Origin of the sequence: Sphingomonas sp. Leaf242, from assembly GCF_001422045.1 — a bacterium.
Lineage (GTDB): Bacteria > Pseudomonadota > Alphaproteobacteria > Sphingomonadales > Sphingomonadaceae > Sphingomonas.
The window spans coordinates 1-457,152 of the sequence record NZ_LMLW01000009.1 but is presented as its reverse complement, the minus strand read 5'-3'; the positions used below and the strand labels follow the sequence as shown (position 1 = coordinate 457,152).

417 protein-coding genes, 3 tRNA genes, 1 other RNA gene, 2 pseudogenes and 2 riboswitches (1 of these 425 only partly in view) are annotated in these 457,152 nt (G+C 65.3%); of the genes and pseudogenes, 238 read left to right on the top strand and 185 right to left on the bottom strand.

Annotation, left to right across the window (positions count from 1 at the left end; all coding sequences use genetic code 11):
- On the top strand, window positions 1–355 hold the end of the coding sequence (locus ASF09_RS13375) for a hypothetical protein (protein ID WP_156359361.1). Its footprint begins 488 nt before the window's first position; the window shows 355 of its 843 coding nt (coding positions 489–843); its start codon lies off the left edge, out of view; the stop codon is at window positions 353–355.
- A 321-nt stretch (window positions 356–676) separates the two neighbouring features.
- Here the strand turns inward: ASF09_RS13375 and ASF09_RS13370 are convergent, their stop codons facing one another.
- The 3 genes from ASF09_RS13370 to ASF09_RS13360 form a co-directional block, all read right to left on the bottom strand.
- Entirely contained in the window at window positions 677–2,221 is a 1,545-nt protein-coding gene (locus ASF09_RS13370) for a DUF6538 domain-containing protein (protein ID WP_327196580.1), read from the bottom strand.
- A 90-nt stretch (window positions 2,222–2,311) separates the two neighbouring features.
- Window positions 2,312–2,387: transfer RNA gene (locus tag ASF09_RS13365), tRNA-Ala, on the bottom strand.
- An 82-nt stretch (window positions 2,388–2,469) separates the two neighbouring features.
- Window positions 2,470–2,796 carry a TIGR02300 family protein gene (locus ASF09_RS13360; RefSeq protein WP_031395784.1) on the bottom strand — a complete coding sequence of 109 codons (327 nt, stop codon included), beginning with the start codon at window positions 2,794–2,796 and terminating at the stop codon, window positions 2,470–2,472.
- A gap of 99 nt (window positions 2,797–2,895) precedes the next feature.
- Here ASF09_RS13360 and aroA point away from each other — a divergent pair, with 99 nt between their 5' ends.
- Window positions 2,896–4,230: a 3-phosphoshikimate 1-carboxyvinyltransferase gene (aroA, locus tag ASF09_RS13355; protein WP_060526649.1), complete on the top strand. Its 1,335-nt coding sequence runs from the start codon at window positions 2,896–2,898 to the stop codon at window positions 4,228–4,230.
- 1 nt (window position 4,231) lies between these two features.
- Window positions 4,232–4,870: a (d)CMP kinase gene (cmk, locus tag ASF09_RS13350; protein WP_060526648.1), complete on the top strand. Its 639-nt coding sequence runs from the start codon at window positions 4,232–4,234 to the stop codon at window positions 4,868–4,870.
- 293 nt (window positions 4,871–5,163) lie between these two features.
- On the opposite strand, the gene ASF09_RS13345 is transcribed toward cmk, so the two are convergent.
- Complete coding sequence (locus tag ASF09_RS13345; protein ID WP_060526647.1) at window positions 5,164–5,421, bottom strand: SemiSWEET family transporter; 258 nt, start codon at window positions 5,419–5,421, stop codon at window positions 5,164–5,166.
- Window positions 5,422–5,697: 276 nt separating this feature from the next.
- On the opposite strand from ASF09_RS13345, the gene rpsA reads away from it, so the two are divergent.
- Window positions 5,698–7,416 carry a 30S ribosomal protein S1 gene (rpsA, locus tag ASF09_RS13340; protein WP_055879635.1) on the top strand — a complete coding sequence of 573 codons (1,719 nt, stop codon included), beginning with the start codon at window positions 5,698–5,700 and terminating at the stop codon, window positions 7,414–7,416.
- A 160-nt stretch (window positions 7,417–7,576) separates the two neighbouring features.
- The gene (gene ihfB / locus ASF09_RS13335; RefSeq protein WP_056051424.1) at window positions 7,577–7,855 is read left to right on the top strand and encodes an integration host factor subunit beta; all 279 of its coding nucleotides are present in this window, start codon (window positions 7,577–7,579) and stop codon (window positions 7,853–7,855) included.
- Between the two features lie 425 nt (window positions 7,856–8,280).
- Here ihfB and ASF09_RS13330 read toward each other — a convergent pair whose 3' ends face one another.
- A complete protein-coding gene (locus ASF09_RS13330) occupies window positions 8,281–8,478 on the bottom strand; it encodes a hypothetical protein (protein WP_060526646.1) in 198 nt (65 codons plus the stop codon).
- 169 nt (window positions 8,479–8,647) lie between these two features.
- On the opposite strand from ASF09_RS13330, the gene ASF09_RS13325 reads away from it, so the two are divergent.
- The gene (locus ASF09_RS13325; protein WP_060526645.1) at window positions 8,648–9,343 is read left to right on the top strand and encodes an outer membrane protein; all 696 of its coding nucleotides are present in this window, start codon (window positions 8,648–8,650) and stop codon (window positions 9,341–9,343) included.
- 43 nt (window positions 9,344–9,386) lie between these two features.
- On the top strand, window positions 9,387–10,457 hold the full coding sequence (locus ASF09_RS13320; RefSeq protein WP_060526644.1) for a PA0069 family radical SAM protein: 1,071 nt from the start codon (window positions 9,387–9,389) through the stop codon (window positions 10,455–10,457).
- Between the two features lie 272 nt (window positions 10,458–10,729).
- Here the strand turns inward: ASF09_RS13320 and ASF09_RS13315 are convergent, their stop codons facing one another.
- From ASF09_RS13315 to glmU, 9 genes are all read right to left on the bottom strand, one after another.
- On the bottom strand, window positions 10,730–11,092 hold the full coding sequence (locus ASF09_RS13315; RefSeq protein WP_060526643.1) for a VOC family protein: 363 nt from the start codon (window positions 11,090–11,092) through the stop codon (window positions 10,730–10,732).
- Between the two features lie 180 nt (window positions 11,093–11,272).
- Window positions 11,273–12,808 (bottom strand): aminoacyl--tRNA ligase-related protein, encoded by a 1,536-nt coding sequence (locus tag ASF09_RS13310; RefSeq protein WP_060526642.1) that lies wholly within the window; start codon window positions 12,806–12,808, stop codon window positions 11,273–11,275.
- Between the two features lie 156 nt (window positions 12,809–12,964).
- Window positions 12,965–13,453, bottom strand: a complete 489-nt coding sequence (locus ASF09_RS13305; RefSeq protein WP_268795632.1) for a CcdC protein domain-containing protein — start codon at window positions 13,451–13,453, stop codon at window positions 12,965–12,967.
- Between the two features lie 188 nt (window positions 13,454–13,641).
- Window positions 13,642–15,216, bottom strand: a complete 1,575-nt coding sequence (gene gcvPB, locus ASF09_RS13300; protein ID WP_060526640.1) for an aminomethyl-transferring glycine dehydrogenase subunit GcvPB — start codon at window positions 15,214–15,216, stop codon at window positions 13,642–13,644.
- The gene (gcvPA, locus tag ASF09_RS13295; protein WP_060526639.1) at window positions 15,213–16,571 is read right to left on the bottom strand and encodes an aminomethyl-transferring glycine dehydrogenase subunit GcvPA; all 1,359 of its coding nucleotides are present in this window, start codon (window positions 16,569–16,571) and stop codon (window positions 15,213–15,215) included. Before gcvPA ends, gcvPB begins: the two co-directional genes overlap by 4 nt.
- 131 nt (window positions 16,572–16,702) lie before the next feature.
- A complete protein-coding gene (gene gcvH / locus ASF09_RS13290) occupies window positions 16,703–17,074 on the bottom strand; it encodes a glycine cleavage system protein GcvH (RefSeq protein WP_060526638.1) in 372 nt (123 codons plus the stop codon).
- A 1-nt stretch (window position 17,075) separates the two neighbouring features.
- Entirely contained in the window at window positions 17,076–18,308 is a 1,233-nt protein-coding gene (gcvT, locus tag ASF09_RS13285) for a glycine cleavage system aminomethyltransferase GcvT (RefSeq protein ID WP_060526637.1), read from the bottom strand.
- Between the two features lie 47 nt (window positions 18,309–18,355).
- Window positions 18,356–18,461: riboswitch (glycine riboswitch) on the bottom strand.
- A gap of 1 nt (window position 18,462) precedes the next feature.
- Window positions 18,463–18,566, bottom strand: a riboswitch (glycine riboswitch).
- 256 nt (window positions 18,567–18,822) lie between these two features.
- Window positions 18,823–20,646 (bottom strand): glutamine--fructose-6-phosphate transaminase (isomerizing), encoded by a 1,824-nt coding sequence (glmS, locus tag ASF09_RS13280; protein ID WP_060526636.1) that lies wholly within the window; start codon window positions 20,644–20,646, stop codon window positions 18,823–18,825.
- A gap of 40 nt (window positions 20,647–20,686) precedes the next feature.
- Window positions 20,687–22,081, bottom strand: a complete 1,395-nt coding sequence (gene glmU, locus ASF09_RS13275) for a bifunctional UDP-N-acetylglucosamine diphosphorylase/glucosamine-1-phosphate N-acetyltransferase GlmU (RefSeq protein ID WP_235529823.1) — start codon at window positions 22,079–22,081, stop codon at window positions 20,687–20,689.
- Between the two features lie 62 nt (window positions 22,082–22,143).
- On the opposite strand from glmU, the gene ASF09_RS13270 reads away from it, so the two are divergent.
- Both ASF09_RS13270 and ASF09_RS13265 read left to right on the top strand, forming a co-directional pair.
- A complete protein-coding gene (locus ASF09_RS13270; RefSeq protein ID WP_060526635.1) occupies window positions 22,144–22,827 on the top strand; it encodes an HAD family hydrolase in 684 nt (227 codons plus the stop codon).
- Window positions 22,824–23,183: a hypothetical protein gene (locus ASF09_RS13265; protein ID WP_056051447.1), complete on the top strand. Its 360-nt coding sequence runs from the start codon at window positions 22,824–22,826 to the stop codon at window positions 23,181–23,183. Before ASF09_RS13270 ends, ASF09_RS13265 begins: the two co-directional genes overlap by 4 nt.
- A 10-nt stretch (window positions 23,184–23,193) precedes the next feature.
- Here ASF09_RS13265 and ASF09_RS13260 read toward each other — a convergent pair whose 3' ends face one another.
- Genes ASF09_RS13260 through ASF09_RS13245 form a run of 4 tightly spaced genes read right to left on the bottom strand, consistent with a single transcriptional unit; the run spans window position 23,194 to window position 25,700 of the window.
- On the bottom strand, window positions 23,194–24,156 hold the full coding sequence (locus ASF09_RS13260) for a nucleotidyltransferase domain-containing protein (protein ID WP_060526797.1): 963 nt from the start codon (window positions 24,154–24,156) through the stop codon (window positions 23,194–23,196).
- Window positions 24,157–24,167: 11 nt separating this feature from the next.
- Window positions 24,168–25,028, bottom strand: coding sequence for an HprK-related kinase A (locus tag ASF09_RS13255; RefSeq protein WP_060526634.1), 861 nt, complete (start codon window positions 25,026–25,028; stop codon window positions 24,168–24,170).
- A complete protein-coding gene (locus ASF09_RS13250; protein WP_060526633.1) occupies window positions 25,025–25,300 on the bottom strand; it encodes an HPr-rel-A system PqqD family peptide chaperone in 276 nt (91 codons plus the stop codon). Before ASF09_RS13250 ends, ASF09_RS13255 begins: the two co-directional genes overlap by 4 nt.
- A gap of 4 nt (window positions 25,301–25,304) precedes the next feature.
- Window positions 25,305–25,700, bottom strand: coding sequence for a hypothetical protein (locus tag ASF09_RS13245; RefSeq protein ID WP_183129021.1), 396 nt, complete (start codon window positions 25,698–25,700; stop codon window positions 25,305–25,307).
- A 152-nt stretch (window positions 25,701–25,852) separates the two neighbouring features.
- Here ASF09_RS13245 and ASF09_RS13240 point away from each other — a divergent pair, with 152 nt between their 5' ends.
- From ASF09_RS13240 to ASF09_RS13200, 9 genes are all read left to right on the top strand, one after another.
- Window positions 25,853–27,079, top strand: a complete 1,227-nt coding sequence (locus ASF09_RS13240) for an ATP-binding protein (RefSeq protein WP_060526632.1) — start codon at window positions 25,853–25,855, stop codon at window positions 27,077–27,079.
- Window positions 27,080–27,125: 46 nt separating this feature from the next.
- The gene (locus ASF09_RS13235; protein WP_060526631.1) at window positions 27,126–28,184 is read left to right on the top strand and encodes a substrate-binding domain-containing protein; all 1,059 of its coding nucleotides are present in this window, start codon (window positions 27,126–27,128) and stop codon (window positions 28,182–28,184) included.
- Between the two features lie 313 nt (window positions 28,185–28,497).
- Entirely contained in the window at window positions 28,498–29,874 is a 1,377-nt protein-coding gene (gene pstC / locus ASF09_RS13230; protein WP_060526630.1) for a phosphate ABC transporter permease subunit PstC, read from the top strand.
- Complete coding sequence (pstA, locus tag ASF09_RS13225) at window positions 29,867–31,165, top strand: phosphate ABC transporter permease PstA (RefSeq protein WP_060526629.1); 1,299 nt, start codon at window positions 29,867–29,869, stop codon at window positions 31,163–31,165. Before pstC ends, pstA begins: the two co-directional genes overlap by 8 nt.
- Window positions 31,165–31,944 (top strand): phosphate ABC transporter ATP-binding protein PstB, encoded by a 780-nt coding sequence (gene pstB / locus ASF09_RS13220; RefSeq protein ID WP_056051462.1) that lies wholly within the window; start codon window positions 31,165–31,167, stop codon window positions 31,942–31,944. The genes pstA and pstB overlap by 1 nt, the downstream gene beginning before the upstream one ends.
- A gap of 14 nt (window positions 31,945–31,958) precedes the next feature.
- Window positions 31,959–32,648, top strand: coding sequence for a phosphate signaling complex protein PhoU (gene phoU, locus ASF09_RS13215; RefSeq protein ID WP_060526628.1), 690 nt, complete (start codon window positions 31,959–31,961; stop codon window positions 32,646–32,648).
- Entirely contained in the window at window positions 32,648–33,340 is a 693-nt protein-coding gene (gene phoB, locus ASF09_RS13210) for a phosphate regulon transcriptional regulator PhoB (RefSeq protein WP_055873047.1), read from the top strand. The genes phoU and phoB overlap by 1 nt, the downstream gene beginning before the upstream one ends.
- A 127-nt stretch (window positions 33,341–33,467) precedes the next feature.
- On the top strand, window positions 33,468–33,809 hold the full coding sequence (locus ASF09_RS13205; RefSeq protein WP_056051466.1) for a hypothetical protein: 342 nt from the start codon (window positions 33,468–33,470) through the stop codon (window positions 33,807–33,809).
- 95 nt (window positions 33,810–33,904) lie between these two features.
- A complete protein-coding gene (locus ASF09_RS13200) occupies window positions 33,905–34,804 on the top strand; it encodes an SDR family NAD(P)-dependent oxidoreductase (protein ID WP_060526627.1) in 900 nt (299 codons plus the stop codon).
- Window positions 34,805–34,879: 75 nt separating this feature from the next.
- Here the strand turns inward: ASF09_RS13200 and ASF09_RS13195 are convergent, their stop codons facing one another.
- The gene (locus ASF09_RS13195) at window positions 34,880–35,191 is read right to left on the bottom strand and encodes a PilZ domain-containing protein (RefSeq protein ID WP_060526626.1); all 312 of its coding nucleotides are present in this window, start codon (window positions 35,189–35,191) and stop codon (window positions 34,880–34,882) included.
- 151 nt (window positions 35,192–35,342) lie between these two features.
- Window positions 35,343–35,753 (bottom strand): phasin family protein, encoded by a 411-nt coding sequence (locus ASF09_RS13190; RefSeq protein WP_056051472.1) that lies wholly within the window; start codon window positions 35,751–35,753, stop codon window positions 35,343–35,345.
- Between the two features lie 142 nt (window positions 35,754–35,895).
- Between ASF09_RS13190 and ASF09_RS13185 the strand changes: the two genes are divergently transcribed.
- From ASF09_RS13185 to ASF09_RS13160, 6 genes are all read left to right on the top strand, one after another.
- Window positions 35,896–36,510 (top strand): TetR/AcrR family transcriptional regulator, encoded by a 615-nt coding sequence (locus ASF09_RS13185; protein WP_060526625.1) that lies wholly within the window; start codon window positions 35,896–35,898, stop codon window positions 36,508–36,510.
- Between the two features lie 310 nt (window positions 36,511–36,820).
- Window positions 36,821–37,219 (top strand): hypothetical protein, encoded by a 399-nt coding sequence (locus ASF09_RS13180; RefSeq protein WP_060526624.1) that lies wholly within the window; start codon window positions 36,821–36,823, stop codon window positions 37,217–37,219.
- Window positions 37,216–38,493, top strand: a complete 1,278-nt coding sequence (locus tag ASF09_RS13175; RefSeq protein ID WP_060526623.1) for an efflux RND transporter periplasmic adaptor subunit — start codon at window positions 37,216–37,218, stop codon at window positions 38,491–38,493. The genes ASF09_RS13180 and ASF09_RS13175 overlap by 4 nt, the downstream gene beginning before the upstream one ends.
- Before the next feature lie 135 nt (window positions 38,494–38,628).
- Complete coding sequence (locus ASF09_RS13170) at window positions 38,629–41,808, top strand: efflux RND transporter permease subunit (RefSeq protein ID WP_060526622.1); 3,180 nt, start codon at window positions 38,629–38,631, stop codon at window positions 41,806–41,808.
- Between the two features lie 10 nt (window positions 41,809–41,818).
- On the top strand, window positions 41,819–43,231 hold the full coding sequence (locus ASF09_RS13165) for an efflux transporter outer membrane subunit (protein ID WP_156359360.1): 1,413 nt from the start codon (window positions 41,819–41,821) through the stop codon (window positions 43,229–43,231).
- 87 nt (window positions 43,232–43,318) lie between these two features.
- On the top strand, window positions 43,319–43,588 hold the full coding sequence (locus ASF09_RS13160) for a hypothetical protein (protein ID WP_060526621.1): 270 nt from the start codon (window positions 43,319–43,321) through the stop codon (window positions 43,586–43,588).
- 40 nt (window positions 43,589–43,628) lie between these two features.
- Here the strand turns inward: ASF09_RS13160 and ASF09_RS13155 are convergent, their stop codons facing one another.
- Window positions 43,629–43,967: a hypothetical protein gene (locus tag ASF09_RS13155; RefSeq protein WP_235529821.1), complete on the bottom strand. Its 339-nt coding sequence runs from the start codon at window positions 43,965–43,967 to the stop codon at window positions 43,629–43,631.
- A gap of 61 nt (window positions 43,968–44,028) precedes the next feature.
- Here ASF09_RS13155 and ASF09_RS20725 point away from each other — a divergent pair, with 61 nt between their 5' ends.
- Window positions 44,029–44,181: a hypothetical protein gene (locus ASF09_RS20725; RefSeq protein ID WP_168371620.1), complete on the top strand. Its 153-nt coding sequence runs from the start codon at window positions 44,029–44,031 to the stop codon at window positions 44,179–44,181.
- A gap of 62 nt (window positions 44,182–44,243) precedes the next feature.
- Window positions 44,244–45,317, top strand: a complete 1,074-nt coding sequence (locus ASF09_RS13150; protein ID WP_082444287.1) for a lactonase family protein — start codon at window positions 44,244–44,246, stop codon at window positions 45,315–45,317.
- 8 nt (window positions 45,318–45,325) lie between these two features.
- On the opposite strand, the gene ASF09_RS13145 is transcribed toward ASF09_RS13150, so the two are convergent.
- The 7 genes from ASF09_RS13145 to ASF09_RS13120 all read right to left on the bottom strand — a co-directional run bounded on the left by ASF09_RS13145 (window position 45,326) and on the right by ASF09_RS13120 (window position 54,859).
- Entirely contained in the window at window positions 45,326–45,595 is a 270-nt protein-coding gene (locus tag ASF09_RS13145) for a hypothetical protein (protein ID WP_156359359.1), read from the bottom strand.
- A 100-nt stretch (window positions 45,596–45,695) separates the two neighbouring features.
- Entirely contained in the window at window positions 45,696–47,240 is a 1,545-nt protein-coding gene (locus ASF09_RS13140; protein ID WP_060526619.1) for a DHA2 family efflux MFS transporter permease subunit, read from the bottom strand.
- Between the two features lie 286 nt (window positions 47,241–47,526).
- Window positions 47,527–48,690, bottom strand: a complete 1,164-nt coding sequence (locus tag ASF09_RS13135; protein ID WP_060526618.1) for an efflux RND transporter periplasmic adaptor subunit — start codon at window positions 48,688–48,690, stop codon at window positions 47,527–47,529.
- On the bottom strand, window positions 48,687–50,099 hold the full coding sequence (locus tag ASF09_RS13130) for an efflux transporter outer membrane subunit (protein WP_060526617.1): 1,413 nt from the start codon (window positions 50,097–50,099) through the stop codon (window positions 48,687–48,689). Before ASF09_RS13130 ends, ASF09_RS13135 begins: the two co-directional genes overlap by 4 nt.
- The gene (locus tag ASF09_RS13125) at window positions 50,096–50,569 is read right to left on the bottom strand and encodes a MarR family winged helix-turn-helix transcriptional regulator (protein WP_056051492.1); all 474 of its coding nucleotides are present in this window, start codon (window positions 50,567–50,569) and stop codon (window positions 50,096–50,098) included. Before ASF09_RS13125 ends, ASF09_RS13130 begins: the two co-directional genes overlap by 4 nt.
- A gap of 80 nt (window positions 50,570–50,649) precedes the next feature.
- Window positions 50,650–50,811, bottom strand: coding sequence for a hypothetical protein (locus ASF09_RS20370; RefSeq protein WP_156359358.1), 162 nt, complete (start codon window positions 50,809–50,811; stop codon window positions 50,650–50,652).
- A 511-nt stretch (window positions 50,812–51,322) separates the two neighbouring features.
- Complete coding sequence (locus ASF09_RS13120; protein ID WP_060526616.1) at window positions 51,323–54,859, bottom strand: autotransporter outer membrane beta-barrel domain-containing protein; 3,537 nt, start codon at window positions 54,857–54,859, stop codon at window positions 51,323–51,325.
- 423 nt (window positions 54,860–55,282) lie between these two features.
- Between ASF09_RS13120 and acnA the strand changes: the two genes are divergently transcribed.
- Window positions 55,283–57,967 (top strand): aconitate hydratase AcnA, encoded by a 2,685-nt coding sequence (gene acnA / locus ASF09_RS13115; protein ID WP_060526615.1) that lies wholly within the window; start codon window positions 55,283–55,285, stop codon window positions 57,965–57,967.
- A 434-nt stretch (window positions 57,968–58,401) separates the two neighbouring features.
- On the opposite strand, the gene putA is transcribed toward acnA, so the two are convergent.
- Window positions 58,402–62,004 carry a trifunctional transcriptional regulator/proline dehydrogenase/L-glutamate gamma-semialdehyde dehydrogenase gene (gene putA / locus ASF09_RS13110; RefSeq protein ID WP_060526614.1) on the bottom strand — a complete coding sequence of 1,201 codons (3,603 nt, stop codon included), beginning with the start codon at window positions 62,002–62,004 and terminating at the stop codon, window positions 58,402–58,404.
- 107 nt (window positions 62,005–62,111) lie between these two features.
- Between putA and ASF09_RS13105 the strand changes: the two genes are divergently transcribed.
- Window positions 62,112–62,573 (top strand): Lrp/AsnC family transcriptional regulator, encoded by a 462-nt coding sequence (locus tag ASF09_RS13105; RefSeq protein WP_060526613.1) that lies wholly within the window; start codon window positions 62,112–62,114, stop codon window positions 62,571–62,573.
- A 24-nt stretch (window positions 62,574–62,597) separates the two neighbouring features.
- Here the strand turns inward: ASF09_RS13105 and ASF09_RS13100 are convergent, their stop codons facing one another.
- Complete coding sequence (locus ASF09_RS13100) at window positions 62,598–63,107, bottom strand: DUF2141 domain-containing protein (protein WP_060526612.1); 510 nt, start codon at window positions 63,105–63,107, stop codon at window positions 62,598–62,600.
- On the bottom strand, window positions 63,104–64,027 hold the full coding sequence (locus tag ASF09_RS13095; protein WP_147453163.1) for a hypothetical protein: 924 nt from the start codon (window positions 64,025–64,027) through the stop codon (window positions 63,104–63,106). Before ASF09_RS13095 ends, ASF09_RS13100 begins: the two co-directional genes overlap by 4 nt.
- A 322-nt stretch (window positions 64,028–64,349) precedes the next feature.
- On the opposite strand from ASF09_RS13095, the gene ASF09_RS13090 reads away from it, so the two are divergent.
- The 10 genes from ASF09_RS13090 to ASF09_RS13045 all read left to right on the top strand — a co-directional run bounded on the left by ASF09_RS13090 (window position 64,350) and on the right by ASF09_RS13045 (window position 78,590).
- The gene (locus tag ASF09_RS13090) at window positions 64,350–65,144 is read left to right on the top strand and encodes a DUF2334 domain-containing protein (RefSeq protein ID WP_060526794.1); all 795 of its coding nucleotides are present in this window, start codon (window positions 64,350–64,352) and stop codon (window positions 65,142–65,144) included.
- A complete protein-coding gene (locus ASF09_RS13085; RefSeq protein WP_060526610.1) occupies window positions 65,141–66,331 on the top strand; it encodes a glycosyltransferase in 1,191 nt (396 codons plus the stop codon). The genes ASF09_RS13090 and ASF09_RS13085 overlap by 4 nt, the downstream gene beginning before the upstream one ends.
- Window positions 66,328–66,564, top strand: a complete 237-nt coding sequence (locus tag ASF09_RS13080; RefSeq protein WP_060526609.1) for a hypothetical protein — start codon at window positions 66,328–66,330, stop codon at window positions 66,562–66,564. The genes ASF09_RS13085 and ASF09_RS13080 overlap by 4 nt, the downstream gene beginning before the upstream one ends.
- 122 nt (window positions 66,565–66,686) lie before the next feature.
- Complete coding sequence (locus ASF09_RS13075) at window positions 66,687–67,187, top strand: RNA polymerase sigma factor (RefSeq protein WP_060526608.1); 501 nt, start codon at window positions 66,687–66,689, stop codon at window positions 67,185–67,187.
- Window positions 67,188–67,271: 84 nt separating this feature from the next.
- A complete protein-coding gene (locus ASF09_RS13070; RefSeq protein ID WP_060526607.1) occupies window positions 67,272–68,258 on the top strand; it encodes a FecR family protein in 987 nt (328 codons plus the stop codon).
- On the top strand, window positions 68,158–70,506 hold the full coding sequence (locus ASF09_RS13065; RefSeq protein ID WP_060526606.1) for a TonB-dependent receptor: 2,349 nt from the start codon (window positions 68,158–68,160) through the stop codon (window positions 70,504–70,506). The genes ASF09_RS13070 and ASF09_RS13065 overlap by 101 nt, the downstream gene beginning before the upstream one ends.
- A 126-nt stretch (window positions 70,507–70,632) precedes the next feature.
- The gene (locus tag ASF09_RS13060; protein WP_060526793.1) at window positions 70,633–73,161 is read left to right on the top strand and encodes a glycoside hydrolase family 3 protein; all 2,529 of its coding nucleotides are present in this window, start codon (window positions 70,633–70,635) and stop codon (window positions 73,159–73,161) included.
- A gap of 149 nt (window positions 73,162–73,310) precedes the next feature.
- Window positions 73,311–76,256, top strand: a complete 2,946-nt coding sequence (locus ASF09_RS13055) for a glycoside hydrolase family 2 protein (protein WP_082444286.1) — start codon at window positions 73,311–73,313, stop codon at window positions 76,254–76,256.
- Between the two features lie 109 nt (window positions 76,257–76,365).
- Window positions 76,366–77,133 (top strand): GDSL-type esterase/lipase family protein, encoded by a 768-nt coding sequence (locus tag ASF09_RS13050; RefSeq protein WP_060526605.1) that lies wholly within the window; start codon window positions 76,366–76,368, stop codon window positions 77,131–77,133.
- Window positions 77,133–78,590, top strand: coding sequence for a carboxylesterase/lipase family protein (locus ASF09_RS13045; RefSeq protein ID WP_060526604.1), 1,458 nt, complete (start codon window positions 77,133–77,135; stop codon window positions 78,588–78,590). Before ASF09_RS13050 ends, ASF09_RS13045 begins: the two co-directional genes overlap by 1 nt.
- A 13-nt stretch (window positions 78,591–78,603) precedes the next feature.
- Here ASF09_RS13045 and ASF09_RS13040 read toward each other — a convergent pair whose 3' ends face one another.
- Both ASF09_RS13040 and ASF09_RS13035 read right to left on the bottom strand, forming a co-directional pair.
- A complete protein-coding gene (locus ASF09_RS13040) occupies window positions 78,604–79,500 on the bottom strand; it encodes an ROK family protein (RefSeq protein WP_060526603.1) in 897 nt (298 codons plus the stop codon).
- Window positions 79,501–79,704: 204 nt separating this feature from the next.
- Window positions 79,705–80,973: an ROK family transcriptional regulator gene (locus ASF09_RS13035; RefSeq protein WP_235529820.1), complete on the bottom strand. Its 1,269-nt coding sequence runs from the start codon at window positions 80,971–80,973 to the stop codon at window positions 79,705–79,707.
- Between the two features lie 299 nt (window positions 80,974–81,272).
- Here ASF09_RS13035 and nadB point away from each other — a divergent pair, with 299 nt between their 5' ends.
- Both nadB and ASF09_RS13025 read left to right on the top strand, forming a co-directional pair.
- The gene (gene nadB / locus ASF09_RS13030; RefSeq protein ID WP_060526602.1) at window positions 81,273–82,850 is read left to right on the top strand and encodes an L-aspartate oxidase; all 1,578 of its coding nucleotides are present in this window, start codon (window positions 81,273–81,275) and stop codon (window positions 82,848–82,850) included.
- Window positions 82,851–82,964: 114 nt separating this feature from the next.
- Window positions 82,965–84,077, top strand: a complete 1,113-nt coding sequence (locus ASF09_RS13025) for a serine hydrolase (RefSeq protein ID WP_165899565.1) — start codon at window positions 82,965–82,967, stop codon at window positions 84,075–84,077.
- Window positions 84,078–84,212: 135 nt separating this feature from the next.
- On the opposite strand, the gene ASF09_RS13020 is transcribed toward ASF09_RS13025, so the two are convergent.
- The 5 genes from ASF09_RS13020 to hflK all read right to left on the bottom strand — a co-directional run bounded on the left by ASF09_RS13020 (window position 84,213) and on the right by hflK (window position 91,039).
- Complete coding sequence (locus tag ASF09_RS13020) at window positions 84,213–85,457, bottom strand: M20 metallopeptidase family protein (protein ID WP_060526601.1); 1,245 nt, start codon at window positions 85,455–85,457, stop codon at window positions 84,213–84,215.
- Between the two features lie 171 nt (window positions 85,458–85,628).
- Window positions 85,629–87,272: a helicase HerA-like domain-containing protein gene (locus ASF09_RS13015; RefSeq protein WP_060526600.1), complete on the bottom strand. Its 1,644-nt coding sequence runs from the start codon at window positions 87,270–87,272 to the stop codon at window positions 85,629–85,631.
- 111 nt (window positions 87,273–87,383) lie between these two features.
- Entirely contained in the window at window positions 87,384–88,940 is a 1,557-nt protein-coding gene (locus ASF09_RS13010; protein ID WP_060526599.1) for a Do family serine endopeptidase, read from the bottom strand.
- 102 nt (window positions 88,941–89,042) lie between these two features.
- Window positions 89,043–89,909, bottom strand: a complete 867-nt coding sequence (hflC, locus tag ASF09_RS13005; protein WP_235518904.1) for a protease modulator HflC — start codon at window positions 89,907–89,909, stop codon at window positions 89,043–89,045.
- The gene (gene hflK / locus ASF09_RS13000) at window positions 89,906–91,039 is read right to left on the bottom strand and encodes a protease modulator HflK (protein WP_060526598.1); all 1,134 of its coding nucleotides are present in this window, start codon (window positions 91,037–91,039) and stop codon (window positions 89,906–89,908) included. Before hflK ends, hflC begins: the two co-directional genes overlap by 4 nt.
- A 70-nt stretch (window positions 91,040–91,109) precedes the next feature.
- On the opposite strand from hflK, the gene ASF09_RS12995 reads away from it, so the two are divergent.
- From ASF09_RS12995 to ASF09_RS12975, 5 genes are all read left to right on the top strand, one after another.
- On the top strand, window positions 91,110–92,060 hold the full coding sequence (locus ASF09_RS12995; RefSeq protein WP_060526789.1) for an Mrp/NBP35 family ATP-binding protein: 951 nt from the start codon (window positions 91,110–91,112) through the stop codon (window positions 92,058–92,060).
- Between the two features lie 98 nt (window positions 92,061–92,158).
- Complete coding sequence (locus tag ASF09_RS12990; protein WP_060526788.1) at window positions 92,159–92,602, top strand: CoA-binding protein; 444 nt, start codon at window positions 92,159–92,161, stop codon at window positions 92,600–92,602.
- A 54-nt stretch (window positions 92,603–92,656) separates the two neighbouring features.
- Window positions 92,657–93,010 (top strand): hypothetical protein, encoded by a 354-nt coding sequence (locus ASF09_RS12985; protein ID WP_060526597.1) that lies wholly within the window; start codon window positions 92,657–92,659, stop codon window positions 93,008–93,010.
- 97 nt (window positions 93,011–93,107) lie between these two features.
- The gene (locus tag ASF09_RS12980; protein ID WP_156359357.1) at window positions 93,108–93,446 is read left to right on the top strand and encodes a hypothetical protein; all 339 of its coding nucleotides are present in this window, start codon (window positions 93,108–93,110) and stop codon (window positions 93,444–93,446) included.
- Between the two features lie 15 nt (window positions 93,447–93,461).
- Window positions 93,462–93,923, top strand: coding sequence for a hypothetical protein (locus ASF09_RS12975; protein WP_060526595.1), 462 nt, complete (start codon window positions 93,462–93,464; stop codon window positions 93,921–93,923).
- A 250-nt stretch (window positions 93,924–94,173) separates the two neighbouring features.
- Here the strand turns inward: ASF09_RS12975 and ASF09_RS12970 are convergent, their stop codons facing one another.
- A complete protein-coding gene (locus ASF09_RS12970) occupies window positions 94,174–95,463 on the bottom strand; it encodes a homoserine dehydrogenase (RefSeq protein ID WP_060526594.1) in 1,290 nt (429 codons plus the stop codon).
- Window positions 95,464–95,554: 91 nt separating this feature from the next.
- Between ASF09_RS12970 and ASF09_RS12965 the strand changes: the two genes are divergently transcribed.
- Window positions 95,555–98,302, top strand: a complete 2,748-nt coding sequence (locus tag ASF09_RS12965) for a [protein-PII] uridylyltransferase (protein ID WP_060526787.1) — start codon at window positions 95,555–95,557, stop codon at window positions 98,300–98,302.
- A 180-nt stretch (window positions 98,303–98,482) separates the two neighbouring features.
- Here the strand turns inward: ASF09_RS12965 and ASF09_RS12960 are convergent, their stop codons facing one another.
- The 4 genes from ASF09_RS12960 to ASF09_RS20365 all read right to left on the bottom strand — a co-directional run bounded on the left by ASF09_RS12960 (window position 98,483) and on the right by ASF09_RS20365 (window position 104,741).
- Complete coding sequence (locus tag ASF09_RS12960) at window positions 98,483–101,401, bottom strand: TonB-dependent receptor (RefSeq protein WP_060526593.1); 2,919 nt, start codon at window positions 101,399–101,401, stop codon at window positions 98,483–98,485.
- Between the two features lie 464 nt (window positions 101,402–101,865).
- Complete coding sequence (infC, locus tag ASF09_RS12955) at window positions 101,866–102,384, bottom strand: translation initiation factor IF-3 (protein WP_056051537.1); 519 nt, start codon at window positions 102,382–102,384, stop codon at window positions 101,866–101,868.
- A 121-nt stretch (window positions 102,385–102,505) separates the two neighbouring features.
- Window positions 102,506–104,494, bottom strand: coding sequence for a threonine--tRNA ligase (gene thrS / locus ASF09_RS12950; protein ID WP_060526592.1), 1,989 nt, complete (start codon window positions 104,492–104,494; stop codon window positions 102,506–102,508).
- A 76-nt stretch (window positions 104,495–104,570) separates the two neighbouring features.
- Window positions 104,571–104,741 carry a hypothetical protein gene (locus tag ASF09_RS20365; RefSeq protein ID WP_156359356.1) on the bottom strand — a complete coding sequence of 57 codons (171 nt, stop codon included), beginning with the start codon at window positions 104,739–104,741 and terminating at the stop codon, window positions 104,571–104,573.
- On the opposite strand from ASF09_RS20365, the gene ASF09_RS12945 reads away from it, so the two are divergent.
- Complete coding sequence (locus tag ASF09_RS12945; protein ID WP_156359355.1) at window positions 104,734–105,192, top strand: hypothetical protein; 459 nt, start codon at window positions 104,734–104,736, stop codon at window positions 105,190–105,192. The genes ASF09_RS20365 and ASF09_RS12945 overlap by 8 nt on opposite strands.
- Window positions 105,193–105,347: 155 nt before the next feature.
- On the opposite strand, the gene ASF09_RS12940 is transcribed toward ASF09_RS12945, so the two are convergent.
- Window positions 105,348–106,163, bottom strand: a complete 816-nt coding sequence (locus ASF09_RS12940; protein ID WP_060526590.1) for an LD-carboxypeptidase — start codon at window positions 106,161–106,163, stop codon at window positions 105,348–105,350.
- 52 nt (window positions 106,164–106,215) lie between these two features.
- Between ASF09_RS12940 and ASF09_RS12935 the strand changes: the two genes are divergently transcribed.
- The 11 genes from ASF09_RS12935 (at window position 106,216) to ASF09_RS12885 (ending at window position 113,356) form a co-directional block, all read left to right on the top strand.
- Complete coding sequence (locus tag ASF09_RS12935; protein ID WP_060526589.1) at window positions 106,216–107,613, top strand: UDP-N-acetylmuramate--L-alanine ligase; 1,398 nt, start codon at window positions 106,216–106,218, stop codon at window positions 107,611–107,613.
- 23 nt (window positions 107,614–107,636) lie between these two features.
- On the top strand, window positions 107,637–107,894 hold the full coding sequence (locus ASF09_RS12930; protein WP_443025019.1) for a DUF6356 family protein: 258 nt from the start codon (window positions 107,637–107,639) through the stop codon (window positions 107,892–107,894).
- 190 nt (window positions 107,895–108,084) lie between these two features.
- On the top strand, window positions 108,085–108,489 hold the full coding sequence (locus tag ASF09_RS12925; RefSeq protein ID WP_060526588.1) for a hypothetical protein: 405 nt from the start codon (window positions 108,085–108,087) through the stop codon (window positions 108,487–108,489).
- Complete coding sequence (locus ASF09_RS12920; protein WP_060526587.1) at window positions 108,486–108,695, top strand: helix-turn-helix transcriptional regulator; 210 nt, start codon at window positions 108,486–108,488, stop codon at window positions 108,693–108,695. Before ASF09_RS12925 ends, ASF09_RS12920 begins: the two co-directional genes overlap by 4 nt.
- Window positions 108,692–109,633: an alpha/beta fold hydrolase gene (locus ASF09_RS12915; RefSeq protein WP_060526586.1), complete on the top strand. Its 942-nt coding sequence runs from the start codon at window positions 108,692–108,694 to the stop codon at window positions 109,631–109,633. The genes ASF09_RS12920 and ASF09_RS12915 overlap by 4 nt, the downstream gene beginning before the upstream one ends.
- Before the next feature lie 20 nt (window positions 109,634–109,653).
- Window positions 109,654–110,421, top strand: coding sequence for an alpha/beta fold hydrolase (locus tag ASF09_RS12910; RefSeq protein ID WP_060526585.1), 768 nt, complete (start codon window positions 109,654–109,656; stop codon window positions 110,419–110,421).
- Window positions 110,418–111,239, top strand: coding sequence for a tetratricopeptide repeat protein (locus tag ASF09_RS12905; RefSeq protein ID WP_156359354.1), 822 nt, complete (start codon window positions 110,418–110,420; stop codon window positions 111,237–111,239). Before ASF09_RS12910 ends, ASF09_RS12905 begins: the two co-directional genes overlap by 4 nt.
- Before the next feature lie 145 nt (window positions 111,240–111,384).
- On the top strand, window positions 111,385–111,801 hold the full coding sequence (locus ASF09_RS12900; RefSeq protein WP_060526584.1) for a VOC family protein: 417 nt from the start codon (window positions 111,385–111,387) through the stop codon (window positions 111,799–111,801).
- A gap of 7 nt (window positions 111,802–111,808) precedes the next feature.
- Window positions 111,809–112,534 carry a hydroxyacylglutathione hydrolase gene (gloB, locus tag ASF09_RS12895; protein WP_060526583.1) on the top strand — a complete coding sequence of 242 codons (726 nt, stop codon included), beginning with the start codon at window positions 111,809–111,811 and terminating at the stop codon, window positions 112,532–112,534.
- A gap of 40 nt (window positions 112,535–112,574) precedes the next feature.
- The gene (locus tag ASF09_RS12890; RefSeq protein WP_156359353.1) at window positions 112,575–112,991 is read left to right on the top strand and encodes a hypothetical protein; all 417 of its coding nucleotides are present in this window, start codon (window positions 112,575–112,577) and stop codon (window positions 112,989–112,991) included.
- The gene (locus ASF09_RS12885) at window positions 112,991–113,356 is read left to right on the top strand and encodes a hypothetical protein (protein WP_235529819.1); all 366 of its coding nucleotides are present in this window, start codon (window positions 112,991–112,993) and stop codon (window positions 113,354–113,356) included. The genes ASF09_RS12890 and ASF09_RS12885 overlap by 1 nt, the downstream gene beginning before the upstream one ends.
- A gap of 340 nt (window positions 113,357–113,696) precedes the next feature.
- On the opposite strand, the gene ASF09_RS12880 is transcribed toward ASF09_RS12885, so the two are convergent.
- Window positions 113,697–114,479, bottom strand: coding sequence for a crotonase/enoyl-CoA hydratase family protein (locus tag ASF09_RS12880; protein WP_060526581.1), 783 nt, complete (start codon window positions 114,477–114,479; stop codon window positions 113,697–113,699).
- A 105-nt stretch (window positions 114,480–114,584) separates the two neighbouring features.
- Here ASF09_RS12880 and ASF09_RS12875 point away from each other — a divergent pair, with 105 nt between their 5' ends.
- The gene (locus ASF09_RS12875; RefSeq protein WP_060526580.1) at window positions 114,585–115,040 is read left to right on the top strand and encodes a PaaI family thioesterase; all 456 of its coding nucleotides are present in this window, start codon (window positions 114,585–114,587) and stop codon (window positions 115,038–115,040) included.
- Window positions 115,037–115,426: a PaaI family thioesterase gene (locus ASF09_RS12870; protein WP_060526579.1), complete on the top strand. Its 390-nt coding sequence runs from the start codon at window positions 115,037–115,039 to the stop codon at window positions 115,424–115,426. The genes ASF09_RS12875 and ASF09_RS12870 overlap by 4 nt, the downstream gene beginning before the upstream one ends.
- 125 nt (window positions 115,427–115,551) lie before the next feature.
- Here ASF09_RS12870 and ASF09_RS12865 read toward each other — a convergent pair whose 3' ends face one another.
- Window positions 115,552–116,676, bottom strand: a complete 1,125-nt coding sequence (locus ASF09_RS12865) for a PQQ-dependent sugar dehydrogenase (RefSeq protein WP_082444285.1) — start codon at window positions 116,674–116,676, stop codon at window positions 115,552–115,554.
- 178 nt (window positions 116,677–116,854) lie between these two features.
- On the opposite strand from ASF09_RS12865, the gene rimP reads away from it, so the two are divergent.
- The 3 genes from rimP to ASF09_RS12850 are packed head-to-tail and all read left to right on the top strand — an operon-like array spanning window position 116,855 to window position 119,495.
- Complete coding sequence (rimP, locus tag ASF09_RS12860; RefSeq protein ID WP_056051561.1) at window positions 116,855–117,451, top strand: ribosome maturation protein RimP; 597 nt, start codon at window positions 116,855–116,857, stop codon at window positions 117,449–117,451.
- Window positions 117,451–119,256, top strand: a complete 1,806-nt coding sequence (gene nusA, locus ASF09_RS12855; RefSeq protein ID WP_082444284.1) for a transcription termination factor NusA — start codon at window positions 117,451–117,453, stop codon at window positions 119,254–119,256. The genes rimP and nusA overlap by 1 nt, the downstream gene beginning before the upstream one ends.
- Entirely contained in the window at window positions 119,256–119,495 is a 240-nt protein-coding gene (locus tag ASF09_RS12850) for a tautomerase family protein (RefSeq protein ID WP_055881134.1), read from the top strand. Before nusA ends, ASF09_RS12850 begins: the two co-directional genes overlap by 1 nt.
- Window positions 119,496–119,622: 127 nt before the next feature.
- Here ASF09_RS12850 and ASF09_RS12845 read toward each other — a convergent pair whose 3' ends face one another.
- Window positions 119,623–119,931 carry a GIY-YIG nuclease family protein gene (locus tag ASF09_RS12845; RefSeq protein ID WP_060526578.1) on the bottom strand — a complete coding sequence of 103 codons (309 nt, stop codon included), beginning with the start codon at window positions 119,929–119,931 and terminating at the stop codon, window positions 119,623–119,625.
- Between the two features lie 113 nt (window positions 119,932–120,044).
- Between ASF09_RS12845 and ASF09_RS12840 the strand changes: the two genes are divergently transcribed.
- From ASF09_RS12840 to rbfA, 3 genes are all read left to right on the top strand, one after another.
- Window positions 120,045–120,791, top strand: a complete 747-nt coding sequence (locus ASF09_RS12840; protein ID WP_060526577.1) for a DUF448 domain-containing protein — start codon at window positions 120,045–120,047, stop codon at window positions 120,789–120,791.
- Window positions 120,788–123,637, top strand: a complete 2,850-nt coding sequence (gene infB / locus ASF09_RS12835; RefSeq protein WP_060526576.1) for a translation initiation factor IF-2 — start codon at window positions 120,788–120,790, stop codon at window positions 123,635–123,637. The genes ASF09_RS12840 and infB overlap by 4 nt, the downstream gene beginning before the upstream one ends.
- Before the next feature lie 118 nt (window positions 123,638–123,755).
- On the top strand, window positions 123,756–124,145 hold the full coding sequence (rbfA, locus tag ASF09_RS12830; RefSeq protein WP_060526575.1) for a 30S ribosome-binding factor RbfA: 390 nt from the start codon (window positions 123,756–123,758) through the stop codon (window positions 124,143–124,145).
- A gap of 303 nt (window positions 124,146–124,448) precedes the next feature.
- On the opposite strand, the gene ASF09_RS12825 is transcribed toward rbfA, so the two are convergent.
- Window positions 124,449–124,658, bottom strand: coding sequence for a hypothetical protein (locus ASF09_RS12825; protein WP_156359352.1), 210 nt, complete (start codon window positions 124,656–124,658; stop codon window positions 124,449–124,451).
- Window positions 124,659–124,686: 28 nt separating this feature from the next.
- On the opposite strand from ASF09_RS12825, the gene ASF09_RS12820 reads away from it, so the two are divergent.
- The 6 genes from ASF09_RS12820 to ASF09_RS12795 all read left to right on the top strand — a co-directional run bounded on the left by ASF09_RS12820 (window position 124,687) and on the right by ASF09_RS12795 (window position 130,732).
- Window positions 124,687–125,262, top strand: coding sequence for a thymidine kinase (locus tag ASF09_RS12820; protein WP_060526573.1), 576 nt, complete (start codon window positions 124,687–124,689; stop codon window positions 125,260–125,262).
- A gap of 144 nt (window positions 125,263–125,406) precedes the next feature.
- Window positions 125,407–126,432, top strand: a complete 1,026-nt coding sequence (gene truB / locus ASF09_RS12815) for a tRNA pseudouridine(55) synthase TruB (protein WP_060526572.1) — start codon at window positions 125,407–125,409, stop codon at window positions 126,430–126,432.
- 18 nt (window positions 126,433–126,450) lie between these two features.
- Window positions 126,451–126,720, top strand: coding sequence for a 30S ribosomal protein S15 (gene rpsO / locus ASF09_RS12810; protein WP_055881152.1), 270 nt, complete (start codon window positions 126,451–126,453; stop codon window positions 126,718–126,720).
- Window positions 126,721–126,943: 223 nt separating this feature from the next.
- The gene (gene pnp / locus ASF09_RS12805) at window positions 126,944–129,364 is read left to right on the top strand and encodes a polyribonucleotide nucleotidyltransferase (protein ID WP_060526571.1); all 2,421 of its coding nucleotides are present in this window, start codon (window positions 126,944–126,946) and stop codon (window positions 129,362–129,364) included.
- A 119-nt stretch (window positions 129,365–129,483) separates the two neighbouring features.
- On the top strand, window positions 129,484–129,882 hold the full coding sequence (locus ASF09_RS12800) for a response regulator (RefSeq protein ID WP_162237256.1): 399 nt from the start codon (window positions 129,484–129,486) through the stop codon (window positions 129,880–129,882).
- A 115-nt stretch (window positions 129,883–129,997) separates the two neighbouring features.
- Window positions 129,998–130,732 carry a hypothetical protein gene (locus tag ASF09_RS12795; RefSeq protein WP_060526569.1) on the top strand — a complete coding sequence of 245 codons (735 nt, stop codon included), beginning with the start codon at window positions 129,998–130,000 and terminating at the stop codon, window positions 130,730–130,732.
- A 71-nt stretch (window positions 130,733–130,803) separates the two neighbouring features.
- Here the strand turns inward: ASF09_RS12795 and ssrA are convergent.
- Window positions 130,804–131,159, bottom strand: a transfer-messenger RNA (tmRNA) gene (gene ssrA / locus ASF09_RS12790).
- 100 nt (window positions 131,160–131,259) lie between these two features.
- Here ssrA and ASF09_RS12785 point away from each other — a divergent pair.
- A complete protein-coding gene (locus ASF09_RS12785) occupies window positions 131,260–131,691 on the top strand; it encodes an RrF2 family transcriptional regulator (protein ID WP_060526568.1) in 432 nt (143 codons plus the stop codon).
- 151 nt (window positions 131,692–131,842) lie between these two features.
- On the opposite strand, the gene mscL is transcribed toward ASF09_RS12785, so the two are convergent.
- Window positions 131,843–132,313 carry a large conductance mechanosensitive channel protein MscL gene (gene mscL / locus ASF09_RS12780; protein WP_060526567.1) on the bottom strand — a complete coding sequence of 157 codons (471 nt, stop codon included), beginning with the start codon at window positions 132,311–132,313 and terminating at the stop codon, window positions 131,843–131,845.
- A 122-nt stretch (window positions 132,314–132,435) separates the two neighbouring features.
- Between mscL and ASF09_RS12775 the strand changes: the two genes are divergently transcribed.
- From ASF09_RS12775 to ASF09_RS12760, 4 genes are read left to right on the top strand one after another with little or no spacing between them, the layout of a single operon-like run.
- Window positions 132,436–133,032 (top strand): LemA family protein, encoded by a 597-nt coding sequence (locus tag ASF09_RS12775; RefSeq protein WP_060526566.1) that lies wholly within the window; start codon window positions 132,436–132,438, stop codon window positions 133,030–133,032.
- 10 nt (window positions 133,033–133,042) lie between these two features.
- Complete coding sequence (locus ASF09_RS12770; protein WP_060526565.1) at window positions 133,043–133,900, top strand: TPM domain-containing protein; 858 nt, start codon at window positions 133,043–133,045, stop codon at window positions 133,898–133,900.
- 1 nt (window position 133,901) lies between these two features.
- On the top strand, window positions 133,902–134,567 hold the full coding sequence (locus ASF09_RS12765) for a TPM domain-containing protein (protein ID WP_060526782.1): 666 nt from the start codon (window positions 133,902–133,904) through the stop codon (window positions 134,565–134,567).
- Entirely contained in the window at window positions 134,564–135,067 is a 504-nt protein-coding gene (locus ASF09_RS12760) for an NUDIX hydrolase (protein ID WP_060526564.1), read from the top strand. Before ASF09_RS12765 ends, ASF09_RS12760 begins: the two co-directional genes overlap by 4 nt.
- An 84-nt stretch (window positions 135,068–135,151) precedes the next feature.
- Here the strand turns inward: ASF09_RS12760 and ASF09_RS12755 are convergent, their stop codons facing one another.
- Together ASF09_RS12755 and hrpB are read right to left on the bottom strand one after the other, a co-directional pair.
- Window positions 135,152–135,433 (bottom strand): ETC complex I subunit, encoded by a 282-nt coding sequence (locus ASF09_RS12755; protein WP_060526563.1) that lies wholly within the window; start codon window positions 135,431–135,433, stop codon window positions 135,152–135,154.
- A gap of 9 nt (window positions 135,434–135,442) precedes the next feature.
- A complete protein-coding gene (gene hrpB / locus ASF09_RS12750; protein ID WP_060526562.1) occupies window positions 135,443–137,965 on the bottom strand; it encodes an ATP-dependent helicase HrpB in 2,523 nt (840 codons plus the stop codon).
- A gap of 627 nt (window positions 137,966–138,592) precedes the next feature.
- Here hrpB and ASF09_RS12745 point away from each other — a divergent pair.
- The 3 genes from ASF09_RS12745 (at window position 138,593) to ASF09_RS12735 (ending at window position 143,064) form a co-directional block, all read left to right on the top strand.
- The gene (locus ASF09_RS12745; protein ID WP_060526561.1) at window positions 138,593–141,112 is read left to right on the top strand and encodes a penicillin-binding protein 1A; all 2,520 of its coding nucleotides are present in this window, start codon (window positions 138,593–138,595) and stop codon (window positions 141,110–141,112) included.
- 105 nt (window positions 141,113–141,217) lie between these two features.
- Window positions 141,218–142,345: a peptide chain release factor 2 gene (prfB, locus tag ASF09_RS12740; RefSeq protein WP_060526781.1), complete on the top strand. Its 1,128-nt coding sequence runs from the start codon at window positions 141,218–141,220 to the stop codon at window positions 142,343–142,345.
- Window positions 142,346–142,368: 23 nt separating this feature from the next.
- Window positions 142,369–143,064, top strand: a complete 696-nt coding sequence (locus ASF09_RS12735; protein WP_060526560.1) for a class I SAM-dependent methyltransferase — start codon at window positions 142,369–142,371, stop codon at window positions 143,062–143,064.
- 178 nt (window positions 143,065–143,242) lie between these two features.
- Here ASF09_RS12735 and ASF09_RS12730 read toward each other — a convergent pair whose 3' ends face one another.
- Entirely contained in the window at window positions 143,243–143,635 is a 393-nt protein-coding gene (locus ASF09_RS12730; RefSeq protein ID WP_060526559.1) for a JAB domain-containing protein, read from the bottom strand.
- An 85-nt stretch (window positions 143,636–143,720) separates the two neighbouring features.
- Between ASF09_RS12730 and ASF09_RS12725 the strand changes: the two genes are divergently transcribed.
- The 7 genes from ASF09_RS12725 (at window position 143,721) to ASF09_RS12695 (ending at window position 150,795) form a co-directional block, all read left to right on the top strand.
- Window positions 143,721–144,515 (top strand): thymidylate synthase, encoded by a 795-nt coding sequence (locus ASF09_RS12725; protein ID WP_060526558.1) that lies wholly within the window; start codon window positions 143,721–143,723, stop codon window positions 144,513–144,515.
- 79 nt (window positions 144,516–144,594) lie between these two features.
- The gene (locus ASF09_RS12720; RefSeq protein ID WP_060526557.1) at window positions 144,595–145,113 is read left to right on the top strand and encodes a hemerythrin domain-containing protein; all 519 of its coding nucleotides are present in this window, start codon (window positions 144,595–144,597) and stop codon (window positions 145,111–145,113) included.
- Between the two features lie 190 nt (window positions 145,114–145,303).
- Window positions 145,304–145,768: a dihydrofolate reductase gene (locus ASF09_RS12715; RefSeq protein ID WP_060526556.1), complete on the top strand. Its 465-nt coding sequence runs from the start codon at window positions 145,304–145,306 to the stop codon at window positions 145,766–145,768.
- Between the two features lie 69 nt (window positions 145,769–145,837).
- Window positions 145,838–146,773 carry a bifunctional riboflavin kinase/FAD synthetase gene (locus ASF09_RS12710; RefSeq protein ID WP_060526555.1) on the top strand — a complete coding sequence of 312 codons (936 nt, stop codon included), beginning with the start codon at window positions 145,838–145,840 and terminating at the stop codon, window positions 146,771–146,773.
- A gap of 150 nt (window positions 146,774–146,923) precedes the next feature.
- The gene (gene ileS / locus ASF09_RS12705) at window positions 146,924–149,878 is read left to right on the top strand and encodes an isoleucine--tRNA ligase (RefSeq protein ID WP_060526554.1); all 2,955 of its coding nucleotides are present in this window, start codon (window positions 146,924–146,926) and stop codon (window positions 149,876–149,878) included.
- Window positions 149,871–150,374 (top strand): signal peptidase II, encoded by a 504-nt coding sequence (gene lspA / locus ASF09_RS12700; protein WP_060526553.1) that lies wholly within the window; start codon window positions 149,871–149,873, stop codon window positions 150,372–150,374. The genes ileS and lspA overlap by 8 nt, the downstream gene beginning before the upstream one ends.
- Window positions 150,367–150,795 (top strand): DUF3035 domain-containing protein, encoded by a 429-nt coding sequence (locus tag ASF09_RS12695; protein ID WP_056051615.1) that lies wholly within the window; start codon window positions 150,367–150,369, stop codon window positions 150,793–150,795. Before lspA ends, ASF09_RS12695 begins: the two co-directional genes overlap by 8 nt.
- Before the next feature lie 285 nt (window positions 150,796–151,080).
- On the opposite strand, the gene ASF09_RS12690 is transcribed toward ASF09_RS12695, so the two are convergent.
- From ASF09_RS12690 to ASF09_RS12670, 5 genes are all read right to left on the bottom strand, one after another.
- The gene (locus ASF09_RS12690) at window positions 151,081–151,932 is read right to left on the bottom strand and encodes a TorF family putative porin (RefSeq protein ID WP_060526552.1); all 852 of its coding nucleotides are present in this window, start codon (window positions 151,930–151,932) and stop codon (window positions 151,081–151,083) included.
- A 221-nt stretch (window positions 151,933–152,153) separates the two neighbouring features.
- Window positions 152,154–152,795 (bottom strand): 5,6-dimethylbenzimidazole synthase, encoded by a 642-nt coding sequence (gene bluB / locus ASF09_RS12685; RefSeq protein ID WP_156359351.1) that lies wholly within the window; start codon window positions 152,793–152,795, stop codon window positions 152,154–152,156.
- A gap of 24 nt (window positions 152,796–152,819) precedes the next feature.
- On the bottom strand, window positions 152,820–154,016 hold the full coding sequence (gene metC / locus ASF09_RS12680) for a cystathionine beta-lyase (protein ID WP_060526550.1): 1,197 nt from the start codon (window positions 154,014–154,016) through the stop codon (window positions 152,820–152,822).
- Window positions 154,013–154,843, bottom strand: coding sequence for a sulfurtransferase (locus tag ASF09_RS12675; protein WP_060526549.1), 831 nt, complete (start codon window positions 154,841–154,843; stop codon window positions 154,013–154,015). The genes metC and ASF09_RS12675 overlap by 4 nt, the downstream gene beginning before the upstream one ends.
- A 24-nt stretch (window positions 154,844–154,867) precedes the next feature.
- Window positions 154,868–156,424 carry a cryptochrome/photolyase family protein gene (locus tag ASF09_RS12670; protein ID WP_060526548.1) on the bottom strand — a complete coding sequence of 519 codons (1,557 nt, stop codon included), beginning with the start codon at window positions 156,422–156,424 and terminating at the stop codon, window positions 154,868–154,870.
- A gap of 20 nt (window positions 156,425–156,444) precedes the next feature.
- On the opposite strand from ASF09_RS12670, the gene queF reads away from it, so the two are divergent.
- The 3 genes from queF (at window position 156,445) to ASF09_RS12655 (ending at window position 160,680) form a co-directional block, all read left to right on the top strand.
- A complete protein-coding gene (gene queF / locus ASF09_RS12665; RefSeq protein ID WP_056411723.1) occupies window positions 156,445–156,903 on the top strand; it encodes a preQ(1) synthase in 459 nt (152 codons plus the stop codon).
- A gap of 158 nt (window positions 156,904–157,061) precedes the next feature.
- A complete protein-coding gene (locus ASF09_RS12660) occupies window positions 157,062–159,332 on the top strand; it encodes a glycosyltransferase family 4 protein (protein WP_060526547.1) in 2,271 nt (756 codons plus the stop codon).
- A 64-nt stretch (window positions 159,333–159,396) separates the two neighbouring features.
- The gene (locus ASF09_RS12655) at window positions 159,397–160,680 is read left to right on the top strand and encodes a glycoside hydrolase family 130 protein (protein ID WP_060526546.1); all 1,284 of its coding nucleotides are present in this window, start codon (window positions 159,397–159,399) and stop codon (window positions 160,678–160,680) included.
- Window positions 160,681–160,991: 311 nt separating this feature from the next.
- Here the strand turns inward: ASF09_RS12655 and ASF09_RS12650 are convergent, their stop codons facing one another.
- Both ASF09_RS12650 and ASF09_RS12645 read right to left on the bottom strand, forming a co-directional pair.
- Window positions 160,992–162,965, bottom strand: a complete 1,974-nt coding sequence (locus ASF09_RS12650; RefSeq protein WP_060526545.1) for an OPT family oligopeptide transporter — start codon at window positions 162,963–162,965, stop codon at window positions 160,992–160,994.
- A 160-nt stretch (window positions 162,966–163,125) separates the two neighbouring features.
- Window positions 163,126–164,367, bottom strand: coding sequence for an N-acetylmuramoyl-L-alanine amidase (locus tag ASF09_RS12645; protein ID WP_060526544.1), 1,242 nt, complete (start codon window positions 164,365–164,367; stop codon window positions 163,126–163,128).
- Window positions 164,368–164,919: 552 nt separating this feature from the next.
- Here ASF09_RS12645 and ASF09_RS12640 point away from each other — a divergent pair.
- From ASF09_RS12640 to ASF09_RS12620, 5 genes are all read left to right on the top strand, one after another.
- Entirely contained in the window at window positions 164,920–167,862 is a 2,943-nt protein-coding gene (locus ASF09_RS12640; RefSeq protein ID WP_060526543.1) for a ribonuclease E/G, read from the top strand.
- A 717-nt stretch (window positions 167,863–168,579) separates the two neighbouring features.
- Window positions 168,580–169,935: a M48 family metalloprotease gene (locus ASF09_RS12635; protein ID WP_060526542.1), complete on the top strand. Its 1,356-nt coding sequence runs from the start codon at window positions 168,580–168,582 to the stop codon at window positions 169,933–169,935.
- Window positions 169,932–170,642, top strand: a complete 711-nt coding sequence (locus ASF09_RS12630) for a DsbA family protein (protein WP_060526541.1) — start codon at window positions 169,932–169,934, stop codon at window positions 170,640–170,642. Before ASF09_RS12635 ends, ASF09_RS12630 begins: the two co-directional genes overlap by 4 nt.
- A 137-nt stretch (window positions 170,643–170,779) precedes the next feature.
- Complete coding sequence (locus ASF09_RS12625) at window positions 170,780–171,709, top strand: ABC transporter ATP-binding protein (protein ID WP_060526540.1); 930 nt, start codon at window positions 170,780–170,782, stop codon at window positions 171,707–171,709.
- Complete coding sequence (locus ASF09_RS12620) at window positions 171,706–172,482, top strand: ABC transporter permease (protein ID WP_200912565.1); 777 nt, start codon at window positions 171,706–171,708, stop codon at window positions 172,480–172,482. The genes ASF09_RS12625 and ASF09_RS12620 overlap by 4 nt, the downstream gene beginning before the upstream one ends.
- 245 nt (window positions 172,483–172,727) lie before the next feature.
- On the opposite strand, the gene glpX is transcribed toward ASF09_RS12620, so the two are convergent.
- The 3 genes from glpX to ASF09_RS12605 all read right to left on the bottom strand — a co-directional run bounded on the left by glpX (window position 172,728) and on the right by ASF09_RS12605 (window position 175,253).
- Complete coding sequence (gene glpX / locus ASF09_RS12615) at window positions 172,728–173,699, bottom strand: class II fructose-bisphosphatase (RefSeq protein ID WP_056065803.1); 972 nt, start codon at window positions 173,697–173,699, stop codon at window positions 172,728–172,730.
- 61 nt (window positions 173,700–173,760) lie between these two features.
- A complete protein-coding gene (gene dapD, locus ASF09_RS12610; RefSeq protein WP_060526539.1) occupies window positions 173,761–174,591 on the bottom strand; it encodes a 2,3,4,5-tetrahydropyridine-2,6-dicarboxylate N-succinyltransferase in 831 nt (276 codons plus the stop codon).
- Window positions 174,588–175,253 (bottom strand): pyrimidine 5'-nucleotidase, encoded by a 666-nt coding sequence (locus ASF09_RS12605; RefSeq protein ID WP_060526538.1) that lies wholly within the window; start codon window positions 175,251–175,253, stop codon window positions 174,588–174,590. The genes dapD and ASF09_RS12605 overlap by 4 nt, the downstream gene beginning before the upstream one ends.
- A 173-nt stretch (window positions 175,254–175,426) precedes the next feature.
- Between ASF09_RS12605 and ASF09_RS12600 the strand changes: the two genes are divergently transcribed.
- Together ASF09_RS12600 and ASF09_RS12595 are read left to right on the top strand one after the other, a co-directional pair.
- Entirely contained in the window at window positions 175,427–177,727 is a 2,301-nt protein-coding gene (locus ASF09_RS12600) for a S8 family peptidase (RefSeq protein ID WP_235529817.1), read from the top strand.
- Window positions 177,728–177,883: 156 nt separating this feature from the next.
- Entirely contained in the window at window positions 177,884–178,882 is a 999-nt protein-coding gene (locus tag ASF09_RS12595; protein ID WP_060526536.1) for an LLM class flavin-dependent oxidoreductase, read from the top strand.
- A gap of 143 nt (window positions 178,883–179,025) precedes the next feature.
- Here the strand turns inward: ASF09_RS12595 and nudC are convergent, their stop codons facing one another.
- The 3 genes from nudC to ASF09_RS12580 are packed head-to-tail and all read right to left on the bottom strand — an operon-like array spanning window position 179,026 to window position 182,308.
- Window positions 179,026–179,904 (bottom strand): NAD(+) diphosphatase, encoded by an 879-nt coding sequence (nudC, locus tag ASF09_RS12590; RefSeq protein ID WP_060526779.1) that lies wholly within the window; start codon window positions 179,902–179,904, stop codon window positions 179,026–179,028.
- Between the two features lie 5 nt (window positions 179,905–179,909).
- Window positions 179,910–181,262 carry a serine hydrolase domain-containing protein gene (locus ASF09_RS12585; protein ID WP_060526535.1) on the bottom strand — a complete coding sequence of 451 codons (1,353 nt, stop codon included), beginning with the start codon at window positions 181,260–181,262 and terminating at the stop codon, window positions 179,910–179,912.
- Entirely contained in the window at window positions 181,259–182,308 is a 1,050-nt protein-coding gene (locus tag ASF09_RS12580) for an A/G-specific adenine glycosylase (RefSeq protein ID WP_060526534.1), read from the bottom strand. The genes ASF09_RS12585 and ASF09_RS12580 overlap by 4 nt, the downstream gene beginning before the upstream one ends.
- Window positions 182,309–182,334: 26 nt before the next feature.
- On the opposite strand from ASF09_RS12580, the gene ASF09_RS12575 reads away from it, so the two are divergent.
- From ASF09_RS12575 to ASF09_RS12550, 7 genes are all read left to right on the top strand, one after another.
- Window positions 182,335–182,898 carry a DUF721 domain-containing protein gene (locus ASF09_RS12575; RefSeq protein WP_156359350.1) on the top strand — a complete coding sequence of 188 codons (564 nt, stop codon included), beginning with the start codon at window positions 182,335–182,337 and terminating at the stop codon, window positions 182,896–182,898.
- Window positions 182,898–183,563, top strand: a complete 666-nt coding sequence (locus tag ASF09_RS12570) for a thioredoxin domain-containing protein (RefSeq protein ID WP_060526533.1) — start codon at window positions 182,898–182,900, stop codon at window positions 183,561–183,563. The genes ASF09_RS12575 and ASF09_RS12570 overlap by 1 nt, the downstream gene beginning before the upstream one ends.
- Window positions 183,564–183,589: 26 nt before the next feature.
- Window positions 183,590–184,330, top strand: coding sequence for a thioredoxin domain-containing protein (locus tag ASF09_RS12565; RefSeq protein WP_056051660.1), 741 nt, complete (start codon window positions 183,590–183,592; stop codon window positions 184,328–184,330).
- Between the two features lie 273 nt (window positions 184,331–184,603).
- A complete protein-coding gene (gene smc / locus ASF09_RS12560) occupies window positions 184,604–187,990 on the top strand; it encodes a chromosome segregation protein SMC (protein WP_060526532.1) in 3,387 nt (1,128 codons plus the stop codon).
- 33 nt (window positions 187,991–188,023) lie between these two features.
- On the top strand, window positions 188,024–188,200 hold the full coding sequence (locus ASF09_RS20720) for a hypothetical protein (protein WP_165895133.1): 177 nt from the start codon (window positions 188,024–188,026) through the stop codon (window positions 188,198–188,200).
- Between the two features lie 218 nt (window positions 188,201–188,418).
- Window positions 188,419–189,663, top strand: coding sequence for a putative DNA modification/repair radical SAM protein (locus tag ASF09_RS12555; RefSeq protein WP_060526531.1), 1,245 nt, complete (start codon window positions 188,419–188,421; stop codon window positions 189,661–189,663).
- A gap of 142 nt (window positions 189,664–189,805) precedes the next feature.
- Window positions 189,806–191,191 (top strand): UdgX family uracil-DNA binding protein, encoded by a 1,386-nt coding sequence (locus ASF09_RS12550; protein WP_060526530.1) that lies wholly within the window; start codon window positions 189,806–189,808, stop codon window positions 191,189–191,191.
- Window positions 191,192–191,285: 94 nt separating this feature from the next.
- Here ASF09_RS12550 and ASF09_RS12545 read toward each other — a convergent pair whose 3' ends face one another.
- A complete protein-coding gene (locus ASF09_RS12545; RefSeq protein ID WP_060526529.1) occupies window positions 191,286–192,083 on the bottom strand; it encodes an aldo/keto reductase in 798 nt (265 codons plus the stop codon).
- A gap of 80 nt (window positions 192,084–192,163) precedes the next feature.
- On the opposite strand from ASF09_RS12545, the gene ASF09_RS12540 reads away from it, so the two are divergent.
- Window positions 192,164–192,796, top strand: a complete 633-nt coding sequence (locus ASF09_RS12540; RefSeq protein ID WP_060526528.1) for a DedA family protein — start codon at window positions 192,164–192,166, stop codon at window positions 192,794–192,796.
- On the opposite strand, the gene ASF09_RS12535 is transcribed toward ASF09_RS12540, so the two are convergent.
- The 24 genes from ASF09_RS12535 to ASF09_RS12420 form a co-directional block, all read right to left on the bottom strand.
- Window positions 192,793–193,494, bottom strand: a complete 702-nt coding sequence (locus tag ASF09_RS12535) for a DJ-1/PfpI family protein (protein WP_060526527.1) — start codon at window positions 193,492–193,494, stop codon at window positions 192,793–192,795. The genes ASF09_RS12540 and ASF09_RS12535 overlap by 4 nt on opposite strands.
- 282 nt (window positions 193,495–193,776) lie before the next feature.
- Entirely contained in the window at window positions 193,777–194,286 is a 510-nt protein-coding gene (locus ASF09_RS12530; protein WP_060526526.1) for a DUF2306 domain-containing protein, read from the bottom strand.
- A 247-nt stretch (window positions 194,287–194,533) separates the two neighbouring features.
- Window positions 194,534–195,049 (bottom strand): hypothetical protein, encoded by a 516-nt coding sequence (locus tag ASF09_RS12525; protein ID WP_060526525.1) that lies wholly within the window; start codon window positions 195,047–195,049, stop codon window positions 194,534–194,536.
- A 45-nt stretch (window positions 195,050–195,094) separates the two neighbouring features.
- On the bottom strand, window positions 195,095–195,631 hold the full coding sequence (locus tag ASF09_RS12520; RefSeq protein ID WP_056061210.1) for a demethoxyubiquinone hydroxylase family protein: 537 nt from the start codon (window positions 195,629–195,631) through the stop codon (window positions 195,095–195,097).
- Window positions 195,628–196,110, bottom strand: a complete 483-nt coding sequence (locus tag ASF09_RS12515) for a disulfide bond formation protein B (RefSeq protein WP_056051678.1) — start codon at window positions 196,108–196,110, stop codon at window positions 195,628–195,630. The genes ASF09_RS12520 and ASF09_RS12515 overlap by 4 nt, the downstream gene beginning before the upstream one ends.
- A gap of 20 nt (window positions 196,111–196,130) precedes the next feature.
- Entirely contained in the window at window positions 196,131–197,516 is a 1,386-nt protein-coding gene (locus tag ASF09_RS12510; RefSeq protein ID WP_060526524.1) for a S41 family peptidase, read from the bottom strand.
- A gap of 447 nt (window positions 197,517–197,963) precedes the next feature.
- Window positions 197,964–199,130 (bottom strand): murein hydrolase activator EnvC family protein, encoded by a 1,167-nt coding sequence (locus ASF09_RS12505; protein ID WP_060526523.1) that lies wholly within the window; start codon window positions 199,128–199,130, stop codon window positions 197,964–197,966.
- A gap of 3 nt (window positions 199,131–199,133) precedes the next feature.
- The gene (locus tag ASF09_RS12500; protein WP_060526522.1) at window positions 199,134–199,556 is read right to left on the bottom strand and encodes a 23S rRNA (pseudouridine(1915)-N(3))-methyltransferase RlmH; all 423 of its coding nucleotides are present in this window, start codon (window positions 199,554–199,556) and stop codon (window positions 199,134–199,136) included.
- Between the two features lie 18 nt (window positions 199,557–199,574).
- Window positions 199,575–199,982, bottom strand: a complete 408-nt coding sequence (rsfS, locus tag ASF09_RS12495; RefSeq protein WP_056061225.1) for a ribosome silencing factor — start codon at window positions 199,980–199,982, stop codon at window positions 199,575–199,577.
- A 1-nt stretch (window position 199,983) separates the two neighbouring features.
- A complete protein-coding gene (locus ASF09_RS12490; RefSeq protein WP_443025015.1) occupies window positions 199,984–200,634 on the bottom strand; it encodes a nicotinate-nucleotide adenylyltransferase in 651 nt (216 codons plus the stop codon).
- Between the two features lie 70 nt (window positions 200,635–200,704).
- Complete coding sequence (locus ASF09_RS12485; protein ID WP_235529816.1) at window positions 200,705–201,064, bottom strand: hypothetical protein; 360 nt, start codon at window positions 201,062–201,064, stop codon at window positions 200,705–200,707.
- Between the two features lie 104 nt (window positions 201,065–201,168).
- The gene (gene ftsH, locus ASF09_RS12480; protein WP_056051689.1) at window positions 201,169–203,160 is read right to left on the bottom strand and encodes an ATP-dependent zinc metalloprotease FtsH; all 1,992 of its coding nucleotides are present in this window, start codon (window positions 203,158–203,160) and stop codon (window positions 201,169–201,171) included.
- 156 nt (window positions 203,161–203,316) lie between these two features.
- Window positions 203,317–204,285: a tRNA lysidine(34) synthetase TilS gene (gene tilS, locus ASF09_RS12475; protein WP_060526520.1), complete on the bottom strand. Its 969-nt coding sequence runs from the start codon at window positions 204,283–204,285 to the stop codon at window positions 203,317–203,319.
- A gap of 193 nt (window positions 204,286–204,478) precedes the next feature.
- Window positions 204,479–205,399 carry a tetratricopeptide repeat protein gene (locus ASF09_RS12470; protein WP_060526519.1) on the bottom strand — a complete coding sequence of 307 codons (921 nt, stop codon included), beginning with the start codon at window positions 205,397–205,399 and terminating at the stop codon, window positions 204,479–204,481.
- Window positions 205,400–205,495: 96 nt separating this feature from the next.
- On the bottom strand, window positions 205,496–206,440 hold the full coding sequence (locus ASF09_RS12465; protein ID WP_060526518.1) for a helix-turn-helix domain-containing protein: 945 nt from the start codon (window positions 206,438–206,440) through the stop codon (window positions 205,496–205,498).
- 101 nt (window positions 206,441–206,541) lie between these two features.
- Window positions 206,542–208,815, bottom strand: a complete 2,274-nt coding sequence (gene ptsP, locus ASF09_RS12460; RefSeq protein ID WP_060526517.1) for a phosphoenolpyruvate--protein phosphotransferase — start codon at window positions 208,813–208,815, stop codon at window positions 206,542–206,544.
- A 227-nt stretch (window positions 208,816–209,042) separates the two neighbouring features.
- Window positions 209,043–210,065 (bottom strand): Holliday junction branch migration DNA helicase RuvB, encoded by a 1,023-nt coding sequence (ruvB, locus tag ASF09_RS12455; RefSeq protein ID WP_060526516.1) that lies wholly within the window; start codon window positions 210,063–210,065, stop codon window positions 209,043–209,045.
- On the bottom strand, window positions 210,062–210,364 hold the full coding sequence (locus tag ASF09_RS12450; RefSeq protein WP_060526515.1) for a type II toxin-antitoxin system RelE/ParE family toxin: 303 nt from the start codon (window positions 210,362–210,364) through the stop codon (window positions 210,062–210,064). Before ASF09_RS12450 ends, ruvB begins: the two co-directional genes overlap by 4 nt.
- On the bottom strand, window positions 210,357–210,608 hold the full coding sequence (locus tag ASF09_RS12445; protein ID WP_060526514.1) for a ribbon-helix-helix domain-containing protein: 252 nt from the start codon (window positions 210,606–210,608) through the stop codon (window positions 210,357–210,359). Before ASF09_RS12445 ends, ASF09_RS12450 begins: the two co-directional genes overlap by 8 nt.
- A gap of 49 nt (window positions 210,609–210,657) precedes the next feature.
- Complete coding sequence (gene ruvA, locus ASF09_RS12440; protein ID WP_060526513.1) at window positions 210,658–211,254, bottom strand: Holliday junction branch migration protein RuvA; 597 nt, start codon at window positions 211,252–211,254, stop codon at window positions 210,658–210,660.
- Between the two features lie 75 nt (window positions 211,255–211,329).
- Window positions 211,330–212,325, bottom strand: coding sequence for a hypothetical protein (locus ASF09_RS12435; protein ID WP_060526512.1), 996 nt, complete (start codon window positions 212,323–212,325; stop codon window positions 211,330–211,332).
- 246 nt (window positions 212,326–212,571) lie between these two features.
- Window positions 212,572–213,078, bottom strand: coding sequence for a crossover junction endodeoxyribonuclease RuvC (gene ruvC / locus ASF09_RS12430; RefSeq protein WP_060526511.1), 507 nt, complete (start codon window positions 213,076–213,078; stop codon window positions 212,572–212,574).
- 195 nt (window positions 213,079–213,273) lie between these two features.
- A complete protein-coding gene (locus tag ASF09_RS12425; protein WP_056477859.1) occupies window positions 213,274–214,017 on the bottom strand; it encodes a YebC/PmpR family DNA-binding transcriptional regulator in 744 nt (247 codons plus the stop codon).
- 30 nt (window positions 214,018–214,047) lie between these two features.
- Window positions 214,048–214,593: a DUF1003 domain-containing protein gene (locus ASF09_RS12420; protein ID WP_060526510.1), complete on the bottom strand. Its 546-nt coding sequence runs from the start codon at window positions 214,591–214,593 to the stop codon at window positions 214,048–214,050.
- 111 nt (window positions 214,594–214,704) lie between these two features.
- Here ASF09_RS12420 and ASF09_RS12415 point away from each other — a divergent pair, with 111 nt between their 5' ends.
- On the top strand, window positions 214,705–216,168 hold the full coding sequence (locus ASF09_RS12415; RefSeq protein ID WP_055873757.1) for an ATP-binding protein: 1,464 nt from the start codon (window positions 214,705–214,707) through the stop codon (window positions 216,166–216,168).
- Here the strand turns inward: ASF09_RS12415 and ASF09_RS12410 are convergent.
- The 4 genes from ASF09_RS12410 to ASF09_RS12395 form a co-directional block, all read right to left on the bottom strand.
- Window positions 216,165–216,602, bottom strand: coding sequence for a nuclear transport factor 2 family protein (locus ASF09_RS12410; protein ID WP_082444280.1), 438 nt, complete (start codon window positions 216,600–216,602; stop codon window positions 216,165–216,167). The genes ASF09_RS12415 and ASF09_RS12410 overlap by 4 nt on opposite strands.
- A 79-nt stretch (window positions 216,603–216,681) precedes the next feature.
- The gene (locus tag ASF09_RS12405) at window positions 216,682–216,966 is read right to left on the bottom strand and encodes a DUF1294 domain-containing protein (protein WP_060526508.1); all 285 of its coding nucleotides are present in this window, start codon (window positions 216,964–216,966) and stop codon (window positions 216,682–216,684) included.
- Window positions 216,967–217,055: 89 nt separating this feature from the next.
- The gene (locus ASF09_RS12400; protein WP_197942503.1) at window positions 217,056–217,298 is read right to left on the bottom strand and encodes a DUF2312 domain-containing protein; all 243 of its coding nucleotides are present in this window, start codon (window positions 217,296–217,298) and stop codon (window positions 217,056–217,058) included.
- A 181-nt stretch (window positions 217,299–217,479) separates the two neighbouring features.
- Window positions 217,480–217,800, bottom strand: coding sequence for a DUF1244 domain-containing protein (locus ASF09_RS12395; RefSeq protein WP_060526507.1), 321 nt, complete (start codon window positions 217,798–217,800; stop codon window positions 217,480–217,482).
- A gap of 92 nt (window positions 217,801–217,892) precedes the next feature.
- Here ASF09_RS12395 and pyk point away from each other — a divergent pair, with 92 nt between their 5' ends.
- From pyk to ASF09_RS12375, 4 genes are all read left to right on the top strand, one after another.
- Complete coding sequence (pyk, locus tag ASF09_RS12390; protein WP_060526506.1) at window positions 217,893–219,356, top strand: pyruvate kinase; 1,464 nt, start codon at window positions 217,893–217,895, stop codon at window positions 219,354–219,356.
- A 1,023-nt stretch (window positions 219,357–220,379) separates the two neighbouring features.
- The gene (locus ASF09_RS12385; RefSeq protein WP_060526505.1) at window positions 220,380–222,434 is read left to right on the top strand and encodes a carbon starvation CstA family protein; all 2,055 of its coding nucleotides are present in this window, start codon (window positions 220,380–220,382) and stop codon (window positions 222,432–222,434) included.
- Window positions 222,431–222,619, top strand: coding sequence for a YbdD/YjiX family protein (locus ASF09_RS12380; RefSeq protein ID WP_060526504.1), 189 nt, complete (start codon window positions 222,431–222,433; stop codon window positions 222,617–222,619). The genes ASF09_RS12385 and ASF09_RS12380 overlap by 4 nt, the downstream gene beginning before the upstream one ends.
- The gene (locus tag ASF09_RS12375) at window positions 222,616–223,134 is read left to right on the top strand and encodes a biliverdin-producing heme oxygenase (RefSeq protein WP_060526503.1); all 519 of its coding nucleotides are present in this window, start codon (window positions 222,616–222,618) and stop codon (window positions 223,132–223,134) included. Before ASF09_RS12380 ends, ASF09_RS12375 begins: the two co-directional genes overlap by 4 nt.
- A 29-nt stretch (window positions 223,135–223,163) precedes the next feature.
- Here the strand turns inward: ASF09_RS12375 and ASF09_RS12370 are convergent, their stop codons facing one another.
- Window positions 223,164–223,466: a polyhydroxyalkanoic acid system family protein gene (locus ASF09_RS12370; protein WP_060526502.1), complete on the bottom strand. Its 303-nt coding sequence runs from the start codon at window positions 223,464–223,466 to the stop codon at window positions 223,164–223,166.
- 27 nt (window positions 223,467–223,493) lie between these two features.
- On the bottom strand, window positions 223,494–223,913 hold the full coding sequence (locus ASF09_RS12365; protein WP_060526501.1) for a VOC family protein: 420 nt from the start codon (window positions 223,911–223,913) through the stop codon (window positions 223,494–223,496).
- Between the two features lie 376 nt (window positions 223,914–224,289).
- On the opposite strand from ASF09_RS12365, the gene lnt reads away from it, so the two are divergent.
- A complete protein-coding gene (gene lnt, locus ASF09_RS12360) occupies window positions 224,290–225,822 on the top strand; it encodes an apolipoprotein N-acyltransferase (protein ID WP_060526500.1) in 1,533 nt (510 codons plus the stop codon).
- 71 nt (window positions 225,823–225,893) lie between these two features.
- Window positions 225,894–227,111, top strand: coding sequence for a methionine adenosyltransferase (gene metK, locus ASF09_RS12355; protein WP_060526499.1), 1,218 nt, complete (start codon window positions 225,894–225,896; stop codon window positions 227,109–227,111).
- Window positions 227,112–227,515: 404 nt separating this feature from the next.
- Here the strand turns inward: metK and ASF09_RS12350 are convergent, their stop codons facing one another.
- The 4 genes from ASF09_RS12350 to ASF09_RS12335 form a co-directional block, all read right to left on the bottom strand.
- A complete protein-coding gene (locus ASF09_RS12350) occupies window positions 227,516–228,595 on the bottom strand; it encodes an AI-2E family transporter (protein ID WP_060526498.1) in 1,080 nt (359 codons plus the stop codon).
- Window positions 228,596–228,712: 117 nt separating this feature from the next.
- Window positions 228,713–228,997, bottom strand: a complete 285-nt coding sequence (locus ASF09_RS12345; RefSeq protein WP_060526497.1) for a hypothetical protein — start codon at window positions 228,995–228,997, stop codon at window positions 228,713–228,715.
- A 91-nt stretch (window positions 228,998–229,088) separates the two neighbouring features.
- Complete coding sequence (locus tag ASF09_RS12340; RefSeq protein WP_060526496.1) at window positions 229,089–229,718, bottom strand: phosphatase PAP2 family protein; 630 nt, start codon at window positions 229,716–229,718, stop codon at window positions 229,089–229,091.
- A complete protein-coding gene (locus ASF09_RS12335; protein ID WP_060526495.1) occupies window positions 229,718–230,542 on the bottom strand; it encodes a formate/nitrite transporter family protein in 825 nt (274 codons plus the stop codon). The genes ASF09_RS12340 and ASF09_RS12335 overlap by 1 nt, the downstream gene beginning before the upstream one ends.
- 65 nt (window positions 230,543–230,607) lie before the next feature.
- Between ASF09_RS12335 and trmB the strand changes: the two genes are divergently transcribed.
- Window positions 230,608–231,288: a tRNA (guanosine(46)-N7)-methyltransferase TrmB gene (trmB, locus tag ASF09_RS12330; protein ID WP_060526494.1), complete on the top strand. Its 681-nt coding sequence runs from the start codon at window positions 230,608–230,610 to the stop codon at window positions 231,286–231,288.
- Here trmB and ASF09_RS12325 read toward each other — a convergent pair.
- Window positions 231,273–232,397, bottom strand: a complete 1,125-nt coding sequence (locus tag ASF09_RS12325; protein WP_060526493.1) for a GNAT family N-acetyltransferase — start codon at window positions 232,395–232,397, stop codon at window positions 231,273–231,275. The genes trmB and ASF09_RS12325 overlap by 16 nt on opposite strands.
- A 93-nt stretch (window positions 232,398–232,490) precedes the next feature.
- Between ASF09_RS12325 and ASF09_RS12320 the strand changes: the two genes are divergently transcribed.
- Both ASF09_RS12320 and ASF09_RS12315 read left to right on the top strand, forming a co-directional pair.
- Window positions 232,491–232,949 (top strand): DUF2721 domain-containing protein, encoded by a 459-nt coding sequence (locus ASF09_RS12320; RefSeq protein ID WP_056053043.1) that lies wholly within the window; start codon window positions 232,491–232,493, stop codon window positions 232,947–232,949.
- Window positions 232,946–233,335 carry a DUF4345 domain-containing protein gene (locus ASF09_RS12315; protein ID WP_082444278.1) on the top strand — a complete coding sequence of 130 codons (390 nt, stop codon included), beginning with the start codon at window positions 232,946–232,948 and terminating at the stop codon, window positions 233,333–233,335. Before ASF09_RS12320 ends, ASF09_RS12315 begins: the two co-directional genes overlap by 4 nt.
- Before the next feature lie 172 nt (window positions 233,336–233,507).
- On the opposite strand, the gene ASF09_RS12310 is transcribed toward ASF09_RS12315, so the two are convergent.
- Window positions 233,508–235,088 (bottom strand): amidase, encoded by a 1,581-nt coding sequence (locus tag ASF09_RS12310; RefSeq protein WP_060526491.1) that lies wholly within the window; start codon window positions 235,086–235,088, stop codon window positions 233,508–233,510.
- A 119-nt stretch (window positions 235,089–235,207) separates the two neighbouring features.
- Between ASF09_RS12310 and ASF09_RS12305 the strand changes: the two genes are divergently transcribed.
- Window positions 235,208–236,371 (top strand): MBL fold metallo-hydrolase, encoded by a 1,164-nt coding sequence (locus ASF09_RS12305; RefSeq protein ID WP_082444277.1) that lies wholly within the window; start codon window positions 235,208–235,210, stop codon window positions 236,369–236,371.
- 273 nt (window positions 236,372–236,644) lie between these two features.
- On the opposite strand, the gene ASF09_RS12300 is transcribed toward ASF09_RS12305, so the two are convergent.
- Window positions 236,645–237,031, bottom strand: a complete 387-nt coding sequence (locus tag ASF09_RS12300; RefSeq protein ID WP_056489810.1) for a VOC family protein — start codon at window positions 237,029–237,031, stop codon at window positions 236,645–236,647.
- 172 nt (window positions 237,032–237,203) lie between these two features.
- Entirely contained in the window at window positions 237,204–238,034 is an 831-nt protein-coding gene (locus ASF09_RS12295) for a ferredoxin--NADP reductase (protein ID WP_060526489.1), read from the bottom strand.
- Between the two features lie 166 nt (window positions 238,035–238,200).
- Here ASF09_RS12295 and uvrB point away from each other — a divergent pair, with 166 nt between their 5' ends.
- Entirely contained in the window at window positions 238,201–240,399 is a 2,199-nt protein-coding gene (gene uvrB / locus ASF09_RS12290; protein ID WP_056065553.1) for an excinuclease ABC subunit UvrB, read from the top strand.
- A 255-nt stretch (window positions 240,400–240,654) separates the two neighbouring features.
- Window positions 240,655–242,004, top strand: coding sequence for a PQQ-dependent sugar dehydrogenase (locus tag ASF09_RS12285; protein ID WP_156359349.1), 1,350 nt, complete (start codon window positions 240,655–240,657; stop codon window positions 242,002–242,004).
- An 8-nt stretch (window positions 242,005–242,012) separates the two neighbouring features.
- On the opposite strand, the gene ASF09_RS12280 is transcribed toward ASF09_RS12285, so the two are convergent.
- Window positions 242,013–242,390 (bottom strand): PRC-barrel domain-containing protein, encoded by a 378-nt coding sequence (locus tag ASF09_RS12280; RefSeq protein ID WP_056051762.1) that lies wholly within the window; start codon window positions 242,388–242,390, stop codon window positions 242,013–242,015.
- Between the two features lie 112 nt (window positions 242,391–242,502).
- Here ASF09_RS12280 and ASF09_RS12275 point away from each other — a divergent pair, with 112 nt between their 5' ends.
- A complete protein-coding gene (locus tag ASF09_RS12275) occupies window positions 242,503–243,087 on the top strand; it encodes a hypothetical protein (RefSeq protein WP_235529815.1) in 585 nt (194 codons plus the stop codon).
- Between the two features lie 826 nt (window positions 243,088–243,913).
- Here ASF09_RS12275 and ASF09_RS12270 read toward each other — a convergent pair.
- The 3 genes from ASF09_RS12270 to ASF09_RS12260 all read right to left on the bottom strand — a co-directional run bounded on the left by ASF09_RS12270 (window position 243,914) and on the right by ASF09_RS12260 (window position 246,666).
- Complete coding sequence (locus ASF09_RS12270; protein WP_060526486.1) at window positions 243,914–244,408, bottom strand: DUF2501 domain-containing protein; 495 nt, start codon at window positions 244,406–244,408, stop codon at window positions 243,914–243,916.
- Window positions 244,409–244,477: 69 nt separating this feature from the next.
- Complete coding sequence (locus ASF09_RS12265) at window positions 244,478–245,104, bottom strand: hypothetical protein (protein WP_235529814.1); 627 nt, start codon at window positions 245,102–245,104, stop codon at window positions 244,478–244,480.
- 44 nt (window positions 245,105–245,148) lie between these two features.
- On the bottom strand, window positions 245,149–246,666 hold the full coding sequence (locus ASF09_RS12260) for a fumarate hydratase (RefSeq protein WP_060526484.1): 1,518 nt from the start codon (window positions 246,664–246,666) through the stop codon (window positions 245,149–245,151).
- Window positions 246,667–246,863: 197 nt separating this feature from the next.
- Between ASF09_RS12260 and ASF09_RS12255 the strand changes: the two genes are divergently transcribed.
- A complete protein-coding gene (locus tag ASF09_RS12255; RefSeq protein ID WP_060526483.1) occupies window positions 246,864–247,082 on the top strand; it encodes a hypothetical protein in 219 nt (72 codons plus the stop codon).
- A 487-nt stretch (window positions 247,083–247,569) separates the two neighbouring features.
- On the opposite strand, the gene ASF09_RS12250 is transcribed toward ASF09_RS12255, so the two are convergent.
- Complete coding sequence (locus tag ASF09_RS12250) at window positions 247,570–248,364, bottom strand: hypothetical protein (protein WP_060526482.1); 795 nt, start codon at window positions 248,362–248,364, stop codon at window positions 247,570–247,572.
- A 217-nt stretch (window positions 248,365–248,581) separates the two neighbouring features.
- Here ASF09_RS12250 and ASF09_RS19825 point away from each other — a divergent pair.
- The 5 genes and pseudogenes from ASF09_RS19825 to ASF09_RS20360 form a co-directional block, all read left to right on the top strand.
- Window positions 248,582–248,701: pseudogene (locus ASF09_RS19825) on the top strand (Sir2 family NAD-dependent protein deacetylase); the annotation flags it as partial.
- Window positions 248,702–248,744: 43 nt separating this feature from the next.
- A complete protein-coding gene (locus ASF09_RS12245; protein WP_060526481.1) occupies window positions 248,745–250,598 on the top strand; it encodes a recombinase family protein in 1,854 nt (617 codons plus the stop codon).
- Window positions 250,599–250,927: 329 nt separating this feature from the next.
- The gene (locus ASF09_RS12240; RefSeq protein ID WP_060526480.1) at window positions 250,928–251,254 is read left to right on the top strand and encodes a hypothetical protein; all 327 of its coding nucleotides are present in this window, start codon (window positions 250,928–250,930) and stop codon (window positions 251,252–251,254) included.
- On the top strand, window positions 251,251–251,775 hold the full coding sequence (locus ASF09_RS12235) for a hypothetical protein (protein WP_060526479.1): 525 nt from the start codon (window positions 251,251–251,253) through the stop codon (window positions 251,773–251,775). The genes ASF09_RS12240 and ASF09_RS12235 overlap by 4 nt, the downstream gene beginning before the upstream one ends.
- A 14-nt stretch (window positions 251,776–251,789) precedes the next feature.
- Window positions 251,790–252,050 (top strand): hypothetical protein, encoded by a 261-nt coding sequence (locus ASF09_RS20360; protein WP_156359348.1) that lies wholly within the window; start codon window positions 251,790–251,792, stop codon window positions 252,048–252,050.
- Window positions 252,051–252,133: 83 nt separating this feature from the next.
- Here the strand turns inward: ASF09_RS20360 and ASF09_RS12230 are convergent, their stop codons facing one another.
- The 5 genes from ASF09_RS12230 to ASF09_RS12210 form a co-directional block, all read right to left on the bottom strand.
- Window positions 252,134–252,718, bottom strand: a complete 585-nt coding sequence (locus ASF09_RS12230) for a glycoside hydrolase family 19 protein (RefSeq protein ID WP_060526478.1) — start codon at window positions 252,716–252,718, stop codon at window positions 252,134–252,136.
- A gap of 142 nt (window positions 252,719–252,860) precedes the next feature.
- Window positions 252,861–253,154, bottom strand: coding sequence for a hypothetical protein (locus ASF09_RS20355; RefSeq protein ID WP_156359347.1), 294 nt, complete (start codon window positions 253,152–253,154; stop codon window positions 252,861–252,863).
- 220 nt (window positions 253,155–253,374) lie between these two features.
- A complete protein-coding gene (locus tag ASF09_RS12215; RefSeq protein WP_060526475.1) occupies window positions 253,375–253,791 on the bottom strand; it encodes a hypothetical protein in 417 nt (138 codons plus the stop codon).
- The gene (locus ASF09_RS21080) at window positions 253,788–253,919 is read right to left on the bottom strand and encodes a hypothetical protein (RefSeq protein WP_268795630.1); all 132 of its coding nucleotides are present in this window, start codon (window positions 253,917–253,919) and stop codon (window positions 253,788–253,790) included. The genes ASF09_RS12215 and ASF09_RS21080 overlap by 4 nt, the downstream gene beginning before the upstream one ends.
- A gap of 252 nt (window positions 253,920–254,171) precedes the next feature.
- Window positions 254,172–254,450 carry a hypothetical protein gene (locus tag ASF09_RS12210; RefSeq protein ID WP_060526474.1) on the bottom strand — a complete coding sequence of 93 codons (279 nt, stop codon included), beginning with the start codon at window positions 254,448–254,450 and terminating at the stop codon, window positions 254,172–254,174.
- Between the two features lie 275 nt (window positions 254,451–254,725).
- Here ASF09_RS12210 and ASF09_RS12205 point away from each other — a divergent pair, with 275 nt between their 5' ends.
- A complete protein-coding gene (locus ASF09_RS12205) occupies window positions 254,726–256,273 on the top strand; it encodes a VapE domain-containing protein (RefSeq protein WP_060526473.1) in 1,548 nt (515 codons plus the stop codon).
- 599 nt (window positions 256,274–256,872) lie between these two features.
- Here the strand turns inward: ASF09_RS12205 and ASF09_RS12200 are convergent.
- Both ASF09_RS12200 and ASF09_RS12195 read right to left on the bottom strand, forming a co-directional pair.
- A complete protein-coding gene (locus ASF09_RS12200) occupies window positions 256,873–257,742 on the bottom strand; it encodes a hypothetical protein (RefSeq protein ID WP_162237255.1) in 870 nt (289 codons plus the stop codon).
- Between the two features lie 62 nt (window positions 257,743–257,804).
- The gene (locus ASF09_RS12195) at window positions 257,805–258,668 is read right to left on the bottom strand and encodes a hypothetical protein (protein WP_060526471.1); all 864 of its coding nucleotides are present in this window, start codon (window positions 258,666–258,668) and stop codon (window positions 257,805–257,807) included.
- A 58-nt stretch (window positions 258,669–258,726) separates the two neighbouring features.
- Here ASF09_RS12195 and ASF09_RS12190 point away from each other — a divergent pair, with 58 nt between their 5' ends.
- From ASF09_RS12190 to ASF09_RS12180, 3 genes are read left to right on the top strand one after another with little or no spacing between them, the layout of a single operon-like run.
- Window positions 258,727–259,110: an HNH endonuclease gene (locus tag ASF09_RS12190; protein WP_060526470.1), complete on the top strand. Its 384-nt coding sequence runs from the start codon at window positions 258,727–258,729 to the stop codon at window positions 259,108–259,110.
- 40 nt (window positions 259,111–259,150) lie between these two features.
- On the top strand, window positions 259,151–259,756 hold the full coding sequence (locus tag ASF09_RS12185) for a hypothetical protein (protein ID WP_060526469.1): 606 nt from the start codon (window positions 259,151–259,153) through the stop codon (window positions 259,754–259,756).
- A gap of 37 nt (window positions 259,757–259,793) precedes the next feature.
- Entirely contained in the window at window positions 259,794–260,663 is an 870-nt protein-coding gene (locus tag ASF09_RS12180; protein WP_060526468.1) for a hypothetical protein, read from the top strand.
- Between the two features lie 504 nt (window positions 260,664–261,167).
- On the opposite strand, the gene ASF09_RS12175 is transcribed toward ASF09_RS12180, so the two are convergent.
- The gene (locus tag ASF09_RS12175; protein WP_060526467.1) at window positions 261,168–261,644 is read right to left on the bottom strand and encodes a hypothetical protein; all 477 of its coding nucleotides are present in this window, start codon (window positions 261,642–261,644) and stop codon (window positions 261,168–261,170) included.
- A 70-nt stretch (window positions 261,645–261,714) separates the two neighbouring features.
- Between ASF09_RS12175 and ASF09_RS20350 the strand changes: the two genes are divergently transcribed.
- The 25 genes from ASF09_RS20350 (at window position 261,715) to ASF09_RS12065 (ending at window position 284,876) form a co-directional block, all read left to right on the top strand.
- Window positions 261,715–262,116 carry a hypothetical protein gene (locus ASF09_RS20350; RefSeq protein ID WP_156359346.1) on the top strand — a complete coding sequence of 134 codons (402 nt, stop codon included), beginning with the start codon at window positions 261,715–261,717 and terminating at the stop codon, window positions 262,114–262,116.
- 107 nt (window positions 262,117–262,223) lie between these two features.
- A complete protein-coding gene (locus ASF09_RS12170; RefSeq protein WP_235529813.1) occupies window positions 262,224–263,780 on the top strand; it encodes a terminase large subunit in 1,557 nt (518 codons plus the stop codon).
- Window positions 263,781–263,906: 126 nt separating this feature from the next.
- Complete coding sequence (locus tag ASF09_RS19820) at window positions 263,907–265,034, top strand: phage portal protein (RefSeq protein WP_162237254.1); 1,128 nt, start codon at window positions 263,907–263,909, stop codon at window positions 265,032–265,034.
- Between the two features lie 4 nt (window positions 265,035–265,038).
- On the top strand, window positions 265,039–265,680 hold the full coding sequence (locus ASF09_RS12160; protein WP_060526464.1) for an HK97 family phage prohead protease: 642 nt from the start codon (window positions 265,039–265,041) through the stop codon (window positions 265,678–265,680).
- Entirely contained in the window at window positions 265,680–266,834 is a 1,155-nt protein-coding gene (locus ASF09_RS12155; protein ID WP_060526463.1) for a phage major capsid protein, read from the top strand. The genes ASF09_RS12160 and ASF09_RS12155 overlap by 1 nt, the downstream gene beginning before the upstream one ends.
- A gap of 66 nt (window positions 266,835–266,900) precedes the next feature.
- The gene (locus ASF09_RS12150; protein ID WP_060526462.1) at window positions 266,901–267,203 is read left to right on the top strand and encodes a head-tail connector protein; all 303 of its coding nucleotides are present in this window, start codon (window positions 266,901–266,903) and stop codon (window positions 267,201–267,203) included.
- On the top strand, window positions 267,200–267,523 hold the full coding sequence (locus ASF09_RS12145; protein WP_060526461.1) for a phage head closure protein: 324 nt from the start codon (window positions 267,200–267,202) through the stop codon (window positions 267,521–267,523). Before ASF09_RS12150 ends, ASF09_RS12145 begins: the two co-directional genes overlap by 4 nt.
- A complete protein-coding gene (locus ASF09_RS12140) occupies window positions 267,520–267,969 on the top strand; it encodes an HK97-gp10 family putative phage morphogenesis protein (protein WP_060526460.1) in 450 nt (149 codons plus the stop codon). Before ASF09_RS12145 ends, ASF09_RS12140 begins: the two co-directional genes overlap by 4 nt.
- 8 nt (window positions 267,970–267,977) lie before the next feature.
- Window positions 267,978–268,337, top strand: a complete 360-nt coding sequence (gene gp17 / locus ASF09_RS12135) for a tail completion protein gp17 (RefSeq protein ID WP_082444275.1) — start codon at window positions 267,978–267,980, stop codon at window positions 268,335–268,337.
- A 49-nt stretch (window positions 268,338–268,386) separates the two neighbouring features.
- Window positions 268,387–268,806, top strand: a complete 420-nt coding sequence (locus ASF09_RS12130; protein WP_060526458.1) for a phage tail tube protein — start codon at window positions 268,387–268,389, stop codon at window positions 268,804–268,806.
- Window positions 268,806–269,267, top strand: coding sequence for a phage tail assembly chaperone (locus tag ASF09_RS12125; protein WP_156359345.1), 462 nt, complete (start codon window positions 268,806–268,808; stop codon window positions 269,265–269,267). Before ASF09_RS12130 ends, ASF09_RS12125 begins: the two co-directional genes overlap by 1 nt.
- 17 nt (window positions 269,268–269,284) lie before the next feature.
- Complete coding sequence (locus ASF09_RS20345; protein WP_156359344.1) at window positions 269,285–269,551, top strand: phage tail assembly protein T; 267 nt, start codon at window positions 269,285–269,287, stop codon at window positions 269,549–269,551.
- 8 nt (window positions 269,552–269,559) lie between these two features.
- Window positions 269,560–271,896 (top strand): hypothetical protein, encoded by a 2,337-nt coding sequence (locus ASF09_RS12120; protein WP_156359343.1) that lies wholly within the window; start codon window positions 269,560–269,562, stop codon window positions 271,894–271,896.
- Between the two features lie 49 nt (window positions 271,897–271,945).
- A complete protein-coding gene (locus tag ASF09_RS12115) occupies window positions 271,946–272,545 on the top strand; it encodes a hypothetical protein (RefSeq protein WP_060526455.1) in 600 nt (199 codons plus the stop codon).
- On the top strand, window positions 272,545–273,219 hold the full coding sequence (locus ASF09_RS12110) for a hypothetical protein (protein WP_060526454.1): 675 nt from the start codon (window positions 272,545–272,547) through the stop codon (window positions 273,217–273,219). The genes ASF09_RS12115 and ASF09_RS12110 overlap by 1 nt, the downstream gene beginning before the upstream one ends.
- Window positions 273,220–273,236: 17 nt before the next feature.
- The gene (locus ASF09_RS12105; protein WP_060526453.1) at window positions 273,237–273,674 is read left to right on the top strand and encodes a DUF6950 family protein; all 438 of its coding nucleotides are present in this window, start codon (window positions 273,237–273,239) and stop codon (window positions 273,672–273,674) included.
- Entirely contained in the window at window positions 273,671–275,320 is a 1,650-nt protein-coding gene (locus ASF09_RS12100) for a hypothetical protein (protein ID WP_060526452.1), read from the top strand. Before ASF09_RS12105 ends, ASF09_RS12100 begins: the two co-directional genes overlap by 4 nt.
- A 192-nt stretch (window positions 275,321–275,512) precedes the next feature.
- The gene (locus ASF09_RS12095) at window positions 275,513–280,486 is read left to right on the top strand and encodes a fibronectin type III domain-containing protein (RefSeq protein WP_156359342.1); all 4,974 of its coding nucleotides are present in this window, start codon (window positions 275,513–275,515) and stop codon (window positions 280,484–280,486) included.
- The gene (locus ASF09_RS12090; protein ID WP_060526450.1) at window positions 280,486–280,800 is read left to right on the top strand and encodes a hypothetical protein; all 315 of its coding nucleotides are present in this window, start codon (window positions 280,486–280,488) and stop codon (window positions 280,798–280,800) included. The genes ASF09_RS12095 and ASF09_RS12090 overlap by 1 nt, the downstream gene beginning before the upstream one ends.
- A complete protein-coding gene (locus tag ASF09_RS12085; RefSeq protein WP_156359341.1) occupies window positions 280,800–281,570 on the top strand; it encodes a hypothetical protein in 771 nt (256 codons plus the stop codon). Before ASF09_RS12090 ends, ASF09_RS12085 begins: the two co-directional genes overlap by 1 nt.
- 35 nt (window positions 281,571–281,605) lie before the next feature.
- Complete coding sequence (locus ASF09_RS12080) at window positions 281,606–281,887, top strand: hypothetical protein (RefSeq protein ID WP_156359340.1); 282 nt, start codon at window positions 281,606–281,608, stop codon at window positions 281,885–281,887.
- A 45-nt stretch (window positions 281,888–281,932) separates the two neighbouring features.
- A complete protein-coding gene (locus ASF09_RS20340) occupies window positions 281,933–282,481 on the top strand; it encodes a hypothetical protein (RefSeq protein ID WP_162237253.1) in 549 nt (182 codons plus the stop codon).
- Window positions 282,478–283,911, top strand: coding sequence for an SGNH/GDSL hydrolase family protein (locus ASF09_RS20335; protein WP_156359338.1), 1,434 nt, complete (start codon window positions 282,478–282,480; stop codon window positions 283,909–283,911). The genes ASF09_RS20340 and ASF09_RS20335 overlap by 4 nt, the downstream gene beginning before the upstream one ends.
- Before the next feature lie 46 nt (window positions 283,912–283,957).
- The gene (locus ASF09_RS12070) at window positions 283,958–284,479 is read left to right on the top strand and encodes a hypothetical protein (protein WP_060526446.1); all 522 of its coding nucleotides are present in this window, start codon (window positions 283,958–283,960) and stop codon (window positions 284,477–284,479) included.
- 4 nt (window positions 284,480–284,483) lie between these two features.
- The gene (locus tag ASF09_RS12065; RefSeq protein WP_060526445.1) at window positions 284,484–284,876 is read left to right on the top strand and encodes a hypothetical protein; all 393 of its coding nucleotides are present in this window, start codon (window positions 284,484–284,486) and stop codon (window positions 284,874–284,876) included.
- Window positions 284,877–284,880: 4 nt separating this feature from the next.
- On the opposite strand, the gene ASF09_RS20330 is transcribed toward ASF09_RS12065, so the two are convergent.
- Both ASF09_RS20330 and ASF09_RS12060 read right to left on the bottom strand, forming a co-directional pair.
- Window positions 284,881–285,051 carry a hypothetical protein gene (locus ASF09_RS20330; RefSeq protein ID WP_156359337.1) on the bottom strand — a complete coding sequence of 57 codons (171 nt, stop codon included), beginning with the start codon at window positions 285,049–285,051 and terminating at the stop codon, window positions 284,881–284,883.
- 162 nt (window positions 285,052–285,213) lie between these two features.
- Window positions 285,214–285,408 (bottom strand): hypothetical protein, encoded by a 195-nt coding sequence (locus ASF09_RS12060; protein ID WP_060526444.1) that lies wholly within the window; start codon window positions 285,406–285,408, stop codon window positions 285,214–285,216.
- Window positions 285,409–286,110: 702 nt separating this feature from the next.
- On the opposite strand from ASF09_RS12060, the gene ASF09_RS12055 reads away from it, so the two are divergent.
- Both ASF09_RS12055 and ASF09_RS12050 read left to right on the top strand, forming a co-directional pair.
- Entirely contained in the window at window positions 286,111–286,332 is a 222-nt protein-coding gene (locus ASF09_RS12055; RefSeq protein WP_060526443.1) for a hypothetical protein, read from the top strand.
- Window positions 286,332–286,523, top strand: coding sequence for a DUF6771 family protein (locus tag ASF09_RS12050; RefSeq protein ID WP_056486409.1), 192 nt, complete (start codon window positions 286,332–286,334; stop codon window positions 286,521–286,523). Before ASF09_RS12055 ends, ASF09_RS12050 begins: the two co-directional genes overlap by 1 nt.
- A gap of 847 nt (window positions 286,524–287,370) precedes the next feature.
- On the opposite strand, the gene ASF09_RS12045 is transcribed toward ASF09_RS12050, so the two are convergent.
- Window positions 287,371–287,874, bottom strand: a complete 504-nt coding sequence (locus tag ASF09_RS12045; protein WP_156359336.1) for a GNAT family N-acetyltransferase — start codon at window positions 287,872–287,874, stop codon at window positions 287,371–287,373.
- A gap of 46 nt (window positions 287,875–287,920) precedes the next feature.
- On the opposite strand from ASF09_RS12045, the gene ASF09_RS12040 reads away from it, so the two are divergent.
- Window positions 287,921–288,655, top strand: coding sequence for an NAD-dependent deacylase (locus ASF09_RS12040; protein ID WP_060526441.1), 735 nt, complete (start codon window positions 287,921–287,923; stop codon window positions 288,653–288,655).
- Here the strand turns inward: ASF09_RS12040 and lgt are convergent, their stop codons facing one another.
- From lgt to lepB, 4 genes are all read right to left on the bottom strand, one after another.
- Window positions 288,656–289,495 carry a prolipoprotein diacylglyceryl transferase gene (gene lgt, locus ASF09_RS12035; RefSeq protein WP_060526440.1) on the bottom strand — a complete coding sequence of 280 codons (840 nt, stop codon included), beginning with the start codon at window positions 289,493–289,495 and terminating at the stop codon, window positions 288,656–288,658.
- A gap of 345 nt (window positions 289,496–289,840) precedes the next feature.
- A complete protein-coding gene (gene era / locus ASF09_RS12030; protein ID WP_235529812.1) occupies window positions 289,841–290,758 on the bottom strand; it encodes a GTPase Era in 918 nt (305 codons plus the stop codon).
- A gap of 235 nt (window positions 290,759–290,993) precedes the next feature.
- Window positions 290,994–291,656, bottom strand: a complete 663-nt coding sequence (rnc, locus tag ASF09_RS12025; protein WP_056065532.1) for a ribonuclease III — start codon at window positions 291,654–291,656, stop codon at window positions 290,994–290,996.
- Window positions 291,653–292,474 (bottom strand): signal peptidase I, encoded by an 822-nt coding sequence (gene lepB / locus ASF09_RS12020; protein ID WP_060526776.1) that lies wholly within the window; start codon window positions 292,472–292,474, stop codon window positions 291,653–291,655. Before lepB ends, rnc begins: the two co-directional genes overlap by 4 nt.
- A 125-nt stretch (window positions 292,475–292,599) precedes the next feature.
- On the opposite strand from lepB, the gene pgi reads away from it, so the two are divergent.
- From pgi to ASF09_RS11985, 7 genes are all read left to right on the top strand, one after another.
- A complete protein-coding gene (pgi, locus tag ASF09_RS12015) occupies window positions 292,600–294,090 on the top strand; it encodes a glucose-6-phosphate isomerase (protein ID WP_060526439.1) in 1,491 nt (496 codons plus the stop codon).
- A 191-nt stretch (window positions 294,091–294,281) separates the two neighbouring features.
- Entirely contained in the window at window positions 294,282–294,659 is a 378-nt protein-coding gene (locus tag ASF09_RS12010) for a DUF4174 domain-containing protein (RefSeq protein ID WP_060526438.1), read from the top strand.
- A gap of 106 nt (window positions 294,660–294,765) precedes the next feature.
- Complete coding sequence (gene gorA, locus ASF09_RS12005) at window positions 294,766–296,121, top strand: glutathione-disulfide reductase (RefSeq protein WP_060526437.1); 1,356 nt, start codon at window positions 294,766–294,768, stop codon at window positions 296,119–296,121.
- A 369-nt stretch (window positions 296,122–296,490) separates the two neighbouring features.
- Window positions 296,491–299,460, top strand: a complete 2,970-nt coding sequence (locus tag ASF09_RS12000) for a TonB-dependent receptor (protein WP_060526436.1) — start codon at window positions 296,491–296,493, stop codon at window positions 299,458–299,460.
- 67 nt (window positions 299,461–299,527) lie between these two features.
- Window positions 299,528–300,997 carry a glucoamylase family protein gene (locus ASF09_RS11995; protein ID WP_060526435.1) on the top strand — a complete coding sequence of 490 codons (1,470 nt, stop codon included), beginning with the start codon at window positions 299,528–299,530 and terminating at the stop codon, window positions 300,995–300,997.
- A gap of 65 nt (window positions 300,998–301,062) precedes the next feature.
- Window positions 301,063–302,259: a thiolase family protein gene (locus ASF09_RS11990; RefSeq protein ID WP_060526434.1), complete on the top strand. Its 1,197-nt coding sequence runs from the start codon at window positions 301,063–301,065 to the stop codon at window positions 302,257–302,259.
- Between the two features lie 145 nt (window positions 302,260–302,404).
- Window positions 302,405–303,181, top strand: a complete 777-nt coding sequence (locus ASF09_RS11985) for an SDR family NAD(P)-dependent oxidoreductase (RefSeq protein WP_060526433.1) — start codon at window positions 302,405–302,407, stop codon at window positions 303,179–303,181.
- A 125-nt stretch (window positions 303,182–303,306) separates the two neighbouring features.
- Here ASF09_RS11985 and ASF09_RS11980 read toward each other — a convergent pair whose 3' ends face one another.
- The 5 genes from ASF09_RS11980 to ASF09_RS11960 form a co-directional block, all read right to left on the bottom strand.
- The gene (locus tag ASF09_RS11980) at window positions 303,307–303,522 is read right to left on the bottom strand and encodes a hypothetical protein (protein WP_156359335.1); all 216 of its coding nucleotides are present in this window, start codon (window positions 303,520–303,522) and stop codon (window positions 303,307–303,309) included.
- Window positions 303,523–303,537: 15 nt separating this feature from the next.
- Window positions 303,538–304,890, bottom strand: coding sequence for a dihydrolipoamide acetyltransferase family protein (locus tag ASF09_RS11975; RefSeq protein ID WP_060526431.1), 1,353 nt, complete (start codon window positions 304,888–304,890; stop codon window positions 303,538–303,540).
- Window positions 304,890–305,897 (bottom strand): alpha-ketoacid dehydrogenase subunit beta, encoded by a 1,008-nt coding sequence (locus ASF09_RS11970; RefSeq protein ID WP_056053047.1) that lies wholly within the window; start codon window positions 305,895–305,897, stop codon window positions 304,890–304,892. Before ASF09_RS11970 ends, ASF09_RS11975 begins: the two co-directional genes overlap by 1 nt.
- Window positions 305,898–305,953: 56 nt before the next feature.
- Entirely contained in the window at window positions 305,954–307,243 is a 1,290-nt protein-coding gene (locus ASF09_RS11965; protein ID WP_060526775.1) for a thiamine pyrophosphate-dependent enzyme, read from the bottom strand.
- A gap of 139 nt (window positions 307,244–307,382) precedes the next feature.
- On the bottom strand, window positions 307,383–308,402 hold the full coding sequence (locus ASF09_RS11960; protein WP_060526430.1) for a fumarylacetoacetate hydrolase family protein: 1,020 nt from the start codon (window positions 308,400–308,402) through the stop codon (window positions 307,383–307,385).
- 151 nt (window positions 308,403–308,553) lie between these two features.
- On the opposite strand from ASF09_RS11960, the gene ASF09_RS11955 reads away from it, so the two are divergent.
- The 4 genes from ASF09_RS11955 to ASF09_RS11940 all read left to right on the top strand — a co-directional run bounded on the left by ASF09_RS11955 (window position 308,554) and on the right by ASF09_RS11940 (window position 311,722).
- Complete coding sequence (locus tag ASF09_RS11955; protein ID WP_060526429.1) at window positions 308,554–308,799, top strand: DUF6894 family protein; 246 nt, start codon at window positions 308,554–308,556, stop codon at window positions 308,797–308,799.
- A 206-nt stretch (window positions 308,800–309,005) separates the two neighbouring features.
- Window positions 309,006–309,734, top strand: coding sequence for a Crp/Fnr family transcriptional regulator (locus ASF09_RS11950; protein WP_060526428.1), 729 nt, complete (start codon window positions 309,006–309,008; stop codon window positions 309,732–309,734).
- 224 nt (window positions 309,735–309,958) lie between these two features.
- Window positions 309,959–311,398 (top strand): DEAD/DEAH box helicase, encoded by a 1,440-nt coding sequence (locus ASF09_RS11945; RefSeq protein WP_060526427.1) that lies wholly within the window; start codon window positions 309,959–309,961, stop codon window positions 311,396–311,398.
- 57 nt (window positions 311,399–311,455) lie between these two features.
- Window positions 311,456–311,722 carry a hypothetical protein gene (locus ASF09_RS11940; RefSeq protein ID WP_056051816.1) on the top strand — a complete coding sequence of 89 codons (267 nt, stop codon included), beginning with the start codon at window positions 311,456–311,458 and terminating at the stop codon, window positions 311,720–311,722.
- Window positions 311,723–311,947: 225 nt separating this feature from the next.
- On the opposite strand, the gene ASF09_RS11935 is transcribed toward ASF09_RS11940, so the two are convergent.
- From ASF09_RS11935 to ASF09_RS11915, 5 genes and pseudogenes are all read right to left on the bottom strand, one after another.
- Window positions 311,948–312,613: a nitroreductase gene (locus ASF09_RS11935; RefSeq protein WP_060526426.1), complete on the bottom strand. Its 666-nt coding sequence runs from the start codon at window positions 312,611–312,613 to the stop codon at window positions 311,948–311,950.
- Between the two features lie 113 nt (window positions 312,614–312,726).
- Window positions 312,727–314,022: an ATP-dependent protease ATPase subunit HslU gene (gene hslU, locus ASF09_RS11930; RefSeq protein ID WP_060526425.1), complete on the bottom strand. Its 1,296-nt coding sequence runs from the start codon at window positions 314,020–314,022 to the stop codon at window positions 312,727–312,729.
- A 119-nt stretch (window positions 314,023–314,141) separates the two neighbouring features.
- Window positions 314,142–314,684, bottom strand: a complete 543-nt coding sequence (hslV, locus tag ASF09_RS11925; protein WP_056066793.1) for an ATP-dependent protease subunit HslV — start codon at window positions 314,682–314,684, stop codon at window positions 314,142–314,144.
- A 203-nt stretch (window positions 314,685–314,887) separates the two neighbouring features.
- A pseudogene (locus ASF09_RS11920) lies at window positions 314,888–315,121 on the bottom strand (3TM-type holin); the annotation flags it as partial.
- A gap of 89 nt (window positions 315,122–315,210) precedes the next feature.
- On the bottom strand, window positions 315,211–315,747 hold the full coding sequence (locus ASF09_RS11915) for a glycoside hydrolase family 108 protein (RefSeq protein ID WP_060526424.1): 537 nt from the start codon (window positions 315,745–315,747) through the stop codon (window positions 315,211–315,213).
- Window positions 315,748–316,276: 529 nt separating this feature from the next.
- On the opposite strand from ASF09_RS11915, the gene ASF09_RS11910 reads away from it, so the two are divergent.
- Complete coding sequence (locus ASF09_RS11910; protein ID WP_060526423.1) at window positions 316,277–318,559, top strand: NADP-dependent malic enzyme; 2,283 nt, start codon at window positions 316,277–316,279, stop codon at window positions 318,557–318,559.
- Window positions 318,560–318,825: 266 nt separating this feature from the next.
- Here ASF09_RS11910 and ASF09_RS11905 read toward each other — a convergent pair.
- Window positions 318,826–318,902, bottom strand: a tRNA-Pro gene (locus ASF09_RS11905).
- 255 nt (window positions 318,903–319,157) lie between these two features.
- On the opposite strand from ASF09_RS11905, the gene yajC reads away from it, so the two are divergent.
- From yajC to ASF09_RS11885, 4 genes are all read left to right on the top strand, one after another.
- Window positions 319,158–319,499 (top strand): preprotein translocase subunit YajC, encoded by a 342-nt coding sequence (yajC, locus tag ASF09_RS11900; RefSeq protein ID WP_055875282.1) that lies wholly within the window; start codon window positions 319,158–319,160, stop codon window positions 319,497–319,499.
- Window positions 319,499–321,103, top strand: coding sequence for a protein translocase subunit SecD (secD, locus tag ASF09_RS11895; protein ID WP_060526422.1), 1,605 nt, complete (start codon window positions 319,499–319,501; stop codon window positions 321,101–321,103). Before yajC ends, secD begins: the two co-directional genes overlap by 1 nt.
- A gap of 14 nt (window positions 321,104–321,117) precedes the next feature.
- A complete protein-coding gene (gene secF, locus ASF09_RS11890) occupies window positions 321,118–322,083 on the top strand; it encodes a protein translocase subunit SecF (protein ID WP_060526421.1) in 966 nt (321 codons plus the stop codon).
- 115 nt (window positions 322,084–322,198) lie between these two features.
- A complete protein-coding gene (locus ASF09_RS11885) occupies window positions 322,199–322,573 on the top strand; it encodes an Mth938-like domain-containing protein (protein WP_060526420.1) in 375 nt (124 codons plus the stop codon).
- Here the strand turns inward: ASF09_RS11885 and ASF09_RS11880 are convergent.
- Together ASF09_RS11880 and ASF09_RS11875 are read right to left on the bottom strand one after the other, a co-directional pair.
- Complete coding sequence (locus ASF09_RS11880; RefSeq protein ID WP_060526419.1) at window positions 322,555–323,739, bottom strand: glycosyltransferase; 1,185 nt, start codon at window positions 323,737–323,739, stop codon at window positions 322,555–322,557. The two genes, ASF09_RS11885 and ASF09_RS11880, sit on opposite strands and share 19 nt — an antisense overlap.
- A 409-nt stretch (window positions 323,740–324,148) precedes the next feature.
- Window positions 324,149–324,973, bottom strand: coding sequence for a class I mannose-6-phosphate isomerase (locus tag ASF09_RS11875; protein WP_060526418.1), 825 nt, complete (start codon window positions 324,971–324,973; stop codon window positions 324,149–324,151).
- A 169-nt stretch (window positions 324,974–325,142) separates the two neighbouring features.
- On the opposite strand from ASF09_RS11875, the gene ASF09_RS11870 reads away from it, so the two are divergent.
- The gene (locus tag ASF09_RS11870; RefSeq protein ID WP_060526417.1) at window positions 325,143–326,105 is read left to right on the top strand and encodes an outer membrane protein assembly factor BamD; all 963 of its coding nucleotides are present in this window, start codon (window positions 325,143–325,145) and stop codon (window positions 326,103–326,105) included.
- A 73-nt stretch (window positions 326,106–326,178) separates the two neighbouring features.
- Complete coding sequence (gene recN / locus ASF09_RS11865; RefSeq protein WP_060526416.1) at window positions 326,179–327,843, top strand: DNA repair protein RecN; 1,665 nt, start codon at window positions 326,179–326,181, stop codon at window positions 327,841–327,843.
- 309 nt (window positions 327,844–328,152) lie between these two features.
- Here recN and ASF09_RS11860 read toward each other — a convergent pair whose 3' ends face one another.
- A complete protein-coding gene (locus ASF09_RS11860) occupies window positions 328,153–328,932 on the bottom strand; it encodes a class II aldolase/adducin family protein (protein ID WP_060526774.1) in 780 nt (259 codons plus the stop codon).
- Between the two features lie 97 nt (window positions 328,933–329,029).
- Between ASF09_RS11860 and ASF09_RS11855 the strand changes: the two genes are divergently transcribed.
- Entirely contained in the window at window positions 329,030–329,698 is a 669-nt protein-coding gene (locus ASF09_RS11855) for a Crp/Fnr family transcriptional regulator (protein WP_060526415.1), read from the top strand.
- Between the two features lie 163 nt (window positions 329,699–329,861).
- On the opposite strand, the gene ASF09_RS11850 is transcribed toward ASF09_RS11855, so the two are convergent.
- Complete coding sequence (locus ASF09_RS11850) at window positions 329,862–330,833, bottom strand: SDR family oxidoreductase (RefSeq protein ID WP_060526414.1); 972 nt, start codon at window positions 330,831–330,833, stop codon at window positions 329,862–329,864.
- Window positions 330,834–330,949: 116 nt separating this feature from the next.
- Between ASF09_RS11850 and ligA the strand changes: the two genes are divergently transcribed.
- The 6 genes from ligA (at window position 330,950) to ASF09_RS11820 (ending at window position 342,369) form a co-directional block, all read left to right on the top strand.
- Window positions 330,950–333,130 carry an NAD-dependent DNA ligase LigA gene (gene ligA, locus ASF09_RS11845; RefSeq protein ID WP_060526413.1) on the top strand — a complete coding sequence of 727 codons (2,181 nt, stop codon included), beginning with the start codon at window positions 330,950–330,952 and terminating at the stop codon, window positions 333,128–333,130.
- 209 nt (window positions 333,131–333,339) lie between these two features.
- Entirely contained in the window at window positions 333,340–336,717 is a 3,378-nt protein-coding gene (locus ASF09_RS11840) for a TonB-dependent receptor (RefSeq protein ID WP_060526412.1), read from the top strand.
- 197 nt (window positions 336,718–336,914) lie between these two features.
- On the top strand, window positions 336,915–338,090 hold the full coding sequence (locus tag ASF09_RS11835) for a sensor histidine kinase (protein ID WP_082444271.1): 1,176 nt from the start codon (window positions 336,915–336,917) through the stop codon (window positions 338,088–338,090).
- Window positions 338,087–338,884: a LytR/AlgR family response regulator transcription factor gene (locus tag ASF09_RS11830; protein ID WP_031393111.1), complete on the top strand. Its 798-nt coding sequence runs from the start codon at window positions 338,087–338,089 to the stop codon at window positions 338,882–338,884. The genes ASF09_RS11835 and ASF09_RS11830 overlap by 4 nt, the downstream gene beginning before the upstream one ends.
- 171 nt (window positions 338,885–339,055) lie before the next feature.
- Window positions 339,056–340,072, top strand: a complete 1,017-nt coding sequence (locus ASF09_RS11825) for a cell wall hydrolase (protein WP_082444270.1) — start codon at window positions 339,056–339,058, stop codon at window positions 340,070–340,072.
- 428 nt (window positions 340,073–340,500) lie between these two features.
- Window positions 340,501–342,369 (top strand): ABC-F family ATP-binding cassette domain-containing protein, encoded by a 1,869-nt coding sequence (locus ASF09_RS11820; RefSeq protein WP_060526411.1) that lies wholly within the window; start codon window positions 340,501–340,503, stop codon window positions 342,367–342,369.
- Between the two features lie 132 nt (window positions 342,370–342,501).
- Here ASF09_RS11820 and ASF09_RS11815 read toward each other — a convergent pair whose 3' ends face one another.
- Together ASF09_RS11815 and ASF09_RS11810 are read right to left on the bottom strand one after the other, a co-directional pair.
- Window positions 342,502–342,819: a DUF3297 family protein gene (locus ASF09_RS11815; protein ID WP_060526410.1), complete on the bottom strand. Its 318-nt coding sequence runs from the start codon at window positions 342,817–342,819 to the stop codon at window positions 342,502–342,504.
- 108 nt (window positions 342,820–342,927) lie between these two features.
- The gene (locus ASF09_RS11810) at window positions 342,928–343,311 is read right to left on the bottom strand and encodes a hypothetical protein (protein ID WP_056051987.1); all 384 of its coding nucleotides are present in this window, start codon (window positions 343,309–343,311) and stop codon (window positions 342,928–342,930) included.
- 213 nt (window positions 343,312–343,524) lie between these two features.
- Between ASF09_RS11810 and ASF09_RS11805 the strand changes: the two genes are divergently transcribed.
- Complete coding sequence (locus ASF09_RS11805; RefSeq protein ID WP_327196579.1) at window positions 343,525–344,181, top strand: L,D-transpeptidase family protein; 657 nt, start codon at window positions 343,525–343,527, stop codon at window positions 344,179–344,181.
- A gap of 475 nt (window positions 344,182–344,656) precedes the next feature.
- Here ASF09_RS11805 and typA read toward each other — a convergent pair whose 3' ends face one another.
- From typA to ASF09_RS11790, 3 genes are all read right to left on the bottom strand, one after another.
- Window positions 344,657–346,501: a translational GTPase TypA gene (gene typA / locus ASF09_RS11800; RefSeq protein WP_060526409.1), complete on the bottom strand. Its 1,845-nt coding sequence runs from the start codon at window positions 346,499–346,501 to the stop codon at window positions 344,657–344,659.
- A gap of 90 nt (window positions 346,502–346,591) precedes the next feature.
- A complete protein-coding gene (locus tag ASF09_RS11795; RefSeq protein ID WP_060526408.1) occupies window positions 346,592–347,569 on the bottom strand; it encodes a hypothetical protein in 978 nt (325 codons plus the stop codon).
- A 357-nt stretch (window positions 347,570–347,926) separates the two neighbouring features.
- Entirely contained in the window at window positions 347,927–348,940 is a 1,014-nt protein-coding gene (locus tag ASF09_RS11790; protein WP_060526407.1) for a zinc-binding alcohol dehydrogenase family protein, read from the bottom strand.
- Between the two features lie 152 nt (window positions 348,941–349,092).
- Between ASF09_RS11790 and ASF09_RS11785 the strand changes: the two genes are divergently transcribed.
- From ASF09_RS11785 to ASF09_RS19810, 3 genes are read left to right on the top strand one after another with little or no spacing between them, the layout of a single operon-like run.
- Window positions 349,093–350,304 carry a toxic anion resistance protein gene (locus ASF09_RS11785; protein WP_060526406.1) on the top strand — a complete coding sequence of 404 codons (1,212 nt, stop codon included), beginning with the start codon at window positions 349,093–349,095 and terminating at the stop codon, window positions 350,302–350,304.
- 5 nt (window positions 350,305–350,309) lie between these two features.
- Window positions 350,310–351,017, top strand: coding sequence for a hypothetical protein (locus tag ASF09_RS11780; RefSeq protein WP_060526405.1), 708 nt, complete (start codon window positions 350,310–350,312; stop codon window positions 351,015–351,017).
- 4 nt (window positions 351,018–351,021) lie between these two features.
- Entirely contained in the window at window positions 351,022–351,201 is a 180-nt protein-coding gene (locus ASF09_RS19810) for a hypothetical protein (protein ID WP_082444268.1), read from the top strand.
- Window positions 351,202–351,319: 118 nt separating this feature from the next.
- Here the strand turns inward: ASF09_RS19810 and ASF09_RS11775 are convergent, their stop codons facing one another.
- The 4 genes from ASF09_RS11775 to ubiA form a co-directional block, all read right to left on the bottom strand.
- Complete coding sequence (locus ASF09_RS11775; RefSeq protein WP_156359334.1) at window positions 351,320–352,180, bottom strand: hypothetical protein; 861 nt, start codon at window positions 352,178–352,180, stop codon at window positions 351,320–351,322.
- Between the two features lie 166 nt (window positions 352,181–352,346).
- Entirely contained in the window at window positions 352,347–353,111 is a 765-nt protein-coding gene (locus tag ASF09_RS11770; protein ID WP_060526403.1) for a 3'(2'),5'-bisphosphate nucleotidase CysQ, read from the bottom strand.
- Window positions 353,112–353,166: 55 nt separating this feature from the next.
- The gene (locus ASF09_RS11765) at window positions 353,167–354,513 is read right to left on the bottom strand and encodes a TldD/PmbA family protein (protein ID WP_060526402.1); all 1,347 of its coding nucleotides are present in this window, start codon (window positions 354,511–354,513) and stop codon (window positions 353,167–353,169) included.
- Window positions 354,514–354,522: 9 nt separating this feature from the next.
- Window positions 354,523–355,464: a 4-hydroxybenzoate octaprenyltransferase gene (ubiA, locus tag ASF09_RS11760; RefSeq protein ID WP_060526401.1), complete on the bottom strand. Its 942-nt coding sequence runs from the start codon at window positions 355,462–355,464 to the stop codon at window positions 354,523–354,525.
- An 83-nt stretch (window positions 355,465–355,547) separates the two neighbouring features.
- Here ubiA and ASF09_RS20715 point away from each other — a divergent pair, with 83 nt between their 5' ends.
- The 3 genes from ASF09_RS20715 to ASF09_RS11750 all read left to right on the top strand — a co-directional run bounded on the left by ASF09_RS20715 (window position 355,548) and on the right by ASF09_RS11750 (window position 358,161).
- Window positions 355,548–355,709 (top strand): hypothetical protein, encoded by a 162-nt coding sequence (locus tag ASF09_RS20715; protein WP_200912564.1) that lies wholly within the window; start codon window positions 355,548–355,550, stop codon window positions 355,707–355,709.
- Window positions 355,710–355,946: 237 nt separating this feature from the next.
- Complete coding sequence (locus ASF09_RS11755) at window positions 355,947–356,687, top strand: 16S rRNA (uracil(1498)-N(3))-methyltransferase (protein WP_060526400.1); 741 nt, start codon at window positions 355,947–355,949, stop codon at window positions 356,685–356,687.
- Window positions 356,688–356,772: 85 nt separating this feature from the next.
- Entirely contained in the window at window positions 356,773–358,161 is a 1,389-nt protein-coding gene (locus ASF09_RS11750; RefSeq protein ID WP_060526399.1) for a glutamate--cysteine ligase, read from the top strand.
- A gap of 111 nt (window positions 358,162–358,272) precedes the next feature.
- Here the strand turns inward: ASF09_RS11750 and ASF09_RS11745 are convergent, their stop codons facing one another.
- Complete coding sequence (locus ASF09_RS11745) at window positions 358,273–359,547, bottom strand: methyltransferase family protein (protein WP_060526398.1); 1,275 nt, start codon at window positions 359,545–359,547, stop codon at window positions 358,273–358,275.
- Between the two features lie 155 nt (window positions 359,548–359,702).
- Between ASF09_RS11745 and ASF09_RS11740 the strand changes: the two genes are divergently transcribed.
- Window positions 359,703–359,776: transfer RNA gene (locus tag ASF09_RS11740), tRNA-Gly, on the top strand.
- A gap of 22 nt (window positions 359,777–359,798) precedes the next feature.
- On the opposite strand, the gene ASF09_RS11735 is transcribed toward ASF09_RS11740, so the two are convergent.
- The 6 genes from ASF09_RS11735 to groES all read right to left on the bottom strand — a co-directional run bounded on the left by ASF09_RS11735 (window position 359,799) and on the right by groES (window position 364,030).
- Window positions 359,799–360,200, bottom strand: coding sequence for a winged helix DNA-binding protein (locus ASF09_RS11735; protein WP_056052022.1), 402 nt, complete (start codon window positions 360,198–360,200; stop codon window positions 359,799–359,801).
- 22 nt (window positions 360,201–360,222) lie between these two features.
- Complete coding sequence (locus tag ASF09_RS11730; protein WP_056052025.1) at window positions 360,223–360,681, bottom strand: hypothetical protein; 459 nt, start codon at window positions 360,679–360,681, stop codon at window positions 360,223–360,225.
- Window positions 360,682–360,715: 34 nt separating this feature from the next.
- On the bottom strand, window positions 360,716–361,075 hold the full coding sequence (locus ASF09_RS11725; protein ID WP_056052029.1) for a hypothetical protein: 360 nt from the start codon (window positions 361,073–361,075) through the stop codon (window positions 360,716–360,718).
- Between the two features lie 2 nt (window positions 361,076–361,077).
- The gene (locus ASF09_RS11720) at window positions 361,078–361,674 is read right to left on the bottom strand and encodes a sigma factor-like helix-turn-helix DNA-binding protein (RefSeq protein WP_060526397.1); all 597 of its coding nucleotides are present in this window, start codon (window positions 361,672–361,674) and stop codon (window positions 361,078–361,080) included.
- Window positions 361,675–362,014: 340 nt separating this feature from the next.
- The gene (groL, locus tag ASF09_RS11715) at window positions 362,015–363,658 is read right to left on the bottom strand and encodes a chaperonin GroEL (RefSeq protein WP_056052034.1); all 1,644 of its coding nucleotides are present in this window, start codon (window positions 363,656–363,658) and stop codon (window positions 362,015–362,017) included.
- Between the two features lie 84 nt (window positions 363,659–363,742).
- Window positions 363,743–364,030 (bottom strand): co-chaperone GroES, encoded by a 288-nt coding sequence (groES, locus tag ASF09_RS11710; protein WP_056052039.1) that lies wholly within the window; start codon window positions 364,028–364,030, stop codon window positions 363,743–363,745.
- A gap of 492 nt (window positions 364,031–364,522) precedes the next feature.
- Between groES and sppA the strand changes: the two genes are divergently transcribed.
- Both sppA and ASF09_RS11700 read left to right on the top strand, forming a co-directional pair.
- Window positions 364,523–366,466, top strand: coding sequence for a signal peptide peptidase SppA (gene sppA / locus ASF09_RS11705; protein ID WP_082444267.1), 1,944 nt, complete (start codon window positions 364,523–364,525; stop codon window positions 366,464–366,466).
- The gene (locus ASF09_RS11700; RefSeq protein WP_060526396.1) at window positions 366,466–367,074 is read left to right on the top strand and encodes a GNAT family N-acetyltransferase; all 609 of its coding nucleotides are present in this window, start codon (window positions 366,466–366,468) and stop codon (window positions 367,072–367,074) included. Before sppA ends, ASF09_RS11700 begins: the two co-directional genes overlap by 1 nt.
- A gap of 313 nt (window positions 367,075–367,387) precedes the next feature.
- Here ASF09_RS11700 and ASF09_RS11695 read toward each other — a convergent pair whose 3' ends face one another.
- Complete coding sequence (locus ASF09_RS11695; protein ID WP_060526395.1) at window positions 367,388–368,026, bottom strand: trimeric intracellular cation channel family protein; 639 nt, start codon at window positions 368,024–368,026, stop codon at window positions 367,388–367,390.
- 160 nt (window positions 368,027–368,186) lie between these two features.
- On the opposite strand from ASF09_RS11695, the gene ASF09_RS11690 reads away from it, so the two are divergent.
- Both ASF09_RS11690 and ASF09_RS11685 read left to right on the top strand, forming a co-directional pair.
- A complete protein-coding gene (locus tag ASF09_RS11690) occupies window positions 368,187–368,492 on the top strand; it encodes a glycine zipper 2TM domain-containing protein (RefSeq protein ID WP_056052047.1) in 306 nt (101 codons plus the stop codon).
- Between the two features lie 106 nt (window positions 368,493–368,598).
- Window positions 368,599–369,027 carry an OsmC family protein gene (locus ASF09_RS11685; protein WP_056052049.1) on the top strand — a complete coding sequence of 143 codons (429 nt, stop codon included), beginning with the start codon at window positions 368,599–368,601 and terminating at the stop codon, window positions 369,025–369,027.
- 57 nt (window positions 369,028–369,084) lie between these two features.
- On the opposite strand, the gene ASF09_RS11680 is transcribed toward ASF09_RS11685, so the two are convergent.
- Window positions 369,085–369,306, bottom strand: coding sequence for a hypothetical protein (locus ASF09_RS11680; RefSeq protein ID WP_060526394.1), 222 nt, complete (start codon window positions 369,304–369,306; stop codon window positions 369,085–369,087).
- A gap of 110 nt (window positions 369,307–369,416) precedes the next feature.
- Here ASF09_RS11680 and ASF09_RS11675 point away from each other — a divergent pair, with 110 nt between their 5' ends.
- From ASF09_RS11675 to ASF09_RS11665, 3 genes are all read left to right on the top strand, one after another.
- Window positions 369,417–370,145 carry a hypothetical protein gene (locus ASF09_RS11675; RefSeq protein ID WP_156359333.1) on the top strand — a complete coding sequence of 243 codons (729 nt, stop codon included), beginning with the start codon at window positions 369,417–369,419 and terminating at the stop codon, window positions 370,143–370,145.
- Window positions 370,146–370,455: 310 nt separating this feature from the next.
- Entirely contained in the window at window positions 370,456–370,830 is a 375-nt protein-coding gene (gene crcB, locus ASF09_RS11670) for a fluoride efflux transporter CrcB (protein WP_060526392.1), read from the top strand.
- Complete coding sequence (locus tag ASF09_RS11665; protein ID WP_082444266.1) at window positions 370,827–372,122, top strand: RluA family pseudouridine synthase; 1,296 nt, start codon at window positions 370,827–370,829, stop codon at window positions 372,120–372,122. The genes crcB and ASF09_RS11665 overlap by 4 nt, the downstream gene beginning before the upstream one ends.
- 365 nt (window positions 372,123–372,487) lie before the next feature.
- Here ASF09_RS11665 and ASF09_RS11660 read toward each other — a convergent pair whose 3' ends face one another.
- Window positions 372,488–372,982, bottom strand: a complete 495-nt coding sequence (locus ASF09_RS11660; protein WP_060526391.1) for a DUF1440 domain-containing protein — start codon at window positions 372,980–372,982, stop codon at window positions 372,488–372,490.
- A gap of 114 nt (window positions 372,983–373,096) precedes the next feature.
- Between ASF09_RS11660 and ASF09_RS11655 the strand changes: the two genes are divergently transcribed.
- From ASF09_RS11655 to ASF09_RS11645, 3 genes are read left to right on the top strand one after another with little or no spacing between them, the layout of a single operon-like run.
- Window positions 373,097–373,756, top strand: coding sequence for an HAD-IA family hydrolase (locus ASF09_RS11655; protein WP_060526390.1), 660 nt, complete (start codon window positions 373,097–373,099; stop codon window positions 373,754–373,756).
- Window positions 373,753–373,971: a hypothetical protein gene (locus tag ASF09_RS11650; protein ID WP_056489735.1), complete on the top strand. Its 219-nt coding sequence runs from the start codon at window positions 373,753–373,755 to the stop codon at window positions 373,969–373,971. The genes ASF09_RS11655 and ASF09_RS11650 overlap by 4 nt, the downstream gene beginning before the upstream one ends.
- Complete coding sequence (locus tag ASF09_RS11645) at window positions 373,968–374,648, top strand: ATP12 family chaperone protein (protein WP_060526389.1); 681 nt, start codon at window positions 373,968–373,970, stop codon at window positions 374,646–374,648. The genes ASF09_RS11650 and ASF09_RS11645 overlap by 4 nt, the downstream gene beginning before the upstream one ends.
- 109 nt (window positions 374,649–374,757) lie before the next feature.
- Here the strand turns inward: ASF09_RS11645 and gmk are convergent, their stop codons facing one another.
- From gmk to ASF09_RS11620, 5 genes are all read right to left on the bottom strand, one after another.
- Window positions 374,758–375,408, bottom strand: a complete 651-nt coding sequence (gene gmk / locus ASF09_RS11640; protein WP_060526388.1) for a guanylate kinase — start codon at window positions 375,406–375,408, stop codon at window positions 374,758–374,760.
- 72 nt (window positions 375,409–375,480) lie between these two features.
- The gene (locus ASF09_RS11635; protein WP_056065647.1) at window positions 375,481–375,681 is read right to left on the bottom strand and encodes a hypothetical protein; all 201 of its coding nucleotides are present in this window, start codon (window positions 375,679–375,681) and stop codon (window positions 375,481–375,483) included.
- Complete coding sequence (locus tag ASF09_RS11630; protein ID WP_056489740.1) at window positions 375,678–375,890, bottom strand: hypothetical protein; 213 nt, start codon at window positions 375,888–375,890, stop codon at window positions 375,678–375,680. The genes ASF09_RS11635 and ASF09_RS11630 overlap by 4 nt, the downstream gene beginning before the upstream one ends.
- 90 nt (window positions 375,891–375,980) lie before the next feature.
- The gene (gene fumC / locus ASF09_RS11625; RefSeq protein WP_060526387.1) at window positions 375,981–377,372 is read right to left on the bottom strand and encodes a class II fumarate hydratase; all 1,392 of its coding nucleotides are present in this window, start codon (window positions 377,370–377,372) and stop codon (window positions 375,981–375,983) included.
- A gap of 227 nt (window positions 377,373–377,599) precedes the next feature.
- Window positions 377,600–378,085, bottom strand: coding sequence for an SspB family protein (locus ASF09_RS11620; RefSeq protein WP_056052087.1), 486 nt, complete (start codon window positions 378,083–378,085; stop codon window positions 377,600–377,602).
- Window positions 378,086–378,156: 71 nt separating this feature from the next.
- Here ASF09_RS11620 and hisB point away from each other — a divergent pair, with 71 nt between their 5' ends.
- The 9 genes from hisB to ASF09_RS11575 all read left to right on the top strand — a co-directional run bounded on the left by hisB (window position 378,157) and on the right by ASF09_RS11575 (window position 384,177).
- Window positions 378,157–378,744, top strand: a complete 588-nt coding sequence (hisB, locus tag ASF09_RS11615) for an imidazoleglycerol-phosphate dehydratase HisB (RefSeq protein ID WP_060526386.1) — start codon at window positions 378,157–378,159, stop codon at window positions 378,742–378,744.
- The gene (locus ASF09_RS11610; protein ID WP_082444265.1) at window positions 378,741–379,058 is read left to right on the top strand and encodes a YciI family protein; all 318 of its coding nucleotides are present in this window, start codon (window positions 378,741–378,743) and stop codon (window positions 379,056–379,058) included. The genes hisB and ASF09_RS11610 overlap by 4 nt, the downstream gene beginning before the upstream one ends.
- On the top strand, window positions 379,055–379,660 hold the full coding sequence (gene hisH, locus ASF09_RS11605) for an imidazole glycerol phosphate synthase subunit HisH (RefSeq protein ID WP_060526385.1): 606 nt from the start codon (window positions 379,055–379,057) through the stop codon (window positions 379,658–379,660). The genes ASF09_RS11610 and hisH overlap by 4 nt, the downstream gene beginning before the upstream one ends.
- The gene (hisA, locus tag ASF09_RS11600; protein WP_060526768.1) at window positions 379,657–380,394 is read left to right on the top strand and encodes a 1-(5-phosphoribosyl)-5-[(5-phosphoribosylamino)methylideneamino]imidazole-4-carboxamide isomerase; all 738 of its coding nucleotides are present in this window, start codon (window positions 379,657–379,659) and stop codon (window positions 380,392–380,394) included. Before hisH ends, hisA begins: the two co-directional genes overlap by 4 nt.
- 253 nt (window positions 380,395–380,647) lie before the next feature.
- A complete protein-coding gene (gene hisF, locus ASF09_RS11595; RefSeq protein ID WP_060526384.1) occupies window positions 380,648–381,424 on the top strand; it encodes an imidazole glycerol phosphate synthase subunit HisF in 777 nt (258 codons plus the stop codon).
- A 3-nt stretch (window positions 381,425–381,427) separates the two neighbouring features.
- A complete protein-coding gene (locus ASF09_RS11590; RefSeq protein WP_060526383.1) occupies window positions 381,428–381,619 on the top strand; it encodes a hypothetical protein in 192 nt (63 codons plus the stop codon).
- 31 nt (window positions 381,620–381,650) lie between these two features.
- On the top strand, window positions 381,651–381,968 hold the full coding sequence (locus ASF09_RS11585) for a phosphoribosyl-ATP diphosphatase (RefSeq protein WP_060526382.1): 318 nt from the start codon (window positions 381,651–381,653) through the stop codon (window positions 381,966–381,968).
- 115 nt (window positions 381,969–382,083) lie between these two features.
- Window positions 382,084–382,461 (top strand): histidine triad nucleotide-binding protein, encoded by a 378-nt coding sequence (locus ASF09_RS11580; RefSeq protein ID WP_060526381.1) that lies wholly within the window; start codon window positions 382,084–382,086, stop codon window positions 382,459–382,461.
- Window positions 382,462–382,572: 111 nt separating this feature from the next.
- A complete protein-coding gene (locus tag ASF09_RS11575; protein WP_056052108.1) occupies window positions 382,573–384,177 on the top strand; it encodes an amino acid permease in 1,605 nt (534 codons plus the stop codon).
- Between the two features lie 176 nt (window positions 384,178–384,353).
- Here the strand turns inward: ASF09_RS11575 and ASF09_RS11570 are convergent, their stop codons facing one another.
- Both ASF09_RS11570 and ASF09_RS11565 read right to left on the bottom strand, forming a co-directional pair.
- The gene (locus ASF09_RS11570) at window positions 384,354–385,367 is read right to left on the bottom strand and encodes an adenosine kinase (protein ID WP_060526380.1); all 1,014 of its coding nucleotides are present in this window, start codon (window positions 385,365–385,367) and stop codon (window positions 384,354–384,356) included.
- A 178-nt stretch (window positions 385,368–385,545) separates the two neighbouring features.
- Window positions 385,546–386,322 carry a cyclase family protein gene (locus ASF09_RS11565; RefSeq protein WP_060526379.1) on the bottom strand — a complete coding sequence of 259 codons (777 nt, stop codon included), beginning with the start codon at window positions 386,320–386,322 and terminating at the stop codon, window positions 385,546–385,548.
- Between the two features lie 222 nt (window positions 386,323–386,544).
- Between ASF09_RS11565 and ASF09_RS11560 the strand changes: the two genes are divergently transcribed.
- The 3 genes from ASF09_RS11560 to ASF09_RS20325 all read left to right on the top strand — a co-directional run bounded on the left by ASF09_RS11560 (window position 386,545) and on the right by ASF09_RS20325 (window position 388,588).
- Complete coding sequence (locus ASF09_RS11560; RefSeq protein ID WP_060526378.1) at window positions 386,545–387,234, top strand: EI24 domain-containing protein; 690 nt, start codon at window positions 386,545–386,547, stop codon at window positions 387,232–387,234.
- The gene (locus ASF09_RS11555) at window positions 387,231–387,602 is read left to right on the top strand and encodes a hypothetical protein (RefSeq protein ID WP_056052121.1); all 372 of its coding nucleotides are present in this window, start codon (window positions 387,231–387,233) and stop codon (window positions 387,600–387,602) included. The genes ASF09_RS11560 and ASF09_RS11555 overlap by 4 nt, the downstream gene beginning before the upstream one ends.
- Before the next feature lie 425 nt (window positions 387,603–388,027).
- Window positions 388,028–388,588, top strand: coding sequence for a hypothetical protein (locus ASF09_RS20325; RefSeq protein ID WP_156359332.1), 561 nt, complete (start codon window positions 388,028–388,030; stop codon window positions 388,586–388,588).
- 80 nt (window positions 388,589–388,668) lie between these two features.
- Here the strand turns inward: ASF09_RS20325 and queG are convergent, their stop codons facing one another.
- Window positions 388,669–389,805 (bottom strand): tRNA epoxyqueuosine(34) reductase QueG, encoded by a 1,137-nt coding sequence (gene queG, locus ASF09_RS11550; RefSeq protein WP_060526377.1) that lies wholly within the window; start codon window positions 389,803–389,805, stop codon window positions 388,669–388,671.
- A gap of 44 nt (window positions 389,806–389,849) precedes the next feature.
- Between queG and ASF09_RS11545 the strand changes: the two genes are divergently transcribed.
- The 4 genes from ASF09_RS11545 to msrB all read left to right on the top strand — a co-directional run bounded on the left by ASF09_RS11545 (window position 389,850) and on the right by msrB (window position 393,938).
- Window positions 389,850–390,776, top strand: a complete 927-nt coding sequence (locus ASF09_RS11545; protein ID WP_156359331.1) for an ABC transporter ATP-binding protein — start codon at window positions 389,850–389,852, stop codon at window positions 390,774–390,776.
- On the top strand, window positions 390,773–392,008 hold the full coding sequence (locus tag ASF09_RS11540) for an ABC transporter permease (RefSeq protein WP_060526375.1): 1,236 nt from the start codon (window positions 390,773–390,775) through the stop codon (window positions 392,006–392,008). The genes ASF09_RS11545 and ASF09_RS11540 overlap by 4 nt, the downstream gene beginning before the upstream one ends.
- A 141-nt stretch (window positions 392,009–392,149) precedes the next feature.
- Window positions 392,150–393,388 carry a cytochrome P450 gene (locus ASF09_RS11535; protein WP_060526374.1) on the top strand — a complete coding sequence of 413 codons (1,239 nt, stop codon included), beginning with the start codon at window positions 392,150–392,152 and terminating at the stop codon, window positions 393,386–393,388.
- A 61-nt stretch (window positions 393,389–393,449) separates the two neighbouring features.
- The gene (msrB, locus tag ASF09_RS11530) at window positions 393,450–393,938 is read left to right on the top strand and encodes a peptide-methionine (R)-S-oxide reductase MsrB (RefSeq protein ID WP_060526767.1); all 489 of its coding nucleotides are present in this window, start codon (window positions 393,450–393,452) and stop codon (window positions 393,936–393,938) included.
- A 332-nt stretch (window positions 393,939–394,270) separates the two neighbouring features.
- Here the strand turns inward: msrB and ASF09_RS11525 are convergent, their stop codons facing one another.
- From ASF09_RS11525 to ASF09_RS11510, 4 genes are all read right to left on the bottom strand, one after another.
- On the bottom strand, window positions 394,271–394,888 hold the full coding sequence (locus tag ASF09_RS11525; protein WP_082444264.1) for a CHAP domain-containing protein: 618 nt from the start codon (window positions 394,886–394,888) through the stop codon (window positions 394,271–394,273).
- Window positions 394,889–395,025: 137 nt separating this feature from the next.
- Window positions 395,026–396,903 carry a M1 family metallopeptidase gene (locus ASF09_RS11520; RefSeq protein ID WP_060526373.1) on the bottom strand — a complete coding sequence of 626 codons (1,878 nt, stop codon included), beginning with the start codon at window positions 396,901–396,903 and terminating at the stop codon, window positions 395,026–395,028.
- Between the two features lie 240 nt (window positions 396,904–397,143).
- Complete coding sequence (locus ASF09_RS11515) at window positions 397,144–398,577, bottom strand: MFS transporter (RefSeq protein WP_235529811.1); 1,434 nt, start codon at window positions 398,575–398,577, stop codon at window positions 397,144–397,146.
- Window positions 398,574–399,401, bottom strand: a complete 828-nt coding sequence (locus ASF09_RS11510) for an SDR family NAD(P)-dependent oxidoreductase (RefSeq protein WP_060526372.1) — start codon at window positions 399,399–399,401, stop codon at window positions 398,574–398,576. Before ASF09_RS11510 ends, ASF09_RS11515 begins: the two co-directional genes overlap by 4 nt.
- 146 nt (window positions 399,402–399,547) lie before the next feature.
- Between ASF09_RS11510 and ASF09_RS11505 the strand changes: the two genes are divergently transcribed.
- The gene (locus tag ASF09_RS11505; RefSeq protein WP_056484752.1) at window positions 399,548–400,336 is read left to right on the top strand and encodes an SDR family oxidoreductase; all 789 of its coding nucleotides are present in this window, start codon (window positions 399,548–399,550) and stop codon (window positions 400,334–400,336) included.
- Between the two features lie 161 nt (window positions 400,337–400,497).
- Here the strand turns inward: ASF09_RS11505 and ASF09_RS11500 are convergent, their stop codons facing one another.
- Window positions 400,498–402,753: an NADP-dependent malic enzyme gene (locus tag ASF09_RS11500; RefSeq protein ID WP_060526371.1), complete on the bottom strand. Its 2,256-nt coding sequence runs from the start codon at window positions 402,751–402,753 to the stop codon at window positions 400,498–400,500.
- A gap of 287 nt (window positions 402,754–403,040) precedes the next feature.
- Here ASF09_RS11500 and mutS point away from each other — a divergent pair, with 287 nt between their 5' ends.
- The 3 genes from mutS (at window position 403,041) to ASF09_RS11485 (ending at window position 407,333) form a co-directional block, all read left to right on the top strand.
- The gene (mutS, locus tag ASF09_RS11495) at window positions 403,041–405,620 is read left to right on the top strand and encodes a DNA mismatch repair protein MutS (RefSeq protein ID WP_060526370.1); all 2,580 of its coding nucleotides are present in this window, start codon (window positions 403,041–403,043) and stop codon (window positions 405,618–405,620) included.
- A gap of 199 nt (window positions 405,621–405,819) precedes the next feature.
- The gene (locus ASF09_RS11490; RefSeq protein ID WP_060526369.1) at window positions 405,820–406,779 is read left to right on the top strand and encodes a cation diffusion facilitator family transporter; all 960 of its coding nucleotides are present in this window, start codon (window positions 405,820–405,822) and stop codon (window positions 406,777–406,779) included.
- A gap of 107 nt (window positions 406,780–406,886) precedes the next feature.
- Entirely contained in the window at window positions 406,887–407,333 is a 447-nt protein-coding gene (locus ASF09_RS11485) for a glycine zipper 2TM domain-containing protein (protein WP_060526368.1), read from the top strand.
- Between the two features lie 148 nt (window positions 407,334–407,481).
- Here the strand turns inward: ASF09_RS11485 and ASF09_RS11480 are convergent, their stop codons facing one another.
- Window positions 407,482–408,510, bottom strand: a complete 1,029-nt coding sequence (locus tag ASF09_RS11480) for a polyprenyl synthetase family protein (RefSeq protein WP_060526367.1) — start codon at window positions 408,508–408,510, stop codon at window positions 407,482–407,484.
- Window positions 408,511–408,652: 142 nt separating this feature from the next.
- Between ASF09_RS11480 and ASF09_RS11475 the strand changes: the two genes are divergently transcribed.
- From ASF09_RS11475 to ASF09_RS11430, 10 genes are all read left to right on the top strand, one after another.
- Window positions 408,653–408,940 (top strand): chorismate mutase, encoded by a 288-nt coding sequence (locus ASF09_RS11475; RefSeq protein ID WP_060526366.1) that lies wholly within the window; start codon window positions 408,653–408,655, stop codon window positions 408,938–408,940.
- A 113-nt stretch (window positions 408,941–409,053) separates the two neighbouring features.
- Window positions 409,054–409,770, top strand: a complete 717-nt coding sequence (locus ASF09_RS11470) for an AcvB/VirJ family lysyl-phosphatidylglycerol hydrolase (RefSeq protein WP_060526365.1) — start codon at window positions 409,054–409,056, stop codon at window positions 409,768–409,770.
- A 105-nt stretch (window positions 409,771–409,875) separates the two neighbouring features.
- On the top strand, window positions 409,876–412,449 hold the full coding sequence (mprF, locus tag ASF09_RS11465; RefSeq protein ID WP_060526364.1) for a bifunctional lysylphosphatidylglycerol flippase/synthetase MprF: 2,574 nt from the start codon (window positions 409,876–409,878) through the stop codon (window positions 412,447–412,449).
- Between the two features lie 19 nt (window positions 412,450–412,468).
- Window positions 412,469–413,128, top strand: a complete 660-nt coding sequence (locus ASF09_RS11460) for a dTMP kinase (RefSeq protein WP_060526363.1) — start codon at window positions 412,469–412,471, stop codon at window positions 413,126–413,128.
- A gap of 183 nt (window positions 413,129–413,311) precedes the next feature.
- Window positions 413,312–413,764, top strand: a complete 453-nt coding sequence (locus tag ASF09_RS11455; RefSeq protein ID WP_082444263.1) for a MarR family winged helix-turn-helix transcriptional regulator — start codon at window positions 413,312–413,314, stop codon at window positions 413,762–413,764.
- A complete protein-coding gene (locus tag ASF09_RS11450) occupies window positions 413,761–415,803 on the top strand; it encodes an FUSC family protein (RefSeq protein WP_060526362.1) in 2,043 nt (680 codons plus the stop codon). The genes ASF09_RS11455 and ASF09_RS11450 overlap by 4 nt, the downstream gene beginning before the upstream one ends.
- Window positions 415,800–416,006 (top strand): DUF1656 domain-containing protein, encoded by a 207-nt coding sequence (locus ASF09_RS11445; RefSeq protein WP_056052175.1) that lies wholly within the window; start codon window positions 415,800–415,802, stop codon window positions 416,004–416,006. The genes ASF09_RS11450 and ASF09_RS11445 overlap by 4 nt, the downstream gene beginning before the upstream one ends.
- Window positions 416,003–416,905 carry an efflux RND transporter periplasmic adaptor subunit gene (locus ASF09_RS11440; RefSeq protein WP_060526361.1) on the top strand — a complete coding sequence of 301 codons (903 nt, stop codon included), beginning with the start codon at window positions 416,003–416,005 and terminating at the stop codon, window positions 416,903–416,905. Before ASF09_RS11445 ends, ASF09_RS11440 begins: the two co-directional genes overlap by 4 nt.
- Before the next feature lie 152 nt (window positions 416,906–417,057).
- Complete coding sequence (locus tag ASF09_RS11435; RefSeq protein WP_060526763.1) at window positions 417,058–418,449, top strand: efflux transporter outer membrane subunit; 1,392 nt, start codon at window positions 417,058–417,060, stop codon at window positions 418,447–418,449.
- Complete coding sequence (locus tag ASF09_RS11430) at window positions 418,446–419,945, top strand: DHA2 family efflux MFS transporter permease subunit (RefSeq protein ID WP_156359329.1); 1,500 nt, start codon at window positions 418,446–418,448, stop codon at window positions 419,943–419,945. Before ASF09_RS11435 ends, ASF09_RS11430 begins: the two co-directional genes overlap by 4 nt.
- Before the next feature lie 76 nt (window positions 419,946–420,021).
- On the opposite strand, the gene mdoH is transcribed toward ASF09_RS11430, so the two are convergent.
- The 11 genes from mdoH to ASF09_RS11375 form a co-directional block, all read right to left on the bottom strand.
- Entirely contained in the window at window positions 420,022–421,857 is a 1,836-nt protein-coding gene (gene mdoH / locus ASF09_RS11425) for a glucans biosynthesis glucosyltransferase MdoH (RefSeq protein WP_235529810.1), read from the bottom strand.
- Window positions 421,857–423,353, bottom strand: a complete 1,497-nt coding sequence (locus ASF09_RS11420; RefSeq protein WP_060526360.1) for a glucan biosynthesis protein — start codon at window positions 423,351–423,353, stop codon at window positions 421,857–421,859. Before ASF09_RS11420 ends, mdoH begins: the two co-directional genes overlap by 1 nt.
- A gap of 128 nt (window positions 423,354–423,481) precedes the next feature.
- Entirely contained in the window at window positions 423,482–424,876 is a 1,395-nt protein-coding gene (locus ASF09_RS11415) for an FAD/NAD(P)-binding protein (RefSeq protein ID WP_060526359.1), read from the bottom strand.
- Window positions 424,877–425,279: 403 nt separating this feature from the next.
- Complete coding sequence (locus ASF09_RS11410) at window positions 425,280–427,271, bottom strand: alpha-L-fucosidase (protein WP_060526358.1); 1,992 nt, start codon at window positions 427,269–427,271, stop codon at window positions 425,280–425,282.
- Window positions 427,268–429,577, bottom strand: a complete 2,310-nt coding sequence (locus ASF09_RS11405; RefSeq protein ID WP_060526357.1) for a GH92 family glycosyl hydrolase — start codon at window positions 429,575–429,577, stop codon at window positions 427,268–427,270. The genes ASF09_RS11410 and ASF09_RS11405 overlap by 4 nt, the downstream gene beginning before the upstream one ends.
- The gene (locus ASF09_RS11400; RefSeq protein ID WP_060526356.1) at window positions 429,574–431,007 is read right to left on the bottom strand and encodes a glycoside hydrolase family 125 protein; all 1,434 of its coding nucleotides are present in this window, start codon (window positions 431,005–431,007) and stop codon (window positions 429,574–429,576) included. The genes ASF09_RS11405 and ASF09_RS11400 overlap by 4 nt, the downstream gene beginning before the upstream one ends.
- Window positions 431,004–433,535, bottom strand: a complete 2,532-nt coding sequence (locus tag ASF09_RS11395; protein ID WP_327196574.1) for a glycoside hydrolase family 3 protein — start codon at window positions 433,533–433,535, stop codon at window positions 431,004–431,006. Before ASF09_RS11395 ends, ASF09_RS11400 begins: the two co-directional genes overlap by 4 nt.
- Before the next feature lie 191 nt (window positions 433,536–433,726).
- Window positions 433,727–436,339, bottom strand: a complete 2,613-nt coding sequence (locus ASF09_RS11390) for a beta-mannosidase (protein ID WP_060526354.1) — start codon at window positions 436,337–436,339, stop codon at window positions 433,727–433,729.
- Window positions 436,339–438,627, bottom strand: coding sequence for a beta-N-acetylhexosaminidase (locus tag ASF09_RS11385; RefSeq protein ID WP_060526353.1), 2,289 nt, complete (start codon window positions 438,625–438,627; stop codon window positions 436,339–436,341). The genes ASF09_RS11390 and ASF09_RS11385 overlap by 1 nt, the downstream gene beginning before the upstream one ends.
- Window positions 438,624–440,798: a glycoside hydrolase family 2 protein gene (locus ASF09_RS11380; RefSeq protein WP_060526352.1), complete on the bottom strand. Its 2,175-nt coding sequence runs from the start codon at window positions 440,796–440,798 to the stop codon at window positions 438,624–438,626. The genes ASF09_RS11385 and ASF09_RS11380 overlap by 4 nt, the downstream gene beginning before the upstream one ends.
- Window positions 440,799–440,863: 65 nt before the next feature.
- Entirely contained in the window at window positions 440,864–443,695 is a 2,832-nt protein-coding gene (locus ASF09_RS11375) for a TonB-dependent receptor (protein WP_060526351.1), read from the bottom strand.
- 376 nt (window positions 443,696–444,071) lie between these two features.
- Between ASF09_RS11375 and ASF09_RS11370 the strand changes: the two genes are divergently transcribed.
- The 7 genes from ASF09_RS11370 to ASF09_RS11340 all read left to right on the top strand — a co-directional run bounded on the left by ASF09_RS11370 (window position 444,072) and on the right by ASF09_RS11340 (window position 453,477).
- A complete protein-coding gene (locus ASF09_RS11370; RefSeq protein WP_060526350.1) occupies window positions 444,072–444,848 on the top strand; it encodes a copper homeostasis protein CutC in 777 nt (258 codons plus the stop codon).
- Between the two features lie 86 nt (window positions 444,849–444,934).
- Window positions 444,935–445,672, top strand: a complete 738-nt coding sequence (locus tag ASF09_RS11365) for a GntR family transcriptional regulator (RefSeq protein ID WP_056052211.1) — start codon at window positions 444,935–444,937, stop codon at window positions 445,670–445,672.
- A gap of 121 nt (window positions 445,673–445,793) precedes the next feature.
- Window positions 445,794–446,801: an SIS domain-containing protein gene (locus ASF09_RS11360; protein WP_056053102.1), complete on the top strand. Its 1,008-nt coding sequence runs from the start codon at window positions 445,794–445,796 to the stop codon at window positions 446,799–446,801.
- Window positions 446,798–447,991, top strand: coding sequence for an N-acetylglucosamine-6-phosphate deacetylase (gene nagA / locus ASF09_RS11355; RefSeq protein WP_235529809.1), 1,194 nt, complete (start codon window positions 446,798–446,800; stop codon window positions 447,989–447,991). The genes ASF09_RS11360 and nagA overlap by 4 nt, the downstream gene beginning before the upstream one ends.
- Window positions 447,992–447,995: 4 nt before the next feature.
- Window positions 447,996–450,596: a phosphoenolpyruvate--protein phosphotransferase gene (gene ptsP / locus ASF09_RS11350; protein WP_060526348.1), complete on the top strand. Its 2,601-nt coding sequence runs from the start codon at window positions 447,996–447,998 to the stop codon at window positions 450,594–450,596.
- Window positions 450,593–452,302, top strand: coding sequence for an N-acetylglucosamine-specific PTS transporter subunit IIBC (gene nagE / locus ASF09_RS11345; protein WP_060526347.1), 1,710 nt, complete (start codon window positions 450,593–450,595; stop codon window positions 452,300–452,302). Before ptsP (ASF09_RS11350) ends, nagE begins: the two co-directional genes overlap by 4 nt.
- A 71-nt stretch (window positions 452,303–452,373) precedes the next feature.
- On the top strand, window positions 452,374–453,477 hold the full coding sequence (locus tag ASF09_RS11340; RefSeq protein ID WP_060526346.1) for a DUF1176 domain-containing protein: 1,104 nt from the start codon (window positions 452,374–452,376) through the stop codon (window positions 453,475–453,477).
- Between the two features lie 68 nt (window positions 453,478–453,545).
- On the opposite strand, the gene trpC is transcribed toward ASF09_RS11340, so the two are convergent.
- Window positions 453,546–454,361 carry an indole-3-glycerol phosphate synthase TrpC gene (trpC, locus tag ASF09_RS11335; RefSeq protein ID WP_060526345.1) on the bottom strand — a complete coding sequence of 272 codons (816 nt, stop codon included), beginning with the start codon at window positions 454,359–454,361 and terminating at the stop codon, window positions 453,546–453,548.
- Window positions 454,362–454,725: 364 nt separating this feature from the next.
- Between trpC and ASF09_RS11325 the strand changes: the two genes are divergently transcribed.
- Window positions 454,726–455,358 (top strand): hypothetical protein, encoded by a 633-nt coding sequence (locus ASF09_RS11325; RefSeq protein ID WP_060526343.1) that lies wholly within the window; start codon window positions 454,726–454,728, stop codon window positions 455,356–455,358.
- Window positions 455,359–457,152 lie beyond the last annotated feature (1,794 nt).

Below are 457,152 nucleotides of genomic sequence, written 5' to 3'. Positions count from 1 at the left end.
CGGATTTAATATTCCAAAGCCGCATACGCCACAGGCCCCGCAGCAGCCCGCTCAGGCGCAACAGACCGGCCCGCAGTGGATCATGGGTCCGACCGGCTACACCCTCTTAGCGCAGGCCCCCAGCGGCCCCAACGGCCCACAGACGGGGCAGAGCATGACCGGCTATGATCCCTACAAGGGCGGACAGGACGTGACCGGCATTCGGGTAGCTCAGACCGGGGTAAAAGCCCGTCAGTCCCACGGCACTCCGGTAGGCGATGTTGCCGGTTTCCAGACCGATACGGGATACCGCGTCACCCCGACCGGGGAGCAGGCCCGCCGAGAGGCTGGCGTACCGATTGGCTATGACGCCTGATAGACCGACTAGAAGAGTCGCTGAGAGGCGATAGCTAATCCGGCCATAGAGATACCCGAACGCATCCGATTGATTCCCTGAGGGGGCTGATACGGGCGCAAATCGGGTATCTGTATGTTCGGCTTCGTTGTAGGGCTGAGTAACAGGCACGGAGGCAAAGTCAGAACGTGAGCAATACAGTCAAAGGCGCACTAATAATCGCCTTAGCAATACTGCTATCAACGGCAGGACATATCTACTTCTCGCCATTCCAGTCATGCGTTCGCGCTCAAGTTGCCATATCAATTCCCCGCATTAACGCCGGGGAGATATGCAGCCGCTCTAGCCGATAACCAGCCCCGGCACCCGATACGTTGCCATTGCTTCCGCCAAGCTGTGTAGATCGTATCCGCTACCGTAATCGTCGGCTACGTCTTTGCCAGCATGGCCCATCAACTGCCGCTGCACTCCCTCCGCGATCCTGGCCCTACGGGTATAATCCTTGAAGGTATGACGGAAGGAATGGAAAACCTTACGCTTGTCAGCAACTCCGCAAACGGTCCGCAGATAGCGTCCAAACCATTCGCCCCATTTAGCCGTATGTCGGCCATAGATATTCGGCTTTAGGTCCGGGAATACCCTGCCCTTTTGGTCGGCCAACTTCGTAACGTACGTGATGAAGCCAAGCCGCTCTAACTCAGGATGCAATGGCACAAGCCGTTCACTGGCAGCGTTCTTGATCCGGTTCGCCTGCCCCAGTTCGTCGGTCCCGGCAGCGATGCTCAGGAACCAGCCTGACAGCATTTTGCCATCTTGATCGGGGTAATCCTTACGCTGCACGTCCGACACGCGAAGCTGTCCAATTTCCTCTAGCCGCGCCCCGGTGAACAGACCGAGCAGCGGTAGCCAGTATGCAGCTTCAAGCCTACCGCCCTTGGGCCGATCCCCGTTGGCATAGACCGGGCTAGCAAAGATGGCCTGTAGCTCGGGCAGGGAGAACGGAAGCCGCTGTGTTTTACCGCTGTCGGCAACCTTGACGCTAATCCCCTCAGCTACGTTCGTTGGCGCTAGATCGTTTTGATAGGCCCAGCCAATCAGCGTCCGCAGCCGAGATAGTTTCATGTTCGTATTGGAGACGGTTTGCCCCTCAGCGAGCAGCTTGTCCTTGAAGGCCAGCACGTCCTGCCGTGTGATTTGCTCGACCGGCTTGCGCTCAGTCCGGGCATAAAACCATTCGGCTACTGACTTGTGAGTATCCTTGCCCTTGGGAACGACACCGCGTTCCGCTGCCCAGCGATCTAGAATATCCTTGTCGAGATACAGACCGGACCCGGCAACAAGCTCGCATTCAACGGCTTGATTTTGGCTTTCCGATGCGCGGGCAATCTGTCCGTTGCCGTACCGGGCATGGAGAGCAGCGACCAAGCTATCGGCCTTCTCCCTTTCATGGAGAACTAGGAGGCGACCAGCCCTAGCTATCTCAGCCGGGGAAGCGTCAGCCTCTACGCCCTCGCTGAGCGCATCCATGATCGGCCCTAGAGCTTCATGCTCCATATCAGCGGCGAAGTTCGCATCGGCGGAGTATTCGACTTGCGCTTGCTCAGCCTCCCACCGTTGCCGGTCTCGCTCGATCTGAGCAGGTGACTTAGCAGGCACTGGCTTAGGCGCAGGCTTTGCAGCCGTGTCACGATCCCGCTCCGCTTGTTTGAGCAAGGCGTGAGCAGCCTTCGTCATATCGGGTATCACGGCTTTAGCGGCGTCACGGTCCTTTAGACCTAGTGAACGCTTTATCTCCCGCTTCCCAGCCATGAAGGGCCGCAGGTCCGCAGGTATGCCCATGCGGAAATAATAGACCCCGTTAGGGGCTCTGTGGAGGTATGAACACATCGGCTTCCGTCCTCGTACCTTTGTACTAGACGCTTGTAAAAAGCCTTTGTTTCCCAATACTTTACCGTGATTTCAACGGCTTAAAGAGAATGGTGGAGCCGAGGGGGATCGAACCCCTGACCTTTCGCATGCCATGCGAACGCTCTCCCAGCTGAGCTACGGCCCCATTCCCGTTGGGAGGCGGGTCACTAACCGGACCCGCCCGGGTTGGCAAGCGGCGTAAATGCCGCCTGCCAAATTTATTCTACTTAACGCTCGTGCTCGTCCTGCGGCGTCTCGACGCCGAGGTCGTCGTCGCCGCCGAGATCGACTTCGTCGTCCGCCGAGGGCTCTTCGTCCTCGCCGGTGATCGAGGCGATGTCCTCTTCCTCGTCACCCTCGAGATCCGCGTCGGGCTTCTTGGTGTCGGGCTTGGCGACTTCGAACGGCAGCGGCTGCTTCGACTTCAGGATGGGCTCGGGCTCCCACGCATACCCGCATTCGATGCAGGTCACGGGGTCGGCTTTTTCGAGGTCGTAGAAACGCGTCGCGCATTTCGGGCACGAACGCTTCGTGCCCCATTCCGGCTTGATCATGCCGATAGAACCTTTCGGATGAATGGATTGCGGGGGGATACCCTCGCAAAGTGGGCGCGCCTTGCCATAGCGCAAGGCCACTGTCAAAAGCCCGGCCCCATGGCACACCCCCTCCCCACTTCGATGGACGTCGTCGCGCGCGGTCCCCTGACCGGTTCGATTGCGGTCCCCGGCGACAAGTCGATCAGCCACCGCGCCTTGATGTTCGCGAGCCTGGCGGTCGGCACTAGCCGGATCGAGGGGCTACTGGAGGGCGAGGACGTGCTCGCCACCGCGGCTGCGATGCGCGCGATGGGGGCGACGATCGAGCGTGGTGAGGACGGAATCTGGACCGTGGACGGTGTTGGCGTGGGCGGGTTGCTCCAGCCCGAGACTGCGCTGGAGATGGGCAATTCTGGCACGTCGACGCGGTTGCTGATGGGGCTGGTGTCGAGCCATCCGATCACCTGCACCTTTACGGGCGACGCGTCGCTGTCGGGGCGACCGATGGGGCGCGTGATCGAGCCGCTGTCGCAGATGGGGGCGGACATCACGTCGTCGCCGGGCGGGCGGCTGCCGTTGATGGTGCGCGGGATGTGTCCGGCGGTGCCGATCGAATACACGCTGCCGGTCGCGTCGGCACAGGTGAAGTCGGCGATCCTGCTCGCGGGGCTCAACACGCCGGGGATCACGCGCGTGATCGAGCCAGTCGCGACGCGCGATCATAGCGAGCGGATGCTGACCGGGTTCGGCGCGAAGCTGACCGTTGAAGAGACGAACCGGGGCCGCATCATCTCGATCACGGGCGAAGCGGACCTGAAGCCGCAGGATATCGTCGTGCCGGGCGATCCGTCGTCCTCCGCATTCTGGCTGGTGGCGGCGTCGATCGTGCCGGGGTCGGATATCGTCGTGCGTAACGTCGGGCTGAACCCGACGCGGATCGGGATTGTCACGGCTTTGCGGATGATGGGCGCGGATATTACTGAGCTCGACCCGCGCATCGTCGGTGGCGAGCCTGTCGCGGACCTGCGCGTCCGGCATGCCCCGCTGACCGCGATCGAGGTACCGGCCGATCTCGCGCCGAGCATGATCGACGAATATCCCGTGCTGTTCGTCGCCGCAGCCTTCGCGACTGGGACGACGATCGCGCGCGGCGCGCATGAGTTGCGGGTCAAGGAATCGGACCGGATCACGACGATGCGGATCGCGCTCGAAGCATGCGGGGTCGTTTGCGAGGAGTATGAGGACGGCATGGCGATCACCGGGTCGGGCGGCGCGGCGATTCGTGGTGGCGCTCGGATCGCCTCGAAACTCGACCACCGCATCGCAATGAGCATGGTCGTGGCTGGACTTGGCGCCCGCGAGCCCGTCACGATTGACGATGTATCGCCGGTGGCGACGAGCTATCCCGTGTTCTTCCGGTCGCTCGATGCGCTGACCGGCCGGGGGAATTAAGATGATCATCGCAGTCGACGGTCCGGCGGCATCGGGCAAGGGCACCATCGCGCGCGCCTTGGCTAAGCATTACGGCCTGCCGTATCTCGATACCGGGCTGTTGTACCGGGCCGTGGCGCTGAGCGTGGCGCGGATGGGGCTCGATCCGGAGACCGAGGCCGACGCGGTCGCGGCGTGCGATTTCAGCGATGCGCTGCTCAGCGATCCGGCGTTGCGCGACGACGATATCGGCGCGCTGGCGTCGGTGGTTTCGGCGCATCCGCTGGTCCGCGCGGCGTTGCTGCATCGGCAGAAGCGGTTCGCGGCGCAGGAGGATGGCGCGATTTTGGATGGGCGCGATATCGGCACGGTGATCGCGCCGGATGCGGATGCGAAGCTGTTCGTGAAGGCTACGCCGAATATTCGGGCTCAGCGGCGGCATGCGGAGTTGCAGGCTCGGGGTGGGACGGCGAGCAAGGATCGCGTGCTGGCGGATATTCGGGCGCGGGATGCTCGGGATAGTGGGCGGTCTACTGCGCCGCTGGTGATGGCGGCGGATGCTGCTTTGCTGGATACTAGCTTTTTGTCGATCGAGGCTTCGGTGCAGCGGGCGGTTGCGCTGGTTGAAGCGCAGCGGGCGAAGAAGGCCGCTTCGGTTTAGGGCTTCGACCACGCCTTACAAACCAGAAGGCTCCACCCCGGCGAAGGCCGGGGCCCAGGTGGAAAGGTTGCAGTAACAGCGGACCATCGTTCGTTAGCAACGTCCCCCAACTGGGCCCCGGCCTTCGCCGGGGTGGTTGCTCTGTTGGGGTAGCTACCGCGACCCAATATTGTTTCCCCGCGAAGGCGGGGACCCAGACTGGGCTCCCGCCTTCGCGGGAGAACAAGGAAGCGGGGGCGTCGCGCGTTATATCCCCTAGCCCCGCCCGCTCACAGCGATGTGACCCACGCGCCCTAAAGCGCAGTAACCAGCGCCACCGCTCCGAACACCACCCCCGGCGCATTCGCCACGACGATCGGCCAGTCCCGCTTGTCCTTCAGAAACCCGTACCCGACCCACAGCGCGCAATTCACCATCGTCGCGAATGGCTGGACCACGGATCCCTTCTGACCCGACAGGTTCAGCATGATCTGGTCGATGTACGACAGGTACATCACGATCGCCGTCACAGTGGCGACCCAGCCCAGCACGAGAATGCCGCGTTCGTTCAAATCTTCGCTCCTGTTGTGAGCGGCCCCTAACGAAGCAGCGGCGAACTTGCTCCGAGACCCGGTTTCGGCTATACGGAACCGTCCGGCGAGCGATGCTCGTGGAGGAAGGCGCGGAGACCTACGAGTCTCACGCGCCGTTTTCGCATTCAGCGTCTACGTCCTCTGCGCCTCGTGCCGTCCGGATGCCGCGTTCGACGTTCGGTCGTCGCGGCAACGAAGGCCAAGACCAGCGGACCCAACCGCTTGGCCGGAAACAGACTAGGATTACTGAATTCTATGGCAACCCAGGTAATGCCGACCCGCGACGATTTTGCGGCGATGCTGAACGAAACGCTCGGCGACGCCGACAGCTTCGAGGGCCGCGTGGTGCATGGCACCGTGACCGGCATCGAGAACGACATGGCCGTCATCGACGTCGGTCTGAAGTCGGAAGGCCGCGTGCCGCTTCGCGAATTCGCAGCGCCGGGCCAGAAGGCTGACCTCAAGGTCGGCGACGAAGTCGAAGTCTATGTCGACCGCGTCGAGAACGTCCACGGCGAAGCGATGCTCAGCCGCGATCGCGCCCGTCGCGAAGCCGCATGGGACAAGCTGGAAACCGAATTCTCCAAGACGACCCGCGTCGAAGGCGTCATCTTCGGCCGAGTGAAGGGTGGCTTCACCGTCGACCTGAACGGCGCCGTCGCGTTCCTGCCCGGTTCGCAGGTCGATATCCGCCCCGTGCGCGATGTCACCCCGCTGATGGACATCCCCCAGCCGTTCCAGATCCTGAAGATGGACCGCAAGCGCGGCAACATCGTCGTGTCGCGTCGTGCCGTTCTCGAAGAGACGCGCGCAGAGCAGCGTTCGGGCCTGATCCTGAGCCTGGCCGAGGGCCAGATCATCGACGGCGTCGTCAAGAACATCACCGATTATGGTGCGTTCGTTGATCTCGGCGGCATCGATGGCCTGCTGCACGTCACCGATCTCAGCTACAAGCGCGTCGGTCACCCGAGCGAAGTCCTGAATATCGGCGACACCGTCAAGGTGCAGATCATCCGCATCAACAAGGACACCCAGCGCATCAGCCTCGGCATGAAGCAGCTGGAGAGCGATCCCTGGGATGGCGCGATGGTCAAGTACCCGGTCGGCGCGAAGCTCACCGGCCGTGTCACGAACATCACCGAATATGGTGCGTTCGTCGAGCTGGAAGCGGGCATCGAAGGCCTCGTCCACGTGTCGGAAATGTCCTGGACCAAGAAGAACGTCCACCCGGGCAAGATCGTGTCGACTTCGCAGGAAGTCGACGTCATGGTCCTCGAAGTCGATTCCGAGAAGCGTCGCATCTCGCTCGGCCTCAAGCAGGCTCAGGCCAATCCTTGGGAGGCCTTCGCTGCCGCTCATCCGATCGGTTCGACCGTCGAAGGCGAAGTCAAGAACGCGACCGAGTTCGGTCTGTTCATCGGCCTCGACAACGACGTCGACGGCATGGTCCACATGTCCGACATCGCATGGGGTGTTTCGGGCGAGGACGCGCTCAACCTGCATCGCAAGGGTGAGACCGTCGAGGCCGTCGTGCTCGACATAGACGCCGAGAAGGAGCGTATCTCGCTCGGCATGAAGCAGCTCGAGCGTGGCGGGCCTTCGGCCGGCGGCATCGCAGCAGCAGGCGACAAGCTGAACAAGAACGCGATCGTTACCGTGACCGTTCTCGAAGTCCGCGACGCGGGTCTCGAAGTGCAGCAGGGCGACGATGGCGCGACCGGCTTCATCAAGCGCACGGATCTGGGTCGCGATCGCGACGAGCAGCGTCCGGAGCGTTTCCAGGTCGGCCAGAAGTTCGACGCGATGGTCACCGGCTTCGATCGTTCGAAGAAGCCGACCTTCTCGATCAAGGCTATGCAGATCTCGGAAGAGAAGCAGGCTGTCGCTCAGTATGGTTCGTCGGACTCGGGCGCGACCCTCGGCAACATCCTGGGCGAGGCTCTCAAGGCTCGTACGGAAGCAGAGAAGAAGTAAGCTCAACGGCTTAACCAAGATTTGGCCCGGCATGTCGCGAACATGCCGGGCTTTTTCTTATTTACCCCATTTTGGTTTTTGACTGCGTCCGGATTAGTGCTAACGCTTCGCAGGTTGACTTACATCAACGAGCGGAACTGCCACATGAGCGGGAAATCGAATGATTCGATCTGAACTAGTCTTGAAGATCGCCGAAGCGCATCCGGACTTGCAACCGAACGAAGTCGAGCTGATCGTCAGTACGTTCTTCGACGAGATTTCGAAACGGCTCGCCGGCGACGGTCGGGTCGAACTGCGCGGGTTCGGCGCCTTTTCGACGCGCGCACGCGATGCGCGTACCGGTCGCAACCCGCGTACCGGCGAGGTCGTCGCGGTCGACGCCAAGCGCGTGCCGTATTTCAAACCCGGCAAGGAAATGCGCGCCCGCCTCAACGTGTGAGGTCTTGGCGGCGGCGCCGAAGCGTCTTAAGACCGCCTCGGATGCGGGCGTGGCGGAATGGTAGACGCACCGGACTTAGACATGCTTGAGTGCCCACGGGGAAACCCGCGGCGTAGAACTGCTCAAATTCGGGGAAGCCTGTAAAATGGGAATCCCGAGCCAAGCCCGAGAGCGATCTCGGGAAGGTGTAGAGACTAGACGGGCAGCACCTGTATCCCGGCCTGCCGGGACATGGTGAAGGGATAGTCCAGACCACAAACGCCCTCGGGCGGCGGTGAAAACCGTAGCTGGTACGAAAATCCGTTGGGCCTAGGCCCGTGGGGGTTCGAGTCCCCCCGCCCGCACCATCCTTCCCAATGGGCCTGCCCGTCGATCGAAGCCAGCGACGCCCCGCGGCGACGCAGTTCACCCGGCAGCCGCACCCATCACTCTGCGCTCGACGATCCTTTTGCGGCGTGCATCAAGTCGACCAGCTGTTTGTTGATCGATGCGCCGTGCAGGTGAAGATGCACCGCATCATAGCCCTCGCGGCGCAAGCGCTGTCGCAGGTCGTTGACCGAGCTGCAGGCGCCGGATCGTGCCAGTTCGAATGCGCGCTCCACGGTGGTGATCTGTTCCGTCATGCTACCGCCCTAGGCGTTCTGTCGCCCCTTCGCGAGCGCTCATTCGAAGCCCGACCGATGGATCGGAAATAGACGCAACCGGGCTAGGTTAACCTTGTCGAAACCACGCGGCGGGGAGAGAGACAGCCGTGGGATCAGCCAGGGGGCTGGTTCACAGGGGACCTATCGAATGTACAAGTACCTGCTTATCGCGGCACTCGCCGCCGCACCGGCCGCGCCGGCTTTCGCCCAGTCCGACGTGGGTCCGAATGGCGCTAGCGACGCTGCGACCGCGTATGGCCAGTCCGACGGCGTCAGCGGCCTGCGCGTCGAGCCGCGGATCGGCTACGACCGCGTCATCACTGAACTGAACGTCGAAGCCGGCGAAGACTCTGCCCGCCTCAGCGAAGGCAAGAGCGGCGTCACCTATGGCGGCGAGGTCGGCTACGATATGGTCGTCAACGGCGGCACCATGCTCGGCGTCTATGGCGGTATCGAGGGTTCGAGCGCTAAGCAGTGCTTCGACGGTGGCGATGGTGTCGACACCTGCCTGAAGCCCGGTCGCAACCTTACCGCTGGCGTGCGCGGTGGCTTTCTGATCAACCCGACGACGGTAGCCTATATCAAGGGCGGCTATTCGAACGGCCAGATCCGCCTCAACTACACCGATCCGACCTTTCCTGAGGACAATTTCCGCCTTTCGGACAATCTGAGCGGCTTCCATGTCGGCGCAGGCGTACAGGCCGGGTTCGGGCGCAATTTCTACGGCAAGCTCGAATACGTCTACACCGATTACAACGGCTACGAAGTCGTCGACGGGTCGGACAAGGCGAGCCTCGATTTCAGCCGTCACCAGGTCGTCGCCGGGATCGGCTTCCACTTCTAATATCGTTCTTGCTATGTTCCGTGACGGTGTCTAGTTTCAGTCGATGAAACAGGCCCGTCCGGTTCGTGGTGCTACCCACAATGGCGAAAGCCGGCGCTTCAACCTGCCGCAGACCGAGGCGGATGGCGACTGGCTCGACATGCGCGAGGGGATCGACGGGATCGCGCCGAAGCTTCGGACGACGGTGACCGTCGAAACCCCGCGCACGATCATCAGCCGCAACGCATCGCCCGACGTGCCGTTCGATCGCTCGATCAATCCGTATCGCGGGTGCGAGCACGGCTGCATCTATTGCTTCGCGCGGCCGAGCCATGCGTTCCACGATTTGTCGCCGGGGCTCGATTTCGAGAGCAAGCTGTTCGCGAAGCCATCCGCGGCAGCGCTGTTGCGGGTGGAACTGTCGAAGCCTGGCTATGTCGTCGCACCGATGGCGCTGGGGACGAACACCGATCCGTACCAGCCGATCGAGACCGACTGGCGGATCACGCGCGGCATCATCGAGGTGCTCAGCGAGACGGATCATCCATTGACGATCACCACCAAGTCGGACCGCGTGGTGCACGATATCGATCTGCTTGCACCGATGGCGACGAAGGGGCTGGCAGCTGTGGCGATGTCGATCACCTCGCTCGATCCGAAGGTGGCGTCGACCGTCGAACCGCGCGCACCGCATCCTGAACGACGGCTGGCGGCGGTACGCAAACTCGCGGATGCGGGGGTGCCGGTGTACGTGTCGATCGCGCCCGTCATCCCGGCGATCACCGACCACGAGATCGAGCACCTGATCGCGCGGGCAGCGGAGGCCGGGGCGACGCGCGCGTTCTTTATTCCAGTACGGCTGCCGCATGAGGTCGCTCTGCTGTTCCGGGCTTGGCTCGACGAACATTTTCCGGATCGCGCGGGGAAGGTGATGGCGACGATCGCCTCGCTGCGCGGGGGCAAGGACAATGATCCCAACTTCTTCACGCGGATGCAGGGACAAGGGCCTTGGGCGGACCTGCTCGGGACCCGGTTCCGGATTGCGTGTGCGAAGCATGGGCTGAACCGCGAGCGGGTTGCTTTGCGGAGCGATCTGTTCCGGGCCCCAAGGGGGCCGCAGGGGGAGTTGTTCTAGACAGGAGCGTGGTGGTTCCGAGCTCGGCTAAAGCCCAGTAGCAACCTGCCGGTTAGAGAGGACTGGCCGACCTGCTCCCCCCTCCCTGGAAGGGAGGGGTTGGGGGTGGGTCGGCTTCCGTACACCCGACCCCCCGTGGCTCAAGCAGGCCAACCCACCCCAGGCCCCTCCCTTCCAGGGAGGGGGGGAAAGTCTCCACGTCGGCAAGGTCGAGACCAAAGGCGCCCTATTCCGATCTACCGCTGATCGTCAGATCAAACTCGGGCGCTTCCTCAACCTTCTGGGTCCTCGGGTTGCCAAAGTTCGATCGGATTGCCTTCCGGATCATGGATACGCGCGAAGCGACCGAAACCGGGCATATCCCATTCGGGATCGGTGATTACTGCGACTCCTGCCGCACGAAGGCTCGCGATCAGGCCATCGAGGTCGTCGACGCGCCGATTGAGCATCCAAGGGCGATCCGCGGGGAAATAGTCGGCGTCGACGGCGAACGGCGCGAAGACGCTGGGCCCTGCCTGCGTCTCCCACGATCCATATGGCACCGACCCGACGCCGAGATGCTCGACATACCAGACGCGGATCGCCTCCGGGTCCTTTGCCCGGAAGAAGAACCCGCCGATTCCCGTCACGCCCATGCCTGCCCCCTGAAGGTCGCACCGCCAAAGCCGATGCGACGATACCAGACGAGCGACTACCATGCAGCCAACAGACCGGACGATTTTGGTTGCTCCGTGCCTCGGGTGTTCACGCGGTCTTCGCCCCTTGTTCCAATGATGAGCCCTGAACGGGACACCGGTCGCAGGCGATAGGCGCGATTAGTAGGCGCGGCCGATCAGGATGCGCTCCACCGCAAGTTCGCCGGTGAAGATGCAGGCGCCGTCATCGCACCCGGTCTGGCCCATCGGCGCGTTGCGGATCGTCAGCTTGAGTGCCTTCAACCGCTCCACGACCTTGTCGAGTGCCGCCCCCGTCGGCTTGGACCAGCGGACGTCGACCCAGCCGGGGTTCTTCACGCCGTCGGCGAAATGCGCCTCGACCGCGGCGAAGTCGTCGGCGGGGACGATATTGCCCTTCACGCGGTTCATCGATTCGACGTGGAGCGTCGCCTGGATGTCGTGCAGCATCCCCGAGACTTCGCTCACGAACGTGTCGCGCGGCGTGGCGACGCTGTCGAGCTTGCCGTCCTCGCGGTACAGGCGGTCGCGGCGGATCACGGTGACGTTGCCGCCGGCCATGTCGCGACCGCCGACCTCGATCACGATCGGGGCGCCCTTCTTGACCCAGCCCCAGCGCTTGGTCGCGGCCTTGGCGGGCTTGAGGTCGAGCAGCGCGCGGACCGGCTCGCCGAGCGCGGACTGCTTGGCGAGTTCGGCCTGGAGCGACTTGCAATAGTCGACGATCGCCGCGTCCTCGGGCACGTCGCGCAGCATCGGCACGATCACGACCTGCCACGGCGCGATCATCGGCGGCACGCGCAGGCCATCGTCGTCGCCGTGGACCATGATGACCGCGCCGATCATCCGCGTCGACACGCCCCAGCTGGTGGTGTTGCACAGCTCGAACTCGCCGCCCGCGTTCTGGAAGCGGATGTTCTGTGCCGACGCGAAATTGGTGCCGAGGAAGTGCGAGGTGCCGGCTTGCAGCGCCTTGCCGTCCTGCATCATCGCCTCGATCGAGTAGGTCGCGACCGCGCCGGGGAAGCGCTCGTTCTCGGGCTTCTCGCCGGCGATGACGTGGACGCCGAGGCATTCCTCCGCGAAATCGCGATAGACTTCGAGCATTTTCAGCGTCTCGTCGCGCGCTTCGTCCGCGGTGGCATGCGCGGTGTGGCCTTCCTGCCAGAGGAATTCGCTGGTGCGCAGGAACATGCGCGTGCGCATTTCCCAGCGGACGACGTTTGCCCATTGGTTGATCAAGACGGGCAGGTCGCGCCACGACTGAACCCAGCGCGCGAAGGCGGCGCCGATGACCATCTCGGAGGTCGGGCGGACGACGAGCGGCTCCTCGAGCTTGGCGTCGGGATCGGGGATCAGGCGACCGTATCCGTCGGCCTTGAGGCGGTGGTGGGTGACGACGGCCATTTCCTTGGCGAAGCCGTCGACGTGCTCGGCCTCCTTCTCGAAGTACGAGAGCGGGATGAAGAGCGGGAAATAGCAGTTCTCGTGGCCGGTCGCCTTGATCCGGTCGTCGAGCAGGCGCTGGATGCGCTCCCAGATGCCATAGCCCCACGGGCGGATGACCATGCAGCCGCGGACGCCGGATTCCTCGGCAAGATCCGCCTCAGAGATGACGGCCTGGTACCAGGCGGAAAAATCCGCCTCGCGGGTGACGGGGAGTGCGCGCTTTATCATGGGGTGCGGATAGCGGGTGCGCGGAGGTTCGTCACGTGTGAGTTGCGGGTGCGCATCCCACCACCACCCTTCATCCTGATGCTGCCCGTCATCCTGACGAAAGTCAGGACCCAGAGCCACACGCGGTGTGAGTGGTATCCTGGATCCTGACTTTCGTCAGGATGACGGGATTTGGGGGACGCGTGCCGTTTCGAGCATCCGCTTTGCGCGGACGTACATTTCGATGCGTTGCGTAGTGAACAGGCCCAGCGCGAGCGCGACCAGCATGTCGGTGATGGCGAAGGCGTCGAGGTGGAGGGCGTGGCCGTCGCCGATGACGGCGCGCGCGCCGGTGCGGACTGCGACGATCGCGACCAGGAACAGGACCGTGGCGGGGGAGGATGTCGTGTTGAGTGCGTGGCTGTCGGGGTCGATCGTGATGCGCATGAGCTTGCCGCGTTGCCAGCCGAGCGCTGCGCCCATGACCAGGGCCAGCGCGCAGAACAGCCAGGCAAGGCCGTGCGGCGGGTACATCGCGAACATGTACAGCGCGACGGCGGCGTAGAGCGCGGGGAAGACCCAGAGGCGTTCGAGCTTGAGCGGCTTTACCACGCTCATACGGCGCCAGCGGACCGCGAAGACTATGCCGATGACGACCGCGGTGATCGCGTAGCTGATCCAGCCTTGTGCTTCGTGCGCCTGAATCGATCCTGGCCCCCACCCCGGTTGGGGCGGAGGCTAGATCGGTTGCGGTGTTCTGGGCAATCCGTTTTCCTGCGTATGCAGGAATCCAGGGTTACGGGCTGTTGCGTTCGTGACCCTGGGCTCCTGCGTTCGCAGGAGAACTGCGAGGTTTACTCCGCCGCCTGCGCTAGCGGAGCGGGGTCCTTCCAGACCAGGACCGGTTTCCGTGCCGCGAGCGTCTCGTCGAGGCGCGCGCGGGGGGCGAAATGGGGCGCGGTCTTGAGGCTCGGGTCGCCAGCTTTGGCGCGTTCGGCGACCGAGCGGAGCGCGGCGATGAACTGGTCGAGTGCCGCCTTCGATTCGGTCTCGGTCGGCTCGACCAGCATCGCGCCGTGGACGACGAGCGGGAAATACATCGTCATCGGGTGGAAGCCCTCATCGATCAGGCCCTTCGCGATGTCGATCGTCGAGAAGCCAGCGGCGAGGCCGGAGTCCGAGAACAACGCCTCGTGCATGCAAGGACCCGAGGGGCCGAACGGCGCGTCGAGCGTGTCGTCGAGGCTGCGCAGGATGTAGTTCGCGTTGAGCACCGCGTCCTCCGACACCTGGCGCAGTCCGTCGGCGCCATGGCTGAGGATGTAGGTGAGTGCGCGCGTGAACATGCCCATCTGGCCGTGGAACGCGACCATCCGGCCGAAGCTGCCGGCATGGTGTTCGCCTGCGGTTTCCTCCTCGACCAGGACGAACTGGCCGTCCTGGTTCTCGACGAACGGGAGCGGTGCGTAGGGAGTCAAAGCCTCCGAGAACACCACCGGACCCGAGCCCGGGCCGCCGCCGCCGTGCGGGGTCGAGAAGGTCTTGTGGAGGTTAATGTGCATCGCGTCGATGCCGAGATCGCCGGGGCGGACGCGGCCGACGATCGCGTTGAAGTTCGCGCCGTCGCAATAGACGTAGCCGCCCGCCGCGTGCACCGCATCGGAGATTTCGCGCATGTCGCGCTCGAACAGTCCACACGTGTTGGGGTTGGTGATCATCACGCCGGCGACGTCGGGGCCGAGCCGGGCCTTCAGCGCGGCGGTGTCGACGCGGCCTTCGGCGGTGGCGGGGATATCCTCGACGCTATAGCCGGCGAAGGCTGCGGTGGCGGGGTTGGTGCCGTGCGCGCTCTCGGGGACGAGGATGATCTTCCGCGCGCCTTCGCCCTTGGCTTCCAGTGCGGCGCGGATCGCCAGGATGCCGCAGAGTTCGCCGTGTGCGCCCGCCTTCGGGCTCATCGCGACCGAGGTCATGCCGGTGAGCGTGACGAGCCAGTGCGCGAGCTGGTGGATGACTTCCAATGCGCCCTGCACGGTGTCGACCGGCTGGAGCGGGTGGACGTCGGAGAAACCAGGGAGCCGCGCCATCTTCTCGTTGAGGCGCGGGTTGTGCTTCATGGTGCACGAGCCGAGCGGGAAGAAGCCGAGGTCGATGCCGTAGTTCTGGCGTGAGAGGCGGGTGTAGTGGCGGACGGTTTCCGGCTCGGAAAGACCGGGGAGGCCGATCGGTGCGGTGCGCGTCAGATCGCCGAGCATGTCGTGCGCGACGTCGCCTTCGCCGAAGTCGACGCCCGTCGTCTTCGCGTCGCCGATCTCGAAGATCAGCGCTTCTTCCAGCATCAGCGCCTTGTTGCCGGTTACCGACGCTGGGACGTTGACCGTGTTCGCCTCGGGGGAGGTCGGGCGCCAGCCGCTCTGGTTGATGCTCATGCCAGTATCTCCTCGAGTGCGGACGCAAGCGTTTCGACGTCCTCCGCCGTGGTCGTCTCGGTCACCGCAACGACCAGTCCGTTAGCGAGGTCGTCATTGCCGGGATACAACCGGCCCAGCGAGACGCCCGCTAGGATGCCGCGGTCGGCCAGCGTACGGACGACCGGGCGGGCTTCGACGGGGAGCTTCAGCGTGAATTCGTTGAAGAACAGCGTGTTGAGCAATTCGACGCCGGGCACCTTCGCCAGTCGACGTGCGGCATGAACCGCACCCGCGTGGTTCAGCCCTGCCAGGCGACGCAGGCCGGCTTCGCCGAGCAGCGTCATGTGGATCGAGAAGGCCAGCGCGCAGAGCCCGGAGTTGGTGCAGATGTTCGACGTCGCCTTCTCGCGGCGGATGTGCTGCTCGCGGGTCGACAACGTGAGGACGAAACCGCGGCGGCCGTCCGCGTCGACGGTCTCGCCGCAAAGACGACCGGGCATCTGGCGAACGTATTTGTCCTTGCACCCGAACAGGCCTACGTAAGGCCCGCCGAACTGGAGGCCGACGCCGAGCGACTGGCCTTCGCCGACGACGATGTCCGCGTCCATCTCGCCGGGCGAGGTGATCGCGCCCAACGCGACCGGCTCGGTGACGACCGCGATCAGCAGAGCCTTCTTCGCGTGGCACGCATCCGCGAGCGGGCGCAGGTCGGCGATGCGGCCGAGGATGTCGGGGTACTGGACGACGACGCACGACGTATCGTCGTCGATCTTCGCGATCAGCTGGTCGAGGTCCATGTCGGCGACCAGTTCGGGCGCGGTCGTGTCGAGTACGTCGCCGGTGAACTTAGCCATCGTGTTCGCGACCGAGACGTAATGCGGGTGAAGCCCCGACGACAGGATCGCCCTGCCCCGCTTGGTGATGCGACGCGCCATCACGATCGCCTCCCAGCACGCCGTCGAGCCGTCGTACATCGAGGCGTTGGCGACGTCGGTGCCGAGCAGACGCGCGACCTGCGTCTGGAACTCGAACAGCATCTGCAACGTGCCCTGCGCGATCTCGGGCTGGTACGGCGTGTAGGCGGTGAGGAACTCGCCGCGCTGGATCAGGTGGTCGACCGAGGCCGGAACGTGATGCTTGTAGGCGCCGCAGCCGAGGAAGAACGGCGCTTCGCCCGCCGTGAGGTTCTTCTTGGCGAGCGCCGACATGTGGCGTTCGACCGCCATTTCGGAGGCGTGCATCGGCAGGTCGCGGACCGGGCCGTCTAGGCGCGCGGCTTCGGGGACGTCGACGAAGAGATCGTCGATGGTCGAGGCGCCGATGACGGCGAGCATTTCCGCACGGTCGGGCTGGGTCAGGGGAAGGTAGCGCATCGGCATCGACTCCCCCCTCCCGCATGCGGGAGGGGTCGGGGGTGGGCGCCCGGCATCAAACGGGCGGAACGCTGGAGGAGAGCGCGTGCCCACCCCCTGCCCCCTCCCGCTAGCGGGAGGGGGTTCTAGAATTACAGCCCTTCGACGAAGGCTGCGTAGGCGGCTTCGTCCATCAGGCTGTCGAGTTCGCTCGGGTCGCTGAGCGTCAGCTTGAAGAACCAGCCGGCCGCTTCGGCGTCCGAATTCACCAGGCTGGAGTCGTCGGTCAACGCCGCGTTGCCTTCGGTGACGGTGCCCGAGACCGGGGAGTATACGTCGGAGGCGGCCTTGACCGACTCGACGACCGCCGCTTCGTCACCCTTGCTCAGCGTCTTGCCGGCTTCCGGGACGTCGACGAACACGACGTCGCCGAGCTGGCTCTGCGCGTATTCCGAGATGCCGACCGTGCCGATGTCACCATCGACGTCGACCCATTCATGATCCTGCGTGAAGTAACGGCTCATATCACTTGGCTCCTGCGCGGACGTAGCGGTGGGGAATGAAGGGCATCGCGGTGACGGTGGCGGTGTGGACCTTGCCGCGTTGCGCGATCTCGATGCGAGTGCCGGGGGCGGCGAGCGCGAGCGGCACATAGGCCATCGCGATCGGCTTCCCGAGGGTGGGTGCGAAGCCGCCGCTGGTGAGGCGACCGATCGTCGCGCCGGTGTCGTCGATCACCTCGGCGCCTTCGCGCGCGGGCTGGCGGCCCTCGACGATCAGGCCGACGCGCTTGGTGGCGGGGCCCTGCTCGCGCTGGGTGAGAATGCGCTCGGCACCGGGGAAGTCGGCGGCTTCGCGGCGGCGCTTCGACAGCGCGAAACCGAGGTCGGCCATGACCGGCGTGATCTCGGGATCGAGATCATGGCCGTAGAGCGGCAGGCCGGCTTCGAGGCGCAACGAGTCGCGCGCACCGAGGCCGATCGGCTTGATCTCGGGGAGCGCGAGCAGCGCGTCGGCGAACGCGACGGCGTGTTCGGCGGGGAGCGAAATCTCGACGCCGTCCTCGCCGGTATAGCCCGAGCGGCTGATCCAGAGCGGGACGTCGTTCCAGTGGAACGCGCCGGCGGTCATGAACACGAGGCCGTCGACGCCGGGGACGATCCGCGCGACTGCCTCGACCGCCTTGGGTCCCTGCACCGCGAGCAGCGCCTGGTCTTCGAGGATGTTGATCGTGACGTCGTCGGGCAGATGCTCGATCAGGTAGCTGACGTCGTCATACTTGGTGGCGCCGTTGACGACGACGTAGAAGCTGCCGCTTGCGGTCGGTGATGGGTGGAGCGGGTCGTATGCTTCGGGCTCGACGTCCTGCGCGGAAAACGGCGACGGCTGGTCGTCGGGGAGGCGCGTGGCCATCAGGTCGTCGAGGATGCCGCCGTCCTGCGCGAGCAGCAGAGAATAGCGCATCTTGCCCTCGCCAAGCCCGGCGATGTCGCCCGGCAGGACGGTTTCGAGCGCGTGCGCGACGCCTTCGCCCGAGAAGACGAGCTGGCCCATGTGGCTGACGTCGAACAGGCCTGCCGAGTCGCGCGTCCAGGCGTGCTCGGCCATGATGCCCTCATACTGGATCGGCATCTCGTAGCCGGCGAACTCGACCATCCGCGCGCCGTTCGCGCGGTGCCACGCGTCGAGCGGCAATGGCAGGACCTCGGGCTCGACGTAATCGTCGGCCTGATCGATGATGCTGGCGTAATCGCTCATGGTCGTCTCCGTCGAAGGGGCGCGCGGCACCAATGGGTGCAACGATCCAAACCCCCTCTGTCACGGGACCTGAGAGCTTTCGCGCCGGACTTGTCCAGCGCTTACCCCTTCGGTGGCCCTCGACTCACGTCAGGACGCTTTCCAGAGTGTCGATCAGCCCCGCGCGGTCTCTGGTGCCTGAGAGATTCCGGGGTGGTTGCTCCTTCGGCGGTTCCATCAGCCCTGAAAGGACCGGAAACGCTCTCCCGCGCGGTGCCATGCCGGTTGCCCGACATCGACGCCGCGAGTTGTGACGCGGCGCACAATCTTAGTCAATCGAGGGTTTGGCGCGGCGGCAAGAAATCGGCGGATAGCCCGCCATTAGCGCCACCCCGGCGAAGGCCGGGGCCCAATTGGAAAGGTCGATGTAACGGAGGACCGCGCCTTAGTTACCTCTGTCCCCTCAATTGGGCCCCGGCCTTCGCCGGGGTGGTGTCTATGGTTGGGGCACCAGCGGCTCCAACCATGCCACGGATTATTCGACCGTCACGCTCTTCGCCAGATTCCGCGGCTGATCGACGTCGGTGCCCTTGAGCACCGCCACATGATACGCGAGCAACTGCACCGGCACCGCGTAGACCAAAGGCGCGATCAGCGGGTGGACCTTGGGCATGGTGATCGTCGCCATGCAGCCTTCGCCGGCGGCCTGGATGCCGTCGTAATCCGAGATCAGCACGACCTTGCCGCCGCGGGCCATGACTTCCTGCATGTTGCTGACGGTCTTGTCGAACAGCGGGCCCGACGGCGCGATGACGATGACGGGAACGTGCTCGTCGATCAGCGCGATCGGACCGTGCTTCATCTCGCCGGCGGCATAGCCCTCGGCGTGGATGTAGCTGATTTCCTTCAGCTTCAACGCGCCTTCCAGTGCCAGCGGATAATCCGTCCCGCGGCCGAGATACAGCACGTCGCGCGCGCCGGCGATGTTGTGCGCCATCGCCTCGATCGCTTCGTCATACGCCAGCGCGCCGTTAAGCGCGGCGGGCGCCTCGGCGAGGTGACGGACGATCTCGCGCTCCTGGTCCCTCGTCAGCAACCCCTTCGCGCGCGCCAGATTCGCGGCGAGTGCGGCGAGCACGGCGAGCTGGCAGGTGAACGCCTTGGTCGAGGCGACGCCGATCTCGGGGCCCGCGTGCGTCGGCAGTAGCAGGTCCGCTTCGCGCGCCATCGAGCTGGTCGGCACGTTGACGACGACCGCGATCTTCTGCCCCTCGGCTTTAGCGTGGCGCAGCGCAGCGAGCGTGTCGGCGGTCTCGCCCGACTGCGAGATGAACAGCGCGAGGCCGCCTTCTTCCATCACCGGCGCGCGGTAGCGGAACTCGGAGGCGACATCGAGGTCGACGGGGACGCGCGCGAATTGCTCGAACCAGTATTTGGCGACCATGCCGGCGTAGAAGCTCGTCCCACACGCGACGATCGTCACGCGCTTGATCGTGGACAGGTCGAACTCGGGGATCGGCAGCGAAACCTCGCCTTCCATCCGCTTGAGGTACGAGCGGAGCGTCTGCGCGACGACGATCGGCTGCTCGTAGATCTCCTTGAGCATGTAATGCTTGTGGTTGCCCTTCGAGATCACCTCGCCGGTGATCCCCGAGAGCGTGATCGCGCGCTCGACGGGAGTGTTCTCGCGGTCGTAGACCTGCGCACCGTCGCGGGTCAGCACAACCCAGTCGCCCTCGTCGAGATACGCGATACGCTGCGTCAACGGCGCGAGCGCCAGCGCGTCGGAGCCGAGATACATCTCGCCCTCGCCGTGCCCGACCACGAGCGGCGAGCCGAGGCGCGCGCCGATCAGCAGGTCGGGATGCTGGCGGAACAGGATCGCGAGCGCGAACGCACCGTGCAGGCGGGGCAGCACGTCGCGGACGGCGGCGATCGGGTCCATGCCCGCCTCGATCTTCTCACTGACGAGATGCGCGACGACTTCGGTGTCGGTTTCGCTGGTGAACGTCCGGCCTCGCGCGATCAGTTCGTCGCGCAGCGGCTTGAAGTTCTCGATGATGCCGTTGTGGACGACCGCGACTTCGCCGGTCGCGTGCGGGTGCGCGTTGTTGGTGGTCGGACCGCCATGCGTCGCCCAGCGCGTGTGCGCGATGCCGGTCTTGCCGGGCAGCGGATGCGCGGCGAGTTCGTTGGCGAGGTTGACGAGCTTGCCCGAAGCACGACGCCGCTCGATCGCGCCGTCATTGTCGGTGGCGATACCCGCCGAATCATAGCCGCGATATTCGAGCCGCTTCAACCCGTCGAGCAACCGACCCGCGACGTCTTCGCCGCTCAAAATTCCAACGATGCCGCACATCAGATCATACTCCGGGGAAACAGGGTTTCGCTTGCGAACTTCATCGAGCAGCCTTGCGTGCGATCATCTTCTCGCGAAAGCGCGCTGCCCAGCCTTGCTTCGAAATCTGGGGCGGGCGGACCAGCGCCAGCGCATCGGCCTCCACGTCCTGCGTCACCACCGACCCGGCTGCAACGATCGCGCCTGCGCCGATCGTGACCGGCGCGACAAGCGCGGAGTTCGAGCCGATGAACGCGCCCTCGCCGACGACAGTCCGGTATTTGAAATAGCCGTCGTAATTGCAGGTGATCGTGCCCGCGCCGATGTTCGCGCCCGCGCCGATGTCCGCGTCGCCGATATAGGTGAGGTGGCTGACCTTCGCGCCCTCGCCGATGATGGCCTTCTTGATCTCGACGAAATTGCCGACCTTCGCGTCCGCGTGGAGTTCCGCGCCGGGGCGGAGGCGCGCGAACGGGCCGACGTTGGCGCCCTTGCCGACGGTGGCGCCTTCAACGTGGCTGAACGCATGGATCGTCGCGCCGTCCGCGATACGCGCGCCGGGGCCGAAAACGACGTTGGGTTCGATCACGACGTCGCGACCGAGTTGCGTGTCATGCGAGAACCAGACGGTGTCCGGGGCGATCAATGTTGCGCCGTCGACCATCGCCTGTGCGCGGCGCGTGGCCTGCCATGAGGCTTCGACACCGGCGAGTTCACCGCGGCTGTTAACGCCGGCGACTTCGTCCGCGCCAGTCTCGATCACCGCGGACGAGCGGCCAGCGGCGGCGGCAAGCTCGACGATATCGGTGAGGTAATATTCGCCCGCCGCATTGTCGTTGCCAAGCCGGTCGAGCAGCGCGAACAGGTCGGTAGAGCGCACCGCCATCAGCCCGGAGTTGCACAGCGTCACCGCGCGTTCCGCCTCCGACGCGTCCTTATACTCGACGATCCGGTCCATCCGGCCCGCAGCGTCGGCGATGACGCGACCATAGGCGCCGGGGTTCGCGGGGCGAAAGCCGAGCACGACGACGGCGGGGCTGTCGTCACCGTGCAACCGGTCGATCATCCGCTGCATCGTCGCTGCGGTGACGAGCGGCACATCGCCGTAGAGGATCAGGACATCGCCATCGAACCCCGCCAGCGCGTCGCGAGCCTGCGCGACCGCATGGCCGGTGCCGAGCTGCTCCGCCTGAAGCGCGGTGGAAATACCGAGCGGTGCGACCGCCGCCTCGACTTGCTCGCGCCCTGCGCCGGTCACCACGACGGTCTTTGCCGGATGCAGCGCGGCTGCGCTTGCGACCAGATGCAACAGCATCGGCCGTCCGGCGATCGGGTGGAGGACCTTGTGCAGGTCCGATTTCATCCGCGTACCCTTGCCGGCGGCAAGAATAACGACCGCAATCGGGTGTGCGGGGGAAGGCGCCGGAAACGGTTGGTCGTTGGAATGCGTCATCATGGAAGGATCGCTGCCACGAAAGCCTTGCCAATTCCATAGCGCCGCTGGCAGGCGTGGCTGCAATGACGTATTTTTCTTTCGATATCGTCGGGTTCGACCTCGACGGTACGCTTCTCGATACCAGCGGCGACCTGGCCGCCGCGGTCAACCACGCGCTGATTACGGCCGGTCGCCCGGAATTGAGCGTCGAGCAGGTCAAGCCGATGATCGGTGGCGGAGCGCGGCATATGCTCAAGCAGGGCCTGACCGCGACCGGCGGCTATGACGAGGCGATGCTCGACACGCTGCATGCCAAGCTGCTCGCCTATTACGAGGCGAACATCTGCGTGCTGACCAAGCCGTACCCCGGTGTCATCGAGGCGCTCGATGCGCTGGCGGCCAACGGCGTGACGCTCGGGATCGTCACCAACAAGATCGAACGGTTCGCGCGGACCGTCCTCGACCAGCTCGGCCTGACCGATCGGTTCGCGTGCATCCTCGGCGGCGATACGCTGGCCGAATCGAAGCCGTCGCCGATGCCCATCCTTGAAATGGTCCGGCTTTGTCGGGAAAGCGGGGGCGGCGGAGGACGCGCGGCGTTCGTCGGTGATTCGATCTTCGATATCCAGGCGGGACAGGCGGCGGGGCTGCCGACGATCGCGTGCAGCTTCGGCTTCCTGATGCAGCCGGTTGCGGAACTCGGCGCCGACGCGGTGATCGACGGCTATGCCGAATTGCTGCCGACGCTCGAAAGGCTCGGCGCATGAACCGCCCCCTGTTTCTCCGCATCGCGCTGGTCTTGGCGATCGTATTCGCGGTGACGATGGCGTTGCTGCCCAAGCCGCCGCACATGCCGATCGACCAGTTCGGCGACAAATTCGAGCACATGCTCGCGTTCGCGACAATGTCGCTGCTGGCGGCGTTCGCGTATCCGACCGCCAAGCTGTCGCGGATCGGCGAGCGATTCTCGTTTCTCGGCGCGCTGATCGAGGTGCTGCAGTCGATCCCGTCGCTGCACCGCGATTGCGACATCCACGACTGGATCGCGGATACGCTGGCGATCACGGTCGTGTTGCTGATCGTCTGGTCGGTGCGGCGCCAGCGTGGCGCGCGGTTACCGTAAGTCCGGCGCCCTAACCCTTGCGGAACTTGGTCCAGAGGTGCCGCGCGAGCAGTGCCGGCGGCATTCGCAGCCAGTGCGAGCGGATGTAGAAGGCGAGCCGCATGACCGGTCGGATCGGTCTGCCCCAGCCATCGCGTGCGGTAAGCCGGCGGACGCAGAGGCGATCGATACCGCGCACGTTGCCGGCGCCGAACAGCGCGTCGACCAGCCGTAGCGACCGCGCCACCTGTTCTTCCAGGCCGTGCCGACGCGCATCCGCGTCGAGTCCATCGGTCCCGAACTCGTCGAGCAGGCACCGGATGTCCCACAGGTTGCGCAAGCCGCCCGCCAGATCGCCGTCCGCGAACAGATGCGCCGCAGCATGGACGATCATCCCGTTCGGCGACAGCGTGCGCAGCCCGTTCTCCAGCGCCACGCTACCCGCGATCAACGCCGCCGGATCGGGCGTAACCCGCGCGGTGAGCGGCAGGATCGTGTGGTGCACGTCGATCATCCGGTCACGCTCGCGGTGGATCAGCGGCGGGAGTTCGTGCATCCAGCGCCGATAATAGACGTCGTCATACGGATCGGGCTTCACCCATTCCCAGCCCGCCGCGAGCAACGCCGCCTCGACCGTATCGAGCGACGCGCGCGGCACCAGGATGTCGAGATCGCCGATCGACCGCCCCTGCCCCGCCGACAATCCCGCCGCGACGAACGCGGTTCCCTTCAACAGCACGACCGGGCAGCCGACCGCGGCGAGCGCCCGCCGCGCCATCTCCGCTTCCCAGAGCGCGACGCGGCGGCCCTGCTCGGCGGAAGCGCGCGCATCCGCCAGGATCGTCTTCACCGCGCCAGGCATCGGCAACCCGTCGAGGCGGATCGCGAGCGTCCCGATCAACTGCTCGGCGCGCGCCATCGCCAGCAATGCGGTCCAGCCATCCGCATCGAGTCCGACGACGCTGACCGGATCGGCGAGCGCGCGCGCGAGCATGCGGGCATCGGTCACAGTGCGGCCCACAGCGCCTCGACCTGCTCGATCGCGCGCGCGCCGTCGGGATAGTCGATCGCGACCGAGGGGACGCCCGCGATCAGACCGGTCAGCGCGCGGAACCCGGCCTCGCCCAGCGCCACGTAATTGGTCGACGCCTGCGTCATCCGCACGAACGCTTCGGCCGGCGGCACCGGTCGCGTCTCCGCCTCGAACCCGTAGCGAGGGAATATCAGCAACGCCGGGCGCGCTGGAACATCCATCGCCGCGATCGCGCCTGCATCGGGTACCATGTGGCGAATGTCGCCCTTCGGCGTTGCCGGCATCAGCGGCCCCATCCGCGCGTCGGGCCATGCTGCTTCGGCGGCGGCGATCGCTTCGTTCTTCAGGCTGATCAGTCGCGGGAACGCGTGGACCAGTCCAGTCGCCGGATCGAGCAGCGCGAACTCGTCGCCCATGAACCGCCAACCCTTCGCCGCGAGCAGCGTCGCCAGCGTCGACTTCCCCGCCCCCGAAATCCCCGTCATCAACAGCGCGCGCCCGTCGCGCTCAACCGCCGATGCGTGGAGCAGCAGATACCGCCGCGCGCCGAGCGCCATCTGGAGGTTCATCGCCATCTCGGCCGCGAGCAGACCCTGCAGCAACGGCAACGGCGCCGCTTCGGGCAGCATGTAGTCGCCGCCGATCTCGACCGAGGGGCGGATGAGCCGGCGCCAGGGCCGGCGCGCGAAAAGGCGCACGGTGAAGTCCGGTACGCCGTCGTTCGGCTTGGGGTAGTCGCGGTACAGCGTCTCCATCTGCGCGATCGGGGACCGCCAGTCGGAGCCGATGCGGAACCCGACGGGGCCGATGCGCACGGCAAACGCGTGCCTCACGCCGCCTCGACCAGTCCGGCTTCGACCAGTTCGTCGAGCCGCGCCGCCAACGCCTCGCGCGTCCCGTCGGAAAGCTCGTAATCCTCCGCAAGCTTATCAAGCAAAGCGCCCAGGGTCAGTCCGCTCTCGCCCAGTATCGCAATGATCTGGGGAGCAGGTTCGGTCAGCAGATGCGTGATCCCCGACGCGCGGTGATAGACAGCGGTGAATTCGTCGAGCGGCGCGATCAGCACTCCGTCGGTCGGCGGCGCTCGATAGACCGCGTCGTCCACGGTCTCAGGCGCGCGGCATCTGCAACGACGCAAAGCAGGTGAAGCCGCCCTGGCCGCGCTGCAACCGGCGGATATAATTCACATACGCACGGCTACGCTCGGAATCGGTCCCGGGCAGGCTCCTGCCGGTCGCCATCGATCGCTTGACCTCTTCGCCCTTGAACGGCCGCGACGACGAGGGGAACGCGCCCTTGGTGCGCGCCGGAACGACCCTGCCGTTCGCATCGATATAGCTGCCGGCGCGGCCCGGATCGGGCACCGGGATTTCGCAGTTGAGCACTGAACCGGCGGTTTGCGCGAGCGCGGGCCGGATCGACACGACCGCACCCGCCGTCACCGCACCGAGCGCCAGGACGCGACGACGCGTCGGCACGCCGTCCTCGCGGTGCTCCGGGATCATGGCCGGATCCTGCTCTGGTCGCGTATCGTCGCTCATGATGCCCCTGTTATTCCCAAGCCCTTTCACAATCCTGAAGCGCTGACAATATAGCCGCACCGATCGTACCGAACTAGGACGGGTGCGCGCCCCGTCCGCGCGCCTTGGAGATCACCATGCTTTCCGGATTTGGCCTGCGTACCTTCTGGGCGATCGTCGTCGTCATCGTCGCCTCGGTCGCGGTGTTCGTGATCACACGCGACATCCAGGGCGCGATCGTCGCGGTGGTCGGGGGCGTCGCCGCCGCGCTGGTGGCCGCCGGGACCGGCGACGAGGCGCCCGCCCCGGACGACACCCTGTCCGCCGTGCCCTCGGTGATGGACGAAGTGCTCGACGCGATCGTCGCGCCGGTGATGTTGGTCCAGGACGGGCGGGTCACGCTGGCCAACAGCGCGGCGCGGACGTTGCTCGGCGCGCACATTCTCGGCGAGGATGCACGCGTCGCGATCCGCCACCCCGCCGCCGCCGAGCGACTCGGCACGCCTGGGCCGATCGACGGCGAGCGGCCAATCGAGCTGGTCGGTCTCGGGACGCGCGATCAGCGCTGGGAAATGCGGCTCGGCGAGGCGTCCGATGGCCAGCGGATCGTCCACTTGGTCGACCAGACCGGCAATTATGCCGCCGAGCGGATGCGGATCGATTTCGTCGCCAATGCCAGCCATGAACTCCGCACGCCGCTCGCGTCGATCCTCGGCTTCATCGAGACGCTGCGCGACGAGGCGGGCGAGGATGCCGAGGTCCGCGCGCGCTTCCTGAAGGTGATGGACGACGAGGCGCGGCGGATGCAGCGGCTGGTCGAGGATTTGATCTCGCTGAGCCGGATCGAGGCGGAGAAGTTCCGCCTGCCCGATCAGGCGGTCAACCTCGCGCAATTGGTCACCGACGTCTGCGCCGAGGTGGTCGATGCCGCGGGCGATCGCGGGCTCGATCTGGTCGCGACGATCGATCCCCGCCTCGCACCGGTATCCGGCGACAAGGCCCAGCTGTCGCAGATGCTCCACAATCTGATCGGAAATGCGATGAAATACGGTCGCGCGGGAACGCCGGTGTCGATCGATCTGAAGCGCGACGATCTGAACATGATCCGCCTGTCGATCCGCGACGAGGGCGACGGGATCGCGGCCGTCCATATCCCGCGGCTGACCGAGCGCTTCTATCGTGCGGACGCGGGACGCAGCCGGTCGCTGGGTGGTACGGGGCTAGGTCTGGCGATCGTCAAGCACATCGTCGAGCGCCACCGCGGACGGCTCGATATCGCCAGCCAGGTCGGCGTCGGGACGGTCGTTTCGGTCATCCTGCCCCCGAGCGGCGGCGCGGCCAAAGGCGCTGTCATAAAAGGGTAACCCAACTGTCACACAGGATCGTCTTAAGTACCGCTAAGGCCGGTGCATGACGGGAATTCTGGTGCAGCGGTTCGTTCTACTTGGGGTGTTGGGTGCTCTGGCCGCGTGCGTCGATCAGGCGAACGGCGGCGGTGCTGGCTCGCGCGATCAGATCACCGCGGTCGGATCGTCGACGGTCTACCCGTTCACGACGATGATCGCCGAGCAGCTGATCGCGAACGATCCCGATGCCAAGGCGCCGGTGATCGAATCGACCGGGACCGGCGCGGGCATGAAGCTGTTCTGTGCGGGCGTCGGCGCGGCGCATCCCGATATCGAGGACGCGTCGCGGCGGATGAAGGCGAGCGAGTACGCGACGTGCGCGAAGAACGGCGTGCGCGACGTGATCGAGATCCAGGTCGGGATCGACGGCATCGCCTTTGCCGAGGCGAAGAACGGCCCGAAGATGCAGCTGACGCCGACCGACCTCTACAAGGCGCTGGCCGCCAATCCGGGCGGCAAGGTGAACACGGCGCGGGTCTGGCGCGACGTCAATCCTGCGCTGCCCGCGGTGCCGATCCAGGTTTACGGGCCGCCGGCTACGAGTGGCACGCGCGATGCGCTGGCCGAGCTGATCCTGACCAAGGGGTGCGAGGCGAGCGATCCTTCGGCCAAGGCGCTCGCGAAGTCGGATGCCGAGGCGCACAAGGCGCTGTGCACGCGGGTGCGCGAGGACGGGGTGTATGTCGATGCGGGCGAGAACGACAATCTGATCGTCCAGAAATTGCAGTCGAACCCGAATGCGATCGGCGTGTTCGGATACAGCTATCTCGAAGAGAACAAGGACGACGTGAACGGGGTATCGATCTCGGGCGTGGCGCCGACCTATGCGACGATCGCGGACAATGCATATCCGGGATCTCGGCCGCTCTATATCTATGTGAAGAAGGCGCATCTGACAGCCATTCCGGGCTTGCGGAACTTGTTGAAGCTGTATGCGGCGAACTGGGGTGCGACGGGGCCGTTGGTGAAGCGGGGGTTGATTGCGTCTCCGGCGGCGATTCAGGCGCGGTCGGCGGCGATCATCGCGAACGAGACCGTGCTGGATCCGGCGGTGTTGTCGTGATGCGTGTTTCGTCCAATCATACGCCCGTCCCAGTTCCCCCGCGAACGCGGGGGCCCAGGAGCCAAGCGCGCCGCCGGAACTTAGCTGGGCCCCCGCGTCCGCGGGGGAACGGAGATTTGGCGGCGACAACACCACTTAACAGGGCAACCACCCCGGCGAAGGCCGGGGCCCAATTGGGCACCGTTGCATTGGTGAGTGCAGCGCCCCGTTACCCCGACCTTTCCAATTGGACCCCGGCCTTCGCCGGGGGGGAGTCCCCCCCGGTGCTCTATCGGATTCATGCCGAAATAGCAGCATTCGGCGGGCACGCCTGATGTCCCCCATCGCCCTCCTCTTCCTAGTCCTTGGCCTGGGCCTGATCGGCTGGCTCACCGCCCGCGTCCGCGCCACACGCTTCCGCGCCGGCAGCACCGTGCGGTTCAGCTCGCTGCCGTCGCATCACGGCTGGTACGTCGCGTTGTGGACCTCGATCCCGCCGCTCGTCTTCCTCGTCGTCTGGTCGATGACCGCACCCGCGCTGGTCACCGACGCCGTGCTCGCCACGCCAGCCGCGATCCAGCTCCCCCCGCCAGGCTTCGACCGCGCATCGATCCTGTCCGAAGCGCGCACTCTCGCGGAGGGTCACAGCTTCGGCGCGTTCCACGGGCTCGCGCGGACGCTCGCCCCGTCCTACACCGCGGCGCAATCGCGCTACGACTGGATCGCCACCGCCGCCGCGCTGCTGCTCGCGTTCGCCGGTGGCGCGTTCGCCTTCACCCGCGTCAAACCCGGGTTCGGTGCGCGGACGCAGGTCGAGCGGGTCGTGATGCTGATGCTGCTCGGCGCGTCGCTGATCGCGATCCTGACCACCGTCGGCATCGTCGCCTCGCTGCTGTACGAATCCGCGCGGTTCTTCTCGGTCGTGCCGATCACCGATTTCCTGTTCGGGACGCACTGGAGCCCGCAAGTCATCGATGGCCGCGATCCGGGCGCGTCGCTCGGCGCGGTGCCGTTGTTCTGGGGGACGTTCTTCATCGGCGCGGTGATCGCGATGATCGTCGCCATCCCGTTCGGGCTGATGAGCGCGATCTACCTCACGCAATATGCCGCGCCGAACACGCGCAAATGGATGAAGCCGATCCTCGAGGTGCTCGCGGGCGTGCCGACCGTCGTCTATGGCTATTTCGCCGCGCTGACCGTTGCGCCGGCGGTGCGTGACCTCGCCGTGTCGGTCGGGATCAGCTGGGCATCGTCGGAAAGCGCGCTCGCCGCGGGACTCGTGATGGGCATCATGATTATCCCGTTCGTGTCGTCGATGGCCGACGACTCCATCGCCGCGGTCCCCTCGTCGATGCGCGACGGCAGCCTCGCGATGGGCGCGACCTCGTCCGAGACGATCCGCCGCGTGCTGCTCCCCGCCGCCCTCCCCGGCGTCGTCGGCGGCGTGCTGCTGGCCGTGTCGCGCGCGATCGGCGAGACGATGATCGTCGTGATGGCCGCCTCCGGTGTCGCGACGCTGACGCTCAACCCGTTCGCGAGCACCACCACGGTCACCAAGCAGATCGTCGACCTGCTGACCGGCGAGGCCGAGTTCGACAGCCCCAAGACGCTCGCCGCGTTCGCGCTCGGCCTGACGCTGTTCGTGGTCACGCTCCTTCTCAACATCGTCGCGCTGCGCGTCGTCAAACGGTACCGCGAAGCCTATGAGTGACACGCTCGTGCCCCAACTGCCCGTGAGTGCTGCGGAACCGGTGCGCCGCGTGCCGACCGACTGGACGACGCAGGCGATGCAATCGCGGATCAAGCGTCGTTACGCATCCGAACGCCGCTTCCGCTTCGCCGGGCTCGCCGCGGTGTGGCTGTCGGCCGCATTCCTCGCCTATTTGCTCATCACGATGGTAATGCAGGGCGCCAGCGGCTTCGTCGAGACGCGCGTATCGCTGCCGGTCGATCTCGCGGCCGCCAAGCTGCCGATCGAGCCCGCGCGCTTGGTCGGTCGCGGCGCCGATCTCGCGCTTGCCGGCGCAGGGCTCGAAGGCACCGTCGACCTCGCCGCGACCAAGGCGTTCGGCAAGGACGGCACCGACCTGCTTTCCGACGGCGCCTGGGCGGTGGTGCGCGATGCGATCAAGGCCGACCCGTCGCTGCTCCAGCGCAGGACCGTGTTGGAAGTCCCCGTTTCCAGCCCGATCGACGTCGCCGCCAAGGGCAACGGCACGCGCGACGCCGAAGCGATCGTCGCGCGGCTGAAGGCGAGCGGCGCGCTGACCCGTGGGTTCAACGCCGGGTTCCTCACCTCGGCGGACTCGACCGATGCCACGCGCGTCGGGATCTGGGGGGCGTTCAAGGGGTCGTTGTTGACGATGATCGTCACGTTGCTGCTGGCGTTCCCGATCGGCGTGCTGTCCGCGCTGTACCTCGAGGAATATGCGCCGAAGAACCGCTGGACCGACCTGATCGAGGTCTCGATCAACAACCTCGCGGCAGTGCCCTCAATCATCTTCGGTTTGCTCGGCTTGGCCGTTTTCCTCGGGACGTTCGGCATGCCGCGTTCGGCGCCGATCGTCGGCGGCCTCACGCTCGCACTGATGACGATGCCCGTGATCGTGATCGCCGGGCGCAACGCGATCAAGGCGGTGCCGCCGTCGATCCGCGACGCCGCGCTCGGTATCGGCGCGTCGCCGGTGCAGGTCGTCTTCCACCACGTCCTGCCGCTCGCGTTGCCCGGCATCCTCACCGGCACGATCATCGGCATGGCGCGTGCGCTGGGCGAGACGGCGCCGCTGCTGATGATCGGCATGCGCGCCTTCATCGCCGCCCCGCCGTCCGGGCTGAGCGATCCCGCGACCGTGCTGCCCGTCCAGATCTTCCTCTGGTCCGATCAGGTCAGCCGCGGCTTCGTCGAGAAGACCTCCGCCGCGATCATCGTCCTGCTCGTGTTCCTGCTCGCGATGAACGGCGTCGCGATCTACCTCCGCAACCGATTCGAGACCCGCTGGTGATGCCAAAACCTTTCAAGCCTCCCGTCCTCAAGATGACGGCGCGCAACGTGTCTGTCGCCTATGGCAGCAAGATCGCGATCAACGATGTCTCGATCGACGTCGACCAAGACGAAGTCGTTGCGTTCATCGGCCCGTCGGGCTGCGGCAAGTCGACCTTCCTGCGCACGCTGAACCGCATGAACGACACCGTCGCGAGTGCGCGCGTGACCGGGGAGATCAAGCTCGACGGCCAGGACATCTATTCGCCCGACATGGACGTGGTGCAGCTGCGTGCCCGCGTCGGCATGGTGTTCCAGAAGCCCAACCCGTTCCCCAAATCGATCTACGAGAACGTCGCCTACGGCCCGCGCATCCACGGCCTCGCCGGCGCAAAGGCGGATCTCGACCGGATCGTCGAGAAGTCGCTGCGGCGTGCGGGCCTGTGGGACGAGGTCAAGGATCGGCTGAGCGACAGCGGCACCGCCTTGTCGGGCGGCCAGCAGCAGCGCCTGTGCATCGCGCGCGCGATCGCGGTCGATCCCGAGGTCATCCTGATGGACGAGCCGTGTTCGGCGCTCGATCCTATCGCCACCGCCAAGATCGAGGAACTGATCCACGAACTGCGCGGCCGCTACGCCATGGTGATCGTCACGCACAACATGCAGCAGGCCGCTCGCGTCAGCCAGAAGACCGCGTTCTTCCACCTCGGCACGCTGGTCGAATACGGCAACACCTCGGACATCTTCACCAATCCCCGCGAAGAGCGGACCAAGGATTACATCACTGGCCGTTACGGCTGAGTCGGGAAACGACCATGAACACGCATACGGTCAAGGCCTTCGACAACGACATCGGCGAGCTCCGCGGGTTGATCTCGCAGATGGGCGGGCTCGCCGAGGACGCGATCGACAAGGCGATGCAGGCGCTGCAACGCAACGACCTCGCGCTCGCGGAGCAGGTGCGCGTCGCCGACAAGCAGATCGACGTCATCGAGGCGGAGGTCGAGCGGCTCGCGGTGCGGATCATCGCCCTGCGCGCGCCGATGGCGGTCGACCTGCGCGAGGTGGTCGCCGCGCTGAAGATCGCGGGCGTCGTCGAGCGGATCGGCGATTACGCCAAGAACATCGCCAAGCGCGTGCCGATGATCGAGAGCGAGCACCGGATCGAGCCGATCTCGATCCTGCCCGCGATGGGCCGGATGGCGAGCGAGATGGTCCACGACGTGCTTGACGCGTTTGCCGCGCGCGACCCCGAGGAAGCCGTCCGCGTCGTCGAATGCGACAACGCGCTCGACGATTTCTACGACAGCATTTTTCGCACACTCGTGACCTACATGGTCGAGAACCCCAGGACGATCGGCCAAGTCGCGCATCTGCTGTTCGTCGCCAAGAACCTCGAGCGGATCGGCGACCACGCCACCAACGTCGCCGAGATGGTCTATTTCGCCGCGACCGGCACGCAGATGGTCGATCGCGAACGCGGCATGAAGAAGGAGCAGGCATAATGGCACGCGCAAAGATGCTGCTGGTCGAGGACGATGCCGCCCTCGCCGAATTGCTGGTCTGGCATTTCAAGCGCGAGGATTTCGAGATCGCGCATACCCCCGACGGCGAGGAAGCGTTGCTGCTCGCCAAGGAGAAAGTGCCCGACATCGTCCTGCTCGACTGGATGGTCGAGGGGTTGTCGGGGATCGAGGTGTGCCGTCGCCTGCGCCGCGCACCCGAGACGCAGAACGTGCCGATCATCATGCTCACCGCGCGTGGTGAGGAAGAGGATCGCGTGCGGGGTCTCGAAACCGGCGCCGACGATTACGTGACGAAGCCATTTTCGCCGCGCGAACTCGTCGCGCGCGTCGGCGCGGTGTTGCGCCGCGTCCGCCCTGCCCTCGCCGGTGAAGCGCTTAGCTATGCCGACATCGAGATGGACACGGTCGGCCACAAGGTCCGTCGTTCGGGCGAAGTCGTGTCGCTCGGACCGACCGAGTTCCGGCTGCTAAAGCATTTCCTCGAGCATCCGGGCTGGGTGTTCTCGCGCGAACGGCTGCTCGATGCGGTGTGGGGACATGACTCGGATATCGAGAGCCGCACGGTCGACGTGCACATCCGGCGGTTGCGCAAAGCCATCAACGTCGGCGAGCGTCCGGATATCATCCGTACGGTCCGTTCGGCGGGATATTCGCTCGATACGGGGGGCTGAAACCCTGTCCCGATCTGGGTCTAGCGGCGACCCGAATGGAATCGGTTGCGAAACGAAGGACCCAAGCTCGACTTAGTGCGTTCAACCGTCGCGCTACCAAAATGGTGCACCCATTTAGGAGATTCGTATGAAGTCCATTCTTCTCGCCGCCGCCGCTCTTCTCGCGACGCCCGTGATCGCCCAGACGGCTCCGGCCGATCCCGCAGCGCAGACGGCACCCGCCGATCCCGCCGCGCAGGCCGCACCCGCCGACCAGGCGGCGCCGGCACCTGCCGATCCGGCAGCGGCAGCACCCGCCGATGCCGCCGCACCGCCGGCCGCACCGATGGCGCCCCCCGCACCGCCAGCAGGTGCAGGCAAAATCGTCTTCGGTCAGCCGACCGTGACGCCGCCGACGCCCGCACCGGCCGACTATCCGGTCTGCTCGAAGACGGTCAAGGACGGCTGCCGCAACCGCGGCGGCAAGTAAGTCCGGCGGCAAGCGGCGCATGATCCTGCCGCTTGCCTAGCTGGCTTTACGTTCTAGGAAAGGCGCTCCAACTATAAGAGAGGGGCGCCTTTTCCATGTCTATCAGTTTCGAAAATCAGGTCGCGATCGTCACCGGCGCAGGCGGCGGTCTCGGTCGCGAATACGCGCTCGAACTCGCCCGTCGTGGTGCGAAGGTCGTCGTAAACGATCTCGGCGCCTCGCGCGACGGGACCGGCCATTCCGACGCCGCGCTCCAAGTCGTCGAGGAGATCAAAGCCGCGGGCGGCGAGGCGATGTCGAACGGCGGCAGCGTCACCGACTACGATCAGATGGTCGAGATGGTCGCGCGCGCCTCCGAGAAATGGGGCGGCGTCCACATCCTCATCAACAACGCCGGCGTGCTGCGCGACAAGAGCTTCGCCAAGATGGAGCCGGCCGATTTCAAGTTCGTCGTCGACGTCCACCTGAACGGCTCGGCCAACGCCACCAAGGCGGTGTGGGACACGATGCGCAGCCAGAACTACGGCCGCATCCTGATGACCGCGTCGTCGACCGGTCTCTTCGGCAATTTCGGCCAGGCGAACTACGGTGCCGCCAAGCTCGGCCTCGCTGGCCTGACCAAGACACTCGCGATCGAAGGCGCGAAGAACAACATCAAGGTCAACACGATCGCGCCGACCGCGGGCACGCGGATGACGCAGGACATTTTCCCCGAGGAAGCGTTCAAGGCCTTCTCTCCCGACAAGGTCGCGCCCGCCGCGGTGTTCCTCGTGTCGGAGGACGCACCCACCAACATGATCGTCGGCGCCGGCGCCGGGGTGTTCCAGGCGGCGTATGTTACGCTGACGCAAGGCAAACTGCTGACCGGCGACGATCTGTCGGTCGAAGGGGTCGCCGCGCATTGGGACGCGATCATCGACCGTGCCGGGGAAATCGTTCCCCAGTCGGGGTCGGAACAGTCGATGAGCATCCTGGCCAAACTACAGGGGCGTTAGAATCCCCGCACCCGTGCATCGCCGTCGGCCGCGGACAATACGGCATGTGCGGGGAGAGGCCTTATTCCCCTCGAGTCATTTGGCGTAAGGGTCGTTCAACGCCGCCAGCCAGCCGGCGGAGGGTGGGGCAACGACGTGCCCTGCCACCCGTCGCGCCCTGGCAAGTGCGAGATCGATTGGCTCGTGGAACCGCAATCCGGCAAGGCCCGCCCTCACCCACATCACATCGGCGACCATATGCTCGACCCTGCCGATCACCAGCACGACGACGTCGCCCACGGCCATTTTGACGGGTTGCACGATGCACATCCCCATCTCGGAGATGTTGGTCACCCGGTGAGCGGTACTGCCCGCTCGGCCGACCTGAAAAACATCCGCACTCAACATGACGCTGGTCCGCGTCGCCCGTCCAAGGAATGTCGAAGGTTGCATCGCTCACGTCTGCAGGAGTGCGGGAGATGATCCGAAGCCATTCAGCTCAAGACCGAACCAGGACACCCTGCCCAACAAGACGTCCCGGACCGACATACGACGACCGTTACGTGTCGCCGTTCCGCAGCGGCGCGACCGCATCCTTGCCGAAGCGCATGATCAGTTCGCCGATCTCGCGCGCCTGGCTCATGCTGCGCTGGCTTTGCTCGCGCAGATAGTCCCCCTGGATCTTCATGACCTGCTGAAGGTCCTTGGCACTCGCCGCCTCGCGCATCGCGGTAAATGCTTCGCGCGCGTTCTGCTCGGCCTGGTCGATCATCGTCTTGCCGATCGTCGCGCCGCCCTCGGCGATCTTCTCGCCCGATTGCTTCATCGCCTCGCCGGCACGCTTGGCGGGCTCGGCGACCTTCTCGGAAAAGCTGGCCCGCGCGGTGTCGGCGCCTTCGCGAATCCGGTCGGCGGTCGCTTTGGCATAGTCCGCACCCTGATCGATCGCGCTTTTGACTTCGTCGGCCATGATCTCGTTCCTTTCGATTCCACCGGTCACGGCTCTTTCAACCGGCACGTGCCGCAATGGTTGCACAAAGGAAACACCGATCGCCAGTATGATCTTGCGGTAACTGGACCTTTTGACGTGTCGGCCCTATATACCGACCGGTATGAATAGGCTTTGCACGCTCACCGCCCCCAAGGGCCGCCCCCGCGAGTTCGATCTCGACCAGGCGTTGGCGGGTGCGCTGCGCGTATTCTGGCGCAACGGCTATGAGGGCGCGTCGATGGCGGAACTGACCGCCGAGATGGGGATCACCAAGCCCAGCCTCTATGCCGCGTTCGGCAACAAGGAGGCGCTGTTCCACAAGGCGCTCGACCTCTACGAGCGCGAGAAGCTCGCCTACATGACGTCAGCGCTCGACGCGCCGACTGCACGTGCCGTAGCGGAAAACCTGCTACGCGGTGCGTTGCAGATGCAGATGAGCACGTGCGACCCGAAAGGCTGCCTGAGCGTCATCAGCAGCGTCGCGTGCAGCGCGGAAGCCGAGCCGATCAAGGCCGAGGTCGCCAAGCGTCGCGCGTCGTCTGAAGCCGCGCTGATGAAGCGGTTCGACGAAGCCAAGGCGGCGGGCGAGTTCCCCGAAGGCCTCGAGTCGCACGCGCTGATGCGCTACCTCTTTGCAATCATGCAGGGCCTGTCGATTCAGGCCGGCTCAGGCGCTAGCTGCACCGAGCTCCAGCAACTCGTCGAGACCAGCATGCTCATGTGGCCAACCAAATAGACACGGTTTCTACCGCGCTGCGGAAAAAATACCGGCCGGTACAAAAGTCTTGTTGACTAGATGAACGCCAGGTTTATATACCGACTGGTATCGAAGCTCTCTCCTACTTCGGATGGGGCAGCCGGGGACACCAACCCATGACCACGGTTAAAACCTAGGCTTCAGCCGAACTTTCGAAAATTCCAAGCGGGCAAGCGCGGCACGGTGATGTGCCGGCAACGACCGCGCACGCCTCGCGACCAGCTGACGTCGGTGGACCGTCCACCGACGAAGGCCAGCGCTTGCCCAAGATCAAAAGGGGGACAATCCCATGGCTTATCTCGACCTCGACAACATGTTCGCTTCGCCCGTCACCAGCCGCGCCCAGGCCGTGACGGCTCCTGCCCCGACCGGCTTTTCCGCGCTGGAATGGAGCGTCATCGCGCTCGCCAAGCGCGACACGTTGCGCAGCCTGTCGGGCCCTAGCCGCATGTCGCGCGCAATGGGCAGCCTGTTCGGCCTGAGCACCGCGTCGCGGCTCGCCGATCCCCGGCTCGAGGCGCTGCGGCGGATGGCGGTGTACGCCTGGCGCCGCGGCTTCGCGCTGCCGATGGCCGAGATCCAGGGCTTCCTCGCCGCCGGCTTTGCCGAGTCACAGATCGAAACGCTCGTCGAGAGCGTGACCGGCATGCGCGTCGGCATCCAGCAGAAGCGGAGCATCGCAGCGTGAACCAACTTACCACGATCACGGCCGCGAACGACGCCGACGTCGTCGCGTCGCCGCCCGCGGACCGTCACCGACGACCCGCATGGCAGCGCGGCGCGATGGTGCTCGTGCCGATCGCGCTGCTCGGTGCGGTCGGCGTGAAGCTGTTCGACCATCCCGACGCGGCGATGGCGGCACCCCCGCCCGCCTCCGTCACGGTCGCGTCGCCGCTGGTGCGGCAGGTCAGCGAGTGGGACGATTATGTCGGCCGGTTCGCACCGAGCCGTACGGTCGAGATCCGTCCGCGCGTGGCAGGCGAAGTCACCGGGATCCATTTCCGCGACGGCGAAATCGTCAGCAAGGGACAATTGCTCTTCACGATCGATTCCCGCCCGTTTGCTGCGGCTCTGGCTGAGGCGCATGCCAATGTCGCCAGCGCAAAGAGCGCCTTGTCGCTGGCTCGCACCGACCTTGGCCGCGCCCAACGATTGGTCGCCGATGAAGCGGTTTCGGCAGGCGAAGTTGACGCGTTGCGTGGCAAGCTGGAAGCAGCTCAGGCCGCGCTCGCCGCAGCCCAAGCCCGCGAGCGCGCCCGCGCTTTGGACGTAGGCTTCACGCAGGTTCGCGCGCCAATCGGCGGTCGTATCTCCGACCGCCGCGTCGATGCGGGCAACCAGGTCGCGGGCGGCGAAGGCACCGGCGGCACGGTGCTGACCACGATCAACGCACTCGACCCGATCTACTTCACGTTCGACGGCTCCGAGGCGCTGTACCTCAAGACGCAGCGCGCACGGCAGCCCGGCGCGACGCCAGCGGCGGTCGAGATCCAGTTGCAGGACGAGACCGAGCATCGCTGGAAGGGCAAGCTCGACTTCACCGACAACGGGCTCGACCAGCGTTCGGGCACGATCCGTGGCCGGGCGGTGCTCGCCAATCCGGGGTATTTCCTGACGCCGGGGATGTTCGGCAACATGCGCTTAGCGAGTGCGGGAACACGGCAGGCGCTGCTGGTGCCCGACGATGCGGTGCAGACCGATCAGGCGCGCAAGGTGTTGCTGACGATCGATGCGAAGAACGTCGTGAGCCAGAAGCCGGTCGAACTAGGACCGGTGGTCGATGGGCTGCGCATCGTGCGCTCGGGGATCGGGCCGAACGACCGGATTATCATCCAGGGTACGCAGATGGCGATGCCCGGCTCGACCGTCGCGCCGAAGGTCGGCCGGATCGTGGTCGCCTCGGGTGCGAGTGCGCCGGCATCGGTCCAGCCCATCTCGGGCGAGGCTACACTCGCCAAGTAACCACCACCCCGGCGAAGGCCGGGGCCCAGGTGGGATAGCGTTTCGATGTAATTATTGCGGTTCGCCCAACTGGGCCCCGGCCTCCGCCGGGGTGGTGTTGGCGCGTGCCCGCCTCCCTCTACCGAGGAAATTCCCATGCGCTTCTCGCGCTTCTTCATCACCCGGCCGATCTTCGCGGGCGTGATCGCGGTGATCATCACGATCGTCGGTGCGATCGCCTATATGACGCTGCCGGTGTCGCAATATCCCGACATCGTCCCCCCCACCGTCACTGTCAGCGCGACCTATCCCGGCGCCTCCGCCGAGACGGTCGCGGAAACCGTCGCCGCGCCGATCGAGCAGGAGATCAACGGCGTCGACAACATGCTGTACCAGTCGTCGCAATCGACCGGCGACGGCAAGGTCACGATCACCGTCACCTTCAAGATCGGCACCAACCTCGATGCCGCGCAGGTGCTCGTCCAGAACCGCGTCGCAGTCGCCGTCCCGCGTCTGCCCGAGGACGTCCAGCGCCTCGGCGTGGTGACGCGGAAGACGTCGCCCGACTTCCTGATGGTGGTGAACCTCGTCTCGCCCGACAACTCGCTTGATCGCGGCTATATCTCCAACTACGCGCTCACGCAGGTCCGCGATCGCCTCAGCCGCATCGACGGCGTCGGCGACGTGCAGCTGTTCGGCGCGCGCGATTATTCGATGCGCGTCTGGATCGACCCTGGTCGCGCCGCCGCACTCGACCTCACCGCCGGCGAGATCGTCGCGGCCTTGCGCGCGCAGAACGTCCAGGTCGCCGCCGGCACGCTCGGACAGCCGCCTTACGACAAGGGCAACAGCGCGTTCCAGCTCAACGTCGAGACGCAGGGCCGCCTGACCGATCCCAAGCAGTTCGCCGACGTCGTCATCCGCACCGACGCACAAGGCCGCCAGGTCCGCGTCTCGGACGTCGCGCGCGTCGAACTCGGCGCGCAGGATTACGGCGCCAACACCTATCTCAGCGGCAAGCCGACGGTCATCGCTGCTGTCTTCCAGCGGCCCGGCTCGAACGCGCTCGGCGCGGCACAAGCCGTCACCGCCGAGATGGAAAGCATGTCGAAGCGCTTCCCCAAGGGCCTCGAATACAAGGTCATCTACAACCCGACCGAGTTCATCGCGCAGTCGATCGACGCGGTGAAGCACACGCTCTTCGAGGCGATGGTCCTCGTCGTGCTCGTCATCCTCGTCTTCCTGCAGAAGTGGCGCGCGGCGATCATCCCGATCGTGGCGATCCCGGTCTCGCTGATCGGTACCTTCGCGGTGCTCGCCGCCGCCGGATACAGCCTCAACAACCTCTCGCTGTTCGGCCTCGTTCTCGCGATCGGCATCGTCGTCGATGACGCGATCGTCGTGGTCGAGAATGTCGAGCGCAACCTCGAACACGGGCTCTCTCCCTTGGAGGCGGCGCGTACGTCGATGGACGAAGTGTCGGGCGCGCTCGTCGCGATCGTGCTCGTGCTGTGCGCGGTGTTCATCCCGACCGTGTTCCTCACCGGCCTGTCGGGCGCGTTCTACCGTCAGTTCGCGGTGACGATCTCGACCGCGACGATCATCTCGCTGCTCATCTCGCTGACGCTGTCGCCGGCGCTCGCCGCGATGCTGCTCAAGCCAACCGCCCCCGCGGACTCGGGCAACCGCCTGACCCGCACCGTGCGGCGTGCCGGCGATGCCTTCAACCGCGGGTTCGAACGGATGAGCGAGAGCTATGCCCGCCTCACCGCCCGCCTGGTCACCGCACCGAAGCGCATGATGATCGCCTATGCCGCACTGATCGCGGTCACGGTCGGCGTGTTCACGATCACCCCGTCCGGCTTCGTTCCCGCACAGGACCAGGGCTACTTCCTGACCGTCATCCAGCTTCCGCCCGGCTCGTCTGTCGAGCGCACCGATGCCGTCATGCAGAAGGTCGCGAAACGCATCCTGCCGCTCGCCGGCGTCAAGGGCGCGGTCATGCTCGCGGGCTTCGACGGGCCCTCGCAGACGCTTGCCCCCAACTCGGCGGCCGCGTACATCCCGCTCAAGAGCTTCGAGGAACGCAAGAAGCTCGGCGTCACGCTCGCCAGCATCATGGCGGAATCGCAAAAAGCGACCGGCGACATCACCGAAGCGCGCCTACTGATCGTCCCGCCGCCGCTCATCCAGGGTATCGGCTCGGCCGGGGGCTATCGCCTGATGGTGCAGGACCAGGGCGGCCACGGTTACGCCGACCTCGGCAAGACGAGTTACGCGCTGATCGGCCAGGCGAACCAGACCAAGGGTCTCGCCCAGATCTACACGTTCTTCGACACCGCCACGCCGCGCATCTTCGCCGATGTGGACCGCGCCAAGGCCAACCTCTTGGGCGTTCCCCCCGAGCGCGTGTTCGAGGCGTTGCAGGTCTATCTCGGCTCGGCGTTCGTAAACGACTTCAACCTGCTGGGCCGGACCTACCGCGTCACCGCGCAGGCCGACGCACCGTTCCGCAACACCACCGCGGATATCGCCAACCTGAAGACGCGCTCCAACTCGGGCCAGATGGTCCCGGTCGGCTCGGTTTCGACGTTCAAGGACAAGACCGGCCCGTACCGCGTGGTCCGCTACAACCTCTTCCCCGCGGTCGAGGTCGATGGCGACACTGCCAAGGGCTATTCGTCAGGCCAGTCGCTGGTCGCGATGGAGAAGCTCGCCGATGCGTCGCTCCCTGCCGGCTACGCGCATGAATGGACCGGCATCGCCTATCAGCAGAAAGCAGCCGGCAGCACCGCCGCGCTCGTCTTCGGCATGGCGGTGGTGTTCGTCTTCCTCGTGCTCGCCGCGCAATATGAGAGCCTGACGCTACCGCTCGCGATCATCCTGATCGTGCCGATGTGCCTGCTCGCCGCAATGACCGGCGTGAACCTGCGAGGCATGGACAACAACGTCCTCACGCAGATCGGCTTGGTCGTGCTGATTGCACTCGCCGCGAAGAACGCGATCCTCGTGGTCGAGTTCGCCAAGCAGGCCGAGGAACAGGACGGCCTCACCCCGGTCGAGGCCGCGGTACGCGCGGCGAAGGACCGGTTGCGGCCGATCCTGATGACGAGCTTCGCCTTCATCCTCGGCGCGGTGCCGCTGGTGATCGCGACCGGTGCGGGTGCGGAACTCCGCCAAGCGCTCGGGACCGCGGTGTTCTTCGGGATGATCGGCGTGACCGGGTTCGGGCTTCTCTTCACCCCTACCTTCTATGTCGTCGCACGGGCGCTGGCGCTGCGGTTCGAACGCCGCAAGCCAACCGCTGCCGCCCCGACGCTCCAGCCAGCCGAATAGGACCAGCATCATGAAGTCCGCCCTCCTCGCGAACCTCTCGGCGCTGACGCTCGCCGCCTGCGCCGCCGGCCCCGACTATGTCGCGCCGATCACCCCACCCAAGGCGGCGGCATCGTTCGTCACCGCCAACGCCGCGACCGTCACGACCGCGCCCGACAACGACTGGTGGCGGATGTACCGCGACCCGGTCCTCGACGGCCTCGTCGCGGATGCGCTCGCGGCGAACACCGACCTCCGCGTCGCGGTCGCCCGCCTCGACAGCGCCCGTGCGTCGTTGCGCGGCGCGAAGACCGATCGCGAGCCACAGGTGAACGCGGGCGCGAGCGGCAACTACGCGCGCACCTCGCAACTCCAGAACCTGCCCGGTCTCGACCGCGAGCGTGCCACCTACGACGTAGGCCTGGACGTCAGCTACGAGGTCGATCTCGCCGGCCGAGTCCGCCGCAACGTCGAAGCCGCCCGCGGCGACGTCGGCGCGGCGCAGGCCGATGCGGACGCCGTCCGCGTCTCGATCGTCGCGGCAACAACCCGCGCCTATGTCGATGCAGCCTCGTCCGCCGAACGTCTCGCGGTCGCCCGGCGGATCGTCGACCTGCTCGACAAGTCGAACACGCTGACCGGCAAGCGCGTCGACGCCGGTCGTGCAGCCCGCCTCGACCAGGTCCGGATCGCGGCCTTGCGCGACCAGCGCGCCGCCAACATCCCGCAGATCGAAGCCGAGCGCCAAGCCGCGCTGTTCCGCCTCGCCACGCTCACCGGCCGCACCCCGCAGGACCTGCCCGCAACCGCCGGCGCGCGCACCACCACGCCGCGCCTCGACCAGCCGATCCCGATCGGCGACGGCGCGGCGTTGCTAGCACGCCGCCCCGACGTCCACGCCGCCGAACGTCGGCTGGCCGCGGCTACCGCGCGGATCGGCGTGCAGACCTCGCAACTCTATCCGCAGATCTCGCTCGGCGGGTCGATCGGCTCGACCGCACTCAGCGTCGGCGACATCTTCACCGGCGGCCCGATCCGCTGGCTGCTCGGCCCGCTGCTGAACTGGTCGCTCAACCAGTCGGCGGCCCGCGCGCGGATCGCCGGCGCCGAGGCGGACTCGCGCGGCGCCCTCGCCAATTTCGACGGCAGCGTCCTCACCGCACTAGAGGAAACCGAGACCGCCTTGTCGAACTACGCCCGCGAACTCGATCGCCGCACGCAATTGCAGTCGGCACACGACAACGCCGCCACCGCAGCTCGCATTACCCGCGCCCGGCAGCGCGAAGGCCAGATCGACTTCCTCGACGTCCTCGATGCGGAGCGGACTTTGGCGGATACGGACACGGACCTTGCGGCAGCCGACGCGCGGATCGCCGGCGCGCAGGTCGACCTGTTCCGCGCGCTGGGCGGCGGCTGGCAGGCACCGGCCCCGCGCCCCGTCTGATGCGCGTCGCACCGTGCCGCAATAAACCGGCGCGTTAACACTCTATAAAGCAACCGACAGCAAACCCGCGGTCGAAGCGGAGACATTATGACCGACGATCACGCGGCGATGCGCACGCAGGCATGGCAGGCGCAGGTGGCCTATCATCGCAGCCGTGCCGAGCAGGAACAGCGGCTGGCCAGCCGGTCGCGTACGGATGCCGGACGTGCGGCGCATCAGGCGCTCAGCGAGCGTCATCTGCAACTGGCGGCGTCCGCCGAGCTGGTAACGGATATGCCCGACCCGGAAATGCCGCGCAGCACGTCGCTGCACGATACCGGCAGGCTTATTCGCGAGAGTTATAGCGAGGCGGGCTAAGCGCCTCGGACGATGGCGGCGGCGATAGTGGTGGCGGCCCTCAGGCGATGTCGTCGATAGCGTCGATGTCGATCTTGCCGAGGTTGATGCCGTCGTACAGCGCGAGCAGCGCGGTGACCTCCTCGACGACGGTTTCCTGTTCGGCGCGCCAGCGTGCGGTCGCGTCGTTCTGCGGCACGCCGTCCATCCCGTCGTGCAGCGTGAACCCCTGATCGATCAGCCAGATCGCATCCGACGCACGCGATCGCTGCCGTCGCAGGTGATACACCCATTGCTCGATGATCCCCGAAGGAACCAGTCTGTCCAGATCGCCCATCGGCTCGCGGTAGGACAACGCTATCAGCAATACCAGCCTGCCACGACACGGAATATCGCGCATTTCGGGGCGTTAACCGTCTTGGGACATTGGCCGGAAACATCGCGGGTGCAGCAGGGCGGCAATGGATCTTCTCCCGCATCCCTCGATCATCGAACGCCGCATGGACGACCAGTCCGTCCTCGCCCGCCGCGCGCCGAACACGCTGATTGCAGAGATGCACCGCGATCTCGCCAGGCTGTACCGCGAGCAGCTGGTTGCTCTGCTGACGATCTGAACCGGGCGGACCGCGAGATGATCCGAAGCGACCGCGCGTCAAAATCACGATAGACGCTCGGCATGACCTTCGCTGAAGCCCGGCCCGAACCCTCTACCACCGCCGCCTCCTTGTCGGGGCAGCTATGGATCGGAACCTATGCGGGCGGCGGCGGTGCGGGCCTCTACCCGCTTTCGATCGAAGCCGATCGCCTCGTAATCGGTCCCGCGGATACCGCAGCGCGCAACGCGTCGTTCGGCGTCTATTCGTCGCGGTTCGATACGCAGTATCTCGTTGACGAGCAGGATGACGGCGCGCTCGGAGTCTATCGCCGAGGATCCGACGGATGGCACACGCTGGCTTCGTCGAGCAGCGGCGGCGCAGCACCGTGCCATGTCGCGCTCGACCGGACGCAATCCTGTATCGCGATCGCCAATTACGGCAGCGGCACCACCGCGCTGTACCGCCTGGACGCAGCAGGGCTCCCGATCCTCCCGGCCGATATCCATAAAGCTGTCGGCAACGGCCCGGATCGCGAACGCCAGACTTCGCCGCACACGCATTGGGTCGGCTTCGGTCTCGACAACCGGTGTCTGTATGTCGCCGATCTCGGTGCGGACGTCGTGCGCGCGTTCGCCGTCGACGTGAAGTTGGGGACGCTCGGAACACCGCGCATCGCCTTCGTCGCCCCGCCCGGATCAGGGCCGCGGCACATGCTGTTCACCGCTGCGCATCCGGGAACAGCGTATCTGATCTGCGAGCTGTCGAGCACGCTGATGATCCTCGACGTCGACGGAGCAGATCTGCACACTCGCACGACACTGCCGACGCTGCCCGCAGGCTGGCAGGGCGCGAATATCATAGCCCATATCGACGCGAACGCCGCGGGCGATCGCCTCTACGTGTCCAACCGCGGCCATGACAGCATCGCGGTCTTCGCGCTCAATCCGAACGGCGACGCATCACTCATCCAGCATGTCGCGAGCGGCGGCGCGTCGCCGCGGTTCTTCACGATGATCGACGAGGGCCGGCGGATGGTCGTCGCGCACGAACGCGATCACCGCGTCACGATCCTCGACGTGCGGCCGGACGGGACCCTCGCCCCGACCGACCTCGCCGTCACCGTTCCCGGCGCGGCATTCGCCTTCGTCAGCTGATGCCTATATCAGCTGACGCTGGCGATCAGCATCGTCAGTTCGTTGCGGACCGGATCGATCCCGACCGCCGGCACCGGCTTCGCGATGCGGCGCTTGCCGGGATAGGATGCCTGCACCGCGTCGCACAGGTCGCGGACCGGGACGCGGACGCAGGCGCCCTCGTCGCAGACCAGTCGCGGCTTGCTCACGGTCGTGAGGCACACGCGCTCGCCGGCCAAAGCCGGTGCGCCGGTAAACAGCAGGCACGCAACAGCGAGCCGCGAAGCGGTTGATTTCATCGTCATTTGGTCTGGCCCCCCACAGGCGTTTCAGAAGTCGTGACTGTCTTATAGGACACACTCGTTTCGATTGTGTTTCGATCATGCTTAATATCGTTCGTCAGTCCGCCGCGATCGGTCCCTCCTGCGGGGTCGGACGGCGCGTGAACCAGACGATCGCGATCAGCGCCACGCACAGCCATGCCGACACGCGGAAGATGTCGGTCGACGCCAGCAGATACGCCTGCCCGACCATCTGCCGCGTGATCGCCCCCGCCGCCTGGACATCGGTCAGCCCCATCCGCGTCAGCGCACCCCGCGCCAGCTGATAGGGCGATCCCGACCCGACCGCTTCGGACAAATGCGACTGATGCAGCGTCTCGCGGCGATCCCATGCCGTCGTGATCAGCGACGCCGCGAAGCTACCCGCGGTAATTCGCGCGAAGTTCGAGATGCCGGTCGCCGAAGGCAGCCGCTCGGCCGGAATCCGGTCGAACGAGATCGTCAGCATCGCGAGGAAGAACGTGCTCATCGCGATCCCCTGCACCAGCATCGGCAGCATCAGATCGTAGAAGCTCGCATAGGTCGTGTAGCCCGAGCGCAGATAATAGGAGTAGCCGAACGATGCGAACGCGACCGTCGCCAGGATGCGCGCGTCGATCTTGCCGCTGAGCCGCGCGACGAACGGCGTCAGGATCACCGCGACGGCGCCCGACGGCGCCGCGACCAGCCCCGCCCAGGTCGCGGTATAGCCGAGCTGCGTCTGCAACCAGAGCGGCAGTAGCAGGGTATTCGCAAAGAACACCGCATAGCCGAGGCAGAACGCGATCGTCCCGATCGCGAAATTGCGGCTCTTGAACAGCGTCAGGTTCACCGCCGGGTTGGCGTCGGTCAGTTCCCAGATCAGCCAGCCGACGAACCCGATCGCGGCGACCAGCGCGGCGATCACGATGCGCTCCGAGGCGAACCAGTCGTCGTTCTTGCCGAGATCGAGCACGATCTGCAACGCGCCGACCCACACCACCAGCATGATCAGCCCGACCTGGTCGATCGGCAGTTTGCGCGTCGGCGTGTCGCGTTTGCCAAGCTTGTTCCAGCATACGAACGCGCAGAACATCCCGAACGGCACGTTGATCAGGAAAATCCAGCTCCAGTGATAATTGTCGGAGATATAGCCGCCCAGGATCGGTCCCATGATCGGCGCGACGAGCGTCGTCATCGACCAGATGCCGAGCGCGGTGGATCGCTTGTGCGCCGGGAAGATCGCGATCAGCAGCGCCTGGCTACCGGGGATCATCGGCCCCGACACCGCGCCCTGGAGGATGCGGAAGCCGATCAGCGACGGCAGGTCCCACGCGATCCCGCACAGGAACGACGCGATCGTGAACAGGAACACCGAGACGCAGAACGTCCGCACCACGCCGAACCGGCCCATCAGCCACCCGGTCAGCGGCACCGCGACGCCGTTCGCGACAGCAAACGCGGTGACGATCCATGTGGAATTGTCGCTCGATACGCCGAGGTTGCCGGCGATCGTCGGCAGCGACACGTTCGCGATCGTCGTGTCGAGCACCTGCATGAACGTGCCGAGCGCGAGCGCGAACGCGGTCAGCGCGAGCGAGCCACCGACTAGGGGGGCGGGACCGGGGCCCGAGGGGGCGGCCATCAGGTGGCGCTCTGCTGCGATTGAGAACGGAACGCCGCACTACAACCACCCCGGCGAAGGCCGGGGCCCAGTTGGGAAACGTCGCTAATGGAAGACGGCACTTCGTTACGACCACCTCTCCAACTGGGCCGCGGCCTTCGCCGGGGTGGTGCAGTGGGTGAAGGCGCTGCCACCAAGCCCCTTGTTTCCCCGCGAAGGCGGGGACCCAGACTGGGCTCCCGCCTTCGCGGGAGAACAAGGAGGCGGGCGCTCGTACCGCACGACGGGAAGCAACCGCGCGCCAACATCACCGGTTAGCCGCAATGATCTGCCGGATCTTGGCCTCGACCGCGGGGTCGCCCCCGCCCGTCGCCAGCCCCTTGTAGGCAGCCGCCGCCGGCCGCCCGACCATCGTCCCTGACTTGTCGGCGGTCGATACGGTCGCGTTCACCGACAACCCGACCCGCAGCGGGTTGCGCCGCAGTTCGCCCTTGTCGAGCGCGATACGGACCGGCACGCGCTGCGTGATCTTGATCCAGTTGCCGCTGGCATTCTGCGGCGGCAGCAGCGCGAACGCGTTGCCGCTACCCGCACCCAGACCCACGACATGCCCGTGATAGACCAGATCGTCGCCGTACATATCCGCGGTGACGGTCGTCGGCTGGCCGATCCGCAGATCGCGCAACTGCGTCTCGCGGAAGTTCGCGTCGACCCACACGCGGTCGAGCGGCACCACCGCCATCAGCGGCATTCCCGCCGACACCTGCTGCCCGAGCTGCACGGTCCGCTGCGCGACGACGCCGTCGATCGGCGCGACGACATGCATGTGGCTGCGCGTGATCGCCGCCCGCCGGTACGCCGCGATCGACGCCATCACCGCGGGGTTGTTCGACACGGTGGTGCCCGCGACGCCGCTGCGCGATTGCACCTGCTGACTGCGCGCGAGTTGCAGCGTCGCCGCCGCCACCTTCACCTGATCGGCGGCGTGGCTCAATTCCTCGCCCGAGATCGCGCCCTCCGCGGCGGCGCCGCGACGTCGCACCAAGTCGTTCCGCGCGCGCGCCAGTTCGGCCTCGGCCTGGACCACCGCCGCGCCGGTTTCGTTGACCTTCGAGAAATCCGACCGGGTCGCACGAACCGCCCGCGCGAGCTCCGCTTCGGCAGACGCCAATCCGACATCGGCGGTCGCCGCGTCGAGGTCGATCAGCGGCTGCCCCGCCTTCACCATTTGCGTGTTGTCGGCGTGGATCGCAGTCACCTGCCCCGGATCGCGCGCGGTGATCGAGACGACATCGCCCGCGACATACGCATCGTCGGTTTCCTGCTCGGGCGCCGCGAGCAGGAAGTGGAACACCGCCCACACGATCACACCGACCAGCACGATGATGCCGAGGATCGTCAGTCCCAGCTTGCGCCCCCGCGGATTGCCGGCAGGAGCAGCCGCAGGCGCGTGCGTTTCGGTATCGGTCATCGTGTCACTTCCTGAAAATCGAAACCGCCGCCCAAGGCCAGCGCGAGTTGCACCCGCTGTTGCGCCGAATTCGCGGCGAGGTCGGCATCGGCCTGTTCCGCGGCGAGCAAGCGCACATCGTTGTCGACGAGGTCGAGCCGATTATCGAGACCGCTGGAGACGCGGATCGCGTTCAGCCGCCCGGTCTCGGCATAGCCGCGCACCACCTCGCGTTGGCGCGCACGGTCGGCCTCCAGCGCGCCGATCCGCGCGACCGCATCGGCGGCTTCCCGCACCGCCCCGATCACGCGATCGTTATAATCCGCGGTTGCGAGATCGAGCGCTGCGGTCGCCCCCGCCAGTCCCGCCTTCAGCCGACCATTGTCGAAGATCGGCAGATGGATCGCCGGACCGGCGCCCACCGTCCCGGCACCGAACGACACCAGATTGCCGAGCCCGACCGCCTGGAACCCCGCCATCGCGGCCAGGTTCAAGTTCGGATAAAAAGCCCGCCGCGCGACCTGACGCCCCGCCGCCGCCGCGTCGATCCGCGCCTGAGCGGCAGCGATGTCGGCGCGCCGTGCGAGCAGATCCGCCGGCACCGTCTTCAGCAACGGCAGGACCGCATCGAGCTTCAACGCCGTCGCCCCGATCGTCGCGGGGTAATCGACCCCGCGCCCCGCGAGCGCCGCCAGCGCGTTCTTTGCCAGCACCTGCGCCGCCTGCGCGCGCAGCAACGCCTGCTGAGCCTGCGCCAGCAACGTCGTCGCCGCCTGCGCATCCAGCTTGCTGCCGAGCTTGTTGCGGATCCGCACATTGACCAGCCGCAGCGTATTCTGCCGCGTCGCGATCGTCCGCTGCGCGATCGCCGCCTGCGCTTCGGCGCGTTCGAGGTCGATATAGGTCTGCACCACCGCCCCCGACAGCGCCAACCGCGCCGCGGCGACGTCGAGCGCAGCGGCGCGTACCGACGCACGCGCACCAGCGATCGCCGCCTTCTGACGCCCGAACAGATCGAGGTTCCAGCTGAGATTCGCCGCGACCGTGCCGACGAACTGGGTCGTTCCCGCATACGGCGGCGGAATCGTGTAGCGACCGCTCAGCCGCGCATATTGCTCCTGCGCGTCGAACGTCGCTTCGGGGCCGTTGTCCGCGCGGTTGGTCGACAGCACCGCCTGCGCCTGCGTGACCCGCGCCAGCGCGGCATCGAGCGTCGGATTGCCTGCCACCGCATCGTGCACCAGGCGATCGAGTTGCGGATCGCCGAACCCGCGCCACCAGTCCGCCGCAACGACCGGCGCCGGCTCGGCGGACAGACCGAGCGTCGAGGGTGCGATCGGCGCCACGACGGTCTCGGACGCAGGCACCGCGCATCCCGCGAGCATCCCCGTCAGCAGCGTGGTCGCAAAAATCCGGTTTCGAGCGGTCATGGTCGACGACCTTCCGTAAGAGCATCGTCCAGTGTCGTGCGGAGTTTCTGCAGGAGGCCGATCAAGGTGTCGATCTCGTCCGCTGCCCACCCCTGGGCGAGCAGGACGTTCCAATAGGCGACGATCCGGTCGCGACACCGGATCGCGATCGCTTCGCCGTCGGGAGTCAGTTCGAGATTGAGCACCCGCCGGTCGTCGTTCGCGCGCGACCGCGTCACCCATCCGCGCTGCTCCATCGTATCGACGAGCCGGGTGCTGGCGCCCTTGTCGTAGGACAGGTCTCGCGCGAGATCGGCGCAGGTCGACGAGCGTCCGGCGAGAAGCGACATGAGCGCAGACCACTGCGTTCCGGACACGCCTTCATCGACGAAGATCGGTTCGATCAAACTCTGTCCGATCTGGTGGACGCGCCGCGACAGATAGCCGAGCGAGCATTCCGGGCCGAATTCCGCGGGCGTGAAAAAGTCCATATGGTTGCCATGACAACCATTGCCTCGGCAGTCAATTGCGAACTGCGCTCGTGGACGTCGGGCCGCCGACGACCGCAGCCTTACGCCGCGAGCGTGGCGATCCGTTCCTCTGCGCACAGCAGGCAATCGTCCAGCTTCGCGCCGAGCATGAATTCCTGCTCCGAGTCGGCGATGTCGCGCGACTCGTTGATAAGGCGGCTGATAGCCGTCAGGCGTTCGATAGCTTGATCTGCGCTTCGCATCGGACTTCCCCCTATTCGCTTGCCTATGTCAGGAGTGCCGGACCGACACCCTTCGCTCGTTTAGCCGCCACTTCCGCTCGCAGGACTTGCTCAGCATCGCCGCGTGCCGCCGGCAATGCGGAGGACGGTCGATCACGACATTATAGGACGCGAGTTAATGAAGCGGACGGGCCAAACCTTATCTTTGTCATAGTAATTGATCAAGATCTCAAAACAAGCCTGATAATTCCAAGACATCGACCAAGCATAGTTGGGATTTTAGGCAGCCCAGCAACGGCTACCCCGCGAATAAACCATAATATTTGTTAGTTCTGAAAGAACTATCCAATATCAATATCATCGTTTCATCAGGCGACAATACGCGGCCGCATTGATGGTCGGACGAAAGATGCCGAACGTCTCGCCCGAGTCGGAATGCCACTTCGGGATCGGAACGCACAACGAAAAGGGCCATCCGCTACAGCGGACGGCCCTTGCCGGATCGGCGCTACCGCCAAATCGAGGTGCCCTGTCAGAAGCGGATGCTGATCGACCCCTTGTAGGTCTGGTTCGACACGTCGCTGCGCTCGATCGTGGTATCGGCACCGATCGAGACGTCGACTCGGTCACCGACCAGTGTCAGTCCACCGCTGACTTCGCCCCAATTCTTGTCCTGGCCGGCGAGCGCGAACAGTGCGTTCGGACCGATCCCGCCGACGAAGTTCGCGCCGAACACGCCCGGCGTCGAGTTGAAGTCGTGGACGTAGTTCGCCGCGACATAGGGCTTGAGCGACGCGCCACCGCTCAGGAACAGCCCAGCACGCCCCTGCACGCTGTCGAAGCTGTCGCGGTCGACGAACAGCGCAGGGCCGCTCCCGTTCTGGCCGCCAGTCTCGATCGACTTGCCGAAGCCGATATGGCTGGCGCGGATCGACACGCGCGGACCGACCTTCAGCATCGACAGGTCGAACGCCTTGCCGAGGCCGACCTCGCCGACCAGCGTCAGCGCGTTGTCGGTGCTGCGCAACCGGTAGCTGGTGCCGACGAAGCCGACGCTGCGATCGGTCTTGGCGACGAACGCACCCGCGCTGACATGCGTATCGAGGATGATCCCCGACGCGGTCTCCAGCTTGCCGTAGACCGTGCCCTGGTACAGCGCGCCCTTCGCCCGCTGTGCGATCCCGCCGGTGGTGCCGTCGGTATTGGTGTACGAGACCGACAGGCCGATCACCGCGCCCTCGCCGGCCTGCTTCTCCAGACCGCCGGCGATGAAATAGCCGTCGAACTTGTCATGCCCGCCAAACGGGATCGCGGTCGGCATCGAGCGGCTGCGGCCGTCGATATAGCCGCCGGCGATGAAGCCGCCCATGTCGTCGGGAAGCTTGCCCGGCTGGACGACCGTGCCGCCGGTGTCGCTCATCATGTCCTGCCCGCCCGGCAGGTCGCTCGCCATCAGCGACGCCACCTGGAACGGCTTGCCGATCAGCACGAGCGTTCCGCCGAGCCCGTGGCGCGTATCGATCTGCGCGATGCGATCGCGGTAAAACCGCGACATCGTGTCGACCGACGCCACGCCGAGGCTCGACTTCAGCGTTTCCGCGCGGGGGGCGAGGCCCTCCAGCGTCGACCGGATCGTCGCTGCGGTCTGCAGATCGAGCGTGCCGTACAGCCCGCTCAGCGCCGCAGCGTTCGAGCGGTTGCGATCGAGCAGCCCGGCATACGCTGTCTGGATCGGCGTCGCGGCAACGACATTGCTGTATTGCCCGGCTACGATCCGCACCTGCACCGCATTGGCGCTGTAGACATAGTTCGGCGTCAGGATCGCGCTGAGCGGCGTCGCCGCATTGAACGCTCCGCTGACCCCGCCCTGCGCCGTCACGATCGTGTAGATATCGTTCGATCGGATGGTCTGCCCCGCGACGGGCGCGAACCCGACGCTGCCGCCGAGATTGACGATCCCGTTGGTCGCTGCGCCGCTGGCGTTGAACGTAGTCGCCACGAAGGCGAGCTTGTCCGACGTGCCGTTGGCGCCGAGATCGACGAGCAGGTTGGTACCCGAGGCCAGGATGCCGTTGCCGGCAACGGTCAGCGTCCCGGTCGTCCCCATCGTGCCCGGCGCGATCATGCCCGAAACGCTGGTGAAGAACGGCGTGTTGATCCGCCCCGATCCAGTCAGCAGTCCGGCGAGCATGAAATAGTCGCCCGGCGTAGAGATCACGCCGTCGTTCTGCACCGTGCCGGTGACCTGGTTGATCGTCATCAGGCTGGTGAGCGACCCCGCCGACGTCACCGCCAGCTTGGCCGTGCTGCCCGCGACGGTGAACTTGTCGACCGTGACCGCCGATGCGAGCGTGGTGGTGCCCGCCGCCGCCAGCGTGACGTCGTAATAGCGTGCGCTACGCTGCGTGGTGCGATCGGGATCGACGTTGTTCGGCACGAAGTTGGTCGCGCCCGGCAGGCCGTTGGCGAGCGTTGGCGACAGCACCGCCAGCGCCGTCACGTCCTTACCGGCCTGCGCGGCGTTCTCCGCGCTGGCCAGCAGCGATGCGTCGGCCTTGCCGCCCTGCGCCACGGTTTCCAGCATCATGCCGGCCGCAGCGACACCGCCCGTCGCGACCTTGGTCACGACTGCGGGCGAGGCGGCGGTCGCCGTCACCGGAACGCCGTCGACCGTCTGGACGCCCGTCTTCACGTCGACGCAATCGGTCTGGAAACATACCTGGCCGAACTTGTTGCCATCGCCAGCGATACCAGCGCCGGTGCTGGTCGGCACGCCGTTGACCAGCTTGCCGTCGACGATGATCTGGTAGTTCGGATCGAGTGCGGTCACCCAGTGCGACGCGTCGGTCCACTGGCCGTCGCCCGCCTTGGTCTGCGCATAGCGATACGGATTGTTCGCGGCGATGTAATCCGAGAACAGATAGAGCGGTTGGTAGAAGCTGGCCGTACCATAGGCACCGAACGGCTGCGCGCCGTAGAACCGGTTACCGCCCGACAGGACGCCGATCACGACCTGCTTGGCGAAGGTCCGATCGAGGATCAGCGGACCACCCGAATCGCCGCCCGCGGTCGTACCCTCGTTGGGCAGCGCGTCGTCCTTGAACAGGTTGAAATCATAGGGGCTGGCGGCGGCGGTACCACGGCGGGGATCGTCGAAATCGAGCTGATACAGGTTCTGCGGCAGGCCGCTGGTCGAGCCGAACAGGAACGCATCGCGATCGTCGAACGAGCCGAGGATGCCGATCGTGTTCTCGGCGATGCGACGGCGATAATCGATGCCGTTGGTATCGCCGACCAGCGTGCCACCCTGCCCGCTGCGACCATAGCCGGTGATCGTTACGTGATAGCCGGTGCCGGTGGTCGCGCCGATCGTCGCGGGTGCCGGCAGCGCGGACAGCAGCAGCGCCCAAGTCGGCACGTTGGCGGCGGGCGTATCGAGCGTCGCGATCGCGACGTCGCCCTGGATGAAGTTCTGCGACAGGCCGAGCTTCAGCGAGTCGGCATTATAGACGACCTGATTGACGTTATACAGGAAGTTGGCGGTGTTGGTCTTGTACTGCTGAGCATTGACCGCGCCGGTCGCGGTGGTCGGCAGGAACCAGTCGATCACCGCGGGGCGGTTGTTTTGTGCGAACCCGAACGCGATCGGGATGCCGCCGCCCTTCGATCCATATTGCCACGGGTCCTGCGCACCGGTGCCGGCGCCGTTCTCGTTGACGCAATGCGCGGCAAAGATGACCGTGCGCGGGTTGATCAGCGACCCGGTGCAGATCCCGAGGCCGCCACCGCCCGCATCGATCGTCATCTGGCCGACGCCGTTGACGCCACCCGCGACGTCCTGTGCGGTGGTCGGCGTACCCGGAGCGCTGATGACGATGCTCGGCTGGGTGACCAGATCGGCGGGGTTGAGCGTGCTGCCATACGCCATCACGTCGACGCTCGTCGGGCGCTCCTGAGCCGACGCCAGCGTCGGAACGGCGGCTGCAATCAGGATCGCAGTGGACGCGAGCAGGTTCAGCCGTGACCGACGCGTAAGACAGTTCGTTGCGCCCGCAGAAACGATCGTCATCTGTATAACCCCCTGTTCGTGCCGTCCATTTTCGGAAACGTGCACCATGAAGGGAAGCTATGCAGACCATTTTGCGAACGCAATCGATGATCCGTCGACTTTCACACCTTTGTAACTATTCGTAACAAACGCGTTAAATATGCCACAGGCCGATCGACCGTCATCGTCGTCGTCTCGCGCCGGTCCGACAGAACGCGCGCACCAAACTTCCCCCCGCGACCGCAAACAACCGGTAGCGCTACCGCGCATACCGCGATCACCGAATACCTTGCAGCACGGCAACCCCACCCTTCCCCGATGCGCTCCCCCTTGCTAAGGCCCCTCCGGTAACAGCATTTTTCGCTCGGTCCCCGACGCGCCCGCGTGGCCTATATGGCTGTCCCCTCGGCGCCCGGCGGCCCGACGCCCACGGGAAGGACCCCTATGACTGCCATCGGCCAGGACACCCTCAAGACCCGCACCAGCCTCTCCACCGGCGGCAAGTCGTACGACTATTACAGCCTCGCCAAGGCGTCGGAACAGCTCGGCGACATCAGCCGCCTGCCCTTCTCGATGAAGGTGCTGCTCGAGAACCTGCTGCGCTTCGAGGACGGCGTGACCGTCACGCGCGAGGATATCCAGGCGATCGTCGACTGGCAGAAGGAGCGTCGCAGCGACCGCGAGATCCAGTATCGCCCCGCCCGCGTACTTATGCAGGATTTCACCGGTGTTCCCTGCGTGGTCGACCTCGCCGCGATGCGCGATGCGATGACCAAGCTCGGCGGCAACCCCGAGAAGATCAACCCGCAGGTCCCCGTCCACCTCGTCATCGATCACTCGGTGATGGTCGACGAGTTCGGCACCCCGCAGGCGTTCCATGACAACGTCGACCTCGAATATGAGCGCAACATCGAGCGTTACGAGTTCCTGAAGTGGGGCTCGAAGGCGCTCGACAATTTCCAGGTCGTCCCCCCCGGCACCGGCATCTGCCATCAGGTGAACCTCGAATATATCGGTCAGGCCGTCTGGTCGTCGGCGTCGTCGGGTGACCACGGCGACGGCACGATGATCGCGTATCCGGATACGCTGGTCGGCACCGACAGCCACACGACGATGATCAACGGTCTCGGCGTACTCGGCTGGGGCGTCGGCGGTATCGAGGCCGAGGCCGCGATGCTCGGCCAGCCCGTGTCGATGCTGATCCCCGAGGTCGTCGGCTTCAAGCTGCTCGGCAAGCTCAACGAAGGCATCACCGCCACCGATCTCGTGCTCACCGTCACGCAGATGCTGCGCGCCAAGGGCGTGGTCGGCCGCTTCGTCGAGTTCTTCGGCCCCGGCCTGTCGTCGATGACGCTCGCCGACCGTGCGACGATCGCCAACATGGCGCCTGAGTACGGCGCGACCTGCGGCTTCTTCCCGATCGACGACAAGACGCTCGATTACATGCGCCTCACCGCACGGTCTGACGAGAATGTCGAGCTGGTCGAAGCGTACGCCAAGGCCAACGGCTTCTGGCGCGACGAGAACGCGGAAGACCCCGTCTTCACCGACACGCTCGAACTCGACATGGGCACCGTCGTTGCATCGCTCGCAGGCCCGAAGCGCCCGCAGGACCGCGTCAGCCTCAACAAGGTCGACGAGGTGTTCAACAGCGACCTCCACAAGCTCTACCACAAGGAGCAGCCCGCCCGCGTCGCGGTCGAGGGTCGCGAGCATGACATCGGCGACGGCGACGTCGTCATCGCCGCGATCACCAGCTGCACCAACACCTCGAACCCGTCGGTGCTGGTCGCTGCAGGGCTCGTCGCACGCAAGGCGAACGCACTCGGCCTCAAGTCGAAGCCCTGGGTGAAGACCTCGCTCGCTCCTGGCTCGCAGGTCGTCACCGATTATCTCGACAAGGCTGGCCTCACCGCCGACCTGAACGCGCTCGGCTTCAACCTTGTCGGGTACGGCTGCACGACTTGCATCGGCAACTCGGGCCCGCTCGCGCCTGCGATCTCGGCCGCGATCAACGAGAACGACCTCGTCGCCGCGTCGGTGCTCTCGGGCAACCGCAACTTCGAAGGCCGCGTGTCGCCCGACGTCCGCGCCAACTTCCTCGCCTCGCCGCCGCTCGTCGTCGCCTATGCGATCAAGGGCACCGTCACGACCGACATGATCGAGACGCCGCTGGGCCAGGGGTCGGACGGCCAGGACGTGTATCTGCGCGATATCTGGCCGACCAACGAGGAAGTCCGCACGACGATGGACGCCAACATCGACGCAGGCATGTTCGGCGCGCGCTACGGCGACGTCTATGCGGGCGACGCCAAGTGGCGCGAGATCGACGTCACCGGCTCGGACACGTACGCATGGCGCGCAGGGTCGACCTATGTCGCCAACCCGCCCTACTTCGAGGGCCTCAGCATGACGCCGTCGCCGGTCCAGGACATCATCGACGCCAAGCCGCTCGCGATCCTCGGCGATTCGATCACCACCGATCACATCTCGCCGGCCGGTTCGATCAAGGCCGACAGCCCCGCTGGTCGCTTCCTGCAGGAGCATCAGGTCAGCAAGGCGGACTTCAACAGCTATGGCGCACGCCGCGGCAACCATGACGTGATGATGCGCGGCACCTTCGCCAACATCCGCATCAAGAACGAGATGGTCCCCGGCATCGAGGGCGGCATGTCGAAGTACGACGGCGAAGTCATGGCGATCTACGACGCCGCGATGCGCTTCAAGCAGGACGGCACCCCGCTGGTGATCGTCGCCGGCAAGGAATACGGCACCGGCTCGTCGCGCGACTGGGCGGCGAAGGGCACGAACTTGTTGGGCGTCCGCGCGGTCATCACCGAGAGCTTCGAGCGTATCCACCGCTCGAACCTGGTCGGCATGGGCGTGCTGCCATTGCAGTTCGCCGAAGGCACCGATCGCAAGACGCTCGGCCTCGACGGCTCGGAGACCTTCACGATCCTCGACGTCGCGAGCATCCGCCCGCGTCAGGACGTCACGGTCAAGATGACCCGCGCCGACGGCACCAGCGAGACGTTCCAGACCAAGTGCCGGATCGATACCGTCAACGAGCTGGAATATTTCCTCAACGGCGGCATCCTCCACTACGTCCTGCGCAAGCTGGCCGCGTAAAGACTGCGATACGATCCTCCCCCGCAAGGGGGAGGTGGCGCCGAAGGCGACGGAGGGGGAGGACATCGGAACAGAGGTTTCCCTTACCTCTCCCTCCGTCAGGCAAGCGCCTGCCACCTCCCCCTAGCGGGGGAGGATCGATAGAGTGCGAGAATCTCAGGTTATCGCCGCGGCGCGTCTAGCGCCGAGATCCCGCGCGTTCCCGAACACAAAAAGGCGGGGCGACCGTGAAGGTCGCCCCGTAGTTCAGGGAGAAGACCGGGACAGGGGGGACCCGGTCAAAGTCGCCGTCCACAGGGGGAGAGGGAGCGGCGACGCTCTCCCTTTCGCGCCGATATGTTGCAGGGATATGTCGGTCGCGTGTTCGAGCGACATTTTTACAATTAAAGTGCGGTTAGGCATCATCATGGTGACGCCGCATCGTCCTGTTCCCGTTATCCGATCATCATTAAGCTCGCATTGCCGCCCGCGGCGGTGGTGTTGATCGAGGTCGACACCTCCTCCAGCAGCCAGTCGAGCGTGTAGGCAAGCGGCGCGCCAAGCCTGGCCGCATGGACGAGGACGATCGGCCCCGGCATCGCCGCAACCCGTTCGACCATCTGCGTCACCGCCGCCGCATCACCCTCGACCAGCACCGCGGCGAACGGCGCGTCGTCGTCCTCTGCGAACACCGAAGCGACCGCCGCAGGAATCCCCTCGGGCAGCGCCATGCCCTCGACCTGCGCACGATTGCCCGTCGCCAGCACGACCGCCATCTGTTCCAGCAACCCCGCTGGCGTCGCAGGCTTCAGCAGCACACGCCCGCGCGGATGCAGCGCATAGACGTTGCGCTCGCCGACCGGGCCCGGCAGCAGCGTCTCGACACCCAGCGCCGACCCGTCGCGATAGAGACGCGCGGCGGTGGCGGTTGCGCGGTGGCCGCGCTGGCCCAGCCACGCGATGAACGAGTCGAGCAACGGCATCGCCGTACCGGACCCGATCTGCGCGTTCGCGGCTTCAGTCACGAGCCGCCCGAGATACAGCGGACCGCCCGCCTTGGGACCAGTCCCCGACAGCCCGCGCCCACCGAACGGCTGCACGCCCACGATCGCACCGATGACGTTGCGATTGACGTAGATATTGCCCGCCTTCACCCGCGCGGTGATATCCGAGACGGTCCCGTCGAGCCGTGTGTGCAGCCCGAAGGTCAGCCCATACCCGGTCGCATTGATCGCATCGATCAGCGCGTCGAGCTTGTCGCGCTTGAACCGGATGACGTGGAGCACCGGCCCGAACACCTCGCGTTCGACGTCGCCGATATGACCGATCTCGATGATCGTCGGCGCGACGAACGTGCCGTGTGCGCATTCGGCCGGCAGGTCCTGCTGGTCGACCCGGTGCCCCGCCGCGCGCATCCGGGCGATATGCGTATCGATTCCCGCCTTCGCCTCGGCGGTGATGACCGGACCGATATCGACCGCGAGCCGGTCGGTACGGCCGATCCGCAACTCCTGCAGCGCACCCTTCAGCATCGCCAGCGTCCGGTCGGCAACCTCGTCCTGCAGGCACAGGATGCGCAGCGCAGAGCACCGCTGTCCCGCACTATCGAACGCCGACGCCAACACGTCCGCGACGACCTGCTCCGCCAGCGCCGACGAATCGACGATCATCGCGTTCTGGCCACCGGTTTCGGCGATCAGCGGGATCGGCGCGCCGGTGGCGGACAGCCGCGTCGCCAACTGGCGCTGGATCAGCCGCGCGACGTCGGTCGACCCCGTGAACATCACCGCGGCCGTCTCGGGCGCGCCGACCAGTGCCGCGCCGATCGCACCGTCGCCGGGAATGAGATGCAACGCATCCGCCGGGATCCCCGCCTCGTGCAACAACCGCACCGCTTCGGCAGCGATCAACGGGGTTTCCTCGGCAGGCTTGGCGAGCACCGGATTGCCCGCGACCAGCGCGGCGGCGACCTGCCCCGCAAAGATCGCGAGCGGGAAATTCCACGGGCTGATGCACACCACCGGCCCCAGCGCGATCTGTGCCGGCCCCATCGTCGTCCGCGCCTGCTGCGCATAATAGCGCAGGAAATCGATCGCTTCGCGGACCTCACCGATCGCGTTGGCCGCCGACTTGCCCGCCTCGCGGATCACGAGACCGATCAGGATCGGCATCCGCGCCTGCATCGCGTCGGCCGCACGATCGAGCGCCGCAGCACGCTCCGCCACCGGCGTTGCGGACCAGGTGCTCGCGGCCGCCCGCGCTACGACAGCGCGCGCGTCCTCGACGGCGACTTCGGCAACGTGACCGACGACGTCGCGGTGGTTGGCCGGGTTGAGTACCGCACGCGTCTCGCCGCTGGCCTCGGAACCGGCATACCACGCGATCGCCGCGCTTTCCCGCAGAGCGTCACCCAACGCCGCCAGCGCAGTCTCGTCGCTGAGATCGATGCCGTCCGAGTTGCGCCGATCGGGGAACAGTCCGCCCGGCAGCGCGATCTCGTCATGGCGCGCACCGGGGTTCGGCATCGCCGACACGATATCGACCGGGTCGGCGATCATCGCGTCGATCGAGATCGCAGGATCGGCGATCCGGTTGACGAACGACGAGTTCGCGCCATTCTCGAGCAGCCGGCGAACCAGATACGCGAGCAGCGTCTCGTGCGTGCCGACCGGTGCGTAAATCCGGCACGGCCGGTCGAGCTTATCCGTGCCGACGACCTGTTGATACAGCGGCTCGCCCATCCCGTGCAGGCACTGGAACTCGTATTGACCGATCGCGAAATCGGGTCCGGCAAGCTGATAGATCGTCGCGAGCGTCTGCGCGTTGTGCGTCGCGAACTGCGGGAACACCGCGTCGGGCGCGGCCAGCAGTTTCCGGGCGCATGCGATGTACGCGATGTCGGTATGGAGCTTGCGCGTGTAGACCGGGAAGTCGGCGAGGCCATCGACCTGCGCGCGCTTGATCTCGGCATCCCAGTATGCGCCCTTGACCAGCCGGACCATGATCCGCCGCTCCGATCGCCGCGCAAGATCGACGATCCAGTCGATCACGAACGGGCACCGCTTGCCATAGCCCTGAACGACGAACCCAAGTCCGTTCCAGTCCGCCAGATCGGGATCGAGCGCCAGGCTCTCGAGCAGGTCGAGCGACAGTTCGAGCCGGTCGGCCTCCTCCGCGTCGATGTTGAAGCCAATGTCGTAGCGCTTCGCCAGCGCGGCGAGACGCGCCACCATCGGCAGCAATTCGTCCATCACGCGCGCCGCCTGCCCACGGACGTAGCGCGGGTGCAGGGCGGACAGCTTGATCGAGATGCCCGGCCCCGCATACACGCCGCGCCCCGCCGACGCCTTGCCGATCGCGTCGATCGCGGTCTCGTAATCGGCATAGTAGCGCGCAGCGTCGGCGGCGGTCGTCGCCGCCTCGCCGAGCATGTCGTAGCTGTAGCCGAAGCCCTTGGCCTCCAGCTCGCGCGCGCGCTTGAGCGCCTGCTTGATCGTCTCGCCGGTGACGAACTGTTCGCCCATCATCCGCATCGCGAGATCGACGCCGCGCCGGATGACCGGCTCGCCGACCCGCGCGACCAGCCGCGACAACGCCGCGCCGAGCCCGCGATCGTCGACGCTGCCGACCAGCTTGCCGGTGACCACCAACCCCCAGGTCGCGGCGTTGACGAACAGCGACTTGCCGCCGCCAAGATGCGCGGTCCAGTCGCCGCCGGCGATCTTGTCACGGATCAGCGCATCGCGCGTCGCATCGTCGGGGATCCGCAGCAGCGCCTCGGCGAGACACATCAGCGCGACGCCCTCCTGGCTCGACAGCGAATATTCCTGCACCAGTCCTTCGACGCCGGTGCCGCGATGTTCGGCGCGCATCCGCGTCACCAGGTCGCGCGCCGTCTCGCGCACCGCGGCGTGCGTTTCGGGGTCGAGCGTCGCGGACTTGATCAACGGTGCGAGCGCCTCGGCCTCGTCCAGCCGATACGCGGCGGTGATCGCCGATCGCAACGAGGTAGCCTCGCGGATAGCGGGGGCGAAGGCGGCGAAGGGCTGGCTGGTCATGCCACCGCCTTAGATCGCTTCCAAAAGTCGATCCGGCTTATGTATCGGCATCGGGCGGCCTATATCGCTTTTGTACGCGCCATTCGCGAACCGATCGGAGTGATTTAATGCCAGTGGCAGTCGAAATGGACGGCTTCGACCATAAGATCGTCGCTGCGCTGCTGGAGGACGGGCGCATGTCGGTCACCGACCTCGCGGCCGCTGTCGGGCTTTCGAAGACACCCTGCCAGGTTCGCCTGCGCAAACTGATCGCAAGCGGCGTGATCCGCGGTTTCTGCGCGATCGTCGATGCCGAGAAGATGGGTCTCGATCACGTCGCGTTCGCCGAGGTGAAGCTCGACGACACGCGCGAACAGGCACTGAAGGCGTTCAACGCCGCAGTCCGCCGCATCCCCGAGGTCGAGGAATGCCACATGATCGCGAGCAGCTTCGATTATCTGCTCAAGGTCCGCACCGCCGACATCCGCCGCTACCGCGCGGTGCTCGGCGAGAAGATCTCAAGCCTGCCGCACGTCGCGAGCACGTCGACCTTCGTGGCGATGGAAACCGTCAAGGACCGGACCCGCTGATCCGCGGGTCCGGATCCTCCTCGGCTATTGCTTGATCGGCGCGAACGAAAATAGTCCGCTGCGATAGTTCATCACGACATGCGTGGTGGTGATACCGTCATGAACGACGACCTTGGCCTGATCGGCCCGCGGCTTGGAATGGCCGAGCTTGGGGTTGCTGGCAAAGCCGATACCGTCGTGGAGCAGGCTGAAGCCGTGGCCGCCGTCGCGCGCATGGACGACGCTGAGCGCATAGGTCCCCGGTGCGGGCACGCGCAGGCAGAGCGACGCCACCCCGCTCGCGGGCACGGTAATCACCGATCGGCGGAAAGTCTTACCGGCGCCGATCAGGACGTTGTCGTCGGCGAGGAAGTCGCCGTCGCGCGCGGGGTAGAGTTCGGCGCGGAGTACACCGACCCGGTCCTTCAGCCCATCAACATCGACGATCAGCGCAGGCCCCGGTTCGTTGGGTCGGCAGCGCGCCTCGACGGTGCCGAGCCTGGGCGTCGAGGGGATCGGGGTAGCGGCCAGCGCCAATATCGAAAACAGGATCACTTGTTACGCTCCATGGTAGCGAGTTCGACCGCGGTCAGCGCCGCCCCGAGAAGAAGATGCGTTACCAGCCACAGCCCGGCGATCATCGTCAGCACCGCGGTCACTTCGGAGGTCCGCCCGACGGTGAAGGCGACCAGCCCGGCGAACACGATGTCCTTGTTCGGCAACAGCGGCAGGCGCGACACGAGCATCCGCAACGTCGCCAGCGCGAGCCACCAGGCGAGCGGCGCGGCGGGCATCACGGCTGCCCACAGCAACGCGGCCAGCACGGTGGTAGCGACGATCCGCAGGAAATGGATGACCGCGATCCGGGTCAGTTCCGGACGCGGCAGAGTCAGCAGGCGCTTGCGCAGCACCAGCGTGACGAGCGACGGGATCGCCATGCTCGCCGCCGACACGATCATGACCTTCGCGCTGGTGCCGAGATGCAGCGCGGCGAGCGCGTGCCAGCTCGCCGCCGCCAGCGCGAGCGTGCAGACGTTGGCGACCACCGCGGACAGGATCGCGACGTCCTTGATCGCGCCGAACGGGGTGCCGACCATCGTCGCGTGCTTGCGCGCCCAGCCGTAGAAATACAGTTCGCCCGAATAGCCGAGGATGATCTCGTTGCTGATCCGCTTGCGTAGCAGCGCGAGAATGCCGCTCGGCGGCAATCGCCAGAGCCGCCGATAGATCACCCATTCGCTGAACGGCGTGACCAGATAGCCCAGCGCGAAGATCGCCCAGAACAGCGGCGACATCGGCACCATGTGCAGGATGCCCGGCACGTCGAGGCTGCGCAGCTGCCACAACGCGCCGATCAGGATCGCGGCGGACAACAGCGGCGCGAGCCAGCGGCCGACGAAGCCCTTGCGGACGACGGTCGGGGTAAGGGCGGGGAAAACCTGCGCGCGCGTCAGCGTCAGCGGCATCTCTGTCATGCGACATTGCTCCGGTAGAAACAGGACCTGGCCAGCGGCGGGCGGCAGAGGCGTGTGGTGCCAAGCGACGCCGAAGCGAGTGATCCGGATCGGGTCATGCCCACAGGACGCCGCCAGCAACGCCGAGCCGCAGCGATGCCCGTCCCATCAGTGAAATAATTTGCCGGTAGGTATCGGCACGGACTGCGGAAGCATCGAGGCGGCGCCGTCCCGTCATCAGTGCGCGACGTATGAAGGCAAGACCATGGCGACATTCGACCAGAGCGAGAGCGGGGGCGACCACAGCGAGGGGCAGCGTCCTCCAGCGTCCGACGCCAAGCCGATGGCAGGCAAATCGGCGGCGCAACGCCGCCTGGTGGTGTCGATTCACGACGTCTCCCCCGCCTTCGTGGCGCCGATCGACCTGCTCGCCGAGCGGATCGACGCGATCCTAGGCGGACCGAAGTTCGCGATGCTGGTGGTCCCCGATCACTGGGGCGCCGCGCGGCTCGATCGTGCCCCGGCGTTCGAGCGGCGGCTGCGCGCATGGTCCGATGCCGGCGTCGAGATGTTCCTGCACGGCTGGTTCCACCGTGACGCGAGCGATCACCGCAATGCGGCCACTGCTCTGAAGGCACGCTACATGACCGCCGGCGAAGGCGAGTTCCTCGGGCTCGACGCGGCCGAAGCCGAACACCGGATGCGCGCCGGTCGCGACATGGTCGAGCAGGCGATCGGCCGGTCGGTCGCGGGCTTCATCGCCCCGGCCTGGCTATACGGACCGGGTGCGCACGCGGCGTTGAAGGCCTGCGACTTCGCGCTGGCCGAGGATCATTTCCGCGTCTGGCAGCCTGCCACCGGCGCGATCGTCTCGCGCGGCCCGGTCGTGACCTGGGCCAGCCGGACGCGCGCGCGCACCGCCAGTTCGCTCGCGGTCGCCGCGGCGGCGCGCATCATGCCCGACTGGATGCCGACGATGCGCGTCGCGGTCCACCCAGGCGACGTGACCAAGGAGTCCCTGCTGACCAGCATCGACCGCACGCTGCGCACGCTCGCCGAGCGCCGCACGGTTTCGCGCTATGCCGATCTCGTCGCCGACCAGATGTCCGATGCCCCGGTCGAGAGGATCGCAGCATGAAGATCGTCGACGTCTGCGCATTCTACACGCCGACCGGCGGCGGCGTGCGCACCTATATCGACCGCAAGCTCGTCGCGCTCGCCGCGCGCGGGCACGAAGTCGTCGTCATCGCCCCCGGCGAGGAGAACCGCGAAGAACAGCGCGGCCCCAACGCCCGCGTGCGATGGCTGAAATCGCCACGCTTCCCGCTCGACCGCTCCTATCGCTACTTCGCCGACCGCACCGCCCTGCATGCGATGCTCGACGAGGAGGACGCCGACGTGGTCGAGGTGTCGTCGCCGTGGCGCAGCGCATCGATGGTCGCGGACTGGCGGACGCAGTCGGGGTCGCGCGCGCGGCTCTCGCTGATCGCACATGCCGATCCGCTGTCGGCCTATGCCTATCGCTGGTTCGGCAACGTCGCCTCGACCCAGGCGATCGACCGCGCGTTCGACTGGTATTGGCGGCATCTGCGCCGGCTCGACGCACAGTTCGACCATATCGTCAGCGCCAGCGACAGCCTGACCCAACGGTTGCGCGAAGGCGGTCTCAACAAGGTGACGACCGATCCGATGGGCGTCGATCCGGGCCAGTTCTCGCCGCGCTTACGCAACGCGGACCTGCGCCGCGAGATGCTGGCGCTGTGCGGGCTTGGCGAGGATGCGCTGCTGCTGATCGGGGTCGGGCGCCATGCGCCCGAAAAGCGCTGGGACATGGTCGCGCAGGCCGCGACGGTCGCGGGTACGCATACCCCGGTCGGGCTGTTGATCATCGGCGGCGGTTCGCGGCAACGGCGCGTGATCGACGCGATCGGCGACAACCCGCATGTCCGCCTGCTCGAGCCGATCCGCGACCGGACCGCGATCGCCCGGCTGATGGCCAGTGCCGATGCGCTGGTCCACGGTTGCGAGGCGGAGACCTTCTGTTTCGTCGCGGCCGAGGCGATCGCGTCGGGGCTGACCCTGATCGCACCCGATCGCGGCGGCGCCGCCGATCTGGCGCAGGCCAATGACGGCGTACTCTATCGATCCGGCGATACGCAGGCGGCCGCCGATGCGATCCTGGCGTTTGCCGGAACGCGGTTGGCCTCGGCGTCGGGTCCTCTCGATCGCCCGGTGCGCACGATGGACGATCATTTCGACGCGCTTCTGGCCTTGTACGAGGACAATATGGTTGCACAGCCCGAACGCCGGCTGGACGTGGCATGATGACCGCCATGGCTCTGATCTCGATGCCGGACACCAGCGAAGACGATCTGGCGAGCGCGACCACCGTGGCGCGACCATCGATCCGCGACGACCTGACTCGATCGCCACCGGTCGCCACGACGCCGTGGCGGGCGCCGCTCTTCTACTTCGCCCCGATCGCCGCGGTCTTCCTGCTGATCGCGGTCGCAATCGTGCTGCTGTGGCGTGTCGTCACGCGATCCCGCAGTCTGTGAGACGCCCCACCGTCCTTCGGTAGCGACAGACGCCGCGATACGCGGTATCCGTCTCGGTTCCTGAAGTTCGGAGCAATGCCGTAGCCGACGCGGAAAGTTTTCAGCCTGCCGGGCTTTCGGCAGTGCTTGCGGCGCATCGCCCGCAGCTCGTCCGGTTCTTCACCGGGCGAACGGGGAGTGCTGCGGAAGCCGAAGACGTGGTGCAGGAGATATGGTTGCGCACCGCCGAACCCGCCGCCGGACCGATCGCCAACCCGCTCGCCTATCTCCACCGGATCGGCCTGAACATCGTGCTCGACCGGGTGCGCGCGACCGGACGGCGGGCGCGTCGCGACACCGGCTATGCGGAGAGCATGACGACGATCATGGGCGACGAAGCGGTCGACGATACGCCCTCCGCCTTCGACGCGGTTGCCGGGCGGCAGCGAATCGCGCAACTCGCAACCGCGCTCGCCGGCCCCCCCGAGGGGGCGATGCGTGTGTTCCGCCGCCACAAGATCGATGGCCTCTCGCATGCCGAGGTCGCCGCGGAATTCGGCATCACGCGCAGTGCGGTCGAAAAGCACATCGCCGTCGCGCTCAGGCATCTCAGAAAGGCGCTCGATGATCGAAACGACGATTGATCGTCACGCCCGACTGCGGTGCGGGATGAACGGTGGCGTCTATGGCACGAGCGGGGGGCATCCGCTTGGAACGAGGGCACCTTGATGGCTGCGACGACCCAAGACCCGATCGACGCAGCGGCGGCCTGGCACGCCCGGATCGATGCGCCCGACATGGATTGGGTGGGGTTCGGCGACTGGCTCGCTCTCGATGACACGCACCGCGCCGCCTATGACTCGATCGCGCTGCTCGATGACGAGATCGGCAAGGCCGCCCCGTCAATCGCCGCGCTGCTGCCGGCAAACGACGACGCGGTGGTCGAAGCGCAACCGCTCGCCCTGCCCGCTTGGACATCGCGCTGGCGCTGGGCGGCGACGGGCACCGGCGGCGCGCTCGCGGCCGGGCTGGCGCTGCTGTTCGTCGCGCCGCAACTCGGTGGCGACGGGGCACAGGTCTATGCGACGAACGCCAGCGATACGCGTGCGCTGACGCTGGCGGATGGCAGTGCGATGCGGATCGATCGCGGATCGCGCGTTTCGGTCGCCGGCGGCACCACCCCGCTGATCACGCTGGCGAACGGCGCGGCGAGCTTTACCGTCCGTCACGATCCGTCGCGAACGCTGATCGTCCGCGCCGGCGACTACGACATCCGCGACGTCGGCACGCGCTTTTCGGTCGTCAACGCCGGTCGAACGCTGTCGGTCGCCGTCGCCGAAGGCGAAGTCAGCGTCGCGCCGCATACCGCCGACGGGTCGCCTCCCGCTGCGGTGATTGCGGGGCAGCGGCTCGACATCGATACCACCACCGGGATCGCCGAGCGGCGGTCGGTTTCGCCCGCCTCGGTCGCCGACTGGACCGATGGCCGGCTGAACTACGACGGTGCGCCGTTACCGCTGGTTGTCGCGGACATATCGCGGTATGCGACCGCCCCGCTGGTGGTCGATCCGTCCGCCGCTGGGCTGCGCTTTTCCGGGGTTTTGACGATTGGCGATGGATCGCGGCTCCTCGATCAGCTTCGCGCGGTTCTGCCTGTACGGTTGCGTCGCGCTGACGGCGTCGTCCATATCGAGCGCGCCGGCCTACGCGGATAAACCGGCTCAGGGCGGGATCAGCATCGCCCAGGGTTCGCTGCGCATCGCACTCGATTCGCTCGCGCGGCAGACGGGCATTTCGATCGGCATGGCCGGGTCGCTGCCCGCCGTGCAGGTCAAACGCATCGACCATGTGTCGGATATCGCCAAGGCGCTCCGCAAGCTGCTCGCCGGGACGCATCTGCGCGCGGTCCGCGTCGATGCGACGACCTGGCGGATCGAACCTGCACCGCACCGCGACCCGGACGAGCGAAACCGCGAGATCGCACCGCCGGTCGACGCCGGTGGCGATATCATCGTCACCGCCAGCAAACGCGACGAACGGCTGTCCGACCTTCCCGCCTCGATCGGCATATTCGGTGCGCCGGCGCTGGATCGTCTGAGCGGCAAGCGCGGGCTGGTCGATCTCCTCGCCGCCACCGACGGCGCGTTCTCGACCAATCTCGGGCCGGGCCGGGACCGGGTGTTCCTGCGCGGCGTCGCCGACAGCGCGTTCAACGGCACCAGCCAGTCGCTCGTCAGCCTGTATCTCGACGACGCACGGATCGGCTATTCCTCGCCCGATCCCGACCTCAGGATGGTCGATATCGACCATGTCGAGATCCTCCGCGGGCCACAGGGAACGCTGTACGGCACCGGCGCGCTCGGCGGTGTGGTCAGGATCGTCACCACCCGGCCCGATCTGAACGCCGTGTCCCAGACGCTCTCGACCGAGGTCACCGGAATCAAGGACGGCGCGCTGGGCGGCGCGCTCGATGCGACCGTCAACCTGCCGATCGTGACGGGCAGCGTGGCGCTGCGCGCATCGGCCTGGGCGGAGACGATGCCAGGCTGGATCGACGACAACGGACGCGGCAAACGCAACGTCAACCGCACCGGGCGAACCGGCGCCCGCGCGGCACTGCGCTGGGCGATCGGCGACGGCTGGACCGCGACCGCGAGCGGCGTCGGCCAGTGGATCGACACCCGCGACAGCCAATATGCCACGCGAGGCCTGACGCGCGCGACTTCGATCGCCGAGCCGCAGGACAATGATTTCGTGACGGGATCGCTCGACATCCGCGGATCGATCGGCCGGCTCGACGTACAGTCGACCAGTTCGGTCGTATCGCACGATTTCACCAGCACCTACGACGCGAGCAGCAGGGCGAGCCTGCTCGATACCGCCACGCCGCTCGCTTATGACGAGAGTCGCGAGATACGCCTGCTGACGCAGGAGTTTCGCGTCAGCGATCCGTCCGCGCGCCATCCCTGGATCATCGGTGCGTCGCTGCTGAAGGGCACCACCCGGCTGAAGGGCAGCTTCGTCGCGGCAGGCGACGCGATCGAAGCCCGCGACGACAAGGAAGCGGTCTTCGAGGCCGCGCTGTTCGCCGAAGGCACAGAGCGGCTGTCCTCCGCACTCGACTTCAAGCTCGGCCTGCGCGGCTTCGTCACGACCAACGACATCGAACAGCAGGGCCCGCAGGAGCAGAGCGCGACCAAGCTCGGAATCACCCCCAGCGCGACACTCAGCTGGCACCGCGACGACATCGGCCTGGTCTGGCTGCGCTATGCCAGCGCGATCCGGCCCGCCGCGGTCTCGCGCGATCTGCCCGGTAAGGACCAGAAAATTCCAGGCGACGAACTGCAAAGCCTCGAACTCGGCTGGCGGGTCCGCGCGTTCGACGACCGGGTCAGCCTCACCGGCGCGGTCTTCGGGTCGGTCTGGAAGCACCTGCGCAGCGATGTGGTCGATTCGGATGGGCTGTTCGGAACGATCGACGTCGGCAACGCCACCAATTACGGCATCGAGTTCGGCGCGCGGATGGACGCGCGACCGCTGACGATCGATGTCGGTACCACCATCCAGCGCGCACGACTGACCTCCCCCAGCGAATACCAGCGTGGCAACGACGACGACCGCCGCCTGCCGGTGGTCCCCGACTTTTCCGCGCGGTTCGGCCTGACGCGGAAATTCTCGCTGATCGCGCTGCCCGCCAGCGCCTATCTGACTGCGCGCTATATCGGCCAGACCCGGTTGAGCTTCGACCCGACGCTCGATCGTCGGGCGGGCAATTATGCGACGGTCGCTGCCGGCGCGACGGTCGACGACGGTCCGCGCCACTGGTCGCTCGCGGTCGACAATCTCCTGAACGGACGCGGCAACAGTTTCGGCTTCGGCAACCCGTTCACGCTCGCGTCGATCAAGCAGACCGTCCCGGTCCGACCGCGCGCGATCACGCTGAGCCTGTCGATCGGCTTCTGAGCAACGCGCCCGCGCGACAACGCCCGCCACCGCACGACCAATTCATTTGCATGCTACCGCGCCGCACCGGTACGACGAGGCCATAAGGTACCGATACCAAATCGCGTGCCATCTCGGGGGACTATGATGTCGGCAGGCTTTTCCACGGTCACGATCGCGCTTCTGCTGCAATCCGCGACGACGCCCGTGCCGGCTCCGGCACCCGCGCTTTCCGCGGTCGCGCACCCGGAGATCTGGCCGACCGCGAACGCGCGTCCCTCGCGCGATCCGAAGGTCGAGGCACGGATCGACGCGATCATGAAGCGCATGTCCGTGGAGGACAAGATCGGCCAGCTGATCCAGGTCGACATCGCCAGCATCGAGCCGTCCGACCTGCGCACCTACAAGCTCGGCTCGATCCTCAACGGCGGCAACGCCGGCCCGCACGGCAACGATCTCGCGCCGCCGGTCGAGTGGCTAAAACTCGCGGACGACTTCTACGACGCGTCGATGGCGCGCAGCGACGGCCGCCCCGCGATTCCGGTGATCTGGGGCACCGACGCGGTCCACGGCAACAACAACATCCCCGGCGCCACTCTATTCCCGCACAATATCGGGCTCGGCGCCGCGCGTGATCGCGACCTGATGCGCGAGATCGGCCACGTCACCGCGATCGAGACCGCCGCCGCCGGCATCGACTGGACCTTCGCACCGACGCTCGCCGTCGTCCGCGACGATCGCTGGGGCCGGACCTATGAAAGCTATTCGGAAGAGCCGCAGGTCCAGGCGGACTATGCCGGCGCGGTGATAGAAGGCGTCCAGGGCAAGGTCGGCACCAAGGAATTCCTCGCCCCCGACCACGTCATCGCGACCACCAAGCACTTCCTCGGCGATGGCGGCACCGGCGGTCGCGACCAGGGCGACGCGCGCATCCCCGAGACGACCCTGCGCGACATCCACCTCGGCGGCTACCCCGCCGCGATCGAGGCCGGCACGCAGTCGGTGATGGCCAGCTTCTCGAGCTGGAACGGCGCCAAGATGCACGGCAACAAGAGCCTGCTGACCGGCGTCCTCAAGGACCGCCTCCATTTCGACGGCTTCGTGGTCGGCGACTGGAACGGCCACGGCCAGGTCGACGGGTGTTCGAACGAGAGTTGCGCCGCGGCGATCAACGCCGGGCTCGACATGTTCATGTATTCGGGCAGCGGGTGGAAGACGCTCTACGCCAACACGCTGAAACAGGCGCAATCCGGAGAGATCCCCGCCACGCGCCTCGACGACGCGGTCCGCCGCATCCTGCGCGTGAAGATCCGCGCAGGCACGTTCGATCGCGGTCGCCCGTCGTCGCGCGCGCTCGCCGGCAAGATGAACCTCATCGGCGCCGCCGACCACCGCGCGATCGCCCGCCGTGCCGCGCGCGAATCGATGGTGCTGCTCAAGAACGAAGGCGGACTCCTCCCGCTCAAGCCCTCCGCCAACATCCTCGTCGCAGGCGGCGGTGCGGACAACATCCCGCAACAGGCCGGTGGCTGGTCGCTCACCTGGCAGGGCGGCGGCACGACCAACGCGAACTTCCCCAACGCCGAGACGATCTGGTCGGGGATCAGCACCGCGGTCAAGGACGCCGGCGGCACCGCGACGCTGTCCGCGGACGGCAGCTTCGCCAAGAAGCCCGACGCGGCGATCGTCGTGTTCGGCGAGCAGCCCTATGCCGAGTTCAAGGGCGACCGCCCGAACCTCGAATACAGCCCCGAGGATAAATCGGATCTGGAGCTCCTGCGGAAACTGAAGGCCGCGGGCGTCCCCGTCGTCGCGGTGTTCCTGTCGGGCCGCCCGCTCTGGGTGAATGCCGAACTCAACGCTTCCGATGCATTCGTCGCGGCGTTCCTGCCAGGCAGCGAAGGCGGCGGCGTCGCCGACGTGCTGTTCCGCAAGAAGGACGGCAGCGTCGCCAACGACTTCCGCGGCAAATTGAGTTTCTCCTGGCCCAAGCGTCCCGACCAGTATGTCCTGAACCGTTCCGACCCCGGCTACGACCCGCTGTTCGTGTTCGGCTACGGGCTCAGCTATGCCAAGCCGGGCAGCGTGCCGAAGCTCGACGAAACCCGCCCCGCCGGCATGGCCGCATCGTCGAACGGCACGATCTTCGGCAAGGGCCGCGTTCCCGAGGGCTGGTCGCTCGCGCTGGTCGAGCAGGGCCAGTCGAAGGTCCGCCTGCTCGGCGTCAACGCGACGACCGCGACCAAGCGCCTCACCGCCTCCGCGGTCGACCGCCGCCGTCAGGAAGATGCGCGCGCGCTCGTCTGGACCGGCGGCCCCGCCGAAACGCGCGTCGAGGCGTCGGGTCCACTCGATCTCACGCGTGAGAGCAACGGCGAACTCAGCCTCGTCGTCGACGTCCGCGTCGATCGCGCGGGCAGCGCACCGATCGGTCTCGGCATGGTCAGCAACGACGGCAAGGCGGTCACCGTCCCGATCACCAGGACGCTCGCGGCCGGCAAGCCGGGCGACTGGCAGCAGGTGATCGTTCCGCTGCAATGCTTCGCCAAGCGCGGCATCGACATGGCGCACGTCACCGCACCGTTCGTGATCGCCACCGACGGCAAGCTCGGCCTGTCGATCTCCGACGTCAAGATCGACTCCGCGCCCGTGCCGATGACGAAGTGCGGCGATTGATGGAAGCCGAGCGGGCCTTCGCACCGTCCGCGCGGTTCCTGTCAAAGGTCTGATTTGCCAAATGAATTGGCTTTCTCGGTCGGTCATGCTCTGATGGATCGATAGCGCAGCCCGGCCACAGATCCGGCTGCCGATATGGGGGATGACTGATGACCGACCGTTCTGCCACCGGGCTTGGCGTTTCCCTGTTCGCGCTGATGCTCGCATCGACCGCGTCGGCGCAGACGCCGGCGGGAAATGCGGCGCTGCCCGCGGGCTATGCCGATCGCGGCACGGTGAAGTCCGAATGGCCGGTTCAGGTGCGCCAGATGGCCGGACAGGTCACCCCCCAGGATTCCGCAACCATCCCGCGCACGCGCGCGCCGTTGCCCAAGCCGGTCGCCAAGCCCATCCCGCGCGGTCCGGCACTCGCCAGGCGCGCCCCCGGCCTGTGGACCGTCGCCGGCTGGCGTCTCGCCGAGGCCCCCAAGGTTCAAGCGGATGGCGCCGCCCTGTCGCGCGCGGGCTACGACGCCAAATCCTGGTACGTCGCGACTGTTCCCGGCACCGTCCTGACGACGCTGGTCGATCGCGGCGTCTATGCCGATCCCGCGTTCGGGCTCAACAACCTGACGATCCCCGAAAGCCTCGCGCGGCAGGATTACTGGTATCGCACCGAGATCGACATTCCCGCCGAGACCGTCGGCAAGCATCTCGAACTGAACTTCAAGGGCGTCAACTACGCCGCCGAGATCTGGCTGAACGGCGCGCGTCTCGGCACGATGAAGGGCGCGTTCATCCGCGGCCGGTTCGACGTCACCGGCAAGCTCGCCGCGGGCCGCAACGTCATCGCGGTCAAGGTGTCGCCGCCACCGCATCCCGGCGTTGCGCACGAGGAGTCGATGACCGCGGGCGTCGGCGAGAATGGCGGGATGCAGATGCTCGACGGCCCGACCTTCGTCGCGAGCGAGGGCTGGGACTGGATCCCGTCGATCCGCGACCGCAACACCGGGCTGTGGCAGGGCGTCGACCTGATCGCGACGGGCGATACCGCGCTGGGCGATGCGCACGTGGTGACGACCTTGCCGAACGCCGACAACAGCGTCGCGAACGTCGAGATCACCGTCCCCGTCCGCAACCTGACCGACCAGCCGACCACCGCCACGGTCACCGCGAAGTTCGACGCCGTCACGGTCAGCAAGTCGGTGCCGCTCGCGCCCCATGCCAGCGCCGACGTGACGATGGCGCCCGCCGAGTTTCCCGCGCTCGCGGTCCGCAACCCGAAGCTCTGGTGGCCGAACGGCTACGGCACGCCCGCGCTGCACGACCTGACGCTGACGACTGCCGCCAACAACGCCGTCTCCGACACCAAGATCCTGCGGTTCGGCATGCGGCAGGTGACGTACGAGATCTCGCTGATGGACAAGACCGATACGCTGCGCCGCGTCGGCATCGACCTGTCCAAGGCGCGTTCGCTCGGTACCCAGATCGTCGACGGCACGCACCAGGGTATCCGCCAGACCGACAATGGCTGGGCCGCCTCGCTGGTCCCCGGCGCCGAAAGCTCGCCCGCGGTGACGCCGATCGCGGGCGACGCCGGGCTCGCGCCGTATCTGCTGATCAAGGTCAACGGCGTGCGGATCGCCGCGCGCGGCGGCAATATCGGCATGGACGACTTCATGAAGCGGACCGAGCGCGATCGCTTGCTCCCGTTCTTCCGGCTGCATCAGGACGCGAACCTCAACATCATCCGCAACTGGGTCGGCCAGAATACCGAGGAGACCTTCTACGATCTCGCCGACGAACACGGGTTGATGATCCTCAACGACTTCTGGGAATCGACTCAGGACTACAACATCGAGGCGCAGGACGTGCCGCTGTTCGCCGCCAACGCCGAGGACGTCGTGAAGCGGTTCCGCAACCACCCCTCGATCGTCGTCTGGTTCGGCCGCAACGAGGGCGTGCCGCAGCCGATCCTCAACGAGGCGCTGCAGGAGATCATCAACCGCGACGACGGCACGCGCCTCTACATGGGCTCGTCGAACCGCGTGAACCTACAGAACAGCGGGCCGTACAACTGGCGCCCGGAATCGACCTATTTCACCGAACACGCGAAGGGCTTTTCGGTCGAACTCGGCACGCCCAGCTTCCCGACGCTGGAGGCGTGGACGCGCGCGCTGCCCAAGGCCGATCTCTGGCCGATCGGCGATGCCTGGGCGTATCACGACTGGCACCAGACCGGGAACGGCGCGGTCAAGACGTACATGGATGCGCTCGCGACACGCTATGGTGCGGGCACCAGCCTGCCCGACTTCGAGCGCAAGGCGCAGATGATGGAGTACGACTCCTATCGTGCGATCTTCGAGGGGTTCAACGCCGGGCTCTGGACCACGAACTCCGCACGGATGCTGTGGATGACGCAGCCCGCCTGGCCGTCCTCGGCCTGGCAGATCTTCTCGTCCGACTATGACACGCATGCCGCGTTCTATGGCACGAAGAAGGCGTCCGAGCCGGTCCACGTCCAGATGAACCTCCCCGATCACAAGATCGTGCTGGTCAACAACGGCCCAGCGCTGGCTGGCGCGGTCGTACATGCCAAGGTGACGTCGCTCGACAACCGCGTGCTCGCCGACCAGCGCGCGACGGTCAGCGCAGGCGCCGGGCTGGTCGCCGATGCCTTCACGCTCGATCTCGCGCCGTTGCTGGCACAGGGCATGGTACTGGTGTCGCTCGACGTGACCGACGCCGCGGGGAAAATCGTCTCGCAGAATGTCTATTGGCAGGGCGCCGACGACACCGCCTATCGCGGCATGACCCAGATGGCGAAGGTCCACCTGACCTCTACCGCGGCCAGCCGCCGCGATGGCGACGAGATCGCGACCACGCTCGACCTGGCGAACCCGGGCAGCGTCGCCGCGCTGGCGACCAAGCTCACAGTGATGAACAGCGACGGCACGCAGGTCCTGCCCGCCTATTTCACCGACAATTACGTCTCGCTGCTGCCCGGTGCCAAGCGTCGGATCGAGATCCGCTACCCCGCCTCCGCGACCAAGGGCCGGACGACGGTCGCGCTGCGCGGCTGGAACGTAACGCCGACAGCCGTCAAGGTCCGCTGAACCGATGAAGATCCTCGCCGCCCTCGCCTTGCTTGTAGCCCCGGCAGCGGCGGCGGCGCAGGACCGCCCGATGCCGCTCCGGTAACCGCCGACCCGATAGGATGACCTGATGAAACCGACCCACCTGTTGCTCGCCGCGCTCGCCGTCGCCGTGGCGTTCCCCGTCTTCGCCGCCGACCCGACGCCCGAGCAGAAATCGGCGAAGGACGCCGAGGACCGGCTCCACACCGACTGGGCCTGGGTCGGCCGTTACCGCGACGCGAACGCCGCGCTTCCGGCCCCGGTTGCCGGGCAACCTCGCATCGTCCTGATCGGCGATTCGATCACGCAGGGCTGGTTCGATCACGTTCCGACGTTCTTCAAGCCCGGCCGGATCGGCCGCGGGATCGGCGGCCAGACCACGCCGCAGATGCTGGTCCGCTTCCCCGCCGACGTCATCGCGCTCAAGCCCGCCGTCGTTCAGATCATGGCCGGGACCAACGACATCGCGTTCAATACCGGACCGATGACGCCCGACGAGAGCAAGGCCAATATCCGCGCGATGACCGAACTCGCGCAGGCCAACGGCATCCGCGTGATCCTCGCCTCGATCCCGCCCGCCGACCGCTATCCGTGGCGACCGGGCCTCGATACCGGCAGCAAGATCGTCGCGATGAACGCGTGGCTCAAATCCTATGCGGCGGCGACCGGCTCGACCTATGCCGATTACTGGTCCGCGCTGGTCGCGCCCGGCACGCTGGGGATGCGCGAGGGGCTCTCGTCGGATCACGTCCACCCGACGGTGGCCGGGTATGCGATGATGGCGCCGGTCGCCGAGCGCGCGTTCAAGGCGGCGCTGTCGCACCCCGCCCCGACCCGCGCGGTGATCGCCCGCTGATGCTGCTCGCCGCGCTAGCCCTGTCGACCGCAATCGTCTCCACCGACCGCGGCGCGGTGCGCGGCGAGGTGACTGCGGATGGTCGCCAGCTCTACCGCGGCATCCCCTACGCCGCGCCGCCGACGGGCCCGCTCCGCTGGAAGCCACCGCAGCCGGTCCGCGCCTGGAAAACCACCCGCGACGCCACCGTATCGGCGCCGTCCTGCCCGCAGGTCGATCGCGGCTGGAACACCAAGGCGGCCAGTTTCGCGAGCGAGGACTGCCTCTATCTCGAAGTCGCGACCCCCGATTCCAAACCCGCCAAGCCGCTACCGGTGATGGTCTGGATCCACGGCGGCTCGAACTACGCGGGCGGCGGCGCGGGCACGATCCAGTCGGGCATGGTCCGCAAGGGCGTCGTGCTCGTCAGCATCCAGTACCGGCTCGGCGCGCTCGGCTTTATGTCGCACCCTGCGCTCACCCGCGAGAGCGGCGGCGCCTCGGGCAATTACGGGCTGATGGACCAGCAGGCAGCACTCCGCTGGGTGCGCGCCAACATCGCGGCGTTCGGCGGCGATCCCGCCAACGTCACGCTGTTCGGCGAGAGCGCCGGCGCGATGGACGTCGGCCTGCACCTCCTCAGCCCCGGATCGCGCGGACTGTTCGCCAAGGCGATCGAGGAAAGCGGCACGCCCGGCTTCGGCACGCCCCCGCGCAGCCTCGCCGAGAACGAACGCCTCGGCACCATGATCGCGGCAAAGGCCGGCATCGCGCAGACCGCCGCCGCGCTCCGCGCGCTCCCCGTCGCGCGCCTGATCGCCGCGACCGAGGCGGTCGACGTTCCCGGTCTGGCCGACAAGAGCTTCATCTGGCTCCAGGCGATCGTCGACGGCCGCGTGTTGACCGAGCCCCCCGCCGAAACCCTGGCGAAAGGCGGCAACCCCGCCCCGCTGATCGTCGGCAACAATGCGCGCGAACTGACGCTCCACGGCGGCGTTTCGCGCGCGGGCGAGGCGATCGCGGACGCATTCGGGCGCAACGCCGGCCTCGCGCGGCGAGCATATGGCGTGGACACGATCCCCGTCGCCGATCCGCGGATGGGCGATCTCGACCTGATCCTGTCGAACGACATCACCTTCCGCTGCCCGACGACAACCGTCGCCGCCGCGCGAACCCGCGCAGGCCAGCCCGTCTGGCAGTACCAGTTCGACTATACCGCCCCCGACGCGAAGCCGGTGACGCACGGCAGCGAGATCCGCTACGTGATGGCGGGCAGCGACGAACTCGAACCGGGCGCGCCGCCGATGCAGGCCTATTGGCTCGCCTTCGCGCGCACCGGCACCCCGAACGCACCGGGCCTGCCGACCTGGAAACGCTACGATCTGGCGAGCAAGACGTATCTCGGCTTTGTCAACGGCGGTCCGCAGCCCGGCAACAATCTGCGCGGCGACGTCTGCGGACTGCGCGCCGCGCCCTGATCGTCGACCGGCGTCAGGCTGGCCAGAGCCGCGCGGCGCCGCGGACCCCGCTGCTGTCGCCCCACACCGCCTGGACGATCTTGGCGTCCCAGCCATCCGAGAACGTGTGGCTGCGCACCACCGCAGGAAGCCGGTCGTAGATTTCCACGACGTTCGACATGCCGCCCCCGAGCACGAAGCAATCCGGATCGACCAGGTTCGCGATCAGCGCGAGCGCGCGACCCAGGCGGTCGATGTAGCGATCGAGCGTCGCGGTCGCGTCCGCGTCGCCGGCGCGCGCGGCAGCCATGATCGCGGCGCCGTCGAGCGCCTGCCCCGTGACACTCTCGTGATCGCGACGGAATCCCGTCCCCGACACCCAGCTTTCCAGGCAGCCATGCTGGCCGCACCAACACGCCGGCCCCGGCACCTCGACGCCCGTCGGCCACGGCAGCGGGACATGGCCCCATTCGCCGGCAATCCCGTTCGCGCCCTCGACGATCCGCCCGTCGATCACCAGTCCGCCGCCGCATCCGGTCCCGACGATGATCGCGAACGCCGATCGCGCCCCCGCTGCGGCACCGTCGACCGCCTCCGACAGCGCGAGGCAATTGGCGTCGTTCGCCATCCGCAGCGGCCGCTCCATGGCGGTCTCCAGGTCTTCGCGGAACGTGCGGCCGTTGAGATAGAGCGAATTGGCGTTGCGCATCAGGCCGGTCCGCGGCGAAATCGATCCGGGCGTGCCGATCCCGATCGTGCCTAACGCGCCCGCTTCCGCCTCGACCGCGAGAACGAGGTCGCGGACATCGCGCACCGCGCGATCGTAATCGCCCGGGTTGGGCACGCGAAGACGGCTGAGGAACTGGCCGCCCTCGTCGAGCGCCGCGGCCTCGATCTTCGTCCCGCCAAAATCAATACCAATCTGAACCATCGATCGCCTCTCCCGTCGAACGCCGTCGGCGACGTCGAAACCGGATGGGGGAGTGCAGCGTCTCTCGGTAAAGAGGCACAGGGGCTGTACTGCGATCAGAACCGCCGACGCCAATCGCTCCCGCCGTCGCCCAGTCACAGCGGCACGCGTGAGACCAATCTAGCCAAGCCCCATCGAATTAAAAAGTTAAATTGCGTTAATCGTTCAGCCGGAGCGACCCGCCTGCATCAAGATGGCGTCCGACGGAAGGATATGGTGGAGGAACGGCAGGATCGCCGCGCCGATCGCGGGCGCGTCGTCCGACATCGCCGCGCGCATCACCCGCGCGGCCGACGGTAGCGCCAAGTCTGCCAGCATCGCGTTGAGCCGCTCGACCAGCGCGTCTACCAGAGGCCCGGGCAACCGTCCCCCGATCAGGACCGCACCGGGATCGACCAGGCAACTCACCGCGATCAGCGGCGCGATCAGCGATTGCGCCGCATCCTCGACCCAGTCGGCGACGATCGCCGACACCGCCGGATCGACGCCGGTGAGCGCGCCGACCCCGGCAACATCGCAGCCCCCCGCCTCCAGCCGATCGTAGAGCGCGGACAGCGACACCGTTTCCTGCACCGTCCGGCCGTGGGCGCGCGGGGTCATGTCGGGCATGAAACCGATCTCGCCGCTGCGCGCGCCCGCGCCGCGGAAATAATTCCCGTCGATCACCAGTCCGCCGCCCAGCCCCGCGCTGACCAGGACGTAGAAGAAGCTCGGCAGGACCATCCCCGACCCGAACTGCGCCTCGCCGATCGCTGCCGCTGCGGCATCGTTGTCAACATAGACCGGCCACGGCACGATCGCCCCGACGAGCGCGACGACGTCTATGTCGTCCCAGCCTTCATACGCGGCAGGACGATGCGGAAACGGCACCCGCCCGAGATCGTCGGGCATCGCGACACCGACTCCCAGCAGGCGCGCCTCGTCGATCAGATCGGACGATCGGATCGCGGCGATCTCGTCGCGCAGCCAAGCCGAGACCGCGTCAGGCATCGCGAACGCGATTTCCCGCGTCGCGCGCGTCAGAACCGTCCCCGCGAGGTCGAGCGACACGATCGTGATATGGTCGCGGTCGATATTGATCCCGACCGAAAAGCCGCCCGCCGGATTGATCACAAGCTGCGCCGCCGGCTGCCCGCGCGCGCCCTGCCGCCGCCCCGCGTCGCTGATCAGCCCCTCCTCGAGCAGCCGCCGCGTGATGTTGGCGATCGTCGGCGCGGTCAGCCCGGTGATCGTCGCGAGATCGGTCCGGCTCGCCTCGCCGCTCACACGGATCGCCTGCAGCACGGTCCGCTGGTTGTAGTCGCCCGCGCGTTCGAGGTTGGTCCCCGAAAGACTGATACCGAGCCTCCCACCGCGATCGCCAAGCCGCGCGCTGCGATCGATCCCCACCGACTTTCCCGGCGCGCCCGAGCCCCGTTCCTTGTTCTTCGTCACATGCTTCGCCCGTTCCGGTCGGTTGCGCGGAGAATCGATCCCCGGACCATACCGATCGCAGCCTGACGCCCAAATCGCAGCGGGTCAAAGCCGGCTATCGTCGGTTTCGCCGCCGATCGTGACTGGCGTTTCGCTGCGGTCGACTCAATCGGTTGAGGCGTCACAGTTTTATCGCACGACCCGTCCTATCTGCTGTCCTGCACCCGGTATTTTGTGCCACATCGGGCGAATGCAGGATCGTTTTTCCGCGCCGTGCCGCAGCGCGTGCCTATCACCACTTACGTCGAGGCTCTCCCACCATGAATAGCGACGTCCTGATCGTCGGCTCGGGCGCCGCCGGGCTTACCGCGGCGCTCAACCTGGCGGAGCGCTTCAAGGTCACCGTGCTGGCCAAGGGCGCGCTCAACGAAGGCTCGACCGCGTGGGCGCAAGGGGGGATCGCCGCGGTGCTCGAACCCGGCGACACGTTCGAGAACCATGTCGAGGACACGATGGTCGCCGGCGCCGGGCTCAACGACCGCGCGATCGTCGAGATGGTCGTCGAAGGCGCCCCCGCCGCGATCGAGCGCCTGACGCATCTCGGCGTGCCGTTCGAGACCGAGGGCAACGCGCTGCACCTGACGCGCGAAGGCGGACACTCGCACCGTCGCATCGTCCACGTCGCCGACGCGACCGGCTGGGCGGTGCAGGAAGCGCTCCAGAAGGCTGCCGAAGCACATCCGAACATCACGCTCGTGCCGGATCAAATCGCGATCGACCTCGCCACTGGCCGTCACGAGGAGCGCTATTCGGGCTCGGGCAACGTCTGGGGCGTCTACGCGGTCGATCGCAAGACCGAACGCGTGGCCCTCTACACCGCGCGGGCGACGATCCTCGCGACCGGCGGTGCGGGCCGGACCTATTTGTTCTCGACCGCCCCCCGCGGCGCGACCGGCGACGGCATCGCGATGGCATGGCGCGCGGGCGCCCGCGTCTCCAATATGGAGATGATGCAGTTCCACCCGACCTGCCTCTACAATCTGGAGGTCAAGAATTTCCTGATCACCGAAGCGGTGCGCGGCGAAGGCGGGCGGTTGATCAATCCATCGACCGGTAAGCGCTTCATGACCTATTACGACCCCGCGCGGATGGAGCTCGCCCCCCGCGATATCGTCGCGCGCGCGATCGATGCCGAGATCAAGCGCTACGGCCTCGACTACGTCCATCTCGACATCAGCCACATGCCGCCTGCGTTCATCCGCCATCACTTCCCCAACATACACGAGAAGCTGCTGACGGTCGGCATCGACATGACCACGCAGCCGATCCCGGTCGTCCCCGCGCAGCATTACACGTGCGGCGGCATCGTCATCGACGAGCACGGCAAGACCGACCTCCCCGGCCTGTATGCAGCGGGCGAGTGCACCGAATCCGGCCTGCACGGCGCCAACCGGCTTGCGTCCAATTCGCTGCTCGAATGCTTCGTGTTCGGCGAGGCAGCGGCGGACAGCATCGCAGCTGCGTGGGACTCGCTGCCCCCGCCCCCGCCGATCCGCCCCTGGGACGAAAGCCGCGTCACCGATTCCGACGAAGAGGTCGTGATCAAGCAGACCTGGACCGAGATCCGCCGCTTCATGTGGAATTACGTTGGCATCGTCCGCACCACCAAGCGGCTCGAACGCGCCAAGCACCGGATCAAGCTACTGAACGACGAGGTCGCGGAATATTATCAACATTTCCGCGTCACGCCCGACCTGATCGAGCTGCGCAACCTGCTCCAGACCGCCGAACTGATCGTCCGATCCGCGCTGCACCGGCACGAGAGCCGCGGGCTGCATTTCACGCTCGATTACCCAGAGACGCTGCCTGAGGCGGTCGATACGGTTCTCGTTCCCTGATCCCTGCGCGACTGGGCGTGCCGTCGGCGCGCTTCGTCGCAGCGACGCCTGCGTCCTGTTTCGCGCGGCGGATCAACGGATAAGGGTCGGTGCTTCAGTGCAGGGCGTTCCATCATGACATCGGCGAGTGCGTTCAAGCGTCTTCTGGTAACCTCGCTGTTCGGCGCGGCGCTCGCCGGTTGCGGATCGGCCTCGCGGCCAAGCCCTCCTGCGGTCGGACCGATGCACCAGTCCGAGGGGTTCGTCTCGATCCCGGTGCCGCCGCCACTGCCCCGCGCTCTGCGCCCCGCTCCGCTCAGCCTCGTCAACGCGATCTCCGAGCTGCACAGCGGTTTCCAGGGCAAGGCAGGCATCGCCATCCGCGCGGTCGACGATGGCTGGACGGTCGAAGCCGGCGGGCGCCAGCTCCTGCCGCAGCAATCGGTCAGCAAGCTCTGGGTGGCGCTGACCGTGATGGACCTGCGCGATCAGGGCAAGCTGCGCCTCGACGAACCGATCGTCGTCCGCCCCCAGGACCTGACTCTATTTCACCAGCCGATCGCGATGCTCGTCAAGGGCGACGGCTATCGCACCACTGTTGGCGACCTTCTCACCCGCGCGCTGACGCATAGCGACAATACGGCGAACGACCGGCTGCTCACGCGGGTCGGCGGGCCGTCCGCGGTACGGTCGATGATCGCACGGAAACAGCTTGGTGCAATCCGCTTCGGTCCGGGCGAACGGCTGCTTCAGAGTGGTACGGCGGGGCTGATCTGGCAGCCGTCCTACGCGGTCAATGGCGGCTTCCTGACTGCGCGCAATCGGCTGTCGCCCGCCGCGCGCGAGGCGGCGCTGAATGCGTATGTCCGCAATCCACCCGATGGCGCCGCACCGATCGCGATTGCCGACGCGATCGCGCGGCTGGCGAAGGGGGATATCCTGTCCGAGACCTCGACCAAGATCCTCCTCGATACGATGGGGCGTTCGGTCACCGGTCGCGCTCGTCTGCGCGCGGCGCTCCCCGGCGGCTGGGAGATCGCGCACAAGACCGGCACCGGCCAGGACCTCGGCCGGCGCAACGCCGGCTTCAACGACGTCGGCCTGCTGACCGCGCCGGACGGGCGCCGCTATGCGATCGCGGTGATGATCGGGGATACGATCCGGCCAATGCCCGAACGCCAGCGGCTGATCCAACAGGCCGCAGCCGCTGTCGCCCACTACGCCGGAACCACCCGCCCGCTGCACTGAAACTCCCGTCCCGTAACCCCCGTCATCCTGACGAAAGTCAGGATCCAGACTCACGGGCGATACCGTAGTTGGCTCTGGGTCCTGACTTTCGTCAGGATGACGTAAGAAGAGCGACCTCCCTCTTCGGGCAAGCCCTCAGTCGAACCCGTTCGCCAAAAACCGCTCCGCCACCGCGCAGTGCATCGCGATCCCATGCGCCATCACGCGTTCGTCGATCGTCATTTTCGTGTTGTGGAGCGGCGGGTTGGTACGCGGATCGCTACCCTCGGGCGCAGCACCGATGAACGCCATAGCACCGGGCAGTTTCTGGAGGACGTACGAAAAGTCCTCCGCGCCCATCATCGGCGGCATCACCTGATACGCGCCCTCGCCACCGATCGCTGTCGCGCACGCTTTCATCAGGTCGGTCGCGCGCTCATCGTTGACGGTGACCGGATAGCCTTCCTCGATCGTCGGCGCACCGACCGCGCCGTGTGCGGCGGCGATACCCTCGACCATGCGGATGAAGGCGGCACGGACCTGTTCGCGCGTGCGCTCCGAGAGGGTGCGCATCGTGCCGAGCATCTCGACCGTCGACGGGATGACGTTGTGCGCGCTGCCCGCGTTGAGCTTGGTGATCGACAGCACTGCGGGGTCGGTAACTGCGACCTGACGCGCGACATAAGTCTGCAGGGCCGTAACGATCTCGCAGGCGATCGGCAGCGGATCGAGGCAGTCGTGCGGCATCGCGGCGTGCCCGCCACGGCCGGTGATCGTCGCGCGCAGCGTATCGGTCGAAGCCATCAGCGTGCCCGCGCGGCTGACGACGTGGCCCATCGGCATGTTGGGCGAGATGTGGAGCGCGAAGCCAGCCTCGGGCAGCGGCGAGTCGAGCAAGCCGTCGGCGATCATGTGGCGGGCGCCATGATGGCCTTCCTCGCCGGGCTGGAACATAAACACGACCGTACCAGGCAGGTCTTCGCGGCGTGCACACAGCGCCTTGGCCGCGCCGACCAGCATCGCAGTGTGCGAATCATGGCCGCAAGCGTGCATCGCGCCGTCGATCTTGGAGGCGAACGGCAGGCCCGTTTCCTCCTGCATCGGTAGCGCATCCATGTCGCCGCGGAGGAGTACCGTGCGCCCGTTGCCACCAGCATTGCCGGCGCGCCCGCCACGCAGGATCGCGACGAAGCCGGTGGTTGAGGTGCCCTCTCGGATTTCGAGCGGGAGCCCAGCGAGCGCGGCCTTCACCTTGTCCGAGGTGCGCGGGCAATGGAGGCCGACTTCGGGGTCCGCGTGGATCGCACGGCGAAGGGTGATGGCTTCGTCGAGGCTGTCCGCGCCGATGGTGGTCCAGTCGGTCGGGGCCCAGTCGGTAGTGGATGCGAAATCGAGGGACATGTCTGACTCCTTGAAAATTGGCTTCCACCCCGGCGGAGGCCGGGGCCCAATTGGAAAGGTCGATGTAACGGAGCGCCGTTCGACGTTACCTCCGTTCCCCAATTGGGCCCCGGCCTCCGCCGGGGTGGTGTTTGTTTGGGGGGCGGCTCGGCCCCTGATCATGAGGGCAGTCTACCCTCGGAAGAGCCCGCCTAAAACCCCGCGCAGCACCGTGCCGACCAAGCCACCGCTCGACGACGACCGCCGCGACTTCGTTCCGAAGACCTGCTTGCCGATCTCGTTCGCCACCTGCCGTCCGATCGACGAGCTGGCGGCGCGTGTCGCCGACGATGCCATCTTGGTCCAGGGCGAGTTCGCCGCCTCGCGGTCGGCCTCGCGCTGCTGCCGATCAGCCTCGCGCTGGTCCGCAACGCGAGCCCGCTCCGCTTCTTTTGCCGCCTTTGCATCAAGCTTCGCCTGCGCCGCCGCAGCCTTCTCCGCCTCGGTCGTCGCCTTGGCCTCGGTCGCCGCAGCGCTAGCCTCCTGCGTCTTCGCCGCCAGCAACTCCTCCGCCGATTCGCGATCGACCAGCGTGTCGTATTTCGCACCGACCACATCGGTCTCGATCATCACCTTCCGCTCGGCCGGCGTGATCGGGCCGACGCGCGAGGCGGGCGGCTTGATCAGCGTGCGTTCGACCGGGGTCGGTGCGCCGTCCGCCTGGAGCAGCGACACCAGCGCCTCGCCGACCTTCAGCTCGGTGATGATCGTCGCGACGTCGACGCCGGGGTTCGCCCGGAACGTCTCCGCCGCCGAGCGCACCGCGGCCTGATCACGCGGTGTGAACGCACGCAACGCATGCTGGACGCGGTTGCCCAGCTGCCCTGCCACCGTGTCGGGAACGTCGATCGGGTTCTGCGTGATGAAGTACACACCCACCCCCTTCGAACGGATCAGGCGTACGACCTGTTCGATCTTCTCCAGCAGCGCCTTGGGCGCCTCGTCGAACAGCAGATGCGCCTCGTCGAAGAAGAAACACAGCACCGGCTTGTCGGGATCGCCGATCTCGGGGAGATGCTCGAACAGTTCGCTCATCAGCCACAGCAGGAACGTCGCATACAGCTTGGGCGAGGCCATCAGCTTGTCCGCCGCGAGGATGTTGACGATCCCCCGCCCCTTGTCGTCGACGCCGATGAAGTCGTTCATCTCCAGCGCAGGCTCACCGAAGAAATTCTCCGCACCCTGCGTGCGCAACTGGAGCAACGAGCGCTGGATCGCGCCGATCGACTGCTTCGACACGTTGCCGTACGTCACCGTCAGCTCGTCCGCGCGGCCGGCGCATTCGGTCAGCATCGCTTGGAGATCGTCGAGGTCGATCAGCAGCAGTCCCTCCTTGTCCGCAACGTGAAAGGCGATCGTCAGCACCCCCTCCTGCACCTCGTTGAGGTCCATCAGCCGCGACAGCAGCAGCGGCCCCATTTCGCTGATCGTGGTGCGGATCGGATGGCCCTGCTCGCCGAACAGGTCCCAGAACTGCACCGGATTATCGGCATAGGCCCAACCATCGTCGCCGATCGCCTTCGCGCGTTCGGCAAAGCTCGCGTGCGTCTTCGCGGTCGGCGAGCCCGCCATCGCGAGGCCGGACAGGTCGCCCTTCACGTCGGCGACGAAGCACGGCACGCCGTTCTCGGAGAAGCCCTCGATGATCCCCTGGAGCGTCACCGTCTTGCCGGTGCCGGTCGCGCCCGCGATCAGGCCGTGCCGGTTGGCGCGCTTCAGTTCGAGCGTCTGCGGCTTCCCGTCCACGCTCGCGCCGATGAAGATGCCGTCGGTCATGGGTCTCGTCCTCTGTATCCGGCGCCGACCCTAACCCCGCGCGCCGCAAAGAAAAAGGACCGCCGCTCGGGGGAGCGACGGTCCTTTCGTGTCGATCGTGTCGGTCGTGGATTACTTGATCTTGACCGGCAGGAACGTTGCAGGGCTACGGCCGCGCTTGACCTGCAACAGGACCTGCGGGCGGCCGGCGGACTTGGCCGTATTGACCGCGCTCTGGACATCGGCCGCCGTGCGCACGGGGGTGCCATTGACCGAGATGATCACATCACCGCGCTTGAGCTTGCCATACGCGTCGCTGGTCTGCGCAACCACGGCGATGACGACGCCCTGCGTGCTGGCTTCGACGCCGACTGCCTGCGCGATCGCCGGGGTCAGCGGCTGCACGCCGATGCCGAGGGCTGCGCCGGCCACCGGTGCGGCGGGCGTTGCCGAATCATCGCCGTCGTCACCGTCGTCGGAGCCGAAGCCTTGCGCATCGCCGCCTACCACAGCCGCCAGCTTGTCGGCGCTTGGACGCGGCACCACGACGACGTTGGCCGTGGTCGGCTTGCCGTTACGCAGGATGTCGAGACGCGCGGTCTGACCGGGCTTCACGTTCGAGACGAGGTAGGACAGCGACTGGTCGACCGTCACCGGCTGGCCGTTGACCTTGGTCACGACGTCGCCTGCGCGCACGCCGGCCTTTGCCGCCGGGCCGCCTGCGGTCACGTCGTTGATCAGCTCACCCTGGTTCTTGGGGATGCCCAACGCCGCGGCGGTATCCTCGTTGATCGTGCCGCCCGGCTGCAGCTGGACACCGATATAGCCGCGCTCGATCGTGCCGCCCTTCATGAAGGTTGCGATAATCGGCTTGGCGACGGCCGCGGGGATCGCGAAGCCGATGCCGATATTGCCACCCGACTGGCTGAAGATCTGCGAGTTCACGCCGATCACGTTGCCGTTGAGATCGAACATCGGGCCGCCGGAATTGCCCTGGTTGATCGAGGCGTCGGTCTGGATGAAGCGGTCATACGCACCGCCCTGGCCAGTAACGCGGTTGATCGCCGAAACGATGCCGGCGGTGACGGTACCGCCAAGGCCGAACGGCTCGCCGATCGCGACGACCCAGTCGCCGACGCGCGCGCCGTTGGAATCGCCGAACTTCACGAACGGCAGGTTCTTTGCATCGATCTTCAGCAGCGCGAGATCGGATTCCTGATCCTTGCCGATGACCTTGGCGACATATTCCTTCTTGTCGCTGAGCGTCACGGTGATCGAATCGACCGTCGCACCCTGTGCACCCGGCGAAATCACGTGGTTGTTCGTGACGACATAGCCATCGGGCGAAATCAGGAAGCCCGAGCCGAGCGAGGCGCCTTCGCGCTTCACCGGCGCGCCACCCTGACCACCGCCGCCCATGCCGCCGAACAGGTCGCCGAACGGCGTGCCCGCGAACGGATTGGCCTGCTGCTTCTGGACGATCGTCTGCTTGGTCGAGATGTTGACGACCGCAGGCTGGAGACGCGCGACCATGTCGGCGAAGCTCATCGGCGCGCCGGGTTTCGGCGAGACCGCCTGGATCGCACCGGGTTCGTTCTGCGCGACCTGCGCGCCGCTTGGCTGGAGCGCGAGCGTCGCGGTCGCGCCGCCGAGGAGAAGAGCACTGGTAATGGCGTAGGCGTAACGCACTAGATGTTGTCCTCTCGTTTCATCAATCGAAACAGGTATCCCGTAGGGACACCGTCCTGAATGATGCTTGAATATGAACGGGCGTTCAAAGGTTCCGCAGGCTCAACGCCCGCGGCCCTCGAATTCCCGCAAATAGCTGTTGTTCGGCGAAAGAATGATCGAGGTCGATCCTTCGGGTGCCGGACCGCCATCCGCGCCGAACGTGTGGCGATACGATTGCATCGCGCGGTAGAAGTCGTAGAAATCGGCGTCCTTGCCGAAGCTCTCGGCATAGATCTTCGCCGAATCCGCGTCGGCCTGCGCACGCACGATCTGCGCCTGCTTCTGACCTTCGGCACGGATCGTGATCGCCTCCTGCTGGCGCGCACTCGACATGCGCTTGAGCGCGCTTTCGAGCGGCAGACCGACGGGGAGGTTCGCCTGCTTGATGCGGACGTCGACGATCTCGACGCCGTACTGGCTGGCGACGCGCTGAAGACCCTTCTGGATGTTGTCCATGAGTTCCGACCGCTCGGGGCTCAGCAGTTCGACGAAGCGCCGCTTGCCGAGCTCGTTACGCAGCGCCGAGCCTAGGATCGGACGAAGCTGATCGGGGATCCGGTCCTCGCTACCGACCGCATTACGCATCTTGCGCGGATCGACGATCCGGTAGCGCGCATACGCGTCGACCTCGAGCCGGAGCTGGTCGGTCGACAGCACCAGCGTGTTGTCGAGTTCCAGATCCTGCACGCGCTTGTCGATCCAGACGATCCGATCGACGAACGGAATGCGCGCGATCAGACCGGCGCCGGTCTGGCCGAACGGCGTGTTCGGCTGCCACGCGTTGACGGTGCGGATCGGCTGGCCGAAGCGCAGGATCACCGCCTGCTTGGTCTCGGGGACGATCGCGAAGGTCGATGCGGCAAGGATCACCAGCAATAGCGCGATGATCCCGGCGACGATCGGGTTGCGGAAACTCACGGCGTTCACTGGGCAGCTCCAGGCTGAGCTTGGGGTGCCGCGGCGGCAGCGGCGGGCGCTGGCGTGACTACCTCGGGATTCGGCAGGCGCTTGGCGTTCGACAGCGGCAGATACGGCACCACCCCGCCCGGTGTCTCGACGATCGTCTTGTCGCTCTTGGCGAGCACCGCCTCCATCGTCTCATAATACATACGACGGCGTGTCACTTCTGGCGCGAGCTTGTACTGCTCGTAGACCTTGTCGAACGACGCGGCCTCGCCCTGCGCGCGCGCGACAACCTGTTGCGCATAGGAGCGCGACTGGTTGAGGTTGGCGATCGCCTCCTGCTGCGCGGCAGTGACCGCGTTGAAGTCCTCGACGATCCGCGCCGGCGCGGCAGCCTGCTTGATCGCGACGCCCTGGATACGGACGCCCGACTTGTAGTCGTTGAGGATCTGCTGGGTCAGGTCGGCGACGCGCTGCTCGATCACGGTACGACCGGTGCCGATCGCCTGGTCTAGTGTCGTCGTCGCCACCACCGCGCGCATCGCGCTCTCGGCAGCAGCGCGGACGGTCTCGTTCGGCTCGGCAAGCTGGAACACGTAATCGCGCGGATCGGAAATATCCCAGCGCACCGAGTATGCGAGGTCGATGATGTTCTGGTCGCCGGTAAGCGTCAAATTCTCGCCGTCCCCAGTCGGGAAATTGTCGGTGCGGATCTTCTGCACGTCAACCACCGTCACGTCGGCGATCGGCGCAGGCATCGTCAGGCGAACGCCCGGATCGAGCGTGCCGGCGTATTTGCCGAAATAGGTGACGACGCCGCGCTGCTGCGGGCCGATCTGGTGGACCGAAGTGAACAGGATCCAGACGACTGCGATGATCGCGACGCCGATCGCCCAAAGCGCGCGAGCATTGGCGCCCGACGGCAGGCCGCCAAAACCGCCATTACCGCCGCCGCCGCCACCCGAGCCGCGCGCTTTACGCAGGAACTCGTCGAGCGCGGTCGGCTTGGCGGCAGGCTTGCGGCCACCTGGAGGTTGCGCCCAGGGATTGCGCGGGCCGCTGTTACCGTCGTCGCCCGAGCCGCCCCAAGGGCCTTTCGGTGTTTCGGTGGCGAGGATATCGGGGCGCCGGAACCAGCGCGAGAAGATCGTCATACCAACCTTTATAGGTGTGCGCTGGCGGAAAAACAGTGCCAAGCGGCCTTCGCGGCCCTATCTGGCGCGGATGATCGACATCGAAGGCGTAAAGGCGGCGGTTGCCGTAGTGGCGGGCAAGCGGGCGACCGTCCGGCTAGAAGGGACGCGGGCGGGCATCATCATCGATGCGACCGGGCTCGACCCGCAGGCGCGCGATGCGCTGGAGGCGACCGTCCGGATGGCCGCGACGCAGCCCGGCGTGACCGAAGTGCGGATCGCCGTCACTGCCGAACGCTCGACCCGCCGGCTGATCGCGGTCGCCAGCGGCAAGGGCGGCGTCGGCAAATCGACGCTCGCCGCCAATCTCGCCATCGCGATGTCACGCGCGGGTCGCCGCGTCGGGCTGGTCGACGCCGATATTTACGGACCGTCGCAGCCGCGCCTGATGAACGTCGAAGGCACTCGACCGACTGCGAAGGACAAGGTGCTCGACCCCGTCCCCACCCCGTATGGCGTCCCATTGCTGTCGATGGGCCAGCTCGTCGAGCCGGGCAAGGCTGTCGCGTGGCGCGGACCGATGGCGGCGGGCGCGCTCGGCCAGCTGGTCGAGGCCGACTGGGGCGTGACCGATACGCTCGTGCTCGATCTCCCCCCCGGTACCGGCGACGTCCAGCTGACGATGGTCCAGAAATACCGGCCGGCGGGGGCGGTGATCGTCTCGACCCCGCAGGATCTCGCGCTGATCGACGCGCGTCGCGCGATCGACCTGTTCGAGAAGGCCGGCATCCCGATCATTGGACTGGTCGAGAACATGGCCGGCTATATCTGCCCGCATTGCGGCGAGGCATCGGACCCGTTCGGCAATGGCGGCGCGGAAGCGGCGGCGCGTGAACTCGGCATCCCGTTTCTCGGCCGCGTCCCGCTGACGATCTCAATCCGCACCGCATCCGACGCGGGCACCCCGCCCGCCTCGAACCCCGACGATACGGTATTCATGCCGATTGCGGCTCAGATCGTCGCATGGCTCGGAAAACTATGAAACCCGCGAGCCTGATCCACGTTGTCTGATTACCGGTCGTACCCGACGTGTTGAGTTGCGGTACGAGCGGACCAGGTTTCTTCTTGCAGGAGGCATCGATGCCGTTGACCGCCGATGCCGACATCAAGACGCTACTCGAAAGCGCCCGCACGATCGCGATGATCGGCGCCTCCGACCGTCCCGACCGCCCCTCCTACGGCGTGATGGCCAAGCTTCAGGCGCACGGCTACCGTGTGATCCCGGTAAACCCGCAGATCACCGGCGAGCACGTCCACGGCGAGTTCGTCTTTCGCGACCTGTCGCAACTCGGCGATCCGATCGACATCGTCGACATCTTCCGCAACTCGGCGGCTGCCGGTGAGGTCGTCGACCAGGCCATCGCGGCGGGGGCAAAAGCGGTGTGGATGCAGCTTGGCGTCGTTAACGAAGACGCTGCCGCCCGTGCCGAAGCCGCGGGACTGAAGGTGGTGATGGATCGGTGTCCGGCAATCGACATTCCCCGGCTTGGTGTCGCCAAGATTGACGCAACCACCAGCGAATGACGCTTGCTACCCCGGCCGATCGCAGCCAGGCTGTGGATCTGGCTGGAGGCCCTCATGCTCGCGATGCTGCTGTCGTTACTGATCGAGGACCCGCTGATCGCCACCGCAAAGGCGCGCATGGCCGCCGAGAAACCGTGTATCCAGAGCGCTGACGAGACCGATATCACGGTCTGCGGGATGCGACATGCCGACCGGTTCCGTGTGCCGCTTGCGACGCGTATCGTCGAACGTCGGGATATGGTGACGGAACAGCGGTCGGCGTTGGTCCATGCGCGTACGCCGATGGAAGACATGGGGCCATTTCTGGTAGGCGGGGGTAGCGCTGGCGTGCGGGCAACCGTTGGCTTCGGTCCCGGCGAGGGCTCCGGGGACGTTAAAGCCGGCGGCTTGCGTCCGACAGCACCGTGACGGCCCGATGATCATAGCGGTCCTGCTCTTGATGCTTGCGCAAGCCGCACCAACGGCTGCGTCTACGCAAACACCCCTGCCAGAGCGCTTTTCGATTTTGGTCGATCCATGTGCGGCGGCGTCGAAGGATGGCAGTGAGATAATCGTCTGCGGCGGCCCCGCGGCGAACAGCCCGCGCCTGCCGCTACCGGACGAACGCGGCCCGCCCGACCGTGCGGTCGCGTCCAATCCCGAGCTCAGCGCCGTCCGTGCGTTGCAACTGGAGGGCACGCCCTGCGCGGCGAGCCAGCGCGGATGCCAGGTCGGCTTTGGCCCACCGATCGCCCCGATCGCAAAGGCGGCAGTCGGACTGATCAAGAGCGCATTGGCGAAGAAACCGGACAAGCGTGGTCGCGTGCCGATCGACCTCGACGGCCCCGTCGGCACCGTCAACTAAGGCTTTGGAGGCGCTGTGATCCTGCTGCCGATCCTGCTGCAAACCGCCGTGCCTGCCATCCCGGTCGTCGCTCCCCCGCCGCAGCGCTGGTCGATCCTGAACCCGCCCGCCTGCCCCGGTTCGAGCCCGACCGAGATCATCGTCTGCGGCGGCAAGGGGATGGCCGAGCAACGCCTTCCGCTACCTGAAGAACGCCCGCCGCAGGATCGACCGCGCCAGCCGACCGGCGATCCGCGGGCTGCGCTCGACAATGCGGGGCCGGTGTGCCCGCTGGGGGGTTGTACGGGCGTGGATTTGCTGACGGTGCCGGTGGTGCTGATCCGCGGCATCGGCGCACTGATCGATCCCTATAGCTGCTGCGAGAATGGCGAGGGCAAGGACGCGATGGCGCTGGTGCGCGACGTCGCGCGAAAGTTTCGGAAAAAGCCTGACACGTCGAACCGCGTGCCGATCGTGCTCGATGAGCCGGTGAAGTAGAGGCGCCTCCGCCGACAAAAGCAGAATGTTGCCCCGCGAAGGCGGGGACCCAGTCTGGACTCCCGCCGTCGCGGGAGAACAAGGAGGAGGTTGCGTAGTTGTCCTCCACCCCGGCGAAGGCCGGGGCTCAATTGGGGGGCGTCAGTAACGAGGCGCATGGCCGCTACCGCGACCTTTCCGATTGGGTTCCGGCCTCCGCCGGGGTGGTAGCCTTTAGGCGGGCGTGGCGGTCATTACCGGCCCCCTCCCCTCAATCCAGAATATGCATCCACATCGGCTGGCCCACGAGACTCTGCGACCCGCGCAGTTTCTCCAGTGCTTGCGCGATCGAGCGTTCCGGGCTTTCGTGCGTGACGATCGCCACCAGCACGCTGCCATCCGCGATCGCCCCACGCTGGATCAGGCTCTCGATCGAGACACCCGCGTCGCGCATCGCCGCTGCGATCTCCGCCAGCACGCCGACCCGGTCCGCGACAGTGAAACGGAGATACGCGCGGCCACGTCGCTCGCCACTGTCCGCCTTGGGTGCCGCCGTGAGCGAGACCACCGGCATCGCGAACGGAGGCCCGAACTCGCCGCGGGCGATGTCGATCAGGTCGGCGACCACGGCGCTCGCGGTCGGGCCATCGCCGGCGCCTGCACCTTGGAACAGCAACCGGCCGACGAAATTGCCCTCCGCCACGACCGCGTTCAGCGACCCGGTGACGTGCGCCAGCGGATGATCGATCGGCACCAGATGCGGATGGACGCGCTGGAACAGTCCGTCCGCGCCCGCTTCCGCCAGCCCCAGCAGTCGCACGCGATATCCTAGCGCCGCCGCCTCGGCGATATCCGCGCCGAGCAGATGCCGGATGCCACTGATCGCGACGTCATCGAACGCGGGCTGCGTGCCAAACGCGACCGCGGCCAGGATCGACAGCTTGTGCGCCGCGTCGACGCCGTCGATGTCGAAGCTTGGATCGGATTCGGCGAACCCGAGGGCCTGGGCCTCGGCCAGCACCTCGGCGAAGTCGCGGCCTTCCGATTCCATCTTCGACAGGATGAAATTGCAGGTGCCGTTGAGGATGCCGTACACGCGAGCGATCTCGTTGGCCGCAGCGCCTTCCCGCAGCCCCTTGATGACCGGAATGCCGCCCGCGACCGCTGCCTCGAACTTCAACGCGACCCCGGCGCCCTCTGCCGCTTGCGCAAGTTCGAGCCCGTGATGCGCGATCATCGCCTTGTTCGCGGTGACGAAGTTACGCCCGGCCGCCAGCGTGCTGCGCGCCAAGGTCAACGCGGGGCCGTCCGATCCGCCGATCAGCTCGACCACGACATCCGCACCCGGCTGTTTCGCCAGTGCGGTCGTATCGTCGACCCACGCGAACCGCGACAGGTCGACGCCGCGATCCTTGCCGCGATCTCGCGCGGAAACCGCGACGATCTCAATCTGCCGGCCGGCCCGCTTGGCAATCAACTCGCGGTTCGCATCCAGCAATCGGATCACACCGCCGCCGACGGTTCCCAGCCCCGCAAGGGCTACGCGCAATGGTTCGCTCATTTTCGTCCTCCACTCGCGCGTCCGGTTACGTTTCGGCGGGCGTTTGCGCAATCCTGATGACGCACGCGCGCGGCGCCCCTATCTGGGCGTCATGTCCGGCCGCTTCGATCACCTCCCCAACCGTCGCACGATCATCGATCGCCGCGCCGTCGCCGAAACGATTGCCGCCTTGGAAGGCGTCGATCCCACCGCGCTTCGCCGCGATGCAACTGCCCTGCTGAAAGCCGCGCTGGAAAAGGGTCGGGTTGAGGTCGAACGCCGTCTCGTCGAACACCCCTCGCGCGGATTGGAAGCATCGAGTGCGCAGGCGTACCTGATCGACGCTCTACTCCGCATCCTGTTCGATTTCACCACGCAGCGGCTGTACCCGCTGTCCAATCCAACGATCGGCGAGCGCCTCACGCTGATCGCGGTCGGTGGCTATGGCCGTGCGGAAATGGCGCCGCATTCGGACGTCGACATCGGCTTTCTCACCCCCGGCAAGCAGACGCCCTGGGCCGAGCGCGTGATCGAATCGATGCTGTACGCGCTGTGGGATCTCGGGCTGAAGCTTGGCCAGTCCAGCCGCTCGCTCGACGAGATGGTCCGTCAGGCCAAGAGCGACGTCACCGTCCGCACCGCGCTGCTCGAAGCGCGCTACGTCTGCGGCGATACCGAGCTTTACGAACAGGCGTCGCACCGCTTCAAGACCGAGGTCCAAGCGGACACCGCGCGCACCTTCATCGCCGACAAGCTCGCCGAGCGCGACGCGCGACACCGCAAGATGGGCGACACGCGCTATGTCGTCGAGCCCAACGTCAAAGAGGGCAAGGGCGGCTTGCGCGATCTCCACGCGTTGTTCTGGATCGGCAAATACATCTACGACGTCCAGCGCGCCGCCGAACTGGTTGGGGTCGGGCTGTTCACCAAGGCCGAATATCGCCTGTTCCACCGCGCCGACAATTTCTTCCAGGCGGTACGCTGCCACCTGCACAGCATTACCGGCCGCGCCGAGGACCGGCTGACGTTCGACCTGCAACGCGAGATCGCCGACCGGATGCGATTCTCGGATCGGCCCGGCAAGTCGAAGGTCGAGCGGTTCATGCAGTTTTACTTCCTGCAGGCGAAGACCGTCGGCACGCTTAGCGGCGTCTTCCTCGCGCATCTCGACGAGAAGTTCGCGGCACGCGGCCGGCGCTTCGGATTGCCGACGATCCGCCGTTCGCCGCGGAAGCTCAATGGCTTCGTGCTCGATCGCGGACGGTTGGCGCTGCCTAGCGACGATTTTTTCCAGGCCGATCCCGAACGGCTGATCGAGATCTTCCAGCTCGCCGACAAGCACGGCGTCGAGATCCACCCGCTGGCGATGCGCGCAGCCGCGCGTGACGCTAAACTGGTTGACGACGTTCGCACCAGCCCGACCGCAAACGCGCTGTTCCTCGACGTGCTGACCTCGCCGCGCGATCCCGAACTCGTGCTCAGGTGGATGAACGAGGCGGGCGTGTTCGGCCGGTTCGTGCCCGATTTCGCGCGTGTCGTCGCGCAGATGCAGTTCGACATGTACCATCACTACACGGTCGACGAGCACACCATTCGCGCGATCGGCCTGCTCGCGCGGATCGAGAGCGGCGTGCTCAAGGAGGATCATCCGCTTGCCAGCGCGATCTTCGAACAGATCGTGTCGAGGCGTGCGCTGTATGTTGCGGTGCTGCTCCACGACATCGCCAAGGGACGTGGCGGCGATCACTCGATCCTCGGTGCGGAGGTGGCGCAGCGACTATGCCCGCGCTTCGGACTGACCCCGGCGGAGACCGAAACGGTCGCGTGGCTGGTGCGATGGCATTTGCTGATGTCGGCGACCGCGTTCAAGCGCGATCTCAGCGACTTCAAGACGATCCTCGATTTCTGCGACGTGGTGCAGAGCCCGGAACGCCTCCGCCTGCTGCTGACGCTAACGATCGTCGATATCCGCGCGGTCGGGCCTGGGGTGTGGAACGGCTGGAAGCGCCAGTTGCTCGGCGATCTGTACGAAGCCGCGGAGGAAGTCCTGCGCCTCGGTCACAAGCAAAAGGGGCGGGCCGAGCGGATCGCCGCCAAGCAGGAGCATCTGCGTGATGCGCTCGGTTGGGACGCGGACAGTTTCGCGACGCTCGTCCACCGCCTGCCCGAAGCGTATTGGATCGCCGAGCCCGAGGACGTGCTCGCGCACAACGCGCGCTTCCTCGCCGCCACCGGCGAGGCTCAGCTGGCGATCGACGCGCATGTCTATCCGGGGCGGGGCGCGACCTTGGTAACGATCTACGCGGCGGATCATCCCGGGCTGTTTTACCGTATCGCCGGCGCGATCCACGTCGCGGGCGGCAACATCATCGATGCGCGCATCCACACGACACGTGACGGCATGGCGATCGATAATTTCCTCGTCCAGGACCCGTTCGGGCGGCCGTTCGACGAGTCCGGTCAGCTTTCGCGACTGAAAACCGCGATCGAGGACGCGCTCGCCAACCGTGGCAAGCTAGCCGACCGACTGGTGGCCAAGCCCCTGCCGCGCACGCGCGCGGAGGCGTTCGACATCGTCCCGAATGCGCTGGTCGACAACAAGGCGTCGAACCGGTTCACGGTGGTCGAGGTCAATGCGCGAGACCGGCCGGCCCTACTCAACCAGCTCGCCAACGCGCTGTTCCAGTCGAAGGTGACAATCCACTCCGCGCATGTCGCGACGTACGGCGAGCGCGCGGTCGATACGTTCTACATCACCGACCTGACGGGCGACCGGATCACGCAGCCCGCGCGGTTGAGGACGCTGGAGCGACGGTTGCTGGCGGCCGCGGCGGGCGAAGAAATCGATCTGGCGGCCTAGCCGCTACGCATGCTTGGTCATCCCCGCGCAGGCGGGGACCCATATTCTCAAACGTTCGCGATGCTACCGCAGGGTTTGCCAGTCTGGGTTCCCGCCTCCGCGGGAATGACGAAGAGGAACACGAAGAAGTCGGCCTGCACCGAAGTGCAGACCGGCTTTTCGTTACGCGTTTTTTCCCGATCAGAAGCGCGAGCGCAGCGTCAGGCCGTAGGTACGGGGCTCAGCGAGGAATGCCGAGTAGAGCGCGTTGCCGGTGCCGCCATAGGCTGCAACGTTGGCCGACGATCCCGCACCCTGGAACGGCGTGTTGAACGCCACCTGGATGTAGTTCTTGTTGAACACGTTCTGCGCCCAGAATTCGAGCGCCCAGACCTGGTCCTTGCCGCGCAAGCCTACGCGCGCGTTGACCACCGCGAAGCCGTCCTGCTTCTTCTCCGGGGCCAAGTCCGATCCCGTATTATAGTCGGATGACAGGCGGCTATCGACGTAGAACAGGCCCGACATGCCGTTAGCACCGATATCCGGAGTCCAGGCAAACGACGTGGTGACGACGTTCTTGGGTGCGTTCGACAGCTGGCTGCCCGGGAGCAGGAAGAGTGCGCGATCGAGCGCTTCGCCGGTCGTCGAGCTGCCGATCAGGTTCTTGCGGAAATGCGTGTCGGCATAGGTGTAGCCCGCGGTGAACGTGACCTGCTTGATCGGCGACATCGTCGCTTCCAGCTCGACGCCCTGCGAGATCACGCCAGGCTTCTTCGATCGGTTGGTCGGGCATGTCCCGGTCTGCGCGCCAGTAACCGGGTTGAAGCCGTTGTCCCTGTCGAGCCCGTTGAGATTGTCCTTACACGCCTCGATGTTCTGAACGACGAAGATCGAGCCGTTGAAGGTGTTGAGCTGGAAGTCGGTGAACTCTTCACGGAACGCGGCGACATTGAAGGTGAAACCACGCGTGTTGAACTTCGCGCCGATCTCGTAATTGTTCACCTTCTCGGCATTGAAGCGCAGGCCAGACGCATCGGCGTTGCTACGCGGCGAGAGCACGCCGTTGACGCCACCCAGATCCGAGCGATCGAGGTTGTAGCCACCCGCCTTGTAGCCCTTCGCGTACGATGCGTAGGTGAGCAACTTGGTGAACGGCTTCCACGACAGGACCGCGGTGCCGGTGAATTCGCCGTCGCCGAAGCTGTCGTTCAGGTTCAAGGCGTTCAGCGCGGGGCTGGAGTTACCCGTGCAGGTCAGCGTGACGATGCCCTGCGCGAACCCCGTAGCGCCGCTCTGCGTCAGCGTCAGCGGCGCGAGTGCCGCCTGCTGGATCGGGCAGACGGTGTTGTTGTTGTTGAACTTGGCGTTGAACTTCTTCGTTTCGTGCGTGTAGCGCAGACCACCGGTCAGCGACAACGTATCGGTCAGATGCAGGATGTTGTGCGTGAAGAACGCATAGTTCTCGCTCTTCTGGCGATAGATCGAGCCCGAGTCGCCAACGTTGTTCACGCCGCCGCCAAGTCCTGGACCGCCGGTCAGACGATCGAGTGCCGACGTGATCAGGCCACCTGCCGGGCCAAAGGCGCCGCCAATCGTTGCGCGTCCAGCGGCGCTCATGCAGCCCGGATTGTTCTGGTTCTGGAGCGCGGCAACCGGGCTGACCGTCGCGACGAGGCGGCAGGCAGCGAATTGCCCGTATTGCGCGCCGAAGACGACGTTATCGACCAGCTTCAGCTTCTCGTTCGAGTAGAAGCCGCCGACCAGCCAGTCGAGCTTATCGTTGAACAGCGAGCCCTGCAGGCGCGCTTCCTGCGTGAAGGTCTTGAACTGGCGGTACGCGTTGCCGTCGCCCGCGCGGTGCGTGAGGTCGACGTTAGTGTAATCGACATCGCCGGCATTGCCCGACTTGTACTGGCGATACGACGTGATCGACGTCAGCGTGGCGCCGCCGAGATCCCAATCGGCCTGCAACGAGCCGCCATAATCCTTGGTCGTATTCCGGAACGTCTGACCCGGCGTGATCGCGACATCGCGGTTGAACGGATCGGGCCTATTGCCGGCCAGCGGGAACGCCGCGCCCTGCCGACGCAGGATATCGACGATGCGGTTGGTGGCGTTGTTGACCACCGCGCCATCCGCGTTGACCGTTCCGAAGAACGGCGCGACGCCCGCCGCGTTCGGCGTAGGGTCGGTCGTTTCGACCTGGTTGTAATAGACCGCACCGCAGCAGCTTTCCTTGCGGTGCGAATAGTCGCCGATCAGGCGGAAGCTCAAGGTCTCGGTCGGCTTGAACAGCAGCTGCCCGCGGACGAAATAGCGATCACGGTCGTTGACGCGGCTTTCGCTGCCGTTCGCCGCCGTGACGTTCTTGTAGAAACCGTCGCGCTTCACAAAGACGCCGTCGACGCGGAAGGCGAGCTTGTCGGCGATCAGCGGACCGGTGATGCCGCCAGCGAGGCGCTTCTGATCGTAATTGCCATAGGTCGCCTCGGCGTTGCCGTGCCAGTCGAACTCGGGCGAGCGGGTTATGATGTTGATGAGACCCGCCGAGGCGTTGCGACCGAACAGCGTGCCTTGCGGGCCGCGCAGAACCTCGACGCGGTCGATCTCGCCCAGTTCGTTGAGGCCGACGCCGGTGCGGCTGCGGTAGACGCCATCGATGAAGACCGCGACCGAGCTTTCGAGGCCGGGATTGTCGCCGACCGTACCGATTCCGCGAATACGCGCGGACGCGTTCGATTCGTTACCGGTCGACGAGATGAGCAGCGAGGGCGCGAGCTGGTTGAGCGAGCGGATGTCGCTGCCGCCGGAATTCTGCAACGCTTCCTGACCGACTGCCGAGACCGCGATCGGTACGTTCGACAGACGCTCGGAGCGGCGGGTCGCGGTAATCACGATGTCGTTCGCATTGACCCCGGCGTCGGCATCGGTTGCCGCGCTGGCCGCACGCGTCGTGTCAGCATCCGTCGCCGCATTGGTCTGGCCTGCGACCGATGCGTTCGCCGTTCCCTGCGATGGCGTGGCCTGCGCCTCGACTGTCGAGGTCGACTGCTGCGCGAGTGCCGGTGTTACAATGGCCGCGGTCGCAGCAGCGGACAACAGATATGCGATCATACGCATCGGCACTCTCTCCTGATGTGTTCGAATGTTTTCGAACTTATGGTTTGGAGCATTGGTAGAGAGATTACGCCCTGCGCGTCTAGTAATTTCCGCAGACGGAAATAGATTTTCGAAGATCGTGTCTCCAAACCGCCACACCGCGGCAGCGGCCAAACCCTAGTTTCAAATTGCAACGTTTTGTCCGGCGGCGTTACATGCCGTTACCAGCGAGCTCGGAGCAGACTGACGCCCCGCCTCGAGGCCGCCGCAGGTGACAGGCAGCACACGATATGTTTGGCAGCGAAACATGGGTGCGGCCTTGACCCCGGCCCTGCGAATCGCCGCGATGGCGACCAGCTGGACGCTCCCGTCGCCCGACCGATACGTGCCCGGAGGAATTGCAGACAACAAAAAGGCCGGCCAGTCCGTTGGGACCAACCAGCCTTTCATACTTCACATCGTCGCGGCAAGAAGCCGCCGCGCAGTTACTTCGGTGCGAGCACCATCAGCATCTGGCGGCCTTCCATGCGCGGATACGCCTCGATCTTGGCGATCTCCGCGACGTCGTCCTGGACACGCTTCAACAAATTCATGCCGAGCTGCCCATGGCTGAGTTCACGACCGCGGAATCGCAACGTGATCTTGACCTTGTCGCCCTCGCCGATGAAGTCGTTCACCTTCTTCATCTTCGTGTCGTAGTCATGGTCGTCGATGTTCGGACGCATCTTGATCTCCTTGATCTCCTGCGTCTTCTGCGACTTGCGTGCGAGGTTCGCCTTCTTCTGCGCCTCGTACTTGAACTTGCCGACATCGAGGAACTTGGCGACGGGTGGATCGGCGTTAGGCGACACTTCGACCAGGTCGAGGCCATGCTCGGCTGCCTGCTCGATCGCTTCGCGCGTGTACATCACGCCCAGATTCTCGCCCTCGTGATCGATCACGCGGACCTTCTGGCTCTGGATGAATTCGTTGAATCGCGGGCCGTTCATTGCGGGCGTCTGCATCGGCCGGCGTATCGTGGGAGGACGTATGGGGGTTGCTCCTGAAGTTTCAGACAATATTTGGGCCAGTCTATAGCGCAGAAACGCCCGCCCGAACAGATGGCGAATAGCCGGCCCCGTTGGATCACATATCGGGTGCGCGTGCCTCGACCGCAAGACGCGCGATCGCCTCGTCGAGCGTCAGGATGGTTTGTGCCTGGCTGCCGAGCATGCGCAGCGCGACCTTGCCCTCCTCGGCCTCACGCTTGCCGACAACCAGCAGGTTCGGCACCTTCGCGAGGCTGTGCTCGCGCACCTTGTAGTTGATCTTCTCGTTGCGGAGGTCGGTTTCGACGCGGATCCCGGCCGCCTTCAGCTTCGCCGCAACCTGCTCGGCATACTCGTCGGCATCCGAGACGATCGTCGCGACGACCGCCTGTACCGGCGCGAGCCAGAGCGGGAAGCGACCGGCATGATGCTCGATCAGGATGCCGAGGAAGCGCTCGAACGTGCCGAGGATCGCGCGGTGAAGCATGACCGGGCGATGCCGCTCGCCATCCGCGCCCACGTACGACGCGTCGAGTCGCTCGGGCAGCACGTAATCGAGCTGCAACGTGCCGCACTGCCACGTCCGGCCGATCGCGTCGGTCAGGTGGAATTCGAGCTTCGGACCGTAGAACGCCCCCTCGCCCGGCAGCTCCTCGAACTGAAAGCGATCCTCCATCAGCCCGGCAAGCGTCAACGCCTCGCGCAAATCGCCCTCGGCGCGATCCCACAGCGCGTCGTCGCCGGCGCGATTGTCGGGGCGCAACGCAAGCTTCACCATGTAATCGGCAAAACCCAGGTCGCGGTACACCGCGTCTAGCAACTCACAGAATGCGCGCGTCTCGGCGACGATCTGCTCGGGCGTGCAGAAGATGTGCGCGTCGTCCTGCGTAAACTGGCGGACGCGCATGATGCCGTGCAGCGCGCCGTGCGGCTCGTTGCGGTGGCAGCAGCCGAACTCGGCGAGCCGCAGCGGCAGGTCGCGGTACGACTTGATCCCCTGGCGGAAGACCTGGACGTGGGCGGGGCAGTTCATCGGCTTGAGCGCCATCAAGTCGCCCTTGCCGGTCAGCACGGGGGCGTTCGGATCGATGCCCGGCACCTCGTCGGGGACCACGAACATGTTCTCGCGGAACTTGCCCCAATGGCCCGACGCCTCCCACATCTTGGCGTCCATCAACTGCGGCGTCTTGATCTCGGCATAGCCAGCGGCGTCGAGCTTGCGGCGCATATACGCCTCGAGCTGCCGCCACATCACCCAGCCCTTGGGATGCCAGAACACCGAGCCCTGCGCTTCGGACTGGAGATGGAACAGGTCCATTTCCTGCGCGATACGGCGATGGTCGCGCTTGGCCGCTTCCTCGATCCGCAACAGATGCGCGTCGAGTTGCTTCTTGTTGAGCCAGCCGGTGCCGTAGATGCGGGAGAGCATCGCGTTCTTCTGGTCGCCACGCCAATAGGCGCCGCTGACGCGCGTCAGCTTGAACGCGGCGGGGTCGAGCTTCCCGGTCGACGCCATGTGGGGCCCGCGGCACATGTCGAGCCACTCGCCCTGGCGGTAGATCGTCAGTTCCTCGCCCTCGGGGAGTTCGGCGGCCCATTCGGCCTTGAAGCTCTCGCCCTGCTGCGTCCAGCGATCGATCAGCTGCTGGCGCGACCAGACCTCGCGCAGGAACGGCTCGTTCCGGGCGATGATCGCACGCATCTCGGCTTCGATCGCGGGCAGGTCCTCGTCGGTGAACGGGCGATCCTTCGGCGCGAAGTCGTAGTAGAAGCCGTCGTCGGTGGCAGGACCGAAGGTGATCTGCGTGCCGGGAAAGAGGTGCTGCACCGCTTCGGCCATCACGTGCGCGAGATCGTGGCGGACGAGTTCGAGCGCATCCGCCTCGTCGCGTGCGGTCACCAGCGCGAGTGCGGTATCGCCCTCGAACGGCCGGTTGATGTCTCGCACCTGCCCGTCGATACGCGCGGCGAGCGCGGCCTTGGCGAGGCCCGGGCCGATCGCCGCGGCGACATCCGCGGGGGTAGTCCCGGGCGCAACCTCGCGGACGGAACCGTCGGGCAGCGTGATTCGGAACATTGCAGACATGGGAGACTTTCTCTCGGGATGACGTGCGCGGACCGATCCGCGCACGGCGTGTATATAAGGTGATACGCGCACAGGGCTACTCCAGACGGACATGCGCCGGATTGGAGAGTGCCTGGGCGTATTGGGAGAGTGCGATGCTGGGTCTGCTGATGATGTTGTCTGCCGCTGCCGCGCCTGCTGCGGGCCCTGCTGCGATATGCGCGCCGACGAAGTTGGCAGCCTGCCGCGATACGAACCAGTTGATCACGGCGCCCGCGTTCACCGCCGCAGTCCGGCGGTTCATCGGCAAGCGCAAGGCGTCGTATCTTTATGCGAACGGCGATGTCGCGGATCAGCAGATCGAGGTCCTGCATGGGCCGCCCGACGAACCGACCCGGATCGGGGCGCTGTACCGCTTCACCGCGTGCCGGGCGCATAGTTGTCCGGAGAAGGGCGCAGCGGTGCTCGATCCGGCCGGAAAGATCGTGGCGCTGGCGATCCTGTATTCGCCGTGCGCGACCGCGGACACGCGCGACTGCAATCGGCGCGAGGATCTGGTGGTGTTCATGGGCGAGCGGGATCGCTTGCAGCGGGTCGAGGTGGTGGCGAATCTGCGCGCCTGGGCGGTGGAGCAGGTGGCGGGGAGCTATACGCTGCCGGGCCAGCCGAAAATGCGGTTCGGGGGAATGCAGGTGATCGATCCGGCGGCAGTTAGGTAAACCGTACTTTCGGGAAAGAGCACCACCCCGGCGGAGGCCGGGGCCCAGGTGGGGAACGTCGCTAACGGAGGGCGCGCTCGGTTACCTCCACCTTTCCAACTGGGCCCCGGCCTCCGCCGGGGTGACGCTAGCAATTTTGAAATGTGAGGCCCCGCTCAAACCACCCCGAACGGCACCACATGGTTCGCCTGCGTATGCCCGATCTCCGCCCGCCCCAGATACGGCACCCCCATATCCCGCGACCAGCGGATCATCATGTAGTCTAGCGTCTCGCCCCAGGGCGGATCATTCTCCTGCACCGCCGTCACCGCACCCAGCCGCAGCCCCGCAATCCCCTTCAACTGCGTGGCGTTGGCGACTTTGAACAGCATGCGGTCGATCGCGTACAGCGGCTCCGACACCTCCTCGACGATCAGCACGTGATCGGTAAGATCAGGCAGCCACGGCGTGCCGATCAGCGAGGTCAGGATGCTGAGGTTGAATGCGGCTGACGGCCGCCCATCGAGCCCCGGTTCCAGTCCAGCCCGATCGCCGTGCACCATCCAGCCTAGCGACCGCGCTACCGTCGCCTCGCCGTCATGCCGGTTGATGTCGCTGACCATCGGCCCGTGCACCGGCCGCCCGATCCGCCGTGCGTAGAGCGCGCCGAGCAGGAAGCCGACGTCGGAATAGCCGAGATACGTCTTGTGCCGCGCCGCACGGCCGAGCTCGGGCATGACCATCGCGAGGATGCGGTTCGCACCGTAGCCGCCGCGCAGGAACCAGAGGGCATCGAACGCCGGATCGTTGGCATATTCGAGGAACGCCCCCGCCCGCCGAAAATCGGAACCGGCGAAATGGCCGTCGGTCTCCAGGCATTGCGGGTGGAAGACCAGCTCGACCTCGGGGAACGCGCTAGCAGCATACGCCGTGATCTTGGCGATCGCCGCGGGATTGGTCCGGCTCGACGCGGCGAGGACACCGATGCGCATTGTTCGTGTTCCCGACCTTGCCCCGTTACCAAACCGCCCATATCGCGGGCCGATGGATATCAGCAAACCCTGTTTCTTCGTCGGTATCGGCGGCAGCGGCATGATGCCGCTCGCGATGATCCTCGCGGGCCGCGGCGCGACCGTCGCGGGTTCGGACCGCAACCTCGACCAGGGCCGCGTGCCTGCCAAGTTCGACGACCTCGCCGCAAAAGGCGTCGCGCTGTTCCCGCAGGATGGCAGCGGGATCGTCTCGGCCGATCAGCTCGTCATTGCCTCGGCGGCGATCGAGGCGAGCGTGCCCGACATGATCGCAGCGGATGCGCTGGGCTGCACGCGCTCTACCCGTGCGACAATGCTGGCGTCGCTATTCAACGACAGCCGGCTGCCGATCGGGGTGGCGGGGACGAGCGGCAAGTCGACCGTCACGGGCATGATCGGCTGGATCCTGCATGCGGTCGGGCGCGATCCGACGGTGATGAACGGGGCGGTGATGAAGAACTTCGCCACGCCCGACGCGCCGTTCGCGAGTGCGCTGGTCGGAGAAGGCGACGCGTTCGTCAGCGAAGTGGACGAGAGCGACGGATCGATCGCTGGCTATGCACCGAAGATCGCGGTGCTCAACAACGTCAGCCTCGACCACAAGTCGCTGGAGGAACTGCGCGTGCTGTTCGGGGACTTCATCGCCAAGGCCGAGACCGCGGTGGTGAACGCGAACGATCCCGACGCCGCCGCGCTCGCCTCGCGCCTGCCACGTGGTCATGTCACGACATTCGCGATCGATGCGTCGGCCGATCTGCGTGCCGAGAACCTCAAGCCCGAACCGTTCGCGATCCGCTTCGACATCGTCTCGCGCGGCGTGCGGACGCCGGTGAAGCTCGCCGTCCCCGGCCGCCACAACGTGTCGAACGCGCTCGCCGCGATCGGTGCGGCGATGGCGGCGGACGTATCGCTGGCCGATGCGGTCAAGGCGATTGCGGGGTTCACGGGCCTGCGCCGCCGGTTCGATCTGGTCGGCGAGGCGAGCGGCGTCTCGGTGATCGACGATTTCGGGCATAACCCGGACAAGATTGCCGCCACGCTCGACACGCTTCACGCGTTCCCCGGGCGCTTGCTGCTATTCTTCCAGCCGCACGGCTATGGCCCGCTGAAGGTGATGGGCCGCGAACTCGTCGCCACCTTCGTCGAGCGGATGGCGGCGGACGATGTCCTCGTCCTCCCCGACCCGGCCTATTACGGCGGGACGGTCGCGCGGGAGGTCACCAGCGCGGATATCGTCGCGCAGATCGTCGAGGGTGGTCGGGACGCGCGGCACATCGCCGACCGGGCCGAAGCCGCCGCGGCGCTGGTCGCGGAAGCGCGTCCGGGCGACCGCATCGTCGTGATGGGCGCGCGCGACGACACGCTGAGCGTGCTCGCCAGCGGCATGGTCGACGCCTTGGCCGCGCGGTGATACGCTCACCGCTTAGGAGACCAATGATGTTCCGCCGCCTGTTCCTCGACCACCCCGACACCGTCGGCGAGAGTTACACCGAGCATTTCGGCGTCGCCGGGCGGTTCGGCATGACGATGATCAAGGGCGGCCTCGGTGCGCTGGTCCATGCGTTCGTGCCCGCGTGGTGCAAGACGCGCGGGAGCGACACGGTCGCCGAACTGCACCGGCAGATGGTCGAGAAGCGCGGCGCGGTGGCGGCCGATCAGACGCAGATGAAGACGGTCGAGTTCATCATCTGACGCGGTGAGACAGGTGCCGCGCGGACAGGCGCACGGCCTAAGGTTACGATAAAGTCACACCTAGAACGCGTTTGCGTGGGCTGGATAGCCGCGCCTAGTGACAAGCTACCTTCGCTTAACGGAAAGCGTGGTTGACATGCTCGGGGGTGAGTGACAAGCTTCCTTTACCGATTCGATAAGGACGCGTGCCATGCTCATGAACCCGGCAATCCGCCGTTATTACCGCCGCATCCTGCCGCTCGGCCTTGTCTACGCGGTGTTGCTGGTCGCGATCGTCGCCCTGTTCTGGCGCGGGGCGCTGCATGGTCCGATCGCCTATGTCGCAGCGTTGCTGCCCGCGGTGCCGCTGATCGGCACTTTCGTTGCGCTTGGCCAATATATGGTTGAGGAAACCGACGAGTATCTGCGCATGTTGATGATCCGTCAGTCGCTGATCGCCAGTGGGTTCATGGTCAGCGTCATGACCGCATGGGGCTTTCTCGAAGGCTTCGGGTTGGTCCCGCACATCGTGTCCTATTACGCGGCGGTGCTATGGTTCGCCGGGCTGTGGATCGGCTGGGGGTATAATATCGTGGCAATTCGGCGCCCGGCGTGAAAAACCGCCTCAAGGTGCTGCGCGCCGAACGGGACTGGAGCCAGGGCGATCTCGCCGAGCGCCTCGAAGTGTCAAGGCAGAGCGTCAACGCGATCGAGACGGGACGCTACGATCCGTCTTTGCCGCTCGCGTTCAAGATTGCCGAACTGTTCGGGCTGGCGATCGAGGATATCTTCACCAGCCCGTCGGAGGAGCCCGTGACATGATTGCGCACCTCAAAGCCCGCCTTGCCGCCACCGTGGTCACGCTGATGATTGCCCTGCATCCCGTCGGAAGCGATGCGCAGTCTGCCCCCGCGGCCGCGCCAAAGGTCGAGGCGGGCGCGACGCAGATGCCGCATATCTCGGTGCAGACGATCGGCAAGGGCACGCCGGTGATCCTTATTCCGGGGCTGTCGTCGCCGCGCGCGGTATGGGCGGGCGTCGTTCCCACGCTCGCCAAGTCACACCGAGTGTATGTGGTGCAGGTCAACGGCTTCGGCGGCGACGATCCGCGCGCGAACCTGTCGTCGGGCATTCTCGACGGGATCGTCGCCGACCTCCACACGCTGACTGCCACGTCGATCACTGGGTCGAAGCTCGGCAAGCCCGCGATCGTCGGGCATTCGATGGGCGGCCTGGTCGCGTTGATGCTGGCCAAGGCGCATCCGGAAGACGTCGGCAAGCTGATGATCGTCGATTCGCTACCGTATATCGGCGAGATCTTCGCACCCGGTGCGACCGTGGCGGCGCTCGAACCGCAGGCCAAGGCGATGCGCGCGGGCATGGCCGCGGCGTACGGCAAGCCGGCCAACTTGGCGGCGAACGCGGCGCTTGCCGAGCGCATGGCACTGAAGCCCGCCTCTCGCGCGGCGGTCGCCGGCTGGGCGGCGAAGGCGGATGCGCGCGTCGCGGCGCAGGCGATGTACGAGGACCTGATCACCGACCTGCGTCCCGCTATGGCGTCGATCGCAGCCCCGATCACGCTGGTCTATCCGTGGAACGCGGTCGGACCGACCAAGCCGGTTGCCGACGCGCTCTATCGGAAGGCCTATGCCACTGCACCGCAGGTAACCTTCGTCGATATCGGCGATGCGGCGCACTTCGTGATGCTGGATCAGCCTGCCGCGTTCCAGGCTGCACTCGACGCCTTTCTCCGCGACTGAGGGGCGGCTAAGGTGTCGGCATGACCGACATCGCCACGCCGCCTGCACCGACGCCCCCCGTCAAAGCCCCCGTCAAGGAGCGCCCTCGCCTCGCCTATCATCACACGCCTGGGACAGGTCCGACTCTGGTGTTCCTGTCGGGCTATGCCTCCGACATGAACGGCACCAAGGCGGTGACGCTGGAGGCTTGGGCGAAGTCCGAGGGGCGTGCGTTCCTGCGGTTCGATTATGGCGGGTGCGGGCAGAGCGAGGGGGCGTTCGAGGACCAGACGCTGGTCGACTGGCGCGACGACGTACTGGCGATGATCGACGCACTCGCCGAAGGCTCCGCGATCCTGGTAGGATCGTCGCTGGGCGGGTGGCTAATGCTGATGGTGGCCAAGCTGCGCCCCGACCTGGTCAAGGGGTTGGTCGGGATCGCTCCAGCGCCCGACTTCACCGACTGGGGCTTCACCACCGACGAGAAGATGACGCTGCTCAGCAACGGGAGGCTCGAGCGCAAGAACCCCTACGGCCCCGAACCGACGGTCTATACCCGCGCATTCTGGTCGTCGGGTGAGGCGAACCGGCTGATGTTCGGCGAGATCGCGTTCGACGGGCCGGTCCGGCTGGTCCAGGGACAGCGCGATCCGGACGTGCCGTGGCACCGCACCGCGCGCCTCGCCGAGCTGTTGCGTTCAGCCGATGTGCAGACGTGGCTGGTCAAGGACGGTGACCACCGCCTGTCGCGCGACAGCGACATTTCCCTCATCATCCGGGCGGTCGAGGATGTGATCGCCGCCCTATGATCTTCATTTTGCTCGCTTTCGCTGCCGCTCAGACCGCTGGCCAAGCCACTGGCCAGACCTCCGGCTTGGCACCGGCGCAGGCCGGGCCGCTCGACATCCGGGTCGACCGGTTGCGGCGCTGTATCGCGCTCGTCCAGACCGATCCCGCAGCCGCGCGGGCCGAGGCGGCGCGGTGGCGGATCGCAGGCGGGCGCTTCGCCGCGCGCGAATGTGCCGGGCTCGCCTATGCGGCGGAGAAGGCGTGGCCGGCGGCGGCGGGCGAGTTCGAGGAGGCCGCGCGGGCGGCGCAACTCGCCAAGAATGCCGGCGCGGCGACCTATTGGGCGCAGGCGGGAAATGCGTGGCTCGCAGCGGCGGATCCGGCCAAGGCGCGGGCAGCGCTCGATTCCGCGCTGACCGCGGGAACGTTGACCGGTTTGCCGCTGGGTGAGGCTCAGCTCGATCATGCGCGGGCTCTGGTGGCGACGGGCGATCTGGAGTCGGCGCGGACCGATATCGACCTGGCGCTGACCAATGCCGCGGACGATCCGCTGGCGTGGCTGTTGTCGGCGACGCTGGCGCGGCGCGAGGGGAATCCGGCGCGGGCGAAGAAGGATATCGGCGAAGCGTTGAAGCGATCGGCGGACGATGCTTCGGTACAGCTGGAGGCCGGGAATATCGCTGCGCTGACGGGCGACGAGGCCGGGGCGCGTTCGGCGTGGGGTCAGGCGGCGCGGTTGGCGCCGGATACGCCGGTGGGGCGGAGTGCGGTGGCGGCGTTGCGGCAGTTCGACGGGCAGGCTAGCGATCCTCGTCCCCGCGCGCCGATCGGGCGCTAGCGCCCGCTTCCTTGTTCTCCCGCGAAGGCGGGAGCCCAGACTGGGTCCCCGCCTTCGCGGGGAAACAAGCTTCCCTAGAAGCCCTACCCTTTCACGCCACGCAAGCCATCCCTATCTGCGCTTCCGAACAACCCTCGGAGCGAGCATGAAATATCTCCACACGATGATCCGCGTGACCGATCCGGCGAAGACGATCGCGTTCTTCGAGCTGCTCGGGCTGAAGGAAGTCCGGCGGATGGAGAACGAGAAGGGTCGCTTCACGCTGATCTTCCTGTCGGTCCCCGGCGACGACGGCGCCGAGGTCGAGCTGACGCACAATTGGGATCCCGAGGAGTATGACGAGGGTCGTAATTTCGGCCACCTCGCCTACCGCGTCGACAATATCTACGAGACTTGCCAGCGGCTGATGGACTCGGGCGTGACGATCAACCGGCCGCCGCGCGACGGCCACATGGCGTTCGTGCGGACGCCCGACAACATCTCGATCGAGCTGTTGCAGGCGGACGGTGCGCTCGATCCCGCCGAGCCGTGGGTGTCGATGCCGAACACCGGCAAGTGGTAAGCCTCTGATGCTCGATATCGTCCGCGTGCCGGTGCTTTCCGACAATTACGCCTGGCTGATCCACGACACCGTCTCGGGCGAGACGGTGGTGGTCGATCCGGGTGAAGCGGGGTCGGTGATCGCCGCCGCGAAGAAGCGCGACTGGCGGATCGACCGGGTGTGGACGACGCACTGGCATCCCGATCATACCGGCGGGAATGCCGAGATGAAGGCGTACGGCGCGACGGTCGTCGGCCCGGCGGCCGAGGCGGACAAGATCCCGACGCTCGACGAGCAGGTCGGTGAAGGCGATGTCGTTCGTCTTGGTACGCACGAGGCGACCGTGATGACGGTGCCGGGGCATACGCAGGGGCATATCGCGTTCCACTTTGCCGACGATGCGGCGATCTTCACCGGCGACACGCTGTTCGCGATGGGGTGTGGCCGGCTATTCGAGGGGACGCCGGAGGATATGTTCGCGAACATGCAGCGATACGCGACGCTGTCGGACGAGACCGAGGTGTTCTGCGGGCATGAATATACGCAGAGCAACGGGCGGTATGCGCTGGTTGCCGAGCCGGACAATGCGGACATCGTCGCGCGGATGGTCGAGGTCGATGCGGCGCGCGCGAAGGGCGAGCCTACCGTGCCGACGACGATCGGGCGCGAGCGGGCGACCAATCCGTTCCTGCGCGCGACGTCGGTCGAGCAGCTAGCCCGCTATCGTGCGGCGAAGGATGCGTTTCGCGGATAAAGGGCGCATGAGGGTGGCGGGGATTTTGAGGAGCGTTGCGATGCGTATGCGGACCTTGCCACTCTTGATGCTGCCGGCTGTAGTGCTTGGCGCGTGTACGCAGACCCAGGCGGAGGTCGAGCGTGCACAGGTGCGCGACTCGGAGGTGCAGGCAAAGCTGGCGAAGGAACTCGCTGGACTGGTGCCGGGCAAGCCCGAGACGTGCATCAGCCAGTTCCCGCAGAAGCAGAGCTCGGGTTACGGCGCGACGATCCTGTACCGGGTCAACAGCGGGCTGGTGTACCGCAGCGATACCGTGGGCGGATGCGAGGGCATCGCGCGCGGCGATATCCTCGTGACGCGGACGCCGACCGGGCAACTGTGCCGCGGCGACATCGCGCAGACGTTCGACCAGGCGTCGCGCTTTCCGACCGGGAGTTGCAGCTTCGGCGCGTTCATCCCGTATCGGAAGCCGTGATGCGTGGGGTGATTCTGGCGGCGGCGGCGCTGCTGACGGTGGGGATGCTCGGCGCGGGCAAGTCGGACCCGTTGGCGGGACGGACTGCGGGTGCGCCGGTGCGGTGCATCGATCTTCAGCAGCTCAACGGGCCTGAGATCGTCGACGCGCATACGATCCTGTATCGGCAATCGGGCAAGCGGATCTGGAAGACGGGGCCGGTCGGCGAGTGCCCTTCGCTGCGGCCCTTCGATACGCTGATCGTCGATGTTTATGGCGGGCAATTGTGCCGGAACGATCGGTTCCGGACGGTGTCGGTGGGTATGTCGATCCCGTCGGGATATTGCCGGTTTCGCGATTTCACGCCGTATGACAAGGTGAAGTAGGGGGTGTCGGGGTAGGAAGTTCATCGCCCCAATATTTCCGTAGCGTACCTAACTGCACAACCCCGGCGGAGGCCGGGGCCCAGCTGGAAAGGTCGTTGTAACGAAGTACCGTCCTCCACTATTATCGGCCCCCAACTGGGCCCCGGCCTTCGCCGGGGTGGTGGGTAGCGAGGTGACCTCTCTCGATTATCATCCCCCTTCCCCGTCATCCTGACGAAAGTCAGGACCCAGAGTGCCACGCGCTTCCCCTAGTAACTCTGGGTCCTGACTTTCGTCAGGATGACGGATACGCGTTATTTCCGTGCGGGCTGCGCGTTACTCTCGTGCAGACAACGGGGGCTTAGTCCGCGAACACCGCGGCGCGCTTTTCCATGTTGGCGCGGACCTGTTCGATCTGGTTCGGGGTGCGGATGACCTTCAGTTGCTCTTCGGTTTCGGCGTGCAGGATCGTGGTCGCGTCCGCATCCGCAGCGAGGTTGTAGAGGCGCTTCGAGCCTTGGATCGCGTGGGGGTTCCTCGCGGCGATCTCGCGGGCGAGCATGATCGCCTCGCCGAGCGGGTCTTCGGACAGACGCGTGACGAAGCCGTGCCGCAGCGCTTCCGCGCCATCGAACTCGCGGGCGGTGTAGGTGAGCTCGCGGAGCACGTCGTCGCGGGCGAGCGTGCGCCATAAGGCGATCCCGGCCATGTCGGGGACCAGGCCCCAATGGGTCTCGCGGATCGCGAAGCGGGCTTGCGGGTGAGCGATGCGGATGTCGGCGCCGGACATGATCTGAAATCCGCCGCCGAACGCGACGCCGTGGATGGCGGCGATCACCGGCATGGGCAAGGTCCGCCAGCCCCAGGCGACTTGCTGGGGAAGGTTCGCACCCTCCGCCGTCCTTTCGCCGAGCCCCAGCCCCGATCCGCCATTCGCCATCGATGCCATGTCCAGCCCAGCGCAGAACGCCTTACCCTCGCCCGAGAGGACGACGCAGCGCACTTCGGTCATTCCCTTGAGCCGGTCGATCGCGGCGGCGATGCCCTCGAACATCGCCGGGTCGATCGCGTTCATCTTGTCGGCGCGCGCGAGGCGGACGTCGGCGATGCCTTCGGTGACGGTGAGGGTGACCCGGTCGTTCATTCTGGCGATCCTCTTGATCTTTGCGCGAACGCTAACCGCGCCTGGGCCCACCTGCAACGGCGCCCGCAATGTTGCGCGCGGCCACCCGCCGTGTAGAGGCGGGCAATGGCTGGTTTTAATCCACAATGGTTTGCGACGCGCGGGTTCGGCGGGCACGGCGCCGCGCTGGGGATGCGCTATCACGCGCATGGCGACGACTGGGCGGAGCTTGCGCTGCCCTATGACGAACGGCTGATCGGCGATCCGGCGAGCGGCGTGATCGCGTCGGGGCCGATCATCACGATGATGGACATGGCGACGAGTCTCGCGATCTGGATCAAGCGGCAAGCATTCGTGCCGCACGCGACGCTCGACCTGCGGGTCGATTATCTGCGCCCGGCGACACCGGGTAAGACCGTGATCGGGCGCGGCGAGTGCTACCGGATCACGCGCTCCATCGCGTTTGTGCGCGGGCAGGCGCATGACGGCGATCCGGACGATCCGCTGGCGCATGTCGCGGGGACCTTCATGGTGGTGGGCGATGTCGCCGGGATGGGTCTCGACAGAAGGATCGAGGCATGACGATCGGCTTGCCTCCCTATGCCGAGATTCTCCGCGTGTCGGTCGAAGCCGAGGACGGCGCGCCACCCGTGCTGCTGATGCCGTTTGCGGATGACGTGCTGGGGCGGCCGGGGTTTCTGCATGGCGGTGCGATTTCGGGGTTGCTGGAGATGGCGGCGATTGCGGCTTTGCAGCATGCGTTGGAGGCCGAAGGTGGCGGGCGGATCAAGCCGGTCAACGTCACGGTCGATTTCATGCGAGGTGGTCGGGACAAGCCTACGCGGGCGGCGGGCGTGGTGACTCGGTTGGGGACGCGGGTGGCGAATGTCGAGGCGACCGCCTGGCAGGACGAGCGGGAGAAGCCGATTGCGGCTGCGCGGATGAACTACCTGATCGTGCGGGACTAGCGCGCTTCTGCTCCCCTTCCGCTTAGCGGGAGGGGTCGGGGGAGGGGTGTGCCTCACAGACCGGACGCCAGTACGTACGTCGCGCCCTCCCCTGACCCCTCCCGCAAGCGGGAGGGGAATTTGGCTTACTTCGCGGTCAGTTTGATCAGGCGGCCTTGTGAGTCGCCGCCGTCTTCCAGCACCCAGATCGCGCCATCCGGGCCTTGTTCGACTTCGCGGATTCTTGCCCCCATGTCCCATTGGTCGCCTTTTGCCGCGTTGGTGCCGGTGAGGTGGACGCGGACCAGCGACTTCGAGGACAACCCGCCAATGAACGCGTCGCCCTTCCACTGCGGGAACATGCTGCCCGAATAGATCATCAGGCCGCCGGGGGAGATGACCGGGTTCCAGAACACCTTAGGAGGCTCATAGCCGTCACCGGGCTTGTGATCGGGGATATCCGAGCCGTCGTAGTTGCTACCGTTCGAGGCGTTGGGCCAGCCATAGTTGAGGCCGGGCTTGATCAAATTGACCTCGTCGCCGCCCTTCGGCCCCATCTCTTGCTCCCAGAGATTGCCCTGCTTGTCGAACGCAATGCCGAGCAGGTTGCGGTGGCCGTAGCTCCAAATCTCGGGTGCGAAACCCTTGGCCGCAAGCGGGTTTCCGGGGGCGGGCTTGCCGTCGAGCGTGAGGCGCAACACCTTGCCGAGCGTCATCTTCGGGTCCTGCGCCGGGGTGAATTTCTGGCGCTCGCCGTTGGTGAAGAACAGGTATTTGCCGTCGGGCGAGAACGCGATTCGGCCGGAGTAATGGCCGTTGCCTTCGACGAAGGGCCGCGCGCTGAACAGCGCCTCGATCTCGCCGAGACGCGTGCCGCCACCACCATCCGGACGCAGGCGACCGCGTGCGAGGACGACGCCCTTGCCGCCCTCGCCTGCGGTCGAATAGCTGAAATAGACGCGCTGGCTGGTCGCGAAGTCGGGTGCGAGGACGACGTCCATCAGCCCGCCCTGCCCGGCCGAATCGACCGTGAGCGTCGCGACCGTCTGGCGCGACTTGCCGTCGGTGGAGACGAGCAGCATCTCCCCCTTCTTCTCGGTGACCAGCATGCGCTTGTCCGGCAGGACCGTCATCGCCCAGGGCGAATCGAAGTCGGCGACCACCGTCTCCTTGAACGGCTTGCCCGCTGCGGCCGGTTGCGCGGAACAGGCGGTCGAGGCGAGCAGCGTGGTTGTCAGCAACCCAGTGGCGAACAGCGTTTTGCGAATCATGATCTTCTCCCGGAAATCCCTGCGCTAACGCAGCGTACTAAACGAAGGTTGCTCCCGCTTGCGGACCAGCGCCACCCCGCGTATAGAGGCACCACTTCTCTACATCGCCAGATGAAGAGGCTGCGGGGCTTGCTCCGCGGCGGCAATCACCTGTGCTTTGGCCCTGTTTGGAATTTCGATGGCGAATATCGCCCTGCTGACCGACCTGATCGAACCCGAGGCGACCGCGCTCGGCCTCAGCCTCGTGCGCGTGCGCATGCAGGGCGGCAAGTCCGATCCGACGTTGCAGGTGATGGCCGAGCGTCCCGACACGCGCCAGCTGGTGATCGAGGATTGCGCCGAGCTGTCGCGCCGCATCTCGGACAAGTTCGATGCGCTCGAGGCCGAGGGTAAGGACCCGGTCGGCGAGGACGCGTATCGTCTGGAAGTGTCGAGCCCCGGTATCGATCGTCCGCTGACCCGGCTCCAGGACTTCGCAGACTGGGAAGGCCAGGAGGCGCGCATCCGCCTCGTCGAGCCTTTCGAGGATCGCAAGCAGATCTCGGGCAATTTGATGGGCGTCGAGGGGACGAAGATCACCGTCGACGTCAACAAGCACAAGCTCATGACGATCGACTTTTCGCAAGTCGCAGACGCCAAGCTCGTCATGACCGACCGTCTCATCGCCGCGACCGCGCCGCTTTCGATCGAAGGCGCGGACGAGGTTTTCTATCAAGATACGCCTACCGATGAGCCCGATGCTCACGAGGCCGACACCGAAGAAGGACAGCATTGATGGCCACGGCAGTCACCGCAAACCGCGCGGAACTGATCGCGATCGCGAATTCGGTCGCGTCGGAGAAGATGATCGACAAGGCGATCGTGATCGAGGCGATGGAGGACGCGATCCAGCGCGCCGCCCGCTCGCGCTACGGCGCCGAGAACGACATCCGCGCGAAGCTCGATCCGAACACCGGCGATCTGCGCTTGTGGCGCGTCGTCGAAGTGGTCGAGGCGGTCGACGATTATTTCAAGCAGGTCGACGTCAAGGGCGCGCAGAAGCTCCAGAAGGACGCAGCGCTGGGCGACTTCATCGTCGATCCGCTGCCTCCGATCGAGTTCGGCCGCATCGCCGCCCAGGCTGCCAAGCAGGTCATCTTCCAGAAGGTCCGCGACGCCGAGCGCGAGCGCCAGTTCGAAGAGTATAAGGACCGCGCGGGCGAGATCATCACCGGCGTCGTCAAGCGCGTCGAGTTCGGCCATGTCGTCGTCGACCTGGGCCGCGCCGAGGGCGTGATCCGCCGCGACGCGCAGATCCCGCGTGAAGTAGTGCGCGTCAACGACCGCATCCGCTCGCTGATCCTCAACGTCCGCCGCGAGAACCGTGGGCCGCAGATCTTCCTCAGCCGTGCGCACCCGGACTTCATGAAGAAGCTGTTCGCGCAGGAAGTGCCCGAGATCTACGACGGTATCATCGAGATCAAGGCAGCGGCTCGCGATCCCGGTTCGCGCGCGAAGATCGGCGTCATCTCGCATGATTCGAGCATCGATCCGGTCGGCGCTTGCGTCGGCATGAAGGGTAGCCGCGTTCAGGCCGTCGTTCAGGAAATGCAGGGCGAGAAGATCGACATCATCCCCTGGTCGCCCGACATCGCGACCTTCGTCGTCAACGCGTTGCAGCCGGCATCCGTGTCGCGCGTCGTGATCGACGAGGAAGAAGAGCGCATCGAGGTGGTCGTTCCCGATGACCAGCTGTCGCTGGCGATCGGTCGTCGAGGCCAGAACGTGCGGCTCGCGTCGCAGCTGACCGGCAAGGCGATCGACATCCTCACCGAGGCGGATGCGTCGGAGAAGCGCCAGAAGGACTTCGTCGAGCGCTCGGCGATGTTCGAAAAGGAGCTCGACGTCGACGAGACGCTCGCACAGCTGCTGGTCGCCGAAGGGTTCACGAACCTCGAAGAGGTCGCCTATGTCGAGGTCGAAGAGATCGCCGGCATCGAGGGCTTCGACGAGGATCTGGCGGGCGAGTTGCAGAACCGTGCGACCGAGGCGCTCGAGCGTCGCGACGCTGCGAGCCGCGAAGAGCGTACCGCGCTCGGCGTCGAGGACGCGCTGGCCGGCATGCCGTATCTCAACGAAGCGATGCTGGTCACGCTCGGCAAGGCGGGTATCAAGACGCTCGACGACCTCGCCGATCTGGCGACCGACGAACTGGTCGAGAAGAAGCGCGTCGAGCCACGTCGTCGCAACGAAGATGCGCCGAAGCGTCCTGAGCCCAAGGGCGGGATTCTCGCGGAATATGGCCTGAGCGACGAGCAGGGCAACGAGATCATCATGGCCGCTCGCGCGCACTGGTTCGAGGACGAGGCGCCCGAGGCTTCGGCCGACGACGTCGAGGCGGACGAGACTCCGGTGGAAGAGGCTTCGGCTGACGGCGCTGTTGTTGAGGAGGCTGTTGTCGAGGACGCTGCGACTGAAGAGACGACGGCCGACGAAGCCGTGGTTGAGGACGCTTCGGCGGACGACGCTTCGGTCGAGGACGCTTCGGTTGAAGACGCGGCGGACAAGACCGACACGAAGAGCGAGGGCGACAAGGCCTGATGCCCTTCGTCAGCATCCGCATCTCGGGGTCCGCCACCAAGGACCAGAAGTCCGGCATCGTCGCCGACGTCACCCAGTCGCTCGTGCAGCGGCTGGGAAAGAACCCGGCTGCGGTGCAGATCGTGATCGAAGAGGTCTCGACCGAGAATTACGGCGCGGGCGGCCAGCTGCTGGTCGACCGCGACGCTCCAAAGACGACTCCAGCGCAGGAGGACGCACATGCGGAACCCTCCCGATGAGGCGCTAGGACGTACCACCTCTTCTCCGTCACCCCGGACTTGTTCCGGGGTCCACCGGTCGGCATTCTCTACGGCCGGCGGGTTAGCGGAACCGTGGATGCCGGAACGAGTCCGGCATGCCGGGGGGTTAGGGCAGCGGTTCGAGACCGAGGCTAGTGGCGAGGTCGTCCCAATGGGGATTGTCTCTCTCGATCAGGTTCATCTTCCAGTCGCGGTGCCACTTCTTGATTCGCTTCTCGGACGCGATGGCGGCTTCCATCGTGTCGGCCATTTCGTACCAGACCAGGCGGATGATGCCGTGGCGTTTGGTAAAGCCTTCGAAGGTGCCTTCGCGGTGCTGGAGGATGCGGCCGATAAGGTTGGACGTGACGCCGACGTACAGCGTGCCATTGTAGGCGTTACAGAGGATATAGACGCAGGGCTGTCTGTTCCTCATGGCTTGGAGAGTGCAGCACCGTGGACCCCGGAACAAGTCCGGGGTGACGAGGTATTACGTCATGCCGGGCTTGTTCCGGCATACACCTATCCGCGTACCGAAGGGATCGCCGCATGACCGACGAACCCATCCGCAAGTGCATCCTCTCGGGTGAGCGCGACGTGCGGCCGCACCTCGTGCGACTCGCGTTGTCGCCCGATGGCCAGATCCTTCCCGACGTGCGCGCCAAGGCTCCGGGCCGCGGCGCATGGATCGGCGTCACGCGAGTCGAACTCGAAGCCGCGATCAAGAAGGGCAAGCTCAAGGGCGCTCTCTCCCGCGCGTTCAAGACCGGCGAGTTCACCATCGATCCCGAGCTTCCCGCCAAGATCGAATCCGCGCTGGAGCGTAACGCGCTCGACCGGCTCGGGCTCGAATCGCGCTCCGGCACGGTGCTGATCGGCTCCGACCGGATCGAGCAGAACGCGCGCCAGGGCAAGCTGAAGGCGCTGTATCACGCGTCCGACGCGGCCGAGGACGGCAACCGCAAGCTCGATCAGGCGTGGCGCATCGGCAACGATGTCGAGGGCTCGGGTTTGCGGGGGTTGGCACTCCCGGTATCGCGCACCATATTGGCGTTGGCGCTGGGGCGGGAAAATGTGGTACACATTGGCCTGACCGACCGCGCTGCAGCAAAGCGGGTGAGCGAAGCGCTCGACCGTTGGCTGCATTTTATCGGCCCCGAACCTTCTTCCGTGTCTTGCGAAACGGCCTCGCAGGGCGCATCGGCGTCACCACAAAATGGGGCGCCACCGATACAACAGGCGTCCGGATCGACCGGAACACGCCCGGCCGTGGACATGACTGAGGAATTTGAGTGAGCGACACGGACAACGAGAAGCCGAAACTTGGCATGCGCGCACCTTTGGGTGTGAAGCGCACGGTCGAGACCGGCCAGGTGAAGCAGAGCTTCAGCCACGGCCGATCGAATACGGTGATCGTGGAAACCAAGCGCGCGCGCGTCCTGCGCCGTCCGGGCGAGCCCGACGTGCAGGTCGCGGATGCCGCACCGGTTGCCGCGCCCGCCCCGGCGGCTGCCCCCGCAGCCCCGGCACCGCAGGCGCGTGCACCGCAGCCTGCGCCCGCCCCCGTGCGTCAGCAGCAGAGCAATCTGTCGCCGCAGGAGCGCCAGGCCAAGCTGCTCCGCGAGGCCGAAGAGCAGCGCATGAACACGCTGGAGGAAGGGCGTCGTCGCCAGGAAGCCGAACGGGCCAAGGCGATCGAAGACGAGCGTAATCGCGTCGCCGATCGTGCGCGTGCCGAGGCTGAAGCCAAGGCGCCGAAGCCGGTCGAGGCTCCTGCGCCCGCACCGGCCCCTGTGGTCGAAGCGGCTCCCGCTCCGGTCGCGGCTCCGACGCCAGCGCCTGCGCCGGTCGAAGCCTCCGTTGCTGCGGCGCCTGCCCCGGCACCGGTTGCCGCGGCTCCTGCGCCTGCACCGAAGCCTGCTCCGGTAGTGGCTGCTCCTGCGCCGGCTCCAAAGCCTGCACCCGCGCCTGTCGCTCCGCCGGCACCGCCGCCCGTCATTGAACTGACCCGCGATCCGGCGTTCCCGGCACCGCGCCGGTTCTCGCCGGTGGCGCGTCCCGAGCGTCCTCCGCCGCCGCCAAAGCCTGTCGCGGCACCCGCTGCCGCAGCGCCGACCACGGCTGCGAATGCCGGCACGACCGCGGCGCGTCCCGGCGCGACCGGTGTCAATGCTCCGGCCGGTGGCGTCCGTCGCGACGCTGTCCCCGCGCGTCCGCAGCAGCGTGACCGCAAGGGTGACGATCGTCGCACCTCGGGCAAGCTCACCGTCAACCGCGCACTCGGCGATGGTGATGGTGCACGCGCTCGCTCGCTCGCCGCGCTGAAGCGTGCGCGCGAGAAGGAGCGTCGTGGCACCGGTGGTCCGCGCGAGGCGCAGGCCAAGCAGATCCGCGATGTCGTCGTCCCAGAGGCGATCACGGTGCAGGAACTCGCCAACCGCATGGCCGAAAAGGGTGCTGACCTCGTCAAGGCGCTGTTCAAGATGGGCATGCCCGTCACGATGACGCAGACGATCGACCAGGATACCGCCGAGTTGCTCGTCACCGAGTTCGGCCACAACCTGACGCGCGTCAGCGATGTCGACCAGGATCTGGCCAACGACACGATTGACGATGCCGAGGAGACGCTGAAGCCGCGTGCCCCGGTCGTCACGATCATGGGTCACGTCGATCACGGCAAGACGTCGCTGCTCGATGCCCTGCGCGGCACCGACGTGGTGCGCGGCGAAGCGGGTGGCATCACCCAGCATATCGGCGCGTACCAGGTCACGCTGAAGGACAAGTCGAAGATCACCTTCCTCGACACCCCGGGCCATGAGGCGTTCACGCAGATGCGTGCGCGTGGCGCGGACGTCACCGACATCGTCATCCTGGTGGTGGCGGCGGACGACGGCCTGATGCCGCAGACGGTGGAGGCGATCGCCCACACCAAGGCGGCGGGCGTGCCGATGATCGTCGCGATCAACAAGATCGACAAGGAAGGCGCCAATGCCCAGAAGGTGCGCGAGCGCCTGCTGAGCGAGGAGATCGTGGTCGAGGACATGGGCGGCGACGTCCAGGACGTCGAAGTCTCCGCGACGAAGAAGATCGGTCTCGATGCGTTGATCGAGAAGATCCAGCTCCAGGCCGAACTGCTCGAACTGCGCGCCAATCCGGATCGCGCGGCCGAGGGTACGGTGATCGAGGCCAAGCTCGACAAGGGTCGTGGCCCGGTCGCGACGATCCTCGTCAACCGCGGTACGCTGCGGGTCGGCGACATCTTCGTGGTCGGCGGCGAGAGCGGCAAGGTCCGCGCGCTGGTCGACGACAAGGGCAAGCAGATCAAGGAAGCGGGTCCGGCGATGCCGGTCGAGGTCCTCGGTCTGTCGGGTGTTCCGCAGGCGGGCGATCCGTTCCAGGTGGTCGAGAACGAGGCACGCGCCCGCGAAGTCGCGGAATATCGTCGCAGCGTGAAGACCGACAAGCGGACCGCCTCGGTTCCTGCCAGCCTCGAGAGCATGTTCTCGGCGCTGAAGGAAAAGCAGGCGATCGAATATCCGCTGGTCGTGAAGGCGGATACGCAAGGCACGGTCGAGGCGATCGTCGGGGCGATCAACAAGATCTCCACCGACCTGATCAAGGCACGCGTGCTGAGCTCGGGCGTCGGCGGCATCACCGAGTCGGACGTCACGTTGGCGGCCGCTTCGGGTGCTCCGATCATCGGCTTCAACGTTCGTCCGAACGCCAAGGCCCGCGAGATCGCCGAGCGCCAGAAGGTCGCGTTCAAGTATTACGACGTGATCTACGACCTGATCGACGAGATCCGGGCGGGGATGGCTGGCGAGCTTGGGCCGGAAGCGTTCGAGACGGTCGTCGGTCGTGCCGACATCCGCGAGGTCTTCTCGGCGGGCAAGCACGGCAAGGCGGCAGGTCTGCTCGTCACCGAGGGCAACATCCGCAAGGCGCTCAAGGCACGCATCACGCGCAACGACGTCATCATCTACCAGGGCGAAATCGCATCGCTGCGTCGCTTCAAGGATGATGTCGCCGAGGTCCGTGCGGGGCTCGAGTGCGGCGTGACGTTCACGTCGAACTTCGTCGACATCAAGGCCGGCGACGTCCTCGAGACGTTCGAAGTCGAGATGCGCGAACGCACGCTTTGAGGCCTAGAGCCCTCTCCCCCGCGGGGAGAGGGTTGGGTGAGGGGCGGTACCGCGCGACAGCGTTCGTGGCAGCCCCTCACCCCCACCCTCTCCCCGGAGGGGCGAGGGAGTTAAAAGAATGAAGACCGATACCCCAGAAGCAAAAGCCGTCCGCTCGTTGCGAGTCGGCGAGCAAGCGCGTCATGCGCTGTCCGACATCCTCGCGCGCGGCGATGTCCACGATCCGGTGCTCGAAAAGCACCTCGTGACGATCACCGAAGTCCGCATGTCCCCCGACCTCCGACACGCCACCGTTTTCGTGAAGCCGTTGCTCGGCAAGGACGAAGAAAAGGTGCTGAAGGCGCTGCGCACCAACACCGCCTACCTTCAGCGCGAAGTCGCGAACCGTGTGCAGATGCGGTATGCCGCCAAGCTTAAGTTCCTCGCGGACGAGAGCTTCGACGAGGGTACGCACATCGAGGCGCTGCTGCGTGACCCGCATATCGCGCGGGATCTGGCGGAAGATTGATTCTGTCGGACTGCTACCCCCGCGCTTGTAGTCAGTCGGGAGCTACGGCTGGTCGGGCAACTGCCTTTCCCGTTCCTCCGCTCCTCGCGCCCTCGTCTCCCTCTTCCGTTCGTGCTGAGTAGAGACCGAGTAGGCTCGAAGAGCCGTATCGAGGGCTCGTATCGAAGCACAGATTCCCCGCGCCAACCCATCCTTCGATACGCCGCTTCGACAAGCTCAGCAGCTACTCAGGACGAACGGGAATATCAGGGTTGGATCGGCTGAGCAGCGCATCTAACGCGGCATTGGGCGTAGCAGCGGCAGCTATCCAGTCAGGTGCGCCCATCCAAACATGGCCGCATCGACGTCGCCAGCATTTGGCCCGAACTCCAGTGCCCAAGATGCGCGCGGCAAGCCGAACTCCACAGTGTCCGCTACGGCGATCGCGAGCCATTTCCCGCCGCTATAAACACCCTGATAGCGATCCTGAACAACGATAACGGGATACAAGGCGTTTGGAATTTCGCTGGACATAGTCGGTCCTTCCGGCTTCCAGACTAGCATGGCCAAGCTGTATTTCTACTACGCCTCGATGAACGCGGGGAAGTCGACGAACCTGTTGCAGGCGGACTTCAACTACCGCGAGCGGGGGATGCGGACGATGTTGTTCACGGCGGCGATCGACGATCGGTTCGCGGCGGGGACGATCACGTCGCGGATCGGGCTGGAGGCGCCGGCGATCGCGTTCGATGCGGGGACGGATATCGGGGCCTGCGTGGTTCGGCAGCACGGCGAGGACGCGATCTCGTGCGTACTGGTGGATGAGGCGCAGTTCCTGACGTCCGCGCAGGTCGATCAACTCGCGCATATCTGCGACATGGTTGGTATACCGGTGCTGGCGTACGGGTTGCGGACCGATTTCCAGGGGGCGCTGTTTCCGGGGTCGGCGCGGTTGCTGGCGCTCGCGGACTCGCTGGTGGAGATCAAGTCGGTCTGCGGGTGTGGGCGGAAAGCTACGATGAACCTGCGGGTCGATGAGAACGGGCGGGCGATTGCCGAGGGACAGCAGACCGAGATTGGCGGGAACGATCGCTATGTTGCGCTGTGTCGGCGGCATTTTACCGAGGCGTTGGCGTAACGCCCCCACTCCCGTCATCCTGACGAAAGTCAGGACCCAGGGTACCGGACACCGTCTTTTGTGGCTCTGGGTCCTGACTTTCGTCAGGATGACGGAGTGAGTGGGGACCGCTCCCGCTTCAACTAAGCTCTAGGACTTATACGCATGCATGGCTGGATCATTCTCGACAAGCCGCTGGGGCTTGGCTCGACGCAGGGCGTTTCGGCGGTGAAGCGGGCTTTGCGGAGCGGCGGGTATGGGAAGTTCAAGGTGGGGCATGGGGGCACGCTCGACCCGCTCGCTACCGGGGTTCTGCCGATCGCCGTCGGGGAGGCGACGAAGCTGGCCGGGCGGATGCTCGATAGCGACAAGATCTATGACTTTACGGTGATGTTCGGGGTTCAGACGGATACGCTCGATGCCGAGGGGGTGAGCATCGCTACCTCCGACGTGCGACCGACTCTGGTGGCGGTGGAGGCGGTTCTCGCGCAGTTCACCGGGCCGATTTCCCAGGTCCCGCCCGCCTATTCAGCGCTGAAGGTGGATGGAGAGCGGGCTTATGACCTAGCGCGGGCGGGACACGAGGTAGTGCTGGCTAGCCGCGCCGTGACGATTCACTCGCTATCCTCCCCGGTACGGGGAGGGGGACCAGCGCAGCTGGTGGAGGGGGGCTTCCGCGGGCGTTCCGCTGGTGGCGAGCCCCCCTCCACCGCCGTCCAAGCGGACGGCGGTCCCCCTCCCCGTGCCGGGGAGGAATTGCAGGAGGCCCCCCTGCCCCACACTCCCCTGGAGGAGTTCACGCTTACCGCGCATGTGTCGAAGGGCACCTACATCCGTTCCCTCGCGCGCGACATCGCGATCGCCCTAGGCACCGTCGGCCACGTCACGATGCTCCGCCGCACCAAAGCCGGCCCGTTCGACCTCACCGCCGCGATATCGCTGGACAAACTGGACGAACTCGCTAGAGGCAACGCGCTTGAAGATGTACTTCTGCCCTTGAGGGTGGCGCTGGACGACATCCCGGCTCTCTCCCTCACCCCCGACCAGGCAGGGGCGCTCCGACAGGGGCGTATCTTGGCCGGGATCGCCGCAGACGATGGCCAATACTTCGCCGAACTGGACGCTGTCCCGGTCGCGCTGGTCGAGGTCGAGGACGGAGACGTCCGGGTCGTTCGCGGTTTCAATCTGTGATGTCGAGGACATGAATTCATGACGATTACCGCTGAACGCAAGACCGAGCTCGTCAAGGAGCATTCGCGCGCCGAGGGTGACACCGGTTCGCCGGAAGTCCAGGTCGCGATCCTGACCGAGCGCATCAAGAACCTGACCGAGCATTTCAAGGGCCACAAGAAGGACAACCACTCGCGTCGTGGTCTTCTCATGATGGTCAACAAGCGCCGGACGCTGCTGGATTATCTCCGTCACAAGGACGGCCAGCGCTATCTGGATCTGATCGCGAAGCTCGGTCTCCGCAAGTAACACGAACGGCTCCCCTCGGGGGGCCGTTTTCGTATATAGGGTTGTTCTCCCGCGAAGGCGGGAGTCCAGACTGGGCCCCCGCCTTAGCGGGGGAACAAGGAACTGGAGCGGCGGCAATTCGGCCACCCCTCCTGGGATGACAATTCATCCCACACCGCCGCGGGCCGGCTAAGCCCGCACATAGGCCCCGTTCGCATCTGGCGACCGGAGTGAAGGAAAAAGAATGTTCGATACCAAGACCGTAAGCGCCCAGTGGGGCGGAAAGACGCTGACGCTCGAGACCGGCCGCGTCGCGCGCCAGGCAAACGGCGCAGTCCTCGCCACCCTCGGCGAGACCGTCGTTCTGTGCGCCGTGACGGCTGCACGGACCGTCAAGGAAGGGCAGGATTTCTTCCCGCTCACCGTCCATTACCAGGAGAAGTTCTCCGCGAGCGGCCGCATCCCCGGCGGCTTCTTCAAGCGTGAGCGCGGCGCGACCGAGAAGGAGACGCTGACCAGCCGTCTCATCGATCGCCCGATCCGCCCCCTCTTCCCAGAGGGTTTCTACAACGAGATCAACGTGATCTGCCAGGTTCTGTCGTATGACGGCGAGAACGAGCCGGACGTCCTCGCGATGGTCGCCGCATCGGCCGCGCTGACGATCTCGGGCGTGCCGTTCATGGGCCCGATCGGCGCAGCGCGCGTCGGCTATGTCGATGGCGCGTACATCCTCAACCCGACGCTGGAAGAAGCCAAGGCTGGCGATCTCGACCTCGTCGTCGCCGCCACCGGCCAGGCCGTGATGATGGTCGAATCGGAAGCCAAGGAGCTTTCGGAAGAGATCATGCTCGGCGCCGTGCAGTTCGCCCACAAGGCCTGCCGCGAAGCCGCCAACCTGATCATCGATCTGGCCGAGAAGGCTGCCAAGGATCCTTGGGAAATGGCCGAACAGGCTGATCTCTCGACCGCCAAGGACAAGCTGAAGAAGCTGATAGGCAAGGACATCGCGGCCGCCTACAAGGTGACCGACAAGTCCAAGCGTTCGGACCTGCTGAATGCCGCTCGTGCGAAGGGCAAGACCGCATTTGCGGACGCGTCGCCGCAGGACCAGATGGCAGCCGGCAAGCTGATGAAGAAGCTGGAGGCGGAGATCGTCCGCGGCGCCATCCTCAAGGACGGCACCCGCATCGACGGCCGCACCACCACGCAGATCCGTCCGATCGAGGCGATGGTCCACTTCCTCCCGCGTACGCACGGCTCGGCCCTGTTCACGCGCGGCGAGACGCAGTCGATCTGCACCACCACGCTCGGTACGCGCGATGCGGAGCAGATGATCGATGGTCTCAACGGCCTGTCGTACGAAAACTTCATGCTGCACTACAACTTCCCTCCCTATTCGGTCGGTGAAGTCGGTCGCTTCGGTGCGCCGGGTCGTCGCGAAGTCGGTCACGGCAAGCTCGCATGGCGCGCGCTGCACCCGGTGCTGCCGACCAAGGAAGAGTTCCCGTACACGATCCGCGTTCTGTCGGACATCACCGAGAGCAACGGATCGTCGTCGATGGCGACGGTCTGCGGCGGTTCGCTGTCGATGATGGATGCCGGCGTTCCGCTGAAGCGTCCGGTGTCGGGCATCGCGATGGGCCTGATCCTCGAGGGCAAGAACTTCGCGGTTCTCAGCGACATCCTCGGCGACGAGGATCACCTCGGCGACATGGACTTCAAGGTGGCTGGCACGTCCGAGGGCATCACCACGATGCAGATGGACATCAAGATCGCCGGCATCACCGAGGAGATCATGGGCAAGGCGCTGGCGCAGGCCAAGGAAGGCCGCGCGCACATCCTGGGCGAGATGGCCAAGGCGCTCGACCACACCCGTGAGGAACTGTCGGCACACGCACCGCGCATCGAGAGCTTCCAGATCGACAAGTCGAAGATCCGTGAAGTCATCGGCACCGGCGGCAAGGTGATCCGCGAGATCGTCGCGCAGACCGGTGCCAAGGTCGACATCGACGACGAGGGCGTGATCAAGGTGTCGTCGTCCGACCCCGCGCAGATCGAAGCCGCGATCAAGTGGATCAAGGGCCTCGTCGAGGAAGCCGAAGTCGGCAAGGTCTATGACGGCAAGGTCGTCAACCTGGTCGATTTCGGGGCGTTCGTGAACTTCATGGGTGGCAAGGACGGTCTCGTCCACGTGTCCGAAATCAAGAACGAGCGCGTCGAGAAGGTTTCCGACGCGCTGACCGAAGGCCAGGAGGTCAAGGTCAAGGTTCTCGAGATCGACCCGCGCGGCAAGGTTCGCCTGTCGATGCGCGTCGTCGACCAGACGACCGGCGAAGAGCTGGAGGACACGCGTCCTGCACGCGAGCCCCGCGAGGGTGGCGATCGTGGTCCGCGCGGTCCGCGTCGTGACGGCGATGGCGGCCGTGACGCCGGCAACGGTGGCGGCGGTGGTCGTGGTCCGCGCGGCGAAGGCGGAGGCGGTGACCGCGGCTCGCGCGGCCCGCGTCGCGACGGCGATGGCGGCCGTGACGCAGGCGGCAACGGCGGTGGCCGCGGCCCGCGTCGTGACGGCGGCGGAAACGGCGGCGGCGAGCGTGCTGCACGCACCGACGGCGACAAGGCTCCCGAGTTCGCTCCGGCGTTCCTGACCGGCGATCGCGACTAAGCCTTTGCCGCCTAACGGCAATTGATGGAGGGGCTCGGGAGACCGGGCCCCTTTCTCATGTCAGGCTCGCTTTGCCGCGTTATGGTCCGATAAGACGATTAATGTCGGAACGGAGCGGCATGCCGGAAGTTCGAACCGGTATGAACGCCATTCGCAAATCTGTCATACTGATCGTCGACGACGACGCGCTCGTCCGTGTCCATTCCAACCTCGCGCTGGAGGATGCCGGCTACGAAGTCGTCGAAGCGACCAATGCGGCCGACGCACTCGTCAAGCTCAAGGAACGGCCCGATATCGCCGCCCTGTTCACCGATGTCCGCATGCCGGGAGCTCTAAACGGGATCGACCTCGCGCATGCGGTCCACGCGCAACGTCCCGACATCGCGATCCTGGTCACCTCGGGCGCCGACAACGGTGCGTCGTCCGCCCTCCCCGCGGCTGCGCGGTTTCTGCAAAAGCCCTATACGAAGGCGCAGCTCAGCCAGATGCTCCAGCACGGACAGACAGTGCCCGCATAGACCTGATAGCGATGTCGCGGTTACTGGCCTCGATCCGCGCCGCCGACGATAGTCGTTGCCGCCCACGATAATTGGGATCACCCTCCGCCCCTGAACATCGACTCGTGGGGGCGGCATGATGGCGGCAGCGAACACTTTGGCGGGCACACCGCGAAACGCCTTCGCCAGCGAGCGGCGCTTCTTCCTCGGCATGGCGATAGCGATCGCGGCGACGGTGATCCTAGGCTTCACGGTTAACGCCGCGCGAATGCATTGGACGTTCTTTGCGTTACCCATCCAAGTTCATGTGCACGCCGCCGCTTTTCTATCATGGATCATACTTTACGTCGTTCAGAACTGGCTGATCGTGCGCGGTTCGATCACGCGCCATCGCCAGCTGGGGGTGCTGGGCGCGGGTATCGCGTTGACGATGGTCGTGCTTGGCATCGTCACCACCGTCATGGCGATCCAGCAGCACCGCGTACCGCCGTTCTTCCCGCCGGGCATTTTCCTCGTGCTCGATGTGCTGGGAGTGATCGGCTTTGGCATCCTCACTGCTTGGGCAATCGCGCTGCGCAAACAGGCGGCATGGCACAAGCGGCTGATGCTGTGCGGGACGATCCTGGTCATGTCGCCGGCGCTTGGGCGGCTCCTGCCGATGCCGCAGCTGGGCAAGTTCGCGCCGCTTGCGGTGTTCGCGTCGATGGCGGTGTTCGTGATCGCGGGGATGATCTTCGACCTGCGCGTACGCGGGAAGATACATCCGGCCTATTACTGGGGTGGTGGCGTGCTGGTCGTGACCAATGTTCTGGTCGGTCCGCTCGGCTTCAGCCTGCCCGTGCTGCGGGTGGTCGAGCGCCTTGCTGCGTGATTGGGTCACGTGATCGGAGCAAATGCTGGAATAGTGGGGAGCTTCTGTTGCTCGGTGCCCCCCGTACCGCCGGTGTCCACTTCTGTTGCCCGGTGTGGCCCGAACCGCGCTTTCGTCCGTATAACCTAGGTCGTTAGACCGTCAGTTATGCGGCAATTGCGAGTGCTTCGTTATCGTTGGCACTTGTGTATGGGCCGTTGCGGTGGTCCCATTCCGAGCGAAACATAGCGTCGTTGAACACACGTCGATCCTAGTTCGACCCCGTCATCGTCCCCCTCTTGCGAAGAGGGCGGTGGTGGAGTCGCCGGGTACTGCCCCCGGGTCCGCTGTGTCTATGACACGCCACGGTTTATCGCCATAGCCGCCAAGAGAAGATTCCCCCGACGGCATAACCGATATAGGCGCGACACAGCGCGATGAAAAGCCCGAGTCCGACGGCTTTTTTATTACCTAACGTGACAGTCTAGCATGCAGCGTGCCAAACCGCCTTTCGCTCGCCACAAAGCGCGTGCATAGCAACCTGCATTATGTTGACGCAGCGCTCCCGCTACGCGCTCCGCGCGATGATCTTCCTTGGCGGCGCCCCCGCCGGTGGCCCTCCCATCCCGATGACGCGGATCGCCGCCGAGGCGAACGTGCCACGCAAATTCCTCGAGCTGATCCTCGCCGACCTGCGCGAGTCCGGCCTGTTGCACAGCCATCGCGGCAAGATGGGCGGCTATCGCCTGTCGCGGCCGAGCCATCTGATTTCGCTTGGCGAGATCATCCGGATCATCGAGGGGCCGCTAGCGCTGGTACCGTGCGTAAGCCGGACCGCATACCGCCCGTGCCTCGACTGCAAGAGCGAAGCCGACTGCGCGATCCGCTATGCGATGATGCGCGTTCGGGACGAGACCGCGCGGATCCTGGATGGGACGAGCCTCGCGGATGCCAACGCCGAGGATCTCGTAGCGGCGTAACTCTATCCTTCTCCCCCCGGGGAGAAGGTGGCGCGGCAGCGCCGGATGAGGGGGCGTTGGGATGTAACGTCCCGAGCCTCAAGCCCTCACCCTTCCGTCGCCTACGGCTCCTCCCTCCCTCTCCCCGCAGGGGAAGAGGGACAGGCTGTCGTTACCCTCGCGCCTTCAACTCGTCGCGGATCTCGCGGAGCAGCGCGATCTCGACGGGCTCCGGCGCCGGTGCGACGACAACCGCCTCTTCCTCACGCTTCAACCTTGCCGTCTCGCGCTCGATCAGCGCCGCGGTCCGGTTCACCACGCGCAGGATCATGAAGATGATCCCCGCGACGATCACGAAATTGACCAGCTGCGTCGCGAACGCGCCATATCCGAGCAACGGCACCCCCGCCTTCTTCAACGCCGCATAATCGCTAAACGAGCCGACGTAGTTCGCCGGCACCGGCCCCATCCGCCAGAAATAACTCGAGAAATCGAGCCCGCCGAAAATCTTGCCGATCACCGGCATCAGCACGTCGTCGGTGAGCGAGGTGACGATCTTGCCGAACGCCGCGCCGATGATCACCGCGATGGCGAGATCGAGCACGTTGCCGCGCATGATGAACGCCTTAAATTCTTTAAACACCGGCGAATTCCTTGAGCATCTACGCCCCCTCTGTTGCACCACCGACGCTAACCACCGATTTCGGTTTCGCCAACCCTCGCGACTGTCCTATGAGGGTGATACAGGTATTCAGGAGAGCCCCGATGTCACGTGCCCCAATCGCCCGCGGTACCGCCGCCATCCTCCTCGCATCGGCGCTGGCCGGATGCGGGATCAACAGCATTCCGACCGCGGAAGAGACCGCAAAGGCGCGCTGGGCCGACGTCCAGAACAATTATCAACGCCGCGCCGACCTGATCCCCAACCTCGTCGCGACCGTGAAGGCCGCGGGCGCGCAGGAGAAGGACATTCTCGTCCAAGTGACGCAGGCGCGCTCCGCCGCGAACTCCGTGCAGGTTTCGGCCGCCGATCTGTCCGATCCGGCGAAGATGGAGCAGTATCAGCGCGTCCAGGGTGCGGTCGGCGTGTCGCTCCAGCGCTTGCAGGAGGCGTATCCCGAGCTGAAGAGCCAGGCCAACTACACCACGCTGATGAGCCAGCTGGAGGGCACCGAGAACCGCATCACGATCGCGCGGCGCGATTACAACGGCGCGGTGCAGGCGTACAACACCAAGATCCGCACCTTCCCCGACGCGGTCGGCGCGAAGATCTTCTACGGTGCCAAGCCGATGGTGCCGTTCTCGGCCACCACGCCGGGTGCCGAGACCGCACCGACGGTGAACTTCGGCAACGCGAGCTGATCGGGGCATCATGCTCCGCCATCTCCTGACGCTGGCGTGCGCGGTGCTGCTGGGAAGCGGCGCCGCAACCGCGCAGACCTTCCCGAAGTTCACCGGCTTCGTCGTCGACACCGCGAACGTCATCCCGCCCGATCAGGAAGCGGCGCTGACCAAGCGGCTCGACGACCTGCAAAAGACGACCGGCAACCAGTTGGTGGTCGCGACGGTGCCCGATCTCGAAGGCTATCCGATCGAGGATTACGGCAATCGCCTGCTGCGGAGCTGGGGCGTCGGGCTGAAGGACGCGAACAACGGCGCGATCCTGCTCGTCGCGCCGAACGACCGGAAGGTGCGGATCGAGGTCGGCTACGGCCTCGAGCCGGTGCTGACCGATGCGTTCTCCAGCGTCGTCATCAACCAGCAGATCCTGCCGCGCTTCAAGGCGGGCGACATCCCCGGCGGCATCGTCGCGGGGACGAACGCGGTCGCGGACCAGCTTGCGCTGCCTGATGCCGAGGCACGCGCGAAAGTCACGGCGGCAGCGGCGGAGTATGACAAGACGCATCGTCGCTCCAATTCGGGCGGCGGCGGCGTGCCGATCGGGCTGATCTTCTTCGGGATCGTGCTGGCGGCGATCGTCATTCCAATGATCTCGCGGCGCGCGGGCGGCAAGCATTACGTCGATGGCGGCAGCTGGAGCGGTGGCAGCGGCGCCTTGCCGATCGTGTTGTGGAGCATCGCCGATGCGATGACTCGTGGCGGCGGTAGTGGCGGCGGCGGAGGCTGGGGCGGTGGCGGCGACAGCGGTGATGGCGGCTGGGGCGGCGGTGGTTTTGGTGGCGGCGGCGGTGGATCCGGCGGCGGCGGCGGCGCATCGGGGGGATGGTGACATGCGGTTGAGCGACACCGACCACGACCGCGTCACCGCGGCGGTCACCCGGGCGGAGACCGCGACGACCGGCGAGATCGTCACGATTGTCGCACGGCAGTCCGATGCCTATCATGACGTGTCGATGCACTGGGGCGTGCTGGCGATGCTGCTGACGCTGGCGTTGCTCGCATATCACCCGGTCGCGGCGGACCATATCTATGCGCGGGTCGATCCCTGGCAAGCGGCACCGCAGGGTGCGCTGTACGTGGTGGCACTCGTGCTGGTGACCTTGGTGTTCTTGGGCGTACGGCTGGTGCTGGCGTGGACACCGGCGCGGCTTGCGCTGACGCCGGGCGCGACCAAGGCGCGGCGCGTGCGGCGGCGGGCTCTGCTCCTGTTCCGTGCGGGTGCCGAGAAGCGTACCAAGGGCTCGACCGGCGTGCTGCTGTACCTGTCGCTGGCCGAGCACCGTGCCGAGATCATCGCCGACGACGCGATTCACTCGCGCGTGCCGAACGAGACCTGGGGTGCGGCGATGGCGGCGGTGCTGGCCGGCGTGCGCGACGATCGTCCCGCCGACGGCATGGCGGATGCCGTCGCGCAGATCGGCGCGGTGCTGGCCGAGCATTTTCCGCGGACCGGTGCGCCGGTGAACGAACTTCCGGACAGGCTGATCGAACTATGAGCAAGACCGTATGGGCCGGGAAATTCCTGACCGTGCAGACCGAGGGCACGTGGGAATTCGCCGCGCGCCAGGGCGAGATCGCGGCGGCGGTGATCATCGCGATCGACGACGGCGATGTGATCCTGGTGGAGCAGTTCCGCGTGCCGTTGGGGCGGGCTTGCCTGGAGCTACCGGCGGGGTTGGTGGGTGACGAGACCGCGGGCGAGAGCGTCGCGGTGGCGGCCGGACGCGAGCTGGAGGAAGAGACCGGCTACCGCGCCGACGCGATCGAGGATCTGGGGGTGTTCTATTCGTCGCCGGGGATGACGTCGGAATGCTTCACGCTGGTCCGCGCGACCGGGCTGACGAAGGTGAGCGATGGCGGCGGCGATGGCGACGAGAATATCACCGTGCACCGGGTGCCGCTGGCGGACGTGCCGGCGTTCGTGGCCGAGAAGCGGAAGGCGGGCGTGGCGATCGACACCAAGATGCTGCTGATCCTGGCGGGATCGATTCTCTAACCGACAGTTGTTTCCCCGCCAAGGCGGGGACCCAGACTGGGCTCCCGCCTTCGCGGGAGAACAAGTTAGTGGGACGCCCGCGGCTTACTTGAAATTGTCGGCGTAACTCTGCAGCTTCAGAGTCTTTTGCGGCGCCGGCACTACCGTGTAGCCGACCCCCTCGCGCTCGCAGTGCGCGATCGCCGCCTCTGCGGTCGGGAACAGCAGGCGGAGCTGGTCGCGGGTGTCGCCGCTGCCGGCCCAGCCGGTGAGCGGGTCGGGGCGCTTGGGCTCCGAGGGTTCGAATTCGAGCTGCCAGGCGTCGGTTCGGTGCTTGCCGGACTGCATGGCGTTCTTGGGGCGTTGGAAGATACGGGCGGTTGGCATGAGTCCCCCTTATCGCGAACCGGCGGCCCTTGCATCTGCCTTTTTCGTGCGCAGCGTGGCGGACGCCGCGGCGGGGTCGTCGGGCCAGGGGTGCTTGGGGTAGCGGCCACGCATTTCCTTCGCCACCGCGGTCCAGCTGCCCGCCCAGAAACCGGGGAGGTCGCGCGTCGTCTGGATCGGGCGGCCGGCGGGGGATGTGAGGCTCAACACTAGCGGCACACGGGCCTCCCCGATCGTCGGATGCACCGCGAGGCCGAACAGGGCCTGGACGCGGAGCTCGACGCGCGGGCCGCCTTCGGCTGCGTAATCGATCACATGCGTGCTGCCGGCGGGACTGGTGAAGTCGGGTGGCCCGAGGCGGTTGACAGTCTGCATCGCGTCCCAGCCGAGCAGGTTGCGCAAGGCTTCGGCGAGCGCGCCGGGGACGATCGCGTCGAGTCGGCGCTTGCCGGTCAGGAGCGGGGCGAGCCATTCGTCGACGCGGTCGAGCAGGGTTTCGTCGTCGAGCGGTACGCCCGCATAGGCGGCACGGTCGCGCAGGGCTCGGGCGCCATCGCTCCACGGTAGCAGCGCGAAGCCGTGCTCGCGGACGCCGTCGATGAGCGCGGCGAGGATCGCGTCGGGGTCGGCGCCGCTGTCGGGGCCGCTCGACAGGCGGATCGCGCCGAGGCGGCGTTCGCGGAGGGTTTGGATGCCGCCGGTCGTCGGGTCGAACGTGACGGTGCGGCGGGAGTCGATGCGGTCGGCGAAGAGGGTTTCGACGGTCGCCTGCTCGATCGCCACGGCTGATAGAATGCGCGCGCCGGCCGCCGAGCCCTGCGTGTCGGCGACGGCGAGCCATTCGGAGCGGGCGAGCGGCGAGGTCGGGTCGAGCTTGAACCCGCGGCCGCCGACCGACGCCCAGGTTTCGCCGGACGGGTCACGGCGGCGTGCGACCCGGTCAGGGAAGCCAAGCGCAACGCAAACCTCTGCTCCCCTCCCGCTTGCGGGAGGGGTCGGGGGAGGGGCTGACCCAGCAATGCCGCGCGCTTGGGGTATGTCGCGCCCTCCCCCAACCCCTCCCGCAAGCGGGAGGGGAGCAAGGCGCGCCCAGCGATCGGCCATCGCTCTTGCCGCTTGCGCCTTGGCCCCACGTTCGGTTTTCCAGCGGCGGAGGCGGGTTTCTAGATCGACGTCCTGACCTCCAATGCCGCGTTCGCCGAGCAGGACTGCGATCTGGGCTGCAACCGGCGCCAAGCCGCGCTCACCCGCCCGCAGAAGCATGTGCGCCAGTCTCGGCGGCATCGGCAGCTTGGCGATCGCGCGGCCATGCGGAGTTGGGCGGCCATCCTCGATCGCCTCCAGCGTCGTCAGCCGCGCCATCGCCTCGTCGATAGCCGCGGCGGGGGGCGGATCGATCCAACGGAGGTCTCGCGGATCGCCCACGCCCCACAGCGCGCACGCCAGCACCAGCGCAGACAGGTCCGCCTCCAGGATTTCAGGCGGGTCGTAGCGTGGGAGGCCGGCAGTCGCAGCTTCTTCCCACAAGCGATACGCGATGCCCGCCCCGAGGCGCGCGGCGCGGCCGGCGCGTTGCGTGACGGCCGCCTGGCTCGCACGTTCGGTGACCAAGCGCGTCATGCCGGCGGCGCGGTCGTAGCGGGGGCGTCTCGCGAGGCCGGAGTCGACGACGATGCGGATGCCGTCGAGCGTCAGGCTGGTCTCGGCGATACTGGTGGCGAGCACGACCTTCCGCCGTCCGTCTGGTTCGGGCAGGATCGCGGCGCGCTGCGCTGCGGGGTCGAGGCTGCCGTGGAGTTCGTGCAGGACGATGTCGTTGGACAGATTGGCGACACGGTCGGCGGTGCGTTCGATCTCCGCGACGCCGGGAAGGAAGGCGAGCACGCCCCCCTCCGCTTCGCCGAGTGCGCGGCGGATCGCGGCGGCGACCGAGTCCTCGATGCGGAGTTCGGCTTGACGGCCGATGTGGCGGAGGGTCAGCGGATAGCTTCGGCCTTCGCTCTCGATGACGGGGGCGCCGTCCATGAGTGCGGCGAACCTTGCGCCGTCCAAGGTTGCGGACATCGCGACGATGCGGAGATCGGGGCGGAAGCCGGCCTGAACGTCGAGCGCCAGCGCGAGGCCGAAATCGCCATCCAGGCTGCGCTCGTGGACTTCGTCGAACAGCACGGCCGAGACGCCGGCAAGTTCGGGATCGGCCTGGATGCGTGCGACGAAGATGCCCTCCGTGATGACCGTCACGCGGGTGGCAGCGGAGCGTTTGCTGTCCATGCGGGTGGCGTAGCCGAAGGTCTGGCCGACGGGTTCGCCCGCGGTGGAGGCCATGCGTTCGGCGGCAGCACGCGCGGCCAGGCGCCGGGGGGAGAGGAGGAGAATTTCGCCGGTGCACCAGGGTTCGGTGAGGAGAGCCGGCGCTACTGCGGTGGTCTTGCCCGCACCTGGAGGGGCGACGAGGACCGCGGAAGTGCGGTCGCGAAGGGTGGCGAGAAGTTCGGGAAGTACGGCTAGGATCGGGAGCGGCGGCGCGGTCATGCGCGCCTGCTGCCACAGTAGCGGAGTTGGCGACAGGTTTTGCTTGGGCGGTCCCTTGGGAAGGTGCGGGTTCAAACCGATGATTGCGCGCTTTCGATTCCCCCCCCGCCAGGGGGGAGGTGTCAGGCACTTGCCTGACGGAGGGGGCGGTAAGCGACGACCTCATCTCCGTGTCCTCCCCTCCGTCACCTTCCGTGCCACTTCCCCCCGGCGTGGGAGGATCGAGAAGTTGGCGACCGTTTGGGAGCGGGGTTACGTCCCCTCCTCCGTCATGCCGGGCTTGTTCCGGCATCCACCGTTCCGCAGGCTCGCCGGCCTTGGAGTTTGCGGAACGGTGGACCCCGGAACAGGTCCGGGGTGACGGAGTGGGAAGCTCAGCCCGCTAACGATGCAACCCTACGGCGATAATACCACCCCGGCGGAGACCGGGGCCCAATCGGGGACGGCAGTAACTTCGGGCGGCTTCTCGTTACATCGACCTTTCCAATTGGGCCCCGGCCTTCGCCGGGGAGGTGTGCAGGCAACGGGCCGCGCCTTACGCCCCCTCACCCCCCGCCCTGTCCCAACCACCACACCACCGAAGGCTGGCAAGCGCCCGCGAACCTGCTAGACGCTGCGGCAGTAATCATGGCGTCCGATCCCTCCCCCACCTCGACGACGGCGACAGGCCGCACTTCCGACCGGCTGCGCGGCAGGGTCGCGCGCGCGTGGGCGAGTCGGTGGACCAAGGCGGCGTTGGTGCTGGTGGTGCTTGGCTTCGTCGCGATCTTCGCGTTCTGGTTTGCGGTCATGCGCGACCTGCCGTCGGTCGACACGCTGCGGACGTACGAGCCACCGCTGCCGACCAATGTCCGCGGAATCGATGGCGCGCCGATCCACAGCTATGCCCGCGAACGCCGCGTCGAGCTCAGCTACGCCGAATATCCGCCGCTGCTCGTGAAGGCGTTCCTCGCCGCCGAGGACAAGTCGTTCTTCGAACATCACGGCGTCGATTATCCCGGCCTCGCCGGCGCGGTGTATGACTATGCGACCAAGCTCGGCACCGGCAAGCGCGCCAAGGGCGGCTCGACGATCACCCAGCAGGTCGCCAAGAACCTGTTGATCGGCAACGCCTATTCGCCATCGCGCAAACTGCGCGAGGCGGTGCTGGCATACAAGATCGAGGATACGCTGACCAAGGAGCAAATCCTCGAGCTGTACCTCAACCAGATCGCGCTCGGCCGTAACGCGTTCGGCGTCGAGGCGGCGAGCCATGCGTATTTCGACAAGGAGCTCGACCAGCTCGATCTCGCGCAGATGGCGTATCTCGCGATCCTGCCCAAGGGTCCGTCGAACTACGATCCGGTGCGCAACACCGAGAAGGCGATGACGCGGCGCAACTATGTGCTCAACCGGATGCTCGACAACGGCTTCATCACGCGCGCGCAGCATGACCAGGCGAATGCCGAGCCGCTCGGTGCGGTGATGCGGCGCACGCCCAAGTTCGAGAGCGTCGGCGGCTATTTCGTCGAGGAAGTGCGTCGCCAGCTGATGGCGAAGTTCGGCGAGAACGCGAAGGATGGTCCGTACAGCGTCTATTCGGGCGGCCTATGGGTGCGGACCTCGTTCGACGCGAAGTTGCAGGATCTCGCGCAGCAGGCGTTGCGCGATGGTCTGGTGCGGTTCGACAGCGGGCGCGGCTGGAACGGTCCGATCCGCCATGTCGAGATCGAGGACGACAACTGGCTCCAGCCTTTGCTCAACAGCAACATCGCGCTCGATTACCGGGACTGGGTCGCGGCGATCGTCACGGGCAAGGACGGCAACACGTGGAGCCTCGGCTTCCGCACCGGCAAGACCGGCACGCTGCCGCGCTACGCCGCGCAAATGCCGGTGCGCGGCAAGGGCGGCAACGCGTTCGGCGCGATCAAGGTTGGCGACATCATCGCGGTAGCGCCCGACGGCGGAGAGTTCTCACTGCGGGCGATTCCCAAGGTCTCGGGCGCGTTCGTCGTTGAGGAGCCCGCGTCGGGCCGCGTTCTGGCGATGCAGGGCGGCTTCGACGACCGCTTGCAGGCGTTCAACCGCGCGACTCAGGCGATGCGCCAGCCGGGTTCGACGATCAAGCCGATCGTCTATTCCGCCGCACTCGACAACGGCATGACGCCCGCGTCGATCATCGTCGACGGGCCGTTCTGCGTCTATCAGGGCGCACGGCTCGGGCAAAAATGCTTCCGCAACTTCGGCAATTCGCGCGGGTCCGGCCCGCACACGATGCGCTGGGGCATCGAGCAGTCGCGCAACCTGATGACGGTGCGCGCCGCCGCGCAGACCGGCATGCCGAAAGTCGTCGCGACGATCAAGAAGATGGGCGTCGGCGATTATGCGCCGTATCTCTCCTACGCACTCGGCGCCGGCGAGACGACCGTCGGGCGGATGGTCAACGCGTATTCGATCCTCGCCAACAACGGCAAGGGCGGCCCGCCGTCGCTGATCGACTTCGTCCAGGACCGCCACGGCAAGGTGATCTGGCCCGAGAATTGGCGGCCCTGCGATCGCTGCAACGCGCCTGACTGGGACGGCAAGCCGATGCCGCGGCCGATCACGCGTCAGCGCCAGGTGCTCGACGCGATGACCGCGTACCAGATGGTCCACATCACCGAAGGCGTGGTCCAGCGCGGCACTGCGGTGACGTTGCGCGATCTCGACCGGCCGATGTTCGGCAAGACCGGCACGAACAACGGCCCGACCGACGTGTGGTTCGTCGGGGGCACGCCGCAGTTCGTCGGCGGCCTATATATCGGGTTCGACACGCCGAAGAACCTTGGCGGCGCAGCGCAGGGCGGCACGCTCGCCGCGCCGATCTTCAAGCAGTTCGCGGTCAAGGCGTATGAGGACCTGCCCAAGCTGCCGTTCCGCGCACCTGCCGGGATCCGCATGGTCCGGATCGATCGCGGTAGCGGCCGTCCGGTCTATGGCACGTGGCCCGACACCAGCGATCCCAAACCCGCGGTGATCTGGGAAGCGTTCAAGCCCGAGAGCGAACCACGGCGTGCCGCACGACGCTCCGATGTCGCCCCCACGGCTGCTACGACGACGACCGCGGTGAAGAAGGCCGAAGCCCTGCGCGACAGCGATTTCTTGCAAAGACAAGGCGGAATCTACTAGCGCGCTTATATAGACGTCATCCCAGCGCCCGCCGGAGACCCGCCCCGCTCGCTTGGGACGGCGATCCCGGCCTCCGCCGGGAAGACGGAATTTTTGGAGAATATCATGCGCGCCGAAGCGCAGGCTCACGTAGACACCATCAACGACGCGCTGGCGCTGCTGCGCCGCTTCCTCGACTGGGACCGCGCGCTGCGTCGTCTCGACGAGCTGAACGCGCGCGTCGAGGATCAGGCGCTCTGGTCCGATCCCAAGGCCGCGCAGGAGGTGATGCGCGAGCGTCGTCGTCTCGACGAGGCGATCAGCGCAACGCGTGCGATTCAAAGTGAGCTTAGCGACACCGCCGAGCTGATCGAGATGGCGGAGGCCGAAGGCGATACCGCGATGGAGGCGGACGGCGTCGCCGCGCTCGCCGAACTCGCCGCGCGGGCCGACCGGGACAAGATCAAGGCGTTGCTCGCGGGCGAGGCCGATGCCAACGACACCTATATCGAGGTGAACGCCGGCGCCGGTGGGACCGAGAGCCAGGACTGGGCAGGCATGCTCAGCCGGATGTATTCGCGCTGGGGCGAGCGCCACGGTCTGAAGGTTGAACTGGTCGACCAGCATTCGGGTGAGCAGGCCGGGATCAAGTCCGCGACGCTGCTGCTCAAGGGCGAGAACGCGTACGGTTACGCCAAGACCGAGAGCGGCGTGCACCGGCTGGTGCGGATCAGCCCGTACGACTCGGCGGCGCGGCGGCACACGTCGTTCGCCAGCGTCTGGGTGTATCCGGTCGTCGATGACAATATCGAGGTCGAGTACAACGAGAGCGACCTGCGCATCGACACCTACCGCGCGTCGGGCGCCGGCGGCCAGCACATCAACACGACCGACTCGGCGGTGCGCATCACGCACATTCCGACCGGCATCGTCGTGCAGTGCCAGAACCAGCGCTCGCAGCACAAGAACAAGGCCGAGGCGTACAATCAGCTCCGCGCACGTCTGTACGAGCGCGAACTGGCGATCCGCGAGACTGCGGCGAATGCCGAGAACGCCGGCAAGACCGACATCGGCTGGGGGCACCAAATCCGCTCGTACGTGCTTCAGCCGTACCAGATGGTGAAGGACCTGCGCACCGGCGTGGTCTCGACCAGCCCGTCGGACGTGCTCGACGGCGACCTCGAGATGTTCATGGCGGCGGCGCTGTCGCAGCGCGTGACCGGCGAGGCCGTCGAGGTGGAGGACGTCGATTGAGCTTGCGGGGTGCCCTTGCCCTGATGGTCCTGCCGATGCTCGTGCTCGGCGCGTGTGATGGCAGCAAGCCGCTGATCAAGCGCGAGCCCAAGGAGCCGGTGTTCCCGGCGGCTGATCGCCCGGTCGCGTCGATCGTCTCGGCGCGCTGGTCGAACGAGGAAGCGCGCGACCGGCTCAATGAGGCTGGCGAGGTCATGAACAAGGCCGAGATCCGCAAGGGCATGACGGTCGCGGACATCGGCGCGGGCGAAGGCTATTACACGATCCGCATGGCCGCCCGCGTCGGCAAGACCGGCCGCGTACTGGCCGAAGACATCCTCCCCGCCGTCCGCGACCAGCTTGCCGAACGCGTCGCGCGCGAGGATCTGGCGAACGTCAGCGTCAAGCTCGGCGAGGCGAACGACCCCAAGTTGCCGGAGGCCAGCTTCGACCGCGTCGTGATGGTCCACATGTATCACGAGATCGAGCAGCCCTACGAGTTCCTGTGGCGGCTGCGGCCGTCGCTGAAGCCCGACGGGCTGGTGGTGGTGGTCGACGCGAACCGCCCGACGCAGAACCACGGCACGCCGCCCGCGCTGTTGAAATGCGAGTTCGCCTCGGTGGGGTATACGCAAGTGGACATGGACGACATGCCGTCCGCCGGGGGGTATCTCGCGACGTTCCGCGCGACCGGCCCGCGGCCCGCGCCGGAAGCGATCCGGGCGTGCCGGCTGAAGTGAGGTTGGGTTCGGCTTTGGAGTCGCTATCGGAGCCGCTAATTTGACGAATTGCGCCACCCCGGCGGAGGCCGGGGCCCAATTGGGGGACGTTGCCAACTCCGCGCAGTTTGCAGTTACTTCGACCTTTCCAATTGGGCCCCGGCCTTCGCCGGGGTGGTGCGTTTGGGGTTAGTGTTCCTCACACCACGCCCATCGCGCGGAGGCTCGTCACCTGCTCTTCAGCGATCACCAAGTGATCGAGCAACACCACCTCCAACGTCCGCAACCCCGCCGCCAGCGCCCGCGTGAACGCCACGTCCCGCTTGCTCGGCGTCGCATCCCCGCTCGGATGGTTGTGCGCGAGGATCACCCCGTGAGCCCCGAACGCCAGCGCATCCACCGCGACCGTCCGGATCGATATTACCACCTGATTTCGCCCCCCGACGACATGCCGCATCCCGAGAAGCCTCCGATTCGGATCAAGATACGCGACCGCCACCGTCTCTACCGTGGCATCACGCAGCCCGACGAACAGCGCGCGCGCCGCGGCAAGGTCGGCAATACGAGGGGAAGGCACGGGCGACGGCAGCACATACCCGCCTGCCCCGCGGCACCGGCGACCGCACGCGCAACTACATCCGCTTGAGCCCCCGCCCCCGCGCCGCTACGCCCCTGCCATGCGCCAATATCTAGACCTCATGGACCGCGTACTCTCGACCGGCGTCGAGACGATGGACCGTACCGGCACCGGCACGCTCAGCGTGTTCGGCGCGCAGATGCGCTTCGATCTCGCGCAGGGCTTCCCCGTGCTCACCACCAAGAAGCTTCACCTCCGCTCGATCATCGTCGAACTCCTCTGGTTCCTGCGCGGCGACACCAACGTCCGCTGGTTGCAGGAGCGCAAGGTCGCGATCTGGGACGAATGGGCGGACGAGAATGGCGATCTCGGCCCGGTCTACGGCAAGCAATGGCGCGACTGGGTCGCCGCAGATGGCCGTCACATCGACCAGATCGCCGAGCTGATCGCGCAGATCAGGACCAACCCCGCCTCGCGCCGCCAGATCGTCAGCGCGTGGAACCCGGGCGACCTCCACGCGATGGCGCTCGCGCCGTGCCACTGCCTGTTCCAGACGCATGTCGCGAACGGCAAGCTGTCGCTCCAGCTCTACCAGCGCTCGGGCGACATCTTCCTCGGCGTGCCGTTCAACATCGCCAGCTACGCGTTGCTCACGCACATCCTCGCGCAGCAATGCGGGCTCGAGGTCGGCGAGTTCATCTGGACCGGCGGCGATTGCCACCTCTATTCGAACCATCTGGAGCAGGCGCAACTGCAACTGATGCGCTCGCCCGGACCTCTCCCGCGCCTCGAAATTCTCCGGAAACCGGATTCGATCGACGCCTACGCGTATGAGGATTTCGTCCTCCACGACTATTTCGCGCAGGCGCACATCAAGGCCCCCGTCGCGGTCTAAATAGAGAGCGACCCCGCGGCAGCGCCGCGCGACCGAATCGCAATAGGAACCGCGCGTGCGCTGTGCGGTTCAGATGCGCATGGATATCACACAGCTCATTCTCGACGAACACGCGCAGCAGCGCGCACTGTTCGCGCAGATCGATTCGATCGACGCCAAGGACACCGAGGCGCTGTCCGCGCTCTGGACCCGCCTCAAGAACCTGCTCGACGCGCATGCCGAGGCGGAGGAGCGCTTCTTCTACCCGCGGCTGATGAAGATCGGCACCGGCGGCAACGACGCAGACTCGGCCGCAGAGGAGACCGAGGACGCGATCGAGGATCACAACGACATCCGCGACACCGGCCAAGCGGTCGACAAGCACCCGGTCGGCTCGGACGCATGGTTCGAAGCGGTCGGCGAGTGCAACAAGGCGAACAGCGATCATCTGGCCGAGGAAGAACGCCAGGGCCTGACCGATTTCCGCAAGCACGCAACGCTGGAAGAGCGGCATGAACTGGGCGTGCGGTTCGCGGCGTTCGAGGCGAACCATCTGAACGGGGTGAAGGTCGTCGACAAGGATCCCGAGGCGTATGTGAAGGAACACGCGCCGAGCTGAACCACACCGTTTATCTACCACCCCGGCGAAGGCCGGGGCCCAATTGGCAAGGCCGGAGTAACGTAGCGCAGCACTCATCAACGACGTTCCCCAATTGGGCCCCGGCCTTCGCCGGGGTGGAGTTAACGGCGGGATGCCGACGTAAAACGGGAGAGTAGCTCTCCGCCCCCCATTCCGGCATGACCGCCGCATGATCACCTTCTACCTCGCCCGCGCCACCAACGGCGTCATCGGCCGCGACGGGCAACTCCCCTGGCGCATCCCCGCCGACCTCAAGCGCTTCAAGGCGCTGACGATGGGCAAGCCGATGGTGATGGGCCGGAAAACGTTCGAGAGCTTCCCGAGCCCCCTCCCCGGTCGCCGTCACATCGTCCTCACGCGGGGCGACTGGAGCGCTGAGGGCGCAGACGTCGCGCGCTCCGTCGACGAGGCGCTCGCAATGGCGGGCGACGACGTGGCGGTGATCGGTGGCGCGCAGATTTACGCGCAGTTCCTTCCCCACGCGGATCGCATTGAACTGACCGAAGTCCACGCCGCCCCCGACGGCGACGCGACCGTCCCCGCCTTCGACGGCTGGCACGAGATCGCGCGCGAAGACCACCCCGCCGAAAACGACCGCCCGGCCTACAGCTTCGTCACGCTCGCCCGCCCCTAAAGACTGTTCGGGGGAACAAGGTTACGGAAGGACTATCGCCTTTCGCGACGGCTGGTTACTGACCCGCGCATGCAACGTCTCGACGGCGGTGCGGTGCTCCCGTCGTATCTGGCGAACGGGATCGTCGCGCTGGGGAATTTCGATGGATTTCACCTCGGTCACCAAGCGGTGGTCGCGCGCGCGGTCGCCTGGGCGCGGGCCGAGGGGCGTCCGGCGCTGGTGGCGACGTTCGATCCGCATCCGGTCCGCCACTTCCGACCCGACACCCCCCCGTTCCGCCTGACCACGCTCGATCAACGCCTGGAGCTTTTCAAGAAGGCCGGCGCCGATGCGATGGTCGTGTTCAATTTCGACGGCGATCTCGCCGCGCTGACCGCCGAACGCTTCATCACCGAACGGCTCGAACGCAACCTGCGCGTCGCGGGGGTCGTGACCGGCGAGGACTTCACCTTCGGCAAGGGCAAGGGCGGCACAGTCCGCACGCTCGCCTCGCGTGGGCCTGCGCACGGATTTCGCGCGGAAACGGTGAGCGCGATCGAGCTGGAGGGCGAGACCGTCTCGTCCACCCGCATCCGCGAGGCGCTGCGCGCTGGCGACATGGCCACCGCCACCCGCCTGCTGACGCGGCCGTTCGCGATCCAGGGCTTCGTCCAGCACGGCGACAAGGTCGGCCGCACGATCGGCTATCCGACCGCCAATCTCGACATGGGCAATTACCTGCGCCCCGCCTACGGGATCTACGCGGTGACCGGGCGGCTCGAGGACGGGCGCGTGCTAAAGGGCGCCGCGAACCTAGGCATCCGCCCGAGCTTCGATCCACCCAAGGAACTGCTCGAGCCGCATTTCTTCGATTTCGGCGAAGACCTGTACGGCCAGCGGATCGAGGTTTCGCTGATCGAGTATCTCCGCCCGGAAGCGAAGTTCGCCAACATGAACGCGCTCATCACCCAGATGGACGCCGACTGTCAGAGAGCGCACGCGATCCTTGGCGCCTCCCCTCCCTGAAAGGGAGGGGTTGGGGGTGGGTCGGCCCGTTGGCTAGCGCTAGCTCCTGCCCCATGCCGACCCACCCCCGGCCCCTCCCTTCCAAGGAGGGGAGCAGGAAGGGGAAGTGTTTGTGTGTCCCCCGTCGCTCGGCTACAGCCCGGCCCACTTATGACCGATACTCCTGCGCCCGCCCGCGATTACCGCGATACCGTCTTCCTGCCGAAGACCGACTTCCCGATGAAGGCGGGTCTCGCCGCCAAGGAGCCGGCGATTCTGGAGCGCTGGGCCAAGCTCGGCATCTACGATCGGTTGCGCGAACAGCGGCTCGGGCGTGAGCGGTTCATCCTGCACGACGGCCCGCCGTATGCGAACGGCGACATCCACATGGGCCATGCGATGAACAAGGTCCTGAAGGACATCATCGTCCGCTCGCAGTCGCTGATGGGCAAGGACGCGCCCTACGTCCCCGGCTGGGACTGCCACGGCCTGCCGATCGAGTGGAAGGTCGAGGAAGCGTATCGCGCGAAGAAGCTCAACAAGGACGACGTGCCCGTCGACCAGTTCCGCGCCGAATGCCGCGCCTATGCCGAGAAATGGGTCGCCGTGCAGAAGGCCGAGTTCGAACGGCTCGGGGTGATGGGCGACTGGGCCGATCCGTATCTGACGATGAAGTACGAGGCCGAGGCCGCGATCGTCGGCGAGTTGTTGAAGTTCGCGGAGAGCGGCCAGCTGTACCGCGGCGCCAAGCCGGTGATGTGGTCGCCGGTCGAGAAGACCGCACTCGCCGAGGCCGAGGTCGAGTATGAGGACATCGTCTCCACGCAGATCGACGTGGCGTTCGAGATCGACTCTGCGCCGAATGCGCCGGAACTGGTCGGCGCGCATGCGGTGATCTGGACGACCACGCCGTGGACGATCCCGGTGAACCAGGCGCTGAGCTATGGGCCTGAGATCGAGTATGGCGCATATTGGATGGCATCGGATGATCGCCTGATCCAGGTATTGGTCGCTACGGATCTGGTTGCGCAATTTGAGAAGCGCACCGGTCTTCTAAATGAAGACGTCAACAATGGGCCACATTGGACGATCAAGGGTTCGCAACTCGAAGGCGCGACCGCCCGTCACCCGATGCACGCACTCGGCGGGTTCTTCGCGAAGCCGCGGCCGTTCCTCCCCGGCGCGTTCGTCACGACCGACGCGGGTACCGGGCTCGTCCACATGGCGCCGGACCACGGCGAGGACGATTTCGAACTCTGCAAGCAATACGGCATCGACCCGGTCTTCGCGATCGACGGCGCCGGGATGTACCGCGCCGACTGGGCATGGCTCGGTGGCCAGGGCAGCGTCATCAACAAGAAGTTCGTGAGCGCCGACGGCCCGATCTGCACCGACCTGCGCGAAGCTGGCGCGCTGCTGGCGGCAAGCGATGACTTCAAGCACAGCTACCCGCATTCGTGGCGCTCGAAGGCGAAGGTGATCTTCCGCGCGACCCCGCAATGGTTCATCCCGATGGATGCTTCTTCTGCTCCCTCTCCCCTGCGGGTAGAGGGTCGGGGTGAGGGGCAGCCCAGCAATGCTGCGCCCGGAACAGCCCCTCACCCCAGCCCTGTCCCCGACGGGGAGAGGGAGCCAGGCAACGGCGCCACGCTCCGCGAGATCGCGCTCGATGCGATCGCCGCCACCACCTGGATCCCCGCGCGCGCGGAAAACCGGATCACGTCGATGGTGCAGGGCCGCCCCGACTGGGTCATCTCGCGCCAGCGCGCCTGGGGCGTCCCGATCGCGCTGTTCGTCAACCGCGCCACCGGCCAGTACCTCAACGACGCGAACGTCAACGCGCGCATCGTCGAAGCCTTCCGCCAGAACGGCGCGGACGCGTGGTACGCCGACGGTCACCAGGCGCTGCTCGGCCCCGACTACGACCTCGCCGACTATGAGGTCGTGAAGGACATCCTCGACGTCTGGTTCGACTCCGGCTGCACACACGTCTTCACGGTCGAAGCACGCTACGGCGAAGGCACGCGCGCGAACCTGTATCTCGAAGGCTCGGACCAACATCGCGGCTGGTTCCAGTCGTCGCTACTCGAAAGCTGCGGCACGCGCGGTCGCGCGCCCTACGACGCGGTCCTGACGCACGGCTTCGCGCTCGACGGCCAAGGCCGCAAGATGTCGAAGTCGCTCGGCAACGTCGTCGATCCGCTCAAGATCATCGGCGAGTCCGGTGCGGATATCCTGCGCATGTGGGTCGCCTCGACCGACTATTTCGACGACGTGAAGATCGGCAAGGAAGTGCTCGCCACCGCCTCCGACGCGTATCGGAAGCTGCGCAACACGTTCCGCTACATGCTCGGCGCGCTCGAAGACTTCGACGAGTCGGAGCGCGTAGCCGTGTCCGACATGCCCGAGCTGGAACGCTACGTGCTCCACCGCCTCGGCATGATCGACACCGAACTGCGCCAAGCGGCGGAAGCGTACGAGTTCAACCGCTACACGCGCCTGCTGACCGACTTCGCGAACGAGGACCTGTCCGCGTTCTTCTTCGATATCCGCAAGGACTCGCTCTATTGCGACGCGCCGAGCGACATCAAGCGCCGGTCGTACCGCACCGTCCTCGACGTGCTGTTCCACGCGCTCGTACGCTATGCCGCGCCGGTGCTCTGCTTCACCGCGGAGGAAGTCTGGCAGTCGCGTTTCCCGAGCGAGGACAGTTCGGTGCACTACCTCGAATGGCCGTCGCTGCCGTCGCTGGATGAGAGCATCCCGCATTTTATGAAACGTTGGAGTGTGGTGCGGAGCCTCCGGTCAGCGGTTACTGCTGAAATCGAACCGCTACGTCGCGACAAGACGATACGTTCGAGCCTCGAAGCCGACGTACAGTTGATGGTCGATGCGGGTAATTTCGAGCGGGTTGCTGGTATAGACTGGCAAGAGGTCCTGATTACCTCAACAGCCAAAGCTTTGAAGCTCGGCCCAATGGCCAATGACGATAAGGCAATCTCGCACGCCATTCATGTCGAACCCACAACACTCCACAAATGCGGCCGCTGCTGGCGTCACCTCCCCGAGGTGACCGTCGATGGCGAGCTCTGCAACCGATGCGACGAGGTGGTGGCCGATGCGTAACCTGCCCAAGGCCGGGTTCGCCGCCGCGATCGCGCTCTTCCTCGCCGACCAGCTCAGCAAATGGGCGGTGACCAAGCCGCTCGGGATCGATTCGCTCGGCGATTCGCAGACGATCACGTCGTTCTTCGACCTGCGCTTCGTCCCCAACATCGGCATCTCGCTCGGGCTGCTCCCCGCCGACGGCCACCTCACCCGCTGGGCGCTGGTGCTGCTGACCGGGGCGATCGCGGTCGGAGTCGCGGTGTGGATGACGCGCGAGAAGAACCCGGCCGACCAGGTCGCCTTGGGCTTCGTGCTCGGCGGGGCGATCGGCAATATCCTCGACCGGATCCGACTTGGTTATGTGGTCGATTTCTGCGACCTGCATATCGGCGAATGGCGTCCGTTTTTGGTCTTCAATGTCGCCGATGCAGCGATTACTGTCGGCGTGCTCGTCCTGCTTGTTCGGGCGCTTCTCGTGCGCGAGAAGCCCCCTGTGGAGAATTCCCATGCGTAAGTTCGTACCCCTGGCCGCCGGGCCCGTCGTCGCCTTGGCGAGCGCCGTCGTCCTCCTGTCCGGCTGTGCGACGAGCAAGAGCCTCGATCGTGCGCGTCCCGACGAGTTCGCAGTCGCACGCCAGGCGCCGCTGGTCATCCCGCCCGACTTCGCGCTGGTCCCGCCGCAGCCCGGCGCCGCCCGCCCGCAGGATACCGCCGCCAACGCGCAGACGCTCGACGCGCTGTTCGGCGGCACCGCCGCGCGCAGCCCCGCGGAAACCGGCGTGCTGAACGACGCCGGTGCCGATTCGGACGATCCCGGCATTCGCTCCAGCGCGGGCGATCCCGACACCACCGTCGTCGACAAGGGCAGCACGACGCGCGACATCGTCGCCGCCCCCGAAGGCGACGGCCAGGACGCGCGCGCCAAGGCGAACTGATCGGGGTTCTCCCGACGTACGAAAAAGGGCGGCTCCTCGCGGGGCCGCCCTTTTTCGTGTCTGCCGGTCTTGGTCCACCGCCCACTCCCGTCATTCTGACGAAAGTCAGGATCCAGAGCCACGAACGGAACGCCTGCGGCTCTGGATCCTGGGTCAAGCCCAGGATGACGGTCTTGGTATCGCGGAACCTCTACCCGTCTTGTTCTCCCGCGAAGGCGGGAGCCCAGTCTGGGTCCCCGCGTTCACGGGGAAACAAGGTTCAGGGGAGACCTATCCTCAGAGCGATCAGAACGCCGCGGTCAGCGACACCAGGACCTTGCCGCCGGCGATCGAACCGGTGCCATCCTGGCCACGGCTGAAGCTCGGCTGGAGATACGCCGATTCGCGCTTCGAGATATCGGTGTCGACATACGCGACCCCCAGCGTGAGAGGCGTCGTCGGGATCACGTAATCCGCGCCGAGCAGCCAGTCCCAATACTCACCCGTCGGCGACACGCTGGTCGCGAACGGCCCGAGGCCCTTGTTGCCGCGCGAATAGCCGACATGCGCCTTCACGGTCACGCCGGTGGTCGGGATCCCGCTGCTGACGTCGCCCCACAGATAGAGATTGTCGTCCTTGGCGTTGACGCGGTCGTACACCCCGTTTGCGGCCGACGTGCCGTTGGTGTACCACGGCCCCAGTGCCTGCTGCTTGGGCGCATAGGCGACGCCCGCGAGAAGCGCGACCGGTCCGGCGGTGCCCGACAGCTTGGCATAGGGCTCTATGAAGTCGGTGTTGTCGAAGCCGCCCGGATACATGTACCAGGTCGCGCCGACGTCGAGCGCACCGCCGCCGACGGGCACCTTGTAGCCTGCGATCAGGTCGAGCTCCATGTTGGCGCCGCCGAACGTGCCCCAGCCGGACAGGTTCGACGCCCAGGTGCCGATATAGACGCCGCTCTTGTGCGCGATCGTGATGCCGCCTTGGACGGCGAGGTTCTCATCCGACTGCGACACGCCGCGGAAGCGATAGTCGCTGACGAGACCGACCGAGCCCGTGACCGTAACCTCCTTGGGAGGCGCGGTGTCGTCCTGCGCGAACGCGGGCGTAGCGGCAGCCAAAGCAATGCCGCCGAGAAGAAGTGTGGTGAAGCGCATCGTTTCCCTTTCGATACCGGAAGTCGATGTCCGCCCTGCATCCGCGGACGCCGCATCTTTAGGGGCCGAACCCCAGCGCGGTCTTTCCGACGATGACATCGGGATGACAGCGCATGGTGCAGCGCACAAGCGAATCTTGCGTACAATCGGGCTTTGACAGCACGCATGTTGCGCATGCGCCACAGTGTCGCCGGATAGTCGGCGCCAGCGGCAGGTACGTCTCAGCGCGCCACTATGCTGATCGAACGCCGTTTTTCCCAGCCGTTGCGCTCCAGTTCCGGGGTGACCGCGTCGATCTCCGGATATCCTATGCAGAGATACGCCACCAGTTGCCACGTCTCGGGCACGTCCAGGATCTCGCGGATACGCGACGGGTCGAGGATCGAGACCCAGCCAAGGCCGATCCCGTGCGCGCGTGCTGCCAGCCACAGGGTGTGGACCGCGATGACGGCGGAATACGCGACAGCTTCGGGCATGGTCCGGCGGCCGAGGCCGTGGCCCTGCTCTGGGTCGGGTTCGATGAACACCGCGACATGACACGGCGCCTGTTCGAGCCCGGCGAGTTTGAGCCGCGCGTAGTTCGCCGCCCGCGTCTCGTCCTGCGTCGCCAGCGCAGCTGCATTGCACGCCTCGAAATCGGCGCGGACCGACGCGCGGCGTGCAGGGTCGTCGACCGTCACGAACCGCCACGGCTGACTGAGTCCGACCGATGGGGCGGCGTTCGCCGTCTCTAGCAACCGGTCAAGCAGCCCGTCCGGCAACGCATCGCGCCGAAACCGCCGGACGTCTCGGCGCCAGCGGAACAGCGTGTCCAGCTCGGCCTGGAACGCGGGGCCGAAGATGGGTGCGTCAGCGTCCCGCACGGACACGTCTCGATCGGAAATCGTCTAGACCTTTGCGGCAGAGAAGGCGGCGAGCCCGGCTTCGAGATCGGCGATCAGGTCGGCCGGGTCTTCGAGGCCTATCTGGAGGCGGACCATCGGGCCTGCAGATTCGCGCTTGGTAACGCTGCGGTATCGGTGCGGGTCGGCGGGGATGGCGAGGCTTTCGAAGCCGCCCCAGCTATAGCCTATGCCGAACAGTTGCAGGGTGTCGATCAGCGCGGCGCGGGACGTCTCGTCGCCGCCGTTAAGGACGAACGAGAAGAGGCCACTGGAGCCTTTGAAGTCGCGCACGAACAGGTCGTGGCCGGGGCAGTCGGGGAGCGCCGGGTGGAGAACTTGCGCAACTTCAGGCCGCGATTTGAGCCAGTTCGCGATGGTCAGCGCGCTCGACTGGTGCTGCGCGAGGCGGACCGCCATCGTCCGCAGGCCGCGACTGCCGAGCCAGCAATCGTCGGGGCTGGCGACCTGGCCGAGCTGGAAACTCGTCTCGCGGAGTTTCTTGAAATGGCCGGGGCCGGCGGTGACCGAGCCGAGCATCACGTCCGAATGGCCAACGACATATTTGGTGCCGGCGAGGATCGTCAGGTCGACGCCGCGCTCGATCGCGGGGAAGAACAGCGGGGTGGCCCAGGTGTTGTCGAGCAACGTCGTCACGCCGCGCGCCTTGGCGGCGGCGACGATCGCGGGGACGTCCTGCACCTCGAAGCTCAGCGAGCCGGGGCTTTCCATGAAGATCGCCCGCGTGTTCTCGCCGATCAGGTCGGCAATGCCCGCGCCGATCATAGGGTCGTAATAGCGCGTGGTGATCCCGAACCGCTTGAGCAGCCCGCCTGCCATCCCGCGCGTCGGGTCATAGGCGCTGTCGACCAGCAGCAGTTCGTCGCCCGGCGAGAGCACCGACAGCAACGCCGCCGCGATCGCCGCGACGCCCGAGCAATAGAGGAACGTCCCCTCCGCACCGGGCTCGAGCGAGGTCAGCGCGTCGGCGAGGCTCCACTGCGTCGGCGTTCCCTTACGCCCGTAGAACAGCCGGTGATGCGTATCGCGCGTGGCGCTTTCGCGGAGGTGGCCGACCGAGTCATACAGGATTGTCGAGGCGCGCCATACGGGCGGACTGACGATACCTTGAGTCCATTCCGGGCGACGACCGGCGAGGACGACCTTGGTCGCGTCGCCGACCGGCTTGTTCGTGTCGTTCATGCCGTTCCCGTCGCCTTGGGTGTCTTGGGATCGCCACCCCATTCGGACCAGCTGCCATCGTACAGCGCCGCGTCGTTGCCGAGCAGGTGCGCGCCGAACGCGAGCACCGACGCGGTGATGCCCGAGCCGCAGGTCATCACGATCGGCTTCGCCAGGTCGATGCCCGCCTTGTCGAACTCGGCCTTGAGCGCGTCGCCGGTCTTCCACGTGCCGTCCGCGTTGAACACCGCGCCCTGCGGCAGGTTCTTCGAGCCCGGAATATGCCCCGGCGCGGTGCCCGGCCGCGGGTCTTCCTCCGCACCGGTGAAGCGCGTCGCAGACCGCGCGTCGAGCACCTGTTCCGCGCCGCTGGCGACGTTCGCCTTCATCTGGTCGAGATCGCGCACACCGTTCAGGTCCGCCCAGGTCGTGAAGTGACGATGCCGCGGCGTTTCTTTCCCCGTCGCGATCTCGCGCCCCTCGGCCTGCCACTTGGCGAACCCGCCATCGAGGATCGCCACGTTGCGCGCGCCGAACAACCGCAGCATCCACCATGCGCGCGCCGCCGTGTGCCAGGGGGAGCTGTCGTACAGCACGATCCGGCTGCCATCGCCGAGACCCAGCGTCTGCATCCGGCTCGCGAACTTCTCCGCCGAGGGCAGCGTATTCGGCAGGTCGCTGTCGGTATCGCGTAGCTCGCTGAGGTTCATGAACACCGCGCCGGGGATGTGCGCCGCCTCATACTCCGCCGCCGCATCGCGCCCCTCGGCGTAGGTCGCGTCGACGATCCGCAGATCACTCGCGCCCAGTTCGTTCGCCAGCCATTCGGTGCTTACCAACGCGTCCATATGCGGCTCCTTGTGCTCGATCGGTCAGTAGCCAGCCGGGCCGCTCGCGTCGAGGAAGGCGAGGAACCCGGCCGCCTGCGCACGCGTCGCCTCGCGGTCCGCCTCGGACTGTTTCGCCCAGTTGCGATAGGGCATCGCCAGCCGGTTGTTGCGCCCCAGCTTGTCCTCATGCCGCGCGAGAAAATCCCAGTACAGCGCGTTGAACGGGCACGCATCGGGCCCGATCCGCTGCTTCACGTTGTACCGGCACGTCCCGCAATAATCGGACATCCGGTCGATATACGCGCCCGACGAGATATAGGGTTTCGACCCGAGCAGCCCGCCATCGCCGAACTGGCTCATCCCCAACGTATTGGGCAATTCGACCCATTCATACGCATCGACATACACCTCCAGATACCAGAGGTGCACCTTGGCCGGGTCCGCGCCGATCAGCAGAGCGAAATTGCCCGTCACCATCAGCCGCTGGATATGGTGCGCGTGCGCGGTCTCCAGCGTCTGGCCGATCGCCTCGCGCAGGCAATGCATGTCGGTCTCGCCGGTCCAGTACCAGCCGGGCAGTTCGCGGTGGTGATCGAGGAAGTTGCGCTCGACGTACTCCGGCCCCTCGCGCCAGTAGATCCCGCGCATATATTCGCGCCAGCCGATGATCTGGCGGATATACCCCTCGACCGCGTTGAGCGGTGCGCGACCGGCGCGATACTCCGCCTCCGCGCGACGGCACAGGTCGAGCGGATCGAGCAGCCCCGAATTGATGTACGGCGACAGGATCGAGTGCCACAGATGCCGCTCGCCGGTGAGCATCGCATCCTCGTAGTCACCGAACTGCGCGAGCGCGTGGCGGAAGAAGTTCGCTGCCTGTCGCTCCGCATCCTTCGCGGTCACAGCGTACTCGAATCCGTCGAGGCTTCCCGGATGATCGGCGAACCGCTCCGCCACCAGCGCCAGCACGTCGCGCGTGATCGCATCCGGCGCGAACACCAGCGGGCGCGGCATCAGCAGGTCGTTCTTCGCCGGTTTGCGGTTCTCCTTGTCGAAGTTCCAGCGATGGCCCTCGGGCTTGCCGGCGGTCATCAACAGCCCGGTGCGCGTCCGCATCTGGCGATAGAACCACTCCATCGTCAGCGTTTTCCGCTCGGCGGCCCAGGTCTCGAAGTCGGCATGGCTGGCAAGGAACCGATCGTCGCTGCGGATCTCGACCGGGATGCCGAACAGCGTCTCCCAACTTTCGAGCATCGCCATCACGCGCCACTCGCCGCCCTCGGTAACGACGATCCGTTCAGAGTCATGCCGCTCGACCGCGCGCGCGATCTCGCCGGTGAAGCTGCCCGCATTGTCGGGGTCGTCGAGCTGTGTGTATTCGACGGTCCACCCGGCCTCGCGCAGCGCCTCGGCATGGTGCCGCATCGCCGACAGGATATACGCGATCTTGCGCTTGTGGTGACGAACGTAGGTCGTCTCCTCGTCGACCTCCATCATCAGCACGATCGTGGTTTCGGGATCACAGTCCCGCAGCGAGGCGAGGTCGATCGTAAGCTGGTCGCCGAGGATCGGTACGAGTGTGGTTTTCTTACGCGTCATCGCATCCTACATGGCGGCACATGACCGCTCCCCAGAACCCATTGCATCTCGGCCAGAACAGCGCCCTCCCCGCCTCTCCAGAAGAGGCCGTGCTCGATTATGTTCCGAACCCGCGGCCGGGCCGGACGTATCTCGTGCGGTTCGCGGCGCCCGAGTTCACGTCGCTGTGCCCCGTCACCGGCCAACCCGACTTCGCGCACCTCGTCATCGACTACGTCCCCGGCGAGACGATCGTCGAATCCAAGTCGCTCAAGCTGTTCCTCAGCAGCTTCCGCAACCATGCCGGGTTCCACGAGGATTGCACCGTCGGCATCGGCGAGCGCCTGTTCGACGAGATGAAGCCGGTGTGGCTGCGCATCGGTGGCTATTGGTATCCGCGCGGTGGAATCCCGATCGACGTGTTTTGGCAATCGAGTGCACCGCCGCAAGATCTGTGGCTGCCGGACCAGGGAGTCGCCTCCTATCGCGGTCGCGGTTGAGGGCCCAGGACGACTACGCGAAATATCGATTTGATTTAGATTGATATTATTCCCGTGCTGCACTGCAGTATGTGATGAAACTTTATGCTACCTGAACCGTTCAAATGGATGCGCGACCGGGTTCTCCCAGAAGTGCGCGCTCAAACGAGGGACAGGGTATGGTGAAACCGGCGGACGGTGGGAATATCGCGCGACTGGCGCTGATCGGTAATTTCCTGCCGAGACAGTGTGGCATCGCCACCTTCACGACCGACGTTTTCACGGCCATGCGCGCGCGCTTCCCCGAGATCGCAGTCGACGTCTACGCGATGGACGATCATCCCGGCAAATACGACTACCCGGCCGAAGTCACCGGCACGATCCCCGAGCCCGAGCTGTCGGCCTATATCGACACCGCGCGGAAGATCGAGGCCAGTGGCGCTCAGGCGATCTGGCTCCAGCACGAATACGGCATCTTCGGCGGCCCGGCAGGCGAGCACATCCTCGCACTGCTCGATCGCACCACGCTGCCGGTCATCGTCACGCTGCACACGATCCTCGAAAAGCCCAATGCCGATGAGCGCCGCGTGCTCGAAGGCCTGCTGCGTCGCGCCGCCCGCGTGGTCGTGATGGCCGAGCGTGGCCGCGACATCCTCCAGCGCGTCTACGGTGCCAATTCGCGCCAGATCGTCATGATCCCGCACGGCGTGCCAGATCGCGACCTGCTCGATCCGGCCGCGCTGAAGGACAAGTTCGGCTGGGAAGGCCGTAAGGTCATGCTGACGTTCGGCCTGCTCGCCCCCAACAAGGGGATCGAGACGGTCATCAACGCGCTGCCCGCGGTGATCGCGAAGCATCCCGACCTGCTGTACGTCGTGCTCGGCGCGACTCATCCGAACCTCGTCGCGTACGAGGGCGAGAAGTACCGCGACAAGCTGAAGGCGCTTGCCGCCGAGAAGGGCGTTGCCGACAACGTCTCGTTCGTCGATGCCTTCCTAGAGCATGGCGAACTGCTCGATTATCTCCAGGCGTCGGACGTCTATGTGACGCCGTACACCAACCCCGCGCAGATCACGTCGGGCACGCTCAGCTACGCGATCGGCGTCGGCAAGCCCGTCATCTCGACGCCGTACGTGCATGCGACCGAGATCCTCGCGGATGGCCACGGCGTGCTCGTCCCGTTCGGTGACGTCGATGCATTCGCGCGCGAGATCGACGCGCTGATGTCGAACGACCGCGATCGCAACCGTCTGGCCGAGCGTGCCTATGCGCGCGGCCGCACGATGATCTGGCCGAAGCTTGCCGAGGCGATGATGACGGAGATCCGTGCGATCGTGGCGGCGCGCCCTTTTCGCCTCGCCAAGGTGCCAGCCCCGCTGAAGCAGCTGACGCCTGATTTCGCCGCGGTCGAGCGGATGAGCGATTCGACCGGCATGCTCCAGCATTCGATCTATTCGATCCCCGATCGTCGCCACGGCTACTGCATCGACGATAACTGCCGCGCGCTGATGTTGATGAGCGCGCTGCCCGATCTCGACGACGTCACCCGCGACAAGTGGATGACGATCTACGCCTCGTTCGTGCAGTACGCCTGGAACCCTGACACGCGCCGGTTCCGCAACTTCATGAACTTCGATCGCACCTGGTGCGAGGATTCGGGCTCGGAGGATTCGAACGGCCGCACGCTCTGGTCGCTCGGCGTCACCGCGCGCGATGCGCAGGCCGCCAAGCACCGCGACTGGGCGACGGCGATGTTCGATTCGACCGCGTCGATGGCGCTCGAACTCGGCTCCTTGCGCGCGCAGGCGTTCGCGATGCTCGGCGCGGCGGCGATGCTGGAGGCCAAGCCCGGTCACCAGCTGTCGCTGTCGATCCTCGAAGCCTTCCCCAAGGTCCATCTCGATCTGCTCGCCAAGGCCCGCCGTCCCGAGTGGCAGTGGTTCGAGATCGTGCTCGCCTATGACAATACGCGCCTCCCGCAGGCGCTGATCCGCGCAGGCCAGGCGCTCGGGCGTCAGGACCTGATCGACTGTGGCCTCGCCACGCTCGACTGGATCGTCGCAAAGCAGACCTCGCCGGAGGGTCGTTTCCGTGCGGTCGGGTCGGAGAGTTTCAACCGGCCCTATGCGGAGCCGTTGCAGTTCGACCAGCAGCCGCTCGAGGCGCAGGCCACCGTCGATGCATGCGCCGCAGCGTATGACGCGACCGGCGACGTGCGCTGGCGTGACGAGGCGTTGCGCGCGTACGGCTGGTTCCTCGGCGTCAACGACCTCGACCTGCCGCTGGCGAGCGTCGCGGACGGCGGTTGCTATGACGGCCTGATGCCGACCGGGCTCAACCGAAACCAGGGCGCCGAGTCGATTTTGGCGCTCCAACTCGCAAGTTGTGCCATTTCAGGGGTATCAAAGGCAGCGCAAAGCGTGGCAGGAGCGGCGCGCGTCGTCGCCTAGCCACGCTAGAGACAGCCTGACAGGCGACGGTGCGCTGAGTGGAACGACGCGGGGCACTGCTACGATGGATCTGTTCAACCACCAGCTGCGGCTGCACGCGGACCCTTCGCGTGTCGTCGTGCGGCCGTTTCATATCGCCTGGGGCGGTCATGGCGGCGCACCGAGCCGCACCGAGCGGCTCGTCGGCGAAGTGCTGGAAATGTCGCCCGCACAGGCGCGCGCGCAGCTCGAGGTCGTGCTGAAGGATTTCGAGGCACGCCACTGGCAGACGCGGCGCGTGTTCATGACGCGCTACGACCAGATCGAGGACATGCTCGGGCTGAACGGCGCGGAGATCGGCGACGAGAAGCGCCAGCTGATCGGCGCGTATTTCTGCCACGAATACAGCTATGCCGCCGCCGCGCTGATGAACCCGAGCGCGGTGCCGCATTTCGACCAGTCGGGCATGCCGCCGGGCTCGATGCGAATTCTGATGAGCCTGCGCGCGGTCGGCGAGGGTCACATCTCGTCGGTGGCGTTCCGCGAAGGTATCATCACCTGCGAAAACCAGATGAAGCTCGCACCTGAGCCGCCGTTCGCGACCGCGACCGATGCGGTCGGCAGCGGCGAGGACGAGATGCCGATCGGCCCCGTCACCGTCTATCGCCACCGCGACAGCACGCTGAGCGGCACGGTGATCTTCCCGATCACGCAGGCGCAGTCGAAGGGCCTCGAGGATCTCCGCATCGTCCGCTTCCAGCACGAGGACGGCGACTACGAGTGGATCGGCACCTACACCGCGTATAACGGCTCGGTGATCCAGTCCGAACTGATGCGCACCCGCGATTTCCGCGCGTTCGACCTCGTGCCGATGACCGGCCCCGCCGCGCGCAACAAGGGCATGGCGCTGTTCCCGCGGAAGGTGAACGGCCAGTATATGATGATCGGCCGGCAGGACGGCGAAAACCTGTTCCTGCTCAAGTCCGACACGCTGACCGACTGGGACGACGGCGAGAAGATTCTGACGCCCGAATATCCGTGGGAGCTGGTGCAGATCGGCAATTGCGGCCCTCCGATCGAACTCGACGAGGGCTGGCTGCTACTGACGCACGGCGTCGGCGCGATGCGGAAATATTCGATCGGCGCGGTGCTGCTCGACAAGGACGACCCGTCGAAGGTGATCGGGCGCACCAAGCAGCCGATTCTCGCGGCGAAGGACCAGGACCGCGAGGGGTATGTGCCCAACGTGGTGTATAGCTGCGGCGCGTTGAAGCATGGCGATACGATCTTCATGCCGTACGGGATCGCCGACAGCTCGGTGGGCTTCGCGTTCGTGCCGATCAAGGACATGCTTGCTGCGATGAAGTGAGCGGGGCGTCTCACGGACGCCATCCTTCTCCCACGCGTAAGCACCACCCCGGCGGAGGCCGGGGCCCAATTGGGGGACGCAAATAACGGCGAACTGCGCTCCGTTACGCCCACCTTTCCAATTGGGCCCCGGCCTCCGCCGGGGTGGTGGAATGGACCAAGGTCCCAACCCAATCTTGTTCTCCCGCGAACGCGGGAGCCCAGTCTGGATCCCCGCCTTCGCGGGGAAACAAACTTCTCCCCTCTCCCCTCGGGGGAGAGGGAAGGGCCCCGCCCGGCGCTTGCCGGGTGGGAAGGGTGAGGGCACGCACGTTACCGCGAAGCCGCCATAGTCCGCCGGTACATCACCCAAGTCAGCACCGCGAACAGCAAGGTCCCGCCAACCAGCGCCACGCTAGCAAACCCGTCCCCGACCAGCGCCAACGGCGTCTCCTTGTTGGTCAGATACACGATCCCCGCAAAGCCAACGCCCCACAGCGACTCCCCGACGATCATGCCGGTAGCGGTCAGCACGCCCATCCGCTTCGCCAACTCAGGATCGCGAGCCCGATCCGCCCAGCGATCATACGCAAACCCGACGACCGCCCCGATCGTCACCGGCAACGTCACCGACATCGGCAGATACACGCCGAGCCCAACGCCAAGCGGCGGCAACCGCAGCTTCCCCGCCTTGCCCAGCAGTTCGTCGACCGCGATCACGACCACGCCGGTAAGCGCGCCATAGCCGATCATCGCCCAGTTGAGATTGCCCCCCAGCACGCCCTTCGCGAGCGCCGAGATCAACGCCGCCTGAGGCGCCGCCAGCGCATTCGGCCCCGCCCCCGGCGCACCCGCGAACCCCAACGTGCTCCCCAGCAAGTTCAGCACCGGCGGCACCACGATCGACCCGAACACCACGCCGATCAGCAACGCCACCTGCTGCTTCCACGGCGTCGCGCCGACCAGCTGGCCGGTCTTCAAATCCTGGAGATTGTCGTTCGAGATCGTCGCGATCCCGAACACGATGCCCGTCACGATCAATCCGTAGGCGACCAACGCCTGCGTCGTCCCCGGCTCGACTGCGCGGCCGAACCACGACACGAGCAGGATCGACGCGGCCAGGATGGCGAGAATGCCGATCCCCGACACCGGCGAATTGGACGCGCCGATCAGCCCCGCCATGTACCCGCACACCGCCGCGATCACGAGGCCGATGACCAGGATGAACACCAGGCTCCCCGCGATCAGACCGATCGCCGACGCCTCCAGCGGCCCGCCCTGCAACACGGTCCAGAGCAGGATGCCGATCGGCGCCAGCATCGCCAGCGAACCGATCCCGACGATCCCGATCGGAATGTCGCGCTCCTCCAGCGCCAGCACTTCGCCACCCCGCTTGGCCGCCGACGCCGCCAGCGCCGAGCGCACGCCGCCGACCACAGGCCCGGCGATCTTCAACAACGTCCAGATCGCCGCGACGCCGATCACGCCCGCGCCGAAGAAGCGGACGTCCGAGCGGAACACGGTGTTGGCGATCACCTCGGCGGTGCCGGTCACGCTGCCCCCAGAGGTGAGGATCGGCAGCAGGATCCACCAGCCGATCACCACGCCGGCAAACATCGCCATGCCGACCGAGATGCCGACCAGATGCCCCGCGCCGAGCAACGCGAACGACAGCCCGCCCGAGATCCCGGTCGCGCCCGCACCGACGCGGAACCACGTCGCGGCTTCGGCGGCGACCAGCTTGGTCTGCGTCAGGATCGCGAACCCGGCCGAGACGACCGCGTTGGCGACGATGATGCCGAGCCCGCGCGCGCTCTCCTCGCCGCCCTCGCGACTACCCGCGCCGACCTTCAGCACCTCGGCAGCCGCACGGCCCTCAGGATACGGCAACACCGTGTCGACGACGAGCGCACGGCGTAGCGGCACCGAGAACAGCACGCCGAGCACGCCACCGAACATCGTGATCGCCGCGGTGGTGAAGAACGGAAAGCCCTGCCACCAGCCGATCATCACCAGGCCCGGCAGCACGAAGATGATCGCTGCCAGCGTGCCCGCGGCGGATGCGATCGTCTGGACGATGTTGTTCTCGAGGATCGTCGAATCCTTGAACAACCGCAGCACTGCCATGGATATGACCGCAGCCGGGATCGACGTCGCGAACGTCAGCCCGATCTTGAGCCCGAGATAGACGTTGGCCGCCGTGAACAGCAGCGTGATGATCCCGCCGAGCACGATCCCGCGAAACGTAAGCTCGCGCATGCTGGTCTCGGGGCCCGTGTCGGTTACGCCCCGCGTCGCGTCGGTCATTTCGTCAGCCTCAAAACAATTCGGGCGACTTGTGGCATGATGTGCGATCAGAGGAAACAGTATCGAACGTAACTAGCCTGTTCTCTCGCGAAGGCGGGAGTCCAGTCTGGGCTCCCGCCTTCGCGGGAGAACAAGGAGGAGCGAGCACCCCTCCCCGAACCTACCGCGCCGCCATCCGCCGCGCGAAATGCACCTCGACCGCGCGCGTCACGCTCTCCGCGATCCGGTGCCGCCCCTCTTCGCTATCCAGGAACGCCGCGTCCTGCGGGTTCGAGATATACCCCGTCTCGAACAGGATCGACGGCATGTCCGGCGCCTTCAGGACCATCAGCGACGCCATCCGGTGGAAGTTCGCCTTCAACGGCATCAACGGCCTAGCCTCGCGCCCGAGCAGCCGCGCGAACGTCGCCGAGGCGTTCATCGTCTCGCGTTGCGTCAGGTCGATCAGGATCGACGACACGTCCGCCGGCGCCTCGCCGAGGTTCACGCCCGAGATCACGTCCGCCTTGTTCTCGCGCGCCGCCAGCCGCGCCGCTTCCTTATCCGACGCCACCTCCGACAACGTGTACGCCGTCGCGCCGGTCGCGTTCTCCGACCCGGTGCTGTCGCAGTGGATCGAGATGAACAGATCACCCTTGAGCCGCCGAGCAACCCCATACCGCTCGCGTAAAATCAGGTAGCGGTCGTCGTTCCGCGTCAGCGCCACGCGTACGCGCCCGGACGCCAGCAATTCGTCGCGGATCGCCTTGGCGACCTTCAGCGTCACGTCCTTCTCGCGCAGTCCGTTCGGCCCGATCGCGCCGGGATCGACACCGCCATGCCCCGCGTCGATCACCACCAGCGGCCGCGTATCGTCGCCCTGCACGCGCGGCAGTTTCATGCCCCGCGCCTTGGGCGGCACCGGCACCGACACCTTGTACTTCGGCCGCGACGCAGCCCCGAAATTGAACGGGAAGAAGTTCAGCGGCCCGGCGATCCCGGCTTCCGCGAACTGGTCGTAATCGACCGTGCGCAACGCCAGCGTCAACTCGCGCCCGTCGGAGTCGAAGCCGCCATCTGTGACGATCGCCGGCTCGGCCAGATCGAACACCATCCGCATGCCCGATCGCCCGCTGCGCATCTGCGTAACACCGGTCACCAGCCCGCGCCCGACAACCTCCCGCCCCGGAGTCGCGCCCGACACGTCGACCGCGATCTGGCGCGGGCCGGTCAGCACGCGGCTGGCGGCATCGCCGACCGCCTCGTCGAAGCGGATGACGATCCGCCCGTCCCGGATCGCGACGCTCTGCACGGTCGCCGCCCAGGCGGGAACGCTCGCCAGCCAGCCGGCGATGAGGGCGATGACCGTCAACACCCCGCGTCCTTGCCGTGCGGTCCTGCCGCCGGTCCAGCGAAAACCCATGCTACACCCCTTTGATCGATACATCCGATCTCTGTGAGCGAGCGATAGCGCCTCGCATCACAAGACGCGGTTGCGCAGTGCGGTTAATTTGCCGTTTGCCATGTATTTGCCGGCAAGGCTCTGCCGCCCCGGCAAGTCTGCGCCTCGCTGCCCCTATTTCGAGCCGAAACGCCCACGAAAGCGACGGTTCCGGGGCCAGTTGCGAGATCGGGTATGCAGTGCTAGTCCTGTCGTACAGCCGTGTGTCGCCTAGTTTTTACCAGCGACGCGCCGGTCTCGACGCCCGCCAGCGGATTCTCGCCGGCGCGGCAATTCAGGTTGACGCTCGAATGACGCATTCCCCCCGCCCCGCACTCCGACCGGCCTTCGCCGACGGACTCGCGGTCGTGCGGGCGCCGCAGGGAGAGTTCCCGCGGCATGCACTTCGCGCAGAGGCAGTTTCGCATACCATCCGCGAGTCCGGGCGTCCGTGCCCGACCGCACCACCATCAAGCGCGCGACGGCTGCCGACAGGCCCGGCGCGCGCGCGGAGAATTTATAATGACAACGCGCATGCTGATCGACGCACGCCACCGGGAAGAGACCCGGATCGCAGTCGTCAAGGGTAACCGGATCGAGGAATTCGATTTCGAGAGTGCCGAACGCAAGCAGCTCAAGGGCAATATCTACCTCGCCAAGGTCACGCGGGTCGAGCCGTCGCTCCAGGCGGCGTTCATCGATTACGGCGGCAATCGCCACGGCTTCCTCGCGTTCAGCGAGATCCACCCCGATTACTACCAGATCCCCAAGGAAGATCGCGACGCGCTGCTCCGCGAGGAAGCCGAGCACGCCGCCGAGGAAGCAGCGCTGCGCGCCGACTACGACTCGGACGAAGACGAGGGTGACGACGAGGACGACATCGAGCGCTTCGAGGACGATGGCGGGGTAGATCCCGACGTCGCCGAGGAACTCGAAGGCGGCGAAGCGGGCGAAGCACCCCGTCGCAAGCGCAAGCCAAGCGCCGACGATGCCGCGGTCGAAGACCTGCGCGAGCGTCGCATGAACCTGCGCCGTCGCTACAAGATCCAGGACGTGATCCATCGCCGCCAGGTGCTGCTCGTCCAGGTCGTCAAGGAGGAGCGCGGCAACAAGGGCGCGGCGCTGACCACGTACCTGAGCCTCGCCGGTCGCTACTGCGTGCTGATGCCGAACACGTCGCACGGCGGCGGCATTTCGCGGAAGATTAGCAACGCGGGCGATCGCAAGCGTCTCAAGACGATCATGGCCGACATGCAGCTGCCGCCGTCGATGGGCTGCATCGTCCGCACCGCGGGCCTCCAACGCTCGAAGGTCGAGATCAAGCGCGACTTCGATTACCTCGCCCGCCTGTGGGACGGCATCCGCGAAGCAACGCTAAAGGCGTCGGCCCCCGCGCTCGTCTACGGCGACAGCGACCTGATCAAGCGTGCGATCCGCGACATCTACAACAAGGAAATCGAAGAGGTCATCGTCGAGGGCGAGGACGGCTATCGCCAGGCGCGCGAGTTCATGCGCCTGCTGATGCCGACGCACGCGCGGCGCATCAAGCATTACGCCGATCCCGTGCCGCTGTTCCAGCGCGCCGGCGTCGAGGATCAGCTTGCCGCGATGTACCATCCCGTCGTCCAGCTGAAGTCGGGCGGCTATCTGGTCATCAACCCGACCGAGGCGCTCGTCTCGATCGACATCAACTCCGGCAGGTCGACGCGCGAGCATTCGATCGAGCAGACCGCGACCGCGACCAACCTCGAGGCCGCCCAGGAAATCGGCCGCCAGCTCCGCCTGCGCGACATGGCCGGGCTCGTCGTCATCGACTTCATCGACATGGATAACAATTCCAACGTCCGTAAGGTCGAGAAGGCGATGAAGGAGGCGCTCAAGAACGATCGCGCGCGCATCCAGATCGGCCGCATCTCGTCGTTCGGCCTCATGGAAATGAGCCGCCAGCGCCTGCGCACCGGCGTGCTTGAAGCATCTACGCGTGCTTGCCCGCATTGCGAGGGCACCGGCCTCGTCCGCACCGCATCGTCGTCGGGCATCTCCGCACTTCGCCTGATCGAGGACGAGGCCGCACGCGGTCGCGGTTCGCTGCTCACCCTGCGCGCGAGCCAGGAAGCCGCGGTGTACATCCTCAACCGCAAGCGCGCCGACATCGCCGAGATCGAGGATCGCTACGGCGTGATCGTCGAGATCATCCCCGGCCAGGACGAGGAAGGCGCGCATATGACGGTCGAGGCCAGCGGCCCACCGCCCGCGCACGCCCCGAAGTTCGTCCAGATCATCGAGGAAGACGAAGACGACCTCCCCGAGGAGATCGAGGACGAGATCGAGGAGGAAGAGGTCGAGGAGGCCGAAGCCGAGCAGCCGCGTCGTCGTGAGGGCGGTCGTGAAGGCAATGGCGAGCAGCGTGCGCCCCGCGAGGCTCGCGATGCGGACGGTGAAGGCGGCAAGAAGCGCCGTCGTCGTCGCGGTCGTCGCGGTCGTGCACGTCCCGGTGAGGAAGGTGCAGCTGAGGGCGTCAACGAGGACGGCTCGTTCGAGGACGCCGACACCAACGTCGAGGAGATCGACGAGGTCGAGGGCGACATCGTCGAAGTCGGCGGTGGCGAAGCGGTCGAGGCTGGCGCACCTGCTGAGCAGGCGAATGGCGCAGAGGGCGAAGGCCGTCGTCGTCGCGGTCGCCGGGGACGTCGCGGCGGTCGCCGCAACGAGCAGGGCGCCGAGAACGGCCAGTCGGTCGCCGTCAGCAGCGTCGACGACGCCCAGCTGATCGCCGAGGCCCCCGAGCCCGAAGCGTACGAGCCGGTCGAGTCGACCTATGCCGAGCCGCCTTACGAGCCCGCGTACGAACCGTTCGTCGAGGAATCCCCGGTGGCGGAAGTCGCCGAGGGTCGGAAAATGCGCCGTCGTCCACGAGCTCGTGCGGCAGCCGCTGCGGCGAACATCGCCGAGGCGGTGGCGGATGCAGCACCTAAGGCTCGCCGTGGTCGCAAGCCACGCGCGGTCGAAGCGGAAGCCGAGACGGTTGCACCGGAGCCAGTGGTTCCGGCGCCGATCGCTCTGGAGCCCGTCGCGGCCGAGCCGGCTGCACCCAAGCCCGGTCGTCGCCGTCGCGAAGCGGTTGCGGAAGCGACGATGGACGAGGTGAGCGCAACGCCCGCCGAGACCATCGAAGCGTCGGCGCCGAAGCCCAAGCGTGCACGTCGCAAGGCGTCGGACGCGGTGGTCGAAGCCCCGGTAGTCGAGAAAGCGCCCGCCAAGGTCGCCAAGCCCCGCGGTCGCCCGCGGAAAGCAGCCGTACTCGATGCCGGCGATGCCGCCCCGACCAGCGAGCCGCTCGCCGAGCCGATCGCAACCACCCCGCCCAAGGCCGAAGTCCAGCCCCAGGACGTCGCGACCCCCCGTACCGATGACGGCGCCAACGACGACCCCGACGGCGCCCCCCGCCGCGGCTGGTGGCAGCGCACCTTCGGCTAACTCCGGACGCCGTGACTGAAGAACGGGCGCGACCGAAAGGCCGCGCCCGTTTTCGTTTGTAGGGGGGCGATCGTCCGGCAGCACGATATCCGTCAGCGTCCAACGCCTCCGGTGGCCGGCGAACCGCGAAAAACTTGTATCCCCGCGAAGGCGGGGACCCAGACTGGGCACCCGCCTTCGCGGGTGAACAAGACAGGAGGGCGGTGCGAGGTTTGAGTTCCAGCGCCGTAGTGACGCACGCCGAACTCCCCCCACCCATCACCACCCCGGCGAAGGCCGGGGCCCAGTTGGAAAGGTAGCAATAACGGCACGCTACCCTCCGTCAGCAACGTCCCCCAACTGGACCCCGGCCTCCGCCGGGGAGGTGGCTATTCAGCGGCACTGTCTAGATCGCACCCTCTCCATCCCAAACCAAAACCCGTCACCCCAGCGAAAGCTGGGGTATCCCACGTGGCACGCGACACCCGCCAAACCATGAGATCCCAGCTTTCGCTGGAATGACGGTCGGAGAGAAACGAGCACGACGTGCCCCAAACGACCCAACAGCCCCCCCCCTGTCCTACACACCCAAACCCTGCTCCCCTCCCCCAACGCCACCCGTACTCCCCACCAACCGCAAAACAGCTCCCAGCGTCTGCACTTCCTATACTTCACTCCACCGAACGCCCGACCGCACGACCATTGCCCCCCCGCCCCCAATCGACGATACCCCGTAATATGAAGCGTCTAGTAGCCGCCGCAGCCACCGCCCTCCTCCTCTGGACGACGCCCATCCAGGCCCAGTCGATTCTCCGCGACGCCGAGACCGAAACCATGTTCGCGGAGATGTCCAACCCGCTGATCAAGGCGGCCGGGCTCTCGACGCGCGACGTGAAGGTCGTCCTCATCAATGACGAATCGATCAACGCGTTCGTCGCCGGCGGCCAGACCGTCTACGTCCACTCAGGGCTCATCCAAGCCGCCGACAACGCCAACGAAGTCCAGGGCGTCATCGCGCATGAGCTCGGCCACATCGCTGACGGCCATGTCGTCCTCGCCGACCGCGGCACCAAGCCGGCAATGGGAATGTACCTGCTCTCGATGGTCCTCGGCCTCGCCGCGATGGCGGCCGGCAGCGGCGAGGCAGGTGCCGGCATCATGGCGGCGGGCCAGCAGGCGGCGATGGGCAGCTACCTCTCGTTCAGCCGAGTCCAGGAATCGACCGCAGACGCGACCGGCGCCAAATTCCTCCGCGAGGCGAACGTCTCGGGCCGCGGCATGCTCAGCTTCTTCAAGAAATTGCAGCAGCAGGAATACCGCTTCGGCACCGCCAACATCGATCCGTTCATGCAGTCGCATCCGCTCTCCGGCGAGCGCGTCGCAACGCTCACCGCAGACCTGCAAGCCTCGCCCGCCTGGGCCAACAAGCCCGACGCCGCGCTGGAGGAACGCTTCCGCCGCGTGAAGGCCAAGCTCGCCGGCTACGTCATGCCCGCGGACCAGACACTGCAAGCCTACCCGCCCAGCAACCAGTCGATCTACGCCCACTACGCCCGCGCCTACGCGTACCACAAAGCCGGCTACCCCGACAAAGCCGACGCCGAAGCCAACGCACTGGTAAAGGCCGAGCCCACCGACCCGTATTTCCTCGAGATCAAGGGCCAGATTCTGCTCGAAGCCGGCAAGCCGACCGAATCGCTGGCCCCCCTACGCGAAGCCACGGAAGGCTCGCGCAACAACCCGCTGATCGCCACCACCTTCGGCCACGCACTGATCGCGACCGAGAACAAGGCGAACTACCCCGAGGCGACCAGGGTCCTGCGCACAGCAGTCGGCCGCGACGACCAGAACCCGTTCGCCTGGATGCAGCTCGGCACCGTCTACGAACTGACCGGCGACACCGCGCGCGCCGCGCTCGCCACTGCCGAGCGCGCCAGCATGGGCGGCGACATGCGGACCGCGTCGGCGAGCGCGCAATATGCGCTGGCGAACATCCCGGCGAACACCACCGACTGGATCCGCGCGCAGGATATCGCGATGGCCGCGCAGAACGAGATGGACGACAATCCCAAGCAGTATAAGCGCCGCAAATGAACAAACTTACATTCCCGGCGATCGCAGTCGCTGGCGCCGTCATCGGAGGCCTCGCGGTCTGGGGCTATGACCGCCAGGGCGGCGGCGTCGAGCGCGCGCAGGTCGAATCGATCATCCACGACTACGTCCTGGCGCACCCCGAGATACTGCCCGAGGCGATGGAGAAACTCCGTGACCGCGAGTCCGGCAAGACCGTCACCGCGAACCGCGACGCGATTGTCACGCCGTTCGGCAGCGCCTGGGCCGGCAACCCCAAGGGCGACGTCACGCTCGTCGAGTATTTCGATTACAATTGCGGGTATTGCCGCGCGAGCCTGCCGATGATCGCCAAGCTGATCGCCGCAGACCCGAAAGTCCGCGTGGTCTTCCGCGAACTCCCGATCCTCAGTGCCGAAAGCCGCATCGCCGCCCGCGCCAGCCTGGCGGCCGCACAACAAGGCAAGTTCGCCACCTTCCACGACGCGCTCTACGCCGGCGGCCCCGTCAGCGACGCCTCGATCGCCGCAGCTGCGGGCAAGGCCGGGGTAGACACGACGCAGGCAAGCTTCACCAAGACCGCCGACGCCGAGATCGCCAAGAACATGGAAACCGCCGCCAAGCTCGGCATGACCGGCACGCCTAGCTGGGTGGTCGGCGACCGCGTATTGTCGGGCGCGTTGCCGTTGGAAGACCTCCAGAAAGCCGTAGCAGCCGCCCGCGCCGGTTGACGCTCCCTTCCTTGTTTCCCCGCGAAGGCGGGGACCCAGTCTGGGCTCCCGCCTTCGCGGGAGAACAAGAAGGCGCGGGAAGGCCTATCATTCCCCCCTCCCCACCCCCATCTGACACCCACGAAAAAGGGGTGCCAATGACCGAACCGATCCTGTCCATCGCGGGCGTCACCAAGACCTACAAGAGCGGCACCACAGCCCTCCACCCCGTCGACCTCGACATCCAGAAGGGCGAGATCTTCGCCCTCCTCGGCCCCAACGGCGCGGGCAAGACGACGCTGATCAGCATCATCTGCGGCATCGTCACGCCGTCCGCCGGCACGATCAAGGTCGCCGGCTACGACGCCATCCGCGACTATAAGCAGGCGCGCAGCCGCATCGGCCTCGTGCCGCAGGAACTCAACGTCGACATGTTCGAGACGGTGCTCGCCACCGTCACCTTCAGCCGTCGCCTGTTCGGCCGCTCAGGTCACAGCGCGTACATCGAACAGGTGCTCCGCGACCTCTCGCTCTGGGACAAGCGCGACGCGAAGATCCGCGAGCTCTCAGGCGGCATGAAGCGCCGCGTGCTGATCGCCAAGGCGCTCGCACACGAACCCGAAATCCTGTTCCTCGACGAGCCTACCGCGGGCGTCGACGTGGCGCTGCGCCGCGACATGTGGAAGCTCGTCCACCGCCTGCGCGAAGGCGGCACGACGATCATCTTGACGACGCACTACATCGAGGAAGCCGAGGAAATGGCCGACCGCGTCGGAGTCATCAACAAGGGCAAGCTGCTCCTCGTCGACGACAAGGCGTCGCTGATGAAGAAGCTCGGCAAGCGCGAACTCGACATCGCGCTCCAGGACCCGATGACGGCGATCCCCCCGGAACTCGCCGACTGGGACCTGTCGCTGGAAGACGACGGCAAGCACCTCCGCTACGTCTTCGACGCGCAGGCCGATCACACCGGCATCCCCTCGTTGCTCCGCAAGCTCAGCGAACTCGGCATCGGCTTCAAGGACCTCGAAACCAGCAAATCGAGCCTCGAAGACATCTTCGTCGATCTCGTCGGAGAACGCGCATGACCCCCTCGCTGATCAACACCCACGGCATTTGGGCGATCTACCGCTTCGAAATGGCGCGTGCACTGCGAACCCTTTGGCAGAGCCTCGTCACCCCCGTCCTCACCACCTCGCTGTATTTTATCGTATTCGGCGGCGCGATCGGCAGCCGCATGCAGCAGGTCGGCGGCGTCGGTTACGGCAGCTTTATCGTCCCCGGCCTGATCATGCTGTCGCTGCTCACGCAGAGCATCTCGAACGCATCGATCGGCATCTACTTCCCCAAATTCACCGGCACTATCTACGAACTGTTGTCGGCACCCGTCTCGGCGATGGAGATGGTGATCGGCTATGTCGGCGCGGCGACCACCAAGTCGGTGATCCTCGGGCTGATAATCCTCGCGACCGCGTCGTTCTTCGTGCCGCTGCGGATCGAACACCCGTTTGCGATGATCGCGTTCCTGATCCTGACCGCGGTCGCGTTCAGCCTGTTCGGGTTCATCATCGGCGTGTGGGCCAACGGATTCGAGCAGTTGAACTTCGTCCCCGCGCTGCTGATCACGCCGCTGACGTTCCTCGGCGGTGCGTTCTACTCGATCGACATGCTGCCCCAGCCTTGGCGGACGTTCAGCCTGTTCAACCCGGTCGTGTATCTGGTGAGCGGCTTCCGCTGGAGCTTCTTCGGCGTCGGCGACGTCGCGGTCGGGGTCAGCCTCGCGGTGACGGCGGGCTTCCTCGCGGCATGCCTGATCGCGATCGCCTGGATCTTCAAGACCGGCTGGCGGATGAAGAACTGATCGCGCGAACGACGACCACGTCGGTAGGGTAAGCTCAGTCGCCCTTGTTCTCCCGCGAAGGCGGGAGCCTAGTCTGGGTCCCCGCCTTCGCGGGGAAACATGGTTGGCTGGTGCGACATTCCACCAGGGAGCCACCCCGGCGAAGGCCGGGGCCCAGTTGGGGGACGTTGCTAACTGCGGACAACGCTCCGTTACTCCGACCTTTCCACCTGGGCCCCGGCCTTCGCCGGGGTGGTATTGGAAGATCAATCCGTCCGATGCTCGCCCTTGACCCACCGCACGGTCCCCGAAGACGCGCGCATCACCACGCTCTCCGTCGTCATCTTGCCCTTCTTCCGCTTCACGCCCGCCAGCAACGACCCATCCGTAACCCCGGTCGCCGCAAAGATGCAGTCACCCTTCGCCAGTTCCGAAAGGTCATACTGCTTGTCGAGATCGGTGATCCCCCACTTCGCAGCGCGCCCACGCTCGTCGTCGTTGCGGAACAGCAGCCGCCCCTTGAACTGACCGCCGACGCAGCGCAGCGCCGCGCACGCCAGCACGCCCTCAGGCGCGCCGCCGGAGCCCATGTACACGTCGACCGTGGTCTCGGGATCGGACGTCGCGATCACGCCGGCAACGTCGCCGTCCCCGATCAGCATGATCCCGCAGCCGACCTGCCGCAGTTCGGCGATCAGCGCCTCGTGACGCGGCCGGTCGAGCACGCATACGATCAGGTCCCGCGCCGGCACGCCCTTGGCAGCGGCGACCGCATTGATGTTCTCGGTCGGCGTCTTGTCGAGATCGATGATGCCCTCGGGATAGCCCGGCCCGACCGCGATCTTGTCCATGTAGACGTCGGGCGCGTTGAGCAGCCCGCCCTCTTCGGCGATCGCCAGCACGGCGAGGCTGTTCGGCCCCGCAGTCGCGCAGATCGTCGTGCCTTCCAAGGGATCGAGCGCAATGTCGATCTTCGGGCCCTTGCCGATTGCCGAGCCCACCTTCTCGCCGATGAACAGCATCGGGGCTTCGTCGCGCTCGCCTTCGCCGATCACGACGGTGCCGTCCATGTACAGCGAGTTGAGCGCCTCGCGCATCGCCTCGACCGCGGCTGCATCCGCTGCCTTCTCGTCGCCGCGCCCGACGAGCGTGGAGGCGGCGATCGCCGCCGCCTCGGTCACGCGGACCATTTCGAGGACGAGAACGCGGTCGAGAACCTGGCTTGCGGCAGCGGTCAAAATATTTCTCCTCGGAATGTTTCGGCGGGGATAGGCAGCAGTCGCAGCATTGTCGACCCGATCAGTCCCTGAGCAGGTCGTTGATGCTGGTCTTGGAGCGCGTTTGCGCGTCGACCCGTTTGACGATCACGGCGCAATACAAGGCCGGTTTCCCGTCCCCGCCGCCGATCGAGCCCGGCACGACCACCGCATACGGCGGCACTTCGCCCTTGAAGACTTCGCCGGTCGCGCGGTCGATGATCTTGGTCGAGGCGCCGAGATACACGCCCATCGACAGCACCGCGCCCTCGCCGACGCGGACGCCCTCGGCGACTTCCGCGCGCGCGCCGATGAAGGCGCCATCGCCGATGATGACGGGGTCCGCCTGCAACGGCTCGAGCACGCCACCGATGCCGGCACCGCCCGACAGATGGACGTTCCTGCCGATCTGCGCGCAACTGCCGACCGTCGCCCACGCGTCGACCATCGTGCCCTCGCCGACATAGGCGCCGATATTGACGAAGCTCGGCATCAGGATCGCGCCCTTGGCGATGAAGCTGCCGCGCCGCGCGACTGCACCCGGAACGACGCGGATACCCGCCGCGCGGAACTCCGCGTCGCCCCAGCCCGCGAACTTCGACGGCACCTTGTCGAACGCCGGCGCGCCGGCCGAGCCGCCGTCGATCACGACATTGTCGTTAAGCCGGAACGAGAGCAGCACCGCCTTCTTCAGCCACTGGTTGACCTGCCAGCCCCCCCCGTTTTCGGCGCCCGTCGGCTCGGCAACGCGCGCAGTCCCTGCGTCCAGCATCGCCAGCGCGGACTCGACCGCGTCGCGCACATCGCCCTTGGTATCGAGGCCCAGGTTCGCGCGGTCGTCCCAGGCGGCGTCGATGATGGTCTGCAAGGTCATGATGTCTCCAGGATGGTTTCGAGCCACGGCGCAAGCACCGGCACGGTAAAGTCGATGTGATCGCGCGCCGCGTCGGGCGACTGCTCGGAGCCGTTGTCGATCCACACGGTCGTCATCCCGATCGCCTTGGCCGGCGTCAGGTTGCGCGCCATGTCGTCCGCGAACAGCGCTTGCGTCGGGTCGATATCGAACGCCGCGCAGAGGCCCGTATAAGCGGACGCATGCGGCTTCGGCATCAGGTCCATCGCGTGGATATCGTGGATCGCCTCGAAGCTCTCGCTCAACCCGAGCCGCTCCAGGATCCGCGTCGCATACGGCGTGTCGCCATTGGTGAAGACGAGTTTCCGCCCCGGCAGCTTGGCGATCGCCGCAACCAGCGGCGCGTCGTGCTCGATCACGTCCATCTCGATATCGTGGACATGCGCCAGGAACGCGTGCGGATCGACGTGATGCTCGGCCATCAGCCCCGACAGCGTCGTGCCGTGATTGTGGAAATATCCCTTCTGCACGCGGCGTGCTTCGTCATGCTCCAACCCCAGCAGATCCTGGATGAACCCGGTCATCCGCGCATCGACCTGCGCGAACAGGTCCGCGCTCGCCGGATACAGCGTGTTGTCGAGATCGAAGATCCAGTTGCGGACATGGTCAAGGCGGGCAAGCATCGTGCGAACCTCTAGGCATCACCCGGTGACGGGGCAAGCCGGGGCCCGCCGCATGGAGATCTCCTGCGCGGGTGTTTACGGTCGAGTAACGCTTTTCATTCCAATAGCTTGGTGGGGAATAAGGGGTGAGATTCATGCGACGCATAAAGGCTGGCCTATTGCGGTCCGCGACCGTGGCGACGGGACTTCTGGTCGCCGCCTGTGGCGGTGGGGGCAGCGGCGGTATCAACAGCACCCCGGCTCCTCCGGCAGCGCCCACCCCAACGCCCACGCCAGTTCCGGCTCCAACGCCGACGCCGACGCCAACACCCACCCCGGCCCCGACGCCTGCTCCCACGCCGACTCCATCCGGCAACGATACCGCCGAATACCGCGCGACCGTCGGCGCGGTCTCGATGAACGCGCTAGCCGCGTATAACGTCGGTGCGACCGGCAAGGGCATCAACGTCGGCGTGATCGACAGCGGCATCGACCTGCAAAGCCAGGAATTCGGCACCCGCGTCTCGTCCGCCTCGCAGGATGTCGCGGGCAACAGCACGATCGACGACGAAGGCGGCCACGGCACCGCGGTCGCCTTCACGCTGGCAGGCCGGCGGAACGGCGCGGGCTCGCACGGCGTGGCATTCGACGCGACGCTGATCGTGCTGCGCGCCGACCGCCCCGGCACCTGCGCCACCGCGAGCAAGGACGACAAGGATTCGGGCTGCAAGTTCGGCACCGATGCGATCACCAAGGGCCTCGACGCGGCCCGGACGGCGGGTGCAAAAGTCGTCAACATCTCGCTCGGCGGCTCCGAAATGCCGCAAAGCCTGAAGGATGCGATCGGCCGCGCGACCGCCGCCGGGCTCGTCGTCGTGATCGCTGCGGGCAACGACGGCTCGGTCAACCCCGATCCCTTCACCAATGTCGCCGGCGAAGTGCAGGGCCGCAATCAGGTCATCATCGCCGGCTCGGTCGGCTCCGCGGACGGTATCTCGACCTTCAGCGACCGTGCGGGCACCGGCGCAGCGCACTTCCTCACCGCGGTCGGCGAAAGCGTCCGCGCGCCCGACCAGGCCGACACTACCTATCTCTGGTCCGGCACCTCGTTCGCCGCGCCGCAGATTTCGGGCGCCGTCGCATTGCTGGCGCAGGCCTTCCCCAACCTCACCGGCGCGCAGATCGTCGACATCCTGTTCAAGAGCGCACGCGATGCCGGTGCGCCGGGCGTCGACGCGGTCTACGGCAACGGCGTGCTCGACCTGACGCGCGCGTTCCAGCCGCTCGGCGCAATGTCGGTCGCCGGGTCGAAGGCGGTCGTCTCGACGACCGGCAACGCCACCCTGTCCGCGCCGATGGGCGACGCGGCGCAAGGCGAACTCGGCGCGGTGATCCTCGACGGCTACAGCCGCGCGTTCGCAATCGACCTCGCCAAGACGATCGCCCGCCGCAGCCCGGACCGCTCGCTCGGCGGCGCGCTCCAGTCGCGATTCCGCACCGTCGCGCTGGCGCAAGGCGGCATGACCGTCTCGATGACGCTAGCGCCGCGCGCCAACGGCGACGTCGCGCTCGATCGCACTTCGCTCTCCACCGCCGACGCAACCAGCGCGCGCGCGATCGCCGGGATGGTGACGCAGAAGCTCGGCAGCACATTGTCGTTCGGGTTCGGCTTCGCGCAAGGATCGACCGCACTGAGTGCTCAGCTCTCGGGCCAGTCCGAACCTGCCTTCCTGATCGCCAACACCGGCGGCCTTGGCTTCGACAGCAATACGCGAGCATCGAGCGCGATGCGGCAGAGCGTCGGCGGGTTCGGCTTCACCGCCGGAATCGAGAATGGCGACGTCCTGACGCAGCGTGACGGCGACCTCCGCCTGCGCGACCGCTGGCAGCGCTCGGGCTACAACCGCGCCTCGCTGACCGTCGACCGCCGCTTCGGCGCGCTCTCGACGATGGTCGCCGCGACGCGCATGGACGAGCGCGACACCGTCCTCGGCGCGCGCTTCGACGCGGCGCTCGGCGCGACCCGCGCGGCAACGTGGTTCGTCGATACCAAGGCGCGGTTCGATGCGGGGAGCGGCTGGAGCATCGGCGGATCGATGCGGCAGGGCTGGACCCGCGCGGCGGTGCGCGGCGGTCTCAGCGGCGACGGTCTCGTCCGCACCAACGCCTTCGCCGCCGACATCGGCAAGGACGGCGTGTTCGGCCATGACACGCTCGGCCTCCGCGTCGCGCAACCGTTGCGGGTGGCGCGCGGCGGGATCGACCTCGGCCTCCCGACCTATTTCGACTACGCCAGCAACACCGTTACCGACTGGACCACGCAACGCCTCAACCTTGCCCCGCAAGGCCGCGAACTCGATGTCGAGATGCGCTACGGCGTGCCCGCGTTCGGCGGCGGCCTCGACACCAACCTGTTCTTCCGCCGCGACCCCGGCAACTTCGCGGCGCTCCCGAACGACTACGGCATGGCGATGCGCTACAGCCTGGGCTTCTGAAACCCACGTCCCCCAATCCGTCATCCTGACGAAAGTCAGGATCCAGAATAACGGGCGCTGCCGTATTTGGCTCTGGATCCTGACTTTCGTCAGGATGACGAACGTGAGAGACCGGCGGGGCTGGATAAGCTACCGCTCGGTACCTATCTCTGCCGCATGACACGCTATTCCCTGCTCGATCTGGTCCCCGTCATCGAAGGCGGCACCGTCTCCCAATCGCTCGCCAACGCGGCCGACCTCGCGCGGCACGCCGAGAGCGTCGGGTTCCAGCGTTACTGGGTCGCCGAACACCACGGCATGACCGGCATCGCGTCGGCCGCGACCGCCGTCGTGATCGCGCACATCGCCGCCGCCACGAAGACGATCCGCGTAGGCTCGGGCGGCATCATGCTTCCCAACCACGCGCCGCTGACGATCGCCGAGCAGTTCGGCACGCTCGACGCGCTGTTCCCAGGCCGCATCGATCTCGGCCTCGGCCGCGCACCCGGCTCCGACCAGCGCGTCGCGCGCGCGATGCGCCGCACGCTCGAAACCGACGCCAACGCGTTCCCGCAGGAGGTGATGGAGCTCCAGAGCTACTTCGCCAATGACGGCCAGACCGGCATCGTCGCGACGCCGGGCGCAGGCGCGGACGTCGAGATGTGGATCCTCGGCTCCAGCACGTTCGGCGCACAGCTGGCGGCGGCGCTGGGCCTGCCCTACGCGTTCGCCTCGCACTTTGCGCCCGATGCGCTGGATGCCGCGCTGGCGATCTACCGCCGCGACTTCCGCCCCTCGGCGCGCCTTGCCAAGCCGCACGTCATGGCCGGCTTCAACGTGTTCGCGGCGGAGACCAATGCGGAAGCCGAACTGCTCGCCACCTCGCAGCAACAGTCGTTCGTCGCGCTTCGCACCGGCAACCCAGGCCAGATGAAGCCGCCCCTCGCAGGCTATCGCGAGTCGCTCGGCGCGCAGGGCAACCAGATCCTCGACCACGTCCTGCAATGCTCCGCGGTCGGCAGCCCGGCCAAGGTCGCACGCGGCATCGCGGCGTTCGTCGAGCGGACCGGCGTCGACGAGGTCATGGTGACCAGCGCGATCTACGACCACGAGGCGCGCAAGCGGAGCCTGTCGATCACCGCGGACGTGATGCAGGAATTGAAGATCGCCGCGTAAGCGACACGACTTCCCCCCTCCCTGGAAGGGAGGGGAAGGGGGTGGGTCGGTTTCCCCGAGCTCGAACGGCGGTGTCTAAAACCGGCCTACCCACCCCCAACCCCTCCCTTCCAGGGAGGGGGGCGAGTTATCTTCTGGGCGACCTACTCCCCCGCCCATTCCTTCAACAGCGTATACGCGATCGCATAAGGCGGCGGCGCGATGAACGGCCCCTCCTCCCCGCGTAACACCGCACGCACCATCTCGCGCGGCACCCACATCGCATCCTCGAGCTCGTTCACATCGAGCGTGATCGCATCGTCCTCCGCCTCCGCGACACACGCCATCATCAGCGACGACGGAAACGGCCAGGGCTGGCTCGCGACATACCGGACCTTGCCGACCCGAACCCCCGACTCCTCGAGGATCTCGCGCGCGACCGCCTCCTCGATCGATTCGGCCGGCTCGACGAAACCGGCGAGCGCGGAATACCGCCCCACCGGCCATCCCTTGCCGCGCCCGAGCAGCGCGCGCCCGTCATGCTCGGCGATCATGATCACCACCGGATCGACCCGCGGGAAATGCTCGGTCCCGCAGTTCGGGCACTTCCGCGCCCACCCCGCCCGGAACATTTCGGTCGGCGATCCGCACTTCGCGCAGAAGCCGTGCCGGACATGCCAGTCGATCACACTCCGAGCGCCAGCGTACGTCGCCGCCTCACCCGGCGCGAGCGCAGCCAGCACCGCCATCAGCGCGGGCGAGCGCATCGCGGGTGCATTGTCGACGCGCATCCCGTTCAGCAGCGCCGCGAAATGCGGCCGCCCGCTTTCGTCGAGTCCAAGCAGGATCGGCTCGGCATCGTCGGGCATATCCGCCATCGACGTCCAGGCGAGATGCCCGTCGTCGGTCGTGCCCGGCAGCAGCCCATCGAGCACCAGCAGCCGCGCACGCCAGTCGCGCCGCGCCGCCGCCAGCCCTTCCGGATCGTGACGCAAAGCATCCGACCGGTCGAGCGTCCCGCCGGTAAACCCAGGTGCGTCCATCACGCTCATCGGCGCAACCTCGCCGCGTCCTGCATCAGCGCCGCGACCACCTGCTGGCGGAGCGGTATCCGGTCCGCCGGGAAGTAATTGACCATCACGTTGCCGCGCGAATGCTTCGACGGATCGACCCATGCGATCGTGCCCGCCGCACCACCCCAGGCATAGGTGCCCTTGCCCGGCCCGTTCGGCGTATCCGCGAGCACCACGGAACCGCCCGCGCCGAAGCCCATGTTGCTCCCCTGCGTTCCCCCCGTGCCGCCGCCAACTCCGCCGAACACGACGCCCGCCGGCAGCAGGTTCGACGTCGCCAGCGCGATCGTCTCTGGCTTCATCACGCGCACGCCGTCGAGCGTGCCGCCGTCCTGAATCATGTGCAGGAACCGATCGTAGTCGCGCGCCGACATCACCAGGCCGGCGCCGCCATACGGAAAGCTCGGCTTCTGCAGGAACACCGAGTTTGCTGCCGGATCGAGCGGCGTCCGCGTGTCGCCGACGAACGCATAGTTGGTCGCCAGCCGCCCGACCTCGCTCTGCGGCACCTGCCAGAAGCTCGACTTCATCTTGAGCGGATCGAACAACCGCGTCTGGACGAACCGCTCGAAGCTCATGCCGCTGGCGACCTCGATCACGCGACCCATCACGTCGAGCCCGATCGAATAGCTCCACTTGGTGCCGGGGTCCGCGATCAGCGGCAGCGTCGCGACGCGGTTGGCGAACTCCTCGAGCGACTTAGGCCGGACGGGCCGCATCTTCTCTTCCATCGCCGCGCTGACCGACAGCGGCAGGATCCCGAGCCGCTCATATTCCTTGAGCAGCGGTCCCTTGGTAACGATCGTGTAGCCGAGCCCGGCGGTGTGCGTCAGCAAATTGCGGATCGTGATCGGCCGCACCGCGGGCCGCGTCGCGAGCGACGTGTCGGGGCTGGTCGCGACCTTCATGTCCTTGAACGCCGGAATATATTTGCTGACCGGATCGTCGAGGTTGAGCTTGCCGTCCTCGACTAGCATCATCGCCGACATGCCGGTGATCGGCTTGCTCATCGAATACACGCGCCAAAGCGAATCGGGGCCTGCCGCCGGAGCATTGGGGTCGTCACTGATCTTGCCCGCCGACGGGAACAGCGTCGGACCGTCGCCGGCGCCAAACGCACCGACGATCCCCGGCATCTTGTTCTGCGCGACATAGCTGTCGAACAGCGCGGACGTGGCAGGCAGCAATGCGTTGACCGGGATCGTCATCCGCGGCGTCGGCCGAGCCTGCGGGCTGACCTGCGGACGCGGTTGCGCCTGTTGGGCATAGGCCGTGGCGGCGGCCAACGCGGCAAGTCCGCCCGTCGAAATCCAGTGCACCAGTTTCATGCAGCTCTCCGTATGGTCTTGCCGGCCTTGGCGAAAACGGTCGGGAGGCCGGCGGTATCCAGCTCGTCGATCGGCCACCATTCGCTTGCCGTTGGAACGCGCGGTTGATGCGCCTCGACCGTCGCCACCGCAAGCGTCAGTTGCAGATCGAAATGCGTAAATCCGTGTGCGACGGTCGCGTCCAGCATCCGCCAATCCGCCTGCGCTGGCGCGTCCTCGAAACCGGGGGGAACATCACCCCAAGGCCCGGTAGGAAACGCGCGCATCCCGCCCAGCAAACCCTTGTCCGGCCGCCGCACCAGCAGCACCTGCGCATCGCGTTCCAGCCAGAAGATCGTCCCGTACCGCTGAGGCTTCGCCGCCTTCTTCGCCTTAACCGGCAACCGCTCGGGCGCGCCCTGAGTAAAGCCCTCGCAAAACGCGCGGATCGGACACAGCAAACATTTCGGCGCACGCGTCGTGCAGATCCCGGACCCCAAATCCATCATCGCCTGCGCGAAGTCGCCCGCCCGAGTATTCGGCGTGATCGAGTCCGCCGCGACCCGAATCGCAGGACGCGCAGCCGGCAAGGGCGTCTGAATCGCAAACAGCCGCGCAACCACCCGCTCGACATTCGCGTCGACCACCACGGCCCGCTCGCCAAACGCGATCGCCGCCACCGCCGCCGCGGTGTACGCGCCCAGCCCCGGCAGCGCGCGCAGTTCCACCTCGGTCCGCGGAAACACGCCGCCATGCTCGGCCACCACGGCCTTCGCCGCCTTCACCAGATTGCGCGCCCGAGCGTAATACCCAAGCCCAGCCCAAGCCGCCATCACATCGGCATCGTCCGCCGCCGCCAGGCTCGCGAAATCCGGCCACCGCGCGGTCCACGCGAGGAACCGCGGTGTCACCGCGGCGACGGTCGTCTGCTGCAACATCACTTCCGACAGCCACACCCGGTACGGATCGACCCCCTCGCCCGGCTTCGCGCGCCACGGCAGGTCGCGACGATGCGCGTCATACCAGTCGAGCAGGGCCCCGGAGACCGAAGAGCGCTTGGCGTTCACGCGTCGCCTATGGCATGGGTTCGCAGATGAGCAAGCCGCCCGTTTCTGTGCCTAAATCTGCGACGCCCAAGCCGGCGACGAAGCGCATTAAAGGCAAGACCGATCCCGACGCCCCGCGCGAGAACCGCTCGCGCGCGGTCGCCGAACTGTTGCCCGCGATCGGCGGCGCGGCATTCCGGCGATTCGGCTTCGTCCAGTCGTCGATCGTCAGCCGCTGGCCCGAGATCGTCGGCGCGAAACTGGCCGGCGCGAGCATCCCCGAATCGATCCGCTTCCCGGTCGGCAAGAAGCAGGACGGCGTCCTGACCCTTACCGTCCGCGGCGCGCACGCACCAATGATGCAGCACATCGCGCCCGAGATCATCGAGCGCGTGAACCGCTTCTTCGGTTACGCCGCGATCGTGAAGGTCGCGATCCGCCAGGGCGAGGTCGCCGCCCCCGTCCCGCGGAAGGCCCCGCCTTCGATCCGCCCGGTCCCCGTCGATCTCGGTATGAGCCTGAAGGGCATCGCCGATCCGGAACTGCGCGCCGTCCTCGAATCCCTCGCCGCCGGCGTCGCCTCGACGCACGGCCTTCCCAGGATCACCTGATGCGCGTCCTCTTTGCCGTCTTCGCCCTCTTCCTGCTGACCGGTGCCGCGCCCAAGCGCGACTGGTCGCAAACCGCGCGCATCCTCCCCTCGGGCGCGTACCTGATCGGCAACCCCGCCGCCCGCGTGAAGCTCGTCGAATACGCCAGCTACACATGTTCGCACTGCGCCGACTTCTCGGTGAAATCCGAACCCGTATTGAAGCGCCAGATGATCGCATCCGGCTCGACCAGCCTGGAGTTCCGCCACTTCATCCGCGACCGTCTAGACCTGTCGGCAGCGATCCTGGCGCGCTGCACCGGCCCCAAAGGCTTCTCCGCCACCTCGTCCGCGATCTTCGCCGCACAGCCGCAATGGCTCGAGCGCGGGATCGAATACCAGCAGGGCAACGCCGCGCGCCTCGCCATGTACCCCGCCGCGGCCCAGATCCGCGCCAACGCCGACGGCTCCGGCCTGACCGCGATGATCAAGGCGCGCGGGCTCTCGGACGCGGCGATCAACGCGTGCTTCGCCAACCAGCCCGAGATCGACCGCATCGTCAAACTGACCGCCGACGCGCCGAAGGAGATCGACTCGACGCCGACCTTCTACCTCAACGGCAGACTCGTCCCGCATGTCGGCTGGGAACAGCTCGAACCCGCGCTCCGCAAGGCCGGCGCCCGTTAATTCACGTGATCCACTGGAGTAACCCGATGAAGTTCCTGACCACGCTCGCCGTCCTGCCGCTCGCGCTCGCCGCCTGTTCGAAGAACGATTCGACCGGTAACGTAGACCAGCCCGCCGCGGCGCCCGTTGCAGCCGCCGCAGCCCCCGCCGGCCAGAACTGGACCGAGACGGTCGTGAAGACCCCCGAGGGTTACCTGATGGGCAACCCGAACGCGCCGATCAAGCTCGTCGAATACGGCGCACGCTCGTGCCCGACCTGCGGCGCGTTCGGCCGCGAGGCATACAAGCCGCTGACCGAGAAGTACGTCTCGACCGGGAAAGTCAGCTTCGAATTCCGCGACTTCCTCGTCCACGGCGCGCCCGACGTCGCGCTGACCCTGCTCGGCCAGTGCGGCGGCGTCGCGCCGTTCTTCCCGATCCTCGAGCAGATGTACGGCAACCAGATCGCCTTCCTCGACAAGCTCCAGGCGATGACGCCTGACCAGCAGAAGGCGCTCGCCAACCAGCCGCCGACGGTCGTCGCGACCAAGCTCGCCGAACAGATGGGCGCGATCGATTTCGTCAAGCAGCGCGGGATCCCGGAAGCGAAGGCGCGCGCATGTCTCGCGGATCAGAAGCAGCTCGAAGTGATGGCCAAGCCGACCGAGAACGCGATGCAGGCCGGGACGGTCACGGGCACGCCGACGTTCCTGATCAACGACAAGAAGCTCGATCAGGTCGTGAGCTGGGATCAGATGGAGAAGGCACTGAAGGCGGCTGGGGCGTAAGCTAACCGCTCCACAAGTAACTACCACCCCGGCGGAGGCCGGGGCCCAATTGGGGGACGTTGCTAACGGAGATCAGCGCTTCGTTACCGCGACCTCTCCAATTGGGCCCCGGCCTTCGCCGGGGTGGAGGCAAGGGCGGTAAGCGTGCCCGCGGGCAGCCCGCCCCCTTGTTCTCCCGCGAAGGCGGGAGCCCAGTCTGGATCCCCGCCTTCGCGGGGAAACAAGCTCGGCGGTTCGGCACACGATCAAAACCAACCGTCGGGGGGCGCAAGAATGCAGATCAAGCGCCTCCGCATCACCGGCTTCAAGAGCTTCGTCGACCCCGCCGATCTCCGCATCGAACCCGGCCTCACCGGCGTCGTCGGCCCCAATGGCTGCGGCAAATCGAACCTCCTCGAAGCCCTCCGCTGGACAATGGGCGAGGCCAGCGCGAAATCCCTGCGCGGCGCCGGCATGGAAGACGTCATCTTCGCCGGCACCGCGACCCGCCCCCCACGCGACTTCGCCGAAGTCTCGATCCTCGCCGAAATAGCCGGGGACGAACGTGAAATCGTCCGCCGGATCGAGCGCGGCGCCGGCTCCGCCTACCGGATCGATGGCCGCGACGTCCGCGCCAAGGACGTCGGCCTGCTCTTCGCCGACGCCGCCACCGGCGCGCACTCGCCCGCGCTCGTCAGCCAGGGTAAGATCGGCGCGGTCATCGCCGCCAAGCCTGCCGACCGCCGCGCGATGCTCGAGGAAGCCGCCGGGATCGCCGGCCTCCACGTCCGCCGCAAGGACGCCGAGGGCAAGCTCCGCGCCACCGAAGCCAATCTCGCCAAGCTCGACGAGATCATCTCCGACCAGGACGCCCGCGCTGCCACGCTGAAACGCCAGGCCCGCGCCGCCGAACGCTACCGCCTCATCTCCGCGCAGATCCGCGTCGCCGAAGCGCGCACATTGTTCGCCCGATGGCGCGAAGCCGCCACCGCAGCCGACGCTGCCAAAGCCGAAGCCAGCGCCGCAGAAACCCGCGTCCATGCCACCGCCGAAGCCGAGCGCGCAGCCGCCGCAAACCAGCACCGCGCGATCGAAGCCGTCGCCACCGCGCGCACAGCAGCGCTCGCCGCGCGCGACCTGGTCGGCGATCTCGCCCACCGCCTCGCCGCGCTCAAGACCGAGAAGGCCAGCGTCGAGCGCAGGATCGCCGACCTCACCGACGCCCGCGCCCGGATCGCCGACGACCGCGCGCGCGAAGGATCGCTCGCCAGCGACGCCGCCGCCGCGCTCGCCCGCCTCGCCGACGAGGCCAAGACGCTCGACACCGCGATCGCAGATGCCACCGCCGCGATCCCCGATCTCGACGCCGCGCTCGCCGAGACCGAACGCAGCGCCCGCGACGCCGAAGTCTCTCTCGCCCAGGCGCTCGCCACGCAAGCTCGCGACGCCGCCGAAGTCCGCGTCGCCAGCGCCGCCCTCGCCGCCGCCCGCACCCGCGCCGACCGCGCCGATCGCGACGCCGCGCAGATCGCCGCCGCCCTCCGCGCCCTCGGCGACCCCGTTCCGCTAGCCGCAGAGCGCGAAACCGCCGCCGAAGCCCGACGCGCCGCCACCGCCGCAGCAGAATCCGCCCGCCAAGCCATCACCCAGGCCGACACCGACGAAGCCTCCGCGACCAGCGCGCGAGACGCCGCCGAAACCACCCGTGCTAGCGCCCGCGCAGACCTCGCCGCGATCGACAGCGAAGTCGCCGCAATGACGAAAGCCACGCAGCGCTCGGGCCGCGACCGCCTGCTCGATCACGTATCTGCCACCACCGGCTATGAACGCGCGCTCGCCGCAGCACTCGGCGACGATCTCGACGCCCCGATCGAGGCGTGGGCCGGCGCCAAGCCCCGCGCCGACGACCCCAGCGCCCCGACCGACGCCGAACCGCTGGCCGCGCATGTCGACGCGCCCCCCGCCCTCGCTCGCCGCCTCGCACAGGTCTTCGTCGTCGACACCGACGCCGGCCAAGCGCTCGCGGTCGGCCAGCGGCTCGTTACGCGCGACGGCATCTTGCGACGCTGGGACGGGTTCGCCGCGACCGGCACCGGCGCGGCCGCCGCCGAACGCCTCGTCCGCCGCAACCGTCTGACTGCCCTTCAGGCCGCACGCCCCGCCGCCGCCGCCATGCTCGACACCGCCGAAACCGCGCGGGCCGCGGTCGACCAGCAGATCGCCGACGCCCGCCGCCAGTCGCAAACCGCGCGCGCCGCGCTCCAACGCGCCGAAACCGACGCGCGCGATGCGGCCCGCCAAGAAGACCGCGCCGCCGCCGCGCTCGAACGCCTCGCCACCCAGCGGGCAGACCTCGACGTCCGCGCGCACCGCATCGCCGACGACGTCGCCGACGCTCACGTCGACCGCACCCGCGCCGAAGCCGCCATGGCCGCCGTCCCCGACGGCACCGCCAACGCGCGCCAGGTCGCCGCACTCCAATACGACGCCGAAAATGCCCGCGCCGCCATCGCGCAGGCCCGCGCCGATCGCACCACGCTCGACCGCAGCATCGCCACCCACCGCGAACGCCTGTCCGCCGCCCAAGCCGACACCCGAAGCTGGCGCGCGAGAGCCGGTGAAGCCGCCAAGCGCATCGCCGCCATGGACTCGCGCGAAACCACGCTCGGCACCGACCTCGCCGAGATCGCCGCTCGCCCCGCCGCCCTCGACGCTGAAATCGAGACGCTCGACGCCGAACACCAGGAAGCGCGCACAACCGCCGACGCGCTCCTCGCCACCGAACGCACCGCGGAAACCGCCGCCCGCACTGCCGACGACGCCCACCGCGCCGCCACCGAAGCGCTCGCCGTCGCCCGCGAAGCCCGCGCCGGCGCGATCGCCCGCGTCGAAAACCACGAAGCACGCCGCCTCGATCTCGGCCGCCTCTCGGGCGAGCGCTTCCAATGCCCCGCCCCCGTCCTCCCCGAACGCCTCGGCTTCGCGGTCGCCGACGTCCACGCGCCAGCCGAAGAGTCCGCCATCCACGACCGTCTCGCCACCGACCGCGAGCGGATCGGCCCGGTCAACCTCGTCGCCGAGACCGAACTCGCAGAACTCGAAGAGTCCGCGCGCGGCAACGCGGTCGAACGCGACGAACTCGGGCAAGCCGTCAACCGATTGCGTGGCTCGATCGGCACGCTGAACCGCGAAGGTCGCCAGCGCCTGCTCGCCGCGTTCGAAGCGGTCAACGGCCATTTCCAGCGCTTGTTCACCACGCTCTTCGACGGAGGCGCCGCGCACTTGGAACTGATCGATTCCGACGACCCGCTCGAAGCCGGTCTCGAGATCATGGCGCAACCACCCGGCAAACGCCTCCAGTCGCTCACGCTCCTGTCGGGCGGCGAGCAGGCTCTGACCGCGGTCGCGCTGATCTTCGGCCTGTTCCTCACCAATCCCGCGCCGATCTGCGTCCTCGACGAAGTCGACGCACCGCTCGACGATGCGAACATCGAGCGCTTCTGCGACCTGCTCGACCGCATGTCGCGCGACACCGACACGCGCTACCTCGTTGTCACGCACAACGCCGTCACGATGAGCCGCATGCACCGCCTGTTCGGCGTGACGATGATCGAACGCGGTGTCAGCCGCTTGGTCTCGGTCGACCTGCAAGCCGCAACCGGACTCATTGCAACGGCGTAGGGAGACAATCCCCGTTCGCGACGTTGACCCTCGATGTTCCTCGACGAATCCAGCATCTGGCCGCGCAAGGAGGACCTGCCTCCCCGCAAGCCCGTGTATCGGCACGAGAAGGCGCTCACCCGCCTGATCTTCGTCTATCTCTTCCTGTTGTTGCTCCTGCCCGTGAGCCTCGGCGGCATGGTCGACCTGATCCGCTATCTGTTCGGCTGACTTTCGGGTGTCCTACACAACCCGATCCTGTCACCGTCGTGAATCCGCAATCGTCCACGTCTGGGCCTAAGTGCAGACATCGGAAAAATGCTCCCAGCGTCTGCACTTTGTGCACTTCCAGCATCGGGGCCGACCCGAAAGGCGGCCAATACAACGACATATCGACAAGTTGATCTCCATCACTCGACACCCCTTTTCGCGGAACGTAAGACGAACGAATGGCCCAACTCGACACCCGTGAAAAGCTCGAGATCCTCGCCGACGCGGCTAAATACGATGCGTCCTGCGCGTCGTCGGGCACGACCAAGCGCGATTCGAAGGACGGCAAGGGACTGGGGTCGACCGAGGGCATGGGCATCTGCCACGCCTACGCCCCCGACGGCCGCTGCATCTCGCTGCTGAAGATCCTGCTGACCAACAGCTGCATCTTCGACTGCCATTACTGCATCAACCGCAAGAGCTCGAACGTCCGCCGCGCCCGCTTTACGGCAAAGGAAGTGGTCGATCTCACCATCGCCTTCTACAAGCGCAATTATATCGAGGGCCTGTTCCTCTCGTCGGGTATCATAGCCTCGTCCAATTACACGATGGAGCAGATGGTAGAGGTCGCGCGGTCGCTGCGCGAGGATCACCATTTTCGCGGCTATATCCACCTCAAGACGATCCCCGACGCCGATCCCGAACTGGTCCATCAGGCCGGGTTGTACGCGGATCGCGTCTCGATCAACGTCGAACTGCCGACCGCCAACGGGTTGAAGCGGCTTGCCCCCGAAAAGGACGGCGTCCGCATCGAGACCGCGATGGCGGAGGTGAAGGCGTCGATCATCGACGGCAAGGACGCCAAGGCCAAGTACAAGTCCGCGCCCAAATTCGCCCCTGCCGGCCAGTCGACCCAGATGATCGTCGGCGCCGATGCCGCAACCGACGGCGACATCGTCCGGAAGGCGTCGACCCTGTACGACCGCTTCGGCCTGCGCCGCGTCTATTATTCCGCGTTCAGCCCCATCCCTGATGCGAGCGCCGTCCTGCCGCTGCAACGCCCGCCACTGATGCGCGAGCACCGTCTCTACCAGTCCGACTGGCTGATGCGCTTCTACGAGTTCCAGCCGCACGAAGTCGTCGCCGCCGCCGACGACGCAACCGGCATGCTCCCGCTCGACATCGACCCCAAGCTCGCCTGGGCGCTCAAATTCCGCGGATCTTTCCCGGTAGACGTCAACCGCGCCCCCCGCGAAATGCTCCTCCGCGTCCCCGGACTCGGCGTAAAGGCAGTCAACGGTATCCTGACCAGCCGCCGCTGGCGCCGCCTGCATCTGGCGGACATCGCAAGGTTGACGATATCCGTGGCCAAGCTCCGCCCCTTCATCATCGCCGAAGACTGGCGCCCGGTAGCTCTGGCGGACAAAGCCGAGCTCCGCCCCATCATCGCCCCAAAACCCAAGCAAATGGAAATGTTCGCGTGACGCCGACGCATTCCCCCCCGGCACGGGGAGGGGGACCGCGACGCGCAGCGGCGGGGTGGAGGGGGCTCACCACCACCGACACGTTCGCGGAAGCCCCCCTCCACCAGCTTCGCTGGTCCCCCTCCCCGTGCCGGGGAGGATTATGCGCGTCGTAACCCTAACCGAACCCGACGATTTCGACGGCTGGCGCGACGCCGCGCGTGGCCTGATCGCCGAGGACGTCCCCCCTGACGACGTCGTCTGGCAAGTCGGCGACGAGCCGGTCGACCTGTTCGCAACCGTGGCGGACCCCGCCCCCGCTCCGCCCCCCGGCGCGTTCTCCGTCCCCCGCGCCTTTATAGACCTAGCCCGCAGCGCCATCCTCGGCAGCGACCCAGAACGGTTCGCCCTGCTCTACACGCTGCTCACCCGCCTTCGCCGCGAACCCAAACTGATCGAGGACCGCGCAGACCCGCTCGTCCGCCGCCTCGACCGGATCGCCAAGGACGTTCGCCGCGATATCCACAAGATGCGCGCATTTCTGCGCTTTCGCGAGGTCGAGGAGGATGGCGGAACACGGTTTGTTGCGTGGTTCGAGCCCGACCACCACATCGTCCGCGCCAACGCCGCGTTCTTCGTCAATCGCTTCGCAAGCATGCGCTGGTCGATCCTGACTCCCGAGGTCTCGATCCACTGGGACGGCAAGGCGCTGAGCGAAGGCCCCGGCGCCAGTAAGGCCGATGCCCCCGACGGCGACCCGACCGAAGAGGTCTGGAAGACCTATTACGCCAGCATCTTCAACCCGGCCCGCGTGAAAATCGGCGCGATGCTGAAGGAGATGCCGAAGAAATACTGGAAGAACATGCCCGAAACCGCCCTGGTGCCGGGCCTGCTGGCAGCGGCACAGGCGCGGGAGAGCGGGATGATTGCGAAGGCGCGCGACACGGTCGGCGGGAATAGCCTGATCGCATGGGAAGCTTTGCGCGACGAAGCGGCCGGGTGCACGCGGTGCCCGCTCTACAAGCCGGCGACGCAGACCGTGTTCGGCGAAGGCCCGGTCGACGCCCCGCTCATGTTCGTCGGCGAACAGCCGGGCGACCAGGAGGATCTTGCCGGACGACCGTTCGTCGGGCCGGCGGGTCAGATGTTCGACAAGGCGATGGCGGAAGCGGGCGTCGACCGATCGCGCGCTTACGTCACCAACGCGGTGAAGCACTTCAAGTTCGAGCAGCGCGGCAAGCGGCGGATCCATGCGAAGCCCGGCGCCGGCGAGATCGACGCGTGCCGCTGGTGGATCGAGCAGGAGCAGATGCTGATCAAACCGAAAGTCACCGTGGCGCTCGGTGCGACCGCAGCGCGGTCGTTGTTCGGGAAGGTGATGACGATCGGGCGCGAACGTGGCCGGGCGTTGCAGTTGCCGGATGGCGGCGAGGCTTGGATCACGGTGCATCCGAGCTATCTGCTGCGGTTGCCGGATCCGGCTCAGGCTGCGGAGGAATATGCGCGGTTTGTCGAGGATCTGCGGGTCGTAGGAGGGCGGATCGGCTGATCTTCGGCGACATATTGTACCAGTTGAACTTCGCTCGCCCGTCACTGACGAAAGTCAGGATGACGGACGGAGGTTGGAGAGCCGTTTTCACTACTCACATCGCGTTAGGCTCAGGCCCCAAGCGACCGGCGGGATCGTCCAGGGCTTTGATCGCGACCATATCTTCGTCGTCCAGCGTTAAATCCTGCGCGGCAAAATTGTCGGCGAGATGCTCCGCATCCGACGCCTTCGGGATCACCGAGAAGCCTTTCGCCAGATGCCATGCGAGGATCACCTGCGCTGCGCTGCGGCCGTGCTTGCCGGCGATGCGGACGATGACCTCGTCCTGCAACAGCGTCTTGCCCTGCCCCAGCGGGCTCCAGCTCTGCGTCACGATGCCGTGCGCTTCGTGATACGCGCGCTGCTCGCGTTGCTGGAAATTAGGGTGGAGCTCGATCTGGTTTACCGCCGGGGTAACGCCAGTCGCGGCGACAATTGTATCGATATGCTCGGGCAGGAAGTTCGACACGCCGATCGACTTTGCCTTCCCGGCATCACGGAGCGCGATCATCGCCTTCCAGGCCTCGACATACTGGTCCTGCTTGGGGACCGGCCAGTGCATCAGGTACAGGTCGACGAACTCGACACCGAGCAGCGCCAGGCTCTCGTCCATCGCCGCTTCGGCGTCGCCCTGTCGGTCGTTCCAAAGCTTGGTCGTCAGGAACGCCTCCGAACCCTTGTAGCCGTCGCCGACGCCGCGTTCGTTGTCGTAGATCGCCGCGGTGTCGACTAGGCGGAAACCGATATCGAGCCCGGCGCGGACGATCGCGGCTGCCTGGCTGTCGGGGATCTGCCACGTGCCCATGCCGAATTGGGGCATCGTGCGGCCGTCGTTGAGTATGAGATCTGTCATGCCGCAAACAGCGCACGACATGGCCGACGGTTCCGATTGCCTCTTCCCTTCCGCGCCCGGTTCGCGCAATCGGCCGATCCATGTTCGAAAAGATTCTGGCGACCCTCGCCACCTTCACGATCGGCGTGATCTCGTCGGGTGGCTATGTCGGCATCGCGCTGCTCATGGCGATCGAGAGCGCGTGCATCCCGCTGCCGTCCGAGATCATCATGCCGTTCGCCGGCTATCTCGTCTCGACCGGGCGGTTCGACCTGTATCTCGCCGCCACCGCGGGGGCGATCGGGTGCAACCTCGGCTCGATCGTCGCGTACGAGATCGGCAAGCGCGGCGGCCGGCCGATGGCCGAGCGCTGGGGCAAATACCTGCTGATCGGTCCGGGCGAGCTCGATGCCGCCGACCGGTTTTTCGCCCGCTGGGGCAGCATAGCGGTGCTGATCGGGCGCCTGCTGCCGGTAATCCGCTCGTTCATCGCTTTCCCTGCCGGCGTAGCGCGGATGAAGCTGGTGCCGTTCCACATTTACACCTTCGTCGGATCGTGGCCTTGGTGCTTCGGACTGGCCTGGGTCGGCATGAAGCTCGGCGACAAGTGGGATAGCGATCCGCGTGTGAAGGCTGCGTTCCACAGCGCCGACCTGCTGATCGGTGTGGTCCTGATCGCTCTTGTCGGCTTCTACATCTGGCACCGCGTGCGTGGACTGAAGCGCCACCCTTAAGTCTCTCGAGGGTAACCGCGGCGCTTCGCCAGCGCGCGCAGGTCGCCGTCGCGCGTTGGCACAAGCTGCGCCGTTCGCCGCTTAACGGCTTCGAGGATATCGGCGTCGGCCTTTGCGGGCGAGCCGCTGTCGAACGGCGGTGCGGGATCATATTCGAGACTCAGCTGGACCGCCTTGGCATGCGCCTCGCCGCGGATCATCGCGGTCAGGGTGAGGGCGAAGTCGATCCCCGCGGTGACGCCGCCGCCGGTGACGCGGTTGCGATCGACCACGACCCGTGCGTCAACCGGGATCGCGCCGAACAGCGTCAGCATGTCGCGCTGCGCCCAATGACACCCGGCGCGATAGCCGTCGAGCAAGCCTGCCGCGCCGAGGATAAGCGATCCGGTGCAGACGCTCGTCACCCAGGTCGCGTCTGCACCGATCGCCTGGACCCACGCCATCGCTTCGTCGTCGGCGATCACGTCGTTGGTTCCGAAACCGCCAGGGACACACAGGATGTCGGCGCGCGGAACACCGGCGAAGGTCGCGGTCGGCAGGATCGAGAAGCCGGCGTCGGTCGGGACGGGGTCGAGCGTTTTCCAGACCAGGTCGAGCCGGGCGTTGCCGAGCCGCGAGAGGACTTGCGCGGGACCGGTCAGGTCGAGCTGGGTCACGTTCGGAAATAGCAGGAAGGCGATGCTCAGCGATTCGGTCATGCCGTTGCTCCTTGCGATGGGCTCTTACGCTCGAAAATCGCCACATTCGCTCCGGATTGGTTTAGCTCGCTGACAAACAACGCGATTCCAGCATCGTGCAGGGAGCGCCCGCGACCGAAGTGCAGAAAGTGCAGACGCTGGTGCAGCATTTTCGTCGGCCCCCGACGCACCGTAGGGGGCGGTTTTAGCGAACGCGCTTCGGATTGCTGCCGACGTCATTCGCTCATCATGCCACCCCTGCTGCCCGTAGGACAGTTACGTCTGGAACAGCGCGCGCCGGTATCAGGCGAACAGCCATGTCCCGAGCATGCGCCCGAACGGGAAGGTGAACACGCCCGCGATGAGCAGCGCCCCGGTGACCATGCCGCGCACGCTGGTGCGGTGCCGTGCTAGGTCGTGGGCGCGGGCCGACCACCAGATGATCGGAACCTGGACGAGCGTGAAGATCGACAGGAGGTGGATGATGCCGAAGCCGCCGGTACTGGTCCGGATGCCGAACGAGGCGAGCGCGGTGGCGAGCATCGCGACGACCCAGATCGTGCCGAGCGCACGGTGCGGGCGGTCGCCGCGTTTGCGCAGGAGCATGATGGGGGTGAGCACAAGCGCGACGAGGATGGTGGCGAGATGGAACCAGACGATCGTCGGGACCTCCGGCCAGTGCGGGCGGCCGCGGATCAGCGCGGTCATGACGGCGGCGAGGAGGAGGATGGCGGCGTAGGCGAGAAGCTTTTCGTAACCGTCGGCAGCGATCGGTCGCAGACGGGTTTTTCGTTTTCCCAGTGTTAGTGCCATTCGTGCCCCCTTGTATGTCCCAGGGCGACGGTACGGGGTGCGCAGCGCGGAAGCCAAGGGGCATTTTCTGGGTGGCGTGTGCTGGCAGGGTCGCCCGGATCAAAACGTGCTCCCCTCCCTGGAAGGGAGGGGTTGGGGGTGGGTTGGCGGAATTAGGCCACTGGCGTTGCCGCCTGCGGAAGCCGACCCACCCCCTGCCCCTCCCTTTCAGGGAGGGGGGAAGTAGGGCGCTATCGCTTGCGATGAGTTATGGGAGAACCGGGACTTCTGCAGCCCGCGTCTTGTTCTCCAGCCGCGATTCCCTGACCCGCTGGCCGAAGCAGCCGGTGGCGCCACCTGCGCCGACTGCGGAGCAGCTGCCGATCGTGTTCACCCCTGACCCGGCGTCCATCGTGCCTTGGGCCTTGGTCGCCCAGCTGGCATTTTCGGGCGTGACGACGAACTCGCGGAGTTCCTTGGGAACGCGGTATTGCTCCTGCGCGCTGCGGCGGACGCAGACGACGATCTCTTCGCCGTTCTGATTGGTCGGGCAGCGTTCGTTGCCGAACAGGGTCAGCACGCCGTTGACGGGCGCGCTACGCGAGACTTCGCCGGGGGCCGAGATCGTGTTCGGCTTGCCGGTAGCGCCCGGCAATGCCGGGGCGAGGGTCGGCGCTTTGGCGGGCAACTGCGCGAGCGTAGGCGGCGCGCGGCGCGCGGGTTGCGACGTCTGCGCCACCGCAGGTCCGGCGACGAGTAACGCCGCCGCAAAAAGCATTTTCATACGCATCACTCCCACAATCCGTATTCTCATTTCGAACGTCGCATCTCAGATCCGCTTGGCGGTAGCGATCGCGACCTTGCAACCCAGCCGGATCGCCGCACTCAGCACAGGATACCCCGGTGTCTCCTCGGCCCCCGCCGCAATCGCGGTCGCCTTGTGCTCGAGTTCCTCGGCCTGAAAATCGAGGATGGCTGCCGATAGCTCGGGGTCGCTGGCGCCAAGCTGAACGAGCTGTTCCTCGTAATGCTTGTCGATCTCGGTCTCGACCGCGGCGGTACACGCCATCGCAGCGCGCGGGCTGATCGCCGCGGTAACGGCGCCGAGCGCGAAGCCAGCGACCTTCCAGATCGGCTGAAGTACCGTTGGGCGCACGCGGCGCTCCACGATCATCTTGTCGAAGAACGCGCGATGCCGCTCTTCCTGCTGCGCCATGTGATGGATCGAGCGCGACGCCGGGTGGCGGTCGCCGAGCACCGCAAGCTGGCCCGCATAAATACGGATCGCACCGTATTCGCCGGCCTGATCGACGCGGATCATCGAATCCGTCGCCCGCTTGGCGTCTCCTGGCTTCCAGCCGCTCATCTCGTCTTCCTCATGAGTGCGAATATGGTGAACGCACCGACGAGGGAAAAGATCGCGTTGAACCCGGCGAGCGAAATGCCGAGCAGCTTCCACTGCGGCGAATCGCAGCGCACCATCGGCGCGTTCATGATCGCGGCGAGGCGCTCGGCAGCGGTCGTGCCGGCCATCGAGACGGTGGTGGTGCAGGCGGTGAACCCGTTCCACCAATGATATTCGACGCCGGCATGCGCGACGCCGATCAGCCCGCTCAGCCCGATCAGCACCCCGGCGATGATCACCAGCGATGCCCTTAGCGACCGTCCGGGAACGAAGAACGTCGCCCCCGCGATCAGCACCGCGGAATAATGCGGCCAGCGCTGCCAATGGCACATCTCGCACGGATACAGACCGCCGAGATATTGCGAGCCGAGCGCGCCGAGCAGCAGGAACGCCGGCAGCAGGAGCGCGATGGCGCGCGCGATCTCTTCGTTCTTGGTCATGCCCAACCCGCGACGCACGCTCACTTGGTGGCTGCCTTGGCGGCGTCGGCATCAGGTTTGATCGGGCGCGGCTTGGTCGCGGCGGCAACCTGAGTCGGCCCGCCGAGACGCGCGACGGTCTTCAGCGCGTAATAGAGCTGGAAATCGTCGATGCCCTGCTTCTTCAACTGCTCGGGCGTCTGCGAGAAGCGCGGGTCGGTCTTGGTATCCTCCTCGAGCACCGCATTGTCGGCCTTCACCTCGTTGATCAGGTGTTTACGGAGGTCTGCCTCGCGGAACACCGGGCGCGACTTGTAGTCGGGATCGGTGAGCTGCGGCACCTTGATGTCGGGCTCGATCCCGCCCTCCTGCACCGATCGGCCGGACGGCGTGAAGTAGCGCGCGGTGGTCAGGCGGAGCGCGGTCTGCGGCCCGAGCGGAAGCACGGTCTGGACCGAGCCCTTGCCGAAGCTGCGCTCGCCCATGATCAGCGCGCGGTGATGATCCTGGAGCGCGCCGGCGACGATCTCCGACGCGGACGCGGTGCCGGGATCCGTCAGGACGACGACCGGCAGGCCGTGCGCGTCGTCGCCGGGCTTCGCGTAATAGCGCTCGATATCGGTCTTCTCGCGACCGCGCTGCGAGACGATCTCGCCGTGATCGAGGAAGGCGTCGCTGACCTCGATTGCCTGGGTCAGGAGGCCGCCGCCATTCTCGCGCAGGTCGACGACATAGCCGAGCGGACGATGGCCGAGCGACTTGTCGATGCTCATGATCGCCGCGCGGGTATCCGCACCGGTATGCTCACTGAAGGTGTTGATGTTGATATAGCCGACGTCGCCGCGGACTTCCCACTTCACCGGCTTCTGGACGATGATCTCGCGCATCATCGTGACGTCGAGCGGCTTGTCGCGGCCTGGACGGACGAGGCCGAGCGTGATCTTGCTGCCGGGCTTGCCGCGCATCTTGCCGACCGCCTCGTCGAGCGAATCGCCGTAGATCAGCTTGCCGTCGATATGCGTGATGTAGTCACCGGATTTGACACCCGCGCGGGCGGCTGGGGAGTCTTCCTGTGGGGAAACGACCTTGATCGCGCCGTCTTCCATCTGGACGGTCAGGCCGAGGCCGCCGTAATTGCCCTCCGTCATGATCCGCAGGTTCTCGTAGTCGAGTGCGTCGACGTACGAGCTGTGCGGATCGAGGCTGGCGAGCATGCCCTGGATCGCGCCCTTGATCAGCGTCTTGTCATCGACCTTGTCGACGTAATCCGCCTTCACGCGGTTGAACACATCGAGGAACTGGTCGAACTCGCGGTAGGTGTCGGTGTCGACCGCCGCCATCGCCGAGGTGGCGAGTGGGATCAGCGTCAGCGCGCCGACGATCGCGGTCGCGGCAAGGAACGGGGTACGCAGTATAGGACGAGGCATCGATGGTCCTGCAACCTGAGAAAAGACGTGTCGTACGGTCGTGACGGCGTAGCGTAGCGGAACGCTGGCGGCAACGCGCGGAGCAAAGCGGGGCCGGGGTTAATCGAGGCTGACTAGGGGGTGACGTTCGGGGCGGCACGTACCCACGATGCTCCGTCATGCCGGGCTCGTTCCGGCATCCACGGTTCCGCATACTCGACCGAGTTGGATTTGCGGAACGGCGCCCCCCCAACCGGTCGGCGACTATCACTTCCGAGCAAGTAAGACGTGTTTCCCCGCGAAGGCGGGGATCCAGACTGGGCTCCCGCCTTCGCGGGAGAACAAGGAGGGGCACGATACCATACGAATGCGGCTCATACTTTTCGAAAGGTATAGTATCAAACCGGTCCGACGTGACGGGATGTCTTAGCAAGGTCCAGATCCGGAACACTTGCCAGCCGTCGGCTCTCAGTTGATCAACGAAGCGACGTCGACGGGCCGCCCCCGGCGCCGGAGTTCGACGGTGATGCGGGGGTCTTCGCTGGGTGCGGTGCCGAGCGGGGCACCGATCGCTACGTGGTTGCCAGACTTGGCGGTGGTTGCGGCGAGGCCCGTCACGAGACTCGTCCAGCCGTCGGCGTGGTCGATGATGACGATCATGCCGTAGTCGCGAAACCGACGCGCGTAGCGGACCGTGCCGGCCGCGGGTGCGACGACGCGCGCGCGGGGGGCGGTGGCGAAGGTCAGGCCGCGCGATCGGACGCCGGAGTCCGAAACCTCGTCGAAGCCGGTGACGAGCCTGCCCGCTACCGGCGTACGGTACACGCCGCGCGGTGGCGACGGGGGCGGGGTGCCGGGCGCGATCGGGCGGGGGATCGGACCGGCGAGCGCGATCAGGCTGGCCGCGGTCGCCTTGGCGTTGGTGGTGGCGGCCATGCCGTCGACCAGATCGCGCGCGCGTTCGCCGAGCGCCAGTGCGCGATCGGACTCGCTGAGCGCGCCGCGGCCGAACGCCTGGCTACGCTGGCGATGGCGCGCTTCAAGAGTGGCTAGCGCGATGCGGTCGTTCTCCAGGCGCGCGCGACCGTCTGCCAAGGCCTTGGCGGCGAGCGTGGCGCTGGCTTGCAGGCGACGTGTTTCGGCGAGTTCGATGCGGACCATTTCGGTACGCTGGCGGACCACGGGGAGCGCGCTGCCGAGAACAGCGCGGACATGGACGAGGTCGTCGACCGATCCCGGCTGCGCGACCGCGACGATCGTCGGGCGGCGGGCGAGGGATTCCAATGCTGCGAGGAGCCGGGCGACGGGGGCTTGCGCGCGACCGAGCTTGGCGCGTTGATCGGCCAGCAGGCGCTCAACCAGCGTTACGCGCGCACTTGCGGTCGCCAGGTTTGCTTCGGCAGCTGTTACGCGGGCGGCTAAAGCCTGCTCTTCACGGCGCGCCTTGTCGGCGGCGTTGCGCTCCTGCGTGGCCGCCGCGGCGAGCTTGGCGGCGCGGGCGGCGGCGAGCGCGGCGTCGCGTTTCGCCGCGACCAGACGTTGCTGCTCGGTCGCCAGCTCGGGCGCGTCGGTCTGTGCGGTTACCCCCGCCGCCGCGAACAGCGCCGCGATCGCGAGAACGCCCCCTACCCTCATGCATCACCCTTCGCGGTGATAGGGGTGGTTGGCAAGGATACTGGTGGCGCGGAAGAGTTGTTCGGCGAGCATCGCGCGCGCGAGCAGATGCGGCCAGGTCGCGCGGCCGAACGAGAACAGCAGGTCCGCCTCGTCGCGCGCCGCATCGTCGAAGCCGTCGGCCGCCCCGATCATGAATCGTGCCTCGCGCACGCCGTCGTCGCGCCATCGCTCGAGCTTTTGCGCAAACTGCGTCGACGACAGCGTCTCGCCCTTCTCGTCGAGCAGGATGCGCTTGGTCTGCTCGCCGACCAGCGGGATCTTGCCGCCGGTGTCGGGGAGCTCGCTGACCTTGGTCGGCCAGACGATGCGCTTTAGATAGCGGTCGACGAGGTCGGCCTCGGGCGAGCGCCCGATCCGACCGCGGGCGACGATGTGGAGCAGCATCGCCGCCTCGGAGCCGGCTTAGTCTTCGTCGGTGAAGGTCGGCACGGGCGGCGGCGCTGGTGCGTCGCCGAATGCCCACATCCGCTCCAGATTGTAGAAGCTGCGGACTTCGGGGCGGAACAGGTGGACGATGACGTCGGTCGCGTCGATCAGCACCCAGTCGGCGGTCGGCAGGCCCTCGATCTTCACCGGGCGCTTGAACTCGGCCTTGATCCGCTCGGCCAGCTTCTGCGCCATCGAGGCAACCTGGCGGGTCGAACGACCGCTGGCGATCACCATGTAATCGGCGATGCTGGTCTTGCCCGCGAGCGGGATCGAGATGGTCTCGACCGCCTGGTCGTCGTCGAGCGACGCGAGGATCAGGCGATGCAGTGCCTCAACCTCTTCGGGGTCGGTCGCGCGAGGGGCAGTAGGGGAAGTGGCCAAGTCAGCTCCTGGGTAAGACTACCGGACCAGCAACGTGCTGAACCCAGTCGGGATTTTTGGCACGCAGGCCGGTTGCGGAGGTCGGGTCGGGTCGGAAGCGCAACAGCACAAGGGCCGGCAATCTCCACGTCGTCCAGCTCTTCGCATGGTCTGTGCGCCGTTGGAAGCGCCGCAGCCAACCCATCGCGGGGGCCGCGAGGGCGCGCCCGTCATATCCCGGACGCGCGATTACCGCAATCGGAACCTCGCGGGCAATCTGGCGCCAGTTCTTCCATCGGTGGAAGTCGGCGAGATTGTCCGCCCCCATCAGCCAGATAAAGCGGATTTTCGGGTAGCGACGCTTGAGCTTGCGGATCGTGTCGAGCGTGTAGCGGGTGTGCAGCCGCGCCTCGATATCGGTCGCGCGGATCGGCGCACGGCGGGCCATTTTCCGCGCGGAGGCGAGGCGCGCGGGGAGTGGCGCCATGTCGTTGGCCGCGTCCTTGAGCGGGTTGCCAGGAGATACCAGCCACCACGCCTCGTCGAGCGCAAGCGCGTCGATCGCCGCAAGGGTGATACCGCGGTGGCCACGGTGCGCGGGATTGAACGACCCTCCGAGAATGCCGACGTGGGTCAAACCTCGGGCAAGCAAAAGCGGATTCTGGAGGGCCAAGGCGAGCAAGACATCGACCGACGGTATGACCGGATCCGTCGGTTATCAACACGGCAGCGCGCCCGGCGCCTCAGTTGCAGGGGAACCGCTTCGCCAGCACCCGCGCGTACCCGTCCTTGAGCGGACGCTTCTGATCGGCGGCGGGGAGCTGCGACAGGCCGTCGAGCATGTCCATGATGCCGACGCTCTCGCCTTCCGGCACGCAGGCGATCGGCGGTTTGCCCGCGGCGGCGCGCGCGGCGCGATCCGCCTTCAACTGCGTGGTCGCCGCCTTTGCTTCCGCCTTGAGCACCGGCAGGTCGGGCGACATCAACGCCATCGGCCCCTGATCGCGGAGCGCATTGGCGCGCGCGAGAAAGGTCTGGACGGTCATCGCCGCATTTGCCGGGACGGCGGCCCCGACGATCGTCGCGGCGGCGATCAGAGCCACAGGAAATGATTTGGGCAGATACGACATGGGCAGCCTTTCCGGGGAAAGACTGCCCATACACATCAATGGCTTACGCCTCGATGAACCGATCCGCGACGAACCGATCAGGCGCCGAGCGGCGACGGCGTACCGAACGGACCGTTCGGGCGGCGCGTCTTGGGGATCGATGTCCCCGCACGTGGTACGGTCGATGCCTTCGCCCCCGGATCCGGACGATCGATATCCTCACCGGCGATCAATTGCTTGATCTCGTCGCCAGTCAGCGTCTCGAACTCGAGCAGCGCGCCGGCCACGGTATGGAGCTGGTCGACGTGATCGCTCAGCACCTGCTTGGCGCGGTCGAGACCGCCTTCGACGATCCGCTTGATCTCGTCATCGATCAGTTGCGCGGTCTGGTTCGACATACGCGACGGACGGCTCGACGAGTATCCGAGGAACGACTCACCCTCGGGCTCGCCATATTCGAGCGGACCGACCTTGTCCGACATGCCCCAGCGCGTGACCATGTCGCGTGCCAAACCGGTGGCGTACTGGATGTCGCCCGAAGCGCCCGACGAAACCTTGTCGTAGCCGAAGATGACTTCCTCGGCGACGCGGCCACCCATCGACACCGCGAGGTTCGCGTACATCTTGTCGCGGTGATAGCTGTACGAGTCGCGCTCGGGCAGACGCATGACCATGCCCAGCGCACGACCGCGCGGGATGATCGTCGCCTTGTGGATCGGATCCGACGCGGCCTCGTGCATCGCGACGACGGCGTGGCCGGCCTCGTGATACGCGGTCATCCGCTTCTCGTCGTCGGTCATGACCATGCTGCGACGCTCTGCGCCCATCATGACCTTGTCCTTGGCCTCCTCGAACTCGGCCATTGCCACCAGACGCTTGCCCTTGCGCGCCGCGTGCAGCGCAGCCTCGTTGACGAGATTGGCGAGATCGGCACCCGAGAAGCCGGGCGTACCGCGGGCGATGACGCGAGCGTCGACGTCGGGGGCCAGCGGCACCTTCTTCATGTGGACTTCGAGAATCTTTATGCGACCCTCGATATCCGGCCGCGGCACGGTAACCTGGCGATCGAAGCGGCCCGGACGCAGCAGCGCTGGGTCGAGCACGTCGGGGCGGTTGGTCGCCGCGATGATAATGATGCCTTCATTCGCCTCGAAGCCGTCCATCTCTACGAGTAGCTGGTTCAGCGTCTGCTCGCGCTCGTCATTGCCGTTGCCGAGACCGGCGCCCCGATGGCGACCGACAGCGTCGATCTCGTCGATGAAGACGATGCACGGTGCGGACTTCTTGGCCTGCTCGAACATGTCGCGGACGCGGCTTGCACCGACGCCGACGAACATCTCGACGAAATCGGAGCCCGAGATCGTGAAGAACGGCACGCCGGCTTCACCCGCGATCGCGCGGGCGAGCAGCGTCTTGCCGGTACCCGGCGAGCCGACGAGCAAGGCGCCCTTGGGGATCTTGCCGCCGAGGCGCGCGAACTTAGTCGGGTCCTTGAGGAACTCAACGATCTCCTCGAGCTCTTCGCGTGCTTCGTCGATGCCGGCGACGTCCTGGAAGGTGACCTTGCCTTCCTTCTGGGTCAGCATCTTCGCGCGGCTCTTACCGAAGCCCATCGCGCCCGAGCCCGAGTTCTTCTGCATCTGCTTCAGCACGAAGAACGCGATGCCGAGAAACAGCAGGAAAGGCAGCGACTGATACAGCAGCAGCGCCAGCATCGACGGGCCTTCTTCGGGCTTCGCGCTGATCGCAACGCCCTTCTCGCGCAGCTTCGGCACGAGCGTCGAGTCCTGGATCGGGTACGACTTGAACTTCTCGCCCGACGACAACGTGCCCGAGATCATGTCGCGCGAGATGTTGACGTCCTTAACGGTACCCTCGTCGACCTTGTCGAGGAACGCCGAATACGCGATCGTGTTGCCGCCCGACGTGGCCGTACGGCCGTCGAACATAGTCACGAATAGCGCCAGCGCGAGCAGGATGCCGACCCAGATCAACAGGCTCTTCATCCAAGGATTGCCGCCGCCGCCATTGTCAGGACCGCCGTTGCCGGGGCCCTGGGGCTTCTGCCCGCGGTTCTCGTTGTCGTTCATGGGTGCACGATACCTTTCAGCGCACAAGATAAGCGCGCGCAGGTTAATGGCAATGGAACAACGCGCGACTTGCGTTGATCAGTGTGAACGGGCGGTCACGTCACCCGACGCAGAGGCTCTGGCTTGCCGGGGAAAGCCGGCACTCGGGAGCGCGGGTCAGTCGAGAACGCGGCGGGGCGGCGCTTCACGGAACCGCCAGACATCGCCGCGGACGCTGGCGATGATGCCGGCCTGAGTCGTGCGCTTGCCGGTCGTGAGCGAGTCGAGCAGCTTTTCGATGTTGGCGGCCTCGGTCCATTCGGGCGCGACGATGCCCGCCTCGGCGCGGACCGTGCCGATCGCGCGGCGGGCGAGACGGCGGAGAATTTCGCGGGGCAGATTCTCGACCGCGAGCTTCACTTCGCCGCCGCCGACCTTGGCGCGTTCGGTCCAGACCCAGTCGACCATCGCGCGGACGTCGGTGTCGGTCTCCGCCAGCGCGGCGGCGGCGCGTGCGAGATTCGGCGTGCCGAGCCATTCGTTCTCGCCGAGCAACCGGCGGAACCGCGTGCGATCGTGGCGGTCGTCATGGTTCGAGGGATCGTCGAGGAACGGCACCTCGGCACGACGGACGATCGCCCTGAGTTCGGCCCGGCGCCAGTCGAGCAACGGACGAATCACGATGACGCCGTTGACGTGCGTGCGTGCCCGCACGCCAGCGAGACCGGCCAGACCCGAACCGCGCGCCGCCCGCATCAGGAAGGTCTCGGCCTGATCGTCGGCGTGATGCCCGGTGACGAGAGCCCCCGCCCCGATCGCGCGGGCGTGCTCCGTCAGCAGGGCATAGCGCGTGGTGCGGGCTTGCGCCTGGATGCTGGCACCGGTGATCGGCTCGCTCGGCGCGAGCGTGGCGTGAGAAATGCCGAGCGTCGCGCAATAGGCGGCGACCATCGCGGATTCCTCGACCGCCTCGGGGCGGAGGCGGTGGTCGATGCTGGCGACCGTGAAGCCCGGGGGAAGCGATTCATGCGCAAGCGTCAGCATCGCCATGCTGTCGGGACCGCCAGATACCGCGAACAGCGGGTTGACGATGTCGCTGGCGAGCCGCGCGAAGTCGGCGGCGAAGCGACGGCCTTCTTCGGTCATGCGGCGGGGGCCCTGACCGTCGAGCGATCACCACCCCGGCGGAGGCCGGGGCCCAATTGGCGAGCGGTAATGACTGAGCGCAGCCCGCCGTTACGCTGGCCTTCCCAATTGGGCCCCGGCCTCCGCCGGGGTAGTGCTGGTGTGCGACGTGAAGTCACGAACAAGGGGTCACGCACACGCATCGAGGGATCGCTTACTTGCACTTCGCCGCGCTGCGTCCGGCAGCGACCTGCCCCTTCATCGCTGCGGCCATCTTGGCGCCGTAGACGTCGTTCAGCTCGTCATACACCTTGCACGCATCGGCAGGCTTGTTGAGCTTGGTCAGCGCCTGCCCCAGATACAGCAGGCTGTCGGGCGCGCGTTCGCCGTCGGGCATCTTCTTGTAATTGTCGTAGAACGCCATCGACGCGAGGCTCGGCTTGCCCTCGTCGAGATACGACCGGCCGAGCAGATTCTGCGCATAGCTGGCGCGCTTGCTCTTGGGATAGTCCGCGACGACCTTCTTCAGCTGCGCCTCGGCCTGCGGGTATTGCTTGGCCGCCCACAGGCGATAGCCGTACATATAATCGTCTTCCGCAGCGTCGCCGGTGGACGGCTTCTCGACCGAGACCTTGGTCGGTGCCGGCGTAGTGGTACTAGGCTTGGCCGCCGTATCGGGCCGCGGTGTCGGGCGCGAAGGACCGCCGTTCGACGCGTCGTCAGGCTCGATCGGGCCGCCCGCCGCGATCGGCGCGGGGCCGGTTTCGAGTGCCTTCAGCCGCGCATCGTTGGTGCGCCGATAGCTGTCGAACGCATCCTGCAACTGGCGCACGCGGTTCTGGTTCTGCTCGATCTGCTCGGTGAGCGAGGTCATCTGCTGTTCGAGCGAGGTGACGCGCTGCGTCACGTCGATGATCGCGCTGTTCGCGGGCGAGCCCGGACCGGGGCCCTGTTCGCCTTGCGGCGCGCGGACCTCGGGCTGTAGCATCTGGCCTGCGCCACCGGGAAACACCTTGCGCTGCACCGCGCGCATCTCGCTCTCGAGCTTGCCGACGCGGCCTTCGACGTTCTGCGCCTGCGCGGTCGCCGGCAACAGAGCCGCGAGGCAGACGCCGACCAGAATTGACTTACGCATGGGCCACGCCCCCCGGTGAATTGGTTAATCGTCCGGGTATAGCTACACTACCCCTCCTGTCGCCAGCCTTAAGACCCGGGCGATGCCTGCGGTTGCTCACGGATTCGTGGTGGTCGGCGCTGGTGTCTCGGCCGAGTCGATGTTCGCGCGCTGCGTTTCGCTGAGCGGACGGCGGGGCGTATTCGGGCGACGCGGGCGCGACCGCTCGGTGGTCGCAGACGACCCGGCAGGCGTGGCCTGTGGCTCGGGTGTTCCCGCGATTCGCGCGGCGATCGCCGTCGCACCGACGGGGACATCCTTGATCGCACGCTCGCCGGTACCGAGCGCCGGCGCCGCGGCCCCATTGAGCGTCACCGCCAGCTTGTCGGCACGACCGACGTTGATCATCGGGTCCTTCGCGTCGCGCGGTACATCGAACTTCTCGCCCGGCTTCATCGTACGCTGGAACAGCGTCTTGTTATCGGCGTCGTAGACCCGCATCCAGACCTCGTCCGATGCGGTCAGCGTCACCTGCCCGTTGGCCGGGGTCGGCGCCGCGGGCACCGACTGCGCGGTCTTCGCTGCGGGCGCGGCCGGAACCTGTGCGACGGATACGTCGGCGGGCGACGTCCGCGATCCGCGGAACATGTCGGTACCGTACCAGAGGCCGACCAGCACAAGAACGGCGATCGCGATCCCGAGCGCGACGATCGTGATCCCGCGCGACGGCACGCGCGACGGGTCGGTCATCTCATACGGTTCGTATTCGGGCGTCCGGCGGCCGAGCTTGGCGACGTCTTCGCGCACCATCTGCGCAATCCGCACCTCGTCGACGCCGACCGCGCGCGCGTAGGCGCGCGCGAAACCGATCGCATAGGTCGCGGACGGCAAGACGCTATAGTCCGAAGCCTCGATCGCCTCGAGATGGCGGAGCGGTACGCGGGTCCGCGTCGCGATATCGGCAACGCTCAACCCCTGCGCCTCGCGTGCGGTACGAAGAATGTCGCCAGCACGCTCGGTCGGAGCGGGCACAGCGTTCTGGCCGGGTTCGACCTCGTCCATTCTTATCTCCGAAACCGGGCTCTCAAAGCGTCGCCCGCTATGGTTTCCGTTTCTACGACGGTCCGTGTCCTGTCAACGCGCAGCCGGCAGGCAAACGCGGTTCAGGTGAGTTCGACGCCGTTTTCCACCGCCCATGCGGTCAGCGCGGCGCGCATGTCGCGCGGCGGGTTGGCGAGCAGCGCTGTCATGACCGGCGCCAACGCCGACCGATCGAGCGAGCGCGTCATCGCCTTGATCGGACCGACCGCGGCGGGCGTGATCGACAACCGCTCGATCCCGAGACCGATCAACGCCATCGCTTCCAGCGGCAACCCGCCCATCTCGCCGCAGACCGCCAGGTCGACGCCCGCCGCACGAACCGGCGCGATAAGCCGGGCGATGAAGCGCAGGATCGACGGGCTGAGCCAGTCATAGCGCTCGGCGAGCTTGGGGTTCGCGCGATCGGCGGCGAACAGGAACTGCGTCAGATCGTTGGTGCCGATCGACAGGAAATCGATGTTCGGCAGCAGGATGTCGAGCATCTCGGCAAGCGCCGGCACCTCGAGCATCGCACCGTAGCGGATCGCGAGCGGCATCTTTCGGCCGCGGCCCTCCAGCCAGTGGCGTTGCGCCTCGAACAGCGCGCGCGCCTCGTCGAACTCCCACGGCTCGCTGACCATCGGGAACATCACGTTGAGCGTGCGACCGGCGGCGGCTTCCAGGAGCGCGCGGGCCTGGACCTTCATCAATCCGTCGCGCTCCAGGCCGAGACGCAGCGCGCGCCAGCCCATCGCCGGATTCTCCTCGTCCGCATCGTGCTTGTTGAGATACGGCAGCGCCTTGTCGCCGCCGATATCGACGGTGCGGAAGATCACCGGACGATCACCCGCTGCGTCGAGCACTTCGCGGTACAGCCGCTGCTGACGCTCGCGCTGCGGCAGCGTGGCGGAGACGAGGAACTGGAATTCGGTGCGGAACAGGCCGATGCCGTCGGCGCCGGTGATGTCGAGCGCGGCCACGTCGTCGCGCAGGCCTGCGTTGACCATCAGCGTCAGGCGGTGGCCGTCCTTGGTGATCGGCGGGACGTCGCGGAGTGCTGCGAACGCGGCCTTGCGCTTCTGGCGCATTGCGAGGCGCGCCTCGAACGCCTCCTCCATCGCTGCGGACGGCCGTGCGAAGACGTTGCTCTCGGCGCTGTCGAGCAACAGCATGTCGCCTTCTGCCACGAGCCTGCGGATGTCGCGGACACGGCCGAGCACCGGCACGCCCATCGCGCGCGCGACGATCGTGACGTGCGCGGTTAGCGAGCCTTCCTCCAGGATAACGCCCTTCAGCCTGCGCTTGTCGTATTCGAGCAGTTCGGCCGGCCCGAGATTGCGCGCGATGAGGATGGTGTCCTGGCGCAGGCCCATCTGCGCCGCGGTGCCCATCTGGCCCGAGACGATGCGGAGCAACCGGTTCGACAGGTCCTCCAGATCGTGCATCCGGTCGGCGAGCAGCGGATCGTCGATCTGGCGCATCCGCTGGCGGGTGCGTTGCTGGACGCGTTCGATCGCCGCCTCGGCGGTGAGGCCGGAGTCGATCGCCTCGTTGATGCGCCGCGCCCAACCCTCGTCATAGGCGAACATCTTGTAGGTCTGGAGCACTTCGACATGCTCGCCGCCGACGCCGAATTCGGCATCGCGCGTCATCCGGTCGATGCCTTCGCGCATCTTGTCGAACGCGGCGTAGACGCGGTGGCGTTCGGCGTCGGTGTCCTCGGCGACGGTGTGTTCGATATGGATGCGCGGCTGGTGATAGACCGCGTAGCCCGCGCCCATGCCGTCGACGAGCTTCTGGCCGGGGATCCGCATCGCCGCGGTCGACTGCGGCCGATCCGCGCCACCGCCGGTGGTATCGATCAGCCCTGCGTTGGCGATGAGTTCGGACAGCACCATCGCGACCGTCTGCAACGCCTCGATCTCGACGTCCGCATATTTGCGACGGTCGGTGTGCTGGACGGCCAGTACCCCCACCGAGCGCTCGCGGCGGATGATCGGCACGCCGGCGAAGCTGTGGAAGCGGTCCTCGCCGGTTTCGGGCTTGTAGGCGAAATCGGGGTGGCTGGCGGCTTCGTCGAGGTTGAGCACCTCGATGTCCTCGGCGATCGTCCCGACCAGCCCCTCGCCCATCGCCAGCTTGGTGACGTGAACCGCGGCCTGATCGAGGCCACGCGTGGCGAACAGTTCGAGCACGCCTTCGCGCAGGAGGTAGATCGAGCACACCTCGCTATCGATCGCGGTGGCGATGATGCCGACGACCGAATTGAGCTTGGCTTGCGCGGACGTGCGCGACGCCATCACGTCGTGAAGGCTGGTGAGGATTTCGCGGGCGGAGGCGGCGGCCGAAAGGGGCATTCGGATTGGCTATCAGATGAAGCGCTTGGGTGCCACGCAACAAAAGCAGTGTTGCGGCCAAGTTCGATCGATCTCTGGGTGTGGATTCTTACAAGTCCGTGAATTTCGATTTCTCCCCTCCCTTGAAGGGAGGAGTTGGGGGTGGGTCGGCCTGCTTGGGTCGTAGAGACCTGAATATGCGGAAGGCGACCCACCCCCTGCCCTCCCTTCCAGGGAGGGGTGAGAAGTCAGGTGTCGAACAGGCCGTCCTGGCTGCCGGTTGGCGGGTTGAGGCCCAGGTGCTTCCAGCCGCCCGCGTTCAGGAACCGCCCGCGAGCGGTGCGCGCGATCAGGCCGAGCTGGATCAGATACGGCTCGATCACTTCCTCGATCGTGTCGCGCGGCTCGCTGAGCCCTGCGGCGAGAGTCTCCACGCCGACCGGGCCACCGCGATAGATGTCGGCGATCATCATCAGATAACGCCGATCCATTGCGTCGAGACCCAGCGAATCGACCTCCAGCCGGTTCAGCGCCGCATCCGCCGCCCTCGCGTCGACCGTCTCATGCCCAGCGACATTGGCGAAATCGCGCACCCTTCGCAGCAATCGCCCGGCGATGCGCGGCGTACCGCGGGCCCGGCGCGCGATTTCCATCGCGCCGTCCTTGGCGATGCCTAGACCGAGAAGCCCGGCAGCGCGCGTGACGACGCGCTCGAGTTCCTCGACGGTGTAGAATTGCAGTCGCACCGGAATCCCGAAGCGATCCCTCAACGGCGTCGTCAGCAGGCCCTGCCGCGTAGTCGCGCCAATCAGCGTGAACCGCGGCAGGTCGATGCGCACTGATCTCGCGCTCGGCCCCTCGCCGATCATCAGGTCGAGCGCGCGGTCCTCCATCGCCGGATACAGCACCTCCTCGACCGCGGGCTGCAGCCGGTGGATCTCGTCGATGAACAGCACATCGCCGTCCTCGAGATTGGTTAGCAGCGCGGCGAGATCGCCCGACTTGGCGATCACCGGGCCCGAGGTAGCACGAAACCCCACCCCCATCTCGCGCGCAACGATCTGCGCCAGCGTGGTCTTGCCGAGCCCCGGCGGGCCGAAGAACAGCACGTGATCGAGCGCGTCGCCGCGCGATTTCGCAGCCTGGATGAAGATCCGCAGATTCTCGCGCGCGGCCTTCTGCCCGACGAATTCGTCGAGCGTCTTGGGGCGCAGCGCGGCGTCGACGTCTTCGGGGCGCTTGGCTGCGGTCAGGATGCGGTCGTCTGTCACTGATCTTTCCGGAACGTACGCGGCACATCACGCGCCTGGTGAATGATGCGATCGATCGACACCTTGTCGTCCTCGACCCGGTATAGAATGCGATGCGGCCGGAGCGAGAGACTGCGGACCGGCTGTGTGAACTCGAACCGTCGCTGACCGGCAAGCGGATTTCGCCGCAATAGCCCGAACAGCCGCTCCAACCCGAGCATGTGCGCGTCCGACGCCGCAGCGCCGAAATCCCGAATACCGTCTGCCCTGATCTGCCGGAGATCGCGTAACGCCGCGACGCTAAGGCGGAGTTCAACCACGTGGTTCGGCAATCTCCGCCAAGATCGCCCGAACATGATCTTCGGGTTCACCGTCCACCACGCCAGAGGCGATCCCCTCGTCGATCAGCGCCTGGACACGACCAACCTCGGCTTCATAAGTCTGCCGGTCCTTTTGCACGAGGGCCCGCAAAAAGTCCGACGGATCGACGTACCCCTCTGCCGATGCGCGCGTGTCCAGATAGTCGTGAAGATCGGCCGGCAGGGACACGTTAAGCTGAGCCATGTTCCCGATATAGTCCTGTTTCGCCGAACCGTCCAGCAGACCGGGAATGCTACCGCGACGCCTTGCGCAACGCCAGTCGGACCAGTGCGTCTAGCGTGGCGTCGGCGCCCAGTTCCTCTTCCGCCGCGGCGACGGCGGTGGAGGCTTCGGCGGGGCGGAACCCGAGGTTGAGCAGTGCCGACACCGCATCCGCGCCCGCGCCAACGACGGGTGCCGCGGTGGTGCCGCCCGGCCCGAGCACGATACCGCCCGTCTTGTCCTTCAATTCCATGACGATGCGCTGCGCGAGCTTGGGACCGACGCCGTTGGCACGCGCGACCATCGCCTTGTCACCGCTGGCGATCGCGCGCGACAGGTCATTGGGTTCGAGCGCAGAAAGGATCGCCAGCGCAACGCGCGCGCCGACGCCCTGCACGCCGGTCAGCAGCCGGAACCAGTCGCGTTCGGACCCGCTCGAAAACCCGACGAGGCGGATCGAATCCTCCGACACGAGCATCTCGGTGAAGACGGTCGCCGCCTCGCCGATCGGGCCGAGCGTCGACAATGTCCGCGCCGAGGCGCCGACGAGATAACCGACGCCGCCGACATCGATCACCGCATGATCGGTACCGGTCGAGTCCAGACGTCCTTTGAGATGCGCGATCATGATCGATGGCGGTAGAACAATGCCGCGGGCGCGTCATCCCGGCAAAACGAGACCGTCATGACCGGTTCGATCGCCTCACCCCCGCAATTGGCTCGCCGCGGGTTCGCTAGCCTGGGAACGCGACGCCGTGGACGGCGCGGGCTTGTGCACACCGTGGAGCGCCTGGGTTGGCGCGCCGATAACCGCGGCGCGCGCGCGCAGGCTCGCCTTCAGGAACACCGTCTCCGATGCCACGAACCGCCGCGGCGTCGTGCCGAGAAACGTGCCGGCGTCGCGCAGGAAGTGCGAGGCATCGAAATAGCTGCTGTCGATCTTCGAATAATCGTTCAGCCCCGCATCGGTGATCAACCGGATGAACGACCGCAGGAAGCGCGCGCGCCGCAGCAGCAACTTCGGCGGCATCCCGAAATAGCGCGTCGCCATCCGCCGGAGTTCATGCGTCGGGATATCGAGCCGGTCGGCGACATCCTTCATCTCGATCACGCCGTCGGTCACGGTCAGCGCACCGAACGCGCGGATCAGGTCTTCGCGCGGGTGGGGTCGCCGGAACAGCGAGGGAAGGATGGAATCGAGCAGCGGCTTGATCTTGGCGTCGTCGTCCAGCAGGTCCAGGCCGTCGGCCAGTCTGGTCGATATGGCGGGCCCCGCCACGCCCGCGAGCGGTACGACGCGGTTATGGAAATCGCCCGCCGAGCGCACCGTCATCCGTGCCCATCCAAGCGCGCTCAAGCCGATACCGACGGCGATGCCACCGTGAGTCTCGGTGCGGAACGCCCTGCTGGTCGGACCATAGAGACTCGCGCGATCGAGCGGGCCGAAGCGGTGGTTGCCGATCGACACGTCGAGAGGCCCGGCGTCGACGAGCACGGAGATCATCGCCGGTGCAGGCAGATACCAGTTGATCATCGGCGCGCGGTCGACATTGGTATAGATCGCGTAGCCGGTCACGAACTCCGCCAGCGCCGGATCCGGAAGGTCGTAGCGCATCCGCATGCCGGGTGGCATCGCAAAGGCCTCGATGGGCACGGCCGGGCTGTTGGTGCCCCCGCGCACGTGATCTACGAGCATCATTCCCCCTGAACGGCGTAGCAAAGTTTCTTTTCGGCACTGAAAACCCACGGCGATTGAACCGTGGCAGCCGAACCCCGCACGATCCTTAGCCTATCGATACGCGGCAGTGTGAGCTTTATTCAAGTTAAACTGGGCGCGCGACTCTGGCGACGATCCCTACAATACGCGCAGTCCCGCCAGGCAGCGGCTCGATCGAAAGGAAGTGAACGCGGATTCGAACTGCCATCTCGGGCGGGAACGGGCAGGTCAGATGCCGAAGCCGCTCCGTCGCGACATCGCCGCGGCGCTGGCGACATGATGCGCGTGCGTGATCGCTACCGCCAGCGCGTCCGCCGCGTCGGGACCGGCGAGTTTGGCGCCGGGCAGCAGCACTGCCATCATCGCCTGGATCTGTTTCTTGTCCGCGCCGCCGGTGCCGACCACGCCCTTCTTGACGGTCGAGGGGTGATATTCGCCGATATGCAGCCCGGCGCCGGCGGCAGCCAGAAGCACGACGCCGCGCGCTTGCCCGAGCTTCAACGTCGATTGCGCGTTGGTGTTGCCGAGCACTTCCTCGACCGCCGCGCCGTCGGGGCGTTCGGTGCGGATGACGTCGATCAGCGCATTGTAGAGCGCGGTGAGGCGGCGAGGGAGCGCCATCGACGGATCGGTCTTGATCTGGCCGTTGGCGATATGGCTCAGGCGGTTGCCGTCGGCGCGGATGACGCCCCAGCCAGTGGTGCCGAGGCCGGGGTCGAGTCCGAGGATGATCATGAGAAGAAAGAAGATTGGTTCGCGCGGAGGCGCGGAGGCGCGGAGGGGGTGCGTTCCTGGCGATCGTCTCGCGTCAGCGGGACTTTCGATTCTCCGGGCCGGCCGACAGAAATGAGGCCGCTGGCGCGGAGGACGTCGCCGCGAAGCACAACTCTCCGCGCCTCCGCGCCTCTGCGCGAACAAACCTTCTTCATCTCAACCCAGCGACTCCATGATCTCGTCGGAGATTTCGTAATTGCCCCACACCGTCTGCACGTCGTCGTCGTCGTCGAGCGCGTCGATCAGCTTGAACAAGGTCGCCGCATCGTCCGCACCGACCGCGACCATCACCTGCGGGCGCCAGGCGAGCTTTGCGCCTTCGGCCTCGCCGAGCTTGGCTTCCAAAGCCTTGGCCACCTCGTGCAGGTCGCCCTGCGCGGTCCAGACCTCATGGCCGTCCTCGCTCGACGTGACGTCCTCGGCGCCAGCCTCGAGCGCCGCTTCGAATACCGTGTCGGCATCGCCTGCGCTCGCCGGGTACGAGATCAGCCCGACGCGGTCGAACGCGTGGCTGACCGAACCGCCCGCGCCGAGGTTGCCGCCGTTCTTGCCGACCGCGACGCGCACGTTGGTCGCGGTGCGGTTGCGGTTGTCGGTGAGCGCCTCGATGATCAGCGAGACGCCGCCTGGGCCAAAGCCCTCATAGCGGATCTCTTCGTAATTTTCGGCATCGCCGCGGCTCGCCTTGTCGATCGAGCGCTGGATGTTCTCCTTGGGCAGCGACGCCGCCTTGGCCGCATTCACCGCCGCGCGCAGGCGCGGGTTCATGTCGACGTCGGGCAGGCCCATCTTGGCCGCGACCGTGATCTCTCGGCTGAGCTTGCTGAACGCCGACGAGCGCTTCTTGTCCTGCGCGCCCTTGCGGTACATGATATTCTTGTATTTGGAATGGCCTGCCATCGGTGCCTCTAATAGCCTGATGCGCCGCTCTTAGGCTCCGGGGGCGCTTTTCGCCAGACCGTCTATCTTCGCCTCGATCGCGTCCAGCCGGGCCAGCACAAGATGGTCGATCTTGTGATGGACGCGCAGGATATCGAGTTCGGCGCGCAGATTGGTCTCGTAGTCGAGGCTCGCCGCCAGGCGATCCTTCGCCGATTGCCGGTTCTGGCTCATCATGATCACCGGCGCCTGGATCGCGGCCACGGTCGACAGCAGCAGGTTGAGGAAGATGTAGGGATACGGGTCGAACGCGCGCCCGAAATGCGCGAGGATGTCCGAGTTCAGCAGCATCCAGCCGATCAGCACCGCGGTGAACGCGATGATGAACCCCCACGACCCACCGATCGCCGCGACCCGGTCCGACAGTCGCTCGCCGAAGGTCGATCGCTCGTCGGACACGTCGGCGGCATCGCGGCTGACGGTAGTCCCCGCCTCGATCCCGGCGAGGACGCGACGCTCCTCGTCGTCGAGATCGCTCGGCGCCTTGCCGAGCAACCGTTGCGAGAGATCGGCGAGCGGGGAGGATTTCGTGGCCATGTTTGCGCCCTAGCCCGGAATGCGGATTATGCCAGCGCGCAAAGCCGGCGTTGCGACGCAAGCCACAAAGACTCCTTGCTCCCACACGCCCGCACCTGCCAAACGCGCGGCATGACGGTTAGCGTGAATATGGGCACCGATGGCAATGGTACTGCCGTCGGCGTCGACCTGGAGGAACTACTCGCCACCCGCCTGTTGGTGCAGGGCAATTCGGGATCGGGGAAATCGCATCTGCTGCGCCGCCTGCTCGAGCGATCGGCGGGCCATGTCCAGCAGATCGTGATCGATCCCGAGGGCGATTTCGTGACGCTCGCGGGGCCGCACGGGCATGTCGTGATCGAGGCGGGCGACTATAGCGAACGCGAAATCTCGCGCATCGCGACGCGGTTGCGCGAACACCGGACGTCCGCGGTGCTCAGCCTCGAAGGACTCGAGGTCGAGGGCCAGATGCGCTGCGCCGCGTCGTTCCTGTCCGCGCTGTTCGATGCGCCGCGCGAGCATTGGTATCCGGTGCTGGTGGTAGTCGACGAAGCGCAGATGTTCGCACCGGTGACCGGCGGCGAGGTCTCGGAAGAGGTTCGTCGGGCGTCACTGGCGGCGATGACGAACCTGATGTGCCGTGGGCGTAAGCGCGGTCTCGCCGGCGTGATCGCGACGCAGCGTCTGGCGAAGCTTGCGAAGAACGTCGCCGCGGAAGCGTCGAACTTCCTGATGGGCCGCACTTTCCTCGACATCGACATGGCGCGCGCGGCGGATCTGCTCGGGATGGAGCGGCGCCAGGCCGAAGCGATTCGCGATCTCCAGCGCGGCACGTTCATGGCGCTTGGGCCGGCGGTGTCGCGCCGGCCGATCACCGTGAAGATCGGCGACGTCGCGACGTCCGCACGCAGCGGCAGCCCGAAGCTCACCCCCCTCCCCAGCGCCGCGCCGATGGACCTGCAGGACCTGCTGTCCGAGCCGGTGGTCGACGCGCCCGAACTCGGCCTGATGTTCGATTCGCGCCCGCGTCGCGTACCGGCGGAGGAACTGCTCGACGGCATCGCCCGCCCGCCCGAGCCGCGCACCGCCGCACCGCCGCCGCCCGAGAAGACCGACGACGAGGTCGAAGCGGTCTACGCCGACGTCTTCCGCGCGATCGTCGAGGACCCGGAGTCGACGCTGCGGCCGCCGTCGGTGCTGTTCCAGGATTTCCAGGTGCGCTGCCGAATGGGCGGTCTCGCCAAGCCGCCGCTCGATCTGCCCGGCTTCGTCCGGCGCCTGAGCTGCGCCCGTGCCGGGATCTTCGACATGACCGACGAGGCATGGACGGCGGCGCTCGACGTGGCGAGCGGCCTCCCCGACGACATGCTCGGTGCGTTCCTTTTGGTGGCCCGCGCGGCACGTGAAGGCGAGCCCTGCCCCTCGGACGCGCGGATCGCGGCCACGTACGGGACGAGTTCGATCGGCCGGGTGAAGCGGCTGATCGGCTACATCGAAAGCCGCGAACTGATCGTGTGCCGCACCGATCTCGCCGGCAAGCGCTCGATCACGATCCCAGGGCTGGGCTGGACGACGCTGCCGGCGGAAGCGGCCTAGCGGATCGGCGTGAACTGCGCCGACACGAAGCGCCACTCCTTGCCGATCCGCCGTGCGACGAAACCGGCGCGTAGCGCACGTGACTGTGGCTGGCCGTCCTTACCGGGCACCGCATAAGCGACCCGCATCGTGACGACACCGATAGCACCAGCGGGCCGCGCGACGGTCTCGGTGATCGTCATCGGCGGCGCGGGCTTTTTCTTTTCGGGCGCATAGAACCCGATCACGCGCTCGCGGGAATCGACCTCGCCGACGGGCGATACTTCCTGGTATTCGGGCGCCATCATCGCGATCATCGCCGCCTGATCGAATTGATTGCGAACACGGACGAACGCCTCCGCCCGCTGCGCGAGGTTGTGCGTATCAATCTCGACCGATTGCGCCGCGACAGAAGCACTGACCAACGCCGCCGCCATTCCCAGAAATACCCGCATGCCTGCCCCCGATGCAATGTTGCATAACGGTAATACACCTAAGATTCAGGTGCAGCAATGACGCTGCGAGTTGCCGAACCTAGAATGCGAACGCGATGGCGAAACCTGCGAGGACGCCAACTTGTACCATCGCGATCAGCTGGAGCCGGCCGACGAATGGTTGCTTTCGTGTCTTGTGCCGGTAGCGACCGCGCGCCCAGAACGCACCGGGGCTACCGCCAAGCGCCGCGAACCATAGCAAGCGGGACTCCGGAATGCGCCATGCGCCGGTCGACGATCGCCGCTTGTCGACCGCGAACGCGGTGACGGTGATCATGTTGATGATCAGGAACAGGACTAACGCCGCGAGGATCGGGAGAAACATTCTCTACCGGTACATCGAGCGGGTTAACGCGGTGCCCCCTCGCGACCCGACACCATGTCGGGGGAGGCACCGCGCGAGATCAGAAATCCTCAGATCATCCCCAACGCCTGGAGATACACCTCGAGGATCGCTTCCTCCTCCTGATATTCTTCCTTCTTCTTCTTCCGGATCGACAGGATTTTCCGAATCGCCTTGGGGTCGTAACCGCGGCCCTTGGCTTCGGCCATCACGTCCTTGATGTCGTCCGAGATACCCTTCTTCTCTTCTTCGAGACGCTCGGCGCGCTCGATCAGCAGGCGCAGTTCGTCCGCTGCGACCGCGCCGCCGCCCATGCCGTGTTGCCGTTCGTCAGACATCGAAAATTCCCCACTCGCCAGCGCCCACGCGCCGGTCAAAAGCCAATCAAGATACAAGCCCGCACCGGTGATCGTCGTCCGGAGACGTCCTGAATCATGCCGAATTGGGTGCGGGCCCGCGTCTAGGCGTTTACCGTGTTAGGCTCAATCGCCTGAATCAGACGGCCCCGTTTTTGGGCGCGTTCTTTGCGACACTCGTCTTCATCCGTTCGAGCTGCTCAGGTGTCGCGTCGCCCTGATGATGCGCCTTCCATTCCGCATACGGCATTCCGTACACCGTCTCGCGTGCCGCATCCTTCGACAGGCCGCCCGCTTCCTCGACCCAGTCCGACAGGCAGTTGCGGCAGAAACCGGCCAGACCCATCAGGTCGACGTTCTGCGCATCCTCGCGGTGGCGGAGGTGGCGGATCAGGCGACGAAAGGCTTTAGCTGCTACGGCATCGTCGAGCGTATCGAGCGAGTCGGTTTCGGGATTCATTACTGTGCTCCGTGGTTGATCCCGCGGAGATAGGGTTTAAGGCCCATCGCGGCAAAGATCTCCCCCAGGAAACGCCGAGGAAAACGCACCGCATGACCAAGGCCATCGCACCCCGTTCGCGGAAAGTCCGCATCCTCGCGACGCTAGGCCCTGCCAGCAGCACGCCTGAGATGATCGCGACTCTCTTCCGCACCGGCGCAGACGCGTTCCGAATCAACATGAGCCACGGCGACCAGCAGTCGAAGATCGCCGTAATCCAGGCGATTCGCGCGCTGGAGAAGGAATTCGGGCGTCCTTCGACCATCCTCGCGGATCTTCAAGGGCCGAAACTGCGTGTCGGCAAGTTCGATGGCGGCCGTACGGTGCTCGAAACCGGCTCGACCTTCTTGCTCGACCGCGACCCGACGCCGGGCGACGCGACGCGTGTCGAACTGCCGCACGACGAGATCTTCGCGGCGATCGAGCCGGGCGCGCGCCTGCTGCTCGACGACGGCAAGCTCGTGCTGCGCGTCGTGTCGCATAGCCCGCGCGAGATCACGACGCGGGTCGAGGTCGGCGGCGCCTTGTCGAACAGCAAGGGGCTGAACGTCCCCGACGTGGTGCTGCCGATGGCCGCGCTGACCGAGAAGGATCGCAGCGATCTCGACTTCGCGGTCGACCAGGGCGTCGACTGGATCGCGCTGTCGTTCGTCCAGCGTCCGGAAGATCTCTGGGAAGCGCGGAAACTGATCGGCGGCAAGGCGGCGCTGATGGCGAAGATCGAGAAGCCGGCGGCGATCGAGCGGCTGGAGGAGATCGTCGAGGCGTGCGACGGCGTTATGGTCGCGCGCGGCGATCTCGGCGTCGAGCTGCCGCCGCAGCAGGTGCCGCCGCTGCAGAAGCGCATCGTCGAGGTCTCGCGCCGGATGGGCCGCCCGGTGGTAGTCGCGACGCAGATGCTCGAATCGATGATTACTTCGCCGTCGCCGACGCGCGCGGAGGTGTCGGATGTCGCGACGGCGGTGTACGATGGTGCGGACGCGATCATGCTGTCGGCGGAGAGCGCGGCGGGCGCGTGGCCGGTCGAATCGGTAGCGATGATGGATGCGATCGGTGTGTCGGTCGAGTCCGATCCAGAGCATGGCGACCGCATGCATTTCACGGTGATGAAGCCCGATCCGACGACCGCGGATGCGCTCGCCGAGGCCGCGAAGACCATCGCCGCCACCGTGTCGGCGGTGGCGATCATCTGCTTCACGACCTCGGGCTCGACCGCACGACGGATCGCGCGCGAACGGCCGTCGGTGCCGTTGCTGGTGCTTACGCCGAGCCAGGAGACCGCGCGGCGGCTCGGGCTGCTGTGGGGAACGCATGCGGTGCATACGCGCGACGTCGAGTCGTTCGAGGACATGGTCGCGAAGTCGAAGCGGATGGCGTTGCGGCACGGGATGGCGAAGGCCGGCGACCGGGTGATCGTGCTGGCGGGCGTGCCGTTCCGGACGCCCGGGTCGACCAACGTGCTGCACGTGGTTCGGATCGTCGGCGATGAGCTGAAGGGCCATCATTCGCAGGTTTGAGCTTTGGAGGCGGTAGGGGCGACGAGCCAAGGTGCGGCTCCCTCCTCCCCTCCCTGGAAGGGAGGGGGCTGGGGTGGGTCGGCTTCCACACGGTCCAACGCTAGTGGCCTAAACCGGCCAACCCACCCCCAGCCCCTCCCTTCCAGGGAGGGGAGCCAAGTGAATAGCGGCGTTGGTCTGCCCATCGTCGCGACATCGCGGCGGCTGATGCGTCTCTCGAACTGCCCGCGCGTCGGTAGTCCGAATGGTAAAGTCCCATCGAAGGACATTCGCATTCAGGCGCATGCGCATCGATAGGCCTGCTGTTCCCTCGCGAACGCGGGGGTCCAGGGTACCGGTGCGCTACGATATTCAGCTGGGCCCCCGCGTCTGCGGCGAACAGCTCAGGGGCGGTCCGCGACTTCCGTGCAGTTTTGACGGTCGAACACCCATATTGCGCCACTACCAAGCCCGCCCCAACCCCATCATGCCGGGCTCGTCCCGGCCTCCACCGTGCCGCACGCCAACCCCGTCGGATCGTGCGGCGCGGTGGGCCCCGGCTTCCACCGGGGTGACGGGAGGGGTGAGCCTCAGGCGGGGATGTGCCTGTTCGAACGCGTCTCCTGAGTGTTCCGTGACGACTTTCCGTTCGGTACGAAGCCCGCAGTCCAGGGCTCGTGTCGAACTACGCCATCCCGCGCGACCGAGGGCGCGCAACCGAACAGATTTTCCGGCACGCCAACGGAGCGAAGCCCCTCACCCAACCTAAGCCCACCACCCCGGCGGAGGCCGGGGCCCAGTTGGGGGACGGCGATTGCGATGCTCCCCGCTCCGTTACTGCAACCTTGCCAACTGGGCCCCGGCCTCCGCCGGGGTGGTACCTCCGCTGGGGGTGACAGCCTCGTGATGCATCTTACCGCTACGGAACCCCAACCGCGGTTCGAGCCAAACTGTGGTCAGGCCTCACCAACCCAATCTAGGCTAGCGCTCCGCGCCCGAATACGCGATGCCGCGCGGAACGGACCGCACGGGAGGGCGAACGCAATGACATTACGCGAAAAGATCGGTTGGGGCGCACTCGCCCTGCTCGCAGCCTGCGCGCTCGCGGTCGTCGCGTTCGAGCGCGGCGAGCATGTCAACGCGCTGTGGATCGTGACCGCCGCCGTCTCCGTCCAGCTGATCGCGTACCGGTTCTACGCGCGGTATATCGCGCGGCATGTGATGCAGCTCGATCCGTCGCGCCCCACGCCAGCCCTGCGCCGCGCCGACGGCCTCGATTACGTCGCGACCGACCGCAACGTCCTGTTCGGTCACCATTTCGCCGCCATCGCCGGTGCCGGTCCGCTGGTCGGCCCGGTGCTTGCCGCACAGATGGGTTACCTCCCCGGCACTCTCTGGATCCTCGCCGGCGTCGTGCTGGCCGGCGCGGTGCAGGACTTCATGATCCTGTTCATCTCGATGCGGCGCGACGGGCGGTCGCTCGGTGAGCTGATCCGGATGGAGATGGGCGCAGTCCCCGGCGTGATCGCGCTGATCGGTGCATTCGCGATCATGGTCATCATCCTGGCCGTGCTCGCGCTGATCGTGGTGCGCGCGCTCGCCGGCAGCCCGTGGGGGCTGTTCACCGTCGCCGCGACGATCCCGCTCGCGTTCCTGATGGGCATCTACACGCGCTGGATTCGACCCGGAAAGGTCGGCGAAGTCTCCGTTCTCGGCGTCATCGGGCTGCTCGCCGCGATCGTCTATGGCGGCACCGTCGCCGCCTCGCCGACGCTCGCACCGCTGTTCACGCTGACCCCGGTGCAGCTCTGCGTGCTGATGGTGGGATACGGCGCGGTCGCCTCCGTCCTCCCGGTGTGGCTGTTGCTGGCCCCCCGCGACTACCTTTCCACCTTCCTCAAGATCGGCGCGATCGTCGCGCTCGCGATCGGCATCGCGGTCGTCGCACCGCCGCTGCGGATGCCGGCGCTGACCCCGTTCATCGACGGCAGCGGTCCGGTCTGGTCGGGCGGGCTCTTCCCCTTCCTGTTCATCACGATTGCGTGCGGCGCGGTATCGGGTTTCCATGCGCTGATCGCCAGCGGCACCACACCGAAGCTGATCGCCAGCGAAGGCGACGCGCAGTTCATCGGTTATGGCGCGATGCTGATGGAAAGCTTCGTCGCGATCATGGCGCTGGTCGGCGCGTCCATCCTCGATCCCGGCGTGTATTTCGCGATGAACAGCCCGGCGGCGGTGGTCGGCACCGACTTCGCCTCGGCCGCTACCGCAGTGACCGCGATGGGCTTCCCGATCACACCCGAACTCCTCGCGCAGACCGCGAAGGACGTCGGCGAGACCACGATCGTCTCGCGGACGGGCGGCGCGCCGACGCTGGCGGTGGCGATGTCCGAGATTTTCAGTCACCTCGTCGGCGGGCAGGCGATGAAGGCGTTCTGGTATCACTTCGCGATCCTGTTCGAGGCGTTGTTCATCCTAACCGCGGTCGATGCTGGGACGCGTGCCGGGCGGTTCATGTTGCAGGATTTGATTGGGCTCGCGGTGCCGTCGTTCCGCAATGCCTCGGCGATCGTGCCGGGGCTGATCGCGACCGCGCTGTGCGTGATCGCCTGGGGCTTCTTCCTGTACCAGGGCGTTACCGATCCGCTTGGTGGCGTGAACACGCTGTGGCCGCTGTTCGGCATCTCGAACCAGATGCTCGCGGCGGTCGCGCTCGTGTTGGCCACCGTCGTTCTGTTCCGGATGAAGCGCCAGCGGTACGCTTGGGTAACGATCCTGCCCGCCGCGTGGCTGTGCCTGTGCACGATCACTGCCGGGCTGATGAAGCTGTTCGCGAGCGATCCGAAGGTCGGCTTCCTCGCACATGCGTCTAAGTTCGCGGATGCGGCGGCGCGGGGTGAGTTGCTCGCGCCGGCCAAGACGATGGCGGAGATGCAGCGGATCGTACTCAACGACCGGATCGACGCCGGGCTGTGCGCGCTGTTCCTGGCGGTGGTGCTGTCGATCGTCTTCTTCGGGATCCGTACCTGTCTCGCGGCGCTGAAGATCGACCGGCCGACGGTGACCGAAGTCCCGCCGCAGCTGGTGGCCGCAGAATGATCCGCACGCTCTACGCAAAGGCACGCGAGACCGCGCTGCTGATGGTCGGCGTGCCGTCCTATGCTGCGTATCGCCAGCACATGGCCGAGCGGCATCCCGACCACGCGCCGATGGACGAACGCACGTTCTTCCGCGATCGCCAGGAGGCGCGATACGGCAGCAAGGGCGGGGGACGCTGCTGTTGAGCGATCGGGTTTCCACCGTTGCGCGATTGCGGAGCGCGACGGCAGCGGATCACGACGCGGTCGATGCAGGGTTCGGGCGCTACGACCTGACCGATGCGGATGACTACCGGGCGTTCCTGATCGCGCATGCCAAGGCCTTGCCCGCGGTCGAGGCTTGGCTGACCGCTATTCCGGGGCTGGCGACGGTTCGGTCGCGGGGGACAGAGCTTGCCGCGGACCTCGCCGCGCTGGGCGAAGACATGCCCGCGCCGATGACGTTCGACGTCCCGGCGAGCGCTGCCGCCGGGTGGGGTGCGATGTATGTGGTCGAAGGGTCGCGGCTCGGTGGTGTCATGCTGTCGCGGTCGGTTCCCGAAGGAATGCCGTCCGCGTATCTCGGCGCGAAACATCTGTCGGGCGAGTGGCGCGCGTTGCTGACCGCGATCGACGGCGAAACCGCCGACGAGGCCTGGGTCGAGCAGGCCATCGTCGGCGCCAAGGCAGCGTTCGACCTGTATCGGCGCGCGCCTACCTGATTTCCCTGATCTCCCTGATCTCCCTGATCTCAGCGCAGGAGCTTCGGCGCTTCCTTGCGGATCATGTCCTGCACCTTGCTCGCGAACAACCCGAGGATCCCGGGCAGGTCGACGACCGCGTGGACGTTGGTCTCGAACACGGTGACCGCGCTCGCGATCGTCTGCCCCATCGCCTTGACGGTGAAGTGCAGCGTGTCGCCGTCCCAGCGGTGATCGGTCAAAGAACCGCCGGGAATGTTCGCGCCGATCTTGTCGATGCTGCCGTCGAGCCGCGCGCGAACCGCCGCCTTGCCGAGCTGGTGGGGGACGTCGACGGTGATGGGGTTGGCCATGGGAGATCCTTGAACTGAGTTTTGGCCTTAAATGGCGAAAAGCATGTCGTCGTGAGCGAACGCCTTGAACTCGAGTGCGTTGCCGCTGGGATCGAGAAAGAACATCGTCGCCTGTTCGCCGGGCTGGCCCTTGAAGCGGATGTAGGGCGCGATCCCGAACTGGACGCCGGCGGCGGTGACGCGCTCGGACAGCGCGGTCCAGTCGTCCATGGTGAGAACAACGCCGAAGTGCGGGACCGGGACGGCGTGGCCGTCGACCGCGTTCTCCACCGCGACGGGTTTGGCCGAGGGGTCGAGGTGCGCAACGATCTGGTGACCGAACAGGTCGAAATCGATCCACTGCTCGCTGGAACGCCCTTCGCGACAGCCGAGCGTGGCGCCGTAGAAGGTACGCGCTGCGGCGAGGTCGTGGACCGGGAAGGCGAGGTGGAAGGGGCGTAGGGTCATGGAGGGAAGATAGATCGTGGTTGAGAGTTCGTCGACCCGGCGGATTGCGTGGGAGTTTTGAACCACCGCAATAACAGGAGATAAGCCCAAAACCTTGTTCTCCCGCGAAGGCGGGAGCCCAGTCTGTTTCCCCGCCTTCGCGGGGAAACAGTATTGGTGAGGATGGCCTTCCCCCACCCCCAACCACCCCGGCGAAGGCCGGGACCCAATTGGGAGATGTCGTTAACGGCGGGCAGCACTCCGTTACTGCAACCTTTCCAATTGGGCCCCGGCCTTCGCCGGGGTGGTAGAAGGAGTAGATGGGGCGCTCTTCATGCCGCCACCCCATCACACCGAAAACATTGCCCCTCCTTCCCCGCCACGGCATAGCGCGAGCGTGAACCGCTACCCTGCCCTCGCCTGCCTCGTCCTCGGTGCGCTTGCCGCGACCGGGTTCGCCCCGCTCGATCTCTGGCCACTGACGCTCGTCGCGTTCGCGGTGTGGATGAAGCTCGTCCACGACGCGCCGACCCTGCGCGTCGTACTCTGGCGCGGATGGGTGTTCGGGCTCGGGCATTTCACCGTGAACAACAACTGGTTCAAGCACGCGTTCGACTTCCAGGACGCGATGCCGCCGGTGCTCGGCTATTTCGCCGCGGTCGGCCTCGCGCTGTACCTCGCGGTGTTCCCGATGCTCGCCGGCGCGCTCGCCTGGAAGATCGCACGGCGACCGGGCACGCCCGACGCGACGTTCGTGCTGATCTTCGGCGCTGCCTGGATCGCGACCGAGTGGCTCCGCGCGACGCTGTTCACCGGTTACGCATGGGATCCGCTGAGCGTCGTCTGGCTCCCCGCGATCGGCGTCGCGCAGCTGTCCGCCTTTATCGGCACCTACGCGTTGTCCGGCGTGACCATATTGGCGGCAGGCGCGCTGCTGATGCTCGCGGTACGTCGCTGGACGCTGCCCGCCATCGCCATTCCCGCTCTCGGCCTCGCCGCACTGTCTGCGCTCTGGACCAATGCGCCGCCGCCGGCTCCCGGCACGCCGCTGGTCCGCGTGGTCCAGCCCGACATCGACCAGGAGGACCGGAGCGAAACCGACGGCGAACGTGTCCTTACAGCACTCGAGAAGCTGAGCGGCCAGGGCGGCGTCACCCCGCGTCTCGTGGTCTGGCCCGAGGGCGTGGTCCGCGATTATGTCGAGGATGGCTATCCGTTCTACGCCTATGGCTGGTCGAGCCCGCTCTACCTGCGCCGCCGGATGGCAAGACTGCTGGGTCCCCGGGATATTCTGCTGATCGGCGGCACCGCGCTGGAGTTCAATACCAGGGATCAGATCTCCGGCGCGGCCAATTCGGTGTTCGCCCTCGACGCGCAAGCCCGGCTTCGCGGCCGCTACGACAAGGCGCACCTCGTGCCATATGGCGAATATCTGCCGATGCCGTGGCTGCTGAAGCCACTCGGCCTCGCGCGGCTCGTCCCCGGCGACTTCGACTTCACCTCGGGCAAGGGGCCTGCGAACCTGACGCTGCCGGGCTTCGGTTCGATCGGCATGCAGATCTGCTACGAGATCATCTTCTCGGGCGACGTGGTCGATCGCGCGCACCGCCCGCGAATCCTGTTCAACCCGTCGAACGACGCGTGGTTCGGCAAATGGGGGCCGCCGCAGCATCTCGCGCAAGCCCGGATGCGCGCGATAGAGGAGGGGTTGCCGATCCTCCGCGCCACCCCGACGGGTATCTCGGCGATCATTGCCGCCGATGGCCGGCTCGTTGCGACCGTCCCGCACGAGACCGCGGGCGCGATCGAACAGCCGATGCCGTCTGCGCTGCCGCCCACGTTGTTCTCGCGTGTCGGCAACGCGATGGCGGCGATCGTCGCGGCGCTAATGCTTGCAAGCGCGGTTGCCGTGCGCCGTCGGCGTCGCTAGAAGGTCATATAAAGCTTTCCTTATATGTCGCTCACTGACCCTCTGTCGGCGAGCCTTTGCGAAGAGGTTTCATGCGCAAGTCCTTTCTCTTCACCTCCGAATCGGTCTCCGAAGGCCATCCCGACAAGGTCGCCGACCAGATCAGCGATACCGTCGTCGACCTGTTCCTCGCCAAGGACCCGCAGGCGCGGATCGCCTGCGAGACGCTGACCACCACGCAGCTCGTCGTCCTCGCCGGTGAAATCCGCGGCAAGGGCATCTACGAGAATGGCGAGTGGGCACCGGGCGTGCTCGAGGAGATCGAAGCCGCGGTGCGCAACACCGTCAAGGAAATCGGCTACGAGCAGACCGGTTTCCATTGGAAGACCTTCCGCTTCGAGAACAACCTCCACGCGCAGTCCGCGGAAATCGCGATGGGCGTCGACGAGAGCGGCAACAAGGACGAGGGCGCCGGCGACCAAGGCATCATGTTCGGCTACGCGACCGACGAGACCCCCGGTCTGATGCCCGCTACGCTGTATTACAGCCACAAGATCCTCGAGCGGATGGCCGCTGACCGCCATTCGGGCGTTGCGCCGTTCCTTCAGCCCGACGCCAAGAGCCAGGTCACGCTGTCGTACGAGAACGAAGCGCCGGTCGCCGCGACCGCGCTCGTCGTCTCGACGCAGCATGCGCCGGGCTATTCCGAGAAGGGCAGGAACCCCGATCCGGTAAAGTACGCCGAACTGCGTGACTACGTGATGGGCGTGTTCAAGGATGTGCTGCCCGACGGCTTCATCTCCGACGCGACCAAGATCTACATCAACCCGACCGGCGCGTTCGAGATCGGTGGCCCCGACGGCGACGCCGGCGTCACGGGTCGCAAGATCATCGTCGACACCTACGGCGGCGCGGCACCGCACGGCGGCGGCGCGTTCAGCGGCAAGGATCCGACCAAGGTCGATCGCTCGGCCGCGTACGTCTCGCGCTATCTGGCGAAGAACGTCGTCGCGGCCGGCCTCGCGCGCCGTTGCACGATCCAGCTCAGCTACGCGATCGGCATTGCCGAACCTCTGTCGGTCTATGTCGACCTGCACGGCACCGGTACGGTCGACGAGGCCAAGCTTGAGGCGGTCCTGCCGCAGCTCGTCCGTCTGACGCCGAAGGGCATCCGCGAGCACCTCAAGCTCAACGCGCCGATCTACAAGAAGACCGCGGCGTACGGCCACTTTGGTCGCGAGCCTGTGGGCGACACGTTCACGTGGGAAAAGACCGATCTGGTCGAGGCACTGAAGGCCGCCGTCGCCTGATAGCGACGCCTTTGATACTGTGAAAAAGCCTCCCGCGGACCAGTCCGCGGGAGGCTTTTTTTTGTTCACTCGGTCATCCTGACGAAGGTCAGGATCCAGGGTAACAGGCGGCGTCCATCATGGCTCTGGATCCTGACTTTCGTCAGGATGACGGAGGGGTTGGTTCGCACCGCGGAAATTGAGCCTTACTAGTCCCTCTCCCCACCGGGGAGAGGGAGGGAGGAGCCGCTTAGGGACGGAAGGGTGAGGGGCTTTGGGGAGAGGGTCCGAGCCTCACTCCCCCTCACCCTCCCACCCGGCTTCGCCGTGCGGGCCCCTCCCTCTCCCCGAGGGGAGAGGGGGTGATCAGGGGTGAGGCGCGTACTAACCCATCCTTCGATACGCTGCTTCGACAAGCTCAGCCGCTACTCAGGACGAACGGCGTCGGTAACCTGAGCGTGCCGCTGTTCGGTCAAAATCTGCCACGCGGTCAGGAACAACGCCGCGACCAACGGACCGACAACGATGCCGCTGATCCCGACCGCCTCGATTCCACCGAGCGTCGACACCAGCACGATGTAATCCGGGATCCCGGTATCCCGCCCGACCAGGATCGGCCGCAGGATGTTATCGGCCAGGCCGATCACCACGACGCCCGAGACGATGACCACCACGCCCTGCCAGATCGCGCCGGTCGCCAGCAGATAGACCGCGACCGGGACCCAGACGAGCGCGGGCCCCAGTGCCGGCAGCAGCGACGTCAGCGCCATCAGCAGGCCCCACAGCAGCGCGGCCGGCACTCCGACGATCCAGAACGTCACCGCGCCGAGCGCGCCCTGGGCGAGACCGACGATCACCGATCCCTTGATCGTCGCACGGACCACCGCGACGAACTTGTCGACCAGCGTCTTCGCCACCGAATGCTCCAGCGGCAACGCGCGACGGATCGCAGGCCCCACCCTGTCGCCGTCCCGCAGCAGGAAGAACGTCACGTACAGCCCGATGCCGAACGACAGCACGAACGCGGCCGCGTTGCGACCGATCGACAGCGCCTGCCCGGCGATCGAGCGGACGCTGTTGCCGAGGATGGTCGACACGCGCGACTGCGCCTGTTCGAAGCTGTTGAGCCCGGCCTTGTCGAGCGCACCCTGAATCCGGCGCGGCAACGCGTCATGGATCTGCTGGAAATACGCGCCAAAGTTGATCTGCCCGCTCTGCAGTTTGGCATAGACCGAGGCGGACTGGTCGATCATCAGGCTGCCGATGATCAGCGTCGGTACGATCACCGCGACGAAGATGATCAGCAGCGTCATCGCCGCCGCCAGATTGCGCCGGCCCGGCCAGCGCTTGAGCAGCCACTGGTACAGCGACTGGAACAGGATGGCCGCCAGCCCACTCCACAACAGCGCCACCGCGAAGGTCGAGACGACGACGCACAACGCTACCGTGATCGCCACCAGGAAGACGATGAAGCCCCCCGTTTCCAGTCGACGCCTGTCGATCATGTCGTACCCCTTTTCTAGCGCCGCACCGCGATCCGCCGACACCCTATAATAAAAGCCGCCCCCCGGTCTTCACCAGGGGACGGCCCAGCTTTCGGCGCAGCTATGCGCCGGGCGCTATCAGCGAAGCTTCTCGCTGCCGTTGACCAGCGCATCCTTCTGCGCCTGCGGCATTGCCTGCGCGTTCACGTCGGCATCGTCGATCGCGTCCGACTGGCGCTCGCCGTCCTTGCGAACCGCCTTGGCCTGGTCCTCGAGATTATCGGCAGCCGCGTCGAGCGAATCGGCGCGGTTATCCGCGGCCTTCTCGACCTGGCTGCCGAGCTTGTCGTCGCCCTTGCCGCCGCAGGCTGCGAGCGGGAGTGCGATGGCGGCGATCAACGTGGCGATGGCGAGTTTCTTCATGGTATCTTCCCTCTGGTGTTGAGGTCGCAAACCGTCACGGGCTCGTAACGGTTCCACACAACACCGCCATCGGCGAAAAAAGTATGGCTAATCAAGCGTTAGCTGGCGCGCCGAGCAAAGGCAGCTTTTCCGCGGCGACGTTTTCGATCACCGGTGCGACCCGGTCAAACACCGCGCTGACCATCGCTTCGGCGATCCAGCCGACCGCCGCGCCGACGACGAGGTCGGACAGATAGTGCTTCCCATTGATCGGCTGCGCGACGGCGACCACGCCGGTGATCAACGCGGCGGGTGTCCCGGCCCCGTCGATGTCGCGCGACGCGGCACGCGCGACCGCCACCGCGCCCGCGGTGTGGCCCGACGGGAACGAGGTCTGTTCGTGCTCGTCGCTCTTGCCCGGTTCGAACCGCGCCTTGCCGTCCTCGATCGCCTTTTCGGGGCGTGTGCGATCGACCGACGCCTTGATCGCCGACTTGACGAAGGTTGCCGCCGCATGTGCCGCCAGCATTCGTACACCGCCGCGGATCACGTCCGGCCTGCGCGCGATCAGGCCGATCACGACCGTGCCGATCGAGGTCGCCACGAGTTGCGGCTGGTCGCCAATCTCGGCGAGGAACCCGGTCGCCTTGACGAGCGGTTCGTCGCGGTGCTCGGCGGCCTTGTACGTCGCCTCGCGGTCCGCGGTCTCGACGGCTTTCGCGGCTTTCTTGGTCTTGCCCATCACGTTTCGCCTTGTCCGTCCATCTCGCCGCGCACCTGTGCATGCGCGAGCAAGGCGAACAACCCCGCACCGCCCAGCAAGTTGCCGAGCACCGCGGGCAGGATCAATTCGCCCAACGCCTGCCAGACGCCGACATTGCCGGAGAACAGCAGCAGGAACGCCTCGTCCGAACCGACGATCGAATGGCTGAACCCGCCGATCGCAACGACATAGGTGATCGCGAAGATCACCATGAACGCCTGTTGCCGCGCGTTGGGCAGCGACCAGGCGAGGATCGCGATCATGAACCCGGCGGGAATCGCGTTGACGAACGTTGCCCAGGCCGAAAGCTCGGTGATCCGCATCGACACCTCGATCATCGCGCCGCGCAATTCGCTGTTGCCGAGCACCCCCGCCGCGATCGCACCGCCGGTAATCGCCGTCCCGATCAGATTGGCGAGGAGCACCACGCCCCACAGCCGCAGCGTCCGCTTCAGCGCCCAGCCCGATGGCTTCGTCACCAGCGGCAGCATCGCGCTGATCGTGCTCTCGGTGAACAACTGCATCCGCCCGAGGATCACGACCAGGAAGCCGATCGGATAGCCGAGCGACACGATGATCGTCCGCCACGGCGTGTCCGGCAGTGCCTGATGCAGCGCCCCTTCCGCGATCAGCGAACTGGAAATCGCCATGCCCGCCGCGAGTCCGGAAAAGAACAGCGACGACACCGGGCGGTCGAGTTCCTCCTCGCCCGCCTCGCGCACGGCCTTGTGCAGGTCCTGCGCATCGGCGGCCTTGAGGTCCTCGACGTCTTCGCCGGGCGAATTGGAAGCGGTGTCGACCATTACGAGCGTGTAACGGTTCGCGTCATGCTTTGCTCCGAGGCAATCGCCCGCTAGAGCGCCCGGCGATGAACGATCCTGCTGTTATCCGCCGCCTCTATGGCCGTCGCCAAGGCCACAAGCTGCGTCTCGGCCAGGCTGCGCTCGTCGAGGAAACGCTCGCCGACCTGTCAGTGCCCGACGAGGGGTCGATCGATGCGATGACCCTGTTCGGCGAAGACCGGCCGTTGCATGTCGAGATCGGCTTCGGTGCGGGCGAGCATCTGGCAGGACAGGCCGCGATGAACCCGGACGTCGGCTTCATCGGCTGCGAGCCGTTCCTCAACGGTGTCGTCGGCGCGCTGGCGCACATCCGCGACGGCGAGCTGACCAACGTCCGGTTGCACATGGGCGATGCGCTCGAGGTGATCGAGCGCCTGCCCGATGCGAGCCTCGACCGGCTGTACCTGCTGCATCCCGATCCGTGGCGGAAGGCCCGCCACGCCAAGCGGCGCATGGTCAATCACGGCCCGCTCGACACGATCGCCGCCAAGCTGAAGCCGGGCGCGGAGTTCCGCCTCGGCACCGACGACCCGACCTATTGCCGCTGGTCGATGATGATCATGAACGCGCGCCGCGATTTCGAATGGCAGGCGAAAACCCCGCACGACTTCCTGACGCGCCCGGACGACTGGCCCGAGACGCGGTACGAACGGAAAGCGCGGCGGCAGGGCCACGAGGTCTGGTACTACCGCTACCTGCGGGTGTGATCCGCGCGGGCGCTAGCGGTGGGTGTGATGCCGCTGCGGCGCCAGAGCCAGCCGAGCGCGCGACCGGCGAGCGCGGGTAGCCCAGGCCTGAGCAGCAGCCAGTCGCGGATCGGGGCGTCGACTTGCGCGCCGATCACGCGCTTGTAGCCGCTGTCGCCCGCCCCCCAATCGATCCGGCGCGTGCCCCGGGCGAGCGCGGCGGCGATATTGCGCCAGTAGAGAAGCTTGCCGGGCGAATGCTTGGCGAAGCGCGGATCATAGCTGTTCGCGATCGCATACAGCAGGTCGCCCGTGTCGATGTCGAACGAGAAGGCGGCGGGCTTGCCATCGACTCCGAGCAGCGCGGCGCGGAACATCGCGGCCAGGACCGGGTCGGCGACGGCGGCCTGCCAGAAGGCGAGATGACCGTCGCGCGTGAATTTCATGCCTTTGCGATCCGTCGCGTGCGCGATCCAGCTCTCCTCCTCGATCGTGCCGAGCGCTTCGAACGCGGCAGGCCAATCGCCGCCCGACAGAAACCGCCACTCGAGCGCACCATGGTCGGCGAGATGTTTTTCGTGGAAGCGGTTCTTGCGCAGCGTCGAACGGCGCGGCCAGGGCTTCCCGTCAACGACCGGGCGGAGATCCAGCGACCACCTTTCGCCGATTGGGCGGTCGATCACCACCCAGCCATTCGCGCGGGCGGTGGCGATCAGCGCGGTGGCGGCGAAATCATCGTCATAGACCGGGCCGATGCGCAGGCCGTTCATGTGCGCGGACAGCATCGACAGCGCAGTCTTCAGCGCGGCGTCGCCATGTTCGAGCGCGAGGCCGAAGCTGCGGAACGGCCAGTAGCATCCGGGGATCGCGGCGATCCCCAGCGCGGGCGGGCCACGCGGGACGAACGGCAGCGTCAGCACCGGCGCATCGTCCTGCGCGACGACCAATGTCCGCGCCTGCCCGCCATAGGCGGCGAGCGCGGCGGCGTACCAGCCGAAGCGCAGGAACCGGTGGCTCGGCGCGCCCCGTTCCGCGACGGTGTCGATCGCGGCGGCCAGCCCCTCGACCACGTCGCTGCGCACGATCGGCGGCAGCCGGACGAAGTCGGCCAGGAGCATCGGCTTGGACATTCGCCGTCGATACCGCGGAGAAGGTTACGATTGCATGCTCTTTTGCAGCCAGCGCTTTTGCAATCGGCGACGTTCCCCAGCATGGTGGCCGCCATGCCGACGATCCCCGCCATTTCGACGATCGCCCAGACGATCCAGCTCTCGCTCGCGCCGGTGTTCATGCTCGCGGGCATCGGCCAGTTGCTCAACGTGCTGGCCGGACGGCTGTCCCGCGTGATCGACCGCGCGCGGAAACTGGAGCAATTGCACCCCAATTTCTCGGCGGCCGATCGGACCCGCTACGGCTGGGAGTTGCGGTTGCTCGACCGGCGGATGACGATCATCAACGCGGCGCTGTTCCTGGCGGTATCGAGCGCGATCATGACCTGCGTGCTGATCGCGCTGCTGTTCATCGCCGAACTCGCCAAGCTGCATTTCGGCACCGCGGTGGCGCTGTGCTTCATCCTCGCTATGATCCTGCTGATCGCGGCGCTTGTCTCGTTCATCTTCGAGGTCAGGATGTCGTTGAGAGCCTTCCGTATCCGGCCTGAATTGCTGAAGGACCTGTTGTGATCGAGAAACGCATATTGCAGGCGGTAGTCGCGGTCGCGTGCCTGTTGCCGCTGATCGTCGGCGGCCAAGGCGTGCTGCACGGGCCGGCACCGTTCGGGCATCTTGCCGAGGTGCCGCGCGATCTGGATAGCCATTTCCGGTATATCTCGGGGATCTTCTTTGCGACCGGATTGGGGTTTTTGAGCTGCATTCCGGATATCGAGCGCAAGGGGCCGCGGTTTCGGTTGCTCGGCGGATTGATTTTCGTCGGCGGGCTTTCGCGGGGGATCTCGCTACTCGTGGTGGGTGTGCCGTCGCAGGGCCATGTGCTCGGGCTGGTGATGGAGACGGTAGTCGTGCCGTTGCTGATGCTCTGGCAGTGGAATTTCGCCAAGCGGGCTGACTGACGCCTCCCCCATCCCCTCCGGGGCACATCGTCCCATCCACCGTCATCCTGACGAAAGTCAGGATCCAGGGTCACGCAGTACGGACCTCCTGGCTCTGGATCCTGACTTTCGTCAGGATGACGGGACGTATGGGGCATCGCGGTCTGGTAGCCAGCAGACCGGCCGGGTCATACTAGCGGGAAGCCTCCATCCCTGCCCCTACATCGGCGGTCGGCAGATACCGTGGCGCGACCCGCGCCTTCGCCCTCTGCTCATACGCATAGCCCGCGCCCAGCACCGCCGCGTCGCCATACTTCGTCGCGATGAACGACAGCCCGACCGGCAGTCCGCGGACCAGCCCCATCGGCACGGTCAGGTTCGGATAGCCCGCGACCGCCGGCAATCCGCTCGAACTCGGGCCACCGTATTGATCGCCGTACACGGGCTCGCTCAGCCACGCGGGGCCGTAAGTCGGCTCGACCAGTACGGTAGCGCCCGCCGCCTTGAGCATCGCGTCGATCCCCTCCGTACCCGCCAGCCGCAGCGATTTCGCGCGCGCTGCCTTGTACGCCGAATCGTTCAACCCCTTGGTCTTCGCCGCAGCCTCGAACGTCTCCTGCGCAAAGAACGGCATTTCGGCGCCTGCGTTGGCCGTGTTGAACGCGATGACCTGATCGAGCGTCCGCGTGCGGACTGCTGCGGGCGTGGTCGCGAGATAGGTGTCGAGATCGGCCTTCAACTCGGTCTGGAGCACGACGAGTTCCGCCTCGCCAAGCCCATCGAGCTTGGGCTGCTTGACCTCGACCAGCACCGCGCCCGCAGCCTTGAGCACATCGAGCGAGGCCTGGTATTTCGCGGCAAGGTCCGCGGTCATCTCCGGCCGCATCACGCCGACGCGCAGACCCGACAGCGCGCTGGTCGACAGCCCGGCGGCATAGTCGCGCTTGTAAGCCCCTGCCCCCGCGGTCGCGGCATCGGCGGGATCCGCCGCGATCATCGCCGAGAACAGCGTCGCGACGTCGCGGACGCTGCGCGCCATCGGCCCCGGCGTATCCTGGCTGTGGCTGATCGGCACGACGTGCGTGCGGCTGACGAGGCCGAGCGTCGGCTTCAACCCGACCAGTCCGTTGAGCGACGACGGACACACCACCGAGCCATCGGTCTCCGTGCCGATCGCGGCCGCCGCGAAGCTCGCCGCGATCGCCGCGCCCGAGCCGCTCGACGATCCGCACGCGGTCCGGTCGAGCGCGTAGGGATTCTTGACCAAGCCGCCGACCGCGCTCCAGCCGCTCATCGACCGCGTCGAGCGGATGTTCGCCCATTCGCTCAGATTGGTCTTCCCCAGGATCACCGCCCCTGCCGCGCGGAGTTGCGCGACCACGGGTGCGTCGCGACGCGTGAGATTGTCCTTCAGCGCAAGGCTGCCGGCCGTCGTCGGCATCGCGTCTGCGGTCTCGACATTGTCCTTGATCAGCACCGGCACGCCGTGGAGCGGACCACGGATGCGCCCAGCCTTGCGTTCGGCGTCGAGCGCCTTGGCCTGCGCCAGCGCGTCGGGGTTCAGCGCGATGACGGCGCGGAGAGTGGGGCCCTTGCGGTCCATCGCGGCGATCCGCGCGAGATAGGCGCGGACAAGGTCGACGCTGCTCGCCTTGCCGGACGTCATCGCCGCCTGGAGCTGATCGATCGACTGTTCCTCGACCGCGACCGTCTTTGCGCTCGCGACGGCTGGAACGGCGGTTGCGAGCAATAGCCCGATGATAAACTTACGCATTTTGCGAATCCCCTTTGGCGCGAGGCTATCGGGGTTGCGGGCCTGCGCCAAGCGGTCTGAACGATGCTCGACACGATGCGTTACGGATCGGCAACGGATAGGGGAATGGCGTGCGTCGTGTGTTGAAGATCGTCGGGGGCGTCGTGCTGCTGGCGGTCGTGGTCGTCGCGCTGGCGGTGACGATCGTGCCGCGCTTTCTCGACCGCATCTACTACCGCGGACCGGCGAGCGGCCATTTCGACGGTGCGCACTTCGCCAACCCCGACAACGACGCCGACACGCAGCAGATCCAGCCTGCGGGCGGTGGTCGTGCGAGCTTCTTCTGGCGCTATTTCACCGGCAGCGATGGCCGCCCGGCGTGGCCGAAGACGGTCGCGGTGAGTCGCATCACGCCGCCCGCCCGCGTCGAGGGTGAGCGGATGGTCGTGACGTGGGTCGGTCATGCGAGCGTGCTGATCCAGACGCAGGGGCTCAACATCCTCACCGATCCGGTCTGGGCGGAGAAGGCAGGGCCGCTGGGGACGGGGCCGCGTCGTGTCCCCGAGCCGGGAATCGCGTTCGATGCGCTTCCCAGGATCGACCTCTTGCTGGTCAGCCACAATCATTACGACCATCTCGACAAGGCGACGCTGAAGCGGCTGTGGGAGCGCGATCGGCCGCGGATCGTCACGAGCTTGGGCAACGACAGCGTGATCGGCCAGACCGGCGCGCAGGCGACCGCGCTCGACTGGGGGCAGCGAGCGGCGATCAAGCCCGGCGTCGATGTCGTCGTGACGCGCAACCATCATTGGGGCAGCCGCTGGTTCACCGATCGCAACCGCGCCTTGTGGTCGAGCTTCGTCGTGACGCTGCCGGGCGGGAATGTGTTCTTTGCGGGCGATACCGGGATGGGCGACGGCCAATGGCCGGTCGAGGCGGCGGCGCTGGGACCGATCCGGCTGGCGCTGATCCCGATCGGTGCGTTCCGGTTCGTCGACGGGCAGATGGAATCGGGTAGCCATATCGGGCCCGTGGATGCGGTCGAGGTGTATCGACGGCTGGGCGCGGCACACGCGATCCCGATTCACTGGGGGACGTTCCGCCTGTCGTTCGAGGGGTATGATACGCCGCCGAAACTGCTGGCGGCGGCGATGCGGTGTACGGGGCAGACCGGGTTCGAGCCCGTGGCGATCGGGCGGCCCACGGAGGTTGCGGGGTATGTAAAGCCGGCGACGGTAACGCCGATGGCTCGGGCGGCTTTGTTGCAATGTCTCGATACGCCGACGGTGCGGGACTTGCGCTAAATTCTCCGTCACCCCGAAGCTGTTCGTCGGGTATCCCCTTCGACTGAGTAAGGCTGTTTCCCCGCGAAGGCGGGGACCCAGACTGGGCTCCCGCCTTCGCGGGAGGACAACGAGAGAGAAGCGTAACGCCGGCTCCACATCCAACCACCCCGGCGAAGGCCGGGGCCCAATTGGGGAAGGCTGCTAACGGTGGACAGCGCCTCGTTACTGCCACCTTTCCAATTGGGCCCCGGCCTTCGCCGGGATGGTATTTCCCTCAATCGCGCCCGCGCTTCACCCCATCTTGAACACGCAGAGCTTGTTGCCGTCCGGATCGCGGAAATACGCGCCGTAGAAGCCCATTTCCTCGGGTCCACGCGTGCCGGCAGCGCCTTCGTCCGCGCCGCCGAGTTCGATCGCCTTGGCGTAGACCTGATCGACCTGCTCGCGCGAATCCGCCGCTAGCGCGACCATTGTACCATTGCCCGCGGTGGCGGCCGCGCCGTCATAGGGCTTGCCGATCACCAGCATCGGCTTGTCGGGGCCCGCGCCGTAGAAGGTCAACTGGCGCGCGTCGGGCATTTGCATCAGGCGCTTGCCGCCGACCGTCGCGAACAGCGCGTCGTAAAATGCCAACGCCGAGTCGATGTCGTTGGTGCCGAGCGTCGCGTAACCGATCATGGGTCTCTCCTATTATGAATAAGGAGCAATATCGGAGGGTTACACGGGGGACGCAACTAGCTGTTCCCCCGCGGAGGCGGGGGTCCAGGCCCGAACCCTCCCGGCATTCAACGGTGATGTAATCCCTGGGCCCCCGCGTTCGCGGGGGAACAGCTAGCGTTGCGGTCGTGGATCAGCCGACGAAGGCGCGCTCGATCACGAACGTACCCGGCTTCGAATTCGCGCCCTCCTCGAAACCATTCGCCTCGAGCATCACCGCGAATTCCTTGATCATCTCGGTCGAGCCGCACAGCATCGCGCGGTCGGTTTCGGGGTTGAGCTTCTGCTCGCCGCGGACCGGATGGCCGAACAGCGACGCGTCCTCGATCAGCGCACCGATCCGCCGCGTGGTGCGGAACGGCTCGCGCGTCACGGTCGGGATGTAGTGGAACTGCGTCTGCGCTTCGTCGGCGATCAGCGGATCCTCAGAGAGCAGCCCGACCATCTCGTCGTGATAGGCGAGATCGCTCACGCGGCGGACGCTGTGCACGACGATCACCTGCTCATACGCGGCATAGACGTCGGGGTCGCGCATCAGGCTGAGGAACGGCGCGAGGCCGGTGCCGGTCGAGAACATGAACAACCGCTTCCCCGGCAACAGCGCGTCGAGCACCAGCGTGCCGGTCGGCTTCTTGCCGAGATACACCTCGTCGCCGGGCTGGATCAGCTGGAGCTTCGAGGTCAGCGGGCCATCCTCGACCTTGATCGACAGGAACTCGAGCTCTTCCGAATAATGCGGGGACGCGATCGAATAGGCGCGCATGATCGGCTTGCCGCCTTCCTGGGGAAGACCGATCATCACGAACTCGCCCGAGCGGAAACGGAAGGTCGAGGGCCGCTCGATCGCGAAGCTGAACAGATGTTCGTTCCAGTGACGCACCCACAGCACCTTGGCGTTGAGGAACGCGGGGGTCTCGGGGATCAGCGCGGGCGCGCGGGTTGCTTCGACGGTCGGGGCGGTCATGCGTCTATTCCTTGGCCTACGCGCGGGCGCTGGCGGATCGATGGCTTGCGAAACGGTCGCATTATGGGCGCGAGCCGGACGGGTCAACAACAGCTAAACTTGGCATTGCCCAACCAGGTCCCGTGGCCGTTGCCGACTCAGGCCATGTTCCCCATATTCCCACTCGATGGCCATTCAGATCCGCACCAGCCTCGCCGAGCCCGAAACCGGCGAAAGCTTCGTCCCGCACCGCCCGACCGCGCGCCCCGACAAGGTCGAGGGCGGCAAGCGGTTCAACCTCGTTAGCGAATACGAACCCGCGGGCGACCAGCCTACCGCGATCGCCGAACTCGTCTCCGCGATCGGTGACGGCGAGAAGGACCAGGTGCTGCTCGGCGTCACCGGCTCGGGCAAGACCTTCACGATGGCCAGCGTCATCAACCGCGTCCAGCGCCCCGCCTTGATCCTCGCGCCGAACAAGATTCTGGCCGCACAGCTGTATGGCGAGATGAAGTCGTTCTTCCCCGACAACGCGGTCGAATATTTCGTCAGCTATTACGATTACTACCAGCCCGAGGCGTACGTCGCGCGGTCGGACACCTACATCGAGAAGGAATCGTCGACCAACGAGTCGATCGACCGGATGCGGCATTCGGCCACCCGCGCGCTGCTCGAACGCGACGACGTGATCATCGTCGCGTCGGTGTCGTGTCTGTACGGCATCGGCTCGGTCGAGACCTATTCGGCGATGATCTTCGACCTGAAAAAGGGCACGACCGTCGACCAACGCGAGATCGTGCGCAAGCTCGTTGCGCTCCAGTACAAGCGCAACGACGCGGCGTTCCAGCGCGGCAATTTCCGCGTGAAGGGCGACACGCTCGAAATCTTCCCGTCGCATTACGAGGACAGCGCGTGGCGCATCTCGTTCTTCGGCGACGATATCGAGGAGATCATCGAGTTCGATCCGCTGACCGGCAAGAAGGTCGCATCGCTGAACTCGGTGCGCGTCTATGCGAACTCGCATTACGTGACGCCCGGCCCGACGCTCAAGCAAGCGGGCGAAGCGATCAAGCACGAGCTGGCCGAGCGGCTGAAGGAGCTGGTGCTGGAGGGCAAGCTGCTGGAAGCACAGCGGCTCGAGCAGCGGACCAACTTCGACCTGGAGATGATCGCCGCGACCGGCTCCTGCGCAGGGATCGAGAATTACAGCCGCTTCCTCACCGGCCGCATGCCGGGCGAGCCGCCACCCACTTTGTTCGAATATCTCCCCGACAACGCGTTGCTGTTCGTCGACGAGAGCCACGTAACGATTGGCCAGATCAACGGCATGTCGCGCGGCGATCACCGACGGAAACTGACGCTCGCCGAATACGGCTTCCGCCTGCCGTCGGCGATCGACAACCGCCCGCTGCGGTTCAACGAATGGGACGCGATGCGCCCGCCGACGACCTATGTCTCGGCGACTCCCGGCAGTTGGGAAATGGAGCAGACCGGCGGCGTGTTCGCCGAGCAGGTCATCCGTCCGACCGGGCTGATCGATCCCCCCGTCGAGATCAAGCCGGTCGAGGAGCAGGTCCAGGACCTGATCGTCGAGGTCGGCAAGACGACGGCGCTGGGATACCGCACGCTCGTCACCACGCTGACCAAGCGGATGGCGGAGGATCTGACCGAATACATGCACGAGGCGGGGATCAAGGTCCGCTACATGCACAGCGACGTTGAGACGCTGGAACGCATCGAACTGATCCGCGATCTGCGGCTCGGCGTGTACGACGTGCTGATCGGCATCAACCTGTTGCGCGAGGGATTGGACATCCCCGAATGCGGGCTGGTCGCGATTCTAGATGCGGATAAGGAGGGCTTCCTGCGCTCGGAAACGTCGCTGATCCAGACGATCGGTCGCGCGGCGCGCAACGTCGACGGCCGCGTGATCCTGTACGCCGACCGCGTCACCGGATCGATGGAGCGCGCGATGAACGAAACCTCGCGCCGCCGCGAGAAGCAGGTCGCGTACAACACCGAACACGGCATCACCCCGACGACGATCCGCCGCAACATCGGCGACATCATCGCGCATGTCGCGAGCCAGGATCAGGTGACGATCCCGATCGACGAGGACCGCCCGCACATGGTCGGCCACAACCTGCGCGCGTACATCGAGGACCTCGAGAAGCAGATGCGCAAGGCTGCCAGCGATCTCGAGTTCGAGACCGCCGGGCGTCTGCGCGACGAAATTCGTCAGCTGGAGAACGAGGAACTCGGCCTGCCGGTCGACCAGCAAAAGGCGCCGGTCATGGGGCGTTCGAACGAGGGCAAGCCGGGCACGCGGAAGACACGCTACGGCAAGAGTCAAAAGATGCGGATGGGGGGCTCGCGGTCGCGATAATCGGTCGAACTTCGGTCGCCCCGCCCCTTGGCGTCCGCGCGGATCCACGGTAGCGTGGCTGATCCGGCGGGGGCCGGGTTCTGGGGAGTAACGATTATCGCTACCATCAAAGCCGTCGCGCGTTCGCGCGGCGCATCGCGTCCGTGGACTGCAGTTGCCGCGATCACGACGCCGATCGCGGCCTTACTGCTGACGGCCTGTGGCGGTAGCGATCCGGGAAGTTCGCCGACCGTTCCGACGCCGCCCCCCACCCCGGTGAACGCACCCCCGGTTTTCACATCCGCCAACGCCGTTAGCGTCGTCGAGAATACGACGGCCATCGTCTATCAGGCCGCGGCAACCGATCCCGAGGGCGCCCCGGTCGCCTACGCGATCAGCGGCGGCGCGGATGCCGCGAAATTCACGCTGAACGGAACCGGCCAGCTTGGCTTCGTGGCACCGCCGAATTTCGAACTGCCGACCGATCTCGACGGAAACAACGTCTATCTGGTCCAGCTGACTGCGAGCGACGGTCAGGCGAGCAGCACGATCGCACTCCAGGTCACCGTGACGAACAGCAAGGAGGGAATCGCCGTCCACCGTGTCGCGACCGGTTTCATCCACCCCGTCGCGATCGCCAGCCTGAGTGCGACGCGGATGCTGGTCGTGGAACGATCCGGCGCGATTTACGATTTGAACCCGCAGACGGGTGCGCGGACGTTGTTCTATCAGGTCGCCGATGTCGGAAGCGGCGACCGCGGGATGATCGCACTGGCGGTGGCGCCGACGTTTGCCACCACCGGTATCTTCCACGTGATGTTCACGAACCCCAACGGGTTCCTGATCGTTCAGCGCTATCTCCGCAACCAGGCAGGGCAGACTGTCCCGGATAATAGCGGTCCGCTGCTGGCAGTGTCCGTGCCGCAATATCCCGGCGGGGGTTGGCTGGGCTACGACGCCGGCAACCTGATCATCGCGACGGGCGATGCCGGTGGCGCCGGCGACCCGGCTGGCAGCGCGCAGGACTCATCGTCAAGATTGGGGAAGATCCTTCGCGTGACGAACAATCCGGATCCCTATGCCGGAGCCTCTCCGCAGTTCTTCCTGGTTTCGGCGATTGCGAAAGGCCTGCGAAATCCGAACGGCGGCGCGTATTACAGCGGTGGCCTGCTGATCTCCGACAGCGGACAGGATGTCGCCGAAGAGGTCGACTTCCTACCGCTCGGCGCACCCGTGACGAATTTCGGCTGGCCGTTCAAGGAAGGGACCAAGATCGTCCGCGGCACCGCTCCGGCCGATGTCGTGGACCCTTCGATCCAATATCCGCACACCGGCGGCACGCGCTTCGGCCAAGCGATCGTCGGCGGATTTGTCGGCTCGCCAACGATCGCCTCGCTCTCGGGCGTCTATGTCTTCGCCGATCGCAACGGCGCCCTGTTCACGACGCCCGCCGATCCGCTGCGCCGTGCCGGGACGATCGAGGGGCCGATGCTGGAGCGGCGCAACGAGGATTTTGCGCCGGATCAAGGCACGATCGACCGCCCGGTTTCGTTCGGCGTCGCGAGCGATGGTCAGGCCTATATCGTCGACGACGATGGCGAAATCTTCAGCATCGACCAAGGGTAGCGTAGGGCTCAGCCGACGACGAGATCCTCGCTGCTCGACCCGTAATAGCTCGCGACGCGGTCGGCATAGGCCTGGTCGAACACCGGTGCGTTGTTCGCCCAGCTGGGGCCGCCTTCGAGGACGCGCTTGTCGATCGTGACGACGTAAAGGTCGCGGACGGCGTCGAACTGGAGCAGCGAGAACGGCAGCGGGTAGAAGCTCTTGCCCATGCCGAGGAAGCCGCCGAGGCTGAGCACGGCGTGGGTGACCCGGCCGGTGCCCTTGTGGACCATGAACGCGTGGACCGAACCGACATTGTCGCCGTCGCGGCTCTCGACCTTCATCGTGCCGGAGATGTTCGACTGGACGAGCAGCTGGGTCGGCGTCTGGGCGGCGGTATCGGACATGGACGTTCTCCTGATTTCTTCCGTCGCTGAACCGGTATCACCGTGCGGCGGTTCCCGGCTAGCGCGCTTCGTCGTACTTGAGCGACCGCCGGGCGTGCCGCATAGCGATGCGATGCGCACTCCGTCCCCTTCCCTCGTCGGCTTGCGATCGCTTGCCAGCCCCCGCGTCCTGGCGCGGCTCACCGGCCTGGCGACGCTCGCGTCGATCGCCGGCTGTGTCCCGCCGCCGCGGGCCGAAGCACCGCCGCCGCAGCCGCGCACCGTGGCCCGGCCCCCCGCGCCGGCGCCGCGCCCGGTACCGATCGCCGCCGATTGGCGCGACTGGCCGTATTCGCCGGGGACGTGGGTGTATCGCCGCGATGCGCGCGGTTCGATCGCGTTGTTCGGGCCCGCCAATGCCGACGCGTCGCTGACGTTGCGCTGCGATACGGCTGCGCGCGCGATCTATCTGTCGCGCGCGGGGAGTGCGGCGACACCGCTGACGATCCGCACGTCGAGCGTGACGCGCGCGGTGTCGGTCCAGCCGACCGGGGGCACGCCCCCCTATGTCGCCGCCGCACTGATGCCGAACGATTCGTTGCTGGAGGCGATGGGGTTCAGTCGCGGGCGGTTTGTCGTCCAGCAAGCCGGCCTGCCGCCGCTCGTGGTACCCGCCTGGGCCGAGATCGAACGCGTCACCGAGGATTGCCGCGGCTGATTTCGGCCGGGTCATCGGCTGGCCGGCAGTCGCACAGGATTGCCCGAAAACTTCCGTAAAACAAGGCTTGTATCGCAGGCGCGGTCGGCACACATTGGCGTTGCGGTCAGGCTTGGCCGCGTTGTTTCAACAAGCGAAAGGAGGTGATCCGATGTCTCATGGTTCAGCAGTGAGTTCGGTTCGGTTCGTTCGGGGGACGCACCGCTAAGTCCGCCGGTCCGCGTGGGGAGTATCCTCTCCCAGTCAACACGGGGTCCATAGGATAGGCGGTACGCATGGTCCTCCGGGCTGGAGCTCTCCGGCCGCTGACCATGTCAGGAGGTTGTCGGGTCGTCGGGAGACGATCCGGCAGCCTCTTTTCGCTTGTGCGGTGTCGGGTTGGCGGTGGTGGTCGACCCAGGGGCCGTTCACAACATTGCGTGAGCGGAACAGGTCCGCAGTTGTCGAAGCTACTCTGGCCCCTTCCCAGCTAACGATGTCGGCGGGCGCCGGCTGTGTAGGTCCCTAGCTCGCCCTCCGCACCGGTCATTTTCTCTGTTCCGCTTTACGGTTGAGTTCTGTGTTCCGCCTTACGGTTGAGCACCCGAAGTCGAGCACTCATCGGCCCGACGCTGAAGCAGCCGAGAGGTCACAAATGCATGCCCCGCTCCCGCCGTCATCCTGACGAAAGTCAGGATCCAGGGTCGCAAAGGGCAGCAGCCGGTTACTCTGGATCCTGACTTTCGTCAGGATGACGTGAAAGAGGCAGGACCGAGTGGGCTGCTGATGCAGGCAGCTCGATCTGCCACGCGTGTTGCCGCGCCCCGCCCTTGGTCCGTAACTCCCCCTACAGGAACGACTTCGCCCGATTGAGCACAATGCTGCACATCCGCGTCTTCGCCTGCCCGCCGAGGTCGTCGAGCGAAAACGCCTGCCCGTTCGGCGCCTGCACTTCGCCGTCTTGTCCGGCGGCATAGCCCGGCGACGTCTGCACATCCTGTCGTCCGGTCAGTCGCTGGAGGATCGATTGCGCGCCGGTCGCCGGGGCTCTCGTGGTGCTGCCCGCTCGCGGTGCATTCCGCCCACCGGTCAGCGCGCCAAGCGCACCGCCCTGCCCGAGCAGATTGTTCTTCAGGCAATAGCCGAGCAGGCCGGCCGCGTTCCCGGCACCGATCGATCCGACGCTCGGCAACGCGCCACCGAGCAGGCCACCCAGGCCGCCAAGCCCACCCAGGCCGCCAAGGCCGTTTTGCGTCGACGCCGATTCGGGCGCAGTGGTCTGCGCCGAGGCAGAGGTCGCGAGGGCGAAGGCTGCGACGAGGGCGATTGCGGTCTTGGGCATGATACGGAGCTCCGATAAGGTCGTATTACCAACAGGACTGGCCGGGGTGCGTTCCGAACTCGGCTTCGTTCAATCGCCCGCGAAGAACGCGTCGACCGATCCGCGCTTGGCGCCTAACGCTGCCGCGACCCGTCGCCCGGCGTCGTAATAGACGAGCGCCGGCGCGCCCGGATCGGTCTTGCGAAGACGAGAGGCCTCCGCGTCCGTCAGGCTGCTCTCGCACGCAACATGATCCGCATACCCCTCCTGCTGCCAGGTCGGGAGCATCGCGCTACGTACTTCGCCAAGATGGTTGGCGATCATGATGTGCGTCGACTCGTGCGCGATCACCCCGGACAGCGTCCGGATACCGCCGATCGCACGACCGTTCGTCACGCGGTCGGCGGCGACATCGCTGCGGTTGAAAGCGATCGCCGAACTGAACGGCCGGCGGAATGCAAAGGCGCCCGGCGACTGGATCGCCAAAAGGCGCCACCGCCAGCCACCGTCCGTCAGGAACAGCGACCGATCGAGCGGCTCGGTGTAGATCGGACTGGCGCGCAGCAACCCTTCCGCTCGCGCCAGTTCGCTGCCGATCCGCGGATCGATCGGACGCTCGGCATAGACGGTGACGGTGCCGATCCGCTGCTCATACGGAAAAGCCAACAACTGCGGCGCGTAGACGACCGCTACGGCAAGCAGAAGGAGGATGGCCACGATCCACCGGACTGGGCCCTGCCCCCTTCTGCGTGCGCGGGTCGTCATGCCGGCGTCAGCAGCCCCTCACGCGCGATCTTCTCGCGCCAGACCAAAGGCGCGAGCTGGTGGACGTTCTCGCCCGCAGAATCGACCGCGACCGTCACCGGGAAGTCTGCAACCTCGAACTCGTAGATCGCTTCCATCCCGAGATCCGCGAAGCCGACGACCTTCGATCCCTTGATCGCGCGCGCGACCAGATACGCCGCCCCGCCGACCGCCATCAGATACGCGGACTTGGCCTCGGCGATCGCCTTGGTCGCATCGCCCCCGCGCTCCGCCTTGCCGACCATCGCCAGCAGGCCCTGATCGAGCATCATCCGCGTGAACTTGTCCATGCGCGTCGCCGTAGTGGGTCCCGCCGGGCCGACAACTTCCTCGCCGACCGGATCGACCGGCCCGACATAATAGATCACGCGACCCTTGAAATCGACCGGCAGCGGCTCGCCCGCATCGAGCATGTCCTTGATCCGCTTGTGCGCCGCGTCGCGCCCGGTCAGCATCTTGCCGTTGAGCAGCAGGCGGTCGCCATGCTTCCACGTCTGCACGACGTCGGGCGTCAGCGTGTCGAGATCGACGCGGATCGCGGCCTTGTCGGGCGTCCAGTTCACATCCGGCCATTCCTCCAGCTTCGGCGCTTCCAGATACACCGGGCCCGAGCCGTCGAGCACGAAATGCGCGTGGCGCGTGGCGGCGCAGTTCGGGATCATCGCCACCGGCTTCGACGCGGCGTGCGTCGGCCAGTCGAAGATCTTCACGTCGAGGATGGTGGACAGCCCGCCCAGCCCCTGCGCGCCGATGCCGAGCGCGTTGACCTTGTCGTAGATCTCGATTCGCAACGCCTCGATGTCGTTCTTCGGCCCACGTGCCTTTAGTTGCGCCATGTCGATCGAGCCCATCAGCGACTGCTTGGCGAGGATCATCGACTTCTCGGCAGTGCCGCCGATGCCGATGCCGAGCATGCCGGGCGGGCACCAGCCGGCGCCCATCTGCGGGATCATCTCGAGCACCCAGTCGACGATTGAGTCGGATGGGTTCATCATCTTGAACTTCGACTTGTTCTCGCTGCCGCCGCCCTTCGCCGCGACGTCGATCGAGACGGTGTTGCCGGGCACCATCTCGACATGCATCACGCTCGGCGTGTTGTCCTTGGTGTTGCGGCGGGTGAAGGCGGGGTCGGCGAGGATCGACGCGCGCAGCTTGTTCTCGGAATTGAGATACGCTTTCCGCACGCCTTCATCGATCACTTCCTGCAAGGAACGGGTCGACTCGAGGCGGCAATCCTGACCCCATTTGACGAAGATCGTGACGATCCCGGTGTCCTGGCAGATCGGGCGGTGGCCCTCCGCGCACATCCGGCTGTTCGTGAGGATCTGCGCGATCGCATCCTTGGCGGCGGGGCTCTGCTCGGCCTCGTACGCGACGCCCAGCGCGCGGATATAGTCCATCGGGTGGTAGTAGCTGATGAACTGGAGTGCGTCGGCGACGCTTTCGATCAGGTCGGCTTCGGTGATGACGGTCATGCAACGCCTTTAAGATACGGATATACGCGCATCTTAACGGCGTTCGCGACGCGGAGGAAGCGCGCGGGCTTCGCCGATATCCCATCTCGTCGATAGGGTATTGCGCGCGATGTCGGTCCCTTGTAGCCTTTGCTACCGAAACACCCTGTTGCACATAGCAACACGACGCTCGGCCTGGATCAACACGGAGATTATCCATGAAGAAGATCGCATTCGTACCGATACTTGCAGTCCTCGGGCTTGGCCTCGCTGCCTGCAACAAGACTGCCGATACGGCCAACACGAGCTCGGTCGAGACGAACACGGTGGTCGAAGAGTCGGACGCGAACTTCTCTGCGGTCGATGGCATCGACACCGCCAATGATGCAGACATCGGTAATGCCGAGTTGTCGAATGGTACGACCAACGCCCAATAAACGACTCAGTCAGCGAGCGAAGCAAGACGATCGCTGACTTTTCGCAGAGTTGAGAATGTTACTCCCCCATACCGGGGGAGTTTTCAGTCGTTGCGCAAGCAATGTTTGCTAACGACTTTTCCCTCTACTTGACCGTCAAAAATCTCGTCTTGTTTTTAAGGCGTCTCGTCGCCGATCAATAGTTCAGCGTATTCCCATCGCAGCGATGTGGATTACAAAGTCGCAACGTCAAGGCGAAGTGAAGCTCCCTGGACGGACCCTCGGCGGCTCGGCGAATCTACCGCCGGGCCGTTTTTTGGTCGTCGGTCGCGCGGGGAAAGCGGCCAACGTCTGGACGAGGTCATGACCGGATGCGCGCTGCAACACGCACACGGCAGACTTACCGTATGAAACGAGAGCGGGCTGGAATGACCCTGCGATCATTCCAGCCCGCTTTCATTGCCAGCGCCCGTGCATCACTGCCGGGGCACATAGTGCGCCGGTGCGATTACATCGGTGGCGTCAGGCCATCCTTGCCGACGGCGACCGACCTAGCGCCCTTGGAGTCCGCCGAGATGATCGCGAACAGCTTCTGGCCCTTGGCGAGGACCTTGCGCTCGGCCGGCTCGAACCGGACGATCGGCGTGCCGACGGGAACCACGACCTGTGCCTTGCCGCCCTTGTACGAGATGCTCAGCTTGGTCTCGCCGGGCTTGCCTGCGCCACCGGTGACGGTGCCATTCGTCATGCCGCTCTGCTGCGCGACGGTGCCGTTCGTCATCGCGCTCTGGCCATCGACGGTGCCGTTGGTCATTGCGCTCTGCCCGTCGACAGTGCCGTTGGTCATGGCGCTCGAACTGCTCGTGCCGCCGCCGCCGGCCGCTACCGCACCGGGGACATCCCAGGGATAATGCCCCTCACCGGTCCCGCGCATCGCCTCGGGGAAGATGACGAGTTCGACAGCGCGCAGTGCGTTGTCGGGACCAGTCGTCGCCGTGCCGATGAAATCGCCGTCCTTCAGCGTCGACAGGTCCGACTTCACAACCCAAGCGAACTTCGTGCTGGCGTCTAGCGGCACATCGACCGACTTGCCGTCATAGGTCTGGACCGTCAGCGCATTGGCACCGACCGCTGTGATGACGCCGCGGACACGGTTGACCGCCGGAGTCGCGCTCGCCGCAGCGCTGGTATTGCCCATGGCGATGTTTGCGGTCGTGGTGTTCGAGTCCGTCGAAATCGTCTGACCACAGCCGCCGAGGACCGCGACCACGCCGCTCAGCAGCATCAGCTTTTTCGTCAACATCGCAGTAAATCCTTCACAATATCAAAGCGTAGCGCCGAGACGGCACCGGCGATCGGTTCGCAGACGGCCATGATGATATGGTCGATGTACCTCAACGCCTGAAGGGACAATCGGTCGCATCGCATGGACGGGGCGGGCGGGCGACCGGAAGGCCATTTCGGCGGCGGCAGGCCGACTTCGGCTTTCCGCGGGGCGCTGCCCCGCCTAGAATGTGCCGATGCAGGATATCAGAAACATCGTCGTCCTGACGGGCGCGGGCATCTCGGCGGAAAGCGGGATCGCGACGTTTCGCGGACCGGGTGGCTTGTGGGAAGGGCACCGGGTCGAGGATGGATGTCTTTTTCTAACGACGCTATAACCGACCTCGAAAGAGGTGTTTCATGCGTGTCATTCCCTATCTGCGTTGGTCGAGCGATAAACAGAATTCGGGTTCGACGATCCCCCGCCAGACCCAAACAATCACGGCGTATGCAGCGGAGAAGGGATGGCAATTGCCGCCTGCGGAAGAGTGGCTACGCGATGAGGGCGTGTCTGGTTTCAAAGGCCACAACCTCGCGATTACGGGCGAGCTTGGGAAGTTCACCGATAAGATTTGCCGGGAGGGCGGACGCGATGTCGTGTTGCTGGTTGAGCAACTTGACCGCCTGTCGCGCAAGACTTCCGGTGAAGTCCTTGAATGGTTCTTCAAGGTCACAAACGCAGGCTTGACCGTCGCGGTTTGCGACAACAAGATCATTGTAGATCAAGCTTCGCTGCGCAACCAGAATGACCAGCTTCGAGCCCTGCTTAATGATTCAGAACGCGCCAATCACGAAAGTGCGCGCAAAGTAGTTTTGCTACAGCAAGCTTGGGCCGCAATCCGCGACGGTATGGATGTTAGCGTCGAGCGCCCCGGAACAGCCATCGAGGTAGATTATCTGGCCAGTGCCTCGAACCCTGTCGATGTCGGAATCGATATCACGATCAAGACGCGTCGCTCTACCGATACATATGAACTATCGACGCTGGCGGATGGCTTCACGCCAACCGCTGGTGACTTCCTCGAAATCAAGACACTGCTTGGTCGCGTCGCTCGCAAGGTTCACACTTCGTCTACCTGCCCCGCATGGTTGGAGTTATCGCCATGTCGCCGGTTCTTCGAGCCGAACCCGGCGCGTGTTGGTGTAGTCGAGCGTATCTTCACACTCTACGCGAGTGGCGTGGCCAAGGTCGCGATAGCGCGCATCTTAAACGGTGACAGTGTACCAACCTTCCGTGGCGGCGATGGTTGGGGTGCGAGTAGTGTCAAGGCGTTGATCGATAGCCGCGCCGTGATTGGCGAGTATCAGCACAAATCGAGGGCACAAGATCGAACTTTCGGCGATCCCATCCCCAACTACTTCCCTGCAATCATCTCGAACCAGCTTTGGCAGGAAGCGCACGCTCCACGATCGGGGCACAAGCGCGAAGGTCGCGGGCGATCCATCCTCGTGCGTAACTTGTTCGCCGATATCGCGCGTTGCGAGTCATGCGGAGCGAAGATGTATTTCTTGCGGAAGCCCCGCAAGAAATCCGGGACGGATGATGCCTACCTTCAATGCGCGACATACTTTATGAACAAGACCAACGCCGATGGCTCGCCCCGGTGCACCGACAAGATGATGTGGCACTATCGCCCCATCGTGGATGCGTTGCTCGACACGCTGTTAGCGTCTGCGCTCGATGATCAGCATTTCAGCAACGATGCGGAGATAGCGGCAATCAACGCCCGCATGGCCGATCAACGCCGCGTTGTGGAGGATTTGGGGACGCAACTCGATAACATGGCGGGGAATATGGCTGGTAGCTTGAGCGAGCGTCTACGGGTTCGTTTCGACGCGTTGGAGAAACAGGAAGCGGACGCTAAAACCGACTTGGTCAATCTCGAAGAACAGATGGCGATAGCGCGCGGTAAGGTAGACCCCGCAATTCATGTCAAACGAGTGGCGGCTATCCGGGGGGAGATCGATCAGGACAACGATGATGGGTTGAAAGCACGCATCACGATCAAGAACGCGCTGAACGGGCTGATAGCGAAGATGCAATTCGATGCCGGTGCCGGGTTCGTGAACATCGCCTTACTGGCATCGCAGCGATACATCGCCATCGGGTCAGACGGTCAGGTGGCGGTCGATATGGACCTCACCGGACGGGAACCAACCGCCGCCGAAAAGCCGTTCTTGGATGCCTACAAACGACGGAAGGCGAACGCGTAAGTCTATCGTCCTACCCGCTCGAAAGCCTCACCAGTAACCCGCCGGGACCGGTGCAGGACCGTTCGAAGGCCATTTTCCGATCTATAATCGTTTATACAGTAGTGCTCGAAAATAAATTTCCTGAACGCTAATCAATTATATAATTCGCACGGTTTCGCGCAATCCTCCTCGGTAAAAATACGCTAATCAATTATAGAGTTTGAACAGGTTTCGCGGCTTCATGATCGGTAATCGTTTATAGACTTCAATCCTAAAGTTCGTGCTCTTGACCTCACTGGTGAGGTTATGATTTTCATCGATGGCAAGCGACGAACTACAGGATTAAAACGATGACAGACCGCATTAAGAAGAACGCCTTCCCCGCCGACCGCTATGAGATTGGTCCGGTTGACCTCATGCCAATTCGACAGGCTCTCGTGCAGCAAGAAACGCGCGACGCAAGTGATGGATTCAAGCCACAACTTCAGTTCATTCTCTCCAACCAACGCTACGCAAATTGCGCTCTAAAAGCGATCAACGAAGGTCGAGTCGAGATGGCACATATCATGCCTATTGATATGGTGACATATTCTTTCGAGGTTCAATGCACCAAGGATTCGGTTGCGGCGGTTCGTGCCGCGTATGACCGCGAGTGCGATGCTCTGGGATTGCTGTGAAGACGATCGACATCGATCGGGACCACAGCGCCTACGATAGTTTCGAGACAATGTGGTTCGAAGAAATCGGGCGAGTCATTGAGGAGGAAGCCGACAAAATCACCCCGCCGCCCCCTTCTGGTTTCGATGTTTGGGACGCTCGCAAGCGTCGCAAGATCGTGCGGGGCAGCGGGAACGATCACACCATCAAACACTCTCTACACCGGGCGAAGGATGCTTGGCGCGTGTATCAGACGCGGGAGATCAAAAACGCCCATTTTAGTGCTGTGGTCGAGGAATGGTTGCAGTGGCCATACGATCCAGAAAAGCCGTTCCCCCACGACAGCTATGAACCCGACACAGGTTCTATATGGGACGAGCTTGACGGCGAATGTGTGTCGTGGACGATCAAAGGTTCACTTACGCACTTCCTCGTGTTTGCCGACCTCGAACGCGACACCGCCATGGCGATCATCGAGCAATGCGAAGACGATGGGGAAATCGACGCGATCGAGGCGACCATGGCGCGGTTGTCGATCTAACGAAGGGGTCACCAGTGAGCATCGAAGACGACAAACGCACGAGTGAGATAGCTCGTCTCGAACGCTCGCTCGCTCGTTGGGAAAAAGCCTTCCCTCCCAATTTCTCAACCACGGTTCAGTTCAATCCCTGCTATGAACCCGATTTCGACGAAATCTATAAGCCCCACGCGGGTGATGTATTGAAGCGCCGCATCTTCGCGTTGGTTCACGAGATAAAGTTCACAAACCCGTTTGCCGACGAAACAGACGAATTTCTTTATCGATGTTCGAGGTAAGGTAGGTGGACGAGCAACGATCCAAAGCCAATCGATAAGCGCTCAACTTACTCCCGGTTAAGGTTGCGCCCGTCCGATCATATTTAGCCGACGATCAGCGCCTTCGCTTTGTTCGTAAGCGCCACACGATCATCAAGACCGTTGAAGCCACCGTTGATGCGTTTCGTGATCGATCGAATGTCGTCGGCGTCCGCGTAGGCGTTCAGGCCGCGCACCATCCAATACCGTGCCGCAACCATAATGCCGATTTCGGGCTTCGCAACCATCGTAGGATCGCTGATGAAGTCGAGGCCAAGCGCCTTGCCGTAGGCGGTATAGTTCGCGCGTCCTGTCAACTGGATCGGTCCCCTGCCCTTGAACCGCTTACCGTCCCCGCGCTGCGTATTACCAAGGTCTTTGCGACCTTCATAAGCCGCCCCGCTGGCGATCTCCTCCATGTAGCGGAAGCCGCCGCTTTCGTGGGCGCACTGTCCCATGAAGTGAGCGAGCCGAAGTCCGGTATCGAGGATGAAGAAATCGCGGAACGCCTTGTTCGCGCCGATCGCCAGTTCAGCCGCTATCGCAGGCTTTGCGCCGAATTCTTCGAATAGTGCGGTGAGAGTTTTGGGACCAATGTCCCCGTCTGACTTTACGCCAAGCTTCGTTTGAAGTTTCGAGATGTTGAACATCTCGTATTTAGCGAAGGGGCGATTGGGCTAATGCGGGGTGGCGGCGAGTCTACTACAATCTTTCCGCCACCCCACGAGCAAGTCCGGTGAGGGATCAACCTGCGTTCAACCAAAGGGAGACATGGTGAACAATTCTATTTAGTCAGATGATCCGATAGGGTGCCAGTAACTCATTGAGGCTCACCATCTTACCTTTATGCTCAAGCACTGGATCATCGTCACTGGCGTTGAGGCTGTCGAGTGTCGGCCGGGCGTATCGTTCGATGGTGTAGCAGGCGTGAGCTTCGAGATCATCGAAGCCGGGATGATCATGGGGAGCGTCCTGCCACCACCGATGAGCGCGCCAGCGTGGTGCAAGGGCGGGCAGAGGCTCGGCTTCAAGCTCATCAAAATCATCGATGCCGAACACCGTCCCAAGGCTTTCAAAGTCGAACATCAGCGCGCCTCCGGGTATTGAACCGCGAAGAGCGTTTGGTTCACCGGATCGGACATCTCGGTTTCGTCATCGATACCGTGCTGTCGCATAAACTTTCGAATGCATTCCCCCCGAAGCCGTTGTCTGTGCAACTCCCTTGCAACGAATGCGCAAACATTTGTCCGCAACTTCATTTTGGGGGCTGCGATAATCGCACACATGATTTGATCGTAGCTAACCATCATGACCGAACCTCCGGGTATTGAATCCGGAAGATCGACTGCCAATGATCCGTTGTGAATTCTTCGTCCGTTAGATCATGTTCGCCGATGAATGCGGCTCGTAGAAGGATGTGAAGCGCCTTCCGTCCCCTCTCCCGGTGTTCGGGTATAGGTTGGGTTAGAATGATCCGGCGGACGCCAGCGAGACACTTTTCATAGGTTTCGAATTCGAAATAAGACCAACATGGTTCCGCTAGTATGTCGATCGCATCATCATGAGCGATAGATTTTAGAAGCTCCGCACGATCGGTGAATACCTCTCCGTAGCCGCGCGGTTCAATCCTGATTTCGCCGGGGGGAAGTGCTCGTTGTGGCTCATCCGGCTCATATCCCAAAAAGATTATCGTGCCGAAATCATGCCATTCGGTTTTGATCATTTTGCATCCTCCCCAACCATGGCCAGCGCGGCTTCCGCAGCCTCAATGAGATCATCGAAGTGATCATCATGTTGAGCTAGTTCGAAGAGAGATCGCAGACCGAGGGCGGCGGTTTCGAGGCGGGTCACTTGGACATCCCCGATGGGCGGAAGCTCATGTAGATAATAGTCGCGGCGGCAATTGCGCAGATGATTGTGATGATAGTTTCGTAAGTCATATTTCTCCCAGATTGTTTCAGATGCTTGGTTTGATAACTCGGTAAACTTGTGCGCGGCTCAAATCGAATATGACACGCAGGTTGTCGACGCTGATACCAGCGGTATGAGCGTTTCGAATTTTCTCGTTCCGGTCACGCAGCCGCCGTTTCGTATAATGCTCACTCACGCGAACCTCGTCCGAAAGAGCATCGCGTCGGACAGATCGTTAAAGGCTATCAGGAAGTCATCCCGCTCCGTCACGAGGATCGCTTGTCCTGCACAATTCGCCTCGACCCACTCCACGACATGAGGGGCAAGAGCGACATAGCTACGACCGTCCTTGCGGCCCGTAATAAGGTGGTAGCGAGTATCCATCACCTCACAATAGTCAAATCCTTGCACCCGAATCTCCTCATCAAATTCGATCCCTTGATAGCGGTCGATAAGTAATACATTCATCATACTCTCCCCTGATTGTCTCCGCATTATTATTTAGTCTCGTGACGAGATTCTTGTGTCAGAGTTCCGGAAATAAATTGCGAACTGCGCAGCCGTTGAGGCATGTTGTCTAAATAAGATTGCTACGGTAGGAGATGACCATGGCGAGCAGAATGTATTATTGCGATAAATAAGATTGCGGGCTAATATGGTCGCAATCCGAATAGCAAAACAACTGGCGCTCGTGACGATCATCTCCCGTCACGAGCGCTTTTTGCTTTTCAACTATTCGGAGATTTATGACCTACATTACCAACAACACCGCAGACGCTGAATACCAGACCGACCTTGCCACCTTCGTTCTCGACTTCGAGAAGATGGCTCTCGAAGGCAGGGCACCGACCCTTCGCGAAGTCGTGGATCACATCCAACCAGACCAGAACAACCGGTTGATGCTTGCCTTCTGTCTCAAGCACAAAATCGCCACGAAGGCGGAATTCAACCGTGAGGTGAACCGTGGTCGACAGCGGGACGCGCTTGGTATCGCCCCCGCGAATGCCACCGAACTGGTTGAAGCGTTTGCTTCCACGCATTCGGTAAAGGCAAAGTTGAACGGGATGCTCACCCGCGAGGTGAAAGCCACTTATGTCGATAGCATGACCGGCAAGACATTGCCGATCACACGCGCCGATCGTGAAGCAGCGGCAGATGTGGACCTAATGGCGGCGTTCCACTTCGACGCGCGGTCACGGATGAACCGCCTCGACTTCGAGCGCGAACTTCGCATCCTGTCCACCAACTTGAGGATCGGGATCGCACCAGCAGACATCACCGACGCGGTAGACGAATGGTTCCGCAAGGCGCACCGCGAACGCCTCCACGAAATCTTCGTCGATGTGGAAGCTCGCGAACCATCCTACGACGCACCCGCGATGTGGCTCAAGCTTGCCGAAGATGTATTCGATTGCTCCGAAACTTCACCCGCGTTCGTTGCCGCCGTGCTGCGGAAGTTCGTGTGGCAGGTGAAGCGGAAGATTCGCGGGATGGAGGTTTTCGATCACCTGATGCCGGTCATTCTCGGACCCCAAGGGATCGGCAAATCCACGCTGGTGAACAGGTTGCTCGGACCTGTTTCCGAGTTGAAGCTGAATGTCGATTTCCAAATGATCACAGACGATCGCAATGTGGAGATTTGGCAGTCTTATGTGATGTTCCTCGACGAGATGGGATACGCGTCGAAAGCCGATATCGACACCGTGAAGAACATCATCACGGCAAGCACCCTCACCCGCCGTCCAATGCGCACCAACTCGATGGTGACGATCGACCAGAAAGCCACACTCATCGGTTGCTCGAACCGTGAGCTTGGCCAGCTAGTGCGCGATCCAACCGGGATTCGCCGCTTCGTTGGTATCCGTATGCGCAGCGACGCAGACCGTGCGCTGATCAACTCGCTCGATTGGTCGCTAATGTGGGGTGATGTTCGGGTCACGGATGCTGATCCGTTGGCGGCTCATCGCACCGTGTTGGCTGATCAACAGGAAGACAGCCGTGAGCTTGGCCGTGTCGAGAAGTGGATGGCCGAATTCACCGGAGCGAATAATGCCTATCAGGCAGGGATCAACAAGGCGGGGAATATCCCCGCCGCCGACCTATACCGCGCCTATCGCGAATTTGAGGACGAGAACTTCCCCGGCGTCTTCAAGACCAGCAAGACCGATTGGGATTATGAGATGGCGCGGTTGCGCAAAAACTCACCCACGGCGGTGATCTTCGACAAAAAGCGCGGCGGTGCCGGGATCATGTATCGCTGGATCGGCGAAGTGAACCTTCGGGTGGTGGAGTGATCCGGGCGGGCGTTGCCGCGTGGTGACGCCCAATTTGGCCATCGAGCGGCAAAGCCATCACACCCATCACACCCATCACACCCATCACACCTGCATTGCGTGGCATACATATGCCGAAATCGAGATAAATCGAGGTATATCAGCAGTTTATGAGTAATAATGTAGTATATGTATAGTATGTATAGTATGTATACTACTTCTATTACCAGATATTAATTCGAGATAAAAAGTTCTTTATAAACGAGAATTGGTCAAAAAGCCGACATCTACATACATATCTACACGGCTTGTCGATTTGGCATGCGCTCGATGCCTTAAGCCCCATGGGACGCGCACCAGCGCTCACGCCTGCTGGATCAAGCGTAATTCTTATCGATGGCTCCTTGGGACCAGTCTCGGAAGCAAATCAAAAACCAAACCAACCAGCGCCCCGACCGCTACCGCTCGAACGAGGGTCCACCAGAAATGACCCGGAAAAATCAGAGCGAGCACCACGCCGATCACCAATCCGATTGTAGCCGTACCCCATACGGAATTTCTACCTCGACCTGAATATGCGATTAAAGCTACGAAGGCCGCGAAAAAGGTTATCGGCCAAATCATGCTGATCGCTCGGCGGTTTTGTCGTCGCCAGTCCAATACCGTTCGCGCAGATACTTCGCCAACGCCTGATACTCGTCATCGCCAACCTCACGATATCGATCAATCGGATCATCCTCTAATTTTTCATCAAGCTCGAAAACCATATTGTTTCGAAAGTATTGATATGTCTTCCGGATGCTATCCGTGATTGCTTGGATACGATCATGAGTTTCCGGCTGAAGAAATATCGTCCCTTCTTCCGTCGCAATGTTCAGCCTGACCACAGCTTCGTTCGCTTCTCGTAAGCGCAGCCACCCTTGAAGTTCGCTATAATAGGTGGTCCGTTCATATCCGGTTTTACCTCGAAGCTCGTCTTTCTCGTGCTCTTTCATCGGAGAATCTTTTAAAAGCGCTTCGAAATGGGCTTCGGTCATCTTGTGAATGTTGGTGCCTTCCTGCCACCTCGATATGAGCCGAAGCACAGCGTAGTGAGCGCTGGTAGCTGCGTTCCAGATGGCGGGGATTATCTCAAATTCACGCTGGTTCAGCTTTGCGGACCGATCCAACAGGTTCGATCGCTCAAACTTCATCCGCTCGATGTAGCCGGTATGCTCGTGACGAGCGGCTTCAAGCTGCGACTGTCCTTCGAGTTTGACCGCCTCAAGCTGTTTCTGCCCTTCGAGCTTCACCGCTTCGAGCCGACTATCGAAGCGTGAATCCAGCCACTTGCTCGCGACGACCTTTGCGCCCGTCCACATGATGCCCGCCGCAGTCAGAGCGCTGATACCAATCGATCCTGCCCATTCTCCGAGTTCCATAAGGTCGATTACCCCGGCTTGTTTATGCTGTGATTGCTGTCGAACGAGATCAATCGGCTTTCCCGCCAACTTTGAACGCTGCGCCCAAACTGGCGCGGCAGTCGGGCTTCATGGACGCCTTTTTGAAGTGATCAACCTGAACCGATCAAGCCTGCCAAAGCCGGTTTTGCCTGATGCCACAATGCTCCGGCCCCGTAGACTTTCAAAAGGAAGTCGCCGGATTCATACACTCCTTTCGCTACTTGAATGCGTTCGTAAACGCCCTTCAAAAATTCACCGACCAGTTTCATCACCGCGCCAGCGTCTGGATTTACTTCTGGGGTAACCCCCGTCCGTTCAAGCATCACATAGGCCGCAATAACCTCGCGCAGGGAGTCGAGGGCGTAACCCCAACCCAGCCAACGAACTTTCTCCAAGCGAAATCGAAATTGGGTTAGACCATCGATCAAGGCTTGCCTGATAAAGTCCTGCTCGGATATCTGATGACTCTGAAGCCACGATATAAGGTGACTTACCTGCGTGAGAACCTCGGCAACTTCATCTTCAGATAGTTTTTTGTATCCTATCCGAGCACGAACCAGACCAGACACTGCCTTCAACGGCTGAACATTTTTAGGTGAAACCCTTATTTGACCATCGGCCTCCCAATGATTCCGCAGCGCAGGGCCGGTAAAGGCAATAAGGATATCTCGAACATGAGCTTGGATATCGGCTCTGAAATCTTCGTCAAGATCGAGTTCGCCGATTAGTTTAGCCAGTAAATCTACTCTTTCGCTGATCGTGAAAATGATCTGGTAGAATTCTTTAGACCAAACCTCTACGCCAAACATGGTTGCGAGATGAACCTCACCCAAGGTCTGCGGCTTTATCACGGTATATACGGCTTCGCACAGTTCGACGAGTTCCCGCGCCGGATCGGTCATAATTATTGGCTTGGCAGCGGGCTCGGTCTCGGGGTTATTGCCGCTCGCATCTGTGGATTCGGTAGTGCTCAAGCTCTTCTCCGATTCTGAACGCCGTCCCAATTAGGCAGCTTTGCGTGCTAAATATCAGATGGCGAACAAACCCACCACCTTCTCTAGCCGGACGAAGACCATCACCAGCCGCAATGGTGGCAGCGCCCATCTACGGGACCGTAGCGCGGCGTTCAGGCGCGTTTGCGAGCGCTTGCTCACCGTCGATCCCCTGTGTCGCTATTGCCGCTCACAGGGGCGTATAACCGCCGCGACGGTAACCGATCACATCATTGCCCTCGCGCTTGGCGGGACCAATGACACGAGCAATCTGGCACCAGCTTGCAGAGACTGTAATGACCGCAAGAGCACGGACGAGAAGCGGTTCATCGCGAAGCGCTACGATCTCGTGGATGTGATGCGTGACCGTGCGTTGGCGGTCTGGATTGCGCATGCAGCGTTTCGCTTGCCGGAAACCGACTAACGCACGAGATTGCGCCTAATGGCATACGCGGGGGGCATAGATGACGGACGAGACAGGCGGCCAAGCGCCAACCGATGGTGAGGTTCGGATCATCATGTTTCAAGCAATGGAGCAGATGTTCCTTCATTCCCAAGCGAGCACCGAACTACTGAAGACGATAGATGCGCGCCTTGCAGGGGTCGCGGCGGGAAGCGACGCCATCGCCGGAGTGGTGGACGACAATGAGACGCAGCTTGCAAACGAGCGCACAGTCGCAATGCAAAAGGAACTCATCAATCACATATTTGACAAGAGCCACCAGTATGTAACGATTATTATCGCGGGCGCGTTCGCCGCATATTTCACAACCCTCGGAGCGCTAACCACCAAGTTCAAGGACATTGAGCTTCGGGTCTCCGCCTTACTGATGACGGTAAGCGTTACCGTCTTCGTGATGTGGGAAATACTGAACATGTTCTATATCGGGCATCACACTTTTAAGGGCGATTTTGGTGTGATCACTCAACAAACGCCTTGGCTTCGGCGGGGTTGGTATATCGCCATGGTCGCCACCCTTGGAACGGCCATTCCGGCAATCGGGCTATCGCTGTTCGTCTACCTTCGTGGTTTAGGCGTCGGCGCGATGCTCACAAAGCTATTAGGTTAGGGGCAAAGCTTTGAGAGAACATTTTGACCGGACGATCGTGTTCAACGATCAATCCGATTTGAAGAGTCTTTATAGTTGGTCGCTGAACGAGCTTGACGACGCGGGTGTAAAGGTAGGAAGCGACTATATCCCGTGGCAATGGACTTTGAATTTCAAAGCGAAGTCCGTCGTCCTAAATGACAAGACGCAAATCGGTGATCGATACGCCGAACCGGACGCAGAACCGGGAGCCAAGACCAAGCGCACGATCACCGCGTCGTTATATCCCGATGAACATAGCGGCTACGCGCCGCGATATTCGATGCTTGGCACCGAACGGACCATCACCGACTTTAACCTATTCATTGAAGAAGCGGACGCGAAAGGCGAGCGTTGCGCTGTGTGGGGTGGTGTCAGCTATACATCGGACATCGATTTCCGAGATGTAACGCAGCCCGACACGGTAGCATTCTATTTGTATGTGAACCCCGACCGCTTCCAAGAATATGCTCTCCGGATCGAGGCGCGACAGGTGGATAGCATCGCGCTGCGTGTCGGCGGAGTGAATGGCTTCTATGCCAATTGGTCGCCGGGGATCAGCACGAATGAGATCAAGGTGCTCACCCGCGATCGGAAGCACGAGGTGCAGAACGCAAAGGACGATGTGCCATTGTCGCGACTGGGTGAAGTAGAGGAGGCTGAACTATTCCTCGTCACCACGGTTGACCTTCCCGTCGCCAATCCCGCCGACGAACCCGATGAGGAGGAAGTCACTCACGATAACGGTCGTCCGATTGATCGAGCCGCGCAACTTGAGGCTTTGCGAGATCGACGCGCGCAGGACACGCTGAAGATGATCACATCGTTGCGAATGGCGGCGTGGACGATCGCGGCCTTCTTGCTCATCAGTTTTTTCGTCCATCGATAGAACGCATCGAGCCGTGAAGCTAAATACATTCATGGATAATCGTGATGACGGTCATCAGGGCTTACCCGAAGCCGACCGTGGATCGCGGGGTAAATCGATCCACGGAACCGAACCAGACCGGGGGCGGGTGTTTTTCTGCCACGGCGGCAATCTCCCCCACCGTCCCCCAGTCTTTTTCTCACCTGTTTGAATTAAAATCCGGGGCTATTTGCGAAGCTTAATCGCCGACTGAAAGTTTGAAGCTCTTGTGTTATACACCGCCTCTTGGTTCCCTTCGGTCATTACTCGAACCAGTGGCGCTTCAAAGCCAAGGACCGTTCCCTCAACATTAAAAAAGCCATCACCATCACCAAAGTTAAACCTGTAATATCCCTCTAACTCAAACAAAACAAACCTCCGTCATTACGCGGGTACCGCATCGTGGGATGTAGGCGGCTGCTAGGGATTGTCCACCGAGGCTAGAAAAATAGTGGGGTGGACCTCACACCCCACTGATCTCACGCCTTATTTAGGCGCCTTCCGAGCAGCGATCGTCGCCGCGAACTTCGCTTTCCGCTCTTCGGACCAGCCGGTGCCGCCCGCCGATGCGCGAGGGGCGCGGGGCGTGCGAACCTTGACGGTGGTGCCAGCGGTCGTGTCGGCTTCGAACTCTTTATCGAATTCGCCAGCGTTCACGGCGGCGATCATCGCGTTGAGGAAATCTCCAAAACGCTCCGAAGGGATGAAGTTGGTGGTCTGGCCATTCACGACCAGCGGGGCACCATCCTTGCGGACCGGGCTAAACGCTACGACGCCGTTCGCGAGCTTCCACAGCTTCTTGCCACCACCACGGGTCGCCTCGGTGCTGGCAAACTGCGTCTTCGCGGCTTCGAGACGCGACACAACCCAAGCACGATCCTTCACGGGATCGTAAGCCTTCTTGTCAAAGGTTTCCTTGAGTGCGGGGTCGATGAGCGCGTGAAGCTTGTCGAGAAGTGACATGATCGTGTCTCCATAGTTCGGTGAAGGTCACGAACTACGAACTCGTTGCGACTGTCAACTAAATACCCTCATGCAACGAGGCCCGAAACTCAAAAATCCCGCAACCAAGAAGCTTGCGGGTACTTACAAAGAATGCGTGGATGGCGCGACAGCGCCGATCGTCGAGCTTGCGGCAGACTCTCCCGTCGCTCCCTCATGGCTCACCGATGCTGGTAAAGAGGTATGGGCGGCAGACATCTCGCGCGTGAAAGCGTGTGGTGCTCGCGAAGCCGATAGCCACTTCTATGCAGTCTATTGCCAGTGGATGGCAGGATACATCGAAGCTGTGAAGGCCGGTTCCCCTCCTAATGCCGCCTATGTTTCCGAACTACGCAAACAAATGGAAATGCTCGGCATCAGCGGGGCGAAGGCTCGCCTGTCGCGCGGCTCTGACACAACCTCACCCGCCAATCGGTTCGCAAAGTTTAAGTGAAGCGATACGCAAAGGGCTCATTCGCTTGGACCGCAGTTGACTACGCGAAGAAGATCAAGAGCGGCAAGATCGCTGCATCGTGGCAGGTACGATCGTCCGCCGCTCGGATGCTCGCGGACCTCGAACGAACCGACATCATCTTCTCCGAACCTCATGTGGATCGCGCGTGCGCGTTCATCGAAGCGCTCGTCCATATCAAAGGCGAATGGGCAGGCCAGCCGGTAAAGCTTGAGCCGTTCCAAGTCTGGATCATCGCCTCGATTTTCGGCTTCCTGAACGCAAAGACACGGCTTCGGAAGGTCCGCAACGCCTTCATTTTGCTCCCCAGAAAAAACGGCAAGTCGCTACTGGCGGCTGGCATCGCACTTTACATGACATTTGCGGACAATGAGCCGGGTGCGGAAGGCTACTGTGGCGCTTCCAACCTGTCGCAGGCCAACGAGGTCTTCAACCCTGCCAAACGAATGGCAGAGCTATCACCGGGCTTTATGGAAGCCTTCGGCGTGGAGGTAATGGCGAAGTCGATCTTCTCGGAAGACAGCGGCTCCAAATTTGTGCCGGTCATTGCAAAGACGAAGGACGGATCATCGCCGCATGTCGCCATTTGCGATGAGCTTCACCAAGCGAAAGACGCAACGCAGATCCAAGCCTTCAGGACTGGCATGGGCGCGCGGCGCCAACCGCTATTACTCGTCATCTCGACCGCTGGTTTTCACCTTGCGGGCATCTGCCGCACCGAGCAGCTCGACGCAGAAGCCGTTCTCAAGGGCACCTCGGCGGATGATCGCCTGTTTTCGGCGATTTACACCATCGATCCAGAAGACAATTGGCGCGATTTTTCTGTCTGGCGGAAGGCCAATCCGAATCTTGGCGTGTCCGTTTCGGAAGAATACCTTCGTGGCGAGTATGAAAAGGCTCTTCAAAGTCCCGCAAATCAGGCGTTTGCGCGCACAAAGTACCTGAACCAGTGGGTCGCATCGGCGAATGGATGGCTCAATCAGGTCGATTGGGCGAACTCTGGTAGCGATACGCTCGATATGGCGGCGCTCAAGGGCCGCAAAGCATTCATCGGCGTGGATATGTCCACCCGACAGGATTTGACCGCGATTGTGGTCGTGGTTCCCCTCCCTACCCACGGCCAGCGCGCCATTTTCCCATTCGCGTTCGTCCCAAGAGGCGCGGTGGACGATAGTCCGAACGCCCCCGCCTATGCGTCGTGGGTCCAGAATGGCGATCTCATTGTCACGGAAGGCTCGGCGTCCAGCTTCGTAGAGATCGAGGCAAAGATTGAGGAGCTATGTAAGCACTTCGCCGTCGAAGAGATCGTGTTCGACAATTGGCAAGGCGAGAACACACGGCAAAAGTTTGAGAAGCTGGGGCTTAACACCAGCGTGTTCGTATCGAACTCCTCCGAATGGACGGTCGCTATGGACGATTTTGAAGCCGCATTGAAGAACGGCGAGCTTTTTCACCCGAACAACCCTGTCTTTGACTGGTGCGCAGCCAATGTTTGCGCCGCACAGAATGGCGTTTCGCGTCGTCCGGTAAAGCCAAGTAAGTCTGGAGCAGAGAAGATCGATCTTATCGTCTCCGCACTCTACGCGTTCGCCGCTTCGAACAAAGCCCCGGTAGTGAAGAAGGTGCCGCAACTCTTCTTCGTCTAACCTAAATATGGGATGAGCAAACTAATAGATTGGCTTCTTGGGCCAGTGCCCGAAACCAAGAGCCTTACAACCGCAATCGTTGAACTTCCAACGCATTCCGTTGCCGACATCCGACAGGACATTGCGATGTCTGGTTCATACGCTGGTGTGAACGCAATCCAACTATCGGCGGTATTCTCTTGCGCCCGCGTCATCGCGGAAGGTCTCTCACAAGTCCCGTGCATTCTACAGCGCACCAGTCCGAAGGGTGGACGCGAAGCCGCGACCGATCACCCGCTTTACGATCTCCTCGCACGCCGTCCAAACAGCTACCAGACAAGCTTCGAATTTCGCGAATGGATCGCGCTACAACTCGCATTGCTTGGAAACGCATTCGTCTTCGTTTCGCGCAACGCGAGAGGCCAGCCGATTGAGCTAATCCCCCTGCCCCACGGTTCAGTTTCGGTTTCTACTCCAAGCTTTGGTGAAGTTCTTTACCGCCTGAATGTTGTCGGCAATCCGATCTATGAGCAGCGGAATATCTGGCACCTTCGCGGACCGTCGATGACCAGCTTTGAAGGTTTGTCTCTCCAAGCTGTCGCCGCACAGGCCATGGGGCTCGCCGCAAATCTCGAAACATTCGGCGCAAGCTTGTTCAGCAACGGCGCGAAGCCGTCTGGAATGCTCACCACCGATAATGAGTTGTCCCCAGAGCAGCAGAAACAGTTGTCGGATTCATGGAACGCTCAACAGAGCGGTCTTGCGAACGCACACCGCACGGCGGTGATGAGCGGTGGCCTCAAGTTTGAGCCCGTCCAGACCAATGCGAACGAAGCGCAATTCATTGAATCCCGCCGCTACCAGACCGAAGAGATTTGCCGGATCATGCGGGTCAATCCATTGATGGTTATGCAGGCCGCTGATTCTTCGTCTTACGCATCGGTTGAGCAGATGTTCTTGGCTCACCAAACGCACACGCTCAACCCTTGGTATGCACGGTTTGAGCAAAGTGCCGAAGCTGCACTACTCACCAACGACGACATTAAGAAGGGCTACCGCGTCTTCCTCGATAGTCGTGAGATGACACGCGGTAACGCAACCGATCAGGCAACTTATCTCGCTCACATGAAGCAAAACGGCTTCATGACTACGAACGAAGGTCGCGATTTCGTCGGACTCGATCGCTTTACCGATCCAGATTCAGACAAGCCGATGCCAGCCGCAAATTTGTACGGCCCGAAGTCGGGAACGCCAGCGGCATCCGATCCTAAATAAAGATATGGAAAAGAAACTATTCAGCTTGGCGGAAGTCAAGTTTGCGGCATCCGAAGACACCGCGATTAAGACATTCGACGGGTATGGAGCCGTGTTTAACAACACAGACGCTTACGGCGATGTGATTGCACCGGGAGCGTTCGCAAAGTCACTCAAGAGCGGCGCGAAGCCGCTGATGTTTTTGAACCATGATATGTTCAGCCTTCCGATTGGTCTTTGGACCGATCTTGCGGAAGATGACTTTGGTTTGAAGGTAGCGGGCGAGTTTATCGATACGCAGGTTGGTCGAGACACCTACCTTGCTTCGAAGGCTGGCGCGATCACCGGCCTATCGATTGGCTATATCCCCACGGAAGTCAGCTACGGCAAAATCGGTTCCGATGAACCGGCACGCACGATCAAATCTCTCGACCTGATTGAGATTTCCGTCGTCACCATTCCCGCAAATTCGAAGGCTCGCATCGTTGATGTGAAGTCCATGAAGCAGCCCGAAGACTTTGAGCGCGAGCTTGTAAGACTTGGAATGAACTTCGCCGAAGCCAAGAGTTTCGTCGAAGCCGTCTCGGCATCGTCCGAGACTAAATACAATCACAAGGCCAACCTTATCGCGGCCAACGCCCTCTTGTCGAAACTTTTAGGAGAATAATGAGCGACGATATCAATACTACGCTGAACGCAATCCAGACAGCGTTCACCGAACTGAAGTCCACCAACGATACCAAGCTCGCTGAAATGGCGACCAAGGGTTCGGTGGACACCTTGATCGAGTCGAAGATGGCCGCGATCAACGAAACCATCACTGCCCTTGAAAAGAAGATGGCCCGCCCCGCGATCGGTGCTGGCGCTTCGCAGGAAGAGACCGAGCACAAGTCCGCTTGGAATGCTTGGTCGCGCAAAGGCGTAGGCGAGCATGAGCTTTCGGCTCTTGAGAAGAAGGCCATGGTCGTTGGTGATGCCAACTCGGCTGGCGTTGCCCTTCCCAAGGTTGTCGAGTCCGGAATCTATTCGTCGCTCGTCACCCTGTCGCCGATCCGCTCGCTCGCAAATGTCATTCAAGTTTCGTCTGGCGACTATCGCATCCTGACCACTGACAAGAATGTTGGCGCTGGTTGGGTTGGCGAAACATCGGCTCGTCCCGAAACCGCCGCGCCTACCCTTGCTGAACTGAAGGTTCCGTTCGGCGAAGTATACGCGAACCCGTTCGTTTCCCAGACGGCGCTTGATGATCTCGCATTCGATGTGGAAGGTTTCATCATCGATGCAACTGCACAGAAGTTTGCGCAGATGGAGAATGTTGCGTTCATGTCGGGGGATGGCGTCAACAAGCCGCAGGGCATTTTGACCACCACCGGCATCACAACCGTCAAGACCGGCCTCGCATCGGCTCTTTCGGACTCGACCAAGTCGGCTGATTTCGTATTTAACATGATTCAGACCCTCCCGGCAGCATACCGCACGGGTGCTACCTTCATGGTGGCTTCGTCTTCGATGGCTGCGATTCGCACCCTCAAGGACTCGACGGGCAACTACCTCTATTCGCCGGTTACTGCCGACAATGCGGGTAAGCTTGGCGGCTACAATGTCGTTGAGTCGGAAGATTCGCAGGCAATCGCTGCGAATGCCCTCCCGGTAATCTTCGGCAACTTCAACCTTGGCTACCAGATCGTTGATCGTGTCGGCATCCGCACTTTGCGTGATCCTTACTCGAACAAGCCGTATGTTGGTTTCTACTCGACCAAGCGCGTCGGCGGCATGGTTCGCGACAAGAGCGCGTTCGTGCTTCTGAAGGTTGCGGCATAAGACTAAAACTAAAGTCTACAAACTTGAGCCGGGAAGAGATTCCCGGCTCTTTTCATAAATATCATTATGAACATCATCGAAGAAGAACAAATTCAGGAATGGCTCCGGCTCGATCCTTCCACCGACATCTATACACTGAACATGCTGGTGGATTCAGCAATCGATGTAATCGAGCACCACACGGGGCGCACCTACCTCCCCTATGACGATCCGCTCCTTGGCATCGTCACGCCAGCCGTCCCGACATCAATCAAACACGCCATTGCCGTGTTCGTCGCCGCCCATTTTGCAGACCGTGAGGGCGCTACCGATACGGTTATGACCACCGTCCGCCGCCTTTGCGCGCCATTCCGGATCGCACGGCTGTGAAGATCGAAGCGGGGAAGCTGGATCGCAAGCTTGAGCTACTGACACCTACCGTTCGTCGCGATGAGTATGGGCAAGAGATCAGCACCTTCGACGCGGTGACCACGATCTATGCACAGCGTCTGGAGATGCGCACGCAGGACGCGGCACGATCCGGGGGCCGCGAAACATTCGCCATGACGCGCTTCCTCATACGCTGGCGCGCCGATCTCAAAACCTCGATGCGTATCCGCGTAAATACGAAGCTCTACGATATCATTGCGATCGAGGAGCCCGACCGTCGCGCATCGATGGTGCTCACAATGGAAGAGGTCACCCGGTGATCAACTTCAATATGAGCGGTCTTGCCGCCCTCCAAAAGCGATTGGAAAGTCTTTCGAAGGAAGAGGCTACCAAGGCGGGGCAGATTGCCAACCGCGCTGGTGCGGCGGTGCTGCGTAAGGAAGTTATCAAGACGGCTCCTAACTCCCCTAAAACTACAGAAGGCGAAATTCGCACACGCCATACAAAGGGTGGTGGGACGCGTAAGGAAACGCACCACAAGATCGTAAACAGCGTAAAAGTCAAGAAAACCAAGGGCTCGAAAGCTACGGAAGTCCATAACGCGGTAACGATCTTTGGTGCGTATCACGCGACCTTTGTTGAATTTGGAAGCATTCGCAACACCGCCGACCCGTTCATGCTCCGCGCGCTGAACGCTTCGCAAGGTTCGATCATCGAGACAATCTCAAAGGTGCTGAATAAACAGCTTGTGAAGCGCGGCGCATAAATATCGTCATGATCGAACCAAAGCTATACGCGCGTCTTTCAACGCTATGTCCGAATGTCTACCCGAATGTTGCGCCTGCAAACTACAAGACACCATGCGCGGTGTATCAGTGCCTCGAAACCGAGACTTTCAACACCCTTGACGGCTACTCGAACGACTCGTTCGTTACATTTCAGATATCGATTTCCTCGACGGTGTATAGAGAGGCCAGCAACCTCGCTCGCTCGATACGCAACAGCCTTCGCGATTGGCAGGAAGATGGCGTGCACGCTGCGTCTTGGCTCAATGAGGTTGTAGCCGTGGATGATACGGAGGATGTCACGCTTCATCGTATCATGCTGTTCTTCAAGTTCTTCACAACCGACTGATTGAAGCTGTGAGCATAAATACTTCTGTAATCAAAATTTCAGGAGTCTCATGGCTAACAATGTTGTAAATTCTAAAGGCGCTACCGTAACGATTAAAGTTGGCTCGGGCGCAGCCACGAAGATCGGCGGTATCACTGACTTTTCCGGCATCGGGAGCGGGTCCGCAGCGGTCATCGACATCACCGACCTTGACTCGGGCAGCAAGGAAAAGATGATCGGCGTAATGGACGAGGGTCAGTTCAAACTGTCCTACAATGTCATCAAAGGCGATGCCGGTCAGGCTGCACTCGATACCGCTCGCGCCAGCGGGGCTGTTGTTGAGTTAAAGGTTACGACTTCCGCAACCATTTACACCTTCTCGGCTTTCGTTCTTACAAATGAAAAGGGTGGCGCGGTTGATAAGCAGATCACCGGTTCCGCAGGTTTCGAGATTACCGGTTCGGTCGTTCAGGCTCCGGTCACTGCATAATGGCGAATCTCCTCTCACGAGAGGCGATCTTGGCGGCACCTGTGGTCACTACCGAAGTTGAAGTGCCTGAATGGGGCGGAAGCGTTCTCGTTCGTGCACTGTCTTTGAAAGCCCGCATGGCATTGCTTGACGCCATCTACGCAAACGATGCCGAGCACACGGCTTGGAAAGAGGATCAGGCAAAGCCCGAAGCCGATCGCGAAGGGCTTGCTCGCGTCGATCTCTACGACCAATCCATTCTCACGGTCATCCACGCTATCGTTGATGAAACGGGTGAGCAGGTGTTCACGGTTGATGACTACGATCGTTTCGCGGCAATCGACTATGATGTTATCAAGAATATTTGGGTTGCAGTGACGATGCATAGCCGACGCGACCCCGAAGCATTAAAAAAAAATTCAGGCAAAACCCGCACAGGCGGTTCGTCTTCCGGCTCGCGCTCGCGCTCGGCAAAACCGTAAAGCAACTTGATCAAGAGATGGAGCCGAACGAGTTGGCAGAATGGGAAGCTTACCATTCGCTCGAACCGTTCGGCTCACCCGCTGATGATGATCGCTCTAGCATAGTTTCAGCGTTGCTCTGGTATGCTAACTACAAGGGAGACTTACCAGAATTCTTCGATCGCGATCCCGAAGAAACTGCTCGCCTCAAAGCCAAAGCCGAAGCGGCAATCTCACTTGAAGATAAGTTCGATGCATTCTTTGGTCCAATCGCAGTCGAGGCCGTGGAACCACCCGTAGCCTAAATATCTACATGGCTAATGTTGGTTCCCTTGTTGTCGATCTCGCGCTTGAAAGCGCACAATTTATTGCGGGTATGAAAAAGGTGGCAGCGTCCACCGCACAGACCGCAAATCAAATCACCTCGTCCATGAACCTTGCCAAGAATGCCGCGATCGGCTTCGCTGGCGGGTTCATCGGCGCGTTCTCTGTCGATGTCCTACAGCAGCGCATCCAAGAGGCGTTCGATTACGGTGACGCAATCGTTGACCTTGCCGATCGAACCGGCGCTACCACCAAGACCATTCAGGAGTTCCGCTACGCAGCACAGCTTTCCGGCTCCTCGATGGAGAACGCCGACGCAGCCGTGGAGAAGTTTGCGAAGAATCTTGGCGCTGCACAGAACGGCAACAAAGCCTTTGCGAAGACTTTCCACGATCTCGGCGTGACGAGCACCGACACTGACACCGCTATGCGCCAGACTATGGATGGTATCTCGAAGCTTGGGACCGTTACGCAGCGCAACCAGAAGACTATCGAGCTTTTCGGTAAATCGGCAAGCGACCTCACCCTTCTTATGAGTGGCGGCGCAAAGGGCTTCGACACGCTCGCACAGGCGGCGGAAAGCTACGGGATAGTGTTGGACGATCATCTTCTTCGCAACGGCGGACAGGTGAACGATCAGCTTGATACAATGAAGATGATCTTGAACGCAGAAATGGCGGGAATGATCATTCAGAACGCCGATGCGATTATGTCGTTGGCGAACGCCTTCATTCAGGCGGCTTCGGCGGCTGCGAACTTCTTTGCGCAGATGGACACGAAGAAGTTGATGAGCGTTGCAAATGGCGTAGACCTTAACTCTGACATCCCGACCTTGCTAATGGGACGCCTTCGGGGGAAATCGACAAGTCAGGTTTCTACCGACGCGCGAAACGAACTCAAAACAACGAAGACCGGGCGTCAAGCGCTACACGATGATCTTACCAAGCGATACAATGCCGGAATACGCGAAGGGCGCGATAAGAACGATGCGGACATGCAAGCGATGCTTGCCGAGCGCGAAGATATCGCGAAGGCGGAAGCTCGGTCGCGGCATGGCTTGAAGATCGACCGTAGTGGCACACCGACAGGCACACTTCCCATACCATCTGGATCAAAGACAAAAACTCCGAAGACGCCAACGGTTAAGCTGAAGTCTGATGACGAACTCACCGCGCAGTGGGAGAAGGCATTCCTTGGCGCTCGTGCTGAACTCTACGCTGCGCAGGCCGATCTAACCACCGATCCCACGGAACGGCAGGAGCTTGGCGCACAGCAGCGTCGCAACCGCTACTTCATCAACGACGCTGATCTCACAGCCGACACCGGCACCGATCAGCAAGTCAGAGAGGGGAAGAAGCGCTACACAGAAGCGCAGGCCAAACAGCTTCGCCAGATCGACAAGGAAATCCTCGACGCAGAGTATGACGGATCAATCCGCGATCGTGATGCGGAGATCGCAAGGGATCGCCTCGACCTCTCGTTAAACGGCCTCCAGATCGAGAACGACACCCTGTCGGCGGAGATGAGCCTTTCGCGCTCCACTCGTGACCGTCGCGATAAGGCGTTGGCGCTTGTCCGCAACCAGTTTGAGCAAGAGCGCCTCCAGCTTGAGAATACGATCGAACTAGCCAAGCTGGGCAAGGCGACCAAGGCCGAACGAGAGGCGGCAGAAGCCCGTTTAAAGGCCCTTCCAGCGCTTAAAGCGCTCGCCGAGGAGGGAAGCCGCCGACAGAACCAATCGCCTCTTGAAGCCTATCTGGACGCCATCCCGCAGACGAAGGGGGAGATCAACGATGCGCTCGAAGAGGTTCAGGTCGATGGCCTCAAGAACCTCCAAGACGGATTGCTTGGTGTCATTGATGGCACCAAGTCGGTTGGCGATGCCTTCACCGATATGACGAAGACGATCCTGAACGGGTTGATCAAGATTGGCCTTCAACAGGCAATTATCAAACCGTTGGGTAATCTCTTGTTCGGAGGTGGCGATAGCGGCGGTGGCGGTCTTCTCGGGTCCATCTTCGGTGGATTGATAAAGGGCGCTCGTGCGAACGGCGGCATGACCTCACCGGGTAGCTACCTCGTTGGCGAGCGCGGGCCGGAAGTTGTCCGCATTGGCGCGAACGCAAATGTGATGACCAACAACGCGATGCGCAGCGCGGCGAACGATAATCGTGGCGGTGTCAATGTCACCTTCGGTTCGATCACATCGAACGATCCCGCAATGGTAAAGGCGTTGGCGATGCAGGCGGCGATGGAGCTTGCCCCCGTCTTCCGTGATCAGGCGGTGAACGCCACGATGACCAAGCTTCGTCGTCCCAACCTGTGACGACGAAGCGTCATCGCGCGAATGAACGGGTGTCTTCCTAAATACTTTCGTGATCTATCCCCTCGCCTTTCCCAACAAGTCGCCAGCTTCCTACAAGTTGGTCCTTAAACTTCGCCAGTCAGTTGCGCAGTCGCCGTGGACATACAAGCAGACCACCACCGGAGGAGGGTCCCAATGGATGCTCGAATGGTCGTGGCCTGCGATGTCGTGGAACAATGCTGAATTCATCGATGGTTGGCTCAAAATCTTGAACGGGCAAATAGGTAGTTTCACCTTCGCTCCTCGCCAGCCTTACAATTTCACCACCACCGGACTCACCCTCGCCACAATCGGCTACAACTACAACGGGACCATTTCCGTAAAAGGTTGGGCTGCGAATGCTGGCACAGGTCTTCGTAAAGGGCAGTATTTCCAGATTGGGACGCAGCTTCTTCAAGTGACAGAAGCGGCAGCATTCACCGACGCGAACGGCGCGGCCACCATAAGCTTCGCGCCAGAGCTTCGCCAGCAATACGCGGTAGGAACCATCGTCAACTTCGTAAACCCGGTTGGCGTATTCGGCCTCACTTCATCGGAAGGCCAAAGTTACACGCTCACTCGCGATCAGGCTTGCGAATTTGGTCCTGTCCAAGCGCGGGAGGTTGTTTGATGCGCAACAATACTCCCGAGCTAGTCGGTGCTGTCACCGCACCATCGATCATCACCGCCATAGCGGCTCGGCTCGATTTCCAGTCAGAAACTCTATGGGTTTGGACAGGGGTTGGATCGATCCAAGCGCCTGCGAACAGCGGCGATAGCTTGCTCGATAATCAGGTTTTCGACGCGATCGATCCAGACCTCGTGGATATTGGCGAGAACACTTTCACGATGGGCGGCTCGAATGAGCTTACCGTCACGCTGAATGTCTCGTCCGCACCTCCCGAAGCCATTTCCGCCGCAATGGTTCTACCCGCTGAATTTCAGAGCCGTAGCGCAGTTTTCTGGCGCGCGGTTAAGATCGACACCGGAAATCCGCTCGCGCAGCCTGTGTGGCTGTTCAGGAGAATTCGCAGCGGAACGATGGACAAGCTTTCAGTTCAGGCGGACGGACAGAGCCACCGCATCACGCTCACCATCGAAAGCCATGGTGGTAAGGTTAGCAACGCGACGAACCAGACATATCAAAACCAGCGGTCGTATGATCCGAACGATAGCTCGCAAGACTCGTCAACGGCGATTGCGAACGGCGACCCTGCCCCGACGAAAGCTTCGACCACTTCGAGTTACAGCGGTGGTGGCGGAACTTCGCGGGCGGCATACAACAACAGAGCGGCGTTGGAGTAAGTTGCAATAAATAGCAGGTGAAAACCTTTGTCCGCCACCAAGATTGGGAAGAACGACTTTCCCTTTACCTCGACCGCGTAGCTGAAGAACCCTTCAAGTGGGGCTCGCATGATTGCGCACTGTTTGCCGCTAACTGCGTGAGGGTAATGACTGGCGACGATCCAGTCGAAGATTTTCGCGATGTATATGACACCGCCACTGGTGCGGCCCTTGCGCTTCGCGAACACGGCGATGGCACACTTCTCAAGACGATGAAGTCGATCTTTGGTGAGCCGATCTCGCCACACTTCGCACAGCGTGGCGATGTGATGATGTTCGATCGCACCACCACCGGAATTTGCGTGGGACGCTTCTCTTACTTCGTTGGTCGGCAGCAAGGGCAGGAAGGCTTGCTCACCATGCCCACATCGGCGTGTCGCTACGCTTTCCGCGTGCCTTTCGAGGTGGCGGCATGAGTAAGATTATCAAGATCGTTGCCGTCGTTGCGATTGCGGTTGCGATCGTTGTCTTTGCCGCACCGATCGCCGGAGCGCTGGCGGGACTTGCACCCGGCCTTGCCGCTACCACGATCAGCGCAGCCACCATGGCGGCGATTACATCAGCAGTCGTTGGCGTTGGCATTTCGCTTGGCCTGTCCGCCATCTCAACGCTGTTTCGCAAATCGGCAACCGTGTCGAACTCAATGGCGGATCGATTGAATGTCACCATAGTCCCCTCCACGCCTCGCAAAGTCGTGTTCGGTCGCACGGCGGCGGCGGCAGATATGCGTTTTCGCGAGACTTACGGATCGAAGCAAGATCGTCACGCACAGGTGATCGCTCTGGCGTCGCATCGCGTGAATGCGATCACGCAATTCTACCTCGAAGAAACTCTGACTTGGCAGGGCGCTCTTGTAGCTCACCAGAACGGCATCACGAGCTTTCGTGCTGTCACGGAAGGTAAACCGGGGAACGGCTTCCCGCTCGGCTCTGGTAGCTACTGGACAGCATCCGCGACTTTCACCGGCTGTGCATACATCGCGATAGACTACAAGCTCGACGCAAAAGCTTGGCCACAAGGCATCCCTTCGAAGCTCACCACCATTGTTGAAGGATGCCCACTCTACGATCCACGACAGGACAGCACGCGTGGCGGTTCCGGCTCGCATCGATCGAATGATCAAAACACATGGGCATGGCATGGGCCCGGCGCTGTCGAGATCGGGCGCAACCCGGCGCTCGCCTTGCTCACCTATTTGCTCGGTTGGCGGATCAACGGGAAGCTCGCATGGGGCATGGGGGTTGGGATCGAGAGTATCGATCTCGATAACTTCCGCACCTTTGCCAATGTCTGCGAAGAGCGCGTCCAGACAGCCGGTGGCGGAACCGTCCAGCGCTACACCGCCGATGGGATCGTGAGCACGGCGGATACCCACGATACAGTCATCAACGCGATCACCGCCGCGATGGGAAGCACCAAGCTTACCGATGTAAGCGGACAATACACGCTTGTAGGCGGCTATGACGACACCTTCGGACCGAAGGTAGCCTTCGACGCGAATGACCTTGTAGGGGCTCCCGGCGCACCCACGCCATACGATTGGACACCCTCTGGCCCTACCCGCGACACTTACAACATCGTGCGTGGGCGGTTCGCCAATCCCGATGAGCTTTACCAGCTTGTGGACTGGGGTGAGATCGTCACGGACGATTTATCAGACGGGGTACCGCGCACACTCACTCTCGACCTTGGCTTCGTCAATCGAGCGGAAAGTTGCCAGCGTATCGCCAAGCAATTCGTCGCGCGTGAGGCAAAGACTCCCGGCTTCTTCACGGCGACTTGGGGTCCAAAGGCGTTCTTGGTTCAGGTAGGATCACTTCTCACACTGTCGCTTCCATCACAGGGTTGGAACAACAAGCTGTTTCGCGTTCAGGAACAGACCGAAACGCACGACATGATCTTCCAAATGACGCTTCGTGAAGAATCGCCGGAAGTCTATGCGTGGGATAAAGACGAAGCAAAGCCCCTACCCGCTACGATCCGACCACCCGGCTATGACGCAAGCATGACCATTTCTGTTCAGAACCTTCGACTGTCGAGCACCACCTACCAAGGAACTTGAATAAATACTTGGGTGAGCCAAGTATCTGAAATCCTCGTAACATGGACACCTGAAACTTCGGGTCGAGTCCTATCCATACAAATTCAATCCCGCATCGTTGGGCAAGCGGAGTGGACCGAACAGGCCGCTGCGTTTGATCCAGCGGCGGGACAGTTTCGTTTCACCGCTAACGCTCCATCTACCGATGTCGAAGTGCGCGCCCGCTACCGAATGGTTGAAGGCATCTTCGGCCCTTGGTTGGCTGATCACCTCATCACCGCAGCGGCGGTAGTCGAATATGACACCATCACCGGACTACCCACAAAGCTTGGGGATATCAGTCCGGGAGAAGGGGATAAGCTCACCGGGATCGATGACGGCGCGACGAAGGGTGCGCCAGCGGGAACCAATGTTGGCGGGCGTCCTGCCGAAACAGTTATCTCCGACCTCGACAAGGCATTGGCCAAGATCAACGGTTCGACATACTTCGACACCGATGCCCCGCCCGTCCCTACCGGCTTGGCGCTGGCATCATCGCTCACTGATATTGGCGCGGACTTCCGCGCCACTTGGACTGCATCAACAACCGTTGGCGTTCGCTACATCATCGCGATCAAGCAAGGTTCCGGCAACTATGTCGAGAACGGCGCGGACTCCGCCACCTTCTACGCGCCTACCGTTCCGCGTGGCCAGACGATCACGGCCAAAGTCCTTGCGATAAAGAACAATGTGAAATCCGGTTACTCGCCGGAAGTCAGCATCTCGACCGCGAAAGACGCCATCGCACCAGCACTACCAACTGGGTTGAGCGTCGCCACCACATACAACGGCGCTACCCTGTCTTGGACCAACGCCAGCGATACCGATCTCGACACGATTGAGATTTGGCGTGGTGCTTCGAGCGATAGCACATTGGCGGTTAAGATCGATGCGGTGAACGCGGTTCCGGGACAGCCGGGGCGCTATATCGCAACCGGTCTTACACAGGCCACCGCCTATTACTTTTGGCTCAAGTCTGTCGATACATCGGGCAACGCCAGCGCGCTCACCAACCCTGTTTCAGCTACAACGGCTGGCGGCATTGTCGCGTCTGATTTCGTTGACGGTCTGTCACCGGTCACTACCGTAACCGCGTTGCCTTCCGTGACAGGTTACGCGGGCACGCCGTTGGTCATGTTCAACAAGGAACTCTACCGGATCGTCAACGGCGCTTGGACGAAGAGCGTAAACGGCGCGGACATCTCGACGGGCACCATTACGGGTGCGGCTCTTGTTCCGACCACCTCGCTTCCTGCCACGATCAGCGTTGCAAATGTCACGGGCGCTAACACCATCGGGGACGCATTCACGCGCGCTGATTGGACCAAGATTGTTGGTGCCGGGAAACCTGCCGACAACGCTACGGCCGATGTCTCATTCAGCTATAACGGACTTCTACCGGCGTCGAATATCGTCATCACGGGTAACCGCTTGACGAAGGTTGGTGCGACTTCCGATTGGAGCACTCCGACCACTTCGGGTGATGTTGTTACTCCGATCCAGCGCTTCCCCGGCGGGATGCGTTTCTCATGGCGCGGAACATACGCGAGCTACGCTCTGGCGGTTGGTCTTCTCATTGGCACCAATCGCTATCTCGATAGCTTGTTGTTCAGCATCCGCACGAGCGGCAACATTGCGAACTTCTACATTGGAACAACGCAGGACGGCACGGGCGTAACATACGACGGCAATACCGTTTTCGAGATCGCTTATGACAATGTGAATGTTTATCTCCGCACGGACGGCGTTACGCGTCGAACTTATCCGGTTGCCTCTGGGCTCAACTATGTCCCACATTGTCACTTCAAAGACTTCGGCGCGGCAATGTCTGACATCTCGTTCACGACTTACACCGACAATGCTTGGAACAGCGTCGGCGGCGCTGGTCGTCCCGATGACTTCGCCACGAGCGGCGAAAACATGCTACCGAACGCGAGCCTACTGACAAATACCAATGGCTGGACTCTAGCCGGGGCACTCACCCGAGTCCAAGCAGTCGCTGGCGATCCCGGCAACTACTTCCACGCGACCGCGAACAACGCTTCGCCACGCAGCGCTACTTTCCCGCTCACCTCCGGAATTACAAAGCTGTTTATCAGCTACTGGAAACGCGCCCAAATTGCTGGGCAACAGATCGCTTTCGACATCGGTTTCCAGAACGGTGCGGGCACAGTTACCGGCTATCGCTTCAACAGCTTTGTAGGCGCGGCGAACACTTGGACGATGGTCAAGGAATCGATCGCGGTTCCAAGCGACGCGGTCACGATGAACATTGCTCCGGTATTGGTCGTAAGCGGCACCTACCACGACATCGCAGATATCCGGTTGTCAGCCGTGGAAAGCGCCGCGACCGTTGGGGCTCCTACAGGCACACTGGTGGGCGGCACGCTATCGGAGACGATAGAGCTTCGCGCCAACGATCCCGCTACCCGGATCAACCAGAACACGGTCACGATCGATGGCGGCAAGCTCACGGCAGGAACCGTCACCACCAACCAGCTTGCGGCAGGATCGATCACAGCCGATCGCATCGCGGCTGGTGCGATCGTGATCGGCTCGGATGGTAAGCTTGGTGGCGCTGGTAGCGGCCAAGTCAGCTTGCCCGGTCTTGGCTACACAGGCGCTCTCGATGCCACGCGCGGCGCACCGGCAGGGACGCTGGTCGGTGCCACATACGCACAGACCTTGGACAGCCGCGTCACAAGCGGATTGATGTTCGCAGACACCCGAACCGTCGATTCACCGCCAAGCTTCTATTACGGTCAATACGGCACAACGCGGATCGTTACCGAATTCAAAAACCTCGCGAACATCGGCTTAACGGCGGTTGGCGGATACGGTGGCCTCACGACTTCGGTTCAGTGGGGTGACCCTTCCGGTGGTCCGGTTCACCAAGAGGTTCGCGATAGCTACGGGCGCTATTGGAACCGTATCAGCACTTCGACCACAGCTTGGGGTGGCTGGATAGACACGGGCGCGCAGATCAATAGCGGTATCACGACGATCAATGGCGGGAAAATCACCACCAATTCGGTTACCGCCCTCCAGATCGCGGCGAACACCATCACCTCTGATCAGATCGCGGCTCGTTCGATCGTTGCAGCCGACTTGGTGGCCAACACCATCACGGGGAACGAGATTGCAGCCTCGACGATAACCGCAAACCAGATCGCCGGTCGCACGATCGTGGCGAGCAATCTTGCCGCAAACACCATCACCTCGAACGAGATTGCTGCGGACACGATCACAGCAAACCAGATCGCGGCGAATACGATTACCGGTAACGAGATCGCCACTAACGCAATCACTGCCGACAAGGTTTTGGCAAACAGCATAACGGCGAACAAGCTGGTTCTTGCGACACGCCCGTTCTCGACGATCGGGATGAACATCCGTGTCGATGCGGACAATGTGGTTCGCTGGGACGGTGGATTTTTGCAGTATGTTGACGACAACGGCAACTACACTTCATGGGCTATTGCCGCTGGTGTTGCGGGATACACGAACGCACCATTCTATTTTCTTTGGAACACGAAAACAAAGCCTAACCGGCTCGATTGGACAACCGATTATAATGTCGCATTCAATGGCGATTACAAGAACATCGCTACTTGGAATGGCGGGTCCGATTTAGTCGTCAATGCGGGTGTTGGAACAAGCATCAACGGCGACAGGATCGTCACCGGGACCGTCAACGCCAACAAGCTAACCGCTCGCTCGATCACCGCCAATCAGATCGCGTCGGGAGCAATCACGGCTAACGAAATCTCGGCTGGAACGATCACCACCGCACAGCTTGCCGCTGGTGCCATCACCGCCACAAAGCTTGCGGTCGGTAGCTCGGACAGCATCATCCCCGACAACGACTTCCGGGACGCGGCATTCTGGACGACCGGGAACACGATCGCGAATGTTGTCCCTACCAATGCGGCGTGGCCATCGTCTGCGAATATCCTTTCTGTGGCTGGAGACAACACGACCAAGGATTGGTCAACGCCGTTCTTCAATGTCGAAGCGGGCGCAACATATCGCATTCGCGTTTGGTTCTTTGCGAACCAAGATTTCGTTGGTTCGATGAACCCCGTAATCCACATGCCGAATGTTCAGTGGTTGTCCCTGAAAACTGGTGTCGGCAGTAACCCGGATGCCGTCGATGGCAATAGCGTCACCGCTCCTACATCGGGCGTCATCTTCAAAGAGATCGTGGTGACGAACAGCTACGACTGCCACAGTTGGCAGTTTCGCTTTAAGGGCACGCACAAGGGGTATTTCCAGTTTTATAGCTCGATCGTTCGCGTCTCCGATACAACGCTCATCGCAGACGGCGCGATCACGACGAACAAAATCACTGTTGGAAGTCTAAACGGTGATCGCATCACCGCGAACACACTCGACGCGAACACCATCCGCGCCGGAAGCGTGATCTCGAACTTTGTCCAAGTCGCGAACACCGGTCTCGGCGCAAGCTTCGATTTGGGTTCGATCGCGCTTTCGGCAAATTCGCCTGCGGATCGCATCAACACGATGGCTACCACTATCCAGCCGGGTAAGATCAGCATCGGCGGTGGTGGCACGCTCAACAATTGGAAGAACGGCGCGGACTCGACCGAAATTCGAGGCGGCGCAATCGCGGCGAACACGATCAAGGCGAATTCGCTGATGATCGGTGCACGAGATATCACCGTCATTGGTTGCGACTTCCAGTGGCGGGATGGCGCGTTGAGGTGGTCGGACGGCTACATTCTATGGACGGGCAATGACGGCAACCCGACTTCCGTAACGATCAGCGCGGGCGCGGTTGGTTGGCAAAACCAGTTGACTTATGTCTTTTGGGGTCAGGGTCGAACCTACTTCGATGTCGGTGTTGACTGGTCGCTCGGCAAAGGTGGTGATTTCATCATCATGTGCACATGGCGTGGCGGTGCAAACTTCGTGGCCAACTACGGTGGCACGATCGTTGATGGCGATCGTATCACTACCAGCTCGATTCAAGCGAACAAGCTTTCGGTTGGTTCGTTGTCTGCGATCTCGGCAAACATCGGTTCGCTTGTGTCCTACAACGGCGCTGGCGGACGCGTGGAGAGGGACGGTAACGGAACCCGCGTCTACTACAATAACGGCAACTTGGCCGTGAAGATTGGTTTCTGATGCTGCAACTTTGGGCAGAGAACGGAACCCCCATGCTTGGGCTTGGCGATCGACTTTTCAAGTTTGCGGGCGTCGCCAATGTCGGTTGGGACTTCACGGGTGGAGCGCAATCCGGAACGATCGTTGATGGACGGTTCACACAGTATCCAAACTGTGTGCCGTTCGCATTCAGTATCAGGAACAACTTCGATAATCGCGGTGGCGGCGTTCAGCTAAATATCAGCGGGAACACGCTCACTTGGTCCTATCCGTATCCAGAAACGGACAAGGCTTACAAGCGCCCCAACACGCAATTTATCTATGGTATATATTGATGGCTGATGCAGTTGTAGAATTCTATGATCCGGTAGCGAATAGGCTTCAAGTTAGCGCGAGTATGCTTGGCTTCGTATGTCGAAAGTCCGGAACGGGAGCGACAGGCAATCGAAGTGGCGGCAACACCAACCCCTCTACGATCCTGATAGATACAGCGGGAATGTCCTACCCAATCGTTGCGCTGCAAACGAACGGCTATGCGGCTGCGATGTATGTTCAGCAATATAACAGCACCGTGATAAACTACGCGAGTAGCGGCGCTGTAGGCTCGCCTTTCACCTATTATATCTTCGACTGGACGCCGAACCTCCCTGCGAACAACGGGCTCTTTCAGCTTTATAATCAAGCCACGAACCTATGCGTCTTTTCGAGCAACTATTGGCCGATGAAGCTGGTCAGCAGCGCTCCGGGCGGCAGCGGACAGGCGCAGAATTATCCCGGCAAAACCATGGCCTACGCGTGCTCAACGGTTGGCGCGCATTCGCGCTGTTCACCAGCTTGTTACGATAGCGGAAACCCTGCCATTGATCCGGGAGACGGTTTGACCTCGTGTAAGAACATCAGGGGCCGCATTGATGGCAAGGCGTATGGCGCATCCATCCAAGATAACGGTTCGACGGTTCAGGTAGCCAATGTGTCTGTAGACGATGTGTTAGGCAGCTTCGGTCCCTACTCCGAATACAAACAATATGGCGATGGTTGGGATGTCCCCAATCAAATCATGTCGATCGATGTGACGGGCATTCCAGTCGGCGCGACCTTCTTTTGAATGGCTAAATAAAGGAAATAGAAGAGGTATTAAGAATGGCGACTACATCTAAACCAACCGTTGAAGAACTCGAATCCATGGCTGCGAAATTCATTGAAGCGGATGTCGCCGCTCTCAATGGAGCAAGGGACGCTGCGATGACCTATGACACCGCATTGGCGGCTTTGCTGGATACACTCCCGGCAAACTTCCCGCTCGGTTCGCGTCGTAAGATCGCTGAAATGCGAAGCATGGTCAGCTACACGCTGTATCAGGAATTGCCCTCGCTCATTGGTCAATACACTCCGGTAACACTTCAGGAAACGCCAACCGCGTAACCTACCCAATGTCTCGATAGAGCCATGCCCAAGATAAATAAGTGTATGGCTCTAACTATCAATCTATCAACGAAGACCATGCGCGTTGCCGCTGGCGAACCTATCGTGTTCGCTTATCAGCCAACCAATGGCGCTGGTGTCCCTGAATCGTTGACGGACCGTGCCTTCGTCTTTTCAATCTACGACGCGGAGCGAGTATCACGCGGTTACTTCGATGCTACCGTTGTTCCCGGTCCCGACCCTGTCGCTATGTGGCGCTTGAATGGCCTTATATCGGAACGACTACTGGACGGTTCCGGTCTTCGATGGGAGATCGCGGAACGCCTTCATGACGGCAAAGACCCGATCGCGGCTGGAAGCCTAACCGTCGATGTTAGCGCACCCGCAGTTGCCGACTACAATAGCGCGCCAATCAGTCGATATATCACCCGAATCACCCGGAAGAATGATCCAGAGACGATCGACGCACCGCGCTTCACGATCAAGATTGCAGCCTATGCGCCGGTCGCTGTCGCGCCGTCGCGAACCCTTACCTTTTTAAACTTGGAGCCACTTCGCTTTTCTGACTCCAATTACTTGGAGCTATCAGCATGACAATTCTTTCTCAAATGACCGCTTCACAGCAAGCGGAATTTTTGGCGGCTATGAATGCCGCTGGTATCGTCGATCCGGTCGCGCGATCGGCTGCGGCCGATGCCAAGGCAAACCCTACTTTGACGCAAGCTGCGGTGACAGCCGCTGGCGATAAAACGGCTCGTGATGCGGCAGCGGACGCCAAAGCAAACCCTACCCTCACAAGTGCCGCGATTGTTGCCGTAGGTGGCGATACGACCGCTCGCGCTTCCGCCGCTGATGCGAAGGTTAATCCCGTTCTCACCGCTGCATCGATAGCACCATCACTATCGAGCGCGGGGCTTCCGGTCACCTACGCCACCCCGGCAAACACACTACGCGTCCGCGCTGCGATGGCTCGATCCGATCGCGATATCAATGTCGTCGTCATTGGTCCTTCAACCGTGGCGGGACAGCAAAATGTTTCACCATCGACCCAAGGTTCAGCCGGACTGGTGCCGCAGATTGCAGCACGCCTCAACGGCATGGGGATCAATGCCGGGGCAGAGAACTATTATGGTGATCATGGCTCTTGGGGCACCGCGCAAACCTTCGACAATTACAAGGCTGGTGACTCGCGCATTACCTCGACTGGGACGGTTGGCCTTACTTCAGTTCAAACGGCAGGCGGTAACGCGATCCAGTTGGCGGCAGCGGGCGACAGCATTACCTACACGCCGCTCACTCCGGTTCGTAAATGGCGCGTTCGCATTTACAACGATCGGGCCGGTCGCAACCTCACGGCTTCGTCGGGAACGGGTAATATCCCGGTAAACAGCGCAAATCCGAACAGCATCCAGACAGCTATCATCGATAGTGGTTCGACGGGCTTGAACGCATTGACGCTCACGCAGGCATCGAGCGCCACGAGCGCAAGCATCATCCTTGGAGTGGATGCATTCGACGACACCGCTGGGCGTCGCCAAATCAGCGTTCATAACCTCGGCATCTCGGGTGCGCGTTCGGCACGGTTTAGCGATAATTCGAATACGCTTGGCGGTCAGATTGCGATGACCAAGGCCATAGCGCCCGACTACATGTATCTCGCCGATTTCCCAATCAACGATTGGCGCGGATCAATCTCCGTTGCCGTTTATCAGGCGAACCTACAGGCAGCGATTGACGCCTATCTACCTATCTGTGATCTCTGCATCGTGTTGCCGCTCTACGATGGCGATACCGGCGGATTAAGCTCCACCCAAGAGAGCTTTGTTACCGCCACTCGACAGGTAGCGATGGCGAATGGCCTTCCAATCCTCGACATGCGTTCACGCCTCGTATCGTTTGCGAAAGCGCAGGGGATCGGCTTCTACGAAACGAACGGAACGGTTCATCCCTCTCCGTTCGGGTATGGTTTTTTGTCCTCGGTTTACGCCGAGGATATTCGAAAGCTGTATCGCGGTGGCATCTGATGCGAACGATAAAATCACATCAAATGGCGTTGGTGCGGTGTAGCTAATGGAGCGCGCTGTGACATTAGGAATGACGAACTCGCCATTCCCCGCTTCATTCGACGGTTCATCGAACTTGTTCGCGTTCGTGCTGTTTGCGATGATCGTTGCCAGCACGCTCGCGCTTACCTTGGCGCTCGTTCAGGTGAAGCAGCTATGGGCCGATCGTCGCTACGGCTATGATCCATCATGGGCGTTGAACTCGCTCGTTTTGGCATGCTGCACAGCGGTGTTGATGCGCTGCATTCCCGATGCCATTTACATGATCTCGTTTGGTGATGCCGCCCCGGCAACCATTCAGCGAATCCTTACAGTGAAGCGCTTCATGGACTTCCTGTTTTTGGCACCGCTATTTTATTGGATGGCGATTTTTCGGATGTATCGCGCGGATATCATCCTTAAATTGCGCTCGCCTTCGAATGTCGTTTATTCGGACTTCCGGTTCGCTCAACTCAAACGCTTTACCGGTCTGGTTGGGTTGTCAGGCGCGCTCGCCATCGGCGTCACGCTTGGCCGACTTTATCATTAAATAGATGATGATAGAACGCATCGCCAGCGCATCCGGCTTGATCTTCTCGGCTGGCGCAACGGCAGCGGGAACAAGTGTCGCGATCACCTCACCCAACGCTTACGCATGGCTTATACCGGTAGTGTGCGGCTGTCTTGCCGCGCTTATCGTCCGAGGAATAACCGTCACTACGCCAACCAAACGGAAGAAGGTCTGGCGGTTCGAACTCCTCGTGACGCTTCTCGTTCTTCTCCTCACGGCTGTGATCGTTGAGGAGAAAGAGATGTCAGTCATGGTAGCAACCATGGTCGGAATGTTTTTGGGATCACTCGGAATCGGCGTGATCAAGTTTGCTCGAAACATGTCGGTGGCAGCGCTCAAGGAAGCGTTGGGCGGGATCGACAGCACCAAGCCGTAAGCGGTCACCAGAATGTCTTGGCCAGCGCCGCTAACCCGGTTCCACCAAGATATGCCAGCCCCGCTATAACCACCAAGCATGTCAGACACATTGCCAACGCGATCAGCGCGGGACGCGGGTTTCGTTGCGGCTCGAAGGCCACAACCATGTCGTGCATCATCTGGGTGAGTTTCATTGAGACAATCCAATTCTACGCGCCGCGTGCGCTTTTTGATGCGGATTGCCCTCCTGCTCACTTGATATTAACTTTTCATCAAATGCGCAAGCATTCGCAATTAATATCCGTTAGCACGAATTGCTCATCTGCAATCTCGCGCGTTTTGTTGCGGGCCGCGCGCTACATCCAACCGTGCGCCTTCAGCGCGCTTTGCACGAATGGCCACGAGGCTATGACGCCACCGAAGGTGATCGTGCGCAGACGCAGTCCCTTTGGCGCTTCGCGTTTTTGCATCGCCCACACAGTCAAGCCAGCGACATACGGATGGCCCGCATCGGTAAGGCGATTTGCGACCGACGCCTCATGTTCGTTCATGACCGAAACTCTGGTACATGGACCATTACGGCGTTTAGTACGGCAAGCGCGGCAAACCCACTGTACGGGCTATTTGTTGGCGTGCGCGCAAAACGATGGTGGCGACCAAACGCGCTAACACCGCTATTACTAACTCGACTACCAAACGCATTAATACCGATATGACTAACACGACGAACAAGTACACCAACTAGTGGAATAGCATATTTGTTGACAGTAGCGTCACTACGGCTTACACGATCACTAACGCGATGATTAATTGTAAGTACGCCGAAAGAGACGATACGACATACGCGAGACATGGCACGGCCTTTCTGGAAATCGATGAAGACGGCGGCTCGTCTCGGCTCGATTGTTCGTTTACCATCTGACACAATACGCGAACTTGACGAAGCGCGCAATCGACTCGCGAAGATTTGGTTGGACGCGAATAGTCTGCGCCATCCGCCAGACGGTATGACCGCTCCGCGCGACAGACAACCAGCGTGAAAATCTCGATCTCTTGGGAATTTTGGCGTCATCTCACGCTACTCCAATCGAAATTAATCGAATTCGGGGTAGTCGGAGTACGACTTGGATGCCGGGGCTATCGGCCTCGGAAACTCTGACTACCTTGTGCCATTATTAGCAGGCAGTGGTCAACAGTGAGTTGCTCGCAGCTAGGGCTCTGGCGTTCTGCTTTTGTTCCGCTATGCTCGCAATATGAAACACGCACCCGAGTCGATGCGCATCGGCGCACAGCCCTTCAGCCAGACCCACAATCTGATTGTCGAAATTCTCCCGGACATCCGCCCGTGTGAGATGCAGTCGATCTACTTCCAAGCCATCGAGGACGGTCCTGAATCGTTACTCGCGCCGATCGAGGCGGAATTCGCCCGTCGCGGGCTGTCTGTCTACGCGACATATTCGACCGGCCACCTCTAATGGGTGGCGTCATCACTGCCGAACGGATCGGCCAACTTATCGAAGATGCGCCCGCTTGGGCGAAGATCGCTTTAACCGTTCCACAGGAGCGGTTGCGTGAAGATGCAAAGCGCGAGCTTGGCCAGCATATATATGCGGCGCTGTTTCAACCGGTCGCAAAGGATGCGGCGCAACTTGCGCTACCGTTGTGATCAATGGGCGCGATACGCACTTCAATGATGGATCAGGGCAGCTACGGCCATTGTAAGCCCGGCCAAAGCAGGCAATCCAAGTATGGATACTGCTATGGTCGCGATTAAACCGCGTCGGCGCTCTGGCACCAAACGGATGACTTCTACGATAGCTTGATAACGATTCACAACACACCTCGCTCGCAAAAAGCCTTCCACGGAAAGCTTTAATCAGGGGCCACCAAGCCGATGCGATTAGATGGGTCGTTTTTTCGTTGGTTGATTACGGTAGCCCTTCAGGCTGTGGACCACTTCGAAGCTCAAAGGTCAACCCGCTTTAATTCGAAAATGTGACGCTCTCCACTAGGCACCTGATATTACTGAATATTCTTGACCGAACCGGTTGAGTAAACCGACATACTCATTCCAGTTGTTCGAGTGCGTAGAGCACGACCATCCCGCGCCCTTGAGCGCTATCGGGTTGCGAATCGTTCTCGTATTGTTCTATCCGAAGGTATGGGCAGCAAGACATTTCACTCGCTCTACGACTTCGTCCGACATGGCACGAACATCCATGTGTCGTGCCGAAACGGCCATTGCCAGAATGAAGGGATCGTGGACGCCTACGGGGCCTCGACATGGTTCCGGCTCCATCGCTGGCCAGACTCGCTAACGGGCGCTCTGGGACGCTCCGCAAGCGACCACTTCCGATGCCGTAGGTGTGGATCGAAAGCTGGATCGCTTAACCCAACGATGGACAAGCCAACTGTTTTGAATTTCTTCCCGGCCGACGAAAACGGGTGGAAGGCGTTGCAGCGGCGGTTACGAGGTTAAATCAGGTTGCGCGGGGGCGGTTTCCAGATAGCGCCTACTTTGGGGACTGGTTCGTGCCTTGCCCGATTTCTTTGATATATTGAAGAATAGCCTCTCCCGAATTGTGGTCCTTCGTTTCTCGGGGTTCGCCGCCGATCACATGCGCAGCGACTTTTTGCGATCCAATGTTCTTCACGCCTACCATCGCTTCAATGTAGAAGTGCACTACGCCTCCGCGCTTTACGCCCGAGGTGAACTCATCGATCGCGGCTTGAACCAGTTTCTTGGCAATGCCACGCTTCCGAAGGTGCTGTGGAACCGCGTAACCAATTTGAAAAACTGGCAAACCGTTTTCAAATTCGGCGGGCGTTATAATGGCAATCCCAACCACCGAATTGCCGTCCATCCGCGCATATGTAATGCGCACCTTCCCCTGTGGCTCGTCTGCATGAATGATCAACGAAGGATCGATGCGGCCCCGCTCAACCTTCAACTCGCCACGCTTAAGTGCTGGTTCGAAGGACTTGAAGGAGTCCATCGGATTTACGAGCGTTGGCATATATGGAGACCTTTCCGGCCGCTAAAAGAAAGCGAGGTGGATCACGATGGCACCATATGAATCCATTGTCATCCTTACCGGGGCAGGCATTTCCGCCGAAAGCGGCATCCCTACATTTCGCACTCAAGGCACTGATTTATATTGGGAATACATTGACCCCGATGGCGTTAGAAAAAAACATCGCGTTGAAGACGTGTGCACCCCCGAGGCGCTCGCGGCGGATCCGGAACTGGTGCACCGGTTCTACGATCTGCGGCGTGCGGCTCTGGCGACGGTCGAACCTAACGCCGCACACCACGCGCTGGCGCGGCTGGATGCGGCTTGGGAGGGCGAGTTGCTGATCGTCACGCAGAATGTGGACGACCTGCATGAGCGGGCGGGGGCGACGCGGATACTGCATATGCATGGCGAGTTATTGTCGGCGCTGTGTGCCGTTTGTGGGGCGCGTGAGTCTTGGTCGGGGGCGTTGTCGGAGGGGTCGGTGTGCGGCGCGTGCGGGGCGGCGGCGTTGCGGCCGGACATCGTGTTCTTTGGGGAGATGCCGTACCATATGGAGCGGATCGAGGCCGCACTGGCGAAGGCCGACCTGTTCGTGTCGATCGGCACGTCGGGCGCGGTGTATCCCGCGGCGGGGTTCGTGCAGACCGCGGCGTATCACGGTGCGCGGACGCTGGAATTGAACCTCGATCCGTCGATGGGGAGCGTGTTCTTCGAGCAGACGCGGATCGGCGCGGCGGGGGTGCTGGTGCCGGCTTGGGTGGACGAGGTGCTGGGCCGATAGTCAGATAGGCACGGGCGTGACGGACGATCGCATATAGGACCGCGTCCAGAGCCAGATACCCGCCACGATCATCGGCACGCTGAGCGTCTGCCCCATCGTCAGTCCCCACCACAGGTGATCGAGCCCCGCGTCGGGCTGGCGGACGAACTCAAGCAGGAACCGCGCTGTGCCGTAGAGGATCAGGCCCGTGCCGAGCAGCCGCCCCGGATGGAGCCGTGCGTCGGTGTGCCAGAACAGATACGCGAGCACGATCATGGTGACGCCGCCCTCAAGCGCGGCCTCGTACAACTGGCTCGGATGGCGGGGGATGCCGTCCTGCGTGCCGGGGAAGATCACCGCCCAAGGCAGCGAACTCGGCCGGCCCCATAATTCCCCGTTCACGAAATTGGCGATCCGTACCAGCACGAGGCCGAACGGCGTCGCGCACGCGACATAATCGCAGACGCGGAGCAGCGAGAGGCGATGACGGCGGGTGAACACAATGAGGCTGACAATCACGCCGAGGAACCCGCCATGCAGCGACATCCCGCCCTGCCAGAGTTTCAGTACGTCCAGCGGATCGCGCCAGATTTCCGGCCGGTAGAACAGGCAATAGCCAAGGCGGCCGCCGATGATGATCCCGAGCGTCAGGTAGAAGACGAGGTCGTCGACGTGGCGTTCGGCCATCGGCGCGCCGGATCGCCGAAGCATTTTCCGCAGGTACCACCAGCCCAAGGCGATCATCGCGATGTAACTGAGCGCGTACCATCTAAGCTGGAACAGGCCGAAATCCCAGGCGACCGGGGAAAGAGGAAGCTGGTCGTAGCGGATCGCTGAGGTCGCATCGATCATAGTCAGCATCGTGTGGTCCTCGTCCGGCTGAGCGGGCGTGAGAACGATAGCATGCGCGGGCGAGAGAACGGCGCAGTTTCGGCCGGGCGATCAAGTAACGGTTTACTATTGCGGGATCGGATCGCGAAATACTGACCCGAGATGTTCCCCCGCGAAGGCGGGGGCCCAGTCTGCCCCCCCGCCTTCGCGGGGGAACATCCTTCTTTAATTTAAACGCTACGCCACACAGCTCGGCTCCCACCCCGGCGAAGGCCGGGGCCCAATTGGAGAGGTCAAAGTAACGGTGCGCTGGCTGCGGTTACGAACGTGCCCCAATCGGGCCCCGGCCTTCGCCGGGGTGGTATGTGTTGAACCCTAATCCACCCAGTCGAGGCCCATGTCGCGGTAGACTTCGCGGTCTTCGTCCCAGCCGGGTTTGACCTTTACGTGCAGGTACAAGTGGACGGGCTTGCCGGTGATCGAGGCGAGTTCGATGCGGGAGCGAGCGCCGATCTCCTTGATGCGGACGCCGCCCTTGCCGAGCACGATCGCGCGCTGGGTGGGGCGTTCGACGAGGATCTGCTGGTGGATCTCCAACGAGCCGTCCTGGCGTTCGATATACTGCTCGGTCTCGATCGTGCTCGCATAGGGGAGTTCGGCGTGGAGCTGGAGATAGAGCTGCTCGCGCGTGACTTCGGAGGCCAGTGCGCGCTCGGTCGAGTCGGAGACCTGGTCCTCGGGGTAGTGCCACGGGCCTTCTGGCATCGCCTTGGCGAGCTGCGTCTTGAAGTGGGCGAGGCCGTCGCCGGTGCCGGCGCTGATGAAGAACGTTTCCGCGAACGGGAGCAGTGCGTTCAATTTTTCGGCGTGGATCAGCAGCTTGGTCTTGTCGGCGAGATCGACCTTGTTGAGGATCAGCCAGATCGGCTCGGTGCGGCCGACCAGCGACTCGACGATCGTCGTGACCTTGCCGCCAATGCCGCCCTTCGCGTCGACCACCAGTGCGATGATGTCGGAGCCTTCCGCGCCACCCCAGGCGGCGGCGACCATCGCGCGGTCGAAGCGGCGCTTGGGCTCGAAGATGCCGGGGGTGTCGACGAGCAGGATCTGCGTGTCGCCCTCGATCGCGACGCCCATCAGCTTGGCGCGCGTCGTCTGCGCCTTGGGGCTGACGATCGCGACCTTCTGGCCGACGAGCGCGTTGACGAGCGTCGACTTGCCCGCGTTCGGCGCGCCGACGATGGCGACTAGGCCGCAATGCTTGGTATCGGGGTTGATATTCGTTTCAGTCACATATGCTCTTTTCGAACTGGTGTTATGCGCGGCTGTATAGAAAAAATGGCCGGCCGTCATCGCGTGGCGAGAAGGCAGTTTGGTTCACGCGAAGGCGCAAAGGTGGTGTGGATGAGGCTTGCACCTCTCGTGATTATGCGCCGCCGAATATCTCGGAGCCGTTTGGGGCGAGACCTGATTAGCTAAGCGCAGCACCTTCGCGCCTTTGCGCCTTCGCGCGAACAAAACTGCCTTCTCAGCCCAGCTTCTCGAGCAGTGCCTTGGCCGCGGCAGTCTCGGCTTCCTGTTTGCTGGAACCCGTCGCGGTCGCTTCGGCGAGCTTGCCGACCGAGACGAGCATCGTGAATTTCGGGGCGTGGCCGGGGCCGGTGCGTTCGACGATGGTGTATTCGGGGGGCTTGCGGTTGTGGGCGGCGGCCCATTCCTGGAGGGCGGACTTGGGGTGTTGCGGGGCTTTTGCGCCGGCCTGAACGCGATCTCCCCAAGCGCCGCGGACGAACTTGCGCGCGGCGTCGAGGCCGGCTTCCTGATACCAGGCGCCGATCAGCGCCTCCATCACGTCGCCGAGCACGTTGTCGCTGTCGCTCGCGCCGTCGTCGCGGGCCTGCTTGCCGAGTTTGAGGTGCGCGCGGACGCCGAGTTCTCGCGCGACGTCGGCGCAGACCGGGCCGGTGACGAGTGCGTTGAGGCGTTTCGACAGCGAGCCTTCGGGGTCGGTCGCGAACAGTTCGTACAGCCACTCCGCGATGATCAGGCCGAGGACACGGTCGCCGAGGAACTCGAGTCGCTCGTAGTTCGCCGCGGCCTGGCTGCCGTGCGTGAGCGCGCGCTCATAGGGGGCGAGGTTGGTCGGTGCGCGGCCGAAGAGCGTCTTCAGCCAGCCGGCGAGGTCGCTCAAAAGCCTTCCCCGATACGGCTCCAGCGCGCGGCACTGACCCACGTCCAAGGCTTCAGCCATTCGCCGTCGCCGTCGGTCGAGAAGAAGTTGACGACCGCCTTGCCCTCGACGTTCTCGAGCGGGACGTAGCCCATGCCCTGCGGCGCGGGGAACCGGCTGTCGCCGCTGTCGTCGCGGTTGTCGCCCATCACGAAGATGTGGCCGGCGGGGATCGTGTAGAGCCCGGTGTCGTCGCGGTCGGGGAGTTCGGCCTGGTCGAGGACTTCGTAGCTGCGACCGCCCGGAAGCGTTTCGCGGAAGCGGGGGTAACGGCAGATCTGGACGTTTGCGACGACGTCGACGAACGGCGCGCCGCATTTCTCGGCGTTGAAGTTCTCGGTCAGCGGAATCGTGAAGTCGGCGATGCGGAGCTTCGGGATCGCCTTGCCGTTGAGGTAGACCGTGCCCTGGCGCATCTGGATGGTCTCGCCGGGGAGGCCGATGACGCGCTTGATGACGTCGTGATCGAGCACTTCGGGCGCGCGGAAGACGACGACGTCGCCGCGGGTCGGCGTGCTGCCGAAGATGCGGCCGGGGATCAGCGGGATGCCCGCGGGGAGCGACCAGCGCGAGTAGCCGTAGTTCCACTTCGAGACGAAGAGATAGTCGCCGATCAGCAGGCGGGGGAGCATCGATTCGGACGGGATGCTGAACGGCGCGAAGATGAAGCTGCGCAGGATAAGCACGACCAGTGCGAGCTTCAGCAGGAAGCGAAAGGTCTCGCTCGTTTCGGAGCGAGGCGTCTTGGACCGCGCGGGTGTCTTCACGTCATTTGCCATGCTCGCGGGTTTGCGCAGACGGCGCGGATCGTCAAGCGTGTGCAGGATACCGAACGTCGAAAGAGCGTTGTCGCGGTCTCGCGCTTGCAGCATGACCGGCGCGCACGTCTATTCGGAGAAGTAGCATGACCGCCGACTGGTCCAAGATCGAAGCCCTGCCCGCCACCAAGCTGACCGACCTGTTCGCGGCGGACTCGGAGCGCCTCTCGAAGCTGAGCCTCGATGTCGCGGGGATCCACTTCGACTGGTCGAAGACTCACCTGACGACGGACATGGTCACCGCGTTCGAGGAAATCGCGAAGGCGCAGGACCTGTCGGGCAAGCGCCAGGCGCTGTTCTCGGGCGAGGTCGTCAACGTCACCGAGGGCCGCGCGGTCGAGCACACTGCCGAGCGCGGCGAGGGCAAGCCCGAGAGCGTCGCGATCGCGCAGGCGAGCCATCAGCGGATGCGGACGCTGATCGATGCGATCGAGGCGGAAGCGCTCGGGCCGGTGCGGCATATCCTGCACGTCGGGATCGGTGGATCGGCGCTGGGGCCGCAACTGCTGGTCGATGCGCTGGGGCGTGACGACAAGCGGTATGATGTGGCGATCGTCGCGAATGTCGACGGCGTGGCGCTGGAAGACGTGTTCGCGAAGTTCGATCCGGCCGCGACATTGTTGGTGGTCGCTTCGAAGACGTTCACCACGACCGAGACGCTGATGAACGCCGAAAGCGTGCTGCAGTGGATGACCGAGCATAATGTCGAGGATCCGTATGGCCGCGTGATCGCGCTGACCGCGTCGCCCGAGAAGGCGATGGAATGGGGCGTCGACGAGACCCGCATCCTGCCGTTCGCGGAGAGCGTCGGTGGGCGGTATTCGCTGTGGTCGACGATCGGTTTCCCGGCGGCGATCGCGCTGGGGTGGGATCGGTTCGAGGAACTGCTCGAGGGTGCTGCCGAGATGGATCGGCATTTCCGGCTTGCGGCGCTGCATGAGAACGCGCCGGCGCTCGCGGCGTTCGCCGACCTGTATTATACGCAGATTCGCCATGCCGAGACGCGCGCGCCGTTCGCGTATGACGAGCGGTTGCGGTTGCTGCCGAGCTATCTCCAGCAGCTGGAGATGGAGTCGAACGGCAAGTCTGTGACGGTCGACGGGCAGCCGCTCGGGCGTCCTTCGGCGGCGATCACTTGGGGTGGCGTCGGTACGGAGGCGCAGCATGCTGTGTTCCAGTTGCTCCATCAGGGCACGCATCTCGTGCCGGTCGAGTTCATCGCGGTGATCGAGCCGGGCGATACGTTGCCTGAGGAGCATCACCGGGCGCTGTTGCTCAACGCGTTCGCGCAGGGTGCGGCGCTGATGGCCGGCAAGCAGGTCGAGGATCCGGCGCGGAGCTATTCGGGCGATCGGCCGTCTTCGACGTTGCTGCTCGATGATCTGGATGCGCGGACGCTGGGCGCGCTGATCGCGTTTTACGAGCACCGGGTGTTCGTGAACGGCGTGCTGCTGGGGATCAATTCGTTCGACCAGTTCGGGGTGGAGCTGGGCAAGGAAATGGCGAAGGCTGCTGAGAAGGGCGGGCAGACGTTCGATCCTTCGACGGATGATCTGATCAAGCGCGCGTTTGGGTGAGATTTTGGGGGAGGGTAGCCCCCTTCCCTTTTTTCTGAAGTTGCCCTCAGCTACTCCACCCCGGCGAAGGCCGGGGCCCAATTGGGCGAACCGCAGTTTATTAAATAACCACCTTTCCAATTGGGCCCCGGCCTTCGCCGGGGTGGTTGTGGTGGAGGGGAGCACAAGCCCGCTTCCGGCGTTATCTAATTATGCCGCTACTCCTCGCCGTCGCGCTCGCCGCCTCTCCTACTGTCGCGCAGATGAAGTGGGATCGGCGCGTGTTAGTCGTCTCTGCTCCGACCGCTGAAGATCCCGCACTCGCTGAGCAACGCCGCATCCTCGCCGGGTGGAAAACCAGAGCCGCCGCTCGGGACCTCACCATCGTCGAGGTCGTCGGCTACACGGTCCGAGGCGCAAGCGACTCGGCCGCAGCGCTCCGCCGCAAATACCACCTCCCCGCTACCTTCACCGCGATCCTGATCGGCAAGGACGGTGGCGAGAAACTGCGTAGCGGCAAGCCCTTCCCCGCCGACGCGCTGGAGGCGACGATCGACGCGATGCCGATGCGGAAGGCGGGCCAGAGATAGGCTGAGCCGATCAGTGTGATCGCCGCGGCGGGGTTGCCGCCGCATCCACCCTGCCCCAGATGGCATGTAAAGCCGCGAAGCGCCGCGCGACCTGCAAGGACTGCCTGTGACCGATACCCAATTCGACTATGACCTCTTCGTCATCGGCGCAGGCTCGGGCGGCACGCGTGCGTCGCGCGTCGCCGCCGCGCACGGCGCGCGCGTCGCGGTCGCCGAGGAGTATCGGGTCGGCGGAACCTGCGTCATCCGTGGCTGCGTGCCGAAGAAGCTGCTGATCTACGGCGCGCATTTCGCCGAGGATCTGAAGGACGCCAAGCGGTTCGGCTGGCAGGTGCCCGACAATTGTGCGTTCAGCTGGCCCACGCTGCGCGACAACGTCATGGAGGAGGTCGACCGGATCAACGGCGCCTACACGACCACGCTACAGAACAATCATGTCGACATCATCCACCAGCGTGCGGTCGTCTCGGGGCCAAACGAAGTCACGCTGGCCGATGGCACCGTGAAGACCGCCGCGAAGATCCTGATCGCGGTCGGCGCGCATCCGCTGGTGCCCGAGTTCCCCGGCGCCGAGCACGGCATCACCTCGAACGAAGTGTTCCACCTCGACGACGTGCCGAAGCGCGTACTGATCGCCGGCGCGGGCTATATCGCCAACGAATTCGCCGGGATCTTCCACCAGTTCGGGTCGCACGTCACGCTGGTCAATCGGACCGACGTGATCCTGCGCGGCTATGACGAATCGATCCGCGACCGCCTGCTCCAGATCTCGATGAGCAAGGGCATCGATTTCCGCTTCAACGCCGCGTTCGAGAGCATCGAGAAAGGCGAAGACGGCTGCCTGACGGTCAGCATGAAGGGTCATGAGCCGATCGTCGTCGACCTCGTGATGTTCGCGACCGGCCGCCTGCCCAACACCAAGGGCCTCGGCCTCGACACCGCGGGCGTGGAGATAGACGCGGCGGGTGCGGTGATCGTCGACGAGGACAACAAGTCGAGCTGCGACTCGATCTTCGCGGTCGGCGACGTCACCAACCGCATCCAGCTGACCCCGGTCGCGATCCGCGAAGGGCAGGCATTCGCCGACACATTCTTCGGCGGCAAGCCGACACGAGTCGATTACGCCAACGTCCCCGCCGCGGTGTTCAGCCACCCGCCGATGGCCGGCGTGGGCATGACCGAATCCCAGGCCAAGCAGGCGCTGGGATCGGTGAAGGTCTACACGTCCGACTTCCGGCCGATGAAGAACGTGCTGGCGGGCCGCAACGAGCGCTCGCTGTACAAGATGATCTGCGACGGCGAGACCGACCGGGTGGTGGGTATCCACATGATCGGGCCCGACTGCCCCGAGATCCTGCAATCGGCCGCGGTGGCGGTGAAGGCCGGGCTGACCAAGGCCGACTTCGACGCGACGGTCGCGCTGCATCCGACGATGGCGGAAGAATTAGTCCTTATGAAATAAGGGTTTACTATATCCGACGACGCTACTTCGAGGCTAATCCCCACCTTGATCTTAAGTAATACGACGTAACTTTATGCAACACATGGGTTGTTGCGGAAAAGACACGTCTTGTCGCGCAATGACCACGCCGCCTGGCCGAAGGCTGGATGCCGGCCAAACCGCGGCGTAAGCCCCCTCTCCCGGCAGCATACGCAAACATGCGCGGCGCCGGGACCGTCTCCATGAGGAGCGGTTCGCGGGAGTGGATCAGGGCATGGAAGCGCGGGAAATCGCGACGCAGGATACCGACAGTCGGCGCACAGCCCGACCGACGGTGCGATGCGCGTACCGTCTGTCCCGATGCGCCTTCCCAACAGGGGACTTTGGGACATGAAGACGATGATGGCCACGGCGTTGCGCGCCGCATTGGCAACGACGACGATACTCGGCTCGACCGCAGCGCTGATCGCACCTGCATCGGCGCAGACCACGACCGCGGCGATCCGCGGCCAGGTGCGCGATGCGGCCGGGGCGACGGTCGCTGGCGCGACCGTGGTCGCGGTCAATGACGGGACCAACCAGACGTTCCGCGCGACCACCAGCGCGACCGGCAGCTATGTGCTGAACGGTCTGCGCCCCGCCACCTACACGATCACGTTCACCGGTGCCGACGGCAAGATTTCGGCGCAGCGTATCTCGGTCGGTGTCGGCCAGTCCGCGACGCTCGACGCGGTGCTCGCGGCACCAACCGCGGCGGCCCCTGCTGCCAGCGCGACCGCCGAGGGTGGCACGACCACCGGCACAACCACCGGCGGGGCCAACGAAGGCGGCGAGATCGTCGTCACCGCGGGGAAACTGGTCGAGACCAAGACCTCCGAAGTCGCGACCAACGTCAGCCAGAACCAGATCCGCATCCTGCCGCAGGGCGATCGCAACTTCCTGACGTTCGCCGCGCTCGCGCCGGGCGTGCGCTACAACGACAGCGAGACCAACAAGGGCATCACCGCCGGCGCCTCGCCCGCGAGCCAGGTCAACGTCTTCATCGACGGCACCAGCCTGAAGAGCCAGACGCTGGGCGGAATCGCCGGCCAGACCGACAGCCGCGGCAACCCGTTCGGGCAGCTCGCAGTCGGCGAATTCCGCGTCCTGACGCAGAACTACAAGGCCGAATACGAACAGGCCGGGTCGGCGATCATCACCGCGATCACCAAGTCGGGCACCAACGATTTCCACGGCGAGATGTTCGGCCAATATACCGACCGCAGCCTGACCGCCGCCAACATCATCGACCAGCGTGCCGGCCGGGACAAACCGAAGTTCGAGCGCAAGCAATACGGCATTTCGCTCGGCGGCCCGATCATCAAGGACAAGCTGTTCTTCTTCGGCGCCTACGAAGGCAACGACCAGGATCGCGCATCGAGCGTGACCGTCGGCACCCCGACGCCGCAAAACCTCGCGCGCTTTGGCCAGTATGAAGGCACCTATGTCAGCCCGTATCGCGGCGACTTCTATTTCGGCAAGCTGACCTTCACGCCCGACGAGCGCCAGGTGTTCGACCTGTCGTTCAGCCGCCGCCAGGAGACCGACATCACCGGGTTCGGCGCCAATTTCGGCTCGGCCAACATCGCGTATTCGGCGGCGGTCAACAAGATCAACAAGACCGACACCTACACGTACAAATGGACCTATACCGGCGACAGCTTCGTCAACGAATTCAACGCGACCTATCTCGACACGGTCTACAATCCGTCGTCGCTCAACCCCGACGATCCCAGCTTCCAGTTCGAGGGCGTCATCACCTTCGGCGGCAAGGATTCGACGCAGCGGATCAGCCAGCAGAGCTACACGTTGCGCGACGACCTGACGTATAATGGCCTGGACAACCACGTGATCAAGGGCGGCATCCGCTTTGCGTTCCAGGATTACGACTTTACCAAGAATTTCTACGTCCAGCCGAACTACTTTTTCCAGAACGACGCAAAAAGAGGGCTCGATTTCAGCTTCCCGGCCACCGCGCAGCTCGGCGTGGGCAATCCGCGGATCATCGCGTCGAACTCACAGCTCGGCGTGTATCTGCAGGACGACTGGGATATCACCAGTAAGCTGCAGCTCAACCTCGGCTTGCGCTGGGACTACGAAAGCAATCTGTTCAACAACAAGTATCGCACGCCCGCCGCGGCCGTCACGACGTTGAACGCGCTGCCCCGGACCGATTATTTCGATCCTGCGAACTACATCACCGACGGCACCGATCGCCCGACCCGCAAGGACATGTTCCAGCCGCGCGTTGGCTTTAGCTACGACTTCAACGACGATCAGCGCACCGTCCTGTTCGGCGGCTACGGAAAATATTACGACCGCAACGTCTTCAACAACACGCTCGACGAGCAATTCCGCCTGCAATACCAGACCGGAATCTTCTACTTCTCGCGCGATGGCCAGCCGCGCGACGGCAACCCCACCGTGGTGTGGAACGAAAGCTATCAGACGCGGGAAGGCCTGCTCGCGCTGCGCCAGACCGCGCAGACCGGCCTGCCCGAACTGTTCGCCGTCAAGAACAACGCGAAGGCGCCGTCGACCGACCAGTTCAGCCTTGGCCTGCGCCAGAAGTTCGGCATCTTCCGCGCTTCGGTGACCGGGTCGTATGTCCGCGGGCAGAACGGCTACACGCATCTGTTCGCGACGCGCAACGCGGACGGATCGTGCTGTGATACGACGATCCCACGCGAGAACGGCTTCGGCAACGTGCTGATCGGCTATGATGGCCTGCGCACGCGCTACAAGGCGCTGCTCGTGACGATCGACAAGGATTACACCGTGTCGTCGGGGTGGGGCCTCAACCTCGCCTACACGCTGTCAAAGGCGGAGCAGGACGGCGGCGATCTGTTCAGCCTCGATAAGGTGACGCCCGATAAATATGGCTGGCGGCCGATCGCCGATCAGGACGAGCGCCACCGGATCGTCCTGTCGGGCATCGTCGACCTGCCGGTCGGGTTCCAGTTCTCGACGCTCACTACGCTGGGCAGCGGTACCGCATTCCAGCTGCTCGACCAGTCCGGCGGCACCAGCGTCAACCAGCAGACCATCCGATCGCTGTACCGGCCGAAGAACTGCCTCGGCAGCGTGTTCGCGTTCTGCGAGGTCAATCTGACGCTGCAGAACAACATCAAGGTGTTCAACACGCACAATATCAACGTCGCGGTCGACCTGCTCAACGCCTTCAACAACAAGAACTATACCGGGTATTCGGGCAACCTCGGGGTCGGCGAGACCTACAGCTTCGGCGGGCCGACCAACCTGCCGACCGGGCTGCTCACCCTGCCGCGCCGCTTCCAGTTCAGGGTCGGATATCGTTTCTGATGCGTTAATCGGCGGGCGGCCATGTTGGTCGCCTGCCGCCATCGGCGGTCCCCGATCAGGAGTATCCATGCTCGACAGACGGCAGTTTCTGGGCACCGGCGCACTATCACTTGGCGGACTGACAGCAGGGTGTACGTCGGTCGGACGACCGATCGTCAAAGCGTTTCAAGAGGTTACGGGCTTCACGCCGGCCCCGGCCCCGTCCACCAACCCCCTCATCGACAATCTGCAGGAACGCGCGTTCCTGTATTTCTGGGATACGACGAATCCGGTGACCGGGCTCGCGCTCGATCGCTGGCCGACGCCGTCCTTCTCGTCGATTGCCGCAGTCGGCTTCGCGCTCACCGCGTATCCGATCGGCGTAGTCAACGGCTGGATCACGCGTGAACAGGCGCGCAAGCGGACGCTCGCCACCTTGTCGTTCTTCGCCGACGCGCGGATGGGGCCGGAACCCACCGGTAACAGCGGCTACAAGGGATTCTTCTACCACTTCCTCGGCATCACCAAGGGCCAGCGGTTCGCGCGCGCGGAAGTGTCGACGATCGACACCGCGCTGATGCTGGCGGGCATGCTGTTCGCGCAGAGCTGGTTCGATGCGGATCACCCCGAGGAACAGCGGATTCGGGCGCTGGCCGACCAGATCTACGGCGCGGTCGACTGGACCTGGATCACGCCGCGCGCGCCGTTCCTGTCGATGGGCTGGCACCCCGAGAGCGGGTTCATCCCGAGCGACTGGAACATCTACAACGAGGGGATGCTGATGTACCTCCTCGCGCTGGGTTCGCCGACGCATCCGCTGCCGCCGTCGACCTGGACCGCGCTCACCGCGAAGTTCGAGCCGAGCTGGACCGATCGCTACGGCGCGGCCTACCTCCATTACCCGCCGCTGTTCGTCCACCAGTACAGCCATGTCTGGGTCGATTTCCGCGGCATTCGCGACGCGTATATCGCGACCAAGGACACCGATTATTTCGAGAACAGCAAGCGCGCGACGATCGCACAGCGCGACTATGCGATCGCCAACGGCGGCAGCAACGGCGCCGGGTTCGCGGGCTATGGGCCGGATATCTGGGGGCTGACCGCGTGCGACGGGCCGGGCGATTTCAAGGCGACGATCGGCGGGCGGCAACGCCAATTCTTCAGCTACTCCGAGCGCGGCCCGGGCGCGCGCGACGACGGCACGCTCGCACCGACCGCCGCGGTCGGATCAATCGTGTTCGCGCCCGATCTCGTCATCCCGGCGATCACCGCGATGCACGATCGCTATGGGAAGGGCATCTACGGCAAATACGGGTTCTTCGATGCGTTCAACCCGACGCTGACCGAGATGGGCGAACCGTTGAAGCACGGCCGCATCGTCCCCGACGTCGGATGGGTGGACAACGACTATCTCGGGATCGACCAGGGACCGATCGTCGCGATGATCGAGAACTGGCGGACCGGCATGGTGTGGAACACGATGCGGAAGAACCCCCATATCCGCCGCGGGCTGGACCGTGCCGGCTTTACCGGGGGATGGCTCGCCCGCGTTCCCTGAGGGGTTTCCCCGCCACACCGGAACGCCTAGAGGAATGGCATACCCGATCCTCGAAAGGTTCCAGCATGCGTGAAGCCGCCATCGTCTCGACCGCCCGTACCGCCATCGGCAAAGCGTATCGCGGCGCGTTCAACGCGACCGAGGCGCCGGTGCTCGCGGGCCACGTGATGAACGCGGTGGTCGAGCGCGCCGGGATCGATCCGGCGCGGATCGACGAGGTGTTCTGGGGCGTGGGCAACCAGCATGGCACGCAAGGTGGCAATGCCGGGCGGATGGCGATCTTCGCCGGCGGGCTGCCCGAGTCGGTGCCTGCGTTCACGCTCGACCGGAAATGCGGGTCTGGGCTGACCGCGGTGGCGCTCGCGGCGCGGACGATCATCTGCGACGAAGCCGACGTGGCGCTGGCCGGCGGGATGGAGTCGATCAGCTATACCGTGACCAAGGACGCGCCGCGCTACCTCAACGCGAGCGTGATCGCCAAGGAGCCGGCGGCGTATATCCCGATGATCGAGACCGCCGAGATCGTCGCGGAGAAATACGGCATCAGCCGTGAGGCGCAGGACGCGTACGCCGCAATGAGCCAGCAGCGCGCTGCGGCTGGACTCGCGAACGGTGCGTTCGCCGAGGAGATCGTCCCGATCACGGTCGAGAAGGCGCTCTACGACAGGCAGGGCGCGCATGCCGGGATCGAGAGCGTCACACTGTCGCAGGACGAGGGGATTCGCGCGGCGACGACGCTCGATGGGTTGCGGGGGTTGAAGACTGTGTGGCCGGGTGGCGCGTTCTCCGGGCCTGGGTCGAGCGTCACCGCGGGTAACGCCAGCCAGCTGTCGGACGGCGCGTCGGCGCAGTTGCTGATGGACCGCAGGACCGCGGAAGCCGAGGGCAAGGACATCCTCGGTATCTATCGCGGGTTCCAGGCGGCGGGGTGCAGCCCGGCGGAGATGGGGATCGGGCCGATCTTCGCGATTCCGAAGCTGCTCGACCGCGCGGGATTGTCGGTCGGTGATATCGGGCTGTGGGAGTTGAACGAGGCGTTCGCGTCGCAATGCCTGTATTGCCGGGATTTCCTAGGGATCGATCCGGAGAAGTATAACGTCAACGGCGGCGCGATCGCGGTCGGCCATCCGTTCGGGATGACGGGGTCGCGGCTGGTCGGTCATGCGCTGATCGAGGGACGCAAGCGCGGCGTGCGCTATGTGGTGGTGTCGATGTGCACCGCGGGGGGCATGGGCGCGGCGGGGTTGTTCGAGATCGTTTGACGCAGGCGCCGACCTGGGCGTGCCCTCACCCTTCCCACGGCGAAGACGCCGCGGGCCCCTTCCCTCTCCCCGACAGGAGAGGGGGTTGTTGCCAAGACCTTGGCGGCGGCGCAGGTTCGCGGCTTCTCGGGTGGGGATGCGAGCTATGACGACGGCATTGATCACCGGCGCATCGGCAGGGTTGGGCGAAGGTTTTGCGCGGGCGCTTGCGGCTGAGGGCAATGCGCTGATCCTGACCGCGCGTCGGGTCGATCGGTTGGAGGCGCTGGCGACCGAACTGCGTGCGGCGCACGGCGTTACGGTGCACGTGTTTGCCGCCGATCTCGCGGATCAGGCTGGTCCGGACACGCTCATTGCGGCCATCGCAGCCGCCGCATTGCCTATCGATGTGCTGATCAACAATGCCGGGTTCGGTGCGCGGGGTGATTTCGCGGACCTCGATAGCGCGCTGCAACTGGGCATGATCGACCTCAATTGCCGTGCATTGGTGGCGCTGACGCATGCCGTGTTGCCGCAGATGATCGCGCGCGGATCGGGCGGGATCCTCAACCTCGCCTCGGTCGCGTCGTTCCAGCCGGGGCCGTGGATGGCGGTCTATTATGCGAGCAAGGCGTTCGTGCTGAGCTTTTCCGAGGCGTTGCATGAGGAGGTGAAGGGCAAGGGCGTGCGTGTTGCGGCGCTGTGCCCCGGGCCGACGCGGACCGAGTTCGCCGATGTGGCGGGGCTTGGCGATACCGCGCTGTTCGAGCGATTGGCGAGCGATCCGGCGGCGGTGGTGCGCGACGGGTTGGCGGCGATGGCCGCAAACCGCGCGGTGAAGGTGTCGGGTGCGCTGAACTTCGCGATGGCCGAGGGGATACGGTTTACGCCGCGGAGTCTCGCGCGGCGGATTGCGGGGTCTTTGCAGAAGGCGCGTGGGTGATGTGGGTCTAGGGATGTAGGCACCGGTTGCGCTTGCCGCCCCCTCCGTCAGGCTTTGCCTGCCACCTTCCCCTGGCGGGGGAGGATTGTCTGGGTACTTCACGTCTGCAGCGTGGGCGGCCGCGGTTAGCGGCTGACCATGCCGGTTATGGTGATCTGACCGCCACGATCGACGATCTCGCCGTCGACCATGCCGCTGACGAGCACGGTTGCGCCGGGTTCGACGATCAGCGTGCCGTCGATCATCCCGGCGATCTCGGCGGTGGCGCCGGCCGGGACGATCGCGGTGCCGTCGAGCATGCCCTCGAATTTGCCCTCGATCGTCAGATTTCCGCGGTGCATGCCCTTCATTCTCGCTTAGTCGGCGAAGAGCAGGACGGGGGTTTCTAGATACTTCTTGAGACCCTGGACGAAGCTTGCCGCATCCCAGCCGTCGACGACGCGGTGGTCGCAGCTGATCGACAGGTTCATCAGCTTGGCGCGGACGACCTCGTCACCCTTGAAGACCGGGCGTTCGACGATCTTGTTGGGGCCGATGATCGCGACTTCGGGGCGATTGATGACCGGGGTCGTGGCGATGCCGCCGAGCGGGCCGAGCGAGGTCACGGTGATCGTGCCGCCGCCCATTTCGCTTGGGGCGAGCTTGCCGGCCCGCGCGGCTTCGGCGAGGCGGGTGATCTCGGTCGCGAGCTGCCAGACGTTGCGGTCCTGCGCGTCGCGGATCACGGGGACGGTGAGCCCGGCGTCGGTCTGCGCGGCCATGCCGAGGTGGATGGCGCCGTGGCGCGTGACCACGCCCGCCTCGTCGTCGTAGCGCGCGTTGAGCATCGGAAAGTCGGGGATCGTCTTGCAGATCGCGACGATCATCAGCGGGAGCATCGTGAGCTTGGGGCGGCCGCCGCGGTTGGCGTTGAGGTCGGCGCGCATCGCTTCGAGGGCGGTGACGTCGATCTCGTCGACATAGGTGAAGTGCGGGATCGCGCGCTTCGACGCGGCCATGTTCTCGGCGATGCGGCGGCGCATGCCGATGACTTTTATGGGCTGGTCTTCGCGGGCGCGTGATGCGTGCGGGGGGTGGTAGCCTTCGCCGGAGCCGTAGCGGAGGTAGGCGTCGAGGTCGGCGTGGCGGACTCGGTCGGAGTCGGTCTTTACCAAGGCGAGGTCGATGCCGAGGTCGCGGGCGCGGGCGCGGACTGCGGGGGATGCGAGGGCGTGGGCCTTTTGCTCCGCATTGCTTGCAGTGGCAGCGCTCTTCTGCTGCTCCCTCTCCCCTGTGGGGAGAGGGGTCAGGGCAGTTGCTGGCGTTTCCGCCTGGGGCTGCCCCTCACCCCGACCCTCTCCCCGGAGGGGAGAGGGAGGTGTCTCGACCACCTCTTCGACGCCGGGGTTCTCGGCTTCGTATTGTTCCGCCGTCTCGGCCTGGGCGGAGGTGAGCGGCGCGGCGACGACTTCGGTTGCGGCGTCGACCGCGTCCGTCTCGATCACCACCAGCGCAGCGCCGATCGACACCTGGTCGCCGACTTCGCCCGCGAGTTCGACCACGACGCCGGTTACCGGCGATTCCATCTCGACGGTGGCCTTGTCGGTCATCATGTCGGCGATCGGCGAATCCTCTTCGACGCGGTCGCCGATGGCGACGTGCCATGCGACGATCTCGGCCTCTGAGATGCCTTCGCCGATGTCCGGCAGCTTGAAGGTGAAGCGGGCCATTATGCGTCCTTCATGATCTTTTTCAGGGCTTCGCCGATGCGGACCGGCCCCGGGAAATAGGCCCATTCGAGGCTGTGCGGGTACGGCGTGTCGAACCCGGTCACGCGCTCGATCGGCGCCTCGAGATGGTAGAAACAGCGTTCCTGGACGATCGCCGACAGCTCCGCGCCGAAGCCGCTGGTGCGAGTCGCCTCGTGGACGATCATGCAGCGGCCGGTCTTCTTCACCGACGCCTCGATCGTCTCGATATCGAGCGGCACGAGCGTGCGCAGGTCGACGATCTCGGCGTCGATCCCGGCTTCGGCGACGACGGCCGCGCAGACATGGACCATCGTGCCATAGGCGAGGATCGTGAGCGCCTCGCCCGCGCGGACGATCTTCGCCTTGCCGAGCTCGATCTTGTAATAGCCGGTCGGGACTTCGCCGGCCGGATGCTTCGACCAGTTCTGCGACGGGCGATCCCAATAGCCGTCGAACGGGCCGTTGTAGATTCGCTTGGGTTCGAAGAAGAGCGTAGGATCATTGTCCTCGATCGCGGCGATCAGCAGGCCCTTGGCGTCGTAGGGCGTCGACGGGATCACCGTCTTGATGCCCGACATGTGGGTGAACAGCCCCTCGGGCGACTGGCTGTGCGTCTGGCCGCCGAAGATGCCGCCGCCGAACGGGGAGCGCACCGTGATCGGCGAAGTGAACTCGCCGGCGGAGCGGTAGCGCAGGCGTGCGGCTTCGGAGACGAGCTGGTCGAGCGCGGGGTAGATATAGTCGGCGAACTGGATCTCGGGGACGGGGCGCAGTCCGTACGCGCCCATCCCGACCGCGACGCCGATGATACCGCATTCGGTGATCGGGGTGTCGAACACGCGCGTCTTGCCGTGCTTGGCTTGCAGCCCGGCGGTCGCGCGGAACACGCCGCCGAAATAGCCGACGTCCTCGCCCATGACGATCACGTCGGGGTCACGCTCCATCATGATGTCCATGGCGGAGTTGATCGCCTGGATCATGTTCATGCGGGTGGTGGGTTCGGCGTCCGTTGCCTCGGACTCGGGTGCTTGCGTCAAGTCGCTCATGCCTTGTGATCCCAGGGACGGCCGCTCGCGGATTCCTCGTCGAGCATCTGCTGGCGCTGCTCCTTCAGATGCCACGGCAGTTCCTCGAACACGCCGTCGAACAGCGATTCGAGCGGCTGGTGCAGGCCGTGGCCGAGGATGCCGTTCTTCTCGGCTTCCTTCTGCGCGGCCTTGACCTGCTCGGCGAGTTCCTTGTCCTGTGCGGCGTGGCGCTCGTCGTCCCATTCGCCGATCGCGATGAGGTGGTCCTTCAAGCGCTTGATCGGATCGCCGAGCGGCCAGGCGTTGGGTTCGCCTTCGCTTCGGTACTGGCCGGGATCGTCGGAGGTCGAATGGCCTTCCGCGCGGTAGGTGAAGTGCTCGATCAGCGTCGGGCCCTGGTTAGTGCGCGCGCGTTCGGCGGCCCATTCGGTCGCGGCGTAGACTGCCAGCGCATCGTTGCCGTCGACCCGAAGCCCGGCGATGCCGTAGCCAACCGCGCGCGCCGCGAACGTCGTTGCCTCGGCACCGGCGAACCCGGAGAAGCTGGAAATCGCCCACTGGTTGTTGACGACGTTGAAGATCACCGGCGCGCGGTACACCGCGGCGAACGTGCACGCCGAGTGGAAGTCGCCCTCTGCGGTCGAGCCTTCGCCGCACCATGTCGCGGCGATCCGCGTGTCGCCCTTGGCGGCGGACGCCATCGCCCAGCCGACCGCCTGCGGATATTGCGTCGTGAGATTGCCCGAGATCGAGAAGAACCCGGCTTCCTTGACCGAATACATGATCGGCAACTGCTTGCCGCCGAGCCTATCGGCCGTGTTCGAATAGATCTGGTTCATCATGTCCACGAGGCTCCAGCCCCGCGCGATCAACAGCCCCTGCTGGCGGTACGAGGGGAAGCACATGTCCTCGTAATCGAGCGCGTAGGCCGCCGCGACCGCGACCGCCTCCTCGCCGAGCGCCTTCATGTAGAAGCTGGTCTTGCCCTGCCGCTGGGCGCGGAACATGCGTTCGTCGAACGCGCGGAGCAGTGCCATGCTGCGCAACATCCGGCGCATCACGTCGGGCGAAAGCTTGGGGTCCCACGGGCCGACCGCGTTGCCGTCGTCGTCGAGCACGCGGACCAGCGTATAGGCGAGATCGATGAAGTCGGACGCCTTGTCTGCGGTATCGGGACGGCGCGCCTGGCCGGCGGGCGGCACGTCGACTTCGGCGAAGTCCACCGCGTCGCCGGGGCGGAACTTCGGCTCGGGGATATGCAGCGTAAGTGGCTGCAAATTGGCGCGCGGATGCTCGCTTGCCATCGTCATTCCATCTCCATGAAGCCGCTGTGACCGCGGAACACTCTTACCGAGGCTTGTTATTAAATTTCAACGCAGATTGCGAGGGGGAGTTGCGCATTCACGCTATGCCGTGTGGATTTTTCTCCCCCTCCGTCTGGATTCAGCCGCCGACGGTCTGTTCGATCACACCGAAGATCGGATGGCGCTTGTCGTCTTCCGCCCAGATGCGGACGACGTCGCCCTGCTTGAGGAACGGCGTGACGGGCTTGCCGCCCTGGATGGTTTCGATGGTCCGCACTTCGGCGAGACAGGAATAGCCGACGCCGCCCTCGGCAACCGACTTGCCTGGACCGCCATCGGGGCCGCGGTTCGACACGGTGCCGGAGCCGACGATCGTGCCTGCGCCGAGCTTTCGCGTCTTGGCGGCGTGCGCGACGAGCGTGCCGAAATCGAACGTCATATCCTCGCCGGCCTCGGCGCGTCCGAGCGGCTGGCCGTTGAGGTCGACCATCAGTTTCCGATGCAGCTTGCCGTCCTTCCACCAGTCACCGAGCGAATCGGGGGTGACGAAGACGGGCGAAAACGCGCTGGCCGGTTTCGACTGGAAGAAGCCGAAGCCCTTGCCGAGTTCGCCGGGGATCAGGTTTCGCAAGGAGACGTCGTTGGTCAGCCCGACCAGCAGGATCGCAGCCAGCGCCTCGTCGCGACTCGCGCCGAGCGGGACGTCGCCGGTGACGACGACGACTTCGCCCTCCATGTCGCAACCCCACGACTCGTCGGCGAGCGGGATCGGATCGCGGGGCCCGAGGAACCCGTCCGAGCCACCCTGGTACATCAACGGATCATGCCAGAAGCTGTCCGGCATGTCCGCCGCCCGCGCCTGTCGCACGAGCGCAACATGATTCACGTACGCCGAGCCATCCGCCCATTGATACGCACGCGGCAAGGGCGACTCGGCGTCGTGCTCGTGAAAACGACGCATCGGAATCATCTCGTGCTCGAGATCGGTGGACAGGTTCTTGAGGTCGATCGAAAGCCGGTCCCAGTCGTCGAGCGCGGCCTGCAGCGTTGGCGCGATGTGGCTCGCATCGGCGTACCAGGCGAGGTCGTTGGAGACGACCACGAGCTTCCCGTCTCGTCCGCGGGTGGCGTCGGGATGCTTCAGGCTGGCCAGTTTCATGGTGCGGATCCTCTATTTGTTTGCACGTATCCTACGCCCGTGACGGAGTTCAAGTCGAGCACGCCGCGCTCGACAAACCTGATTTTAGTAAGAGCGGAGCGATTTCCGGCCTGATACAAACAGGCTTGCGTAACGGTTGAGGAAGTCGAGCATGCCCAGATACTTCTTCGACATCGACAACCACAAACACGTCAACGACGACGACGGTACCGATCTGGCCAACGACGAGGAAGCGCGCGTCCAGGCGGTGATTTTCGCAGGCGACTATCTCAGCGACCATCCGGCGATCGCCCGTCACGGCGCGCGCTTCCGTGTTGCGGTCCGCAACGATCGAGGCAGCGTGCTGCTGGCGGTTGCCGTCACCATCGACGAACCCGGCGACAGCTCCGCGCTCTGACCCCAGATCGTCCCATGTCTTGAGCCGATATCGCCGCGCGGCGCCGACTCGACGCACCGCGCGCGTTCGTCGCGATAATATAACATGGGTTTTGTCATGCTTCTCAATCCTGGGATAAGGTGCGTTCCCTTGCGACGCGCTATCCCAGAGAGGGTGACAGCGAGAAACGAGTGCTCCTGCCCTGGATGCGGAGAGTGCACGTGGATATGTCCACCGTGACTGAACAGGTTATACGGAAATTCGAGTCGCGAACGACGCTGCGTGCGGACGATCGCGTTCAAATCGCCGCGTTGCCGTTCAAGGTTCGGACGCTCGATGCGTCGACGTATATGCTGCGTGAGGGCCAGCGCCCTACTCGGTGCGCGTTCATCCTCGACGGCCTCGCCTATCGCCAGAAGCTGACGCCCAATGGCGAGCGCGAAATCGTCTCGATCCTGATGCCCGGCGAGTTCGTCGACCTGCAGAACCTGTTCCTCGATGAATCCGATCACGATATCCAGGCGCTGACCCGGCTGACGCTGGCCGAGGTGCCGATCGTGGCGTTGCGGCAGTTCATCGAGACGTGTCCAGCGGCGGGTCAGGCGTTGTGGATCGACGCGCTGGTCGAGGCTTCGATCCACCGCGAATGGCTGCTCAACGTCGGGCGGCGCAACGCGCGCAGTCGACTGGCGCATCTGCTGTGCGAGTTCTCGGTGCGGTTCAAGACATCGGCGCTGGGAGGCGGGATGGCGTACGAGCTGCCGATGACGCAGGAGCAGCTCGGCGATGCGCTCGGGCTGACCCCGGTGCATGTCAACCGCGTGCTAAAATCGCTCGAATCGGACGGCCTGATCGCGCGCAAGAAACGCCAGGTCAGCGTCACCGACTGGCCCCGCCTGCGTGACGCCGCGGAGTTCAACGAACGCTATCTGCACCTGGGACAGATCCGGAGCTGACACCGCAACGGGTCCCGATCGGCGCCACAGGTTGACTTTTCGACGATGATACGCCAGATGGCGCTCATCGAAGCGTAATGCAGCGTGATTGGACCTTTACGGTCTTAGCTCCGCCTCGGTCGTTTCCAACGGGCTTCCCTTTTCACGCGGGGTGTCAAAACACCACCGCCACTCGTGTGTCCGCTTGAGGATTCGCGAGCCCGGCATCTATTGAGAGACTCTACATGTCATTTGCAAACCTCGGCCTTGCCGAGCCGCTTGTCCGTGCGCTCGAAGCCAAGGGCTATACCGAGCCGACGCCGATCCAGGCCCAGTCGATCCCGATCCTGCTCGAAGGCGGCGATCTGCTCGGCATCGCGCAGACCGGCACCGGAAAGACCGCGGCGTTCGTGCTGCCGTCGATCCAGCGCCTGACCGAAAACCAGAAGCGCGTCCTGCCGACGCATTGCCGCATGCTGGTGCTCGCGCCGACGCGCGAACTCGCCAGCCAGATCGCCGACAGTGCCCGCGCCTACGGCCAGTTCAGCAAGATGTCGGTGACGACCGTGTTCGGCGGCACCAGCATCAACAAGAACCGCCAGGACATGAGCCGCGGCGTCGACATCCTCGTCGCCACGCCGGGCCGCCTGATCGACCTGATCGAGCAGGGCTTCGTCAACCTGTCGATGATCGAGATCCTCGTGCTCGACGAGGCCGACCAGATGATGGACCTCGGCTTCATCCACGCGCTGAAGAAGATCGTCCGCATGCTGCCGAAGAAGCGCCAGACGCTGTTCTTCTCGGCGACGATGCCGGTGGCGATCCGCGAGCTGGCCAGCCAGTTCCTGCTCGACCCGAAGACGGTGTCGGTGAAGCCGGCTGCGACGACCGCCGAGCGCGTCGACCAGTATGTCACCTTCTGCAACCAGTCGGAGAAGCAGGCGCTGCTGACGATCACGCTGGCCGATCCTGCGATCGACCGCGCGCTCGTCTTCACGCGCACCAAGCATGGCGCCGACCGCGTCGTGAAGCTGCTCGCCGGCAACGGCATCGCCTCGAACGCGATCCACGGCAACAAGAGCCAGGGCCAGCGCGAGCGCGCACTTGGCGAGTTCAAGCAGGGCAAGGTCAAGGTCCTGATCGCGACCGACATCGCCGCACGCGGTATCGACGTCTCGGGCGTTTCGCACGTCATCAACTTCGAGCTGCCGAACGTCGCCGAGCAGTATGTCCACCGCATCGGCCGTACCGCGCGTGCGGGCGCCAGCGGCATCGCCGTCGCGTTCTGCGCGGATGACGAGAAGGCGTACCTGCGCGACATCGAGCGGATCACCCGCCAGAAGGTCCAGGTCCGGTCGCTGCCGGACGATTTCGTCAACCTGTCGAACCAGATCAAGCAGACGCGCGTCAAGACGATGGGTGCCGACCCCGAGGTCCGGATCGACCGTCCGCGCGATCCGGCCCGGCCGCGCGCGACGCATTCGCCGCGGGCGACCGGTACGACCGGCCGTAACTATGCGGGTGCTAGCCGTGGTGGTCAGGGTGGCGGCGGCCAGGGCGGCGGCGGTCGTCCCCAGGGCGGTGGTCGTCCCGGCGGTCAGGGCGGCGGTGGCCGTCCGGCTGGTGGCGGCGGCGGTGGTGGTCGTGGTCCGAGCCGCGGCGCGGGCCCGAGCTCGGCACGCTAAGGAGCATTCGTTCGCCTCGCGGGTTTGGTGTAGACCGGTCCCGCGAGGAGAATGCTCATGGACGTTTCCACTACACCTGTCGCCGAACGCGTCGCACGCGTGCTGGCGGGACAGCGGATCAGCGCGAACGCCGGCGGCGATGCCGAGTCGGCGTCGCGGCTGATCGACGATGCATGGGCGGACTATCTGCCTGATGCGCTGGCGGTGCTGAAGACGCTGCGCGAGCCTGACAAGGCGATGGCCGCGGCGGGCGATCCGGCGGTCTGGGAGGCCATGATCCTCGCCGGGATCAAGGGCGCCAAGCCGGTGACGGTGGTCCTCTAGAAACTTGTTTCCCCGCGAAGGCGGGGACCCAGTCTGGGCACTCGCCTTCGCGGGTGGAAAGGCGTTGCGACCGAAGACCCCGAGCGCGTGGACCACCACCCCGGCGGAGGCCGGGGCCCAATTGGTAAGGCTGACATGGCGAGGCGCCTCGCTCCGTTACCATCGTCCCCAATTGGGTCCCGGCCTTCGCCGGAGTGGTGTTTTGGTTAGCCTCGATACCCTAAATTAGCGGATCGTTGTCAGCCATTCCGCTTCGTTCGCGCGCTCCGTGCGCAACGCATTGGCAGGCGCGCTTTTGTTCTCGTAGCCGATCGCCATACCGCAAAAGAGCATGCGGTCTTCGGGCAAATCCAAGAAGCGCCCGACCGTTTCCGGATACATCGCCCAGCATTCCTGCGGGCAGGTGGCGAGGCCGGCGTCTACCGCGAGCAGCATCAGGTTTTGCAGGTACATGCCGAGGTCCGACCATTGAGGCGGGCCCATGCGCTTGTCGACGGTGCAGAAATAGGCGGCGGGGGCGCCGAAGAATTCGAAGTTTCGGGCGAACCATTTCTCCCGCGCTGGCTTGTCGTCGCGGGGGATGCCGAGGTGGGCGTACATCGCCTCGCCGACGGCGTAGCGGCGGTCTCGGTAGGGGGCGGCGAGGTCGCGCGGGTAGACGTCGTAGGCTGGGGTTTCGGTGGCGCCGGTCGCGAGTTTTTCGGCCATTATGGCCTTCAGCCGGGTCATGGCGCCGCCCTGGACGATGGCGATGTGCCACGGTTGGAGGTTGCCGCCGGTTGCGGCTCGGGACGCTTTTATCGCGAGGTCGCGGAGGAGTGCGGGATCGACGGGGGTGTCGAGGAAGCCTCGGACGGAGCGGCGAGCGGCTATGGCTTCGGTCACGTCCATGGTGTTCTCCTGCGCATTTCCGTTTTCCTGCGAACGCAGGAACCCAGGGTTGCGAGCGTTTCGCCATGTTACCCTGGATTCCTGCGTTTGCAGGAAAACGGTAGGCCTACCACTTACAGCACGAACCGGCTCAGGTCGGTGTTCCGGGCGATTTCCTTGAGCTGGCTGTCGACGTAGGCGCCGTCGATGACGAGGTTCGAGCCGCCACGGTCTTCGGCGTTGTAGCTCACCTCCTCCAGCAGCTTTTCCATCACCGTCTGCAGACGCCGCGCGCCGATGTTTTCGATCTCCGAGTTCACCTCCGCGGCGATGCGCGCGATCGCAGCGATGCCGTCTTCGGTGAACTCGATGCCGACGCCTTCGGTGGCGATCAGTGCCTTGTATTGCAGCGGCAGCGACGCCTTGGTATCCGACAGGATCGCGACGAAATCGGCTTCGGTGAGGCCTTTCAATTCGACGCGGATCGGCAGACGGCCCTGGAGTTCGGGGAGCAGGTCGCTTGGCTTGGCGACGTGAAATGCACCGCTGGCGATGAAGAGGATGTGGTCGGTCTTCATCGGGCCGTACTTGGTCGCGACGGTGGTACCTTCGATCAACGGCAACAGGTCGCGCTGGACGCCTTCGCGGCTGATCGAGCCGCCGCGACCGTCCGAAACCGCGATCTTGTCGATCTCGTCGAGAAAGACGATGCCGTTGGCTTCGGCGTCGGCCAAGGCCGCGCGGCTGACCTCGTCCTGGTCGAGGCGCTTGTCGGCCTCTTCCTCGACGAGCTTGTCCCACGCCGCGTGGACGGTGAGCTTCCGGCGCTTCAGCTGCTGGCCGCCGCCGAACGACTTCATCATCTCGCCGAGATTGATCATCTGCGGCGCGCCGCCGGGGATTTCGAACGGCGTGGTCGGCGCCTGCTCGACCTCGATCTCGACTTCGGCGGAGTTCAGATGACCGTCGAGGAAGCGCTGCTTGAAGCTTTCGCGCGTCGCGGTGCTCGAATCCTTGCCGACCAATGCGTCGAGCAAACGTCCCATCGCCGCCTCTTCGGCCTTGTCCTTGACGGCTATGCGGCGACGTTCCTTTTCGAGGCGGATGGCTTCCTCGACGAGGTCGCGGGCGATCTGCTCGACGTCGCGGCCGACATAGCCGACCTCGGTGAACTTGGTCGCCTCGACCTTCACGAACGGCGCGTCGGCGAGCTTGGCGAGGCGGCGGCTGATCTCGGTCTTGCCGCAGCCGGTCGGTCCGATCATCAGGATGTTCTTGGGCGTGACCTCATCGCGGAGGTCTTCGCTGAGCTGCTGGCGGCGCCAGCGGTTGCGCATCGCGACGGCGACCGCGCGTTTCGCGGCGGCCTGGCCAATGATGTGGGCGTCGAGCGCGGCGACGATTGCCTTGGGGGTGAGCTGGTCGTTCATTTTGTTACCTTCTCCCCTCCCGCTCGGGAGGGGTCGGGGGAGGGCGTGGCCGCAGCGAAAGGCGTGGGTGGGGTGTATTTCAGCCCCTCCCCTAACCCCTCCCGCAAGCGGAAGGGGAATTAGGTAGTCGAGTCCATCGTTTCGACCGTGAGGCGGTCGTTGGTGTAGACGCAGAGTTCGGACGCTATGCCCATTGCCTTGCGGCAGAGGACTTCGGCGTCGGTCTCGTATTCGACCAGCGCTCGGGCAGCAGCCAAGGCGTAGTTGCCGCCGGAGCCGATCGCGGCGACGCCGTTTTCGGGTTCGAGGACATCGCCGTTACCAGTGAGGATCAGCGTCACGTCCTTGTCGGCGACGATCATCATCGCTTCGAGGTTGCGGAGGAACTTGTCGGTGCGCCAGTCCTTGGCGAGCTCGACCGCGGCGCGGAGGAGTTGGCCCTGGTGCGCTTCGAGCTTGCGTTCGAGGCGTTCGAACAGCGTGAAGGCGTCGGCGGTGGCGCCGGCGAACCCGCCGATGACGCTGCCGTCACCTAGGCGGCGGACTTTGCGCGCGTTGGGTTTCATGACGGTCTGGCCCATCGAGACCTGGCCGTCGCCGATCACGACGACCTTGCCGCCGCGGCGGACCGAGAGGATCGTGGTGCCGTGCCATGTCGGCATGGCGTGGGGGTCGTTGCTCATGGCAGCGATGTAGGGTTTGGTTTTGGGGGTGCAACGCCCTGCCCTCCTCCCATCCCCCTCTCCCATCATCCGTCATCCCCGCGCGGGCGGGGATCCAGACCCTCGGACCTCACCCGTTCATCACTGAAGTCAGCCAGTATGGGTTCCCGCCTCCGCGGGAATGACGAAGGAGGCTTGGGTGGTTACCGCCCCTTCCCCCATTCCCGGGCCACCGTGTAACCGAGATAGCCGGTGCCGAAGAGCGCGTAGAGGGGTTCGGGGATGGCGTTGAGATACGCCGCCATCCCTGCCGCGATTGCCTGCGCCGTTTGCGGGCGGACGGCGGCGATCAGGCCGGCGGGGATCGCGCCGAGGAGCAATGTGTACATCACGTAGAGGAACGTCGGGCGGGCACGGGTGATCCAGGGATCTGGTGCGGGATCAAGGGGTTGCGGGGTCATTGGCTGCCTCCGGCAAAAGTGAAGTATAGGAAGTGCAGACGCTGGGAGCGTTTCGTCGGGGCGTCTCAGGTGCGGTTGGCGAGCCAGCCGTAGAGGAAGGCTTCGTTGGCGGGGCGGGTCTCGGCGAGCGCGACGTAGCGTTCGCCCTGGAGCGCTTCGATCGCTTTCAGCAGCACGGTTTCGCCGCCGGGTTTGCGGCGGGCGAGGAAGGCTTCGAGCGCGGTCAGGGTCGCGGGGCCGATGCGGCCGTCGAGAGTCATGTCGGAATAGTCGGTGGCGCCTCGGTTGAGCGCGTTGAGCGCGCGTTGGAGGAAGGTGGCGGCGACTGCGGGGCCCATGTTGACGCCGGTGTCGAAGAGTTCTTCGGCGATTTTGGGGGCTCGCTCGGCGATCTGGTCGAAGGCTGGGCGGGTCCAGTAGAGGCGGCGGTAGATGGTTTCCGCCTGGTCGCGGGGGAAATTGCGCATGTCTCCGGGGTAGCCGTTGGTGCGGGCTACGGCTTGGGTGATGCCGTAGCGGGTGGGCCCGCCTCGGTCTGCCGGGTGGTTGGTGTAGTCGCCCTCGCGGTCGATGACGGCGTCGATTAGAATCTCGATGGTCATGGTTGGCTCCCCGGTTTGCTGGCGGCGAGCGAACCATATTGGTTCGCTGTAGGACAGGGGGAATTGGTCGCCTCTCCCGCTGCGCGCTCACCGTGGTCGCTGAGGCGCAACCTGCCCCCTCCCTGGAAGGGAGGGGTTGGGGGTGGGTCAGCCTGCTTGGGTCTGGTGTGTTCGTATGCGGAAGCCGACCCACCCCCTGCCCCTCCCTTCCAGGGAGGGGGGCGAGAAGCGCTTTTCATCCTCTGCAAATCCCCGGCGGAGGCCGCGGTCCAATTGGGGGACGGCGATGACGGAGGACGGCGCTTCGTTATGTCCGACGTTCCAATTGGGCCCCGGCCTTCGCCGGGGTGGTGCCGTTGCTGGATGGCAGGCGGGTCGCGGTCGCCCCCGCCCACCCAAACCGACGCTACGTCCGCGCGGGGTTGGCGGATCGGTGCCCCTGCGGCTATGCGCTCCCTTGAACATTCGCCGCGGGCTCTGTCTGCGCGCTCAACCCGGTCGCCGCCGCGGCCGACAGGTTAGGAAGACCATGGAAGACGATTTCCGCAAAGCCGCGCTCGATTATCACCGCTATCCAAAGCCGGGCAAACTCTCGGTCGAGGCGACCAAGCGGATGGCGACGCAGCGCGATCTCGCGCTTGCGTACTCGCCGGGCGTCGCCGCTGCGTGCGAGGAGATCGCCGCCGATCCGGACAAGGCGCGGGATTACACGGCTCGCGGAAATCTCGTCGCCGTGATCACCAACGGCACTGCGGTGCTCGGACTCGGCGCGATCGGCGCGCTCGCGTCGAAGCCGGTGATGGAGGGCAAGGCGGTGCTCTTCAAGAAATTCGCCGGGATCGACTGTTTCGACATCGAGATCGACCAGCTCGATCCGCAGGCGTTCATCGAGGCGGTCCGCGTGCTCGAGCCGACGTTCGGCGGGATCAATCTTGAGGACATCAAGGCGCCAGAGTGCTTCGAGATCGAGACGAAGCTGCGCGAGGTGATGAACATCCCGGTGTTCCACGACGACCAGCACGGCACCGCGATCGTGTGCGCGGCCGCGGTCCGCAACGTGCTTGAACTGCGCGGCAAGCGGCTCGACCAGATGAAGCTGGTGACGTCGGGTGCAGGCGCGGCGGCGCTGGCGACGGTCGACCTGCTGGTGTCGATGGGGCTCAACCCCGAGAACGTGACGCTCACCGATATCAAGGGCGTCGTGCACGCCGGGCGCGACGAGAACATGCCGCCGAACATGGCGCGCTATGCACGGACGACCAACGCGCGGACCCTGCCGGACGTGCTGGAGGGGGCGGACATCTTCCTCGGCTTGTCGGCACCGCGCGTGCTGAAGCAGGAATGGCTGCACCTGCTCGCACCCGATCCGCTGATCCTCGCGCTGGCGAATCCGGAGCCCGAGATCCAGCCGGCGCTGGTCCATGCGACCCGGCCCGATGCGATCATCGCCACGGGCCGCTCGGATTTTCCGAACCAGGTCAACAACGTGCTGTGCTTCCCGTTTATCTTCCGCGGGGCGCTCGACGTCGGCGCGACCGAGATCAACGAGGCGATGAAGGTCGCGGCGGTCGACGCGATCGCGGCGCTGGCACGCGCGACCGCGTCGGACGTGGTCGTCTCGGCCTATGGCGGCGCGACGCCGGTGTTCGGGCCGACCTACATCATTCCGAAACCGTTCGATCCACGGCTGATCCTGCACGTCGCGCCGGCGGTGGCGAAGGCGGCGATGGAGTCGGGCGTGGCGACGCGGCCGATCGAGGATTTCGACGCGTATCTGCGTGACCTCGAAGTGTTCGTGTATCGCTCGGGCCAGCTGATGCGGCCGATCTTCGCGCGCGCCAAGCAGGCCGGGCGCTCGATCGCGTATGGCGAAGGCGAGGACCCGCGGACGTTGCGCGCGGTGCAGACGGTGATCGACGAGGGTATCGGCCGACCGGTGCTGATCGGGCGGCGCGAGGTCATCGCCGAGCGGATCGAGGCGAGCGGGTTGCGCATGACGATCGGTACCGATGTCGAGGTCCTCGATCCGGGCACCGACCGCGAGGTGTTCGATCCGCTGCTCGCCGGCTACAGCGCGCTGGTCGGCCGCCGCGGGACGCCGCCCGACAGCGCCGAGCGGGCGCTGCGGACGCGACCGAGCGTGGCGGCGGCGATGCTGCTGCGCGAGGGGCGAGTCGATGCGGCATTGTGCGGCGGGATCGGCGACTGGTGGACGCAGATGACGTACGTCATGCCGCTGCTGCCGCGGAAGCCGGGCGTGTCGCGGCTGTACGCGATGTCGGCGGTGATCCTGCGGACCGGCAGCCTGTTCTTCTGCGATACGCACGTGACGATCGACCCGACCGCCGAGCAGATCGCCGAGATGACGATGCTGGCGGCCGAAGCGGTACGCGCGTTCGCGATCGAGCCGAAGGCGGCGTTGCTGTCGCATTCGAGCTTCGGCGCGTCGCGCTCGCCCTCCGCGCAGAAGATGCGCGCGGGGCATGCGTTGCTCAAGGAAATGGCGCCCGAGTTCGAGTTCGACGGCGAGATGCACGGCGATGCGGCGCTGTCGGAGGCGCTGCGGCGGCGGCTGGTCGACGACAGCCCGCTGACCGGGTCGGCGAATTTGCTGGTGATGCCGAACATCGACGCGGCGAACATCGCGGTGTCGTTGCTGTCGGCGTCGACCGAATCGGCGCCGCTGGGGCCGATGCTGCTGGGGCTGGCCAAGCCGCTGCAGATGATGGTGCCGAGCGTGACTGCGCGCGGGATCGTCAATCTGAGCGCGATTGCGGTGGGGCATGCGGCAACGGTGCGCGAGACGGCGTAAGCTTGCCCCCCGTCATGCCGGGCTCGTTCCGGCATCCACGGTTCCGCAAAACCTCAGGCCGCTGATACGCGGCACGGTGGATGCCGGAACGAGCCCGGCATGACGGAGTATGTTTTGCGGCTGCCGTTCTCCCGCGAAGGCGGGAGTCCAGGTTTACGGGCGGCAGCGTTCGTGGTCCTGGGCCCCCGCGTTCGCGAGGGAACAGCAAGGTTTGCCCAGAACGGCAGGACGACTGATCGTCACCGCATATCATCGCTGTAAGAAAATGGTCGGAGCGACAGGATTCGAACCTGCGACCCCCACACCCCCAGTGTGGTGCGCTACCAGGCTGCGCTACGCTCCGACCGAACGGGCCGCAAGGCGACCCGAGGGGGGCGCACTACGCGGGGTCCGCGCCTGATGCAAGCCCGAACACCGCAGCGATGTTCGCAGCCATGTCGGATGCGCCCGGTCGCATGACGCCCACGTCTCATCCTGTGGCGATCTGTTGCGCGAGGTTCCAAGCGATGATAGCGGGCGGACCAATGCGGGCGCGACGCGCGACGTCCGGCCCGACCCAACCTTGCGCCTTCCACGGCCCAGCCAGATACGGACCTTCATGTTCATCTCACCAGCTTATGCCCAGGCCGCAGACGGCGCCACGACGGCGGGGGGCGGGATCGCCTCGTTCCTGAGCCTCGCGCCGCTCTTCCTCGTGTTCGTCGTGTTCTATTTCCTGATGATCCGCCCGCAGCAAAAGCGCATGAAGGCGTTGCAGGCGTCGGTCGCCGCGGTGAAGAAGAACGACAGCGTCGTGACCTCGGGCGGGATCCTCGGCAAGGTGACCAAGGTCGAGGATAACGTCGTCGAGGTCGAGATCGCGCCGAATGTCCGCGTCCGCGTCGTCAAGGCGACGCTGACCGACATCACCAGCCCGAACACGAAGCCGGCGAACGACTGATGCTCGATTTCCCGCGCTGGAAAATCGGATCGATCATCGGGCTGCTGGCGGCATTGTGCCTGCTGGCGATCCCGAGCTTCCTCCCCGAGAGCACCACGAGCCAATGGGGGCGGATCCCGCATCCGCACATCAACCTCGGGCTCGATCTCGCCGGCGGCAGCTACCTGCTGCTCGAGGCGGATACCGCCGACCTCGCCGCGACGCGGATCGAGGCGATGCGCGACAGCGTCGCGGGGACGATGCGCAACGGGACTCCGCGGATCGAGATCGGCGACATCTCGACGCGGGGCGGCCAGCTGAGCTTCCTGCTGCGTGATCCTTCGCAGGTCGATGCGGCGCGCGAGCGCCTGCTGGCGATCACCGGCGGTGGCGCAGGCATGAGCGGCCAGCGCGAATGGGACATCAATGTCGTCGACACGAGCCGGTTCGTGCTCAAGCCGACCGAGGCCGGCCTGACCCAGGCAGTCGACACGGCGATGAAGGACGCGACCGAAGTCGTCCGCCGCCGCATCGACGAACTCGGCACCAAGGAGCCGACGATCGTCCGCCAGGGCGCGACCCGGATCGTCGTCCAGGTGCCGGGCCTGAAGAACCCGCAGGCGCTGAAGGACCTGCTCGGCAAGACCGCCAAGCTCGAATTCAAACTGGTCGACGAGACCGCGAACCCCGCCGATCTGGTCAAGGGTATCGCGCCGATTGGCAGCCAGATCCTCCCCTACCCCGGCAATCCGCGCGGCGTGCCGTTCATCGCGGTCAAGCGCTCGGTGATCATCTCGGGCGACCAGCTCGCCGATGCGCGCCAGGAGTTCGAGCCGCAGACCAACGCGCCGCAGGTGGCGATCACGTTCGACGCGGTCGGCGGGCGTCGCTTCGCCAAGGTCACGACCGAGAACACGGGTAAACCGTTCGCGATCATCCTCGACAATTCGGTGATCTCCGCGCCCAATATCAACGAGCCCATCCTTGGTGGTCGCGCGTCGATCTCGGGCAATTTTACCGTCGAATCGGCGAACTCACTGGCGATCTCGCTGCGCTCCGGCAAGCTGCCGGTGGCGCTGAAGACGATCGCAGAGAGCACCGTCAGCCCCGATCTGGGCAAGGATTCGATCCGCGCCGGCGTGCTCGCGTCGATCGTCGCCGCGCTGCTCGTGATCGTGTTCATGTTCGTGACCTATGGCCGGTTCGGGCTCTATGCGAACCTCGCGGTGGTCATCAACATCCTGGTGATCGTCGCGGTCATGGCGATGCTGAATGCGACGCTGACGCTGCCCGGTATCGCCGGGTTCGTGCTGACGATCGGGACCGCGGTGGATGCCAACGTGCTGATCAACGAGCGTATTCGCGAAGAGCGGCGACGCGGGCGTAGCGTGATCCAATCGGTCGAACTCGGCTACAAGGAAGCATCGCGGACGATCTTCGAGGCCAACGTGACGCACGCCATCACCGGCGTGATCATGCTGCTGCTCGGCTCGGGTCCGGTGAAGGGCTTTGCGGTCGTGCTGCTGATCGGGATCTGCACGTCGGTGTTCACCGCCGTCACGTTCACCCGGATGATGGTCGCGCTGTGGCTGCGGAAGAACCGCCCCACCACGATCAATATTTGAGGCGGGAGATAACCATGCGCCTGCTGAAACTCGTTCCCGACAACACGAACCTCAAGTTCGTCTCGCTCCGCAAATGGGCGTTCGGGCTGACTCTGCTGCTGTCGTTGCTGGCGATCGGACTCGTCGTCACCAAGGGCCTCAACATGGGCGTCGACTTCGTCGGCGGCGTCCTGATCGAGGAGAAGTTCGCGACCACGCCGTCGATCGACGCGGTCCGCACCGAAGTCGACCGGCTCGGCGTCGGCGAAGCCTCGATCCAGTCGTTCAGCGATCCCAAGACGCTGTCGATCCGCCTGCCCGTGCCCGCCGGTGACGAAGGCGCGACCAACCGCCTCGTCAAGAAGGTGTCCGACGATCTCGCGGTGAAGTTCCCCGGCGCGACCTTCTCGAAGTACGACACGATCTCGGGCAAGGTCTCGGACGAGCTGATCAGCAAGGGTCTGCTCGCGGTCGGCCTCGCGATCCTCGGCATCGCGCTGTTCGCGGTGGTGCGGTTCGAGTGGCAGTTCGGCGTGTCGACCGTCGTCGCGATCGTCCACGATCTGCTGATGACGCTCGGCTTCTTCGCGCTGACGCAGTTCGAGTTCGACCTCAACATCGTCGCGGCGGTGCTGACGATCATCTCGTATTCGATCAACGACAAGATCGTGATCGACGACCGTATCCGCGAGAACATGCGCCGCTATCGGAAGATGGACATGCGCGAGATCATCGACCTGTCGGTGAACGAGACGCTGCCGCGTACGGTGATGACCTCGGTGACGATCCTGCTCGCGCTGGTCGCGATGCTGGTGCTGGGCGGCCACGTGCTGCGCGGGTTCACCGCGGCGATGATCCTGGGTATCGTGGTCGGGACGTACTCGTCGATCTACGTGTCGTCGTCGCTGCTGATCACGCTGGGTCTGCGGGCCGATCCTGCGCCGCGCAAGGGCGGCGTGCAGGACGGCGCCGAGCGGGTTGGTCCCAAGGTCGAGCGTTGACCTTCCCCCCGTCATTCCCGCGCAGGCGGGAACCCATACTGGCTGGCCTCGCGATCCGATCACTGGCGGTCGCCACTATGGGTCCCCGCCTCCGCGGGGATGACGGGGATTCGCTATGAGGATGGACCGCGAGAAGACCGATGGGCCGATGATCTCGGCGATCGGTCGGGCCGGGTTCAAGGTCGACGACGGCTATTATACCGCGTTGTCGATCAGTCCCGAACGCGCGGATGGCTGGGAGCCGCCGGCGTTCGAGGCGCTTGGCGAGGCGGACGTGGCAGCGTTGCTGGCGCTCGATCCGCCGCCGGAGTTCCTGTTGCTGGGGACCGGTTCCGCGCTGCGTCAGCCGCCGCTTGCTTTCAAGCGGGCGGTCGAGGCGCGCGGGTTCGGGATCGAGGCGATGGACAGCCGCGCCGCCGCTCGGGCGTGGGCAGTATTGCGCGGCGAAGGTCGCTGGATCGTCGCGGCGCTCTATCCCCTGGAGGGCTGACCCTCCGCCAGCGCCGCAAGGTGCGCGTACAGCGTTGCGGTATTTCTTTCCCAGGTGAAACCGGCTGCCATCGCCCGAGTGGCCTCGGGGGATGGGGGATCGGCCAGTATATCGCTGATCGCGCCGGCGAACGCGAGGGGATCGCCGATCGTCACGCGTCCGGCGTCGGGGGACGTGACGACCTCGCAGGCGCCGCCAGCCGCAGTGATGACGATCGGCGTCCCGCAGGCAAGCGACTCGACCCAGACGTTGGCGAGGCCTTCCGAACTGGAAGCGAGCGCGCTGACGTCGGCGGCGGCGACCAACGCCGGCACATCCGCGTGCGGGACGGCGCCCAGTAGCCGGACACGGTCGCCGACACCGAGTCGCGCGATCTGAGCCTCAAGCGTTGCGCGCGCCGGTCCGTGGCCGGCGATCAGCAGCGTCACCCCCGGCAACGCCGCGACCGCATCGATGACGATGTCGTGGCCCTTGCGCGGCAACAGCCCGCCGATCGCGATCACCAGCGGCCCGCGCACGCCGAGCCTGGCCTTGGCGGCGATACGGTCGTCGATGGGGCGGAAGCGGTCTTGGTCGACTCCGGTATGATGCACCGTGATCCGCTCGGCGGGCATGCCGAGCGTGACCATGTCGGCCTTCATCGCCGCGCTGACCGCAAGCAGGCCGGCGGCGCCCTGCCCGGCCTCGCGGACCTGCGATGCAGTCGCGGGCGCTTCGCCCCAATGATGGACGTCCGACCCGCGCGCCTTGATCGAGACGGGCACGCCGTAGCGCTCGCCGAGTGCGACCGCGGCAGGGCCATCGGGGAAGAAGAACGACACGTCGATGACGTCGAACGCGAAGTCGGCGCGGATCGCGTCGAGCACCGGCACGAGCGCGCGTTCGAGCGCGGCGGCGTGATGGCGGCCCCTGGTAAACGGAACCGCGGTGAAGCGCGGGCGGTGGACGTCGAGGCCCTTCCAGCGTTCGCGGTGCGACAGTTTGGCGAGCGGCGCATAATGGCGGACATTGCGCAGGATGCCGGGCGGAAGACCGATCGGCGCAACAATTTTGAGGACGACATCGGGATGCGCGGCGAGCCCCAGCGTCTGCCGTTCGACGAAGCCGCCGAAGTTCGGACGGGTCGCGTCGGGGAACAGGGTGGAGAGGGTGAGAACGCGCAGCATTGCGCGGGGGTATAGCGCGGCGCGGGTTAATTGGTGGTGAGTCTTCCCTCTTACCACCCCGGCGAAGGGCGGAGTGGAGGCCATGTGCCACAGATGATGAAGAGCTAATTGTCGGCGAACGAGACGCCGTGCCATCCGCGCTTACCACGCCGGCGGAGGCCGGGGCCCAATTGGTAAGGTGGCAATAACAGTGTGCCACGCTTCATGAGCAACGTTCCCCAATTGGGCCCCGGCCTTCGCCGGGGTGGAGCAAGAAGGTATGGGGTGGTCGCTCGTGGGAATGGCGTTCGGGCTGCACCACGATGTTTCCCCGCGAAGGCGGGGACCCAGTCTGGGCTCCCGCCTTCGCGGGAGAACATAGAAGGGTAGGAAACGCTCTCCCCCCTCCCTCGTTCGATCTACCCCTCGCTCAGATCCGCTTCGCCAAAGGATACGCGAACAACACGTCCGCGTCCGCGCTGGTCGAGACCGTCTCGCTACCCGTCATCGTCGCGCATTCGCCGGCCTTGAACGCAACGCCGGCGACATCGCCCGAGCCGGTGATCGGGATCACCCAGCCGGTCGTGCCCTCGGGCAGGTTGACGACGTGATCGCCGCCCTTCCAGCGCTCGAGCACGAACTTCGGTCCTTCGACCATGATCGTCCGGCCGGTCTCGATCTCGATCGGCGGCGCGACGGGGACGTACGGGGTCGGATCGGCGACCTCGATACCGTCCTTCAGATGCAGCTCGCGGTCGCTGCCGTAATCGTACAGGCGATAGGTAGTCTCGGAATTCTGCTGGACTTCGATCACCGTCAGGCCGCCGCCGATCGCGTGGATCGTGTCCGATGCGCAATACATGAAGTCGCCCGGCTTGACTGGCTTCCAGTCGAGCTTGCCCTCGATCGTGCCGTTGATCGCCGACTGGCGGAGCTCGTCCTTCGAGATCGCCTGTTTCGTACCGACCGCGATCGTCGACGTCGGTTCGGCGGCGAGGACCGTCCAGCACTCGTCCTTGCCGCGTGGCAGGCCGCGGGCGTGCGCCTGCTCGTCGTTGGGATGGACCTGCACCGACAGCTTTTCGCTGGTGAACAGATACTTGATCAGCAAGTCGGGCGTGGTGTTGCCCGGCTCCTGGAACCAGACTTCGCCGATCGGCGGCGTTCCGGCAGCCGCGTCCTCGAAACCGGGCCAGAGCGTGTCGCGACCCCAGGGCTTCTCGACGCGGTGGGTGTGCAACAGGGTGGCGGGCATGGGATCGTCCTCGATTGGAATGGCGTTTCGCCAACGCACGACCTTTGCCGTGCGATCCGCGTCAGCGAAAGCCCCCCTGCCCCATGAAAGTCGCCCGCCCGAGAGCCTCCTTGGGTGTTTGGCGAAAGGGATTGTTCGCGAAGCCCCGGTTACGCTAAGGACAACGCCAATGCGTATCCCCCAGTCCTTTCCGAGCATGCCACGTACCCTTGTGGTCACGCTCGTCGCCGCGCTTGCGCTCCCCATGGCTGGTTGCGCGGGCGGTCGTGCCGCAAAGGGCGACCTGCCCTATGTCGCGCGCGACGTGGGTACGCTGTACTCGACTGCCAAGCGGCGGCTCGATCAGGCGCGCTACAAGGAAGCAGCGCAGCTGTTCGACGAGGTCGAGCGCCAGCATCCCTATTCGATCTGGGCGCGTCGTGCGCAGATCATGTCGGCGTTCAGCTATTACCTCGCGCGCGATTACACCGCCTCGATCAGTTCGGCGCAGCGCTTCCTCGCGGTGCATCCGGGCAACCGCGATGCGCCCTACGCCTATTACCTGATCGCGCTCGGCTATTACGAGCAGATCACCGACGTCACGCGTGACCAGAAGATCACGCGGCAGGCGCTCGATTCGCTCGGCGAACTGATGCGCCGCTATCCGAACACGCGCTATGCGTCGGATGCACGCCTCAAGATCGATCTGGTCAACGACCATCTCGCGGGCAAGGAGATGGAGATCGGGCGGTTCTACGAGACGCGCGGCCAGTGGCTCGCGGCGAACGGCCGCTTCCGCACCGTGATCGACAAGTTCCAGCAGACCACGCACACCCCCGAGGCGCTGATGCGGCTGACCGAGACGTATCTGGCGCTCGGCGTGCCGGTCGAGGCCGAGAAGGCCGGCGCGGTGCTTGGGCGCAACTATCCCGGGACCGACTGGTATCAGCATGCCTACGACCTGCTGAAGAAGAAGCAGGTGCCGGCCGTGCCGCCGCTGAAGCCCGGCGAACAGGTGGTGCCGGTCGGGACCAAGGGAACGCCGTCGGTCATGGTCGAACTTGACGAGCCAGGCTCGACGCCGACCGGCCCTTCGGCGCGTACGCCCGACAAGCCGCGTTCGGCGGGCCAGCCGTCCAACACCGGCAGCTGACGCGAGTCCAGGCCGTTCGGTTGGAACATAGGGGGATCGCATTGCGCGCCCGTTCGTCTATGGCGGACATCCTATGCTGACCGAACTTTCCATTCGCGACGTGGTGCTGATCGAAGCGCTGGATCTGGGATTCGGCGAAGGCCTCGGCGTGCTGACCGGCGAGACCGGGGCGGGCAAGTCGATCCTGCTCGATGCGCTGGGCCTCGCGCTCGGTGGGCGCGGCGATAGCGGTCTGGTGCGGCATGGTGCCGCGCAGGCCGTGGTGACCGCGACGTTCGATGCCCCTGCCCCCGAATCGCCGCTCGCGCTGCTGTTCGACGAGAACGGGGTGGAGATCGAGCGCGGCGAGCCGCTGATCGTGAAGCGGATCGTCAAGGCGGATGGTGGCAGTCGCGGGTTCGTCAACGATCAGCCGGCGTCGGCGGGGCTGCTGCGCGAGATGGCGCCGCATCTGGTCGAGATCCACGGGCAGCATGACGAGCGCGGGCTGCTCAACGCGCGCGGGCATCGGACCTTGCTCGACATCTTCGGGCGGACCGACCCGGGCGCGACGGGCAAGGCTTATGCGGCGTTTCGTGCGGCCGAGGCTGAGCTTGCCGCCGCTCGCGCGGACATCGAGACGGCGGCGCGCGATCGCGAATGGCTCGAGCATACCGTCGCCGAACTGACCGCGCTCGCGCCTGTCGCGGGCGAGGAGGAGACGCTGGCGGATACGCGGCGGTCGATGCAGCGCGCGGAGAAGATCGCGGACGATCTGGCGGCGATCGACGATTTCCTCGAGGGCAAGGACGGCGGGATGGCGAAGCTGCGCCAGGCCGCGCGCGTGCTCGAGCGGATCGCGGAGGATCATGTCGCGCTCGGCAATGCGCTGGCGGCGGTCGATCGCGCGGTGATCGAGGCTTCGGTCGCGGAAGAGAGCCTGCGCGATGCGCGGGCCGAGATGGCGTATGATCCGCGGGCGCTGGAGGATGACGAGGCGCGGTTGTTCGAACTTCGGGCGATGGCGCGCAAACACCGCGTGCAGCCGGACGATCTGGCGGCGCTGGCGGACGAGATGCGCGCGCGGCTGGAGCGGCTCGATGCGGGCGAAGGCGGGATCGCGAAGATCGAGGCGCGCGTGGCGTCGGCGGGGAAGGCATTCGATGCGGCGTCCGACGCTTTGACGAAGCGGCGGTTGGCGGCGGCGAAACGCCTCGACGTGGCGGTTGCTGGCGAGTTGGCGCCGTTGAAGCTGGATGCCGCGCGGTTCCAGACCGTCGTTGCGCCGCTCGGCGAAGAGGGCTGGTCGGCGGCGGGCAAGGACCGCGTCGAGTTCGAGATCTCGACCAATCCCGGCGCGCCGTTCGCGGCGCTGACCAAGATCGCATCGGGCGGCGAATTGTCGCGCTTCATCCTGGCGCTGAAGGTGGCGCTGGCGGAGGAAGGCGGCGCGTCGACGATGGTGTTCGACGAGATCGACCGCGGCGTCGGCGGCGCGGTGGCGAGCGCGATCGGCGAGCGGCTCGCGCGACTGGCGCAGAGCACGCAGTTGTTGGTGGTGACGCACAGCCCGCAGGTTGCGGCGCGGGGGGCGAAGCACCTGTTGATCGCCAAGAGCAGCGACGGCACCGTCACGCGGACCGGCGTGCGGGCCTTGTCCGAAAACGAACGCCGCGAGGAGATCGCCCGGATGCTGTCCGGCGCGCAGATCACCGACGAAGCGCGCGCTCAGGCGGAGCGGTTGCTGGAGCGGGCCTGAGTTTTGCCGACTCCTCCCCCCTCCCTGTAAGGGAGGGGGGCCGACATAGTCTGGGGCGCGGTCATCTGAAGTCGATCCGATCAGGGCATCGCCTGCTACGGATGGGGTGGTCGGGCGCGAGCGCTAATGCCGGCGACGTTTTCGGCACTTTCACGTCTAACCACCCCGACGGTGGCCGGGCTCAGTTGGGCAATGGCTCTTAGAAGGCCGCGTGCGGTTACGACGACCTTCCAACTGGGCCCCGGCCTTCGCCGGGGTGTTGGCTTTAGCAGCGTGTCGCACCGCCTGGCCCGCGCCGGTTCGAACACTTCAGTCGCGAAAACTCGGGTCGATCCGGTCGAGCTTCCGCAGCAGCGCCGGCCAGGCCAGCCCGTCGGCCAGCATCCGCATCCCCGGACCGCTCGACTGCCCCTCGACCTTCTCCGCCACGCCCTGGTTCGGCGTGTTGAGATTCTCGCGGCCCGCGCTGAGCATCAACACCTGCGCCTCGCACGCGCGCTCGAGGAAATACATCCGCAGGAACGCCTGCGGGATCGATTCGCCGACGGTCAGCGTGCCGTGGTTGCGCAGGATCATGCTGTGCTTCGTGCCGAGATCCGCGACCAGCCGCTCGCGCTCCTCAAGCTCGGTCGCGATGCCTTCGAAGTCGTGATACGCCACGTCATGCCCGGCGATCATTGCGGTCTGCGTGTGCGGGAGCAGCCCCTCCGCCATCGCCGACACCGCCTGGCCGTGCGGCGTATGCAGATGCAACACCGCCACCGCATCGTCGCGCGCGGCATGGACCGCCGAGTGGATCACGAACCCCGCGCGGTTGACCGGCGCGGGCGTGTCCATGACCTTGTTGCCGTCGACGTCGATCTTGACGAGCGACGACGCGGTGATCTCCTCGAACATGTGCGTGTAGGGGTTGATCAGGAAATGATGCTCGGGACCGGGCACGCGCGCCGACAGGTGCGTGAAGATCAGATCGTCCCAGCCGTAATAGGCGATCAGGCGATACGCGGCGGCGAGGTCGACGCGCAGCGCCCATTCCTCGGGCGTCACGAGATCGCGTATCGTCGGCTCGGTCCTGAGTGCGGTCGCCATCATCCATCTCCTTTTGTTATGCGCGTCACATAGCATGGCGCGGATCACGGAAATGTCGCCGGATTGACAATCCGGGCGATCGGCCGACACTTCCGCGATGTCTTCGATCGATCCTGCGCTGCTCGAGGCCGACCAGTGGTTCGGCGCGGTACCGGCCGCGCGACGCACGCTGCTGTTGCAGGAGGCAAGCGTCCGGTCCGTAACGCCGGGCACGCGGCTCTACGGCGTCGGCGATCCGCCCGATGGGCTGTGGGCGGTGCTCGAGGGGCAGGTCCGGCTGATCGGCTATCCCGCGATCGGCGCGGAAATGGTGGTGCTGATGATGGCGCCGGGAACGTGGTTCGGAGAGCTGTCGACGCTCGATGCGGGGCCAAGGCCGCACGACGCGATCGCGTTCGGACCGGCGCGCGTGCTGCATATTGGGATCGAGGCGTTCCGGCGGCTGGCGGGCGAGACGCCGGAACTCTGGTGGGACATCGCGCTGCTGGCGTGCGCGCACCAGCGTGCGTCGCTCGCGTTCATGATGAACACGCTGTCGCAGCCGATCCCGGTCCGGCTCGCGCGGATGCTCGGCGGCATGGTGCGCGCGGCGGGGGGCGACAGCGTCGCACTCCGCCAGGAGGATATCGCGGCGATGATCGGGGTGTCGCGGCAGACGCTCAACAAGGCGTTGAAGGCGATGGAGCGCGAAGGCGTGATCGCGCTGGAGTATGCGCGGATCAGGGTGGTGGATGCGGAAGGTCTGCGGCGGTTGGGCGCCGGGTGAGCCGTCCCGCCATATGAATACCACCACCCCGGCAAAGGCCGGGGCCCAATTGGGGGACGGTGATAACGATGCGCATCGCTCCGTTACTGCGACCTTGCCAATTGGGCCCCGGCCTTCGCCGGGGTGGAGTTAGGGGGAATAAAGCGGTCGTGGCGTACCGAGGTCAGGATGCGCCGGTGCCGCCGTTCGCGCCGAAGAAGCTGCCGGTTGTGTAGCTGTCGTTCGGATCCGCAAGCGCCACATAAAGCCCCGCCAGTTCAGCGGGCTGACCCGCACGGCCGATCGGCGTATCCTGCCCGAATTCGCCCATCTTTCCGGGCAATTGGCCGCCCGCGACCTGCAACGGCGTCCAGATCGGACCGGGCCCGACCGCGTTGACGCGGATGCCCTGCTTGGCGAGCTGTTTCGCCAGCGCCTTGGTGAAGATCAGGATCGCGCCCTTGGTCGAGGCATAGTCGAGCAGCTCCTTTTCCGGGCTGACCGAATTGACCGAGGCGGTGTTGATGATCGACGCGCCCGGCTTCATCAGCGGGATCGCCGCCTTGCACAGGTGGAACATCGCATAGACGTTGGTCTTCATCGTCCGGTCGAACTGCTCGAAGCTGATCTCGGCGATCGACTCCTTCGACTGCTGGTAGGCCGCGTTGTTGACGAGGATGTCGAGCTCGCCGAGCTGGCGGTTGGCGCGCGCGATCAGGTCGGTGCAGAATTTCGCATCGGTCAGGTCGCCGGGGATCAACACGACTTTCCGGCCCTCGGCACGGAGCAGCTTCGCCACGTCCTGCGCGTCGGGCTCCTCGGTCGGGTAATAGTTGATCGCGACGTCGGCGCCTTCACGCGAGAACGCGATCACCGCCGCGCGGCCGATCCCCGAATCGCCGCCGGTGACCAGCGCCTTCCGCCCTGCCAGCCGCCCCGAGCCGCGGTAACTCGCCTCGCCGCAATCGGGGACGGGGTGCATGTCGCGCTGGAGCGCCGGCCATTTCTGGCGCTGTTCGGGAAACGGTGTCGAGACGAAGCGCGTCTGCGGATCGGCGAGCGGCGCGGCGCCTTGTGCGAAGGCTGGCGCGGCGGCGGCGGCGAGGCCGGTGACGGCGGCGCCCTTGAACAGGTCTCGGCGGCTGGTGTCGGTCATGATGGCGTGTCCTGCGAAAAATTCTCTTGGGATGTCAGCGCGCAAGTCGGGCGAATGTTCACGCCATGTTGATCCAGGTCTTGTCGAAAGACGCCCCCCTCCCCTAACCCGGAGCGATGACCGACCTTCCCGCGACCGAGACCGAAGCCGCCGCCGAACTGGAGACGCTCGCCGCGCAGATCGCGTATCATAACGCGCGCTATCACACCGACGATGCGCCCGAGATCAGCGACGCCGACTATGACGCGCTGGTCCAGCGCAATGCGGCACTCGAAGCGGCGTATCCGGCTGCGGTGCGGAGCGATTCGCCGAGCCGGACGGTGGGCGCGGCGCCCGCGGGGCATCTCGCGAAGGTCGCGCATGCCAAGGCGATGATGAGCCTCGACAATGCATTCGCGGACGAGGAGGTCGAGGAGTTCGTCGCGCGCGTGCGCCGGTTCCTGAAGCTGGCGGACGACGCGCCGGTGGCGCTGACGGCGGAGCCGAAGATCGACGGGCTGTCGTGTTCGCTGCGGTATGAGGATGGGCGGCTGGTGCAGGCGCTGACCCGCGGCGATGGCCAGGTCGGCGAGGACGTCACCGCCAATGTGCGTACCATTAGCGACATCCCCGCAACCTTGTTCTCCCGCGAAGGCGGGAGTCCAGACTGGGCTCCCGCCTTCGCGGGAGAACAAGAGAGGGAGGGTATCCCAGCGATCTTCGAGGTCCGCGGCGAGGTCTATATGGCGAAGGACGATTTCGCCGCCTTGAACGCTCGCCTGCTCGCCGAGGCCGAGGAGACCGGCAAGGACGCGCGGCAGTTCGCCAATCCGCGCAACGCCGCCGCGGGCTCGCTCCGCCAGAAGGACGCGAGCGTCACCGCGAGCCGCACGCTCCGGTTCCTCGCGCACGGCTGGGGCGAGGCCAGCGTCGTACCGGGCGAAACGCAGGCCGAGGTCGTCGACACGTTGCGCGGCTGGGGCTTCCCGATCGCCGAAGGGTTCGCGCGGGTCGAAGGAACGGCCGCCGCGCTCGACGTGTACCGCAAGATCGAAGCCGAGCGCGCCGACCTGCCGTTCGATATCGACGGCGTGGTCTACAAGGTCGACCGGCTCGACTGGCAGGCGCGACTCGGCCAGGTCGCGAAGGCGCCGCGCTGGGCAATCGCGCACAAATTCCCCGCCGAACGCGCGCAGACGCTGCTGGAGCGGATCGACATCCAGGTCGGACGGACCGGCGCGATGACTCCGGTCGCGCGGCTGTCGCCCGTCACGGTCGGCGGCGTCGTCGTGACCAATGCGACGCTGCACAATGCCGACGAGATCGAGCGGCTCGGCGTGCGACCGGGCGACCGCGTGCTCGTCCAGCGCGCCGGCGACGTGATCCCGCAGATCGTCGAGAACCTCACGCCTGACGCCGAGCGCGAGGCGTATGTCTTTCCGCATGTCTGCCCCGAATGCGGGTCGGCGGCCGAACGCGAGGAAGGCGAGGTCGTCTATCGCTGCACCGGCGGGCTGATCTGCCCGGCACAGCGCGTCGAGCGGCTGATCCACTTCGCCTCGCGCCACGCCTTCGACATCGGCGGGCTCGGCCAGACGCTGATCGAGGCGTTCTTCCGCGATGGCCTGATCGAGTCGCCCGCCGACATCTTCCGCCTGACCGAGGAGCAACTCGCCGCGCGGAAAAAGGATGGGCGCGTCTGGGCGGCCAAGGTCATCGCGGCGATCGAGACCAAGCGGACGATCCCGCTCGACCGGTTCCTGTTCTCGCTCGGCATCCGCCACGTCGGCGAGATTACCGCGCGTGACCTTGCGCGACGCTATGTGTCGGCGAAAGCGCTCGGCGCGGTGCTATGTCACGCAGTGTTCCTGCGCGGCCAGATCGAACCGGTCATCGGCGAACCCGAGCGCAAATTCGTGCTTCGCCGCGACAAGCTGCTGGTCGGCGCGATCGAGACCGCCGGCATCGGCCCGGAGGTCGCCAGCGCTCTGGTCGGCTTCTGCGCCGAGCCGCACAACCGCCGGGTCGTGTTCGACCTGTTGCGCGAAGTGAAGCCGGCGGATGTCGTCCACGAAACCCGGGAATCGCCGGTGACCGGCCAGATTCTGGTCTTCACTGGCAGCCTCGAAACGCTCAGCCGCGACGAAGCCAAGGCGCAGGCGGAAGCGCTGGGCGCTCGGGTCGCAGCGTCGGTGTCGAGCAAGACCGGGCTGGTGATCGCCGGACCGGGGGCGGGCTCCAAACTGAAAAAAGCCACCGAACTGGGCATTCGCGTTATCACCGAAGCCGAATGGGCGGAGATCGTCGCCGCGAGCTGAACTCTGTAACGGCCTTTTGCGAAACGGTTCCAGCGCGACCGAAACGGTTCGACTCCGTGGCTTTTTTGCAACGCGGCATGACCGAGTGCGGATGTGACAATAGACGACTCGCCAATGTCACATATCCGAAATATTCCACGTGCAGGGCCGGATTAACACGACATGAAGTCGCGAAATCCAGAGCCGAAGGCTCAAAAGGGGTATTACTGATGCGGAACAACCTTTTCCTGGGTGTGGCAGCGATTGCGCTGGTCGCACCGATGGCGGCCTCTGCGCAGGAGACGACCTCGTCGATCCGCGGCACCGTGACGTCCGCCGGAACGCCCGTCGTCGGCGCGACCGTCGAGATCACCAACACTCTGGCCGGCAGCCGCGCGACCGCGATCACCGACAACTCGGGCTCGTTCAACGTCAACGGCCTGCGCGCCGGCGGTCCCTACACCGTCGCGGTCAACGCGACTGGCTATTCGGCGACGCAGGTCACCGACATCACCACGACCGTCGCGCAGGCGTTCGACGTGCCGATCGAACTGAATTCGGAAGCCGGTGGCGGCAACGAGATCGTCGTGACCGCGGCCCGCCTGCCGAACGCCCGCTCGATCTCGCAGGGTCCTACGACCGTGCTGAACGCGGTGCAGATCGCCAACATCGCCTCGGTCAACCGCGACATCCGCGACCTCGAACGCCGCGATCCGTTCGCCCGCCTCGACGATAGCCCCTCGGGCGGCCGTTCGGTCTCGTTCGCCGGCCAGAACGCGCGCTTCAACCGCTTCACCGTCGACGGTGTGTCGGTCAGCGACAATTTCGGCCTCAACAGCGATGGCCTTCCCAGCCGCCGTTCGCCGATCCCGCTCGATGCGATCGGCCAGTTCCAGGCACAGGTCGCGCCGTACGACGTCCGCCAGGGCAATTTCCAGGGCGGCGCGGTCAACATCGTGCTGAAGTCGGGCACCAACGACTTCCACGGCACCGGCTTCTATTCGCAGTCGCGCGACGAGTTCGTCGGCAAGAAGACCAAGGACCTGACCGTCAGCGTCCCCAACTTCAAGGTCGAGAATTTCGGCGCCGAGCTGTCCGGCCCGATCATCAAGGACAAGGTGTTCTTCATGGTCGCCGGCGAGCGCCTGCGCGGCGGTCGTCCGATCGCGGAAGGTCCGATCGACAACAATGTCGGCAACGGCGTTCCCGGCGTGCTGCAGAACTCGGTCGATCAGATCAGCGCGATCGCCAAGTCGGTCTATAATTACGACACCGGCGGCGTGCTGCGGAACCTCGGCGACAAGGACGACCGCGTCGTCGCCAAGATCGACGCGAACATCACCGATACCCAGCGGCTGTCGCTGACCTACACCTACGCCAACGACGCGATCAACCTGCTCAACAACACGTTCCTGACCGCGCCGACCGGCCTGGGTCTCGCGTCGAACGCCTATGTCTCGGGCAACCGCCTGCACACCGGCGTGGCGCAGTTGAACTCGACCTGGAGCGACAGCTTCTCGACCGAAGTCCGCGGCTTCTACAAGAACTACACGCGTATCCAGGAGCCGGTGCTCGGCCGCGGCTTCGCGCAGTTCCGCGTCTGCACCAACCCGACCAACCCGGTCGGCGGTTCGCTGACGGCGTGCGACAACAACGGCGGCGTCGTATCGTTCGGTCCGGACAGCTCGCGTCAGACCAACGCGCTCAAGACCGAGACCTGGGGTGGCCTGGCGCAGGCACGCCTGACGATGAACGACCACGACGTGCGCGTGTTCACCGAGATTTCGAGCGTCTCGATCTTCAACTCGTTCCTGCAGAACTCGTCGGGCAATTATTACTTCGACTCGATCGCCGACTTCCAGGCGCAGCGCGCGAACTCGCTCGGCTATGGCAACGCGATCCCGTCGCTGGTGCCCGAGGATGCCGCGGCGACCTTCGGCTATCAGAGCTACACGTTCGGCGTGATGGACTCGTGGAAGGTGACGCCGACGCTGAACGTCAGCTACGGCGCGCGCTACGACCTGTATGCGATGGATGACAATCCGACGCTCAACACCGCGTTCGCGTCGCGCTATGCCAATGGCGCGCTCGTCAACGGCAAGGTCGTCCAGATCGGCACCAACACCGCCAACATCTCCGGGTTCGGGCTGTTCCAGCCGCGCGCCGGGTTCGACTGGAAGCCTGCCAATCGGGTGAGCATCCGCGGCGGCGGCGGCATCTTCGGCGGCGGCACCCCCGACGTCTATGTGTCGAACAGCTTCTCGAACACCGGCGTGCTGAGCAACTCGATCTCGATCAACCGCTCGGCATCGGGCTTCACCGGCGCGACCACGAACGCGGTGACCGGCGCGGCCGCACTGAACGGGGTTACGGGGACCAGCATCCCGACCGCGGTCAACACGCTATTGACCAACGCAACGGTCTCGACCGCCTCGACGACCAACGCGCTCGATCCGAACTTCAAGATCCCGTCGCAGTGGCGCGCCACGCTGACCGGCGAATATACCGCCAACCTCGGGCCGCTCGGCGACAACTGGGTGTTCGGTGCGGACTTGCTGTATTCGAAGGTTCGCGAGCAGGTGTATTTCACTGACATCCGTTCGGTGCCGATCACCGGTTCGCTGACGCCGGACGGCCGCCAGCGCTACCAGAACCTGATCGACGGTCCGAACAGCACCAACACGAACACCGACATCCTCTTGACCAACACCAACAAGGGCCGCGCCTATATCGCGGTCGCTCGGTTCGACAAGACGTTCGACTTCGGCCTGAACATCAACGGCAGCTTCACCTATCAGGACGTCAAGGACGCGGCCCCCGCGACCTCGTCGACTGCCGGGTCGAACTATAGCAACGGTGCGTTCGCCGATCCCAACAACGTTCAGTACGGCATCTCGAACGACCAGGTTAAGTACTTCTTCAAGTACGGCGTGAACTACGACCACGCGTTCTTCGGCGATTACAAGACCACGTTCGGCCTGTTCGGCGAATCGCGGATCGGTCATCCGTTCAGCTACACGTTCCAGGATTTCGGCGCGAACCGGTCGTCGGTCTTCGGTACGACGGGTGTCAGCTCGGGCACCGGTGTCGGCGGCAACCGCTATCTGATGTACGTCCCGACCGTGAACGATGCGCGCGTGTCGTACAGCAGCACTGCGGTCGAGAATGCGGTCAACGCGTTCATCGACTCGTCGGGTCTGGCGAAGTATCGCGGCAAGGTCGCGCCGCGCAACGCCTTCCACTCCAAGTGGTTCACGCGTCTCGACCTTCACCTTGCGCAGGAAATCCCGACGTTCCTGAGCGGATCGCGCGTGACGCTCTTCGCCGATATCGAGAACTTCACCAACTTCATCAACAAGAACTGGGGCCAGCAGCGCGAATACGCGTTCCCGTACAACACCGCCGTCGTCCGCGTTCAATGCATCGCGACGCCGACCCCGACCGGTGCGTCGATCGCCGGCGTCGTCGCCAACACCGCGGGTCAGCCCTGCGCGCAGTATCGTTACTCGCCGGTCGGCGGCGGTACGAGCTTTGCCGCCCAGCAGGACCAGATCTACGTGAACCAGTCGCTCTACTCGATCCGTATCGGCGCGCGCTTCACGTTCTGATCTGCGCCTGACGTGATGGAATGACGAGACCGCCGCTTCCCACCGGAAGCGGCGGTCTTTTTATGTTCGCCACGCGACCGCTAACGACAGCCTTCGATCGCAAGTCGACACAGGTTAAGACCGCGCGGAAGATCGGTTGCCGGCCCAAGACTTGGTTTTGCGTGGGCTAGCCTCGGCGTGTAAGAGCCGATGCCATCATGGCTACGCTTCCCGTTTCTGCCCCGCCGACCGCACCCAGCACGCACGGATCGAGCGCGGCCGTATCCGTCCGCGGCACCCGATCGCTGCCCTTCACCGCGCGGCCGTTCTTCGAGAATAAAAGCCGCGCGTTCTGGACGTTGCAGGCGGTGGGGTGGAGCGGATACCTGTTGCTCCGCGGCGTCGTGTCGATCTCTAACGGCGTGACGCTCGACGTCGTGATCCCGGTGATCGTCGAGGCGATCCTCGGCTATTGCATCACGCTGCTACTCTCGACCTTCTACGGCATGTATCGCGGGTTGCCGCGACTAGTCGCGATATTCCTGACGATCGCGACGCTCGCTGCCGCGACGTTCCTGTACGCGGTGCTCGACGCGTTCACCTTCTCGTTCATCGCGAGTGCGACGCCGGGGGTGACGCTGGGCCGGCTGCTGGTGTCGATCTACATCACCTTCACGGTGCTGTTCGGGTGGTCGGCGCTGTATTTCGGGATCAACTTCTACCTGATCGTCGAACAGCAGATCGACCAGATGGAGCATCTCGAGAACCAGGCGTCGTCGGCGCAACTGGCGATGCTGCGGTACCAGCTCAATCCGCACTTCCTGTTCAACACGCTGAACTCGATCTCGACCTTGGTGCTGCTCAAGCAGACCGAGCGGGCGAACGCGATGCTGAGCCGGTTGTCGTCGTTCCTGCGCTATACGCTGGCGAACGAACCCACTGCGCACGTCACCGTCGCGCAGGAGGTGGACCAGCTGAAGCTGTATCTCGAGATCGAGAAGATGCGATTCGAGGATCGGATGCGGCCGAAGTTCGACATCGATCCGCGCGCCGAACGCGCCCGGCTGCCATCGCTGCTGCTGCAACCTTTGGTCGAAAACGCGATCAAATATGCCGTCACCCCGCAGGAGGAAGGCGCCGAAATCCGCGTCGAAGTGCGGCTCGCCGGGGAACGCGTGCAGATCGCCGTATCCGATACCGGTCCGGGCTTGATCGAGGGCCGGATCGGTTCAAGCCAATCCACAGGCGTGGGGCTCGCTAATATTAGAGACAGGTTGGCTCAGGCATATGGGCCCGACCATCGTTTCGAAACCCGCTCCACGCCGGCTGGCGGCTTCTCGGTGGAAATCGAGATACCGTATCAGCTGGAAGACGTGAACAGAGAGGCCTCATGACCATCCGTACCATTCTCGTCGACGACGAGCCGCTGGCGATCCAGGGGCTGGAACTCCGACTCCAGGCCCATGAAGACGTCGAGATCATCGAAAAATGCTCGAACGGCCGTGAAGCCATTCGTGCGATCAAGACGCACAAGCCCGACCTGGTCTTCCTCGATATCCAGATGCCGGGGTTCGACGGGTTCTCTGTCGTGCAGGGCCTCATGGAGGTCGAGCCACCGCTGTTCGTGTTCGTCACTGCCTATTCCGACCACGCCTTGCGCGCGTTCGAGGCGCAGGCGGTCGATTATCTGATGAAGCCGGTCGAGGAATCGCGGCTGGCCGATACGATCGAGCGGGTTCGGCAACGTCTGTCCGAAAAGCGCGGCGTCGAGGAGGTCGATCGGTTGCGCGAGGTGCTCGCCGATGTCGCGCCGGATGCGGCGGCGGACATGCCGGACGGCGATGCCGTGTCGGCGAACCGGTTCGAGAAGCTCATCAACATCAAGGATCGCGGGCAGATCTTCCGCGTCGATGTGGACACGATCGAGCGGATCGACGCGGCCGGCGATTACATGTGCATTTATACCGGCGATAATACATTGATTTTGCGCGAGACTATGAAGGATCTGGAGAAGCGGCTCGATCCGCGCAGGTTCCAGCGGGTGCATCGGTCGACGATCGTGAACCTGGATCTGGTCAAGCAGGTTAAGCCGCATACTAACGGCGAGTGTTTCCTGGTGTTGAATTCTGGTGCGAGCGTGAAGGTTTCGCGGTCGTATCGCGATGTGGTGGCGCGGTTCGTTCACTGATCTGAACGCTTCTTCGGCGAAAGCTGGGATCTCCCGGTAACCGGCTCCGTCCTTGCCGATCGAGGTCCCGACTTTCGTCGGGATGACGGGGGTGCGCTTCGTTAGCGAGCGCTTCCCCCGTTTCCCGTGGCCATTAACCAGTCCCTAAACCCCGCGTCCTAGAGCGAGGGGATGAAGACGTCGGGTTACGGCCTTTATCCGCATGTGCTGATCAGCCTGCCCGCTTTGGTGATGGCGACGTCGTGCGTGCCGGCGGATCGGCCGGCGGCGATCGCTCGGGTCCAGCCGGAGCGGAACTCGCGTGCCTTGCTGAGCCGGATGGCGTTGCATGTGCCCGACGACATTTCGGCCAAGATCGCGACGGCCGCGCCTGATGCCCCGTTTGCGGCTGCGGCGCCGTTCGTTGCTCCGCCGTTTCTGACTTCGAACTCCGTTGATGATGCTGGGCGTGCAGCCGACTGCCTGACTGCGGCGGTGTATTACGAGGCGCGATCGCAGTCCGAGGATGGGCAGCGGGCGGTGGCGCAAGTGGTGCTGAACCGGGTGCGCGACCGGGCCTTTCCGAACAGCGTTTGCGGGGTCGTGTACCAGGGGGCCGAGCGGCGGACCGGGTGCCAGTTCAGCTTTACCTGTGATGGCTCGATGAACCGGGCGCGCGAGCCAGGGGCTTGGGATCGCGCGCGGGCGGTGGCGAGCGCGGCGCTTGGTGGGAGCGTGTACGCACCGGTTGGGGCGGCGACTTCGTTTCATACGACGAGCATCCTGCCTTGGTGGGCGTCGAGTCTCGCGCGGATTACGACGGTTGGGGCTCATGTGTTCTATCGTTGGCAGGGGGCGTTGGAGCGGGCTCTGACGTTTCGGCAGGCTTATGCCGGGGTTGAGCCTGGGGTTCGGGGTGTTGGTTTGGCGAGCGGTGGTGGTGTGGCGGCGGTTGCGGCGCAGGTTGCTGGGGTTTCGGTGCATTATGGTAATCGGGACGACGTTGCGGACTCCGGTGCGGAGCCGGCCGATGCGTTGCATGGGGTGACGGTGCACCGGGGGGTGTTGCGTTCTGGTTCGGCGATTGCGGGTGCGGCGATTGTGCCTACGCGGTTGGTTTCCGGGGTGCGGATTCATGTTGGTGGGCGGGCGTCTGCGATGATCGGCAGCGGTAACGCCGCCGACGCGGTAGTGTCGGACGAAACCTGATAGCTCCCTCCCCTTCAGGGGAGGGTCGGGGTGGGGCACCGCCCCAAGCGACACGTTCGTGGACAAGCCCCATTCCAGCCCTCCCCTAACGGGGAGGGAGTTTTAGAGGCTGTTTAATCCAATACCTGCACCACCCCGGCGAAGGCCGGGGCCCAGTTGGGGAACGTCGCCAACTGCGAACCGCGCTTCGTTACGACCACCTTTCCAACTGGGCCCCGGCCTTCGCCGGGGTGGTAGTACATTGCGCGAACTGCCTCTTCTTGTTCCCCCGCGGAGGCGGGGGGCCAGGATCTCGGGCGGTGGCGTTTGTGATCCTGGGCCCCCGCCTTCGCGGGGGAACTAGCCCCGCTCGATCGAAGGCTTCAGCTCCCGGAACGCCCAAACCCCTCCCCTCGCAAAACCATGCTGCATCTGCTAACGGCACGCGCATGCTGAACCTGAACAATATCACGGTGCGCCTGGGCGGACGCGTTATCCTCGATGGCGCCACGGCCGCGTTGCCGCCGGGCTCGCGCGTCGGGCTGATCGGGCGCAACGGCGCGGGCAAGTCGACGATGGTGCGCGTGATCGCAGGGCAGTTGGAGCCCGACGACGGTTCCGCCGACATGCCGAAGGGTGCGCGGATCGGTTACCTCGCGCAGGAAGCGCCGCACGGCGTGAAGACCCCGTTCGAGACCGTGCTCGAAGCCGATCTGGAGCGCGCTGCGCTGATGATCGAGAGCGAGACCAGCGAGGATCCCGACCGGCTCGGCGACGTGTACGAGCGGCTGATCGCGATCGACGCCTATACCGCGCCCGCCCGCGCCGCGCAGATCCTGCTCGGCCTCGGCTTCGACGAGGACATGCAGGCGCGCACGCTCGACAGTTTCTCGGGTGGCTGGAAGATGCGCGTGGCGCTCGCTGCGCTGCTGTTCTCGCAGCCGGACCTGCTGCTGCTCGACGAGCCTTCGAACCATCTCGATCTCGAAGCGGTGATGTGGCTCGAGGACTTTCTCAAGGGCTACAAGGCGACGATCGTGGTGGTCAGCCACGAGCGCGATTTCCTCAACAATGTGGTCGATCACATCCTGCATCTGCAGGGCGGCAAGATCACGCTGTATCCCGGCGGCTATGACGCGTTCGAGCGGCAGCGCGCCGAGCGGCTTGCGCAGATCGAGGCGGCGCGCGCCAATCAGGCGGTGCAACGCGAGAAGCTGCAGGAATATATCGCCAAGAATTCGGCTCGCGCCTCGACCGCGAAGCAGGCGCAGTCGCGGCAGAAGATGCTGTCGAAGATGCAGCCGATCGCCGAGAGCTACAACGATCCGACGCTGTCGTTCGGCTTCCCGAATCCGACCGAACTGCGTCCGCCGCTGATCACGCTCGACATGGCGACGGTCGGCTATGCCGACGTGCCGATCCTGAAGCGGCTCAACATGCGGCTCGATCCCGACGACCGGGTCGCGCTGCTCGGGCGCAACGGCAACGGCAAGACCACGCTCGCGCGGCTGCTGGCGGCGCAGTTGACGCCGATGGACGGCGAGATGTCGTCGTCGGGCAAGATGAAGGTCGGGTATTTCACGCAGTATCAGGTCGAGGAACTCGATCCGACCGATTCGCCGATCGAGCATATGTCGCATCTGATGAAGGGCGCGACTCCGGCGGCCGTGCGCGCGCAATTGGGGCGGTTCGGCTTCTCGGGCGACAAGGCGACGACGCGGGTCGGCAAGTTGTCGGGTGGCGAGCGGGCGCGTCTGGCGCTGGCGCTGATCACGCGCGATGCGCCGCATCTACTGATCCTCGATGAGCCTACCAACCATCTCGACGTCGATGCGCGTGAGGCGCTCGTGCAGGCGCTCAACGCCTATACCGGCGCGGTGGTGCTGGTCAGCCATGACCGGCACATGCTGGAGCTGACCGCGGACCGGCTGGTGCTGGTCGATGACGGGACGGCGAAGGAATTCGACGGCAGCCTCGACGATTACATCGCGTTCGTCCTGAAGGGCGACGGCGGCAAGGGCGATGCGGCGTCGAAGGCGGACAAGAAGGCCGGCAAGAAGGCTGCGGCCGAGGCGAAGAGCAACGATGCGGCGCTTCGGAAGGCTCTGCGCGAGATCGAGGAGCAGACCGCGAAGTTCACCAAGGAGCGTAATGCTCTGGATCGCGCGATGGTCGATCCGGCGAATGCGGAGCCGCAGTTCTCGCGGATGTCGATGGGGGATCTGAGCAAGCGTCGCGCCGAGGTGCATGCGAAGCTCGAGGCCAGCGAGGCGAAGTGGCTTGAGGCTAGCGAGGCGCTGGAGGGCGTGGCAGCCTAAGTTTCTTCTTACGCCCCTCCCTGGAAGGGAGGGGTTGGGGGTGGGTCGGGTTCCGCGTGTTCGGGCGGTTGCGGTTAAAGCTGGCCTACCCACCCCCGGCCCCTCCCTTTCAGGGAGGGGGGGAAGATTGGCTCAGCCCTCAGCTTCGTCCGTCGCTGCAGGACGCTCGAACCAGGCCTCGACCGGGCCGACCAGCTTCAGTGTCAGCGGGTTGCCGTTGCGGTCGACCTTCTTGCCGAGCGCGACTCGGATCCAGCCCTCCGAGATGCAATATTCCTCGACGTCGTGGCGCACCTTGTCCTTGAAGCGGATGCCGATGCCGCGTTCGAGCAGGTCCTGCTGAAAGAACGGGCTGCGCTGGTTGATCGACAGGCGATCGGGGGGCGTGTCGCCGGTTGCGGCCAAGGTGGCGGCGGCTTCGGTCTCGGGGGTGTTGGGCGTATCGGTCATGGTCGCGCGTCTAGCGGCAAGCACCGGGCGCGCGCCACAAAAAAGGCACCTGACGAAAAAGCGGCGCCGGGATTGCTCCCGACGCCGCCTGTCGATCTCGTGACCGGATCAGTTGCAGACCCGCACCGAAACCCGGTCGCCGTAATAGGGGTCGACCCGCCATTCGTTCCAGCACCGCGGCGCATAATAGGTCGCCACCGGTGCCTCGTAATAGACCCGCGGGGGCGGCGGGGGCGCGTCGTAATAGCCGCGGTCGTAATAGCGCGGCCGGTTGCTGCTGGCGATCGCTGCACCGACGCCGAGGCCTAGGATACCGCCGAGCACCGCTGCGCCCGCGACATTCCCGCCGCCACGATGGTGATAACCACCCCAGCCGCCGCCGTAACCACGGCCATACCCACCCCAGCGCTGCGCATCGGCCGGCGCGGCGGCAGTGAGTGCCGTAGCCGCCAAAGCGACGCCCAAACCTGCCTTCTTGAAAAACCCGTTCATCTTCCGAACTCCGTTACTAGTTACGCCCGGTCCGCTTGGGACAAACGCATAAGTGTCCGACCGTGTTTCAGGATTTAGGCGATTCGGTCTGAACTGGTTCGGAACGGCTTGTTAACCCACGGTATAGCTGGAGCAGTCCCGGGCGGGGACATTGCCGGCGCGGCAGGCCGGGCATTGTTCACGAATATCGGATAGGGTGCGGCGATGCGCAGGATGATGACGACGCGAGCGATCGCCTTTGCCGTGCTCGGCGGGAGTGCGGTGCTGATCGGCGGGCTGGCTTTGTCTGGGTCGCCGGTGAAGGTGCGGGCGGTCGAAGCGCCGGCGCGGGTGGCTCAGGTCGCTGTGCCGGTTGCGAAGGCGGCGCCGAAGCCCGTTGCGGTCGCTGCCGAGGACCCGGCCGATGCGTATGTCGTGAAGCGGGTGCTGAACGTGCCGGAGCCTTTGCGGCATGGGGCGTATTATTGGGATACGGAGGGCGTGCCGGAGGGGCCGATCGTGATCACAATCGACCTGGTGGCGCAGACCTTGTCGATCTTTCGTAGCGGGTACGAGATCGGGACGGCGGCGGTGATTTACGGCGCCGACGAGAAGCCTACCCCGCTCGGCGTGTTCAAGATCACGCAGAAGGACGCGCATCATGTGTCGAACCTGTACGGGGCGCCGATGCCGTACATGATGCGGCTGACCAATGATGGGGTTTCGATTCACGGCAGTGCGCTGATGGATGGGAAGTACGCTACGCATGGGTGCGTTGGGGTGCCGACCGCGTTTGCCAAGCTGATTTTCGAGCAGGTTAGGCTGGGGGATCGGGTGATCGTTACGAGTGGCGAGATGTTGACGCGGGGTGGGCGGATTACTGCTGCCTGAGGGTGGGCGGTTTTGGGTCGTGGTGCGGGGTGATGCCGCGGATTGTCCCCTTCGTCATCCTGACGAAAGTCAGGATCCAGAGTAACGGCTGGCGACCTTCGTGGCTCTGGGTCCTGACTTTCGTCAGGATGACGGTAGCGAGCATGATCGCTACCGCGTCGACTGCTGCTTCGTGGCGCCCTACCCCCCCCCCCACCACCAACGTCCGTCATCCCCGCGAAGGCGAGGATCCATATACTCAGACGTCCGCAAATTACCCGCTAGGCTAGCCAGTATGGGTTCCCGCCTCCGCGGGAATGACGGCGTGTGGCTGGGTGATCGAATCGGGCCAAGCAAACGAAAAAGGGCCAGAGGTTTCCCCCCGGCCCTTCTTCATCTCTTACCCAGCGCGACCCGGCAAAGCCGTGTCGTCGGACCTCGCTTGAGCGAGGCCGGCCGAGCGCCTGAGGGCTCAGCCGGCTTCGCCTCGCTGGCCTCAGGCGCTTTGCTTAGCCCGGCTAGCGCGCTTGCGCTCGTTGGCATCCAGGAAGCGCTTGCGCAGGCGGATCGACTTCGGCGTGACTTCGACCATCTCGTCGTCGTCGATGTACGCGATCGCCTGCTCCAGCGTCGCGCGCTTCGGCGGGGACAGGCGGACCTGGTCGTCCTTGCCGCCCGAGGCGCGGAAGTTGGTCAGCGCCTTGGTCTTCATCGGGTTGACCTCGAGGTCGTCCGGCTTGGCGTTCTCGCCGACGATCATGCCCTCATAGAGAGCCTCGCCGTGGCCCACGAACAGGATGCCGCGCTCTTCGAGCGGACCCAGTGCGTAGTTGTTCGCCTCGCCCGAGCCGTTCGAGATCAGCACGCCGTTCTTGCGGCCTTCGATCGGACCCTTGTGCGGACCATACTTCTCGTACAGCCGGTTCATGATCCCCGTGCCGCGCGTGTCGGACAGGAACTCGCCGTGATAGCCGATCATCCCGCGCGACGGCGCCGAGAAGGTGATGCGGGTCTTGCCGCCGGTCGACGGACGCATGTCGGTCAGCTCGGCCTTACGCGTGTTCATCTTCTCGACGACGGTGCCCGAATGCTCCTCGTCGACGTCGATGATGACGGTCTCGTACGGCTCGGTCTTCTTGCCGTTCTCGTCCTCGCCGAACAGCACGCGCGGACGCGAGATGCCCAGCTCGAAACCTTCGCGGCGCATCGTCTCGATCAGCACGCCCAGCTGAAGCTCGCCGCGGCCGGCGACTTCGAAGCTGTCCTTGTCGGCCGCCTCGGTCACCTTCACGGCGACGTTCGACTCGGCTTCGCGGAACAGGCGCTCGCGGATCATGCGGCTCGTCACCTTGCTGCCCTCGCGACCCGCCATCGGCGAATCGTTCACGGCAAAACGCATCGACAGCGTGGGGGGATCGATCGGCTGCGCGTGCAGCGGCTCGGTCACCGTGATGTCGGCGATCGTGTCGGCAACCGTGGCAACCGAAAGCCCTGCCAGCGAGATGATGTCGCCAGCCTTGGCTTCGTCGACGGGAACGCGCTCGAGGCCACGGAACGACATGATCTTGGACGCGCGACCGGTCTCGATGATCTTGCCGTCGTTATCGAGTGCGTGGATCGCCTGGTTGGTCTTCACGGTACCCGAATTGACGCGACCCGTGAGGACGCGGCCGAGGAATGGATCGCGATCGAGCAGCGTGACGAGGAAGGTAAACGGCACGCCGGCAACTTCCACGGCGGGCGGCGGCACGTGCTTCACGATCGTCTCGAACATCGGGATCAGCGTGCCTTCGCGCGCGTCCATGTCGGTCGAGGCATAGCCGTTGCGACCCGATGCGTAGAGCACGGGGAAGTCGAGCTGATCGTCGTTCGCGTCGAGCGACACGAACAGGTCGAACACTTCGTCGAGCACTTCCTGGATGCGCGCGTCGTTGCGATCGACCTTGTTGACGACGACGATCGGCTTCAGGCCGAGCGCGAGCGCCTTGCCGGTGACGAACTTGGTCTGCGGCATCGCGCCTTCCGACGAATCGACCAGCAGGACGACGCCGTCGACCATCGACAGGATGCGCTCGACTTCGCCGCCGAAATCGGCGTGGCCAGGCGTGTCGACGATGTTGATGCGGATGCTCTCGGACTCGCCGGGAGGGGTCCAGTCGACCGAGGTCGGCTTGGCGAGAATGGTGATGCCACGCTCTTTTTCGAGGTCGTTCGAATCCATTGCGCGCTCTTCGACGCGCTGGTTGTCGCGGAAGGTGCCGGACTGGCGGAAGAGCTGGTCGACCAGCGTCGTCTTGCCGTGATCGACGTGCGCAATGATCGCCACGTTGCGGAGGCTCATGAATGTATTCTCTTGATCGAGGAACGGGGTTGGCGCGCGCCATAGCGTAATTGTTGCGCCGCGGGAAGACGCAGCGGCATTTCGTCGCCTTTAGAGGGAACCTCCGCGGCGCTTGTATGTTCCGGCGGCGAGAATAGCACGGGGATCGCGGACCGCTAGCATTGCCCTCAGCGCGGCGCGTTTGTCGGGCGCGGTGGCATAGTAACGCTGCCAGATCCGCAGCCCCAGCCAATAGCCGAGTTCGGGCGGCCAGCCGGCGGGCGGCGTGGAGTAATTGCCGATCCAGCGGGCGTACGCCTTGGCTTCGGGCGAGCCTTCTTCCGGGTCGTCCTTGTCAGTGAGCTTGCGGGTAAGAGCGATGTCGGCCTGCATCTGGCGCCAGAGTTCCCCTTCTCGCGGGGTGGCCCAGGCGGCGCGGGCGGCGTCGGGCTCCTCGCCGGTGACGAGTTGCGCGATGAAGTCTGCGGCGCCCTCGACGAGGATCGCGGTGAGCAGCGGGTCGCGGGCGAGCGTCATGCCGGCGTCCTGCTGGAAGGAATGCACCGTCTCGTGCGCGAAGAAATGGCGGAGCGTCTGGCGGAGTTTTTCGGGCGTCGGCGACATGCGGCACAGCACTTCGAGGCCGAGTACCTGCGCGCCCGGCTTGGCGGTGCCGCCGGAGGTGTTCGCGCCGAAGACTATATAGACCTGCGGGAGTTTCACGTCGGGGAGTGCGCCGTGGAGGCCGAGATAGATCGCACGGAGGTCGGCGGTCGCGGTCTTGGCGGCGGGGAGGCAGGTCTTGATCGCCTGCGCATAGCGGGTCGGGTTGGCGGCGATGGCGCGCGCGAGATTGTCCGCGTCGACGATCCGGCCGGGGGTGAAGACACCGATGCCGAAACTGCCCTTGTCGAGATAGTCGCGCTTGAGTTGCGCGGCAGTGGGTTTGCCTTTGGTCTTGGCGAACAGCGCGGCGAAGCGGTCGGCGTCTTCGGTGTGGATCGTCGAGGTGAGCGGGTCGGCTGGTGGGGGACGATTCGTGGCCGCCGCGGGGAGGAGGGCGAGCGCGAGGATCAGCGGGCGGAGCATGGTGCAGAGTATCGCGTGTTTGCCAGGGCGCCAGAGCGGATATTGCGATCCTCCCCCGCCAGGGGGAGGTGTCGCCGAAGGGGACGGAGGGGGAGGACACGAAACCGGCGTGGTCGATTGCCGCCCCCTCCGTCAGGCTACGCCTGCCACCTCCCCCTTGCGGGGGAGGATCGTTAGGTGGCGGCGACCTGCAACGCTTCACCTTCTATTCTACCCACCCCGGCGGAGGCCGGGGCCCAATTGGAAAGGTGCTAATAATGGAGCACCGCCATCCGTCAGCAACGTCCCCCAATTGGGCCCCGGCCTTCGCCGGGGTGGTGGCCTAGGTTAACGGAACGCACTGGAAAGTCGGAAGGCTCAGAACCCCTCCAGCACGATCTTCCCCTTGGCCGTATGGCTCTCGATCCGCTCGTGCGCCTTACGCAAATTCCCCGCGTCGATCCGCCCGAAATTCTCCGCCAGCGTCGTCCGGATCGTCCCCGCGTCCACCAGCCGCGCGACCTCATCGAGCAACACCCCCTGCTCGCCCATGTCCGCGGTCTGGAACAGCGAGCGCGTGTACATCAGTTCCCAGTGCACCGAGATCGACTTCTGCTTCAGCGGCACGATGTCGAGCGTCTTCGGATCGTCGATCAGCGCCAGCCGGCCCTGCGGCGCCAGCACCTCGCCGATCTCGGCGATGTGCTCGTCGGTATGCGTCGTCGAGAACACGAACCCCGGCGCGCCGAGCCCGAGCGCATCGACCTGGGCGGCGAGCGGCTTGCGGTGGTCGATCACGTGATGCGCGCCGAGCTCCTCGACCCACCCGCGGGTCTCGTCCCGCGACGCGGTGGCGATCACGGTCAGGTCGGTGAGCTGCCGCGCGAGCTGGATCGTGATCGAGCCGACCCCGCCTGCCCCGCCGATGATCAGGATCGCGTTCGCCGCGCCGGGAACGGGCTTGCGCACGTCGAGCCGGTCGAACAGCGTCTCCCACGCGGTGACCGACGTCAGCGGCAGCGCCGCCGCCTGCGCCCAGTCAAGCGATGCCGGCTTGTGGCCGACGATACGTTCGTCGACGAGATGATATTCGGAATTGGTACCGGGTCGGTCGATCGCGCCCGCGTAGAAGACTTCATCGCCGACCTTGAACCCGGTCACGTCCGGGCCGACCGCGACGACGACGCCCGATGCGTCCCAGCCCAGCACCTGAGGCTTGCCGTGCGGATCTTCGCGACGCTGGCGGATCTTGGTGTCGACCGGGTTGACCGACACCGCCTTCACTTCGACCAGCAGGTCGCGGCCAATAGCCTCGGGCTTGGGGAGATCGAGGTCGACGAGCGACTGCGGATCGTCGATCGGGAGCGACTTGGTATAGCCGATGGCGCGCATGCTGGAACTCCTGTGATGTCGCGACCAAGCTGTCCACGCGGCCGCCCGGTTTCAAGGAGAGCTGTTGGCAAGCCTGGGTGTATTATCTATATACGCCACTTGAACGCGGGGCGGGTTGCAGCCACGATGCCCCACCGAACGGAGAGACAAGCATGGCGACGACCCCGAACACGCTGACGGAAGAGCCGGGCCTGGTGCTGACCCCGCCCGATCCGGTGCCCACGGTCGCGGCCGCGAAGGCGTCCGGGCTGGTCCCCGTCGATGCCGGCGTGAAATCGCAGCTGGAGGAGCGCGTGTCGGGCTTCGTCACCGATCTCGTCGCGCAGGACGTCAACTCGCCCGAATTCGGCAAGCGCGTCGACGCGATCACCGCGATGGGCGCGAAGGAAATCCGCGACGCCGCCGGCCAGTCGAACCGCTTCCTCGATCGCCCGGTCAAGGCGATGGATCAGGAGACCGGCGTTGGCAAGGATCTCGCCGAGCTGCGCCGCGTCGTCGAGGATCTCGATCCCGGCAAGAAGGGCAACCTCACCACGCCGCAGAAGCTGTTCGGGATCATCCCGTTCGGTGGCAAGATGCGCAATTATTTCGATGGCTATAAGTCGTCGCAGACGCACATCGCGCAGATCCTGAAGAGCCTCGGCTCGGGCAAGGACGAACTGCTGATGGACAATGCCGCGATCGATACCGAGCGCGCGAACCTGTGGGCGGCGATGGGTCGGCTCGAGCAGATGATCCATCTGTCCAAGACAATGGACGCCAAGCTGGAGGACGTCGCCAACGATCTCGACCATACCGATCCGGCCAAGGCGAAGGCGATCCGCGAGACGGCGCTGTTCTACACGCGCCAGCGCACGCAGGACCTGCTGACGCAGATGGCGGTGACCGTGCAGGGCTATCTCGCGCTCGATCTGGTCAAGAAGAACAATGTCGAGCTGGTGAAGGGCGTCGATCGCGCCTCGACCACGACCGTCTCGGCGCTGCGCACCGCGGTGACGGTCGCGCAGGCGCTGACCAACCAGAAGCTGGTGCTGGAGCAGATCACCGCGCTCAACACGACCACCGCGAACATCATCGATTCGACCGGCAAGCTGCTCAAATCGCAGACCGCGCAGATCCACGAACAGGCGGCGTCGGCGACGATCCCGCTGGAGACGCTGCAACGCGCGTTCCAGAATATCTACGATACGATGGACGCGATCGACGTGTTCAAGCTGAAGGCGCTCGATTCGATGAAGGTCACGGTCGGCGCGCTGTCGAACGAGGTCGATAAATCGCGTGGCTATATCGCGCGGGCTGAAGGGGCGACGCAGGGCCAACTCGGCGGACCTTCCGCCAGCCCGTTCAAGCTGGAGGCGATGTAACCCTCGTGAGCGAAGTCGACGACGCCATCGCCAGCGCCCGCGCCTCCTGGTCGCGCATTTCCGACGACCGGACGGGCGCCGTCATCGCACGCTCGCCGTCCCGGGGACGAGCACGGCAGACGCAGGCGATCGGCAAGCGGCTGACCCGGATCGCGGTCGCCGACGTGTCGATCCTGATTGCGGCGATGGTGATCGGCTGGATCGTCCCGCTCGGGATCGGCGGCGCGATGCTGGTGATGGCGCTGCTGGTCGCCGCTACCGTCTTGTTCGCGATCTGGCCGGCGGAGCGCGCGCCGACCCCCGAGCGTCTCGCCGCAGTCGACATCCGCGCGCTCCCCGCACAGACCGAACGCTGGCTGGAGGCGCAACGCCCCGCCCTCCCCGCACCGGCGATGACGCTGGTCGATCGGATCGGCCTGCGCCTCGAAACGCTGACCCCGCAATTGGCAACGCTCGACGCGAACACGCAGGAAGCGGTCGACGTGCGGAAACTGATCGGCGAGCAACTCCCCGCCTTCGTCAAGGATTACGAGAAGGTGCCAGCGTCGCTCCGCACCACCCCGCGCAACGGTCGCTCACCCGACGCCGAGCTGGTCGACGGGCTGAAGCTGATTGAACAGGAAATCGGCGAGATGACCGCCCGCTTCGCGCAAAGCGACCTCGACAATCTATCGACCCGCGGTCGCTTCCTGGAGATGAAGTACAAGGAGTGAGGCGGTGAAGCGCACTCGGCTCAGCGTCTGCCGCCGAAAGGCACGCTTCGCCTTAGAAGCCGATGCGCTCGTGGTGGCGAAGGCCGGACGCGTGCCACTCCGGGTCTATCGCTGCGACCGGTGCCTGCACTTCCACCTGACCAGCAGGACGAAGGGCAAGCGCGTATCCGGGACGCCGACATAATTTCGATCGAAGAGGAAACCGCGTGGTCGGGCAGACCGAGCCTGCAACATTAGGCTGATTCTTGAAGTTCGCGTGCAGGGGCGAATGCGCAGCAAGATAATCGCCTCATCAGCGCAGGCTATTTCGGTTCATCCTGTTTTTTCGTCGTTTTCATGCTCCTCGCGATACTCGAAGCCTGCCACAACGCGTCATGATTGGGCGATGTGGTGTATAGACCGCTTAGATAGTCCTGATCGAAACGCGTGATACTCGTCGGCGCGACGGTCGCATCTGCGAACAGCGACAGGATCGATGTCGTCGGCGCGGGACGTCCGAGCGCCGGTCGGGCGAGCGCCACCATTGCCACATAGTCGGACAGGGCATCCAGCTTGACCGATCCTATCTGCGCAGGATCGACAATCACCAGCATGGACGACACGATACCGCGCGTGATCTCGTTGATCCGTGTCGCGCTGCCTGTAAAACCCGATGAAGCAGCGGATGGCATCGCCCCATCCTTGAAATATCCATTCAACGCCGACGACGCATTTGTCGCCGCACCCTCGTATGTCGTGCCGATCCACCGGACCGGCTGCTTTGGCTGACGGAAACGGTCGAGACGCGCCGATCCCTCCCTGCGCAGGGTGATCGGATATTTGTCGGCCACCCTTTTGGCGACCGCGTCCGCCTGCGGCGACACCACGATCAGGATCGTCGGCGAGCACCCTGGCTTGCCACTTCGAAGATGGACCGAATTGGCGACCTGCGCGATCCGGTCATTCATCATCTGCGCCTGCGCGGCATCGAGGCCGATGACCCCCGTACAGATTTGCCGATCCCACCGCGGCAACTGGTGGGTCGGCATGGGATCCGCCAGACGCTTGACGAAATCGCGGATGACCGCCTCATTGCGCGCCTCGACGACGATGTCCGGCTTGACCGGAGCCGGTTCGGTCGCAGCTTGAGGCGCTATCGCCTGGAGCAGAATCGCGATCGACACGGACAAGGACATATCTTCTCTCCGCCGCCGCTCCGGTTATCAGAGGACCACAACACAAGATAAGACGCATACATCGACGTGGCGTCAACCGGCCGTTCCCTCGCGGTAACGACATTGGGCCGATTTCGAACCTTGTTGGTCAGCCAGCCCGGGGGCCGAGCAGTCTCTACTGCAACTGTACGCGAGCGCGATCGGCAAGCCGTTCTACGGCTGCGGCGTGGATGCCCGCCACGCTCGTCAATACGCCGAACGCCTGCGGGCGTGGTTTGTTGAAGACGAGCGGAGCGCCCAGCGCATCGCTGACCGTCGCACCGGCTTCGCTCGCAACGAGGACCGCGGCGGCGATGTCCCATTCGTTGCCCCAGCGGAGCGTGGCGACGAGGTCGGCTTCGTCGGCGGCGACCATCGCTATGCGTAGGGCGATCGAATTGGGTTTGTGGACCATGACGAGGTCGCGGTCGGCTTTGGGGAGGGCATCAACGGGCGTGCGGCTGCCGGGAAAATCAGTGCGGTCGCCGGTCTTTAGCGGTACGCCGTTGCGGGTGGCGCCCTGCCCGGCCACCGCATGCCAGCGTTCGTCGCGCGACGTTGCTTCTAGAATACCGATTACCGGGCGGCCACGGTCGACCAAGGCGACCGAGACGCACCAGCCGGGCCTAGCGCGGATATAGTCACGCGTACCGTCGATCGGGTCGACCACCCAGAGCAGGTCGTGGGCGAGGCGGTCGGCGTTGTCGGCGGTTTCCTCGGACAGCCAGCCGGCCTCGGGGAGCAACGTCGACAGCCGCGCCTTGAGCATCCGGTCGATCGCGATGTCGAGTTCGCAAACCGGGCTGCCGGGGGTCTTTTCCCAGCGCTGGAAATCGGTGTCGAAGCGGTCGAGCGCCATCGCGCCCGCCTCCGCGGCGATCTCGGCTACCGCATCCGCCATTGCGCGCAGCCATGCCGACGACCGCTCCGGGTATCGCCCAGAACTGGGGAACCGCTCAGCCACTCGCCACCGTCATGCCCTCCACGCGGAGGGTCGGCACGTTGACGCCGTAGCGGAACTCGAGGTCGTTGGCGGGGGTCATCGCGAGGAACATGTCCTTGACGTTGCCCGCGATCGTGAACTCGGCGACCGGCGTGGTGATCTGGCCGTTCTCGATCCGGAAACCCGCCGCGCCACGGCTGTAATCGCCGGTCACGCCGTTTGCGCCGCCGCCCATCAGTTCGGTGACGTAGACGCCCGATTCGATATCGGCGATCAACGTTTCGAGCGGCACATGGCCCGGCTCCATGAACACATTGCTGGTCGACACGCCCGGCCCGCCGCCAACGCCGCGCGCGGCATGGCCGGTCGGTTCGAGGCCAAGTTGGCGCGCCGAGGCGGAGTCGAGCAGCCAGCGTTCGAGCATGCCCTCCTCGATGATGTCGCTCGGCGAGACGGGCAGGCCTTCGCCGTCGAACGGGCGCGAGCGCAGGCCGTGTGGGCGGTGCGGATCGTCGCGGATCGTGATGCCATGCGCGAACACCTGGCTGCCGAGCGAGTCGAGCAGGAAGCTGGTCTTTCGCGTGATCGCCTGGCCGGAGATTGCGCCGAGCATGTGGCCGACCAGCGATCCGCCGACGCGACGATCGTAGACGATCGTGGTGGCGCCACTCACGAGGCGGCCGGGGTTGAGCCGCGCGACCGCCTGTTCGCCGGCGCGGCGGCCGATCGCTTCGGGCGATTCGAGGTGCGCGCGGAGGCGGGCGCTGCTGTGCGCGTAGTCGCGCTGCATGCCGCCGCCTTCACCCGCAAGGACGCTAGCCGAGACGCCGTAGCCGGTCGCGGCATAGGCGCCGGCGAATCCGTGGCTGGTGGCCAAAGCCCAGACACTGCGCGAGGCGCTGGCGCCGCCGCCTTCGCTGTTCGAGACGCCGGGGACGGCGCGGGCGGCGTCTTCGGCTTCGAGTGCGGCATCGCGGAGTTGCTCGGGGCTGGCTTCGCCGCCATCGTCGAGGCCGAGCATGGGTATGATGCCGTGGAGGAGGCGGTCGGCGGGGGCCAGACCTGCCCACGGGTCCTCGGGTGCCTCGCGCGCCATCGCGACCGCGCGTTCGACCAGCGCGTCCATCGCGGCGGTCGAGAGGTCGGAGGTGGAGACGCTCGCGGAACGCTGGCCGACGAACACGCGCAGGCCGAGATCCTCGCTTTCGGAGCGGCCGATATCCTCGAGCTTGCCGAGGCGGATCGACACGTCGAGCGCTGCGTCGGCGGCGAAGACCGCGTCGGCGGCGTCGGCGCCCGCCGCCGTCGCGCGCTGGACGATGTCGTGGGCGCGGTCGCGGGCTTGGTCTGGGGTCAGCATATCAGCGAGTTAGGGATGCAGGCTCGTGCCGACAACCACGCAGGCGAGGAACATGAGCAGTCCGGCGAAACGGTTCGCGCGGAACCGAGCGAGCGCGGCGGTGCCGGCGCCCTCGTGCGTATCGGGTTTGAGCGTGACGACCTGCCATGCGAGGTGGAGCGCGACGGGGACGAGCGCGGCGATCGCGAGCGGGTCGGGGCGGACTTGCCAGAACGCTGCGGCCCATAAAGCGACGGCGGCGACGTAGAAGATGCCGACGCCGGCCTTCACATGCGCGCCCATGCGGAGCGCGGACGAGCGGACGCCGATCATCGCGTCGTCCTCGCGGTCCTGCAGCGCGTAGATCGTGTCGTAGCCGATCACCCACGCGATCGAGCCGGCGTAGAGCAGCCACATCGGCGTATCGAGCGCGCCGGCGATGTCGCTCCAGCCGACCAGCAGCGCCCAGGAGAAGACGATGCCGAGCCACGCCTGCGGCCACCAGGTGATGCGCTTCATGAAGGGATAGGCGGCGACGGGGGCGAGGCTCGCGAGCGCGACGATCGCGGCGAAGAAGGTGAGTTGCAGGAGGACGACGAACCCGATCAGGCAGAGCGCGACGAGCCAGACCCATGCAAGCGTGATCGACACGAGCCCGCTCGGGATGGGGCGGGCGCGGGTGCGGGAGACCTGCGCGTCGAGGTCGCGGTCGATGATGTCGTTGAACACGCACCCCGCGCCGCGCATCGCGATGCTGCCGAGGAGGAGCCACAGGATCATGTCCCAGCGCTCAACCGCGCCACCGGCGAGTGCGACGCCCCAGGCACCGGGCCAGAACAGCAGCCACCAGCCGATCGGGCGATCGAAGCGGGCGAGGAGGGCCAAGCCGCGGAGGGTAGGCGGGAGGCGGCCGACCAAGCCCTTATGCTCGCTGTCGGGGACGATTTCCGCGTGGCTCGGCTCGGTCTGCATTGCGGAGGCGTAGGAAGACGGGGTTTGGCGCGCAAGCCTTCACCGGCTAGGGTCTAAGGAGTGGCGCGTTCGGACCCTCTCGCATGATCGGCCTTTCGGTCGCGGTCGGCCGCTTCGTCGAAGCGCTGTTCTGGGGGATCTTCCGGGTCGCCGGGGCAGTCGCGGGGGTGTTGATTCTTGGTGTGGTGGTCTTGGTCCTGGCGTACGTGGTCGCACGAAAAATGTGGGCGCGGCGGAGACGCTGAACGCCTCTTCCCCAAAGGCGCGTCCTCAAATCCTCCCCAGCACGGGGAGGGGGACCGTTCGCCTTAAGCGAAGGGTGGAGGGGGATCGCCGCGTGCGTATTGCTGGCGGTGAAAGTGCACTGCGCGAATGCCCGGGCGGAGTGATGAAACGCGAGTGTACCGCGTGCGGAAGCCCCCCTCCACCAGCTGCGCTGGTCCCCCTCCCCGTGCCGGGGAGGATTTGCTACAGTCGTTCTCATGCCTGCAACCCCAGCCTGGCCGCCGCAATCCACGCCGCGCCTCTTCGTCGATACGCCGCTCGCATCCGGTCCGCTTCACGTCGATGGGCCGGCGGCGCATTATCTCGTCGGAGTAATGCGGATGAAGATCGGCGATCCGGTGAAGCTGTTCGACGATCGGACCGGAGAGTGGGTCGGGGTGGCGTCGAGTGTGGGCAAGCGCGACTTGGTGCTCGACGTCACCGAATTGCTGCGGCCGCGCGAGGACGTGCCCGATCTGTGGCTGTGCGCCGCGCCGCTCAAGAAGGGCCGGGTCGACTGGATGGCGGAGAAGGCGTGCGAGCTGGGCGTCGCGCGGCTGGTCCCGGTGGTCACGCGGCGGACGATCGTCGACAAGCCCAATACCGAACGCCTGCGCACGCAGATGATCGAGGCAGCGGAGCAATGCGGGCGCACCGCGCTGCCCGAGGTGGCCGAGCCGGTGAAGCTGGCTGCATTGCTGCGCGACTGGCCCGAAGATCGCGCGCTGTTCTTTGCCGACGAGACCGGCGGCGTGCCGGCGTTGGAAGCGATGCGGGCGCGACCGGGACCGGCGGCGATCCTGATTGGGCCCGAGGGCGGTTTCGATGCGGACGAGCGCGAGGCGATCCGCGCGCATCCGAATGCGGTCGGGATCGGGCTGGGGCCGCGTGTCCTCCGCGCGGAAACCGCGGCGGGCGCGGCCGTTGCGTTGTGGATGGCAGCGGCGGGCGACTGGTAGGCGTCCCGACCGCCACGAAGACATTGCTACCGATTGGTCCGGATACCCTCTAGCACCCTCGTTCATCGGCGCGTAAGGCGCGGCGATGACGACGATTCCCGCTCCGAAAAAGACCAGCCCGACGATCGAGTCGCGCGACCAGTTGATCGCCAGCTTCGCGGGCGGCGAGAAGCCGAAGGACGCATGGCGGATCGGCACCGAGCACGAGAAGTTCGTCTATGCGAACGGCGATCACCACGCCCCGTCCTATGGCGAGCCGAGCGGCATCCGCGCGTTGCTCGGCGAGCTGGAGCAATATGGCTGGAAGCCGGTCATGGAGCGCGGCCCCGACGGTACTGAAAACGCCATCGCCATGTCGGGGCCCGACGGCAGCATCAGCCTTGAGCCCGCAGGCCAGTTCGAACTGTCGGGCGCTCCGCTCGATTCGCTGCACGAGACCTGCGCGGAGACCGGGCGTCATCTGGAACAGGTGAAGGCGGCGGGCGAGAAGCTCGGCATCGGCTTCCTCGGGCTCGGCATGTGGCCGGACAAGACGCGTGCCGAACTGCCGACGATGCCCAAGGGGCGCTATGCGATCATGCTGCGGCACATGCCGCGCGTCGGCAGCATGGGCCTCGACATGATGCTGCGGACCTGCACGATCCAGGTGAACCTGGACTACGCGTCCGAGGCGGACATGGTGCAGAAATTCCGCGTCGGGCTCGCGCTTCAGCCACTCGCGACGGCGCTGTTCGCGAACTCGCCGTTCACCGAAGGCAAGCCCAACGGCATGCTGTCGTATCGCAGCCATATCTGGTCCGACACCGATCCGCACCGCACCGGCATGCTGCCGTTCGTGTTCGAGGATGGCTTCGGCTACGAGCGCTACGCCGAGTATGCGCTCGATGTGCCGATGTACTTCGTCTACCGCGAGGGCAAGTATATCGACGCCGCTGGCCTCTCGTTCCGCGACTTCCTGAAGGGCGAATTGTCGGTGCTGCGGGGCGAGAAGCCGACGCTCGACGACTGGACCGACCACCTGTCGACCGCATTCCCCGAGGTGCGGTTGAAGACGTTCCTCGAGATGCGCGGTGCGGATGGTGGCCCGTGGAACCGGATCTGTGCGCTGCCCGCCCTTTGGGTCGGGTTGCTGTACGATCAGGGTGCGCTCGATGCGGCGTGGGATCTGGTCAAGGACTGGACGATCGACGAGCGCCAGGCTCTGCGCGATGCGGTGCCGAAGCTCGGGCTGAACGCGCCGATCGCGGGTGGCGGGAAGCTGCGCGATATCGCTCGACAGGTGCTGGACATCGCAGGCGCCGGGTTGTCGGCCCGGGCGCGGTTCAATCGCGCGGGCGACAACGAGACCGGCTTTCTCGATCCGCTGCAAGAGATCGTGCGGAGCGGCAAGGTGCCCGCCGAAGTGCTGCTGGAGAAGTATCACGGCGTCTGGGGCGGTGACGTTTCGAAGGTGTACGACGAATCGAGCTTCTAGCTGCTCCCCTCCCGTTCGCGGGAGGGGTCGGGGGGAGGGCTTGCCCGCGGACGTGTCAGCCGATGGCGAGGTCAGCCCCTCCCCTACCCCCCCCCGTGAACGGTAGGGGAATCAGCCGCGCAACCTCGCGAACAGCCGCGGCACCAGGCCGTTGCGCGTCATCCAGTCGAAATAGGCGCGATAGTCCGGGTCGAGCTTCAGATGCCGTTCCTCGGTCTTCGCCCGCCAGAAATACACACCGCCGACCGCGGCCAGCAACAGCGTCGCCCTCGCCGCATCGACGATGCTCCCGGTGGTCAGGATCGGGATCGTCGAGATCCACCAGAACAGGTTCTTCGACAGATACGCCGGATGCCGCGATACCGCATAGGGTCCGTGCGTCAGGATTCCGCGGTTGGTCAGGTTGGAGAAGCGGAAGCCGAACGCCATCGTCGCCCAGGCATAGATCGCGGTCAGCGCGACCAGCACCGCGCCGATCAACGCGAGCAGCACCGGATGCCCCTGGAACCAGTACGCCCAATCCGACGTGCCCGGGTGATAATCGAACGGACCGCCGTCGTTCATCAGGATGAACGGCGGGTAGCACATCAGCGCTGCCATCCACGCCGCGGCGAACGGGTTGGCACTGCGGATGTGCGAATCGAGCGGGCGGCACGTCAGGATATAGCCGACCGTCGCGAACGCCACGTCGATCAGGAACATGAAGGTGATCAGCCAGTTCGCCAGCGCGACGGGATCGTGCAGCACCGACTGCAGGTCGCCGCGCACAAAGCTGGCGAACCCCGGCGGGACGATCGCCAGCATGAAGGCGAGGAAGAACGTCTTCACCCCCCAAGCGCGGAGATGGCCGTAGATCGCTTCGGGGTCGACACCCGCCTGCCCGGTCATCCAGCCGCCGAGGTGCCAGGCGCCGTCGCGCGGTTCGATCAGATGGCGGTCGATCCAGAGCACATAGGGGATCGATACGACGAACAGGATCGGCGCGGCGTTCGTGAAACACCACATCGCGAACGCGAAATTGCCCTGCCAGTATGATCGCACGGTCCCGTAGATGACCGCGATCGCGGCCCATGTCGCCCACAGTCCCGCGAGCTTGGTCAGGCTCGTGTCGAGCGTCGTGCGCAAGGGTCTGGGCGCGGACCAGTCGATCCCCGTGCTCGCGTTGCGGTGGACCTTGTCGACCAGCAGCGACCAGACGACCATCGGCAGCGCGCATGCAACGACGTTGACCAACGCCGAATAGGGACCATCCAATCCGTACCAGCGCGCGATCCCAAGCCAGACGAAGATGCCGATCAGGCCGCAGAGTCCTGCGCCGCCGCTGACCGCGGAGCGCGGGCGTGGATCGGGCTGGGGTCGAGCGGAAAGCGCATCATCATGATCCATCGCCATCGTCCGTAGCGCGGAATGGTAAGCAACGCGTGAACCATCTGGCCCTTGGCGAGCGAGGCCTCGCGGCGTAACTGCCAGGAGGCTGCCATGTGGGTGCTTGCGCCGATCGCGCGGCGACGCTAGTTCGAGGCTTCGCTACGGCGTGCCGAGCGGGTGTAGTACAATGGTAGTACAGCAGCCTTCCAAGCTGAATACACGGGTTCGATTCCCGTCATCCGCTCCAGCATTCCCTCGTGTCGGCACGCTTATACGTCGACCATGCGCGCAAGCAGTCCCGTCATCCGCCGGCGCCCGAGCGTCGTAAGCTGGACATGCGAGCGACGGCCGTCGCGTTCGTCGCGCGTTCGCTCCACGAGCCCCGAATCCTGCAGCATCGTCAGATAGCGCAGCGCCGTCGCCGAGGGTGCGCGCGCGCCGATGCACACTGCCGAGACACTGAGCCGAAGGCCGTCGTCGTCGGAGATGAACAGGTCGAGCAGGATATCCCATGCCGGTTCGGAGAACAGGCTGGTGCCGAGCAGGTCGTCGCGAATCTTTCTCATGGCGTAGAGACGCCGCGCGACCTCGACCAGGGCCGGGTCATGCAGGATAGGCAGTGGACTGTGTTTCAGGGCGATGCCCGAAACGATGGAAGATGCGTAGGTCATGAGCGCTGTGTCCGATTACGCTTCAACGCATCGTCGGATCCTGGCGGCTCCAATCGAGATCCCAGCCCCTTGCCCGGATTCGTCGCGAGTGCCTGGCTGTCCCGATCACGAGAAGCAGAACGATGGGGTAACTCCAGGCTGCGGAGAGCAGCGCGTAGACGAGCCGGATCACGTCGGGGCTGATCGCTCTGGCCAGATGCGCCCCGGTGCCCAGCGCATGCAGCGCGGTAACCCAGGCCGGCCAGAAACGATCGGCGCTCAGCGTGATCCCGATCATCACCGCAAGCAGCATCAGGTCGACGATCATGACGCCTAGTTCCAGCCCCGAAAACAGCGAAGGAACGTTGCGCTCGACGATACCGGTCGACACTGCCGCCAGCAGCAGCGCCAGACCCGTAAGCCGCTCCGGTGCGCCACCCCGAAGGATCGCGTAGGCCGAAGCCGCCAGCTGTATCGAATAGAAGATCCAGACCCGATCCAACTTTAGCCTCCGAAGCAGGACCGAAATCGGCCAATCAGGCCACCGCTGCCAAACGCAGCGGCGTCTCTGCGCGTAGTGCGCCTTCGTTGGGCGGGCATTGGGCGGTATCGCCGTAGCCGTAGAACTGGCCCAGCCCGATATCCGTCCGCACCTGGACGAGCGCCTGATGCGCTTCGACGAACCGCTGGCGGGCGTTGATGATGTCGAGCGACGCCTGCGAGATCATCTGCAGGGCGGCGACGCCCGTGCCGACGGGCAGGTTGGCGGCGACGCGCTGTTGCAACAGCGTTGCGACGCACGACGCGGCGAGCATGGCTGCCTCGTCGACCGCGGCTTCCGCCTTCAGGAATTGCTGTGTGACCGCGTCGGTCGCGGTGCGGCGTTCTTTCAACATCGTTATCTCCCCCGTGGCGCCGCCGTTGACGGGCCATGTATCGGAGCAGCGTGGTCGCGGTTCGCCCGCAACAGGCTGGTCAGCGTCATCGCCATGTTCACGAGCGCCATCGAGGTGATGGCGATCAGGCCCATGACTCCGATCAGTCTGACGATCCTGTCGCCTCTCGAAACCCGGTTTCGCGCTGCGCCGATCGGCCCGCTCTGCTGGGACAATCCCATGAAGCGGCGAACGAGCCCCCATGGCTCGATCTGGTCGACCTTTGGGGGTGCGGATGGGGGGATGGGAACGTCGATTGGTTCGGATGGGAGCCGTTCGTATGTCAGAATGGGTGTATCGGTCGGGTCTGCCGCATCAGGCGCAGGGCGCTCCTGCGTGACGACATTGCCGTCCGCGCCCTCATGCTCCTGCAGCCGACGCGCCGCCTCGAACCGCGTGCCGACGCCGAGAATCTGGATCGCGCGCTCGATCCGCTTGTCGATCGCCGATGGCGAGACGCCGAAGATCGCCGCGATCTCCTTCGAATTGTGATGCGTCAATACAAGGCGCAAGCAGGCGCGCTGAGCTTCGGTCAGTTGATCGATGCGTCCCCCGGTCATGCCCGCGTAGTAGCGCTATCGCGCCGCGGTTGCACCTGCCGAGTGTTCGATGCGGAACGATGTTTCGGGAAACTGAATGGTATACGCATCTGCCTAGATCTGGCCGAAACGGTCCCGTTGCTTGGTACATGCTTGGATACGGCAACAAGTTCTTGCGATGACGCACAAAGGGCCGGGGATCGCTCCCCGGCCCTTTGCCTTGGTCGATATGTGTGGCTTGGAACCTAGCATCGGCGGAGCCGCTGCTTTCGTCGGACGGGATCGGTGGCTTGCGCCGCCGGCCCGCCGGCCGTCCTCGGTCAAAGTCACAGCCAAAATGGCTGCGACTTGGACCTTCGGATCAGAAGTCCATGCCGCCCATGCCGCCCATGCCGCCGCCGCCCATGGGCATGGCGGGCTTGTCTTCGGCCATTTCGCTCACGGCCGCTTCGGTCGTGATCAGGAGGCCTGCGACCGATGCTGCGTTCTGCAGCGCGGTGCGGACGACCTTGGTCGGATCGATCACACCGGCTTCCACCAGGTTCTCGTACGTGTCGGTCGCGGCGTTGAAGCCGATGTTCGAGTCGTTGCCGTCGAGCAGCTTGCCCGAAACCACCGCACCGTCATGACCCGCATTCTGTGCGATCTGGCGAACCAGAGCGGTCAGCGACTTGCGGACGATATCGATACCGCGCGTCTGGTCGTCGTTTGCGCCTTCGAGGCCGTCGAGCGCCTTGGTTGCGTACAGCAGAGCCGTACCGCCGCCGGGGACGATGCCTTCTTCGACGGCTGCGCGGGTTGCGTGCAGCGCGTCGTCGACGCGGTCCTTGCGCTCCTTGACTTCAACTTCCGACGAACCACCGACCTTGATCACGGCAACGCCACCGGCAAGCTTGGCGAGACGCTCCTGGAGCTTCTCCTTGTCGTAGTCGCTGGTCGTGTTCTCGATCTGCTGGCGGATCGCTTCGGTGCGGCCCTTGATCGTGTCGTGATCGCCGGCACCGTCGACGATGACGGTGTTGTCCTTGTCGATCGTGACGCGCTTGGCCGTGCCGAGCATGCCGAGCGTGACGGTCTCGAGCTTGATGCCGAGGTCTTCCGAGATCATCTCGCCCTTGGTCAGGATCGCGATGTCCTCGAGCATTGCCTTGCGACGATCGCCGAAGCCCGGTGCCTTGACCGCTGCGACCTTCAGGCCGCCGCGCAGCTTGTTGACGACGAGCGTAGCCAGAGCCTCACCCTCGATGTCTTCTGCGATGATCAGGAGCGGACGACCCGACTGGACGACGGCTTCCAAGATCGGGAGCATCGCCTGCAGGTTCGACAGCTTCTTCTCGTGGATCAGGATGTAGGGATCCTGAAGCTCGACGGTCATCTTCTCGGGGTTGGTGATGAAGTACGGCGACAGATAGCCGCGGTCGAACTGCATGCCCTCGACGACGTCGAGCTCGAATTCGAGACCCTTCGCTTCCTCGACGGTGATCACGCCTTCCTTGCCGACCTTCTCCATGGCTTCGGCGATCTTCTCGCCGACTTCACGGTCGCCATTGGCCGAGATGATGCCGACCTGCGCCACTTCCTTCGAACCCGAAACCGGCTTCGAACGCGCCTTGACGTCCTCGACGACCTTGATGACGGCGAGATCGATGCCGCGCTTCAGGTCCATCGGGTTCATGCCCGCTGCGACCGACTTCATGCCCTCGCGAACGATGGCCTGCGCCAGGACCGTCGCGGTGGTCGTGCCGTCACCGGCGATGTCGTTGGTCTTCGAGGCCACTTCGCGCAGCATCTGCGCACCCATGTTCTCGAACTTGTCCTTGAGCTCGATCTCCTTGGCGACGGTGACGCCGTCCTTGGTGATGCGCGGTGCGCCGAAGCTTTTGTCGATGACGACGTTGCGGCCCTTGGGCCCCAAGGTCACCTTGACCGCGTCGGCGAGGATGTCGACGCCGCGGAGGATGCGCTCACGCGCGTCACGACCGAATTTTACGTCCTTGGAAGCCATGTCAGCTGCCCTTTCAAAAAGTGGAAGTTCACGAAGTTCACGCTACGCAGGGGTCGAAAACCGCTCCCGCGCGAATGACTTGAGTTAGCCGACGATCCCGAGGATGTCGGATTCCTTCATGATCAACAGGTCTTCGCCGTCGACCTTGACCTCGGTGCCCGACCATTTGCCGAACAGGATCTTGTCGCCGGTCTTGACGTCGAGCGGGGTGATCGTGCCGTTCTCGGCGCGAGTGCCGGTGCCGATGGCGACGACTTCGCCTTCCTGCGGCTTTTCCTTGGCGGTGTCGGGGATGATGATGCCGCCAGCCGTCTTCTCTTCGGCTTCGAGGCGCTTCACCAGCACGCGATCATGCAACGGACGAAAGTTCATGGGGTCCATGTCCTTTTGGATTGTGACAGATTTCTGGCACTCGACGTTATCGAGTGCCAACGGACGGCATATGTGCCTCGGGGTGCGGCATGTCAAAGGTTCCGGGAGTGAATTTTTTTCGGGCGGGCGTGGGTTTCGGGCATCGTAGCTGAGGGGGGCGTGACGGTACTGCTGAGCACCGCCGTTCTCCTGCGCACGCAGGAGTCCAGGGTGACGGAGGGCGGTGCTTGGTATCCTGCGCTCCTGCGTGCGCAGGAGAACTAGGAGAGTTGGGTCGATGCTGCCTTCTGCTCCCCTTCCGCTTGCGGGAGGGGTCGGGGGAGGGGTTTCTTGGGCGGACCATTCGTAGGACTTCCCTCCCCTAACCCCTCCCGCAGGCGGGAGGGGAACTGTGTGGCGGTTGGGGTAGATGGGCTGGCTTGAACCGCTCCTGTGTTGGCCCCGTAACACAGGGCATTTACCTCGGTGCGCGCATGCTCTAGCTCTCGTCCCATGACCGATACCGCTGCGCCGTCCTACGCCCCCTCCTATGTCGACCCTGCTCGCCCGCCGCGGCGGAAATGGCGGCTCGTCCGGGGTGTGTGGAAGTTTCTCGTCGCGATCAAGGACGCGCTCGTCCTGATCGCGATGCTGTTGTTCTTCGGGCTGATCTTCGCAGCGCTCAACGCACGGCAGAGCACCACGGCGATCAAGGACGGTGCGCTGGTGCTCGACCTCAACGGCTCGATCGTCGAGCAACCCGAGGAGCAGGCCGCGTTCGCCGCACTGTCGGGGCAGAGCCGGACGCGGCAGTTTCGCCTGCGTGACGTGGTCCGCTCGATCGACACCGCACGCACCGATGCGCGCGTGAAGGTCGTCGTGCTCGATCTCGACAGCTTCGGCGGCGCGTATCCGGCGGCACTCGGCGAGGTCGGCGATGCGCTGGCGCGGGTGCGGGCGAGCGGCAAGCCGGTGCTGGCCTATGCAACCGCGTACACCGATGGCGGCTACCGCCTGGCGGCGAACGCGAGCGAGATCTGGGTCAACCCGCTGGGCGGCACGATCTTCATGGGGCCGGGCGGCAACCAGCTCTATTACAAGGGGCTGATCGACAAGCTCGGCGTCAACGCGCACGTCTACCGCGTCGGCCGCTACAAGTCGTTCGTCGAGCCTTACACGCGGGCAGACCAGAGCGACGACGCGCGCGCCGCCAGCACCGCGCTGTACGGCACGCTGTTCGCGCAGTGGCGCGAGGCGGTCGCGAAGGCCCGGCCCAAGGCGCAGATCGCGCAGTTCATGAGCGCGCCCGACAAGGTGATCCTCGCGGCGAACGGCAACATCGCCGAGGCGAACCTGCGCGCTGGGATCGTCGACAAGCTTGGTGATCGGACCGCGTTCGGGCGCCGCGTGGCGGAGATCGCCGGCACCGATGCCAGCAAACCGGCGGGTAACTACACCGCGATCAAATACGACGCGTGGGTGAAGGCCAACCCCCTCCCCACCACGGGCGACGCGATCGGCGTGCTGACGATCGCCGGCGATATCGTCGACGGCGAAGGCGGCCCCGGCAAGGCGGCGGGCAAGACGATCGAGAAGGCGGTGCTCGATGGGCTCGCCAAGAAGACGCTCAAGGCCCTCGTCGTGCGCGTCGACTCGCCGGGTGGATCGGTGATGGCGTCGGAGCAGATCCGACTCGCGATCCTCGAAGCCAAGCGCCAGAAGCTTCCCGTGGTCGTGTCGATGGGCGGCATGGCCGCGAGCGGCGGGTACTGGGTGTCGACGCCCGCCGACGTGATCTTTGCCGAGCCCGGCACGATCACCGGCTCGATCGGCATCTTCGGCGTGGTGCCGACGTTCGAGAACGCGCTCGCCAAGATCGGCGTGACCAGCGACGGCGTGAAGACCACGCCGCTGTCGGGCCAGCCCGACGTCACCGGCGGGACCACGCCGATGTTCGACGCGATCGCACAGGCCGGCATCGAGAACGGCTATCGCGAGTTCCTCGCGCGCGTCGCCGCGTCGCGGAAGATGACGCCGGCACGGGTCGACGAGATCGGCCAGGGCCGCGTCTGGGATGGCGGCACGGCGCGCCAGATCGGGCTGGTCGACCGCTTCGGCACGTTGCAGGACGCGATCGACGAGGCGGCCAAGCGCGCCAAACTCGATCCCGCCAAGGTCCACGCCGAGTATCTGGAGAAGAAGCCGGGCTTCCTCGCGGCGATCGCGCAGGATTTCGGCAATGATGGCGACGATGATGCAGGTGGTGGCGATGCGTTCGCGCACGTCGCGGCGGATCGTCGCCAGATGCTCGCGCGGGCGGTCGGCGACATGAAGCGGCTGGCGACGTCCGGGTCGATCCAGGTCCGCTGCCTCGAGTGCGGCGGGATGGGGCCGACGACCGCGGACATCGGCGATGCCAAGCTGCTCGACCTGCTGCTGGCACGGATCGGGTTCTAATGGTGGCCCCCGCGTCTCGGGCGGTTGGCAACGGCGGCGGGATCGTCATTCGGGCGGCGGTCCCCGAGGACGCTGCGTCAATCGCGGCGATCTATGCGCCGCACGTGCTGGTCGGGACGGTATCGTTCGAGACCGAGGCGCCCGATGCGGGCGAGATGCGCGCGCGGATGGCGGTGTCGGACGGGCTGTACCCGTGGCTGGTCGCGACGATCAGGGTAGAGGGCGGCACCGAGGGTGGCGTGCTCGCCTACGCCTATGCCTCGGCGTTCCACAAGCGCGAGGCGTACCGGTTCGCGTGCGAGACGACGATCTACGTCGCGGACGCGGCGCAGCGCCAGGGTGCGGGGCGGCTGTTGTACGAGGCGCTGATCGATACGCTGCGGGCGCAGGGGTTCACGCAGGCTATCGGGGCGATCGCGTTGCCGAACGATGGCTCGATCAAGCTGCATGAGGCGGTCGGGTTTCGCCGCGCGGGGGTGTACCGCGAGGTCGGGTACAAGAACGGGCAATGGATCGATGTCGGGCATTGGCAGTGCGCGCTGAACGAACCGGCGGTGCCGCCGGTCGAGCCGAAGCGGTTTGCGGATGTCGGGGTTGTGCGGGGGTAAAGCGACGCTTGTTACCTGGACGACACTCGCGCAAACTACCCACCACCCCGGCGGAGGCCGGGGCCCAATTGGGGAGGTTGTAGTAACGTAGCGCGGTCCGTCGTTAGCAACGTCCCCCAACTGGGCCCCGGCCTTCGCCGGGGTGGTGGCGGGTAGGTGTTTCGACCGACATCAAACGATCAGACAAGAGCCTAAAGATCGGACCATCGGCTCAAGTCCGACCACCAGCCCGCTCTTCCTTGTTCTCCCGCGAAGGCGGGAGCCCAGACTGGGTCCCCGCCTTCGCGGGGAAACATAGTAAAGGTCGGCGAGGTTAGCGGCGGCCACCGTACGCGGGCAGCGCCAGATGGAACCGGATCGCGGCCGCCCTCAGCGTGAACCCGGCACTCGCCGCGATCACCGCCGCCCACACCAGCGGCACGCCCAGCAACACCAGCCCGACATAACTCGCCGCCGCCAGCGCCGCCGCCGTCACGTACAGCTCCGGCCGCATCAGGATCGACGGCTCTCCCGCCAGCACGTCGCGGATGATGCCGCCGACGCACGCCGTCATCACCCCCATCAGCGCCGCCGGCACGGGTGGCACGCCGTAGCCGAGCGCCTTGGCAGCGCCGTACACCGCATACGCCGCGAGCCCGACCGCGTCGAACCAGCCGAGCGCCTCGCCCTTCCACCAGCGCTCGGGCGTCACCCAGATCAGCAATGCCATGCCGAGGCACACGCTCGCCGCCCGCGCGTCATGCACCCAGAACACCGGCGCGCCGATCAGCAGATCGCGCACCGTGCCCCCGCCGACGCCGGTGATCAGCCCGAAGAACACCAGCGTCACGAACGTCTGCCCGCGCTTGGCTGCGGCGAGCGCACCCGACGCGGCGAACACCGCGAGACCGGCGAGGTCGAACCACGGCGCAGCGACGGGCAGGATCTCGACGGGCAGCGGAACGGGCAGCATCAGGGCGGCGTAATCGCCTGACCTCAGACGGTAAAGCGGAAGTGCGAGCGCCAACGCGATACGCCGAACAAACATGAACGCGGTGTTGTTTTCGGTTCATGAAACCGTCGGTATAGTCCCCTCGTTACGTCATCAGATCAATCAATACGGGAGTTTATCCATGCGTAAGTTCATCCTCGCACTCGGCCTCGGCGCAATGGTCCTGCCGACCGTGCTGATCCCGGTTTCGGCTGCAGACGCGCGCGATCGTCGCGAATGGCGTGGTCGCGACGGCCGCGTCTACTGCAAGAAGAACAACGGTACGACCGGCACGATCATCGGCGGCGTCGGCGGCGCACTGCTCGGCCGCACCGTCGACACTCGCGGTGACCGCACGGTCGGCACGCTCGGCGGCGCCGTCCTCGGTGGTCTCGCCGGTCGCGCGATCGACAAGGGCACGAGCAACAACGACCGTCGTTGCCGCTGACACTCATCGGCTAAATCAATGTCGCTATTTCGGTAGTTGCGCGTTGTGGAAGGGCGTCGTGGGAAACCGCGACGCCTTTTTTCTTGTCAAGACAAAGGATTACACGATGACCACACGCAGCGGTTCGGCGAAGTATGAAGGCCTCGGCAAGGACGGCAAGGGTCATGTCTCGACACAGTCGGGCGTGTTGTCGAACAACCCGTACGGCTTCAACACGCGGTTCGAGAACGAGCCCGGCACCAACCCCGAAGAGCTGATCGCGGCCGCGCATGCATCGTGCTTCACGATGGCGCTGAGCTTCGCGCTCGCCGGCAAGGGCTATGAGGCTGGCACGCTCGAGACGTCCGCCAAGGTGACGCTCGACAAGGATGGCGACGGGTTCAAGATCACCAAGTCAGCGCTGACGCTGAACGCGAAGGTCGACGGCATCTCGAAGGAAGAGTTCGAGGCGATCGCCGCAGACGCCAAGGCGAACTGCCCGGTATCGAAGGTGCTCAATGCCGAGATCACGCTGGAGCACAACCTCGCCGCATAATTGCGGGTAATTTTCGCAATCAGGAGGGCCCGGTGGAAACGCCGGGCCCTTCTTGCGTCAGATGATCCCGCCGCCGAGGCTGAGGCGGATCGCGAAGATGATGATCAGGACGATGTTGAGGTTGCGACCGCCGTTGCTCGATGAGAGCGCACCGATCGCGGCACCGACGATGCCGATCGGGATGACGAGCCAGTTCATCCAGCCGAGCAACGGGATGAACGCGACGAGACCAAGCACCAAAGTGACGAGGCCGATGAGGATCGAGACGATGTTCAGCATAGGATGAACATGGCGAGTCGCGGGGGTTCGGGCAAGATCGGCGTCACGCACCCGACCGGAGCATGCGGAAAACGCTTTCTTCACCGCCTTTCGCGCATAGGATGGCGGTGATGAGTTTTCCCTTGCGCCCCGCCCTGATCCTTTTGCCGTTTGCGCTGGCCGCATGTGGACGGTCGTCGACCGACCAGCAGGATCTCAACAGCCTCGATGCCGAACTGACCAACGGAACGCGCGATCCGGCGGTCGGCGAGTCGCTTGGCGCGCAGATCATGGTCGATCCGCGACTGGCGCAATCGGCGAACACCGGTGGAACGCGCCCGCGGCAGCAGACCGGACCGGGCGCGGTGCCCGCGGACGTGGCGTTGCAGAAGGATCCGGTCGATCCGGCGACGCTGAAGCGTGCACCGGCGGCATCGAACGACTGCCCCGAGTGCAAATCCGCGGATGGCGCGCTGACGCTGGGCGCGCTGGCGGAGCGGCAGAAGACGCCGGATGCTGCGACTTGTGCGCAGAAGATCGGCTATTCGGCGGGGTGGGCGAACCGGTTGCCGGCGGACCTGCCGCTGTATCCGGCGGCGCGGTTGACCGAGGCTGCGGGGGCGGATCGCGACGGGTGTCGGTTGCGCGTGGTGAGTTTTTCGAGCGCTGCGCCGATGCAGAAGATGCTCGACTGGTATTTTACGAAGGCGACGGCGGCTGGGTATTCGGCTGGGCATAGTACGGATGGCAGGCAGCATGTGCTGGGCGGGGTTCGGGGGAATGACGCTTATGTGGTGTATGTGACGGCAAGGGCTGGTGGCGGGAGCGATGTGGATCTGGTTTCCAACGCTGGGCGGTGAAGCCTTTCGCCCCTCCTCCATCGCTTAAAATGCACTACCCCGGCGAAGGCCGGGGCCCAATTGGGGGACGTCGCTAACGGAGCGCGGCGCTAAATTACATCAGCCTCTCCAATTGGGCCCCGGCCTTCGCCGGGGTGGTATTAATCGGGGGGCCGCCTTCCCTCTCGTGTTCTCCCGCGAAGGCGGGAGCCCAGACTGGGTCCCCGCCTTCGCGGGGAAACAAGCTTAGGTTGAGCCGTTTGGCGAGCATCTACTCCACCCTAGCCAACCCCACCTTTCCGTTTTGCCCGATTCACGCTAGGGCGCGAGAATGCTTCCCCTTCTCTATGTCATGGTCGGTGGTGCGGTCGGATCCGGCGCGCGCTATCTGACTGGCCGCGCGATGCTGTCGTTGCTGGGGCCTGACTATCCCTTTGGTACGCTTGCCGTGAATCTGATCGGTGGGTTGCTGATGGGGGTGCTGGTTGGCGTGCTCGCGCGCAATGCCGCTTCGGAAACGTGGCGGCTGTTGCTTGGCGTGGGCGTATTGGGGGGATTCACGACGTTTTCGGCCTTCTCGCTGGACGTCGTCACGATGATCGAACGCGGCGCGATCGGCGTCGCGTTCGGGTATGTTTTGGTGTCGGTGATCGGTTCGGTCGCCGCGTTGTTCGCGGGTCTCTCCGCAGTAAGGGCCGTCGCATGACTGCGGGCAAAAGCGATAGCGATACGGGTTTCCGCGAGTTCAACGTCGGGTTCGACGATGACGGCATCCGGCTGGACCGGTGGTTCAAGCGGCATCTGCCCGACACGAGCTTCACGACGGTGGCGATGTGGGCGCGCACCGGGCAGCTTCGCGTCGACGGCGCGCGTGCGACGCCGGGCGACCGGATCGCGGCGGGCCAGATGCTGCGCGTGCCGCCGCCCGAGGCCGACAAGGCCGCCGCCGACGTCGACAAGCCAAGGCGCGTCCGCGAGCGTGTGATCCTGTCGGACGAGGAGACCGAACTCGCGCAGTCCATGGTCATCCACAAGGATTTCCAGGCGTTCGTGCTGAACAAGCCGCCGGGCCTCGCGACGCAGGGCGGGACCAAGACGACGCAGCATGTCGACGGGCTGCTCGACGGGTTGCAGTACGACAATGAGGGGCGACCGAAGCTGGTCCACCGGCTCGACAAGGACACGTCCGGCGCGCTGCTGGTGGCGCGGACGTCGCGCGCGGCGGCGTTCTTTGCGAAGGCGTTTTCGGGGCGGACGGCGCGGAAAGTCTATTGGGCGCTGGTGGTCGACGTGCCGTCGATCGAGGACGGCATGATCGAGCTGCCGATCGCGAAGCAGCCGGGCACCGGCGGCGAGAAGATGCACGTCGACGAGGCCGAGGGCGCGCCGGCGCGGACGCGGTACCGCGTGATCGAGCGTGCGGGTAACCGCGCGGCGTGGGTCGAGTTGCAGCCGTTTACGGGCCGCACGCATCAGTTGCGCGTGCACATGGCGGCGATCGGGCATCCTATCGTTGGTGACGGCAAGTACGGTGGCGCCGCTGCGTTTTTGACCGGCGGGATCTCGCGGAAAATGCATCTGCATGCTCGCCGCATCAAGGTGGATCATCCGGATGGCGGGTTGATCGACGTGACCGCGGAACTGCCGACGCATTTCGCCGAGAGCCTCAAGCAATTGGGTTTCGAGGAGAAGCTGGGCGACGACCTGGTGCTCGACGAGAAGACCGCGCCGACGCGCGAGCAGATGAAGTCGCGGGCTAGGGCGCATGCGAAGTCGGTGCGGAAAGACCGTAAGGGTGAGCGGCGTGGGCGTGGGGTTGTCGAGGAGAAGGCGACGGGCAAGCCTGCGCCGAAGACGGGTGGGCCTCGGACCGGGGCTGGGTCGAAGTTCGGAGCACCGCGGAGCGGGCCTCGGATTGAGGGGGCCAAGCCGGCTGGGCGTGGGCGTCCGGGCGGAGCTGGGAAGCCTGGGCCTCGGAGTGGGCCTGGGACTCGGTAAGTTATGGCTGTCGTCTAACGCGCCCTCACCCTTTCCACGGCCAAGCGGCCGCGGGGCCCTTCCCTCTCCCCCGAGGGGAGAGGGTGAAGTGATCCGACTGGGCGCGAAGGCCTAACCATTGCCCCACCCCGGCGAAGGCCGGGGCCCAGTTGGGGGACGTTGCTAACGAAGGGCAGCGCTTCATTATTGCCACCTTTCCAACTGGGCCCCGGCCTTCGCCGGGGTGGGGTTTCTGGTCGGCTGGCGGCGCCTTGGCCCCAAGCCGTTCCCCCGCGAAGGCGGGGGTCCAGGGGCCAAGATCGTAATGCTGCTTGATTCTCGGGCTCCCGCCTTCGCGAGGGAACTTGGTGAGCGCAGTTAGCGCCCTATTTCAGCCACCCTAGCAGCAACCGCCGCACACCCTCAGTCACCGTCCCGAACACGATATGCGACGCCGCGCTATACAGATGCGTCGTCGGCGCGGTGTTCCACGGCGCATCGCCCAGCCCCGCCGCCGGCACCGCCGCCTCATCGAGCAACGCCGTCGTCGCCGCAGCGAACGCGGTGCCGTAACCCGCGGTTACCGATGGTCGATATTCCGCCGCCACCGCGTAGGCGATCCCCAGCCCCGCCCCGAGCGCATAATGCACCACCTGCCCGGCGAGCGGCTTGCGATCGTCGGGGATGGCGTGGCCGACCACGACCTGCGACACCTTGTCCGCCGCCTTCTCCGTCGCAGGCTCGGCATCGCTCTCCGACGAGGACAGCGCGGCGACTCCGGCCTGGAAGCGGTCCATCACGAACGAGGCGGCGAGGCCGGCTACCAAGCCCGCAGCGGCAGCGGCCCAGATGTTCAGGGTGTCGGTCTGTGCGTGCGCCATCGTTGTGTCTCCAGAGCTATCCGACACGAACCGTTCGCCGGCGCGCGCGTTCCGGTTTGGCGTTCCCTCGCGTGCACGCGTGATCTACGAGGCGGCGATGCGTTGGAAAATCTCATGATCCGTCTTGCCGTGTTCGATTGCGACGGGACGCTCGTCGACAGCCAGGCGAATATCTGCGTCGCTTGCGAGCGGGCGTTCGATGGCGCTGGGCTGATCCCGCCGCCGCGCGCGGACATTCGGCGGATCGTCGGGCTCAGTCTCGTCGAGGCGATGCAGGTGTTGCTGCCGGCGGCGGACGATGCGCGGCACCGGTCGCTCGCCACCGACTACAAGAATGCGTTCCATGCGATGCGCGCGAGTGGCGAGCTTGCCGACGAGCCGCTGTTCGAGGGGATTGCGGAGGTGCTAGGAACGCTCGCCGACGACGGCTGGGCGCTCGGTGTGGCAACGGGGAAGTCCGACCGTGGCCTCGCGCATATCCTCGCCGCGCACGGGATCACCGAGCGTTTCGTGACGTTGCAGACCGCGGACCGACATACATCGAAGCCCGATCCGGCGATGCTGCTCGCGGCGATCGCTGAGGCCGGTGCGAGCGTGGAGACGACCGCGATGATCGGCGATACGAGCTTCGACATGGCGATGGCCCGCGCGGCCGGTGTGCGCGCCGTCGGGGTCGCGTGGGGGTATCACGACGTGCACGAGCTTTCCGATGCGGGCGCGGATGTCGTCGCGACGGCCGTGCCGGACCTGCTGCATATGGTGGCGGCACAATGACCGACGCGGACAAGCTGGCACAGCGGCGCTGGTTCGTGCTGGTCGGCGTGCGACTGGCAGGAGTCGCGGGTGCGTTGCTCGGGCTGATCCTGATCGCGCGCGCGCATGATCTGGGGCCGAAGATCCTCGGGACGGCGATCGTGCTGTCGGCGATGGCGATGATCGCGATCGTGCCGCGCAGTCTCGCGCATCGCTGGCGGAGTCCTGACGCGTGAAGCGGTTCTGGAAAGACGTCGCGATCTATGCGGATCGGGTGGTGACGCTCGACGGCAAGCCGGTGCGGACGCCCGGGCGGCGACCGCTCGCGTTGCCGAGCGATGCGCTGGCCGAGGCGGTCGCGGCGGAATGGCGTGCGGTCGGCGAAACGATCGATCCGCGAACGATGCCGCTGACGGGCTTGGCGAACGCGGCGACCGATCCGATCGCGAACGATCCTGCGCAGTTCGCCGCGCGGCTGGCGGCGTATGGCGAGAGCGACCTGCTCTGTTACCGCGCCGAGGGGCCGCCGTTGTTGGTCGAGCGGCAGGCGGCATCCTGGGATCCGCTGCTGGCGTGGGCGCGGGGGCGGTATGACGTGACGTTCGCGGTCACCACCGGCGTGATGCACGTCGCGCAACCGGACGCGACGGTCGCGCGACTGCATGAGGCGGTCATGGCATATGACGATTTTCGGCTGGCCGGGTTGTCACCGGTGGTGACGTTGACCGGGTCGCTGGTGATCGGGCTGGCGCTGATCGAGGGCGAGATCGACGCGGATGCGGCCTGGGCGGCGGCGGGGATCGACGAGGACTGGTCGGTCGAGATGTGGGGCGAGGATTGGCAGGCGGCGGAGTTGCGCGCGTTGAAGCGGCGCGAGTTCGGGTTGGGCGTCGAGTTTCTAGAACTACTCTAGCCCCCCTCCCTGGAAGGGAGGGGTTGGGGGTGGGTGGGCCTGTTGGCTGACGCAGCGATCCCCAGCGGCCGACCCACCCCCGGCCCCTCCCTTTCAGGGAGGGGTGAAGTTAGCGCGTCAGGCGACGGATAAAGCCGATCAGCCCGGTCTGGCGCGAGCGCTTCAAGCGCTCCGCGGCGAGGATCGTCTTCACGCCGCGGATGCAGCTGTCGACGTCGTCGTTGACCAGCACATAGTCATAGCCGTCCCAGTGGCTCACCTCGTTCGCCGCGCGTGCCATGCGGGCTTCGATCACTTCCTCGGAATCGGTTCCGCGGCCCGAGAGGCGACGGTGGAGTTCTTCCATCGAGGGCGGGAATATGAACACGCGGACGACGTCGCCGCCGGCGATCTGGACGAGCTGTTGCGCGCCCTGCCAGTCGATGTCGAAAAGCACGTCCTTGCCGGCTGCGAGCAATTCCTCGACCTGCGCGCGGGGGGTGCCGTAGCGGTGGTTGAAGACGTGCGCCCATTCGAGGAACTCGTCCTTCGCGACCATGTCGCGAAAGCCCTCGAGGTCGGTGAAATGGTAATCCTTGCCGTCGACTTCGCCGGGTCGCATCGACCGGGTCGTGACCGAGACCGACATCTCGAGTTCATGCTCATCCGCGAGCAATCTGCGCGCGATGGTCGACTTGCCGGCACCGGACGGCGAGGACAGGACGAACAGGACTCCGCGACGACGGAAACCATGCGGGTCGGACGGAAGTGTGTGGGGCATGCGCGCCCTTGCCGCGGACTGCGCATGGGCGTCAACCCATGCGCGGCCTGCGTGTGTCATTCTAGAGGCGGATCAGTATCCGGCCTTGCGTGCCTTGTTGCGGTCATAGGCCTTCTTGGCTGCGTAACCGCCGCCGAGAACCATGCCGAGCGGGCCCATGCGACGCAGTACGCTCATCGCTACCACGCCTTTGACGGCGCCCGATGCGCCGCCCGAGCCGTCGCGACGGCCCATCTCGCGGCCGACCAATGCACTGATAATACGTCCGATCATGCTTCTGACTCCCCGAAAACCTGGTCCTTGAGTTCCGCTGCACCGCGCAGCACTGCCCAGCCGATCGCGTAGGTCACGGCTAGCGGCACGACGACCTTGAGTACGTTGGCGGTGATCGCACCGATGATCGCGCCGTCCGCGTTGCCGTCGTCACCGCTGAGCGAGTCGATGCCTGCGCCGATCAGCGCGCCTATGGTCGTTGCGCCCACGTAATTTCTCCTGTTCGTGTGGCGGGTTAGCGTTTGGCGGAGGATTGGGTTCCCGCGCGCCCGCGTTCTCCTGCGCACGCAGGAGAACGGTTAGCGGCCGAGCATCGATTCGGGTTTGACGACGCGGTCGAAGGTTTCGGCGTCGACTAGGCCTAGCGCGAGGCCGGCTTCCTTCAGCGTCAGCCCTTCAGCGTGCGCGTATTTGGCGATTTTGGCCGCCGCGTCGTAGCCGATCTCGGGTGCTAGCGCCGTCACCAGCATCAGCGAGCGGTCGAGCAATTCCGCGATCCGCCCGCGATTGGGTTCGATTCCGTCGACGCCGCGCTCCGCGAATCCTTCCATCGCGGTCGCGAGCAGGTCGATCGAGCGGAGGACGTTGGCGCCGATCAGCGGCTTGAACACGTTCAATTCGAGATGGCCCTGCATCCCGCCGACGGTGACCGCGACGTGATTGCCCATCACTTGCCCCGCGACCATCGTCAGCATCTCGCACTGGGTGGGGTTGACCTTGCCTGGCATGATCGAGCTGCCGGGCTCGTTCGCAGGGAGGTCGATCTCGCCGAAGCCGCAGCGGGGGCCGGAGCCGAGCAGGCGGATGTCGTTGGCGATCTTGGTCAGCGCGACCGCCAGCGTGTTGAGCGTGCTCGAGAGGTGGACGAGCGGATCGTTCGACGCCAGCGCCTCGAACTTGTTGCGCGCGCTGACGAACGGCAGGCCGGTGATCGCCGCCAGTTCGTGCGCGATCGCGTCGCCGAAGCCGGCAGGCGCGTTGAGGCCTGTGCCCACCGCGGTGCCGCCCTGCGCGAGGATGACCATGCCGTGGCTGATCGCGGGCTCGATGCGGTGGCGGCAGCGGTAGAGCTGGTTCGCATAGCCGGAGAATTCCTGGCCGAGCGTCAGCGGCGTCGCGTCCTGCAGGTGCGTGCGGCCGATCTTGACGATGTCGTCCCAGGCATTGGCCTTCGCGTCGAGCGCGGCGTGGAGCTTGTCGAGCGCGGGAATCAGGCGGTGCGTCGTCGCGATCGCGGCGGCGATGTGAAGCGCGGTCGGGAAGCTGTCGTTGGACGACTGGCTCATGTTGACATGGTCGTTGGGGTGGACCGGCGACTTGCCGCCGCGGGTGCCAGTGAGGACCTCGTTGGCGCGGCCGGCAATGACCTCGTTCGCGTTCATGTTCGACTGCGTGCCGCTGCCAGTCTGCCAGATGACGAGCGGGAACTGGTCGTCGAGCTTGCCGTCGATGACTTCCTGTGCGGCGGAGTCGATCGCGGTGGCGATGGTTTCGTCCAGCCCGTGCGACCGGTTTACGCGGGCAGCGGCCTGTTTGACGAGGGCGAGCGCGTGGACGATCTCGATCGGCATGCGTTCGCGGGTGGCGAAGGGGAAATTCTCGATGCTGCGTTCGGTCTGGGCGCCCCAATAGGCGTCGGCGGGGACTTCGATCGGGCCGATCGTGTCGGTTTCTGTGCGGTTTTGGGTCATAGACTGTCTACTCCGTCATGCCGGGCTTGTTCCGGCATCCACCGTGCCGCGCTCTCACCGATCGTGGAGCGTGCGGACGGGTGGACCCCGGAACTGGTCCGGGGTGACGTAGAAGAAAAGAAGTACGCCCCGGGAGTTAATCCCGTGTCGTCGACCGCGCTGCGCGCGTCGGCCGGCAGTTCGCGTCGCTTTGCGACCGGCGATCAGCGCGCTGATCGCCTCGCTCCTTATTTCTTCCGCTTGAAATCCACGGCCACGACGTTCGAGCCGTCCTCGATCGGCACCGCGGTCGGGCCATCGTTTTCCGCTTCGTCGTGGTCGCCGAGCGCGTCGTCCGCACCCTCCTGCGCCTGGAAGCGGAGTTCGAAACTTACGGCCGGGTCCTGGAAGGCGGTGATCGCCGAGTATGGGATCACCAGCTTCGACGGCACCTGGTTGAAGCTGAGCCCGATCGAGAAGCGCTCGTCGTCGACGATGAGGTCCCAGTAGCGGTTCTGCATGACGATCGTCATCTCGTCCGGGAAGCGCTCGATCAGCCGCTTGGGGATGTCGACTCCCGGCGCCTGCGTCTTGAAGGTGATATAGAAATGATGCTCGCCGGGAAGCCCGCCGGCCTCCGCGACCGAACCGAGCACGCGGCCGACCACGGCACGCAGGGCTTCTTGTACGATCTCATCGTACGGAATCAGGCTATCGGGCAGTCCATCGGTCATATCCCTTGGGTAGCGCCATTCGGATGCCGGTCAAGATTGCATGCGTCGTGGCGCACGTTATGGGAGGTGGCATGCGCACCGCCACGATCACCCGCTCCACCGCCGAGACGGCGATCGACGTCACCGTGAACCTCGATGGGACCGGCGTGTACGACGTCGAGACCGGGGTCGGTTTCTTCGACCACATGCTCGAACAATTGTCGCGCCACTCGCTGATCGATATCCGCGTGCGGACCAAGGGCGATCTGCATATCGACGAGCATCATACCGTCGAGGATACCGGCATCGCGATTGGCCAGGCGTTCGCGCAGGCGCTCGGCGATAAACGCGGCATCGCGCGGTACGGCGATGCGCTGTCGCCGATGGACGAGACGTTGACGCGGGTGGCGCTGGATATTTCCGGGCGGCCCTGGCTGGTGTGGAAGGACCTGTTCTCGCAGAAGCGGCTCGGCGGCATGGATACCGAGATGTTCGAGCACTTCTTCCACAGCTTCGCGCAGGCGGCCGGCATCACGCTGCACGTCGAGACGCTGTACGGGTCGAACAACCACCACATCGCCGAGGCGGCGTTCAAGGGCGTGGCGCGGGCGCTGCGGACCGCGATCGAGATCGATCCGCGCAAGGCCGACGCGATTCCGTCGACCAAGGGAATCCTGTGAGCGAGCCGTTTGCGCGGACCGACGCGCCGTTGTGCGTGGTCGTGCTGACCTACGTTGCAACACTGGACGCGATCGATGCGCGGATGAAGGAGCACGTTGCATGGCTCGCCAAGGGCTATGCGGAAGGCGTGTTTCTCGCATCGGGCCGGCAAATTCCGCGTACCGGCGGCGTCATCCTGATCCGCGGCGAGAAGGCAGCGGTCGAAGCGGTGGTGGCGACCGATCCGTTTGCGAGCGGCGGACTTGCAACGGCCGAGATCACCGCGTTCACCGCGAGCATGGTCTTGCCCGCGATCGCCGAGTTGCTGGCGTGACGCTTGCTCTGATCGATTACGGCGCGGGGAACCTGCATTCGGTCGAGAACGCGTTGCGGACGGCTGGGTGTGTCGATCTGATCGTGACTTCGGATGCGGATGCCGTGGCGAAGGCTGACCGAATCGTGTTGCCGGGCGTGGGCGCGTACGGCGCTTGTGCGGCGGCGTTGCGTGCTGTGCCGGGGATGGTTGAGGCTTTGAACCGGCGGGTTCGCGACGAGGGTACGCCGTTTCTCGGCATCTGCGTCGGCATGCAGTTGATGGCCGATGCGGGTGAAGAGATGGGGACTCATGCCGGGCTCGGTTGGGTTTCGGGGCGCGTGCGACGGCTGGAGCCTGGGACGATGGAAGCGAAGGTACCGCATATGGGCTGGAACGACGTCGTTCCCTCCGTCGCGCATCCGCTGATCGAGCCGGGCGAAGCGTATTTCCTGCATAGCTTTGCGTTCGAGGGCGCTGACGTGCTCGCGACCACCGACCATGCCGGTGCGGTCACCGCGGCGATCGGTCGCGACACGATGATCGGCGTGCAGTTTCACCCTGAGAAGAGCCAGCGCTACGGCCTGGCCTTGCTCGAACGTTTCCTGGAGTGGCGGCCGTGAGCCTGATTATCTTTCCCGCGATCGACCTGAAGGCGGGTCAGGTCGTACGTCTCGCCGAGGGCGATATGGACCGGGCGACCGTGTACGGCGACGATCCCGCGGCGCAGGCGATGCTGTTCGCGGAGGCTGGTGCGGAGCATCTGCACGTGGTCGATCTCGACGGGGCGTTCGCGGGGGCCTCGGTCAATGGCGATGCGGTGCGGTCGATCGTCGCGCAGTTTCCAGGGCATGTGCAGCTTGGCGGCGGGATCCGGACGCGGGCTAGCGTCGAGGGCTGGTTCGATCTGGGCGTCTCCCGCGTCGTGATCGGGACGGCGGCGCTGGAGGACCCCGAGTTCGTGCGCGGCGTGGCGAAGGATTTCCCCGGGGGGATCGTGGTCGCGGTCGACGCGAAGGACGGCATGGTCGCGACCAAGGGCTGGGCAGACGTGTCGACCACGAGCGCGGTCGATCTGGCGCGGCGGTTCGAGGATGCGGGGGTGGCGTCTTTGCTGTTCACCGATGTTGGGCGCGACGGGATGCTGAAGGGGTGCAACGTTGACGCTACGGTCGACTTGGCGCGGTCGGTGGACATTCCGGTGATCGCCAGCGGCGGGGTCAAGGGGATCGCCGAGATCCACGTGCTGGCTTTGCATGTGCGGGATGGCGTCGAGGGCGTGATTACGGGGCGCGCGTTGTACGATGGTCGGCTCGATCTCGCGGCGGCGATGAGCGTGGCAAAGGCCGCAGGATGATTCACGCGGAGACGCGGAGACGCGGAGATAGTGGTTTCGCGCAGAGACGCGGAGGACGCAGAGCCGCTTGTGGCGCCGCAGGCAGAAACTTGTTCGCGCAGAGGCGCAGAGGCGCGGAGAGCAAGAAGTTAGGCCTTGCTCCCTCCCTCTCTCTCAGCGCCTCTGCGCCTCTGCGCGAAATATTCTTCTTAGCGGCTCCGCCGCGTCTCCGCGTCTCCGCGTCTCCGCGTGAACAAAACCTCCGGCGCAGCGCATGACGGTCCGCGCGCGCGTCATTCCGTGTCTCGACGTCGCCGATGGGCGCGTGGTGAAGGGCGTGAATTTCGTCGAACTACGCGATGCCGGCGATCCGGTCGAGCAGGCGCGGGCGTATGATGCGGCCGGGGCGGACGAACTGTGTTTCCTCGATATCGGTGCCTCCCATGAGGGTCGGGGGACGATCCTCGACGTCGTGAGACGGACCGCGGCGGTGTGCTTCATGCCGTTGACCGTCGGCGGCGGCGTACGGACGGCCGACGATGCGCGCGCGCTGTTGCTGGCGGGTGCGGACAAGGTGGCCGTGAACTCCGCTGCGGTCGAGCGGCCGGAACTGGTCGCGGATATCGCCGAGCGGTTCGGCAGCCAGTGCTGCGTCGCGAGCGTCGATGCGCGGCGTTCCGGTGAAGGCTGGGAAGTGTTCACGCACGGCGGCCGGCGCGCGACCGGGATCGATGCGATCGCGCATGCGCTGAAGCTCGCCGAACTGGGCGCGGGCGAGCTGCTCGTCACGTCGATGGACCGCGACGGGACTCGGAGTGGCTACGATCTCGACCTGATCCGCGCGATCTCCGACCGGGTGGGCGTACCCGTCGTTGCGAGTGGCGGCGTCGGCGGGCTCGACGATCTGGTGGCGGGTATCCGCGACGGGCATGCGAGCGCGGTGCTGGCGGCGTCGATCTTCCATTTCGGGCACGCATCGATCGGCGATGCGCATGCCGCGCTGGCGGCGGCGGGGATCCCGGTGCGGACGCCGGTTCGCGTGGCGAATTAAATCATGCCCGTGCTCGCCATCCTCGCGGTCCAGTCGGGGCATAGCGGCGTGGTCCATCCGCGAACCGGGCCCGAGATGTCGGACATCGCGCTGTTCGGGTTTGCGGCGATCGGGGTCTGGCTCGTGCGCCGGGCGTTGCGGAAGCGGTTCATCAAATCGCGCCGCCGCGATGCGGGGCCGCCCAAGAAGGATTGACCCGCCTGCCCTGCTGCGTCAGCACGCCCGCATGGACCCCGTATTCGACCGCCTCGAGGCGACCATCCGCGCCCGTCGCGATGCGCCCTCCGACACCTCCTATACTGCGAGCCTGTTCGCCAAGGGCCGCCCGAAGATCGCGCAGAAGCTCGGCGAGGAAGCCGTCGAGACGGTGATCGCGGCGTGCTCGGGCGACGAGGCGAGCATCGTGCCGGAAGCGGCAGACCTGATGTTCCATCTGGCCGTGTTGCTGGTGGATGCGGGGCTAAGCCTAGACGACGTGCGCGCCGAGCTGGAGCGGCGCGAGGGCGTTGGCGGCCTGGTCGAGAAGGCCGGGCGGACGGGCTGACCTGCCCCCTTCCGCTTGCGGGAGGGGTCGGGGGAGGGCATGACGCACATGCTCCGCCGGGATCGGGATGGCCCAGCCCCTCCCCTAACCCCTCCCGCAAGCGGGAGGGGAATATATGCCGATCGACGCCACCCAGCCTTACGACGACCAGAACATCTTCGCGAAGATCCTGCGCGGCGAGATCCCGTCGAAGCGGGTCTATGACGACGACTTCGCGATCGCGTTCCACGACATCAACCCGCAGGCGCCGACGCATCTGCTCGTGATCCCCAAGGGCGCGTACGTGTCCTGGGACGATTTTTCCGCGCGGGCCCCCGATGCGGAGATCGCCGGGTTCATCCGCGCGGTCGGCGAAGTGGCGCGCACCGCGGGGCTGGTCGAACCGGGTTATCGGTTGCTCGCGAACATCGGCCAGGACGGACACCAGGAGGTACCGCATCTGCATGTTCATGTCTTCGGCGGGCGCCCGCTCGGGCCGATGCTGGCGCGATAGGGCAGCTTCACCGCACTAAAGGATTGCACGTAATAAAATTGCCATTAGGCTCGGGGGCTTGAGCAAGGGGGCCTTTTGACCCGGCCCTCGCTATCCCCGGGGGACACCGCGTTGATTTTTGGTCGCGTAAAATCGCTGGACGCCATTCTGGCGACGGCAGAGAAAAAGGGGTTGGCGCGAACGCTTAGCGCGTTTCAGCTGACCCTGCTGGGCGTCGGCGCGGTGATCGGCACGGGTATCTTCGTGCTGACGTCCGAAGCCGCGCAGAAGGCCGGCCCGGGCATGTTGCTGAGCTTCGTCGTCGCAGGCTTCGTCTGTGCGGTCGCGGCGCTGTGCTATTCCGAACTCGCGTCGATGGTACCCGTGTCGGGCTCGGCCTATACCTATACCTACGCGGTGACGGGTGAGTTGCTCGCTTGGATGGTCGGCTGGGCGCTGATCCTCGAATATGCGGTCGGCGCGAGTGCGGTCGCGGTCGGCTGGTCGAACCATCTGGCCGGGCTGCTCGACGGGATCGGCTTCCACATTCCCAACGGGTTGCGCAACGCCGACGCGCTGATGGCGCACGTCCAGGTCGCGTTCGGCGCCACGCCCAACGTCGATCTGCAGACCGCGATGACGGTCGGCGGCTTCATGAACCTGCCCGCGGTGATCATCATCGGCCTCGTCACATGGCTGCTGGTCGTCGGCACGACCGAGAGCGCACGCGTCAACGCCGTGCTGGTGCTGATCAAGATCGCCGCGCTGACCGCGTTCATCGCGCTGACGATTCCCGTGCTCCAGGCGGATAATTTCCACCCGTTCCTGCCCTACGGCGTCGGCAACCCGCTAAGTTCGTCGGGCGTCGGCGTGCTCGGTGCGGCGGCGTCGATCTTCTTCGCCTATGTCGGGTTCGATGCGGTCTCTACGGCTGCGGAGGAGACCAAGAACCCGCAGCGCAACGTGCCGATCGGGCTGATCGCCAGCCTCGGCATCTGTACGTTGTTCTATTTGCTGGTCGCATCGGGCGCGATCGGTGCGATCGGCGCGAACCCGGTGACGACCGCCGATGGCGGCATCCTCGCCCCCGGCTCGGCCGAGATGGCCGGGCGTTGCGCGGCGATCGTCGCAGGCGGCGCGATGGAGCCATTGGTCTGCTCGAAGGAAGCGCTCGTCCACGTGCTCCAGGTCATCAACTGGCCGATCATGGGTCGCCTGGTCGGGCTTGCCGCGGTGCTGGCGCTGCCGTCGGTGGTGCTGATGATGATGTTCGGCCAGACCCGCGTGTTCTTCACGATGGCGCGTGACGGCCTGTTGCCGGCACGCCTCGCGTCGATCCATCCGAAGTTCCGCACGCCGCATGTCGTCACGATCGTGACGGGCATCGCCGCAGCGATCGCAGCGGCGATCCTGCCGGTCGGCAAGCTCGCCGATTATTCCAACGCGGGCACGCTGTTCGCGTTCATGATGGTGGCGATTTCCGTGATGGTCCTGCGCAAGACCGACCCCGGCCGCAAGCGTCCGTTCCGCACGCCGGCGGTGTATATCGTCGCGCCGCTCGCGATCATCGGCTGCATCGGGCTGTATCTGTCGCTGCCGCTGACCGCCAAGCTGGTCTTGCCGGGCTGGGGCGCGATCGGGCTGGCGATCTACTTCCTCTACAGCCGCTCGCGCAGCCATGTCGGGCTGGGGATCGATGTCGACGACGTCGATACCGCGGCGCCGGGCAGCCACTGATCGAGCCCAAGAAAAAAGGGCCGCGGGAGGAAACTCCCGCGGCCCTTTTTTTGTGGCCTCAACCAAACTCGTCATTCCCGCGCAGGCGGGGATCCATATTCTCAGCAGTTCGCGACTCTGTCGCGAGGCCAGCCAGTATGGGTTCCCGCCTCCGCGGGAATGACGGCGTGGTTGCCTCAGCCGATATGCTTGGCGGCGAGTGCCTTCATGTCGACCATCGGACGGGCGCCGACATGGCTGATGATCTCGGCCGCGCAGACCGCACCGAGCTTGAGCGACGCCTGCAAATCGTAGCCCTGCGCCTGACCGTGGAGGAAGCCCGCCGCGAACAGATCGCCCGCACCGGTGGTGTCGACGACCTTGGCGATCGGCTCGGCCTTCACCTCGGCCCGCGTGCCGTTCTGAAGCGCGCAGGCGCCGTGCTCGCCGCGGGTCACGACCAGCGTCGGGACCTGTGCAGAGATCTTGGCGACCGCTGCATCGAAGTCTTCCGTCTCTGCGAGCGCAGCGAGTTCGCCCTCGTTCGCGAACAGGATGTCGATCAGGCCGTCGCTTAGCAGCTGGCGGAAATCACCACCGTGGCGCGAGATGCAGAACACGTCGCTGAGCGTGAACGCGACCTTCCGGCCGGCATCGCGGGCGCAGTCGATCGCGGCGCGCATCGCGGCGCGCGGCTCTTCGGGATCCCAGAGATAGCCTTCGAGATACAGGATCGCGCTGTCGGCGATCATCGTGGTGTCGATCGCCGCGGCGGGCAGGAACTGGCCCGCACCCAGGAAGGTGTTCATCGTGCGCTGGCCGTCGGGCGTCACGAAGATCAGGCAGCGGCCGGTGGTCGGGTCGCCGGCGCGGACGGGCGTGGCGAACTCGATGCCGATGCTGCGGACGTCATGCGCGAAGACCTGGCCGAGCTGGTCGTCGGCGACCTGGCCGATGAACCCGCATTTGCCGCCGAGCGCGGCGATGCCGGCGACGGTGTTGGCAGCCGAACCGCCGGAGATTTCCATGCCCGGGCCCATCTTGGCGTAGAGCGCGTCGGCCTCTTCCGACGAGAACATGAGCTGCATCGAGCCCTTGGCGACGCCGATTTCCTCGATGAACGCATCGTCGGCGGTGGCGAGGATGTCGACGATGGCGTTGCCGATCGCGACGACGTCGTAGGTGGGAGCGTCGGTGGTAGGGGTGGACAAGGGGAAGTCTCCGGGCGGACGGGAAAGCGTTGCCGTAAATCGCGCGAGGGATTGGCGCAACCGGCGCGACAAGCGTGGCCGCAACCAGAGATATACGCCAAGACCTCAAGCGAAACCCGGATCCTTGCTGGGGCTAAGGTCAGGCGGTATCTCGGGAGACCCAAGATACCCGACGAAATCAGCCGTCCAGGATCGCGACGGCGCGAGTCCAGCCCGCCGACGCGGCGCGGATCTTGACCGGAAAGCAGGCGATCGTGAATCCGGTCGCTGGCAATTGCTCCAGATTGTGCAGCTTCTCGATGTGACAATAGCCGATGTCACGCCCGGCCTTGTGACCTTCCCAGATCAGCGTCGCATTGCCGCTCTCGGCATATCGGGCGGCGGTATGCACGAACGGCGCGTCCCAGCTCCACGCATCGGTTCCCGTGACGCGAACGCCCCGCTCGGTCAGGTACAGCGTGGCGTCGCGTCCCATGCCGCACCCCGACGCAACATAATCGTCGTGCCCGAACCGCATGCCCGCACGCGTGTTGACGACGACGATCTCCAGCGGCGACAGCGTGTGCCCGATCCTCTGCAGTTCCGCCTCGACTTCGGCAGCGCTGACGACGTAGCCATCGGGGAAATGCCGGAAATCCAGCTTCACGCCGGACTGGAAGCACCAGTCGAGCGGAACCTCGTCGATCGTGATCGCCCGCTTTCCGCCATCCATCGTCGAGGCATAATGATACGGCGCATCGAGATGCGTGCCGTTATGCGTGATGAGCGTCATGCGCTCGATCGCCCAGGCCTCGCCATCGGGCAGATCGGCGGCCTGCAACCCCGGAAAGAACCCGAGCAAGCCGGGTATGGACGCCTTGTGATCGATATACTCGATATGAGGACCATGACCGGGAGGGTCCGACAGCACGTCGTTCTCCAGGAATACCGACAGATCGATGATCGTACGTGGCATGATGGTCTCCGTTCTATCGCCGTCGGGACGCAGGCTATCCTGCGCGGTGGCAGGGTAGGTGCATGCTCAAACTGGTGCCGGATCGGGCCAATGTTTGCTAGTCGTCGTGGACTGAGGATCGGTGGCTCGCCGTGTTCGCGGAACTGGTTATCCGTTAGTCGCGGGAGTCGCGCTATCCAAAGCCGCGTTGACCTTCGCGCGACCGCGCGGCATCCCGAGCCGATGCTCCGCGCCCTCCTGCTTTCGCTTGGCCAGCTTACCGATCCGCCGGTGCTGCGCGTGTTCGTCAAGTCGATGATCGTCACGCTGCTTGTCTTCGCGCTGCTCGGAATCGGCACGTGGTGGGGAACGCAGGCCGCGCTGGCCGCGTGGCTCGACTGGCACGCAGACGGACTCGCGGCGGCGTTCGCGCTGTTCGTCACGATCCTCGCGCTGTGGCTGTTGTTCCGCGCGGTGGCGATCGCGGTCGTCGGGATCTTCGCGGATGAAGTCGTCGAAGCGGTCGAGGCACGCCATTACCCGGACGCGCTGAAGACCGCCCGCCCCGTCGCGTTCGCGCGCAGTCTAGCAATGGGGCTCCGCTCGGCCGCTCGCGTCGTGCTCGTCAACCTGGTGATGCTGCCGGTCTACATCGCGCTGCTCGTCACTGGGGTCGGCACCGCTGCGGCGTTCTTCGTGGTCAATGGTTGGCTGCTCGGGCGCGATCTTGGCGACATGGTCGCGGCGCGGCATATGGATGCGGCGGCGATGCGGGGCTGGCGTGCGACGACCAAGGGGAGCCGGTTCGCGCTGGGGCTTGCGAACACCGGGCTGTTCGTGGTTCCGGTCCTCAACATCGCCGCGCCCGTCCTCGGCGCGGCGATGGCCACGCATTACTTCCACAGCCAGTATTCCCGCAAAGGCCGATCATGACGCGACTGACGACGATAGCGATCGCCTTGGCGCTCGGCGGCGGGCTGGCAGGTTGCGCCGCACCGGTCGCGAAACCCGCGGTCGGCCGCCCCGCCATCCCGTATACGAGCGTCGGCCTGGAACGCGTGCTAGGCCAGGACGCCGCCGGCCTGACCAAATTGTTCGGCCAGCCCGACGCCGACGTCCGCGAAGGCAGCGCGCGCAAACTCCAGTTCCAAAGCGGGATCTGCGTGCTCGACGCGTATCTCTATCCCAAGGGATCCGACGCTCCCCGCGTCACCTATCTCGACGCGCGCGAACCCGACGGCAGCACGATCGACCGCGCCAGTTGCGTCGCCGCACTGACCCGGCGCGAGGGTGGACGGTAGCGGCGGGTTTTGCCCAATTGCGGACATCCCGGCCCATGATCGACGCTCCTGATTGCGGCCCTTCATTCATGTGCTGGATCGCGTCCGGACCTTGGCACGGTCAGCGTGGGCGGCACCCGTAAGCGCGTTCGTTTGCTTGGTTCGAGTACCGTCCATGGGTTCCACATACTACTAACAACCGACCGCTTAAGCTGCACTTTGGCCGCAATTACGATGCGGGCATCCAGAAATAGCGCTATGTGAATAGGGTGATCGAGACTGTTTGCGATACCAAGCGACAGGCAGCCACATCCCTCGTAGCTTATCCGCACGCTTTGTTATTTTAGCAACGGGTTGATCTGATGGTTTCTCAATCGTCGTTTCCGAAAACGGAGGATGATCTGCGAAAGGCGCTAGATCGCCAAATCTCAAATATGCGTCGATCGATGGCAGCGTACGATGAGGGCGCGATCGAGGAAGCCGAGCGGCTGGCCCAATCATGCTACGTGCTGTTGCAGGATGGAGGAGGTTCGCGATCTCTTTTAGGCCAACTCGGACTGAAACGCGCGCTTACATTTCCCAATTCCGAAATAAAATTGCCCGACCCCCCATCGGGAGGCGAGTTGATGCGTGCACCGCCATTAACTGTTCTTCAGTTAGGCCCTGAGGGCACCCGCATAGCGCCACTCTGCCAGATTGGGATGAACTTGGATGGTCTTCCATGGCTCAAGTTTGGAAAGTGGTGGGAACAAATCATCTATACGACAAGTAAGGGGCTAAAGCTTAAGCGAATGAACCTCGTTTTTTCCATGCGAAACCAAGACGGCGGGGGGCATGTTGATTCAAAGATAGATAATGAGAGCTATCATTGGCTAGGTTTCGACCTCGATCCTCGTATCCGGATAACCACCGAGGGGTCAAACCAACCAGTTACCGGCGCTCACTGGGCAACTATGCGACAAATCGCTTGGGAGGTTGACCAAGCTTTGCTCAGCTTGGCACTGTGATCTTTCGATAATACCTGATGCCGCCCGAAAGCCGCCAGTCCGCTCTCCTTTCCAAGTCGGACGTCGCTTGATCGTCACGTCTACGCGGCGGAGGTCCATTCGGCGATGACGGAGTCGTCGGCTTCTTGGGGTAGACGGCGGGTGCGCTCGGTCTGACAGCGCAGACCGTCGAGCCGGGCCAGCGACCATATCGCCGCGCCTCGGATCGAGGGGGCGGGATCGTCGAGCAGCGCGGCGACCGTGTCGGCCAACGCCGCATCGCCGCTGTTGCCCGCCGAGATCAGGGCGTTGCGGACCATCTTGTCACGACCGATACGCTTGATGGGGGAGCCGGCAAAGACCTGGCGGAAGCTCGCATCGTCGAGTGCGAGGATGTCGGCGAGTTCGGGCGCGACCAGTTCCGCGCGGGGGTGGAAGGCCAGGTTCGCGTTCGCCGCGGCGGCAAACTTGTTCCAGGGGCAAACGGCGAGGCAGTCGTCGCAGCCATAGATGCGGTTGCCGATCGCGGCGCGAAATTCATGCGGGATCGGGCCGGCATGCTCGATCGTCAGGTAGGAGATGCAGCGGCGGGCATCGAGCTGGTACGGCCGCGGGAAGGCGGCGGTCGGGCATGCGGTCTGGCACGCGTCGCAACTGCCGCAGGTGTCGACGCCGCCCTTGTCCGGTTCCAGATCGAGCGTCGTGTAGATCGCGCCGAGGAACAGCCAGCTGCCATGCTCGCGACTGACCAAGTTGGTGTGCTTGCCCTGCCAGCCGAGCCCGGCGGCTTCGGCGAGCGGCTTTTCCATCACCGGCGCGGTGTCGACGAACACTTTCAAGTCGAACGGCGGCAGGTCGCGGCCTGCTTCCGCCGCCAGCCATCGCCCGAGCGCCTTCAACTGCCGCTTCACGACATCGTGATAATCCGGCCCCTGCGCATAGACCGAGATCCGCCCTACCCCGCCCTCGTCCGCCAGCCGGAGCGGATCGTCCTTCGGCGCATAGCTCATGCCGAGCGCGATGACGCTGCGCACCTCGGGCCACAGGCCGGCGGGGCTTTCGCGGTGGTGCTTGCGCTCCTCCATCCAGATCATGTCGCCGTGACGCCCGTCCGCCAGCCATTGGTGGAGCCGCTCGCCCGCGCGCGGCGCCGCGTCCGCATGCGCGATCCCGCACGCGACGAAGCCCAGTTCCGCCGCTTTGGCCTTGAGCCTGTGTTCCAGCTTGTCTTGCGCCACGTCCGCCCGCTACCACGACGCCACCCTCGGGAGGAAGATTGCGCGTGAACGATGAATGGGCGGTCACCGCGAACGGGATCGTGAAGCGGTTCGGCGAACGGCGCGTGGTCGACGGGGTGGACATGATGGTGCCGCGCGGCTCGGTGTACGGCGTGCTCGGCCCCAATGGCGCGGGCAAGACGACGACGCTGCGCATGCTGCTCGGTATCATCGAGCCCGACGAGGGTAGCCGCACGCTGCTCGGCTACGACAATCCGCGCGATGCGAGCGACCGCGTCGGCTATCTTCCCGAGGAGCGCGGACTGTATCCGGCGATGAAGGCGCGCGAGGCGATCGCGTTCCTGGGAGCTCTGCGTGGGCTCGACTGGAAGACCGGCCGCGAGCGTGCGGTGGTGTTGATGGAAGCCGCTGGCCTTGGCCATGCGGTCGACGAGAAGATCCGCAAGCTGTCGAAGGGCATGGCGCAATTGGTGCAGCTGCTCGGCTCGGTGGTGCATCAGCCCGACCTGCTGGTGCTCGACGAGCCGTTTTCGGGGCTCGATCCGGTCAACCAGGAGCGGCTCGAGAAGCTGATCCTCAACGAGCGCGACCGCGGCGCGACGATCCTGTTCTCGACGCATATCATGAGCCATGCCGAGCGCCTGTGCGACCGGCTGGCGATCATCGCCGGCGGCAAGCGACGGTTCGAAGGCACGGTCGCGGACGCTCGAGGCATATTGCCGCAACGCGTCCACTACACGCCGCATCGGCCCGATCCGGCGATCCGCGGCGTGCTGCCGTCGGATGCTGTGGCGGACGGGGATAGCTGGCGGTTCGAGCTGCCGGGTGAAGGAATCGAAAGTTTGCTCGTGAGGCTTATCGACGCGGGGTACGGGATTTCGGGGCTGTCGATCGAACGGCCCGGCTTGCACGAGGCGTTCGTCCGGATCGTCGGGCAGCACGGTGATGTACCTGTGGAGAAGGCAGCATGAGCCGTTTCCGTCGCACCCTCCGCCAGACGTTCACGATCGCGCGCCGCGACTTCATCGCCACGGTGTTCACGCCGATCTTCCTGCTGTTCCTGTTCGCGCCGGTCATCATGGGATCGTTCGGCGCGATCGGGGGCATGGGCGCGGCGAGCGTCAGCGGCGGCGCGCAGGACAAGACGCGGATCATCGCGATCGTCCCCACCACTACCGTGCGGCCGATCGACGAAGCCGACACGCGCCTGCGTGGCATGTTCCGCGGAGACGAAGCGCCTCCCGAACTGTCGATCATCGCGCCGACCGCCGATCCCGCGGCGCAAGCCCGGGCTGCATTCGAGACCAAGGACGTCGATGCGTCCGCGGTACTGTACGGCCCGCTCGATGCGCCGCAGATCCTGTACGGACCGCGCGGGCGGCGTTCGGCGGATTATCTCGGGTTGCTCGCACAGACGACGCTCGCCGCGCAGAAGCTCGGCGGCACGCTGCCGATGATCGCCGCGACCAAGACGCCGGTCACGCGCTCGACCACGTCGGTCGGTGGGCAGCATCAATCCGCCTTCTTCGCGGTATTCGGGATATTCTTCCTGACGCTGTTCCTGTCGGGCCAGGTCGTCGGCACGATGGCCGAGGAGCGCAACAACAAGGTGATCGAAGTGCTCGCCGCTGCGGTGCCGCTGGAGTCCGTATTCTTCGGCAAGCTGATCGGGATGTTCGGCGTGGCGGTGCTGTTCGTCGCGTTCTGGGGCACCGTCGTCAGCCAGATCACGTCGTTGATGCCAGCAGCAGCCGCGGTCGCGCTGGGCGACCTGACGCCGGCGGTCGGCGCTCCGATGTTCGCGGTCCTGTTCGCGGCGTATTTCAGCATGGCGTATCTGCTGCTCGGGTCGGTATTCCTCGGCGTAGGCGCGCAGGCGACGACGATGCGCGAGATCCAGATGCTGTCGTTACCGATCACGATCCTTCAGGTTGCGATGTTCGGGCTGTCCTCGGCAGCGGCATCGCGGCCGGGCAGCTGGATCGCCACCGCCGCCGAGCTGTTCCCGCTGTCGTCGCCATTCGCGATGGCCGGGCACGCAGCGAACTCGCCGGAATTGTGGCCGCACGTCGCGGCGCTGGCGTGGCAGGCCTTGTGGGTGACGATCTTCATCACGGTTGGCGCACGGCTGTTCCGAAGGGGCGTGCTGCAGTCCGGAAGCGCGCGGCCGTTCTGGCGGCGCAAGGCGAAGGCAGTAGCTTAACCGTTCTCCTGCGAACGCGGGAGCCCAGGACCGCGAGGGATGGTATTTGTTACCCTGGACTCCTGCATTCGCAGGAGAACAGCGCCTATTGACATAAGTGTTAGCAAAGCTTCTCCTGCTGCAAAACACGGGAGAGAGACGATGGCGACTCTGGCAAGAGACGTGGCGCAACACACAGTCGATCCGCTCGATGTGAGCCGCGCCGAACTCTACCGCGACGACCTCTGGCAGGCGCCGTTCGCGCAACTCCGCGCCGAAGCCCCCGTCCATTACGTCGAGCAGTCCGACTACGGCCCTTATTGGTCGGTCTCCAGCTACAAGGGCATCGTCGAGGTCGAGTCTCTCCCCGATCTCTACTCCTCCGAAGCCGGCGGGATCACGATCGCCGATTTCGTCGCCGAGCGCGACGTCCGCATGCCGATGTTCATCGCGCGCGATCGCCCGGTGCATACCGGCCAGCGCCGCACCGTCGCGCCGGCCTTCACCCCCAGCGAAATGACCCGGATGTCGGGCGATATTCGCAGGCGGACCGCCGACATGCTCGACAGCCTGCGGTGGAACACCGCGTTCGACTGGGTCGACACGGTCGCGATCGAACTGACCACGCAGATGCTCGCTATCCTGTTCGACTTCCCCTGGGCGGACCGGCGGAAACTGACCTTATGGTCGGACTGGGCGGGCGATATCGAGATCGTTAAGAACGACGAGCTACGTGGTCAGCGGCTCATGCACATGTTCGAATGCGGCTCGTATTTCAAAACCTTGTGGGACGCGAAGATCGACAAGGATCCGACGCCCGACCTGATCTCGATGATGATCCATTCGGACGCGATGAGCCACATGGATCACAACGAATTCATCGGGAACCTCATCCTGCTGATCGTCGGCGGCAACGACACGACGCGCAATTCGATGTCAGCGCTCGCCTATGGCCTCGACACGTTTCCGGAGTCGCGCACGAAGCTGGAGGCGGACCCGACGCTGATTCCCAATGCGGTCAGCGAGATCCTGCGCTGGCAGACCCCGCTCGCGCACATGCGCCGCACCGCGACCGCCGATGCGGAATTGATGGGGCAGCCAATCAAGGCGGGCGACAAGCTCGCGCTCTGGTACATCTCGGCGAACCGCGACGAGAGCGTGTTCGGCGACGATGCGGACGCGATCGTGGTCGATCGGCCGAATGCGCGGCGGCATCTGGCGTTCGGGCACGGGATCCACCGCTGCGTCGGCGCGCGGCTGGCGGAGATGCAGATTGCGATCCTGCTGGAGGAAATGGCCGCCCGCCGCATGCGCATCAACGTGCTCGCCGAACCGACGCGCGTCGCCGCGTGCTTCGTCCACGGCTATCGAACATTACCGGTGGAAATCAGTCAATACTAAGGCTTGGCTTAACCTTATCGGGTGGTTCGGCCGTACCTATATCCGAACCATGGAGACGAACATGACCCAGGACCGCCGCGCTTTCCTCACGCTCGCCGGAGCAGGCGTCGCCGGCTTCGCGCTCTGGGGGTGCTCGTCTCAACCCGCGCAGGCTGCCGAGCGGTTCGAGGTGACCCTAACCGACGCGCAGTGGCGGAAGAAGCTGTCGCCCGACGCGTACAACACGTTGCGCAAGGAAGCGACGGAAGTGCCCTATTCCAGTCCGCTCAACGGCGAGCATCGCGCGGGAATTTTCTCCTGCGCCGGGTGTGCATTGCCGAACTATTTGTCGAAGACCAAGTTCGAGAGCGGCACCGGCTGGCCGAGCTTCTGGCAGCCCTTGCCGAATGCGGTGCGGACGCGGGTGGACTCGACGATGGGGATGGCGCGGACCGAGGTGCATTGCCGGCGGTGCGGCGGGCATCTTGGGCACGTGTTCGATGACGGGCCGAAGCCGACGGGGAAGCGGTACTGCATGAATGGCGATGCGCTGACGTTCAAAGCTGCTTGAGGGCGTTCATTGAACGTGTGCGGCGCGTTACGCTGTTGAACAGGTAGAGTGTTCCCCCGCGAAGGCGGAGGTCCAGACTGGGCTCCCGCCTTCGCGGGAGAACAAGAAGCTAGCAGATCAGTGCTCGGCCTTATGGCACCTCCCCGGCGGAGGCCGGGGTCCAGTTGGGCGGCGTCGCTAACGAAGGTGGCGAGCTGTTACTGCGACCTTTCCAACTGGGTCCCGGCCTTCGCCGGGGTGGTTGCCTAATTGGACCGTCGGGGAGCGATCAGTAGCGAAACTTTGGATGTAGAGCGCGGACTGACGCAACCGCCACCACGCCCAGACAAACCTCAGTTCGCCTCGTTCACCAGCGTGAAGATGCCGCGGGGGTCGGTCGGCCCGTGCTGGATCGTCGCAAGCTGCGTAGCGTTGGCGCGCTGAGTTGCGGAGACAGTGCGGCTCGCCATCTGGAACGAAGGCTGCGCTGGCGCATCGAACGTATCGCCAGCAGGCGCATGGCCCGAATAGATGAAGCCCTTGGTCGGATAGGCCGAGGTACCGAGGTCGCCCTGCGGGCCGTACCACACCTTGACCATGCTCCAGTCACCGGCGGCGGAGACGTCGACCGCGCGGACGTTGGTCTCGATGGCGCCGGGGCGCGACCAGTTTGCATGCGTAAGGAGGACTTCGCGGTCGCTGACGACCTTCGAGACCATCGCGACATGGCCGACGCGCATCCGCGAGGTCGGCGAGAAGGCGAGGACCGAGCCGGCCTTCGGGGTGTGGCCACGCTCGTAGCGACCCTCGGCCTGGCTCCACCAGGTGTTGGCGTTGCCGCGGATTTCGATGCCCGACACCGAGCGAGCGAACGTCACGCACTGCCAGAACTGAGCCGCAGCAGGGGTGGCCGTCATCAGGCCACACGATACCACCAGCGCAAAACGCGCTGCTAACGCCTTGAAATTCATCGAGACCCCCCGGCCAAAACCCGTTTGTCGCAGTCTGGCTACGGGAGGTTCGATTTAATTGGAACCCGTGCGGGAACCATATCCGACGAAGCGTGTTACCGCGCCGACCAACGCCCCGAACGGGCGCTCAGGGCAGCTCAGTTCATGAGTTTCCAACCGGTTATGCGGTCGACCGTGACCTGCGTGACCGCGTGATAGCCCGGCCGCGCCTTGCCGTAGATCTCCATCGCCAGCTTGTGGCCCCAGTCGCCCGAGTCCATCATCTGCTGGAACAGCGGCGCGACGAACTTCCGCCGGCCCTGCGAAGTCAGGAACTGCTCGGCCGAGGCGTCGGCGGGCGCATAGTGATTGGCGAGCGCGAGTTGCAGCCAGGCGAAGCGGATCTCGGAGTTGCCCGTCGTGTTCCAGCCGAACGCCGTGTCGAGCGTCTTCAACCGCTCGGCCGGGAGCTTGCGCGGCAACTGCGTGATGAACCGCGTGATCTCCTGCGTAGTCGCCTTGCCGGGCACGCCCGAGACGGGACCGCCAGCCGCATACGCCTTGGCCGCCGCATCGACCGCCGGGAACGCCGCGGACGTCACATGCACCGCGTTCGCGGGGATGCCGGGGCTGTAAACCCACGTATCGACGCCGATCGTCTTGGCTTCGGCGGGCGTCAGCAGCTTCGACTTGAGGTCGGCGAGGAAGCCTGCGCTGGTCTGCGGCTGGAAGGCGTGGCGGTCGAAATAGCTGCGGAGATACGCATCCCACCGTGCGCGTCCGACCTGTTTCTCGATCGTGCGGAGGAACGCCGCGCCCTTGTCGTAGGCGATCTGAGTCATGCCGTCGTCGGGATCGCGCGCGGCGTCGAGATCGAGGTGGAGCTGCGTGTCCTTTGCGGCGGGGCCACCGGCCTCCTTCACCGCGGCGAGCATGTCGGTCCAGGCGAGGTCGGCCTCCATGTCGGCGCGGCGCTTGCCGTAGAGCGCTTCCATGATCCGGTTCTCGAAATAGCTGGTAAAGCCTTCGTTGAGCCAGAAATCGTCCCAGGTCGCGTTGGTGACGAGGTTGCCCGACCAGCTGTGCGCGAGTTCGTGCGCGATCAGCGAGACGAGGCTGCGGTCACCGGCGATCGCGGTCGGCGTGGCGAAGGTCAGCGTCGGGTTCTCCATGCCGCCGAACGGGAACGACGGCGGCAGGACCAGCACGTCGTAGCGGCCCCAGCGATACGGGCCGTACAGCCCCTCGGCGGCGGCGACGAACTTCTCGAGCTCGCCGAACTCGTACGCGGCCTTGGGCAAGGTCGCGGGTTCGGCCCAGATGCCGGTGCGCGGGCCGGTCGACTTGAACGCGATGTCGCCGACCGCGAGCGCGATCAAATACGGCGCGACGGGCTTGTCCATCTTGTACTGGAACGTGCAGCGATCGGCAGCGCAGGTCGGCTTGCCGGTCGCGAGCCCGCTCATCACCGCGGTGAGTTGCTTGGGGACGGCGATCTTGGCCTCCCAGGTCTGGCGGATGCCGGGGGAGTCCTGCGTCGGGATCCAGCTGCGGTTGAGGATCGCCTCGCCCTGGCTGAACAGGAACGGCTGTTTCTTGCCCGCGGTCTGCGCAGGGGTGAGCCATTGCAGCGCCTTCGCGTCGGGTGAGGAGGCGTAGGCGATGCGGATTTTCCTGGCGCCGTTGAGCGTGACGGTCAGCGGCGCGCCGTGGATCTTGTCGACTGTGCCGACCGAGTAGGGGAGCGGTTTGCCGGCGGCGTCGGTGATGTTGACGATCTTGAGGCCGTTGTCGTCGAGGACAAGTTTCGCGCCTGGTTTCGCCAGGACGTCGAGCGTGGCGATGCCGCGGATGACGTGGGTGTCGAAGTCGGCGGCTAGATCGAGCGCGACGTGCGTGACGCGGGCCTCGGCGGGGCGGGCGTAGCTGTGTGGGTCGTGCGCGTCGGGGGTGGTGAGGACGGGGGCGATCGTCTGCGCGACGGCGGGGGATGCGAGGACGAGACCGAGGGCGGTGGCTAGAGCGGGGATGCGCATGGGAACTCCGATGTCGCCGTTCCTCGATATCGGGACGGCCAAGCTTGGGTCCTAACGTGCGGGTCCCGTTGCTGGAAGGGTGAGACGATCGCGGTTTTGCATCCTCCCCCGCAAGGGGGAGGTGTCGTCGAAGGTAACGGAGGGAGGATCCGGAACGCACGTTTCGCATGCCTCCCCCTCCGTCTGGCAAGGGCCAGCCACCTCCCCCTGGCGGGGGAGGATCATCGGAAGCCGTGGCTCCTAGCTCTCGTGAACTGTGTTCGTTGCCAGTCGCGCCAACCGCGCCTCGTGCTCGACGCGGCCGAACGGAAAGCGGGAGAAGAAGAACGCCGAGACGCACGCCAGCGCGATGTAGAGGCCGGCGTAGATCAGCGTGAGGCGATCGATCGTTCCCACCGGGACCGTCCCCGGCATAGCCTTGGCCGGGAACCCCGCCACCGCGAGGATCATCCCCGCGGAAAAGATGCCGATCCCGCTGGTGCATTTCTGGACGAAGAACGAGCCCGCGAAGAACACGCCTTCGGACCGCCGGCCGGTCTTCGCTTCCGAATCCTCGACCACGTCGGCCATCATCGACGCGCCGAGGATGAACCCGGTGACGTTCGACGCGGTGCCGAGGATGAAGAAGCCGAACAACATCGGCAGCAGCGTGGGATCGCCGACGTCGGGAAACACGCCGAGCATCCGCACCCAGCACGGCGAGGTATTGAGCGCCGCACCCAGCAGCACCGCGCCCATCGCCGCCTTGGGCTTGCTCCCCGTCCTGCCGAGCCGGGGCGCGGCGAGAAACGCGAGGAACACGCCCGAGAACAGCGCGATCGTCAGGTAGACGAACACCGGCCCCTTGAAGCCCCAGACATAGGTGTAGAGGTAGTTCGACATCGCATAGCTGATGCCCTGGATCGTGTACGCGCAGACACCCGCGGCCATCAGGATCGCGAAGGCGCGGTTCTTCACGGTCTGGCGGAGTTCGGCGAAGGACTCGCGCAAGGTCTGCTTGGCGATCGGCGGGTTCGGGAGATGCCTGATCTCGTGGTGCGTGCCGAGCGCGGAGACGAGAATCGCTACGCGGATGAACAGCGCGCCCGCCAGCGCGAAGCCGCCGTAACCGGCGCGGTTGAGCAGGCCGTTCGGGAACGCCGCGGTGGGCGCGAGGAAATACTGGTACGCCGACAGCAACATCAGCAGCCCGCCGACCCAACCGAACAGATAGCGATAGGCCATGATCCGCGTGCGCTCGTCATACCCCGACGTCAGCTCGGGGGTCAGCGCGACCGACGGCACCTCGTAGCAACTCACCGCGCTACGCACGATCACCGCCATGACGAACAGCCAGATCAGCGTCTGCGGCTCCGACATCACCGAGGGCGGGTTCCACAGCAGCAGCCAGCCGATCATGATCGGCAGCGCAGACGCGTACATCCACGGATGCCGCCGGCCCCACCGCGTGCGCGTGCGATCGGAGAAGAAGCCCACCGCCGGATCGACGAACGCGTCGATCAGCAGCGCCATCATGATGACGAGCCCGACGGTGGCGGACGGCAGCCCGACGACCTGGTTGTAGAACAGCAGCAGGAACGTGCCGAACCCGGCGTCCTTCACCCCATACGCGACCGCGCCGAAGCCGTAGCTCGCCATCGTGCCGTTGGAGAGGCGGCGGGCGGGTGCCGTCATTTCAGTTTGTCGAGCAGCGCGAACAGCGAGGGTTGCGCGGGGTCCCAGCTCGGCCGCGTGCCGATCGTCATGCCGCCGTCCACGAGGATGTGCGTGCCGGTGATGAAGCTCGCATCGTCGCTCACCAGGAACGCGACCGCGGCGGCGATGTCCTCGCTGGTGCCGGGGCGGCGGATCGGCTGCGCGTCCGCGGCGATATGCGCAATCATCGCATCGGCCTGCGTCGTCTTGGCGGCGTCGAGTTCGAGCGTGCGCGTGAAGATGTTGGTGACGATGAAGCCGGGCACGACGGCGTTCACGCGGATCTTGTGCTGCGCGAGATCGGCAGCGGCCTGCTTGGTGAGGTGGAGGACGCCGGCCTTGGCGGTGGAATAGGCGGTCGGCGCATAGCCGGTGCCGAGCGCGGACACCGACGAGGTGTTGACGATCGCGCCGCCGCCGCGTTTCGCCATCAAGGGTGCTGCGTAGCGGATGCCGAGCGCGACCGAGCGGAGGAGCAGCGCCTGCGTGCGGTCCCAATCCTCGGGGGAAATCTCGCCGATCGGGTCGCGCGAGCCGCCTGCGCCGGCGTTGTTGAACAGGATGTCGAGCCCGCCCGCATCGTCGGCGGTCTGCATCAGCGCCTCGATATCGTCGGCCTGGAGCACGTCGGTGCGCTGGAACAGGATACGGCCGCCGGATGCGTCGGCGATCGCGTGGCCGCCGGTCTCATCGATGTCGCCGATCAGGACGGTCGCGCCTTCGTCGGCGAGTCGGAGTGCGGTCGCCCGGCCGATGCCGGACGCGCCGCCGGTTATGACGGCACGCTTGCCTGAAAACCTCACACGCTCTCTCCTGCTCTTTTTGGCGAGCCCATTTTTGCAAGCATAGTACGGCCTTTACACTCGTCAATGACGGCTCGTTCGAAAAACGGGTTTGCGGCGGGCGGCGCTCGGCGATACCAAGCGGGCAAACATTCGGAGGATGCGTGATGGATACGACCAACCTGTTCCGGCTCGACGGCCGCGTTGCGCTGATCACCGGCGGCAGCCGTGGGATCGGCAAGATGATTGCCGCAGGGTTCATCGCGCAGGGGGCCAAGGTGTATATCTCGTCGCGGAAAGCCGATGTGTGCGAGGCGGCGGCCGCGGAACTCGGGCCGAACTGCATCGCGTTGCCGCAGGATGTCTCGACCGTGGCGGGGTGCAAGGCTTTGGCCGCGCAGTTCGCCGAGCATGAGTCGAAGCTCGATATCCTCGTAAACAACGCGGGCGCGGCGTGGGGCGTGCCGTTCGAGGAGTTTTCGGAGGTCGGCTGGGACAAGGTCATGGACCTCAACGTGAAGTCGCCGTTCTTCCTGACGCAGGCGCTGCATGCTGCGCTGAAGGCTTCGGGATCGCGGGAGAAGCCGGCGAAGGTGATCAACATCACGTCGATCGACGGCCAGCGGCTGAACCCGTGGGAGACGTACAGCTATCATGCGTCGAAGTCGGCGCTGATCTACCTGACGAAGCGGATGGCGGCGCGGCTGGTGACGGATTCGATCAACGTGACGTCGATCGCGCCGGGGGCGTTTGCGAGCGACATGAACAAGGCGGCGCGCGATCATGGGGATGCGGTGGCGCAGGGGATTCCGGCGAAGCGCGTGGGTGTGGACGAGGATATGGCAGGCGCGGCGATCTATCTGGCGAGCCGAGCTGGGGATTATGTGATTGGGGAGACGATCACGGTCGACGGCGGTCTGGTGCATGCTTCGCTGGGCACAAGCATAGACGCCTGAGCCAATTCCCTCGCCCCTCCGGGGAGAGGGAGGGAGGAGCACTTGCAACGGAAGGGAGAGGGGCGTTGGGATGAACCGTCCCGAGCCTCACGCCCCTCTCCCTTCCCACGGCAAGTGCCGCGGGCCCCTTCCCTCTCCCCGGAGGGGCGAGGGACTTTTAGTTAGCGGGCTATGCCACCTGCCGCGAGAACGGCCAGCGTCACCAGTTCGCTCGCGGTCGACGTCATCGGCGCGACCTGGACTGGCTTTTCCATGCCGATCAACATCGGACCGATAACCGAATCCCCGCCGAGCTCTCGTAGCAGCTTCGCCGAGATATGCGCGGACTGGAGGCCCGGCATGATCAGCACGTTCGCCGGTCCCGAGAGCCGCGCAAACGGATAGTTCGCCAGCTGCTTCGGGTTCAGCGCGACGTCGGGCGCCATCTCGCCCTCATACTCGAACCCGACCTTGCGCCCGTCGAGCACCGTCACCGCATCGCGAATGTTGTCGAGCCATTCGCCCTTCGGATTGCCGAAATTCGAGTAGCTGAGGAACGCCACGCGGGGTTCGTGCCCCATCCGCCGCGCAACCGCCGCCGTTTGCTCGGCAAAATCGGCCAACTGCTCGGCGGTCGGGCGTTCGTTGACGGTGGTGTCAGCGATGAACACCGTGTGGCTCTGCCCGACGAGCAGGTGGATACCGAACGGCGTCTTCCCCGCCGCCGGATCGATCACGCGATAAATCTGGCGCATCGTCTCGCCATAGGTGCGCGTGATGCCCGTGATCATCGCATCGCCTTCGCCGAGCTGGAGCAGCAGCGCGCCGAAGATGTTGCGGTCCTGGTTGACCATCCGCTCGCAATCGCGGCGCAGGTACCCGCGACGCTGGAGCCGCGAATACAGGAAGTCGACCATCCGCGGGACGAGCGGCGAGACGCGGCTGTTGTGGAGTTCGAAGCTCTCGGGATCGGTGACGCCGAGTGCGCGCAACCGGTCGGGTACGTCGTCGCGGCCGACCAGCACCGGCGTGCCGTAGCCGCCTTCCTTGAACGCGATAGCAGCGCGCAGGACGACCTCTTCCTCGCCTTCCGCGAAGATCACGCGCTTGGGGTGCGCGCGCGCGCCTTCGTACGCCATTGACAGGACCGAGGTGGTCGGATTGAGGCGTGCGCGGAGCGAGTGCCGATACGCTTCGATGTCGAGGATCGGCTTGGTCGCGACGCCCGAGGCCATCGCCGCCTTGGCGACCGCGACGGGGACGACTTCCATCAGCCGCGGATCGAACGGCGCGGGGATGATGTACGCCGGGCCGAAGCTGTGGCTGACGCCGTACGCCGCGGCGACTTCCTCGGGCACCCGTTCGCGCGCGAGTTCGGCGATGGCGTTGGCGGCGGCGATCTTCATCGCGTCGTTGATGCCGGTCGCGCGGACGTCCAACGCACCGCGGAAGATGAACGGGAAACCGAGCACGTTGTTGACCTGGTTCGGATAATCCGAGCGGCCGGTCGCGACGATCGCATCGGGGCGCGCGGCCATCGCCAGTTCGGGGCGGATTTCGGGCTCGGGGTTGGCCATCGCGAAGATGATCGGCGCGGGGGCCATGTCCTTGACCATCTCCGGCGTCAGCGAGCCCGCCGCAGAGAGCCCCAGGAACACGTCGGCGCCGACCAGTGCCTCGGTCAAGGTGCGTGTCTCAGTGATCGCGGCGTGGGCGGACTTCCACTGGTCGACGCCTTCGCGGCCCTGGTAGATCACGCCTTTCCGGTCGCACAGGATGACGTTGTCGCCGCGCACGCCCATTGCTTTCACGAGCTCGGTGCAGGCGATCGCCGCGGCGCCGGCGCCGTTGACGACGATCTTGACCTCGGACAGCTTCCGCCCGGTCAGCAGGCACGCGTTGATCAGGCCGGCGGCGGTGATGATCGCGGTGCCGTGCTGGTCGTCATGGAAAACCGGAATGTTCATCCGTTCGCGCAGGGCCTGCTCGATGATGAAGCATTCGGGCGCCTTGATGTCCTCGAGGTTGATGCCGCCGAACGTCGGCTCCATCAGCTCGACCGCGTCGATGAAGCGGTTCACGTCCTCGGTCTTCAGCTCGATATCGATCGCGTCGACGTCGGCGAAGCGCTTGAACAGCACCGCCTTGCCTTCCATCACCGGCTTGCTGGCGAGCGGCCCGAGATTGCCCATGCCGAGGATCGCGGTGCCGTTCGAGATCACCGCAACGAGGTTACCCTTGGCGGTATAGTCGTAGACGGTGGCGGGATCGTCGTAGATCGCCTGCACCGGCACCGCGACGCCGGGCGAATAGGCGAGCGCGAGATCGCGCTGCGTCGCCATCGGCTTCGACGCAATGATCTCGATCTTCCCCGGACGACCTTCCGAATGGAAGAGCAAAGCTTCGCGTTCGGAGAATTGCAGCGTTTCGTCGGACATGGGCGGGGCCTCGCACGGTCGTTGGGATTAAGGCACCTTCTAGGCAGGCGATCTACATCCGTCACCCCGGACACTTCGCCCATCCCCTCACAGCACCACCCCGGCGAAGGCCGGGGTCCAAATGGAAAGGTAGTCGTAACAGCGCGCTGCGCTCCGTTATTACCGTCCCCCAATTGGGCCCCGGCCTTCGCCGGGGTGGTACCAGGACAAGGAAGCCGTCCAATCGGATGACGAACTCGCAAACTCCCGCTAGATCGACGCCGATGTCGCACCCCGCCCCTACCCCCATGATGACACAGTATCTCGGCCTGAAGGCGGAAGCGCAGGATTGCCTGTTGTTCTACCGGATGGGCGATTTCTTCGAACTGTTCATGGACGATGCGCGGATCGCGGCGGGGGTGCTCGACATCGCGCTGACCGCGCGCGGTGAGCATGAGGGCAGGCCGATCCCGATGTGCGGCGTGCCCGTGCATGCGGCGACGGTGTACCTGCAACGCCTGATCAAGGCCGGCCACCGCGTCGCGATCGCGGAGCAGGTCGAGAGCCCGGCGGAAGCCAAGGCCCGCGGCGGCTCGAAGGCGCTCGTTGCGCGCGCGATCGTCCGCGTGGTGACCGCGGGGACGCTGACCGAGGAGGCGTTGCTCGACGCACGGAGCGACAATTGGTGCGTGGCGATCGGCGAGGCTGGCGGGTCTGTTGCCATTGCCGCCGCGGACGTGTCGACCGGGCGGTTCGAGATCGTCGAGGTTGCGGGCGACGCGGTCGAGGCGGAACTCGCGCGGCTGGGCGCTGCCGAAGTCGTGGCATCGGAGGCTAGCGCTTTCGAAGAAGCCGCAACGACGCTGCGGCCCAAGACCGATTTCGACAGCGGCGCGGGTGAGGCTCGGCTGAAGCGACTGTACGGCGTGGCGACGCTCGACGGGTTTGGGCAGTTCGGGCGCGCAGGGCTCGCCGCAGCCGGAGGCCTGGTCGCGTATCTGGAGCATAATGCGAAGGGCACGATGCCCTTCCTCCGCCCCCCGCGGATCGGCCGCGCAGCAGAGACGATGGCGATCGACGCCGCCACGCGCGAGAGCCTGGAGCTCACCTGTACGACCGGTGGGGTGCGTAAGGGGAGCCTGCTCGATGCGGTCGACCGGACGGTGACGGGGGCCGGCGCGCGGTTGCTGGGCGCGGATCTCGGCGCGCCATTGATGGACAAGGCGGCAATCGACGCGCGGCTCGATCTGGTGCGGCTGTTCCATGACGACCAGTCGGCGCGCGAGCGGTTGCGCTCGACGTTGCGCGCGCTGCCCGACATCGGGCGGGCGCTCGGGCGGCTGGCGGCAGGACGCGGCGGCCCGCGCGATCTGGGGCAGTTGCGCGACGGGCTCGATGGCGCCTGGAGCCTCGGCGAGCGGATGGACGCGATCGGCGATCCGCCAGTGCTCCTCCGAGACATCGCGCCGAGATTGCGTGGACACGGCGCACTGATCGATTTGCTCAAGCGCGCGCTGGTGCCGTCCCCGCCGATCGAGGCATCGGACGGCGGGTATATCGCGGCGGGGTATGACGCCGCGCTCGACGACCTGCGCGATGCGGGGGCCGGCGGACGGCGGGCGATCGCCGCGCTGGAGGCGGAGTTCCGGACCGCGACCGGCGTTACGGCGCTGAAGATTCGCCACAACGGCGTGCTCGGCTATCATGTCGAGGTGCCGGCGCGGGCTGCGGACCCGTTGATGAAGGCGGATAGCGGCTTCACGCATCGCCAGACGCTCGCGGGCGTGGTGCGGTTCAATACGCCTGCGCTGCACGAGGTCGCGGCGAAGGTGTCGCAGTCAGGCGCACATGCGTTGGCGGCAGAAGCGGCGCATCTCGAGGAACTCACCGCGCAGGCCTTGGCGGGGCGCGAGGCGATTGCGGCGACGGCAGATGCGCTCGCGCGGTTGGACGTCGCGGCGGGGCTGGCCGAGCGCGCGGCGGAAGGCGCCTGGGCACGGCCGTCGCTGGTCGATCACGCGTGCTTCGAGATCGAGGGCGGCCGGCATCCGGTGGTCGAGGCGGCGGTGGCCAAGTCGGGCGACCGGTTCGTCGCCAACGACTGCAATCTGTCGGAGAGTTCGCGGCTGTGGCTCGTCACCGGGCCGAACATGGGTGGTAAATCGACCTTCCTCCGCCAGAATGCGCTGATCGCGGTCCTCGCGCAGGCGGGGTCCTACGTGCCCGCGACCAAGGCCACCCTGGGGCTCGTCGATCGCCTGTTCAGCCGGGTCGGTGCCTCCGACAACCTCGCGCGCGGGCGGTCGACGTTCATGGTCGAGATGGTCGAGACCGCGGCGATCCTCGCGCAGGCGACGCCGCGGTCGTTCGTGATCCTCGACGAGGTCGGCCGCGGCACCTCGACCTATGACGGGCTCGCGATCGCGTGGGCGGTGGTCGAGGCGATCCACGAGGACAATCGCTGCCGCTGCCTGTTCGCGACGCATTATCACGAGCTGACGCGGTTGGCGGAGCGCTGCGAGGCGCTGTCGCTTCACCACGTCCGCGCGCGCGAGTGGAAGGGGGAGCTGGTGCTGCTCCACGAACTCGCCGATGGACCGGCGGATCGGAGCTATGGCCTCGCGGTCGCGCGGCTGGCGGGGATGTCGCCGGTCACGGTGGCGCGCGCGAAGGCGGTGCTGGCGAAACTCGAGGCCGGACGTGCGAAGACGGGAGGGCTCGCGGCCGGACTGGACGACCTGCCGTTGTTTGCGGCCGCGGCGCAGGTCGAGGAGGCGGCGTGCGACGTGCTGCGCGAGGATCTGGCGAAGCTCGACATCGACGCGATGAGCCCGCGGGATGCGCTCGACGCGCTGTACCGGTTGAAGGCGCTCGCGAACGAGGGCTAACCCCCGCCCCGCCCACACCGTCATCCTGGGCTCGACCCAGGATCCAGAGCCAAGAATGTTGCGGTTCGCGGCTCTGGATCCCAGCGTTCGCTGGGATGACGACACGGGAATAGCCAGAGCGTAGGTTCTTGATCCCGCGTCCTAGTATCTCACGATACGTCGATGCTAGGCGGCGGCCGAATTTAGCGGAGCGCGGGCTTTGGGCGGACATCATCACGGACATGACCATTCGCATGGTCACTCGCACGGCGGCGGCCACGCGCACGGCGGCCATAGCCACGCCCCGGCCTCGTTCGACCGCGCGTTCGCGATCGGCATCGGCCTCAACATCGTCTTCGTCGTCGTCGAGGCGATCGTCGGCCTGCGCATCGACTCGGTCGCGCTGCTCGCCGACGCCGGCCACAATCTGTGCGACGTGCTCGGCCTCGTCGTCGCCTGGGGCGGCACGATGCTCGCACGCACGGCACCGACCAAGCGCTACACCTACGGGCTGAAGGGCTCGACGATCCTCGCCGCGCTGGCCAACGCCTTGCTGCTGCTGGTCGCACTCGGCGCGATCGTGCTGGAGGCATCGCAGCGCTTCTCCGATCCCGCCCCGACCGCCGGCCTGACCGTGTCGATGGTCGCGGGCATCGGCATCGCCGTCAACGCGTTCACCGCGTGGATGTTCGCGCGCGGCCGCAAGGGCGACGTCAACATCCGCGGCGCGTACCTCCACATGGCCGCCGACGCGCTGGTGTCGGCGGGCGTGGTGATCGCCGGCTTCGTGATCTGGCGCACCGGCCTCACCTGGATCGACCCCGCTGTGAGCATCGTCATCGCGGTCCTGATCTTCTGGCAGACCTGGGGCCTGCTCCGCGAGACCGTCGAGATGTCGCTGTCCGCCGTCCCCCGCGGGATCGAGTTCGACCATGTCGACGACGCTCTCCGCGGCCTGCCCGGCGTTACCGAGATCCACGATCTCCATATCTGGCCGATGAGCACCACCGAACCCGTCCTCACCGCGCACCTGGTGATGCCCGCCGGCCACCCAGGCGACCGGTTCCTGAGCGATGCCAGGACGATGCTTCACGATAAATTCGGGATCGGCCACGCGACGTTGCAGGTCGAGACAGGCAACGGCCACGACTGTTCGATGGCGGACTCGGCGACTGTTTGAATTCCGCCGTTGGAACTTCGGCGTCTGAACTTGGGATTCCAAACCGAGCTGTTTGAACTTTTCCGGTGCCGCACGGGTTACTCTGTCACGCATCAGGAGCAAAGTTCATGAAGAAGCATCTTATCGCAGCGTTGATGTCGGTCGCCGTCGCGGCGCCCGCCATGCTGCCGACCGCCGTGACCGCGCAGCGTTACGACGATCGCCGCGACAACAACGATCGTCGCGATCGTGACGATCGCCGTTTCAACAACGACCGCCGCGGTAACGATCGCAACTGGCGTGGCGACGACCGCAACTGGGATCCGTCGCGCAGCTATCAGGACGGCAAGTACCGCGAGCGCCGCCTCGGCCGCAACGACCGGATCTATCGTGGTCGCGACGGTCGCGCCTATTGCAAGCGCAACGACGGTTCTACCGGGCTGGTGATCGGTGCGCTCGGCGGCGGCGTGCTCGCGAACCTGATCGGTGGCGGGACGCTCGGCACGCTGGCGGGTGCCGGTGGTGGCGCACTGCTCGGCCGCTCGGTCGACCGCGGCAACGTGAAGTGCCGTTGAGCTTTAGCCGACGCTAGAAACGACGACGGCGGCCGAGCGATCGGCCGCCGTTTTTGTGTCTGCGCAACGTGCCGTTCGTGCTGAGCGAAGTCGAAGCACCTGCGCTTTGGTCAGACCCTTCGACTTCGCTCAGGGTGAACGGAAGGGTCTAGTACGCGCGAGCGACCGCGAATTCGACGGCTTCGATCATCGCGTCCTTGGCGGCACCGTTCGCAAAGCCACCGATCGAATCGATCGCGCGCTGGCCGTAGTGACGCGCCCTTGCAAACGTATCGTCGATCGCACGGGTCGAGCGGATCAGGCGGATCGCATGCTGGAGATCGGCGTCGCTGTCCCGGCGGCCTTCGACGGCGTCCTTCCAGAACGCGAGATCCTCTTCCGAGCCGCGCGCATACGCCAGGATCACCGGAAGCGTCATCTTCCCCTCGCGGAAATCGTCGCCCGCGTCCTTGCCCATCGTGTCCGCGTCCGAGACATAGTCGATCGCGTCGTCGACCAGCTGGAAGGCGATGCCCAGGTTGCGGCCATACGCGTCGAGCGCAGCCTCTTCCGCCTCGGGGCGCTCGGCGACCACCGCTGAAATCCGGCACGCGGCCGCGAACAGCGCCGCGGTCTTGGCGCCGATGATGTCGAGATAGCGCTCCTCGCCGAGATCGACGCGGCGCGCGGCGGTCAACTGATTGACCTCGCCCTCGGCGATCACCGCGCTCGTCGACGACAGGATCTTGAGCGCCTTCAGGCTGCCCGCCTCGACCATCAGCTCGAAGCTGCGGCTGAACAGGAAATCGCCGACCAGCACGCTGGCCGGGTTGCCCCAGATGATGTTGGCGGTGCGCTTGCCCCGGCGCAGGTCCGAGCCGTCGACGACGTCGTCGTGCAGCAGCGTCGCGGTATGGATGAACTCGACCGCAGCGGCCAGCAGGTGGTGCTGCGTCCCCGAATAACCGATCAGTTGCGCACTCGCGAGCGTCAGCATCGGCCGCATCCGCTTGCCGCCGCCGGCGATCAGGTGACCCGCGAGTTCGGGGATCAGCGGGATCTCGGACTGCATCCGGCCGCGGATCACCGCATTGACCTGGTCCATGTCGCCGGTGACGAGTTTGACCATCGGGTCCAGCGACGGCTGGGACTCGGGATTGGGACGTACGGTTTCGAGGCGGTGGACGGTGGCGCTCATCTCCCCGAGCCTCTGCCGCCTATGCCCCTGCAAAGCAACCCTTGCCGACCCTCGGCTCACCCCGGCCCGCCCCGCGGACATCTTGCCGATCCGGCCGTATCCTCCCAAAAGGCGCGCCGAACCAACGAAAGGGTGTTTTTAGGTGGCTGACGACCTGTTGACCGGATATCGCCAGAGCATCGACAATATCGATGCGGCCCTCATCCACATGCTCGCCGAACGGTTCAAGGTGACGCAGGCGGTGGGACGGCACAAGGCGACCCACGGCCTGCCCGCCGCCGATCCCGGCCGCGAGGAGCGCCAGATCGCGCGGTTGCGGCATCTCGCGTCGGAGGCACAGCTCGATCCGGAATTCTCGGAAAAATTCCTGCGCTTCATTATCGACGAGGTCATCCGTCACCACGAACAGCTTGCGCACGATCCCGCCTGAACCGCGCCCGCTTCGCCGGCCAGTCTACCCGCGACGGTCGTCAGGCGCGACGTGACGGAATCGTCACGGCTGCTCCATCTCGCGATCATCTCGTTCTCGGTAGGGCGGCGGCGATGACGGGTCTTCGGCGTGCTCTGATCGGACTCGTGGTCCTGGCGGTGATCGCGACGGGGTTCATGGGTTGGCTCGGCTATTTCGGCGGCCCGGTGTTCACGGACGTCCCCGCGACCAATGCGTCCCCCACCACTGCTAAGCGCCCGTTCGCCGCGGTGCTGCTGACCAGCGATGTCGGCTACCGGATCGGCATGGCGCGAGAAATCGCGCAGCGGCTGGCGGCGGACGGCGTGCCGGTGGTCGCGGTCAACACGCTGACGTATCTGCGCAAGACCCGGACGCCCGCGGACATCACGCGATTGATCGCGGATGCCGAACGCCGCGCAATGCGACTGGGCCAGACCGACAAGGTCGTGCTGATCGGCCAGTCGTTCGGCGCGGACATGCTGCACGTCGGGCTGATCGACCTGCCCGCCGACCTGCGCGCGAAGATCGTGCGGGTGGCGCTGATCGTGCCCGAGGACAACGTCCAGTTCCGCGCCTCGCCCAGCGAGATCTTCGATCTCTGGACGCCGACGATCGATGCCCTGCCGACTGCGCGGCGATTGACCTGGGTGCCGCTGCTGTGCGTGCACGGCCAGGAGGAAATTGGCAGCCTGTGCCCCTTGCTGACACAGCCCAATGTGCAAAACGTGGCGTTGCCCGGCGGACATCCGCTTCACCGCGACGCCGATGCGCTCTACGATGTCCTCGCGCGGTTCGTGTTCGCGCGCTGAGGGGTCGTCGATGAGCTTGCCAATGCCGGACACTATCGGGGCCGGGGAACAGACACGTCCGCCTCATGGCGGGACTCGGGTTCGGAAACACGGTTTGCGCAGGTCATGACGACGCGACCCACGCTCGTCCGGATCCGCGACTGGATCGCGCATCGCCGCGGCACGCTGATCGCGCTCGCGGTGCTGCTCGTCGCGGTGCTCGGCTTTGCCGCGATCCACAAGCTGACCGCGGAAATCCGCCTGTCCGAGGTGCGTACGGCGTTCGCCGCGCTCGGCTGGCCCGCGCTGTCGGCGTCGATCGGCCTGACCGTCGTCAGCTACATCGCGCTGACCTTCTACGACACGATCGCACTCAGAGTGATCGGTCATCCGCTACCCTGGCGGACCGCCGCCGTCGCGTCGTTCACCAGCTACACGATCAGCCACAATCTCGGGCTTGCGATGCTGACCGGCGGATCGGCGCGCTACCGCGTCTACAGTCGCGCCGGGCTGGACGAAGCGGGGGTGGCGCGCGTCGTCCTGATCGCGGGAGTGACGTTCTGGGCGGGGGTGATCAGCGTCGCGTGCCTATCGATGGCGATCCATCCGGGCATGCTGCCGATCGTCCACTGGACGCTGCCGCCGCTGCTGGAGCGGGCGATCGGGATCGGCATTCCGCTGGCGATGCTGGCGATCGTCCTGCGCTATCGTCAGGGCGGTTCGATCGGGCTGCTAGGCTGGCGCCTGCCGCTGCCCGACGCGCGCCAGGCGCTCGCGCTGCTGCTGGTGTCGACCGTCGATCTCGCAGCGGCGAGCGCAGCGCTGTTCGTGCTGCTCCCGAACGCCTCCCCCGACCTCTATCCGGTGCTGTTCCTCGGCTATGCGGTGGCGATCGTCGTCGCGCTGATCAGCCATGTGCCGGGCGGGCTCGGCGTGTTCGAGGCGGTGATCATCGCGACGATGCCGCAGAACAACGCGACCATCCTCGCCGCGCTGCTCGCCTACCGGATCATCTATTACGTCGCGCCGCTGATCCTGGCGGCGGTGCTGCTCGCGTTCCACGAGGGCCGGCAATGGCGTCGCCGCGCGCGCACCGCGGATCAGGACGGCCGCGGCACCGATCCGCTGACGATCGCGCTGCCGTTGGCGCCGCTGCTGCTCGGCGTGCTCGTGTTCATGAGCGGCGCGATGCTGCTGGTCTCGGGCGCGCTGCCCGCCGCGCCCGGCCGGATGAACGCGCTGGCGACGATCCTGCCGTTGCCGATCAGCGAGATGGCGCATGTCGCGGCCAGCCTCGTCGGCGTCATGCTGCTGTTCGTGGCGCTAGGGCTCTACCGCCGGCTCGACGGTGCGTTCTGGGCAGCCCGGACGCTGCTCATCGCCGGCGCGCTGCTGTCGATCGCCAAGGGCCTGGATTACGAGGAAGCGACCGTCCTGTTGCTGACCGCCGCCGCGCTGCAATGGACGCGCGGCGCCTTCTACCGGCGGACGCGGCTGACCGCTGAGCCGTTGTCACCCGAATGGCTGGTCGGGGTCGGCGCGGCGATCGGCCTGTCGGTGCTGATCGGGTTCTTCGCGTACCACCGCGTCGGCTATTCGAGCAATCTGTGGTGGGAGTTCGAGACCAACGCCAACGCCTCGCGGTTCCTGCGCACCAGCCTGGCGGTCGGGCTGCTGTTGATCGGCGTGGCGATCTGGCGGCTGTTCGCGGCGGCGCCCGTGCCGCTCGTCCACGACGTGCTGCCCGACGACGTGGCGGAGGCCGCGCTCGCGCATGCCGACCGGACCGACGCGATGCTCGCCTTCACCGGCGACAAGCGCTTCCTGGTATCTGACAGCCGCGACGCGTTCCTGATGTACCAGGTCAAGGGCGCGAGCTGGATCGTGATCGGCGATCCCGTCGGCCCGGCCGAGGCGTGGTCCGAGCTGCTCTGGGCGATCCGCGCGCGTGCCGATGCCGCGCAAGGGCGGCTGCTGCTGTACCAGATCGGCCTGCGCATCGTCCCGATCGCGATCGAGATGGGGCTGAAGCTCGTCAAATACGGCGAGGAGGCGACCGTCGAACTCGGCAGCTTCACGCTGGAAACGCCCGATATGCGCAGCGTGCGCAAGGCAAGCCGGGTCGCCGAGCGCGCCGGCGCCGAGTTCGCAGTCGTGCGGGCCGCCGACATGCCCGCGATCCTCCCCGAATTGCAGGCGATCTCGGACTGGTGGCTGGCCGACAAGGATCACGCCGAGAAGAGCTTCAGCGTCGGCCGGTTCGAACCTGGCTATCTGACGACGTTCGATTGCGCGGTGGTGCGGATCGAGGGGCGGATCGTCGCCTTCGCCAATATCTGGGCGACCCCGAACGGCCAGGAATTGTCGGTCGACCTGATGCGTCACGCAGAGGACATGCCGCAGGGGGGCATGGACTTCCTGTTCACCCGGCTGATGCTGTGGGGCCACGAGCACGGCTATCGCAATTTCTCGCTCGGGATGGCACCGCTGTCGGGGATCGAGGCGCGACGGCTGTCGCCGACCTGGTCGAAGGTGGCCGCGTTCCTGTTCCGCCACGGCGAGCGATTCTACGGGTTCGCGGGCCTGCGCGCGTACAAGGAGAAGTTCAGGCCGAACTGGACGCCGCGCTACATCGCCTCGCCGGGCGGCACGTCGCTGCTGCGCGGGCTGATCGATTTGCAGGCTTTGGTGAGTCGGTAAGGCTTGCTAGGGCCCGCCTATGAGTTTTCTCCTCGCGATCGAAGGCGCCGACGGCGCGGGCAAGGCCACCGCTTCCGCATTGGTGGTTGAGCAGTTGCGCGCCACCGGCCGCACCGCCGAGGTCGTGTCGTTCCCGCGCTATACCGAGACGGTCGGTGGCTGGGCGCTCGGTGCGATGCTTGCGGGCAATTTGCCGCGCGGCACCTCGCCCAAGGCAGCGGCGGTGCTCTACGCGCTCGACCGGATGGAATCGCGCGATCACCTGCTCGCGACGATGGCGGCGAACGACGTCGTCGTGTTCGATCGCTACATCGCCTCCAACATGGCGTACCAGGCGGCGCAGGTGCCGGCGGACGAGGCCGATGCGATGATGACGTGGATCGCCGACCTCGAGACAGGATCGTTCGCGCTGCCGACCCCCGATCTGTCGGTATATCTCGATACCCCCGCCGCAATCGCCCGCGGGTTGATCCTGAAGAAGCGCAAACGGTCGTACACCGACGATGCGTTCGACGCGTACGAAGCGGATACCGGACTGCAGGACCGCGTCCGGACCAACTACGCGGCGATGGCGCAGGCCGGGTTGCTTGGACGCTGGGCGACGGTGTCGACGGTTGAGGCCGGCGCGTCGCGATTGCCGGCAGAGATCGCCGCGGAAATCGTCGCGCTGTTGAACTAAACTCCGTCATCCTGACGAAAGTCAGGATCCAGAGTTACACAGGATATCGCTCGTTACCCTGGATCCTGACTTTCGTCAGGATGACGGAGTTGGTCGTGTAAACCCACGCGCCACCACGTTTTTTCCTTCCGGTCGCGAATTTCCGCATTGCAGCATCGGCAAACGTCATTACTTAGCACGCTAATGACTTCCGCCCGCGCCCGTCTCGAAGCCTCCTATGCCCGCACGCTGATGCCGCTCGCGCGTCTCTGGCGGCAGGCGGCGGATCGTGCGCTCAGCGACATGTGCGTCTCGGCGTCCACCGGCTGGGCGCTGGTCCAGGTGGGGCGGCTCGGCGACGACGTCCGCCAGACCGATCTCGCGAGCGAACTCGACGTGACGCAGGCCTCGCTGGTCCGCTCGATCGACCAGATGACCGCCGCCGGACTGGTCGAACGCCACCGCGACCCCGACGACGCGCGAGTCAGTCGCATCCGCCTCACCGACCGCGGCCGGACGCTCGTCACCACGATCGAGTCGAAGTTCGCGACCTTGCGCCACGCGATGCTCGACGGCGTGTCCGACGACGACCTCGCCATCGCGCTGCGCGTCGCCGAACGGCTCGGTGCGCGCTTCCAGGCGGATCGCGCGCGATGATCCTCACGCGGTTCGGCAGCACGGAGGCGCTGTTCACGGTCAAATGCTTCGTCGCGGCGATGCTGGCCTATTACATCGCGCTCAAGATCGGCCTGACGCGGCCCTATTGGGCGGTCACGACCTCGTACATCGTCGCGCAGCCGCTGGCGGGCGCGGTGCTATCGAAGGCGGTGTTCCGCGTCGCCGGAACCGTGCTCGGCGCAGTCGCGGCGGTGGTGCTGGTGCCCAATCTGGTCAACGCGCCCGAACTGCTGTCGCTCGGCCTCGCGCTGTGGCTCGGCCTGTGCCTCTACATCTCGCTGCTCGACCGCACCCCCCGCGCGTATCTGTTCCTGCTGGCGGGCTATACCGCGAGCATCATCGGCTTCCCGTCGGTCGAGGCGCCCGGCGCGGTGTTCACGACGGCGGCGTTGCGCGTCCAGGAGATCACGATCGGGATCCTCTGCGGCAGCCTGATCCACGGCTTCGTCTTTCCGCAGACCGTGACCGCGGTACTGCTCGGACGGATTGACGCGATCCTCGGCGACGCCGAGCGCTGGTCGCGCGATTCGCTCGCTGGCGAGTCGGATGCGGCCCTGAGCCGCGACCGCCGCCGGCTGGCGCTCGACATCAACGAACTGCATCAGCTCTCCATCCATCTGCCGTTCGACACCGCCCGCCTGTTGCCGCGGGTCAGGACGCTCCGCGCGCTCCAGGCCGAGCTGTCGATGCTGCTCCCGCTGGCGAGCGCGGTCGACGACCGGATCGTCGAGCTGCGACGCGGTGCAGACGCCCCCCGCCCCGAAGCGATCGCGCTGATCGAGGACGTCCGCGACTGGCTGCGCGATCCGCTGCCGCTGGCGGAGCGCGGCGAGACCGCCGACGCGCTGATCGCCCGTGCCAGGGCGCTCGAGCCGCCGGTCGGCGACACGCTGATCTGGCGCGACGCGTTGCGGCTCAGTCTTCTCGCCCGGCTGGCCGAGTTGATCGACGCGCATCGCAACGCGCGCGACCTGCGCGACCAGATGCGCTCGCCGTCGCGCACGCCCGTCACGCCCGCCGTGACCCGGTTGCTGGCGCGCACGACCAAGCGCCCGCTCCACCGCGACCGCGGCATCGCGCTCCGGGCGGCGCTCGGCACGATCGCGACGATCCTGCTCGGCTGCATCTTCTGGATCGGCACCGGCTGGGCGGACGGCGCGGGCGCGGTGCTGATCGCCGGCGTGTGCTGCGCGCTGTTCGGCAACAGCGACGATCCGGCGCCGTCGATCATGGCGTTCTTCTACGGCACGATCATCGGCCTCGTCATCTCCGCGGTCTACGCCTTCGCCATCCTGCCGCGGGTCACCGATTTCGTCACGCTGATGGCGGTGCTCGCCCCCCCGATGCTAATCGGCGGGATGTACCTCGCGCGCCCCGCGACCCTGCTGGTGACGCTCGGCGCGCTGCTCGGCGGGTTGAACACGGTCGGGCTGAACGACCGCTTCGCCAGCGATTTCAGCGCGTTCATCAACGGCGGCATCGCGCAGCTGGTCGGCACGTTGTTCGCGGTCGTCACGGTCGGGCTGTTCCAGACGATCGGCGCGGACACCAGCGCGCGGCGGTTGATTCGCGCGGGCTGGCGCGAACTGGCGACGCGGAGCGACTCGCCCGGCCGTCCCGACGCCGCCGGCTGGATCGCGCGGATGCTCGACCGGATCGGGCTGCTGGCACCACGGCTCGCAGCGCAGGGCGAGGATCCGGGCAAGCCGCTGCTCGACGCGCTGACCGATCTGCGCGTCGGCGTCGCGGTCGGCGAACTCAAGCAGTTGCGGCTCGACGGCACGCCCGGCGAGGCTGCGGCGATCACCCCGGTGCTGCGCGGAGTCGGCAGGCATTACCGCGCGTTGCGCCCCGACAGGCCGGCCCCGCCCGAGCCCGATCTGCTCGCGGGGATCGACACCGCGATGGCGGGGTTCGCGACCAGCACGCCGGATCGCCACCGTACCGGCGTCTTGGCTTTGACCTCGCTCCGGCGCAACCTGTTCCCCCAGGCGCCCGCGTACGGAGCAACCCCATGACCGGCGAAATCTCGATCGGCGGCGTCTTCCTGCCGAGCATCCTGCTGCTCGCGGTCGCCGCCGTCCTGCTCACCGGACTGGCGACGCGATTGCTCGCCTTCGCCGGCTTCTACCGCGTGGTGACCTATCGCCCGCTCGTCGATCTCGCGCTGTTCATCCTCATCCTCGGGCTGCTCGCCCTGCTCACCGGACCTTCCGCATGACCGCTTCCCGTTTCAAATCGCTGCTCGCGCCGCTCGGCCGTTCCGCCGTCACGCTGGTGATCGTCCTGCTGGCGGTGCTCGTCGGGATCTGGCTGTGGAAGCACTACGAGACCGATCCGTGGACGCGCGACGGGAAGATCCGCGCCGATATCGTCCGCGTGACGCCCGACGTCGCGGGTTTGGTGACGCAGGTCGCGGTGCACGACAACCAGGCGGTGAAGCCGGGGGATATCCTGTTCGTGGTCGACCGCCCCCGCTTCCAGCTGACGCTGGCGCAGTCCGACGCATCGATCGCGAGCGCGCGTGCGACGCTATTGCAGGCGAGGCGCGAGGCACAGCGTGATCTTGCCTTGGGCGACCTGGTTGCCAAGGAAACGCACGAGCAGAACGTCGCGCGCGTCGCCACCGCGTCGGCCGCACTCGCCCAGGCACAGAGCGCACGCTCGACCGCGGCGCTCAACCTTGCGCGGACGACGGTGCGCGCGACGGTGCACGGGATCGTTACCAACCTCGACCTGCATCCCGGCGACTATATCGCGGCGGGAACGCAGGCGATGGCGCTGGTCGACACCGATTCGCTGCGCGTCGAGGGCTATTTCGAGGAAACCAAGCTCGGCAGCATCCGGGTCGGCGATCCGGTGGTCGTCCACCTGATGGGCGAACCGCAGGCGCTCCACGGCCGCGTCGACAGCATCGCCGCGGGGATCAACGACAGCGAGCGGACCAACACGACCAACCTGTTGCCGAACGTGAACCCGACCTTCAACTGGGTGCGCCTCGCGCAGCGCATCCCGGTTCGGGTGAAGCTGACGCAGGTACCGAAGGGAACGCAGCTGATCGTGGGCCGCACCGCGACGGTAACGGTCCAGCCGCGCGTCGCACCGGGGACGACGGCATGACGTTCCCCACCATCCGCCCCACCCCCCGCCGTCATCCTGACGAAAGTCAGGGCCCAGGGTTACAAGCGATGTCCTGCGTGGCACTGGATCCTGACTTTCGTCAGGATGACGGGGGCAGGCGTGATCGCTCGGCACACGTCGGTCATCGTAGCATCGCGCCAGCGGTCCTCGCGCTAGCCCTCGCCGCCTGCACCACCGCCGGCCCGAACTACGCGCTCCCCGAGTCCGCCGTCGTCAACCGCCCCTCCGCCCAAGGCGCGTTCGACAGCGGCCACGAGAAGGCGTTCGCCGACACCCCCCTCCCCGACCATTGGTGGCAACTCTACGGCGACGCCCGCCTCGACGCGTTCGTCACCGAAGCGCTCGCCGCCAACACCGATCTCCGCGCCGCCGACGCCAACCTGCGCCGCGCCGACGCAGTCGTCGCCGAAGTCGCCGCAGGCCGCACGCTGTCGACCGTCCTCGGCGGCGGCACCTCGCTCGACCGCCCCTACACGACCGGTGGCAACCTCCCCGGAACGCTCGACTACAACCTCGGTATCACGCTAGCCTATCCGCTCGACCTGTCCGGCCGCATCCGCCGCGCGATCGAGGCGGCACAAGGCGACGCCGAGGCCGTCGCCGCCGCGCGCGACAACGTCCGCGTGACGGTCGCCGCCGAAACCGCGCGCAGCTATGCCACCGCCTGCACGGCCAACATGGTGCTCGCCGCGAACAACCGCATCCTCGCACTGCAACGCCAGACGCTCAACGTCACGCAACGCCTGCAACGCGGCGGCCGCGGTACCGCGTTCGACGTGACGCGCGCGCGGACCGCGGTCGACCAGAGCGAGGCGTTGATCCCGTCGCAGGTCGCGACGCGCACCGCCGCGCTGTACCGGCTCGCCACGCTGATGGGTCGCGCGCCCGCCGACTATCCCAAGGAAGTCGAGGCCTGCGCCAAGCCACCCGCGCTAAACCGGCCATTGCCGATCGGCGATGGCAGCGCGCTGATTCAGCGCCGTCCCGACATCCGCCAGGCCGAGCGATCGCTTGCCGCCGCGACCGCGCGGATCGGCGTCGCCACCGCCAACCTCTATCCGCAGGTCAGCCTCGGCGGCTCGGCCGGCTTTACCGGTCCGGTCTCGTCGCTCGGCTCGACCAACGCGTTCCATCTCGGGCTCGGGCCGTTGATCAGCTGGAGCTTCCCCAACCGCCCGGTCATCCGCGCGCAGATCGCCCAGGCCGGTGCCACCGCCGACCAGGCGCTCGCGCAGTTCGATTCGACCACGCTCGAGGCCCTCCGCCAGACCGAGACCGCGCTCTCCGCCTATGCGCGCGAAGGCGACCGCAACGCAGCCCTGCGCCGCGCGCAATCCAGCGCCGCACGCGCCGCGGATCAGGCCGGGACGCTCTACCGCTTCGGCCGCACCGACTTCCTCTCGCTGCTGACCGCGCAGGCGGCGCTGACCACCGCCCAAGCCAACCTCGCCGCGTCCGACGCGCTGCTGGTCGATCGCCAGGTCGACGTCTTCAAGGCGCTCGGCGGGGGGTGGCAGGCATGAGACTCCGACGGCGCGGGCTCGCCTCGATCAACAGCGAAATCCGCGACGGCATCATGCCCGCCGCAGACACCATCGCGCGCGTCGCCAAGGACCCCGACGCGTTGCTGCACACGCCGAGCAACTACCGCGTCACCGCGCTGATCATCGCCTGCGCGCTGTTCATGGAGCAGATGGACTCGACCGTTCTCGCGACCGCGCTGCCGACGATGGCGCGCGATTTCGGCGTGCCCGCGACCAGCATGAGTTCGGCGCTGACCTCATACCTGCTGGCGCTCGCGATCTTCATCCCCGCTAGCGGGCGCCTCGCGGACCGGTTCGGCTCGCGCACGATCTTCCGCGCGGCGATCCTCATCTTCGTCGGCGGATCGATGCTGTGTGGCCAGGCGACCAGCCTGCCGTTCATGATGTTCGCGCGCTTCCTGCAAGGGCTCGGCGGCGCGATGATGATCCCGATCGGCCGCCTCGTCCTGCTCCGCAGCGTCGCCAAGGAGGACATGGTCCAGGCGATGTCGTGGCTGATCATGCCCGCATTGATCGGCCCGATCCTGGGGCCCCCGGTCGGCGGCGCGATCGTGACGTATCTCGACTGGCGCTGGATCTTCTACCTCAACGTGCCGATCGGCCTGCTCGGGGTAATCCTGGTGACGCGCTTCATCGGCGAGGTGCGCGAGGACAAGCCGGCGCGCTTCGACGTGCCCGGCTTCATCCTGTCGGGCGTGTCGCTCGGCTGTCTGTTGTTCGGGTTCGAGATGACCAGCCGCAACGGCGAATTGTCGCGCGCCGTCGTGCTGATCGCGAGCGGGCTGGTCGCGGGCGTGGCGTATATCCGCCACGCGAAACACCGCAACGATCCGATTCTCGATCTGTCGCTGATGCGGATCCCCACCTTCCGCCTGTCGGTGATCGGCGGATCGCTGACCCGCATCACGCAGGGCGCGCAGCCGTTCCTGCTGCCGATGATGCTCCAATTGGGCTTCGGCATGACTGCGGCGGCGAGCGGCGCGATCACGATCGCCGGGGCGATCGGCTCGTTGATGATGAAGAGCCTCGCACCGCGCGTGCTCAGACGCTTCGGGTTCCGCAACAGCCTGATCGTCGGCGGACTCTGCGCGAGTTCGGGCTATGCGGTCGCCGGGCTGTTTCGCCCCGACTGGCCGATCCCGGTGATCTTCGGCGTGCTGATGATCTCGGGGTTCTTCATGTCGTTCCAGTTCTCGGCGTACAACACGATCGCGTACGACGAGATCCCGTCGTCGCGCATGAGCAGCGCGACGAGTTTCTATGCGACGTTCCAGCAGCTGATGCTCTCGCTCGGCATCTGCGTCGGCGCGGCGTCGCTGCATGTCGGGATGCTCGGCACCGGCGCGACTAGGCCGGCTCTGGCGGACTTCACGCTGGCGTTCCTGGTGGTGACCGCGGTGTCCGCGTCGGCGACGATCTGGAACCGCCGCTTCGCGGTGGATGCCGGCGCGGAGCTGAGCGGGCACAGGGCGTAACGCACCGTCATCCTGACGAAAGCAGGATCCAGAGCCAAGACGGGCAACGCGCAGTTACTCTGGGTCCTGACTTTCGTCAGGATGACGGGAGCTCGCTGGTGTGCGCCGGCAGCGACGGTCGCGACAGCACCGAAACGTGTTCGCCCGGCTCGACGAACATCCCGTGCGACAGCGCCCACCGCCCCGCCTTCTCGCTCGCCGTCAGCATCGTCAGGAACGGACTGAGCAACAGCCCCAGAGTCACCGGCGCGAGCCACGCCGCGGTGATCGGCGCGAACGGCGTCACCAGCAGCAACGCCACCCCGACCCCGACATGCCAGCGATAGCGCGGCATCACGTCCGCCAGCGACAGTTCGTGCGCATCGCGGTTCTGCGGCGCCCAGCCCGACTTCCGGCCCATCAGGATTCCCGCGAGGTCGATCGTCTGTGTCAACGCGATCACCGGCGCGGACAGCATCGAGAACGGCACGTCGACCAGCACCGACCGGACGATCCCGCGTCGTCCACCGAACCCCTCGCGACGCTCCGCATTCGAGAACGCCCAGATCACGCTCAACAGCTTCGGCCCGAACAGCAGCAACAGCGTGACGAACAGCACCTGCAGCGAGGTCTGCGCCTCGACGATGTTGCGCTCGCCGATCAGCGCCTGCACGACGCTGGTCGCGATCATCAACAGCCAGACCGGCGAGGTGATGAACGCCGAAGCGCCCATCAGCAGTTGCAGCCGGCTGACCCAGTGGAACCCCGACGACGTCAGCAGGCTGAGATGCTGGATATTGCCCTGTGCCCAGCGCCGGTCGCGCACCGCCGCGTCGATCAGCGTCGGCGGATATTCCTCGAACGTCTCCTCGGTCATCAGCATGTGGACGCGCCAGCCGCGCCGCCGCAACAGCGCCGCCTCGACCATGTCGTGGCTCATGATGACGCCGCCGAACGGCGCGCGCCCTGGCAGGTCGGGTAGCCCGCAACTCGCCGCGAACGCCTCGATCCGGATCAGCGCGTTATGCCCCCAGAAGGTCGCCTCCGAACCCGACCACCAGACGAGGCCGGCGGTCGAGATCGGGCCGTAAAGGCGGCTGGCGAACTGCATCCAGCGCTGGAACAGGGTGACGCCGTTGATCACCGCCGGCACGGTCTGAAGCAGCGCTACTGCGGGCCGCCGTTCGAGCACTTGCGCCATGCCGATGATCGTGTTGCCGCCCATCAAACTGTCCGCGTCGAGCATCAGCATGTAGCGGTAACCGCCGCCGAACCGGCGGATCCAGTCCGCCACGTTGCCCGGCTTGCGCCCCACGTTTACGGTCCGGCGACGGTAATAGAGCGCGCAGTCGAGCGTCGGCGCGAGGCGCTCCCACGCCGCGACCTCGGCCGCCTCCGCCGCTTCGCCCGAATCGCTCAGGATGAAGATGTCGAACCGGTCGGCGACGCCACCGGCGGCGATCGCGCGCGCCATCCAGGCGATCCGTTCGAACACCGCATCGATGTCCTCGTTGTGTACCGGCATCAGGATCGCGGTGCGCCCCTCGAGCGGTTCCGATTGTCGCGGGGTCGGCACGAACCCCGGATGGCCGCCGGTCATCAACAGCACGAAGCCGATCGCGGCGTTCATGAATCCGAACGAAATCCACGCGAACAGCGGGAAGAACAGCGCGAGCAACGCCACATCCCAGAAGCTCAGCCCATCCGCGAGCAGCGATTCCTGCACCGCCGACGACGCCGCGGTCGCCAGCAGGCCGGTCATCAGCACGAGGATGATCCGGCGCGCGAGCATGTCGTCCGACGACACGACCATCCCCGGTCCCGGCTCGGGTGCGGACCAGGGCGGCGGCGGCCCGTCAAAACGCTGCGGGAGCATCTCGATCGGCGTTTCGCCCGGCATCATGGGGGGCATCACGGCGGGAAGCACGGTCATCAGAAGATCGGCGTCAGGACGGTTTCACTGAGCGCACGACCGCCGCGCGTGAGGAACAGCCTGACGTCGGCGGGTCCTTGCGCATCGGGCGCCACGTCGGCGGTGACGCGCCAGCGATTCTTCTGGCCGACCACCGGATAGGCCGCATTGGCGAGCACCTTCCCGCGGACGACATCAATCTTCGCCGTCACGCCACTCTGCCGGTCGAGCCCAGCCAGACCGGTTCCGACGAAATCCACTACCAGTTTGCGTGCGCCCTTCACCGGCTCCGCACCCGGCCGCCCTGCCACGCCCTGCCAGCAATCGACGACGTGCGCGGTGGTGGCGACAGCGGTCGGATCGGCCGATTTCCAGCTGAGAATATAATCGAACTGCAACCGCTGCCCCGCTTTCGCAGGCGCGGCCGGCGTCCAGAACGAGACGACGTTATCCACCGTCTCGCTGTTGGTCGGGAACGCATACAGCATCACCGCACCCTTGCCCCAGTCGCCCTGCGGCTGGACCCACAGGTTCGGCCGGCGATCATAGAACGCACCGTCATCCTGGTAGTGATCGAAATTCCGGTCGCGCTGGATCAGGCCGAACCCCTTGGGCGCCTGGTCCGCGAAACTGTCCAGCGTATCGTGCGGCGGATTGTTGAGCGGCCGCCAGATACGCTCGCCGGCGCCGGTGAGCAGCGCAAGACCGTCCGAATCGTGGATCTCGGGACGCCAGTCGACCGCCGCGGCGCGGTTGCCTTCGCCGTACCAGAACATGCTGGTAGCAGGCGCGATGCCGAGCCGTTCGATGTCACGGCGCACGTTGAGCACGGACGAAACCTGCTGCTCGACCCCCGCGCCGGCGACGTGTCGCGACTGGATGCGGTACGCGCCGGTGACGCTGGCGCCATCCATCAGCGCATAGATCGTGTACGCGTCCGCGCCGGTCCGCTCGATCCAGAATTCGGTGAAGTCGGGGAATTCCTCGCGGCCGGGCAACCCCGTGTTGATCGCGAGACCGCGCGCGGACAGGCCATATTGATCCTGCGCACCCGCTGTGCGGAAATAGGAGGCGCCCTGGAACGCCATCCAGTCGCTGGTCCCGCCCGGCGCCATCGCGCGGAATCCGGCAATGCCAAGCGCAGCGGCGTGGCCTTCTTCGGCCTCAAACAGTGCGCGCGAGAATTCGATGCGATGCGCTTGCCCGCCCTCGACGACGTTGATCGCGACCGGCATCGGCGCATAACGGCCAAGCGGGAACAGGCGGATGCCGCCGGCGAGCGTCTTGTCGGCGCGGAAACGGATGCTGCCGACCTTGTCGTAATCGATCGCGGCGGCGGCGGCGACCTTAGCGGGGGCCTGGTACGGCTTGGTGGCGAGCGTCGCAGCGCGGGCCTGCAGCGCCTCCCAAGAGAACGGCTCGGTCTTGCCCGTGGCGGTACGCGCCATCGCGGCAGCCGCCTGCGGGGCGAACCCCAACAGACCCAGCGCGGTCATCACTTCTCGTCGACCGATCATGCCGTGGCTCCCTTGAAAATCATCATGTTGCGACGCGGTAACATATAGCGGGTGCGCGCGCGCGTCGACAGGCCGTGGTTGAGGCGCACCCTGCCGCGCCCCGGGGTCCCAGCGGAGGTATCAGGCGCTCAGAGCCCCTCGCCGCCGACCCATTGCGCGTTCGACAGGCGCCGCGCGAGATCCCAGCTCTGGACGCGGATATCGGGCACCGCGACGACCTCCCACAACCCGCCGCGGGTCATCGGTCCTATGCAGTGGATCCGATCGTCGGGCACGCCGTCGGCGCGGATCGCGCGCGACTGCGCGTCGACGTCGACGCCGAGCCGGAGCGGATCCGGCCTGATTGCACCCGCCGCGAGCAGATGCTTCACGAGCGGTTCCTCCGAGCGCAACAGGTCGCCTTGCGGACCGGTACAATTGACGATCCGCGCGGCGTGCGTGACGACGGGTTCGGTGGTGCCGCGCGGTCGCCAGGTCAGTTTCGCGCCGTTCCCAGCGGCGTCGGCGGCAACGATCTTGCCGGCCGCGAATTTCAGCTGCCCACTGGCGACGAGTGCCTCGACGCGCTCGGCGACACGCGGCGCGAGGCGGTGACGGTGCACGTCCCAATAGGGGCGGAGATGACGCAGGAACCGCCCGCGCACCTCCTGCGAGGCGGCGGACCACAGCATCTGCGTGACCGGGCGAAGCTCGTCGACCGCACAGCGCCAGCCTTCCTCCGCGGCGCGCGCGCGGACGTGACGGACGAGATCGGTCAGCCCGCCCTGCGGCTTGTCGGCGACACCGCGATGCGCGGGGGCGCCGTCGACGTGGCGGCGCGGCGACAGACCGCGACGCGACATGGCGAGGATCTGGCCCGCGAACCCCTGGGCATCGAGCAGCAACGCCGCGTCGATCGCGGTCAGCCCGGTCCCGACCAGCACGACCGTGTCATCCGCGCCCAGTCCTTCCGCGAGATCGGCCGCCCACGGATCGGCGCAATACACGCCTGCGGGCAGTGTGTCGGGCTTTAGGCCCGGCGGGGTGTGCGGCGGCAGATTGCCGAGCGCGAGCACCGCGGTATCGGCGGCGATCGTCCGCCCGTCCGCCATCTTGAGCGTCACGCCGTCGCCGATCACCGGCTCGATCGCGCAGACCTCGCCTTCGACATGCACCAGCCGGCCGTCCGATTCCGCGATCGCCGCGTCGAGCAGCTCACGCAGATATGCGCCATAGGTGGTGCGCGGGACGAAGGTCTTGCGGTCGCCCTTGCCATGCGCGTCGAGCCAGCGGACGAAGTGATCGGGATCGTCGGGGAGCGCACTCATGTTGCCCGCGCGGACGTTGAGCAGGTGGTCGGGATGCGCCGCGCTATACGCGACGCCGCGCGCGAGCTGCCGGTCGCGCCGCTCGATGAGCGTGACGCGCGGGCCTTCGTGCCGCATCAGATTGACCGCGAACAACGCGCCCGAAAAGCCGCCGCCGACCACGACGACATGATCCTCGGGGCCCGCGATCCGCGCGATAGTTGCTGATTGGTCCATCTATTTGCTCACCCGCAGTGTCACGGGAGGCCATGCCCGATCGGAGCCGGCTAGCCCAGCCCTTGGCGATGAGACGGCCACAGCCCTCCTCCCCTGTCATCCCGAAACTCCGTCATCCTGACGAAAGTCAGGATCCAGAGTAACGGTCGGCACGCTTGTGGCTCTGGATCCTGACTTTCGTCAGGATGACGGGGCTGAGGAGAAACCACCCTGTCCCACGTCACCCCGGAACATGTCTGGGGTGACGGCAATGAGGTGTATCTCGATCGAGTATGCCCACCCCGGCGAGGCCGGGGCCCAATTGGCAAGGTCGACATGACGATGCACGTCCCCCCGTTATCACCGTCCCCCAATTGGGCCCAGGCCTTCGCCGGGGTGGAGCCTATCTTGTAGTCGCCCCGTCTTACGGCCGGAACGCGCCGATCCCTGCAATCGCCATCTTCGGCTGCGCGGTCGCCACCGTCGTGAACCCCAGCATTAGGTACCGCGCCTGCCGAGCCTTAGCAAAGGTGATGCGCTGCGTCGCCCGGGCGTAGGCGATGTTGCCGAACTCGCCCTCGTCCGCCGGCGTCCAGGTCCTGCCGTCCTCGCTCGTCTCGACGCGGTAGCGCCCCGGCGGTCCTGCGTCGGGCAGCGCTTGGCGCGTCGGCGTCAGGCTGAACCCGGCGACCTGCTCCACCTTGCCCATGTCGATCATCAGCATCACGATGCTCGTCGGGGTCGGCGCTGGCGTCGTCCAGACGGTCGCGAGATCGTCGTCGAGCACCGCCTCCGCGCCGGGCAATCCGGGCTTCACCACACCCGCCAGCGATTTCTCGCCCGCGAAATCCGGCTTGCCCGCCTTCATCGCCAGAGTGTGCTGGATCGCGCTGACGATCGTCCATCCGGTCTTCGAGATGATCTTGTTACCCGTCGCCTGCGATGCCGCGATCGCGACCGGCGCGACGCTCAGGAACAGCGAGAGTTCGGTGATCGCCGGGCATGCCGGCGCCTCGACGATGCGCAGCCGCACGCGCCGCGCGGTCACCGGCTCGGGCAGGCGGATGATCCGTTGCGCCCCGATGCACTCATGCACCGCAACCTCACGCCACGCACCCTTGGCATCCGCCACATCGATCGCGAACTTCGTCACGCGCACACCGAGGTCGAGCGCCTCGCGGATCCGGATCAGGTCGAACCGGCGCCCCGGCGGCAGGTCTAGCACCAGCGACGGCGTCTTCACCGCATCGGGCGTACTCCAATACGTCTCGCGATTGCCGTCGAGCACATTGGCCGGCGCGAACCGGGCTCCGCGCGATGGGCCGCTCGCCACCGCGCCCTTGGCCAGATCGGTCTTGAAGCTCGCGCGCAACGCATCGCCGAACGACTTCAACGACGCGAGATCGGGCTCCGCAATAAGACCCCGGCGATCGGGCGGCAGGTTGAGCATCATGTTGGTGCCGCGCCCGACCGACTCGTCGTGGAACTGCATCAGCCGCTGCGGCGACTTCACCTGGAGATCCTCGTCGGCATGATAGAACCAGCCCGGACGGATCGACGTGTTGGTCTCCGCCGGCCACCAGAGCGGCGCACCGCGCACGCCCGAATTGCCCTCGGACTGGACATAGGGATGGTTCGGCATCGTCGGCCAGCACGGATCGCCCGCGTGACCGTCCTCGTTGCCGACCCAGCGGATATCCGCACCGAGCGGATCGAAGGTGCACGCCATCGGCTGCAATTTATGGACCAGCGCGATGATCGACGGCCAGTTGTAATATTTCGGCGCATCGATCTTCCGCGCCTCGCGCGCGCCGCCATAATAGCCGTCGCCGCCGTTCGCGCCGTCGAACCACACTTCGAACAGCTCGCCGTAATTGGTGCAGAGATCGGTCAGCTGGGCGCGGAAATACTCGACGTACGACGGTTTCCCGTAATCGGCGCGGTTGCGATCCCACGGCGACAGATACAGCCCGTAGGAAATCCCGCCGCGCCGGCACGCGTCGCCCATTTCGCGGACGATATCGCCCTTGCCGCCCTTGTACGGGCTGTTGCGGATGCAATGCTCGGTGAGCTTTGTGGGCCAGAGGCAGAAGCCGTCATGATGCTTGGCGGTCAGGACGAGCCCGGTCAGCCCCGCGCTTTTCGCCGCCGCGACGATCTGGTCGGGATCGAACGCGGTCGGGTCGAACAGCTTCGGGTCTTCGTCGCCATAGCCCCATTCCTTGTCGGTCCAGGTGTTCAGCGTGAAGTGGACGAAGCCGTAGCGCTCGCGCTTGTGCCACGCGAGCTGGCGGACGCTCGGCGTCGCGCCCCACGGGGCTGGCGCACCGACCGGGGCAGCGGCGTTCACGCGGCCTGCCGCGGCGGTAGCGAGCGTGCCGGCGATCAACGCGCGGCGGTTCAGGTCTAACGTCATCGCGAAACTCCGGTGGTTGCTGGCGGCCGGTCGGCAGGCGCGCGGCCAAAATTACGGTTGGGCTTGTCGCTCATCTCGAACACGAGCCGCCCGCCGCGGACGATATCGGCATGTGCGATCCAGCTCTTCGTCCACGGCTTGCGGTTCCACGTCACCGACTGGACGTACGGGCGGTCGGGCGCATTGCCGCGTGCCTCGACAACCAGCGTCCTGCCGTTGCCGACGCGCATCTCCGCGCGATCGAACAGCGGCGAGCCGAGCACATAGTTCGCGCTCACCGGATCGACCGGGTACAGCCCGAGCGCGCTCAGCACGAACCACGCGCTCATCTGACCGCAATCGTCGTTGCCGATGATGCCGTCGGGCGCGTCCTTGTACATCTCGGTCAGCAGCCGCCGGACCATGCCTTGCGTCTTCCACGCCGCGCCGCAATACGCGTACATATACGCGACGTGATGGCTGGGTTCGTTGCCGTGCGCATATTGCCCGACCAGCCCGCTGATGTCGGGCGGCGCGTCCTTCGGCAGGATCGACGACGCGGTGAACAACGCATCGAGCTTGGCCTCGAACTTCGCATCGCCGCCCATCGCCGCGATCAGTCCGTAGACGTCGTGCTGGTTGAGGAACGTCGCCTGCCAGCTATTGCTCTCGGTATAGTCGCGCCACGTCGCGGAATGGCCGAGCGCGACGGGATCATAGGGTTCGATCCATGTCCCGTCTTCGCGCTTGGGTCGTGCGAAGTTGATCGTGCTGTCGAACACGTTCCGCCAATTGCCGCTGCGCTTGCGCAGTCGTGCGGCATCGGCGGTCGCTCCCGCCGCATCGGCCAGGTGCGCCGAGGCGTAATCGTCATACGCATATTCGAGCGTACGCGAGACCCCCTCGAACACCTTGTCGGCGGGAACATAGCCGATCGTATCATAGGGTTCGATCCCGAGGCTGTTGTCGAGATCCGGCATCGTGAAATCGAACGAACGCCGACGCACGTTCGGCCACGCCGCCGCATAATCGGCGCGTACGCCCTTCGCGCGGGCTTCCGCCATCACCGACACCGAATGCCAGCCGATCATGCACCCCGTTTCGATCCCCTGGAGCGGCCAGACCGGCGGGCCATAGCGGCTCTGCTGCGTCTGGCGGATCAGGTCGCCGACCAGTTCGGCGGTCCGCTTGGGCTCGATCAACGTCAGCAGCGGATGCAGCGCGCGGTACGTGTCCCACATCGAATAGGTGCTGTACGCGCGATCCTTGCCCGACAGCCTGTGCACCTGTTTGTCGAGGCCGAGATACCGCCCGTCGACATCGGAGAACAGCGTCGGCGCAAGCTGCGCGTGATACAGCGCGCTTGCCATGATCGTGCGCTGCGCCGGCGTCCCGCCCTCGACGGTGACCGCGGCGAGCGCCGGCGCCCAGCGCTTGGCGGCCTGCGCGTGGTAGCGGTCGAAGTCCCAGTGCCGGGCCTCTGCGGCCAGGTTCGCGCGCGCGCCGGCGACGTCGACCCCGGAGATGCCGGTGCGGATCACGATCGGCGCGGCACCGGCGTCGTCATAGTGCAGCACCGCCTTCACCCGCTTGCCCGCGACACCGCGTGCGCCGTCCGCCTGCGCGACGTCGCCATCGCCGTAGAAGACGATGCGGTCGGGCTTGCGCGACACCTGCATCGCGAAGTGGATGCGGCGGCCCTTGGCCCAGCGGAACACGCGACGGCTGCCGGTCAGCGTACCGCTGTCGTCGATCGCCAGCGACGCCTCGTCGATCAGCACGCCCCGGTCGGACTCGTCGAGGATCAGGTGCGACATATCGATCAGGACATGCCCCGCGCCGCGCGGGAAGACATGCCGCTGAATGCCGGTCCGCTCGGTGACGGTGAGCTCCGCGCGGACACCCGTTTCCAGGGCAACACGGTAGTAACCGGGCTCCGCATGCTCATCGGAAAACCTCTGGCGATAGCCCGCACCGGGATCCTCGAGCGTGCCCGGAGTCAGCTGGACCGGGCCGCGCGTCGGCACCACCAGCACGTCGAGCATGTCGCCGATCCCGGTGCCCGACAGATGCGTGTGGCTGAACCCGATGATCGACGTGTCGGTGCGGTGATAGCCCGAACACGCATCCCAGCGCTCGACGTCGGTATCGGGGCTGAGCTGCACCATCCCGAACGGCAACGTCGCGCCCGGATAGGTATGGCCGTGGCCGCCCGTGCCAACGAACAGATCGGGCGCGGTGGTCGTGCGCGGCGAGGCGGCAAACGTCGCGCGCGCGGTCAGCGCGAGCGCACCGCTACCGGCGAGGAGCATACGGCGGGAGATCATGCGCGGACTCCGAGAAGGGCGGGACGTTTGGCGGCGATGTCGACGATCAGTTCGCCGAACAGCCCGTTCGCCCAGGCGAACCAGGCGCGGGTAAATTTCGCGCCGTCGTCCTGGTTGAAGGATTCGTGCATGAAACCGGTGCCGCCATGCGTCGTCTTCAGCGCGGCGAGCGACCGCGCGACGGTGGCGTCGTCACCCGTCTCGAGCGCGTTCAGGGCATGCATCACGATCGACATCGGCCAGATCTCGCGTAAGCCTGTATGCGGACTCCCGATCCCCTCCGCCGCCTTGCCGGTGAAGAAATACGCGTTGTCCTTGCTCCAGGCGCGCGCCGCGGTGTGCCGCCAGAGCGGATCGTCGGCCTTCACCGCACCGAGATACGCCAGCCCCGACAGGCTCGGCACATTGGCGTCGTCCATGAAGATCGCGTTGCCATAGCCATCGACCTCATACGCCCAGACCGGCTGGCCGTCCGCACCCTTGGTCATGCCGTGGAGCCGCAACGCCGCCTCGACCTCGTCCGCCAGCGCAGACGCATCCGCCGCCAGCGCCGCGTCGGGCCGAGCCCGCGTCGCGAGTTCCGCCAGCTGCCGCAGCGCGCGGACCGCGAAGATGTTCGACGGGATCAGGAACGGGAGCACGCACGCATCGTCCGAAGGCCGGAACCCGCAATGGATTAGCCCGACCGGTCGCGACGGCGGACCATAGCCGTCGAGCGCCATGCTTTCGCCGACGATCGGTGACGACCGGCGGAAGCGATACGGCCCCGGCCCGTCCTTGCGCTGCTGCTCGCGGAACGTCCGGATCGACGCCCGCGCCCCGTCCGCCCACAGCGCATCGAACGGCGCGACGTCGCCGGTCGCCTGCCAATAGGCGTGCGCGATCCACATCGGGTAGCAGAGCGAATCCACCTCCCACTTCCGCTCGCCGACGCCCGGCTTCATCACCGTGTCGTCGGTCAGCGACCAGCTGAGGTTCGTCTTCGCCGAGGGGTCGTGCATGAACGCGTTGGCGTACGGATCGATCAGGATGCACCGCGCCTGCCGCGCGATCAGCCCGCGGAACAGCGTCCGCAACGCGGGGTCGCGCTTGGCCAGCGGCAAATACGGATGGACCTGCGCCGAGCTGTCGCGGAGCCACATGCAGTCAATATCGCCGGTGATGACGAACGCGTCGGGATTGCCATCGACCGCGCCCATGAACACCGTCGTATCGAGCGTGTTCGGGTAGCAATTGCCGAACATCCACGCGAGTTCGGAATCGCCGATCTTCGCCGACACGCGCGCGATCTCCGACTCGACCGCGCGACTGGTGTAGCGACGATCGCCAAGCTTCGGGCGCTTGCTGACGAACGACGGTGCGGCCGCCCGCAGCGGTCCCGCAAGCCCCAGTGCCGCAGCACCGGCAATCAGCGAACGGCGGTCGATCATTTCGGCAAATCCTGCGTTCCCGTCACGGTGAAGACGGTATCGACACCCGGTCCGTCGCCGGGCTGGCCGCCACCGATATGCAGCCGGTATTCGCCCGGTACGACACGGCGCGTTCCCGCCGCATCGACGCTGCTCATGCCGCGAGGATCGATCGTAAATGCCACGCGTGCCGTCTGGCCCGGCTTCACTGTCTGGCGCCTGAACCCGACGAGCTGACGCTGGAGGACGGGATCGTTGAAGCGCGGCTTTACGGCCGGCTCGGGCGGCACGAGATACGCCTGCACCACCTCGTCGCCAGCAACCTTGCCGGTATTGCGCACCGGCACCTCGACGGTGAAGCTCTCCCCCGCCGCGATCGTGCTGCGCGCGGGTTTCGGCGCCGCATAAGCGAACTGCGTGTAGCTCATCCCGTGCCCGAAACCCCAGAGCGGCGTGCCGGTGAAGTATCGATAGGTCCGCTCGCGCATATTGTAGTCGATGAACGCGGGCAGATCGCGCGTCTTCGCGTAAAACGTCACCGGCAGTCGCCCGCCCGGATTGCTCCTGCCAACCAGCGTATCGGCGATCGCCTGCCCGCCAGCCTGCCCCGGATACCAGCCGACCAGGATCGCGTCGGCATGCGCCTTCGCCCAGGTCATCGCGACCGCGCTGCCGGTCATCAGCACGACCACCAGCGGCTTGCCGGTCGCCTTGGCCGCTTCCAGCAGCCGCACCTGCGCGGCGGGCAACCCGATATCCGTCCGATCGCCGCCTGAGAACCCGGCCACCTCGATCTGCAACGCCTCGCCCTCGACCGCGGGCGACAGCCCGACGAACGCGACGATCGCATCGGCATCCTTGGCGGACGCAACCGCCTCGGCGACCTGCGCATCGGCAGGCGCGGTCCAGGTCAGCCGCAGCCCCTGATCCTCGCCGCTATGTGCGAGTTCGACGCGGATCGCATGTGGGCCCGCGGTCAGCGTCACCGCCGCCTCGACATTCTTGCCGCTGCCATCGTCGTCCGCGACCGGCTTGTCGTCGATCCACAACCGCGCAGGATCATGCCCCTTGCAGTCGAAACAGCGCGGCACGTCGAGCCGGAACACATAGTCGCCCGCCGCCGGCGCGGTGATCGTGCCGGTCCAGCGCACCGAGAACGCGGCCGGATCGATCCCCGGCGCAGGCGCGGTGCGATCCCAGTCGAAGTCGATCAGCCGGTCGGCGCGCACCACCGACGTACCCGTGAAATCGCTCCCCCGGAAATACTCGCCGCGCAGTGACAGCGCGGTGTCGGGCACCGGCACGGGCACGCCCTCGGCGATGCTCGACCCTTGCGCGTACCGCACGCCCGCAAATGACGTCCGCAGCGCCGCCAACGGCGTGATCGGCGCCGCCGCGGTACCGTGATAGTTCGCCTCAAGCACATCGACGCTGTCGGCATTCGGCCCGATCACCGCGATCTTCGCCGAGGGTTTCAGCGGCAGCACGCCGTTGTTCTGGACCAGTACCATCGCCTTCCGCGCCGCCTCCAGCGCCAGCGCGCGGTGCGCAGGCGTGTCGAACTCGGTCGGCTTGATCTTGTCCCAAGGGCTGGTCGCCCCGAACGCGCCGCCGAGCATCCGCCGCACCGCGAACGTCCGCGTCAGGCTCGCGTCAAGCGTCGCCTCGGGCACCAGCCCCCGCCGCACCGCATCGCCGAGCGCGGCGTAGGTCCGCCCGCAATTGAAATCCATGCCAGCGGAAATCGCCGCCGCCGATCCGCTCGCAGTGTCGGGCCGATAATAATGGTAGTTCGAGATATTCCCTACCGCATCGCAGTCGGACACGATCAGCCCCTTGAAGCCCCATTGCTTCCGCACCGTCTCGGTCAGCAACGGCTCCGACGCGCACACCGGCACGCCGTGGATCGCGTTGTACGCGCACATCGTCGACAGCGCCTTGCCCTCGGTCAGCGCAAGCCGGAACGCAGGCAGGAACGTCGCCTCGCGATCATGCGGCGAGATATCGACATCGAACCCGTCGCGCCCCGCCTCCGGCCCGCTATGCGCGGCGAGATGCTTCGGCGTGGCGATGACCTTCGGGTGCGCAAGGTCCGGCCCCTGCAACCCGCCGATGAACGCGACGCCGAGCCGCCCCGTCAGATACGGGTCCTCGCCATAGGTCTCCTGCCCACGACCCCAGCGCGGATCGCGGAAGATGTTGATGTTGGGCGACCAGATCGTCAGCCCCTGATAGCGTTCGCGGTCCCCCGCCGGCAGCGCGTTCGACTTCGCGCGCGCCTCGGTCGACACGACATCGCCGACGCGCCGGAGCAGCGCCTCGTCCCACGTCGCGGCGAGACCGATCGCCTGCGGAAACACCGTCGCCACGCCGTTGCGCGCGAGCCCGTGCAGCCCCTCGTTCCAGTAATCATAGGCGGGCAAATTCAGCCGCGGGATCGCCGGCGCGACGCTCTGCAGCTGCGCCGCCTTCTCGTCGAGCGTCATGCTCTTCACAGCCGGATCGACGGTCTGCGCAAGCGCCGAAGACGCGAGCAGCAGGCCCGGCACGAAGGCGAGCCGGGCAAACCTGGCCCAGAGGCGCCCCCTCCCCCCATCCGTCATCCTGGGCTCGACCCAGGATCCAGAGCCACGAGCGGCGGCGTCCGTAACTCTGGATCCCAGCTTTCGCTGGGATGACGGCGGGGTGGTATGCTCGCGCACTCTCTGGGCCGACGAGGCGGTGGTGGCGTGGTCGCGCATCACGACTTCACCGCCGCTACACCGGCCAGTGTCCGGACCGACAAGGCACGCCGCAGCGCCGCAGCCGACGCCTTCGAAGCAACAGTCACCGTAACACTCTCCCCCGGCAGCAGATCGAACGTATTGTCCGACGGCGTCGCCTCGACCGTGCCAAAATCGAGCCACACTGCGCGCGCCAGCTTGGTGGCAGTCAGCGTCAGTCGATCGCCGTCCCACGTCGCGGCGAGTCCCGGATCGGGGAGCGTCATCGTCTTGGGCGCCGCCGACAGCAGCACGCGCGACGTTACGCGGTCACCCACCAGCAACTCCGCCACCGCGATCGTCCGCGCCGGATCTCCGCCCGCGAACAGCATCGCATCGGGCAGCGTCGCCACCGCCGTTGCGGACAACGGCGCCAACGTCGCAGCCTCCTCGCGCGTCGCGATGACCTTCCCGTCGACATCGAGCGTCCGCACCCGCCACTTCGCCTCGGTCGGCACCATCGCGTCGGAGATCAGGCTCACCTTGGTCGACCCGTCCTTGCGCTCGGCGGCGATCGCCAGCGGCGCGTAGAAATGCCGGGCGCGGAATTGCAGCGCCTTCCAGCGACCATAATAATCGATGCTGGCCCATGACGCGCCCGGCCAGACGTCGTTGATCTGCCAGAACAGCGACCCCATCGTCACCGGTCGGCATGCACGATGATGCAGCGCGGCGAGTTCGATCCCCTCGGCCTGCATAACCTGGCTCAGATACACGAACTCGGCGAAGTCGCGCGGCTCGCGGTATTTCTCGCGGATGTAGAACAGCAGCCGGTCGTTGCCCTCGCCCTTCAGGAACTTCTGGTGCGCCTTCATCACCGGCGAGGTCGGCGAGAAGTCGGCGTCGGTCGCAAACGTCCGGATCGTCTTCATCTCGGGCATCGATTGCAGGCCGTATTCGGACATGAAGCGCGGGCAGCTGTCGAGATACGCCTCGACCGGCTTCTTGCCGCCCCAGACGTCCCAGTAATGCCGGTCGCCATCGGAATCGATGTCGGGCTTGTCCTCGTAATTGTTGCTCGGCGAACCCGGCCAATAGACCGCATCGGGATCGCGGCGTTCGGCGGCATCGCGCAGCACGCGGTCGAAGATCACCGCCATGCCGACGCCGATCCGCTCCTGCTCGTCCGCGCCGACCGCCTTCTTGAAGGCGATCCGGTCGGACCAGTTGGCCCAGCCGCTGAGCACCTCGTTATTGCCCGACCACAGCACGATCGAGGGATGCGCCTGGAGCCGGTCGACCTGTTCCTCCGCTTCGATGCGGACGGTCTCGCGGAATTCGCGGTCGGGCGGCGTGACGGCGCCGCCGAACATGAAGTCCTGCCACACCATCAAGCCCATCTGGTCGGCGAGATCGTAGAACGCGTCGTCGAGATAATAGCCACCGCCCCACACGCGGATCATGTTCATGTTGGCGTCGCGCGCGCCGGCCATGACGGTGCGGATCTGGCTCTCGGGCACGCGCGCGGGAAACATGTCGAACGGAATCAGGTTCGCGCCCTTGGCGAACACCGGGATGCCGTTGACAACGAACGCGAATCCCCGCCCCTGCGCGTCCTTGTCGCGACGCAGTTCGACGGTGCGCAGGCCGGTGCGGCGCTGCGCGGTATCGATCGTCGCGGTTCCGTCGGTCAGCGTCGCCTTCACGGTGTAGAGCGGTTGCGCACCGTATCCCGCGGGGAACCAGCGCTGTGGGTTGACGACGCTCACAGGTACCGCGACGTGGCTTGCGCCCGCCGCGACGGTGACGGTCCGCGCCGCCTGCGTGACTTGGCCGTCGGGGCCAGTGACCGCGACCTGCACCGTGACCGGCCGCTCCTGGCCCGCCACCACGTCGAGTTCCGCGGACAGCCGCGCTTCGGACTTGGTCAGCGCTTCCTGCGTCACGCGAAACGCCTCGATCCGCGCGTCGTCCCACGCCTCGATCCGCGCCGGACGCCAGATCCCCTGCGTGACGATCCGCGGGCCCCAGTCCCAGCCATACTGATACTTCGGCTTGCGGATATAGGGCGAGGTCTGCTTGCCCATCGGCTCGTCGCCGTAGATCGAATCATATTCGCCGGGCAGCGGGTTCTTCGCCTTCAGCACCATCGGCTGCAACGTGCGGATCGGCGAGCGGAACGTGACGAGCAACTCGTTCGCCCCCGGCTTCAGCACCGCCTTGACCGGTACGCGCCAGCGCCGATGCGCATTGTCCGCCGCCAGCAGCTTGGTCCCGTTCAACCGCACCTCGGCGAAGGTATCCAGCCCGTCGAACACCAGGTCGATATGATCGCGCGCCAGCAGTTCGGGCGTCGCCCGCACGACGGTGTGATATTGCCAGTCGGTCAGACCCACCCACTGGATCTTCGCCTCGTTCAGGCCCTTGTAGGGATCGGGGACGATCTTCGCGGCCATCAGGTCGGTCTGCGCACTGCCCGGCACGGTCGCGCGGAGCCAGCGGGCCGCCTTCGGATGCGCCTTGGCCGCAGCGGTATCGGTCGGGTCGATCCGCATCGACCAGCCCTTGTCGAGCACGACGCTCGTGCGGGGTGCCGCCCAGGCGGGCGTCGCAGCGATCGCGGCGAGCAGCAGAAGAGCCGTGCGCCGCATCACTTCTTCTCCGACAGCTGCATCGATTCGACCGCGTAGAACGGCGACTCCATCGACGCCGTGAACAACAGGCAGATATCCGCATCGCCCTTCCCCTCGGGCAGCGTGCCGCGGAAGCTCATGCGGTTCGGACTCGTCGCCGGGTTCGGTAGCGGGAAGGTCGCCGCGATCGTGCCAGTGCAGCCGCCGGTGCGGACCACGAGCTCGCCGTGCGTCGTCACCGCGTAATGCCGCCGCAACGCCTTCTCGTCATGCGCCAGCCCGTAATGCCGCGGCAACCGCGCGACATCGACGGTGAAGCTGCGCGCCACATCCAGCGGTGCGGCGGGATACATCGTGCACGTGTCGAAGATGTTGACGTTGAATACCGGCGTATTCCCCGTCGCCTCCGACGTCAGCGGCACGCGCAGCCCGATTGCGCCATCGGGGCACGCGACCAGTTCCGAGCTCGACCGGCGCAGCAGCGCGACCCGGCTCGTCTCGAACAGACGCGGCTCCGCGGTCGGGCGACCATCGCTGGTGAAGGCGGCGGCGCGGATGGTGACGCCCGGCTTCACCGACAACGGCGTGGCATAGGCCTTCGATCGCGCGGTCGGCGCCTTGCCGTCGAGCGTGTAGCGGATCGTGCCGTAGCCCGTCTGCGTCGCGAGCGTCACGGGCACCTTGCCGCGGCGCAGCGCATCGCCGCGCGTGCCCTGAATCGCGAAGTCGACCGCGAACGCGCTGTCCGCCGCGGCGATACCAGCGCGGGCATAGCGGCCCATCTGCGGCTCGAGCCGCGCCACGAAGTCATCGAAATTACGCGCGGATTTCGGCGACCAGGTCCGCTCGGCAAGCGCCGACAGCCGCGGGAAGACCGCGTGTTCGACCTGCTCGGGTGTCACGAGATACTCGCTCCACGCGTTGATCTGCGCGCCCAGCACATGCTTCATCTTGTCGGGCGCCACCCCCGCCGGCTCGGGCTCGTACGCATACAGCCGGGCGAGCGGCACGATCGCATCGCCGTTCGCGATGCGGCCTGGCGGCTCGTCGCTGCGATTGCTCTGCAGGCTGTCGAGATACATTATCGGCGCCGGGCTCAGCACGACGTCATGCCCCTGGTTCGCCGCATCGACGGCCCCCTTCTCGCCACGCCACGACATCACCGAGGCCGATGGCGGCAAGCCACCCTCGAGGATCTCGTCCCAGCCGATCAGCCGGCGGCCGTGCTTCGCCAGATACTCGCCGAGCTGGTCGATCATCCAGCTCTGCATCTGCATCTCGGTCTTCAGCCCGAGCGCCTTCATCTTCGCCTGCACCGCGGGCGAGCGCTCCCACTGGTCCTTGACCGCCTCGTCCCCGCCGAGATGGATGAACTGCGACGGGAACACCTCCATCAGCTCGTCGAGCACGTGCTTGATGAAGGTCATGCTGCGATCCTCCGGGCTGAACAGCCACGGGTTCACGCCCCAGTCGTGACCGACCGCAGGCCGATCGCCGAGCACGCCGACTTCGGCCGGATACGACGCGACCGCCGCCTGCGCATGACCGGGCAGGTCGATCTCGGGCATGATCGTGATCGCGCGCTCCTGCGCATAGGCGACCAGCGCCTTCAGCTCGGCCTGCGTGTAGAACCCGCCGACCTTCTCGCCCGGCGCACCACCCGCAGACGGCGGTGTCCGCCACGCGCCGATCCGGGTCAGGTCGGGATAGCGCTTGATCTCGACGCGCCAGCCCTGATCGTCGGTCAGATGGAGATGCAACACGTTCATCTTCTGCGCGGCGAGCTGATCGACCATAGCGTACAACGTCGGCATCGGCACGAAATGCCGCGCCGGATCGATCATCAGCCCGCGCCACTTGAAACGCGGCGCATCGCGGATCGTCATCGCCGCCAGCGTCACTGGCTTGCCGACCGCCGCATCGGGGCTGAGCAACTGCGCCAGCGTCATCGCGCCGTGGACGAGGCCCGCATCGCCGCTCGCCGCGATCGTCACGCCCTTCGCATCGACGGTCAGCGTATAGGCCTCGTCACCCGCCACGCTCGCGTCGCGCACGAAGCGGATCGGGCCGGTACCGGCGTCGCTTGCGAGCGAGAGCCCACGCACGACCTTGACCTGTTGCGCGAGCAGCTTGGCCGCGGTCTTCGCGCCTCCATCGCTCGCGACGATCCCGGCACCTTCGCCGATCGTCAACGTGCCGGCGTGTGTCTCGATCGAGGCGGGCATCGGAATCAGCTTAGGCCCTTCGGCCACCGCCGCGGTCGAGGACATCAGCAGCGCGAGCACCAGAGGGCGGAAACGGATCATTTAGGGTCCTTCGGCAATTGCGCTGGATCGGGTGGATAGACGGCGGAGCCGGCCTTGAACGGTTCGTAGTCGCGGACGACGCCGCCTGCGCGCGCACCCTCCGCGGTGAGGATATCGACGGTCACAGTGACGGGCGTAAGACGACCGGCCCAAGCCGCGGACACCGTCGCGGTGCCGCCGGGGGCGATGACCGGAAGCGCCTGTTCGCCCTCGCCGAGCACGACGCGATCGCCGCCGATCGCGCGCCAGTGCAGCCGCGCGCCGACCAGCGGATAGGAGGGCAACGCAGCCTTCGCAGCGCCCATCACGGTCGCGGTGAAGCCGGTCGGCGTTTCGCCCGCCATCGTCAGGTCGACCTTCGCGGAGACGTCGCGGTTGGCGGCTTCCCACGCGAAATAGCTCGGGCGGCGCTGGCGATCGGCATCGACGAGGCCGTGATCGACATAGCCATCGGCCATGCCGGCGAAGAGGTTCTTGTTCGAGCGATAGTCCGCATAGCTCCAGAAGATCGCGCCACCGACCCAGGGCCGCGTCGCGAACGCCGCGAGCTGGTCCTTGAGGTTTTCGGTGCGCGCGACGTCCGCGCTCGCGGAATCGTGCGAGAACGGCCCCGGCCAGCCGAATTCGGAGATCACCAGCATCCGGTCGGGATACGCCTTGTCGAACGCGTCGAGCCACGGCCCGACTTTGTCCGCACCGCCGCTCCAGGTCCCGAAATAGGCGTTCGCCATCACGAAGTCCGCCTCGACCAGGGCGGGTACGCGTACGGCGCGCTCCGCGATCTGCGAATCCGCGAACGTCACGAACCGGCCCGGATCGATTGCCTTGATATGCGCCTTCATCGCCTTCACGAACGCGAGCCCCTGCGGCGTCGCGGCCTCGCTCTCGTTCATCACGCTCCACGCAAGCACGCTCGGATGATTGCCGCTTTCGGCGATCATCTCGGCCATCATCGCCTTGGCACGCACCAGCAGCCGGGGATCGCCCAGCTGCGCCGCGGTCATCTGCCAGATCGGAATTTCGGGAACGAGGAGCATCCCCGCGCGGTCGGCGGCATCGAACACGCTCTGCGGCTGCGGGTAATGCACCGGCCGCGTCAGCGTGACGTGCAATGCGTTCAGATCGCGCATGTCGTGGAGGATCGTGCCGCGCGTTTCCGCGGCACCTTCCCACGGCGAATCCTCATGCCGCGTCACCCCGGTCAGCCGCACCGCGACGCCGTTGACGTAGAGTTTCCGGTCACGGAGCGCGAGCGTGCGCAGACCGACGGTGTCCTCGCGCCGGTCGAGCATCACGCCCTTCTCGTCGCGCAGTTCGGCGACGATCCGGTAGAGCTTGCCCGCGCCGATCTGCCACAGTTGCGGCTTCGTGATCGTCAGCGCGGCGTCGGGCGTCGCGGCGGCAGACGCGGCCACCGTCACGCTCTTTTCACAGCGCGCGACCTCGCGACCAGCGGGATCGATCGCGACGGACGTCAGGGAATAGGTGTGCGGCTTGGCATCGACATTCTCGATCGCGACGCCGCTCGTGACGGTCGCGCTGTCGGCCCTCAGGACTTGCCGGATCCGCTGGCGGCGGATCAGCCCGCCCTCGGCGATCCGCAGCGACACGTCGCGCGTGATCCCGCCGCTGTGCCACCAATCATACCAGACGTTCCCCGAGCCTTGGAGGCGCATCGCATAGCCTGGAATCGTCACGAACCCGGGCCGGTCGTCGGCGGCGACGACGATCCGGTTCGCGCCGGGTTTCAACACCTTCGACACGTCGATATCGAACGCGGTATGCCCGCCTTCGTGGCGACCGACGAGCGTCCCGTTCACCCAGACGCGCGCCGCGTAGAACACCGCGTCGAAATGCAGTTCGAGATGCTTGCCGACGATCGCCTCGGGCACCACCAGCGTCCGCGCGTACCAGCCGACGCCTTCGGAATTGGCACCGCGCGACAGCGGCCAGCTATGCGGGACGCTGACGCTTTCGACCTTCGCGGGATCTGTCTTCAGCCACGCCGGATCGGCCGGCGCGTCCTTTGCCAGCCAGAACGTCCACCCCGCATCCAGATCGATCCGCTCGGCCGCGGCCGGCGTCGCCAGACCCATCGGAACGAGAAACGCGGACAGGACACCGAGATTCCCCATCCGCTTGCGCACTGCCTTGATCCATTCCGATGTCATGCGGCGATATCGTGCCTCCGTTGGCGCTGGGTGGTGCACCGATGCCGGCGCACCACCCGTGTATTCTACATCCTGAACGACAGCGATGCCGCGAACGTCCGGCCATTCTTGTAGAACGCGGTCGGACGATCCGGCGTCGCGTTATACTGGAGATACGTCTCGTCGAGCAGGTTCTGCGCGTTGACCGACAGCGTCACCGCCGGCGTCACGTTGAACCCGGCCGAGAAATCGAGCTGGTTGTACGGCGCCACCATCTCGCGCGAGCCGAGACGACCGATCGTCCGGAAATACGCGGTGCGGTAGTTGTAGCTCAGGCGGGCCTGAAACGGTCCGCTCTCGAAATACGGGATCACGTTGACGGTGTGCTTCGACAGATACGGCAGGTTGAGCGCCGCACCGCTGACGTCGACCGACGAGGTGTCGCTGTCCTGGTACGAATAGTTCGCCTGGATGCCGAACCCGCCCCAGATCTCGGTCTGGCCCGATACCAGCACGCCGTTGACCTTGGCCTTGGCGCCGTTGATCGGCTGGCTGACGTTGTAGGTCGTGATGCGGTTCTGCAGCGCGTTGAAGAAATCGACGTTCTGGCGGAAGCTGATGATGTAGTTCTTGATGTCGCGACGGAACAGCTCGACCGCCAGCAGCGTGCCCGAACGCGGATACCATTCCGCGGTCAGTTCGTAGTTGGTCGATTCATACGGCTTCAGGTTCGGATTGCCGCCATTGCCATCGAGCGTCGTGTCGTTGAGCGAGGTCGCTGCCGCCAGATCCTGATAGCGCGGCCGCGAGATCACCTTGGCCACCGCGCCACGCACGATCACCGTCGGCGAGACCGAATAGGCGATGTTGAGGCTCGGCAGGAACTTCAGGTAATCGGTCGAGGTCCGCGTCGGCACCGGCTGCGGGTTGACCTGTGCGCTCGGCGTGGTCGCGTAGTTCGAGACGTCGCGGGTATAGACGACGCGACCGCCGATATTGCCGCGGAACCCGCCCTGATCGAAATTGGCCTGCGCATAAGAGGCGATGACCGTCTCGTGGACCTTGGTCGACGCGCCGATCTTGGTCACCAGCGGCGAGTTGATCGCGCCCGACAGGATATCGATCACCGACTGCTGCGGCAGGTTCAGATACTGCGTCGCGTTGCCGAGCCCACCGCTGCCGTCGAACGTGCCGTTCGGCGTGACGAGCGCCGGCGCACCGAGCTGGGCGATGGTCTGCGACGACTGGAGGTACGTGTTGATACCCCGCGCGTCGATCTGGTTGATATGGTCGGTCGCGCGGCTGCCGAGCAGGATCTCCTTGAACGGTCCGAACTCGACCGGGATGGTCGCGTCATAGCCGCCGAAGATGTCGCGATCGGTGGTGATGCTGAAGTCCTGCCCACCGATCTGCGCCGCGTTCAGCTGCGCGCCGTTGACGATCACCGGGCGCCCTTCGATCTGCGCCGGGTTGTTGTTCGGGTTGGTGAAATAATTCGCCGGGTTGGTCTGATCGCCGACGAAGTTCACCGTCGCGGTGTTGTTGGTGAACGCATAGCTGTACGGCAGCTTGGTCTGCACGTTGAACAGATATTCGGGATCGCGCCCGCCGCTCGCCTTGCTCCAGCCACCCGCGAACGAGATCTTGGCGCCACCGTCGCCTTCGTAGTCGGCGAAGAAGTTGAGGTTGTCGGTCTTCAGCTTGGTCTTGCGCACCAGCGTGTCGAGCTGCGAGCCCTGGTTGGTCGCCGCGCCGAACGAGGCGGCGTTGACGACGCCGTTGCTGATGTTCGCCGATTGCAGCACGTCGCCGGTCCACGCACCCGGGATCGTGTACATCGACTGGCTGTAGTTGTTGTAGTTGCCGTTGATGTGCAGGCCGTTGAGCGTGAGCGTCAGATCTGACGTCGGCCGATACTGGACCGTACCCGACACGCTCTTGCGCTCGCGGGTCTGCTGGAAATAGGCGTAGTTGATGCCGAACGGCGACGCCGCCTTGTAGAGGTCCGCAATCGTCCCCCCGGTGATCGTCGCGCCGGGGCTCTTGAGGCTCAGCGTGCCATCGGCGGCGCGGTTGACGAACGGGCTGTTGTAGGTGCCGTCGGCGTTCGGCGCGACGTTGTCGTAGCCGAAGAACTCGACGCCGGCGCGCGTCAGGCTCTGCTTGTCGTAGGTGGCCGCGACGAGGAAGCCGAACGTCTCGTCCTTGTTCTTCCAGCTGTACAGGCCCGAGCCGCGGAAATTGCCCTTATCGGACCGGTCGTTGTACGTGTAGCCGCCCGAGCCGAAGACCGCATTGGCCTTCAGGTCGAGCGGACGGCGGGTGCGGACGATGACGGTGCCGCCGAGGCTGCCTTCCTCGATGCGCGGCTCGGGCGACTTGTAGACCTCGAGGCGATCGACGAGCTCGGGGGCGAGCAGCGAATAGTTGAAGGTGCGGCTCGACGGATCGTTGTCGTTGCCGCCCCAATCGGCCGACGCGAGCCCGTGGCCGTCGAGCAGCATGCGGTTCAGTGCCGGATCGGTACCGAGGATCGCGACCTTCTCGCCCTCGCCGAAGCGACGATCGATGCTGACGCCGGGGATATGCGAGAGCGACTCTGCGACGTTGCGATCGGGGAACTTGCCGATGTCCTCGGCGGAGATCACGTCGACGACCGCGTTGGCGTTGCGCTTGACCGCGATCGCGCTGCGCAGGCTGCCGCGGATGCCGGTGACGACGATATCGTCGCCGGTTGCGGAGGATGGCGCGGATGGGGCCGCGACTGATGGCGCGGGCGACTGGGTTGCCGACGGGGCGGCATCCTGTGCGACCGGCGTCGCCGACGGCGCGGGATCGGTCTGCGCGAACGCCGCTGGAATGATCGCGACGCATACCGCTGCGCTCGACGCCAACAAAATCTGCTTCCGGAAAATCATTGTCGAAACCCCTTCCTAATCGACGCCGCAGCGCCTTCCCCCGACGCTGTCGGCGTCGCTTCGATCACCTGCCACCTGGTACTGTTTTGGTTACTCTTTGAGTGGGCCGGCAGGCGTAATGTATAACCAATTCATTTTCAGAATCCATCGGAAATTACAGTTTGGTTACCACTCCAGGACACCAACCACGCGATCGTATAATATATAGCCGTATCAATAGCCTAGCGGATTCCGCCGTATCGTTTTGACACACGTGCGCGCCTGCGGTGCCAAGTTCTTGTAATACCACTTCTTACAAGAAACTCGCGGTTCGGGATTGAACCCGGCGATTCGATCGGCCAAACGTAATATAATTACGACGATCGGGAGGGCATCCATGACGCTGGAGATATGCGTCGACGATATCGCGGGATTGGACGCCGCCATTGCCGGAGGCGCCGATCGGGTCGAACTCTGCGCCGCGCTGGCGCTAGGCGGCCTGACGCCGTCACCTTCGCTGATCGCTGCGGCAGCAAGCGCGCCAATTCCGGTCCATTTGCTCGCCAGACCGCGCGAAGGCGGGTTCCACTATACCGCGCGCGAGCTGGCGATGATCGCCGGCGACATCACCGCGGCAGCCGAAGCCGGTCTTGCCGGCGTCGTCATCGGTGCCACCCACACAGATCACAGGCTCGACACCGAAACGCTGGCGTCATTGGTCGCGCATGCCCGATCGGCAGGCACAGCGCGGCGCGCGCCACTATCACTGACGCTCCACCGCGCGATCGATCTGTGCACCGACATGCCTGCCGCGCTCGACGCCGCGATCGCGCTCGGGTTCGACCGTGTGTTGACGTCCGGCGGCGCACCGAAGGCGATCGACGGCCTCGATATGCTCGCCACCTTGCAGCGCCGCGCAGGCGGGCGGATCGCCATCCTCGCGGGAAGCGGCATCGACGCAGACAATGTCGCGGCGTTTCTCGATGTCGGGATCGTCGAGATCCACGCCTCGTGCGGTACGATTGCATCCGATCTCGACGAGGTTGCCGATGCAGAGGCTCTGGCGCGCGAACGCCGTTTCGGCTTCACGACCGCAGGGCGACGCCGCACCGACATCGACCGCGTTCGCGCCCTCAAGGCGGTTCTTACAGACGTGTTACATCAAGCCGCTTGAACAATACCAATACATAACGTATCCCAGATCGGTTGCCGGGCTGCATCTATCGGAGGCCCGCTCCGGCATCAGCGAAAGTCGCCTATATGTCCTTTTCCACAAGCATCGGCCGATTCCGGGACGGCAACCCCGCCCCGCTCTACGTCCAGCTCCAGCAGCTGATCCGCGACGCGATCAACCGCAACGTGCTGGCGAAGGACGACGCCATTCCAGCCGAGCGCGATCTCGCGGTAGAATATGACGTGTCGCGCATCACCGTGCGCAAGGCGATCGGCGGGCTGGTCGAGGAAGGTTTGCTGACGCGGCGTCGCGGCGCCGGCACGTTCGTCGCAACCCGCGTCGAAAAGAGCTTCTCGAAACTCTCGTCGTTCTCGGAAGACATGATCTCGCGCGGCCGCACGCCGAGCAGCGCCTGGGTTAGCCGGACGATGGGAATGGTCACGCCCGAGGAGTCGCTCTCGCTCGGCCTGTCGCCGGGCTCGGCGGTCTATCGCTTCCAGCGTATCCGCTATGCCGACGACGTGCCGATGGCGCTCGAATACACCACCATCGCGGGATACTGTCTGCCATCGATCGATGCGGTGCAGGACTCGCTGTACAAGGCGCTCGAAGTGGCCGGCAATCGCCAGGTGCGCGCGTTGCAGCGCCTGCGCGCGGTCCATTTCAGCGCCGAACACGCCAAGATGCTCGGCGTCGATGCGGGGCATGCGGGTCTGTTTATCGAACGCCGCGGGTTCCTGCGCGACGGGCGGGCGGCCGAATTCACCCAATCCTATTACCGTGGCGACGCGTACGACCTCGTCGCCGAACTCAACGACATCTGACGTCGGCGCGCGCGCGTCGGCCGGGGGGCATCAAGTGAACGAGACTATCCAGGACCGCGCGTCCACTCTGCAAGACGGCACGCTTCAAAACGAAACGCTGCACGACGAAACCCGGACGCTGATGTTCAGCGAGGCCGCCGAATCCGCCGATGCGGTCGCGCGGCTGTTGTCCGCCAACCGCGATGCGTTCGCCGCGCTCGGCGAACGGCTTCGTGCCGCACCGCCTGCCGTGGTCGTGACGTGCGCGCGCGGCTCGTCCGATCATGCCGCGACCTACGGCAAGTACCTGATCGAGACGCTGCTCGGCGTACCCGTCGCGTCCGCCGCCCCCTCGGTATCGTCGGTCTATGCCGCGCCGATGGCGCCCGGCACCGCGCTCGTCATCGCGGTATCGCAGAGCGGCCGCAGCCCCGATCTGCTGGCGACCGTCACCGCGTATCAGAATGCCGGCGCCTATGTCGTCGCGTTCGTCAACGACGAGACGTCGCCGCTCGCGGAAATGGCCGACACGCTGATCGCGCTGAAGGCCGGGCCGGAGAAGTCGGTCGCGGCGACCAAATCCTACATCTGCGCGCTCGCGGCATTCGCCGGCCTGACCGCGGCGTGGTCGCAGAACGACGCGCTGGCGAACGCAGTCGACACGCTGCCGGACATGCTGACGCTCGCATTCGGCGCCGACTGGTCGCCGATCGTCGACGCGCTGGCGAACGCCAACAACCTGTTCGTGATCGGCCGCGGCTATGGCTACGGGATCGCCCAGGAAGCCGCGCTGAAGCTGAAGGAAACCTGCGCACTGCATGCCGAAGCGTTCAGCGCCGCCGAAGTCCGCCACGGGCCGATGGCGATCGTCAACGACGGCTTCCCGGTGATCGCCTTCGCGACCTCCGACACGGCGGGCGACGGCGTCCGCGAGGCGGCGGCGGAATTTCGCGCACGCGGTGCGGTCGTCTGCCTGGCGGATGCGAAGGCGGATGCCGACGGCACCCCGGTCGCGCTGACCGCGCACCCGGCGATCGAGCCGATCCTGATGATCCAGAGCTTCTATCGGATGGCGAATGCGCTGTCGCTTCGCCGCGGACTGAACCCCGACGCACCGCTTCATCTCAGCAAGGTCACGCGGACGGTATGAGCGGCGAGACCATGAGCAACGACGGTAGGAACGGTCTTCGGATGCACTTCGTCAACGGTACGATCGTCACGCGCGATGCGCTGCTGAACGGCGCGACGATCACCGTGGACGGCGACCGGATCGCCGCGATCGACGCACTCGATGGTACGCCGTCCGATGCGATCGATCGCGTCGTCGATCTGGGGGGCGGCTGGCTCGTCCCCGGCTTCGTCGACACGCAGGTCAACGGTGGCGGTGGCGTGCTGCTCAACGACCAGCCGACCGTCGCCGGCATCGCCGCGATCGGTGCCGCGCATGTCCCGTACGGCACGACCGCGTTCATGCCGACGCTGATCAGCGACACGCCCGAGGTGATCGCGGCGACGCTCGACGCGATGGACGCGGCGATCGAGGCGGGCGTTCCCGGCGTGGTCGGCGCGCATATCGAAGGTCCGTGGATCAACCCGTCGCGCAAGGGCATCCATGATCCCGCCAAATTCCGGCTGCTCGACGATGCGATGATCGAACTGCTGATCCGTCCGCGCAAGGGTCGCGTGATGGTGACGCTCGCCCCCGAACTGACCGATGCGGCGTCGATCGCGCGGCTGGTCGCCGGTGGCGTAATCGTCAGCGCTGGCCATACCGATGCGGATTACGAGACGATCATCGACGCGGTCGGTGCAGGCCTCTCCGGCATCACGCATCTGTTCAACGCGATGTCGCCGCTGCTCCACCGTGCGCCGGGCGTGGTCGGTGCGGCACTCGACGATCGCCACGTCTATTGCGGGCTGATCGCAGACGGCCTGCACGTCCACGACGCCGCGCTCCGCCTCGCGCTCAATGCCCGCCCCCACGACCGGCTGATGCTGGTCAGCGACGCGATGCCGTCGGTCGGCGCGGTCGACAAGGATTTCCGCCTTCAGGGGCGGCTGATCCATGTCGAGGACGGCAAGTGCTTCGGCGAGGACGGGACGCTCGCCGGCTCCGATCTCGACATGGCCGGCGCGGTCCGCAACTTCGTCGCACGCACGCAGGCGGACGTGCCTGCCGCGGCAGCGATGGCGGCGACCAACCCCGCCGCCTTCCTCGGCCTGTCGCACGAACGCGGTGCGCTCGCGCCTGGACTGCGCGCCGACTGGGTCGCGCTCACCGCCGATCTGAAGCCCGCGGGCACCTGGATCGGCGGCCAACTCGTCGCGGGCAGGACGTGAACCGATGAAGCCGATCATCCTGACGTCGCCCCTCCAGGGCTGGGCATCGCCTCTCGAGGCGGTCCCCGACCCGGTCTTCGCCGAACGGATGATGGGCGACGGGATCGCCGTCGATCCGACCGGCGACTGCCTGCACGCACCGTGCGACGCGGTCGTGCTCAGCGTCCATGCGAGCGGCCACGCGATCACGCTGCGTACGCCAGAGGGCGCCGAGATCCTGATGCACATCGGGCTCGACACGGTCGCGCTCGGCGGGCGTGGGTTCAGCCCGTGCGTGACCGAGGGCGCAAGCGTCCAGCGGCTCGACCCGCTGATCCGCTTCGACCTCGACCTGCTGGTCTGCGAAGCGCGCGCGGTCATCACCCCGGTGATCGTCACCAACCCCGAGCGCTTCACGATCGTTCGTCGCGAAACCGGCAAGCTGGTCGGCATAGGCGAGGCGATCATGACGCTCGAACCGCGCGATGCCGCCGACGTGGCGGTGGTCGAGGGCGACACGGTCCGCCGCACGATCGTCGTGCCACTGGTCCACGGCATCCACGCGCGGCCAGCAGCCCGGATCGGCGAGATCGCGCGGAAATTCGTGTCTGAAGTCAAAATCACGAAGGATGAGCGCGAGGGCAACGTCCGCAGCCCGGTCGCGCTGATGGCGCTCGGCGTAAAGCTCGGCGATGAGATCACGCTCGCCGCCACCGGCCCGGACGCTGCGGATGCGCTTGCCGCAATCGGCGACCTGATCCTCGGCGGTATGGGCGAGAAGGCCGGGTCCGGTGCCCCCACGCCCCCGGCAGCATCACCGCCCACTTCCGTGTTCCCCCGCGAAGGCGGGGGCCCAGGAATCACGAACGACGGCGCTGCTGGGTCCTGGGCCCCCGCCTCCGCGGGGGAACAAGGAGCGCGAAAGCCTGCCACAACCCTCCCCGCCGACGGCCGCCTGCCCGGCGTAACCGCCTCCCCCGGCATCGCGATCGGCCAGGCCGGGCTCTTCCGCCTCGCCGAGATCGCGGTGACCCGCGAAGGTGCAGGCGCAACCACCGAACGCGCCGCACTCGACGCCGCGCTCGGCTTGGTCGCGGCCCGTCTCGCAAGCAAATCCGCCACCGCAACCGGCGCCGAGCGCGCGATCCTGTCCGCGCATACCGCGTTGCTCGACGACCCGACGCTGACCGAAGACGCCCACGCCGCGATCACGCAAGACGACAGCGCCGCCTACGCGTGGCGCACCGCGATCCGCGGCCAAGCCGATGCGCTCAAAGCGACCGGCGACGCGCGCCTCGCCGAGCGCGCCGACGACATGCTCGATCTCGAACGCCAGGTGCTCCGCGCGCTCGCCGGCGAAGACCTCGACGAACGCCTGAGTTTCCCGCCCGGCACGATCCTGCTCGCCGACGACCTGCTCCCCTCACATCTGCTCGGCCTCGACACCGCGTCGATCGTCGGCTTCTGCGTCGAGCGCGGCGGTCCGACCTCGCACGTCGCGATCCTCGCCGCGACGATGGGCCTGCCCGCCCTGGTCGCAGTCGGCCCCGCCCTCGCCGAGATCACGGCGGGCACGCCGCTGATCCTCGACGCCGGCGCCGGCCTGCTCCACGTCGCACCGGACGCCGAAACGCAGGCGACCGCGCAAACCGCGTTCGACGCGCAGACCGAACGCCGCCGCGCCGCACTTGCCAACGCCGCGCAGGAATGCCGCACGCAGGACGGCGTCAGGATCGAAGCCTTCGCCAATCTCGGCTCGGCCGACGACGCCGACGCGGCCGTCCGCAACGGCGCCGAAGGCTGCGGACTGCTCCGCACCGAATTCCTGTTCCTCGAACGCGAAAGCGCGCCCAGCGTCGAGGAACAGACCGCCGACTACCAGCGCATCGCCGACACGCTCGACGGTCGCCCGCTGATCGTCCGCCTGCTCGACATCGGCGGCGACAAGCCCGCGCCCTATCTGCCGATCGCCGCGGAAGAAAACCCCGCACTCGGCCTGCGCGGCATCCGCGTCGGTCTCGCCTATCCCGAGATGCTCGACGCCCAGTTGCGCGCGATCCTCGCGGTCCGCCCCGCCGGCCAGTGCCGGATCATGGTCCCGATGATCGCAAGCCTCGCCGAACTCCGCAGCGTCCGCACCGCACTTGACGCCGCTGCCGCCGCGACCGGGCATACCGAGCATGTCGCGCTTGGCATCATGATCGAGACACCCGCCGCCGCGGTCACCGCCGACCTGCTGGCCAGCGAAGCCGACTTCCTGTCGATCGGCACCAACGACCTGACACAATATGCGCTCGCGATGGACCGCGGAAATCCGGCGGTCGCGAGCGACCTTGACGGGCTCCATCCCGCCGTTCTGCGCCTGATCGCGCGGACCTGCGAAGGCGGTGCGGTCCACGGCAAATGGACCGGCGTGTGCGGCGGCCTCGCCTCCGATCCGCTCGCGGTACCGATCCTGATCGGGCTCGGCGTCACCGAACTCTCGTCCGCGCCGGCACTCGTGCCTGAAATCAAGGCGCTCGTCGCGACGCTCACGATGGACGCCTGCCGCGCGCATGCCGCAGCCGCCATGAACTGTATCTCAGCCGCGGACGTGCGAACGCTCGCCCGGGAGTTTCGCCCATGAAGTCCGTGCTCGAAGCCCTCCAGCCGCTCGGCCGCGCACTGATGCTGCCAATCGCGGTGCTGCCTGTTGCCGGCCTGTTGCTGCGGCTCGGCCAGCCCGACATGCTCGACATCGCGGTGCTCAGCGCCGCCGGCGACGCGATCTTCTCGCACCTTGGCCTGCTGTTCGCGATCGGCGTCGCCACCGGGTTCGCGCGCGACGGCAACGGCGCCGCGTGTCTCGCGGGCGTGGTCTGCTACCTCGTGACGACGCAAGGCGCACAAGCGCTGATGACCGTCCCCGCCGACGCACTCAAGGGACTGACCGGCGACACGATCGCACTCGCCACCGCCGCCTGGAAAGCCAAGGCGATCGCCCGGCTCGACGTCCCGATCGGTATCCTTTCGGGGCTGATCGGCGGCAGTTTCTACAACCGCTTCTCCGCCATCGCGCTCCCTGAATATCTCGCCTTCTTCGGCGGACGTCGGTTCGTGCCGATCGTCAGCGGCGTCGCGGGCCTCGTACTCGGCATCATCGTCGGCCTCGGCTTCGGCGCGCTCAGCACCGGCATCGACGGCTTGAGCTACGGGATCAGCGGCGCCGGCGGGTTCGGCCTGTTCGCGTTCGGGTTGCTCAATCGCCTGTTGCTCGTCACCGGGCTGCACCATCTGCTCAACAACATCGTCTGGTTCGTCGCCGGCGACTACCACGGCACGACGGGCGACCTCCGCCGCTTCTTCGCCGGCGATCCGACCGCCGGTGCCTTCATGGCCGGGTTCTTCCCGGTCATGATGTTCGGCCTGCCCGCCGCCTGCCTCGCGATGTACCATTCGGCGCTGCCCGAGCGTCGCAAGGCGGTCGGTGGCATGCTGCTCAGCCTCGCGCTCACCTCGGCGCTGACCGGCGTGACCGAGCCGATCGAGTTCAGCTTCATGTTCTTGGCACCCGTGCTCTACGCGATCCACGCGGTGCTGACCGGCCTATCGATGGCGCTGATGAACGCGCTCGGCGTGAAATTGGGCTTCGGCTTCTCCGCCGGGCTGTTCGACTATGTGCTGAACTATGGCAAAGCGACCAAGCCGCTGCTGCTGATCCCGGTCGGGCTCGCCTATGCCGCGATCTATTACGTGCTGTTCCGCACCGTCATCAAGCGCCTCGACCTGCCGACCCCCGGCCGCGAGCGCGACGCACCCATCGCCGCTGCAACCGTCGCCAAGAGCGAGCGTGGCGCCGCGTTTGCCGAAGCGCTCGGCGGCGCCGCCAACCTGACCAGCGTCGGCGCGTGCACCACCCGCCTGCGCCTCATCGTCGTCGACCAGGGCGCGGTGGATGAGGCACGGCTCAAAGCGCTCGGCGCTCGCGGCCTGATCCGTCCGTCCGACAAGGCGCTCCAGATCGTGCTCGGCCCGATCGCCGATTCGGTCGCGGTCGAGATCCGCGACGCGATCGCCGCCGGTGGCCCAGCCCCGGTCGTCGCCGAACCGGCCGCCGATGTCCCGGCGGACATTCGCCTGACAGCCGCGACGATCGCAGCACTGGGCGGCACCGACAATATCGAGGCCGCCACGCGCCACGGCACGCGACTGCGCATCCGCCTGCACGACGCCGACCGCACCTCGCTATCGTCGCTCGAAGCGCTCGGCGTCCACGCCGTCGCCCGCCCCGCCCCCGGCCTCGTCCACCTGCTGTTCGACGGCAACCGCGCCGCGTCGCTCATCGTCACCTGAGCGATGCCAGGCCCCGGTGGAAGGTTGCTCGACGACTTTTCGGCACTCTGGTGAAATACTAGGATCGACAGATGATGCGACACTCGGCCCTGCTCCCCGTCTCGATTATAGCCGCGGCGATGGCGGGTTGCTCACCCTCCTCCCAGCCCACCGCGCCGGAAACGCGTAACGCGACCGCGCCGGCGCCTACGGAGACACGCGCGACACCGGCCACGCCCAAGGCCGTCACCGATACCCACTTGAAGCCGACGCCGGGCGTGCTGAAGACCTTCGGCGACTGGGCAGTCGGCTGTGACAATGGCCTGCGGTGCACGCTCGCCGCGCTGCTGCCCGAAGCCGGCATTGCGACAAGCAGTGGATCGCCGATCACACTGAACATCACGCGCGAACCCGGCCCCGCCGGTGCAGTCTCGGTCAAGATCGCAACGGACAACGCGCAGGCGGCGCAACCCGCCAGCTTTGCGGTCGACGGCAAACCCACCGCGTTACGCGACGCAGCTGGCCTCGCTGCGGCGATGGCGAACGGCACGACGTTGACTGTACGCGGAGCGGATAATCGCACACTCACGACGCTGTCGCTGAAAGGCGCCGCCGCCGCGCTCCGCTACATCGACGCGCAACAAGGCCGTGTCGGCAGCACCGACGCGATCGTCGCCAAGGGCTCCGCCCCGTCACGCGCGCTCACGCCGCCGCTCCCGGCCGTCGCTACGATCGCGCCGTCGGGCACTGCCGCCAAGCTTACCGCCACCCAGATCGCAACGCTGCGCAAACGCGCCACCTGCACCGCCGAGGGCTTCACGCCCGAAACGCACGCGCTCGGCGGCGGCAAGTCGCTGGTCATATTCCCCTGCTCGACCGGTGCCTACAATCTGATCAGCGCGCTCTTCATCGTCGACGGCGCCGGGATCACCCCAGCCCAGTTCGACGCCCCGGCAGGCTTCGAGGCGACCGGTGCCGACTCCGGCACTCCCGTCAAAAGCGTCATAAACGGCGCGTTCGAAAACGGCGTCCTGACCAGCGACGCAAAGGGCCGCGGCCTGGGCGACTGCGGCGTCCATCAGAGCTTCGTCTGGGACGGCACCCGCTTGCGCCTCTCCGAACAGTCGGAAATGCGCGAATGCCGCGGCAACGCCGACTTCATCACCACCTGGCGCGCCCGCGTGATCCGGCCCTGACCCGCCCCCTCCCCTTCGGGGGAGGGCACGAGTAGGGCACGGATGACGCGTCGGAATTCAGCTCGCGGTTATTCCTGGATCGAACTTGCGTCTTCGCCTTTCAATAGAACGCGCGTCGCGGTCTCGACATCGTCTTTGCGCATGAGGCTTTCGCCGACCAGGAACGACGTGATGCCGGCAGCCTGGAGCCGCTGGCAGTCAGCGTGCGTGAAAATGCCGCTTTCGCCGATGATCAGGCGATCGTCGGGTACCATCGGCGCCAGCTTTTCGCTGTTCGTCAGGCTGACTTCGAAGGTCCGCAGATCCCGATTGTTGATACCGATCAGCGGCGAGGACAGTTTCAGCGCTCTCTCCATTTCCGGTTCGTCATGGACCTCGACCAGAACGTCCATGCCCAGCGCGAAAGCCCGGTCCTGGAGGCGAACCGCGTCGTCATCGGACAGCGATGCCATGATCAGAAGGATGCAGTCCGCACCCCAGGCGCGGGCTTCGTCCACCTGATAGGTTTCGAACATGAAGTCCTTGCGCAGCGCCGGCAGGCTGCAGGCCGCACGAGCGGCGGTGAGGAACGCCGGCGCACCTTGGAAGCTCGGCGCATCCGTCAGCACCGAAAGACATGCCGCGCCGCCTGCTTCATACGCGCGCGCGAGGGCGGGTGGATCGAAATCCGAACGGATCAGGCCCTTCGATGGACTGGCCTTCTTGATTTCCGCGATGAGCCCGAACAGGCCGGCGCTTTGCCGGGCGACCAGGGCCTTGTGAAAGCCGCGTGGAGCCTCCTGATCGGCTTGCATCGCCCGGAGGTCGGCAAGCGATACCGTGGCTTTCGCGGCCTCTATTTCCTGGCGCTTATAGGCTTCGATTTTCTTGAGGATGCTGGTCATGTCAGATGCAATTCCTTTGGTCGCTGCTGCCAGAGACGGCGTCGGCCGTCCGGAGGCGTGCAGGTGGACGGCTTCTACAGGGCAACGACCGGGCGCGCATCCGGCCGAACCGGCCATTAATCGCAGCGTTCGATCATCTCGGCGATTGGCTAGAGGCCGAGGTGGGCGCCCGGCGCACTTTTGTCCGCCCGGACGCGCGGTTCGGCGAGGGCATATTCGCCAAATCACGGCTAGGTTGCCCATGTCTGCAACTGGGCGTAAGCGGAATGGCCAAGATGGAGAGGAAAGCGGTCTGGCGGCTATTGGTGTGTCCGGAGCGAATAGCGGATGTTGCGCTTCGTGGCAGGCGCGATACGATGTTGACATGATCGACGCCAAACCCGAGACAATCAAGGCTGAGGCGGCCGACCTTCGGTCCTTGGCGTCCGCTCTGACCGGCTACACAATCTCTGTCGATCATGGGCGCATATCTGCGTTGTGGCTGTGGCGCAGTGGCCAAGCACCCTTGCTGGTTACAAGCGATAGCCGCGACATCGTATTTAAATTCGAAGTGTTCACTCTCGCGATCCAAGCACCTCTTTATTCGACTTTGCGGGAGGGCGAGCAGGAAGCCGTAGGTCGCGCGGTAAAATGGCCATTTTTTGAGTGGCGAGTCGATGTTCTATGGATACACGACTGGAGCATCCCCGTCGAAGCGTTACCAGACGGATGGTATAGTAGCTCTAAGGATCGGTTTTTCGGCCAAGTTCCCGCCGGGGCGGAGCACACTTGCTTGGTAGCCAAAGCCCTACTTTTCACTGGATCAGATGGTAGTCGGTTAATTATTGACCAAGGCGAAATGCCACTCGACCTTTATGTGACCACTGATCCCAAGTTCATTAATCAAGCGATTTCGGATGCGATGCTAATGCCGCTCGACCGGTATCTTGAAGGGGCAGTTCCAACGGTCAGGGACGATATGCTCCAGGCGCAGTGCGCTTATGGGGTCGATCTTTGATTAGTTTAACGGCGACAATTGGGCGAAAGCGGACGGCCGGAATGAGAAGGAAAGCGTCCGGGCGGCTTTCGGGGCCGCACCCGGGTAAACCTGCCATCGAATGCGCTCGCCAAATGCATCAGGTTTTTGCATCGGCGGATACCCAGCTTTCCAACCGTTCTCTGGCCGATGCGAAATCGGTGAGTTTTGCATCAAATCGGATTACCAGACGGTCTTGAGTACCTCAGTGGCAGCGCTGCGTAGCAGGGGTTCGTTTCGTAACTGCACTTGGGGTCCGACGCGTTCAGCGAAGGGCATGAATGATCTTTGATCATTTTTCTGCATAGCGGCGCATGCTTGGCCAATCTCGGTGGCGCTAAGCGACTGCCAGCTACTGACCAAGTTCTTCTCCCACTCTGCGCTGTGACGCCTAACGGCCGCGTCGATTGCCTGCGCAAGCTTCTGGTCACCCGAAGCTCCGTCCCGTGCCTTGACCATAGCAGCAGTCTGGGTTCGCCCAACTGCCATGGTCAGTATCGACCTGAACTGCTCGGCCGGCTTCATCGAGGCAACGAGGCCCTGTGCATCGTGAGTAGCGCACTGTGCAGACGCGCTGCCGCAGCTGGCGAGGGCTACAGACGCGGTGACGATCGTGAGAAGGCGTATCATGCTCAAAGCATGCGCTTGAAGGGTTAGGATTAACTGAACGAAGGCGGATTGCCTCCAACCCTCTTAAGCCCGCCGCGCTACTGTCCGGCCTGATGCAAAACTTTTGATTTTTGCATCACGTCACGGCCGAGCTGGCATCATCGTGATGAACGGATGTCCGCTTTCGAAACTGCAAGTTGCAGCCGTAACGTCCGAGTGTGGGCGGGAGCAGACATTAACGCGCAGGGTTGATGTGGCCCGGCTATTCAGGCGGCAGCGAGGGCCCCGGTCGCACAACAGGCGCATCCTTCGTGGAAAACTCGACGGCAAAAGCCTGGACAGATTCAGTCGGTCTGTTCGCAACATCTAAAACTGGTTTGAAGGTGACGGAAGTCGCGGCGACCTTGCAGAGGGCACGGTCGAGCGCATCGGGCGACGCGCGGCCATACAGCATGTTCCTGCACGTGAGCACTTTGCCGGTTAGACCCACGATCAGTGAAGAAAACCGCCTAGCGAAAACAGCGCCTGGGTCAGGCAAGCGCTCAACTACCAGCTGGAGATCAACAGATGGTGGAATCAGGCCTCCATCTTTGAAAAATGTTACTCCTGCGCTTATTGTTCCGTATGCCGGTTTCCCATCACCACCAAGCGCCGGCTGCCCCTTGATACCAAGGTATAGCTTGCAACCGGCTGTGTCCAACTTGGGATGGCCGCTTGGAACGACGACATCGCAATGTATAATTCTTCCGGTTGGATCAACCGTTAGGAGGAGTCTTGCTGTGGCGCCTGCGTCCTTCGAATCGTAGCCATAGCGAAAAGGACCGGTCATTTGCGACGGCCGTAGCGGACTAATGATAGGCGGACGCGGGTAATCCACGTCCGTCACCCCGGCTAGGAGCAATACGATCATTCCAGCCCCCCCCCTCCTCACCGTCGGCCAGCGGAGACCCTTCTCTCTTCGGCGCGCCAGTGTTTTTCTGCAATATCATGAAATGCAAGGCAAGCGCTCTAGCTAAGCTACAGACGTTCGCCCGGTTTGATCAATGATCGTCTACAATTGGGCGATACTAGGGCTCAGACTCATTCACATCCAAAAGGCGACCGCTGTTGCGAGCGCGACAGCTGACAGGAAGTTAGCCGCAAGCTTGTCGTAACGGGTAGCGATGC

What these genes read in the sequence shown, in the direction of transcription:
- ASF09_RS13370 (WP_327196580.1), bottom strand. Translation starts at nt 2,221, where the DNA reads ATGTGTTCATACCTCCACAGAGCCCCTAACGGGGTCTATTATTTCCGC.
- ASF09_RS13360 (WP_031395784.1), bottom strand. Translation starts at nt 2,796, where the DNA reads ATGATCAAGCCGGAATGGGGCACGAAGCGTTCGTGCCCGAAATGCGCG.
- aroA (WP_060526649.1), top strand. Translation starts at nt 2,896, where the DNA reads ATGGCACACCCCCTCCCCACTTCGATGGACGTCGTCGCGCGCGGTCCC.
- cmk (WP_060526648.1), top strand. Translation starts at nt 4,232, where the DNA reads ATGATCATCGCAGTCGACGGTCCGGCGGCATCGGGCAAGGGCACCATC.
- rpsA (WP_055879635.1), top strand. Translation starts at nt 5,698, where the DNA reads ATGGCAACCCAGGTAATGCCGACCCGCGACGATTTTGCGGCGATGCTG.
- ihfB (WP_056051424.1), top strand. Translation starts at nt 7,577, where the DNA reads ATGATTCGATCTGAACTAGTCTTGAAGATCGCCGAAGCGCATCCGGAC.
- ASF09_RS13330 (WP_060526646.1), bottom strand. Translation starts at nt 8,478, where the DNA reads ATGACGGAACAGATCACCACCGTGGAGCGCGCATTCGAACTGGCACGA.
- ASF09_RS13325 (WP_060526645.1), top strand. Translation starts at nt 8,648, where the DNA reads ATGTACAAGTACCTGCTTATCGCGGCACTCGCCGCCGCACCGGCCGCG.
- ASF09_RS13320 (WP_060526644.1), top strand. Translation starts at nt 9,387, where the DNA reads ATGAAACAGGCCCGTCCGGTTCGTGGTGCTACCCACAATGGCGAAAGC.
- ASF09_RS13315 (WP_060526643.1), bottom strand. Translation starts at nt 11,092, where the DNA reads ATGGGCGTGACGGGAATCGGCGGGTTCTTCTTCCGGGCAAAGGACCCG.
- ASF09_RS13310 (WP_060526642.1), bottom strand. Translation starts at nt 12,808, where the DNA reads ATGATAAAGCGCGCACTCCCCGTCACCCGCGAGGCGGATTTTTCCGCC.
- gcvPB (WP_060526640.1), bottom strand. Translation starts at nt 15,216, where the DNA reads ATGAGCATCAACCAGAGCGGCTGGCGCCCGACCTCCCCCGAGGCGAAC.
- gcvPA (WP_060526639.1), bottom strand. Translation starts at nt 16,571, where the DNA reads ATGCGCTACCTTCCCCTGACCCAGCCCGACCGTGCGGAAATGCTCGCC.
- gcvH (WP_060526638.1), bottom strand. Translation starts at nt 17,074, where the DNA reads ATGAGCCGTTACTTCACGCAGGATCATGAATGGGTCGACGTCGATGGT.
- gcvT (WP_060526637.1), bottom strand. Translation starts at nt 18,308, where the DNA reads ATGAGCGATTACGCCAGCATCATCGATCAGGCCGACGATTACGTCGAG.
- glmS (WP_060526636.1), bottom strand. Translation starts at nt 20,646, where the DNA reads ATGTGCGGCATCGTTGGAATTTTGAGCGGCGAAGACGTCGCGGGTCGG.
- glmU (WP_235529823.1), bottom strand. Translation starts at nt 22,081, where the DNA reads ATGATGACGCATTCCAACGACCAACCGTTTCCGGCGCCTTCCCCCGCA.
- ASF09_RS13270 (WP_060526635.1), top strand. Translation starts at nt 22,144, where the DNA reads ATGACGTATTTTTCTTTCGATATCGTCGGGTTCGACCTCGACGGTACG.
- ASF09_RS13265 (WP_056051447.1), top strand. Translation starts at nt 22,824, where the DNA reads ATGAACCGCCCCCTGTTTCTCCGCATCGCGCTGGTCTTGGCGATCGTA.
- ASF09_RS13260 (WP_060526797.1), bottom strand. Translation starts at nt 24,156, where the DNA reads ATGCTCGCGCGCGCGCTCGCCGATCCGGTCAGCGTCGTCGGACTCGAT.
- ASF09_RS13245 (WP_183129021.1), bottom strand. Translation starts at nt 25,700, where the DNA reads ATGATCCCGGAGCACCGCGAGGACGGCGTGCCGACGCGTCGTCGCGTC.
- ASF09_RS13240 (WP_060526632.1), top strand. Translation starts at nt 25,853, where the DNA reads ATGCTTTCCGGATTTGGCCTGCGTACCTTCTGGGCGATCGTCGTCGTC.
- ASF09_RS13235 (WP_060526631.1), top strand. Translation starts at nt 27,126, where the DNA reads ATGACGGGAATTCTGGTGCAGCGGTTCGTTCTACTTGGGGTGTTGGGT.
- pstC (WP_060526630.1), top strand. Translation starts at nt 28,498, where the DNA reads ATGTCCCCCATCGCCCTCCTCTTCCTAGTCCTTGGCCTGGGCCTGATC.
- pstA (WP_060526629.1), top strand. Translation starts at nt 29,867, where the DNA reads ATGAGTGACACGCTCGTGCCCCAACTGCCCGTGAGTGCTGCGGAACCG.
- pstB (WP_056051462.1), top strand. Translation starts at nt 31,165, where the DNA reads ATGCCAAAACCTTTCAAGCCTCCCGTCCTCAAGATGACGGCGCGCAAC.
- phoU (WP_060526628.1), top strand. Translation starts at nt 31,959, where the DNA reads ATGAACACGCATACGGTCAAGGCCTTCGACAACGACATCGGCGAGCTC.
- phoB (WP_055873047.1), top strand. Translation starts at nt 32,648, where the DNA reads ATGGCACGCGCAAAGATGCTGCTGGTCGAGGACGATGCCGCCCTCGCC.
- ASF09_RS13205 (WP_056051466.1), top strand. Translation starts at nt 33,468, where the DNA reads ATGAAGTCCATTCTTCTCGCCGCCGCCGCTCTTCTCGCGACGCCCGTG.
- ASF09_RS13200 (WP_060526627.1), top strand. Translation starts at nt 33,905, where the DNA reads ATGTCTATCAGTTTCGAAAATCAGGTCGCGATCGTCACCGGCGCAGGC.
- ASF09_RS13195 (WP_060526626.1), bottom strand. Translation starts at nt 35,191, where the DNA reads ATGTTGAGTGCGGATGTTTTTCAGGTCGGCCGAGCGGGCAGTACCGCT.
- ASF09_RS13190 (WP_056051472.1), bottom strand. Translation starts at nt 35,753, where the DNA reads ATGGCCGACGAAGTCAAAAGCGCGATCGATCAGGGTGCGGACTATGCC.
- ASF09_RS13185 (WP_060526625.1), top strand. Translation starts at nt 35,896, where the DNA reads ATGAATAGGCTTTGCACGCTCACCGCCCCCAAGGGCCGCCCCCGCGAG.
- ASF09_RS13180 (WP_060526624.1), top strand. Translation starts at nt 36,821, where the DNA reads ATGGCTTATCTCGACCTCGACAACATGTTCGCTTCGCCCGTCACCAGC.
- ASF09_RS13170 (WP_060526622.1), top strand. Translation starts at nt 38,629, where the DNA reads ATGCGCTTCTCGCGCTTCTTCATCACCCGGCCGATCTTCGCGGGCGTG.
- ASF09_RS13165 (WP_156359360.1), top strand. Translation starts at nt 41,819, where the DNA reads ATGAAGTCCGCCCTCCTCGCGAACCTCTCGGCGCTGACGCTCGCCGCC.
- ASF09_RS13160 (WP_060526621.1), top strand. Translation starts at nt 43,319, where the DNA reads ATGACCGACGATCACGCGGCGATGCGCACGCAGGCATGGCAGGCGCAG.
- ASF09_RS13155 (WP_235529821.1), bottom strand. Translation starts at nt 43,967, where the DNA reads ATGCGCGATATTCCGTGTCGTGGCAGGCTGGTATTGCTGATAGCGTTG.
- ASF09_RS20725 (WP_168371620.1), top strand. Translation starts at nt 44,029, where the DNA reads ATGGATCTTCTCCCGCATCCCTCGATCATCGAACGCCGCATGGACGAC.
- ASF09_RS13150 (WP_082444287.1), top strand. Translation starts at nt 44,244, where the DNA reads ATGACCTTCGCTGAAGCCCGGCCCGAACCCTCTACCACCGCCGCCTCC.
- ASF09_RS13145 (WP_156359359.1), bottom strand. Translation starts at nt 45,595, where the DNA reads ATGAAATCAACCGCTTCGCGGCTCGCTGTTGCGTGCCTGCTGTTTACC.
- ASF09_RS13140 (WP_060526619.1), bottom strand. Translation starts at nt 47,240, where the DNA reads ATGGCCGCCCCCTCGGGCCCCGGTCCCGCCCCCCTAGTCGGTGGCTCG.
- ASF09_RS13135 (WP_060526618.1), bottom strand. Translation starts at nt 48,690, where the DNA reads ATGACCGATACCGAAACGCACGCGCCTGCGGCTGCTCCTGCCGGCAAT.
- ASF09_RS13130 (WP_060526617.1), bottom strand. Translation starts at nt 50,099, where the DNA reads ATGACCGCTCGAAACCGGATTTTTGCGACCACGCTGCTGACGGGGATG.
- ASF09_RS13125 (WP_056051492.1), bottom strand. Translation starts at nt 50,569, where the DNA reads ATGGACTTTTTCACGCCCGCGGAATTCGGCCCGGAATGCTCGCTCGGC.
- ASF09_RS20370 (WP_156359358.1), bottom strand. Translation starts at nt 50,811, where the DNA reads ATGCGAAGCGCAGATCAAGCTATCGAACGCCTGACGGCTATCAGCCGC.
- ASF09_RS13120 (WP_060526616.1), bottom strand. Translation starts at nt 54,859, where the DNA reads ATGACGATCGTTTCTGCGGGCGCAACGAACTGTCTTACGCGTCGGTCA.
- acnA (WP_060526615.1), top strand. Translation starts at nt 55,283, where the DNA reads ATGACTGCCATCGGCCAGGACACCCTCAAGACCCGCACCAGCCTCTCC.
- putA (WP_060526614.1), bottom strand. Translation starts at nt 62,004, where the DNA reads ATGACCAGCCAGCCCTTCGCCGCCTTCGCCCCCGCTATCCGCGAGGCT.
- ASF09_RS13105 (WP_060526613.1), top strand. Translation starts at nt 62,112, where the DNA reads ATGCCAGTGGCAGTCGAAATGGACGGCTTCGACCATAAGATCGTCGCT.
- ASF09_RS13095 (WP_147453163.1), bottom strand. Translation starts at nt 64,027, where the DNA reads ATGACAGAGATGCCGCTGACGCTGACGCGCGCGCAGGTTTTCCCCGCC.
- ASF09_RS13090 (WP_060526794.1), top strand. Translation starts at nt 64,350, where the DNA reads ATGGCAGGCAAATCGGCGGCGCAACGCCGCCTGGTGGTGTCGATTCAC.
- ASF09_RS13085 (WP_060526610.1), top strand. Translation starts at nt 65,141, where the DNA reads ATGAAGATCGTCGACGTCTGCGCATTCTACACGCCGACCGGCGGCGGC.
- ASF09_RS13080 (WP_060526609.1), top strand. Translation starts at nt 66,328, where the DNA reads ATGATGACCGCCATGGCTCTGATCTCGATGCCGGACACCAGCGAAGAC.
- ASF09_RS13070 (WP_060526607.1), top strand. Translation starts at nt 67,272, where the DNA reads ATGGCTGCGACGACCCAAGACCCGATCGACGCAGCGGCGGCCTGGCAC.
- ASF09_RS13065 (WP_060526606.1), top strand. Translation starts at nt 68,158, where the DNA reads ATGGATCGCGGCTCCTCGATCAGCTTCGCGCGGTTCTGCCTGTACGGT.
- ASF09_RS13060 (WP_060526793.1), top strand. Translation starts at nt 70,633, where the DNA reads ATGTCGGCAGGCTTTTCCACGGTCACGATCGCGCTTCTGCTGCAATCC.
- ASF09_RS13055 (WP_082444286.1), top strand. Translation starts at nt 73,311, where the DNA reads ATGACCGACCGTTCTGCCACCGGGCTTGGCGTTTCCCTGTTCGCGCTG.
- ASF09_RS13050 (WP_060526605.1), top strand. Translation starts at nt 76,366, where the DNA reads ATGAAACCGACCCACCTGTTGCTCGCCGCGCTCGCCGTCGCCGTGGCG.
- ASF09_RS13045 (WP_060526604.1), top strand. Translation starts at nt 77,133, where the DNA reads ATGCTGCTCGCCGCGCTAGCCCTGTCGACCGCAATCGTCTCCACCGAC.
- ASF09_RS13040 (WP_060526603.1), bottom strand. Translation starts at nt 79,500, where the DNA reads ATGGTTCAGATTGGTATTGATTTTGGCGGGACGAAGATCGAGGCCGCG.
- nadB (WP_060526602.1), top strand. Translation starts at nt 81,273, where the DNA reads ATGAATAGCGACGTCCTGATCGTCGGCTCGGGCGCCGCCGGGCTTACC.
- ASF09_RS13025 (WP_165899565.1), top strand. Translation starts at nt 82,965, where the DNA reads ATGACATCGGCGAGTGCGTTCAAGCGTCTTCTGGTAACCTCGCTGTTC.
- ASF09_RS13020 (WP_060526601.1), bottom strand. Translation starts at nt 85,457, where the DNA reads ATGTCCCTCGATTTCGCATCCACTACCGACTGGGCCCCGACCGACTGG.
- ASF09_RS13015 (WP_060526600.1), bottom strand. Translation starts at nt 87,272, where the DNA reads ATGACCGACGGCATCTTCATCGGCGCGAGCGTGGACGGGAAGCCGCAG.
- hflK (WP_060526598.1), bottom strand. Translation starts at nt 91,039, where the DNA reads ATGACGATCTTCTCGCGCTGGTTCCGGCGCCCCGATATCCTCGCCACC.
- ASF09_RS12995 (WP_060526789.1), top strand. Translation starts at nt 91,110, where the DNA reads ATGATCGACATCGAAGGCGTAAAGGCGGCGGTTGCCGTAGTGGCGGGC.
- ASF09_RS12990 (WP_060526788.1), top strand. Translation starts at nt 92,159, where the DNA reads ATGCCGTTGACCGCCGATGCCGACATCAAGACGCTACTCGAAAGCGCC.
- ASF09_RS12985 (WP_060526597.1), top strand. Translation starts at nt 92,657, where the DNA reads ATGCTCGCGATGCTGCTGTCGTTACTGATCGAGGACCCGCTGATCGCC.
- ASF09_RS12970 (WP_060526594.1), bottom strand. Translation starts at nt 95,463, where the DNA reads ATGAGCGAACCATTGCGCGTAGCCCTTGCGGGGCTGGGAACCGTCGGC.
- ASF09_RS12965 (WP_060526787.1), top strand. Translation starts at nt 95,555, where the DNA reads ATGTCCGGCCGCTTCGATCACCTCCCCAACCGTCGCACGATCATCGAT.
- ASF09_RS12960 (WP_060526593.1), bottom strand. Translation starts at nt 101,401, where the DNA reads ATGCGTATGATCGCATATCTGTTGTCCGCTGCTGCGACCGCGGCCATT.
- infC (WP_056051537.1), bottom strand. Translation starts at nt 102,384, where the DNA reads ATGCAGACGCCCGCAATGAACGGCCCGCGATTCAACGAATTCATCCAG.
- thrS (WP_060526592.1), bottom strand. Translation starts at nt 104,494, where the DNA reads ATGTCTGCAATGTTCCGAATCACGCTGCCCGACGGTTCCGTCCGCGAG.
- ASF09_RS12940 (WP_060526590.1), bottom strand. Translation starts at nt 106,163, where the DNA reads ATGCGCATCGGTGTCCTCGCCGCGTCGAGCCGGACCAATCCCGCGGCG.
- ASF09_RS12935 (WP_060526589.1), top strand. Translation starts at nt 106,216, where the DNA reads ATGGATATCAGCAAACCCTGTTTCTTCGTCGGTATCGGCGGCAGCGGC.
- ASF09_RS12930 (WP_443025019.1), top strand. Translation starts at nt 107,637, where the DNA reads ATGATGTTCCGCCGCCTGTTCCTCGACCACCCCGACACCGTCGGCGAG.
- ASF09_RS12925 (WP_060526588.1), top strand. Translation starts at nt 108,085, where the DNA reads ATGCTCATGAACCCGGCAATCCGCCGTTATTACCGCCGCATCCTGCCG.
- ASF09_RS12915 (WP_060526586.1), top strand. Translation starts at nt 108,692, where the DNA reads ATGATTGCGCACCTCAAAGCCCGCCTTGCCGCCACCGTGGTCACGCTG.
- ASF09_RS12910 (WP_060526585.1), top strand. Translation starts at nt 109,654, where the DNA reads ATGACCGACATCGCCACGCCGCCTGCACCGACGCCCCCCGTCAAAGCC.
- ASF09_RS12905 (WP_156359354.1), top strand. Translation starts at nt 110,418, where the DNA reads ATGATCTTCATTTTGCTCGCTTTCGCTGCCGCTCAGACCGCTGGCCAA.
- ASF09_RS12900 (WP_060526584.1), top strand. Translation starts at nt 111,385, where the DNA reads ATGAAATATCTCCACACGATGATCCGCGTGACCGATCCGGCGAAGACG.
- gloB (WP_060526583.1), top strand. Translation starts at nt 111,809, where the DNA reads ATGCTCGATATCGTCCGCGTGCCGGTGCTTTCCGACAATTACGCCTGG.
- ASF09_RS12890 (WP_156359353.1), top strand. Translation starts at nt 112,575, where the DNA reads ATGCGTATGCGGACCTTGCCACTCTTGATGCTGCCGGCTGTAGTGCTT.
- ASF09_RS12885 (WP_235529819.1), top strand. Translation starts at nt 112,991, where the DNA reads ATGCGTGGGGTGATTCTGGCGGCGGCGGCGCTGCTGACGGTGGGGATG.
- ASF09_RS12880 (WP_060526581.1), bottom strand. Translation starts at nt 114,479, where the DNA reads ATGAACGACCGGGTCACCCTCACCGTCACCGAAGGCATCGCCGACGTC.
- ASF09_RS12875 (WP_060526580.1), top strand. Translation starts at nt 114,585, where the DNA reads ATGGCTGGTTTTAATCCACAATGGTTTGCGACGCGCGGGTTCGGCGGG.
- ASF09_RS12870 (WP_060526579.1), top strand. Translation starts at nt 115,037, where the DNA reads ATGACGATCGGCTTGCCTCCCTATGCCGAGATTCTCCGCGTGTCGGTC.
- ASF09_RS12865 (WP_082444285.1), bottom strand. Translation starts at nt 116,676, where the DNA reads ATGATTCGCAAAACGCTGTTCGCCACTGGGTTGCTGACAACCACGCTG.
- rimP (WP_056051561.1), top strand. Translation starts at nt 116,855, where the DNA reads ATGGCGAATATCGCCCTGCTGACCGACCTGATCGAACCCGAGGCGACC.
- nusA (WP_082444284.1), top strand. Translation starts at nt 117,451, where the DNA reads ATGGCCACGGCAGTCACCGCAAACCGCGCGGAACTGATCGCGATCGCG.
- ASF09_RS12850 (WP_055881134.1), top strand. Translation starts at nt 119,256, where the DNA reads ATGCCCTTCGTCAGCATCCGCATCTCGGGGTCCGCCACCAAGGACCAG.
- ASF09_RS12845 (WP_060526578.1), bottom strand. Translation starts at nt 119,931, where the DNA reads ATGAGGAACAGACAGCCCTGCGTCTATATCCTCTGTAACGCCTACAAT.
- ASF09_RS12840 (WP_060526577.1), top strand. Translation starts at nt 120,045, where the DNA reads ATGACCGACGAACCCATCCGCAAGTGCATCCTCTCGGGTGAGCGCGAC.
- rbfA (WP_060526575.1), top strand. Translation starts at nt 123,756, where the DNA reads ATGAAGACCGATACCCCAGAAGCAAAAGCCGTCCGCTCGTTGCGAGTC.
- ASF09_RS12825 (WP_156359352.1), bottom strand. Translation starts at nt 124,658, where the DNA reads ATGTCCAGCGAAATTCCAAACGCCTTGTATCCCGTTATCGTTGTTCAG.
- ASF09_RS12820 (WP_060526573.1), top strand. Translation starts at nt 124,687, where the DNA reads ATGGCCAAGCTGTATTTCTACTACGCCTCGATGAACGCGGGGAAGTCG.
- truB (WP_060526572.1), top strand. Translation starts at nt 125,407, where the DNA reads ATGCATGGCTGGATCATTCTCGACAAGCCGCTGGGGCTTGGCTCGACG.
- rpsO (WP_055881152.1), top strand. Translation starts at nt 126,451, where the DNA reads ATGACGATTACCGCTGAACGCAAGACCGAGCTCGTCAAGGAGCATTCG.
- pnp (WP_060526571.1), top strand. Translation starts at nt 126,944, where the DNA reads ATGTTCGATACCAAGACCGTAAGCGCCCAGTGGGGCGGAAAGACGCTG.
- ASF09_RS12800 (WP_162237256.1), top strand. Translation starts at nt 129,484, where the DNA reads ATGCCGGAAGTTCGAACCGGTATGAACGCCATTCGCAAATCTGTCATA.
- ASF09_RS12795 (WP_060526569.1), top strand. Translation starts at nt 129,998, where the DNA reads ATGATGGCGGCAGCGAACACTTTGGCGGGCACACCGCGAAACGCCTTC.
- ASF09_RS12785 (WP_060526568.1), top strand. Translation starts at nt 131,260, where the DNA reads ATGTTGACGCAGCGCTCCCGCTACGCGCTCCGCGCGATGATCTTCCTT.
- ASF09_RS12775 (WP_060526566.1), top strand. Translation starts at nt 132,436, where the DNA reads ATGTCACGTGCCCCAATCGCCCGCGGTACCGCCGCCATCCTCCTCGCA.
- ASF09_RS12770 (WP_060526565.1), top strand. Translation starts at nt 133,043, where the DNA reads ATGCTCCGCCATCTCCTGACGCTGGCGTGCGCGGTGCTGCTGGGAAGC.
- ASF09_RS12765 (WP_060526782.1), top strand. Translation starts at nt 133,902, where the DNA reads ATGCGGTTGAGCGACACCGACCACGACCGCGTCACCGCGGCGGTCACC.
- ASF09_RS12760 (WP_060526564.1), top strand. Translation starts at nt 134,564, where the DNA reads ATGAGCAAGACCGTATGGGCCGGGAAATTCCTGACCGTGCAGACCGAG.
- ASF09_RS12755 (WP_060526563.1), bottom strand. Translation starts at nt 135,433, where the DNA reads ATGCCAACCGCCCGTATCTTCCAACGCCCCAAGAACGCCATGCAGTCC.
- hrpB (WP_060526562.1), bottom strand. Translation starts at nt 137,965, where the DNA reads ATGACCGCGCCGCCGCTCCCGATCCTAGCCGTACTTCCCGAACTTCTC.
- ASF09_RS12745 (WP_060526561.1), top strand. Translation starts at nt 138,593, where the DNA reads ATGGCGTCCGATCCCTCCCCCACCTCGACGACGGCGACAGGCCGCACT.
- prfB (WP_060526781.1), top strand. Translation starts at nt 141,218, where the DNA reads ATGCGCGCCGAAGCGCAGGCTCACGTAGACACCATCAACGACGCGCTG.
- ASF09_RS12735 (WP_060526560.1), top strand. Translation starts at nt 142,369, where the DNA reads ATGGTCCTGCCGATGCTCGTGCTCGGCGCGTGTGATGGCAGCAAGCCG.
- ASF09_RS12725 (WP_060526558.1), top strand. Translation starts at nt 143,721, where the DNA reads ATGCGCCAATATCTAGACCTCATGGACCGCGTACTCTCGACCGGCGTC.
- ASF09_RS12720 (WP_060526557.1), top strand. Translation starts at nt 144,595, where the DNA reads ATGGATATCACACAGCTCATTCTCGACGAACACGCGCAGCAGCGCGCA.
- ASF09_RS12715 (WP_060526556.1), top strand. Translation starts at nt 145,304, where the DNA reads ATGATCACCTTCTACCTCGCCCGCGCCACCAACGGCGTCATCGGCCGC.
- ASF09_RS12710 (WP_060526555.1), top strand. Translation starts at nt 145,838, where the DNA reads ATGCAACGTCTCGACGGCGGTGCGGTGCTCCCGTCGTATCTGGCGAAC.
- ileS (WP_060526554.1), top strand. Translation starts at nt 146,924, where the DNA reads ATGACCGATACTCCTGCGCCCGCCCGCGATTACCGCGATACCGTCTTC.
- lspA (WP_060526553.1), top strand. Translation starts at nt 149,871, where the DNA reads ATGCGTAACCTGCCCAAGGCCGGGTTCGCCGCCGCGATCGCGCTCTTC.
- ASF09_RS12695 (WP_056051615.1), top strand. Translation starts at nt 150,367, where the DNA reads ATGCGTAAGTTCGTACCCCTGGCCGCCGGGCCCGTCGTCGCCTTGGCG.
- ASF09_RS12690 (WP_060526552.1), bottom strand. Translation starts at nt 151,932, where the DNA reads ATGCGCTTCACCACACTTCTTCTCGGCGGCATTGCTTTGGCTGCCGCT.
- metC (WP_060526550.1), bottom strand. Translation starts at nt 154,016, where the DNA reads ATGAACGACACGAACAAGCCGGTCGGCGACGCGACCAAGGTCGTCCTC.
- ASF09_RS12675 (WP_060526549.1), bottom strand. Translation starts at nt 154,843, where the DNA reads ATGGACGCGTTGGTAAGCACCGAATGGCTGGCGAACGAACTGGGCGCG.
- ASF09_RS12670 (WP_060526548.1), bottom strand. Translation starts at nt 156,424, where the DNA reads ATGACGCGTAAGAAAACCACACTCGTACCGATCCTCGGCGACCAGCTT.
- queF (WP_056411723.1), top strand. Translation starts at nt 156,445, where the DNA reads ATGACCGCTCCCCAGAACCCATTGCATCTCGGCCAGAACAGCGCCCTC.
- ASF09_RS12660 (WP_060526547.1), top strand. Translation starts at nt 157,062, where the DNA reads ATGGTGAAACCGGCGGACGGTGGGAATATCGCGCGACTGGCGCTGATC.
- ASF09_RS12655 (WP_060526546.1), top strand. Translation starts at nt 159,397, where the DNA reads ATGGATCTGTTCAACCACCAGCTGCGGCTGCACGCGGACCCTTCGCGT.
- ASF09_RS12650 (WP_060526545.1), bottom strand. Translation starts at nt 162,965, where the DNA reads ATGACCGACGCGACGCGGGGCGTAACCGACACGGGCCCCGAGACCAGC.
- ASF09_RS12645 (WP_060526544.1), bottom strand. Translation starts at nt 164,367, where the DNA reads ATGGGTTTTCGCTGGACCGGCGGCAGGACCGCACGGCAAGGACGCGGG.
- ASF09_RS12640 (WP_060526543.1), top strand. Translation starts at nt 164,920, where the DNA reads ATGCTGATCGACGCACGCCACCGGGAAGAGACCCGGATCGCAGTCGTC.
- ASF09_RS12635 (WP_060526542.1), top strand. Translation starts at nt 168,580, where the DNA reads ATGAAGCGTCTAGTAGCCGCCGCAGCCACCGCCCTCCTCCTCTGGACG.
- ASF09_RS12630 (WP_060526541.1), top strand. Translation starts at nt 169,932, where the DNA reads ATGAACAAACTTACATTCCCGGCGATCGCAGTCGCTGGCGCCGTCATC.
- ASF09_RS12625 (WP_060526540.1), top strand. Translation starts at nt 170,780, where the DNA reads ATGACCGAACCGATCCTGTCCATCGCGGGCGTCACCAAGACCTACAAG.
- ASF09_RS12620 (WP_200912565.1), top strand. Translation starts at nt 171,706, where the DNA reads ATGACCCCCTCGCTGATCAACACCCACGGCATTTGGGCGATCTACCGC.
- dapD (WP_060526539.1), bottom strand. Translation starts at nt 174,591, where the DNA reads ATGACCTTGCAGACCATCATCGACGCCGCCTGGGACGACCGCGCGAAC.
- ASF09_RS12605 (WP_060526538.1), bottom strand. Translation starts at nt 175,253, where the DNA reads ATGCTTGCCCGCCTTGACCATGTCCGCAACTGGATCTTCGATCTCGAC.
- ASF09_RS12595 (WP_060526536.1), top strand. Translation starts at nt 177,884, where the DNA reads ATGACACGCTATTCCCTGCTCGATCTGGTCCCCGTCATCGAAGGCGGC.
- nudC (WP_060526779.1), bottom strand. Translation starts at nt 179,904, where the DNA reads ATGGACGCACCTGGGTTTACCGGCGGGACGCTCGACCGGTCGGATGCT.
- ASF09_RS12585 (WP_060526535.1), bottom strand. Translation starts at nt 181,262, where the DNA reads ATGAAACTGGTGCACTGGATTTCGACGGGCGGACTTGCCGCGTTGGCC.
- ASF09_RS12575 (WP_156359350.1), top strand. Translation starts at nt 182,335, where the DNA reads ATGAGCAAGCCGCCCGTTTCTGTGCCTAAATCTGCGACGCCCAAGCCG.
- ASF09_RS12570 (WP_060526533.1), top strand. Translation starts at nt 182,898, where the DNA reads ATGCGCGTCCTCTTTGCCGTCTTCGCCCTCTTCCTGCTGACCGGTGCC.
- ASF09_RS12565 (WP_056051660.1), top strand. Translation starts at nt 183,590, where the DNA reads ATGAAGTTCCTGACCACGCTCGCCGTCCTGCCGCTCGCGCTCGCCGCC.
- smc (WP_060526532.1), top strand. Translation starts at nt 184,604, where the DNA reads ATGCAGATCAAGCGCCTCCGCATCACCGGCTTCAAGAGCTTCGTCGAC.
- ASF09_RS20720 (WP_165895133.1), top strand. Translation starts at nt 188,024, where the DNA reads ATGTTCCTCGACGAATCCAGCATCTGGCCGCGCAAGGAGGACCTGCCT.
- ASF09_RS12555 (WP_060526531.1), top strand. Translation starts at nt 188,419, where the DNA reads ATGGCCCAACTCGACACCCGTGAAAAGCTCGAGATCCTCGCCGACGCG.
- ASF09_RS12550 (WP_060526530.1), top strand. Translation starts at nt 189,806, where the DNA reads ATGCGCGTCGTAACCCTAACCGAACCCGACGATTTCGACGGCTGGCGC.
- ASF09_RS12545 (WP_060526529.1), bottom strand. Translation starts at nt 192,083, where the DNA reads ATGACAGATCTCATACTCAACGACGGCCGCACGATGCCCCAATTCGGC.
- ASF09_RS12540 (WP_060526528.1), top strand. Translation starts at nt 192,164, where the DNA reads ATGTTCGAAAAGATTCTGGCGACCCTCGCCACCTTCACGATCGGCGTG.
- ASF09_RS12535 (WP_060526527.1), bottom strand. Translation starts at nt 193,494, where the DNA reads ATGACCGAATCGCTGAGCATCGCCTTCCTGCTATTTCCGAACGTGACC.
- ASF09_RS12530 (WP_060526526.1), bottom strand. Translation starts at nt 194,286, where the DNA reads ATGGCACTAACACTGGGAAAACGAAAAACCCGTCTGCGACCGATCGCT.
- ASF09_RS12525 (WP_060526525.1), bottom strand. Translation starts at nt 195,049, where the DNA reads ATGAAAATGCTTTTTGCGGCGGCGTTACTCGTCGCCGGACCTGCGGTG.
- ASF09_RS12520 (WP_056061210.1), bottom strand. Translation starts at nt 195,631, where the DNA reads ATGAGCGGCTGGAAGCCAGGAGACGCCAAGCGGGCGACGGATTCGATG.
- ASF09_RS12515 (WP_056051678.1), bottom strand. Translation starts at nt 196,110, where the DNA reads ATGACCAAGAACGAAGAGATCGCGCGCGCCATCGCGCTCCTGCTGCCG.
- ASF09_RS12510 (WP_060526524.1), bottom strand. Translation starts at nt 197,516, where the DNA reads ATGCCTCGTCCTATACTGCGTACCCCGTTCCTTGCCGCGACCGCGATC.
- ASF09_RS12505 (WP_060526523.1), bottom strand. Translation starts at nt 199,130, where the DNA reads ATGAGGGTAGGGGGCGTTCTCGCGATCGCGGCGCTGTTCGCGGCGGCG.
- ASF09_RS12500 (WP_060526522.1), bottom strand. Translation starts at nt 199,556, where the DNA reads ATGCTGCTCCACATCGTCGCCCGCGGTCGGATCGGGCGCTCGCCCGAG.
- ftsH (WP_056051689.1), bottom strand. Translation starts at nt 203,160, where the DNA reads ATGAACGACAACGAGAACCGCGGGCAGAAGCCCCAGGGCCCCGGCAAC.
- tilS (WP_060526520.1), bottom strand. Translation starts at nt 204,285, where the DNA reads ATGACCGAAGAAGGCCGTCGCTTCGCCGCCGACTTCGCGCGGCTCGCC.
- ASF09_RS12470 (WP_060526519.1), bottom strand. Translation starts at nt 205,399, where the DNA reads ATGCGTAAGTCAATTCTGGTCGGCGTCTGCCTCGCGGCTCTGTTGCCG.
- ASF09_RS12465 (WP_060526518.1), bottom strand. Translation starts at nt 206,440, where the DNA reads ATGGACGAGGTCGAACCCGGCCAGAACGCTGTGCCCGCTCCGACCGAG.
- ptsP (WP_060526517.1), bottom strand. Translation starts at nt 208,815, where the DNA reads ATGCCCCTTTCGGCCGCCGCCTCCGCCCGCGAAATCCTCACCAGCCTT.
- ASF09_RS12445 (WP_060526514.1), bottom strand. Translation starts at nt 210,608, where the DNA reads ATGGCTCAGCTTAACGTGTCCCTGCCGGCCGATCTTCACGACTATCTG.
- ruvA (WP_060526513.1), bottom strand. Translation starts at nt 211,254, where the DNA reads ATGATCGCGCATCTCAAAGGACGTCTGGACTCGACCGGTACCGATCAT.
- ASF09_RS12435 (WP_060526512.1), bottom strand. Translation starts at nt 212,325, where the DNA reads ATGATGCTCGTAGATCACGTGCGCGGGGGCACCAACAGCCCGGCCGTG.
- ruvC (WP_060526511.1), bottom strand. Translation starts at nt 213,078, where the DNA reads ATGATCATCCTCGGACTCGACCCCGGCCTCGGCACCACTGGCTGGGGC.
- ASF09_RS12425 (WP_056477859.1), bottom strand. Translation starts at nt 214,017, where the DNA reads ATGGCAGGCCATTCCAAATACAAGAATATCATGTACCGCAAGGGCGCG.
- ASF09_RS12420 (WP_060526510.1), bottom strand. Translation starts at nt 214,593, where the DNA reads ATGGCCACGAAATCCTCCCCGCTCGCCGATCTCTCGCAACGGTTGCTC.
- ASF09_RS12415 (WP_055873757.1), top strand. Translation starts at nt 214,705, where the DNA reads ATGACGGTTAGCGTGAATATGGGCACCGATGGCAATGGTACTGCCGTC.
- ASF09_RS12410 (WP_082444280.1), bottom strand. Translation starts at nt 216,602, where the DNA reads ATGCGGGTATTTCTGGGAATGGCGGCGGCGTTGGTCAGTGCTTCTGTC.
- ASF09_RS12405 (WP_060526508.1), bottom strand. Translation starts at nt 216,966, where the DNA reads ATGTTTCTCCCGATCCTCGCGGCGTTAGTCCTGTTCCTGATCATCAAC.
- ASF09_RS12400 (WP_197942503.1), bottom strand. Translation starts at nt 217,298, where the DNA reads ATGGGCGGCGGCGCGGTCGCAGCGGACGAACTGCGCCTGCTGATCGAG.
- ASF09_RS12395 (WP_060526507.1), bottom strand. Translation starts at nt 217,800, where the DNA reads ATGAATCCCGAAACCGACTCGCTCGATACGCTCGACGATGCCGTAGCA.
- pyk (WP_060526506.1), top strand. Translation starts at nt 217,893, where the DNA reads ATGACCAAGGCCATCGCACCCCGTTCGCGGAAAGTCCGCATCCTCGCG.
- ASF09_RS12385 (WP_060526505.1), top strand. Translation starts at nt 220,380, where the DNA reads ATGACATTACGCGAAAAGATCGGTTGGGGCGCACTCGCCCTGCTCGCA.
- ASF09_RS12380 (WP_060526504.1), top strand. Translation starts at nt 222,431, where the DNA reads ATGATCCGCACGCTCTACGCAAAGGCACGCGAGACCGCGCTGCTGATG.
- ASF09_RS12370 (WP_060526502.1), bottom strand. Translation starts at nt 223,466, where the DNA reads ATGGCCAACCCCATCACCGTCGACGTCCCCCACCAGCTCGGCAAGGCG.
- ASF09_RS12365 (WP_060526501.1), bottom strand. Translation starts at nt 223,913, where the DNA reads ATGACCCTACGCCCCTTCCACCTCGCCTTCCCGGTCCACGACCTCGCC.
- metK (WP_060526499.1), top strand. Translation starts at nt 225,894, where the DNA reads ATGCGCAAGTCCTTTCTCTTCACCTCCGAATCGGTCTCCGAAGGCCAT.
- ASF09_RS12350 (WP_060526498.1), bottom strand. Translation starts at nt 228,595, where the DNA reads ATGATCGACAGGCGTCGACTGGAAACGGGGGGCTTCATCGTCTTCCTG.
- ASF09_RS12345 (WP_060526497.1), bottom strand. Translation starts at nt 228,997, where the DNA reads ATGAAGAAACTCGCCATCGCCACGTTGATCGCCGCCATCGCACTCCCG.
- ASF09_RS12340 (WP_060526496.1), bottom strand. Translation starts at nt 229,718, where the DNA reads ATGGGCAAGACCAAGAAAGCCGCGAAAGCCGTCGAGACCGCGGACCGC.
- ASF09_RS12335 (WP_060526495.1), bottom strand. Translation starts at nt 230,542, where the DNA reads ATGGTCGACACCGCTTCCAATTCGCCCGGCGAAGACGTCGAGGACCTC.
- trmB (WP_060526494.1), top strand. Translation starts at nt 230,608, where the DNA reads ATGAACGATCCTGCTGTTATCCGCCGCCTCTATGGCCGTCGCCAAGGC.
- ASF09_RS12325 (WP_060526493.1), bottom strand. Translation starts at nt 232,397, where the DNA reads ATGTCCAAGCCGATGCTCCTGGCCGACTTCGTCCGGCTGCCGCCGATC.
- ASF09_RS12320 (WP_056053043.1), top strand. Translation starts at nt 232,491, where the DNA reads ATGCCGACGATCCCCGCCATTTCGACGATCGCCCAGACGATCCAGCTC.
- ASF09_RS12310 (WP_060526491.1), bottom strand. Translation starts at nt 235,088, where the DNA reads ATGCGTAAGTTTATCATCGGGCTATTGCTCGCAACCGCCGTTCCAGCC.
- ASF09_RS12300 (WP_056489810.1), bottom strand. Translation starts at nt 237,031, where the DNA reads ATGATCGGTTACGCGACGCTCGGCACCAACGACATCGACTCGGCGTTG.
- ASF09_RS12295 (WP_060526489.1), bottom strand. Translation starts at nt 238,034, where the DNA reads ATGACCGCCCCGACCGTCGAAGCAACCCGCGCGCCCGCGCTGATCCCC.
- uvrB (WP_056065553.1), top strand. Translation starts at nt 238,201, where the DNA reads ATGGCCATTCAGATCCGCACCAGCCTCGCCGAGCCCGAAACCGGCGAA.
- ASF09_RS12280 (WP_056051762.1), bottom strand. Translation starts at nt 242,390, where the DNA reads ATGTCCGATACCGCCGCCCAGACGCCGACCCAGCTGCTCGTCCAGTCG.
- ASF09_RS12275 (WP_235529815.1), top strand. Translation starts at nt 242,503, where the DNA reads ATGCGCACTCCGTCCCCTTCCCTCGTCGGCTTGCGATCGCTTGCCAGC.
- ASF09_RS12270 (WP_060526486.1), bottom strand. Translation starts at nt 244,408, where the DNA reads ATGCCCAAGACCGCAATCGCCCTCGTCGCAGCCTTCGCCCTCGCGACC.
- ASF09_RS12260 (WP_060526484.1), bottom strand. Translation starts at nt 246,666, where the DNA reads ATGACCGTCATCACCGAAGCCGACCTGATCGAAAGCGTCGCCGACGCA.
- ASF09_RS12255 (WP_060526483.1), top strand. Translation starts at nt 246,864, where the DNA reads ATGAAGAAGATCGCATTCGTACCGATACTTGCAGTCCTCGGGCTTGGC.
- ASF09_RS12250 (WP_060526482.1), bottom strand. Translation starts at nt 248,364, where the DNA reads ATGTTGACGAAAAAGCTGATGCTGCTGAGCGGCGTGGTCGCGGTCCTC.
- ASF09_RS12245 (WP_060526481.1), top strand. Translation starts at nt 248,745, where the DNA reads ATGCGTGTCATTCCCTATCTGCGTTGGTCGAGCGATAAACAGAATTCG.
- ASF09_RS12240 (WP_060526480.1), top strand. Translation starts at nt 250,928, where the DNA reads ATGACAGACCGCATTAAGAAGAACGCCTTCCCCGCCGACCGCTATGAG.
- ASF09_RS12230 (WP_060526478.1), bottom strand. Translation starts at nt 252,718, where the DNA reads ATGTTCAACATCTCGAAACTTCAAACGAAGCTTGGCGTAAAGTCAGAC.
- ASF09_RS20355 (WP_156359347.1), bottom strand. Translation starts at nt 253,154, where the DNA reads ATGTTCGACTTTGAAAGCCTTGGGACGGTGTTCGGCATCGATGATTTT.
- ASF09_RS12215 (WP_060526475.1), bottom strand. Translation starts at nt 253,791, where the DNA reads ATGATCAAAACCGAATGGCATGATTTCGGCACGATAATCTTTTTGGGA.
- ASF09_RS12210 (WP_060526474.1), bottom strand. Translation starts at nt 254,450, where the DNA reads ATGATGAATGTATTACTTATCGACCGCTATCAAGGGATCGAATTTGAT.
- ASF09_RS12205 (WP_060526473.1), top strand. Translation starts at nt 254,726, where the DNA reads ATGACCTACATTACCAACAACACCGCAGACGCTGAATACCAGACCGAC.
- ASF09_RS12190 (WP_060526470.1), top strand. Translation starts at nt 258,727, where the DNA reads ATGGCGAACAAACCCACCACCTTCTCTAGCCGGACGAAGACCATCACC.
- ASF09_RS12185 (WP_060526469.1), top strand. Translation starts at nt 259,151, where the DNA reads ATGACGGACGAGACAGGCGGCCAAGCGCCAACCGATGGTGAGGTTCGG.
- ASF09_RS12175 (WP_060526467.1), bottom strand. Translation starts at nt 261,644, where the DNA reads ATGTCACTTCTCGACAAGCTTCACGCGCTCATCGACCCCGCACTCAAG.
- ASF09_RS20350 (WP_156359346.1), top strand. Translation starts at nt 261,715, where the DNA reads ATGCAACGAGGCCCGAAACTCAAAAATCCCGCAACCAAGAAGCTTGCG.
- ASF09_RS12170 (WP_235529813.1), top strand. Translation starts at nt 262,224, where the DNA reads ATGCTCGCGGACCTCGAACGAACCGACATCATCTTCTCCGAACCTCAT.
- ASF09_RS19820 (WP_162237254.1), top strand. Translation starts at nt 263,907, where the DNA reads ATGTCTGGTTCATACGCTGGTGTGAACGCAATCCAACTATCGGCGGTA.
- ASF09_RS12160 (WP_060526464.1), top strand. Translation starts at nt 265,039, where the DNA reads ATGGAAAAGAAACTATTCAGCTTGGCGGAAGTCAAGTTTGCGGCATCC.
- ASF09_RS12155 (WP_060526463.1), top strand. Translation starts at nt 265,680, where the DNA reads ATGAGCGACGATATCAATACTACGCTGAACGCAATCCAGACAGCGTTC.
- ASF09_RS12150 (WP_060526462.1), top strand. Translation starts at nt 266,901, where the DNA reads ATGAACATCATCGAAGAAGAACAAATTCAGGAATGGCTCCGGCTCGAT.
- gp17 (WP_082444275.1), top strand. Translation starts at nt 267,978, where the DNA reads ATGATCGAACCAAAGCTATACGCGCGTCTTTCAACGCTATGTCCGAAT.
- ASF09_RS12130 (WP_060526458.1), top strand. Translation starts at nt 268,387, where the DNA reads ATGGCTAACAATGTTGTAAATTCTAAAGGCGCTACCGTAACGATTAAA.
- ASF09_RS12125 (WP_156359345.1), top strand. Translation starts at nt 268,806, where the DNA reads ATGGCGAATCTCCTCTCACGAGAGGCGATCTTGGCGGCACCTGTGGTC.
- ASF09_RS20345 (WP_156359344.1), top strand. Translation starts at nt 269,285, where the DNA reads ATGGAGCCGAACGAGTTGGCAGAATGGGAAGCTTACCATTCGCTCGAA.
- ASF09_RS12120 (WP_156359343.1), top strand. Translation starts at nt 269,560, where the DNA reads ATGGCTAATGTTGGTTCCCTTGTTGTCGATCTCGCGCTTGAAAGCGCA.
- ASF09_RS12110 (WP_060526454.1), top strand. Translation starts at nt 272,545, where the DNA reads ATGCGCAACAATACTCCCGAGCTAGTCGGTGCTGTCACCGCACCATCG.
- ASF09_RS12100 (WP_060526452.1), top strand. Translation starts at nt 273,671, where the DNA reads ATGAGTAAGATTATCAAGATCGTTGCCGTCGTTGCGATTGCGGTTGCG.
- ASF09_RS12090 (WP_060526450.1), top strand. Translation starts at nt 280,486, where the DNA reads ATGCTGCAACTTTGGGCAGAGAACGGAACCCCCATGCTTGGGCTTGGC.
- ASF09_RS12085 (WP_156359341.1), top strand. Translation starts at nt 280,800, where the DNA reads ATGGCTGATGCAGTTGTAGAATTCTATGATCCGGTAGCGAATAGGCTT.
- ASF09_RS12080 (WP_156359340.1), top strand. Translation starts at nt 281,606, where the DNA reads ATGGCGACTACATCTAAACCAACCGTTGAAGAACTCGAATCCATGGCT.
- ASF09_RS20340 (WP_162237253.1), top strand. Translation starts at nt 281,933, where the DNA reads ATGGCTCTAACTATCAATCTATCAACGAAGACCATGCGCGTTGCCGCT.
- ASF09_RS20335 (WP_156359338.1), top strand. Translation starts at nt 282,478, where the DNA reads ATGACAATTCTTTCTCAAATGACCGCTTCACAGCAAGCGGAATTTTTG.
- ASF09_RS12070 (WP_060526446.1), top strand. Translation starts at nt 283,958, where the DNA reads ATGGAGCGCGCTGTGACATTAGGAATGACGAACTCGCCATTCCCCGCT.
- ASF09_RS12065 (WP_060526445.1), top strand. Translation starts at nt 284,484, where the DNA reads ATGATGATAGAACGCATCGCCAGCGCATCCGGCTTGATCTTCTCGGCT.
- ASF09_RS20330 (WP_156359337.1), bottom strand. Translation starts at nt 285,051, where the DNA reads ATGAAACTCACCCAGATGATGCACGACATGGTTGTGGCCTTCGAGCCG.
- ASF09_RS12060 (WP_060526444.1), bottom strand. Translation starts at nt 285,408, where the DNA reads ATGAACGAACATGAGGCGTCGGTCGCAAATCGCCTTACCGATGCGGGC.
- ASF09_RS12055 (WP_060526443.1), top strand. Translation starts at nt 286,111, where the DNA reads ATGAAACACGCACCCGAGTCGATGCGCATCGGCGCACAGCCCTTCAGC.
- ASF09_RS12050 (WP_056486409.1), top strand. Translation starts at nt 286,332, where the DNA reads ATGGGTGGCGTCATCACTGCCGAACGGATCGGCCAACTTATCGAAGAT.
- ASF09_RS12045 (WP_156359336.1), bottom strand. Translation starts at nt 287,874, where the DNA reads ATGCCAACGCTCGTAAATCCGATGGACTCCTTCAAGTCCTTCGAACCA.
- ASF09_RS12040 (WP_060526441.1), top strand. Translation starts at nt 287,921, where the DNA reads ATGGCACCATATGAATCCATTGTCATCCTTACCGGGGCAGGCATTTCC.
- lgt (WP_060526440.1), bottom strand. Translation starts at nt 289,495, where the DNA reads ATGCTGACTATGATCGATGCGACCTCAGCGATCCGCTACGACCAGCTT.
- lepB (WP_060526776.1), bottom strand. Translation starts at nt 292,474, where the DNA reads ATGGCAAATGACGTGAAGACACCCGCGCGGTCCAAGACGCCTCGCTCC.
- pgi (WP_060526439.1), top strand. Translation starts at nt 292,600, where the DNA reads ATGACCGCCGACTGGTCCAAGATCGAAGCCCTGCCCGCCACCAAGCTG.
- ASF09_RS12010 (WP_060526438.1), top strand. Translation starts at nt 294,282, where the DNA reads ATGCCGCTACTCCTCGCCGTCGCGCTCGCCGCCTCTCCTACTGTCGCG.
- ASF09_RS12000 (WP_060526436.1), top strand. Translation starts at nt 296,491, where the DNA reads ATGAAGACGATGATGGCCACGGCGTTGCGCGCCGCATTGGCAACGACG.
- ASF09_RS11995 (WP_060526435.1), top strand. Translation starts at nt 299,528, where the DNA reads ATGCTCGACAGACGGCAGTTTCTGGGCACCGGCGCACTATCACTTGGC.
- ASF09_RS11990 (WP_060526434.1), top strand. Translation starts at nt 301,063, where the DNA reads ATGCGTGAAGCCGCCATCGTCTCGACCGCCCGTACCGCCATCGGCAAA.
- ASF09_RS11985 (WP_060526433.1), top strand. Translation starts at nt 302,405, where the DNA reads ATGACGACGGCATTGATCACCGGCGCATCGGCAGGGTTGGGCGAAGGT.
- ASF09_RS11980 (WP_156359335.1), bottom strand. Translation starts at nt 303,522, where the DNA reads ATGCACCGCGGAAATCTGACGATCGAGGGCAAATTCGAGGGCATGCTC.
- ASF09_RS11975 (WP_060526431.1), bottom strand. Translation starts at nt 304,890, where the DNA reads ATGGCCCGCTTCACCTTCAAGCTGCCGGACATCGGCGAAGGCATCTCA.
- ASF09_RS11970 (WP_056053047.1), bottom strand. Translation starts at nt 305,897, where the DNA reads ATGAACATGATCCAGGCGATCAACTCCGCCATGGACATCATGATGGAG.
- ASF09_RS11965 (WP_060526775.1), bottom strand. Translation starts at nt 307,243, where the DNA reads ATGGCAAGCGAGCATCCGCGCGCCAATTTGCAGCCACTTACGCTGCAT.
- ASF09_RS11960 (WP_060526430.1), bottom strand. Translation starts at nt 308,402, where the DNA reads ATGAAACTGGCCAGCCTGAAGCATCCCGACGCCACCCGCGGACGAGAC.
- ASF09_RS11955 (WP_060526429.1), top strand. Translation starts at nt 308,554, where the DNA reads ATGCCCAGATACTTCTTCGACATCGACAACCACAAACACGTCAACGAC.
- ASF09_RS11950 (WP_060526428.1), top strand. Translation starts at nt 309,006, where the DNA reads ATGTCCACCGTGACTGAACAGGTTATACGGAAATTCGAGTCGCGAACG.
- ASF09_RS11945 (WP_060526427.1), top strand. Translation starts at nt 309,959, where the DNA reads ATGTCATTTGCAAACCTCGGCCTTGCCGAGCCGCTTGTCCGTGCGCTC.
- ASF09_RS11940 (WP_056051816.1), top strand. Translation starts at nt 311,456, where the DNA reads ATGGACGTTTCCACTACACCTGTCGCCGAACGCGTCGCACGCGTGCTG.
- ASF09_RS11935 (WP_060526426.1), bottom strand. Translation starts at nt 312,613, where the DNA reads ATGGACGTGACCGAAGCCATAGCCGCTCGCCGCTCCGTCCGAGGCTTC.
- hslU (WP_060526425.1), bottom strand. Translation starts at nt 314,022, where the DNA reads ATGAACGACCAGCTCACCCCCAAGGCAATCGTCGCCGCGCTCGACGCC.
- hslV (WP_056066793.1), bottom strand. Translation starts at nt 314,684, where the DNA reads ATGCCGACATGGCACGGCACCACGATCCTCTCGGTCCGCCGCGGCGGC.
- ASF09_RS11915 (WP_060526424.1), bottom strand. Translation starts at nt 315,747, where the DNA reads ATGACCATCGAGATTCTAATCGACGCCGTCATCGACCGCGAGGGCGAC.
- ASF09_RS11910 (WP_060526423.1), top strand. Translation starts at nt 316,277, where the DNA reads ATGGAAGACGATTTCCGCAAAGCCGCGCTCGATTATCACCGCTATCCA.
- yajC (WP_055875282.1), top strand. Translation starts at nt 319,158, where the DNA reads ATGTTCATCTCACCAGCTTATGCCCAGGCCGCAGACGGCGCCACGACG.
- secD (WP_060526422.1), top strand. Translation starts at nt 319,499, where the DNA reads ATGCTCGATTTCCCGCGCTGGAAAATCGGATCGATCATCGGGCTGCTG.
- secF (WP_060526421.1), top strand. Translation starts at nt 321,118, where the DNA reads ATGCGCCTGCTGAAACTCGTTCCCGACAACACGAACCTCAAGTTCGTC.
- ASF09_RS11885 (WP_060526420.1), top strand. Translation starts at nt 322,199, where the DNA reads ATGAGGATGGACCGCGAGAAGACCGATGGGCCGATGATCTCGGCGATC.
- ASF09_RS11880 (WP_060526419.1), bottom strand. Translation starts at nt 323,739, where the DNA reads ATGCTGCGCGTTCTCACCCTCTCCACCCTGTTCCCCGACGCGACCCGT.
- ASF09_RS11875 (WP_060526418.1), bottom strand. Translation starts at nt 324,973, where the DNA reads ATGCCCGCCACCCTGTTGCACACCCACCGCGTCGAGAAGCCCTGGGGT.
- ASF09_RS11870 (WP_060526417.1), top strand. Translation starts at nt 325,143, where the DNA reads ATGCGTATCCCCCAGTCCTTTCCGAGCATGCCACGTACCCTTGTGGTC.
- recN (WP_060526416.1), top strand. Translation starts at nt 326,179, where the DNA reads ATGCTGACCGAACTTTCCATTCGCGACGTGGTGCTGATCGAAGCGCTG.
- ASF09_RS11860 (WP_060526774.1), bottom strand. Translation starts at nt 328,932, where the DNA reads ATGGCGACCGCACTCAGGACCGAGCCGACGATACGCGATCTCGTGACG.
- ASF09_RS11855 (WP_060526415.1), top strand. Translation starts at nt 329,030, where the DNA reads ATGTCTTCGATCGATCCTGCGCTGCTCGAGGCCGACCAGTGGTTCGGC.
- ASF09_RS11850 (WP_060526414.1), bottom strand. Translation starts at nt 330,833, where the DNA reads ATGACCGACACCAGCCGCCGAGACCTGTTCAAGGGCGCCGCCGTCACC.
- ligA (WP_060526413.1), top strand. Translation starts at nt 330,950, where the DNA reads ATGACCGACCTTCCCGCGACCGAGACCGAAGCCGCCGCCGAACTGGAG.
- ASF09_RS11840 (WP_060526412.1), top strand. Translation starts at nt 333,340, where the DNA reads ATGCGGAACAACCTTTTCCTGGGTGTGGCAGCGATTGCGCTGGTCGCA.
- ASF09_RS11835 (WP_082444271.1), top strand. Translation starts at nt 336,915, where the DNA reads ATGGCTACGCTTCCCGTTTCTGCCCCGCCGACCGCACCCAGCACGCAC.
- ASF09_RS11830 (WP_031393111.1), top strand. Translation starts at nt 338,087, where the DNA reads ATGACCATCCGTACCATTCTCGTCGACGACGAGCCGCTGGCGATCCAG.
- ASF09_RS11825 (WP_082444270.1), top strand. Translation starts at nt 339,056, where the DNA reads ATGAAGACGTCGGGTTACGGCCTTTATCCGCATGTGCTGATCAGCCTG.
- ASF09_RS11820 (WP_060526411.1), top strand. Translation starts at nt 340,501, where the DNA reads ATGCTGAACCTGAACAATATCACGGTGCGCCTGGGCGGACGCGTTATC.
- ASF09_RS11815 (WP_060526410.1), bottom strand. Translation starts at nt 342,819, where the DNA reads ATGACCGATACGCCCAACACCCCCGAGACCGAAGCCGCCGCCACCTTG.
- ASF09_RS11810 (WP_056051987.1), bottom strand. Translation starts at nt 343,311, where the DNA reads ATGAACGGGTTTTTCAAGAAGGCAGGTTTGGGCGTCGCTTTGGCGGCT.
- ASF09_RS11805 (WP_327196579.1), top strand. Translation starts at nt 343,525, where the DNA reads ATGATGACGACGCGAGCGATCGCCTTTGCCGTGCTCGGCGGGAGTGCG.
- typA (WP_060526409.1), bottom strand. Translation starts at nt 346,501, where the DNA reads ATGAGCCTCCGCAACGTGGCGATCATTGCGCACGTCGATCACGGCAAG.
- ASF09_RS11795 (WP_060526408.1), bottom strand. Translation starts at nt 347,569, where the DNA reads ATGCTCCGCCCGCTGATCCTCGCGCTCGCCCTCCTCCCCGCGGCGGCC.
- ASF09_RS11790 (WP_060526407.1), bottom strand. Translation starts at nt 348,940, where the DNA reads ATGCGCGCCATCGGCTATACCAAGTCGCTCCCGATCGACGATCCGCAG.
- ASF09_RS11785 (WP_060526406.1), top strand. Translation starts at nt 349,093, where the DNA reads ATGGCGACGACCCCGAACACGCTGACGGAAGAGCCGGGCCTGGTGCTG.
- ASF09_RS11770 (WP_060526403.1), bottom strand. Translation starts at nt 353,111, where the DNA reads ATGGCGGATGCGGTAGCCGAGATCGCCGCGGAGGCGGGCGCGATGGCG.
- ASF09_RS11765 (WP_060526402.1), bottom strand. Translation starts at nt 354,513, where the DNA reads ATGCTGACCCCAGACCAAGCCCGCGACCGCGCCCACGACATCGTCCAG.
- ubiA (WP_060526401.1), bottom strand. Translation starts at nt 355,464, where the DNA reads ATGCAGACCGAGCCGAGCCACGCGGAAATCGTCCCCGACAGCGAGCAT.
- ASF09_RS20715 (WP_200912564.1), top strand. Translation starts at nt 355,548, where the DNA reads ATGATCGGCCTTTCGGTCGCGGTCGGCCGCTTCGTCGAAGCGCTGTTC.
- ASF09_RS11755 (WP_060526400.1), top strand. Translation starts at nt 355,947, where the DNA reads ATGCCTGCAACCCCAGCCTGGCCGCCGCAATCCACGCCGCGCCTCTTC.
- ASF09_RS11750 (WP_060526399.1), top strand. Translation starts at nt 356,773, where the DNA reads ATGACGACGATTCCCGCTCCGAAAAAGACCAGCCCGACGATCGAGTCG.
- ASF09_RS11745 (WP_060526398.1), bottom strand. Translation starts at nt 359,547, where the DNA reads ATGGATCATGATGATGCGCTTTCCGCTCGACCCCAGCCCGATCCACGC.
- ASF09_RS11735 (WP_056052022.1), bottom strand. Translation starts at nt 360,200, where the DNA reads ATGACCTACGCATCTTCCATCGTTTCGGGCATCGCCCTGAAACACAGT.
- ASF09_RS11725 (WP_056052029.1), bottom strand. Translation starts at nt 361,075, where the DNA reads ATGTTGAAAGAACGCCGCACCGCGACCGACGCGGTCACACAGCAATTC.
- ASF09_RS11720 (WP_060526397.1), bottom strand. Translation starts at nt 361,674, where the DNA reads ATGACCGGGGGACGCATCGATCAACTGACCGAAGCTCAGCGCGCCTGC.
- groL (WP_056052034.1), bottom strand. Translation starts at nt 363,658, where the DNA reads ATGGCTTCCAAGGACGTAAAATTCGGTCGTGACGCGCGTGAGCGCATC.
- groES (WP_056052039.1), bottom strand. Translation starts at nt 364,030, where the DNA reads ATGAACTTTCGTCCGTTGCATGATCGCGTGCTGGTGAAGCGCCTCGAA.
- sppA (WP_082444267.1), top strand. Translation starts at nt 364,523, where the DNA reads ATGACCGATACCGCTGCGCCGTCCTACGCCCCCTCCTATGTCGACCCT.
- ASF09_RS11700 (WP_060526396.1), top strand. Translation starts at nt 366,466, where the DNA reads ATGGTGGCCCCCGCGTCTCGGGCGGTTGGCAACGGCGGCGGGATCGTC.
- ASF09_RS11695 (WP_060526395.1), bottom strand. Translation starts at nt 368,026, where the DNA reads ATGCTGCCCGTTCCGCTGCCCGTCGAGATCCTGCCCGTCGCTGCGCCG.
- ASF09_RS11690 (WP_056052047.1), top strand. Translation starts at nt 368,187, where the DNA reads ATGCGTAAGTTCATCCTCGCACTCGGCCTCGGCGCAATGGTCCTGCCG.
- ASF09_RS11685 (WP_056052049.1), top strand. Translation starts at nt 368,599, where the DNA reads ATGACCACACGCAGCGGTTCGGCGAAGTATGAAGGCCTCGGCAAGGAC.
- ASF09_RS11680 (WP_060526394.1), bottom strand. Translation starts at nt 369,306, where the DNA reads ATGCTGAACATCGTCTCGATCCTCATCGGCCTCGTCACTTTGGTGCTT.
- ASF09_RS11675 (WP_156359333.1), top strand. Translation starts at nt 369,417, where the DNA reads ATGAGTTTTCCCTTGCGCCCCGCCCTGATCCTTTTGCCGTTTGCGCTG.
- crcB (WP_060526392.1), top strand. Translation starts at nt 370,456, where the DNA reads ATGCTTCCCCTTCTCTATGTCATGGTCGGTGGTGCGGTCGGATCCGGC.
- ASF09_RS11665 (WP_082444266.1), top strand. Translation starts at nt 370,827, where the DNA reads ATGACTGCGGGCAAAAGCGATAGCGATACGGGTTTCCGCGAGTTCAAC.
- ASF09_RS11660 (WP_060526391.1), bottom strand. Translation starts at nt 372,982, where the DNA reads ATGGCGCACGCACAGACCGACACCCTGAACATCTGGGCCGCTGCCGCT.
- ASF09_RS11655 (WP_060526390.1), top strand. Translation starts at nt 373,097, where the DNA reads ATGATCCGTCTTGCCGTGTTCGATTGCGACGGGACGCTCGTCGACAGC.
- ASF09_RS11650 (WP_056489735.1), top strand. Translation starts at nt 373,753, where the DNA reads ATGACCGACGCGGACAAGCTGGCACAGCGGCGCTGGTTCGTGCTGGTC.
- gmk (WP_060526388.1), bottom strand. Translation starts at nt 375,408, where the DNA reads ATGCCCCACACACTTCCGTCCGACCCGCATGGTTTCCGTCGTCGCGGA.
- ASF09_RS11635 (WP_056065647.1), bottom strand. Translation starts at nt 375,681, where the DNA reads ATGATCGGACGTATTATCAGTGCATTGGTCGGCCGCGAGATGGGCCGT.
- fumC (WP_060526387.1), bottom strand. Translation starts at nt 377,372, where the DNA reads ATGACCCAAAACCGCACAGAAACCGACACGATCGGCCCGATCGAAGTC.
- ASF09_RS11620 (WP_056052087.1), bottom strand. Translation starts at nt 378,085, where the DNA reads ATGACCGATGGACTGCCCGATAGCCTGATTCCGTACGATGAGATCGTA.
- hisB (WP_060526386.1), top strand. Translation starts at nt 378,157, where the DNA reads ATGCGCACCGCCACGATCACCCGCTCCACCGCCGAGACGGCGATCGAC.
- hisF (WP_060526384.1), top strand. Translation starts at nt 380,648, where the DNA reads ATGACGGTCCGCGCGCGCGTCATTCCGTGTCTCGACGTCGCCGATGGG.
- ASF09_RS11590 (WP_060526383.1), top strand. Translation starts at nt 381,428, where the DNA reads ATGCCCGTGCTCGCCATCCTCGCGGTCCAGTCGGGGCATAGCGGCGTG.
- ASF09_RS11585 (WP_060526382.1), top strand. Translation starts at nt 381,651, where the DNA reads ATGGACCCCGTATTCGACCGCCTCGAGGCGACCATCCGCGCCCGTCGC.
- ASF09_RS11580 (WP_060526381.1), top strand. Translation starts at nt 382,084, where the DNA reads ATGCCGATCGACGCCACCCAGCCTTACGACGACCAGAACATCTTCGCG.
- ASF09_RS11565 (WP_060526379.1), bottom strand. Translation starts at nt 386,322, where the DNA reads ATGCCACGTACGATCATCGATCTGTCGGTATTCCTGGAGAACGACGTG.
- ASF09_RS11560 (WP_060526378.1), top strand. Translation starts at nt 386,545, where the DNA reads ATGCTCCGCGCCCTCCTGCTTTCGCTTGGCCAGCTTACCGATCCGCCG.
- ASF09_RS11555 (WP_056052121.1), top strand. Translation starts at nt 387,231, where the DNA reads ATGACGCGACTGACGACGATAGCGATCGCCTTGGCGCTCGGCGGCGGG.
- ASF09_RS20325 (WP_156359332.1), top strand. Translation starts at nt 388,028, where the DNA reads ATGGCAGCGTACGATGAGGGCGCGATCGAGGAAGCCGAGCGGCTGGCC.
- ASF09_RS11540 (WP_060526375.1), top strand. Translation starts at nt 390,773, where the DNA reads ATGAGCCGTTTCCGTCGCACCCTCCGCCAGACGTTCACGATCGCGCGC.
- ASF09_RS11535 (WP_060526374.1), top strand. Translation starts at nt 392,150, where the DNA reads ATGGCGACTCTGGCAAGAGACGTGGCGCAACACACAGTCGATCCGCTC.
- msrB (WP_060526767.1), top strand. Translation starts at nt 393,450, where the DNA reads ATGACCCAGGACCGCCGCGCTTTCCTCACGCTCGCCGGAGCAGGCGTC.
- ASF09_RS11525 (WP_082444264.1), bottom strand. Translation starts at nt 394,888, where the DNA reads ATGAATTTCAAGGCGTTAGCAGCGCGTTTTGCGCTGGTGGTATCGTGT.
- ASF09_RS11520 (WP_060526373.1), bottom strand. Translation starts at nt 396,903, where the DNA reads ATGCGCATCCCCGCTCTAGCCACCGCCCTCGGTCTCGTCCTCGCATCC.
- ASF09_RS11515 (WP_235529811.1), bottom strand. Translation starts at nt 398,577, where the DNA reads ATGACGGCACCCGCCCGCCGCCTCTCCAACGGCACGATGGCGAGCTAC.
- ASF09_RS11505 (WP_056484752.1), top strand. Translation starts at nt 399,548, where the DNA reads ATGGATACGACCAACCTGTTCCGGCTCGACGGCCGCGTTGCGCTGATC.
- ASF09_RS11500 (WP_060526371.1), bottom strand. Translation starts at nt 402,753, where the DNA reads ATGTCCGACGAAACGCTGCAATTCTCCGAACGCGAAGCTTTGCTCTTC.
- mutS (WP_060526370.1), top strand. Translation starts at nt 403,041, where the DNA reads ATGATGACACAGTATCTCGGCCTGAAGGCGGAAGCGCAGGATTGCCTG.
- ASF09_RS11485 (WP_060526368.1), top strand. Translation starts at nt 406,887, where the DNA reads ATGAAGAAGCATCTTATCGCAGCGTTGATGTCGGTCGCCGTCGCGGCG.
- ASF09_RS11480 (WP_060526367.1), bottom strand. Translation starts at nt 408,510, where the DNA reads ATGAGCGCCACCGTCCACCGCCTCGAAACCGTACGTCCCAATCCCGAG.
- ASF09_RS11470 (WP_060526365.1), top strand. Translation starts at nt 409,054, where the DNA reads ATGACGGGTCTTCGGCGTGCTCTGATCGGACTCGTGGTCCTGGCGGTG.
- mprF (WP_060526364.1), top strand. Translation starts at nt 409,876, where the DNA reads ATGACGACGCGACCCACGCTCGTCCGGATCCGCGACTGGATCGCGCAT.
- ASF09_RS11460 (WP_060526363.1), top strand. Translation starts at nt 412,469, where the DNA reads ATGAGTTTTCTCCTCGCGATCGAAGGCGCCGACGGCGCGGGCAAGGCC.
- ASF09_RS11455 (WP_082444263.1), top strand. Translation starts at nt 413,312, where the DNA reads ATGACTTCCGCCCGCGCCCGTCTCGAAGCCTCCTATGCCCGCACGCTG.
- ASF09_RS11450 (WP_060526362.1), top strand. Translation starts at nt 413,761, where the DNA reads ATGATCCTCACGCGGTTCGGCAGCACGGAGGCGCTGTTCACGGTCAAA.
- ASF09_RS11445 (WP_056052175.1), top strand. Translation starts at nt 415,800, where the DNA reads ATGACCGGCGAAATCTCGATCGGCGGCGTCTTCCTGCCGAGCATCCTG.
- ASF09_RS11440 (WP_060526361.1), top strand. Translation starts at nt 416,003, where the DNA reads ATGACCGCTTCCCGTTTCAAATCGCTGCTCGCGCCGCTCGGCCGTTCC.
- ASF09_RS11430 (WP_156359329.1), top strand. Translation starts at nt 418,446, where the DNA reads ATGAGACTCCGACGGCGCGGGCTCGCCTCGATCAACAGCGAAATCCGC.
- mdoH (WP_235529810.1), bottom strand. Translation starts at nt 421,857, where the DNA reads ATGACCGTGCTTCCCGCCGTGATGCCCCCCATGATGCCGGGCGAAACG.
- ASF09_RS11420 (WP_060526360.1), bottom strand. Translation starts at nt 423,353, where the DNA reads ATGATCGGTCGACGAGAAGTGATGACCGCGCTGGGTCTGTTGGGGTTC.
- ASF09_RS11415 (WP_060526359.1), bottom strand. Translation starts at nt 424,876, where the DNA reads ATGGACCAATCAGCAACTATCGCGCGGATCGCGGGCCCCGAGGATCAT.
- ASF09_RS11410 (WP_060526358.1), bottom strand. Translation starts at nt 427,271, where the DNA reads ATGACGTTAGACCTGAACCGCCGCGCGTTGATCGCCGGCACGCTCGCT.
- ASF09_RS11405 (WP_060526357.1), bottom strand. Translation starts at nt 429,577, where the DNA reads ATGATCTCCCGCCGTATGCTCCTCGCCGGTAGCGGTGCGCTCGCGCTG.
- ASF09_RS11400 (WP_060526356.1), bottom strand. Translation starts at nt 431,007, where the DNA reads ATGATCGACCGCCGTTCGCTGATTGCCGGTGCTGCGGCACTGGGGCTT.
- ASF09_RS11390 (WP_060526354.1), bottom strand. Translation starts at nt 436,339, where the DNA reads ATGCGGCGCACGGCTCTTCTGCTGCTCGCCGCGATCGCTGCGACGCCC.
- ASF09_RS11385 (WP_060526353.1), bottom strand. Translation starts at nt 438,627, where the DNA reads ATGATCCGTTTCCGCCCTCTGGTGCTCGCGCTGCTGATGTCCTCGACC.
- ASF09_RS11380 (WP_060526352.1), bottom strand. Translation starts at nt 440,798, where the DNA reads ATGACATCGGAATGGATCAAGGCAGTGCGCAAGCGGATGGGGAATCTC.
- ASF09_RS11375 (WP_060526351.1), bottom strand. Translation starts at nt 443,695, where the DNA reads ATGATTTTCCGGAAGCAGATTTTGTTGGCGTCGAGCGCAGCGGTATGC.
- ASF09_RS11370 (WP_060526350.1), top strand. Translation starts at nt 444,072, where the DNA reads ATGACGCTGGAGATATGCGTCGACGATATCGCGGGATTGGACGCCGCC.
- ASF09_RS11365 (WP_056052211.1), top strand. Translation starts at nt 444,935, where the DNA reads ATGTCCTTTTCCACAAGCATCGGCCGATTCCGGGACGGCAACCCCGCC.
- ASF09_RS11360 (WP_056053102.1), top strand. Translation starts at nt 445,794, where the DNA reads ATGTTCAGCGAGGCCGCCGAATCCGCCGATGCGGTCGCGCGGCTGTTG.
- nagA (WP_235529809.1), top strand. Translation starts at nt 446,798, where the DNA reads ATGAGCGGCGAGACCATGAGCAACGACGGTAGGAACGGTCTTCGGATG.
- ptsP (WP_060526348.1), top strand. Translation starts at nt 447,996, where the DNA reads ATGAAGCCGATCATCCTGACGTCGCCCCTCCAGGGCTGGGCATCGCCT.
- nagE (WP_060526347.1), top strand. Translation starts at nt 450,593, where the DNA reads ATGAAGTCCGTGCTCGAAGCCCTCCAGCCGCTCGGCCGCGCACTGATG.
- ASF09_RS11340 (WP_060526346.1), top strand. Translation starts at nt 452,374, where the DNA reads ATGATGCGACACTCGGCCCTGCTCCCCGTCTCGATTATAGCCGCGGCG.
- trpC (WP_060526345.1), bottom strand. Translation starts at nt 454,361, where the DNA reads ATGACCAGCATCCTCAAGAAAATCGAAGCCTATAAGCGCCAGGAAATA.
- ASF09_RS11325 (WP_060526343.1), top strand. Translation starts at nt 454,726, where the DNA reads ATGATCGACGCCAAACCCGAGACAATCAAGGCTGAGGCGGCCGACCTT.